Genomic DNA, 461373 nt, shown 5'->3' with positions numbered 1-461373 from the left:
CTACCAAATTTTAGCGCCTCGCATAAAAGCCTACGCGCTCAATCAAAATTTTATGGTAAATTTTAAAAGCTCGTCAAAATTTGACGCAAAATTAGGCGCCGAAAGCAATTGATTTCAGCTTCACGCCTATGCGACAGCGCGCGTTTTTCCTTAGGCAAGTCGCCGTTTATCATAGCCTTCTAGGCGAACTCTTTGGCGCGTATTTCGTGCCGTTTCGTTGCATTTAAAGCCTATGCTTTCGCGGCGGAGCCTTGGAATTTTAACGAATGCGGGGATCTGGACGAGCGTTTGAAATTTTAGTCTCGAGAGACGATTTTGATTTCGTTCGCGCAAGATCCGTCAAAATCCGCACCGAAGGGACCTTGGACCGTGAAATAATGATCTATCGCGCCGCATCCGTGCCCGATCTGCTCACTCCAGCCGAGCGCCCTACGCACGAAGCCTTTGGCATGGGCAACGGCTGCAGGCAGACTAAGCCCTGCCGCCAGCGCGCACGCGATCGCGCTTGAGAGCGTGCAGCCCGTGCCGTGGGTGTTACGCGTAGAAATTTTAGGCGCGGAAAACTCATAAAATTTGCCGTTTTCGTATAAAATATCGACCGCTAAATTTGTCAAATCCCCGCCCTCGCCGCTCGGTTTAAAACCAGCGCCTAGGGAGGCTGTGGATAAATTTTGTTTAAAAGAGGGCTCCGCGCCCGCCGCTAAATTTCCGCCTCCGCTAGTAAAATTTTCGTCCGCGAAATTCGCACTCTTCGTCAAACCCGCAGAATTTTCGCGTGCGCCATTTTCGCCCGTCTCACGCTGCGAAGCATTAAAATTTCGCGCTGTATTCATTTCCGCCGGATCTGTTTCCGCCGCGCCGCAAGCCGCACCCGCGCCCGCAAGATCGCCGCCTTTAATCAAAATCGCGCCGCCGAAAAACTGCGAAATTTTAACCGCTGCGGCGCGCATATCGGCTAAGCTTAAAATTTTCATCTCCGCCAAGACCTCAGCCTCGCGCACGTTGGGCGTGATAATCTCCGCGGCAGGGGCGAGCTTGTATTTTAGCGCATGCAGCGCGCTTTGTTTCATCAAAACTCCACCGCTGGTAGCGACCATCACGGGATCTAAAACGACATTTTTCGCGCCGTGCTTGCTCAGACTCTTTGCGATAGCCTCGGCAACCCCCTCATTGGAGATCATTCCGATTTTAACGGCGTCCGGAAAGATGTCGCTAAAAATCGCATCGAGCTGCACCTCCACAAAATCTGGCGGAACATCCAGTACGCCGAATACGCCGCGCGAATTTTGCGCCGTAAGCGCCGTAATAGCGCTCATAGCAAACATCTTATGCGCGCTGATCGTCTTGATATCGGCTTGGATGCCCGCGCCGCCGCCGCTGTCCGAACCCGCGATAGTAAGAATTTTTCTCATAAAAAGCCTTTAAAATTTTAGCGCGATTATATCGAAATTCCGCTATAATTCCGTCCGATATATTATTTTACGGGTTAAATTTAAGTTTTATTTATATAGTTTTTATTATAATTTATAATTTATTCGTAATAACTATTACAAATACAAAATTTTAATCCAAATAGAGGAATTTACATGAAAAGAGTCGCCAGTTTGATTTTCGCAGCATTTTTGGTTTCGGGCTGCTCCTATTTTGAAAAAAAGGAAGATAAAGGCGCGAAGCAAGGCGGCGAGGCTCCCGCGCTGCCGGTAGGCGTATTTACCGCCAAATCCGCCGACGTGCCGATAATTTTAAAATTTAACGGACAGACCGTAAGCGAGCTTGAGATAATGCTAAAGCCGCAGGTTTCGGGCACCATCGAAAAGCAGCTTTTCGAGCCTGGTCGTAGCGTCAAAAAGGGCGACGTGCTCTACGAAATCGACCGCTCGCGCTACCAAGCGGCGTTTGACAGCGCAAACGCTAATCTGCAAAACGCCTCGGCGGACTACAAAAGAGCCAAGGCGCTAAAAGCCAGCAATACGATCTCTCAAAAGGATTTCGACACCGCAAAGGCCGCGTTTATGGTGGCTGAAGCAAATTTTAAAAGCGCAAAGATCGATCTTGACCACTCGCTCGTGACCGCACCTTTTGACGGCATGGCGGGCGATACGCAAAAGGACGTAGGCGCATACGTAAACGTTGGCGAGGATCTGGTTAGGCTTTCTAAATTTGATCCGATCGACGTAGAATTCGGCATCGCGGACGTCGATAGACTGGAGCTTGATGCAAATTTAAAAAACGGGCAGTGGAAGCAGCTAGGGCGTCAGGTAAGCATAAATCTCGGCGGCAAGGACTACAACGGCACGCTAAGTTTTATCGATAGCGTCATCAATACAAATACCGCGTCCGTCAGCGCCAAAGCTCAAATTCCAAATCCAAACTTAGAAATTCGCCCGGGGGTTTTTACCAAAATAAGCGTCGATGGCTTTTATCAGAAAAACGGCTTTAAAATTCCGCAAGTTGCGCTCAAGCAAGATCTTAGCAACACCATAGTCTATGTCGTACAAGACGGCAAGGTCGCTAAAAAAGTGGTCAAAATTTCGGCTCAAGATACCCGCACTGCGACGATCTCAAGCGGGCTGCAGGACGGCGATCAGATCATTTTAGATAATTTTAAAAAGATCAACGTGGGCTCCAAGGTCACTCCCGTACCCGCGAGCACCGATCCTTACGTAGCGGGGCAACCTGAAGCGTCTCAGAGCAATGCGGAAAGCGGGAAATAATGTTTTCTAAATTTTTCATCAACCGCCCCGTTTTTGCCTGCGTCGTTTCGATCATCATCGTAATCGCGGGCGTTTTGGCTCTTAAAAATTCCTCCGTCGAGGAGTATCCGCAACTCACGCCGCCGCAAATCGTCGTTAGCGCTACATATAGCGGCGCGGATGCACAGACGATAGCCGACGTCGTCGCAGCCCCTCTTGAAAACGCAATCAATGGCGTTGAAAATATGATCTATATGGAAAGCTCAGCAAGCTCCTCGGGCTCTGTTAGTATCAACGTATATTTTCAAATCGGCACAAATCCAGCAGATGCGAAAGTCAATGTAAACAACCGCGTCACGCCAGCTCTTACGCTACTTCCCGATGAAGTGCGCCGCTACGGCGTAACCGTCACCGAGCGTAGCAGCACGATGCTGGAAGTGCTCGCGTTTTACGATCCTAGCGAGCAGATGGATGTCGTAGAGATGCAAAACTACGTAGCTATCAACGTCGTAGATGAGCTAAAACGCGTGCCGGGCGTCGGAGAGGCTCAGGCGCTGGGCACGAAAGATTATGCGATGAGGATCTGGGTAAAGCCCGAACTGCTTAAGAAATTTAACGTTACGACCGCCGAGATAATCGCCGCAATAAGCGAGCAAAATAGCCAATACGCCGCGGGTAAGATGGGCGAGCAGCCGATGAACTTAGGCAATCCCTACGTCTATGCGATCAAGCCTGAGGGTCGTTTAAAAACCGTCGAAGAGTTTGAAAATATCATCATACGCGCGCAAAAAGATGGGAATTTCTTGCGCGTAAAAGATGTCGCCGAGGTCAAACTTGGCGGCGCAAGCTACAATATCTCGGCGAAATTTAACGGTAAAGAGATGGTGCCTGTGCTTATCTTTATGCAAAGTGGCGCCAACGCCCTAGCCGTAGTTGAAGCGGTAAATAAGCGCATAGACGAGCTTAAACCAAATTTCCCAGGCGAGCTGACCTACGACGTCGCCTACGATACGACGAGTTTCGTAAAGGTCTCTATCGAGGAGGTTATACACACCTTTATCGAAGCGCTGATTTTGGTTATTTTGGTTATGTATATGTTTCTGGGCAATATCCGCTCTACGATCATCCCGACGCTCGCCGCTCCGGTATCGATCTGCGGCGCGTTTATAGGAATTTACGCCTTTGGATTTTCTATAAATTTAATCACTCTCTTTGCGCTCATCCTTGCTATCGGTATCGTCGTGGATGATGCGATCATCGTAATCGAAAACGTAGAGAGAATTTTGCACGAAGAACCGGATCTTAGCGTCAAAGAAGCCACCACGAAAGCGATGGGCGAGATCGTAGCGCCCGTCATCTCGATCGTGCTCGTGCTTTCGGCGGTTTTCGTGCCGGTTGCGTTTATGGAGGGCTTTACTGGGGTTATGCAGAGGCAATTTGCATTAACGCTCGTAGCTTCGGTGTGTTTTTCAGGCTTCGTAGCCCTTACGCTGACGCCCGCGCTTTGCGCCCTGATCTTGCAAAAAAAGGAATCCGAGCCATTTTTCTTCGTAAGATGGTTTAATAATCTTTTTAGCGCTTCGACCAAAATTTACGCGGCGGGCGTCGGCATGGTTCTGCGCCACGTACTAATCAGCCTCGTTTTTGTGGGCATCATCATCTATGCGATGATAGAGCTTCTTAAAATTACCCCTACCGGCCTGGTGCCTAACGAGGACAAGGGTTCGATTATGGCGATGACTACGCTTCCGTCGGCATCTACGCTGCCTAGGACGGAAGCCGATCAAAATTTCATCGCAAGCATCGTCAAAAAACATCCAAACATCGTGGATATAACCCAAATCGCGGGATACGATATGTTAGCCGGAGCGCTCAGAGAAAACGGCGGAGCGTTTTTTATGAAGCTAAAAGACTGGAAAGAACGCCCCGGCGATGAAAATTCCAACTTCGCCATAGCTGCCGCGCTAAACGGCGAGCTCTACGGCGCGGATCGCAACTCGATGACCTACGTCGTCACGCCGCCGCCTATCATGGGTCTTTCACTTACGGGTGGATTTGAGCTCTACGCGCAAAGCACGACGGGCAAAAGCTACGATGAAATTCGCGCCGATATGGATCGCGTAACTGCCAAAGCCAATCAGCACCCCGCTTTAAAGCTCGTGCGAACGACGCTGGATACCGATTTCCCGCAGTATAAGCTCTATATAGATAAAGAGAAGGTAAAAATGCTAGGCGTTAAGATAGCCGACATTTTCACCGTGCTAAATTCCACCATCGGGCAGTATTATATCAACGACTTTAACCTTATGGGGCGCACGTTTAAGGTCTATATCCGCGCTACGCAAAACTACAGAGACGATCCTAACGATCTAAAATCGCTCTACGTCCGCAACGCTAGCGGCGATCTGATCGCGTTAAATTCTTTAGTGAGGCTTGAGCGCTCGCTGGGTCCTGATTCCGTTAATAGATTTAATGCCTTCCCGGCAGCGCAGATTATGGGTGAGCCAAACACGGGCTACACCTCGGGTCAGGCGATCGCAGCGATCCAAGAGGTTATAAAAGAGGAACTTCCTAGCGGATATTCGATCGGCTGGGCGGGCTCCGCGTATCAAGAGGTCAGCGAGACGGGCAAGGGCGCGCAGGCATTCGTATTCGGAATGATCTTCGTGTTTTTGATCCTGGCGGCTCAATACGAAAGGTGGCTCATGCCGCTTGCCGTACTTACCGCCGTGCCGTTTTCGGTATTCGGCGCGCTCGTATTTACATATTTGCGCGGGCTGAATAACGACATATATTTTCAGATCGGACTTTTGCTTCTAATCGGTCTGGCAGCGAAAAACGCGATTTTGATCGTGGAATTTGCGATGAACGAGCACCTAAATAATCATCGCTCTATCGCCGATGCCGCCATAGAAGCCGCCAAGATGAGGTTCCGCCCTATCGTGATGACGAGCCTTGCGTTCGGTCTTGGCGTGCTTCCGATGGTTATCGCCACCGGCGCGGGCGCTGCCAGCCGCCACGCGCTGGGAACCGGCGTAGTAGGCGGAATGCTCGCGGCATCTACAATCGCGATCTTTTTCGTGCCGCTGTTTTTCTACCTGCTCGAAAGCTTCAACGCTTGGCTTGATAGACGCGGCAAAAAAGTCCAAACTAACGAGGTGAACGATGAAAATAAATAACGCTCTTTTAAGCGCCTTGACGCTTGGAATTTTACTCTGCGGTTGCAACTTCAAGCCCGTTACGCCGCAAAAACAGACCGGCTTTAAGGCGGATTACGCGAGCACGAACGTTAGCACGCAGTGGTGGAAAAGCTTTAACGATCCGCAGCTAGACGCCCTGATCCAAAGCGCGCTGGAGCAAAATTCCGACTTGCAAACCGCACTGAATAACGTCGAGTATGCGCGCGTAAATTTAGGGCTAAGCAAGCTTGAATACCTGCCGAATGTAAATTTAAGCGGCAGCGCGGTGCGCCAAAATAATTTCGGCAACCAGCCTGATCGCAACTCCCACGGCGCGTATCAGATCGGCGCCGTGCTAAGCTACGAGATCGATCTTTGGGGACGCGTGCGCAACAGCGTAGATTCGGCGCGATCTCGATTTAATGCGACGAAATACGACTACGAAACCGCTAAAAATACGATTACTAGCACGGTTGCGACGACCTATTTTACGCTACTAGCATTAAAGCAGCAGGAGAAAATTTTAAAAGACAGCCTAAAAAGCTATCAAGATACGCAAAACTACCGCAAAAAGCAGCTCGATGCGGGCGCAGTTAGCGAGATCGTATTTTATCAGGCCAAAGCTGCGGTCCAAAGCGCCGAGGCAAGCCTGATAAGCGTGCAAAATCAGCTCTCCGCGGCGCAGACCTCGCTAAATATCCTAACGGGCAAGAGTTATGATGAAATTTTGCGCGGCACGGCGCAGACCGCCGCGAAAATGCCTAGCGCTCCGCAGATTCCAAGCGGAATCCCAAGCGACGTGATCCTACACCGCCCCGACGTCGCAAGCTCGCTCGAAAATCTGCGCGCAAGCAACTTCTTAGTGGGCGTCGCCAAGGCGGGCTACTTCCCTACCTTCTCGCTTACGGGCTCGGCGGGATACGCAAGCGGCGAGTTCGACAGGCTGTTTACCGCAAGCGCGAGCACGTGGAGCATCGGCGGCTCGCTCGTAGGGCCGCTACTTGACTTCGGCCGCCAAAAAAGGCGCGTAGAGCTTGCGAATTTAGAGCAAAACGCGAGCTTCATCGCATACGACAAAGCTCTTAAAACCGCTTTCGGCGACGTTCGCGACGCGCTTGTAGGCGTGCAAAACGCCAAACTAAGACAGGCAAGCCTCGCCGATCTCGTCGCTTCGCAGAGCAAAATTTATTCAAACGCCTCGAGCAGGTATCAGGCGGGCTACAGCGACCATCTGGAGTTTTTGGATTCACAGCGAAACCTGCTTAGCGCGCAGCTAAATAAAGTGCAGGCAGATCTTGACGTGCTAAGCGCGACAGTAAACGCCTACAAGGCGCTCGGCGGCGGCTTTAGCATCGAGGATAGCGAAATAAAGGCGCTTCTAGGCGCGGAGAAGGACGTGCAGCCCAATATGTCCGCCTTCCCGAAAGATAGAATTTTTAATTAGCTTTAAATTTACGGGCAGCGCGAAATTTTAAAATATCCGTAAATTTAAAGCGCAGCTCGGCTTTTACGGCGCAAGCGGATGTATGAAAGAAAAATCTGCTTGCGCTTTTAAAATTTAGCCCTGCGGCGGGCGGCAAGTCCGAATTTCAAAGATAATCTAAATTTTAAAATAGCCGCAACAAGGTAAAATCGTCGCTCGGCTAGAAAGCACAGTGCGGTCGGGCTTCGCGGCGCAGTAGAATTTCTAAGCGGCACGGCGGAATTATAAGCAGCGCGATAAAATTCCAAACGCTGCGGCGAAATTCTAAGCGCCGCGTTTTAAATTTAAAGGCAAAACGGATTGCGCGCCGAAACGGAATTTGGCAAAATTTTAGATTTTCGCTATAATCGCGACTTTTAATTTAGATGGGTGTCCGAGCGGTTGAAGGAGCACGCCTGGAACGCGTGTAAAGTGCAAGCTTTCGAGGGTTCGAATCCCTTCCCATCTGCCACTACTTTAAAATTTCATCCCCGCAAAGCTCTGAAATTTCGCTTTCCCACTCGGCGTAAATTTTATAAATTTAAAGCCAAAATTCCACCCTCGCCGTAAATCCTACGATCAAAGACAAAATTTCCTCCGCCGAGATCAAACCCGAAAGCCACCTAAATTCTATCTCTACGCCCGCCGTTTACCGATATTGCGCTAAAATTCCTTTTAAAATTTCACTTTAAAGGAGAGAAAAATGAGTGAAGAAAAAAGTTGCGCCTGTGCGCATGTCAAATCCCAAAACGTAACCGACGCGCCCGGCAACAACACCGTGTTTATGATCTGGCGCTTTAACGCAGACAAAACTGCCTGCAAAAAGGCTTTCGAGGGTCTTTGCGCTCTGGTGATAAATTTAAACAAAACCGCCGTTACGAGATTCGGCGCGGCTAGCGAGACGAGTTGCGTGCTGGGCGTGGGTTTTGAGGCTTGGAAAATGCTAGACCTGCCGAAGCCTTTGCCGAAAGAGCTAAAAAATTTCGAAGAGATTAGGGGCGATAAACACATCGCGCCCGCTACCGGAGGCGATATCCATATCCACATCAGAGCGGCGAATCAAGCCGTTTGCTACGATATGGCAAGCGAGATCAGAGCCGCGCTAAAGGACGTCGCGACGTGCGAGGAGGAGATCTGCGGCTTTAAATACTACGACGGGCGCGCTATCATCGGCTTTGTGGACGGCACCGAAAATCCCCAGGGCGCAGATCGCGACTTTTTCGCCAAGGTAGGCGACGAAGATGCGGCGTATAAGGGCGGTAGCTATCTTTTCGTGCAAAAATATATCCACGATATGAGCGCGTGGAACGCCGCGGGCGTCGCCGAGCAGGAGCGCGTCATCGGGCGTAGCAAACAAAACGACATCGAGATGAGCGAGGAGATCAAGCCTAGCAACTCGCACTCCGCCGCAGCCAACGTCGGCGACGATAAAAAGGTCGTGCGCGACAATATGCCGTTTATGCAAGGCGGCGAGACGGGAACCTACTTCATCGCCTACGCAAGCACCTTTAGCACGCTGGAGCTGATGCTTGAGAGTATGTTTATCGGCCGACCGCGAGGCAACTACGACCGGCTACTAGATTTTAGCACGGCAAAGACGGGCGCGCTGTTTTTCGCTCCGACCTTCGATATGCTGCAGGCTTATAGCGCAGAGTAAATTTAGCTTTAAATTAAAGGCGCGCGATGTTTTGCGATCTAAGTCCGTATCAGAGCAGGCACTGCAAAGAGATCATAGAGGGCAAAGTCAAAAATAGTGAAAACGTCAGGGGTCTGATAGAGTTCATAGACGCTAAATTTAAAACTCGAGCGATCAGCGCGTTTTACGGCGCGGACAGGGAGTGGCCTAAGATCGTGCTTCGCTTCGATAAAGATGCCGCAAAAATCACCGATAAAAAGTGCATCGAGCGCTACCTTGCCCGCACGCCGCTTTGTGCGAAACTAAACGGACTTAAGAGCTTTTATATCTCGGTCGAGTCCTTCGAGTCACAAATCCGCACCGATCTGATCCAAGGCGCCGTAGAGGAGCTGCTGCGAAACCGAAACGAGCTTTTAGCGCCGCTTAAAATTTGGTATATCGCAGCGGTGTCCGACGCGCCCGTAGTTTTTTATTTCACGAGGCAAGATGCGGCGCGCCGCGAAGGGGGCGGAAAGATAGAGCAGCTGATAAGAAATTTTATAGAGAAAGCGCAGGACGCTAAATATCTGAGCCACATGGAATTTAAGCTGTTTTTTGACAGCAAGGAGTTCGTGGATCTTGAGTGCGGCGGAAATTTGTTCTATTATTTTAAATAAAATTTTACAAAGGAGCGAAAATGGATGCGAAGCTTTACAGAAGGTAACGCAGCTCTCGCGAGGGCTTGAGGAGGGCGGCGTGCAGAGCCTAAAAGCAGCGCTAGAGGGCGAAGGCGACGAGGTTAGCAAGACGCAAACTCGCGTGATCTTAGGCGAATACCACGTGATGAAAGGGGATTTCGTGCAGGCTAGGGAATATCTAGGGCTCGTGGCGCAAGACGCCGAGCGACTGCGAGATCAATACGATGACCTACTGGATGATGAAATTTGCAGAGCCGATATGCTTTTGGATATGATCGAGCGCTTCTGGTTTTTGGCGGAATAAAACGGCTCGCGATATGCGGCGGAAGAGATAAAATTTTAAGATCGGAGCGAAATGCCGAAATATTCATTTGAAACCATAGAGAAAATGCTGCTAAAATGCGTGGCCGAGGGCGGCGAGCCCGAGCCCAGCTTTTGCTTGCATGCTTCGAGACTAACGCCCCATCGCGCAAGTTTATAGGCGAGCCAGAGCTTGGCTTTCGCCTACACGGCGCAGAGTATATGATCATCACCTATGCGGATCGCTGCTCGTTTCAAAGATGCGCAGACGAGGCGGGCGCAAACGCAAGCGGCGAGCGGTATTTCGCCACGCTGCGAGAGCTCTACGCCGCGCCGCAGATAGACGGGCACTCGCTAGAGGAGCTCTGGAGCGAGACGGATGATTTTTACTGCTTTGATTTCGAGCTATAAGATCTCGAAATTTCATGCGGCGGCGCGGTAAGCGCACGCGGTGCAGTTCATAAGCGCGACAATACCGATGCGCAGCGTACAAACAAAGGCTCGGACAAATTTGAACGAAATAAAATTTTGAAAGGACGCAAACGGGTTCTGCTTGGGATTGCGTCGCTAAAGCGTGCGGCAAGGTCAGCAAATTTAGCGCGAGATTTGAAAGTCATGAGATAGCGATGGGTGCGCCGAGTCTGGGTAGGCTGCGGCTTTGCGCGAGCACGTGGCTTTTGCAGGAGGGCGTTAAATTTTTTCAGTAAGGAAGCCCGAAGCGTCAAAATGCGACCGAGCATCCGCCTGCTTGCCTACCGAACAACATAGCTTAAATTTAAACCTCGGTGCCGATCTTGGCAGGATGGGTTAAATTTTAGCAGTGATTGCGGCGGTACCCGCACTGTAACCTTGCGACGCCTGAAACTAGCGAGACTAGCGTGCATAGGTTTCATCTAATTGATGTAAGTTAGGCGCGAGCTTAAATTGAAGTGGATTCAATGGCGGTAGCGCGAACGCAGAAATGTCGCCGCAAGATTTAAATTTGAAGTGCAAAAAAACGGCGGCGCGGACGAAAGCGCGCTGCGAGATCTAAAATTTAACCGAAGCGGCACTGAGAGCGAGTAAATTTTAATTAGCGAGCGCACTACAGCGTGCTTTATGCCGGAGAGTTCGCGGTTTTTAGCGTTTGCCAAATGCACGTCTGATAAAATGCAACTCGTAAAAATTGCAGCTGCAGTGCTATTTTCTAGCCTAGCGACAATAAATTCCGTAGTAATGCAGCTCGCAAAGGTGCTGCGGCCGGCGGACATCGACCTTAAAACTTAGAGCCATCGGGCTGATCGGCCCTATCGGGCCTAGTTGTGACTAGCGGACATGAGCCTTAAATCGTGGGCGGGCGTAAAAGATCGCGCAGTTTTTGTCTTTAAAAGGCGGCTTATCGGAGATTTGAACTCGCCGATTTTTATGCCAAAAGGCTTTTCGGCGGACATCTGCGCGCTGTTTGACGATAAAATTTAAACGTAAAAGCAAAATTAATCTCCGCAAAACGCCCAAGCCGCTAGCGACGAATTTTAAAACGGGAGCAAAAAATTTAATGAAAAATTTTAACGATGAGCCGCAAAAGTCGCAAAAGCTGCAGCAGTCGCAGCCTAGGCAAGATGCCGAGCGCCGAAATCCGCCGCAATTTGACAATAAATCCCTCGTCGTCAAAGACTACAACATCGTGGTATTCTTTATTTATAACCTATTCTTCGCTCCCTTGGCGGTACCGGTGTTTCTGTATATAGGCGATATTTTTCCATACTATACGCCGTTTGCTCCTGTAGTATTCGCCGTCGTGTCCTATCTCAACAGCGCCCATACGCGCTTTGTTCATTTGACGGACAGGAGCATCAACTACGTCAATAAAGGCAAAATCACGAAATCTATAAAATTAGATGAAATATCGCTCATAAAGCTCACCGCCACGCCGCTATTCGGACATATCGTGCCCGTTAGAAATTCCATCGGCATTGTGCTTTCGTTCATCGTAATAGCCGTCGCGTTTGCCGGATTTTTACAGAGCCTTAGGGGATTTATAATTTTTATTATGAGCCTGATGGCATTGATTTTGCCGTTTTTCATCTCTAAACTGATTTTTTCAAAGATCACGGAGGGGAAATTTAGCTTCCGCGCGATCGATACTTTGATCATCTATGACGGCAAGGGCGGATTTATCAGTTTTATGATGAGCGCGGTGGACTTTGAAAGGGTTTGCCGCTACATGCTAAAAGAGCGGCGGATCAGCCCGTCAAAATTTCAAAAGCAGTTTGTGATATTTCAATGAAAGAGCCTATTAAACGATATCGGCGTTAAAATTTAAAAAGCCGTTTCGGCTCCTTAAATTGGTTTCAAGTTAAATTTGGGCGTAAATTTTATAATTTCGCATACGTTAAAATTTTACGGCTTGCGCACGCTAAAATTTTACAGCGCGCGATGTGGAATTTTACAGCTTTGCGGCATACGGCGTGAAATTTGAAATTCCGCAAAATGCCCTAAATTTAAAAAATTTCACGAAACTTTGCGGAGCCGAGAAATTTTAAAAGCTCCGCAAATTTAGCTTACGCTACCACCGAATGCCCGCTTCCAGCCAAAACTGCCTGCCCGCCTCATAGACTAGATCGAGCGAGGTGTCGCTGCTAAGTCTTGCTTTGTTGCGCTTATTTAGGACGTTGTAAATGTCTAAATTCGTAAAAAATTCCACCTCGCCCGCCATCTTTTTAGCGTATCCGATGCGCGCATCCCAGCTGTAGCTTTTGCCGAGATTTACCTTTTCGTATTTATCGTATCTAGCAGGATACTTGCCCGCAGGCGTCCTGCCGGTGCGAGCGATCGCTTCTTGCGAGCCTTTAAACGATAGAAAGTTATTCACACTGATACCGTAGCTTGGAATTTTCGTGATGATGTTTAGGCTCGCAGTCCAAGGCCTAGCATAGTCCTGCGCCGGAAGCTCCGATAGCCTCATCAGCCTGCCGTCGTATTCGACGATCTTTTCATCTTCGAGCGTTTCTCTATCAAGCGATATGTCATAAAGGGTGTTGTTCGTTTTCATCTTGATGTGCTCAAAGCCCAGCTCAAAGCCATTTAGCGTACCGAAGGCCTCATAATCATCGATCGTTTTAACGCCGAAGGTTAAAATTTTATTTTCGCTTCTGCCGTCATTAGTAAAGGTTTGATAGTTGTTTTGGTAGTTCGGATTCGGCGCTAGACCTAGATCTCTTCGCGTAGATTTGATGATCTGATCCCTGCCCTTGCGGCTTACATATTTGCCGAAAAACTCAAAATTCCCAAGCTTTTGTTTTGCCCCGAATACCAGCTCATCCTCATAAGGCACCCTTAGCTCGTTAAATTTAGTTAGAGACGGGTCTTTTGGCAGTTGCGTCCAGTTTTGCGTGTAGGCATTGCGCGGGCGTGTGTAGGTAGTGGCAAGACCCTCTCGACCTTCTCTTAATTTGTAGGTAAAGAGATTGCGCCCGTAGTAGCGGTTTGCACCGAAGCTAAGGATCGAATCGCCGTCGCCAAAAATATCGTAGTAGCTGTTAAATCTCGGCGCCGCAGTCGTTTGCTTCATATAATCGTCCCTATTTAATCTTACGCCCGGTCGCAAGGTAAGATCACCGATTTTTATCTCATCCTCCAGATAAACCGCCAAGCTCTTCATATCCACCTTGGTATTGCCCTTGTAATAGCTTTTTCGCGTAAAAAACTGGCCGCTTCTACCACGCCTCGCAAAAGAATCGTCTATCGAGCAGAGCTCGTCATTCGGATCGCAAGTATTTACACCCGCAGGTAGCGGTGCTATTCCGCCAGCGGTCATAAACTCTTTTTTTACGTTAAATTTAGCCTCTTGCTTTTTAAACTCAAAGCCTGTGATAAATCTATGCTTACTGCCGCCGAGATCAAATTCATTAAACTCCAGATCTCCGTTGTACGAAAAGCTCTTTTGCGTCTGATCGAGATCCCCAAAGCCGCCCTCTATCGCCGAAGCATCGTAAATTTTACTACCCCAATTCTTTACGTTTGAGTATTGCCAAGCCCTGTAATATTCATTCTCCGCATCGCGCGAACTCTCCAGCTTGCTGTAGGATAAAATTTGATTAAATCTAGCAAAATCGCCGTCGTAGTCGGTTTTAAGCGCTAAATTTAAACCGCCCGATTTCATATCGGCGTAGGAGTCCTTGATGTGGTCGTTAAACATCTTGTTTCGCTCGGGCGCGTAGGTTACGCTCGGCGTGATAGTTAGGCGGTCGCTTGCATACCAGAGCGCCTTTAGGAAGTAGTTGTCAATATTTCGCCTCTGAACTCGCTCGGTGATGGTCGTATCGGCGTTGTATCTTCTGTCGTAGGCCTTGAGCGGAATTTTACTTCTAGTATTTGTGTAGCCGAACATCAAGCCCAAATCCTCGGTAACGGTGCCCTCTAAATTTAATCTCGTGATCCACTTATCGAATCTCGGCTGATTTAGCGGAGTAGCGGAGTTTTCAAAGCTCTGTTCATCGCCGTAGATATGGTATCTAGTCCAGCTATCCTCGGTGTGCTGCATCGAAAATTTGCCATGAAAGCCCGCACGCGGATCTCGCGTCTTAGCCTCCACTACGCCGCCGGTAAATCCGCCGTATTTGGCGGAAACGCCGCTATCGTGCACCTCTACGCTTCGTAAAAAGTCGCTATCGATCGCCATACCTTGCGAGACGGAATTCATCGTATCAAACGCCGAAAAGCGCGTAGGATTGCCGCCGGGATTTCTAGCGGGATCGAGATCGTTATTCATATTCGCGCCGTCAAGCATAAAGTTGTTTTGCCAATACTTCGCGCCGTTGATGCTGATATTTGCGGGGCTGATCTCGCCGAGCGTCGTGCTCTGGCGGTTTGTGGAGCTGAATTGCACATTTGGATTGGTACGCAAAAGCTGCACGAAGTCGCCGTTGCCGCTAGGCATCGACTCGATCATCGTTCTGCCTATTTTTTGCGTGCCGCCGTAGCTATCGCCGACGCTCGTCAGGCTCGAGTCGATATTGCCGACGACGACTATTTCGGGGAATTTATAACTATTTATCGCCGCAGCGGAGCTCTGCGCGCCTGGGTTTTCTTTGGTAGAAACGCTCTTAGTCGCGTTATTTTCAGACGAATCCTGCGCGACGCTTAGACTGCAAAGGCACGCTGCGACTATTAAGGAGCGCGCAAGCCCCCCCCCGCAGCGATTTTGAGTAAATTCCTCGCCTTTTACGGAAACGGAATAATTGCGGCCTGCGCCGCTTTTACATGGCTTACAGGCCCAAAAATCGACAATCATCTTTTCTCCTTTTTTGAAAATAAAAATTAAGACCGAGGAAATTTAGCCAATAATATTTTAAATTTCAATAAAAGTGATAACAATTATACGACTTATGCAATCAATAGAAAAAATGTAACAAAATAGCGATATATCGGCGAGATAAATCTATTCCAAAATAAAATTTATCTAAAATCTATACACGGTACAGGTAGGTTTAATTGAGTTTTATTCTTGGGTATATTGTTAAAGTACGTAAATTTGCGGCGCCGAAATTTGCCATGCAAACGCCGTTAAATTTAAACGCGGCTAGTAAATTTAACGAGCAAATTTAGATGCGCCTAGCCTGTTAAAATTTCGGCGCATTTATCCTCACGGTTTCATCGGTATCAAAAATATAGGTCTGCGCGGCCTCCGCGATATCCTTCGGCGAGATGGAATTTACGATCGTTTCAAAGGTCTTAAAATCGGCGATCTCCTCATTCCAAAGCGCGTATTTTACGAGCGCGTCGTTCCAAAACTCAGGGCTTTCGCGAGCGATGCGAGCCGTGATGATCTGAGATTTTTTAAAATTTTCAAGATGTCGCGCTACGTCCGACCCGCCGCCTGCGATTTCTGCAAAAATTTCCCTGATTGCGGATAAAATTTGATCTGTATTTTGCGGCGCGCAGGAAAACGAAATATGAAGGCTCGAGTGCTCATACGGGATGCGGCTTAGGCTCGAAGCAACCGAAAAGCCGTAAGTACGCCCCTCATCCTCTCTGATGCGCTCTCTAAGGGCTTCCTGAAGCACCGAAGCCAGGGCTGAAATTTTAATTGCATTTTCAAGCGAGTGCGGAGCGGATCTGTTTATCGCGGTAAGTGCGACGTCGCTTCTAGGGGAGTTCTGATAGTTGCGCATAAAAACGTGCCGTCCGCTTAAGCTGCGAATTCCATCGTCTTTAAAATCCTCGCGTTCGCCGCGAGCAGGCAAGCTCGCCAGATACTTTTTTATGAGGACTTCGGCGTCTTTGAACTCAAAATCGCCGCTAAGTACGAAAGTGTAGGATGCGGCGTTGCTAAATTTATCATAGATAATCTTTTTTAGCTCTTCCGCGTTAAGAGCTTTGATCTGCGCAGCGCTTAGAGGGCGCATTCGCGCATTGCCGCCGTAAAAAAACTCGCTAAATTCCCTGCTAAATTTATACCCGGGCAGCTTCTCGTTTCGCGCAAGCTCATCGAGCGATTTGATCTTTAAATTTTGCAGCGCCTTCTCGTCCACGCGCGGAGAGCTAAGCTCTAAGTTTATCGCTTCCAGCAGCCATTTTAGATCCCGCGAGCCGCAGCTTCCGTAAAATCCGTGCGAAAATGCGGAGATGTTTTTGCGGTAATTCACCTGCCGCCCACTTAAAATTTGCGAAATTTCATAATTGCTAAACTCGCCTGCGCCGCTTTCGTTTGAAAGCATCGCGGCAAAACTGCCGAGCCCGGGATGCGCCAGATTGGACATTCCGCCTCTGCTTACCGCGGCGAACGAGATGAGATCCTTGCGCGTCTTAAGCGGCTTTAAAATCACGGTCGCGTTATTTTCAAGCAGGTAGGTATAAAATTTAAATCGCGGCTCAAAGCTTTTGCTTAAAATTTTGCCCTCAGGCAGGTTTTTAGAAACCAAACTATCGGGTACCTTTTTATGCGCGGCATGCGTATTTATCGCCTTAGCGCCGCTTTGCAGCTTTTTAAATTTAGCCTCGTCCATGTTGTATCCGGAGCCGCTAAAGACGCTTGCGTGCACCTCGCCCAGATCCGTCAGGCGCCTAAATTCTAAATTTAACTCCTCTAGGCTGATCTCGCGCAGCAGCTTTACCTCCAAATCCCGCTGTTTTGCGGCGCTAGGCAGGACGGCTCCTGATTTTACGGCATGAAGAATCTCTCTTGCAAAAAACGCGGAATTCGCGCTTTTTTTGCGCTCAAAGGCGCTGTACCGCGAGCTGATCAAAGCATCCTTCGCAAGGGCGAAATCGCTCGCATCAAAGCCGCTATCTCGCAGACCTTTGATTAGCCCGAGCGCCTGCGAGATCGCGCCGTCAAAGTCTCCGCCTAAAACGGCGACGTCAAAGCTATAGATCGTTTTTTGAAACTGCAAATTCGATCTGGAAAAATTAACTCGCAGCAGCGCGCCTTCGCTAGCCTTCGCTCGCTCATAAATCGTAGAGATGAGGCTTGAGATAAGTTCGCTTTTTAAAATTTTTCTCGCATTCGCCTCGCTGCTTGGGGGCGCAAATTCCTCCCAAAACGAAATTTTGACGGAATTTAGCGATGTTTCGTTCGTATCGTAATTGTAAATTTTCAAACCCTGCCTAGACGGAATAGCCATATCCGGGCGGGCGTAGGAGTTTGTATTTTTAAGAGGCGAAAAATTTTGCTCTAGCAGTTTTAAAATTTTATCCCTTTTGAAATCACCCACGGCTATAAATTTCATAGACCTGGGCTGGTAAATTTTTTGATAAAGCTCCTTGATTCGCTGCGCGCTTACGGATTTTACGACCGCCATATCGCCGATCGGCGCACGATTAAAATACGCGCTGCCGCCGTAAAGCTCCTCATCCATCCGCTCGTAAAGCCTTGCGATCGGCGTATCACGGCTGCGCGCCTCCTCGATTATGACGCCTCTTTCTTTTACGAGCTCGAGCGGATTGAACTCCACTCCGTCCGCAATCGAAGCAAAAATTTTAAAAACGTCCTTTAAATTTTCTTCGCTAACCGCGATGTTAAGCGTGTAAATCGTGCTGTCGTAGCCAGTCTGCGCATTTACGTCGGCGCCGAATTTCACGCCTAGGCTCTGCAATTTTTTGATGAGCTCGTTTTTGCTAAAATCGCGGCTTCCGTTAAAGGACATATGCTCGATGAAGTGCGCAAGCCCGCGCTCATTAGGGCCCTCATCGATCGAGCCCGCATCCACGACCAGATAGAAAACGGCGGAATTTTTAGGCACGGAATTTTCTAAAATATAGTATTTAAACCCGTTTGGCAGCGCCCCTCGCAGGACGGCTCCGTCCCACTCAAGCGCAAAAGCTCCCGCACAAAGCAGTAAACATAGTAAAATTTTTCGCATTTAAAGCCCTTTATTTCTAGTAAAATTCCGTCTCGCAGATATTTCGGCAGACTTTTCTCTTTCGGCTTATCAAGCTGCCTGCCTGCGCTATTCTGCGCTATTTTTTAGATTTGCTCGCCTCGACCCGTTAGCCCGCGATATTTCTTAAATTTGCCAACTTTTAAGCCGCCTGTTCGCTGCGTAGTTCTGCTCTGTTTCGCGAGCATATCGGTTCTAGGCTCACGCTACGCGGCTTCCCTCGTTTATTTTATCGCTCAGAGGTACGCAGGCGCATTTGATATTTATCTGCGCGGCGGCGCGACAGCATGGCGGCGCGGACGCAAATTTTAAAATTTACTTGCACCAGGGCTAAATTTAAAAAGCGCGAATCGGTAAATTTTAAAATTTTACGCCAAGCGCGGCGGGCTGCTAAGCTTTGAAATTCTATAGCCAAATTCCGCAACAGAGCCCACACGCTTTCATAGCGAGACGGACGAACATTTAATTTTACATCGCCCTACTCTCGCTACGCGCTGTTTTAACACGGATCGATCAAACAAGCCACTGACGCGCAATCTTGGCATCTTTGCCGTATGACGTTTTGGTGCTCCGCCTATAAACGCGCCGCCCTAAACTGCCGTTTGCTGCGAGATAAAATTTTAGCCTAAAGAGCATTAAATGAAAATTAGTATAGATAAAATGTGAAATTTTGAAGTTAAAATGGAATTTCGGATTAGATTAAAATGGCCGGGAGATAGGGATTCGAACCCCAGGAGGCTTTCACCTCAACGGTTTTCAAGACCGCCGCTTTCGACCGCTCAGCCATCTCCCGATTACGGGCGGGTAGACCCCGCCGTAGATTCGCGCAGATCAAGATCTACGCGCGCAATTTATTCGGTTTTTTCTCCGACCCACTCGGCGCCGTTGTGAACCTTTTCTTTGGTCCATTGAGCCGCATTGTGTGAGTCCTCTTTTACGCCGTGCCAAGTATTAGAGCACCCGCTAAAAACCATCAATGCCAAAAGAGCCGCTAGTATGTATCTCATAATAACTCCTTTTTAGGATCTGGAGGCGACACCCGGATTCGAACCGGGGATCAAAGCTTTGCAGGCTCATGCCTTACCACTTGGCTATGTCGCCGCGCCGGCTTATTAGGTGGTGCCCGGAGCCGGACTTGAACCGGCACGGAAAAAATTCCGAGGGATTTTAAGTCCCTTGCGTCTACCGATTCCGCCATCCGGGCACGTTTAATACAAAACAGAATGTAAAATGGAGCGGGAAACGAGAGTCGAACTCGCGACATCAACCATGGCAAGGTTGCGCTCTACCACTGAGCTATTCCCGCGCAAAGAAATGAAATATTACCCAATGCAAGCTTAAAATTTCATTTTATAGCGGTCCTTGCGGAGAAAATTTTGGCATAGCGCCGGAATTTAAAAATTTTGTAAGTAAAATAATGTAAAATTATAAAATCTTTTGGGGTTATAGCTCAGCTGGGAGAGCGCTTGAATGGCATTCAAGAGGTCGGCGGTTCGATCCCGCTTAACTCCACCATTTAAGCTATTTTTAAGTTTCAATCACTTCTTTTAAATCTCTTTTACTTCCTTTAAATACCGATATTTAGGGCTTTTAGTAATTTTGATTATTTTTGTTTCTTTTTATGTTATAATTATTTTAAAATAATTCAGTTAGTTATTAGGTTAGTTAAAATCTGTTTACAGAAAGAGCGATAAATATCACTATAAAAACATTTTTAATGTGTATACCGCACAAAAAACCAAAAAAACAGCATAAGCGAGAACTATATCGCAAAAATCATTAAGATGAACGAAAAATATATACACTCATCTTTTGACGAGCGCGATACAAATACGATAAAATATAGTGATATTTTAGAATTTTAAAACAAAATAATCCAAGTACTAGCCGTCTCGAAACGCTTCATCGCCTAATAAACGATATAGAAAAGTCTTTGCAATAAATTAAATTTTAATGAAAGGAGAGATTATGTCAGTTGAAGAAGATGGCGCAGCGTTTATAGATGAAGATTACGTAAATATCGTACCGCAGGATCTGCTAGAGCGCGGTATACGCTTAAGGGAGGAGTACGGAATTTATGGAATCGCTTGGAGATTTGACGATGTAATGGAGGTGCTAAAAATCACAAGAGGCAAAGGTATGATTATCCTAGGAGGAGAAGTATATCGTCTAAGCGGCAATAAGCCCATAATCACATATGACAACTGGTATACCGAAGAGGAAGATGACGATGCATTTGAAGTAGCGATCGAATATATCACTAAGTATCGCGCTAGAAACGGAGATGATTTTGCATATTGCCCGGTCATTTGCCCCGGGCGGGTGTCCAAATGAGAATTTTTTAGCTTCCAATTCAAGAAAGGAGACATTATGTCAGTTGAAGAAGATATTGATATTCTGTTTATAGATGAAGACTATGTAAATATCGTACCGCAGGATCTGCTAGAGCGCGGTATACGCCTAAGAGAGAAGCTCGGATTTTATTATATTGCTTGGAAATTTGATGATGCGATAGAAGTACTAAAAATCACAAGAGATAAAGGTATGATTATCCTAGGAGTAGACGTATATCGCCTAAGCGGCAATAAGCCCATAATCACATACGATAGCTGGGATACCGAAGAGGAAGACGACAATGCATTCGAAGTAGCAACCCAATATATCACTAATTATCGCGCCAGAAACGGAGACGATTTTATATATTGTCCATACATTGGCCCCGGGCAGGTGTCCAAATGAAAATTTTGGCTTCCAATATTGAAAAGGAGAGATTATGTTTATAAATAAAGATGAAGATGCGAGGTTATTTATAGATGAAGATTACGTAAATATCGTGCCGCAGGATCTGCTAGAGCGCGGTATACGCCTAAGAGAGGAGCTCGGATTTTATGATATTGCTTGGAGATTCGACGATGTAATGGAAGTGCTTAAAATCGCAAAAAGCAAAGATATGGTTATCCTCGGAGGAGACGTATATCGCCTAAGCGGTAATAAGCCCATAATCACATACGACGGCTGGTGGAATACCAAAGCAAGAGATGACGATGCATTCGAACTAGCGATCCGATATATCACTAATTATCGCGCCAGAAACGGAGATGATTTCGCATACTGGCCGGCTATCGGTCCATATACCATCCTACAGGAGCCAAATGAACAAACAGAAAAATGATCAATAGCTGGGATACCAAAGCGGAAGACGACAAAGCATTCGAAGTGGCGATCCAATATATCACCAATTATCGCGCTAGAAACGGAGATGATTTTGTATATTGCCCAGCCATTGGCCCTGGGCGGGTGTCTAAATGAAAATTTCATAAGGATTTAGCAAATATAACGAAGCATAAAAGTACGCCGCCGCTTGGATGAAATTTGGCGAATAGCTAGATCGAGTTTTATTCAAGTCATATTTTAAAACAACAAGGAGCCATATGCCTAAACATGAATTTTTACTCAAAAAGACAAAAGAAAATATTTTCTCTAAAGAGCATTGCGTAGTAATTAGCGATGATCTGATACTTCATATTTCGTACTCTCTTGAGTGGGTACAAACCACATGGAACGATGAGGCAAATTTGAAAAAAGGTCTAAATTACTATGGCTATAGCTGGATAGAAAATAAAGCTAAATTTAGAGATATAATATGCTCTTGGAAGCCGCTTTTCTTGAGCGCGGATGAGCAGATTGTTTTTGATAAAAACTGCGCGCTAAATAAATCCTCGGTTATCGAGCAATTAGACAGTTTATTGGAGCTAATCGATTCGGCAATTAAAAACAATTTATATATTTTGCATTTAGGAATTTAGCGAGTGCGCGGCGATTTAATAATAAAACGGAAGAAAGACCATGAAAAGAAATTATAAAAAGATAATACCCGTAAGAGGTAGAAGGAAATTTTCGATTAATAATTTTAGAAAAATTTTCGCGGAGGGCGATATACTGCAGATCGGTCAAAGGCGGTTTTTATTTTGTAGCTGGAATAATCTGCTACGTATAAACGGCGATAATTCGGGGGAGTTTATAGTATTGCCGCCCGAAGCTAATGCGAAAAATAATAATGGTCTGATTTCTAAAAAGTGGATATTGGAGAATTTAGATTTTGTATGTGATCCGGAGTCGCCCAGAAATATAAGCATATTTTCTTATTACGATAGTTTTTTAGCCGAATACAAAAGGATAAATGATAAAATTCCTGCAAAATTTACTTATAAATTTTTAGAATTCAAAGACGATCTAAAAAATGGAGATATTATAGAGTGTCACAAGGCTTTTCGTCCATATGATCGAAAGATAAAATTTATCGTCGCAACCGATACGAAAGGATGCCCGAGACTACCCTATCTGGAGGGGTTTTATTCCGGTATGTTTGCGCCTATTGGCTATAGCGATAAAATGCGCTCGGATAAAGGACGGGAATATGCGATAAGCTCGAGTTGGCTAATTAAGAACTGGGAAGCCGCCTTTGTCGGTAATTGCGATATAAGGCACACTTATGTAAATTTACAAAACCGAAAAGAGATTTTAAATTTTACCGATAAGCAGTTGGAAAATTTTATAAAAATAAAGCGAAAGAGATTTAAATTTAAATGGAAAAAGTAGATAAGGATTTTAAATGATTGTAAAATGTATAAAAGAGGACGAGCATGGGCATTTGGGGTTAAACAGAACCTATTTTGTCCATGGTGTCCAATATGAAGAGGGACAGGTTTATTACTGCATATTGCCACTTGAAGATGATAGAGATTGGTATCAATTTGATAGTGAATATTTTCAAGTAATAGATGAAACGGTGCCTACGAATTGGAAATTTGGGATGCATGGGGAATATTTTACCGCGTCTTACGAAGAGCTCATAGCAGACGCAGATCATTATGAAAAGCTTTTTGATGGAGACCCGATAGAGAAGAAAATTTTTAAGAAGAGAAGAGCCGAGATGATCGATGACGTATACAATACCCATATCATCAAAGATCTTAACCGTTTCATATATGATCTAAGCTCCAATCTATCGGTGCAAATGAATATTGCAAATAAAGTGCTGGATATAGAGATATCTGACGCAAACGCTGAGGCCAAACATCGCAAAATGAATATTTTAAAGGATGACGGATATAGCTGGTATTTGATAGAATCGGACATAAGCACCTTTAAAGCCAACGCTACTAATGATTATTTAAGACCCGTATTAAAATATCTTAAATTGTGGTTAGGCAGAAAAAATTTTAGATAACCGGGCAGAAAGGTTTAATATGGCGATCGTATCCAATAAGGGAATTTTTATAAAAATTTTGAATGAAGATATTGTGATGTATGACGCCCGGTAAAGGCTGCTCAAATCGCGCAATATATTTTTAAAATTACCGATACGACGAATTTTGAATCCGAACTGGATGAAATTTTAGAATTCAAACAGGGCGATATTGTAAAATGCAGAGAAAAAGACGGCGATTTATATGCTTTTGAGCTATTATAAAAACCCGCCTTATAAATAGCAACGCGCTTATCATATGGCTTGATTTAATCCCATTTTTCGCTATAATGAGCGTCAAATTTCACTCACGGGGATAGCGATGAGCCTTGTTTCTTACGAATTAAAAAAGCAAAAACTAGATGGAGCGCGCAATGTGGCGCTTTGGAAGGCGCGCGGCGGCGTGGCGGTGGTGGTGCTAGCGCTGTTTATTGCTATGCGCAAGGATTTTGGAGATTTCTCATTCCTGTTTTTATTAGTGTTGCTAGCTCTTGCTTATCCTGCTTACAAATACCTAGCCGTGCGTATTTCGCGTAAATTTGAAGCGCTCAGCGAAGAGGCCTTCAAAAACGAATTTTTGCTTTGGATCGCAAAGGAGCTGCGTCTTACCTTTCAGCCTTTCGGCGCGTTTTTACTCGATGAAATTTACAAAAATCCGCTCCGTAAAGAGGCAAATTTATGCACTTGCAAGCACGCTATAGTAGGCAAGACGCCCGAATTTGGCATAAAAATCGGCGACATTTGCCTAAGCCGCGACTTCGATAAAAACAGGGAGGATCGGGTCTTTGAGCTGGATAAAATTCTGCATCTCAAAAAAAAGGACGATACCGCGATCTTTGACGGGCTTTTTGCAAAATTTGATTTTAGTGAGACTTTCGATAGCCAAATTTTAGTCGTGCCTCGTGGGGAGTTTATCTTCGGCGCGTCGGATCTTAAGCTGCTTAAAGACAGCCCGCACCTAAGCGCGTCGTTTGACGTTTATCTCAACAATCCCGCCGCCGCCGCCTTTTTGCAGAACAAAAAAATTTTAGAAAATATGCAGACGATCACCGTAAATTTGTTCGGCAAAACTGAGCTCTATCTGGGCGAAAACAGCCTCGTAATCGGCGTTGAAAATAGCGAAATTTTCAAATCCGCGCCGAGCTCGCAAAGCGCGAAGCTGCTCGAAAGCCTAAATAAAATGATCGAGATCGCTAAAATTTTTGCTTATCTTAAAAAGCTCGGACAGGTAGAGTAGAAACATTTCGATTTAAAATTTAAAGCTCAAAGCGCAATTGCAGCGGGCAGAACAAAATTTACGATACGTATAATTTTAAAGAGAGGGGGGCTGCGTTATGGATATAAACGAAATACAAGCTCAAACTCGCAGTATGCGCGCCCTATATGTCGAGGATGATAATGAGGTAAGGCAGCAGACCGCGAAAATTTTAAAACTATTCTTTCATCAAGTTATCGACTGCAGCGACGCGCGGGAAGGTATCGAGAAATTTAAAGCGAGCAAAGCGGGTATTGTTTTTACCGATATTAATATGCCGGGCATGAGCGGGCTTGAGATGTTAGAGCGGATCAAACAGATCGATCCTTCGGTAAAAACTGTCATCTTCTCAGCCTACGACGAGTCTAAATTTTTCACCAAAGCCATATCCATCGGCGTGGACGGCTACATACTAAAGCCTTTTACGACCGAGGATCTACTAAGCGTGCTTGAAAAAATCACGCATAGCATCGAAACCAAACCCGCAAAGTTTATTTATCTAAGCGGCGATTTCGTGTGGGATAAGCAAAGTTTAACCCTATCCAAGGCGGGCGAAATTATCAAACTAACCAAAAACGAAACCTCTTTGTTACAGCTGCTTTTAAGCTCCAGCGGGCGGATCGCAAGCGGTCTTGAGATAGAAAACGAGCTGTTTGAGGACTATGGCGAATATGACGACAAACGGGTAAGAAATATCATATCCAGATTTCACCGAAAAATCGGCTATAAGCTGATAGAAAATATCTACTCACAAGGATACAGGATAAAATGGCGATAGTAGACATCAAGAAAAATCATCAGAGATTTGAGACAATATTTTCAAATTCCGGCGTCGGCATCTTCATCGTAGACAAGAAAAGAAATATTATGGAGTGCAACGAGACCTTTTGTAAAATTTTCGGCTACAAATACGACGAGATCATCGGCAAATCCGCGCAAACCATACATCTAAGCGAGGAGAAGTACCTGCATTTTGCAGACATCGCCTTTAATAAAGTAAGGAAAAACGAGGCTCTGCAGCTAAACTACGAGCTAAGGCACAAAAGCGGCAAAGGGCTGTGGATTAGAATTTCGGGCGATTCCATATCGGGAAACGACGAGGTGCTTTGGATAGTGGTGGATATCACCAAAAGGGTGATGGCGGAGAAGAAATTAAAACAAAGCAGGCTGAAGGTCAAGCGGCTAAATTTAACTCTCAATCACGAGATCGAGGAACAGCTAAAGCTCATAAGGCGCCAAGACGAGCAGCTTCAGTATCAATCAAGGCTCGCTCAGATGGGCGAAATTTTAAATATGATAGCGCATCAATGGAGGCAGCCGCTGTCCGCTATCTCGGCTACGGCTTCCTATCTAAGCACCAGCTGCTTGATGGCGGATAAATTTGACAAAACCGCTCTTTTGGAGGAGCTCGGCAAGATCGAGCAGTATTCCAAGCACCTATCCGAAACGATCGACGAATTTAGAAATTTCTTTAAGCCCGCCAAGATCAAGGAGGTTACGAGCCTGGAGGAGCTTTGCAATATGGCGATAAATATCGCAAAAGCGATACTGCAAAATCAAAAGATTAAAATTTACGCGAAATACGGCTGCAACCAGACTCTGCTCACATATAAAAACGAGGTTTCGCAGGTTATCTTAAACATCATAAAAAATGCGCAAGACGCCTTTTTGGAAAGAAATATCGACGACGGCGTTATCGAAATTTCAACCTATATCGAAAAATCTTATCTTTGCTTAAGCGTAAAAGACAATGCAGGCGGCATCAGAAAGGAGATCGCGGATAAAATTTTCGATCTGTATTTTTCTACCAAAGCCAGCAAAAACGGCACCGGCATCGGGCTATATATGTCAAAGATCATCATCGAAGATCACTGCAAGGGCTCGCTCGTCGTAGAGAGCCTAAAAGGCGGTTCAAATTTCATAATCAAACTTCCAAAATGAAGCTTTTCTGAGACAATTTAAAATTTAATCCAAATTTACGCTACAAATGAGCTGCACTCTTTTTATATAATTTAATAAAGATTAAATTTTATGTAAGGAGGGAGCGATGAGCGAACCTGAAGACAAAATTTATCTGGAGGAGCGGAAGCTTGTTAGAAGATATTCTCCGCTCACATCGGTGCTTGTAAATACTCTGTTTTTGTTTGTAGTGTTTTACGTATCGTGGTGGATCTTTCAAGATCCTAGGGGACTGATGAGAATGTATACCCCTTACGTGGGATATATGTGGTGCAGATGGCTGCTCGTGGTCATCATCTGGATCGCGTATATTTTTAACTTTTGGCCATTCAAAAGAGAGTGGCTCTATACGGCGGGGCCTGCGAAAAAGGGCATTATCTTTACGGTGATGGTATTTTTTACCTTCTTCGTATTCTTAAAGATATTCTTCGAATTTATTCTAGGCGAGCTTGCCATATCGTATTTTAGTCCGCGAAGGCTTGCAGAGCTTGGCATAACCGATTTTTACGCGCTTGAGTACTCGGCTCAGGCTATTTTGATGTTTGCCGCTATCGCGTCGTGGCTCAGCCCTTCTTGGGTAGTGGCTGCGGATAATTCGCCGTGGCAGAAGCTAAAGCAGCCCGTTAAAGGCTTTACAGTTTTTATCTGGACCTTTTTGCTAAGTATGATCGTGTATTTCGTATTTTTCCACTCGCAAATGGGAATTTTATTCGATCCGTGGCAAAAATACACATCCATTACTCCGCCTTGGTGGCATAATTTCGCCGATACCGTGCACGGAAATTTCAATATCGCATGGATCATGTGCTGTACTGTTATGGTGTGGGTGTATGAAACTATCTGGGAGAGGTATCCTTTTAGCCTTATTAAGACAAATTGGCTTAGAAGGACGGCGTCGTTTTTCGGCATTATAGCGATGGCATTTTGCTTTTCATTCTTCTTTTACTATCTACAAGAACTCATCTGGGGCGTGCATATTAGAGGCGACAGAAGGCTTTTTGCGCCAGATTGGCGCTGGCTGCATGTAGGCGAGATAGCTATATTTTGGCTCGTGCCGGTGCTATTTATTAAATTTTACTGCAACAACGCGGTCAATAAATTTTCAAAGCCCGTCAATATCCTTCTTAGAACGATCATAAGCATGACGGCGGCTATCGTCCTATACTACGTCTATTATCAGGTCTCGCACTTTTTGCTAGGCACTCAAAAGGGCTTTTCGCATCCGCAACAATTCCCGATGATTCCGATGATCTGGTTTATCAACGTCATGCTGATAAATTACTGGTTTATGGATGGATGGCCGGGCTGGAAGCTTGCGGGCAAGAAAGAGGAAGCGGAGGAGGCAGGCGAGGAAGATGATTTTGGAAATAAAAATTCCATCAAAGGCTTGGTGGTAGGCTTTATCATAGGCGTGATCATCTATGTAGCCGTAGTTTATCTAGCGCCTGTCGTGGGCAATATGCTTACAATTTTTAAATAAAGGATATGAGATGAATGAAGCTAGAAGAGATTTTATAAAAGGCGGCGCAGCGGGCATAGGACTCGGCGCACTTGCATCGATGGGGGTATTTTCATACTCTCCTGCGAGGGAATTTTTTCTTCCGGATGAAGTGCGAAAGATGACCGATTTTGGCGCGATTAAAAGCGTTGAAGTTACCAATATCTCCGAAACGAGCTGGTTTGACAACTCGATGCTGATGGGAGATATTAAAGGCGCAGGCGGACTGCTAGTCAACCAATATCTATTTAACTGGCCGCCGTTCGGTAACGGCAAAGGGCTTGCTAAAGGTAGCTACGAAGAGGGAATTTCACAAATCAAGCATCTTCTACCCGATAAAATAGATGAGGCTTGGGAGGTAACCAAAAAGCTCTCCGTAAATCCCGATAACGCCGGCGGCTACTCCGCTTTGATAGAGATAGAGCGCCTAAACGGCGAAAAGAAAAAATATCTGCTTGATTGCGGCTGGTCATATAAGTGGATGCACGAGTGTTTTAAGCGGGAGGGGATCGATAAGATGCTGCAAAGCGGCGAAATAGACACCCTCATAATGTCGCACGAGCACTACGATCACTTTTGGGCGCTACCCGTCGTTTTAAAGTATAAGCCCGACATCAGGATCATAATCCACGAAGGCTTTTACCCGGAGGGCAGACAATATATTAAAGATTCAGGCCATAAAGGCGAGCTTGTAGTGTTTAAAAAGGGTAGAAACGAGATTGAGCCCGGAATGTGTACGTTTTGCTACGACTGCCCTATCATTACGAGAGTTTTTGGCGAACAGTCGATATTCGTAAACGTCAAAGACAAAGGTCTTGTGAGTATCACGGGCTGCTGCCATCAAGGCATCATTACTTTTTCGGACTCCGCACATAAGGAGCTTAAGTACGACAACGACCAACTCTACGGGCTTTACGGCGGACTTCATATCTCGCCGTTTGACGACTGGGATCCAAAATACGACGATCTGGTTATCGGGCTGAAAAGATGGAACTACCAGGTCATGGCGTGCAACCACTGCACGGGTCTGCTGACCGTGCAAAAATTCGTTCGCGAGGGCTATCCGATCGTAAAGGGCACGGCTAGATTTAGAACCAAAACGTCCGATTATCTCGGTAACGGCGATAAGGTTAAATTTGGATAGAAGCATGGAATTTCAAGATATTTTCCCTTTGAAATTTAAATACTCGTTTGAGGATTACAGGTCGCTTATGAGATGTATATTGATGAAGTCTCTTTACGATAGCGACGTAAAATCCTCAAGCAGGTATCAGGGGATGTATAAGGGGAACTATTTTAATGAATGCTGGAGCATCAAATTTGGCTTTTACAGCGGAATTTACGGTATCGTTTTACGAGAGGTGAAAGAGGATGCGGGCGTATTTGAGCTTTATTATTTCCCCTCCGCAAACGACGAACTGCTCGGTAGCGTCTCGCTTTTTGAAGCCGTTTTGGCCGGAGAGCCGGATTTTTTAACAAAAGTGCGAAATTTCTCCGCGCGCGAGGAGCTTTTAAATAATTTCTGCGTCGCTACGATCTATTTAAAGCCGCAAGAGCGGGGCATAGAGCTATCTTTTAAAACAAAGCTCAGAGATAGATCGTACGCAAAGGACGGCGTGCGCGTAGAGGGCAAACAGATCATAGCAAAAGAGGGGCTCGATAAAAATTTCCCCTGCTTTAGGGTGTCGCTTGCGTTTATGAACTTTTTGCATATTGCGCTTTGTAAAATTTACGAGCCGCGCTACGAAAGCTTTGAAATTTACAAAAAAGCGGCTCGCGCCGTGATCTACGACAAAGATCGAAATTTAAAAAGCAAAGCAGATCCGCTCTGCGGCGAAATTTTTGTAAATTCAATCTACGGCGAGGACGCGGGTGACGGGCGCATTAAATTTGACGATAGATCTTTTAAGAAGCTGTCCGGCTCGGCAGCTTTGTTTAAATTTTTGTTGCGTTTAGCCAAGGAGGGTAAAAAGCAAATTTTTATGCAAGGCGGCGAGCGGCCGAATTTTTTCATCATCACCGGTTATCTAGGCTCGGGCAAGACGAAATTTATCCAAAATTTCATCGAGCATGAAACGGCGCAAAATAGATTTACCGGCATCATTCAAAACGAGATCGGCAAAATAGGCCTTGACGGCGCGCTGCTGGACGCCAAATACGCGCTCGTAGAGATTGACGAGGGGTGCGTTTGCTGCTCCATGGCGGGGCAGATCAAGCTCGCGATCTCGCAGCTTAAGCCCAAAAAGCCCGACAGCATCGTGCTTGAAACCACGGGCGTCGCCAATCCTTTCAATATCTTAAGCGAGCTAAACGAGATCAAAGACGCGGTCAATCTATGCGCTATCGTCACCGTCGTCGATGGGGCGAATTTTTTAAAAGAGCGGGGCAGATCAAAAATAATGCTCGAGCAGATCAAGGCCGCCGACGTCATAGTGCTCAATAAAATCGATCTGATCTCGCTCGAGCAGAAGGAGCAGATACGGCAAATTTTGATTCAAAACAACCGCTGCGCCGAGATATTCGAGACGGTGGGCGCCGAGCTAAATCCAAACTACCTGCTCTACCGTCAGAGTGATACCTCGTATATGGCGTCCGTCCTACTCGAGGGCAAAATGCACGCGACGCACGAAGACGAAGGGATAGTCTCGTTTAAAAAGGACCTTCCTGAGGGCATCGATAGGCAAAATTTCATCAAATTTATGAGCGATATACCGGAAAATTTTTACCGCATCAAAGGGCTTGCGAGCTTCGAAGATGATGAGGCTCAATACGTCGTGCAGTTCGTAAACGGTAAATTTGAGATAACGCCTTTTAGCGACCGCAAACGCTGCGATAATTTTTTGGTCTTCATCGGGCGAGGGATAGATGAAAGCGCTTTCTCGACCGAACTTTTGAGGGCATAGAGGGTAAACTTGTGTGTATTTTGAACGACGATGCGGCACGACTTTATAAAAACGATAAAATACCGCCGCCAAAATTAAATTTAAACGCGCAGTTTGGCTTGATCTTTTGCGGTAAATTTCCCGAATCGATCGCTACGCCGGGATTTATGTAGTGCGCCGCTTGCTCTTGAAAGTCATTCAGGTCGTTTGCTCTACTTTAAAACTTTTTATCCCAAAATATCCTCAAGCGCCGTTTTTAGATCGCTAAATTTAAAGCTAAATCCGCTTTTTATCAAGGCCTGCGGATAAACCTTTGTGCCTTCAAGCAGTACGCTTGACCCCTCGCCCAGCATCAAATTTAACGCAAATTTAGGTACTTTAAAAAACGTCGGTCGCCCCAAAACCTCGCCTAAAATTTTAGTAAATTCGCCGTTTGTGCTAGGAGTCGGCGAAACGAGATTAAAAACGCCGCTTTGACGGTTTTGTAAGACAAATTTAAACGCCTCCATCAAATCCGTTACGCAAATCCAGCAAAACGCTTGCTCGCCGCTGGCGATCTTACCGCCAAGACCGAGCCTAAATGCGGGCAGCATCTTAGCTAGCGCGCCGCCTCGTCCCAGCACCACGCCTAAGCGAAATATCGCCGTTTGCGTCCGCGCTTTAGCGGCCTCGCTCTCCCACTCGCATGCCAGCTCGCCCAAAAATCCGCGGTCAAATTTGACCGAGCTCTCGTCGTGACCAAGCCCGTTTTCATATATCCCGACGGCTGAAGCACTGATGAAAAATGGCGGATTTTCTAGCTCGTTTATAGCGCAAACTAGCGTGCGCGTCGTCTCTATCCTGCTTGTGCGAAGACGCTTCTTATAGGCCTCGCTCCATCTGGCCGCGATAGAGGCGCCGGCTAAATTTATAACCGCGTCGCAGCCTTTGATGAGGTTTTTGAGCGCGTCTTTGTCGGCGTAGGCGGCCCTTGGGATAGCTACTATCTCGTGCCCCTGGGCTCTAAAAAATCTGCAAAGCTCGCCGCCGATAAATCCGCTTGCACCGTTTACGGCTATTTTCATATTTTGCCTTTTTGATAAATTTACTTTGACGCGTGCGATCAAATTTGATGCGGCGCAGGGTTAAATTTGGCGTCAAATTTAATGCCAAAAGTCAAGCCGTTGCGCTTAAATTTGACGGCGAAACGAGGGCTTAAATTTGCCGTCAAATTTGCTTTTTAAAATACTCTTTCACGCCGTTTTCGCCATCTAGTTGCGAGCATAAATTTTCTAGCGCGGCGAATAAATTTTTACTGACACCCTTCGCACTCGATCGAGCGGTCCGCGACGTTGTTTAGTTTCTCGCTATCGGGGCTTTCGGAGCGTAGATAGTAGGTCGATTTTAGCCCTAGCTGCCATGCGAGCGTGTAAATTTCGCTCAGATAGCCGCCGCTTGCCTTATCTAGGCTCATGAAGATATTTAGGCTCTGGCCTTGATCGATCCATTTTTGGCGGATGGCGCCCGCCTTTACGAGCAGGCGCTGATCGAGCTCGTACGCAGGCACGTACGCCTGCCACGTTTCCGGGCTTAAATTCGGCACGACGACCGGGATCATGCCGCTTAGGTTGTGCTCGAACCACTTGCGCTTATATACCGGCTCGATCGTCTGCGTGGTGCCTACGAGTATGCTGATGCTCGATGTCGGCGCGATCGCCATCAGGTAGCCGTTTCGCATGCCGTCGCGCTTTACTTTCTCGCGCAGTCCGTCCCAGTCGCAGCTGCTCTGCTCAAAAAGCCCGCCGCGCTTAACGAGCGCTTTGGCGTTTTCGTTCGCCAAATCGATCGGAAAAATTCCTTCGCTCCACTTCGATCCCGCAAAATCAGGGTACCTGCCCTTTTCTACGGCTAAATTTGAACTTGCCTTGATCGCGTTGAAACTCACGTTTTCCATTACCCTATCGATCAGCTCGAAGTGCTCGTAGCTGCCCCACTTCACGCCGCGCTCGGCCAGCATCTGCGCCTCGCCCATTACGCCGAGCCCTATCGCGCGGGTTTTTAGATTGGTGTGTTTGACCTTGGCGTGCGGGTAAAAATTTAGATCGATGACGTTATCGAGCATCCTCACGGCGATCGGCATCACGCGAGCTATCTCCTCGCGGCTGTTGATTTTGCTTAAATTTACGCTTGCGAGGTTACAAACCGCCGTCGCGCCCTCGCTGCAGCCCTTTTCTACGATAAAAATTTCTTTTCCGCCCAGCGTGTCTAGCGCGGTGATCTTTTTCGCCTTTTTTACGATGCCCGCGTCGGTTCTTACATCTTCGTTTTCCTCAAACAGCCTCTCGCTGCCGTCAGCGAAAACGACTTTGATTTTGTAGTGGTTCGGCGCCGTGTTTTGAAAGATCTCCGTGCATAAATTTGAGCTTCTGATTAAACCTTGATGCGCGTTTGGATTGATGCGGTTGGCGTTATCTTTGAAGCATAAAAAGGGCATTCCAGTCTCAAAATAGCTCGTTAAAATTTTCTTCCAAAGCTCCTTTGCCAGGATCGTAGATTTTGAAATTTTATCGTCGGCCTCGTACTGCTCGTAGCGCGCTTCAAATTCCGCGCCATATAGATCGCTCAGATCGCTTACTTCTGCGGGATCGAAGAGCGTCCATTTGCCGCCGCTTTGAAGTCTTTTCATAAACAGATCGTTTATCCACAGCGCGGGGAAAATTTCATGCGCGCGGCGCCTCTCCTCGCCTGAGTTTTTGCGCAGATCGAGGAAGTCGCTCACGTCCATATGCCACGGCTCGATATACACGGCGATAGCGCCCTTGCGCGTACCCAGCTGATCGACGGCGACGGCGATGTCGTTCGTGATCTTTAAAAACGGGATGATGCCGCCCGCGGCGTTTTTATGCCCGTCGATGCTGCCGCCCATCGCGCGCACCTTGCACCAGTCCCAGCCGATGCCGCCGCCGAATTTGCTCAGAAGCGCCATCTCTTTGTAGCTATCGAAAATTCCTTCGATATTATCGGGAGTGGAGCCTACATAGCAGCTACTTAGCTGATGTCGAGTCGTGCGGGCGTTTGAAAGCGTAGGAGTAGCCAGCATGACTTCAAATTTAGATATGAGATCGTAAAATTTCTTCGCCCAGCTCTGGCAGTCAAGCTCGTTTTGCGCAAGGAACATCGCGATCGCCATAAACATCTGCTGCGGAAGCTCGATCGGCGCGCCGCTTTTATCCTTGATGAGGTAGCGATCGTAAAGCGTCTTGATGCCGAGATAATTAAACTGCAAATCGCGCTGCGGCTGCAAATAAGAATTTAGATCCTCTAGATCGTATTTTTCCTTTAAGCCGAGCATTATACGGCCCGCCGCCTCGCCGCGAGCGAAGTAATCTTGCAGGCTGTTGTAGCCGCTAAAGCCCGTTACTTTGTGATACAGATCGTATAAAAATAGCCGCGCGGCGACGAAGGTCCAGTTCGGGCGGTCCACGTCGATCTTCTCGACCGCGGTTTTAATGAGGGTTTGTTGGATCTCCTCCGTGGTGATCATATCGCGAAACTGGATCTTTGCGTCCACCTCAAGCTCGCTAAGGCTTACGTTTTCCAGCCCCTCCACTGCCTCGCTCGTGTATTTTTTGATCTTACTTACGTCAAGTTCCTCGGTTCTGCCGTTACGTTTGATTACTTTCATATCGTTCCTTGAAATTTAAAAATGCAAATTTAGCGTTAGTTTCCCAATATAAAATACGTCGTCAAAAGAGGCGGCATAATAAATGCCTCAAATCCGCCGTCTTTTAAATTTACGCTAGCTGCGCTGCAAAAGCGCGCATTATAGCCAAAATTGCTTAAGCCTATCTGTCATTAAAGGATAAAATTTTTCGATTGTAGAATCAAAATTTAGCTGGGCGGGCGGAAACGATGCGGTAAAATTCTAGCGAAATTTTATGGTGGCGCCGCGGAATTTTACAGGGAAAAATTTGAGCGGAGCTTTGCGAAATTCTGCTTCGAAAAAGTAAGAAATAAAAAGAGCTTTGCGAACAGGTTTAAAATTTGCCCGCAAAGCTTAAAAATTTAATTGTGCGGTAGCGGGATAGGCTTTCCGTTTAAGATCATAGAGTTGCTTGCCTTATCGAAGCTAAACTCCATCTTAACTCCATCTCCGTCAGGCTTAAGAAACTGCGAGCCGTAAACTTCCGCCATCGGCGCAAAATCGCGCAGGCTGTCATAAGGCGATAAGAAGTCCGTGATGGTTGTATTTATCGTAGCTTTGCCGTCCAAGCTCATGCGCTTAAAAAGCTGCGTCTCGTCGATGTAGCCGCCTACTAGCGCGCTTGCGTTAAAAGTAAATTTCTTACCGAGGCTATTTTCAAACGAAAAATCATTCACGTTGATTTTCATATCATCTTTTAGCAGCTTCATAAAAAGCTCTTTATTTTCCGCTAATTTTTCGCCTTCTTGCGGATTTGAGATAACAGACAGATATTTTTCGAAAAGTGCGGCGCTAAAGCTGGTATCGACACCTAAATGGATGTTTCGCACTAGCACATCGGCGATTTTTAGGCTTTGGGCTTTATCGCTTTCGTTGAAATTTAAAATTCCATCTTTTATGCGGTAGCTACCTTCTGTGCTCATATCCGTAACTACGACGAAGCGCTGCTTATCTACAGTTACGACGAGCTCTTTTGTGCTGCCTGCAAAATCTATGTCATTCAAAAAGAGCTTAGTTATATTATCGTCTAGATCTTGGATGCCATTTTTAAAGTTTGCCTCGTAGATAAGATCCTTCACATCAAGACCCGAATCCTTGCCGTCGTCTATAAAAATTTCACCGATTTTAAAGCCCAAGGCTTTTATCGTTTTACCGCTCATATCGCTCGTGCCATTTAGACTAAGGCCTGCAAGACGTCCTATTCCGCCATCTTCGAGCACATTTATATCGGCTAGCTTTGCGCTAAATTTAACCTCTGTAGGCCCGTAGTTTAGATGCGTGCTAAGCGGCGCGTCAGTCTTAAACAGCTTCTTGCAAGGCTCCGCGTAATATGGCGTCTTAATCGTTAAAATTCCGTCGCTCTCAAATCCATCCGCAGCGTTTTTTACGCTATGCTTGATAGTGTAGTCATAGCGAAAAGCAAAATCTTCCGGGAAAATTTTAGCAGGATCCGGCTCGTCCGTATCGTTGCTATCTTGCGCGCCTGCTTTTTCCTTTAACTTGCTAAAGCCCTCGGCAAGGCTTTTTTGTAGTTTCTCTTTTTTTACTACGCCTTCGATAAAGCCGCTTGAGTTGCTATCTCCCGGATAAAATTTAGCGCTTTTAGTCTCGAAAATTTCGTTTCTAGCGATAAATTCCGCAATCTGCTGCTCAATCGCGGCGCTGGCACTCTTGCCAACCGCACCGTCAACCGTTTTGGTTATGCTATCGTTTACACTTTTAGCTACGCCCGTTTTAGCGTCCTTTGTCGCTACAAAAACGCCCACTATAAGCGCTACGATGACCACTAAAGCCGCGATGATCTTTTTCATCATCTCTCCTTTAAATTTAAAATTTATTTGGGTGCGTATTGTGCCGTAAATTTCTAAAATTTTCAAATTCTAGCTTAGTGTGCTTTAACCTAAAAGAAGTTATAATCGCGGCATTAATATCAAAATTTAGGAAAACTTATGGCAAAACAAACGAAATATATTTTCGTCACCGGCGGAGTGCTGAGCTCGCTGGGTAAGGGCATTGCGGCGGCGTCGATCGCGACGCTTTTAAAGCACGCTGGGCTTAAAGTGCGCATACTAAAGGCGGATCCTTATATCAACGTCGATCCGGGCACCATGAGCCCGCTGGAGCACGGAGAGGTTTTTGTCACTGACGACGGCGCGGAGACCGATCTGGATTTGGGGCATTATGAGCGGTTCTTGGATGAAAATTTAAGCCAAGACAACAACTTCACCACGGGCAAAGTTTACAGCTCCGTCATCGAAAAGGAGCGCAGAGGCGATTATCTAGGTAAGACGATCCAGGTGATCCCTCACATCGTAGGCGAGATCGTGCGCCGTATAAAAAAGGCAGGCGAGGGCAACGACGTGCTGATCGTCGAGATCGGAGGTACCGTAGGCGACATCGAGGGGCTACCGTTTTTAGAGGCGATCCGCGCGATGAGAGTGGAGCTTGGTAGGGTAAATACGATGAATATCCACCTCACGCTCGTGCCTTTTATAAAGGTCGCGGGCGAGCTCAAAACAAAGCCCACGCAGCATAGCGTAGGCGAGCTGCGCCGCATCGGTATTAGCCCCGATATGATAATCTGCCGCTCCGAAATGCCGCTAAATCGCGCGCTTAAAGATAAGATCGCGCTAAGCTGCGGCGTGGATAAAAACTGCGTCATTGAAAGCCCCGATAGCGCGAGCATCTATCAGATCCCGCTTGCGTTTTTGAAGCAGGATATTTTAACGCCGATCGCGGAGACTCTAAGCTTAAATAAGCTTGAAGTCGATATGAGCAACTGGGACAGCCTCGTTAAGCGCGTCATCGTGCCTACGAACGAAACTACGATCGCCTTCGTCGGCAAATATATCGATCTGAAAGAAAGCTACAAATCCCTCACCGAGGGGATCATCCACGCGGGTGCGACGCTTGATACGCGGATAAGCTTAAAATGGGTCGACAGCGAAAAAATTGAAGCAAGCAATGTGGATGAAATTTTTCGCGACGTAAACGGAATTTTGGTCGCGGGCGGCTTCGGCTCGCGCGGGGTAGAGGGTAAAATTTTAGCCATAAACTACGCGCGGGTGCGCAAGGTGCCGTTTTTGGGAATTTGCCTAGGGATGCAGCTTGCGATGGTGGAGTTTGCGCGCAACGTCTTAAAACTAAAAAACGCCAACTCTGCGGAATTTGACCCGCAGACCGAAGATCCGGTGATTTACCTCATCGATAGCTTTATCGACGCAAGCGGCAAAAAGCAGATCCGCACGCACAAATCCCCTATGGGCGGCACTATGCGGCTGGGCGGCTATGACTGCGACGTCAAAAAAGGCTCGCTTTTGGGTAAAATTTACGGCGAGCAAAAGACCATCCGCGAGCGCCACCGCCACCGCTACGAAGCCAATCCGAAGTACCGCGCCGAGTTTGAAAAGCACGGTCTTATCGTCTGCGGCGAGAGCGACGGGCTTATCGAAGCGGTCGAGCTAAAAAACCATCCGTTTTTTCTGGGCGTGCAGTTTCACCCGGAATTTACCAGCCGTTTAGTGCGCCCAAATCCCGCTATTTTGGGCTTTATCGAAGCATCTATAAAAAATGCTAGGTAAAAATGAGATAAGGGAAATTCTAAAATCGAGATTTGCGAACGATCGGCATACTAAAATTTCTGAAATTCCCTTACCCTGCGATCTGAAAGATACCTATAAGGCGGCTTTGCGCATAAAAACTGCCATCGAAGAAAACCAGCGCATAGCCGTAGTCGGCGATTACGACGTCGACGGTATCGTAAGCACCGTCATAATGAGCGATTTTTTCAATCAAATAGGCGCGGATTACGTCATTAAGATACCAAACCGCTTTACCGACGGATATGGGCTAAACAGTGAGATCATAGGCGAGCTTGAGGATGTGGATCTCATCATCACCGTAGATAACGGCACCTCCGCGACGGAAGCCGCCGAAATTTGCGCGCAAAAGGGGATCGATCTTATCATCACCGATCATCACATGCCTCCGCCCGTGCTGCCTAGAGCTTACGCGATAATCAATCCGAAGCAGCCTGACTGCACCTTCCCAAATATCGAAATTTGCGGCGCGCAGGTAGCGTGGTATCTCGTGGGCGCGCTAAAAGAAACCCTCGGCGTGAACTACGATATGGCAAGCTCGATGGATATCCTCATCATCGCCATAATCGCCGATATGATGGAGCTGCGCGATATGAACCGCGCACTTTTGCGCTTCGGCATCAAGCGGCTAAATAGCTCGAACCGCGCCTGCTTCAAGGCGATTAAGGAGCATTATTTCAAAAAACATTTCGAATTTGACGATATCAGCTACACGATCGCGCCGCTTATCAACTGCACGGGGCGGATGGACGATGCGACGATGTCGTATAACTTTTTATGCGCCAAAAATATCAGAGAGGCAAACCACTACTTAGAGACGATAAATTCGATCAACAACTCGCGCAAAGAGGAGGAGAAAAGCCTCTACGACGAGATCGTAAAAAGCGTCGATCCCAGCGACAACGTCATCGTCGTGTGGGGTCCGCAGTGGCACGAAGGGATCATCGGCATCGTCGCAAGCCGCCTAAGCAAGACCTACAAAAAGCCCGCGATCGTCTTTAGCGTAAGCGACTCGCGCGCCAAAGGAAGCGCGCGCAGCATCGGTAAATTCGACATTTTAGAGCTGATCTCCTCGCAAAGCGAAATTTTAACGACTTTCGGCGGGCACAAGGGCGCTGCGGGCGTGGGGATCGATCCTGCGCTACTTCAGGAGTTTAAGCGCCGCGTAAATGAGCGCATTACGCCCAAGGATCTGAGCGATTTTAGCGCGCAAGACGATCTGCTGGGCGAGCTGGACGCGTCGCAGATAGACTTCGAGCTGCTTGAAATTTTAGAATTTTACGAGCCGTACGGGCAGAAAAATCCGCGCCCGCTCTTTTGTATCAAAGGTGCGCGCGCCCGCAATATCAGAGAGATCGGCAAGGAGGGCAAGCATATCAAAATGGCGCTTGATAAAAACGGCGGCAGCGCCGAGGCGCTGTTTTTCAACTACGACTTTTTGCCGCGCGCCGGCGAGCGAGTGGACGCGATCTTTACGATTAGCAAAAACAACTTCCGCGGCACGATCACGCCCGAGCTCATCATCAAGGAGCTAACCCCGAGCGAGAGCTAAATTTTAAAATTTAAGCCGGCTTGGCGTGTATTTCGCTCCGGACACGGCCTTTAAATTTAGCGCTCGATCTGTTAGCTTAGTGCACATTGCGCACTCGGCGGGTTCGCCCTACTACAGCGTCCATCTGCTCTACTCGCCCGATATGTATTGCACGCTCGGCGCGGCTTTGAAATTTAATGCGCGAGCTATGGATTTGACTTGCGATGCGAGCTCAAGCGTGCGATTTCGGGCTCGGCACGGCGCGCAAACGCGGTGCGTTATTTTCAGCTCCCGCACGGTTTGCAAAACAGACGAAATTTTTGGGCGCGGTGAAAATAAAATTTAAACGTTTTGGAATTTTAAAATTTTGCGAGGGCGAGCGGGAGTGGACGGAAATAAACAGAATAGCCCTGGGAATGGAATTTCGGATAAAATTTTATGAAGCGGCGGGCGGGCTAAATTTTAAAATTTAAGCCCGCTCTTAAACTCAGAGGCTAAAAAACCACCACTAAAAACCATTTAAACGGTACCGGAGCGAAGATCGCGTGCGGTAAGCCCGCAGGCATTACGATGCTTTGCCCAGCTTTTACGCGGTGTTTCTGCCCGTCGATCGTGAAATCGCCCTCCCCCTCAAGCACGTAAACGAACGCGTCGCCGTCGGATTTGTGCGAGCTGATCTCCTCGCCGCCGTCGAAGGCGAAAAGCGTCATATTCAGCGCAGGATTTTGCGCGAGGGTGCGCGAAATCACCTTATGAGGGGATACTTCGACTAGCGAAGCAAGCTCTACGGCCTTAGCGGCGTCGATATTTTTGATGTGTTGCATAAGTTCTCCTTGAAATGAAATTTGATCGATTGTAGCTAAAATTTAGCAAGCCCGCTTTGATGAGCATCAATCCGGATCCGCGCTGAAAGGATTTTTCAGAAAGATCGGGATGAAATTTATCAGATATAGCGCGACCGCGGCTATGAAAAGCGCCGAGGGGATCATCACGTATAAAATAAAGCTCTCGCCAGCAAAAACGGCTCTTAAAACCCCCGCGAGTAGAGCTAAAACGAGCGCCGCGCGGCTTAGGCGCGGAAAATTTAGCGGTGAAATTCCGCTGTGGCGCTGTCCGGCGATCATTCCCACAAAAAGTATCGCTCCATACATATAGCAGATCGCGATGACGTGCAGCGGCGCGGCAGCGTATCCCCCGCGGATCAGCTCCCAGCCCAGCCACGCATAGCCCGCCGCGCACGCAGCCTGCAACGCGTAGTAAAACGCCATATAGTGGCGGCTTAGAATTTCGACGTAGTGCAGCTCGCGAAGTTTCGCCAAAAACAAAAATCCGATGCCAAGCGCGATAAATCCGCACGTCGCCTCGCTTAAAAATGGCGTCGCGAGCGCCAAAGCGAAGGCGAGGAAAGCGGCTAAATTTTTGTAGATAAAATTTGGAATAAAAACGGCGTCCTTCAGCCCGCCCTCTTTTAGCGCTTCGTTGCCGATGACGACGCTTATGCGGTAGCTTACGACGGCGATTGCCGCGGCGTTGATATGCACGAAGCTGAGCAAAAACTTCTCATCCCCGCTCGCGCCGTAGGCCGCAGAGCAGGCGCAAAACGCCGCAAGGACCGCCAGGATGCTAAAATTATTCGAGTTTTTATCCAGCCACAAAAGCCGTGCCGCAAAGATGAAAAATATCGCCCAAAACAGCGCCACAATCGCCGCCGCAAGCCGTAAATTTAAAAAGCTCGCGATAAAAGCCGCGATCAGGCAGGCGGCAAAGGCGAGCGAAACGGGCTTTAGCGAGCCCTCGAAGTTCGTCCAATCGGGCAGCGCGGTAAGCAAAAACGCCGCGTAGATGCACGAAGGCGCCAAAAACAGAAAGTAAAACTTATGAGCGCTCACATAATCGATCGCCAGCGCATCGGGTGCTAAAAAGCTAAGCGCGCCCAGCGCCGCAAAAAAGCAGGCGCATAGAATAAACGTGCGCATCGGATGGGAGAAAAAATTTCTCGCGCGCTCATCTTTAAATTTAGGCGCGTAAAAGCCTAGCTCTTGCCGCTGCGCCGGGCATGGCTCGGAATTTTTGAGCTCCTGCGGCGAAACGGGCTCTGCTTGATTTTGCATGGAATTGGTCTTAAAATTCCGATCGGAATTTTTAGAGCTCTGCGAGAAGTCCTGAACAGAATTTGGCTCGGCATGGCTTTGCGCGGAGGCGTGTTTGGAATTTTGACTTTGATCGGAATTTTTGATGCCTTGCAAGAAGCTTAGCGGGAAATTCCGTTCGGAATTTTTAATGTTCTGCGAGAAACTCGGTTTGGAATTTGGCTCGGCGCTTCTGCCGCTTTGCGAAAAACTCTGAGTGGAATTTTGATCGTAGCTTTTGCCGTTTTGTGAGAAGTCCTGCGCTAGGTTTTGATCTTTGAAGCTTTGCGCAGGCTCGGCTTCCCTGCCGCGAGCGGAATTCCAAAAATTTTGTATAAAATTTAAAGCGGAAATTTTGAAACTTTGCACGGGTTCCGCTTCCAAGCTGCGAGTTAGATTTTTGAAATTTCGCGTAAAATTTGAAGCGGAAATTTTAAAATTTCGCGTAGAAATTCCGCCTGAATTTTTAAAATAATCTGCGCCAAATCCACAACGCAGACGAGAGTCTGGGTTCGCACCAAATCTGCAATGCAGGCAGGCGGTACGAGCAGGGCGGTCGGATACGCGCTGCAAAGGATCGCTCGCGTTAGGGCTGCGTCGCAAGCGAACATTCGCGCTGGAGTCGCGGCGTGAGCGGGTATCTTGGTTTGTACCAACGCGCCGTAAGTAAGCGCTCACGCTAGAGCCGCAGTATGTATCGCTGCTAAATTTCGCCGAATTTCGCGCAGCAAAGCCGTAGCGCACTGCGCCGCTCAAGAGAACACTCGCGCTATAATCGCAGTTCACACGGCTACACAGCTCGTATTTTGGTGCAATAAAACCGCGGCGCCAGGCATCCTGCGAAAGGCTATATCCGCTTATGCTAAGATCGCAGCGTCCGATGTCCCGAAAGAGCCTGTCTATGCAAGCAACGAAATCATAACATTTAGCATCTCGCAAGAGCCTGTGTCTGCCCGCGCCGACATCGCAACATCTGCCGCCCCGTAAGAGCTCATTCCTGTATGCACCTAGATCGTCGCATCTAGCGCCCAGCAGCCTATATCTGCACGCATCTGGATCGCGATACGCGCCAAAGCTTCGCTTGCTTGTGCCCGGGCCGCAACGTAAGTTCAAATTTTGTGCAGAATCTCCCTGCTTGCGCGCACTCAAGATAAAATTTCTACTCATAATAGCTCACTCCCCTAAACTGCTCGTTTACCACGCGCTCTTCGTACCGATCGTCGCGCGCACTTAGCGGCTCATCTAGGCTCACGACGCGCCTAAGCCCCATCCCTTTGGGCTCAAGCTCGATGATCTCGTGGCTTAGGCGTGCGGCTTCGAAGCGGTCGTGGGTCACCAAAAGGCAGGCAAGCCCCTCGCGCTCGATCTTTGAGACTAAAATTTCGATCAGCACGCCGCGCAGATCGCGATCCAGACCTACAAACGGCTCATCAAGCAGCGCCAGATCGCAGCCGCTAAGGATAGTTCGCAAAAAAGCCGTGCGCTTTTGCATGCCGCCGCTTAGCTCGCGCGGGAATTTGTTCAGATCGCTCGGACTTAGCCCGATCTTTGCGGCAAGGGCGTAAATTTCGCTCACGCCGGCGGGGCTAAAAATTTCGATATTTTTAAGTGCCGTGAGGTTCGGCAGCAGGCGGTTTTCTTGAAACAAAAAGCTGATTTTTTTAAAGCCGTTTTCGATCTGCCCACTTTTTTTATCCTCCAGCCCGCAGACCAGCCGCAAAAGCGAAGTCTTGCCGCAGCCGCTGGGGCCAAAAAGCGTCTTTACTTCGCCCGCGCGCAGCTGCAGCGAAAAATCTGAAATTATAACGTCGCGCAGAATTTCGTAGCGCAGATTTGAAATTTTTAGCATCATCTGCTCCACGGCATCAGTAAAATTTGAAGCGGCTTGGTCACGAGATAATCGAAAAGCGCCGTAAAGGCTATGACTAGGCACACATACGCCATGACCTCGACCGTATCGATATTTACGCGCGCTTCGGCGATCTTTGCGCCGATGCCGTCGTTCGCGCCCAAAAGCTCCGCCATTACAAGCACTTTCGCGCCGTTGCTGACTGCGACGTAGATCGCGGGAAGCAGCCGCTCGATTAGGTGCGGCGCGTAGAGGTAGCGCAGTTTTTTTAAAATTGAGCTTTTGTAGCTGTCAAAAAGCTCGGTGTATTCGGTGCTCACGCTAGCCATCGCCTGCGCCGCGGACGCAAAAGTCATCGGCGCGACGACGATAACAACGGTAAAAAGCACGCTTTTATCGCCAAAATGAAACCAAAATATCGCAAGCACGATCCAGACGATGGGCGGAGTCGAAAGAAGCACGGTAATTAGCGGGTTTAAAAAGGCTCGCAGGCTTTTACAATACCCTGCCGCAAGCCCGCTGCAAATCCCCGCAAAAAGCGCGAGGAAGGTGCCCACAAGCGCGCGCTTAAGCGACAAGGCTAGATCATTTGCGGCGAAATTTTTTAAAATTTCGCACGCCTTAGAAAAAACAGCCGCGGGTTCGGGCAGAATAAGCGGCCCGTAAGCCTCGCTAGCCACCTGCCAGACGGCTATGAAAAAGCACACCGCCCCTAGGCTCGCAAAGCCGCCCCACAGATAGTCTATGACGTAAAACGCGGGATTTTGAGCTTTGCGAATTTTATCGATTTTTAGCATAGAAAAAACTCGTCCTTAGGCATCGCGCCGCCGATGAGCTTGGGATTAAATTCCATCAAAATTTCATAAAATTTCAAAAGCTCGTCCTTGATCTCGCTAGGTTTTTTGACGCACAAATTCGACGTATCGATACTCATAAATATCGCGGGCGGCGGCGCAGGGAAGAAATTCGTCCCGATCGCCGCGGCGCTTTGTTTGTTTGCCTTTATCCACGCAAGCGCGTCTGTCAAATCGGCGTTTAAAATTTCAAAATCCGCCTTTTTCGCGGCGTAAAAATCGGTATCTGCGATGATGCCCGCTTGCGGGATTATGGGCTTTACCGAAAACGCCTGCGCCCACATATCGCTTAAATTTGCCCCTTGCTGCACGGCGATGCCCGATACTTTGCTCTTTAAGATCATGGCACTTGCTAGCGGCTCGACCGTGATCGCGACGTCGTAGTCCTTGGCCAAAAACAGCTGCACGCTCTCTGCGGGGCTGGTGGTGTAGTCGATATTTAGCCCGCTAATGCCCTGCTTTTTCGCTATGGCTCGCACGATGATGTCTAGCATGTCGTTTTTAAAAGGCATTACGATCTTTTTGCCCTTCAGCTGCGCAAATTCCGTTATCTTCTCGCCCTTGCTCATCACGAAATTTAGCCCCTCGGTGAGGATATTTACCATGCCGATCTTGCGCCCCTGATTTACGAGGTTCACCCCCACGTTACTAGGACTCATCATAACCTTGTACTCGCCGTTTGCCACGCCCGCGCGCAGCTGATCGGGATCGCGCCAAAGCTCAAGCTTCGCGTCGTATTTTTTGCCGATCTGCCCCTGCATGCACGCAACGCCGATGATGAGGCTAGGCATCGCAGGCGCGCCGTAGATAGTGAAGGCTTCCTTTGCAAAAAGAGGGCTAGCAAGCCCGCTAGCCGCCAACGCAGACGTTAGTTTTAAGAAATTTCTTCTTTGCATCTTCTCCTCTTTTCATTCCTGCCAAACGGCAAGATTTTGATAATCGATGTGCAATTATATCAAAAACAGGAGTGATCCGGTTTGATTAAGCTCAATAGTCCCACTTTAAATTTTAATGCGCTAAAATTTAAAACGCCCACAGCGGTAAAATTTTATGCTAAAATGGAGAAAATTTCAATTCAAGGACACAAAATGAGAAGCGACATCATCAAAAAAGGCTATACGCGTGCGCCACACAGAAGCTTGCTAAGAGCGACAGGGTTAAAGGACGAGGACTTTGAAAAGCCCTTCATCGGCGTGGCAAACAGCTTCATCGAGATCATTCCGGGGCACTTTTTCCTCAACAAATACTCCGAAATTTTAAAAGACGAGATCCGCAAAAACGGCTGCGTGCCGTTTGAGTTTAACTGTATCGGCGTGGACGACGGCATCGCGATGGGGCATAGCGGGATGCTTTACAGCCTGCCTAGCCGCGAGCTGATCGCAAACTCGATCGAAACGGTGATGAATGCGCACGCCCTGGACGCTCTGGTCTGTATGCCAAACTGCGATAAAATCGTGCCAGGCATGGTGATGGGCGCGCTTCGCGTGAACGTGCCGACGGTTTTCGTCAGCGGCGGTCCGATGAAAAAGGGCTACACTAAAAAAGGCGAGCCGATCGACCTGTCTACGGCGTTTGAGGCGGTTGGTAAATTTGAAACCAAAGAGATCAGCGCCGAGGAGCTAAAAGAGATCGAGTGCGCCGCCTGTCCGAGCGGAGGCAGCTGCTCGGGGATGTTTACGGCAAACTCGATGAATACGCTGTGCGAAGCGATGGGTATCGCGCTAAAAGGCAACGGCACCGTGCCTGCGCTAACGCCCGAGCGCGAGGAGCTCATCAGGCAGGCGGGACGCCGAATTTGCGAGATAGCGCTCGATGAAAAATACAAAATCCGCAACATCGTGAATGAAAAATCAATCCAAAACGCCCTGGTAGTCGATATGGCGATGGGCGGCAGCAGCAACACCGTGCTGCATATCCTAGCTATCGCGCGCGAAGCGGGGGTAAATTTACAGATCGCGGGGCTCAACGAGATTAGCCGCAAGATCGCTCACATCGCCAAAATCAGCCCGAGCCTGCCAAGCGTGCATATGGAGGACATCGACCGCGCGGGCGGCCTAAGCGCCGTGATAAATGAAATTTCGCGCCGCGATAACGGGCTGCTGGGGCTAGATGCGCTAACGATAAGCGGCGAAAGCCTGGGCGAGCGCGTGGACGCTAGCGTCATAAAAGACGAATCCGTCATCCGCAAGGTCGAAAATGCCTACTCGCAGGTCGGCGGGCTGGCGGTTTTGTTTGGAAATTTAGCCGAGCAGGGCTGCGTCATCAAGACCGCGGGCATCATCGGCGAGCGTAAATTTAGCGGCAAGGCCGTGTGCTTTAACAGCCAAGACGAAGCGATAGAGGGGATCTCAAGCGGCAAGGTAAACAAGGGCGACGTAGTCGTAATCCGCTACGAAGGGCCGCGCGGAGGCCCGGGCATGCAGGAGATGCTAAGCCCGACGTCGCTTATTATGGGGCGAGGCCTAGGTGCTGACGTGGCGCTGATCACGGACGGCAGATTTAGCGGTGCGACTAGAGGGCTAAGCGTCGGGCATGTGAGTCCCGAAGCGGCCGAGGGCGGCATGATCGGACTGCTAGAGGACGGCGATATAATCGACATCGACGTGGATACGTACGCGATCAACGTGCGCCTAAGCGAAGCCGAGATAGCCGAACGCAGGGCTAAATTTAAGCCGCTTGAAAAACCGCTGCCGTATCGCTGGCTGCGAATGTACCGCAAGCTAGTAACGAACGCTAGCAACGGAGCGATTTTGGAGGCGTAGGGCACCTTAAATTTTAAACATATCGCCGTAAATTTGAGCAAAATTTACAGCGGTTTTGTTAAATTCACGCGTAGGCTTTCGGCTCTAAATTTTAAAATTTAACCTAAGCGAACGCTTGATACGTATCAGTAGGCGCCAATGGGATATTTATTTGAAATTTTACTTATTTACGCAAACAAGCCGAGCGAAGCGGAAACCTAAATTTAAACTCTGCACGTTGGCATTTTTAAGCATAAATTTTACTCTTTAGCGCACTTGTTAGAGTAAAACTCTGCCAAGTAGAATTTCAAAATTTACGTGATTGCACCGATGGTGGCATTTAAAATCCGCAAGGCTTTAATAACAAAGCCTCGCGGTGGGTAAAAGCGAAATTTATAATGGAGAAATTTTGTAGATGACGAGGTGAAATTTCGCCGCAAAATTCCAACAACAAAGCCAGCCGTCCTCACTATTTGTTATGCTCGCCAAGCTTTGCGACGCTATCGAATTTTGTATTTTATCCCTCAAAATTTATGACGCAAGCGAATTAAAAATAAAAGGCGGCTTTCTAAATTTACAAATCCCTCGGATCGGCGATCTTGCCTGCGACGGCGCTAGCTGCGGCGACGGCAGAGTTTGCCAGATATACTTCGCTCGTTCTATCGCCCATGCGGCCGACGAAATTTCGATTAGTCGTGCTTACGCAGCGCTCGCCCACGCCCAAAATCCCCATATATCCGCCCAAGCACGCGCCGCAGGTCGGGTTGCTCACGACTGCACCCGCTTCTACGAAAATATCCCACAGCCCCTCTTTTTGCGCGGCCAGAGCGATCTTTTGCGTCGCAGGCGTAATGATGAGGCGGGTTTTGCGCGCGACCTTGCGACCTTTTAAAATTTGCGCGGCGATCCGCAGATCGGAGAGCCTGCCGTTGGTGCAGCTGCCGATAAAGACCTGATCGACGGCGATATCATCGCGCACCGCCTCGCGCACGCTCTTGCCGTTGCTAGGTAGGAACGGATACGCGATCACCGGATCAAGCTTGCTCACATTGATCTCTAAAATTTGCTCATAGTTCGCGCCCTCGTCGGAATAATGAAATTTCGGCTCAGCGCGCAAGCTTTTATCCGCCAAAAATTCCTTCGTGATCTCATCGACCGCGACGATACCGCTCTTGCCGCCCGCTTCGATCGCCATATTGCAAAGCGAAAATCTGCTATCCATATCCAGGTGCTCCAGCGCGTCGCCGCAGAACTCCAAAGCCTTATAGCGCGCGCCGTCCACGCCGATGAGGCGGATCACCTCTAAAATCAGATCCTTGCCGTAGATGTGCGGCGCGGGCTTGCCGCAAAAGATCACTTTGATCGTAGGAGGTACTTTGAACCAATTTTTGCCCGTTATCATCGCAAAAGCAAGATCGGTACTGCCCATACCCGTCGCAAATGCCCCGAGTGCGCCGTGAGTACAGGTGTGGCTGTCCGCGCCGATGATGACGTCGCCGGGCACTACGAGCCCTTTTTCAGGCATCAGCGCGTGCTCGATACCCATATCTTTTTCGTCGAAATAGTTTTTCAAATCGTGCTTGTAAGCAAACTCGCGTGAAATTTTAGCTTGGTTTGCGCTTAGAATATCCTTCGTAGGGATATAGTGATCCATCACGATCGCAAAGCCGTCCGGGTTGGCGAGCTTTTTCGCGCCGCTAAGCTCAAACTGCTTGATCGAAATCGGCGTCGTGATGTCGTTGCCGATGACCATATCTATGGCGCTTTCGATGATCTGTCCCGCAAAAACCGCCTCGCCCACGTGCTCACTAAAAATTTTCTCCGTGATCGTCTGCTTCATAAAATCTCCTTCGTATCGGTTAAATTTGCGCGATTTTAGCTAAAAAATCATAAATTTTTGCAATTTTATGTATAATTAAGCCGCAAGGAGCGAGACGATGGAAATTTTAGATATTTTTGCAAATCGCAGAAGCGTAAGAAAGTACGCGCAGGGACCGCTTGAGGACGAGGCACTGGATAAAATTTTAAAAGCGGGCCTGCTTGCGCCGTCGGGGCATGCACGCCGCCCGTGGGAGTTCATCCTCGTGCGCGACAAACAGATGCTTGAGCGGCTAAGCGGATGTCGCGAAAGCGGAGCAGATATGCTAAAACAGGCTGCGGCCGCGATCGTCGTGATCGCAGATGAGCGGAAGCAGGACGTCTGGATCGAGGACTGCTCGGTAGCGCTAGGCTACATGCACCTTGCCGCAAGCGCGCTAAATCTCGGTAGCTGCTGGGTGCAGGTAAGATTGCGCGCCGCCGCGGACGGACGCAGCTGCGAGGAGTTTTTGCGCGAGGCGCTGGGCTTTCCGCCAAATTTCAAAGCAGAAGCGATACTGGCCCTCGGCGTGCTGCAACAGCATCCGAGCCCGCACGATCTGCAGAAGTTAAATTTAGCCAAAATCCACAAAGAGAAATTTTAACGCGCATGAAGTATCAAAACTTAATTCAAATTTGCGACTATCTACGCGCCAAACGCTTCCTTTCGCACATTAAGCGCGTAGGAGATAACCTTTTTAAAGTCTGCTTTGACGGCAATGAGATGCTGTTTTTCGACATGAATAAATCGGGCTGCAATATCCACGAAAATGACACTTTTACCGAAGGTAAGGTTTACGCGGCGCCCTTTGACGTGTTACTTGCCAAGCGCTTCGTAAAATCGCGCATCACTTCCGTTAGCGTGCCAGAAAATAATAGAATTCTATGCCTTAGCGTAAGCCAAAACGCAAGCTACAAAACCCAAAGCTCAAATATCTACTTCGAATTTACCGGGCGATTTACCAACGTAATAATCACCGATGAAAACGATGTGATTTTAGAGGCACTGCGGCACTTCGAAACGGAATTTAGACAGATCAAGGTAGGAAGAAAACTCCGCCACCTACCGCCTGCAAATATTAAAGAAGCCTCCGTGCCAAAAATTTCGGACTTTAGAGCATTTTTTCGCGCGGAATTTAACGCGCTAAATGCGGATCGCTTAAACTCGCTCAAATCTGCAAAAATCACGGCGCTAAATAAAAAGCTAGACTCGGTGCGCGAAGCTTTAGGCTCTTTGCAAAGCAGCGCTGAACTACTGCGAAGCGCCGAGCTTTTAGGTGCGAAAGCTGCCTTGCTAAAAGAAAATATCTATAAAATTCCAACTAGCGCGCGAGAATTTACGCTGCAAAAAGGAGACGCCGAGGCGGTAGAATTTAAACTGCAAAAGCCTGCAAGCGCCGCTTTGGGCGAGCTTTACTCCGAGGCAAAGCGTCTGCGCCAAAAGGCTGCTAATATCCATGTCGAAGAGCAAAATTTAAAGGAGAAACTCACGTTTTATGAGAATTTAAAATCGCTTATTCTTGCCGCACAGAATGCACACGAGATCGAAATTCTAATGCCCAAGCGCACGCAAACTAGGCAAAAAAGCAAGGAAAAAAATAGCGAATATGTAGCGAGCTTTTATCTCGGGGATTTTAAAATCAGCGTCGGTAAAAACGAAAAAGGCAATGGGTTCTTACTAAAAAATAGCTCCAAATCCGACTATTGGTTTCATCTTAAGGATATTCCAAGCGCACACGTCATCGTAAAGACAAATAAGCAAAGTCTAAGCGAAGAGGTGGTCGAATTCGCTGCTAAAATTTGCGTGAGCTTCAGTGCAAGCGGCAGCGGAAAATATCTCGTCGATTACACCAAACGTCAAAATGTCAAAATCAACGAAGGCGCTTTCGTAAACTACGTAAATTTTAAAACAATCGGCGTTTTAAAGCCGTAATAAGCGAGCTTGCGATATAATTGCTCAAAATAAATTCCAAGGAAATTCTATGAAGCAAAGAATAATCACGGCAAGCATTTTACTCGCCGTATTTTTGGCTCTAATTCTCATAAACGCTAGGTGGCTAAATTTCGCCGTATTTGCGTTGATACTCGTGCTTGCGTTTTTTGAAAGCCTCAAGTTATGGGGTCTGGAGGAAACTAGCAAAAAGTGGCTCGCGCTGGCGATCGCGTTTTTTGCGCTGCTACCATTTACGCAGACCGATGAGCCCTTCGTCTCAGCGCTAAAAGTTAGCATCCTAATGATCCTATGCGTCGCCTCTGTCGTAGCCTTTACCAAGGGCCCTAGCCTAAAGATCACGCTTCCTTTTATCTATCCCGTTGCGCCGATATTTTTTATGTGGGCGGCTTACGATGATTTCGGGGAAGTTTTTCACTTCGTTTGGCTGATCTTTATTATCGTAGCTAGCGATAGCGGCGCATATTTTATCGGAAGAGCTTTTGGCAAAACTCCGCTAAGCGCCAGCTCGCCGAATAAAACCGTAGAAGGCGTGCTAGGTGGTCTTGCACTCGCGCTTATCGTTAGCCTCATTTATGCGCGCATCTTTACCAATATGCCGCCGCTTGAAATTTTAGGAAAAACCATCATCATAGCAATTTTTGGCGTGTTCGGCGATCTGTTTGAAAGCTACCTAAAACGCGCGGTGGGTCTTAAAGATAGCGGCGCGCTCTTTCCGGGACACGGCGGGATCTTAGACCGCATCGACGGCTATATGTTCGGCGCGATTGCGATGGCGATAGTCTATTCATGGTAGTTTTAGGCTCCACGGGCTCTATCGGCACAAACACCCTAGACGTAGCCGCTCGCAGCGGCAGTATGATCGAAGCGCTTAGCTGCGGACGCAATATCAAGCTTTTAAACGAACAGATCGCAAAATTTCATCCAAAGCTCGTTTGTATCGCGGACGCGCAGCAAAAAAGTGAGGTAGATCACGAGCGCGTATTTTGCGGCGCGGATGGAATTTTACAGATGCTTGCGGAGTGCAAAAGCACGACCGTGGTAAACGCTCTCGTAGGCTTTGCTGGCATGATGCCCAGCCTAAAAACCCAAGAGCTCGGAAAGAGGCTCTGTCTAGCCAACAAAGAAAGCCTCGTCGTCGGCGGGAAATTTCTGCAAACGGATAAAATTTACCCGATCGACAGCGAGCATTTCGGACTGAAATTTTTACTTAGCAATGCCAAAATCCCCGTTTCGCGCCTAATCATCACAGCTAGCGGCGGCGCGTTTTACGACGTGCCGCTAACGCAGCTGGGTTCGCTCACGCCGCAAAACGCCCTCAAGCACCCCAACTGGAAGATGGGCGCAAAGATCACGATCGACAGCGCCACGATGGCGAATAAGCTCTTTGAGGTGATCGAGGCGTTTTGGCTCTACGGCACGCGCGAGATCGATGCGCTCATTGAGCGCACCTCGCAGATCCACGCGCTGGTCGAATTCGCAGACGGCTCTACGACGGCGCATATTAGCAGAGCCGATATGCGCCTAGCCATCGCACACGCGATGTTTAGCGGCGACGTACGGGAGCAGATCACTGCACCCGTGGATCTGTGCGCCCTGCGACCGATAGAGCTTAAGCCGATCGACGAGATGAAATTTCAAATTTTTACCCTCAAAGACGCGCTGTTAGCAAACCCCGATCTCGGCGTCGTCATCAATGCCGCAAACGAAGCGGGCGTAAATGCGTTTTTGCAGCAGCAGTGCCGCTTCACCGACATTGCGCGCGTGGTGCTAAAGTGCGCGGAGAAATTTAACTCGCCTAGCGTAACGGACGCGGAAGCGCTTGTAGCGGTGGATGCGAGCGTACGAGCGTATGCAAACGAACTGCTGAAATAAGTTTTTTAATCACGGAATTTATGCTGCAATTTGAGCTTGGCGGCAAATTTCACTGCGCGCGGCTCGCGCAAGTAGCCATAAAATTTAGCGGCTCTAAACAACGTGCGCCTATTGCGCCGTATCGGGCGCAGATTTACGCTGCGCCGCAAGGTTGCGCCATTAAATTTAATAAATAGAGGTTTAGCGTGGATATTAAAACCGTCATAGATTTAGAAAAGCAGCGCAAACGGCTTAAGAAAAGTCGCAAGCTTTGGAAAATTTTAAGTTATCTAGTAGCGTTTGCGGTTTTCGGTCCGATGCTTGCGCTCGCATTGATAATAATCTTTCGCGATTTTCCCAAACTCGATCTCGGCATAGAAAGTTTATTCTTTTTAATCATGTCTATTTTAGCAATAATCAGTACGAGAGATGAATTTTACGAGTGGATTTTTGAGCGTAAAACCGAGCGATTTTTGATGCGCTACAAAGAGCTTTATCTCAAGCCATATATCGAGAGCCTGGGCTTTTCGTATAAAATGGGCGCGCTTTTTCAGGAAAAAGAGGTAAGGCAAAGCGAGATATTTGACGGATTTGATAGATTTCGCGCGGATGATCTGGTTTGTGCGAACCTGGACGGAGTGGATTTTATGTTTTGCGATATAAGGCTAGAAAAAGATATCGGTACGGGAATCCCATTTATTTTTAAAAATAATTACGTCACATTTTTCGAAGGACCCTTTTTTGTGGCAAATTTTAATAAAAAAATCTGCTCCGACGTTTTTGTTTTTTCGAATACGACACTGCCGCCGTCTGAGTTGCGGCGCAAGCTACTGGGTGGTCGCGAAATCCCGATAGATAACGCGTACTTCAATCAAAATTTTACGATCTATGCAAACGACGCAATGACGGTTATGTATGTTCTGACGCCGGCGCTGATGGAGAAAATTTTATCTCTTAAACAGCTCGTGAAATCGAACATCTCGCTGAGCTTCAAGCAAAATAAAATTTACATCGCGATAGCTCGCGGCGCCGATAGTTTCGAGCCGAGTCTAGATCAGCCGATACTCAATGCCCGTATCGCAAAGGATATCAAGGCGGATCTGGACGCGATGTTGCAAATCGTAAAAATTCTAAGGCTTAATGAAAAAATTTGGACGTCTTAGCCAGGCGCAAGGCGGAGCGAGGCAAGCGGGCGAAATAATACAGGGCGAAGCAAGGCGAGTAGATGAAACGAGGCGGGGTGAAGCAAAGCGACTAGATAAAACAAAGCGGAGCAGAATAAGGTAGAGCGAAACACGCGAGCGTCGTGCAAGCGTGATAAAATTCCGCGTGGGATTGCGAAATTTAGTTGCGGGATAGAATTTTGCGCGGAGCTTCGGCATGGTGGTGAAATTTTGCGCAAAATTTCGACGGCATTTTACGTCGTGGCGAAATCTTGTATAGAATTTCGGCGGAATTTCACGAAAAGTTAAAATTTGCTTGCTATTGAGAGATTTTTTTGATATACTGCCGTTTCTTTTTGGCCCCGTAACTCAGTTGGTAGAGTGTCACCTTGACATGGTGGAAGTCGTTGGTTCGAGTCCAATCGGGACCACCATTTAAGCTACTTTTAAGTTTCACTCACTTCTTTTTACTTCTCTTTAATTCCTGCTTAAGTTGTTTTCAAATTTTAATCCACTTCATTTTCGCGCACAGCGCCTGCCTTAAATTTAGTTATTCCAACATCTTTCATTTTTATTTTAGATATAATTTTTCCCGAAATACTATGAGATCGATTAAGCGATCAATGAGATGAATTTTTATCGGCAACCGATTAAATTTAGAAAGGAGTATCGGCGCTATATGGGACAGTATGTTATAAAAACATTAGATTACTGCACAGAAAAGGGACTGCAGCTACAATGGGAAAAGGACTTCGCGATCTCCGTCAATACTCCAGGAAACGAAGTTACTATAAGGGCAAATAAAAGCGGACTTATATCTCTTGCTAGGCATTTGCTTACTTTAGCGCAAGATTCCGCGCCGAAACATTCGCATATACATCTGGATGAGTATAATTCGCTTGAGGAGGGCTCGGCGGAACTTATATTGGAGAAAATATGAACACGAATAGCATCAATATGGATAAAAAAGAGTTATTATACCCCGCAATCGAAGCGATGGGATTATATTTAACGGCGCTTTATGAATGACGGAGTAGTGCGCAAAAAAGGAGAATAAATCAGTGCTGCCGAATAAAATTTATATTAAAGACGATCCTCTAACTATCGATGAGGAACTTATGGGGCATGAGTATCATAAATTAGATATTAAAATTCTAGAAGACAAAAAGCTTGTGGTATTGGGTTTTACTACAAATTTGGCTATGTATTATTTCGCAAAAAACATTTTAACATTCTCGTATAATCGAAAGGTCTCATACCTAGAGCTTTTTCCTTATGATACAGTGGACGGAGTGCGATTTGCAAAAAATAGCGCTCAGCTATGCATAGATATAGAGGAATTTATCAAAATGGGCGAAGCGGAGTGCTATATAGCGGACGATATGGATAAGTATAAATTTGAGCTGGATTTTAAAACATTCTACCAAAGCGTTACATTTTATTTCCCTAGTACGGAGGATTACATAAATTTCGCCAAATATCTGCTAAGCATGAGTATCTACAATAGAAAAAATAGGGTAAAATTTTATAGCGAAGGTTATACGTTGATTTTACAATATTGCAGGTTTGTTATATGAGAAATTTAGAGCGATCAAAAATAAAATTTATCTCCCATAAAGCCCAAATTTAAGGATCGGACGGTATGGCGCAAAACGTTATGAATAAAGCAAGTCATAACGAAAAGGAGCAGCAAAATGCTAGATAGAATCGGCTCCTGTTGTATCGGCATGATGGCAACTATCTCAAAAAGCCTATAGGAATAAAAAATGAGCGCTAGGATAGGTTTAATACTTTTGGTCGCATTTTAGACGGGTATGATTTTAGGGATTGACTAAATTTTAAAAATTCCAGCTAGATCCGCTTTGCAAATTTGCCGCTTTAGGAAATAAAAACCGCTAAAGAGTCTAAATTTAAAACCGAAATTTTACCGCTCTACGTAAAACGCTCAAGATCAAAATTTCATCCAATCTACGCCAAAATTTTAAAAAATCTATCTTTAATCTTTGAAATTTATTATTATTTAATCAAGAGAAATTATAATATAGCATTTGCAAATCATTCGCAAAATTTTAATTTTGAATAGGGGAGAGTGATGTTTAAGAAATTTTATCTTTCAAATGCCGCAATCGCGCTAAGTTTGTGCGCCGCCTTACAACTAAACGGAGCCGAAAACAACGCTACGTCCGCAAATATCAGCGCGTCTAGCGCAGAGGCGGTAAATTCCGTAGCTTCTAAAAACGCTTCCGGCGCGAACACCACAAAGCTGGGAACCATCGTAGTTACAGCGACGGGCTTTGAGGACACGCTTAAAAACGAGGTTCGCAACGTTTCCGTTATCACTGCGGAGGATATGGAAAACCGCGGTTACCGCGATCTGCGCGAAATTTTAGAAAAGGCGCCGGGGGTTAGCTTTAACGGCAGATCGGTTGATTTGCGCGGGCAAGGTGCGAAAGCCAATACCTCCGTCAAGGTCCTTCTTAACGGAGTCGCTCTCAATATGATCGACACGACGCCTACGACCATCCCGATTGATCTCGTTCCGATCGAAGATATCGAGCGCGTGGAGATCATCCCCGGCGGCGGTAGCGTGCTTTACGGCAGCGGCACCAGCGGCGGCGTGATAAATATCATCACAAAAAAGGGCGCAAAATATCCATACGCCAATGTCTCTACCAAGATCGCGTCGTATAATTATAAAGATCTAAATTTCGGCGCAGGCGGGAATGTGAGCGAAAATCTATTTCTAAAGACCGCAATAAAGGGCTTTGATCAGCATGGATACCGCAAGGGCGAAAGAGAGCGAGGCTACTATACATCATTTGGACTAAATTATAAAATTTCAGATGATCAAAGCCTCTCTTTTAATCCAAGCTTTTATCGCGCCAGGACGCATGATGTGCCGGGTTTAGGGCTTGCCGAGCTTAAAGCGGATCGTCGCCAACAAGGAGGCGAGAGGACCTTTACCAAAAGTACGCGACTAAATTTTGACTTGGATTATGCGGTAAAATTTGGCGATAGATTTGAAGCAAATTTACAGCCTTATTACCAAGATATTAGAATTTTGCAAAAGGGCTTTGTGATGAAAGATCGCAAAGAGGGGGCGAATTTAAAGGGCAAATTTACCTATGATAACGACGAGCTCATAGCGGGATATGATTATCTTAAAAATAAGGGCTTCCGCAGGATCGATTTTAATACCGCAATAAATCCTATGATGAGCCTTTCACAACTTACGATCTTTGATATGCAGAAACTTACCCACTCGGTTTATGCCTTAGAAAAGCACGACTTTACGGAGCTGTTTTCGCTTAGTGCTGGCGGGCGTTTTGAGCGCGCCGAATACAAAGTAGATCGCGAGGTCTCTACGACGATGCGTAGGATGGGGCGTATAATCTCGCAGACGCAGGACAGCACGCACGTAACGGACGATAAAAACAACTATGCTTTTGAGATCACGCCGAATTTTAATTATTCCAAAGATGGCAACGTCTATTTTAAATTTGAGCGAGGCTATATCTCGCCAGGCCCTAATCAGCTCATCGACAAGCTCGGTCGCAACGGCCCTTACGTACTTAATAACCTCAAATCCGAAACCTTTAAAACCTATGAGATCGGCATGAAGGATCTAATCTATGGGCAATACGTAAGCGCGACGCTGTTTTGGACCGATACGAAAAACGAGATCGTAAACGAGCTACTCGGTAGCGGCTTTAATAGCGGTTGGCATTTCATCAATATCGACGAGACGCGCCGCAAGGGCGTGGAGCTGTATGCGGAGCAAAACCTGCTTTCAAATTTAAAGCTCAGCGAGACCTTTTCATACGTGGACGCCAAGATCCAATCCGGCGCGAATAAGGGCAAGCAGGTTCCGCTAGTGGAGCGCTCGAAGTTCGTTTTGGGCGTCGATTATGAGCCGATTAGAAATTTAACGCTGATGAGCGATTTTAAATATTTCTCATCATCGCACGACGCCAACCACGACAGGATCGATTCGCGCACGATCGTGGATCTGGGCGCTGCGTACCGCTTCGCAAGCGGATTTTTGATAAGCGCCGGAGTCAAAAACGTCTTTGACGAAGAGTATAATTACAACCAAAATTTACGCGCAGATGTCTATACTCCGGCTCCCGGACGCAACTACTACGTGGAGTTTAAATACGCCTATTAGCGTGCGTTTAAATTTAAGCGAGGTTTGAGCTGTGAAATTTAAAATTTACGGGCGGAATTTAAAATTTCGCCGCGACGTGCTTTGCCGCTGCGGGATTAAATTTAATAAAAGGAGCGAAGATGAAACCGGACTATAAAAACTGGGTGCCTAAGGGCATGATCGCGAGCTTTGCCGCGGGTGCGGGCGTAGCGTTAGTTTTGTTTTTGATTTTCGGCGTTTGCGGCGCACTAGTCGGCGGCGTGCTAAGGTGGTTTCTTGCGGGGCTTTTCGGCGCAGCGGCGCTGTTTTTGGTCGGCTTTACGATCTACTGCGTCGTGTGGTACCGCGCGTTTGATTACGACGGCAAGCGTCAGCTCTCTCGCGCGATCGTAGAGGGCACGGCAAAATATGTAGATCTGCCTGAGGGCGGTCGCGGGCTAGACGTGGGCTGCGGCAGCGGCGCGCTAACGATCGCCGTCGCCAAGCGCAACCCGCACGCATCGGTGCTAGGCGTCGATCGCTGGGGCTTTGAGTACGCGTCTTTTAACAAGCAGCTGTGCGAATCCAACGCGCGCGCCGAAGGTGTGCAAAACACCAGCTTCGAGCAGGCCGACGCCACGAAGCTGCCCTTTGAGGACGGCAGCTTCGATGCGGTTGCAAGCAACTACGTCTATCACAACATCATGCGCAAGGACCGCCAGGCGCTGCTTTTAGAGACGCTTCGCGTGCTTAAAAAGGGCGGCAGCTTCGCGATCCACGATCTTTTCTCGCGCGGAAACTACGGCGACATGGATGCTTTCATCGCACGACTTAAGGAGCAGGGCTACGAGCGAGTCGAGCTTATAGATACGACGCAGGGGCTTTTTATGGGTCCGCGCGAAGCCAAATGGCTGATGCTGGGCAGCTCAAAGCTTTTGGTGGGCAAAAAATAGAGAGCCTTCGTAAATTTGATAAGTTAATGTTACGAATATCTTTTATGGCTCTACCGTTTTGACTTCTATCCCCAGCAGGTTGCCTAGGGTAGATGACTTTTTAAATTTTGCCCAAATCTCGCTCGCGACAAAACGTCCGTCCTCGCTAAAAAGCTTGGTCTTCGAATCAAAAAAACATCTATCTAAGTGTTTGCTTATGAAATTTTATATAGTTTGCGTGATAGACTATATCGCTTACGTCAGCTTTTTTTGCAGTAGATTTGTATTTTTATGTTATTCCTTTAATTTAAAGCATGGTGATTTATATAAGCCTATTGTCTAGTAAGATAGAGATTATAAAAATTATCATACTTGACAAGAAAATTATAATTTTTAATTTATTGATATTTTTTTACAACTTACTTTAGATTGTTTGATTGGACCTACCATCTTATAACAATTTTTTAAACTATTTAAAAATTCCAAAACAAATATCTTTGCCTATAATTATAGTTTTTGTTTTTTATTAACTTAATTATTTCACAAAATCAATCCCATAATTTCATGCTTGCAAACTTCTGGTATATTAAGCTTTTTGATATCAATTTTTTGAAGAGCATAAAAACAATTAGTAACCGTTGGTTCGTCACAATAGAATTGCCTCGACATTTTTAATTTAATACTAGTAAGTCTAGATAATCCTAGCGAAATAAGACTCAAGATAGTTTTATCTGATGTGCCGCACTCTAGATATAATGGTAAATTTGGAATCAAATCAACATCAGAATCTTTATCTCTTTCTAAAAGTACTAGTTTCAATATATCTAAATATGCATGTGCCGCAATAACATATTTATACCTGATCTGTTCTTCTATTATTTTAAGAACTTCTCTTATAGTAGAATTAATGTTTTCTTTTGTATATTTGTTTCTTTCTAATATAATTTGACTTATCGGCTTATCATGTATCCAAGATGAGGCAATAAAACTAAAAAGTTCATATTGTTTATTTTTATCCCCTTTGTTGAACAGCATTGAATCTATAAGCTTGAAAATTAATTTTAAATTATCATTTGTATGTTTTTGATAGGCTTTTTTAGGAATAAATTCATTTAAATCATTACTACTATTTTCCTTAAAATACACATACATCTTTTGTAATCTTGTAGGATGGATTGAATAATGCTTTCTTATAATATTATCTGGCAATTGATGTGTAATTAGTTTGGAAATATCAAATAAATTTTGAATTTTTTCATAATTTTTATACTCTTTAAATTTATCAATATTTTGTTCATTAACAATAAAATCTAAATAAAATTTTCCAAAAACAGCAACTTCATTACTATCATTATTCTGATCTTTGGCAATTTCTATAATTTCATCAGTTTTTGTTAATAAGGAAGTTTCAAAATAAGCTTCTATTTCTTGGAGCTTATTACCTTCAAAGCTTTTTAACTCCCACTGATTTGGCTCTATACACCAAATATTTCCTTGAAATTCATATAAAAGCCTCCCGGCCCTTCCAATTAAGTTTAGAAAATCAGCTCGATTCATAGGTTGGTTTTTGCCTTTATTGGGGCGTGATATTATAATATTTTTTGCAGGCAAATTGACGCCCTGTAACAAAGTACTAGTACAAAATACAAACCTCAATTTCCCAATATTAGCAAGACGTTCAATCTCTGCCCTAATTGAAGATGGCATATAGCCATAATGGTAGGCGATTCCTTTTTTAAGACATTGAATTATTGAGTAATCCTTATGTATATCTTCTTTTATGAAATTTATTAAACCAACGATTTCATCATCATCAGTATCAGTATCGTTTATTTTTTTCGTTAGCGATAAAGCTCTTTTTTCAGCCTCACTTGGATCATTACAATATATCAATGTAAGTTCATCTTCTCTACAGATTTGTTCGGCAAGAGAAATTATTTTTTCATTTTTTCTAAATTTAAAATCTAATTTAAATTCGCCTAAATTTTTTCTTTGCGAGTTAAAATCTATATTTTCAATAAATACGCTGTTTGTTTTATTTTTGATTTCGCTTAACAATAAAATATTTTGTCCAACGGGTGATATATTTTCTATGAAATACTCATTATCAAATTTTTGCTTGAACAATTTATTAAAATACTCAGGGTTTTTAATTAATGGGCTAGCGAAAAATAAATTTATATCATGGTTTCTTTTGATTAAAAGCTCAATTGTATTTTGCAGCACCACACCCCTATTATTCTGTATTTCTTGCGCTTCATCTATAAAGCATGTATTAATTTTTATATTTTCTTCCAATAAAGTGCTCAACCTTTCTTGAGTAAGCACATATACTCTGCCTTTATCATTTGTTTTATCTTCTAAAATAGGCAAAATTCTGACATCAACTTTTCCAAATAGATTATAATGTTTTAATTTTTTTATTATTTTTTCACTCAATTCTTTAATTAATGCTCTGGTTGGAACAATTAAAACAATCACCTCATTAGGATTTTTAAGTAGTCTTTTTACTATTGCTAGAGTAAAAATAAATGATTTGCCCGCAGATGTTGGAGCAGACACACTAAAGAAATGCCTATCAGTCAATACGTCAAAAAATCGCTTTTGAAAGTCTGTTAAAAAAATTTGCTCGTTATTTTGCAATATGAGTTGATTTTCTTGTTCTCTTGCCATTCTTTCTAGATCGATTAAGAGACTTTGCGGTTGAAATTCTTCAGAAGGTTTATATTTTTTTAATAAATCCCTATTGGGAAAATTACCCAACCTCGAGAGAATACTAAAAACAATAGAATATAAAGCCGGATATTTTTCATAAAAATTAATAAATAGTTTTGTAGAAATTTCATATGAAAGCATTTGTTCATCATTCTTATCAGATAATGCCAACAAAGAAGCATACTTACACAACTGCAGAATTTCTTCTTCGCTAAATTGCTCCAAACTATTATCCTGTCTAATGTTTAGAGCTGATAAATAATTTATAATATCATACCTAATGAGTTTTTCAATTAAATCATTCATTCAAAGCTCCTCGTTAAATTTATCTCTTAATTCTTGTACGCTTTTAACTGGCAAAAAGAAAACCTCAAAATGAAATTGCTTTTTTGAAAACTTCTCAAACCGCGACTGTATTAATCTCGCCAGCCTAATGGTATCTTCTTGGTATTTAGTTTTAAATGTATCAATAAATTCTTGTCTTCTGGTTTGATCATCAAGCTTTTTGTATTCACTCCAATCATATCCAACTAAACAGGCATGATTTATTTTTATATCTTGGCTTTGTATTTTGCCACTTATAAAATCAAAAACTTTTTGCTTTTCGCCTTCTTTTAGGTATTTAAAATGAGTAGTCACCATATTGTATTCATGCTCCCACATTTTATCTTTGTGGAATTTTTCAATACTTTCAAAAATACTATCCATAGCTTCTCCAACATCCTTATAGAGTTTTGCTTCTCCAAAAAATATATTTAAAATATCATCAATTATCTTCATATGAATACCATCAGAACCAAAAGATTCCATCTGTCTATTTGTTTTTAGATCCATTTTTGCGACCATTTGAGGTGATTCCAATACGGCTTCCATTAAAAACCATAATATCATTTCTCCTATTTCTCCAGATGCAGGCTTATTTTTATCTGTAATCTCTTCTTGTTTCCATTTTCTAAAAAGCTTTTGAGCTTCACGATACATTTCATTTCTTTCTTGTTCCGTTGGCAACTCGTTTATTCTTCGCTTTTGTGCAGAAAAACAGTAATGAGTAAAATAACTTAATAATTTTTTTATTAGTAAATTAATTTTTGGATCCCCATTTGGATCAAATTGGATAAATTTAAATCTGAGATCCACATCTACTCCATTGATACTATTTAAATGTTCAACTTTGCCAAAAATACTATTGTAATCTTTTTTAGCCACAGATAAAAAGTCTTCCAAATTCATACCACCATCCTTGCTTCGCCTATTCAAAGAAACTAAATCTCATAAATTTCTAAATGTTTTATTTTACCTTATTTTCTCTAATTTTAGTATATTAGAAATGAAAGATATTTTAATATATTATAAAATTGTCTTTAATACCATTGTTCAATCTGTGGACATAGATAACCGATAGCTAGTTTTATTCATATAAGATCAAAGCATATTTGCAGGTCCTCTACTATACTTTTTATTTATTTTCTGTTTATTACATAATTAATTTTGGCTCAAGATAAGTTAAAAACTTTCAAAGGAGTTTTTAACTATGATTTTGTCGATGAAAAATAAATATATAGTTCGTTCCCGAATTTCAGAAAAGAAATTTAGAGAAATTCTCAAGTATTTTGCAGAAGATATAGAGGCTACTAAAATGTCAAATTTAACCGGAATTTCTAGAATTTCCATTAATAAAATTCTAAAAAGCATTAGAATTTTGATATCCAAAGAGTGCGAGAAGATATCTAAGTTTTCAGGCGAAATAGAAATAGATTAAAGCTACTTTGGATCTAAAAGGCTAAGGGGAAAAAGAGGTAGAGGAGCAGCAAATAAAACACTGGTATTCGGTATGCTTAAAAGAGACGGCAAAGTTTATACCCAGATAGTTAAAAACTGCTCTGCTAGTGAGTTGATACCTATATTATCTCAATATAGCGAGCTTGATAGCTCTACTATCTATTCAGATTGCTGGAAAGCTTATGACGGATTAGTAGATTAGGGAGCCAAAGCACACTACAGGATAAAACACTCAAAGAATGAATTTGCTAACGGTAAAAATCATATAAACGGCATAGAAAACTTCTGGGGTTATGCTAAACATAGACTAGCTAAATTTAAAGGTATTAAGAAAGAGAATTTCTTGCTTCATTTAAAGGAATGCGAATTTAGATATAATACTAAAACTACACAGGAAAACTTATATCAGAAACTGTTGAAACTGATAAGAGAGAATCTGCTTAAGTTTAATTGAGCCTAAATTTATAAATTTTCATCTACTTTTTTTTAGTAGCCATATTGTGTTCCGCACCTCTAGCTCTTATTAATGACTGATTGTAAAATAGCGTAAATATCGCCGAAATGCCAATGCCAAATGGGAGCGAGATTATTATAGTCTAGAAGAATGTGATTTAAGTATTTGTTATTTTTTGGCTACATCTGTTCATTTGATAATGAGAATATAAATAAAATCCTCATTTCATACTTATGTGCCACGATTAAAATATTGTTATTTAAAATTTTATATAGACTATTGTGCTTTATGTTGGAACAGTGCAGAATTGGGCGCATTAATTTAAAAGGCGAGAGGAGATTTATAAGCTAAAAAGTGCATATCTAAAGGTTAGGTTTTACCGAATTTATGCGATATAGGCTAAAGCAGCCGTAGTCGGTGCGCACGGCCAAAAATTCCTTGCCGCCTTCGCGCTCAAATTTCGCCTCGCAGCGCTTCACGACGTGCGAGAGCTCAAAGCTAAGACGCAAATTTCCGCTTTTTAGATCGATGATGCGGGCTTTGTCGTAGCTAATTAGCGCGAGCCTCGAACCGTCCTCGCTAATGCAAAGCTCGTCCGCCTCGGCGCATTCGTCCCGCAACCATGCAGGATTAAGTCGCTCGCCGCTTTTAGCGTCAAGGCAAATTAGCTTGCCCGTATAGCGCTCCTTGCCTAATATCGAGCCGTCCGCTAAAAAGCAAATTTTATCAAAAATGCCGAAGTCGCCCTTTATTTCGTTTAAAATTTCGCCGTTTAGCGTGTTTAAAATTTTGATCTCGTTTTGCTTGCAGCAAAGCGCAAGTCGCGTGCCGTCACCGTCGAGCGCGGCGCACAAGATTGGCGTGTAACTTTTCATTTCGGATTTGTATTCGGCAAGAGGCGAAATCTCGCCGCCGCGCAAAGTAAAAATTTGACCGAACATCGCAAACGCCGCCGTCTCGCCCGCTGCACCCGCAGCACAAACGCGGCTCGTAAATTCTCTATTTCTTTTAAAATTTAGCTCTTTGGAAAGGTCGGCAAACTCGCCCGTTTTTGGATCAAATTTGAAAATAAAATGATCCAAATCCAAAAGTAAAATTTCGCCCGCCCGCTGCGCATGCCACGCAAGCGGCTTTGGCAAAATAATATCCCCTTTTATCGCGCCGTCCGCGCCCAGCCTAGTCAAAAAATCGACCGAGCCGTTTTCTTTGTAGCCGCCGCATTTATAGACGAAATTTTCGCCCTCAAAGCTCGCAAACGCCAGCGCGCCCGTGTATCCGCCGCCGATGTAAACGTGCGGGCCCGTTTCGCCAGGCCTCGCATCCGCGTTTTGCATGATGTAGCCCTTTTTTAGGCTCTCCCACTTCTTTTTCACGCAGGCTTTTTGCGCCTCGTCCGTGCTAGCAAACTCCTTTTGCGTCTGCCTCGTTTTGCCGTTTTTGACGCTCTCGCTGATTAAAATTTTGCCCTCGACGCGCAAATTTAATCGGTCGCCGCTGGTTAAATTTATCAAATTTTTCATTTTCGCTCCTGCGAATTAGTTTTAAAGATTATCACAAAGCGGCGATTAAAAGTCGCTAAATACCGATAACGCCGAGGTGCGAGAGTAAAATTTTAACCCCGATTAAGATCAAAATCGCGCCGCCCAAAACGAGCGCCTTTGAGTGCAGGATTCGCCCGTTAGCTTGCCTGCGTAGCATGCCGCGACGCACAGCGCGAAGCAGATGAGCCCGATTACGCAACAGGCGTAGAGGATGTTTATCTCGCCAAACGCGAAGGTCACGCCCACGGCCATCGCATCGATGCTGGTAGCGATCGCGCCAAGCACCAGCTCCTTCGTGCTTAGGCGAAGATCTGGCTCGTCCTGCTCGCGGCGGGATTCAATGATCATCTTAACGCCCAAAAACGATAAAATTCCAAACGCGACGAAGTGATCGATCTGCGCGATAAATTTTACGAAGTTTATCCCCAAAGCGTAGCCTGCAAGCGGCATTATAAACTGAGCCGCTGCATAGAAAAACGCGACACGCGCGATCTGTGTAAATTTGAAATTCGGATATTTCGCGCCGTTTGAGATACTAAGCGCGACGCTGTCCATCGCAAGCGCGAAAGCGATGAGTAAAAGCTCCATATTTAGCCCTTTTGGTATTATAAAAGCGTTGATTATACATTAAAATTTTCGAAATAAAATAATCAATTTTTAATTAGGGAAAAACTTTGCTTAAAAAATTAATCTTTTGTTTATTACCGCTATTTGCGACTGCTAGCTGGGAGGAGGTCGCCGTAAAGGGACTGGACGTGATGCTTAGCGCGGGCGCGGGCGATAGCGAAAATTTTAAAAACTCACTAAGCACTCTGATCGAGCGCGCTGCAAATGAATACGAACGCGCTGGCGTGCAGGATTACGAGCTCGATCTGCCTAGCTACATTACCGAGCGCGCGGGTAAAAAAAGCATCGCCGTGCAGAATATGCAAAGGCTGGCGAGCAAGAAGCTAAGTCTTGCCGTAGAGCCGATCAAAAAGCTCGTACTCGCTAAAATAAAAGATATGTCCGAAGCCGATACTAAGGCGATAATGAGCGGCGAGGTGCTATTTAGCCACTATCTGCGCACCAATGCCTTTGATGAAATTTACGAAATCATTCGCCCTTTGGCACGCGAACTAGGAGCCGACGCGAGCTTTGCTAAAAGCTTTAAAAGTGCCGTCGGACGCGAGCCTGGAGACGATTTTAGTAGCGAATTCAGTAGCGCCTTTATCAACGAAAGCTTCGATTTTTTAAGTAAAAACGAAAGGGAGTTTCGTAAAAACTCGGGCGCGATTTTAAACGCCATAAAGACGATCAGATAGGCGCAACCGCACTAAAATCTCGGCGAAATTTTACTTCAAATTATGAAAAATTCTATCTCGGAGCTCGCGGAAAATTTTAATTCAAAACCCGCTTTAAATTTTATTTTAGATCCAGCGCGCGAGCGCGCTAAAAACACGGCGCGCGGCGGTACGTCGAATTTCGCTCCCGCTCCCCGCCTCAAAAGAAATTTCAAATTTCAAGATGCGGCCGCCGAGTTAAATTTTATGAGCGTGCGAAATTTAAAATTTTATCCCGCTTCGGCTGGTTTCGCCGCACGCAATCGTGCCTCGGTCGGTTTTGCCGTGTACAGTCTCGTCGCGCCCTATTCCGCCCTGCGCGTCAAAAATCTTGAAAGAAAATCCGCTTTAAGCTCCGCGGCTCTTGTGCTAAATTTAAAGTCCGCGCAAATTCCGAACTGCGCCGAAAATAAAGCTTTAAATTCCGCAAAAGCCCCCACAATAAATCCTTGCGAAAATTTCGCGAGAAATTTCAAACGAAATTTTATATTAAATTTTACGAAAAATTCCGCTCATAACGGCGCAAATAGCGCGAGTTCGCTAAGCCGTGCAAGCGTCGTAGACGAGCCAAATTTAAGCCCCGCAAAAAGCCTTGCTGACGCCCATACGCGACGCTCAAAGAAAAATTTTACTGGGGTTCTTGCAAACGATCCGGACTCCGCTCATACGCCGCAGAGCTTTAGCTATGGCGCCGCGCGAAACCCTGGCGCTTCGCGAAATTCTAATACTACACAGAATTTTAACTCCGTAAAAAATTTAAATTCTACGCAGAGTTTCGGGCAAAATTCTAATTCAGCGCAAAGCCGCGCGCAAAATCCCGTTCCGCCTAGCAGGCTGTGGGATCTGGGGCTGCTTTTCGTAGCGATCGTTTGGGGTTGTACCTTCGTGCCGGTTCAGCACGCGCTGCATAGCGGCGACGTTTTTAGCTTTTTGTTTTGGCGCTTTTTGGCGGCGAGCATTTTTACCTACCTCGCTTGCCTGCGCTTCGGCGTCAAATTTGACCGCGGCACGATAGGGCGGGGCGTGTTTTGCGGGCTGATGCTATTTTGTGATTTTTCGTGCCAGACCATAGCGCTTGATTATGCGCTCTCCTCGACGGTGGCGTTCATTTTGGGGCTAAACGTCGTCATCGTGCCCTTTTTGATGCTTGCGTTTTTCGGCAAAAAGATCGCTGCGAGCGCCTTTGGCGGCGCAGCCACGGCGCTTTTGGGGCTGTATTTTTTAAGCGGAGCAAGCGCGGTGGGATTTGGCATAGGCGAGCGGTTGACGCTGATTTCGGCGTTTGCATACGCGCTTCACATCGTCTTTACCGGCGTCTGCGCGCGCAAAAGCAACCTCTACGGCTTTGTGATCGTGCAGTTTATCTGCGTCTGCGTCTGCGCGCTGATCGCGGCAGTTTTCACTCCGCACGCGCAGTTTGAAGGCGAGATAAAGGTACTTGGAAATTTGATCTTTTCGCCGAACTTCGATTTCGTTTTCGCGCTGGTTTTGACCTCGATCTTTGCCACCGTCGCGGCGTTTGTGATCCAAACGATGGCGCAAAATCGCGGCGTAAGCGAGATAAAAACGGTGCTTATTTTCGCGCTAGAGCCCGTAAGCGCGGGCATTATGGGGTATGCCTTCGGCGAGAAGCTAAGCGCGCTTCAAATTTTCGGCGCGGCGCTGATACTCGCAGGCATCCTGCTTAGCGAGCTAGGCGGGCTTTTAGGCGCGAAGTTTGCTAAAGATCGAGCTTGCGAAAAAGCAGACCGAGGCGACTAGGATTATTGAGGCGCCGCTGGTTAGATTGAGCTTAAAGCTCAAAATAAGCCCCGCCGCGCAGAAAAGCGCCGATAGCGCGCAGCTTATCGCCATCATCGAGCCTAGGCTTTTTGAAATTTTTTCGGCGATGAAAGGCGGAATCGTCATCAGCGAGATCACTAAGATTAGTCCTACGATCTGAATCGACGCGACCACCGCGAGGCTCGCCATCACTACGAGGACGTAGTAAAAGACGCTCGTATTAACTCCGCGCAGCAGGGCAAATTCCTTATCGAAGCTGATCGCTAAAAACTGCCTGTAAAAGCACGCCGTAAGCGACACAAATGCCGCGCCGCAAATGCCGATGAAGATCAAATTTTCATGATTTATCGCTAAGATCGAGCCGAACAGAAAGCTCATCAGATCGGATTTGTACCCGGGCGTGAGATCGGCGAAGATTATCCCAAGCGCCATTCCAAACGCCCATATCGCGCCTATTACGGCGTCGAAGCGCTCGGTGTTTCGCAGCGTGACGTAGGCGATTAGCAGCCCCAAAAACAGCGCAAATACGCTAGCTCCCAGCACGGGCGAGATACCTAAAAATAGCGCGATGCCGATGCCGCCGTATGCGCCGTGCGCGATGCCGCCTGCTATGAAGCTCATGCGATTTATCACGACTAAAGAGCCCACGACACCGCAGACTATACTGACCAAAAGTCCGCCGAGTAGGGCGTTTCGCATGAAGTCGTAGGATAGAATTTCAGCCATTTTCGCCCTCCTTGCAGCAGCATTCGTTAAGCGCGAGATCGACGGCGCAGAAGTGTCCGTGCTCGCGTCGCAGGTGATCTAAAAATTCCGCCCTACCCCCCGGATCGATCTCATGAGTATGCGCCGAGCCGTTTGCAACATAAAGAGCGCGGTTTGCGTAGTTTAGCGCAAGCTGCACGTCGTGGCTGATTAGAATTATGCCGCAGCCGCCTTCGTTTAGGGATTTTAAAAGCTCGTAAATTTGAACCTGCCCCATCGTGTCGATGCTCGCTAGCGGCTCATCGAGAAGTAAAATTTTAGCCTTCGCACACAGCGCCCGTGCGATGTAAACGCGCTGTCTCTGCCCGCCGCTAAGCTCGCTGATACGGCACCCTGCAAGGTCTTGCATACCTACGCGCCCCAGGGCTTGCATGGCTTGCTCGCGCTCGGATTTAGAGTAAAAGCCGAAAATTTTCTTATCTATCAGCCCCATTAAAACGACTTCGAGCACGCTTATGGGAAAGCTTTTGTTTATCGCTATAAACTGCGGTACGTAGCCCATTTGCGCTCTGGCAAGCGCGGGTGATCTGCCTAAAATTTCGATCGTGCCCGAGCTTGGTCGCAGCAGCCCCAAAAGCAGCTTTAAAAGGGTGCTTTTGCCGCCGCCGTTGGGCCCGAAAATCGCTAAAAAATCGCGCAGCTCGTAGTTTAAGTTTATATCTTTTAAAATTTCGCGTTTTTCGTAAGCAAAGTTCAAATTTCTTATCGTCACGTCCGCCATGAACGCCCTTTCGCCTAGATTTTGAAAGCATTTATTATAGCCCAAATTCGGAAAAATTGCCAAATTTTGCTATTATTACAAAAAATTTAAAGGCTAGCGGTGGAGAAAATCGGCGAAAAATCAGATGAAAATAGCTGGGACAAAAAGTCCGAAAGTTACGCTAAATTTAGCGGCGAGCCGGGCAGTTTCGGCAAGCGGGTGTTTGAGATACTGCGCGGCTGGGGCGTGAGCTTTGCGAGCAAAAGCCTGCTCGACGTGGGCGCCGGCACGGGGGTTTACTCGCTGTATCTCGCGTCGCTGGGCGCCAAGGTTACGGCGATCGATAGCTCGGAGGGGATGCTGCGCGAGTTAAGGCGCAGCGCGGAGGAGTTTGGCATCAGCTTGCAAAACGTATTAAATTTAAGCTTTGCGGAGTTTTGCGAGCGGCTGAGCCGCGATGGTTTTGCAGACGCGGCGGGCGAAAATTTTAAAATTTATCCGCACCCGCAAAGTAAAATTTCAAACGCGCAAGATCAAGAAGCGCAGGCTTTAAATTTTAAAAATTCTGCGAGTAGAAGCCGCGAGAGCGAAAATTTTAAAATTCCCGCAGTTTTTGACATCGCGTTTCTTACGATGAGCCCTGCGCTAAAAAGCACGGAAGATTTTGAGGCGTTTTTGGCTTTGGGCGAGCGAAAAATTTATCTAAACTGGGCGAGCGAGCGCAATTCATCTATGCTAGCGCCGCTGTTTGAGCGCTTCGGCACAGGAGCTAAAAGGCTTGCTACCGCCGCCGAAAAGTTTGAGGCGCTGCTCGGGGCGCGCGACATCAAGTTTAAAAGCGAAATTTTAACCGAGAGGCGCGAGCAAAAACGCAGTCTGCAAGAAGCGGTACAAAACGCCGCGTGGCACCTGCATATGGACGGCGCGGAGGTCAGCGAGCGCGAGATCGAGGAGATTTTGAAAAAGCGGGCTAAAGGCGGGATGATAAGCGATGATATCGAAGCGAGTTTTAAGCTGTTTTATATTTAGCCTAGCGCCGCTTTTGGGGCTTTGCGGCAATCTTTTTACGCCGCTTGAGGTGCCTAAATATGACCCGCAAAAGGCGCGGCTGGGCGCAAAAATTTTTACTGACGTAAGATTTAGCCGCAAAGGCCGCTCCTGCGAGAGCTGCCACAATTTTTATTTAAACGATTCGGGCGCTTCGGTGCGCGACGGACGCGTGCCTACGCTCATAAATTCTTATTATTTTGATCGTTACTTGGGCGATTATAATTTCGCGGGCTTTGAAGCGCGGATCGCGATGTCTGTTTTTGGCAAGAACGAGCTTGATGCGAGCGAAGATAGAATTTTAGAGCTTATCAGGAAGAATTTAGCTTACAAGCAGGCTTTTGAAAGTGCTTACGGCGAGGCGAATACGGCGAACTTCATTGATGCGCTGAAAGAATTTTTAAAGTCCAAAACGGCGATAAATTCCAAATTTGACCGATTTTTACGCGGCGAGGTTAAGCTAAATGATGCCGAATATAACGGATATGTGCTTTTTGTGCGGCTGTGCTCGGCATGTCATAACGGCGTTAGCCTAGGCACCGGCAGCTTTACTAAAATTCGCCCAAGCGCGGAAGAGGAGGATGCGCCTAAGCATAGGCTCACTTCCGATGGATTTGAGTTGCGCCGCGTGCCTAGCTTGCGCAATATCACGCAAACCGCACCTTACGTAAACGGGCAGACGGATTTGCGTCTTGCGGTGCGGCAGATCGCAAAGGATCTGCTAAAATACGATCTTAGCGATGAGGAGCTTGATGCTTTGATGAGCTTTTTAGCTACACTTAAAGGCGATATGACGGAGGCACAGGATGAAAGATAAGATAATGTGGGCTTTGATGGCGGGGATTATGATATTAGGCATAATCATCGCCGGGAATTATTTCTCGTCGCTAAGAGATGTAGCGAGATTTAGCACAATTTCGCGCGAGCTAGCTTTGATCGATAACGCTGATAACCGCTTAAATATATTATTTGATGCAAAGATCGCAAGAAGGGACTTTTCGATCGCGAATGCCGATATGCGCGGCATCTATCAGGTGCTGCAAGCTTTACAAAAAGACAAAATCATCGATAAAATCGGACTTAGTAGCGATGTGCGCGCGATCGGAAGCGCTTTTAGCGATAAAATTTCGCTTTTGGATGAGCTTGGGGCTTTAAATTCGCAGAATTTAATCCTTTTTCAAAGTCTTCAGCAAAAATTTTTATCCAGCGGCGCAAGTGCGCAAAGAGCAAATCTCTACTCTCAAATTTTAGGGCTTAACTATAAAAATCGCTCCGAAATATCTGCTTTAAAAAGCGCGTTAGAAAGCGCAGATGCGTCAAGCCCCGACGAAGCTGCGTTTATAGGAATCGCACGGCAAATTTTAAGGAATTTCGAGCGTCAAAATATCATCGTAAGCGATAATCTCTCATTGCTAAACGAGCGCTTCGTAAGCCTGCGCGAGCGATTTTATTACGCTAGCGAGGAATTTTACGGCTCGTTTATGCAAATGACGATGCTTTACACGGCGGTGTTTTTGTCGTTTTTACTGCTTACTTACATCATAAATTCCAATGCTTTGCGTAGCAAACGCGCCCTCGCGCCCTATCGCGCATTATGCAAGCAAGCAGGCGAAGCGATAGTTTTAGCAGATCAAAGCTTTAAAATTTTATACGCCAATAAAAGCGCGCTTAGCTTAAGCGGCTACGAACAAAGCGAGCTGGAAGGAAGCGATCTTGGAGTTTTGATGCCCAAAGATAAAGGGATCGAACTTCCTGCGATGGTAAATAAAAGCGCCAAAGATACGCGCCTGCTTCGTAAAAACGGCGAGCTAGCCGATGTGAGCCTAAGACTAGCAAATATCGCTGCTGCATCCAAGCCGCCGCTATATGCGCTTTACGCTCATGACATCGGCGAGCGCGAGATTATGAAGCTAGCTCTTGCGAGCGCGAAGGAGAGCTTAAACAATCAAGTCTATATCGATCATCTTACGGGCCAGGGCAACGAAGCAGCGCTATACGAGCTAATAAACGCCGAAAAAACGGGCGTAGCGATCTACATCACTATCGTAAATTTTGCAAATTTGCGGCTTTTTTACAAGGCGGAGACGACGAATGAAATTCTGCGCTCCTTTGCGCGTACGCTTGCGATGTGTATCGAATCGCACGAGATCAAAGCCAGTATCTTTCGCATCCAATCGGATGAGTTTTGCCTATTTTACGATGGACTAAATGTCGCGCGCGACGTGGAGATCATAAACAAATACTTCACCGACAAGGTCTTTAATCTCCATACCACCGAGGGCTTTGCCTCCGCGCCTTTAAATATCACGATGGGCGTAAGCGAGCGCGCAGATGTAGCGGGCGGCGCAAATAGGGTCTTTCAGGCGGTTATGGCGATGTATGAGGCGCAGAGCAAAAACGAGCACGTGGGCTTTTACTCGCGCCCAAATGCGATTGAGGAAAAATATCTTCAAAACCAGATTATGATCAACACCATTCAAAACGCGATCAAGAAAAACTAAGTCTTTGTGCTTGTCCAGCCGATATTTGATATCACCCACCGCGATCCTAGCGGCAATACATACGGCACCGAGGGCGGCGACTATGTCCCGTTAGTATATGAAATTCTAATCCGCCTAATCGATCGCTCGGGCAAGACGCGCTGCCCGGGTGAGTTTATCGACATTGCAAAGCAAACCTCGCTTTACATCCCGCTAACTCAGGTCGTAATAAACGAAGCCTTTCGCTTGCTAGACCGCTTCGCAGGGACTTGCTTTAGCATAAATCTTTCATATTTTGACATCGCAAACGAAGGCATCAAGGAGCTTTTAGAGCGCAAACTCGCATCCAGCCCAAATGCTTCAAATCTATTTATTGAAATTTTAGAAAGCGAGGAATTTGACGATTACGAGAGTCTACGCAGCTTCATCGCCGTAGCCAAAAACTACGGCTGCAAGGTCGCGATAGACGATTTTGGCAGCGGATACTCCAACTACTATAGAATTTTAACGCTCGACGTGGATTATATAAAGATCGACGGAGCGCTCATCAAAAACATCGCAAACGACAAAAACTCGCGCGCCATCGTCGAAACGATCGCTAACTTTGCGCGCAAGCAGGGCTACGAGCTCATCGCCGAATACGTAGAAAACCACGAAATTTCAATCATCTTAGAGGAGATGGGGATTAAATATATGCAGGGCTACTTCTACAGCAAACCGATGGAGCCTTCGAGGATAAAATTCTAATCTCATCTCGCCGAGGCTTATAGCTCGTCTTTTTAAATTTATAGCCCAAAGATCGCCTTCGTAAGGCGAGAAATTCTGATTTAGCAAGTCGCTGCTTTAATACGGAATTTATCTTGGCAAATACTACGCGGTTTTATCGCAAACTTATGGCGCGCCTTATAGCTAGGATTGGCTTGGCAAATGAAGTGAGAGCTAAATTTAAAATTTAATGGGGATCTATGGATGAAATTTTGCGAAGTTCAAAATTTTAAAATTCCAAGCCGTAGAATTTTAAAATTTGAAATGCGCGAGCTGCAAATTTAGGGCTAAATTTTAAAATTCCGTAGCGATAAAATTTTAAATTCCGCACCTTAAACCCGCCTGCAAATTTTAAAATTTTATGGCGCAAATTTTCAATTCATTCATATAATAAACATTTCGCGCGAGCTTTGCAAAAATAAAAATTTTAACGAGTTTTGCTCTAAGTAGCGATAGCGCTTTCAAATGCAGGCGGAATTTTTAAGTGCAAACTTTCCCGCTTCAGCAAGAATGAGCTTAAATTTTAGGCTTTAGCCCATTAGCTCAAGCAAATTCGCTCTAAGCCTTCATGCTCCCCGTATCCTTAAATCTTTGATGCCACGACAGCGCCTCGCTTAGGATGTGTGGAGTATGCCCCGCACAGGGCTGCGCACATGCCCGCTCGAAATAATCTCTCAGCGCGTCTTGGTAAGTGGGATGCGCGATACTTATCATCGCGCGAGCCCGCTCACGAGGGCATTTACCACGCAGATCGGCGATGCCGTATTCGGTGATGATGACCTGAGTGTCGTGCTCGGTATGATCAACGTGACTCACGAACGGCACGATAGCGCTGACCGCGCCGCCTTTAGCGAGTGACGGGCTTAAAAATAGCGACAAATATCCGTTGCGAGCGAAGTCGCCGCTACCGCCGATGCCGTTTTTCATCTGCGAACCCATTACGTTAGTGGAGTTTACGTTGCCGTAGATGTCTGCCTCAAGCATGCCATTCATCGACACGACGCCAAGCCTTCTGATAAGCGCTGGTGAGTTGGAGACGTCTTGCGAACGCAGTATGATGTGCTTGCGGTAGAAATCGATGTTTTTTTGAAATTCCTCGACACCTGCAGGGCTAAGCGATAGCGCTGTGGCACTTGCAGTGCCTACGACGCCTCTTTTGATGAGATCTAGCATGCCGTCTTGGATCACCTCGGAGTAGCACTGCAGCCCTTGGTAGCCAGCATTTTGTAGTGAGCTAAGCACGGCGTTAGCGACGTTGCCGATGCCCGATTGTAGCGGCAGCAGCTTCTTTGCGGGAAGTCTGCCGCAAGCTTCCTCGTTTTTTAAGAATTTTACGACGTTTCGCCCAATCGCGCTTGAAATTTCATCCACGGCAGTAAAATTATTGACGCGATCATGCGTCCTAGCCTCTATGATAGCGATTACTTTGGCGGGATCTACATGCATGTAAGGGCTGCCTACACGATCGCCTACGTGCTTGATCGGCAGATCCGTAGCGTGCGGAGGTAGGCGCAGATCTGTAACGTCGTGAATGCCCTCCAGCTCAAGCGGCTGATAGTAATTCACTTCTAAAATCACGCGATCGGCGATATCGAGCCAGGCTTGGTTGTTGCCTAGCGACGTGGACGGCACGAGCACGCCGCTTTCTTTAATCGCCACTACTTCGATCACGGCAAAGTTTAGATGCGGAAAAAAGCCCGCCTTAAGCTGCGCGGCAAGGCTTGATAGATGCACGTCCGCGTATCGCACGGCGCCGCTATTTATCGCACGGCGCATATCGGCATCCGTAAAAAACGGCGCGCGAAAGCTCACGGCACCTGCTTTTGCCAAAACTCCGTCTAAAAGTGGATCGGTCGATGCGCCTGTAAAAATTTCGATTTGATAGGGCTCGCCTTTTTCGTGCAGCGCTGTCGCTCGTTGCGCTAGAGCTTGTGGTAGCGCTAGCGCGCAGCCCGCCCCAACAAAGCCGCTAAAGCCCACCGATGCGCCATTTGGGATCAGCTCGCAGGCTTCCTCGGCGCTCATAATTTTTGATTTTAGATATTCGTTTTGCACGCGTGAGTTCATTTTCCGTCCTAGCCGTGATTTGGGCGAAATTATAATATTTTTGCGCTAAATTTCAAAATCTAAATTTCGTGCGCGAGCTAGGCTATAGAGCAAAATATGAGGCGTGGTCGGTTGGGATATACGCCGCAAACGCTTCCGATCAGGCTTTTTTTACTTCGGCGGTTTGCAATACCCGCTTGCGCAAGCGCTCGGTAAATAGGGTTTTAAGCGTGATTGAAGCTTGGTTTAATGATCTAGCTACGATATCATTAAACGCTTATCTCGCACCAAATCTTGCGGAATTTAGGCGCAAAATTTCATCGCATAATTTGTGAGCTGCGATATTTAAATTTAAGCTTCCTTTTGCAATTTAATCGCTCACCGCACTTAAATTTAAATCCCCGCCTCGCAATTTTAAAATAGGCGTTTTGAAATTTATCGCTCGTGGCGTTTAAATTCCGCGGCTTGCTAGCCTTGAGCCCATATTTGAAATTACATCGCTTGCGATGCACGCATTTGCCTGTTACGCTTGAATTTTAATCCGCATTAATTGAAATTCTCGCTGCCTAAAATTATCGCCTCCTCGCACAAGACGGCAGTTTAAAATTCCAATTTCGCGCTTTTTTTGGGAGGGCGGCTCGACGTAGATACATAAAATTTTGATATTTTACGCTTGCAAAATTCTAAAAATTATATCATCGTCACGGCTAAATTGCAGATTTCGTTTAAATTCTAGTTCTTAAAATTTTAGCCTGGCCGTCACGCACGATTTGCAATTCAAAGAGCCTTGTTGCACAAATTCTAATCTCTACTGAGCCTAAAAATTGACGCCGCTTACGACGCAAATTTAAACGCGTTTTAGAATTAAAAATTTAGCCCGCCTTGTTACCATTTTCGGTCGAGTTTTACTAAAATTTCGGCAAATTTTATTTTGCTAAAATTCCAAAAATTTTATCGCTGCAAAATAGGGTGAAATTTCATCTTTGCGGCTTGCCGTCGCCGAATTTAGCGACTATCTCCTCGCTGCAGCTCTCCTTAGGCGCCCAGCCTTCGCGCTTCATCCGCGCCAGATTGTCGCACGCCTCCTGCGAGCCGCCCTCGCAAAGCTCATCGTATATCACGAGGCTGCGGCACTGCCCGCTCGCGAAGCTCTCCAGCGCCGCCGCGTTGCCTAGGCAGGCTCGCTCGCGCAGATCGCTCATCGCGCGCCCACCTGCGCCGCTCATTTTATCTCCCTGCTTCCGCTCGGCGAGGGTGGCGAGCTCGCACGCGTCTGCGAAAAAGCCCTGCGCTTTGAGGCGGTTTCGCACGACGCCGCGACCGCCCAGCTCGTATCTCATCGCCGCTTCGTAGCATGCGGCGGCGTCCTTTTTACTGCACTTTTCTAAAAGCGCGCTGGTTTTTGCGCCGCTAAATTTAAACTCTTTGGCTTCGCCGTCCGCGTTTGCTAAACTAAGCACCAGCGCTGCAGCCAGCGCAAGCTTTAAAGCTTTCATCTTTGCTCCTTTTTCGTTTATCCGCTCGCACGCTTCGATTTACCGCCTCATCGCGCCGCACCCATCGCCCGCTAAAATTTAAAAGGCTCACGTGCCCTATCTGCGCTCGAAGCTCGGAATTTTATCGCCTCTGTCGCGCTAATTTTTCGGCAGTAGATCGAGCACCGCGCAGGCGCGCTTATTGCGCATTTTGCACGCCCTGTCTAGCGCCTCGCCCGAGAGCTCAAAGCTCTGAGGGGTGCCGATTCCTTGGAGATATTTGACCGATAGCTCGTAGCACGCCTCGCTACTGCCGGCATCGCACTGCTCGCGAAAAAGCTCAAACGACGCCACGACGTCCTTCTCCACGCCCAAGCCCCGCCCTAGCGCATCTGCGTAGAAAAAGCACGATAGCTGATCTTTTCGCTCGCAGCCGCTTTTCAGACCGCGTGCGACGCGATCACAGGAGCCTTCGTCGCTTTTTACGATGCAGCTTTGCAGATCCGCCCGCGAAATTCCGTCCGTTTGAATGACCGCATCGGCACTGCTTTGCGAGCCGGCGCTTGCTTCGCCACTCTTTATAAAGTGCGCGTTTTGCGTGGCGGTCTCGTCAATACTCGTTGTTTTGCCCGCCGCAGAAATTTTATCCGCTCGCGCGCTCTCGCCGCAGTTTGCCGCAAGTGCGCAAAATAGCGCCAAAAATAGAAATTTTTTCATACCCGCCTCCGTTAAATTTAGCGCCATTTTAATTAAAAATGCTGAATTTAAGGAAAATGCGCCTCTGCCCTAAATTTCAGCCCTGTGTCGCAATGTGTTTGGAGTGCGAAATTTAAAGCGCGCCGCCGAAGCGATCGATCATAGGCTCTTTAGCGCCGCAAGTACGTTTTGTGCGTCCTGCTCGGGCTTAGCGATACGGCTAAAGCGCTTTACTTCCTTGCCGCCTCGAAAAATCAGCGTTTGGCGGTGGTAAAATTTCTTCCCGTCGCCGGTAGTGAAGGTTTCGAGCCCAAGCGGCGCTTCAAGCTCGAATTTTTCGTCGTTTATGAACTCAAACGAGGCGCCCGTAGCGCGCTTAAACTCGCTCGTGCCCGCCTCGCCCATGCTGCCTACGGCGATAAGCTCGAAGCCGAGGGCTTTTATCTGCGCAAACTCGCTCTCGTAGGCCTTGCACTGAAGCGTGCAGCCCGTAAGCCCCGCCGCGTCGCGCAACTCTGCGGGCAAAAATTTGCCGCTGTTGCCCATTTTCGGATAGGTAAAAACCACGCAATTTTTCGGTAAATTTATCATCTCTCGCCTTTTGATCGAAATAGGTCGCAAAAATAGCATAAAAAATCTTAAACCCGCTTAACGGATGAAATTTTAATAAAATTTAGCGTAAAATAAGGGGTAAAATTTCGGCAAATCAAATTTGGAGTTAAATTTTGGATATTGACAGAGCGTTAGAGGAGCTGGCAAAAAAGCAGCAGCAGTGCAAGATAAAATTTCTAAAACCGCTGATTTTATTGCTATGCATCGCGGTTTTTTCCGTCGGCTGGTTTATCCACGGCTTGATCCAAAACGAATACTCCTCCGCCGTGCTGATGTCCGCGATGATCCCGATAATTGCGGTAAGCTGCGTATGGGGGATTTATGATGATTCCATCGCTAAGTGGGAGTACAACGCCTTTTACAAAGACGCCTTCATCCGCGCTATTATTTCAGATATCGATCCTGCCTTTAGATACGAGCCGCAAAGCGGCATAGACGAAGAAGAAATCCGCAAAACGGGCATCTATCCACGGAATGAATTCGTAGCCGAGGATCAGATAGACGGCGTGTATAAAGGGGTAAAATTTAGCCTAAGCGAGGCGATAAAAATCTATGAAACGCGAGAATCTATGAGGCTTGTAGAGTTATCTCAAAGGTCCAAGAGCGATCTTTCCGCGGCTTTTTTGCTATCGGCGATCGCGCTTTGGAACGCTTGGAGGCTCGGCGAATATGTGCAAGCCTTTAGCGGCTCGGTTTTGGTGTGCGAGTTTTATAAGAAATTTAAGGGGCAAACTATCATCGCGGACCGCTCGCCCGGCACCAAATTTTTAGGCGATCAGGAGCTGATGGACGACGTGATTTTCGGAGAGGAATTTCGTGTGTTTGCGAGCGATAAGATCGAGGCGCGGTATCTTTTGACGCCTAGCTTTATGGAGCGTCTCGGGGCTTTGAAGCTTAAGCTTGCACCCAAGATCGCTCTTAGTGCGGCGTTTATGGACGGAAAATTTTATCTATTTTTAAACGGCGCGAAAAACCGCTTCGAAGCCGCGCTGTTTTCGCCGCGCACTACGTCAAAAGACGCCGAGCGGATAAAGGCCGAGGTTTTGCAGCTTCTTGGTATCATTGACGAGCTGCGTTTGAATGAGGAGGTTTTTGGCGGCGCAAGCGAGAGCGGCGAGTCCGCAAATAGCCCGCCACTCAGCTGCAAAGAACTGCAGAGATTACGCGATAAAGGCTTGAGCTCGCGCGATCGCTAAGCGGGATAAATTTACGCTTTTCGTAAAATTTTAATCTCATCGCCCGCGTCTTTAAATTTAGCGTTTCTTGAAATTTAATACGGCGCAAGCGAGCAAATTTTACCGCTTGCGGCAGTAGCTTGAAATTTTAAAATTTGATCTCGCGCACGGCAAGATCTGCGATGAAATTTTACTCGTTGTTTCCCGCGATCGTTTCGATTAGTTTGCGCTTGTTACGGCGGTTGTAAAGCACCGACGAAAGGAGCGATAGCGCGATGAATAAGATCCCCACAGTGCCGGTTATGATTTCGCTTACTTCGAATTTCAGCTTAGCAAACATTATAAACGCCAAACACGCGATGGCGTAGTGCGCGCCGTGCTCCAGATACGCGAAGTGCGACAGCGTGCCGCGGGCGATGAGATACAGCGTGATGGAGCGCACGAACATCGCACCGGCGCCGAGACCTAGCATGATGATGAAGATATTATCGCTTAGCGCAAACGCCCCGATCACGCCGTCGAAGCTAAAGCTTGCGTCCAGGGTCTCTAAGTATAAAAAGCCCGCAAGGCCGTTTTTTACGCCGTCCGTGCCGAAAAGGCGGTCGAAGCAGGAGATGAGCAGATAGAGCAGGATCGCGCCGAAATACGCTGCGCCGAGCGTAGCCGAGCCCGTTTTAGCAAGCAGCACGAGCCCAGCGGCTAGAGCGATCAGCGTGGGAGCGTTTGGAATGCGCTTTAAAAATCGCACGAGCCCGTTATTTTCGATTATGCCTAGCCAGTGTAGCTCGCGCTGCGTATCGAAGAAAAAATCGCAAAAGACCATCAGCAAAAACGCGCCCCCGAAAACGTAAATTTGCGCTTCGTTCTCGCTTAAAATTTCATGGTAGCGGTGTGGCTGCTTAAGCGCCAGCACGAGAGTTTCCCAAAGTCCAAGATGCGCGCTTGCAGCGACGATTAGCACGGGGAATAAAAATCTCATGCCAAAAACCGCGATCGGAATGCCCCAGAGGATAAATCTGCTCTGCCACACCGGCGCCATATCTTTTAGCACCTTGGCATTGACTACGGCGTTGTCGAAGCTGAGGCTGATTTCAAGTGCGCACAAAAGCGCACAGATATAAGCACCGCCAGCGCCGCCGATATAAAATGCGATAGCAAGCGCAATTAGGCTTACTACAAAAGAGGAGTAAAAATATTTCATCGCTGTCCTAGCCGATTTTTTGCGCGATTTTAGCAAAATTTAGCCCTAAATTCTATATAATTGCAAAAATTCCAAAAAAGGCAAAAAATGCTTACCAATCCCGTATTTATCAGTATCTGTGTGATGTGCGCGCTGTGCTTACTGAGGTGCAACGTAATGCTCGCGATCCTAATCGGCACGATCTGCGCCGTGCTCTCAAGCAATATTCCGCTGGGAGATGCCATAAATTTATTCATAAACGGCAACCCGGAAAACGCCGGCAGTCTCGGCATGGGCGGAAATTTAGAAACCGCGCTCTCATATCTGTTGCTAGGCGTCATCGCAAGCGCGATCTCAAAGACGAACTTAACGGCGATCTTGGTGCGCGCGGTGGCAAATTTAATCAGCGACAAAAAATACGTCTTTATCTTTTCGATCGCCTTTTTTGCGTGCTTCTCACAAAATTTAATCCCCGTGCATATCGCCTTTATCCCGATTTTGATCCCGCCGTTAGTCAAGATCATGAACTCGCTAAAGATAGACCGCCGCGCCGTAGCGTGCGCGCTAACGTTCGGCTTGCAGACGCCGTATATGGCGCTGCCGTTGGGATTCGGACTTATCTTTATGGGGCTAATCGAAAAAAATATGAACGCAAACGGCATCGCGGTAAGCCTTGGCGACATATCAAGCGTGATGTGGCTAAGCGCCGTGCCGATGATCGTGGGCCTCATTCTAGCCGTGATCTACTACCGCAAGCCGAGGGAGTATGCCGAAACCAAACAGAGCCTGGATGCGCATTTTAGCGAGCTTAAGATGGGTATGCGCGAATGGGGCGCTCTAGCGGGTATCGCGGTGTGCTTCGCCGTGCAAATTTGGATCAAATCCCTTCCGTTTGCCGCGCTTAGCGGAATTTTAGTAATGCTTGCGAGCAAGGGCATCGAGTGGAAGAAGCTCGATAACGTATTTGACGAGGGCGTGCATATGATGGGCTACATCGCGTTTTTGATGCTGATCGCCGCAGGATACGGCACGATCTTAAAAGAAACCGGCGGCGTGAACGAGCTGGTGCACGTAGCGAGTACTTTAAGCGGCGGCAAGCTAGGCGGCGCGCTGCTGATGATCGGCATCGGACTGCTCGTGACGATGGGCATAGGCTCGAGCTTCGGCACGATCCCTATCATCGCTACGATATACTGCCCGTTAGCCGCGCAGCTTGGCTTTAGCACTGCAGCGACGATCTTTATCATCGGCGTGGCTGCGGGTATCGGCGATGCGGGCTCGCCTGCGAGTGATAGCACGCTCGGGCCTACCGTGGGGCTGAATATCGACGGCGAGCATAGCCATATGTGGGATACTTGCGTGCCGACCTTTATTTTCTTTAATATCCCGCTAATCATATTCGGCATAATCTTTTCGATGATGCTTTGAAATTTTATAAAATTTAGCCGCGCGGCGGTGCCCGTAAATTTATAAATTTACGGATGCGAATATTTTTAAATTTACCCGCGCGCTTTTGCCAAATTTATTTGCGTCGCTCGCACGATCGGTTTAAATTTAACCGCTCGCAGCGCGTTGATGAAAATCATTGCTAAAATTTGAAATTTCGCATAAAATGGGCGAAATTTCATAGCAAGGAGCGGCGGTGGAGCAAATTTACCCTTACGTGCAGATTGTGCATCTCATCTGCGCCATTATCTTTTTGGGTTACATATTTTTCGACGTCGTGATTTTTTCACGGCTTAAGGGCGTGTTGGGCGCGGATTTTGAGCGCGTCAAAAAAGCGATTGGCTCGCGCGCGATTAAGATCATGCCGGTTTGCCTTTTTACGCTGATAATCACCGGCGGAATGATGATGAGCCGTTGGGTCGGAAGCGCTAATGGCGGGTATTTCGGCACGCCGCTTCAAAAAATCTTTATGCTAAAAGTCACGCTCGCGCTCATCATCGCCGTGTGCGTAGCGATAAATTTAAGTTGCCGCGCGATGGGAAGGCCTGCGCCTGAGTTTTTACGAGTAAACATCCATAAGATCGCTTTTGTATTCGGATTCATCATCGTGCTTTGCGCCAAACTGATGTTTGTAGTATGATTTATAGCGCAAAATTTAGGACTGGCAGCGTGACTTTTATCGTGGAATTCTGCAGCATGGCAAAGCTTTAATTTTGCTTGCTTTTAAAATACGACGCTTGCTAAAAATTTTAAAATTCCATTTTGCTGGGCGGAGCGTATAAATTTAAGAATTTTAAATTCCACTATGTCTGCGCTAAAGCGCGAAATTTTAAAATTTCACTCCTTTTTTGTGCTGTTTTGTCAAATGTAATCTGCAAAATTTAATCTCATAAAATTTTAAAATTTCATCGCGAGTTTTAAAGCGCTCATAAAATTTCTCATCCAATTCTGCAGCTTTAAAATTTTGTAAAATTCTAAAATTTTAAAAAATTTTAAATTTTACCGCTAGGACGCGGATAAGAATTCTAAAAAACTCGCGCAAAATCGAAGCAAACAATGAAAAAGCGAATTTATTTGACGACTTTACTTACTATTTAATAATCATTAAAGATATAAAAAGCTAAAATTGCTTTTCGCCCGCGGGCGAATTTAATGTCTGCTTACCATTCGGGCGGGATTTTGAGGTTTCCCGTAGCCGTGGCAATGGTTTTGAAATTATTTATGAGAAAGGAAAAGGATGAAGAAATTTCTCTTAAGTCTGCTCGTAGCAGCTTTGGCCAGTAGTGCGCTTTGCGCCAGATCGCTCTCCGAGATCAAAAGTAGCGGAGTGCTTAGAATAGGCGTTTATGACGCACAGCCGCCGTTTAGCAAGATAGAAGACGGCGTGCATCAGGGCTTTGAGGTCGATATGGCAAACGCCATCGCTAAAGATATGCTTCCATCAGGCGGGAAGGTGGAGTTTACCTCCGTGCTTGCAAATCAGCGTATAAAATTCCTACAAGAAGATAAGGTGGATGCGGTTATCGCAACTCTTACCGTAACTCCGGAGCGCGAGAAGCAGATCGATTTTACGACCCCATATTTTAGTGTCAATATAGGCATTTTAACCCGCGTCGAAGATAAGATTAAATCCTTAAACGATTTGCAAGATAAAACTATTTTAGTTCTTAGCGGCGGTACTGCAGAAACATACTTTGAAAAGCAAGGCTATAATATCGCCAGATGCGATAACGCAAACGCCTGCTATAAGGCGCTAAAGGCCGGACAGGGCGACGGGTATGCCGACGATAACCTAGTCGTGCTGGCTTATCCGGTATTAGATAAAAAGGTTGAAGTAAATATCAAAAATTTAGGCACTTCGGATTTCTTAGCCATCGGCGTGAAAAAGGGCAATTCGGAGCTTTTGGATTTTCTAAACGGCGAGCTAATCAAGCTAAGCAAAGAGGGCTTTTTCAAAAATTCGTTCGATAATTTCATCGAGCCTTACTACAAAGGAACTGCAGAGAAAAAGTATTTCTTGCTGGATGATCTTTATAACTTACTGTAATTTTAAAAAAGGGGGACGCTATGAAAAAGATAATCTTGGCGTTAATGCTGGCTGCGTGTTCGCTTCTTAGCAACACTTTGACTCAAATCAAAGAAAAAGGGGTTATTCGCATCGGTATAGATGGCTCATCTCCGCCGTTTAGTGTCGCTAAAGCCGGCGAATATAGCGGGTTTGAGATACTCTTAATCGAAGGGCTTGTTAAAGAAATTTTCGGCGATAAAAGTGGCAAGATAGAATATGTCGTAACCTTAGGCGATGACCGCATAAAAGCGGTACAGGATAACAGAGTTGATTTAGATATCGCGCTAATCTCGGTTACGAAAGAGCGCGAGAAGCTGGTAGATTTCTCCGATCCATACTTTAGCGTAAATATCGGCGTGCTAACTCGTAGCGACGATAATATCAGAAAGGTCTCCGATCTAAACGGAAAGACTATACTGGCGCAGCCCGGCACTACTGTGTTTGATTACTTTACGAAACAGGGCTATAACGTAGTACCGTGTGCGAGCGCGAATGAATGCTTTAATGATCTAAAATCGGGTAAGGGCGACGGATACGGCGATGATAATCTACTTGTATTTGCTTATGCCGTAGTCGATTACAAGGTTGAGGTAAATATCAAGAATTTAGGCTCGACGGACTTCCTGGCCATCGCGGTGCAAAAGGGCAATACCGAGCTGCTTAACGCGGTAAATGCGGGACTAATTGAGCTAAGTAAAAAGGGTTTTTTTACAAAAATTTTTGATGAGAGTATTGAGCCTTTTTATAAAGGAACCATTGATAAAAAGTATTTCTTGCTGGACGATCTTTACAGCTTGTTTTGATTTAAAGCGGCGATGGATGGAATTCTATTCGCTGGCAAATTTTAGTAAAAATTTAAAGGAATTTTATGAAAAAGATTATATTTGCGTTGTTAATCGCTTCGTGTTCGTTATTTGCTAACTCTTTAGCGCAGATCAAAGAAAAAGGGCTCATTCGTATCGGAATAGACGGCTCACTGCCGCCGCTTAGCGTCTCGGAGGACGGCAAATACAGCGGTTTTGAAATTTCGCTTATTGAAGAGCTTTCAAAGGAAATTTTCGGCGATAAGGGCGGCAAAATCGAATATGTTGTAACTCTAGGCAACGACCGTATCACAGCCGTGCAAGATAACAAAGTTGATTTGGATATCGCAGCCATCACGGTTACGAAAGAGCGCGAGAAGCTAGTGGATTTTTCAAATCCCTACTTTAGCGTAAATATCGGCGTGCTAACTCGCACCGATGATAATATAAAAACCGTAGACGATTTACAAGATAAAGAAATTTTAGCAGAGCCCGGCACTACGGCGTTTGATTATTTTAATAAGGAAGGCTTTAAAGTTATCTCATGCGCTAGTTCTAGCGAATGCTTCCGAGCGCTAAAATCTGGTCGCGGCAGCGGCTATGCAGACGATAATATGATAGTTTTGGGCTATTCGGTTGTAGATCGCAAGGTAGAGGTAAATATCAAGAATTTAGGCACGACGGACTTTTTAGCTATCGCGGTACAAAAAGGTAACGATGACTTGCTAAACGCCTTAAACGACGGGCTTGTCAAGCTCAGCAAAAATGGCTTTTTCAAGAAAATTTTTAACGATAGTATAGATCCTTTTTACAAGGGAAAGGCTGAGAAAAAATATTTCTTGTTAGATGATCTTTATAAAATGTTTTAATTTAAAGGACGAAATATGAAAAAAATTCTACTAAGTATTTTGCTAGGTGCTAGCGCGCTTTGCGCTAATTCCCTAGCAGATATCAAGCAAGCAGGCGAAATTCGCATAGGCTTGCAAGAGTCCCAGCCTCCGTTTAGCTTCGATGATAACGGCACGCTAAAAGGCTTTGAGGTTGATTTGGCAAACGAGCTAGTTAAAAATCTATTCGGCAATAAAAAGATCAAAATCGACTTTATCGCCGTAGCATCTAAAGATCGCGTCCCCTCGCTGGAGCAAAACAAAGTCGATCTCATCATATCCAAGCTTACCGTCACAAAAGATCGCGTTCAGAAAGTCGATTTTTCTTATCCGTATTATTCAGTGCAAATTGGCGTGCTAAGCCGCAAGGATGATAATATTTCAAGAATCGATCAGATCGCGCATAAAAAAATTCTAAGCGTTAAAGGCACAACTGCCGAGGAGCACTTTAAAAACGCGGGTTATGAGATTGTGACATGTGCCGATGCCAATGAATGCGTCACTAGACTAAAGGCTGGCGAAGGCATAGGCTTTGCCGACGATAACACGGTCGTACTCGGATACGCTAGAAACGATGCCGCGCTTGATGCAAAAATCATCAACCTCGGCAAGGTAGATTATATCGCCGTCGCCCTATCTAAGGGCAATACCGAGTTGCTTGATGCGGTTAATAGCAGCCTGGTAAAAATGTATAAAGCAAAATTTTTTCACAAGGCTTTTGACGAGGATATCAAGCCATACTACGGCGGTAAGATCGATAAAAAGCACTTTACACTAGACGAGGTTTATAGCCTGTTTTAAATTTAGATGCATCTAAAATTTTAAGGCGCCCCTTGGCGTCTAAACATACCCGAAGCTGCGATATTTGATCGCAGCTAGCTTTTGCCGCCAAGATTTTGGCGGCATTTATAATTTAAATTCCGTATTTTTGCGGGTCCGGTTGCGATATAAAATTTTATGATGTTTTGATATGCGGTTGTGAAAGAGTGTGGCTTCTAAAAGATAGCCGGTCGCAAGAAATTCTAATCCGAGTAGTAAAATTTTATATCCTTTTTCAGTTGCATCGGCAATATATTAAATTTAGCCCTAAAAATTTTAGAAAAATGCGATAAATTATTGTATCCGACCATTTTGGCGGCTTCGTTTACGCTGATTTGATCTAGACTCAATAGCTCTTTTGCAATCTCAAGCCGCTCATTTGTCAGCATCGCATAAACGCTCGTGCCGAAATATGCTTTAAAATCCCTTTTTAGTGCAAATTCGTTCGTAGCGCAAAGATGAGCGAGTTCTTTAATGCTAGGTGGATTTTGCATATTTTCGAGTAATATTTTCTTTGCTTTTTGAACTGTTTTTATGCGATTTTCATCAAGACTAAACGCATTTTTAGGCTCATTAAATTTATGAAAACTTCTATAAAGCATCTCTAAAATTTTACTTTCCATAAAAATTTCGCGTATTTTGCCGTCGTATATTGCGGCATTTTCGAGCTCTTTGAGGATGATATTTTGCACGGCGCTTGTTTTAAATTTCTTCATGCAAACGGCTTGATCTAAATTCAAATTTTTTAAAATTCCCAGCTCATTTGCAAAAGCAGTGCTAAGCGCTATGCAGGAGCTTTTATAGTGTTTATTTTCAAGCTCGTGAACGCCACGCAATTTGCTTTGCATAGTTCCGAGCCAAAACTCACCTTTATTCAAAGTGAATTGATCTTTATCCGATCTGAAGCAGATAGGATTTTCGCCAGTATTGAAAAATAAAAATGAATAGCGGCTGCCCCGTTCGTGGCGATGCAAAAGGGAATCTCTGCAAATTATATCGCTGCTATAGTATCCTATCTCTCCGCCCGTATAAAAAGAGCTAAAGTCGAATTTTATACTTTCGCTTTCAAGTTCGGTTTTGTTATATCCACATTGCTTGGACGGCTCAATGTCGTTAGATATTTTTCGCAAAAAATCGTCTAAACTTATCTCTTTACCCATCTTATCCCTTTAGCGTTTAAAATACTCCCTTTGCCGTTTAGTATTTCTTGATAATGCATATCTTATTATAGTAAAATGAGTTTAAATTTTAATAAGAAAAGGAGCGTTTGTGCGCGTAATATATAAATTATCGCTGATCACTGCTATAGCGACAGCCGGAATATCGGGCGAGATAGAAAAACAGGACAAAAGTGTAAATTTGGGTGAAATTACCGTAGTCAGTGCTACGGGCTATCGGCAAAATATTCAAGACGCACCCGCTTCCATCTCCGTTCTTACGCAAAAAGAGATACGAAAGCGCAACTACCAAGATGTCTCCGCAATGGTAGAGGATTTGCCGAGTGCCTTTACCGCAACGCTAGGTGCTGCATCGAGAAAAGGCATAAGCCTAAGAGGCCTATCTCAAAAATATACGAAAATTTTAATCGACGGCAAGCCTGCGACCAGCGATAGCGCTTATAAAGGATTAAGAAGTATCGGCAGTAGCCAGAATTTCTTGCCTCCCGCAAATGCGATAGAGCGCATAGAGGTCATACGCGGTCCTATGAGCTCGCTTTACGGCAGCGACGCTATGGGCGGAGTAATAAATATCATCACCAAGGGCTTTTCAAATGAGCCTAGCGGCAATGTAAACGGATACTATACTTTCGCTAAAAAATCGCAAATAAAAGGTGATTATCAAACAGGTTTTTATCTAAACGGAGCTATCGTCCCGGACGTACTAGGTATCGCACTTTACGGCAGATTTTTTGAAAAGATAGAGGATAAAGAGCCTTATGCGAATAGAAATAATGAAGAGACGAATATGGGCGCAAAACTGATGTATAACGTAACGCAGAATGATGAGGTAACGCTTGATTATCGTAAAGTAAATAACAAATTTAGGCGTACATACGGGCGTACGCGAACAACCTCGGGAGGCAATAACGATATTGCGAAAGAGGATATGAAAGGCTACACCGCAAGTCTGTCTCATCAGGGAAAATACGATAAGTTTATGATAGATAGCTATGCAAACTACGATAGCATGAAAGAAAGCGGCGCCCAGGATCTGCGTCTTAGAACGACTACGTTAAATTCTAAAGGCTCATATTTTTTCGATTCAAATGCTTTGAGTTTGGGCGTGCAATACCGAAGCGAGAGATTAAACGAAGCCGCTACTACCGCAGATGAAGCAAATGTCAAAAGATGGGATTATTCGATCTACGGCGAGGATGATTTTTATCTAACTGATGATTTAACGCTAACCGGCGGAATCAGATATAACCGCGATAAAGACTACGGCGGCCATATATCGCCGCGCGCTTATGCCGTTTATCGTTTAAACGAAAGCTTTTCTATTAAAGGCGGCGTTTCGACGGGATATTCAACTCCGGATATTAAGCAGCGTAGTGAGGGCCTTGCCTTGCCGTTTGCAGGAGGCCAGGGAGCGCAGATAGGCAGAAGCTCTTTAAAGCCCGAAAGCAGCATAAGCTACGAAGGCGGGTTTTCTTACGACGATAATAATAAATTTAACTTTAGCGCTACTGCGTTTTATACCGAAATCAAAGATGGAATTTCTACCAAATTGATTTGCCGTCCAAGACCGGGAAATCCTTGCGTGCATAACGGCAAAACTTACAGGCGCGGTATTTGGGATACTATAAATATTGGAGAAGCTGAGGTTAGGGGTCTAGAGCTAAGTAGCGATTATCAAATTTTAGATAATTTGAAGCTGCATGCAAACTACGCCTATACGAAATCCGAGCAAAAAACGGGTAGCGAGAAGGGCAAAACCTTAAATAATTTTCCAATCCATTCGGTAAAGCTAGGATTTGATTACGACGTAAGCTCCAAGCTAAACTTATGGTCGCAAATAAATTATTATAGTAGGACGCGCGATAGCCTAAGCTACGATGAGGATATCCGCTCATACACGCTTTTTGATCTGGGCGCGAGCTATAAAGTTACAAAAGACGCAAGTTTAAATTTTACGCTTTATAACATATTCAACGAATTCGTACTAACGCGCTCGGGAAATTATCAAATGATGGTCGTAGACGGGATGAAGGCGCAGGTTGGATTTAACGTGAATTTTTAAATTCGCGGCGCATAAAATTTCGTCCGCGGATTTAAAATTTAAGGAAATTAATGGCGATTCTAAAAAGGAAAAAATTTTGGTTCAACGTCCACCTTATTTTGACGCTTATATGCTGCGTGCCGATCTTAATCATAGCCCTTAGCGGCGCTATTATCTCGTATCACGACGAGATTATAGATGCGTTAAATCAAAGCAAATCTTTCGTGAGCCCGAGCGGAAAAGACGCTCTTAAGCCCGCCGAAATTTTAAATATTTTCAGAAAAGTCAAGCCCGGTTTTACGCTCAGTTATTATAGAATTCCTCAAAATAAAAATGAGGCGATTAGGCTTTCTGGCACAGATTCTAGCGGCGAGTTTAAATCATATTTTATAGATCCTTATAGCGGTGAAATTACTTCGGAAAATATAGGCGATACGTTTATTGGCGTAGCGCTAAATCTACATACTAATCTAGGATTTGGGCTAAGCAAAAACGAAACTCTGCGGCTAATAGGCAAAAATATCGTGGCGTTTAGCACAATTATGTTTATTTTAGTCTTAATTTCAGGCGTGGTGATCTATTATCCTAGCTTTAGAGGAAAGATTTTACGCGCATTTAGGATAAATTTTAAAGCGAGAGGTTACACGTTTTTATATAGCTTGCACGGCGCGGTCGGAGTTTTGCTGCTGCCCGTTTTGCTTACGATAAGCGCTAGCGGGCTTTATTGGTCGTATGATTGGATAGCCAAAATCACCAACAGAGCGCTAGGGGAAAAGGAAATTTTTAGAAAAACGAGTTTTACCGAAGTGCGAGGATTTTCGCTTGAGGATGAAGATAAAATTTTAAATTTGCAGACGGCATTTGATATTTTTAAGCGTGAACGCGGTGAAAACTACGAATTCTTTAACATCATCGCCCAAAAAGATGGAGAAAATTTTATGATCTTTTATTTCGATAAAGGTGAAGAGGGCGAAGAGCATATGAATACGATGAGCGTAAACGTTAAAAAGGGCATCTTGCGGCATGCTCGCTATGATAATGCGAAAAGCACCATGCCGCGCCCATTCGCTATACATAAAGCCGTTTTGAGCGTGCATTCGGGCTATATCTTCGGCGAGGCAGGCAAGTTCTTATTTTGCGTAGCGGCGATTTCAGTGTTATTTTTTATAATTACGGGATTTTGGATGAGCATAAAAAGAATTTGCAAGAAAAGATAAATCTACGAATTCAAAGTGGAGAGATAGCTTATCCGCGGCATAAATTTAAAATTTTATCCGAAGCAGTATCGCTTCTTTTCAGCTAATAAAATTTTATGTGTAGCGCTTTGAAGTACTATATGCAGAGTCTTTGTGAGCCTTGCGCCGCATCTTGATTTTGTTAAATTTACTTTGGCGTTTTAACTGCATTCATTTGTCGCTCATAAAATCCCTAATATTCTGCGCGATCATCTTTATCAGCCGTTTGCGGGCCTCTATGCTCACCCATGCGATGTGAGGCGTGATGATGACGTTGCGACGATTTTTCACGCGCAGCAGCGGATGATCCGCCCTCATCGGCTCTGTTTGCAGCACATCAAGCGCCGTGCGTAGGCCCCGTTCGTCCACGGCGCGAGCTAGCGCCTCCTCATCCACGATGCCGCCGCGGCCGAAATTCATCAATATTGCCCCCTCTTTCATCTTCGCAAGCTCCGCTTCGCCGATCAATCCCGCCGTTTTTTGATTTAGCGGGGCGTGGATCGAGATGATGTCGCATGCCCTTAAAAGCGCGTCCAGGCTCACTCTGGCAAACTCGCCGTTATCGTTCGCGCCGCTGGTGGAGTAGTATCTCACGTTCGCGCCGAACGCGGCGGCGATGCGGGCGACCTTTGCGCCGATCTGTCCAAGCCCGATGATGCCGAATTCTTTGCCGTAAATTTCGCTGATGGGCGCGTCAATGTGAGTAAAAATTTCGCTCTCGCACCATTTGCCGCTGCTGCCGTAATCCGCGTAGTATCCGAGCGCGTTGGTCAGTGCAAACAGCGATGCGAAGGTCTGCTGCACGACGCTGTTCGTCGAATAGCCCGCCACATTTTTCACCGCGATGCCGCGAGCCTGCGCGGCCTGCATGTCGATGTTATTCGTGCCCGTGGCGCTGACGCAGATCAGCTTAAGCGCGGTTTGCGCCATGATCTCGTCCGTGATTAGAACTTTGTTGGTTATGACGACACCCGCGCCGGCTAGGCGCTGCGCGGTTTGCGCAGGCTCGGTCGTCTCGTAGCTTTCAAACTCGCCCAAGCTCGCGATCTCGCTAAGATCGGCATCGCCTCCTAGCGTCGCGGCATCCAAACATACGATCTTCATATTTTCCCCTTCGCGTTTTAAAATTTTAAGCCGTAGCCGCGCGGTTAAATTTAGCCGTTAAATTCCGTCGCACAGTTTTGGAACACGGCGTCTAAACGGCAAAATTTAACTCTGCGAAATTTAGCTATTGCGGAAATTTGCTCTCGCGAAATTTGGCTATTGCGAATTCTGCCCTCGCGAACTTTAATACTTGCAGTGCACGGGGCGTTAAATTTCAGAATTCTAATTCGCATCGAAGCAAGCGGTAAGCTTTACCGCCGCTGAAACCCTGCGCCTAAATTTTAAAATTCTAATTTGCGCCGAAGCGAGAGATCAATTTTTGTCGCTCGCGCCTAAATTTTAAAATTTAGCTCGCGCAAATCCTGCTCCGCGCGGAATTTTAGTTCACGCCAATTTGATCTGCACGGAATTTTAGCTCACGTCAATTTAACCTGCTCGAAATTTTATCCGCACAGAATTCCGGTAGCGACGCTACGTTAAATTTTGCCGTAGCCTCCTAGCGTTAAATTTTTGCTGCTGAGCGGCGATAAAATTTACCGCCGGCAGAGCCTTGTCGCCAAAGTTATCGCCAAAATACTCCGCCCTAAAATTTCTCAAATTTTATAAAATTTGCCGCGCCGCTACTTTGCATCCTCGATATAATGCCCCACAAATTTTGAGAGATTATTGAGTATCTCGCCGCCCTTACGGAAGCCCAGCGCGCAGCCTTCGTATGCGAAAAATACCCCCGCTTGGTAGCTCTGGGCGCGCTCGTCTTTGTTTAGCTCGTAAAATTCCTGATATAAAAATTTCTGATTTCCGTATTCTCCGCCGTTTTCCTCTATCTTTTTGCCGTCGGCGTCGAAAATCGCTACGTTCGCCCCCTCGCGCGCCAAAAACGGCTTTTTGATCATCTTTTTGCCGATGATCGGCGAAAAGGAGCTTTGTAGCAGCAGCGGGTGGTTCGGATACAGATCCCACAGGATTTTCATAATCCCCTTACTTTGGAAAAGCAGCGTGTATGCGGGATTTAGGATGATCGCCTTTTGGTTTTGCACAATGTTTTTTAAGATGAGCGCAAGCTCGCCCTCCTCGATCGCGATCGCCTCCCAAGGGATCAGTTTGAACCAATACTCGTAGTTTTCGCCCTCAAAAAACACGCCCTCTTCGTCGTTAAATTCCACCTCGTCCACGTAGGCAAAGCGCGTCTTAAAACCCGCATCCTCCGCGGTCTGCTGCAAAAGTTTCGTCGTCTTTTCGTCCTCGACGTTGCCTGCGACGCTGCTAAATAGAATTTTCCACCCTTCGTAAAATTTAGAAAAATCCCCAAGCTCGCCGTCAAGCACCACGAGCCGCTTGAAATTATCGCGCAGCGCGTCGTAGAGGTCGTTGAACTGGCTTGCCTCGTCCATGCCGTTTTCTTTGAGCATCGCCCACTGGATGATCGCCGTCTCAAACACCGCCGTGGGCGTGTCGGCGTTAAATTCTATCAGCTTGATCGGCTTACCGTCCAGCCCGCCCGCAAAATCGAAGCGCCCGTATAGGTGCCAGTGCACCTCGTTTTCCCAGCTTTGTTTGATTAGATCTACGAGATTGAAGGGAATGCCGAGCTCGTGGAAGAGATTATTGTCGATGACGTGCTGCGCGGCCGCGACAAACATCTCGTATAGCTCGTTCGCCGCTTCGTAATACGCATCGGCCTCTGCAGCGCTCACGCGCACGATCTCGTCGCTGACGTAAGGCGTCTCGTCTGCGTCCGTGTGCCAGTAAAAGCCGAGCTTTTCGAGATACTCGTTGCTTAACGGCGTTATCTTTTTTAGTTGCATAGATTTTCCTTTTTATGTAAATTTTAAAATTCCGCCCGCAGCGCAAAACAAATATAGCACTAGTCGCTGTCGGCGTCTTTTTCGAGCGCGGCGAAGCAGAATAAAACGCGAGCTACGAGCTCGCACCTCTAAGCGCACCGGTTAATCAGAGCTCGGCAGGCGAGCGGTGCATTGCCCCGCCGCAGAGCGGCACCTTTTTTGCAAGAAATACACCCTTGCAAGTAGCTCCTCCTCGGCTTCCTCAAAAACTGCGGTACAACTTAATCGCGCGATGCTACGACTTGGATTTCGCTCGGGTAAATTTACTCGCTTTAGCACCGCTCGGCGATATAAAATTTGTCGCAAGAAGCGCTGCGATACGAAATTTAGTCTTGCAGATGCGGCGATTAAAACTTCCACCGCAGCACGGCCTCGCTCGCCTTAACGTCGCGTCGCAATATAAAATTTTATCGCGCGACGCTACCTTTCATATCAAAATTTCGCCCCGCGGCAACGTCTCAGTAAAAAATGCGATCCGATGCGCTCGGCAACGGGCGCGAATTCCGCCTCGTCATAACATCGCCGCGGCATGATTACAAACCGCTATGCGAGTAGCGGCGCGGAATTTTATCTTGACAACCTCGCCGCGTAAGGATTGCGAACCGCTACGTACGCCGTAAAATTTTTCCTGGCGATAACGTAGCCGTAGGACATTGTCCCCCGAGCGATACGTAATTTGCCGTATCGAATTTCACCGAAAACGTGCCATACGGAGTGCGCTTTCGTTTTAGCTAAAATTCTGCTGCGACGGAATTTTGCTCGCTTTCAAGCGTCGCGCGTTAAAATTTAAACTCGCCGCGCAGAGTCGCCGTATGTTTCAAAGCGCGCTTAGCCGCCGAAAAATCCGCCGCTCTTGCCGCTCTTGCTTCCGCCGAAAAATCCGCTTCTGCCGCTTCGCGCCTTATCGTTTTGCTGCTTTGCTTGATTGAAGCTGTCGACGCTTCTAGAGTAGGCGCTCGGGCTTTTGTAGGCGGTTTGGCGCTGGCTTTGATAGGCTGGGTTGTTAAACAGCTTGCCGCCGATCCACGAGCCGATGATGGCGCCTGCAGCGCTTGCCAAGATCGCTTCACCCAGGCTCATGCCGCCGCCGCTAAGCTGTGCGTTTTGATTGGTTAAATTTGAAGTGCCGGCGTCGATTTTGGCGTTTTCCTCAGCCAAAAGAGCTTTAGTTTCCTCATCGCTTAAAATTCTCTCCGTGCCGTCTAGCGATCTTAATATGATCTGAGTTTTTTCGCTCGGAAATTCCTCTAAAATTTTATATTTTCCTGGCGCGACCTCTTCGAGTCGCACGAGTGCGCCTTCTTGCAGACGGACATTTTGCTCCTGCCCCCTATCGTCGCAGCCCGCTAACGAGCCCGCCATAACGAGCCCGAAGCCGCTTACCAGCGCATAGCTAGCGATTTTGCGTAGTTTCATTTAGATCCTTTCAGTGATTTTATATCTAGGCTTTGATTTATCAAAAGCTCGTTTCCCTCGACGCGGATAAACTCGCTCTTGCCGATGTTTTCGATGATTAAGCTTTGCGCTTTGAGGCGCTTTTTGCGTTTGAGTGATTTTACGAATTTTGCAAGGCTCGTCCATTCGCTACGATCGAAGGTTTTTTCTTTGATTTCGACATCGTAGGGTTTGACCTCGCGACTTTTGTTCGAAAGCAGCGGTTTGTCGAAAAACGACAAAAAATACCTGAGCTTCTCATCGCGCTCTTTATACATCAGCTTGATTTCATCTTTCGAGGCGATTAAAATTTCCTCTTTTTCTTTGTGAAGCCTGTCCTTATCGCTTTGTAGCGCTTCGATTTTACCTTTTAACTCGGAGATTTCTTTGATGAGATAGTCGATGAAGCTTTGAGTGCCAGCTGTGCCACTGGTGCGCGGGCTTTTCGCAGAGTTTTGCGAAGCGGGCTCGCTTTGTTGCATTTCATCATCTAAAAGCACGTAGCGTACGCCGCCGCTTTCCTCGGCGCGCAAGGAATTTCTGCGGATGCGGTTGTAGACGGCTTCTTTTGAAATTCCTAAAATTTCGGCTGCTTCGCCGATCGAGACTTTTTTCATACAAAGATGCCTTTTAGCGTTTTAGGTAATTATTGCTAAATTTGCCTAAAATAGGCATTAAACGCTTCGTTTACAAAGATAGATTCCGCCTTATCTCAGCTGGCGCGCGATAAAATTCCGCTCACTCGCGCCCGCACGATATAAAATTTCGCTTCGCTTGCAAAAGCAGCGTAAAATTATTTCTTGCTGAGGTTTTAAAATTTTAGCCCAATAATGTTGCTTAATTAAGTATATTTTTTATACACTTACAAAAAATTTTAGTATTTCAAAGGAGGCGAAATGCCCGAATCGCCTAAATATAAAAAATCCGAAATTCGCTGTAAGCTCATTTTAGACGCGGCGCTGGAGCTGTTTTTAGCCAAAGGCTACGAGGCTACGAGCTTAAGCGATATTATCGAGCTTAGTGGAGGCTCGCTATCGTTGGTTTATAAGTATTTTGATAACAAAGAAAGCCTATTTTTGCGCATCATCGAACTGCAAAGCAAAAAGCTCGATGAGCGAATGAACGAACGCATGCGAATCAACAAAGACCTAAAATTGCGTGAGTATCTGCAGGAGTTTGCAGGGATTTATCTGGAGTTTCTTTTCGCTCCGGAGGCGATAAAATTCTACCGACTGATACTTTTCAGCGGCTTTAACGGAGCGCTTAGCGAGAGCCCAAAAATCTTTTTAAAAAGCGGCGTGCTAGGTTCGCCGAATGCGCTGGATGAGTATTTGGCGGCGCATTCGGACGAGTTTGCGCCCGGACGCACGGCAAAAAGCCTAGCGCTGTATTTTTGCTTTTTACTTAGAGAGCCGCATTTTAGCAGGCTGCTATTTTTCGACGAAAAGCTAAATTTCAAAGCGAGCGAGCTAATCAGGGACCGCATCGATATGTTTTTGCTCGGCGTAAAAAAGCGCTAGTGGCGGAATTTTACAGCATAAATTCCGCGCTTTTTGCACCTTTAAATTTTATGAGCGGTTTGGGGTTTAGAATTTGATTCTATCCGTTACCAAGCGCTATAAAGTGCCGCATATCCCGCGCTTAAAGTTCTAATTCTATCGATGCAAAATTTTTAAAACGATTAGGGCTGAAATTTTTTATTTTCCGTATTAAATTCCGTGCCGCAGTTAGAATTTCGTCGTAAAATTTCGCGCCTCTTGTCTGCGCCTTTAAATTTGCGCCACGCAGATTTTAAATTTAATAAAACCTCTTATAATCCCGCGAAATTTCAGATCAAAAGGATTAAAAATGGATTATGATATCATCGTAATAGGCTTTGGCAAAGCGGGTAAAACCCTTGCCGCAAAATCCGCTGCACTGGGCAAAAAGGTCGCCCTCATCGAGCGCTCACCGCAGATGTACGGCGGCACCTGCATCAACGTAGGCTGCATCCCGACCAAGCGGCTAGTTACGGCGAGCAAGGAAGCTGGCTTCGTAAATTTCAGCGTGCTCGGAGAGTATTTCGTACTGAGTATGCAGAAAAAGGACGAGCTCGTAGAGGCACTGAGGGCGAAAAATTTAGCAATGCTAAAGGGAAGCCCAAATATCGATGTAATCGACGGCGAGGGCTCATTTACGAGCGCAAATTCCGTGCGCGTGCTAAGTCCTGACGGGCAGACGCGTGAAATTTCAGCAGAAACGATCGTCGTAAATACGGGCTCGAGGGAGGTCGAGCCTAGCTTTGAGGTAAGCTCGCAGATCGCTTATATCAGCGAAGAAATTTTAAATTTAAAGATCCTACCGAAGCATCTAGTAATCATCGGCGGCGGATTTATCGGGCTTGAGTTTGCCTCGATGTTTGCGGGATTCGGCTCTAAAGTCAGCGTGCTGATGCGATCGAAATTTATGAAAAACGAAGATGAGGATGTGGCTGCCAGCGTCAAATCCGCTCTGCAGGCCCAAGGCGTGGAGATTATCGAGGGCTGCGAGTTTTTGAGCTTAAAGGGCGGCGAGCTAAAATTTAACCTCGCGGGCGAGAGCAAGGCGGTCGCGGCGGATGCGTTTTTATACGCCCTCGGTCGTCGCGCAAATACGAGCGAGCTAAATTTAGCCGCTGCGGGGGTGCAGACGGACGCGCGCGGCAATATCATCACGAATGAGCATCTGCAAAGCTCGACTGCTGGCATCTACGCAGCAGGCGACGTGCGCGGCGGCGAGATGTTTACCTACACTAGCTTAGACGATTTTAGGATCATTTTTAGCGCGCTTTTCGGAGACGGCGCGCGCACTACGAAAAACCGCGCACCGCATGCAAGCGTGCTGTTTACCCGCACGCCGCTAGCTCGCATCGGCCTTAGCGAACGCAAAGCAAGAGCGAGCGGACGCGAGATCAAGGTGCTAAAGCTTTCGATGGCGGCGGTGCCGGGCGCCAAGGTCGTAGCGCACGACGAGGGAATGATGAAAGCGGTCGTGGACGCGGCTAGCGGCGAAATTTTAGGCGCGGCGCTTCACTGCGTAAACGCGCACGAGATCGTTAATGAGCTGGCGATCGCAATGGCGCTGGGCGCAAAAGCAGACTTTTTCAAAAATCAAATTTTTACGCACCCGAGCATCAGCGAGGCACTGAACGATCTTTTCGGACAGTTTTAAATTTGAAATTTAACGGCGCTCGGGCTTGACGATGCCTGGGCGCACTAGCTAGGCAATGTCCTACCCCAAGCGCCCGGAACAAATTGATCGTGAAATTTAATGCGCCGGAGCGGATTAAATTTAGACTGGGTTAAATAGTTTGAGTCCTTGCCGTCAGCTTCTTTCTTGGATACCAAAGTTGGCTATAAAAGAGATGATTGAAATAGTTAATTGATAAAATATCCGCGTTTAGGAATAGTAAGATTACAATCTATTTGGCACTCGGTAAGAGTATGCGGATAAAATTTCTTCTCGCAGTTTATACAGGCAAAAACGATTTCGTCCGTCGCTTCATTTAACATAACTCTATAATTGCTAGGCGACCATTGCGGGCATTCGCACGCCAAGTCCAAATCCACGCTAACTACCAAGCTATCGAATACAATCGAGTTTAATTCCTCGTAGACTAGTCTTAAGCTCTTTTGATCTTTCAGCGCTTTAATTTTATTTATCAAGCGATATTTGTCCGATTTGATGATCTTTACGCCAAAGAGATCCTTCGCTTTTCCGTCGCCGTAAATCGATAGCTCGGTCGGATAATCTTTAAAATTTAACTTTAACAGCTCGTCCAAGCCGCAACCGTCGTATTCTTTCATAAGAAACAAAATTTTATTTTCAATAAACCATGTCGCTATGCAGCAGCATACTTGCTCGGGATTAAAAGGATGTAGATTTAAAATTCTATTTTCTAACGATAAACACAAATTCCTAATTTTGGGCTGCATTATTTTATCCTTTATTTCTACCTATATCGACGATCTCGACAAAATTTTAGCCATCTTTTCTTTATACTTAATTTTATATTTAGAATTTCACAAATTTAATATCTTTATTTATCCCCAAATATCAAATAGGCTAAATTTTTACTCAAATTCCCATACGCAACTATCCAATATTCTTGTATGATATTTTTGATTTGCAAGTTATCGTCCAGAAAGTCGGCAAATATTTTAATCCTATCTTTGTCTACCGCGCCTAGCTCTTCATCCTCTTTCTCAAACGAAGCGACAATTAAATGCGACAGAGCAATCTTATCGTGGAAATTTAATGTCTTGTCTTCTAGCAAATTTAACATTGACGTAATTTTGCCGATATCTGCTAATTCTAGCTCCCAATCTTGCTCATTTCCCGTCGAATCTAACCCCAAAAGCTTATTTAATTTTATCGCGCTTTCTTTTCTTGCGAAATAATCGGTCATTTTATTATCCTTTATAATGTTTTTAATTGTGATACTTAGCCGTCCGCGCTATCTAGCAGTTTCCTAGAATTTTGCAAAGCCCATACGAAATTTTCGAGCTCTACGCAGTCTTTTAATTCAAATCCAAAATTTAACAAACCTACCGATAGGGCGTCGCCATCTTTTATGACATGCGCTATTAGATTGCCTTTATGTTCTATGCTCACTTTATTTTCATATCTTGTAAATTTAAAGATATTTTCCGAACATCTTCCGTTTCTTTTTGAAAATTTCTCAAATTGCTCCGTAAAATTCGGTGTTTGATTTCCATCTTTTAGCCATAATCCCCCAGCATATAGCGCCCATATAAGCTCGTAAAAATTGATATTATGCCGAGTCTCGGTAGCAGCGACCAAAAGCTTATTCGTTTCATGGTTGATCTCTATTAAAGCCTCTCTGTCCATATGCCAAATCTCGGCTACTACTTTTTCTCTATCCGGCACGGAGGCAATTAAAAATTCAAATTCATTTTCTATCATATCAAAATCCTATTTTTTGTTTTTTACTACCTAATTTAATTTGAATGTTCTATCGTTCGAGCCTAAATTATATTTATCTCATTCTTTTATGACGTCTCGCGCCATACTCTTTACGCGAAATTCCTGCCCTTCTAAATTAAGCATCCGTTTTTCTCCATAATTCTATTAAATCATCATATCTAAATCAAATTTCTATCCATATCAAATATTTTGGGATAGTTTTTATAGTTTATTTCGATATAATCGCCCTTTTTAAATTTTACAGCTTGCGTCGATAAAACCTCTAAAACTACAAATTCAAATCCAAAAAATAGCTCATCCCATCCCTCTTCTCCTTCTTCAAGACTTGGATCACAGCATCCTTCAAAGTCGTCATAAAATCTAACTTTGTATATATCGTTTTCATCAAACTCAATGATAAACTCTCTTTTGTTTAGTTTATATATATTTCTCGCCAAATTTTTCATAATATCGCGTTCGTTATCCGAAAATCTTAACAAAAAATTCTCGTAAATTTCTCTTCCGCTTAGCATTGTGCTCCTTTCTATGGTTTAGCAAAGATTTGTCCGCTTGAGCCTTTTAATCGGCTTCTTGGCTATTGTATTTCGCACTCTCGATCTTTGCAAGCGTTAATTTTGCCAAAGGATTGATAAGCTTAGCGATACAATATTTATTATCGCATGTAATTACGCTTTGGTGACTATCTACCTTCATTGCATTGGAGCAATTTGGGCACATTACATAGCCTTCGCCTAAATCAACGCCAATCGGAAAATTTAGCCCTCTCTGTTCTTTCAAAAATCTAAAAAATTCCTCTTTCGAAATTTTGATATTAGAAAATAATCGAAAAATTTCTTCTGCCTTTTGCCTTATCTCGCCTTCTTTAAAAAATACGTTAGGAGCCCTTTTAAAATCTTCATCAAACTCAGAAAATCTACCCGTCATCATATCCAATTCTTTTAATGCCTGCTCTTCCGCTTTATTGGTTGCGCAATATTGCGATTCCAAATCATACATCTTATAAAATTCATCGCAAAACAGCTCTATATCGCACCAATCGTATATGAATCCAGCTATTAAATAATACAACTCTTCATTTTGCTGCATATTTCACCTCATTTTAAATTTTATCGCCATTTTTATTATTTACGCCTTTTAGAATTTCACGTAATAGCTCGTTTTCGTTTGCATTTTTCTCATCCAATATTGATACGCCCATAGTTGTTGGAGTTATCTTAGATAAAAATAGATTTACAAGCTCCGTTTTTTCATCGATTCCGTATGACAATGTAACGATATCCAATAAATCGTGCCGCTCTATAAAACTATCAAAGATATCTTCTAATCGCGACGCTTTCTCTGCGTAGAAGAATATCCACTTGACGCCTATAAGAAAATCCGTTGTGATATTACTAAAGATATCTATTTTGTCCATAAAGTGCGATCCGATAAGCAAATATATATCCGAGCCGCTTTTAGACAAAGAGTCAAGCTCATAAATAGAACCAATATTTCTATAATTTATCATTTTATTTCTCGCTCCCTTGTTTTTTTATCGTCTTTAGCCACTCTTTTTCAAATTTATAATATCTTTCAAGCTTTTTATTCTTTTCTATTTGATTCCACTTTTCTATCTCGGCATAATCTTGCAGTTCGCCTCCGCACTTAGGGCAAATGCTCCTATCTTTAACGTCCGAGAAATTATAAAATTTACTTCTCATATTTTTGAAATTTTACCGTAATTCTCCTGTAAAATTTTACTTAAATTTGGCTTCAGTCGTTTAAAATTTTATCTCTTTAAAATTTAAATTTCAACCATTGTCCGGCGTTTTAAATTTCTCTATTTTTAAAACGCACGCTGCAAACGCCGCTTTAAAATTTACGCAGATGCGAACAGGTAAGAGGGCGCCGTTATAAATCTAAAGCCAAATTTTATTTCTAGCCATTTTTTAATTTGTTTCTTATTTTTAATATATTAAAACCCCGCTCCGTTTCATTTGCAAATTTGAAACGTATTTCTAAAAAGGAAAATCAATGAGCGAAAGAAATTTACAAATTTTAGGTTGGGCGGGCACACGCCTGTCGGTCATCATGTATGTATCCTATGTGCCGAATATAATGGCAAATTTAGACGGCAACAAAGTCCCGTTTCTCCAGCCGCTCGCAGCCGCGATAAACTGCACGATATAGCTTAGCTACGGCCTGCTAAAGCCCAAAAAGGACTATCCGCTCGCCGCGGCGAATTTCCCGGGGATCATCTTTGGGCTACTAACCGCAATAACGGCGCTTTAAACCGCACTTTTAGCGGCTTGATAAATTTTAAAACCGCCCGCGCCGCACCTTGTCTGCCGCGTCTGTACAGCGCGCCCACCTGCCACGCTGAGCCTAAGCTAGCTTGCCACAAGCGCGCCCGCACCTCACAAATCCATTACGACGCGGCTTTAAAATTTCACAAAATCGCCCGCGCCGCATTCAAGTTCGCCGAATTTAAATAACTTTTATACAAAATTTGATAAGCTTATTTTGATTAAAATTTTATCTTTAAAAGGACGAAAAATGAAAAAGGTCATCACTTGCGTCGATCAAAATGCGCTTGCCCCGGCGGTTAGAGATTACGGAATTTACGTCGCTAAAACCTTGGGTGCCGAGCTCGTATTTATTCACGTGGTTGAAATCCCGGAGCTTGGCGAGAATTTTTATGGGCTAGCCGCAGGCGGAATCGTCCTAGGAGAGAATGATATCCTTGCAAATAGCTACGGAAGTCCCACACTAGGCGGCGTGGATGCGGAGAAAGACCACGAAGAAGCTGAAGCGATGCTGGATGAATATATCTGCGCTGCGACTGCTGCGGGTCTAAAGGCGAGTAAGATCATTAAAGATGGCGATTTTATCGACGTTATCGCCGAGTACAAGGACGAAGCTGAAATTTTTGTACTCGGTATCAAGGGCTCGAATAACGAGGACGTAGGCTTTAACGCAAGCGTGCTGATAAAGGAGCTTCACGTGCCATCGCTGCTCGTGAATAAGGAATTTTCACCGATTAACTCCGTGCTCATCGCATTTGACGGCACTGACGCGGCGAAACGCACACTTGAGTTTATAAAGAGCTCAAAGCTTCTTGCGAGCGCACATAAGCATGTCTTGCACATTAATGCGGGTGCCACAGAGGGTGAGCGGATGCTGGATCTAGCGCGCGAAATTTTAGGCACTCAAAACGCCACTTTCAAATACATCCAAGCGGAAGTGCCCGCCGATGAGATCATCAAATATCGCCGCGCCAATAACCTCGATCTGATCGCTACCGGTGCCTTTACGAAGGGCTTTTTCAAAAAGCTCTTTTTAGGCAGCGTTTCCGAGGATATCTTGCACAATGCGCTTGTACCGGTGCTAGTGCTATCGTAATCGCAAGACCAAACGCCGATAAGCGCTAAATTCCGTCGCTTACGTTATTTTAAAGCGGCGGAATTTTAGAATTTTAAATTTTTAAATCCTTTGTTTTTCAAATTCATATACTTTTTAAAATCCATATAAATTTTGCTTAAAAATTCGTCAATAGATCTTATTAAATTCCGTTAAATTAGTAATTACATATAAAATTTTATGATTTAGTTTATTAAAAATTTTATTATTATTTAAGAAGAATTGTAAGATAATCTCGCCAGCAAATTGATATAGATTATAAAATCTAAAAAGGATTTTTATGAAAAAGGGTAAAATTTTACTTTCTTTTGCGCTACTTTGCTCGCCGTTTTGGCTTACTGCGGCGCAAAATAGCGGCGCTTCTCAAAACTCATCCGCCGCAAGCTCCACCTCTAAAATTTCGTCGTCGCAAAGCTCTGCGCAAAAGCCTGAAAACCCTACCGCTGTAAATTCTGCGCCGCAGGGCAACGCCGTCGTAAGTTCCGCTACTAAAAGCGTTACACAAAATTCTATGCCGCAAAGCGGTAGCGCGGCAAATTCTACGCTGCAGGGCTCAGACGGCGATAATCTCGGCACCATAAACGTCACTGGCAAGGCCGATCTATTGACAACTGAAGGCACCGGTATGTATACGACCGATAATATGAACACCGCCACCGGTCTTGATCTAAGCATTCGCCAGACGCCCCAAACCGTCTCCGTCGTACCCGATCAGCTCATAAAGGATTTGAGCCTTACAAAGGTCGATGACGCGCTAAATTACGTACCCGGCATTACCGCTACCAGCAGATTTGGTATGAGTTTGCCGATATCGCGTGGTTTTAATATCGACAATATCCAAGAGGACGGCATGCAATCCACGACTGCGCTTGCGGCGCAGGGGCTTTACGGGCAGTCTAAGGAGCACACCGATCTTGCATTTTATGACCGCGTCGAGGTTTTGCGCGGCGTAGCGGGTCTTACGCAGAGCAACGGCGAGCCCGGCGGAACTATAAATTTAGTAAGAAAGCGTCCTCAAAAGGAGCTCGGAGCGAATTTATCGCTAAGTGCGGGCAGTTATGATTATTATCGCGGCAGCGTGGACGTGACGGGCGGCTTAAACGAAAGCGGCTCGCTCCGAGGACGGCTCATCGGCGTAAGCGGCAAGGAGGGCTCCTTTAGAGATTTGCAAAATACCGAACGCGGCGCGGCATCGGCGATGGTGGGAGCTGATCTCGGAGATTTTAGCGAAATTTTAGCCGGTGTGATCTATCAAAAGACAAGAAGCGTTTATGATCCTTTCGGCATTCCTGTAGTGGGCAAGGACGGCAACGCGTTAAATTTAAGCAAAAGAACGACCTTTATATCGGATTGGAGCAGGTCGGTTTATGAAAAATATAATACGTTTTTGGAACTAAATCATAAATTTAGCGATAATATCAAGGCTTACGCCAAACTAAACTATACTCACAGCGAGAGCTTGTTGAAATTCGGCGGCTGGCACGGAGTGGGCAGGGATCCTGCAAGCAGATACATAGGCTATGACAGATACGATAACGGCAGCAAGGAGCTAAGCTTTCAGGTAGGTAGCGATATCGGCTATGAGCTGTTTGGGCAAAGCCATGATTTTTTCATAAACGCTACTGCGTCGAAGGAGAGATTTACGCAGCACGATAGAGATGTTTACGGCGGTGCGGCAGGGCTAACGTATGAAAGCTTTAATAAGGGTCTCATAAATAATGAGCCTAATTGGAATGATACGACCGCGCTATGCGCGCTTGGAACCCGCTGCTACAATCTTTACTACACGACTAAAATTTATCAGCAGATGGTTGCGATGGGCACGAGATATAATTTTAACGATGATTGGCATCTGCTCGTAGGCGGCAGATATTCAAGGCTAAAGCGAGAAAGCGCTACGGATAACTATCGCACGGGCCGCCACAGCGAAGACGATATCGTTAAAAAACACAAGATCACGCCTTACGTAGGGCTTACGTGGGATTTTTCGAGAGATCATTCGCTATATGCGAGCTATGCCGAAATTTATAAACCTCAAACCGCTAGGGATAGAAACGAAAAAATTCTAGAGCCGATCGTAGGCTATAACGCCGAAGTGGGCGTAAAGTCGGAATTTTTCGACGGCGCGCTAAATACGACCGTGGCTTTCTTTCAGATCATGCAGGAAAATAGAGCCGTCACCGACTACGATTATTACGACGCTACGGGTCTAAGCAGATCGGTAGCTAGTGGCAAAGTCAGATCCAGAGGCTTTGACATAGAAGCAAACGGTGCAATTACCGACGAGTGGAAAGTATTCGGAGGCTACACCTACAATAAAAGCGAGTATATGAAGGACGAGAGGCGTTTTGCGGCGCTAAGCAACGTCGATTACCGCAAGGGTGCCAATGCCAAGCCTTGGATCCCTAAGCGTATGTTTAAGCTCTACAGCAGCTACGAAATTCCGCTCGTAGCGCAGCAAAAGATCACTTTGGGCGCCGGATTTCGCTATCAGAGCAAGACCGACAACCAATATACCAGGCGCAGTATCTCGACGGGCGCTTATTACCCCGCTAACGACATCCCCGTACAGGGCGGCTACACGATATGGGACGCCAACGCTGCGTATGAATACAATGAGCATTTTAGTTTAAATTTATCGGTAAAAAACATAACCGACAAGCGCTACTTTATCAATCAAAATAACAGAGTAGCGGGACAAAACAACTACTACGGCGAGCCGCGGAATTTTATGCTGACGTTTAATTATAAATATTAAGGCGCCGTTTTGCTCAAAGTCTGCCCGCGCCTTGCTTTGGGCGGGATGCATAAAATTTGCGAGTAAGTCGTATTCGCAAATATTTATGCTCTCAGATCGCGCGGGTTAGTGTCAATGCGAGCGCAGCGGGGCTTGCATGAAGGTATGAGTTGATCGGCGCTCATTAAGCTTGAGCAATCCGGTGCGCCGAAGTCTGCAGACAGGTTTTGCGCGAATAACGAGAGCGCGATTAAATTTTGCATTCGTTCGCGCGGATTTTGTACTTGCAAAGCTGCGAGCGGAGCGAGTACGCAAAGGTGCGTGAGCTAAATTTATCGCAATCCGCGCATGGCGAGGCGGGTAAAATTTGAACGAAGCCGCGGGATTAAAATTTAACTCGCGATTTGGTCGATTAGAGATTGATTAGCGCGAGCGATCGCAGGCGATGCGGGCGATAAATTTAATCTCGCGATTTAATCTCGCGAAATTCCAAGTGAATTAAACGCGCAGAGACTTGCGAGCATAAATACGATCGCGAGATCGCGGGATCAAATTTAATCCCGCGATCTCGCCGCAACCGGCGCTAAATTTTAAAATTTAAAGAGAAAATTTGAAAACGCTAAAGCAATTTTTTGAAATTCTACGTCCACACTGGTTCGGCGAGGGGGCGGCGAAGCTGTGGGCGCTGCTGCTGCTCGCGCTTGGTTTTAGCCTGGCTATCATCAAAATCAGCGTGCTGATGAACGCGTGGGATAAGCGCTTTTACGACGCGCTAAGCGAGCTTAAGGGCGAGCTGATCCCCGCGCTCGTGGGCGAGTTTTTGCTCTACACGGCGCTCATTGTGCTTTTCATCGTCTGCGGCAGCTGGCTTCGCAAACTGCTCATAATCGTCTGGCGCGAGCGGCTAAGCGCGATGATGGAGCGCAAATGGCTACATAACGCAAACTTCTACCGCACGAGCCTTGATGGAAATTTTAGCGCCAGGGGCGGATCAAATTTAGAAAAACCTGGCGACGTAAATTTAGATGAAAATTTAAACGAGCGCACAGAGTGTTCCGCAGCCGAAGCGGACAGCGCGGCTTTGCATGGAGACGTAAAGGGGCTTGAAATTTTACCGAGCACGGCGGAGCAAAATGCAGCAGGGCAAAGCGGCGCAAGCGAGAATAAAATTTCATCCAAAACTTGCGCAGATTGTGAAATTTCAAAAACAATCGCAAAGCTAGACAACCCTGATCAGCGTATCGCCGAGGACAGCTTGCTGCTCGTGCAAAAAAGCGTCGATCTCGTAAAATCGCTCGTCTACAATCTCGCCAAGCTCATCGCCTTCGTCGCGATCTTGTGGCAGGTCTCGAAGGTGCTGAAATTTGAAATTTTCGGCATGCGCTTTGAGATCGAAGGCTTTTTGCTCTACATCGCGCTCCTTTATACGCTGCTTTGCTCGCTGATCACGCATCTCATCGGGCGCAGGCTTAGGGGGCTAAATTTCGCCAAGCAGCGCGCCGAAGCCGACTACCGCTCGGATCTGCTGCTAGTGCGCGAAAACGCGGAAGCCGTAGCCTTTATGCGCGGAGAGGATGCCGAGCGCAGCCGCTTCCGCGCGAGTTTCGGCGAGATCATGAGAAATTGGCGCAGCATCATGAATACGGAATTTCGCCTCGAGTGCTTTTCGGCAAGCTACCTAAAAATCACGAATTTAATCCCGATCTTTGCCTGCTTGCCGCTGTATTTGTCGCGTGCGATGAGCTTCGGCGATATGATGCAGGCGCGCTCGGCGTTTTACAGCGTACAGGACGGATTTGCGTGGTTTATGGACTATTACAAGCAGATCATGGAGTGGGCGGCGAGCGTGCAGAGGATCTATGAGTTCATCTCGCGCATGGACGGCGAGAGCGCAAATCTGCGTGCTTGCGTCAAACAAAGCGACGAAAATTCCGCTCGTTGCGAGGGCTTGTCGGTCTTCACGCCTGCGGGCGAGCCGCTGATCGAGGATCTACGCTTCGAGCTTGCGCCCGCGCAGTTTATAATGCTGCGAGGCAAGAGCGGCGCGGGCAAAAGTACGACTCTGCGCTACGCGGCGGGTCTTTGGCGATATGGCCGCGGCGAGATCAGTCTGCCGCGCACGGGCGTGATGTTTATCCCGCAAAAGCCCTACCTAGCGCCGCTTAGCCTAAAAGAGCTCATTTCCTATCCGCAGCCGCCACGCGCAGACGACGCGGAATTTTTAGAAATTTTACGCCGCGTAGGACTTAAGAAATTTGCCCGCATGCTAAACTCGCGCGCCGATTACGTTAAAATTTTAAGCGGCGGAGAGGCGCAGCGGCTTAGTTTCGCACGTATTTATTACTACAAGCCGAGCTTTGTTTTCGCAGACGAGATCACGTCCGCGCTCGATCCGGTCTCGGCACGCGAGCTGCTACTGAGTCTGCGCGCGGATCTGCCGAGCCTCGGCATGCTAGCGATCGTGCATCAAACGGGGCTTGAGGACATATTCGAGCGGACGATAGAGCTTTAAATTCGGTCCTTTAAATTTCGCGCCGCAGGGATTTTGCCTTTAAATTCATATCTTTTTAAATCCAGATTTATTAAAATTACTCGTTTATATTAAGCGGCGATAAAATTTAGCCGAGACGCTCGGTGTTCGCATACATGGGCATCGGCATCCGCGTGGCTATGCGCTCGCACGCAGTCGGCGGCGGGCAGGCACTACGGCGTGACAAGTGGCTTGGAGATCGATAGCTGGCGTGCGATCACGTTCTGTGCGAAAATTTAAGTCAGTAAAATTTAAACGCAAAATGATCCGCCGAGGAGACATCGCCTAGATAAAATTTTAAACCGAGCCGTGATCGGTAGCGTAACGGCGTGCTAAATACGCGGGCTGCGGCAGCGGCGCGATGCGCGGGCGTCGCAATAAGTCGATAGCGCGTCGGATGGCGCGTAACACATCGGCGGCGCAGACGGCACGCCGTAGTCGAGAAGCGGAGCGGCGATACGTACCTACTCGGCGCCGTATGACATGACCTTCGCTCGGGCAAATCATCATCGTAACGGTGCTACGATCGAAGCGAACAATGCTACCGCGACGGCGGATCGGCAGCACAAGACGGCGCGGCGTGATTACGGCGACGACAGCATAAAATGCCGCAATATGGCAACCGCGATCGACGGGATGCGTAAGCGCAGTGCGAGCAACGCAATAATACCGCCGCGATACGATGATGGCGATCCGCGGAGCGTATAAGTGAAGCAGCGGTACGGACGGCGCAATAACGCCGAGGCGATACGATAGCGGCGACCGGCGGGACGTAGCGCCGCCGTAGCGTTCGCGGGCGCTACGCCTAAGCCGCTAAATTTTAAAAACGAGACAAGGAGATTTGATGCTTAAGGCGGGGATTGTTTATAAATTTGCTCTCATCGTGCTGCTAGCTTGCGCGCTTTGCATTTTGGGCTTTTCGGGCGCCTACTTTGCGCGCGGCGAATACGACGAGACGTGGATGAGCCTGCATAAGATCGCGGGATTCGGTCTGCTTTGCGTCGCGATCTTGCATATAATCACGAGGCGAAAGAAGCTCGTAAAGCTTTGGGGCGAGTTTTTGGACGTGGTTTTGAGCCGCAAGAATCCGGGCTTTTGTAATATGGATCGCATCATCGACGCGATCGAGTCTTATAATATTAGGGAGATCGCTGGTAAAATGGGCTTTGAGCCGGACGAGCTCGCTGTGATTTTGAAATCAAACGGTATCAAGCTCATAAGCGCAGATCAAGACCTGCGTGAGATTGCAAAGTTTAACGATGAAAAAATTTTCTTCATCTTGGTGCTTTTGATCGAGGCAAAATTCGGCAAAGCGGGCGGATGTAAGGTCTAAATTTTAAAAGGCTCAATAGCCCGCGTTTGCGATCGCTTCGGCTTGAGAGTGCGCTATGAGCGGATCGATGATCTCGTCGAACAAGCCCCCTGCCATGATCGCGTCCAGGCGGTAGAGAGTTAAATTTATGCGGTGGTCGCTGATGCGGTTTTGCGGATAGTTGTAGGTACGAATCCGCCCCGAGCGGTCGCCGGTACCTACCTGATCCTTGCGATCTTTGCGCTCTTTCTCTAAGCGCTCCTGCTCCTGCATATCGTAAAGGCGCGCCTTTAGCACCTTCATCGCCGCCTCTTTGTTTTTGTGCTGGTCCTTGCCGTCTTGGTTGGTGACGACTAAACCAGTCGGGATGTGAGTGATACGAACGGCGCTATCGGTGGTATTTACGGACTGCCCGCCGTGGCCGGAGCTGCGCATAACGTCGATGCGAAGATCGTTCGGATTGATCTGTATCTCGCTATCCTCGATCTCGGGCATGACGGCGACGGTGATCGCGGAGGTATGCACCCTGCCCTGACTCTCCGTTTCGGGGACGCGCTGCACGCGGTGAGTGCCACCTTCAAATTTCAGCCGCGAATACGCTCCCGCGCCCTTTACGAGCAAGATCGCTTCTTTGTAGCCGCCGACGCTGCCTTCGCTAGTGCTTACGATCTCGCATTTATAGCCGCGAAGATCGGCGTAGCGTAGATACGCGCCGAGTAGATCGCCCGCAAACAGCGCCGCTTCGTCACCGCCCGTACCGGCGCGAATCTCAAGAAAGATATTTTTATCGTCGTTTGGGTCTTTCGGAAGCAGTAAAATTTTGATTTTTTCTTCGAGCTGCGGCTTTTCGCTCTCTAAGCTTTTAAGCTCCTCTTTGGCTAGCTCGCCGAGATCGGCATCGCTTAGCAGAGCTTTGTTCTCTTCGATCTGATTTAAAATTTTAAGATACTCGCTAGCCGCCTCTTTGATCGGCTCGATATTGCGCTGCTCCTTAGATAGCGCAGTCATATTGGCGATATCTGCGGTAACTGCGGGATCACTAAGCATGCGCGAAAGCTCGTCGTAGCGATCCAAAAAGGGCTTTAGTTTATCAGCTAGCATTTAAATTTTATGCGTAAGTAGCGCTTACGCGGCGGTTTTTAAAGAATTTACGAGTTTGGCTAGGCGGCTTACTTTTCTGCTCGCGGTCTGTTTTTTCAAAAAGCCTCTGCTTACGAAGCTGTGAAAGCTTTCGTTAGCCGTTTTTAGAGCCTGAGTCGCTGCGTCTAGATCCTTGCTCTCGACCGCCTCTCTTACGGCTTTTGTGATATTTTTTACTCTGGTGCGATAAAATCTATTTCGCTCCGTTCTTTTTATGGTTTGTCTCGCGCGTTTTTCGGCGGATTTGTGATTTGCCATAACGTTCCTTTTCGGTTAAATTTGAACCTGCGATTATACGTAAAAAATATTTAATCGACGCTTAATTTAAGTGAAATTTAAAATAGCTCGAATTTATTAAGATTAAACTTTTTCTGGTAAAATTTTGCGATTACATTTTTAAGGATTTGATAATGAAACTTTTCGGGACGGACGGCGTACGAGGCAAAGCGGGAGAATTTTTGACCGCCGAGCTTGCGATGCGCGTAGCGATGGCAGCGGGAATTTATTTTAGGAAAAATTCCGTTACGAATATGATTTTAGTCGGCAAAGATACCCGCAGAAGCGGTTATATGATAGAAACCGCGATCGTAGCGGGCCTTACCTCAGTGGGCTACAACGTCCGCCAGATCGGACCGATGCCTACTCCTGCGATTGCCTTTCTTACGGAGGACATGCGCTGCGACGCCGGTATCATGATAAGCGCGAGCCACAATCCATACTACGACAACGGCATTAAATTTTTCAACAGCGAGGGCTTCAAACTCGATGAAAAAGAGGAAGCGCAGATCGAAAAAATTTATTTCAGCGACGAACTCATCTCTGAAGCGCGCACAAAAATGATGCAGATAGGCGCCGCAAAACGCGTGGACGACGTCATCGGCAGATATATCGTGCATATTAAAAATTCCTTCCCGAAGCAAAGGACGCTGCACGGGCTTCGCGTCGTGCTTGATTGTGCAAACGGAGCAAGCTACAGGGTCGCGCCTACGGTATTTAACGAGCTGGGAGCCGAAACTATCGTCATCGGCGACGAACCTAACGGCAAAAATATTAATGATGCTTGCGGCGCGTTAAGCCCGCAAAATTTAGCCTCGGAGGTCAAAAGATTACGCGCCGACGTCGGCTTTGCCTTCGACGGGGATGCCGATAGGCTCGTAGTCGTGGACGAAAACGGCGAGATCATCCACGGCGACGCGCTACTTGGAATTTTAGCAGTCTATTTGAAAGGAAAAAATCGCTTAGCAGGCAATAAAATGGTAGCCACAGTGATGAGTAATTCTGCGCTGGAGGATTTTTTAGCTAAACACGACATCGCGCTTCATCGCTGCAATGTAGGCGATAAATTTGTGCTTGAGACGATGCACGAGCTAGGTGCAAATTTCGGCGGCGAGCAGAGCGGGCACGTGATTTTCAGCGATTACGCCAAAACGGGCGACGGCATCGCAAGCGCGCTGCAATTCGCCGCCTGCATGCTAGATATGAAAAAGAAGGCAAGCGAATTTTCGGGGATGATTAAGCCCTATCCACAAATTTTAAAGAATTTAAAAATTTCGGATAAAAAGCCGCTTGAAAAATTAAAAGGGCTAAAGGAGCTTGAAGCAAGCCTTAAAGCGGACAAAATCCGCTCGCTCTTTCGCTACTCCGGCACCGAAAACGTTATCCGCCTCTTAATCGAGGGCAAAAACGAAAAGCTGCTGCAAAAGCGAATGGACGAGGTCGAGAAATTTTTTGCCAAAGCCCTAAATGAGTAGCGTTGCGGTGAAATTTTACGGCGCGGCAAGCTACCAGCTCCACACAAAAAGCGCGGGTAAAAAACGCAAGCTTTATATATTTAAATTTGGATTGCAAGATGGCTAAGACCTGTATTAAATTTATCCTGCTTTTCATGGCAATCTTTGCGATCGATCAAGCGATCAAGCTCGCGTTTTTAAACGGCTTTTCATGGCAGGGCGAGTTTTTTTCACTAGAGCTTACGCTTAACCGCGGCGTTGCGTTTTCGATGTTTGCCTTTTTGGGTGAAAATTTAAAATTTATCCAGATCGCGCTAATCTCAGCGCTTGCGGCGTATGTATTTTGTCATAAAAAGCTCTTTTGTGAGCACTGGGCACCGTTTGCGCTGATGCTTGCGGGAGGTTGTTCAAATTTACTTGATCGCTTCATTCGCAGCGGCGTAGTCGATTACGTCGCGTGGCATAAATGGTTTGAGTTTGCGGTGTTTAATTTCGCCGATGTGATGATAGATCTAGCCGTCGTGATTTTTATTTTTCAGGGCTTACGCACCGCAAAAAAGGAGAAAAATGAAGAGAAATAATTATATCGCTTACGCGCTTTGGTTTTTAGGTGCGTTTTCGTGGATCGCAGCTATGCCGATCGGCGGCGGACTGCATAGAATTTATTGCGGTAAATTTATCAGCGGATTTGCTCAAATCGCGCTATTTTGGCTAGGGAGCTTTACACTATGGTTTTTGGTGGGCTTTTTGTTTTGGGCGATTTGGGGAATTTGGATTTTGCTGGATATATTTTTCGTAGGAATTTGGGTGGAAGATTTAAATGCTTTTGTAAGTGAGACGGAGGAAGACGACTACGAGGGGCGTCTAAAAAAAGTCGATGCGCTCTTTGAGCTGTATCAAAAAGGCGCGATTTCTAAAGAAGAATTCGAGGCGCGAAAAGAAATTTTAATGAGAGATTAAGGAGAAAAAATGAGTTACTATTGGTTTAAATTTGTCCATTTTGCGGGCTTTATTTCGTGGATGGCGATGCTATTTTATATGCCGCGCCTGTATGTTTATCACGCTGAAAATTTAGACAAACCAGATTTCGTAAAGGTCGTTAAAAAAATGGAGCGGATGCTCTATCACGCGATCGGCTGGATAGCGATGGCAGTGACGGTTTTTAGCGGCGTGATGCTTATCGTTTTAAATCCGGGGCTTATGAAAATGGGGTATTTTCATATAAAATTACTAGCCGGAGTTTTGCTAATCTGTTATCATTTGTGGCTGTATTATTATATGTATAAATTTGAAAAAAACGAGTGCCACAGAAGCGGAAAATACTTCCGTGCGATCAACGAAGGCCCTACGATCATAATGTTTATAATACTTTATGCGATGCTAATAATGCCGAATTTACCGAGCAACTAGCCCGTTTTGATAAAAATTTAATTAAAATTTGCATAAAATTAGAGCAAAATTTTAAAGGAAGCATGTGCAACATATCATTAAGAAAATTTTATCAAGCGAAAGTAGCGCCGGCGTTATATTACTTCTATCCGCGGTTTTTGCGATCGTAGCTCAAAATGTAGAATTTTTATCTAAATATTACGAAGCGTTTTTACATCTAAGTTTTACCATAGGCATGGGTTCTGCGAAACTTGACGAATCAATGCATTTTTTGGTAAACGACGTGCTCATGGCGATATTTTTCTTTGCCATCGGACTTGAGCTCAAGCGCGAAAAGATCGAAGGGCAGTTGCGCCATTTCTCTCAAATTTTACTTCCTAGCTTCGCGGCTTTGGGCGGAGTAATGATGCCTGCGATCATATTTTCGATCATCAACTGGGGCGATGCCGTCGCGATGAAGGGCTGGGCGATCCCTACGGCGACCGACATAGCCTTTGCCGTGGGCGTGATGGCACTTTTAGGCAAAAAAATCCCAGCTAGCCTTAAAATTTTCGTTTTGACGCTTGCGATAATGGACGATCTGTGTGCAATTTTAATCATCGCTTTGTTTTATTCCTCAACCATAAACGCAATATATCTAGGCGGTGCAGCTGCCTGTGTCGCAATAATGCTAGCGATGAGCAGACTTGGTGTCGATAAAAAGCTTCCGTTTATCATCGTGGCCGTGGTGCTGTGGGTGATGGTACTAAACTCCGGTATCCACGCGACCATCGCAGGAGTGCTTGCGGGTTTTTGTATCCCGCTTAAGACCCGCTCGGGCTCTATGCTAAAGGATATGGAGCACGGACTAGCCTACCCCGTAAATTTCTTCATCCTGCCAATCTTTGCCTTTACAAACGCAGGCGTTTCGCTAGCGGGTATCAGTCCTAGCTTCCTTTTCGGTCCGGTGCCGATGGGTATAATGCTAGGGCTATTTTTCGGTAAACAGATCGGAATTTTTACCTTTAGCTGGATCTTAATCAAAGCCAAAATCGCTTACATGCCCGAAAATGCAGGCTGGCCGCAGCTTTATGCAGTAGCAATTATCTGTGGTATCGGCTTTACGATGGCACTTTTCGTAGACGGTCTAGCATACGGCGGTAGCGATATGTATCATTACACGGACAAGCTCGCGGTATTTTTAGGCTCGATAATTTCTGGAGTAGTTGGATTTTTCGTCGCAAAAGCAGTCGCGGTAAAACAAAGCTAAAATCCGTAAAGGGTTAGAGTCTTAAAATTCTACGAGTAACACAAAATTTGAAAATTCTACCGCTCAAAAAATTTCAAAATTTTAAGAGCGGCTCTAAATTTTAAAAATTTATACGCTACAAAATTTTGCTTAAAATTCTATTTGAATCAAGCGCAGCTTAAATCACCAAAATCCCCGCATTTTGCATTAAGCTTAGCGTGCATTCGTCATAGTAGCCGCGCTCATGGTTCGGCGCATCGTATGTAGCTACCGCACCTCGCGGAACGATGACGTCCTTATCCTCTCCCGTTTCGTTGAGATAGGTGCGCAGGCTAAGCGCAAACTGCATCACGCAGATGTCGGTGCAACAGCCCGTAATCACAAAGCGATCGAAGCCGCCCAGAATTTTCTTATCCAAATTATGAAAGCCGTTCGTGCTACGCTTAAAAGTGACGTTTTGCTCGCTTACGTAGGGCGCGAGCTCCTCGATCACCTCCGCTTCGGGCGAGCCAACTAGACAGTGGATCGGGTAGCGCTTCATCTCCAAATCCCGCTCGGCGTGAGCGTCGCAGATGAAATGCACGTTTTTCGCCGCCTCAATCTGTTTAAGCACCGCAGGAGCGATCTTTGCTATGCTGGGATCGGCCATCGCGCCGAATTTTACGAAGCCGTTTAGCATATCGATCACAAATACCAAAGTTTTCATCAAAACTCCTTATAAATTTTAGGTTTCATATCTTTTAAAAGATCCATTTTAGCGCGAAATTTTAAAATTTCGTCTAAATCCGCTCGAGCAATCTTCACGGCCTCTTTTTTGCCTAAGCGAGCGACGATCTCGCCGCTCGGACCGATCAGCATGGAATTTCCGCCGAAACTCTCGCCCTGACCCGTATAGCCGCAGCCGTTTACCGCGCAGATAAAAATTTGATTTTCGATCGCACGGGCCTTAGCGAGCGTGATAAAATGCTCTATGCGGCTCTGCGCGAACTGCGCGATTACGAAAACTACCTGCGCGCCGCGAAGCGCTAAAGCGCGAAAAATTTCACAAAAGCGCAGATCATAGCAAACCGCGACGCCGATTTTGACCGCGCGATTTTGAAATTTTATCTCGCAAATGCCTAGCTTATCACCGCTGCTTACGATCTCATTTTCGCGAGCGAGCGAGAAGGCGTGGATCTTGTCGTAGCGTAAAATTTCGGCTCCGTTTTGATAGATGAAAGCGGAATTGTAAATTTTATTTTGCCTAGAATTTATCGCTCCACCAATCAAAACAGCGCCGCCTTTTTGCGAAATTTCGCTTAAAAATTTTTTCGTATGAGCAGCGTTCGTATCGGCGAGCTCTTTAAATTTAGCCGTATTAAAGCCCATATTAAATGCCTCGGGCAGAACCGCTACGTCCGCGCCTCTTTTTAACGCACGATCTATAAGCTCGCGCGCGCGAATAAAATTTTGCTCACAATCTGCAAAATTTTGAGCCATTTTCACGTCCATTTGCAAAATAGCGATTTTCATATAAACCCTCCTATTTAGGCGCTAAGCGCATAACATTTGCATGCGTAAGCGCGATAGCTATGGCATCGGTGATGTCAAGCGGCTTAATCTCCTTATTAATCCCCAAGATCCGCTTCACCATGAAAGCAACTTGTTCCTTCGCCGCCTTCGCCTTTCCGGTGACCGATTTTTTTACCTGAAGCGGCGTGTATTCGGCAAAATTTCCAAAAATTTGTAAAATTTTAAGAGCCAGCGCGCCGCGAAACTGAGCGAGCTTTAAAACAGACTGCGGATTGTAGGCATAAAACATCGATTCTATCGCGACCTCATCGATCTTATGAGCGCTAAAAATTTGATCGATCGCCTCGCTCATCTGCGTCATTTGAAATTGCACGTTTTCGGCCTTCATTTTCACAAGTCCCGCCTCTATGAGGGTGATTTTATTCACATCTTTTTCCAAAACAGCATAGCCTAAATTTCTAGTTCCCGGATCGATTCCTAAAATTTTCATAACACTCTTTCACGCTTATTCACGGCTTAATCACAAGTGAATAAACTTAAATTTACCGCAAATTTAGCGAAATTTAGCTAAAATCTTAATCTAATTTGTAAGGGAATTTTATGGCGACGTCGCAAGCACAAGAAATTTTATCGAATTTAGAGAAGGAAATTTTGCCTACCGAATACTCTAGATACATTAAAAATTTGAAATTTAACGATAAAAACTCGACCTCGGAATTTTTCATTTATAACGCAACTAACGAGTTTATAGCCAAATATGCCCAGACAAAATACGGTACTAAAATAAAAGAGCTTATCAAAAAACAGTTCGGTCTTAGCGACGTAATCGTCAAAATCACCTCAAAAGCTAAAATTTCACCGAAAGAAAAGGTAAAAATCATCTCCGAAAAGCCTAAGAGCACAATTTTAAGCGAAAACTACAACTTCGAAAATTTCATCATCGGCGATTCAAATAAATTTGCTTTTGAGTGCTCAATTACCGTCGCAAAAGAGCCCGGAATCCGCTTTAATCCGCTTTTTATCTACGGACCTAGCGGACTTGGCAAAACTCACCTACTTCAATCGATCGGAAATTACTGCATTAAAAAAGGAAAAACCGTTATCTGCGTCACCAGCGAGCAGTTTGCCAACGATTTTGTCTTTAATCTCAAAAACAACTCAATCGATAAATTTAAACAAAAATACCGCAACTGCGATGTTTTACTCATCGACGACATTCAGTTTTTAATCGGGCGTGACAAAGCTCAAGAAGAGCTTTTTTATACGTTTAACGAGCTGAAAGACAAAAACTGCCAAATCGTCCTTACCAACGACCTACCACCAAAATTCCTAAAAGGCTTTGAAAGTCGCCTGACAACGCGGTTTGAAAGCGGCATAATAGCAAACATCACTCCGCCGGATCTCGAAACTAAAATCGCCATTATCAATAAAAAGAGCGAGGAAAATCGCGTTAGAATTCCACACGACGTCGTAGAATATATCGCCGCAAATATGGGCGATAATATCCGTGAGATTGAAGGCGCGATAAACAAACTAAATGCCTATTCGTCGATACTTCGCACGAAAATCACGCTAGAATTTACCAAAAGTACGCTACAAGATCAGATCCATCAAAAATATTCAAGCGTGAGTCTCGAACACGTCATAGAGGTGATTTCAAAAGAACTGAACGTAAAACCTAGCGAGCTAAAGAGCAAAACGCGAGCTAAAAACGTCGTCGAAGCGCGCCAAATTTGCATATATCTAACCAAACAGTTAACTCAAAACTCAATGCCAAAAATCGCCGCATTTTTTAATCTAAAAGATCACAGCGCCATCAGCAAAAATATCAAAAAAATCAACGAGCTCATTCAAACCGACGAGATATTAAAGATAAAAATTGAAGAGCTAAAAAACAAAATAACCAAAAAGGATAAGAATGAAATTTAGACTTTATGAAAATAAAGCAAAAAAGGTGAATAAAAGTGAATAAAACAAAGCTACTTACTCACTGGATAAACTACCTAAAGACAAGCTTTAGGATAAGTTTTTCACAAAAACCTCTTACCAACTACTACAACGATAAAAATTTAAAAGGATAAAAATATGAAAGTGTTAATCACTAAAAAACTTTTAGAAGAGATAGTTTCCAATACCAGCTCCTATCTCGATAAGAAAGATCTAAGCTCGATAACTTCGCATCTTTTGATGAGCGCTAAAGATGGAATTTTTAGTATAAAAGCTACCGATCATGAAATCGGTTTAAGCTACAATCTACAAAATGTCTCGATAGAAACAGAGGGAGAAGCTACGGCAAACGGAGGCAAACTTCTTAGCGTTATTAAAGGCTTAAGCGACGATAACGTAATTTTAGAAACCGTTAACGGAGCGCTATTTGTGAAGCAAAAAAAATCCAAGTACAAGCTTCCGATGTTTGAAACGAGGGATTTTCCGAGCTTTCCTACAATAGATGGTAAAAACAGCTTTGACGTAAATGCTGGAATTTTAGGCAGAAGCCTTAAAAAGATCTATCCGTCGATCGATACGAACAATCCAAAATATGAGCTAAACGGCGCTTTAATCGACGTAAAAGAGGGATTTTTAAATTTAGTCGGAACCGATACTAAGCGACTTAGTGTTTATAAGCTGATTACTCAATCAAAAGCGGGCGAGCTAGATACTAAAATTTTAATCCCTAAAAAGGCGATAGGCGAAATTCAAAAGCTATTTTCGGATAAAATTAAAATTTACTACGACGAAAACGTGCTACTAGCGGTGAGCGAAAATTTTGAGTTTTTTACAAAGCTTATTAACGGCAAATTTCCAAACTATGAGCGCGTTATTCCAAGCGATACGGCGTATAAAATTTTAATCCCGCGCGATAAGATGGTAAGCGGCGTGCGAGCGATAAACGCAATGTGCGAGGAGATGAAGGTTACCATTAAAAAGGACGGAATGGTTTTTGAGAGCATCAATGAGGATAATTCCGAGGCAAAGACCGAAATTGAAGCGGCGATCGATATAAACGGCGAGATAGTCTTCGGCGTGAAAAATCGCTTTCTGCTTGATTTTTTAAGTAACATAGAGAGCGAAATTTTTGAGCTTAATTTTAACAGCTCCGATACGGCGTTCGTACTTAGCGCGGACGGCCTAAAAACGGTTGTCATGCCGATAAATAATATTTAAAGGAAAATTATGAAACAAAATTATGGCGCCAGTAATATTAAAGTTTTAAAAGGTCTTGAGGCTGTTAGAAAGCGACCTGGAATGTATATCGGAGACACCAATATCGGCGGACTTCATCATATGATTTATGAGGTTGTAGATAATTCAATCGATGAGGCGATGGCAGGGTACTGCGACATAATCGACGTCGAGATCACGAGTGAGGGAAGCTGCATCGTTAGCGATAACGGTCGTGGAATTCCCGTCGATATACACCCGACTGAAAAAATTCCTGCTGCGACGGTGGTTCTGACCGTGCTTCACGCAGGCGGTAAATTTGACAAAGACACTTATAAAGTCTCCGGTGGTCTGCACGGCGTGGGCGTTAGCGTTGTAAATGCGCTCTCAAAAAAGCTCGTTGCTACGATCAAACGTGACGGAAATATTTATAGACAAGAATTTGCCAAAGGAATTCCTACTACCGAGCTTGAAAAGATAAAAACTACTAATCGCACGGGCACTACGATCGAGTTTTGGCCCGACGGCGAAATTTTTGAAATTTTAGAATTTGACGATGAAATTTTATCAAAAAGATTTCGCGAGCTAGCGTATCTAAATCCAAAAATTACGATAAATTTTAAAGATAATCGCACGGGCAGAGACGAGCACTTTCACTTCGAAGGCGGCTTGGAGAGCTTCGTAAACGATATGAATAAAGCGCCTGCCATATCCAAAGCCGTATCGTTTAGTGATAGCGCGGATGATGTTATGGTCGATTTTGCGCTGATGTATAACGAAACGTATAGTGAAATTTTATTAAGCTTCGTAAATAATATCAAAACTCCGGACGGCGGTACGCACGAGGCGGGTTTTAGAGCGGGTCTTACGCGTGCGATAACAAATTACGTCGCGGCAAATGCGGCTGCGCGCGAAAAAGACACGAAGATTACTGGTGATGACGTTCGCGAAGGGCTTATCGCTGTAATTAGCGTAAAGGTTCCCGAACCGCAGTTCGAGGGACAGACGAAGGGGAAATTAGGTTCCAGCTACGTCAAGCCGATCGTGCAAAAGATGGCGTTTGAGGTGCTTAGCAAGTATTTTGAAGAAAATCCGATCGAAGCGCGCGCCATTATGAATAAGGCTCTTTTAGCCGCGCGCGGTCGCGAAGCGGCAAAAAAAGCGCGCGATCTAACTCGCAAAAAAGACAATATAAATTCCGTCGGCACCCTTCCGGGAAAGCTAGCCGATTGCCAGAGTAAGGATGCAAGCATTAGCGAAATTTATCTAGTCGAGGGCGATAGCGCGGGCGGTTCGGCGAAACAGGGAAGAGACCGCGTGTTTCAAGCGATATTGCCGCTTAGAGGTAAAATTTTAAACGTAGAAAAGGCGCGGCTGGATAGAATTTTACAATCCGAAGAGATTAAAAATATGATCACGGCCTTTGGCTGCGGCATCGGCGAGGAATTTAACGAAGAAAAGCTCCGCTATCACAAAATCATCATTATGACCGATGCGGACGTCGACGGCAGCCACATCCAGACGCTGCTTCTAACATTTTTCTTTAGGTTTTTACGTCCTATCGTGGAAAATGGCTATGTTTATCTGGCGCAGCCGCCGCTTTTTAGATATAAAAAGGGAAAAAAAGAGATTTATCTGAAAGACGAAAAAGCGCTTAGCGAGTTTTTGATCGAAACGGGCATCGATATGGGAGAGTTTGAAGGCATCGGCAACGAGGATTTGATCGATTATCTAAAAATAGTTTCAAACTACCGCTCGCTTCTGAATGAGCTTAAAAAGCGCTTCAGCGTGCTTAGCGCGATCAGATTTTTAATAGAAAACGACGAAGCGCGAAGCCTCGGCTATGAGGAGCTATTTGAAATTTTAAAACCGCGCCTGCAGAGCGAAGGATTTAATATTTTAAATTCATATGTAAATGATGAAGGCATTAGAATTTATGTCCAAACTCCGAGTGGCCTAGAACAGCTTGTGATAGATGAGAATTTATTTAGCAATTATATCTTTGAAGAGGCAATTAGAATTTATTCAAAAATTAAAGAGCGGGATGTAAGCTTTGGCAAGGATTTTATTGAAATTTTAGACGAAATCGAAAAAAGCTCGAAAAAAGGCGCTTATATTCAGCGCTACAAAGGTCTTGGAGAGATGAATCCAGAGCAGCTTTGGGAAACTACTATGAGCCCTGAAAATAGAAGGCTTTTAAAAATTAGTATTGCAGACGCACAGAGCGCTAGCGATACCTTTAATCTTTTCATGGGCGATGAGGTCGAGCCGCGCCGAAACTACATCCAAGATCATGCAAAAGATGTAAAACATTTGGACGTTTAGATGCTATTTAGTGAGACCAAAGAGCGCGAAAACCGCTTCATAACGGCGCTTAAAATTTCGGTGCCATTTACCTGCGTTTTGATTGTTTTCGGAATTATTTTATTCCGAAATGGTGAGTTCAAATTTGACGACGTAATTTTATTTTTGATACTTTTAACCTGCTATGTTTATTATGTCATCTATCAAATTTATTTCGGCTTTCAAAAGACTCTGATTGATCCCGTTACTCACGTGTTTGTGCGCGAGGAGATCGAAAAAATTTTAAGCAACGATCTAGCTAAAAATCGTCAAATAAATATCGTTCTTTTGCGAATTAAAAATATCATCGACATAAACGATCGATATGGTTATAAAAACGGCGATGAAATTTTATATGAGTATTGTAAGGAACTTTCAAATTTTATGGCGGAGCAGGGTTTTAAGGACCTTCCGATCGGGCGCTTTATAAACGGCTACTTTGTATTCGGAGTGGAATCAAAAGCTACAAATTTAAGTCATATTTTGCGAATGTTTGAACATAAAATTTCAAGTCAAACGATTAAAAATGTAGAGATAAAAAGCGAATTTGCAATGCTTCCAAGTTCATATGATCGCAATCTAAATAATATTGTAAATGCGCTATTTTATAAGATAAATCACCTGGACGACGAAGAACACGGAGAAAAAGCGATCGACGTAGAAAAGGTATTAATCGACGTATTTTCCGCCGACGTTATGGAAGCGATCGATAGTGAAAATTTTAGCTTTAAATATCAGCGCGTTGCAGATAAAAACGGCGTAAAATCGCATATAAATTTGATCCCGAAGCTCGATCTAAGAAGCGGCGAAAAGATCACAAAAAGTAGAATTTTAGATATCTTGCTTCTAAATCATTACGATATTAAATACGATATTTCGATGATGAGGCAAATTTCTAGAATCATCTATTTTAAAGATATTGACGCTAAAATTTTTATCGAGATTATGCCTCAGACGCTGCGAAATAACGAGTTTCGCAATGAAATTTTAAAGCTTATCGATAATAATCTGATCGATCCGAAAAAGATCGTGTTTGAGTTTAACGAAAAGCTTATCTATTCGGAGATCAAGCGCTTTGACGAAATTTTGATTAAATTCCGCGAACTTGGATTTAGCTTCGCGCTGTCGCAGTTCGGCGGCTCGAACGCGAGCTTTGAGTATTTAAAATTTCTAAACGTCGATTTTATTGTTTATGATATAGAATTTAACAAAAATTTAGACGATGAAAAGATTAAAAATATATTTATTGGCATTAATGAAGCCTGCGCAAAATCGGGCGTCAAAACCATAATGCGCTTTGTAGATAAGCAGGAATTTCAAATGCAGCTTTATAAAATGGGTATCGATTATATTCAGGGATTTTGCGTCGAAAAACCGAATGATATATCGAATTTAAGGAGATCATAGTGAGATACGGCGAAGAGGAAATTGAGAAATTTGACATAGAAAAGATGGAAGTTTGGCCCAACAAACAGGAGCGCGACTATCTAATAAAAATCACCCTGCCCGAGTTTTGCTGCCGCTGCCCGCGCTCTGGCTATCCGGACTTTGCGACGATCTATTTTGAATATATCCCGGATAAGCTCGTAGTGGAGCTTAAGGCGATTAAAATTTACATAAATTCCTTCATGAATCGCTACATCAGCCACGAGGATAGCATAAATGAAATTTACGGCGCGCTTCAAAACAAGCTAAAGCCTAAATTTATGAAAATCACGGGCGATTTTAATCCGCGCGGCAACGTCCACACGGTAATCGAAATAAACTCGGATCAAATTTATCGATGATAAGCTCAAATTTAGTCGAACAAATTTTTAAATCCGCAAGCATTAGCCGCTGGAACGATTACCCAAAGATGGTAAGTTTAGTTGAGCTCGACAAGCAGGCGCATAAATTTATCATCGCTTATTTTATCGCTAGCTTTGAGCGCGACGTGGATATCAACTACGTCATCGAAGCGGGGATTTTCGAGTTTTTAGCGCGTATCGTAGTAACCGACATCCGTCCGGACGTCTTTCATCAGATCCAAAAAACCAAGAAAAAAAAGATCAACGAATGGGTTCTAAGTGTCCTAGAAAGCGATCTTTTGCCTATTCAAAATGGCGCTTTTTTCGAGCGATTTAAAAAATATCTAAATTCCAAAGATCATAAGAAAGAAGCGGTGATCTTAAAGGCAGCTAGTTACCTCTCTACGCGGTGGGAATTTAACATCGTCTATCAAACTAGCCAGTTTTTAAACGACATCGAGGAGCTAAAAGCCAAGGTGGATGAGGAGCTCGAGGATTATTACGAGCTTATCGGCGTGCGAAAGATCGTGATGAATAAAAAGCTCGCCCGCATAGTCGATCTTAGTGGTAGACTTCGTTTTCAAAAGCGCTGGGCGCAGACGCCGCGCATCCCTGAGACATCGGTGCTTGGACATATGCTGGTAGTCGCGATTTTAAGCTACTTTTTTTCGCTTGAAGTGGATGCGTGCCGCTCGCGCACGGCGTATAATTTTTTCTGCGCGCTATTTCATGATTTGCCCGAAAGCCTCACTCGCGACATCATTAGCCCCGTAAAATACGGCGTCAAAGGCCTTAGCGACATCATCGGCGAATATGAGATGCGGCTAATAGACGATAAAATTTTGCCTTTCGTGCCGGAACATATGAGAGATGATTTTAGTTATATTTTGGGTATCCGCAAAGAGGGCGGTAAATTTATAAAAGATGAGTTTGAAAACCGCACCTTCGAGCTAGGCAAGGAGCCTAAATTTGCAGAAGGTAGCCTAAAGATGTTTAACGAAGATAAATTTCGCGCGATTGACGGCAAAGCGCTTAAGTATTGCGATAAGCTAGCGGCGTTTTTCGAGGCTGGAATTTCGATTAGTTACGGCGTAAAGAGCAAGGAGCTGCTTAGCGGGTATAATTCGATGTTAGAGTTTTTCAAAGCCAAGCCAAAAATCGAAGGCGTCGATTTTTATAGTGTTTGTGAGGATTTCAAAGAGCATTTTGGGCTTAATAGGATCGATTTATAAAACCCCTTCCCAGATGGCTGCGGCACATGCGAGATCTAAGTGCTCTGCTGTATTCCTACCCTGAAGCGGTGCCTAAAAAAAGCATTGCACAGGTCTAAGAAAGGGCAAACGGGATTATATGGAAATGTTTCTTAAAGTAAGGTTATAAATGAATTTCAAAAATCATCTTTTATCCGTATTTCGCGAGGTCTTTATTCCTCACCATCGCTCTATCGAGTTTAGAGCCAAAATTTTTGCCGCAATGCTGCTTGCTAAAAAGAAGCAGACAGACGAGGACTACGACGCGATCAAAGATATAGCTGGCGAAATTTATCCGGGTGATGAGCAGCGCATCGGCGTGCTGGTCTCCATCGTAAAAGAGTATATCTTAAAGGCGAAAACCTATAAAAGCTTAAATTTAGATTCGCTTTTAAAAGAGATCGACAGAGATATCAAAAATAACAAAAAATATATCAAAAAGATTGATTTTTCACATCTGCGTCGTTTGATCGGAGATGATGACGAGGATGCGCTAATCCAACAGCGCGTGTATGAGTTTTTTGTCTGCGAAGTCAAAGAATACTCGTAAATTTTTATCTTAAGAATTTTTTTAGTATAATCATCAGTTTTTGAAATTATAAACGGAGAAAAATTTGGAAAATATCAGAAATATCGCGGTTATCGCGCACGTCGATCACGGAAAGACCACTATCGTAGACGAGCTTTTAAAACAATCCGGCACCTTTGGTAATCACCAAGAGGTCGGCGAGCGCGTGATGGACAGCAACGACATCGAGCGCGAGCGCGGCATTACGATACTATCCAAAAATACCGCCATCCACTACGGCGGCGTTAAAATCAATATCATCGACACCCCAGGTCACGCCGATTTCGGCGGCGAGGTCGAGCGCGTGTTAAAAATGGTAGACGGCGTACTTTTGCTCGTCGACGCGCAAGAAGGCGTCATGCCGCAGACGAAATTTGTCGTAAAAAAGGCGCTATCTTTGGGACTTAGACCGATCGTAGTCGTAAACAAAATCGACAAGCCCGCAGCCGATCCGGACCGCGTAGTAAATGAAATTTTCGATCTTTTCGTAGCGCTTGACGCAAACGACGAGCAGCTTGAGTTCCCCGTCATCTACGCCGCGGCCAAAAACGGCTATGCAAAATACGATCTAAGCGACGAGAGCACCGACATGAAGCCGCTTTTTGAGACGATTATCTCTCACGTTCCAACTCCGAGCGGCAGCGACGATAATCCTTTACAGCTGCAGGTTTTCACGCTCGATTACGATAATTACGTCGGTAAGATCGGCATTGCTAGAATTTTCAACGGCACGATAAACAAAAACCAAAGCGTTATGCTAGCCAAAGCCGACGGCACGCACATCAACGGTAGAATTTCAAAGCTCATCGGCTTTAGCGGGCTTGAGCGCACCGACATCGATGCAGCGGGCACGGGCGACATCGTGGCTATTGCGGGATTTGACGCGCTTGACGTAGGCGATAGTATCGTCGATCCCAATAACCCGATTCCGCTTGATGCGCTGCATATCGAAGAGCCGACCCTTAGCGTAATTTTCAGCGTAAATGACGGACCGCTAGCTGGTACGGAGGGTAAATTCGTAACCTCAAACAAGATCGACGAGCGCTTGGAAGCGGAGATGAAAACCAACATCGCGATGCGCTATGAAAACGCGGGCGAGGGCAAATTTAAAGTAAGCGGCCGCGGCGAGCTGCAGATCACGATTTTGGCCGAAAATATGCGCCGCGAGGGCTTTGAGTTCTGCCTCGGGCGCCCGGAAGTTATCATCAAAGAGATCGACGGCATCAAATGCGAGCCTTTCGAGCACTTAGTTATCGACGCGCCCGATGATTGTACCGGCACCGTTATCGAAAAGCTAGGCCGCAAAAAAGCCGAGATGAAGGTGATGAATCCTACCGGCGACGGGCAGACGCGTATGGAGTTTGAGATCCCGGCGCGCGGTCTTATCGGCTTTCGTTCGCAGTTTTTGACCGATACTCGCGGCGAAGGCGTAATGAACCATAGTTTTTTGGAATTCCGCCCTTTCATAGGCGCGGTCGAGAAGCGACAAAACGGCGCGCTCGTGAGTATGGAAAACGGAGTGGCGCTAGGATACAGCCTGTGGAACCTACAAGATCGCGGCGTGCTTTTTATCGCTCCGCAGGCAAAGGTCTATCTAGGTATGATCATCGGCGAGCACAGCCGTCCGAACGATCTGGACGTAAATCCGATCAAGGGTAAAAATTTAACCAACGTCCGCGCCAGCGGCAGCGATGATGCGATCAAGCTCGTGCCGCCGCGAGCATTAAATTTAGAGCGCGCGCTGGAGTGGATCGAGGAGGACGAGCTTGTGGAAGTCACGCCCGTAAATATCCGCGTACGCAAGCGATACCTGGATCCTACGACGCGCAGACGAATGGCGAAAAAATAGAATTTTTGGATGAAATTTTAAAATTCGGCGTGAAATTTAGCTTTTAAATTTCACGCCTTTTTTATAGGTAAATTTTAAAATTTACGCTTCTGAAATTTTACTAGGAGAGGCAATGAATCTTGTTTTATTCGACTTTGACGGCACGATCACGCGCGATGATTCGCTGCTCGAGTTCGTCGCCTACGTAGTCGGATTTAAGAAATTTTTTCGCGGGATTTTGGTGCTATCACCCATTTTAGCGGCGTATAAGTTAGGTCTTGCGAGCAATAATTTTACGCGCAGAAAGCTCTTGGGCTATTTTTTTGCAGGCATGAGCGCCGATAAATTTGATAAAATTTGCAAAAAATACTCCACCACCCACATCGAAGATATCCTAAAACAAAGCGCGATGGACAAGATCGCAAGCTATAAAGCCGCGGGCGATAAGATCGTCATCGTCACCGCCTCGCTCGAAGATTGGCTACGTCCGTGGTGCGACGCGCAGGGCTTGGAGCTTTTAGGCACTAAAATACGGCGCAAAGGCGGCATCATCACGGGCGAGATCGAGGGGCAGAACTGCTACGGCGCGCAAAAGGTCGCTCGCGTGCGCGCGGCATACGACGTGCAGGCTTTCGATCGCGTTATCGCTTACGGCGACAGTAGGGGCGATCGCGAGATGCTTGAGTTCGCCGATGAGGCGCACTACAAGGCGTTTGAGTAAAATTTAACGGCTGAAAGTTTAAAATAGCATCTGCGGCGACTGCGCTTTTGCCGTGAGTCAGAATTTGCCTCACGCAGAATTTTATCCTTTTAAATTTATCGCGCTTATCTGGGGGATTTTATATCACACGATAAATTTTATATTTTATCGCAGCGCAAAAGCCCTCAACTACGAAATTCTGTTGCAGCATAGGATTTTAAAATTCTCGGTGCGGGTAAAATTCTAAAATTCCGTCATGCATAAAATTTTAAAATTCTATCATAGCGTGAAATTTTGCTCCGAATGGAATAGATGTTTTTAAACCGAGCGTGAGATAAAATTTTAAATTTTGAAATTTTGCGGAATTTCTCGCTTACTAAAATTCCAAAATTTGCAGATCGCGGAATTCTACTCGCCGCGTGCGAAGCGGAATTTCAAAATTTCAAAATTCCGCGCCTTAGAATTCTAAGATCTAAAGCATATTATAAATTCCGTCTAGCAGGAAGTATTTTTTATCCGCAGTGCCGCGGTAAAATGGCTCGAAAGTGTCCTCATAAGCCTTTTTGAAAAAGCCCTCTTTGCTTAGCTTAATTAGATCGGCATTGATGAAATCAAGCAGGCTTTGATTGCCTTTTTGCACGCCGACGCCTAAGAATTCCGCCGCGCCTAGGTTTTTAAACGGCACTTCGAGCGTATCGTCCACGACAGCATAGGCTAGGACGATGATGTTGTCGTTGGCGTAGCCGTCGGCTCTGCCGTCCTTCATCATCGCGTAACACTCGCTAGTATTTTTGCAATAGACCAAATTGCTAAATTTCTCTTTGCGTAGATAGCGCTCGGTCATCGAGCCGTTGGGATTTTTTTCGATTGAAATTCTCATATCACGAACCTGTGCGAAGTCCTTCACTTGATCCTCTTTACGCGTTACGATGCCAAAATTTACCGATAGATACGGAAGTGAGAAATCCACCTGCTTCTTACGCTCTTGCGTAATCATAAAGGTGCCGATGACCATATCGACCTTGTTATTTTTCAAAAACGGGATTCTATCGCCTGCGGTTACGGCTACGAACTGCACTTCGCCCTTTTTATCGCCGAAAATGTCTTTGGCGATTGAGCTAGCAAGCTCGATTTCAAAACCCTCAAACTTGCCGTTATTAGACTCGCTTAGCGGCGGACGACCTTCGCGCACGCCCACTCTGATAACACCTGCCTGCCTGATTTCATCTAGTGTATTTGCAAAAATGCTAGCGCAAAATAAGGCTAAAATAAAAAGTAATCTCATAAAAAGCCCCCTACTTTTTAGTTTTGAAATAATTATAGCACTATATATTTTAGAGAAAATAAATGCAAGCGGTTTAAAATTCAATCACCGCGCGTATGCAGGTTTAAAATTTAGGGGCAAAGCGGGGATTTAAAATTTCGCAAATTCTAAATTTTAAATCCCAAGATTTATTCGTTATGCAAACTGCCTTCGATAAATTTTATATTTTAATTTCTAGCTCGCTTTTATAGCAAGTCATAAATTCCGTCTAAAAGGAAGTATTTTTTATCCGCCGTACCGCGGTAAAAAGGCTCAAAGGTGTCCTGATAAGCCTTTTTGAAAAAGCCCTCTTTGCTTAGTTTTACAAGCTCTGCGTTGATAAAATCAAGTAGCTCCTTATTTCCTTTTTGCACGCCAATACCGATGAAATCGGGCTTGCCGAAGTTTTGAAACGGCACTTCGAGCGTATCGTCCACGACGGCGTAGGCTAGCACCGTGATATTTAGATTGACGTATCCGTCGGCTTTGCCGTCACGGATCATCGCGTAGCATTCGCTTGTATTTTTGCAGTAGCTTACGTTGCTAAATTTCTCTTTTTTGAGGTAATTATCTACGGTCGTGCCCTCTTCGGTTATGAGCCTCATATCGCGCAAACGCGATATATCTTTGATGGCGTCCGCTTTGCGAGTTAGTACGCCGAGATTGGTCGAAAAATACGGCATCGAGAAGTCTACATGATTTTTGCGCGCCGAATCGATGACGAAGGTAGCTGCAACTATATCGACTTTATTATTGACTAGATACGAGACGCGATCGGCGGCGCTTAGAGAGACAAACTGCACTTCGCCTTGTTTGGCACCGAAAATCGCCTTTGCGATCGCATTGGCAAGCTCGATCTCAAAACCTTCAAATTTACCGCCGCTAATCTCGCTAAAAGGCGGTCTGCCATCTCTGACGCCTACTCTGATGACGCCGCTATTTCTGATCTCTTGCAGCGTGTTTGCAAAAAGCCCCGCACAAAGCAAGATCAAAGTAAAAAGTAGTTTCATTTGCCGCTCCTTTGTTTAGGTTATTTATGGCTAATTCTAGCGAAATTAAAATCAAAAGGCGCTTTTTTAGGCTAAATTTATTTGCCATTTGCTTTTTATGAAATTCCAAGGCACCGTTAAATTTAGCCTTAGATTTGATATAATCGTGCAAAATTTAAGCGAGGGCGATATGAAAAATTTTATCTTTTTGTGGCTTTTGCTTGCGAGCTGCGCTTTCGGCGCCGCTAAGGATGACCCGAGAGTTTCTGCTTCACAGCAAGCAGAGTCAAATTTATCGCAGCCAAATTTTGAAATTTTTTACGATGAAAATGCTAGCAATGCGCAGATAGATGCGGGCTTGGACGCGCTTTTGGAATTCGCGGCGCAAAACAGGGGCAGGATCGACGAGGATTTCGGGGAGTTTGGCGAGCGGATTTTTACGCCATTTATTGCAAATATGAAACTAATGCGAAGTGGAAAGCTTGATTTTACACGAATTACTCGAATACTTGCGTTTAAGCCTGATTTGAACTACAATGAAGGATATATCGGCTCGCCGTTGCAAACTGCGATTTCTTACGGCTGTCCGCTTGATTTTGGTGCGGGTATTGATGCGCCAAGCAGTGCTGATTTAGGTGCAGACGAAAAGAATTTGATAACTCCAAGCGAAAAGTTAGGACGTCGCACAATTTTAAAAAATGCGGATGTGCTGCGATTAGTGCGATTTTTGGTAGAGCACGGCGCAAATATACATGCACGCGGATCGTTACATCTAGCCACATCGTGCGGAGATTTTGAGACGTTTTCATTGCTTCTTGAGCTGGGCGCTACAGATATTAGCGGCGTGGTAAGCTCGGTTGCAGGCGGTGAGCTGCTATTTTTACGAGATGCAGGTTTTATCGTTTCGGCATATAAAAATCCGCCTGATCCACGCGCTCGTGAGTTCATAAATAGCGCGAGATTTAAAAAATTCCGCGACGGAAGGCTACGCTATGTAGAGGAAATTTTAAAATTTCAAAGCTTGCGCGAGCTACCGCAAAATGAGTTAACGGGCTTGATTAAGCTAGCCTCAGTACTGGATGATACAGACACGGCGGAGTTTTTGCTCGCTCACGGCCTTTGCAAGCAGAAGGAGCTTTGCGAGTTTCTAAAAGCGCAGGCAAAAACTTACGACGCTGCAAAAATTTCTAAAATTTTAAGCCGCAAAGAGAAGTAAATTTTAAAATTTAAGCAGCACGGCGTGGCAAGCGGATAAAATCGCTATTATAATTGCGCCAGTCGCAGCCGCTCTACTTTGTCATTTAACGCGAGCGAAAAAGCAAAATTTGTTCCGCCTAACCTACCCTCCTCCGCTTATCAAACAGCTCGCTATTAAGTTCATTCGAGATAAATTTTAATGTATTTGCCAGACAGCGCGGCGGCGAAGGTAAATTTTGAAATTTAATCAATATAAAGGACAAATTTAAGTGCCACTATTATATAATTTATCTTATTTTTTAAAAAGGAGTTTGAGATGACTTTTATAGAGTCTGTTCGCACTTGTCTCAAAGAGAATTATTGTAATTTTGAGGGGCGTGCACCACGTTCAGAGTACTGGTGGTTTGCATTATTTGCGGCACTTTTAGGAATCGTAACGTTAGTATTGGATGGCTTTTTAGGCACCTATGCCGTTACGAGTTCCGGTAGAATGATCGGTTTCATTAACTCAATCTTTTTATTGGCAATACTTTTACCTTCTATCGCCGTAGCGGTAAGACGCCTGCATGATACCGATAGAAGCGGCTGGTTTTATCTGTTAATTTTTGTCCCGATAATAGGTCCAGTAGTATTGATCGTATTTTTTATCCAGCAAGGCACTAACGGAGGCAACCGCTTTGGAGACGATCCGTTGCGACCCGCAAGCAGAGGCTCGATTTTTTAAACGCAGCTTTGTAGCACACATAAGCTTTGCAAATAGGCTAAATTTAGGGCTAATCCCATTTTGGTTTTAGCCCTTTTTACTAGGCGGTTTTGCTTAAAACAGCCTTTTATATTTAAATTTAGATTCGCCGCGAGATTCAAACTACAAAATTTTAATTCTATTGCCCTTTAATTTCACTATTTTTTTGTCGTTTACGAGCTTCGTAATCGCCTGAGAGACGTTTTGGCGAGGCGCACCGAGCAGGCTTGCAAGCGTCATTATATTAAAGGGAAGCTCCACGATCTTATCTGCGTTTGCAATGCGATTTAAGAAATTTAAAATCCGCGTCTGGATCTTCGCAAAGACGATCTCTTTAATTAAAATTCGCTGCGAGTAGATGTTTTTGATAAGTGCGTTTATGATCGAGCTTGCAAACTCGTCTCCGAGCAACTCGAAAAGCTCCGAGATGTTGATCTGCAGCGTCTCGCAGTCGCTTAAAATTTCAAGGCTCGTGTTTTTATCCAAGCAGACGTAGGCGCCGCTTCTTACGAAGCTAAAGATAAATTCCTTACCGTTTTCGTAGCAGTTTAGCTTCGCCCTGCCGCGCAGTAGAATGATAAATTTAAACTTTTGCGCGTAGATCACGTCACCGCGAGCGTAGCTTTCGCGCCTAAATTTAGCAATCCGCTCCCTGCTTAAAAAGTCGAATTTCTCGCTGTAATCGTTATTTAGTCTATCTATCATAGCAGCTCTTTGCATAAAATTTCACGTAAATTTTACATAAAAAGGATAAATTCGTCGCAATCGCGACAAATTTAAATTTATCTTTGATTTATAATTCGCGTTAAAGACAACCTAGAAAGGATACTTTATGAGGAAAATTTTTATCTCATTTATCTGTGCGTGTTCGCTTTTCGGCGGCGAGGTGATCTCCAAAACCGCTACGATCTCGCAAGACGGCAAAGCAATCGGCGAGGCTGAAATTTTAACACCGATCGAGGTGATATCCAGCGAAGGTGGCGTTACCAAGATTAAAATTAAAGGCGTCGTGAGCGAAAACTATCAGCTTCAAATACAAAAAAATATGAAAGAGGCTGAAATTTACGCGATTTTTACGAACGAAGCCGAAGCAAATTTTAAAAAGGGCAAAAAGCTCGAGGACGATTACGGCGAGATCTGGTACGAAGCCGAGGGGATTTACGAGATCAGTTCGGATGCCGTAGCTAAGGACGCTAAGGCTCTTTATGCGGAGGCAAAGACAAACTACGAGCAGATCTGCTCGGCGTGTCACCGCCTGCATGAGCCAAAGAGCTTCACGGCAAATCAGTGGCCTGCAAATTTACAAGAGATGATCAATGCAAACTACGTAGCGCTCGAGGGCGACGAGCTAAATTTGATCATAAAATATCTACAACACAACGCAAAAAAACCTGAATGATAAAGGAGATCAGATGAAAAGGCGAGACTTTTTAAAGGCAGGGATTTTAGGCGCAAGCGCGGCAAGCGCTAGCAGGATTGAGGGGGTTTCTCAGACGATTTTCGATAACAAAAAGGTATTCGGCGCGAATAGATTCGGTCCTTTTTGGCTAAATTTAAACTCGTCGCAGATCGTTTCGGTAAGCGATTTCGAAGGCGATAAATTTCCAAATACGATGAATTACAGCTTGCCGGATAATATCCAAAACGAAAACCGCGTGCTCTATCCGATGGTGCGTAAAAGTTATCTAAAGGCAAAAGGTGCGGCAAAGAGTGAACTGCGCGGTAAAGAGGAGTTCGTGCGCGTTAGCTGGGACGTAGCGCTTGATCTAGCCGCAAAGGCTTTGAAAGAAAATTTCGACAAATACGGCGCCGAGGCGATCTATGGCGAGTGCTACTGGTGGGGCGGTAGCGGCAAGATCGGCTGGGGACGCACCGTAGCGCACCGAATGCTTAAAATTTTAGGCGGCTACGTAGAGGAAAGCGGCGATTACTCCACCGGCGCGGGGCTTGTTATAATGCCTCACGTGTTGGGCTCAAGCGCCGTTTACGACGCGCCTACTACGTGGAAAGCGATCGTCAAAAACGCCAAAAACGTCGTATTTTGGGCGACTGATCCTGCGGTAACCAATCAAATTTCATCCATTCCGCCTACGCACGACGGTTATATCGGCATGCAAGAGCTTAAGAAATCGGGCATCAAAACTTATAGCGTAAACGTAATGAGAAACGACACCGCGCGCTACTTTGATAGCGAAGATATCATCCTGCACCCAAATACCGACACCGCGCTCATCATCGGTATGTGCCATTATCTGTTTACGAACAATCTCTATGACGAGGAATTTATCAAAAAATACACCGTCGGATTTAATAAATTTAAAGCGTATTTTCTAGGCGAGAGCGATAAAATCGTGAAGGACGCAGCTTGGGCGAGCAAAATTTGCGGGCTTAGCGAGGAGGCTATTGTGAAATTTGCTACGGCGCTTGCAAAGGAGCCGAGCACGATTTTAATCGGTCGCGGTTTGCAGCGCGCCGATCACGGCGAGCAGCCTTTCTGGGCGCTAGTGGCGCTTAATGCGATGCTAGGGTATATCGGCAAGGAGGGTCTCGGCTTTGAATTTAGCTTAGGCTACGGTTCTGCGGGCGCTACGAATAAAGTGGCTCCAATTTTAAAGGGGCTTAGCACTCGTATAGATGAAAAATACGAAAACACGGGCTCTGCGCCTTGGAAAAGTGCGAAAAACATTACCATCCCGTCCTCTCGCAGCATAGAGGCGCTGGAGCATCCGGGTAAGCAGATCGACTACGACGGCACTAAAATCAAGCTGCCGCATATGAGGGTTGCTTATATGGCGTGCGGATCGATGTTTACGCGCCATCAAGACGTGAATAATATCGTCAAGCAGTGGCGTAAGCTCGACACCGTTATCACCGCCGAGCCTTACTGGACGAGCACGGCGAAGCTTAGCGATATCGTGCTTCCGGTGGCTGTCGAGGTCGAGAGAAACGACATCAACCAAACCGGCGCTACTGGCGAATATATAGTCGCTTACAGGCCCGCAATCGAGCCGATGGGCGAGAGCAAGAGCGACTTTTGGATCTGCGAGCAGATCTGCAAGCGCTGGGGATACGGCGAGGTCTTTAGCGAGGGCAAGGACGAGCTAGGATGGATGAAGGAATTCTACGCCGATGCCGTAGAGCAAGCTAAAGGTCTAAATATAACGATGCCTAGCTTTGAGGAATTTTACGACAAAGGCTTCGTGCGCTTTGAAAAGGACGACGAGAGCAGCGCGCTATACACGCGCCTTGCGGCATTCCGCGAAAATCCCGCCAAAAACCGCCTAGGCACCCCATCTGGCAAGATCGAGCTTTACTCACCAACGATCGCTAAGATGGGCTATGCCGACTGCCCGCCGATGCCTACTTGGATCGAGCCGAAAGAGTGGCTGGGGGATGCGAAAAAGACGGCGAAATACCCGATTCATATCGTAAGCCCGCACTCTCGCTACCGCTTGCACAGTCAGCTAAACAACTCGATCATCAGAAATTTCGCCGAGGTTAGCGGCAGAGAGCCGGTGCTTATCAATCCAAAAGACGCCGAAGCGCGCGGGCTTGCGAACGGCGACATCGTGCGCGTTTTCAACGATCGCGGCGAAATTTTAGCGGGCGTGCTCGTTACCGACATCGTGCCCGAGCGCGTCGCAGCGATCTGCGAGGGCGCGTGGTACGATCCCGAGGTTTGGGGCGAGAAAAGCCTCTGCCAGCACGGCTGCGTAAACGTGCTTACGTTTGATAAAGGCACGTCAAGTCTCGCACAAAGCAACTCGGCTCACACCGTGCTAGCGCAGATTGAGAAATTTAAGGGGGAGATTAAGCCAATACAGGCGTTTAGTAAACCTAAAATTTTGCAGTCGCTATAACATTTAGCGCGTCGTCTTTTAAACGTCTTTGAATGAGCTAGAAAATTTCGCCCTGCGACAGGCTGATTGCCTAGTCTTGGGACGAAATTTTCGTCGCAACATTCAAATCCATCTTAAAATACTTCCGCTTATCTTTTTATGCTCAAATTTTGTAATCCGTCAAATTTGAGCTTAAATTTTGCGTGGACTAAAAACTCTGCTAAAATTCGCTCAAATTTAACCCAAAGGTCGAGCCGTGCAAATCCCGAATTTGATCCGAAATTTTATCCGCAAACGCATCGTTTCAGAGTCCATTTTGCTGCCTTTTTTCTACCCCGACGAGGGCGAGTTTGAGAGTTTTCAGAAGGGGTATAGGCTAGTTAGCCGCAAAACGGGCGAGGAGCTTGCGGACGATACGCCCGGGCAGTGGCGCAAGAGCTGGCGGGTCATCGCGCGTAACGGCATGGATGATCCGTTTTTCGTAGATTTTGCCCTCGGGGACGCCTCGCCCGTTTATTTCGCTTATCACGGCGCGGGCTCGTGGGAGCCGATAAAGGTAGCGGACGATATCGTTAAATTTGAAGAAATTTTAACCACTCTTGCCGCGCTTAAAAAGCCCTGCTCGCTTGAAGCGATCGCGCCGCTTGCTGATTTAAACAATGAATTTTACTGCGAGCTGGCGGACGACTACGCGCAGCAAGATAAAGCGCACGAGGAGCTGGGGTATAGATATTTCAGCGTTTTCATCGAGGACTTGGGCGCGGACAAGGTAAAAACGCTCGTGTTTTTAAAGAAATTTTTTGAAGACGGGAGCTTTGCGGCGACTAAAGATAGGACGCGAAATTTGCCGCTTTGCGTATTTAGCGGCATAGAGGAGCTGGCGCTGCCGCTGCAGGACAAACTCGCCTCGCTCGGAGTTAAATTTTACGCGCGGGAGATCTCTTTTAGCGAGTTTATCGCGCGGAGTAGTTAAGCGGGCAAATTTTAAAATTTCAATTCCCGCTATGGCTAAATTTAAAATTTAGCAGCAGGCGATCCTATTAAATTTCGTGCTCGTTCGCTTGCTATCGTAGTGCGTTAATAGCTTTGCGTACGCTGGAGCACAAATTAAAGCGTAAAATCAAAATGTAAAATTGAAGTAGAATTTTAAGCGCCCTACTTCGTTTTTTACTTGCAGTAGGGCGAATTTGCTTAAAGTAGTGAACTAAAGCGAGGCTAAAATTATCCAAACCTTGGATCCATTATCTTGCTCAGTTAGAGCAGCTGTTGCGAGCGACGAGCTCTGCAAAATCTAGCGCTGCGTCGTAGTCGGGCTCAGAGGCTATATCACTTACAAGCTCTTTATAAACCACGACGCCTGCAGTATCTATGACGAAGATCGCTCTGGCGCTGAGACCTGCTAATGCGCCGCTGGCGATGAGGGTGCCGTAGCGGTGGCAAAATTCCTTATCGCGGAAATCGCTTGCAACGCGTAGATTTTTTATCCCCTCAGTCGTACAAAACCTCCCCATCGCAAACGGCAAATCCATCGAAACGACGATTACTTCGGTGTTAGGAAGCGATGCAGCGCGCTCGTTGAACTTGCGTGCCTCCGTCGCGCAGACGGGCGTATCTAGCGACGGCACGGCGACGATGATTTGCACGTGCTTGCCGCTAGCGATCTCGATTTCGCTTAGATCTTGAGCTACTAAGCGTACTTGCGGCGCGCGATCGCCTAGATTTATCTCTTGCCCGCTTAGCTCTACGGGCTTTCCTTGAAATGTTACTGTTGGCATTTTTGTCCTTTGTTTTGAATTTGTAGCGGCGAATATACAAAAATTCCTTAAATTTCAGGTAAAATTGCTTTAAAAATCAAGGAGAGCAGATGGGCGAAGACATTTGGGGCAGCAGCAGCAATCCTGCGTCGCTAGCCAGTATAAGACGTAAAAGCGGCGAAGAAAAAAAGCCCTTGGATGAGAAGCCACAGGAGCAATCTGAGAATTTAGATTTAGCGCAAGAAGCTCTTGCGGCGGATGATACTATAGAGCAAAATTCTGCGGCTCAGAATTCTATAGAGCAAAATTCCACTTCCATAAGGCAAAATTTTGCTCCACAGAATTCTGTGGAGCAAAATTTAGCTTTTGCAGCTCAAGGCTTGGATGAAGAAAATTCTATTTTGCGAGATTCTGCTGCGACAGGCTCTAGCGAGCAAGATTCTAACGCCAAAGGCTTGAATTCTACCGAAAATGCTATGAACTCGCAGAATTTTACAGAGCAAAATTCCACTTGGCAAAATTTAGCTTCCTCAAATTCCGATAGAATTAGCTCTACGCAAAGCTCAGCTAAGGCTTACGATCTAAATAAAGCCTACGCGTTTTATATGTTCCTCGGGCCTTTCGGCGCGCATAGATTTTATCTTGGGCGTATAATTTCCGCGATTTTTCAGCTTTTAGGCGGGCTGCCATTTCTCATCTGGCTCTTTTTAGTAGTGGTTACTGTCATGTGGACGAGTATAGAAGGTAACGATCTGTTAGCGCTTATAAACTCATCTCGTCCGGATTTGGGTGTGCAAGCATCAGACCTAAAAGATATAGAACAGGGCTTTTTTCATTTTATGGTTATTTTCTCGGTGCCCAATGTTTTGTTTTTAATCTGGCTTATTAGCGACTTTTTTAGGTTGCCTGAAATGGTGCGAAAGCTAAATGTCTCCGTAGGCGCGGGAGCAATCCTGTATGTTTATACGGATGATGCTAAAGAGCAGAGCGAGAATCTATCTACTGCCAAAACTACCCTTTATATAGCGTTTGGGCTTGAGGCGTTAAATGCGGTAGGCAGATATATCAAGAATGTAGATAAAGTGGGTGCGTTGGAGGGCGTTGGACTTATATCGATGATATGCCTAGCTGTGGGGCTATATTTTTTAGCGCGCGCTATACGCAGCACGGATCTACTATCAAACGCCGTGATAGTCGGGGTTTCCTCGGCCATAAGCGCAGTAAGCACTATATTTGTAGGATTTGAATTGTTTAAGCCATCAGTTTTTATGATAAGCATTTATTGTGTATGCACAGCGGTATATCTGATCTATCAGCTGCTAGTTAGTAAAGAGCTTTACGATTGCAGCGGAGAGAAGAACTATCTAAGAGCGTTTTATGTTATTGCAGCTACGGAGATAGTAACTCTAGTCTTGATAGCGCTTGACTCGCAGCTTTTCGCTTTAGTATTTGCCATAGGGTGGTTAGCTTCGGTAGTTTTAAATGTTTCGGCGGTTTATGGCACTAGGGAGATTACTGCCTCAAAAGGTGGCTACGGCCTAGCGAATCTGGCGTATCACGTAAGGCAGATGAATAGGCGGGAGTTTTAGGTACTTAAATTTAAGGGGCGATTAGTATAATCCTATATTATTTTAAAAAAGGAGTTTTAAATGACTTTTATGGAGTCCGTGCAAACTTGCGTCAAGCAAAAATACGCCGCATTTAGCGGGCGAGCATCAAGGTCGGAGTACTGGTGGTTTTTTCTATTTACCGTGCTTGGCGGGATTGTTTTGAGCTTGATAGATGGCGTTTTAGGCACTACAATAGGGTACAATCAAATAATAGCCGGCAAAATCGTCCATCAAGAAATCGGCATTATAGATGCGCTTTTTCAGCTAGCTATGCTCGTGCCAGCCATCGCCGTATCAGTCAGGCGACTACATGATACTGATAGAAGCGGCTGGTTTTTTCTGCTTATTTTAACGCCGATCGTGGGTGCTTTTTTCGGCGATATCGGGCTTTTGGTATCATTTGTGGGTTGGATAGTGCTGCTTGTATTTTTCGTGCAGCGCGGCGATAGCGGGTCCAATCGCTTCGGATACGATCCGCTATGATACAGCTCTAAACTTTGCGGAATTTTAGAATTCTAAAATTCCGTGCAGATAAAATTCTTTGTATTATCGTTTAAAATTCTACACATAAGCACTTTGCAGCGCTAAATTTTTCTTAAAATAAGCTTCGAAAATTCGCTCTAATTGATTGCCGTTATCTGTAACTTAGAATTTTTATATTATAATGGCGCTCAAAATTTTATTTTAGAAAGGATGAAAATGAAAGAGAGAATCGAGGCGCTGTTCGCGCAAAACCCTAAAATTTCGATCGCGCAGATCTGCAAGGAGCTCGGCGCCAAGGAGATCGACGTGCTGCTAAACCTGCCCGAGCGCTTCGGCAAGAGCGCCGGCGGCGATAAATTCGGCGAGGTCATTAGGGAGCTTGAGAGCTGGGGCGAGGTGCTTTTCGTAAAAAATACGCCGAGCTTCATCATCGAGTTTAAAACCAAGATCCCAAGCGGCAAGAGCGCGCAGGGATATTATAATTTCGGCATGGGCGCAAACGGCGATGAGGCGCATGGGCTGGGCATTTTGGGAGGTCATCTAAAGACGGATGAGATCGATAAGATTATCCTCGTGACGCAGACTTTCATGGGGATGCTCTCGAAATTCGTGGGCTTTTACGACAAGGCGGGCGAGAATATCTTTAAAATTTACGTCTCGCGCGACGAGAAAGGACAGCTTCTAGCCGAGCAAGACGCGAAATTTGAAGCGCTAAAAGCCGCGATTTAGCGCTCGCGCAAGGCTCGTTTTGCGTAAAATTTGTCCTTGCGCGGGCATTTAGGCTTGATCTCGCCCTTTATGCGCGAGATCAAATCCGTAAAATTCTACTGTGAGATAACACTGCGCGTACTCTTGCGGGTTTGCGCGCAAAATCGATCCGCGCCGCCGCCTTCTTTATCTCCCGCCTATGCGTATTTATGGTTTTGATCTGCGGCGTAGAATCGCCTCCTTTTCTCGCCGCCTTCATTCAGAATCGATCTTGTCGGTTTAATTTGCCAAACCGACTTTAACACGCGGGAATTGTTTTTCGAATTTGACGCAGAACCGTCCTCTTTTTTCATTTTAGCCTCAAGCGTGCGCAGTATCTTGGGCGCAAAGAGTTTGAATTTAAACGGGCTTGCGGCAGGGCGAATTAAACGGATAAAATTTAGTCGGAGGATTTATGCAGCCGCGTTTTTAACGGTCTCAAATTTTAAATTTTAGATTTGCTGCGCTGCGCCACCGTAAGGCGTAAATTTCGAGTACGGGCTGTTTTGATCGAGCGCAACTTCGGGCGATCACGATTTTAAGCGCGCATTGTTTTAAAATTTGCGCCGCGCCGCTAGCTTTATTCTATCTTATCACGCCGCGCTCCGTTCTACCGCGCCTATCTTCTGCCGCATCTCGTCTTGTCTCGCTCTCCTTTCTGCCCCGCGCCCACTCTTTTTTAAAGAAAGGCGTGCGACCGAGATAAAAACCGCCCTACTTCGGATCAAAATTTTATTTTTCCTCAAAACAGATCCCGATAAAGATAAAATTTTATAAAATCTATCATTTTAATTTCATATCTCAAAAACGTTTCGCCGTTACGAAAGGAGCGTCAAAATTTTAAAATTGAAATTTTATACGTTAAGCTTAAAGCTTATAAAACTCCGATATTTAGGGCAATGCAGACCTGAATTTTTATCTTTTATTGCTATAATTCCCTTATAAATTTAAATCTTAAGATTAAAAAGTATTCTTAAGAATTTTATAAGATGGAGGATATCTTGAATAGATTGATTTTAAAGATTTACGCGTGGCAAAATACCGCTGCGCCGTGGTTTTGGCTCTTTGTGATAAGCGCAGGCTATCTTGCGACATCATATTTTTTCTTTCAGCGCTGCCTTTTTATGTCACCTACGCAGATGGGCGTCCTCGTACGTCTGGGCTTTGCCGTAGCGGGCGCGGGCGCGCTCATCGGCTTGCTGATGTCCTTTAGCTTCATAACACGGCTCATTGCTTACGTGCTTGGCTTTACGGGCGCGATATACGGCTATTTACAAAGCTCCGCGCCGCACCCCGCCGCAGATACGGCAAATTGCCTCGCAGCACCCGCCTTTCCTTTTGCGGCGCCGCTTGATAGCCTGCTGCCGGAGCTATTTCGCCCAGCAAGCTGCACGGGCACTCCGTCCTTTCCCGCAGGCACCGCGCTTAGCGATGTGCAGAGCTTTTTCGGCGGATTTTACGGCGAGGGATTTTATCTGGTGCCGAGTATTAAATTTGCAGACGCGGCGCAGTGCGCGCAGCTAGCGTTTGCGGCATTTGCGGCCGTTTTAGCCGTGATGTTTGCGAGCTTTTTATACGGCAGATTTACGAGAAGTTTTTAAAATTTTAAGAAAGGATAAGCATGAAGTTTTTAAATTCTATTGCGGCTGCGGCGGCTCTTGCGGCTGCGATCGCAAGCTGTGCAAACGCCGAGGTCAAGGCAGGCGAGACGCTTTACGGCACGGTGCTAAAGCAGGTAAGCGTAAGCGGCGATTTGTCGCACAAGGACGGTAGGCTGCTGCCTACGAATGCCATAGAGGTTTTGGAGGTCAAGGACGGAGCGGTGAAATTTTCGCTCATCGGCTATCAAAATCCAAAGGCGCCCAATGTTATTTATTTCACGCCTAAAGCGCGCATAATCGCGGTGGCGTTTTCGAAGCAGGCTAAATTTCAAAGCGAGAGCTTGGGCGAAGAGGACGGCTTTAATAAGGTTAAAATAACCGCCTACACCGACGAGGGCGCGCTAAGCGGCGACGTGGATAAAATTTTCGCGGGCGCTAAGGAGAAATTTGAAGCCTCGTGTAGCGTCTGTCACGCTCTACATCAGCCCGCAAGCTACGAGGCAAACAAATGGCCCGGCTACATTAAATCGATGCTTTCGCGCACGCCTATTAGCAAAGACGAGAGCTGGACGGTGGTGCAGTATCTGCAAAAGCACTCCAAGGACGTAAATTTAAAGGATATGAAATGAAAAGACGAAATTTTTTAAAGCTCGGCGCGGCGGTCTCGGCGCTTCCGCTCATCCCAAGCTCGATGCTTGCGGCGGATAAACTTACCGCGCTTAAGAAAAACAGCGAAATTTTAACCGCGGCGCGGTGGGGAATTTTAAAAGCGAGCGTCAAAAACGGCAAGATCGTAAAATCCGCGCCGTGGAAGATCACCTCTAAAATTCCAAATACTCTTCAAAATACGATGGCGGATCTCGTTTATAACACGCGCATCAAAGCGCCGATGGTGCGAAAATCATATCTCGCCGATCCCGATAATCCAAAGCCCGAGCTTCGAGGGCTTGACGAATGGGTCGAGGTAAAATATGAGGACGCGATCAAACTCGTCGCGCGCGAGCTTAAAAAGACGCGCGAGCAAAAGGGCGCGAGCTCGGTATTTGCGGGCAGCTACGGCTGGCAGAGCACGGGCAACGTGCATGTCTCAAGGACGCTGCTTCATAGATTTATGAACTTAAGCGGCGGCTTTACGGGCGTCACGGGCGATTACTCCACGGGTGCGGCGCAGGTCATAATGCCACATGTAACGGGCTCAAATCAGGTATATGAGCAGCAAACCTCTTGGCCCGTGGTGCTTGAAAACTCCAAAGTAGTGGTCTTTTGGGGGCTCAATCCGATCTCTACGCTTCGCGTAGCGTGGACGAGCTCGGACGAGCAGGGATTTAAGTATTTCGAGCAGCTAAAAAACAGCGATAAAGAGATCATCATCATCGATCCGATCAAAACCGTAAGCGGCAAGTATTTCGAGGGCAAGGCGCGATGGATTGCCCCTCGCCCTAACACCGACGTAGCGATGATGCTAGGTATGGCGCAGCACCTCTACTCACAGGGCAAGTACGATAAGGAATTTTTACAAAACTACACCGTGGGCTTTGAAAAATTCGTCCCATATCTCACGGGGCAGAGCGACGGCGTGGCTAAGACGCCGGAGTGGGCTAGTGAAATTTGCGGCATTAGCGCGGACGTGATCAAAGAGCTTGCGATAAAATTTTATGAAAACCGCACGATGATAATGGCGGGTTGGGGTATCCAGCGCGCTCATCACGGCGAGCAGGCACACTGGATGATCGTAACTTTGTGCGCGATGCTGGGGCAGATCGGACTTGCAGGAGGGGGCTTCGGCTTTAGCTACCACTACGCTAACGGCGGCGCGCCTACCTGCGCGGGCGGCGTGATCGGCGGAATGAACGCGGCAAGCGTCGGCGTCGTTAAGGACGGCAAATTCCTAGGGCTTGCGCAGGATCAGAAACAAGGCGGTGAAGCAGCTCAAGCATGGCTGGTAAATACGGCGAAGGTCGCTTTTCCTCTAGCTCGTATCGCGGACGCGCTACTAAATCCTGGCAAGACGATCGACGCGAATGGCGCAAAGATCACTTATCCGAAGATCGATTTTATCTACTGGGTTGGCGGAAATCCAATCGTGCATCATCAAGATACCAACACTAACATAAAGGCTTGGCGCAAGCCGCGCACCATCGTAGTGAATGAAATTTACTGGACGCCGACTGCGAAGATGGCGGACATCGTATTTCCGACCACGACGGAGTATGAGCGCAACGACATCACGATGAGCGGAGACTACTCCAATATGCATATAATCCCGATGAAGCAGGTCGTCGCCAAGCAGCACGGCGCGAAGGACGATTATCAAATTTTTACCGACCTTTGCAAGGCTTACGCAGACGGGCTTGCCGAGGCTTATACGGACGGCGGCAAAACGGAGATGGATTGGATCAAAGAATTTTACGAAGGGGCAGCTAGCGCCGTGAATGCAAACACCGCTTTGGGAATACAGATGCCGAGCTTTGAGCAGTGGTGGGAGAAAAACGAGCCGACAGAATTTTACGAAACGCCGGAGAGTACTGCGTACGTGAGCTTTGAGGATTTTAGAAATGATCCTGTTTTGGAGGCTTTGGGAACGCCTAGCGGGCTGATTGAAATTTACTCCGATACGATTGCTGCGATGAACTACAAAGACTGCGGCGCGCATCCGATGTGGTTCGAGCCCGTCGAGTGGCTGGGGATGAAGGATAAGCCTGCGAAATTTCACCTGCTTAGTCTGCATCCGTATGACCGCTTGCATTCGCAGCAGAGTAACACCTCAAATCGCAAGAGATACGCCGTCGCGGATCGCGAGCCGGTGCTAATAAATACCGAGGACGCTAAGGAGCTCGGTATCAAGCAGGGTGATCTGGTGCGCGTCTATAACGCTCGCGGCGAAATTTTGGCGGGAGCCAACGTAAGCGACGACATAATGCGCGGCGTGGTGCAGATCTTCGAAGGCGCGTGGTACGATCCTAACGCCGAGGGGCTTTGCAAAAACGGAAATCCGAACGTGCTTACGATCGATCTTCCTACGAGCGAGCTTGCCAATGGCAATATCGCGCACACGGCGTTAGTAAATATCGAGCTTTATAAACACAAGGCGGGCGAGGATATCAAACTAACCGCATTTATGCCGCCTAAAGGGGCGAAGTAGGGATTGGGAGCGGTCTGGGGTTTAAGACTGGCTCATTGCTGGCTTGGACTAGATACGCCGATCCTCTACAGGCTTTAGCCAAACTCGCCGTGGTTTTGCTACGGCGAGTCGGGTTTGTTTGACTTACCGCAGCTGCTGATCGTAGACGATTTAGCTTGCTACAGCCTCGCGACTGCAACGATAGGTCACAGAGCTGATTTAAATTTTATAGCCTTGCGCTTGCAGTGATGACTGAGTTGATTTGACTTATCGTAACTTTGAGTTGCGGCAGGCTGGAGATAACAGCGAGCAATATTTGCCTCGCCGCCCTACTCTCTATTTGCTCGTGAAATTCTCGCTAAATTTAAGAACTTACCGTTTGGACTAAAATTTCAATCCAAACTAAAAAACCGCCTAAGCTTCCATTTAAAAATTTTCTTCGGAATTTGCGTATCGTTAAAACCGTCGCTGTAAATTTCATTTTTATCGGTGAAATAACCGCTGTTTTGAGCCTGCGGTATAAAGTCGGTCCGATCTTCTATTTTTACGTTTAGCGCCTTGAAATATTGCAGCAGCTCATGATACTCTTTTGCAGATACGGCATTTATTAAAAAGCAATTTCTGTTGTTAAATTTAACGACGAAATTTCTTTTTAGCAGCCAAGGTAAAATTTTGAAATTTACTGCTTTAAATCTGCACTGAATTTCAAAATTTTAAGCCATAAAATAAGATAAAATTTTAAAATTCCACGCCTTTTTTTTGGTGTGAAAGTTTTTATTTTGGGACAAATACTACCGCTTTGATATTGATGCTTTTGTACGTATTTTACTTATCTCCATAGTGAGTTTTACACTGAGCTATTTCTATGGCGCCATTAGATATTCTAAATACGAGCCGATTTTTTCCATCTATTCTAACACTATAAAGCCCCGATAAATTGCCCTTTAGCGCTTCGGGTTTGCCTATACAATCGTAGCCGTTACGCTCTATATCTAGGATTAACTTATTTATGCGCTTTAGAATATTTTTATCATTTTCCTGCCAATACAGATAATCCTTCCAAGCTTCTTGCGACCAGATTTTTTTCATTGATCCGCTTTTAACAAATCGTGCTCAATCCCGCTATTTTTCTTTAATTCGTCAAAAGAGCGCTTAAGATGAGATAAATTTTCGTGGCTGTAAAAGGGATCTGCTGTCAGCTCGAAAGGAATTTTGCGTTCTTGCAATACTTTTTTAGCAAATATTGTAAAAGCAGTAGTTAAATTTAGCCCCATTTCAGAGCATACTTCCTCCAACCCTTTTTTAAGCTCGGCATCCATTCTAAAATTTACGTTTATAGATCGCGTCATATTGTTTCCTTTTTGATTGCATTATACATTATTTATATGGATAATGCAATGATTTATAAATGTGTTTTGCTAAAATTCCATTACGAGAGAACACTATTAATTCTAAATCTAGCGAAATTTTAATTTAAAACGAAATATGCATACTAAGCGCGATTATGCATAAAAGTAGCGCCAGCGGGACATAGACAAAGCGCCCGATATCATACCAGAGCTTGCCGCGAACCCTCTCTGCGCCCAGATTGATCTCATCTAAAATTTCATTCCGCTTAATCACCCAAAACCACGATATCGCGCCGATTACTGCTCCGATCGGAATGATATAAATCGATACGAAATCCATCCACGGACCCCATGAGCTTATCGCTTCCATACCAAGGCCCGCACCCAGGCAGATCGCGCACAATAGCGCAAGCGTGAATGCACGGCTTAGCCTTGGAAACTTATGCATTAGCGATTCGGCGACTACTTCGAACATATTTTGAAGCGATGAAATTCCACCAAAAATCACGGCGGTAAATAAAATCACCGCAAAAATTCTACCACCTGCCATATCTTGTAAAATTTTAGGCAGAGTTACGAAAAGTAGCTTAGGCCCCGCCGCCGGATCCATTCCGTAAGCAAATACTGCAGGGATCATCACTAGCGCAGCTACCATCGCGGCTAGCGTGTCAAATAGCGCGGTATTTTTCGCCGCAGATACGACGTCTTCGTCCTTGGATAAATACGCGCCATAGACGATCATGCCTGAGCCCGTAATCGATAGCGAGAAAAATGCCTGTCCCATCGCAGAAATCCAAACCATCGGATCTGCTAGCTTAGTAAAATCAGCGCCGAAAAGAAAGGCATATCCGCCCGCAGCGCCTTGCAGTGTCGCAACCCTAACCGCCAAAATCGCAAATAGCACGAAAAATAGCGGCATCATAATTTTATTCGTTTTTTCGATGCTTTTGGCGCCGAAAAACAGCGTCAGCAACGTGCCTGCGACGATTATGCAGTGATAAGGCACCACGGAGTAGGGCGCCAGGGCAAAAGAGTTGAACCACGTATCGGTATTTTCACTCATTAGCGAGCCGTCTATGGCTTGGACTAGCGCTTTTAGAACGTAGGCGATGATGACGGCATAGCCCACTGCGATACACATCGAACCGGCAAGCGGTAGCCAGCCGATAACCTTACCGATAGCGCCAAGTCCGCGGCTTTTCCACGCGTATTCGTATGAGCCCAGCGTGCCTGTTTTGGCGCGGCGACCGATCGCGTATTCGGCGCTTAGGCCTACATATGAAAACAGCGCTACGAAAAAAACGTAAATTAGCAAAAATGCGCCGCCGCCGTTCGTGCCGAGTTTGTAAGGGAAGCCCCAGACATTTGCCATACCTACAGCAGAGCCCACGCAAGCGATGATAAAGGCCCAACGCGATGAGAATTTGTGTTTTGTCATAAAGCCATCCGTGTGAAAAATTTTCGTTATGGTAGCAAAAAGGAATTTAAGATTTATTTATGCGGAATTTTAAGACGTGCCGATTTGATTATTGAGGAATTTTTAGAATTTAAAATCGCGAAGTTTTAAAGCAAGATTGGCGGAATTTTACGATTAAAATCGATAGAGTTAATTCTGCGATACTGCGCGGCAAAATTTTATCTTTAATAATTTTAGAATTTTACGCTTAGGCTTTGGATTTAAAATTCGCTTGGCCTGGGCTTGTAGCTGGGCTTGATATTTAAGTTAGGCGAGAAATTTAGATCAATTAGAATTTTAAAATTCCGCGAAATTTTGAAATTTTTAAAATCTACGATCTCGCAAAATTTGAAAGAAGGCTATCAATAATTTTATCTAGCGCCGCTCTGGCAGAATTTTCGCGGTAGAATTTCGCCTTTCGTTTGTAATATGAAGAGGACTTATAAATAGCACTTTTATGGCGCTCTACAAGGAGAGTGGCATTCCTGTGCCCGCTATTAGGGCATCTATACGGGAGCGGTGAATAAATTTTCACCCTACATGGGAATTGAGAGCGTCGCAAGCGGCAGCATGTTTGAAATTTCCGGCACGCAGCATCGCAGAGTGAAATTTATTAACCCGCACTTTGGCTTAGTTATTTTTCTCAGCTTCTTCATTTTCTTGGGGCTGCGCGACTGCTTTTTTGATCGCTTTTACGAGCGAAACTCTTGTGCCATCCATTCGCAGCACTTCATAGTCGCAGTTTTCATCGCTTATTTTATCGCCGATTTCAGGTAGGCTACCGAAGAGATTAAAGACGTAGCCGCCGATCGTAAGCTGCTCGGTCTCTTCGTCGAAGTCAATGCCCATCACCTCCTCGACGCCTTCGATCTCGAAGCGGCCTCTAAACTCAAAGGTATTCTCGTCGATACGTTTGAAATTTTGCGCATTCGCGTCGTGCTCGTCGTTGATGTCGCCAAAAATTTCTTCTATTATATCTTCCATCGTCAAAAATCCCGCAGTGCCGCCGTATTCGTCGATGACGAGCGCGGCAAAAATGCGCTGCTTATTCATCATAGGTAAAATTTTAGAGATCGGGCTATTTTCAGGCACGATGATGAGCTTGCGCACGATCTTATCGAAGCTTTTATCTCCCTTTTGTTGGATGATGTCGCGGATGTGGATGAGGCCTAGGACGTTATCTTTGCTGCCGTCGATATACGGAAAGCGCGTAAATTTCGACTGCAATACGGTTGCGTAGTTTTCATCGTAGCTTTTTTGCTTATTTAGGCAAACTAGATCGCGCCTCGGCGTCATTATCTCTTTAGCGACTGTGTCGCTAAAATCGACGGCGTTTTTGATGATCTCGGTCTCTAGGCTATCGAGCACGCCGCCTTTTAGGCTCTCGCTTGCGATGATTTTGATCTCTTCGTCCGAAAGCGCAAGCTCGCTCTCTTTGGCGGGCTTTACACCTATGATTTTAAGCGAGACGGCGGCGATGAAGTCAAATGCCTTGATGATCGGAAAAAACATAATCCAAAAAATATGAAGCGGTCTGGAGATAAAAAGCACGATCTTCTCGGTTTTAGCAATAGCGATGGATTTTGGCACTAGCTCGCCGAGTACGACATGAAATAGCGTAACGAGCGTAAAAGATATGACGAAGGCGATCGTATGCGCCGCCGCTCCGCCGCCTATGCCGATGGATCTTAGTGGCAGCTCGATCAGTCTCGATACCGCGGGCTCACCGATCCAGCCGAGGGCGAGCGAGCTTATCGTAATGCCTAGCTGTGTGGCGCTGAGGTAGGTGTCAAGGGAGTTTGAAATTTTAAAAGCGAGCTTTGCGTTTGGAATTTTATCCTTGATAAGCTCTTCGAGGCGAGACTTTCTTACTTTGACGATTGAGAATTCCGAAAGAACAAAAAAAGCATTCATAAAGATGAATACAAAAGCTAAAACTAACATTAAAACCGAACTGTCCGTGTCCAAATTTCTTATCCTTTGAAATTTAAAAATAAATATTTATGATTATATCTAAAAACGCTTTAAAATCCAAAAGGCGCGGAAAATACCTCGCGCCCGTGCGTAGAATTCTGCGGTAATTTAAAATTTCGCGCTGCGGCAGGCCTTTGTCGCGGCGAGATTTTATCGCGATAGAGCTCTAGCGCGGTGGCGGATAATTCTAGCGCCGCGCGCAAGTCCATTAAGAAATTTAAATGCTACGATAAAACTCGCTACTTAAAAAAACCTCAGCGCGCAAACTCTTGCGAAATTTTAAATCGCAAGACTATCTATTTCTTGTGGCAGCCTCGTAAAGCGGCAAGACTTTCGGCATCACCTCTTTTAGATCAGCGATGCGATCGTCGTTTGAAGGGTGCGTGGACATAAATTTAAGTGGATGGCTCTCGTTTAACTTATTCATCTTCTCCCAGACGTTTATCGCCGCTCGCGGATCGTATCCTGCGCGTGCCATCAGCTCAACACCCATCAGATCGGCCTCCGTCTCATGCGTGCGCGAAAACGGCAGCGTGAATGTGTACTGCGCCGCCATGTTCAAAGCCGCTGAGCCCAGATCTCCAAGCCCTGCTGCGGAGCTTGCTACGGCGATACCGACATCTTTCATCTGTTCAGTCGAGGCTCGCTCGCGGCTGTGTTCGCGCAGTGCGTGCGACATCTCGTGCCCCAAAATAGCAGCCAGCTCGGCATCGGTAAGCTTAAGCTTTTCGATGATGCCCGTATATACGACGATGCGACCGCCAGGCATACACCAAGCATTGATCGTAGGGTCGTTTATGACGTTTACCTGCCAGTTCCATTTTAGTGCGTCTTTGCGAAATGCGCCGACTTGAGCGATTAGGCGCTTCGAGATGCCTCTAACGCGATCAGTTAGCTTTTTGTCGGTATTTAGGATGTGCTTGGCGTTTGCTTGGGTAGTGATCTGCTTGTAGGCAAGCGCGGCACTTTGATCCATTTCAGCTTCGCTTACAGTGATGAATTGCGAGCGGTCGATGCCTACGGCGCCGCCTTGCGTGGTGCTCGCGCAGCCGGTAAAAATCATCATCGCAGCAAAGGATATTAAAAGAGCTAATTTTTTCATCTTTTCTCCTTGAAATTTTGCGGCGATTTTAGCGAAATTTGGTTAAATTTTTAGAATTTTATTTTGGATTGCCGGATTTTGCAGGCGCGATATATTTAGAATTTGCCGTAAAATTTAAGGACGCCCGTCGCCTTTAAAATAGGATTGGGCTTTGTAATTTAGCGATAAAATTTAGCGGTGATTTCGCAGAATTTTATCGCGGCGTAAATTAGGCATTGCTATGTGAAAGTAGTGGATTTGTCCAAGTGTAGCGCTGCCGAGCCTAAATATAGAGTAGGGGGGCGAGATCGCGGCTTTAAATTTACGTAGCGTAGACTACGATAAATGTGGCAGAATTTTATTTGCACCAAGCGCTCGGTTTGGGCAGATAAGAGCAATTTGAAATTTGCGCAATCAAATTGCGCGATAAGATGGGCTCGGATGTTGCCATGATTTGAGATGAGTCGCGTTGGTATTTTGTGGCACATAAATTCTAATTATTAACTTGGCAAAAGACACTACACCACTGCATCTTGTGCTGCAATGAAATTGCGTTTTATTGGAATTGAAATGATCGCAGAAATGCCAAACGCCAAGACGCCTTTTCGTAGAATTTTATCTCGCGGAATTTCATTTGCGCGCGTCGGGATAAAATTTCAAACTGCAAACCGTGCTATATCACTTTGGGGCGGAATTTTAAATTTTATGCGTTTAGAATTTTAAAATTCGGCTATGCAAATTTGTACGATGAAATTTTAAGCTTAAAAATCTGCGCCGTTTTTGGAATTTTATATGTGCCGCGTCAGCTATAAAATTTTACACTTAGAATTTTATCGCTGCGGCAAGATTTGGTTGGACCGGGGTCTCGCATCGCCGTAGGATTTTTGGCGGCACGGAATTTTGCAGCGCGCATCTAAATTTAGCTATGCAAAATTCGTAAAATTCTTATCAGCATGGAATTTTACAGCGCCGTTAAAGCGCATGAAAAATTCCGCATAAGCCTCGCAAACTCTAATGAAAGCTCCATTATTTTGGAGGGTGCGGACTTTAAGGCAAGCGAGTAAATTATGCAACGTAAAGCCGTGGGCGCCATACTTGACGCTAGGATTTCGCGCCCGCGGCGCCCATTTAGTCCTTTTTGGACTTTAGCTTGGCGATCGTTTCTTTTGCGGCCTCGTAAGCCTTAGCGCTCATCTCGCGCGCCCTTTCGCTTACGTTTTTGGCGACGTCGGAGCTTTTTAGCTCGGCAAATTTTTGGCTCATCTTCTTTTCAAATTCGCTAAGCTCTTTTTTGATTGCGTCCAGTTTCTCGTCCAGATCGAGGTTTTCGATAATTTTGGCGCTTTTTTGGCTCAGCTCTTGAGTGATTTCGCGCGCTTTGGCGCTCGCCTTTTTTGCGCGCTCGCCAAGCTCGATCTCGCCGATTTTGGCGCTTAGCTGCTCGGCAAGATCGCTTGAAATTTTTCTAAATTTAGCCAGGTAGCCGCCGAATTCTTCATCGGCGATCTTGGCGATCTCGCTTTTGGCGGGCTCCTCCGAGCTTGCGACCGCGTCGCTTAGCACGGCGCTAAATAGCTCGCTCATCTGCGAAATTTGAAGCCTTTCGTTCTCTAGGCTCTGTGCGTCGCTTGCTGGCGAGAAACTTAGCTCGTCGCGGTATCTTTCGGCGGCTTTGTTTATGCCGTCGTAGCAGCCTAAAATCGCGCCTCTAATCAGCGCAGAGGCGGTATTTTTGCTCTCGTTTGCGACGAAAATCGCGCGATTTATGATGATTTTTGAAATTTCTTTAGTGCGGAATTTCGTAAATTCTCCGTCGCAGATAGCCGAAAATGCGATGTTTTTCGCCGTTTCGTGCGCGGTATCCTCGATGTCGGTTCCGCTTTCCAGCACGCTTATGAAGGCCAGTTCGCTTGCTTCTTTTAGCACGTCCGCAAGCGGAAGTTTGCTCGCGATCGCTCGCTGTAGCGCCGAGCCTATGCGCTCTTTTAGCTCTGTTTCACTTGCGTTTTGCAGCGCGGTATCCAGATCATCGTAGCTACGCAAAACAAGTGCTTTAATAGCCTTTTGCTTACAAGCTATCTTTTTGCGCAGATCGTCGTAGTCGTAGATGAGCTTGTAAAGAGCCTGCTCGTCCTCGTCGCACAGCGCCTTTTTAACGCCGTTAAGTAGGGCTTCTGCCGTCTCATCGCTAAGCGCGCCCGCGTCTTTTAACTCGTCTGCGAAGTCTAGGATTAATTGCGTGCTTTTGGCGCTTTTACTCTCGTCGTCAAGCTCACACAAAGCCTTCGCGGCTTCTTGCAAGGCGAGCTCTTGCACATATGAGGCTAGCTCGGCTTGTGAAATTTGCGCGAGATCGGCGCCGAATTTTTTGATTATTGCTTCTTTCATTTCATCTCCTGTCACAATACATATTTAAAGTGGGCTTTTAAGCGCTCGAAAATTTCGTTTCGATGCAAGTCGTCTTTAACGAAAACGCTTACGTTGAAGCTCATATATTTACCGCCGTTTGAAAAGCGCGAAAAGTCTATTTTGTAATTTTCGCCCTTTAAAATTTCATCGATCTGCTCACGCTTTTGGGTAGCCGCGTCTAGGACTACTTTGTATTCCCAAAAGAGCGGATAGTCGATTTTCGGCTTTTCAGCTCCTAATATACACGCCACTCTTGCCCCCCTCTTTGCGCTGCAACACGACGTCAGTGATCTGCATCGATTTATCTATCGCTTTTAGCATATCATAAATCGTCAGCAGTCCTACGCTCACGCCCGTTAGCGCTTCCATCTCGACGCCCGTTTTGCCCGTGATTTTTACAGTTACAAAAAGCTTAAACGCGCACTCGCTCGCAAGCTCCTCAATATCGGTTTTAATGGAAGTAATCGTAAGTGGATGAGTCATTGGTATTAGCTCACTTGTCTTTTTAGCGCCCATTATCGCGGCAACTACGGCAGTTTGAAGCACGGGTCCTTTTTTTGCCGTGTTTTGCTTAACGGCGGCAAACGCCTCCGCACTCATTCGTATGATGCCGCTAGCGGTGGCTACGCGCTCGCTATCATCCTTGGCGCCGACATCTACCATGCGCGGCATATTGTTTTCGTCGATATGTGTAAGCATAAAATTTCCTTGCGGTTTTTGGCGGGATTATAGCAGAATTTCGGGCATAAAAAAAGCCCGGGCTTTTAAACTCGGGCTTCATACAAAAAGGAGGTTTTATCTTGTCGGACGAGAATGATTATACTACCTAAACAGTAAATAGAAAGAAAATATATCCTTTTTAGGCGAACTCTTTCGCGCTTAATTTATAGCCGTTTTTAAAATTTAATGGCATGCTATGGCGCGCTACGTGGGCATTTGAATGGGCGGTAAAACAAAACGGAGCCAAAAAGCGACTAAATTTAAAGCGGATGTTAAAGAGCAAAGATAAAAATTTAAAGCAGAGTTTGTGATTATTTTAGCTCAATATGGCGCTCAAAAGAGCGGAGCGAGCGCTATGTCGCGGCAACATAAATAAAATGCTACAAAGAAGCGGCTTAAATTTAAACGCCGTCTTGCTCTAAATTTAAGCTCGTTTTGCCTAAGCTCAAGACCTCGCGCGCAATGCAGCGTAAATTTAAACTCTTCACGCGGGCGTTAAACGGCGCAGGCGCGGATTAAAATAGCGCGCGCAAATTTAAATATCGTCGCGCAAAACCCGGCCTGCGTTTGAAATTTAGCTCGTTTAAATTTTAAACGTTTTTAGCAGGCTGCCTAAGCTTAACCCTTTATCTTCGCCGTTTGCGCCGCCTCCTAAAAGATTGCTCAAAAAGCTACTTGCGTCGTTGATATCGATTTTGCCGTCGCCGTTGAGGTCGAGCTTGGCGCTTGCGATTTTGCCGATCAGCGCGCTGAAATCCACGCCTTTGCTATCGACGGCGTTTGCTTGCACGTCTTCGCCGCCGCCCAAAAGTCCGCCCAGCATCGAGCCTAGCGAGCTAGATCCGCCGCTTTCGTTTTTGCTTAAAAAATTTGAGCTGATGCCCGCAATTATCGCATTTATCTGATCGTCGGGCAGGTCCACGCCTAGAAATTTTTCGATAAAAGCGACTGGACCGCTTTGAAATTCTCTTAAATTTTTATCGTCGCTTTTGAGCGCAGAGACCATATTTACAAGTCCGTTTATGTCCATTTACGCCTCCTTGATCTTGGCTTTCGCAGCCTGTTTTACGATAAGCTCTATTACTTTTAGAGCGTCCGCTTTGGCTTCAAAATCTTTGCTAACGGCGATGATCTGTCCGTTGCTGGCCGTTAGGCGGAAGCGAACCTTGCCTGCTTTATCGGTGTAAAGCTCAAATTTTGGATTATTTAGCTTTTCGCCGCCCGCAATTTGATCCTCGATCTTATTTAGCGCGGCGTTTTTTACGACGCTTTCGATGCCGTTTTTGCAAGCGGCCTTACTCGTGTAAACCTCGGAGGTGCACAGTACGTGCCCGTCATAAAGTAGATCGAATTTGCAGCCGTCCTTGGCGTCTTTGATTAAAAACTCAGCCATTTTTCATCCTTTCGTAAAAGATATCGTTATTTTAGCTAAAATTTTAATAAATATTTTTAATAGGCGCGGAATTTTCTGCTAAAATTGCGCACAAATTTCATTTACAAAGGATCATAATGATAAAGGCTCTACGTTTTAGCTTGATTTTCGCCGCTACTTTAGGATTTGGCGCGGATGAGAGCGATGCATTATTTAAGGACATAAGGACGCGTCTGGGCTGCAATCTAGCCGCACAGGACTGCGAGACTAACGCCGGTGGGCAGAAGGCGCTCTTTAGCGTAGCGCGCCATCCGATCGAAGCGGGAGCAAATGAGCTAAAAATAAGCGGAATTTCGCGTGAGCTGAAAAATCCGAGCGTTAAAATTTCGGGCGTGAGTATGAATATGGGCAATGCGGAATTCCCGCTAAAGCGCAGCGCAGACGGCTATGAAGCGACGCTTGATGTTGCAGTGTGCACGCACGCCGTAATGCGCTACAAACTTGAAATTTACGAGGATGGCGCGCCTAGCGGGCTTTTTGTGTATTTTGATCTGCGAAAGCGCGCTACAGATCGAGACCGCGGCGAAGATATCCACTTGCATCACCACGAGCATTAGACGCGCCCCGTTGCGGCGCGAGATGAAATTTTGCGCCTTTTTCAGACACGACGCTTTAGGGGAACTTGCACGTTGATTGTAGAAAATTTTACAAATTTTATAAGGCGCCGCTCGCGATAAATTTTTATTCGGCTTTCAAGTGGTGCCTATCGTGGGCAGATACGGGTGCCTAAACGAATACGCGAATAGCCGTAGTGATCTAGGCGCGCTTCATTAGGGCGTTTACAAAAACGCCTTTATAAGCGCGCGGCTATTTGCCGCGCATTCGCTGCATATGTTTCGTAACCACTACCGAGGCGCGTCAAATTTAGCCCCTCGCCGCCTTTAAATTTTAAAATTTTTAAAATTCGATCGCATTTCATATGCCCAAGCTACGCGGAATTTTGAAATTCCTTGTATAATCTGAAGCAAATTTTAAAATCTAAGGAAAGCCATGCAAATATTAAGACAAAAGCACTTTAGCGGCGAGCGCGCGCTGTTCGGCGCAAAGGATCTGCGGATCGAAAATTCCGTCTTCGGCGAGGGCGAGTCGCCGCTAAAACACAGCGCAAATATCGTCGTGCAAAACTGTAAATTTGAGTGGAAATATCCGTTTTGGTACGCCGAAAATATCCGCGCACAGGATTGTTTATTCGACGAGATCGCGCGCGCAGGGATCTGGTATAGCCGCGGCGTAGTCCTAAAAGACTGCCTCTACGGCGCGCCCAAGGGGCTTCGCCGCGTAAAAGACGCCGTGCTGCAAAACGTAGAATTTCACGACGCGCAAGAGACCTTGTGGCACTGCAGCGACGTTACGCTAAAAAACGTCACTGCAAAGGGCGCTTATTTCGGGCTTGATTGCGAAAACTTAAGTATCGAAAATCTATCGCTTTTTGGGGATTACTGCTTCGACGGCTGTAGAAACGTAATGATCAAAAACTCCAAACTTCTATCCAAGGACGCATTTTGGAACTGCGAAAATATCGTGGTCGAAGACTGCTTCATCGCAGGCGAATACTTCGGCTGGAATTCTAAAAACGTGACGCTGCGAAACTGCAAGATCGAGAGCCTGCAGGGCTTTTGCTATATGCAAAATTTACTCTTGCAAGACTGCGAGCTTATAAATACGACGCTAGCGTTTGAATACAGCGATGTCCGTGCCGAGATAAAAGGCGCAATCGATAGCGTCAAAAATCCGAGCAGCGGGCTAATCCGCGCGGCAAGCATCGGCGAGCTGATCCTAGACGGCGCAACGGACGCGTCTAAAACTGAAATCATTACTGAATTAAGGGCGTAAGATGGGACTTTTTGATTTTATAAGTGGCAAGGAGAAATACGACTTCGACACTCTGCCAAACCGTCGCGGCACGAAGTCGCTTAAATGGGACGTAGGCGAGAACGAGCTTCCGATGTGGGTCGCGGACATGGACTTTGCCGTAGCGCCCGAAATTATCGAGGCTCTGCAAAAGCGGCTAAATGAGCGAGTTTTGGGCTATTCGATTATCGATGATGAGTGGCGTAGCGCGTATCAAGGCTGGTGGCTTGCGCGCCACGATTATGAAATCCAAAAGGAGTGGCTGATCTATGCTAGCGGTACGCTGCCTGCGATCGATTCGATCATCCGTAAGCTCACCTCGCCGGCCGAAAATGTGCTACTGATGAGCCCCGTTTATAACTGCTTTTACTACTGCATCAAAAACGCCGCTCGCGCGCCGTTGCAAAACGAGCTTGCCTACGCTAGCGGCGATTATAGCATCGATTGGGAGGATTTGGAGGCCAAGCTCGCCGATCCGCAGACGACGCTTTTTATCCTTTGCAATCCGCACAATCCGGTGGGTCGTACTTTTAGCAGGGACGATCTTGCCCACATCGGCGAGCTGTGTGAGAAGCACGGCGTGACGGTGCTTAGCGATGAGGTGCATTGCGATCTGACCGAGCCGGGCGTGCGTTACACGCCATTTGCTGCGGCAAGCAAGAGCTGCGAGAGGATTTCGGCTAGCATAATCGCGCCAACTAAGGCGTTTAACATCGCAGGGCTGCAAAGCGCGGCGGTTTTTGCCGTAGATAAGCGCTTGCGCCATAAAATTTCAAAGGCGCTAAATTCCGACGACATCGCCGAGCCGAATTTTTTCGGCGTCCAAGGAGCGATCGCCGCATTTACGAAGGGTGCGCCGTGGCTGGACGCGCTGCGCGAATACCTCAGCGAAAATCGCAAATTCGCGGCGGAATTTATCGCCCGCGAACTTCCGCAGGTGCGCGTCGTGCCGCAAGACGCGACCTATCTGATGTGGCTTGATGCGGGCGCTTACACGCAGGATAGCGCGGAGCTTGCGCGCTTCATCCGCGAAAAAACGGGGCTGTATCTCTCCTGCGGTGCGCAATACGGCAAGGGCGGCGAGAAATTTTTGCGCTTAAATATCGCGACCTCTAGGGCGCTGCTAAAAGACGGGCTAGGGCGGCTAAAAGAGGCGCTAAAGATTTGCCCGCATTAAACGAACTGCGGCGCGGCAAGGACGAAATTTAAAATTTTATGGCGACTAAATTTAAAGCAGCGGAGCAAATTTTAAAATTTTGCGACAGGGCGCAAGCTTTACGCTAAATTTAGCAGCGATCAGGCGGCGGCGTGCGAGCGTTTAAATTTGGCGCGCGGCAAATAAACCGGCGCTAAATGCGCTACAAAAGGCGGATTATGGATAGAAACGGCGATCTGCAGGAGCTTTACCTACTTGAAAAACGGCGCGAAAAGCTCTCGCGCATTAGCAAGCTCATCTCATTTTTGATAATCCTGCTGCTAGTCGGGCTTTACGTGCTTTTAAATACGAGGGCGGAGCCCGTCTCGTTTGATACAAACTGGCTAATAGTCGCGCTTTTCATCATCTTCCCGGTTTTAAACGGACTGCTCTACCGTCTATTTTGCGGCTTGATCTCTAGCAAAAACGAGGGCGCACAGCGCGCAAATTTTGATAAATTTAGCGGCTTTGATACGGCGCAAGACAGGGGCGTGCTAGGGCAGGGCGCAGCGCAAGATGGGCAAATTTTAAGAGCCGATGCGAAAGAGGGGCAGGTATTAAAAGCTGAAGTAGGCGAGGACGGCGGCTTTCAAGGCGGCGACAGCCGCATGAATGTTACTTATGGAAGGTTTGAGCCCAAAGCCGCCGAAAGAGAAGGTGGGAGCGAAAAAGACGGAGCAGCCGGATCAAAATTTAACTTTCTAGCCGATCTGCAGAGCCTGGAGGATGAGCGCGCGGCGCTGCAAAAATCGGTGAAAAAGGCTAATCTCGTCGCCGCTGCCGTAGGGACCGGCGTGGGCGCACTGGTGGCGCTTTTTTGGGAGGAGATGGCGGCCGGCGTATTTTTCGGCATCTCCGTTTACGGCGTCGTGAGCGCTCTTTTGACGGCGAGCAAAAGACGGAATTTCAGATCAAATTTTAAAAACATGGTCGTCGCGAGCATCGCAAAAAGCTTCGGGCTTAGCTACGATGAAAGCGGCGGGCTGGGGACGGATGAGTTTTTTGAAATTTATGACTGCTACATAAACGAGCAATCGAGCGAGGATATGATGAGCGGGGAGGTGCAGGGCGTGCGCGTTAGATTTAGCGACTTTTACGCCGCCGAAAAGGTGCGCACCAAAAACGGCACTCGCACCGACGTAAAATTTCAAGGAGTGCTTTTCGTCGCGGACTTTCACAAAAGGCTTAACTGCGAGGTGCGGGTGTGCCACAAAAACTCGCGAAATCTGCGCAGATACGGGCAGCGAGCGAATATGGACGACGTGAAATTTGAAGAATTTTTCGACGTCTATACGACCGATCAGGTAGGTGCGAGATACGCTCTGACACCGCTTTTGATGCAGCGACTGACGGAGGTTTATCTAAGACTAGGCTCGCAGATAAACGCAGTAATGAAAGAGGATAAAATTTACGTGGCGATCGAGACCTGGCGCGATAATTTCGAGCCTAGAATCGACTGCTCGCTAAAGCAGGACGCCACGATAGAGCTTTACGTAGATGAGATCGGCGCGCTTGTGGGTATCGTGAGCGAGCTAAATTTGAACCGTAAAATTTGGAACGAATGAGGCAAGCGGCGGCGCTGTGGAGTATGACGGCGGCAGGCTGCATACGGCTCTGGCGACACACAGATATGCAGACAAAGCGCGCAGGATCGTAGGCTTAGCGGTACAAATGCGCTGTGTAGCTGGGCGTGGAAATGAATGCATTCCGCGGATTGTGCGCTTGGGTGGACATGTGATCGCTCCTTCGCGCGAGCCAATCGAAAGATTAAACGCACGCGGAAGGCGTTCGTATAAGACTTTACGAGCCGCCTTGAGCCGATAAAATTTTATAAATTCCCGATCCGTTTAACAAGCGAGCGCTTGCGATTTATCATTGCTCGCACGGCAAAATTTTTACCGCACGAGCAGTTTGCGTTAGAATTTTACTATTGCTTGAAATTTTACGCTGCCGCGCGCGACTTAAATTTTGCCGCGACGATCCGCGCTAGGCTGCATTTCGGCTCGGCTAAATTTACCGTTGGGCGTTTATGACGCCGTTTTGGTAAAGCTACGGCGCTAGCGTCGCTGCGAGCTTGTGGGGCCTAGTAAGACCGCTCCGCTAAACTAGACGGCGAATCTAAATTTATAACTTTCCGCCCTCAATTACGACATCGTCAGCCTTGATGTCGTTGCCATATACCGGCGCCAGCGTCGCGTCGTAGTCGGCGTGGAAAAATTTCTCGTCCGCGAGCTTTACGATTAGATCGTCAAGCCATTTGCGAAGCTCGTCGTTGCCCTTTTTGACCGCAGGCGCGATGACGTCCTGATCGCCTAGCGAGCGGATACCTACCTTAAAGCCAGGGTTTGACTTAGTCCATGCGAACAAAAGCGTATTATCATGCGCGATCGCATCGCCCCTGCCATCCAGCATCGCACCGAAAGTCTCGGTATTTTGGTCAAATTTTAAAAGCTTGATTTCGGGATGGTTTTTCGTAAAATACAGATCCGCGGTCGTGCCTTTGTTGATTAAAAGCGTTTTGTCTTTAAGCTGCGAAACGTCGGTGATATCGCCGTCCTTGCTCGCGACGCCGAGGGCTACCTTCATATATGGTAGCGCGAAATCCACGACCTCTTTACGCTCCGGCGTGACGGTGAAATTTGCAAGCGTGATATCGACCTTATCCGACGCCAAAAATTCCGCGCGATTGGCGGCCTCTACGAGCACGAACTGAACCTTGCTCTCATCGCCCAAAAGCTCCTTTGCGATACGTTTTGCAAAATACACGTCATATCCCGCGTTTTTACCCGTCTCGTCGATATAACCAAACGGCGGCTTGTCGCCGAAAACCGCGATCCTTACTATACCGCGCTTTTTAACTCCGTCGATATAACTTTGCGGCGCGGCGGAACCTTGCGCGGAATTTGAGGAGCCTTTGCCCTCATCGTTGCAACCTGCGAAAAATAACGCACCTAAGATAAAAAGCGTGCTTAGCGTTTTTTTCATCTTTTCTCCTTTATTAAAATTTATTTTTTAAATTCGAACATATTTAGAAATTTCTTTGCGCGCTCACTCTTCGGCGCGGTAAAGAACGCCTCCGGTTCGTTAATCTCCACAATGTGTCCGTCGTCCATAAAAACTATGCGATCGGCTACGGCGCGCGCAAAGCCCATCTCATGCGTTACGATTAGCATCGTCTGTCCCTCTTTGGCGAGATTTAGCATTACGTCTAGCACCTCGCGCACGATCTCGGGATCAAGCGCCGCGGTAACCTCGTCAAAAAGCATGATCTTGGGCTTCATCACAAGGCTTCGTACGATCGCGATGCGTTGCTTCTGCCCGCCGCTAAGCTCTTTGGGGTAGGAGTTTTCCTTATCCGCAAGACCTACGATCTTTAGCCATTCGCGAGCTAGAGTTATCGCTTCCTCTTTCGGAACGTTTTGCACCTTCATCGGACCTAAGATTATGTTGTGCAGCACGCTTAGATGATCGAAGAGCTCATAGCTTTGAAAGACCATACCGATCTTTTGCCTGATCCTACGCCACTCTTTGAAATTTTGATCGATCCGCTCGCCCTCGATTATAAAATTTCCGCTTTGTACCGGCTCTAACCCGTTGATCGTGCGAAGTAGGGTGCTTTTACCGCAGCCGCTAGGGCCTAGGATCACTACGACTTCGCCTTGTGCGACGCTAAGACTGACGTCCTTTAGCGCGTGCAGCTCGCCGTAAAATTTATTGACTTTATCGATTTTTAAAATTTCCATCAGCTCCACCTGTTTTCTAGTTTTTTCGAAAGCGCCGAGATTGGATAGCAGATCAAAAAATATACGAAAAATATCGCTCCGTAGATGATTAGCGGCGCGTAATTGTCACGGAAGACGTTCACTTCGATGATCTGCTGCCCGACCTTGACGAGCTCGATGACGCCGATGAGTACGGCAATCGAGGTTGTTTTTATCATCCTGCTGAATAAATTTATCGTCGCGGGCACCAGGCGCCTCATCGCAAGCGGCAGGATCACGTAGAGATAAATTTGAAATCTGCTAAATGCGAGCGCTTCGGCGCTTTCGAACTGATGCTTGGGGATGCTAAGCACGGCGCCGCGCACCAGATCCATCATCTCAAAAACGCCCCAGACGCTAAAGACTATGATCGAAGCCGCGATATTTGAGATGTGGATGCCAAATGCCTTGCTCGCGCCAAAATATACGATGAATAGCCAAACGATGGGCGGCATGATGCGCACGATCTCCAGGCAAATTTTAAGCGGGATGTATAAGGCTCTGCGCCCAGAGGCCATTAAAATTCCAAGCACCAAGCCTAGAGCGAGCGAAACCGCGATCGAGATGAGCGCGATTTGCAGCGTGACCCCAAGCCCGCCAAGAAGCCTGATTAAATTTTCGCCGCTTAAGAGTTCCATCGCTAGCCTCTCATATACGCAAGGCGTTTTTCAAGCAGCGTAAGCGCTAGCGAAAGCGGCAGGATTATGATCAGATACGAAACGCTTAACATAAATAGCGCTTCGTTCGTCTTGTAATACAGCCCGATCACGTCCTTTGCGGCATAAACGAGATCGGCAAGTGCGACTATGCTAACGATCGAAGTTTCTTTGAGTAGAAATATGATGTTTGCGCTAATGGAGGGTAGGGCGATCGCAAAAGCGCGCGGTAGCACGACGTAAAATACTATCTGCGCCTCGCTAAGACCGAGGCTCATCGCGCTTTCGATCTGAGATTTTTTTATCGCCTCAAAACCGAGCCTAAAGCTCTCGCTCATATAGCTTCCGCCCAAAAACGCAAGACCTACGATCGCGCAGGTAAAGCCCGAAATTTGAACGCCGAGCTTGGGCAGGCCGTAGTATAGAAAAAATAGCTGAATTAAAAGCGGGGTATTACGCGATAGCTCGATATATGCGCTCACAAGCGGGCTTAATAGAGGCAATCTTTTATATTTTATTAGCGTGCAGATAAAGCCGATGATAATGGATAATAAAATCCCGTAAAATGCGAGCTTTAGCGTTAAAATTCCCGCCTTTACGAACATAGGGCTAAATTTAGCTATAAAATCAAAATCCATAAATTCTTCTTTCCGTAAAATATGTGTATTATACAGATAACTGATTAAAATAGTATTAAATTAGAATTTTTTTATAAAGATTCCGAAAATTTAGGAGTTTAAAAATATATCTTATAAATATATTTAGTCCGAGTAGATACCCGGACTATAGAATTTTGACGGAATTTTACGAGTAAAAAATATACGCGTATCCCGAAACCAAAAACGCGGAGAATATCGCTAGAATTCCACCACTTCGTACCATTTCCGCCTGGCGAATGCGTCCCGTGCCGAAAACCAAAGCATTCGGCGGCGTCGCTACCGGCATTATGAAAGCGCAGCTTGCGCCCACACCGATTACTATAGTAAGAGTTTCTTTTGGCAGCCCCATTTGCGCTGCTACTCCCGCAAATACCGGCACTAAAAGCGCCGCCGAGGCGGTGTTGCTCGTAAATTCCGTAAGGCAGATGATGAAAACTGCCGTTACCAAAAGTACGATGTAAGTAGGCGCTCTGCCGAAAGTGTGCGCGACTAGATCACCAAGCACCTTAGAAGCTCCGGAATCGCCTAAAACCGCACTTAGCGTAAGTCCGCCGCCAAAAAGCAGTAACACGCCCCACTCGGTGTTTTCGGCGATGTCGTGCCATTTGGCAAGCCCTAGAATGACGATTACGACTGCCGAGCAGATGGCGACGTAAGCATCATCCACTTTAAAGCCCACAAGGGCTGAAATTTGCTTTGAAAATATCCAGCCAAGCGCTGTTAGAGCAAATACGACGATCGTAATAATGCGCTCGCGCGTCCAAGGGATATGCTCCAGATCCATCTCTATTTTATGGCTTAAATTCGGCTTGAAAATTATATAAAGCACCACAAGCATTATTGGTAGCATCACGCACATTAGTGGCAAACCTACCTTCATCCAGTCTGCGAAGCTGTAGTGCAAGGCTTGAGCTACGATTAAATTTGGCGGAGATCCCACGAGCGTGCCCAGACCTCCGATGCTTGCAGAATACGCGATGCCTAAAAGCAAAAACACGAGCGTGCCGCGATCTTTGCTCTCGTCCATGTTGGCGCAAATTCCAAGCGCGATCGGAAGCATCATCGCAGCAGTTGCGGTGTTTGAAACCCACATCGAAAGGATCGCCGTAGCAAGGCAGATTAAAATCGCAGCTACACCCAAGCGACCGCCTGCGCGGGCGATTAGCCACATCGCGATCTTTTTATCGAGCTTTTGCATATGCAGAGCCGTTGCCAGAGCAAAACCGCCGAAAAAGGTAAAGATCGTAGGGTTCGCAAAATTTGCAAGCGTGCTTTTGATGGTGGCGGCCGTGAAAGTGCCATCTTTAGCGAATTTACCAAGCCCGATAGCTACCGCAAGCACCGGCACCATAAGCGCGGTTACCGTGATATGCACGGCCTCTGTAAGCCACATAATCGCGATGAAAGCAAGTAGCGCAAGGCCTTTTTTGACATTGGGCTCAAATGGTAACGCGGCATATAGAGCAAAGCCCACTGCAGCGGCAATCGCCATAATGATGACGCCGCGCTTAGGAAACGGCACGGTGTCGGTGAGCCTGTCTAAACCCAGCTCGTCTACGTCTGAGTCTAGCGGCCCTTGTAAGCGGGAGTTGCGTAACTCCACTTTGTGTTCTTCCATAGATACTCCTTTTTTGGATTTGGCTTATGATACAAAAATGAGGCGGGAATTTTATAAATTCCAAATCAAATCGTCTTAAATTTTTAAAAGTGCAGTTACTATCGGTAACACGGCACTTATCTCGTGTGTAAATTTTAAATTATACATAAAAACGAACAACTAAGTAAGCGCTTTAAATTTCATCACAGATTATTTTTTAATGACACCCGGCATTTAAATTTGCTAACTGTTCAAGGGAGGCGGCGTAGAATTTCGTCGAATTCCGTGCTGGCAATCAAGATAGAATTTTATCCAAGGCGAGTGAGATAAAATTCCAAGTCTTGTCGCGAAATTCATCGAAATTTCAAAAAAAGGATATTATAATCAACAAATTTTAAATGCGCTTGTAAGCAAATCTGGCGGGAAATGCTTAAAGATAGCAAGCGGTAAAATGGCAAAAGCGGCGGCGGTGGAAAGCCCGAAATTATAAATTGTAAGGAGAAAATGTGAAAAACAAAATTTTAATCGCGGCGTTTGCCGCTGCGGTGTGCGCAAGCTCAAGCTTCGGCGAGGGGATATTTTTAGGTATCGAGGGAGATTATTCTTTTAAATCCAGCATCACTACTAAATGGTCTGACGAGGACGATTCTGGCACGAATAAAGATAATAAGGGTCAGGCTGCGCTCGGCTTTAAAGGCGGCTATGATTTTGGTATAGCTAGGGCGTACGGCGAGTACTTGTATGATTTCAAAGCTTCGAAAACTGGCACTGACGAGGAGGACGTCATATTTAAACACGAGTGGAACAAGCATAGCCTGTTCATAGGCGGGGATTTTACGCCTGAGATTGTAAACGGCTTTAAACTCGTAGCGGGCGCATATACAGGGGTTTCATTTTTGAAATATAAAATTTATTCATATGACGAATCTGACGGAAGCAGCGATTCGCTTTCAAAGACTCTGCCTGGCTGGGTAATCGGCGCAAGACTGGGCGGTTTATATAGCTTTGATGAGCATAACGAGATCGAGTTTGGCTACAAGGCAGACTACACGAGGTACAAGGCCAGTAAACTCGGAGAGGACGTAGACAAGGTATATGAGACTAACCATGGAATTTATATGGGGTATAACTTTAAATTTTAAAAATTCTAACGTGCTAGCGCAGGATGGAGCGAACGAACTCCCGCTCCATCCATTTTAAATTCCAAATAATTATTAGACATCAAATCGCAGAATTGTTTAATCCGAAATTTGCTAGCAATTCAGATGCAATTATATGATAATCAAGGGTGCTGCCGGTACTAGACGTCAAATTTTACCCGCTTACGCGTATAAAATTTTAAAATTTTTAAAAATATCATTACCCAAGTTTAATTTCCTATTTTTAGTGCTATCTGGTAAGCACTTAAATTGATGGAATTTATGAAATTTTACTCAATCCGCTTTTTTCTAAGAATCGTTATAATTTCAAGTTGAAAAAGCGGAATTTTATCAATATTTCCATTTGCCACTTTAAATTTGTTTCATAATTGCTTCGGATATCTTGCGACCCATAGCTTGGCCTAGCGCAGAAATGTCATTTTGCTTTATGGAAATCTCGCATTTACATTTTCGGGATTAGCACTTAAATTTTGCGGTAAAATTCTAAAACTACTGCGTCTAAGAATTTTGACGTTTTAAAGCATTAAATTTTTACGATTTTAAGATTAACCGCAAGCTTAGAATTTTACCTTTATAAATTCACGGTAAAAGTAGTGGCGCACGATCCGTGCGGATTTAGATACCAGATTTATCCGCAAGCGCTACGCTTTTACTAAAATTTTATCTTTGTAAAAATTTTAAAATTTTAATCGCTGTTTTTAAAGCGCTTCGGCGCAAACATAAATTTCTAGCCGCCTCGCTATATTTTGTAGGCCCGTTCGGAGCTTTAAAATAGCAAGTCGCGTGTCTGCTATTTGCCAAAAACCCTAGCGAAAATCGCGTCTACGTTTTTGGTGTAATATCCGTAGTCGAAGCACTCTTTGATCTCGCTTTCGCTTAGCTTTTCTCGCAGCTTTGTATCTGCTAGCAAATTTTGCAAAAACAAGCTATGCCCTTGCTCATCTATAGCTTTTTTACCCTCTTGCAGATCCGCCCAGACCTTCATTGCATTGCGTTGCACGATTTTATAAGCATCCTCTCTGCTAACTCCTCGTTTAGGCAGCTCTAGCAGTACGCGCTGCGAAAACACGAGCCCACCGGTTAAATTTAGATTTCTCATCATATTTTCGGGATATACGAGCAGTTTTTCGATCAAGCTCGTCAAGCGATTTAGCATAAAATCAGCAGTTATAAAGCCATCAGGGAGGATAAATCGCTCGACCGAGCTATGGCTGATGTCGCGTTCGTGCCATAGCGCTACATCCTCCATCGCGGGTATTGCGAAGCTACGGATCATACGGCATAGTCCCGTTACGTTTTCGCTAAGCACAGGATTTCGTTTGTGCGGCATCGCGCTAGAGCCCTTTTGACCTGGGCTAAAAAATTCCTCCGCTTCATAAACCTCGGTGCGTTGATAGTGGCGGATTGCGATAGCGATCTTTTCGCAGCTGGAAGCCAGGATCGCAAGTGCGCTCATTACCTGCGCGTAGCGATCGCGCTGGATGACTTGATTGGACGCGGGGGCGGGCTTTAACCCCAGATATTCACACACTAGCTCTTCCAGCTCTAGTGGAGCGTGGGCGAAATTCCCCATCGCACCGCTTATTTTACCGTAGCTGACGACGCTTTTTGCGTGTTGCAAAAGCTCTAGTGCGCGATTTATCTCATCATACCAGACCGCAAGCACGAGCCCGAAAGTGATCGGCTCGCCGTGGATACCGTGGCTGCGCCCGACCATCAGCGTCATTTTATGCTTCATGGCTTGAGATTTTATCGCGGCTTTTAAATTTTGCACATCCTCGATGATGAGCTCCATGCTTTCTTTGATTTGTAGCGCGACGGCAGTATCGATGCAGTCACTACTAGTCATGCCGTAATGCACGAAGCGGCTCTCCTGCCCAAGGCTCTCACTCACGCTCGTTAGAAATGCAATCACGTCGTGCTTGGTCGTCTTTTCGATCTCATCTATCCGTTCGATCTTAAAGCTTGCGTTTTGTAGAATTTTATCTTTATCGCAGTCGCTTATTAGACCTAGTTTATTCCACGCCTTAACTGCTGCGAGCTCGACTTTTAGCCACGCGTCGTATTTGGCTTGCAAGCTCCATTTTTCAGACATCTCTTTTCTTGCGTATCTTTCGACCATTTTAGTAGCCTTTCGGTTAGAATTTCTTGTATAATGATGGCAAAAATTATATAAAAATGGGGCTGAAAGTTTAATATGGGTTATGAGAAAAGAAGCTTGGGAAGCTTTGAGGGGCGCAAAATTTACGAAATTCTGCTTAGCCTCGGATACGATATGAAATCCGCGCAGCGTATCTGTGACAAGCACCGCGTGATCGATGCGGAAGATCAAAATTTACATAAAAACTCTGTCGCGCACGGAGAGATTTTTTTGATCGATTACAAATGCGAGCCGCGCGGACTGAAGCCGATCTTTGAGTGCGATGCGTTTGCGGCATTTGACAAGCCGAGTGGAATTTTAAGCCATCCGAGCGGGCGTAACTCGCCTTATAATATGTATGACGAGATCTGGTCGCTATACGGGCAGGACGCGTGCGTGGCGCATAGGCTTGATTTAGAAACCAGCGGAATTCTTATCGTCGCCAAGGATAAAGATGCGGCGCGCGAGCTTAAAGAGTGCTTCGAACAGCGTAGGGTGATGAAAAGCTATCTAGCGCTCGTGCAAGGGGATTTGAGAGAGGGCTTGCGAGGGGATTTGCAAAGTGCCGCTTGCAATGGCGAGATAGAGAATTGCTATGCTCTAGGCTTTGATGAAATTTGCGGATCAAAATTTGCGGGCGATGCTGTGAGTTTACCAGATAACGTATCGGATCTGCGCGATATGCGAGCTTTAAAAGGGGCAGGCGATAAATTTGGATTTAATATCTTGTCTAATGGTGCGAGTAGGGGATTATGGCGCAGCGCTCTATCTGGCGGCGCGCAGGCTAAATTTAAATCTGGCGCTCCTGCTGGCGATGTTGGCAGCGGATTTGAATTTGATGACTTATCCTGCGGCGTGAGTGATAAGCTTAAACCCGCTATCGCGATGAGTAGCACGGATAACGGACATAAACCTTACGCCTTATCTGCGGCTAAATCTTTGCCAGCTACTTCTAAGGGCTGTGTAAATTTGAAAAAATTTGAGCCTGCAAAATACGCAAAATTTAGCGAAAAACTGAAATTTTTAAAGGATTTTGAGGGATTTGTGATTGATGCTCCGATTGCCCCTAGCGACGAGTTTGCCGATCTTAAAATTCGTATGAAAATATCGCGCGACGGTAAGGAGGCGATCACGCTGATACGCCCGCTGCGATATTTCTCGGACATAGACGCTAGCCTGATCGAGTGCTATCCGCTGACGGGTAGGCAGCATCAGATCAGGCTGCATCTATTTGCCGCGGGTACGCCGATACTGGGAGAGCCGCTGTATGGGCTTTCTCGAGAGCAAGCGGAGCTGATATTGGATAAAAAGATGGATGAGACGGAGCGGATCAGAACGACGGGGGCGCCTAGATTGCTACTGCACGCGAATGTAATTTGCTTCGAACTGAGCGGAGAGCGATATGAGATAAAAAGCAAATTCGATGCCGCGAGAGAGTTTTATAATCTCGCGAAAATCGGTAAAATTTAAGCAACTCAATAAAATTTTGAGGCAGCGATGATTATTTTTATGACCAGAATTTTGCTTTTGCCGGTTTTTATAAAATTTTGTGGTTACAACGGCGTTAATTATTAATTTCTCATCTATAGTTATTTGAAAATTTTAAGACGATTTTATTTTGCGATGGGCTATATTGGGAAAAAGTGTTACGGCTTTAAAAGCACATAATTCAGCTTGGCTAGACGGTGGGTTCATATATTTATTTTCGGTAGCGAAAATTACGGTAAATTTGAGCTCAGAGCGCATAAATATTGGATGCTTCAAGATAAGTTGGGCGGTAGCATAAAAGATTTTAAATCCGATGTTGATTCTTTTAAAAAATACAATCAAGAACATGGAATATTTAAAAAAGAATTTGACGAATACGCCAATTTTCTATTTAAGCAAAAGGGCGGGGCGGGAGGCTCTGTTAATTTAGAAAGCTCGGCATTAATAGCAAGCATGGGGAGCAAAACGGGTAGTTGCTTCTTTTGGGGAATATTGCAAGAGGGTACTTGGTTTGGGCATAGACCGTAGCATAGAACAAAAACAAACAATAAAAATATCGCAAGATATTGGCATGAGACTTGGATTGTAATTGTTAATTTCTATGAAAATTCGAAATATTAAGGGTAGATAAGAAGGAATTCGCGGATGATTTCAGCGCTTGTAATCTAGGATTTTTTAAGCAGCGATCTGTTTAAGAAGACGCCGATCTCATCCATTATTTTTTGCGCGTCCATTGCTACTCCGTTATAAATTTTTTACTGATCTGCCTTATGATCTGGAAATATTAGCCGAATTTTTTCTATCTTTTTAAATTTTATCCATATTGACGCCATTTTAATCTAAAATTTTACCTTGCTCGTTTCTTTGCTTGAGCTGTCCGCACGCCGCACTGATATCTAGCCCCTTGCTCTGGCGGATCGTACAGGTAATACCGTGCGCGCATAGATAGTCTTGAAATTTCACCATATTTTCGGGGCTTGGTCTGCCAAAGCTCGAGCCTTCGTGCGGATTAAAATAGATCAGATTTACTTTTGCGCGGATGCCGTGCAGAAGCTTCACTAGCGTTTTGGCATCGCTTGAGCGGTCATTTACCCCATCGATCATGAGGTATTCAAACATCACGCGCTTTCGCAGATCGATTGGGAACTCGCGCACCGCCTGCATGATCGATGCAATATTGTAGGCGCGATTTATCGGCATTAGTTTTTCACGCAGTTCGTCATCCACTGCATGCAGCGAGATCGCGAGTAGCACGCCAAGATCCATTTCGCCAAGCTTTTTTATCTGCGTAGAAAGTCCGCTCGTACTTATCGTTTGGCGACGCGGCGCTATTGCGAGTCCGTCGTTTTCTTTTAAAATTTGCACGGCTTTGGCAACGTTGTCTAGGTTATTAAGCGGTTCGCCCATCCCCATATATACGACATTGACGCGGCGCTCGTACGGGATCGCGTTCATTTTCTTGATGAGCCAAATTTGAGCCACGATCTCGCCTGGAGTTAAATTCCGTACGAAGCCACCTTTTGCTGTCAAGCAGAAGCTACAGCCAATTTTACAACCCACTTGCGAACTTACGCAGATTGAGTAGCGCGCGCGTCTTATAATTTTTTCGTTTTCATCTCGCAGCTCATCCTTCATCGGCAGCAGGACACTTTCGATCGTCTTGCCGTCTTTGAGAGCGAAAAGGTATTTGATACTGCCATCGCTACTTGTTTCGGATCTGACGCATTTAAGCGGGTCTAAATAAAAATTTTGGGCTAAACTTTGACGGATCTCTTTTGGTAGATTTAGCATTTGTGTGAAGTCATCCACATTCTTTTTGTAAATCCATTCGTAAATTTGCTTGGCTCTAAATTTCGGTTCGATGAAATTTTCAAGCTCTTTCATCGTAAAATCAAAGATATTTTTCAAATTAATGCCTTAGTTTTTAGATATTTAGTTAAATTTTCTTTTGCAGCGGCGTGATTTTTTAAAAAATCCGTGTGAGCGTTTGAATCGCAAAAATTCGTCGCACAAAAAATTCCGTAAGCAGGAATTTGAAATTTTTGTGCTACCTTGAGAACCGCAAAAAATTCCATATTCTCTAAAAAATAACCTCGCTCAAAAAATTTTAGCGCGGATTTTTTATCGGTCGTGATAAAAGTTGAGCTATTAGTTATTGTTTCATATGAAACATTGGTAGAATTCCTAGCTAGAATTTCATAGTTAATTGGAGAGTATGAAAGTTCATAAAGCGCCGATATCTCGCAGTTTGCAGCCGATCTGCTTTCATAAATTTTTAGAATTTTACCTTCTTTATATAGCCCTGCAGAACCCACGAAAATGATTTCACTCGGCAAGCTTTGCCTATTTTCGCATAAAAATTTAGTCAAATTTATACTCATATCCACTAGTCCTACGCCCATAGGCAGGGCAAAATCAAAAATTTCATTTCGTCCGGCAGAGATTATCATTTATGGATTTACGCTTTCGTTATTTTTCGCTAATCATAGCAAAATGACGATAAATTTAAGGCTAAATTTTTAAATTTTTTCGTCGTAAAGTATCAGGTGAAATTAAAATCGATTTAAGCAAATATCTAGGAGAGCTGTACCATTATCTTCCATAATGGTAGTAGTGCAGGTGGCGGGTAGAAGATGGAAAAGTATCATAAAAAAAGCTTATAATTTAGCTAAAACGAAGAAATTTTATCTAAGCAAAAACGATGCTTGCAAAAAACTTGCAAGATAATAAAGGCTGAAATAAAATTAATTATTTGGTCGCTTTGACGGCTAGTTTCAACCCTGCGGTATAAATCTGACCAAATTTACAGTCTCACTTCAATATTTTGTTTTTGCAAATACGCTTTTAGTGCCTTGATTTCGATCTCTCTGAAGTGAAAAATCGATGCCGCTAGACATGCGTCCGCGCCTGCTAAAAATGCGTCCTTAAAATGCTCCATTTTACCCGCACCGCCGCTTGCGATGACGGGGATGTCAAGCTCGCTAAAAATCCGCGTCAAATTTAACTCAAAGCCATTTTTAACGCCGTCGCAGTCCATCGACGTGAGTAAAATTTCGCCTGCGCCGCGCTCCTGCACCTCTTTCGCCCAAGCAAGCGCATCCCTGCCGGTCTCCAGCCTGCCGCCGTTTATAAACACACTATAGCCGCAAGGCTCGCCGTTTTGGGTCAAAATTTCATCCTGCGAGCTGCGTAAAATTTTGCCAAAATTTCGAGTCTCACTGCCCAAATTTGCGTCTGGATTTCGCATGTCGTCGTGTAAATTTCCGTTTGAATTCCTCGCCGCGTCATATAAATCGCCGCGCGAAATTTCATTCGAATTTCGTTTTGCGTCGATCGCGACTACGACGCACTGCGAGCCGAATTTGTTCGCCGCTTCGTCTATTAAATTTGGATTTTTTATCGCGGCCGAGTTGAGGCTTATTTTGTCACAGCCGACGTTTAGCAGGCGCGAGATGTCATCTATCGTGCGGATGCCGCCGCCCACGGTCAGCGGGATAAAAAGCTCGCGCGCGACCCGCTCCACGACATCCACAATCGTATCGCGCCCAAGGTGCGACGCCGTGATATCGAGGAAGCACAGCTCGTCCGCGCCCTCCTCGTTGTAACGTTTGGCTATCTCGACCGGATCGCCCGCATCTATGAGACCTACGAAATTTATGCCCTTTACCACCCGTCCGTCTTTGACATCTAGGCATGGGATTATGCGTTTTGCGAATCTATTCAAAGCAGCCCTTCGGAATAAAATTTTTTATGATTTTAGCCAAATTTTACTTAACATAATGACTTTATAAGTAAAATTTGGCTAGACTCTCGCGATGATTAGGGCGAAAAAAGAGTTCGGGCAAAATTTTTTAAAAGACGAAGCCGTTTTAAGCAAGATCATCCAAGCGATTCCCGAGAATGTACAGAATGTCGTTGAGATCGGGGCTGGCTTAGGTGATTTAACTCGTAAGCTTTTGGAATTTTACAGATTAAAAAGTTTCGAGATAGATGAAGATTTATATCAAATTTTAAGCGCTAAATTTGCGCAGCAGATCGCTAACGGCGAGCTTGAGCTCGTTTTGGGCGATGCTTTGCGGATTTGGCAGGAGCGGGGACTTGGCTGCGGCGAATATTTTTTGGTCGCAAATTTGCCCTACTATGTCGCTACGAAGATGATTTTGCAGGCGATCGACGATGAGCTATGCGGCGGATTTTTGGTTATGATCCAAAAGGAGGTCGCTTTAAAATTCTGCGCCAAAGCCGGACAGAGCGATTTTAGTGCCCTTTCGATTCTGGCCGATCTTGCGGGCGGCTGCGAGCTTTTGTTTGACGTTGAGCCCGGCTGCTTCGAGCCCGCGCCGAAGGTGACCTCATCGGTGATCAGGCTCGTAAAAGGCAAAAATTTTAAGCCAGGCACCGAGATAAACGCAGATGATCTTGGCGTAAAAAGTTGCGCCCGCTTCCAAAATCTCGATGAATACGAGAAATTTAAAAGCTTTTTGCGCGTATCTTTCAGCGCGCCGCGAAAGACGCTTATTAAAAATTTAAGCGCAAAATTTGATAGAGGCTTAGCCGAAGAGATCTTTTTAAATTTGAAAATTCCGCCCACAGTTCGGGCACATGAGTTAAATTCCACCCTTTTTTTAGAAATTTTTAAAAATTTAAAGGCAAAAGATGGAAGAAAACAGAAATGAAAACGGCGTCGAACGACTCAAAAAAAGCAATCGCTATAAAAAACGCAAGGAAAATCTAAAAAAATCTATCGCAAGCGAAGGCTCTGCGGGTAGTGCGGAATTCGGCGGCGAGCATGAAAATGGCTCTCACAAAAACAAAGGCGCGAAAAACGGGCAAAATTCCGCTCGTTCAAAGGGTTCAAAAAATGGCTCTCGCAACGGATCAAATTCTGCGGGCGGTTCGTCCCGCGGCGACACGGACGGTGCGAATGGTGCGCATTTCGGCGGCGCATATCCAAAAAACAACGAAAACGGCGCGAGCGGTTCAAATTTAAACCGCGACGGCCGCGCAAAACCAGGCGGCAATAACGCAAAGGGCGCAAATTCTAGCGCCGCAGGCGATGCAAGCTCCTCAGACGCTCAGAAAAAGAAAAAGCATAAAAAGCGCTCAAATATGCCAAAAAGCCTTACTGGCAACGAGCCGTGGCAGAAGGCGATGGACGATGCGATCGCGAAAAACAAGCTGATCCACGAGGAGCGCCTGCACCCGCTTAAAGACGCTAATCGCAGCGATGAGACGGTGCGTATCACGCCGCTTGGCGGACTGGGTGAGATCGGCGCGAATATGACCGTTTTTGAGACCAATACGAGCGCGATCATCGTCGATGTGGGCATGAGCTTTCCGGAGGAGAGTATGCTCGGCGTGGATATTTTGATCCCTGATTTTGATTACATCCGCAAGATAAAAAATAAGATCAAAGGCATCCTCATCACCCACGCGCACGAGGATCATATCGGCGCGATGCCATATTTTTTCAAAGAATTTCAATTCCCGATCTACGCTACGCCGCTTCCTTTGGGGATGATAAGCAATAAATTTGAAGAGCACGGCCTAAAAGCCGAACGCAGCTACTTCCGCCCCGTGCAGAAGCGCCAGCTCTATCAGATCGGCGATTTTGAGGTCGAGTTTATCCACATAACGCACTCAATCATCGACGCAAGTGCGCTTGCGATCACGACGAAGGCGGGCACGATCATCCACACGGGCGATTTTAAGATCGATCACACGCCGATCGACGGCTATCCGACTGATCTGAACCGCCTAGCTTATTACGGCGATCGCGGAGTTATGCTTTTGATGAGCGATAGCACAAATTCGCACAAAGAGGGGATCACAAAGTCCGAAAGCTCGGTAGGGAAGACCTTTGATACAATATTTTCAAGCTGTAAGGGGCGCGTGATAATGAGCACCTTCAGCTCAAACATCCACCGCGTCTATCAGGCTATTGAGCGCGGCGTAAAATACGGCCGCAAGGTTTGCGTCATCGGGCGAAGCATGGAGCGAAATTTATTTACCGCGATGGAGCTCGGCTACGTAAATTTAGACAAAAAGATCTTCGTCGATGCCGATCAGGTCTCCAAATACCCGGATAATGAGGTTTTGATTGTAACTACCGGCTCGCAGGGCGAGACGATGAGTGCGCTGTACCGCATGGCGACGGACGAGCACAAATACATTAAAATCAAATCCACCGATCAGGTAATCATCAGCGCCAAAGCAATCCCCGGCAACGAAAGCAGCGTTTCGACCGTGCTTAACTACCTGCTAAAAAGCGGCGCAAAGGTCGCGTATCAGGACTTCAGCGAGATACACGTAAGCGGGCACGCCTCGATCGAGGAGCAAAAACTCATGCTGCGCCTGATAAAGCCGAAATTTTTCCTACCCGTGCACGGCGAGTATAATCACATCGTAAAACACAAAGAAACCGCGATGGAGTGCGGTATCGAGGAGAAAAATATCTATCTGATGAACGACGGCGATCAGATGGAGGTTTGCGAAAAATACCTAAAGCGCGTCAAGACCGTCAAGACGGGCAAGGTCTTCATCGACAACCAGATCAACAAGCAGATCTCCGACGAGATCGTCAAACACCGTCAAAATTTAGCCGATGCGGGCGTCGCGGTCATCATCGCGCAGATCGACAAAAACGAAAAGAGACTCATTCAGACGCGCGTCATCACCTACGGGCTCGTCGCCGATAATCAAACGGCGCACTTTACCAAGGAGATGCAGGGCATCATCGAGCAGTTTCTAGCGAATTTAAAAGATGAAATTTTGCTAGATCACTGGGCGCTGGAGGGCAAGATTCGCCAGGCCGTGCGAAAGCACATCTTTAGAAAGATCAAAAAATATCCGACCATTGTGCCGGTGATTTATTTGATGTAAGCGCGGCTAAATTTTATGGATTTAAGGCTTGCTTTGCGGTGTCGTGGGTGCATGAAATTTTATGTTGCGGGCGTAGAGTGCCGAATTTTACGACGTAAGCGGGCTTTGCAGCGTTGGAATTTAAAAGCGGCATTAGCAGGTCTTGCAGCGCGAAATTTTAAAGCGGCAAGTAAAATTTTAGCACAGAATTTCGGCGTAAGGCAAAATTTAAAGAATGCCTAGGAAGGCTGCGGCAAGCGGGCAGAGCGGCGCGCGATTTTGTAGATTAGAATTTTATGGTGTAAATTTCAAGGGCGTGAAATTTTGGCTAGCGCAAATTTAGGCGCGGCGTAAAGAGGCGTAAAATGAAAGCAAATTTTAAAAAGAAGGTTTAATGAGTGAAATTCTAGATACGGCACGAGAGGTGCTGAGGCTCGAAGGAGCGGAGCTTTTGCGGCATGCAGATCTTATCGGCAGCGAAATTGAGCGAGCCGTAAGCTTGATCCTAGCTTGCAAAGGCAAGGTAATCGTCACCGGCGTGGGCAAGAGCGGACATGTGGGCGCCAAGATCGCTGCGACGCTTGCCAGCACCGGTACGCCGTCGTTTTTTGTCCACCCTACCGAGGCACTGCACGGCGATCTGGGTATGATCGGTAAGGACGATATGGTGCTTGCGATCAGCTTTAGCGGCGAGAGCGAGGAGCTGGTTAGAATTTTACCTCATCTCAAACGCTTCGGCGTGAAGATCATTGCGATGGCGCGCGATAAAAACAGCTCGCTCGGTAAGGTTAGCGATGAGTTCATAAGCCTAAATATCGTCAAAGAGGCCTGCCCGCTAGGCGCCGCGCCTACGGTTTCTACGACGCTAACACTTGCGTTAGGAGACGCGTTAGCGATCTGTTTGATGAGGCAGCGCAGATTCGGCAAAGAGGATTTTGCAAATTTTCATCCCGGCGGCAGCCTGGGCAAGCGGCTTTTCGTCAAAGTAAAAGACGTGATGCAAAGTAAAAATTTACCGGTTATAAAGCATAACGCCAGCCTAAAACAAGCTATTGACGTTATGACGCACGGAAAGCTCGGCACCGTCTTGTTAGTAAACGAAAAAGGCGCGCTCGAGGCGATCTTAAGCGACGGCGATCTGCGCCGAGCGCTGATGCGAGAGGATTTTGACATCAATGACGGCGCGCTAAAATATGCCACCAAAAATCCTAAAATGCTAGACGATAAAAATATGCTCGCAATAGATGCGCTAAATTTGATCGAGCAATTCAAAATTCAAGTCCTGCCCGTAGTCGAAAATGGCATGCCCGTGGGGATCTTGCATATTCACGATCTAACGAGCTTGGGGCTAAAATAATGCAAAAGATGCGTCTGAATAAATTTATCTCCCATAACACCGGCTACTCGCGCCGTGAGGCGGACGAGCTGATCAAGCAGGGCAAGGTTAGCATTAACGGTCGCGTCGTTAGCGATTTTATAGAGGTTAGCGGCGAGGAGAAGATCCGCATCGGCTCGTGTCTTATCAAGCCTAAGACGGAATTTACGATGATCGTTTATAACAAACGCAAAGGCGAGTTAGTTACTAAAAAGGACGATCGCGGCAGGCGGACGATTTACGATAGCTTGCCTGAGGGCTTTAGCAGATTTGTTAGCGTGGGGCGTTTGGATTTCGCAAGCGAGGGGCTTTTGCTGCTAACCGATGCACCCGCAATCGCTACGGCACTGATGAACAGCGACATCGAGCGAGAGTACTATCTAAAGGTAAAAGGCGAGGTGGGGGGTGAGGTCGTAACGGCAATCCGCGAAGGCTTTTTCGCCGCAGATGCGAGTAAGGGCGCGCACGCCAAAAGCAAAATCAAATCGATGGAATTTAAGCCCTTTTTGGGCTACCGCATAATGCCTAGCAGCGGCGGTTATACGAAAATAAAAGCGATCATTAACGAGGGGCAAAACCGCGAGCTGCGTAGATTTTTCGGCTATTTCGATCTGGATGTCGTGGAGCTTAAGCGCACGGCATTCGGTAGAATGACGCTTGGGATGTTAAAACCCGGCAAATGGCGCTATTTCGATCAGAGCGAATACGAAGATCTGCGCGATTTTTTGAAAGAAAACAAAATCCGCTATTAAATTTAAGGAGGCGAAATGAGTTCAAAAACAAACGCCGCGCGCGTACTGGACGGTCTGAAAATCCCCTACGAGATCAAAGAATACGCGGTGGATCCTTTAAATTTAGACGCGGTACACGTGGCAAATAGCGTGAGCGAGCCGATCGAGCGGGTCTATAAAACGATAGTTTGCACGGCGGATCACGAATACATCGTAGCCTGCCTGCAAGGCGATCTAAATTTGGATCTCAAGGCGCTCGCGCACATCTGTGGTGCGAAGCGTTGCGAGCTGATGGATTTGAAGGATTTGCAAAAGGTCACGGGCTACGTCAGGGGCGGCTGCTCGCCGCTTGGGATGAAAAAGCACTTCCGCACTTTCATCGATGAAAAAGCGCTAACGCAGGAGAAAATTTACGTTAGCGCAGGCGTGCGCGGAAAACAGATCGCTCTTGCGCCGAAGGACCTCGCAGCTGTAACTGAAGCGCAAATTTGCAAAATTACTTACGACTAACGCCGCATATTTTGCCGCCGTTTGCGTAAGTAACGCCGGTGGCGAGCTAGCTAAAATTTACACTGCGAGATTTAGACTTTTAAAATTTGGCGTTGCGCTGCTTGTTAAAACGAGCTTCTGCGCGCCGAGAAAATGCAAATCAAATTAGTTTTATAAATTTTATTGTTAAAATTCTAAGTACCGCGCGTCACAAAATATCCCAAACTAGATGACGAGCACGCGGGGGTGCGAAGCAAACCCTTTAAAGCGCATATATTTTGCGCGCGATCTGTTTTGCTCGCTATAAATTTAGCCTTGTGGCACTAAGCGTTATTCGCGATAAAATTTTAAAATTTCATCGTAAATTTTCTACGTCTCGCGCCTATTTTTTGAAAAGCTCAGAGACGTTTGGGGCTTGCTTTTCTTGCTCGCTGGTGGCGAAAAATTCTGCCTTGGCGAAGTTAAAAACGCTAGCGATAATGTTAGTAGGAAACATCTCGCAGGCGTTATTGTAGACCGTAACGGCGCCGTTATAAGCGCGGCGTGCGGCACTGATCTGCTCCTCGCACTCGCCTAACGCGTTTTGTAATTTGACAAATGATTCGTTAGCTTTGAGGTTCGGATACGCCTCCACTGCGATGCGAATCTGCCCCAAAAGAGCCGAAATTTCGCTATTTAATTTAAATTTATCTGCGTTAGAAGCCGCGTTGATCGCCTGTGAGCGAAGTTCGCTAACACGCGTTAGCACGGCGTTTTCGTGGCTCATATATTCGCGCGTGGTGCTAACTAAATTTGGGATGAGGTCATAGCGCTTTTTAAGCTGCGTATCGACGGTAGAGGCGATATTTCGCACCTGGTTGCGCTTAGCGATGAACGAGTTGTAAACGCCCACTAACGCCAGAACTAACAAAACTATGACGACTAATAAAATCAAAGCCGCATTCATTTTCTCTCCTTTTAAAGTATTTCAATTAAAAATAAGAATATTTAGCTATACTGCCATTTCTTTTCGCGTGTCAAGGTAGCTCAGCTGGTTAGAGCGCTGGTCTCATAAGCCGGAGGTCGAGAGTTCAAGTCTCTCTCTTGACACCATCTTCAAATTACCTTTAAGTGCATACGGCGCCTCAAAAAAGTTCGAGATTATATCTTACTTATACTTGAAAAATAATGAAAATTAGCAAAAGCATAAAATTTACCTTCGGGCAAATGTGAGTTTTTTGGATTTGTTGCTTCGCCTCTAAAAGACAAATTTGCGCAAAGCATCTTTATCTACGAGCCTTTAAGCTATTTTGGCAAAAGTTTTTTATTTGGGTCTCTTTCGCGTTTTCGCATCGGCAAATCTCGCGTCGGCATAATCTAACGCATTCCGCACAAATTCACACTATTTAGATAAAATTTTGATATAATCTCCCGCTTTAAAAGCTAAAATTCAAAGGAAGCATATGAAATTTATTTCTCACAAAATTTTAAAAAGCGCGGTTTTGCTGGCGGCATTGGGATCTTTTGCGACTTGCGGCGCCGAGATGCAACAGTCTAACGGCTACGCCATAAGCGGTGCGGCGCTATCAGCAATAGAGGAGGACAATAGAGCGAAAGAAAATTATCTGGTCATTGACGTCAGAGGCGCGGATGAGTACGCCACAGGACACATAAAACACGCGATCAACATCCCGCTTGGAGAGCTGGAAAGCAGACTGGACGAGATAAGCGCCTACAAGGATAAAAACGTCGTGCTTTATTGCAATACAGGCAACCGCAGCGGCAAGGCGCTTGATCTGCTTAAACAAAAGGGCTTCAATGTGCTTATGAATGCGCCCGGCGTGAAGCAGTACGACTACGAGCTGTATAAGGTCGGCAGCATAAACGCGGAGGGGTTTTTGAAAATAGCGAATGAGCCGAACGTCTTAGTCATCGATGTGCGCGAGAAAAAAGACTACGACGCGGGGCATATGAAAGGCGCGATAAATATTCCTGATGGCGAGCCTTTAGAAAATTACAAGGACGTGCTTGAGGCCAATAAAGACAAAAAGATGATCACACATTGTTACAGCGGCAACCGCAGCGCCAAGCTCGCCAAAGCCCTAAACGAGCGAGGCTACAACGTCACAAATCTACTTGACGGCACGAAAGAGTATAATTACGAACTGGTGAAGTAAATCGGGATTGGCTTTTGGGGAAAAATTTTACGACCATTTTTTGTATTCGCCGCGTCTTTATAAAATGCAGCTTCGCGGCACCCGATAAGACAGATACCGCTAAATTTGAAATTATTTGCTGCCTGCTCATTTAGCGCCTACTTTGCATAAAATTTGCCTTTGATGTAGGGCGTAAATTTTAAATTCTCCATACTGAGGCGATAATAGCGCTTGGGGGTTTAACTCCTTTTAGAGGAATTTTTAAAATTTAAATCATAAAATTGTAGCTACGGAGCAGGTATTTGGAGCTGAAAAATAGAAATTTACAAGCTAGCGTGGGTTTTGTGAAACGCAAAATTGAAACAGACTCTATAAAAGTTGCGTAAATTTTAAATGCAGCCGAATCGCTTAAAAATTTTACTTCCGAAAAATGAAATTTCGCACTAGTGGTGCGCGCGTTTTAAATAGCCTCACTAATCCCGATAAAATTTGCGCTTTAGGAGAGGCAAGCAAAATCAAAGCCGAATTCTAAAAGCAAATTAAGCCCGCAACGTGTTTCTCGCTCCATCATTACAATGAATCGAATTTTACGCGGAAACCAGGCGCACGAATTAAATTCTGCACGAAATTTTATTCAACTAAGAATTCCTTCTTATCGATCGTGCCATGATAAAAAATCCCGAGCGTATCGTCAAAGGTCTTATCTAAAAATCCGTCTTTTTTTAATCCCGCTAAAGATGTATTGATTAGCTCTAGCAGCGCATTATTGCCCTTCTGCACGGCGATTGCGTTGTAAGTTTGCTTACCTAGACCATCCAAAGCAACCTGCGTTTTATTATCGATGATTGCGTATGCGTGCAGGATTAGATTATCATCGACATGCACGGCGTTTTTCGCCCTTTTGAAAGCGCGGTAACATTTAGCCGAGCTGGCGCAAAAGTTTAAATTCTTTCTAAAGCCCGCTTTGCGTAAGAAATTGTGAATAGGAGAGTGTTTGATGACAAAAATCCTCTTTTTGCGCAGCTGATCGAAGCTCGTGACATTTTCGTCCTTTTTGGCTAGCACACCTACCTGCACCTTAAAATAAGGCTCTGAAAAATCCACCTTCTTAGCTCGCGTGGGCGTAGGAGTAAAGGTCGCAATCACCATATCCGCTTCATTGCGCTGTAAAGCGCTAATGCGTCTTGAAGCCGTGATCGGGACAAATTTTACCTTGCCGGGATTATCGCCGAAAATCTCCTTACCGAGCTTTTCGCCAAGAGCAATCTCAAATCCCCTATATTTGCCGTCTACGAGCGCACTAAACGGCGGCTGATCGTTATATACACCTATGCGAACGAGCCTATCTTTTTTGATCTGATCCAAAGAATTTGCAGATAGAAAACCAAGTAGTAGAGCCGCCAAAACAAATACTTTCATTTGCTCCCCTTTTAGTTGAAATAAGGCGCAATTATAATAAAAAGAAATTATAGCCAGCTAAAATTCTGCGATTTATGGCGCATTTTCATCTAAATTTATGAAAAGATGAAATTCGCGGAGAAATTCTATGTCCAATTTACAAACGAAATCTCATAAAAAACTTACACGAGCGAAATAAGAAGCTTTTAATTAAATTTTATAGACAAAATTTACGGATGAATTTCACGCTAGAAAACCTTAGCAAAATTTACGATATTCTTAAAAGCAAACGGCGAAATTCTACGCAGATTTAGCATCTAATTGCGAATTTAGCTAAGGGGCGAAATTTAGCTCCGCTGTTGCGCAGAAGCTCAAGCTCTTAAAACTTCGTAAAGACCAAGCCAAGATGAAACGTAGCGACCGATAAGCCTAAATCGGCATTACGCGGATGTTTGGACTAAGGTTTTCTTGCAAAACATTTTCGATCGCATATAATGTGCCGCTCGCACCACTGGCGCAGCCGCTACAAGCTCCTAGGTAGCGGATGTAGATATCGGTTTTGCCGTCGTCTGCAGGCCTGATGTCTATGACGTCGAGATTGCCGCCGTCCATCTGGAGCATCGGGCGGATATCCTCGTCAAGCACCCCTTCGACCGCTTTAAATTTACCGATTAAATTTAGCTGCTCAAAGCTCATCTCCGCTCCCGCTTTCGCGCTAGTAGCGGCACTCGCCTCGGCTTGAGCTTGAAGCCTCTCTCTCTCCATCTCCTCTCTAGTTTGCTTTAAAATATCGACCAGATAATAATCCTTCTCCTCGTGTCCGCCCGGGCGCACGCAGGATTTGCAAAACGCACCCGCTTTAGTGTATTGCGTGATCTCTTCGACCGTATGAAGATCGTTTAGGCGGATCACCTCTTTGATCGTGCCGAGGCTTACGCGCGCGCAGTCGCACACGATGATCTCATCCTCGAAATGCGCGGGATCGACGCCCTTATAATTCGCTGCAGCCTGCTTGATGACATCGTATGCCATGACCGAGCAGTGCATCTTTTGCGGCGGTACGGCAGGCTCATCTGGAGTATCGCGCATCGCGTGCTCTACGTCTAAATTTGTAATCTTTACCGCTTGATCGACCGTCTTTCCGATGCAAAGCTCAGCCATCGTATCCGAACTCGCAATCGCCGTACCGCAACCAAAGCTTTTAAATTTAGCGTCTAAAATTCTATCGGTTTTAGGATCTATCAACCAATACAGCCGCACCGCATCGCCGCAGCTCTCGGCGCCGAAGTCCGCGACCACGAGTTTGGCTCCCTTGGCCTGCGCCTCCTCCTCGGTGATCTCGCCCATATAGCGAGGATTATTCATACGGTCCTGCACTTTTTGCGAGTATTGCTCCCAGATCGAACCGTTTATTAAACTGTTTTTTGCCATTTTTTATCCTTTATTTTTCTCATAACCTTGCGGCGCGTAAGCAAACGTGCTTGAAATCCCGCGAAGACGGACGATAGCTTTACTTATATGCTCGATCGCGTAATCGATCTCCGCTTCCGTAGTAAAGCGCGACAGCGAAAGCCTTAACGCCGTATGCGCCAGCTCCTTATCTGCGCCGATCGCTTCCATTATCGGGTTATTCTCGAGCGCCTCGCTCGCACACGCAGAGCCAGTAGAAGCGGCTATGCCCGCTTTATTTAGATCCCACAGCATCGCCTCTCCTTCGACGCCTTGGATCGAGGCGAGGATGGTGTTTGGCACGCGAATGCTGCGATCACCCACGACGCTGACGTTTGAAATTTGCAAAAGCGCATCCTCCAGCTTATCGCGCAGTCTACTTACCTGAGTGCGCTCAAAATCTATAAATTTATTCGCTAGCTCCAAGGCTTTGCCTAGCCCTACGATGCCAGAAACATTTAGCGTGCCGCTGCGGCGCCCACCCATCTGCTCGCCGCCATGAAGCAGGCTCGTAAGCGGCTTGCTATCTTTAATATAAAGTGCGCCGACGCCTTTTGGAGCGTGAAATTTATGCCCGGAAAGGCTTAAAAAATCCACGTCCGCATCGCGCACGTTTACCTTTATCTTGCCTATGGCCTGCACCGCGTCGGCATGATATAGCGCGCCATGCTCGTGTGCGATTTGTGCGATTTTTTTTACGGGGAAGATCGTGCCGGTTTCGTTATTTGCCCACATCACGCTAACAAGCGCGGTTTTGTTGTTGATCTTTTCGCTAAGCTCGTCAAGATCGATTAGTCCGTCTTTATCGACGCCCAGGCGAGTGATCTTTACGCCGCAAATTTTTTCTAAAAAAGCACAGGTCGCGCTGATTGCGGGGTGCTCGACGGAGCTTATGATGATATTGTCCTTCTCGCCGGTTAGAATTTTATCGTAGTAAATTCCTTTTAAAACCCAGTTATTGCTCTCGGTCGCACAGCTTGTGATGACGATATCGTCCGCATCCGCAGCGCCAAGCCCCGCATAGAGCCTATCCATCGCGGCTCTTAGCGCGGGGTGAGTCTCGCTGCCGAAGCTGTGAAGGGAGTTTGGATTGCCGTATTTATCGCAAAAAAATGGCTTCATCTCCTCAAAAACTTCGGGATCGACCATCGTAGTGGCGTTATTATCTAAATAAACGCGCTGCATAAAATTCCTTTCTAAAATTTGTCTGAAATTTAATCAGACAATTTCGCTCTTTTATCAATTTCGCACGATAATATAACATAATTGCTAAATTTTTCTTTAACGCTTGCCGTTTTAAAAACCAAAAGTTTTTGGAGAATTTATTAGATCGAAAAATTCCTTACGCGTGTCGTTTCGGCTGATAAAAAGCCCCCTAAGTGCCGACGTAGTCGTGGTCGAGTTGATCTTTTGCACGCCGCGCATCTCCATGCACATGTGCCGCGCCTGCAGTACCACGCCCACGCCGAGCGGATGGATTACCTCTTGGATTGCACTTGCGATCTGCTCGGTAAGCTGCTCTTGGATCTGCAGCCTGCGCGCAAAAATATTTACCATACGCGGAATTTTGCTAAGCCCCACGACCTTTTTATTCGGGATATACGCGACATGCGCGCGCCCGATGATAGGCAGCAGATGATGCTCGCAGAGGCTATAAAATTCTATATCTTTTATCAGAACCATCTCGTTGTTGCTGCTCTCAAACAGCGCGTCGTTTAAAATTTCTTTTGGATCCAGCTCATAGCCGCTAGTTAGAAACTCATAGGCTTTAGCCACGCGCCCCGGCGTCTTCGCAAGCCCGTCGCGCTTCGGATCCTCGCCTAAAATTTCAAGCATCTGCGACACGCAGTTTTCAAATTTAGCTCGGCTTTTTTCGTCCATTTTTAGCAATTCCTTAAAGATCGATGCGCGATATTACTCAAAAACGCCTTTTATAACGCTGATAAATTTTAAAATTCCGCGCGAAATTTTATCAATCTCATTATGTTAATGATAATATATTTAAATTTAAGAAATTTTTGTTTAAAATCCGCCGTTTCGATAAGCTTTATCTAAAAGGAGTTCGGTAATGAAATTTAAGATGAGTTTTGGCGCGGCTTTGGCGCTTTTTTCTTTTGCTTGCGCCGAACAAAACACCGCAGCAAACTCCGCCTCGGGCGAAAACCTAGGCGATATCGAGGTCGTAGAATGGGCGAATAACGACGACGGCTACCGCGCCGTACGCAGCGAAATCGGCAAGACGACTAAGAGAATTTTAGAAATTCCACAAACCGTAAATGTCGTAACGCAGCAGCATCTAAAGGACAAAAAGCCAGAGACCCTAGCCGAATCGCTGCAAAACGTAAGCGGCATAAGCTACGCAAATACGACGGGAAATATTTTCGATGCGATCATCAAGCGCGGCTTCGGCGAGGGTCGCGACGGCTCGATTATGCGCAACGGCGTGCCGGGCGCCGTGATGCACAACTACAACAAAACCATTCAATCCGTCGAGGTTCTAAAAGGACCCGCGAGCATGCTCTACGGTGCCCAGCAACCGGGCGGCGTCATAAACATGGTAACCAAAAAGCCGCAGTATGAGTTTATAAATGAGCTTTGGGGCGGGCTGGGCAATCGCAATTATTGGGACGCAGGATTTGATACTACAGGGCCGATTGTAGATAGCGGCTTTGCGTATAGATTTATATTCGATTACTACGCGAAGGATTATTGGCGAAATTTCGGCGGTATAAAAAACACGCTCTTTGCGCCGTCGCTTGCGTATCAAGGAGACGATTATTCGATAAGCTTAGGCTACACCCATACTCGCTCTACCGATCCGGTGGATCGCGGCGCGTTTTTAGTGCCGAGTACGGGTAAAATTTACGGCAGCGGTAAAGTCCGCTTCGACGAGCCGGTAAATAAACTACAAAGCAAACTCGATACGGTTGATTTCGGCTTTGAGAAGGAATTTAACGAGGATTGGATATTAAAAGGCGCCTATGCTTTCTCGCGCAGCAAGCACGAATACGGCTACGTCCGTCCGAACAATCCATTCACGCCCCAAGGCCTTACCGGCACGACGCGATCGTATAACTACTACGATAATTTCATACACCGCACGCACGCAGCAAGCGTCACCCTAAACGGCAAATTTGAAACGGGTCTGCTTAAGCACGATGTCCTTTTCGGCACGGATTACAAAAACTACTACAGATACCGCCCGGGCGCGCTAAAAGGCACCGCAGGGCGCATCAATATGCTTACCGGGCAGACCGCTTCGGGCGCCGTCTTAACGAACGATAGAGAGCCAAAAATACAATATCAAAAGCTAAGAACGATCGGGCTTTACACTCAAGATAATATAAATTTAACCGACGAGTTGATACTTTCTTTGGGCGTGCGTAGGGAATTTTACGATCAAGTAGCCAAACAAAGCTGGCAAGGACCGAACAACACCGATCAGAAAAAGGCTGCTACGACCTATCAGGGCGGGCTTTTGTACCTGTTAAGCCCGCAGTGGTCGGTATATACTAACTACTCGCAAAGCTTCACGCCGCAGATGTCCATAGGCGAGGCGATAGGCGGCGATCTAAAGCCGGAGGAAGGCAAATCCGTGGAGCTCGGCACTAAATTTCAAAACGATCGCGTCACTGCGGGTGCGGCGGTGTTTAATATCGATAAAAGAAACATCCTGCGGACGGTAAATAATATAAGCGAGACGATCGGCAAGGCTCGCTCGCGAGGATTTGAGCTCGATATAAACGGGCGTGTGACGCAGGGGCTTAGCATGTCGGCGAGCTACGCATACACCAAAACGAGGGTGCGCGAAGACGACGGCGCTTTTGCGGTACTAATCGGCAAACCGCTGGAAGCGACGCCGAAGCACCAAGCAAGCCTATTTGCCAACTACGATTTTGCGCATCTAGGCGCAAAGGGGCTTAGGCTTGGCGGCGGCGCGCGATACTTCGGCTCGTGGTACACCTACTATATGCGCACGAACCTACCGAGCGTGCCCGCAGGAACGGCGTTTAAGCTGCCTCACGCCGTAGTTTATGACGCCTTCGTGAGCTACGATACTAAAATTTCGGGCTATGATACGAATTTTTCGTTCAATGTCAAAAATTTGACCGACAAAAAATACTATACCTCATCCTCAACCGGCACAACCACGAGCGTGATACCTATTCAGATGGGCTACGCGCGGCAGTTTATGTTTAACGTATCGGTAAAATTTTAGCCTTAGTCCCGCTTTAAATTTCAAGGCGGGCTTTTAAAAATTTTAAAATTTAAAAGCCTCGAGCCGCTTAGGCTCGGCAAATTTTAGGAATTTATACTTTAAATAAGAAATTTTTTGATATATTACGAGCTATTTTTAAATTTTCTAAAGGAATTTTATGGAAGTAAAAGCAAAAATGAAAGACGCCGCAAATGCGGTAGCTGCGAGCAAGATCGAAGCAAAGCAGATCGCAGCCAAAGTAGAAGAGCTAGCCAAAAAGGCCTCTAAGCAGCTAAGAATCGACGGATTTAGACAGGGCAAAGTGCCTACCGTAGTGGTTTTGAAGCGATACGGCAAGCAACTTGAGGGCGACGCAAAGCAGGAGCTTCTTAAAGATATGATCGACGAGTCTCTTAAAATTTTAAAGAAAAAACAAGATGAAATTTTATCCGAGCCGGTCTTTTCTAAATTTGATGAAAAAAACGGCGATATCGATGTCGAGATCGAAATTTCTTTCAAGCCCGAGGTTAGCGTCGAGGGGTACGAGGAGCTGATTCCTAAGTTTAGCAGCCCGCGAGTTACTCAAAAAGAGATTGACGAAAAAGTAGCGGAATTTTTGCAGATGATCGCTCCGCTTTCTAAAACCAACAAAAAAATTCTAGCCAAAGACGATTTTGCAAAATTCGACTTCGAAGGCTTCGTGGACGGTAAGCCATTCGACGGCGGCAAGGCGCAGGATTACGTCCTTCAGATCGGCTCAAATCAATTTATCCCGGGCTTTGAAGACGGTATGATCGGACTTAGAGTGGGCGAAGAGCGCGACGTAGCGGTTAAATTCCCGCAAGATTACGGCGCGAAAAGCTTAGCCGGCAAGGACGCGATCTTTAAAGTCAAGCTTCACGAAATTCAGGCTAAAAAACCTGCCAAAGAGCTCGGCGAGGAGGAGCTAAAGCAAGCGCTTCCGGGCGAGAAAGAGCCGAGCAAGGAGAAATTTGAAGCGCGTATCAAAGAGCGCATCAAAAACGATAAGCTTCAAAAGCTTATAAATGAGGATCTAAAGCCTAAATTTGCCGACGCGCTCGCCGAGAAATTTAACTTCGCGCTTCCAAAAGCGATCGTTGAGCAGGAGATTAATTTGCAGTTTAACAACGCCTGGAGCGGCTTTTCAAAAGAGCAGATCGAGGAATTTAAAAACAACAAAGACGCCCTGGATAAAAAGCGCGAAGAGTTTAGGAAGGCTGCCGAAAACAGCGTAAAACTTACCTTCTTAATCGACGAGCTAGCCAAAAAGCGCAAGATCGACGTGAGCGATCAGGAGCTCGTTCAGGCGGTCTATATGGAGGCCTACACCTACGGCGCCGATCCGAAGGAGCATCTAAATAGATACCGCGACAACGGCATGCTACCAGCCGTCAAAATGGCACTTATCGAGGAGAAGCTATTTAACGATATTTTCTCAAAGCAGGGCAAAAAAGAAGAGAAGGGCGAATAGATGGTGATTCCTTACGTTATCGAACAAACTAGTCGCGGAGAGCGCAGCTACGACATCTATTCGAGGCTGCTAAAAGACCGTATCGTAATGCTTAGCGGCGAGATCGACGACGCAGTGGCAAGCTCGATCGTCGCGCAGCTTCTGTTTTTGGAGGCGGAGGATCCGGATAAGGATATCTATCTATACATCAACTCCCCGGGCGGCGTGGTTACGAGCGGATTTAGCATTTATGACACGATGAATTATATCAAACCCGACGTAAGCACGATCTGTATCGGTCAGGCGGCGTCGATGGGGGCGTTTTTGCTAAGCTGCGGCGCCAAAGGCAAACGCTACGCGCTTCCAAACTCGCGCATAATGATCCACCAGCCCTTAGGCGGCGCGCAAGGCCAGGCTACCGACATCGAGATCCAAGCCAAAGAAATTTTACGAATGAAAGAAATTTTAAATGGCATCCTTTCGCAAAATTCCGGCAAAGATCTCGCGCAGGTCGAAAAGGACACCGATCGCGACTTTTTTATGAGCGCCGAGGATGCCGTGCAATACGGGCTGATCGATCAAGTACTTCAAAAGAGCTTTAAATAGATGATCCTGGACGTCCTTACCTATCCGAATAAAAAGCTATATCAAAGATCAATCGAGGTCGTTAAATTCGACGCGGCGCTGGGCGAGCTTTTAGACGATATGTATGAGACGATGATCGCAAAAAACGGCATAGGTCTTGCCGCCATCCAGGTAGGAAGGCCCATGCGCGCTTTGATTATAAATTTAGCCAATGAGGAAAAAATCCAAGACAAAAAAGACCTCATCGAGATCATCAATCCGCAAATTTTAAAAAAGGAAGGCGAGGTCGTTTACCAGGAGGGCTGCTTGTCGGTGCCGGGCTTTTACGAGGATGTCACGCGCGCCGAGTTTATCACGGTGCAGTTTCAAGACCGCGCCGGCAATACCCACGAAATGGACGCTAGCGAGCTGCTAGCCGTCTGTATCCAGCACGAGATGGATCACCTCGACGGACATCTTTTCATCGAGCGCATCGGATACAACAAACGCAAAAAATTTGATAAAGAATTCAAAAAAAGTCTAAAAGAAAAATCGAAATGAAATCCATAAAATGCGCTGCCTTCACGGATGCACTGATCCCCGTAGAGGTCGAGTCGACATTCGTGCGGGGGCTGCCGGGATTTAATATCGTAGGCCTTGCGGGCGCTACGATAAAAGAGAGCGAAAGCCGCGTAAAAGCCGCGCTTGTGAGCTTAAATTTTAAATTTCCCGCGTCCAAAATCATCATAAATCTCTCCCCCTCCGACACGCCCAAAAACGGCTCGCACTTCGATCTTGCGATCGCGCTTCTAATCGCGCTGCAAAAAGAGCGCATCGACGGCGATTTCTTCGTCTTCGGCGAGCTCGGTTTAGACGGCAGCTTAAAGAGCACGGCGAGCCTCTTTTCGATCCTGCTTTTTTTAAGCACGAAGGTAAAGCGCGCTAAAATTTTAGTGCCGCAAAGCATTGCTCTAAAGGCCTGCACGATCCCAAACTACGACGTCTATGCGGCGGATAGCCTAAGCGATGCGGTCAGATTTTTTTTAGACGAGGAATTTGCCGCAAGCAGGCTCATGCGAGAAGTCCATCCGCTTTTTAAAAACGTCGTGGAGATTGACGGGCAAGCTTACGTTCCCAACCGCGATTTTTCGCTCGATTTCAAAGACGTCAAAGGACAAAAGCGCGCCAAGCGTGCGAGCCTGATCGCCGCATGCGGCATGCACAACATCCTCTTTGAGGGCAGCCCGGGCTGCGGTAAAAGCATGTGCGCCAAGCGGATAGCCAGAATTCTACCGCCGCAGAGCCTGAGCGAAGTGCTGCTCTCGTGCGCCTACGAGTCGCTAAATAACAAAGACGTCGATTTTAGCGCGCTGCGCCCCTTCCGCTCGCCGCACCACACCAGCACGCGCAGCTCGATTTTCGGCGGCGGCAGTAGCGGCGCAAAGATCGGCGAGGTCGCGCTCGCAAACGGCGGCGAGCTGTTTTTCGACGAGCTGCCACACTTCGGTAAGCAAATTTTAGAAAGCCTGCGCGAGCCGTTAGAAGATAATAGAATTTTAATTTCGCGCGTAAATTCCAAGGTCGAATACCAAACGAAATTTATCTTCGTCGCGGCGCAAAATCCCTGCCCGTGCGGAAATCTATTCTCCAAAAACCTAACCTGCACCTGCTCGCTAAACGACATCAGGCGCTACAAAAACACGATCTCCGCGCCCTTGCTCGATCGCATCGACATATACGTCGCGATGGACGAGACCGGCGCGGACGACAGAAGCGACGTTTGCAGCGAGGAGATGGCTGATGCGGTGTTGCGGGCGTTTCGCGCGCAAAAGGCTCGGGGGCAGAGCGAGCTAAACGCAAAGCTGCGCGACGAGGAAACTGAAAAATTTTGTATCTGCGAAAGCGCTGCGCGGGATGTTTTGCAAACGGCGATCACCCGCTACGACCTTTCGCAGCGCGGCGTAAATAAGACGCTAAAGCTCGCGCGCACGATCGCCGATCTAGCAGGCGCCGAAATCATCGCTAAGGCGCATATTTTGGAGGCTCTTAGCTTTCGCATAAGGAGCGAAATTTGAAAAAAATTTTCTTTAGCACCGCAGAACTCGACGCGCGAGCGAGCGCGAAATTTGGACTTAGCGAGCAAATTTTAATGGAAAACGCCGCCGGTAGGATCGAGGGCGAGATCAGAAAGCGGCTCAAAAAGGGCTCGCGCATTTTGGCGCTTTGCGGCGGCGGAAATAACGGCGCAGACGCGATAGCGGCGCTGCGAAAGCTAAGCGGCGATTTTAGCTGCACCGCGCTTTGCGTGCTGGAAAATAGAAGCGCGGCAGGCAAATTTCAAACGGATGCGGCGCGGGCTGCGGGCGTTAAGTTTATCGATATCGCGAGCGCAAAAGATGATTGCGGGCACGCAGAGGGTGCGTCTAGCAAGGATGCCTGCGTGCATGAAAGCACAGGGTACGGCGGCGAATGCGGCAAGCTAAGCGTCCTACGCGATGAGATTACAAGCGCAGACTGCATAATCGACGGAATTTTCGGTAGCGGTTTAAACAAAGCCTTAAGCTCTAAAATTTGTGAAATTTTATCTCTCGCAAATAGCTCAAAAGCTCTAAAAATAGCAGTCGATGTCCCAAGCGGCATCGACAAGCTCGGGCGCATTTTAGGCGGTGCGTTTTGCGCGGATTTGACGATCGCAATGGGCGCGCTGAAGCTCGCGCTGTTTTCGGACGGCGCGAAGGATTACGTAGGGCGGATCAAAGTCGCAAATCTTGGAATTTCGCGCTCAAATTTCGAAGGACGGAGCGAATATTTTCTACTTCAAAAAAGCGATCTGAAGCTGCCGCTACGCAGGAAGCAAAACACCAACAAGGGCGATTTCGGGCACACCTACGTCGTAAGCGGACAGATGAGCGGAGCGGCGCAGATGGCGGCCCTAGCGGCTCACGCGATCGGCAGCGGGCTCGTTAGCGTCGTTAGTGAGAAGCCATTAAATTTAAGCCCGATTTTGATGCAAAAAAGCTCATTCGATGCCGCGCGGGTCGTAGTCTGCGGCTGCGGCCTCGGAGAGCAGAAGATCGATCTTGCCGCGCTACGGGACAAAAGCTGCGTTATCGACGCCGATCTGTGCTACGAACGCGAAATTTTAAGCCTAATAAACGCCAATTCAAATTTAATTCTAACGCCCCATCCGAAGGAATTTTGCTCACTCTTAAAGATCGTGGGCATCGCGGATCTTAGCGTGAGCGAGCTGCAAGAGCGCCGCTTCGAGCTTGCGCGGGCGTGGAGCGAGAAATTTAACGGTGTGCTCGTGCTAAAGGGTGCAAATACGCTCATCGCGCAAGAGGGCATCATCTACGTCTGCGACAAGGGTAGCGCCGCGCTCGCAAAGGGCGGCAGCGGCGATGTGCTCGCAGGGCTCATCGGCGGGCTACTCGCGCAAGGCTACTCGCCTCTGCAAGCCTCAATCTGCGGCGTCCTAGCCCACGCACTCGCCGCGCGAGCCTTCGCCAAAAACTCCTACGCGCTAAATCCGCTCGATCTCATCGAGGAGGTAAAATGGTTGTGAAAAAGCTTGCCGTGCTTTTTAGCGGCAGCGGCTCAAATTTGGAGGCGATCCTGCAGAAGCTGCACGGCAAAACTTTTGGGGGCACCAAGATCGAAGTCGTGCTAACGCTAAGCAACAAAGCGGGCGCCGGCGGTATCGCAAAGGCCGCAAAATTCGGGCTAAAAAGCGTGATCCTAAATCACAAAGACTTCGCTAGCCGCGAAGAATTTGATGCCGCGCTCGTGCGCAAGATCGAAAAAAGCGGCGCGGAGCTTACGGTGCTTGCGGGCTTTATGCGGATTCTCACGCCCGTTTTTACGAGTAGGGTTCGCGCGATAAATTTGCATCCGTCGCTGCTGCCGCTTTTTAAGGGCGCTCATGCGATAGAGCAGAGCTTTGAGAGCGATATGAAGGTGGGTGGCGTGAGCGTGCATTGGGTCAGCGAGGAGCTTGACGGCGGCGCGATTATCGCTCAGCGCGCGTTTGAAAAGAGCGCGGGCATGAGCCTTGAAACTTACGAAGCCAAAATCCACGAGATCGAGCATGAGCTATTGCCGCAGGTGATCGTAGAAATTTTGTGCCAAAGCTAAATTTAGCGCAGAAATTCGCGCTAAATTTAAAGAGCGGAATTTTATAAATTTAAATCTTAGTTCTTTAAATTTTAGGGGCGAACTCTAAGTATTAAATTTTAAAATTTGCTAGCTAAATTTAGAAAGATAAAGATGACCGCAAACGAACTGGAAAAACTAAGGCTCGGCATCCTAGATGAGGCGGAGCGGCACAAAGGCACGGCGTTTTCGATAATAGTACTAGCGGTGCTAGCCTCGGCGCTGTGGCTATTTTTCAATTTTAGAGATCAAGAAGCAGCAGTAGGCCTCTGCTGGATCATAGTGATATTTAGCTGCGGCAGTATCTCTTATAGAGTAGTGAATAAAGATGCAAATATAGTGCGCGTATTTATCTTTTGCACCTTGCTGTGGATGCTTGCCAAAGGCGTAGAAATATGCGAGAATGATACCTTGCGCTTCGTCATCGCACTCGTAACCATCTGCCTTTCTTTGTTTAATATCGCGGATGCCGCGCTGGAGCGGATCAAATACAACAGATCCAAAAAATTCGTCCGCGCCTTTAAACACCAATATATCGCGCCCTATATCGCAAGCCTAGGTTATCGCTACGAAATTTCAGGCTCGTTTCGGCCGGCGTATCTGCGCGCTAGCGGCCTATTTGTGGACGGCATAAGCTATTTTGATTGCGAAGATAAAATTTCCGGCGTTTATGACGGAGTATTTTTCAGCTTTGCGGATGTTTGCGTGACTCACACCGACGAACGACGTAGCAGCAGGGGGATATTTTTCTACGCGGAATTTAAAAAGCGCATAAACTCGGCGGCCGTGATCCTGCCTTCGCTCAGCGCGAGACCGACGCTCGGCGGACTTAAGAAGATCGCGATGGACGATAGCGAGTTTAGCTCCGCATTCAGCGTGTATAGCGCCGATGCAGTGTCTGCAATGTATGCTCTCACGCCCGCATTTATGCGGCGCTTGCTTCGCTTTAGAAGCGGTGCCGGCGGATCGATCAGATTAAGCTTTTCGGATAGAAACGTCTATGTTTTCATCCACACGGGACACGATAGTTTCGAGCCTAGCGTAGATCGCAGCGTATTGAGCTTTGATCCTGCCACGTCTATCAAGCACGAGCTTTTATCCTTTCTATCCATAGTAAAAAGTTTAAAATTAAACGAAAATATCTGGCGAGATTAAATTCTAAATTTGACTTTAAATCCGCAAATACGGAGGTTTTGCTCCACCGCGGAATTTTAAAATTTAAAAGTACTCTTCCCGGCTCGGCGCCGCTATGATTTAGAATTTTCGCGACAGGGTCTATTACATTTGCGGCGGAGAGCGAAGTTTGAAATCTATCGCGATGAAATCCCATGCGGTTTATAAATTTTTGCGGCCCGCATAAAGGAATTGAGCAAAGATGGATACTGATATGACGATGATTGCGCCGTACGCTTTCCATAAGGAGATTACCACGCTGCCTATAATCGTGCCGTAAACGCTACTTTTACCGTCGCGAGCCCGCGTCAAAAAAATTGAGTGCCATCGCGGCAACGATAGAAAAGATACTTTACTCATATTTTCATGTTTATTTCGCTATCCTAACGCTTTTAAAAATCGACGATTAAAAAGCTCATACAAAAAGCCGGCTACACATTTAATCTGCTTCCAAGCATTTTTAAGCGACAATACGAAAATCAAATTTTCGGAGTCTACAATGACGATTTACGAGTTAAAGCCCAAATTTCAAAATTTACTTCGTCCGTTAGTAAGACGGCTTTACGGCGCGAGCATCAGCGCAAATCAAGTCACGATCGCAGCCTGCGTCACTTCCGTTCTGCTAGGCGGACTTCTGATAAAATTCGCCGAAGTTTCGACGCTATTCTTTCTGCTGCCCGTTTGGATGTTTTTGCGTATGGCGCTAAATGCCATCGACGGCATGCTGGCTCGCGAGTTTAATCAAAAAAGCCCGCTGGGCGGCTACCTGAACGAAGCCACGGACGTCATCTCGGACGCCGCGCTGTATCTGCCGTTTGCCTTCGTGACGCCGTTTGACTGGGGCGTTATCACGCTCGTTATCTTTCTATCTTTTATGAGTGAGTTTTTGGGCGTTCTAGGGCAGGTGCACGGTTGCGGTAGGCGATATGACGGGCCTATGGGCAAGAGCGACCGCGCGTTTATATTTGGGCTTATCGGTACGATATATGCGCTATTTGGGCGACTGCCAGAGTGGTTTAGTTGGGTGCTTTACGCCGCGATATTTTTACTCGCACTTACTTGTGCAAACCGCGTGAGGATGGGACTAAAAAGCGGGGAATAGGGCGCCTCGGACGAGGATAAATTTAATAGCTATCTCCAAAATCTACGCAAGGTAAATTTGTCTAAATTTGATATAATTGCAAAAGTTTTAAGTTCGCCTCGGCGCGGGCACGCAATCGTTATAAATTTGAGCTTGTTTAAATTTACGAGATTTTTTGAGGCGAGGATAAAATATCACGACGAATTTGTCTACTTAATTTAGATGTTTTAAAAGACGCGGCCCGCAAAATGCGCTTAGTTAATTTCGAGCGTTTTATCAAAGTCGGCGAAATCAAAGGCAAGTAGCAAAAGCGGCAAATTGCAGGCATTACTTAAACCGTATCCGTTTTAATCGCCTAAAATTTATATCTAAAGCGCTCGTTTTCGGTGAGGTGGGTAAAAAGCTCATTTGCCGCACGCAATCGTAAAATTGAGGGCGTCACAAAAAATGAATTTGAAAAGCAAAAGAACAAAAAGGATACAAGATGAAAAATTTTTTAGCGGCCGCGCTTGATTTTATCCTTTGCCGTATTACTATATTTATCACGGGCGTACGGCCGCCGCAGGAGCTTTTAAACATCGGCGACGGCACTAAAATTTACTACGCAAACCACGCTAGCCACGGCGATTTTTTGCTGATTTTCGTCTCGCTGCCTTACCGTGTGAGAAAGCGCGTGCGCCCCGTTGCGGCGGCGGAGTACTGGGAGAGCGGGCCTGTGCGCAGGTTTCTTGCTAAAAACGTGTTTAATATGGTTCTAATCAGTCGCCATAAAGATCCGCTAGAGTCGCTAGCGCAAATGAGCGAAGTGCTGCAGACGCACTCTCTCATCATCTTTCCGGAAGGCACGCGCAAGATGGACGACGATCTCGCGCTACAGCCGTTTAAAAGCGGGATATTTCGCCTGGCGCAGCAGTGTCCTGATGTCCCGCTTGTGCCAGTTTGGATCAAAAACGCGCGCCACGTCCTGCCCAAGGGCTTTATGATACCCATCCCGCTGCTTTGCGAGCTGATAGTGGGCGAGGAGATAACCTACGGCGGCGAGGGCAAGGGCGAGTTTTTACAAAAGGCGCAAGACGCGCTGCTAGCGATGAGTGATATGCAAAATGACAGAACGAAAGCCTGATTTGGCGGCTCTGGCGACGGCGGTAAATTTGAGCCCTGCAAATCCGTCAAACGAAAAGAGAAAATTTGCGACCGATTTTTACGACAAATTTGACGGCGAGCCTTTTAGATCGGCTAAAAGCGTCAAATTTAAACACGAAGCCTTTACTAAAACGCTCGCCTATGCGCAAATCAAATTTGACCTAATCGCGAGCCAAAAGCGCGGGCTTTTTTTGCCAACAAATTTAACCGATCAAGCCGTCCGCATAGTAAACCAAGCGCGCGTAAATTTGGCTTGCTCGGAGCGCTCCTGCGCAGACGTCAAATTTAGCTTCAAATTTAACCAAAAGGCACTAAAATGAACCCGCAAAATCATATCTTAAATCTATTTTTAGGACTCATCGCGGTGCTAGTCGTCTCTAGCGCCGTTGCCTTTATCCTAAAGGCTAAATTTGGCGCCGAGAACAAAACCGTCTCAAATTTGACCTCGCGCATAAACGCCTGGTGGGCGATGATTTTGGTGATTTTTGCATTTACGTATATGGGCAAAAACGCCGTGATATTTTTGTTTTTGCTCGTATCTTTTGCCGCATTGCGCGAGTTTTTGTCGCTCATCTACATCCGCAGAGGCGATCATATCGCGCTCGTGGCGTGCTTTTACGTGATTTTGCCCGCGCAGTATATATTTATATATGCTGATTGGTACGCGATGGCGATGATATTTATCCCGGTTTACGGATTTTTGTTTTTGCCGATTTTGGCGGCTATTTGCGGCGATGCGGCATATTTTTTAGAGCGCTCGACGAAGATCCAGTGGGCGCTGATGATCTGCGTGTTTTGTATCTCGCACATCCCCGCGCTTCTTTTGCTAGACCTTGAGAGTGGCAGCAGTATGGAGCTTATGCTGTTTTTGATCATAGTCGTGCAATCTAGCGACGTGCTGCAGTACATCTGGGGTAAACTTTTTGGCAAGCACAAGATTGCGCCTAGCATCAGCCCGTCTAAAACGGTGGTCGGCTTTGCTGGCGGCGTACTTAGCGCTAGCGCGCTGGCTGCGTGTTTGCATCATCTCACGCCTTTTGGCGCGACGGGGGCGTTTTTTATCGGGCTTGCCGTTTGCATGATGGGCTTTTTAGGAGGGCTTGTTATGTCGGCAATCAAGCGCGATCTGGGCGTCAAAGACTGGGGATATATGATCAGCGGGCACGGCGGGATGCTTGACCGTATGGACTCGCTGTGCTTTGCTGCGCCGATATTTTTTCACATAGTTAGATACTTTTACGCGTGAGGTTTTGATGAAGATTTGGAGCAAAATTTTACTTTTAGCGCTAACGGCAAATTTGGCTTTTGCTTTTTCTGCCCAGAAGCTCGTGCAAGACGCTAGAGTGCAGGTCGGACGGACGCTGTTTTACGATCCTTCGTACTCTAGGCTAGCCTATCCGATGGGCGATGTGGATATGATAAAGGGCGTTTGCACCGACGTCGTAGTTAGGGCACTGTGCGGACAGGATATCGATCTGCAGCGGCTCATTCACGAGGATATGAGCGCAAATTTTATCGCCTATCCAAAAAACTGGGGCGCGAAAAAGACCGACAAAAATATCGATCATCGCCGCGTGCCAAACATCGCCACCTATCTAAAACGCAAGGGATACGAGGCGAAGGGCGAGTTTAAAGCGGGCGATATCGTGACGTGGCGGCTGGATAACGGCAGGCCGCACATTGGCATAGTTTCGGATAAATTTGCTGACAGCAAAACCCCGCTCGTGATCCATAATATCGGGCTTGGCGCGCAGGAGGAGGACGTGCTAAAGGGTTACGAGATAACGGGGCATTTTAGGATAAAATAAGCGCAAAAATCGATAAATTTAAGCAAGAAAGGCGAAAAATGGAGTTTAAAGAGAGCTATTTTATAACGAGCGACGGGGCGAGGATATTTTACAGATACCGCCTGTCTGCGGACGTGGCGTGCGAAAATCCGGGCGCAAATGAAGTAAATTTGAGCGCCGGAGCCGCAAATGAAACGTCAAATTTGACCGACGAGCAAACAGGCGGCATAGACGAAAATGCGGAGCCGGGTTTTGGCGGCGCGGGTAAATTTGAGGAGCAAAATTTACCAAACGGCGGCGAAAACTCGGACTCAAATTTAAACGAAACTAGCAAATGCGGCGCGTCAAATTTGAGCGAGAAAGAGCTAGCTGAAAACGCCGAGCAAAATCTCAAATTTAAAGCCGCGCCAAACGCCAAAGCCGTAGCGATATTTCACCGCGGACACGAGCACTCGGGCAGGATGACGCACGTAGCGGACGGGCTAGCGGATGAGAGTTTTAGCTATTTTGCCTGGGATCAGCGCGGACACGGCAAAAGCGAGGGCGAGCGGGGCGATGCGCCGAGTATCGGCCGCCTCATCGCCGACGTGGACGAGTTTGTGGCGCACATCGAGCAGAGATTTGGGTTTGAGACGCAAAATCTAGCCGTGATAGCCCAAAGCGTGGGCGCAGTGCTGGTCTCGGCGTGGCTGCACGACTACGCTGTGCGCGTTCGCTGCGCGGTGCTAGCAAGTCCCGCGTTTAGCGTGAAGCTTTACGTACCGTTTGCTAGAGCTGGGCTAAAGGCGCTCTACTGCGCTCGCGGAAATTTTTTCGTAAACAGCTACGTCAAGGCGCACTATCTCACGCACGAGAAGGAGCGCCAGGCCAGCTACGACGCCGACTCGCTCATCACTCGCGCGATCTCGGTGCGCATACTACTGGGGCTTTACGAGGCGGCACAGCGCGTGGTTTCGGACGCTGCCGCGATCACGACACCTACGCTACTGCTGATCTCTGGCGATGACTGGGTCGTGGAGCATGCCCCGCAGCACGAGTTTTACAACGCTCTTGGCGCGCGGGTAAAAAGGCGCGAGATTTTAGAGGGATTTTACCACGATACGCTGGGCGAAAGCGAGCGGGAGAGGGCGTTTGAGATCGTGCGCGAGTTCGTCGGCGAGCGCTTTAGAGCGCCTTTTAGTGAGGTGGACTGCACGCACGCGGACGAATACGGATTTAGCCGCGAGGAGGCCGATAGGCTGGCTACGCCGCTGCCGAGATTTAGCCCGAAAAATTTGCGATTTAAATTCCAGCGGATATTTATGCAGGCGGTTTCGCCGTGGGTCGGCGGGCTAAAGATCGGCGAAAATACCGGCTACGATAGCGGCAGTACGCTTGACTACATCTACCGAAACGAGCCGCAAGGGGCGAATAAATTTTTCAAATTTATCGACAAATTTTACCTAAACGCCATCGGCTGGCGCGGCATCAGAGAGCGCAAGCGAAATATCAAGCTAGCCATCGATCAGGCCGTAGCAAAGCTGCAGGAGCGAGGCGAGCCGCTACGACTGCTAGACATCGCCTCGGGACACGGCAGATACATACTAGACGCCGCGCAGGGGCATAAATTTGAGCGCATAACGCTACGCGACTACAGCGACATAAACGTGAAAGCCGGCAGCGAAATGATAAAAGAGCGCGGGCTACAGGACATCGCGAGCTTTACGCAGGCAAATGCGTTCGAAGCCGCTAGCTACGAGGGTCTGCAGGACGCATATACGCTTGGCGTCGTGTCTGGGCTGTTTGAGCTCTTTCCTGACAACTCAGTCGTGCGTACTGCGCTACAAGGCTTTTCAAGTAGCGTAAAAAGCGGCGGCTACCTCATCTACACCAACCAGCCGTGGCACCCACAGCTAGAGATGATCGCGCGCGCTCTATCCAGTCATAGGCAGGGCGCTGCCTGGATCATGCGCCGCCGCAGCCAGGCCGAGATGGATCAGCTCGTGGCAAATGCGGGATTTAAAAAAGTAAAAGAGTGGATAGACGGGGATGGGATATTTAGCGTTAGTTTAGCTGTTAAAATTTAGCCTTTTGCGGCTTGTCTTTTCTCTTTATACTTCGTTGGAAACTCGGTCGGCTTCGGTCACGGACGACTAGTCCGCTCCCTCGCCTCCTTCGTTTCCGCCTCGTCTAAAGAAAAAATACTGCGCCTTATCGTTTTACGCTCAAATTTGGGGTCAAATTTGCAAATTTTACCGACCGAGACCCGCATCGTGAAAGCGTAAATTTGAACACGCAGCGCGTTAGCGCCAGATAAACCTGCACGCAGTGCAGCAACATCTCACGTGTAGTGGGGATGGTGGGGGTTTGGGGGGCGGAAGGGGCGACGCTTCGTAAGTAGAAACCCCTTCCGCCACCCAAGAAAAAGAGAAAGGCGGATACAAAAGGGGGTTCTTTTGCTTCGGCTTTGCCTCGCAACTGCTAGCAGAGCGCAATTCAAGCCCCCACTCCCTTTTACAACAAAGTAAAAAACAACCTCAAACGGTTGTTTTTTGCGCAAAGAAGCTTAGCTTGCAAAGCCAAATTTAGCCAAATCAAATTTAGCACCGTCAAGATACGGGTCTCGGCGAGTAAATTTTACGCTTTTATGTCAAGCGAGCGATCTCGGACCGATTAAGCCGCAAAAGCGCAAATCCGCTAAAATTTGATAGAATTAGCAAAAAAGGCAAAAATGAAAACAAAACTGTTTTTATCGCAGCTGGCCGCGCTAGTCGTCGTTGCGGCGATATTTTACGCTAGCTACGGCGCCACGAACGCCCTCGCGAGCGCTCGCGCAAACGTGCCTGAGATCTATTTCGCGTGGGAGCGCGCGGTGCCGTTTTGGGTGTGGAGTATCGTGCCGTACTGGTCGCTAAATTTGCTCTACGCGCTTGGATTTTTCCTCTGCCGTGACGCCGGGGAGCTCGCGCGCTACGTTACGCAGCTGCTAGTCGCGCAGATGATCGCGACGCTGTTTTTTATCGCTTTTCCTCTGCAAATGTCGTGGGAAAAGCCCGCAGTTTCGGGACTTAGCGGCTTTTTGTTCTCAAGCCTGGCCGCCTTTGACCTCCCGTTTAATCAAGCTCCCTCGCTGCACATCATACTTTGCGTCGTGGTGGGCGCATTTTACCTTCGCAAGGCGCGCGCGGTTTGGCTTAAGGCGGCGCTTGCGGCGTGGTTTGCGCTCATCGGCCTTAGCGTGCTGACCACGTATCAGCACCATTTTATCGACATTCCGACAGGGCTGGCCGCGGGCTGCTTGGTGCTACTGATTCGTCCGCTAGAGGGCGCGCCGCTTAGTTTCGCTATAGCTAGGGAGCCCGCTCGCTACAAATGGGCGGCATTATATCTGGGATTTGCGTTTTTGACGCTTTTTGCGGCGATTGTGGGAGCTAAAATTTGGGGCGCGTGGATGCTGTGGCTATCGTGGGCGAGCCTTAGTTTCGCGCTGGTTGCTTGCGGTTATGCGTTTTTGGGCGCGGGAGTTTTTGCTAAAAACGAGCGAGGCTGTCACGCCGCCGCGGCTAAAGCTTTACTTTTTCCTTATCTTTGCATCGCGCGGTTAAATGCGCTTTTTTGGCTACGCGGACGCCGGCTTTCAGACGAGATTTTGCCCGGGTTGTATCTAGGCTCGGTTAAGGAAGCGGGTAAATTTGACGCGGTGCTAGACTGCGCGGCCGAGTTTGAGCGGCCTGGCGGCGCGCAAATTTACGCGAGCGTGCCTATGCTAGATATGATAACGCCCGGCGCGGACGAGCTAAAACGCGGCGCGGACGAACTTGAGCGACTCGTGAAAACGACTCTCTGCGGCGGCGAAAATTTGCAGCAAAGGATGGAACTAGGATCAAATTTTAGCGCCAAGGCGGGCTGCGCGCACGGGCGAGATTTGAAATTTAACGAGCAAGCGGACTCGCGGGTAAATTCGCAAACGCGTGGCACGGCAAACGAAGGCGAAATCGCCGAGGCGGGGCAAGCTCTTGCAAACTCAAACGAACGAGCCGCCGAAACAAACGGCAAAAAAGTGCTGGTCTGCTGCGCGCTTGGCTACGGCAGGAGTGCGTCGGTGTTGCTTGCTTGGTTGGTGATTTATGCGGGGCTGGGCTTTGACGAGGCGCTAAATTTGCTAAAATCGCGCCGCGAAAATATCGCAGTCGCTAGCTCGCTGCGTGAGTGGATAGCGCGGCTAGCCACAGAAGCCCGCGTAAATTCGAAAGCGGAGTAAAGACCGGCTAAATTCGCAAAAGCAAGTGCGGCAAATTTAAGCGCGAAATAGGCGCAGGCTAAATTTGATCAAGTCCGGTTTGAGGGATCAAATTTAAAAAATCTGCAGGCTAGAAACAAGCGGCATTGCAAAATTCTTGGCGAAAACAAGCGGGAATTTAACCAAAGGCAAACGCCCAAAATGAGGAGATAAAATGACGAATGCGAAGCAAAGCAAAAAAGAGGCGCAAGACAGGGGGCAGGAATGCCGTCAAAGGACGGACGATAGAGCCTTGGCGCTGGTTACGGCTAGGTTTTTGGCGACGCATAGGCTGTTTTTCTTGTTAAATTTGCTTCAGCTTGCCGTCTGCCTTACGATCTTTACGCATTTTGCCGTGATTGCGGGCTTTTTAGCGGCTTTTGCGGGGCTATTTTATCTGCACGTTAGGCTGCATTTTGACGCGCTTATATTTAAGGATTTTGCGGAGGGGAGGCTTGATTTCGGTAAATTTGACGCGGCGCTTGCGGAGTTAAATTTAGCTAGCAAGCCGCCTAAAATCCGCGATATGAAAAGTCGCTGCGCGGGAGCTTTGCGACTATATAAATTAACGGCCGCGCTTACTCTCATCGTCACAGTCGCGGCTTTAGCGGGCTGCTATCTGGGCTAAATTTGCTTGCCCGCTTAGACGGTTACGGAATGCCGATTTAGACGGTCGCGTCGGTTTGGCGCGCAAAATTCAACAACTGTTTTTCATGGCGAGATAAACGAGATAAAATTGATTGTTTTTGCGGACTATTTTTGTAGCGACTATTTTAAGCGATGAAACGGCAGTTAGTATCATCGGCGCACTGTATTCGAGCGCTTTTAAATTTGACGATTTCGTCGGTATTTTAAAATTTCAAAGCATAAAAAAATCCAGTGCAAAAAAGACGGAATGGACAACCGAGTAAGTTTAGTCGGGGCAAAATATACGAATTTCCTTTTATAGCACCACGACTTCGGTTTCCAGTTCGATACCGAATTCCTCAAAAACGCGGCTTTGCGCTAAATTTATGAGCGCAATCACATCCTCAAAGCTCGCGCCGCCGAAATTTATGATGAAATTGGCGTGCTGCTCGCTAAATTTCGCTCCGCCGATCGCGTGGCCTTTAAGCCCCGCCGCTTCGATCAGCCTGCCCGCGGCATCATTTGGCGGGTTTTTAAAGCAGCTTCCAAAGCTTGCTCCCTTTGGCTGGTTGGCGCGTTTGGCGGCGAAATCCGCGGCGAGTTCGGCATCAAAGCCGCGCGAAATTTTAAACTCGGCGCCCAAAATCGGCTCCTCGATCCCGCTTCTTCGGTAGCCAAAGCTTATCCGCTCGCGCTCCACCCAGCCGCGAGCCAGGCGCACGGCAAGCAGGCTATCGCTGATGCTAGCGCCGGCGAGCCCTGCGTTCATTTTGATTAGCCCGCCGAGCTGACCCGGGATGTTGCGCAAAAACTCAAAGCCGCCGATGTTTTGCTTTTTGGCGAAGTTGTAAATTTTACCCGACTTCGTCGCAGCCCCGATGCTAAGGACATCACCGCTTAAGCTTATACGATCGAACTCCTCGCTTAGCATCGCAAGGTGCGGCGGTGCGGGCGAGATGAGCAGATTATTGCCGCCGCCGATGATCGCGCGCTCGCGGATACTCTCAAACTCCGCAAAATCGGCCTCGTCCTTTAAAATTTGCACCGCAAAGCTCCCGCCTATACGCACGGAGGTGTATTTGCTAAAATCTATCTGCTTTGTTTTCAAAATTTTGCCTTTTAAATTTCATTTCTAAATTTCGCGCTTGCCGCTCGCGCCGTATCGTTTTAAAATTTAGCGATACCGCCGCGCCGCACGGTGCAAAACGCGAACGCTATCTTAAAATTTAACGCTGCTGCTGCGATTAAATTTAGCTCGATTGCGATGCGTTTTCAGAGGCGCGCTACGTCGCACGCGCAACTCGCACTCTGCGGTACAAAATACAGCCGCGCAATGCAACGCCGCACCGTAAAATTTCATCGCCACATAGCCGTAAATTTGAGGCGGAACATCGCACCGCGACAATAACGCCACAGCAGGCGGTCGATTGACGAACCTGGCGGTAAAATCGCGGCAAGTTTGATGTTAAATTTGCGCGCAAATTTAAATCCACGTCGCCCTCTACGGCTAAATTTCAAAAGCGGATTACCGCACATCAAAAACGAGATAAAATTCTACCGCGCGCCTGCTTTTACGCCGAAGTAAAATTTTCGCCGAGGCGCAAACCCCTTAATGCCTAGAAATTTAGCCGAAACGAAGGGGCAGAGTTCCGAGCAAAATCAGCCGAAGCAAGGCTCAAATTTCAGCTAAATTTTAACCTCGCCCGCCTTTACATCGGGTTTTGCCCGCCGCAGTCTGCAAAACGGATCTCGTTATATTCACGCGGGATAAAATTCTCCTGCGCGCTAAGCGGCGCAGGGTAAAATCCGCGCTCGTAGCCAAGTTCAAACAGCCTATCTACCGCCCTTATCTGCGACCCCGAAAGCTCGATCGAGGCCTCGTTAGCATAAAGGCTCAGATATTTTTCGAGCTTTGCGTCGTCCACGCGGATGAGATTTCGCTCCATGAGCATGTGCGACAAAAAGGGCTTATGCGCGGTGGCGATGCGCACGCCTTCGGTTAGCACGCGCTCGCACTCGATGGCATCCGTTATCGGCAGGCTGCGGCGAACCGCCATACCTCCCAGCGGCAGCGGCAAATTTTCGCCCGCTAGCTCGCTCCAGATATCCCAGATCTCGCGCTCCACGCAAAGCTCGTCCGAAAAGTCAAGAATGCTTTCGTGTATCAGTACTCCCGCGTCCACCTCGCCGCTTAAGACCGCGCTCTCGATTTCTAGGAAGTTTTTATAAACTATGCGCGCCTGCGGGTAGGCCATGCGAAAAAGCAGGGCATTAGTCGTGTGTTTGCCGCTGAGCGCGACTTTGAAATTTCGCTTCAAAACCGCGTCCTTTTTCTTAACGAGCTTTGGGCCGTAGCCCTCGCCGAAGCTCACCGCCGTGCGCAAAAGCGTGTATTCGTCGCAGATAAGAGGATATAGCGCGAAGCTAATCGCCGTGGCCTCGTATGTGCCCTTTAGCGCCTCGTCGTTTAGCGTCTGGATATCAAGCGCGGTGGCGCTAAGCTTTAGATTTTTGGAACTCACCCAACCGAAATCAATCGCCTTATACATAAAAATGTCGTCGGCGTCGGGCGAGTGAGCGACGTTTATATACTTAAAAATCTTCAAATTTTATCCTTTTTGCTCCGCTTTAAATTTCGCGCGCGGCGTGATTCCAAAATGTTGCGAAATTATAGTGAAATTTTGCTACAGCCCTCATAAAAATGCGGAATTTCTAAAGAAAAACGTGAAAAACAGGGTTCGTTTAAAAGGCTAAATTTAATGCTCTCCGCTTGCCGCGCAGAGCTTTTGCGCTTTTGAAAAATTTCAAATTCCGATGCCGCGCCGAATTTGAGCGAATAATCAAAAATTCATTTCAAATTTGGTAAAATCAGGTGAATTTATTTTTAAGGAAAAACATGGACGAGGGAAAGAAAAAGACGCTGGATGCGGCGCTAAAATCGATCGACAAAGCTTTCGGCAAGGGCACGCTTGTGCGGCTGGGCGATAAGCAGGTCGAGCCGATAGACGCCATCTCTACGGGCTCGGTGGGGCTTGACATCGCGCTTGGCATCGGCGGCGTGCCGAAAGGGCGCATCATCGAGGTTTACGGGCCAGAGAGCTCAGGAAAGACGACGCTTACGCTTCACATCATCGCCGAGTGCCAAAAGGCGGGCGGAATTTGCGCATTCGTGGACGCCGAGCACGCGCTGGACGTCAAATATGCTTCAAATTTAGGCGTAGATACCGACAATCTCTACGTCTCTCAGCCCGACTTCGGCGAGCAGGCGCTCGATATCGTAGAAACCCTGGCAAAAAGCGGTGCGATCGATCTTATCGTCGTAGATAGCGTTGCCGCGCTTACGCCGAAAAACGAGATCGAGGGCGATATGGGCGATCAGCATGTGGGGCTTCAGGCGCGACTTATGAGCCAAGCGCTGCGCAAGCTCGCCGGCGTCGTGCATAAGATGAATACGACGGTGATCTTTATCAACCAAATCCGTATGAAGATCGGCGCGATGGGTTACGGCACGCCCGAGACGACGACCGGCGGCAATGCGCTTAAATTTTACGCTTCAGTGCGCATCGACATACGCAAGATCGCTACTTTGAAACAAAATGAAGAGAGTATCGGCAACCGCGCCAAGGTCAAAGTCGTGAAAAACAAGGTGGCGCCGCCGTTTAAGATCGCGGAATTTGACATAATGTTTGGCAAGGGCATCAGCAAGGTGGGCGAGCTGATCGATTACGGCGTCAAGCTCGACATCGTTGATAAAAGCGGCGCATGGTTCAGCTACGGCGACACTAAGCTAGGTCAAGGGCGCGAAAACGCTAAAATTTATCTAGAGAATAACCCTGCCATCGCCGAAGAGATCACTGCAAAGATCCGCGAGCAGATGGGCAGCGTAAATTTCAGCGCAGACGCGGACGATGAAGAAAATTTACAAAGTGGAGATGAATGATGATTTATATCGAAGATGTTTATGCGATAGAGGTACTTGACAGCCGCGGCAACCCGACCGTGAAGGCGACCGTAGCTCTAAGCGACGGCACCGTAGCAAGCGCGATAGTTCCAAGCGGCGCAAGCACGGGCAAACGCGAGGCGCTGGAACTTCGCGACAAAGACGAAAGATACTGCGGCAAGGGCGTGCTAAAGGCGGTAGAAAACGTAAATTCCCAGATCGCCGAAGCCGTGATCGGACTTGATGCGTTTGATCAAAAAGCACTTGATGAGCAGATGAGGGAGCTTGACGGCACCGATAACTACTCAAATTTGGGCGCAAATGCGGTGCTTGGCGTATCTATGGCGGTAGCGCGCGCGGCGGCTAAAAGCCTTGACGTGCCTTTGTATCGCTATCTTGGCGGCGCGAACGCTAGCGTGCTACCGGTGCCGATGTTTAATATCATTAACGGCGGCGCGCACGCGAACAACAGCGTAGATTTTCAAGAATTTATGATTATGCCGTTTGGATTTGATAAATTTAGCGACGCGCTGCGAGCGGCGAGCGAAATTTACCACACGCTAAAAGGACTTCTAAACGCGGCCGGTCACAGCACGGCAGTGGGCGACGAGGGCGGATTTGCGCCGAACTTAAACGATAACGAAGAGCCTATCAAACTAATCATGCAAGCTATCGAAAAAGCAGGCTATAAAGCGGGCGAGCAGATCAAGCTAGCCCTTGACGTCGCAGCTAGCGAGCTGTACGAAAACGGCAAATATAAGCTAGAAGGCAAAGAATTTAGCAGCGAAGAGCTGATAGAGCGATACGCACGTCTTTGCGAGAAGTATCCGATATTTTCGATCGAGGATGGCCTAAGCGAGGACGACTGGGCTGGCTGGGCGAAGCTAACGAGCAAGCTTGGCTCTAAAGTACAGCTCGTGGGCGATGATCTATTTGTAACGAACGAGAAAATTTTACGCGAAGGCATCGCCAAGGGCGTAGGCAACGCGATTTTAATCAAGCCAAATCAAATCGGTACCGTCAGCCAAACGATGCAAACGATCCGCCTAGCTCAGCGCAAAGGCTATCGCTGCGTGATGAGCCACAGAAGCGGCGAGAGCGAAGATAGCTTTATCGCGGACTTCGCCGTCGCGATGAATACGGGCCAAATCAAAACGGGCGCGACCTCAAGAAGTGAACGCAACGCTAAATACAACCGCCTGCTTGAGATCGAGCGCGAGACGGACGAGTTTTTAGGAAGCCGAATTTAAAATGTTTTTTAAAAAAAAGTCCAAGCGGGGCTTAAAAGGCGGTGCGCAGCGTACCTATGCGGACGGAGCGGGTTATACGGACACGCAAGGCAGATATTCAGACGCAGACCTTGACGAGGACGATTTTTTTGACGATGAAGAATTTTATAGCGATGAAAATTTTGGCGGAGGCTTTAGCGAGGTAGGGGCTGGCTTCCGGAAAAATCGCAACGGAGCTTCGCGCGGTATAGACGAAGCAGGTTCTGCCTCTGATGCCACAAGTGGTAACTCTAATTTAAGCGGCAAAAGCTCCGCTGCAAGCGGAAACTACGAAGGTAGCGCGCAAGCAGACGCGGGCTTTGCGGCTCAAAGTGCAGACTACAGCTCTCAAGGCACGGGCTTTGCGGCTCAAGACATAAATTCTGCCACGCAAGGATTTTCTTTTGCGCCGCAAAACGCAGATACTGTCGCTAAAAAAGCTTTAAAGAAGCATAAAAATTTAAAAGAACGGCTGAATTTTATCAATCCGTTTTCACCGCTTAAGCAGATTTTTGCAGCTCTTGCGCTGATCGTCTGCGTTGTTTTTGCAGGCATCTTCGTGGGTGACGTGCTATTTGGCAAGCGATCGTTTGAAGTGCTGCGCCAGCTGCAAAAAGAAAAGGCGTTTTTATTCACCGACGTCGAGCGGCTAAAAGAGGAAAACGCTGAGCTGCAAAAGCTTTATTTAGAGCGTCGCTCGCTCGATCCGGACCTTAAAAAATGAGAAAAATTTCTTTGCTAATTTTAGGTCTTTGTGCTTTTTTAAACGCAGAGAATTTAAATGGCGCAAATTCAAACGCTACGAAACCCAACATCGCCGCGGTAAAAGAGCAAAATTCTACCGATTTGGCGATTAAAGAGCCAAAAACAGGTGCTCAAAGCCCAAACGCTAAAAAGCAAGCTATAATGAGACCTGAAACATCTAAAAGCCCTACCGCAGCAATGCAAAAAAGCGCCGTAGAAGCGAATTCCAGCATTAAAGCAAGCGTCGCTAAAAAAGCCGTGAGCGCACAGCTCTCGCAGACCGAAAAAAAAGCTTCTGCGCCCCAAGCGGGCATTGGCGCTCCTTCGCAGGTCATTAAAATGGAGCTGAACTCTTCTGCGCAGCCTTCAGCTGCGACGCTTCCGCCTCCTGATGAGTTACCGATCGTGCCAGAAGTAAGCGAGCCAAATTCTACGATAGCGCAAAATTTCAAGGCGGCACAGAATTCTACAGCGCAAAATTCTACAGTGCAAAACTCCACTATGCAACAAAACGCGCAATCTGCTCCGCAAAATTCCAATCCGGCGCAAAGCTCCTCCGCCACGTCGCAAAATACTCCCGCGCCTAAAAATTTTACGCAGCAAACCTTTGCGCTTCCCTCCGACGCCCTTACGATCGAAAGCTTAATTGTGCGATATAGGGACGACGACGGGGTCCTGCACGAAAAGATCGTTGATGTCAATCGCTCGATTGATTGGCACGATGACTTCGTGCTAAGCGCTAGCGCCAAACCCGCGCTACATAGGGCACTGGACGTCTCGGTTACTTCGACTGATCCAAATTTACAAAAGCAGGCCTCGCAAAGTGGCATCACGCCTAGCTTCGCGCCGCGCCTGGAGCTACCGCTAGAGACGCTTAAATTTGACAATGGATTAAAATTTGTCATCCGCAAAGACAGCGTGCAGCTCATCACCGCAGACGATTTCAAAAGCTCTGACGCAAATGTTGGCACGCTTGAAGCGGAGTTTTGGCGCCAAGAGATCCCGCTTAGCGGTGCGAGCTTTGCTGTAAATATCGGCGGCTTTAGCGACATCAACGTCACCAAAGAGGACGGCTACTACCGTATCGGCGTGCGCTCGCGCGAGGGCAACCTCAGCATCAGACGCAAAGATGGCGGGTATTTGATCTACAAAAATTCTAATTAAGGAGAGACTATGACACATTTAGAGATTATGAAATTTCGCCACGCGTGCAAAATTTTTGACGAGAACAAAAAAATCGGCAAAGCCGATTTTGACGCCATTTTGCAGGCAGGCATCTTAGCACCTAGTTCTACGGGGCTAGAGCAATGGGACTTTTTAGTCGTGCAAAACGGCGCGCTGCGCGAACGGATCCGCGAAAAATCGTGGAATCAGCCGCAGATCACCTCTTGCTCACATCTGGTCGTGATTTTAGCAAAGATCAAGGACATAAAGCTAGGAAGTGATTATATCGAGCGAATGATTACGCGTAAAAAAGATGAAGCGCCCAAATATATCGGCGACAGGCATAAATTTTATCAAGATTTTTTAAGCGGTTATTTTCACAACGACGATGAGGAGCTATTTAATTGGTCGCACGCGCAGTGCATGTTCGCAGCACTTGCGATGATGAACGAGGCCGCAAGCCGCGGCATCGACAGCTGCCCGATGGAGGGCTTTGATCGCGCGGCGCTAAATGAAATTTTAGGCATTGATTGGAACGATCGCCGCGTGGCGCTGCTAGTGCCTTTCGGCTACCGCGTAAACCCGCAGCCGCAAAAGATCCGCCGCAGCATGGATGACGTAGTAAAGTGGATCGAATAAGCTGGCAAGCGCTTTTGAAGCGCTAAGCTTGAGGCGCAATAAATTCCAAAGTCTAGTGCAAAAACGTGGCACACGCGTTTTTTAGGAATTTACCGCGCTTTAGCCTTTTTTCTCGCCCACAAATCTTGTGCGGCGAGATTTAAAATTTTAAAAAATCACCGAAAATTTAAACGAAGGAGCGAGCGTGAAAAAAATGTGGGAGGGGCGCTTTAGCGAGGCGAGTTCGGCGCTTTTGGAGGAGTTTAACGCCTCGATCGGCTTTGATAGGGCGCTTTGGCAGGAGGATATCGCAGGCAGCAAGGCACATGCAAGAATGCTCGGCGCCTGCGGGATCTTAAAGCCTGACGAGAGCGAAAAGATCGTCGCAGGGCTTGACGCCGTGTTTGAAGAGATAAAAAGCGGAAAATTTGAGTTTAAAACCGCCGACGAGGACATCCATATGGCGGTCGAAAAGCGCCTAAGCGAGCTCATCGGAAGCGATCTTGGCGGCAGGCTGCACACCGCGCGCAGCAGAAACGATCAGGTCGCGCTTGATTTTCGCCTCTACGTGCTTAAAAGCGGTGCCGCGCTCGCCGAAAAAACTCGCGAGCTAGTCGCCGCGCTGCGAGATATCGCTAGCAAGCACGCGGACACGCTGATGCCCGGCTACACGCACCTTCAGCACGCTCAGCCCGTTAGCCTTGCCTATCATTTGCTTGCTTACGCGTTTATGTTTCGCCGCGACTATGAGCGCTTTACTAGCTCGCGCGAGCGAAACAACCTCTGTCCGCTGGGCTCTGCCGCGCTTGCGGGCACGCCGCACCCTATAAACCGCGAGCTGGTCGCGCAGCAGCTAGGCTTTGCGGGAGTGACGCCAAACGCGATGGATAGCGTCAGCGACCGCGATTTTGCGCTGGAGATTTTGTTTAACGTAAGCGTGCTGATGACGCATGCCTCCCGCCTGTGCGAGGAGCTCATCTTGTGGAGCTCGCAGGAGTTCGGATTTGTGACGATCAGCGACGCGTACAGCACGGGCAGCTCGATCATGCCGCAGAAGAAAAACCCCGACGTCGCCGAGCTAATCCGCGGCAAAACGGGGCGCGTAAACGGCAATCTCGTCGCGCTGCTAACGGTGATGAAGGGCTTGCCGCTAGCATACAACAAGGACATGCAGGAGGACAAGGAGGGCGTTTTTGATAGCGTCGCCGCCGCGCTTGCGAGCCTTGAAATTTTAAAACAGATGCTAAAAACGGCTAAATTTAACGAGCAAAATATGCTCGCGATGACCAGGCGCGGGCACCTGAGCGCGACCGATCTGGCTGATTATCTCGTGCGGGAGAAAAACGTGCCGTTTCGCCAGGCGCACTTCATCACGGGCAAGGCCGTGGCGTATGCGGAAAATTTAGGTCTAGATTTGAGCGAGCTAAACGCGCAGCAGCTTGCAAGCGTGGATGAAAGCTTGGACGCGGGTGCGGTTAAATTTCTTGATCTAAACGCCTCTAAAGAGGCGCGCAAGTCGCAAGGAGGCACGGCGAATGAGAGCGTTGCGGCGCAGATTGAAATTTTAAACGAGTGGCTGAAAATTTGAATTATTTTGCTTAAATATAGTAGTATAAAATTTTTATAAAAAGGTATCTGATGCTTGAGTATCTCAAAGCACATATAATTGCCATTATTATAGGCGTATCTGGTTCTTTATCAGCTATGGTTACTTTATTTGTTAATGTAGGCGACTTAATAAGTATTAAGTGGCTTATTTTGTTTATTTTCATTTTTCTAATCGTAGTCTCAATACTTGTTGGTTACTTGTATAATATGAGGCAGTATGTGACAGATTATAGCTTAATTAAAAAACTTAAACTTAGACCCTTACATAGAGAGGTGGATGGCAACGAGCTATTTTTAAATAAATCATCCATTAAATTAACCTATAATGATATTATAAGGCTTTACTTTATAGATAGTGAAAATATTGAGGTATTTGTCGGTATAGGCATTGTAAAATATGTACAGGGCAATGATAAGACATGCCATATTCAAATTTTGTATCGAATTGATAAACCTCTGCCAAAGCAGTATAATAGTAGTTTGTATTTTAGTTTACAACTCAAAGAAAGTGATATTGAAGAAGTGATATCGAAAAAATTTTTAAACTTACAAGGAGAAAATTAATAATGGAAGCACGAATTGTAAAAATAATAGATAGTCATAGAGTGGCCATAAACAAAGGCGATTTAGATGGTGTTAAAGTTGGAGATATATTTATTATTTTTGAAAAAGATGATGAAATCTTTGATCCTGACACAAACGAGAGCTTGGGAGTTTTGGAAATTCCAAAACTAAAAATGAAAGCTAGTAGTGTTCAAGATAGGTTATCTATACTGGAGAGTAATGAGGTAAAAATAATAAAACCTAGCACTAAAAAAACTATAACAAGAACATCTGATGGAAGAAACGCAAACACGATTGCTTATTGGCAAGATATTTATTTTGGAAAAAAATATCGAACCGAAGAAGAAATAGAAACTTCAGCACCCGAGAACAAGAGAGTTGAGATTCGAGAAAGAGGAATAACTGAAAAAGATTTTGCAAGGAAAATAAGTTGATTCGAAATTTTACCATTGTTAGGCAAAATTTTATTCTATTTTATGAAAAAATAATGAAGTAGAAAATCGGAGAATAATTATAAAAAAGAGGTTAGGAGGTAAAAGAAGCCTTTAATATATGAAACTAAGATATAAAAGCGCAAAAGTATCTTCAACCAAACGCTATAATTAACTTTTTAAAGATGGAAATATACTAGTTGTATAAAATTAAAATTAGAGGGGGCGTTTTGATATATTTGGTGTCTAATACGAGATTTGATCATCCGCAGGTGAGGCGGCTTGCGGTCTGCGAGATAAAATTTCTCAAATTTAGCCTACCTGCGCAGACGGGCGCGCTAATTTTTACATCCAAAAATGCGGTGGCGGCGATAAAATTTAATGAAATTTCACTTGATTTAGATACGCCCGTTTACGCTATCGGCGAGCCGTGTGCGGCGGCTGCGCGCGAGTTTGGATTTCGCGACATTTATACGGCGCAGCACGGGCACGGAAATGAGTTTGCCGAGGAGATCGCGCCGCTCTTGCAAGGCGCAGACGCGCTGTATCTGCGCGCGAGGCAGACGGTATCAAAGCTGGAGCAGATCCTGTCTAGCGCCGGCGTGCGGCTGCAAAGCATGATCGCCTACGAAAATTCCATTATCAGCCTGCCTGCCGCTGCAAAGCCGCCGCAAGGCAGCACACTGATTTTTACCTCGCCTAAAAACGTCCGCGGCTTTACCGCAAATTTCGGCTGGGACGAGAGCTACAAGGCGATCTGTATCGGTAGAACGACGGCGAGCGTTTTGAGCGAGTTTTGCGAGCCGATAATCTGCGAAAGAAGGTCGATAAAATCCTGCGTCGATCTGGCGCTTTTGCCATAGTTTAAGCAAATTTTGACTATAATTTTGCCCAAGCCTGGGTGAAGCGAGAGCGTTTTATATGAGGGTTCAACATATTTGTATAAGCGACGACGTGAGAGGTTCGTGTGACGCGGCTCGGCTCGAGCTTTTTTTAAAGTTACGGGTTGCGACCTAGAGATTTTTCCTAGTTGCAAGATTGGCTTTGTTTGAGCCGATTCTTTTTACGCAACGCTCACTTGGGTTTTTTACGTTACGGAGGCTTCATTGAATATCCTAATAATCGGCGGCGGCGGTAGAGAATACGCGATCGGGCTAAGACTTCGCGAGGATAAAAACGTTTTAAATCTGTATTTTGCTCCGGGAAACGGCGCTACAAAGGCGCTTGGTAAAAATTTAGATTTAAAAGATTTTAATGAGCTCGCGCTCTTTGCCAAAAACAACGACGTAGCCCTTACCGTCGTGGGCGCCGAAGAGCCTCTTACAAAAGGTATCGTGGATATTTTTAAAGCGCAAGGTCTCGCGATATTCGGCCCCAGCGCCGCTGCGGCGAAGCTTGAGGGCTCTAAAGCCTATATGAAGGACTTTCTAGCGCAAAATCATATCAAAACCGCAAAATTTCTAAGCAGCGACGATCTATCCGAAATTTCAAAATTTATAGACACCCTAAACGGCCGCGTCGTGGTCAAAGCGGACGGCCTGTGCGCGGGCAAGGGCGTCATCATCGCAAATTCCAAAGATGAAGCTAAAAAAGCCGCCGCGGATATGCTAAGCGGTGAAAGCTTCGGCGAAGCGGGTAAGCGCGTCGTCGTGGAGGAGTTTTTAGAGGGCTTCGAGCTGAGCTTTTTTGCGATCTGCGACGGGGAGAATTTCGTAAGTCTGCCCGTAGCGCAGGATCACAAAAAATTGCTTGACGGCGATCTAGGCCCAAATACCGGCGGCATGGGAGCTTATGCGCCAAGCCCGCTAGCGGATGCCGCGCTGATAAAAAGAGTGCAGAGCGAGATCGTAGCACCTACGCTAAAAGGGATGCGGCAGCAGGGCGCGCCCTTTTGCGGCGTGCTATTCGTGGGGCTTATGATCGTGGGCGGCGAGCCGTATGTACTGGAGTACAACGTCCGCTTAGGCGATCCGGAGTGCGAGGTTTTGATGCCGCTAATTGACGGAAATTTGAGCGAAATTTTATACAACGCCGCCGTAGGCAAGCTAAGCAGCATAAGCTTAAAAGAGCGATTTGCGGTGGGCGTCGTGATGGCTAGCGAGCGCTACCCTTACGGCTCTTCGCAGCCTGAGCCGATCAAGACGGGCGAAATTCCTGCGGGCGCACATATCTGCTACGCAGGCGTGAGTGAGCGAGAGGGGCGGATTTACGCTAGCGGCGGGCGCGTTTTGGTAGGCGTGGGCGTCGCGCAGAGCCTAAAGCAGGCGCGCGATGCGGCTTACGCGCTGTGCGAAAATATAAAATTTAGCGGCGCGCAGTATAGGCGCGATATCGCGTACCAAGCCTTAAGAGATAAAATTTGATCATCGCTCCGCTTAGCAAGCGCGTAATTGCGTTTAGTATTGACGAAGCGGTGAGCGTAACGCTTTTTGTGGTTGTGCTATTTGCCATCGACGAGCCAGAGCTTGTCGCAGCGGCGCAGAGCGGAAGTAATTTTGAGGTACAAAAGATCGCGTCAAAATTCATTTTGCATTACGCGATAATAAAATTTTTATATCAGGCGATTTTTGTCTATCTATACGGCGCGACGCTAGGCAAGCTTGCGGTTAAAATTTATTGCGTCCGCGCTGACGGCAGCTCTATGGATATCGCTACTGCAGCGATCCGCGCGGCGGTTAGGTTGATAAGCGAGATGATCTTTTATATGGGATTTTTGGTGGCGCTTTTTACGAACTCGCGTCAGAGCCTGCATGATATGGCGGCGAAAACATTGGTGGTAGAGATTGAAAAAGAGTAAAAAATTTAAAATTCTAGCGCTTAGTTTTAGCGCTCTTTTAGCAAGTAGTGCGAGCGCAAAGGTCCAAGACGTCGAGCTCATAGCAGATAATGTCGAGAAAAACGGCTTTTTGACGGAGGCTAGTGGCAACGTAACGGTGTATTCACAGGACTACTTTATCACCGCCGATCACGCTACATACGACGAGCAAAACGGCATCATCGAGCTTTTTGGTAATGTCAATGCGATGCGCGGCAGCAGCGAAACCACCCGCGCCGAATATATCAAAATCGATCTGAAAAACGATAAGCAGCAAGCCGACGTAAATTTTATGATGGACAAGGACTCCGAGCTTTGGATGCAAAACGACGCCAGCTGCAGCGATAGCGAGTATTACCGCGTGGAGGGCTCTAGCGTATCTAGCTGCAACGTTACCGATCCTGATTGGCGCATCAAATTTAGTAGCGGCATGCTCAATAAAGAGAGCAAATTCCTCCATCTTTTTAATCCGAGATTTTACGTGGGCGACGTGCCGGTGCTCTATTTGCCGTATTTCGGCTTCCCGACCGACCGCACGCGCCGCACGGGCCTACTGCCTCCAGAGGCCGGCTACATCAGCAAGGAGGGGATTTACTACAAGCAACCGATCTATTTTGCGCCTTACGATAGCTGGGATTTTCAGCTCGATCCGCAGGTGCGCACGCGCAGGGGCTTTGGCGTATACGGGACATTTCGATTTACGGAGTCTCCGTATTCTTACGGCGAGATTAGAGGCGGAGTTTTCGATAACTTTTCGCGAGCGCAAAAACGCCTCGAATACAAAAACGAGCGTCACCACGGCTTTGAGGTGCAATACGATCGCAGCAAGCTTGCGACCTATCTGCTAGACGGCGATCTGCGCGAAAATTTATGGATCGACTTTACTCAGTTAAACGACCTTGAATACTACGATCTGAAGGAAAAGGGAGGTCTTGGCAACGATGCGGATAACTCGCTCGTAACTTCACGGCTGAATTATTATTTGACCTCAGACGAGCACTATTTTGGCGCTTACGGACGATACTACATCGATACAAGCAAGCTAAACGCCGATAATACCTTCCGCAACGAAGATACCGTCCAAGAGCTTCCGACGCTTCAATATCATAAATTTAGCAATGATTTGGGACTGCCAAATTTGATCTATTCGCTTGATGCAAAAGCGCGTAATTACACCAGATGGGAGGGCGCGACTGCTCGCCAATATGAGTTTGACGTACCGATTAGTATAAGCACGCCACTACTGGCGGATTATTTAAATTTCGCCTTTACCGAGCGAGTGTATATGACTAATATCGATTGGCACGATAAATTCTACTACGCAAACGGCGATCTTGGCGAGGATAAAAGCACTTTCTACGCTAATCAATACACCGAGCTTTCACTCTACACCGACGTAGCCAGGGCTTACGATAGCTTGTATCACACTATGAGCTGGAGAGCGGATTTTAGAATTCCCGGATGGCAGCAAGGCGACATCGAGGATAGAATTTTAAAGTATCATCAGTATAAATACGACCTTGCTCGCGGCGCAGTAGACCGCTCGCGGCTAGGTAACTTGCAAGACTCGCTTTATTGGGAGGATAACTTCTTGAGCGAGCTTAGCGACGAATACACCCACGAAAATGCAGCTTTAAGTATGACGCAGTTTTTTTATAATGAAGACGGACGTAAATTTTTACGCCATAGCGTCAAGCAGCGATATGACTTCGACGATCACGAGTTCGATGATTTAGAACACCGCATCGATGCGTATTTTGCAAATGGACTAAATATCGGGAACCGCTTTACCTACTCACATAAATATAAAAGCTTTGATAAAGTCTATACCTATGCCAACTACTCCAACGACGACTTTAGCTTTGGACTTAGTCACGCTTACGAATATGAAAAACTTAGCATGGAGCCTAAACGCTATACGAAAGATAACTACGGCATCGTAAATGCTTCGGTAAATTTGCCTAGGAATAATAAAATTTTTGGGCGTTGGGATTACGACTTGGAGCGATCTTATTCTAAAATGTGGCGCGTGGGATTTTCTCATACGCGCAAGTGTTGGAATTACTCTTTTGTGTATCAAGAGGATATCGAGCCTAAAAATACTAGTACGACGGGCTACAGCAAAGCAAGCAAGGAGCGCGGAATTTACTTTCTCGTAAATTTCTATCCGTTCGGCGGAGTAGGGTATGATTTTTCAGTAGATAGCGAATACGGAAGCGAAAAATAATGACGCCTAGAGCCGAGCTGATGTTTGAAAACCAAATCGACGCCGCGATGAAACTCGCAGAGATTTTACCCGCCACCGTGATCAAAAACGAAAATTTTCTAATAATCGCTCAGTCTTTGGAGTCGCTTCCTATCGCAAACCATCTTGCTCTAAAGCTGGGGCTTGCTTATGAGTTTTTATTTACTGAGCCCGTTTTAGCGCCAAATAATCCTGAATGTGCGATCGCGTGCGTAAGCGAAACCCAAGAGATCGTGATGGTGGATGAGCTCGTGCGAAGCTTCGGCATCAGCCTGGATTACGTTTACGGGCAGGCGAACAGACTTTATGAGGAGAAAATTTTAAAAAACATGTATAAATTTCGCAAGGGCGAGCTTTTGGGAAATTTAGAGAAAAAAAACGTCATCTTGGTAGATGAGGGGTGTGAGAGCGGGCTGACCGCACTTACTTGCATAAAGACGCTCGTAAGCTTAAACGCCAAAGCGATCTTTTACGCCACGCCCATTATCGGCAGCGATAATGCAGACGAGATCGCCATGCTAGTAGATGGAATTTATGCCGTTCACAAGATCAGAGATTTTGTGAATGTGGATTTTTATTACAAAGAAAAAACGCTCTCAAGCGCGGAGGAGATAATGCAAATTTTAAACAAATGCCCGCTTTATCTGCCGTTTCACGAGACTAACAAAAACAAGGAGAAAATTAATGCAGTGCAAAATTGAAGTAAATGGCAATACCGAAATTTTCGATATCAATAAGGTCGCAAAGCAAGCCGCGGGTGCGGCGCTTTTGCGCGTAAAAAATACCGTCGTGCTCGCTACCGTAGCGCGAGAAGAGACGCAGGTGCAGGAGGACTTTTTGCCCCTTACCGTGCAATATATCGAAAAGATGTACGCAGCGGGCAGAATCCCCGGAGGCTACATCAAGCGCGAGACCAAGCCAGGCGATTTTGAGACGCTTACCAGCCGCATCATAGATCGCTCGCTGCGCCCGCTCTTTCCAAAGGGATATGCGTATCCGACGCAGATCGTAGTTTATGTGCTATCGGCGGACCCCGAGGTCGATCTGCAAGTCGTCGCTCTTAATGCGGCGTCCGCGGCGCTGTATCTTAGCGACATCCCGATTAAGGCGCCCGTTTGCGGCGTGCGCATAGGCTATCAAAACGGAAATTTCATCTTAAATCCGAGCAACTCCGCGCTTAAAGCTAGCGTGCTCGATCTTTACGTAGCCGGCGTCGGCGATGAGCTTTTGATGATCGAGATGCGCTCCTTGCCGCAGATTAGAGGCGGTGCACAGCAGATGAATGAATTTAGCGAAGATCTGATGGTAGATGCGATCGATTTTGCCGCAAAGGCGATAAGTGCGGGTTCAACCGCCTATGAAGAGGCTTTTTTGCCGCTTAAAAAGCCGGATGCGAGCCTAGAGTACAAGCCTGAGATCGAGGATGAGGATATCGCGGATTTTATCGACGCAAACTACAAAGACGCCGTCAAAGCGGCGATCAATCAGATGGCAAAGAGCGAACGCGCTACCGAACTAAACAAAATCGTGGATCAAATTTTAACCACCGAGGCCGCGGCGCAAAACGAATGGAGCAAAGAGACGGTCTCCAGTGTCATCGGCAAGTATAAGCGCGGCATCATCCGCACGCAGATCATCGAAGATCGCCGCAGAGCCGACGGACGCGCGCTTGATGAGGTGCGCCCGATCAGTATCGAGACAAATATCCTACCGTGCGCGCATGGAAGCTGCCTGTTTACGCGCGGGCAGACGCAGGCTTTGGTCGTCACTACGCTAGGCGGCGATAGCGACGCGCAGCTAAGCGACAGCCTAACGCAGCTTGAGCCGATCAGCGATAGATTTATGTTTAACTACAACTTCCCAGGCTTTTGCGTCGGCGAAGCAAGTCCGCTCAAAAGCCCCGGCAGACGCGAGCTGGGACATGGAAATTTAGCCAAAAGAGCGCTATATCCAAGCATCGATCTAAACTCGCCGCAGTCCATCCGCGTAGTGAGCGAAATTTTAGAGAGCAACGGCTCAAGCTCGATGGCTTCTGTCTGCGGCGGCGCACTTTCTCTCCGAGCAGCGGGCGTACCTACGCTAAAGCTCGTTGCGGGCGTTGCGATGGGCTTAATTTTTGAGGGCGACAAGCATGCCGTGCTAACCGACATAATGGGGCTTGAGGATCACGACGGAGATATGGATTTTAAGGTCGCGGGCACCTATGAGGGCATCACCGCGCTTCAGATGGATATCAAGCTCGGCGGCATCAGCCTGGAGGTTTTAAAAGAGGCTCTAGCGCAGGCAAAGCAGGCTCGCGCGCATATTTTGGGCTTGATGGAGAAGGCGGATACGGCGATCGTTATAAACGAGGATGTGCTTCCGAAGCTTGAAATTTTTAGCGTCGAGGCAAGCAAAATCCCCGACATCATCGGCCAAGGCGGCAAGGTCATCAAAGAGATCACCGAAAGCTTCGGCGTAAATATCGATCTGGATCGAGAAAAGGGTGAGGTCAAGATTCAAGGCCCCAAAGCTAGCAGTGTATCGGGCGCAAAAGAGAAAATTTTATCGATAGTTTCAAATTCTCGCGATTTTCGTAAGCCGCGCGGTGAACGCAAAGAGGTAAAATTTCAAATCGGCGAGGAGTTTGACGGCGTGGTGCAAAGCGTGCTGGATTTCGGCACCTTTATCTCGCTGCGAGACGGCGTGGACGGACTGCTGCGCGCTAAATTTATCACGACGCCTTACAAGGCGGGCGATGTGGTGCGAGTGCGCGTGACCGAGCAGAAAGGCTCTAAAATTTCACTGGAATTAGCTTAAAATTTTAATAGGAGCGTAAAGATGCAGCTTAAAAAGATATTTTTCCCTATCGGCGGCGGCGAGGAGCTGGCAGAGCGCATACACGGAGCGCTGCTAGTGAATAAATTTTTCGGCACGCACATCAACATAATGGCGTGCCAGCTCGATCCTAAGATGATCTACAACGTCCGTATGACGCTAAAAGGCGGCGTGCTGATGGAGGAGTTTTTAAAATCCGCGGGCGATGAGATGAGAGCCGAGCGCGAGGTGATCAAAGCGATCTTCGACGCTGAATGCGCCAAGCTGGGCCTAGATCAAAGCGACGACGATCACGTCCCAAATAGCGCCGCTTTGAGGCATATGGTAGGCATCCGTTCCGAGCTGGTCGAGAAATACTCCAAATATTGCGATTTGGTGCTGGTCTCCGTGCCGCCTACTGGCTCTATCACCGGCACGTTTGAGGCTGCGGTTACCAAAAGCGGCAAGCCTTGCATCGTCATACCGCGCAAGCTGCAGGAGTTTAGGGCGGATAAAATTTTAGTTTCGCTTACCGGCACTGCGGCGTCTGCAAGGGCGCTCGATAATTGGCTAGAGCTTTTACAGCGCGCCAAATCCGTCACCGTCATCACCGCAAACCACTACCTTCAAGATGATCTTGCCGAAACGAAGCGCCGCATAAGCGACTATCTAGCCTTGCATGACGTTAAAATCGATGTTTTTGAGGCGTTAAACGCCGAGGGCAAGATCCCGGGACAGGTGCTACTAGAGTATGCAGACGCGGGCGATTTCGACCTCATAGTCGCGGGCTTGCACTCGGACAGCGGCATAAAGGAGATATTCCTAGGCGGCGCGTCGAAATACTTCCTACAAAAGACGAAAATTCCAGTCTTAATGTAGCTTGAAGCCTAGACGCCGTGTCGCGGTACGCTGCCCGCACCGCGTCTAAGCTTAAATCGGCTTTTAAGCGCCGCAAGCTAAAGCTTAAATTTTAATCAGCTCGCTTTGGTTTTGCTAGCCCGTCCATAAATCGTGCAGTTATGCCATTTTGCGGATGGGTTGCGATTAATTTTTATCGCTAGCTTTGCTAACAAGTCGCTTTTGCTTTGCCGCGGCTAGCGAAAGCAAATATATACGCGCCGAGCAGAGTTAGCGGTCGCGGCAAGCGCGCCGGCCTATTTTTGAGTGCGGCGAGTTTAGAATTTCCATGCTTGCCGTTTTCGGCTACGTCGCGAAATTTTGCATAAATTTGCACTTGAAATTTCTGTTTGCACGCTAAATTTTAAATTCCAAGGAGCGCAGATGGCGTTTGAAAATGCAATCATCACTAAAGAGGATGATGAGAAGTATGGATTGAGTGAAATTTACTACAAATATAATCCATACTATGAGACTTTTATTAATGAGTTGCGATGGACTATTGATCGAGATGCGGATTGTTGGCTATGGAAAATTTATAGTTTTCCTGATCCAGATTATGACCATGGCACTGATTCTAAAGGAATTTGGATTTTATATTATAATGGTGAAGTTATTGAAGTCACCCTTGATTATGATATCGACGAAGCATTGAGACCCGAAGAATTCCATAGAATTTGGAAACTGCTCAATTTAAATCCAAAGCAAACATCTCTTTTGTCAGCAAGCGATATAATGAAGCTGTTGAATGTAATATTAAAAGCGTATGGTTATTCTACTCGGGAACAAATCCCAAACTACACTATGGAACTACAAGACTTAACCAATCGCAGTGCAAAATAGAGCTTTAAATTTAACTCCATCTTAATCCTGCATAAAACCAAATTTTATAAAATTCTAGAATTTCGCAGAATTTTAAAATTTTAAAATTCCAAAATCCTATAATTCCAAAATTTTAAAACCCCGTCCTAAAATTTCTTGTAAATAAAATTTATCAAAATCATCGACGCAAGCGCCTCTATTAGCGAGGCGATGATCATCGCGAAGTATATCTCTTGCGAGATCGCGGCGGTGGAGTAAAAAAGCGTCGCCGTGGCGATGACGAGGGTTAACGGCATAGATAGCGATAGCGCGAAAAGCACCGCGCCTTTGCGCCCCAGAGTGCTTAAAAACGTAGCGCTCGCAAGCAGCCTGATGCCAAACATCAGCGCCGCTAGGCTTACGGCAAAGCTCATCACTCCGGGCATAAGGAGCGCTTCTAGCTTGATCACGGCTCCGGTGTGTATGAAAAATATCGGCACCAAAAAGCCAAAGCCGAACGACGATAGTTTCTCGATGAGGTCGTCCTTGTGAGAGAAAAAGGTCGGCAGAAAGGTGCCTGCGATGAAGGCGCCGATGACGACCTCAAGCCCCAAAAGCATCACTCCGGCGCAGATGAGGCAAAACAGCGCCATCGCAAATCGCACGTCCTTTTCGTTTTTGTCGTATTTGGGCATGATGACCGTTTTTAGCGCGGGGAACCACCAAAATAAAATTTCAAGCCCTTTAAAAACCGCCAAGGCTGCCACGGAAAAGCCCAAAAGCGCGCCGATATGAAGCGCCATCTCCACGCCGAAGCCGTTTTTAAGGTAGATGCCGCCCACTGTGAGGGCGGCGATGCTGATGAGCTCGCCGATCACGCCCGCGGGCATCGCGAGATTGAGCCACGCTTGATCCTTGCCGTATTCCTTATACAGCGCCGAAAGCAGCCCGACGCTCATCAGAGGTGCGGCGATGATAAGCATCTGCGGCAGTTCAAACACCCAAACCGCAAGCGCGCTTAGGATATAAAGTAGCGCCAAAAAGATTAGGATTAGCCGCAAAATTTTGCGCGGCATCGCAAGCAGCGCGCGGAAATCCACCTCGCAGCCCGCCAAAAACATAAGGTAGCAAAAGCCGATCTGAGCGGCTAGATCGAAGGTCGCGCTTGGCGGCAAAAGCCCTAAATTTGCGGCTATGATGCCAAGCATGATCTCCATAGGCGAGAGCGGAATTCTAGCTAGGCTAGCCAAAAAGGGCGAAGCAAAGATCAAAAACGATAGCGCGATTAGGACGTAAATTTCATTCATAGTTTTATCTCGCATTCGCGCCATTTTAGGGCTTTCTCGGGTGCGGCACAGACGCGAAATACGCGGAATTTCCCGCCTTGCGTTACGACGTAAGCAAACTCGAAAAGTCGCTTTTTACGCCCGCAAATCTCGCCCGGATTTAGCACGAGCGCGCCGTTTTTATCCACCGCCGCGGCGAAATAGTGGGTGTGGCCATAAATTTTGATAGTTGAAATTTTATCCGCGCCACATCCGCACGGGCTCCGATTTTTACTTTCACCGCCTGCATTGGGGTAAGAATTCGCGGTCAAATTTGAGCCCAAGCTCAGCGCGGCTAAATTTACGCATGAGTTTGGTGTGGATAAATTCGCGCTTAAACTCGCCGTTAAATTTACTGCGCGATCCGCACCCGAGCTTGCTTTAGAGCTTATATCTGGACTCGTATTAGCGGCTAAATTCGCGCTTACATTTGAGTTTAAATTTGCGTTCGAGCTCGAGGCTGAGTTTGCGTCCAGACTTAAGTCTAAATTTGCGTTTGAGTTCACATCCGCGCCCGCATTCAAGCCCAAGCTCACATTTAGACTTACGGATTGCCTGCTTTTGAAATTCGCGCTCGTGTTATGCGCGTTTTTGAAATTTTCGTCTGCACCGCGCGCGCCGTTTAAAATTTCATCAACGTCCGCAGCATTAAAATTTGCGTCTAAATTTGCCGAGCAAGCCGCCGTTTTAGAATTTGAGATTAAAATTTCCGCGCGATCTGCTCTGCAGTTTGAGCCTAAATTCGTGTCGCGGCTTACTTCATCGCTAAAGTCCAAATTTTTGACTAGGTCTGCGCCGAATTCCTTGCGAAAATTTGCCGCGCGATCCGCACCCGTGCCTAAATCCGCGTTTAAATTTAACTCGTCTGCTTCATTTTGCGCCGCGGGCTCCTCGTCAAATAGATAAAACGGATGGTGCATTATTTTTAGTCGCAGCCCGGCAAACTCCGTGCAAAAGGGCTCATCGTACAGGTTGAACTCATTTTTAAACTCAGCAAGCGCCTCGTCGTTGTTCCCTAAAACCGCGAAGTAGGGCTTGCCGCTTTGCCGCAAAAGCCGCAGCGTCTCGCTTGCGACGATGCCCTCTGCATGCACGAGCAGATCCGCTCCGCGCGCGAGCAGCCACTCTATGGCGCTTGCAGCGACCTCCGTTTCGCGATGTGAGTCCGAGATGACGCCTATTATCAATCGATCTCTTCTTTAAGCTTGCACTGTGGGCACTCGGCGAAGTTGCCTTTTTTCAGCTCTTTGCGGAGCATGTATGAGTTGCCGCACTGCGGGCATGCGCGCGCAATCGGCGCGTAGTTGCTCACAAAGCCGCATTTTGGGTAGTTTGTGCAGCCGTAAAATTTGCCGCGTCTGGAGAAGCGCTCTACGATCTCGCCCGTGCCGCAGCTCGGGCACTTAACGCCCGTGGAGACGAGCGGCTTTTTCTCCTTTGCTGCGCCCTCGATTTTGCGCGAGTATTTGCACTTCGGATAGCCCTCGCAAGCGATAAACTCGCCGTATCTGCCCCTGCGCTTGATCAAATTTTTACCGCACTGCGGGCATTTCTCATCTAGCACTTCGGGCGCCGCCTTTTCCTCGCTCGCCCCTTCGGCGCTAGCGTCCGCGTTGCGGGAGTATTTGCACTTCGGATAGTTCGAGCAAGCGATGAACTCGCCGAATCTGCCCTGCCTCTTAAGTAGCTCGCCGCCGCAGTTCGGGCATGCTTCGCCGATCTTTTCGGCTAGCTTTTGGCTTGCGATCGAGGTTTTTCCTTTGGCGATCTCGTCCATAAAAGGGTAGTAAAAATCCGCTAAAATTTGCTGCCAGTCCGCTTTGTTTTCGGCGATGTCGTCGAGTTTTTCCTCCATTTTGGAGGTAAACTCGCTATCGACGATGTTTTTAAAATTTTGCTCCAGCATCTCGGTGATCTTGAAGGCGATCTCGCTCGGCACCAGGTGCTTTTGCTCGATATTTACGTAGTTGCGCGCCGTAAGCAGCGAGACGGTAGGCGCATAGGTCGAGGGCCTGCCGATGCCGAGGCTTTCGAGCTTTTTGATGAGGCTTGCTTCCGAATAGCGCGCCGGCGGCTCGGTGAAGTGCTGTTGCGAGCTTAGGCTTTGCAGGCTCATCGCGTCGCCGGTATCGAAGTTCGGTAAAATTTTATCCTTATCCAGATCGCCGTAAGCCTTGTAAAATCCGTCAAATTCCACTTTACGTCCGCTGATCTTAAACGCGCCCTCTTCGCCGCGCACGATGATCGTTTGGATCTGCGAGACGCTAGGGCTCATCTGCGAGGCTATGAAGCGGTTGTAGATGAGCGCGTAGAGGCGGTATTCGTCGCGAGGCAGGATTTTTTGCGCGAGCTCGGGGGTAAACTTTAGATCGGTGGGTCGTATCGCTTCGTGCGCCTCCTGTGCGCCTTTGCTCTTGGTGGCGTATAAATTCGCGCTTTTGGGCAGATATTTTTCGCCGAAGTGCTCCTCTATGAGCTCGCGAGCCGCCGCGATCGCTTCTTTAGCGATATTTAGCGAGTCGGTTCGCATGTAGGTAATCGCGCCGCCGTTTTTGGTATTAACCCCCTCGTAAAGGCTCTGCGCGAGGCTCATCGTCTTTCGCGGATTAAAGCCCAGAGCCGTGCTCGCCGCCTGCTGCAGCGTCGAGGTCATAAACGGTGGGTAGGGGTTTGTTTTGCGCGATTTGCTCTCGATACTCTCTACGCTAAATCTGTCTTTTTGCAGCGTCAGGACGATCTCGCTAGCCTGCGCCGCGTTTTTGACCGAGAGCTTTTCCATCTTTTTACCGCGAAATTCTACGAACTCGGCTTCCAAGTCCTTTTTAAAAACCGCGTCGATGCTGTGAAATTCTACCGGTTTAAAATTTAAAATTTCGCGCTCGCGATCGACGACGATTTTAAGCGCGGCGCTTTGGACGCGACCTGCACTCAAGCCGCGCTGGATCTTTAAATTTAAAAGCGGACTTAGCTTGTAGCCCACGATGCGATCGAGCAGGCGGCGCGCTTGTTGGGCGTTTACGCTTGCGATATTGAGCTTGCGCGGCGAGCTTAGCGCGTTTGAGATCGCGCTTTTGGTGATCTCGTGAAATACGATGCGCGGCAGATCCTCCGCCTGCTTGCCGATCGAAGCTGCGATATGATAGGCGATCGCCTCGCCCTCGCGATCCTCGTCCGTAGCGAGATAAATTTGATCCGCCTTTTTAGTCAGCGTCTTTATCTGCTTTACGATCTGATCGTGATCGGCGCTGATTTCGTATTCGGGCTCGAAGCTTTTATCTTTGATTTTAATGCCGAATTTTTTCTGCGGCAGATCGCGGATATGTCCTTTTGAAGCGACGACGTCGTAGTCATCGCCTAAGAATTTTTTAATCGTTTTGGCTTTTGCGGGGGATTCTACGATGATTAAATTTTTCATTGTTTAATCCTTTAGAATTCTAGGCAGCGTGATGCCTTTTTGGCTTTGGTATTTGCCCTTTTTATCGCAGTAGCTCACCTCACACGGCTCATCTCCTTGCAGAAACAAAACCTGCGCGATGCCTTCGTTCGCGTAAATTTTTGCAGGCAGCGGCGTGGTGTTGGAGATTTCAATCGTGATATGTCCCTCAAAACCGGGCTCAAATGGCGTTACGTTTACGATGATGCCGCAGCGCGCGTAGGTGCTTTTACCGAGGCAGATCGCAAGCACATCGCGCGGCATTTTGAAGTATTCGATGGTGCGCGCTAGCGCGAAGGAATTTGGCGGCACGATGCAGACGTCGCCCTCAAAATCCACGACGTTTTTTGCGTCGAAATTTTTAGGATCGACGACCGTTCCACCGACATTTGTAAAAATTTTAAATTCGCGCGCTACGCGTATGTCGTATCCGTAGCTGGAAAGTCCGTAGCTAACGACGCCGCGACCGATATTTTCCTCGCAAAAAGGCGCTATCATATCGTGCTGCTGCGACATCTGTCTGATCCATTTATCGCTTTTCAGTCCCATAAAATTTCCTTAAAATAATCAAAATTTTTCGCGCATTATAGCAGCAAAATAAAATATAATAAAAATTTTATGCTAGAATTTTGCTTAAATTATAAAAATTTTATCACTTTTTAAGGAGCAACTATGGGACTACTCAGGAAATTTGCGTTTATTACGTTTTTTATCGCGTCATCTTTGGCTGCTGCGAAGCCAAATATTTATATTTTAGCTACCGGCGGCACGATCGCAGGAAGCGGAGCGAGCGCTCTTAGCGGCGATTATACGTCGGGGACGAAGAGCGTGGACGAGCTTTTGGCGGCGGTGCCTCAGATAAACGATATCGCTACGATCAAGGGCGAGCAAATTTCAAATATCGGCTCGCAGGAGATGAACGATGAAATTTGGTTCAAGCTCGCAAACCGCGTAAGCGAGCTGCTTACTAAAAACGACGTCGACGGCGTCGTCATCATGCATGGAACCGATACGATGGAGGAGACGGCGTATTTTTTAAGCTTGGTAGTAAAATCTAAAAAACCGATAGTTTTGGTGGGCGCGATGCGAAACGCAGACTCGATGAGCGCGGATGGACCGCTTAATCTATACAACGCCGTTGCCGTCGCGGCAGATAAAAACGCTCGCGAAAAGGGTGCTCTTGTAGTAATGAACGACGAGATCCACGCCGCGCGCGAGGTTACGAAAACAAATACTACTAACGTTGCGGCTTTTGCCTCGCCGAATTCCGGCAAAATCGGCACCGTAAATTATGGCGTCATAAATTTCTATATGGCGCCGCTTCGCAAACACACCGTTGCAAGCGAATTTAATATCAAGGATATCAAGGCCTTGCCGCGCGTCGATATCATCTATGGACACGCGCAAGATAGCGGCGATTTGGTCGATGCAGCGGTGCAAAAGGGCGCTAAGGGCATTATTGTAGCGGGCGTAGGCAATGGAAATTTATATCCGGATTTGCAGGCCGCGCTCGCAAAAGCTAGCGAAGCGGGCGTGGTCGTTGTGCGCTCAAGCCGTACAGGCAGCGGCAGCACTAGCGTTAGCTCGGAGGTGGACGACGCAAAGCTAGGCTTTTTAACCGCAGATAATTTAAATCCACAAAAGGCGCGCGTGCTGCTGATGCTGGCTCTTAGCAAAACGAGCGATAAAGCGAAAATTCAGAGCTTTTTTGCGACACATTAACGCAGAAACCTCGCGCGGATATAATTTCGGCGCGAGGCTTTAAAATAAAATTTCGGTATAAAATTTTAAAGAAAAGCAAGGCGCAGGATTTTGATACGAGCCCGAAGGTGGAATTTTAAAGCAAAGTGCGGAATTTTCGCGCTCTGAGCTTGGGCATAGAATTTCGGTCGTAAAATTAAGCGTTAAATTTTTAAAGGATTTAAAATCATCCTGCGCTCTTGCGGCAAAATTCCGTGTCTCGCTTGCGAAGTTCGAGCTTAAAATGAACGAGGCAAATCGCAGCCTATAAATCCTTAAAATCAGTCCGCAAATTCTGTCGTAAATTTCGCTTTGCACTTCTTAAAAGTCCCGCAAAAATCCATTTAAAGAAACAATTATAAAAATTTAGCTAAAATTTCGCAAATTTTTTCAGGAGAAATTTATGACAAAAGCAGAAATCAAAGAGTTAATGGATTTTTTCGGCGAAAAGCAGGGCATTAACGAGCTAAAAATTAAAGATAAAGATTTTGAGATCGAGATAAAAAAATATGGCCCATGCGGTGGGAGCACGCCTCAGCTCGCCGCACCGGCACCTGCCCCGCAGCTTGCTGCGCCTGCGGTAAATGTGCTCGTGGGCGATAAGCCCGCCTCAAAAGGCGCGATGGATACGATCGACAGCCCGATGGTGGGTACTTTTTATAAGGCGCCGAGCCCCGGTGCGGCAGAGTTCGTAAGCGTAGGTCAGGTCGTGCATAAGGGTGATACGATCGGTATCATCGAAGCGATGAAGATTATGAACGAGATCGAAGCGGAATTCGACTGCCGCATCAAAAAAGCTCTCGTCGAAGACGGACAACCCGTCGAATACGCTATGGCGCTGTTTGAGGTCGAGAAGCTATGAGGGAGCTTAAGAAAATTCTAATCGCAAATCGCGGCGAGATAGCGCTTAGAGCGCTTCGCACGATCCAAGAGATGGGCAAGCAAGCCATCGTCGTGCACTCCACCGCCGATCAGGACGCGCTTTACGTGAAATACGCCGACGCGTCGGTCTGTATAGGCGGACCGCGCAGTAGCGATAGTTACTTAAATATCCCCGCGATCATCACAGCCTGCGAGCTAACCGAAGCTGACGCGATATTTCCGGGATACGGCTTTTTGAGCGAAAGTCAAAATTTCGTAGAAATTTGCGCTAAGCACGGCATTAAATTTATCGGCCCGAGCGTCGAGGCAATGACTTTAATGAGCGATAAGAGCAAGGCTAAGCAAGTGATGATGCGCGCGGGCATTCCTGTAGTGCCTGGCAGCGACGGCGCGATCGCAAGCGTCGAAGAGGCACGCAAGCTAGCCGCCGAAATCGGCTATCCGGTCATCATTAAAGCCGCAGCCGGTGGCGGTGGGCGCGGAATGCGCGTGGTCGAGCGCGAAGAGGATATCGAAAAGCTCTTTTGGTCGGCAGAGAGCGAAGCGATGAGCGCATTCGGCGACGGCACGATGTATATGGAAAAATATATCACAAACCCGCGCCACATCGAGGTTCAGGTCTTAGGCGACGAGCATGGACACGTCGTGCATATCGGCGAGCGCGACTGCTCAATGCAGCGCCGCCACCAAAAGCTGATCGAAGAAAGTCCAGCCGTGATCTTGGATGAGCCGACGCGAAAAAGCCTGCATGAAACGGCGGTTCGCGCCGCTAAGGCGATCGGATACGCAAGCGCTGGAACGTTTGAGTTTTTATATGATAGCAAGGACAAGAAATTCTATTTCATCGAGATGAATACTCGCTTGCAGGTCGAACACACCGTAAGCGAGATGCGAAGCGGGCTCGATCTGATCGAGTGGATGATCCGCATCGCGCAGGGCGAGAAGCTGCTACCTCAAAGCGAGATAAAATTTAGCGGGCATGCGCTTGAGTGCCGCATTACCGCCGAGGACTCCAAAAGTTTTATGCCAAACCCGGGCAAAATCACAAAATACGTCGCTCCTGGCGGCAGAAACGTGCGTATGGATAGCCACGTCTATGAGGGCTACTCGGTGCCGCCTTACTACGACAGTATGATCGGCAAACTCATCGTTTACGACAAGGACCGCGCGCGTGCGATTGCGAAGATGAAAGTCGCGCTAGATGAGCTCATCATCGGCGGTATAAAATCGACGCGCGATTTTCATCTTAGGATGATGAATAACCCCGATTTCGTGGATAATAACTACGACACAAATTACCTAGCCAAGCATTAAATTTAAAATTCCAAGGGATGATACTCTTGGAATTTTAAAATTTATTTGAAATTCTGCATTCAAGATTCTGCTTTAAATTTTTCATTTAAAAAGCTACTTGAAATTTTGTTTTAAAATTTTATTGCGCCACGCTTTAAATTTTGCTATTAAATTTGCCGCTAAATTGAGTAGTAGCATGAGATACGCTGCGATTTGTGCGTGTTTTCACTGCGAGATCAGCGCTAGGCCGGGTTTAAATTTAGATTTTACGTCGACCAAGGCGGTTAAATTTAGAACGCACATCCTGCCGCCGCAGATATTCGCTTCCGTCCGCGCGGTTTAGCGGATGATGTGGGCTGCTGTGGCGTTTTTGTTCTCATCCCACCAAATAAAATTTAAGATTTATGACATATGCGTGTTGCGTCGCATATCTTGATGACCGGCTGCCGACGTGCGCGAGTAAGCGGTATAAAATTTACTGCGCGCGCCGCCTGCACCCGTTCGGCATAAATTTTATCGCGCTCGCTGTTGCGAGAGCGAAGTAGTATCGAGCCGCAAATTTTAAACTATCTCGCTGTGCGCGCCAGAGGCGGTGATTTGCTTTACGAGTAGAGCATTTCAGATTCTCAAATCGTCAAAATTTTCAAACTCTAAATTCCTCGTAAAATTTATTCAGATAATCGGCGTAGTAGAAGTTTTGATTTCTAGCGTCAAATTTACCCGCCAGTTCCAAAGCCGTTTTGTAGTCGCCCTCATCACCGAACGCGCTAACTGCGATGAAAAATCGCAGGTCGTTCAGATCGTCGTTGCTATCGAGTATGGCGTGCGAGTGTTTGCGAGCTAAGCTTAACGCCGTCTCGCGCTCGTCCAGCCTAATGGCGATCTCGATTAGCGGCGCGATCTGGTTTATGACGCGAGGATTTGACTCGATCGTCGCCGCGGCCTTTGGTAAAAGAGTTTTTGCCTCTTCTATCTTGCCTGCTTTAATCATACTAAAAAGTATCGGCGCGTAGGTTATGTGCGGCACCTCGGAGCAGGTTAGTTCGCCCGAGAGTATCGGCGCGGCTAGCTCAAGCGCCGCTGCGTGCTCGCCTGCAAAATTTAAATACGCGATCTCGTCCGATGTCTCGCACGCCTCGCAGTCGGCCATATCGTCTTTGGCGAGCTTTTTCCACAGCTCGTAGTTTGCCTTCGCCTCTCTAGCGTCGCCCATGTCGATGTTTTGATTCATCAAAGCCTTGTAGTAGGCCGCCAACGAGAGTTCCAAGCGCTCGTAGTAAAACAGCATCGCTTCGTTTACCTCGTCTATGAGCTCCTTTTCGATTACAGAGCTTTTGGCGATGCCCGAGACGATCCATTTAAATTTCCACAGGCAGTCCGTAAAGTCGTCGAAATTCGGGTATTCGCTTTCTTTTAAATTTTGCGCGATGTAGTTCGTGAGCCACATTAGAGCTCTGGTTCTTAAAAACGCGCCGAATTTTTCAAATTCGTCGTTTAGCACAAAGTCGCAAATTTGCGCGGCAAATTCGAAATTTTCCGCTTCTACGGCGTCTCTTATCGCGCCAAACAGACACTCCTCCTTATCTATCACGCTTTTAAGCCCATTTAGCTTTTCATAAAGCCCCTCTAGCAAGCCCTGTCCCATTCCTACTCCTCATTAAATTTTGCGATAATTATATCCGTTTAGTCTGAAGTTAAGCAGGCTCGTCGCGATTTTAAAGCCTAAAAGGCAAAAATTAAAATTTAAGAGCTATTTTTAAAACAGCTCTGCTCGCGTGCCGTTTTAGCGCCCTATTTGCTGCCGCGATAGGTAAATTTCAGCTTTGTTATATAAATTTAATATTAAAATGCCGTACACATAAATTTTTAAGAAAAGGGGAATTTATGGAGATAAACATGCAGCGCTTTAAAGGCGAGTTCGAGCAGATAAGCCGCTTCGGGGCTTTGGCGGGCGGCGGGCTTACGCGGCTTGCGTTTTCGCGCGAAGATAAAGAGGCGCGCGACTTCCTCATATCGCTACTTCAAAAAGAAAATTTTAAGATCAAAATCGACGATGCAGGCAATATTTTCGCTAAATTTGGAGGCGTTAAAAATCCCGATTTGCCGTCTGTCAGCGCAGGCTCGCATATCGATAGCGTGCCGCAGGGCGGCTTTTACGACGGCACGCTAGGCGTCATGGCCGCTTTAGAGGCGATCCGCACGGTGCGAGATAGCGGCGAGGAGCTTGCGCGCCCGCTGGAGCTCATCGTCTTTGTTTGCGAGGAATCAAGCCGCTTTAAAATGGCGACCGTAGGCAGCAAGATAATCAGCGGCAAGCTATCGCGGCAGCGGCTAGGCGAGCTGAAAGATCGGGACGGAATTTCGCTGTTTGACGCTATGCAGAGTTTCGGGTTAAATCCCGCAAATTTAAAAAGCTGCGTCTTGCCCAAATCCAGCTTTCATAGCTATATCGAGCTTCATATCGAGCAGGGGCCGGTATTGCAGCGACGCGGCATCCCAGTAGGCATCGTCACGGGTATCGCTGCGCCCGTGCGATACGAGCTGCGGATCGAGGGCAGAGCCGATCACAGCGGCGCTACGCCGATGGATATGCGCTGCGACGCCCTAGCTTGCGCTAGCGAGATCGTTTTAAGCGCGGAGAGGATCGCCAAGGAGGGCAAAACTACGGTTGCGACGACGGGCTATGCAAATGCGCTACCCGGCGTGCTAAATGTGATCCCCGGCTCCTGCACGCTAGGTCTTGATATACGCGATATAGACGAGGATGCGCTTAGGGCGGCGGACGATAAAATTTGCGCCGCGATAGATGAAATTTGCGCTCGCAGAGGGTGCAGATTTGAACTAAAAAATCTCATCAAGGATCGCCCCGTAAAGCTAAGCGAGGAGATGATAGATCTGCTTGAGAGCTGTGCTGGCGAGCTTAAAATTCCAAGCCTAAGGCTTCCTAGCGGCGCGGGACACGATGCAATGAATATGACGGAGCTTGCGGATCGCGTGGGGATGCTTTTCGTACCGTGTAAGGACGGTATCAGCCACAACGTAAATGAAAGCATAAACTGGCACGACGCGTTTGCCGCTACGAAGGTTCTAGCCGCGGCGATGTTAAGCTTAGCCAAAAAATAAAGGAGAAAAAATGGATGCTATCGCACAAAAAGTAGAGGCGCTAAAAAGCGAGATGATCGGGGATCGCAGGTTTTTTCACTCGCACCCCGAGACGGGCTGGTTTACCTTTTTTACGACCGCGGTTATCGCAGATCGTATGCAGCGCTTGGGCTATGAGATAAAGCTCGGTCGCAAGGTTGTAAAGGCTGAAGCCAGGCAGGGCGTAGGTAGCAAGGATGCCTGCGAGAAGGCGAGGCAGCGCGCCGAAAAGCTGCTAAACGCAGATCAGATAAAATTTCTTGATGCGATGGAGGATGGGCTAACGGGTCTCGTGGCCGAAATAGACACGGGGCGCGCGGGCAAGACGGTCGCTTTTAGATTTGACATAGACGGCGTGGACGTGACCGAGAGCACGGACGCGGATCACCGTCCTTTTAAAGAGGGCTTTCGCTCAGACATTAGCGGCATCACGCACGCGTGCGGGCACGACGGGCATATCACGATGGGACTTGCTTTAGCAAAGCTGATCGCGCAAAACTTAGACGATTTCAGCGGTAAATTTAGATTTATCTTCCAAACCGCCGAGGAGGGTACCAGAGGCGCCGTAGGCATGGAAGCTGCGGGCGTCACCAAGGGCGTGGATTATCTGCTGGGCGGTCATATCGGCTTTCAGGCAAACACGATGAGAGGCATCATCTGCGGTACCAAAAAGCTACTTGCGACCACTAAATTTGACGTAAGCTTAAAAGGCAAGTCCGCTCATGCCGCGGGCGCGCCGCAAAACGGAGCCAACGCCCTGCTTGCCGCAGCCGAGATGGCGCTTGATATGCACGGCATCACTAGACACGCAGACGGCGTCACGCGTATCAACGTAGGCGTGCTGCGCGCGGGCGAAGGACGCAACGTCATCGCGCCCAACGGCTATCTCGCGTGCGAGACGCGCGGCGAGAGCACGGAACTGAATGAGTTTATGAAGGCCAAGTGCATGGACATAGTGGAGGGAGTTTCTAAAATTTACGGCGTCAGCTACGACGTGCAGGTCACGGGCGGCACCGCAGGCGGCGATAGCGACGAGGCCACCACGCAGCTTTACGAGGATGCGGCGAAGGCGTCGCCGTTTATCGACGACGATAAGATCGTAAGAGAGCTAAGCTTCGGCGCATGCGAGGACTTCGCGCACTTTATGCGCTCGGTGCAGGACGCGGGAGGCAAGAGCGGATATTTGATGATCGGCACGACGCTTGCGGCGGGGCATCACAACGCCAAATTCGACTTCGACGAGGACTCGCTGCTTGCGGGAGTGGACGTGTATCTGCGCTGCGCGTATAAGCTAAACGGTAAAGCTTAAAGGAGATGAGATGAAAAAAGCACTACTTCTAAGCGCTTCTAGTTACAAAGACAGCGGCTATCTGAACCACTGCAAGGGGTGGATCAAGGAATTTTTAGGCAGGTTATGGGAGGATGAAATTTTATTCATTCCGTTTGCGGGCGTTAGGCGCACAAGCGAGCAATACGAGCAGAAGGTCGCAGACTGCTTGGAGAATAGCAATATCAGATCGATTCACCACTTTTCCGATATGAAAGCCGCTGTTAAAAATGCAAAATCGATCTGCATCGGCGGCGGCAATACCTTCGTGCTGCTAAACGAGCTTTATAAATTTGATCTTTTAGGCGCGATCAAAGACGCCGTGGATAGCGGCACGCCGTATTTCGGCTGGTCTGCGGGCGCAAACGTCGCAGGCAAGACGATGATGACTACCAACGACATGCCGATCGTCTTCCCGCCTTCGCCGGTGGCTCTTGGGATCTTTCCGTATCAGATCAATCCGCACTTCATAAGCGGTAAAATTTCAAACCACAACGGCGAGAGCAGGGAGGAGCGGCTGGAGGAGTTTTTGATCGTCAATCAAAATGACAGCGTCTATGCTATGCCCGAGGGTAGCGCGTTTTTGATAAACGGAAACGAGTGCGAGGTGATGGGGCATGCGGACGTGCTAAAATTCGAGTATAAAAAAGAGATCTCGCGCATCGCCGTGGGAAGTAAATTTAAAATTTAAAAGGAGTTATCGTGCAGACACTTAGGTTACTTTTGGCGCTTGCGGGTATCGTCGCAGTCGTCGCTTTGCTAATCATGAAAAAGGATACTAAAACCGTGCTTATCGGTGTGGGTTTGGTACTGTGCGTGCTTTGCCTAAAGCCTCTGGACGGGCTGGGCGCCTTTACCTCGTATATGACTAAGGCGGGGCTTATTAAGGCGATATGCGCCAGTATGGGTTTTGCCTTCGTGATGAAATTTACCGAATGCGACCGCGCTCTTGTAAATTTACTCACCAGGCCTCTTGGAAATATCGGATTTTTATTGATCCCTATCGTCGTGGCGCTTACATATTTTATCAATATCGCTATCCCCTCCGCTGCGGGCTGCTCGGCTGCGGTCGGCGCTACGCTGATCCCCGTGATGATGGCTGCGGGCGCTAAACCGGAGATGGCGGGAGCTGCGGTATTTGCGGGCACTTTCGGTAGCGTTTTAAGCCCGGGCTCGGCGCACAACGTATTTGTCGCCGATATGGTAAAGGCGCACAACCCATCCTATACGGTTCAAGACGTCATCGGGGTGCAGTTTTCTAGCGCGATTACCGCTTTGATCGTGGTTTTGATCGTAATGAGTATAACGGCGATAGTTTGCAAAGACTACACCAAGGGGGTGAATTATCTAGCGCAAAAAGAGGGCGGCGCAAATTCCGTTGCGTCAAATTCCGCCGACGGTTCAAATTTAGACGCGCAGCCTCAAAAGATAAACGTCTTATACGCGCTTATGCCGCTAGTGCCACTAGTGATCTTGGTAATCGGCGGCACGAGCCTAAATCAGGTCTCTTTCCTAAAGTGGACGAAGATGGGCGTCGCCGAAGCGATGCTACTGGGTGCTATCCTCACCATCGCCGTTACTCTAACCGATCCTCAAAAAATTACGAAGGAATTTTTCAAAGGAATGGGTAGCGCGTATGCCGAGATCATAGGCATCATCATCGCAGCAGGCGTCTTCGTCGCGGGGCTTAGCGCGTGCGGCGCGATCGATTTCGTAATCGAGTGGCTTAAAAACGAGCAGGGCTACGTAAAATTCGGCGGAACCTTCGTGCCGTTTTTTATGGGCGTCGTAACGGGCTCTGGAGATGCGGCGTCGATGGCGTTTAACACCGCCGTGACCGTGCACGCCGACGCGCTGGGTTTTGAGCAAGATAAGCTCGGTATGGCGGTTGCGATAAGCGGCGCGCTAGGCAGGAGCGCATCGCCGATCGCGGGCGCTTGCATCGTTTGCGCGGGACTTGCGATGGTAAGTCCTATTCAGATCGCTAAAAGAACGGCTCTAGGGATGTTTCTATCCGTCTGCGTCATCGCATTTGTCATTTTATAAAAGGCTTATTTGTGGATATCGTGCAGAGGTTTTTAAACTACACCAAGATCAACACTACCACGAATAGAGTCGCGGGTGCAGCGGGCATAATGCCCTCAAACCCCAAGGAGCTTGAGCTTGCAGGCCTCATAAAAAACGAGCTTGAAGCTCTGGGCATAAAAAATATCAGCCTTAGCGAAAAGTCGATTTTAATCGCTAAAATTCCCTCAAATTTAGACGCGCCCGCTGCGAGAGTAGCGTTTTTTGCCCACCTCGATACCAGCGCTGAACAGAGCGGCGACACCAAGGCTCAGATCGTAAGATACGAAGGCGGCGATATCTGCCTAAATAAAGAGCTAGAGATCTATCTTAAAGCGAGCGAAAATGAGGAGCTGCAAAATTATAAAGGAGATGAGATCATCGTAACGGACGGCACCAGCTTGCTAGGCGCCGACGATAAGGCGGCGATCGCCGCGATTGTAAATGCGCTGGAATTTTTCGTCCAAAATCCGCAGATCAAACACGGCGAAATAACCGCTTGCTTCGTGCCGGATGAGGAGCAGGGCTTGCTAGGGGCAAAGGCGCTGGACGTAAGCGAGGTAGGCGCGGATTTCGGCTACTGCCTTGATTGCTGCGGCATCGGCGAGTTTATCTACGAGAATTGGAACGCGGGCGATTGCGTCGTTACCTTCAAAGGCCAGTCCGCTCATCCGATGAACGCCAAGGGCAAGCTCGTAAATTCCTTGCTTTTGGCGCATAAGTTTATCTCGCTGCTGCCCGCGGGCGAGGCGCCCGAATACACCGAGGGTAAGGAGGGTTATTTTTGGGTCAAGGAGCTTAGCGGCAACAGCGCAAAGACCGTCCTAAAGATCGACGTGAGGGAATTTGACGAGAAAAGATACGAGCAGCGCATGGAATTTTTGCAAAAAACTGCGGACGGGCTTCGCGCGATCTGGGGCGATCGGATCGAAATTTCGCTAAACGATCGCTATAAAAACGTCTATAACTTTTTGAAAAACGATGATGCGCCGGCGATACGCTTTGCGAAGCAGGCTTTTAAAAGCCTGAATATCGAGCCTAAGATCAAGCCTATGCGAGGCGGCTACGACGGCGCCGTCATCTCCGCAAAGGGGCTGCCGTGCCCGAACCTCTTTACCGGCGGGCATAATTTCCACTCGATCTACGAATACCTGCCCGTAGGCTCTTTAAAAGCGGCGAGCGAAGTGGTTAAACAGATCATAACGCTAGCGGCGGTGCGAGCCTAGCTAGGGCGCTTTCTACTCCGCGCACAGATTTGATTTTAATTTAGCTCGTTCATTCCGCCGCGAAATTTTACTCTGCAGGACGTAATTTTTGGCCCCGTGGCGACGGATGATACCGGCTACGACTACGACGTGGCTTTTGTGCGGTACCATTGTAGCGAGGAGATGGCGGAATTTCTGCTTGCGCTTTATGATAGCGACGCGTGCGTGGGCGCGGTGGATCGAAACAGCTTCGAGTTTAGCCTGCAAGCTGCGCGATTTAACTACGCGGGAGAACGCTAATTTTTACGCTTCTAGCGCGTCGCGATGAAACGGCAGCTTCTAGACTGCGTATAGTCTTATAAAATTTAAGCTGATTTGATGTGCATTTCGCGCCGAACGTGGCTTTGAAATTTAACGCGTGAGCTATGGATTTGACTTGCGATGCGGGCTCAAGCGCGCAATTTTCGGGCCCTATTTGCAAACTAGACGAAATTTTTGGCACGGTAAAAGTAAAATTTAACCACACAACGCGCTAAAATTTAAAGAAAATCAAGGAACGAAAATGGGAAAATCCGCCTTGGTGCTTGGCGCTACGGGCGTCGTAGGCAGAGAGCTGGTGCGCGAGCTTTGTGATAGCCCGGGTTACGATGAGGTAGAGGCATGGGCGCGCCGCGATATAGGCTTTTGCCACCCTAAGCTTCGCGCGCGGATCATTGATTTTGAGGGTATCTCGGATATCGCACCGCATAAATTTGACGAAATTTTTTGAGCGCTGGGCACGACGATGAAGCGGGCGGGCTCGCGCGAGGCGTTTTTGCGCGTGGACGTGGACTACGTCTATGCGGCGGCGAAGTGGGGCAAAGCAGCGGGCGTGCGGCGCTTTGTGCTCGTATCATCTCCGGGTGCGAACGAGGGTTCGCCAAGCTTTTATCTGCGCGCCAAAGGACGTATTGAGCGGCGCGTGAGCGAGCTTGGTTTTGAGAGTCTTCAGATCGTCCGTCCGCCGATAATCTTGGGCGAGAGACCTGATGCTCGCCCGCTAGAACGGCTCGCGGCGGCGGTTTTTAAACTGCTGCCCGCCTGCGTGCTCGGTAAATTTAGACCTCTTAGCGGCGCAAGTATCGCTCGCGCGATGATAAATGCGGCTCTCAGCGATGCGCACGGCGTGCAAATATACGAGCCGCAGGAATTTCTATAAATCGCGGATGGAATTTCGGCGCAAGAGCGTGGCTTGGGTTAAATTTAAAACTAAAGTTTTAGGCAGTGTGGATAAAATTTTATAAATCGATCTACTTAAATTAAATTTTAAATTTAATATAATTTTATAGTAAAATTTCTCGCTTGAAATTTTCAGCGTGGAATCTTGCATACTGTGTTGTTGCAAAATTTTGTTATAAAACCCTATGCTAAAATTTTAGAACTAAATTTGCGGTGTATTTAGTTTAGCCGCGAATAAAGCCTCCTAGGGCTTCAAGCTCGCATGCGGTTATGGCAACTTCAAGCCCCGAAACAATCGTAAGTTTTGCAAGTTTTATAAATCCGCGATATTAAATCCTAAAAATTATGAGCTACTTAGGAGGCGAAAACGTCTATTTTTTCGCTTCTTTCGGCGCGGTCGGCGGGTCGAGCTGCATGATCTTATCGCCTAGGCGCTGAAAATTTGCAAGGCTTTTTAAGTGGAAATACGCTAGCTCTAGATATCCGCGGCGCGCGAAATCCGCGAGTTTTTTATCGCTTAGCTTCAAAAGCTTCTCGCGATTTACGACCGAAAAGCCGTTCAGCAGGGAGGATTCCTTGCCGCTAGAGTTGATACCGAGCTCTTTGGCTTCTAAAATCCCCGCCTTTTGAAATTCCGCCGCTGCAACGCGCGTGCGCATATCTAAATCGGCGTAATTTTTCATCACCTCTTTTAAATTTTGTAAAAACGGCGTCGGCTTACCGTCTTTAAAAAGCGCCTCTCCGTCGCCCTTGATCTGCTGTGCGTCTTTATCGAAGCAGATCGCGGTCTGTTCGCCGATCTGGGCTAGGAAAAACGGATAATTCTGCACCGAAGAAGGCACCGTTCCTTTATAATCCTTATCGATTAGAACGTTTTTGGTACGCCCTAGCAGCGCCACCATTTTGGGCTCTTTTTCGATAGTAAATACTATAACGAGGTTGTCTGCGCAAAACGGGATCTCCGGCGCGATCACCGGCACGAAAGGCGCGGTGGGGAATGCATCCGCGTGATATTGTAAATCCGCGTGTTTAACGCTATCTAATACGACTGGAGTCATGTTGATCCTTTAAAAAATTTTAGCAATTATATAAAAAAGAATATTAAAATTCTAAAGGATTTTGAAATTTCACTTGTTTTTATTTGCGTAAATTTAGACGTTTGGAATTTTAAATTTGATAGAATTGCCGGTAAATTTAAGGAGCGAAAGTGGGCTTGGATGAGCTTTTGGCGCTTGCCGAGGATGCCGCGAAAAAGGCAAACGTCGCGATAATGCAAAACTACGACAAATTCGATGTCTTTGTCAAAGCGGACAGATCGCCACTTACGAATGCCGATCTCGCGGCAAATGATGTGATAATGCGCACGCTGGAGCCTAGCGGCATCGCGATCTGCTCGGAAGAGTGCGTACTGGATAGCAAACGGCGCATGAGTGAGGAGAGATTTTGGCTGATAGATCCGCTGGACGGCACAAAGGAGTTTATCGCGCGCAACGGCGAGTTTTGCGTCTGCATTGCGCTGATCGAGCATGGGCGCCCAATTTTAGCAGTGATCAGCATACCAATAAGCGGCGATATATATAGCTCAAATGGCGGCGGAGTTTATAAAAACGGCGTACTGCTCGCTCGCCCCACTAGCGCGCCGCAAATCTTCATGCAAGGGCACTATAGCAGATCCGCAAAATACGTGCAATTTGCGCAGAAATTTGGAATGCAACTAATGTGCAAAGGCTCTGCGATAAAATTTTGTATTTTAGCCGAGGGGGGCGCCAGCGCATATGCGAGATTTAGCGACTGCTCGCTTTGGGACATCGCCGCGGGGGATTTTTTGCTGCATCAAAGCGGCGGAGCGGTAGTAGATCTAAAGACGATGAAGGCACCGCTTTATAACGGAAAAAGCCTGATAAATAACCACTATTTGGCGGTCGGCGCGAGTGCTATGAAAAATTTATCTGAAATGTTAGAGTTTGCAAAGAATTTTTAAGCTAAATTTATAGTAAACGTCCTATAATGTAAGTCCAAAATTTTTTATCAAAGGATAAAAACATGAAGGGTTTTACTATGATCGAATTAATTTTCGTGATCGTGATTTTAGGTGTTTTGGCGGCAATTGCCATCCCAAAACTAGCAGCTACTAGAGACGATGCTGAAGTAGTGAGGACGGCGCATAACGTAGCTACGTCACTCAACGATTTAATGGGTTACTATACGGCACAAGGTGAATATAACCAGGATTTTTCACAAATGATGAATGTGCCAAATCCTATAAAGGTTAAAGGTAATATCTGCGCTACATATACATATGATAACAAGGAGCAAGTTACTTTAACCAAAGGCAGAGATGGTTTATGTGATCGGGTATGGAGTATGCCGGGACTTAAAAATATAGATAATATCTATAGTTCAAACGCTCTTATTATCGTCCAATAACCTATTTTGCGTGGGACTTAAATCCCACGCCCTTTTATTTATAAATCCAAGAAAAATTCCAATTATCCAAACAGTTCCGAAAAATATAAAGATAAAACTCCAAAATTGTGCTAAATCCACGTTTTTACTTGCCGGGAATAGATACCAGCCTCCGCTATAAAGCGCCGTTAGTTTGGCTTGCAGCCCCTCTAGCGTTGTATCGGTCGGCACCACTGGTACGTCGAATGCGCAGCTATTAAATGGCTTAAAAATTGGCACTACTCTTAGATCAAAATTTAAAAATTTCACCGCTCCACCACAGCCGCTCATCCCGCTCATATCTCCGCTCCCTCGCAGCACCGTGTGAATTTTAGCTAAATTTAATGACGATACAAAGCCCAGCGTCGCGCCGTAAAACCACACCGCATATCCGCAGATAGCGCCGTAAATGTCCTTGCCGCAAACCGCTAAAATCACCGCTCCTAGCGCTATGGCGCAAAGTGCGAATCTCACGTGAATGCTAAAGCTTTCCGGATAGATAAAAAGGAATTTTTGCAAGAAAAAATATGAAAATGCTAGCCAAAAAAGCGCCCAGATAGCGCAAAAAGCGAGAAATTTTTTAGAGTATCTGTTTTGAAATTTTAAAATCATAAAAATCCTTTCCGCGCATAATTTTATAATAAATTGCAGATATTTTTGCTAAAATCCCAGCTTTTATAACAAAAATTTCAAGCAAAGGGTAAAATTTTGAGGAATTTTTTACGCAAATTAGAAAGAGCTTTTGATGCGTTCGCAAATATTTTAGGCGTATTGAGTATCGTATTTTTGGCGCTTTTAGTTATAGTCGTTTTTTACAATGTTGTGGCGCGTTATCTTTTTCCAGCCGCAAATTCCGTCGCTATGCAAGAACTTACATGGTGGCTATATTCGGCGATGTTTTTATTCGGTGTGACCTACGCGCTTAAAGAAAATGCTCACGTTCGCGTGGATATTTTTTACGAAAAATTTAATCCCACTGCAAAAGCACTCATAAATATCTTAGGCACGATATTTTTCATTTTGCCTTTCGTAGCGCTCGTGGCGTTTTTTTCGATCGATTATGTGAGCGAGGCTTATACGAGCCATGAGGCCAGCGCCAATCCCGGCGGTATGGAGCATCTTTGGATCATCAAGTCCGCAATCACGCTTAGCTATGCGTTTTTATTTATCTACGCATTTGGATTTTTGATTAAAAATATTAACGCCCTGCTTGATGTTAGGGAAAACAAAGGCTCGGAATTTCTTAGTGGGAATTCTTCGGGCGCACAGAGTGTGTGAGGGCAAAATGAGCTTAAATTTAAAATTATATAAATTTTACGCTTTTCGCGCTTGGGCGGAATTTTACCGAGGCGAGATAAAAGGTGGCGAGCTATGATAGGCATAGTGATGTTTGCGGCAGCGCTTTTTATGCTGCTACTGGGATTTCCCGTTGCGTTTACGTTCGGCGCCGTGGCTGTGATTTTCGGCTTTATCTACGGACTTAGTGAGGCGTGGGATTACGCGCAGGGCTTTGAAATTTTAACCGAAGCTTTCGAGGATATGAGCAGGCAGTTTTTTTCACTGATGCCTAATAGAATTTACTCGATTATGGAAAATCAGCTGCTAATTTCGGTGCCGCTTTTTATTTTGATGGGTATGATTTTGCAAAAGACTCGCCTTGCGGAGCGTTTATTAGAGTCGATGGCATTTTTATTCGGCGGCGTACGAGGCGGCGTGGCGATCAGCACCGTTTTGGTAGGCGCGTTACTTGCGGCTACGACGGGCATCGTGGGTGCGACTGTCATCGCTATGGGCGTCATCAGCCTGCCCGTGATGATGAAATACGGCTACGATAAGCCTCTAGCTACCGGCACCATCGCTGCTGCGGGCACGCTTGGGCAGATTATCCCGCCTTCTATCGTGCTGATTATTTTAGGCGATATACTTTCTGTTTCGGTGGGCGATCTTTTCTCTGCAGCAGTTATTCCTGGGCTTGTGCTAGTGGGTTTTTATGTAATTTATATCGCGATTATTTCATATATTTGCAAAGATTATGCGCCGCCTGTTCCGCCGCTAGAGGGGCTTAGTAAATCAAAGCAAATTTTTATCGCGCTTAAAAACGTCGTGCCGGTGCTCGTGCTGATTTTGCTCGTCTTGGGATCTATTTTTGCAGGCATCGCTACGCCTACGGAGAGCTCGTCGGTAGGCTGCTTGGGTGCGATAGTGCTAGCTGTTTTATACCGCACGTTTTCGTTTAGGCTGATCTATGACGCGCTAAAAAATACCGCTAAAATTTCGGGCATGGTTTTTATGATTTTGATGGGCGCCACGGCATTTTCGATGATTTTTTCTTACACGGGCGGAGATGAGGTCGTAAAAAATTTTATGGAAAATCTGCCCGGTCAAGCATGGGGATTTATCGCGCTTACGATGGTAGTTATCATAGTGCTTGGATTTTTTCTCGATTATGTCGAAATTTCATATATCATTTTGCCGATACTTTTGCCGATAGTAGAGTCTTTGCATATCAATCCCGTGTGGTTTGCGATCTTAATCGCTGTAAATTTACAAACATCGTTTATGACGCCGCCATTTGGATTTTCGATATTTTTCTTAAAGGGCGTGACGCCGCCGCAAATCCATACTACGGACATTTATAAGGGCGTGCTACCTTTTATTTTATTGCAAATTCTAGTGCTATTAACGCTCGCAATCTTTCCGGGGGTTTTTGGTTTAAAAGCTTTTTTAGGCTAGAAATATTAAAATTCACGCTAAATTTAACCTAGGAGCTAAAAATGGCTAAAAAGCTTATCGACGTTATGGATACGACCTTTCGCGACGGATTTCAGTCTGTTTTCGGCGCGCGCGTGGCGATGGAGGACTTCCTGCCTGCCGTTAGCGCGGCCAAAGACGCGGGCATCACGCACTTCGAGTTCGGCGGCGGCGCGCGGTTTCAGAGCCTATATTTTTACCTAAACGAAGACGCCTTTGAGATGATGGATAAATTTAGAAGCATCGTGGGACCTGAGGCGAACCTGCAAACTCTTAGCCGCGGCGTAAATACCGTCACGCTCGATACAGGCAGCCGCGAGATCATCGATCTGCACGCCAAGCTTTTTGCCAAGCACGGCACGACGACGATTCGAAATTTCGATGCGTTAAACGACGTGGAAAATTTAAAATTTAGCGGCGAGTGCATACATCGCCACGGTCTTAAACACGAAGTCGTGGTTACGATGATGGATCTGCCGCCCGGATGCAGCGGCGCGCACGACGCGGCGTTTTATGAGAGAATTCTGCGTCAAATTTTAGAAGCGCAGATTCCGTTTGATAGCGTCTGCTTCAAAGACGCAAGCGGCACCAGCAGCCCGCAGAAGGTCTATGAAACGATCAAGCGCGCGCGTAAAATTTTAGGCGACGGCGTGCATATCCGCCTGCACACCCACGAGACGGCGGGCGTTAGCGTCGCATGCTATCAGGCTGCGCTCGTTGCGGGCGTAGACGGCATCGACCTTGCCGCGCATCCCGTAAGCGGCGGCACTAGCCAGCCGGACATCCTTACGCTGCTGCACGCGACGAAGGGGCAAAATTTCGACCTGGGCCTGGATGCAGAGAAAATTTTAAAATACGAAGAGGTTTTGGGCGAGTGCTTGAAGGATTACTTCATGCCGCCCGAGGCCACGCAGGTAAGCCCGCTCATTCCGTTTAGCCCGATGCCTGGAGGCGCACTTACCGCAAACACCCAGATGATGCGCGATAATAAAATTTTAGACAAATTCCCAGCCGTCATCAAGGCCATGCGCGAGGTCGTCGAAAAGGGCGGCTTCGGCACGAGCGTAACGCCGGTTAGCCAGTTTTATTTCCAGCAAGCGTTTAACAACGTAATGTTTGGTCCGTGGAAAAAGATTGCCGAGGGCTACGGCAAGATGGTGTTAGGTTATTTCGGCAAAACGCCCGTTAAGCCGGATGAAGGCGTGATTAAGCTGGCGGCGGAGCAGCTCGGACTACAGCCTACGACCAAACACGCCGTAGATATCGCCGATACCGACGAGAGCAAGAGCGTCGCGTATGCGCAGAAGATTCTACGCGAGCAGGGCATCGAGCCTAGCGAGGAGAATATATTTATCGCGCTTGCGTGCAAAGAAAAGGGCATCGCGTTTTTAAAAGGCGAGGGCAAGGTGATGAGCCGCAAAAAAGAGGACGTAGCACCCGCCGTAAGCCATCAAAGCGGTATTTCTAAAAACGGCAAATTTGATGTTAAGATTAACGGCAAAATTTACAACGTAGAATTTGCCGGACAAAACGTGCTCGTAAACGGTGATCGATACGACGTCAGCTTCGATACCTCAGCGCCCGCAAAGCCGCAGCCGCAACGCTCCGCCGGCGAGCAGCCCACTGCTGACGCGCGAGGCGGTGCGGACGATAACGATATAAAAGCGACGCTTCCTAGTAATGTATTTAAAATTTTAATAAAGGAAGGCGACGCTGTTAAGGCAGGACAGAATGTCATCGTGCTTGAAGCGATGAAGATGGAGATAAATATCGAAAGCCCGCGTGATGGCGTAATCGATAAAATTTTGATCGCTCAAGGCGATACGGTCGATGCCGATCAGGTGCTCGCGATTTTAAGATAAGCTCTAAAATTTAGGCGGGCGCTTCCGCCTAAATTTCATGGCGATCATCCTCAGCGCTTAAGCGAGCTCACCTAAATTTTAAGCTATAATAGCGCAATCTTTTATCAAAATTTAATTTAAAAAGGACGCAAAATGACAACTCCGAATGATTTGGACAAACTAGGTCTTAAAAATATCAAAAAAATCAATCACAACCTAAGCTACGACGAGCTTTTCGAGCTTGAAAAGGCAAGGGGTGAAGGACGCGTATCAAGCAACGGCACCTTTATGGTGGACACGGGCATCTTTACGGGTCGCAGCCCTAAGGACAAGTACTTCGTAAAGCAGGACCCGAGCCAAAAATACATCGCCTGGGGCAAGGTAAATCAGCCCATCTCAAAAGAGCTTTTCGATAAGCTTTTAGCCAAAGCCAAAGCTCAACTAAGCGGCAAGGAAATCTTTATCCAAGACGCCTATTGCGGCGCCAGTAAATCCAGCCGCAAAAATGTGCGTTTCGTAACCGAAGTCGCGTGGCAGGCGCATTTTGTTAAAAATATGTTCATCCGCCCAAGCGAGAGCGAGCTAGCGGAATTTCATCCCGATTTTGTCGTTTACAACGCGTGCAAATGCAAAAACGAAGATTACGCGAGCGACGGGCTAAACTCCGACGTTTTCGTTATCTTTAACGTCGAGGAAAACGTCGCGGTTATCGGCGGCACGTGGTACGGCGGCGAGATGAAAAAGGGAATTTTTTCGATGATGAACTACTGGCTGCCGCTTGCGGGTAAGATGTCGATGCACTGCTCGGCAAACGTGGGCAAAGAGGGCGACACGGCGCTATTTTTCGGTCTAAGCGGCACGGGTAAAACGACGCTCTCGACCGATCCGAACCGCAAGCTAATAGGCGACGATGAGCACGGCTGGGACGATGAGGGGATATTTAACTTCGAGGGCGGCTGCTACGCGAAGTGCATAAATTTAGACCCGAGCAGCGAGCCTGAAATTTACGCCGCGATCAAACGCGACGCGCTGCTTGAAAACGTGGTCGCGGATGAGGCGGGCGTAGTGGACTACAAAGACGGCAGCAAGACCGAAAACACCCGCGTTAGCTACCCGATCTATCATATCGAGGGCTACGAGCCAAGCTCCGCGGGCGGCCATCCGAAAAACATAATATTCCTGACCGCCGACGCATTCGGCGTTTTGCCGCCGGTCGCAAAGCTTACTAAGGAGCAAGCGATGTATTATTTCCTAAGCGGCTACACGGCAAAAGTCGCGGGCACCGAGCGCGGTATCACCGAGCCGGTGGCGACCTTTAGCGCGTGCTTCGGCGAGCCGTTTATGCCGCTGCACCCGACCGTTTACGCTAAGCTGCTGGGCGAAAAGATCGACAAACATGGCGTCAGCGTCTATCTCGTAAACACAGGCTGGAGCGGCGGCGCGTACGGCGTGGGTAAGCGAATGAGCATCAAAGCCACGCGCGCGTGCATAAACGCGATCCTAGACGGCAGTATCAAAAAGTGCGAATTTGAAAATTTCGAGAAATTTAACCTCGCGATCCCAAAAGAACTCGCAGGCGTCGAGACGAAGCTACTAAATCCGATCAATACGTGGACGCACCCGGCGGAATATAAAATCACGCGCGATAAGCTTGCAAAGATGTTTGAAGAGAATTTTAAACGCTACGAGGACGTAAAAGAGGGGGTCGAGTTTGCTAAAGCGGGCCCTACGGCTTAGGCTCCTGGGCCTTGGGGCGATCTGCGCGCTTTTTGCCGCATGCGAAAACACCCCCTCAAATTTAAAACAGCCGCTCGTTGCGATGAGCGGCTTTTCCTTTTACGACGATCCGCTAAGATACATCAACAATGTGCGCGCAAAATCGGGGCTAAATCAGCTTTCGCAGAATGAAATTTTAAACACCTCCGCGCTTAATCACGCAAAATATGTCGTCGCAAACGAGGCGATGTCGCACGACGAGACTCCGGGCAGACCGAATTTTACGGGTGAAAATCCGTCAAAGCGCGCTTTTTACGCAGGCTATAATGCTGTCGTGAGGGAAAATTTATCCTATAATTCAAGCGATCTAAAAAGCGCGATCGACGGGCTTTTAAGCGCGATTTACCATAGATTTGCATTTTTGGATTTTGCCTCGGATGAGATCGGCATCGGTTATTTTGAGCACGGCAAAAAAAGCAGCTACGTTTTTGAGATGGGGAATTCGCGCCTTAACGCCTTTTGCTCGCGGAATTTAAACGACGAAGGAAGCGGCAAATTTCTACTGGGGATGTGCAAAAACGAAACGCTACGGATGAGGGAGGATAAGTTCAAAAGCGCCACCGCGCTAAACTCGCACCCCTATGTCTATTACCCGAACGACGAGCCCGCGCTTGCATTTTTCAGCAATGAAATTCCAGACCCCATGCCAGAGTGCAAAATCACCGCAAATCCCGTAAGCGTAGAATTTAATGCCGTGGGACCGCCCATAGCGATGAAAAGTTTTAAAATTTACGAAGGCGGCAGGGAGCTTCAAAACGTTAAAATTTTAGACAAAAACTCCGATCCTAACGCCATTTTAAGCGATAGGCAGTTCGTGCTTTTCAGCAGAGATGTTTTTAAATTTGACGCCAAATATGGCGCGGAGTTCAATTACGAGCAGGACGGGAAGCAAAAAACGCTGCGGTGGGAGTTTATCACGCAAGCGCCTAAATTTAGATACTTCGTCGTGCAAGGCGGAGAAAATTTGAGCGTGAAAAATGGCGCGTTTTACGACATATTCGTAACCCCGAAAGACTGCAACGATTTGATGAAAAGCTACAAAACCAGCTACTCCTTTATGGATAAGCCCGAAATTTCAAGTCCCGCGGCAAATATGCTGCGCGTAAAGCTAAACGGTGTAAAGGGCGCGAAGCTTGAAATTTCAACGGACAACGGCGCGATAATAAATCTGTATTTAAGCGACGACTCCAAAAGCTACGGCGGCATGGGTAAAATTTACGCCGCAATCGCGGCAGTTTTGGCGGCGATCATCTTGTTTTATCTTTTGGCAAGGCGCAGAGAGCGATAGGCGAGACCCATTTTCGCGACTTCTGTTTTTGTCTGCACACACAGGGACACATAATCCTATCCGGCGTAAAATTTAATGCAGAGCTCGGCTTTTAAATTTCATCCCCGTTGATCTCATCCACAAGTTTTAAAATTTTATCCTGCACCGCATCTGGCGCATAGAAATCCATCCACTCTATTCCGTTTGATGCGCTAAAAAGCACGGCGATCCGCCCCTCGCTCATCGCGCACTTGGCAAGCTTGGCCGCTGCGGGGCTGTTGCCCATATTTGGCGTCTCGTCTATGCTTATCTCGGCGCAGCGACGCAAAATAGGCGCCAAATCAAACTCTCCTTCGAGCAAAATAATAACCGAGCCGCGCCTAAAACTGCAGGCGTTCCAAAAGATCTCGGCGCCGTTTACGCATTCGCGCGAGAGATCGAGGCGAAATTTGCCCCGCTCGCGCACGAGAAAACTAAACTCGCTCAAGTTTAGCGGGTGCTCCACGCTACCGAAGGCTCCCGCGATGCTATCTTTGCGCCCGTTATAGACATAGGCGGCGAGCGCGTTTTGCAGTAGCGGCGCGATGATCTGATCATGCGCGCTCGTATGGTCACTCTCTCTGGCGCGGCCTGCGATCTTTACGAAAAATGGCTTGAAATACTCCATAAACGCTCCTTAAATTTATAAAATTTACTCGTTTTTGCTTTTAAATTTAACGGCTTGCACTTTTAAATTTATGCCTATTTGGCTCTTGCGATAGCCGAATTTAGTTCGCGGCGCCCGCTTTTTCGGCTCGTTTTTCAGACGCCGCCGTTTTAAATTTTACTCTTGTATCTGCTATCGCAGCTTCTTGCGCCTATGTATCGTTTTTATCTCTATCAAATACAACCTGGATGGCGGTTTAGATTTTACACAAAATACTTGCGCGCGGCATCCTTGCTCTCAAATGGGCTTGCGCTCAGCTCGCTGCCCTCTATGAGCAGGGCGTAGCGGCGCGCGGCGTCCGTTTTGGCGTATGTTAGCGCTAGCCTCGCCGCAAGCGCCCTATCCGCCTCGCTCGCGCCCCTGCTTAGCAGGCTTAGCGCGCCCACGACGTCGTCTTTAAATTTTATCTCGCTAAATTTCGGATTTTGCACGGCGGCAAGCTTTTTGTTATCGCTCTCATCCCGCCCGATTATTAGCTTCGCGCCCTCAGGCAGGCGCAGATGGCGCCCGAATTTTAAAATTTCAGCGTCCGCGGGCGTTTCGATCTTTTCAAATTTTACCGCATCCTTGATCCGCTCGCTGAAGCTCTGCACGGTCAGCAGACAGCCTCCTGCGGGCGTTTCGTAATCCTCAAAGCCAAACTCCGCCGCTAGCTGCATCTGTCTAGCCCGCCCGCGTCCGCTGATGTCAAGCAGCGCGCCCCTATCTACCCAGCCCTTGATCTCGGGCGTCGTGAGCGGCAGCAGCTTCGCGCACAGCGGACGCAGGATCAGCCCCTCCTCATCGCCGCTAAGCCCGCCGACCTGAGCTAGAGCCTGCGCGCGCTGGCTCATCGGGCGCTGTCCGAGCACCTCGCCCGTGATGATGAAGCTCGCCCCTTCGCTTTGCAGCATCGCAAGCGCGGTCTTAAACATATATCCGTGGCAGTCGATGCAGGGGTTGAAGTGCTTGCCGTAGCCGTATTTGGGCTCGAAAAGCACCTGCCGTAGATATTCGCTTCTGATATCGACGCTTTTAAAATCCGCTCCCGCGGCTGCGGCTCTGCGGCGCATGATCTCGCTCTTGTCGTCCTTGCCGCTAAATCCGATATCCATATTCAGCGCGAGCACCTCGATGCCTTGCGAGACGATGAGTTTGACCGCGAGCATAGAGTCAAGCCCGCCGCTAAAGAGCGCCAATGCCTTCATTTCGTTCCTTTACTTGAGCTGATTGATCTTTTTTTGATACTCCAAGATCCGCTCGATCTTGTCGGGTGCGTCGGAGTTTTTGAGTTTTTGCATCAGATCTTGCAGGGCGTTGCGGCGTAAAATTTTGCACGCATCGTTAAAAAGCGCCGCGCCGCCGATCGGCAAAATTTCATCGTCCATCGCAAGCGCACGCAGATTTTCAAGGGCCTCGCTTTCGGCGTTTTGAGTATTTTGAGCTGCGGCTTCCCTCTCGCCTTGCTTCGCGACGTTGTTTACGTCTTGCTTCTCGCCGCCGTTTGCACCCTGCTGCACGGAGGAGTCTTTTAAATTTACGGCGCCCGTGGAATTTCGTCCGCTTTGCTCGCCGAAATTTTGTACGTTGGAATTTACGCCATCCGCTAAATTTACGTTCTCGCTCTGGACGGAATTTTGATCCACGCCGCCGTCCGTATTATCTCTAACGCCACCGCGAGTATCCGCGATAGAATTTTCACTCGCATTCTCGCTCACATCGTTATTCAAACCCTCGCCCGCGATGAAATTTTTAAAATTCCCGCCGCTGCGAGCGAAAGCTAAAAACGCCTCGAAAATATCGCCGTGCATGCGAAAATCGCGCCGCTCCAAGCAGCCGAGCCCAAGCTCCGCCATCTCGCCATCGAGCAGCATAGATTTTATGATCTGAAGCTCCGCGATCTCCTTGCGGCGCAGTAGCGTCCGCCCGAGCCTCGCCGAAGCCGCAGGCGGCGCGGAGCTTTCGTAACGCGCCTTGTTTTGCAAGCGATTAAAATTTCCGCCGTTTAGGCTCGCGCTCGCACCGCCACTGCCGTCTGCGCCGCGCCCTCCGTAAGAGCCGAAATCGCGAGAGTCGAAGCTCCCGCTCTCGTTAAAATTTCGCCCCTCAAAGCCCGCGCCGAAATTTTTACCGCCGTCGGCGAGATTAAACGAGCCGGGCGAGACGTTTAAAATTTGCGCCACCAGGCTCTGGTAGGACTCGGCGAGCACGGGGCCGAGCGCTGCGGTAAATTCTTTGATCTCATTTAGCGCCGCCTCTTTTTGCACGGGTCGGGCGAGGTCGTATTTTTTAGCGATTCTTCGGATCAGAAACTCCCCGCTCTCCATGCCGCTAGCATAAATTTGCTCTAGCTCGCGCACCTTGCCCGCGACTATCATATCCGCAGGATCGGCGCCGCCGCCGATTATAGCGACACTTGAGTCGATCTTGTTCAGGCACAAAAGCCGTGCCGATTTTATCGCCGCATTGATGCCCGCAGCGTCGCCGTCGAAGCTAAGCACGACGTTAAGCTCCGCGCGCTTTATAAGCGGCAGATGAGCGGGCGTCAGCGCCGTGCCGAGCACCGCTACGGCGTTGTCGATACCCGCTTGATGCAGCATGATGACGTCCATGTAGCCCTCGGTGATGATGAGGGTTTTTTTGGCGATCGCGCTTTTTTTCGCAAGGTCGAATGCGTAGAAAATTTTAGATTTATCAAACAGCGCACACTGCGGTGAATTGACGTATTTGGCGGGGTTATCGCTTATCGTACGACCGCCGAAGCCCACAAGCTTGCTCGCGTGATTGTAGATCGGAAAGGTAATCCGCTCGATGAAGCTAGCATAAAGCCCGCGCTCGTTTTGCTTCACTGCGCCCGCATTTAACGCGTCTTGCGGCGGAATTTCTTCGTTTTGCAAAACTCTGATCGTCTGCGCGCTAGCTCCTGCGTATCCAAGGCCGAATTTGCGAATGCTTTGATCGCTCAGTCCGCGATCGTGTAGGTATTTTACGGCGGCGGGGTTTTGATAAAGGCAGCTTTGATAATAGGCGTTTAAAATCCCGAGTACCTTCTTCTCTTCGCTGTGCTCCTGGACTTTAGCGCCGGTGTATTGCAGCGCGAAATTATACATCCCCGCAAGCTTTTCTACCGCTTCTGGAAAGCTTATCTTTTCGTAATCTTGGATAAATTTAATCGCGTTGCCGCCTGCTTTGCACGAAAAGCAGTGAAAAATTCCAAGCTTTGAACTCACGCTCATGCTCGGGTGCGAATCGTCGTGGAAGGGGCAGACGCCTACGAAATTTGCGCCGCTGCGCTTAAGCGGGACATATTTTTCTACGACGTCTACGATATCTACGGTGGCCAGCAGATTTTCTATGCTTTCGTTTTTAATCATAAGCGAAATTATACCCGCACTTTGCTATAATTGCCCTTTATTTTTGCGACGAGGTTTGATTTGGATAATTTTTTCTTAGACGATCGCGACCCGATTTTCGGGCTTATCATGCTGATAAGCATAATCTTGCTAGTGTCGATTCTAAGCTACATTTGGGGAGTTTTTTCTAAAAAAAACGAGAGGCAGAGCTTAGAGAATTTCATCAAAAAATTTGACACCCTAGACGCGCTTAGCACCGAGCACAGGCAGCTTTTAGCAAGCCCGCAGATAGACATCCCTACGCTTGGAATTTTAGCTAGCTCTTTCGTCAAAAGCGGCGACTTCGAACGCGCGATAGAAATTTATCTAATCGCGCTAAGTAAGGCTAGCGGCGGCGTGCAGAGGGAATTTATCCTTACCAATCTCGGTATCGTATATTTCAAAGCGGGCTTTTTAGGGCGCGCCGAAGAGGTGTTTTTACAGGCACTGAAGCTGCGCCCGAGAAACAAAGAGGCTCTTACACATCTTACGGTGATTTACGAGCGGCTCAAGCGCTTTAATGAGGCGCTTGAGGTGCTTGACGCGTTGCGCGAGCAGGACGCCGAAGTATATGCTCAAAGCCAGTTCGAGCGCGCTCAGATCATCGCAAACGACGCCAATACGCCGTTTAACAAGAAGATCGCTAAAATTTCAAAGCTAAACTTCAAAGGCGCGGGGCGGTTCTGCATGGAGCTTTTTATCAAAAACAAAGAGCCTATGGAGGGCTTTGACCGCTTCCCGCCGATCGAGCAGGCGATTGATCTGATCTATGATTTCCCTGCGGCGGTAAATACGCAGGATGCAGAGTACAACGCGCTTTTTTACGCGCTCGGAAAAAGCGATCAAAAGCCGCAGAGCGCGAGTAAAATTTTTGAGATCAATGCGCTTATGGCTATGAAGGACGCGGGCTTTGAGGACGTGGGGCTTAGCTTTAGCTACACCTGCGCGAAGTGCAAAAGCTCGGTGGGGCTCTTCTCGCACCGCTGTCCGGTCTGCTACGAGCTAGGCAGCATGGAGATCAGAGCGCAAATTTCGGAGAAAACCGGTGAAATCGGTCAAACTTTTTAGCGACGGCAGCTGTCTCGGAAACCCCGGAGCAGGCGGCTGGGCTTACATACTGCAATATGGCGACGCGATAAAAAAGGCAAGCGGCGCAGAAGCGATGACGACGAATAATCAAATGGAGCTAACAGCCGCTATAATGGGGCTTAGCGCGCTTAAACAGCCCTGCCGCGTCGAGCTTTTTACTGACAGCGAATATGTCGTTAAGGCGATAAATTCCTGGCTCGCAAAGTGGGTCGTTACCGATTTTAAGGGCAAGAAAAACGCGGATCTGTGGCGCAGATACCTTGCTGCGGCGGCGCCTCACGAGATCAAGGCCTCGTGGGTCAAGGGGCATGCGGGTCATCCGCAAAACGAGGAGTGCGACGCTATGGCTCGCGCGGCTGCAGAAGCGATAAAGGGCTGAAATTCTACGGCAAAGCTTGCGGTTACGCGGATTTAGCATAGATTTACCCGCGTTTGCTTTGCACACAGAACCGCTTCGGCGCGGTTTGCGTTAGAATTGGCGGGCACGTTTAAATTTTATTCGCCGCAGATCGCAGCTGGCGCGCTTCATTCACCGCGTTAGCGCAAAGTTAGCGCAGATCCCGCTCGCATTCGTTTCGCTTGCGCAGGTTTGTTCGCGCCAGATGCCGTTTGCGTGCGAGCTGCCGCGGATTTCGTAGAATTTTATAATAAAGGGCAATAATGCAAAATTTAGAAAAATTACAAGAAAAACTGGGCTATAAATTTAAAAATTTAACTCACCTCAAGATCGCTCTTACACACAAAAGCGCCAAAAACGGACACAACAACGAGAGGCTGGAATTTTTAGGCGATGCGGTGATGGATCTGATCGTGGGCGAGTATCTTTTCAAAAAATTTAGCAGCGACGAGGGCGATCTGAGCAAGCTGCGCGCCGCACTCGTGAACGAAAGCAGCTTCTCTAAATTTGCAAAATTTTTGGGCATCGGCGAGAACCTGAATATGTCGCTATCCGAGGAGCGCAACGGCGGGCGCGAGAAGCCATCGCTGCTTTCGGACGCGTTTGAGGCGATAATAGGCGCCGTCTATCTTGAGAGCGGGCTGCAAAACACCGCCCGCATCGCGACTGCAATTTTAGAAATCCTCTATCCGCGCATAAGCTTTAACGAGCTAGTTAAAGACTACAAAACCGCGCTGCAAGAGCTCACGCAGGCAAAATTCGGCGTCACGCCCGAATACGTCCTTTTAGGCTCAAGCGGCCCCGATCACAAAAAAAGCTTCGAAATGGCGGCGCTTGTTGGCGGCAGGCGGCTCTCATCCGCCGTGGGAGCGAGCAAAAAGGAGGCCGAGCAAAAATGCGCGCAAATCGCGCTCGAGCTTTTACAAAACGGCGCCTCGCATGGCACTAGCGCAACAAGTGGCAAGCAAGCAGCATGCGCTAGCGACGCACAAAACGGCGCAAACCGTGCTCAGAACGGCAAAAAAAGCTCACAAAGCAGCGGACGGGCGCGGGGCAGCACAAAGAGCGAGCATAATAATCGAGTCGGCAAAAAAAACGGGCGCGATATGGACAAACAAAGCGGCGGCGACCAAGGAGGCGCGCTATGAATACTTTCGGCGAGAGATTGCGCCTTAGCACCTTCGGCGAGAGCCACGGCGCGGCGATCGGCGGCGTTTTGGACGGCTTTCCGGCTGGCGTAGCGATCGAGCCTTCAAATATCCAAAGCGAGCTTGACCGCCGCAAACCGGGCGGCAAATACGCTACGCCGCGCAAAGAAGCCGACGAGATCGAAATTTTAAGCGGAATTTTTGACGGTCGTAGCACCGGCGCGCCGATCGGATTTATCATTCGCAACGCAAACCAGCACTCAAAGGACTACGAAAATCTCAAGGATATTTTCCGCCCCGCACACGCCGATTTTTCATATTTTGCCAAATACGGATTGCGCGATTACCGAGGCGGCGGACGGGCAAGCGCGCGCGAAACCGCCGTACGCGTGGCTGCGGGAGCGTTTGCGCAAATCATGCTAAATCACTTTAAAATTTCCGTAAAGAGCGGAATCTGCGGCGTGGGCGAAATTTACGCGGAAAATTTGGACTTCGACTTTGTGCAAAACAGTGAAATTTTCGCGCTTGATCCCGCTGTGGAGGGCGCGCAGAAGGAGCTTATTTTAAGCGTCAAAAATGTTGGCGATAGTATCGGCGGCTGCGTGCTAACGCGCGTCACGGGCGTGCCTGCGGGACTCGGCGAGCCGCTGTACGGCAAGCTAGATGCGGCGCTTGCGGGCGCGCTGATGGGCATAAACGGCGTAAAGGCCGTGCAGATCGGCGCCGGAGTGAGGGCAAGCACGCTAAAAGGCAGCAAGAATAACGATTTCATGCACGCTAGCAAGAATGCGATCCATACCAACGGCGGCAAGATCGGCGCAAATTTCGCAAGCAACAATGCAGGCGGGATCTTAGGCGGCATAAGCAGCGGCGCGCCGATCGAGATAACGACGCACTTTAAGCCCACTCCGAGCATTTTTATGGCGCAGCACAGCGTGGACGTGCGCGGCGCAGACGCGGTCTGCGAGCTGCGCGGGCGGCACGATCCGTGTATCGCCGTGCGCGGCAGCGTAGTAGCCACCGCAATGGCTCGGCTGGCGATCGCCGACGCACTACTGCTAAACGCAAGCGCGACGCTGGGGAATTTAAAGCGAATTTACGGCGAGGATTAAATTTAGACGAGCGGCGCGGCGAAATTTTGCGAAATTTCATTAAATTTAAGGGTCGAGCGATGAAATCCCCGCGAGTTAGGCGGGCAAATTTTAAATTTACGCGGTAGGCCTATCGCGACAAGGAGGGCAAAATGAGACTTGAGCGTATCGGCGAAGACTCGGCGCTGATCGCGCGCATAGAGGCGATCAACGTCGCAGCGTTCCCCGAAATCGAGCGTATCAGCATAAAAAATTTCTTAAAAATGTCGCGTAAAGGACAGCTCGAAATCGCGGCGATATTCGAGGATTTTAACGCCCTGGGCGTTGGCGCGGCTGATAAAAATTCCAGCGCGGCGAGCGAAAATTTATGCGCGCCGAAGCAGGATTGCTGCGAAACGAGCCAAGATCGCGATGCTGCGAGTAAAAATTCCGATGCGAGCGACTGCGGCGCGGTAGAATTAGCCTCTTTGAATTCCGAAAATCGCAGCGTGATAGGTAAAAAATCCAATGCGACGTGTGAAAAATCCAGCTTGGAAAGTAAAAATCCCAGCGCAGAGGCAAGCGAAAATTCCAATGCGGCGGCGCAAAATTTAAACGGCGAGGAGCTGGTTGGCTTTTTCGTCTATAGAACCGAGCAAACCTACAAGCGCGCGGTTTCGCACCACAAACAGCCGCCGCCTCGCCTAAATGCGGATAAAATTTTAAGATCCAAAGCCCATAGCGGCGCGGAATTCGCTTGTAATGCGGGATCTTTCGGCGCTGCGAGCGACGAAATTTCAAGCTACGTTACGAGCGATGAAATTTTAGATTTAAGCGCTAGCGACGGGGTTTTGGGCGCGGGCGCGGATCAAGGGCTAGTGAGCTATAATATAGAAGGCGCAGACGGCGATTTAAAGCAGATGAGTGCGGGAGAAATTCTATGTTGCGGTGCCACGACAGATAAAATTTCAAATGTGAGCGTGCACGACGAAATTCCACCGAGCGCTATGAAGAGCGAAATTTCGTCCGATACCGTAAAGGGAAAGATTTTGCACTACGATGAGAGCGAAATTCCAAGCGGCGGGGGGAGCGAGATTTTTTACGTGGCCTACCTCGGCATCGATGCGAAATTTCGCGGGCTAGGGATTGGCTCAAGGTTGCTTGCGCTCATCTCCGAGCAAAATCCAAGCGCGCAGATTGTCCTTGACGTCGAGCCGCCGCACGAGGACGCGCCCAATCTCGCGCAGCGCCTGCGCCGCATAGAATTCTACGGCAGGCACGGCTTTCGGCGCTGCGGCAAGTTTTTCAACTACGCGGGGCTAAGCTTCGAGATCCTTGCTAAGCCGCCGCTAAGCGCGCCGCAGCAGGGCTTTGACGTAGCGAGCTTCGTGAAATTTATCGGCGCGGGCAATAAATTTAGATTTAAAATCACCGACGCGCCGCTATACAAAAACTGATGCAAAAGCCCGAATTCAGCCTTATCTGCGACGATACATTTTATAGAATTTTCTCCGCCTCTATCCTTGCGTTTTTTTGCATTTTTATCTCTTTAGACATCGGCGGATCGGGGGAGCTGTTTTATACGGATAGCCCGCTACGCTCGCAGCGAGCCAAGCCCAGCCTGACGATCGTTTTTATGTTTTTAGCGTTACTTTATCTGCGAAGCGGTAGCAAAGAGGCGGCGCGCGTGGAATTTGACGAGCTTAAAATATCCTTTCGCAGAGGGCTAGACAAATACGATCTTATGCTTGGATGCGTCGATCTGATAGAGCCGTCGTTCGGCTTCGTGCGGACGTTTCGCGTGCCGTTTATAAGCTACGAGCGGTTTTTGAAACTGCAAGAAATTTTAAAATTCTTGCTTCTTTTCGCATACGTCGCGGGCGTGTTTTTGACGATCAAATTCGGCTTTGTCGAAGCTGCGATCTATGCAGCGGCGGGCATTTTTGCTATTTTGATCGCCTCAAAGCTCGTCGTCGCGCGGAGGCTAGACGGACGAGCGGGGCTACGACTGCGCGACTGCCTGCTACTGCGCGGGAGGGACGATACGGGCGCGGCGGTATTTTTTTGCATCCGTCCTAGCCGCGCCGAGCGCGAAGCTTTACGTATATATTTTTTGAAAAATTTCAGCTACGACATTAAGGCGTGAAATTTTTCGGTTTTCAGCGTAAAATTTAGACCCGCGGGGTAGTCTGGCTACGGCTAAACGTAAACGAAGCACAAAGGCGGATGCTGCGCGAGTATTTCACGGCGAGATTGGGGCTGGATTTCGAGTGAAATTCTGCCCGCGGCAGTCGCAGATGAGATCGCTCAGTACTCGCAGTAGTCCTCTAAGCAGTCGCAAACAAGCTCGCTCTGTGTCTAAAAAGCCTCATAATTAGTCGCAAGGATTCACATTGTCCGTCCGCTTAACGAGGATGATCGCCGCTCGTCGCAACTCGCCTCGCCGCAAGCGCCTCCGCAAATATCCTACGCTCTTAAACGCGTCGAAAGCGAGGCGGTGATAAAATGCGCTTCGTCAAAAATCATACCGAAAAGGAATTTTATGAAGGATTACGACAAAGAGCCGATTAAAATCATAGACAGAGCGGTTTACTTTCAAAACAATATCGTTCTTTTTCTTTCACTCGGTTGCTTATATAAAATATTCAATTTAGAAGTTACTCCGTTAAACTTGAAATTTTACACGCATTTTAGTGCCGATTTAGTTATGTTTATCGTAGTGGTCTTTTTATTGTTGCCGGCTACATTACTTTGGCCTATTAAAAGAAAGGGCAGTCCCGCGTATTTTTTATTGGAAAATAATAAAATCAGCTATATAAATGCTTTCGACGATAAGCCCGGATCGCTAAATCAGGCGCTAAATGATTTTTATTTTGTCAAGAAAGAGGAAATAATAAAAATTTGCGATGCCTGCGATATAGATAAGGCGAGTTTTTGTGTTATATCGGAGCTATACAATAGCTTCGGTAGATTTCACTATTTTTCGTCCTACGAGCTGTATAAAAAATCGTCCATAGGGGTACACATAGGAAAGGTTGTATTGTTTTTATATCATACGATAAATTTCATATTGTTCATCTTGCCGTTTAAAATTTATATGCTGATAAGAGCGGATGAGCCTTTGGGCTTAATCCGCAAAAATATCGTGCTAAGGTTCAAAAATAGAAATTACTTCCTTATAAATATATATTCTAGGCGAGATCTGGATGAGATACTAGAGTATTTTAAGCAAAAAGGCGTCCAAGTTACGGATAAAGTGGTCTTTATGCCGCAGGCGCAAAATAAAGGCTTGTTTACCGATAAAAACGAAATTTGGAGCGATGATTTTAGCGATACGCAAATTCCAAAAGACACGTTTAAGCGAAAGCTTAGGCGATTTTTTAGCTTGGATTAAAGAGCGATTCCGTCCGTTTCAGCGTAAAATTTAGACCCGCGGGGTAGAATTACAAAAATTTTTACATGGAGCAAACAATGAAAAATTTCTTTCTAGCCGCAATAGTTTGCGCGCTTTTTAGCGGTTGTGCATATGAAGTGCAGTTTAATCAAAACGCCGATGTGGCGCCGTTTGACGATACTATAAGCGCGACTAACGCCATGCAAAGTGCGCTCATTTACATCCCTGGCGAGCTAATGGGGACAAAAAGCTACGTCGCAAGCTCGAAGTTAGGCAGAGACGATGAGCTTAAAATCGACGTCGGCGAGTTCGTCGCAGGCGAGGCAAAGCGCTTCTTCGGCACCTACCTAAGGCGCGTAAGCGTTACCGACGACGAAAAAGCGCTGCAAGGCAAAGGGCTCGTCATCGCGCCTGAGCTTAGTTCGTTCGGCTTTGGCTTTTACAGCTCCGACGGCATCGACGTTTCGGCAAAGCCCTATGTGCGCTACAATCTACGTTTAAAAATGTTTAAAAATGGAAAGCCGATCTACAACCAAAATATCGCCGTAAACGAGCGCAACTTCGGCGAGGAGGAATTCTTCGGCGGCGGTCAGGGCTCATACGCACAGATCGGCGGAATCTTTCAAAAATCGATGGCGAATGATTACGCCGTGCACGCCAGAGAGATTTTGGACGTAATCAACGACAACTAATCGCGCTTGCGCCTTTGTGCGTGGTAAGCGGCATCTGGTCGATTATTTTTGCCCGCCGTCTTGTGGTAAAATTTGTCGCGGCGATCTTGAGGCGCGTGCTTGCGGATCGTTGCGCCTAAGCTCTGCGATATAATTAGCATGGCTTTAAAGCTCCCATAGATGCGCTTTCTTGCGGTATTTACTCATTTGGGGCATTGGATTTTGATATCGAGTTTGCCAGCACTCTAGGCATCAAATTTAATCCCGCAAGTTGCGTAAATTCCGCAAAAATCGCGTTATGAAATTAACTTGGCAGCTCATATTTAAGGTGCGGCGAGCCAATAAATTCCGCACTTTGACATACTGCCTAATTACGTTTTTTAGGGCTAAGCTCCGCAAATAAACTTTTCGCGTTCGCTGCTACGCTTGCATAAAATTCCATATTTGCAGTACCAAAAATTCGCCCTAAATTTAAAGCACCGATTAATATTAATTTTTATGTCATTACTAAATTTTTTAAGGAGAGAATTACGAAAAAGTTTTATTGCTTCCGTTTGCTTTCGCGGCGCTTTTTGCGGCACCAAGCTGCGATAATGTCCAGCTCAAAGCGGCTGTGGAAGGTATCAATAAGAGTGCACCGCTGAGAGTCGATGAGATTACCACTTTAACGGGCGCCGAGTGCAAAGACGGCACTTTTATCTACAACTACGAGCTAAACGACGGCATGGGGCTAAAATTTGACAGTGTTGGAAATGATCAAAAAACCGTGATACAAAATGTCATAGATAGCCAAAATAAGCAAATTTTTTGCAACCAGATGAAGGTAATGCATCCGTTAATAAACAGCGCGATATGGAGCTATAAGATAAAAAGTGGCGAAGAATTTATAAGGGTAGAATTTAAGCCTAGCGACTGCAAGTAGCGCTTGTGCAGGATTTAAAATTTAGCGCGGCGTGAGCCTTTGCCTGCTCGCCCGCGCAGCATCCGTTTAAAATTTATCCGCTTCGCTTTTGATTTCGCCTGTGCAAAAGCAACATGCTAAAATTTCTGCTTAGCTTTTACAGCGCCGCCGCGTATAGTATGACGCATATCAGCGTGTATTTCGTCGCCACAAAGCGCTAAACGCGCCGAGTCCTTTTTGAGCCGCGATCTAATTTCGTGCTGGGTTCTGCCAGTGGCGTTTTTCATTAAAATTTTACTATTTCACGCGGAATTATATCTATGTAGCAGCGCAAACACCGCGTAAAGCTTTCGCGCGAAATTCTATAAGTTACGGAATTTTATTTGAAACAGCATCGTAGATTTTGAGTCAGAATTTTAGGATTTATTACGCTACGTTTGCAGCGATAAAATCTTGCTAAATTTTATCCGCGATCTGCTCGCAATAAAATTCTGCGTCAAAGCATGAGCCTGTTCACAAACTTGCAGAGGTGCCAGCCGCCAATGTGCCGCCACACAAAACGCGACTAATCAAATACCTCGCTTGGGTTTTAAAATTCACCGTTCGCAGCTATTTTTATCAAGCTTTAGCTGTATTGGCGGCAAACCCTCTATCTCGTAATTTAACACCATCGTTTTGCCTAGCTCCCGCAGGCGTTGCGAGAATTCCGTGCTGCAAAAGCCGGCCTTCGCCTTAGCAAACAGCATCTCTTTTAAAATTTCCGCATCACCCGCATCCAGCGCGCTAAGGTCTAAATTCGGTGAGCTATTTAGCGCGTAATCGTATATGAAGCTACCCTCTTCGCATGCAGCGCCTTTTAGAGTCGTAGCATCGTCGATCCTGCGCGGCGTGCCCTCGTTTATCCGCACTAGCGCATCTCGCACCTGCTTGCTTTCGCAGAAGTTTCGCTCTAGCTCGCCGCGTTGTTTCTCCGCATAAAATTCCATCGCTACGTTTGCCAAAATTCCGACTCCAAGTAGTACTAGTAAAATTTTAATCGGCCTATTTAGCCGCGCACTTAAGCTTCGCGCGTCCATCAGCGCGCCCTTTCGCAACAAAGCAGCGTGTGTCCGACGCCGAGTCCGTCGTGAATTTGCGAAATTTTAAGCCCTGCGCGCTGCGCAAATTTAATCATATCGTCCGAATGATAAATTTTGCTATTGCCGTTTGCCATAGCGGCGAAATACACGCTGATCTGCGTCATGCTATACGCGGCGGTTTCGTAGCGCTGCCTGTCCCAAAACGGCTCCAAAATATAAAGCCGCGTCTCCGCGCTCATCGACTCCGCCGCGCGCGAGAGGATGCTTACGATCTGCTCCTCGCCGAAGCAGTCCAAAAACTGACTGAGCCAGATCGCGTCAAAGCCGCACGGAAAGCGCGTGGCGGGATCCAGCAGATCGGCCGCAAGCCCCTCTATGCGCCCTGCGCCCTGCGCGCCTGCGACGGCGTCTTTCATCAGCGCGATCTGCCCCGCAAGATCCATTATCGTGACGCGCACATTTTCGTCGTAGCCTACGCACCGCTTAGCAAAGCGCCCCGTATTGCCGCCTACGTCTAAAATTTTATCCGTCTTGCGCGAGAAAATGATCTTTAGCGCGGGCTCAAACGCCAAATCCGAATAAAAATGATCAAACGCCAGCCAGCTCTTGCGCACGTGCGGCGGCAGATGCGAAAGCGCCTCGTAGATCGTGGCCCACTGCCCAAAAACCTTTAGCCCCTCTGGTTTGCCCGATTCTAGCGTCTCTTCGAGCCTAAATAGCCCCTCGTAGCACACGTCGTGGATGAAGTCCATATCAACGTCCACCATCTCGTCGGTGAGCAGAAAATACCCCGCCTTGCTGAGCCGAAATTTCTCGCCGCACAGCAGCACCGTGCCGATGCTAAGCGAACTTTCCAAAAGCAGCTTTACGGCGTATTCACTAAGCGAGAGTTTCTGCGCGATCTCATTTATGCTTAGCCCGTCCCGCGCCTCATTAAGCGCGCTTAAAATTCCAAATTTTTTCATCAGTCGCGAGACCTGAAAGACCACCGGCGCGAAGGCGATCGCGTTCGCCGTCCGCTGCGCCTCGCCCGCGCTTTGACGCTCGGCGCCGTAGCGGTCTAAAAGCTGCTTGGGAAGTTTCATTTTTGATCCTGCTTATGTAAATTTCACAAAATTTTAGCAAAAAATTCTAACTTTTCTTGCGCCCGCTAAGAATTTGCGCATATCTTAGAATTCTGCGATGAAATTTTAAAATTCCGTCTTAAAATTTATGGAATTTTAGTTAAAATCTTTTTACCAAAATTTCGCGTAAAAGCTCTGCGAAAATGTCAAATTTAGGAGAATCCTTGAAGCTTCAAATGTCCTTGATGTCGGTTGCTTGCGTCGTAATCATCCTGGCTGGTCTTAAAGCCGCGCAGGCTATCGTCGTGCCATTTTTGCTAGCTATTTTCATCACGGTGCTCGTCTCGCCGCTGGTGCTCTACGTCCAAAAGATCCGCGTCGGGCGCGTCTTTAGTTTCCTCATCATCACTTTCGCTTTCGTGGCGATTATAGTGTTTTTCGGCGCAGTCATCTTCGATGCGATCAAGGAATTTTCAGCGCGCCTACCCGAGCTGCAAGCAAAATTTGAAGAGGTGCTAGGAGGCGTGAGTGCGAAGCTCTCTCTATTCGGCATAGAGCTTAACGCCGCAAGCCTAGGCATTGATCCGAGCGAAGCCGCCGCGCAGCTATCTGCACTACTTCGCAAAACAGGCTCGATAGTCTCGACGGGATTTTTCATTTTTATAATGGTTTCATTTATGGTCTTTGAAAGCTCCGTGATCGACGAAAAAATCCGCTATTTTTCGCAAAGTAGCCGTGCTACGCACACTTTCGTGAAGAAATTTGCCTCCAGCCTCAAAAAATATCTACTAATCAAAACTATCGCTTCGGCTTGCACCGGCGCGCTCATCGGACTTGGGCTGTGGGCTCTTGGTGTCCCATATGCTGCGCTGTGGGGGATTTTAGCTTTCGTGCTAAATTTCATTCCTACGATAGGCTCGATCGTAGCGGTCTTTCCGACGCTTTTTGTGACGCTAGCTACGATGGATATAAGCTCTAGCATCTGGACTATCGCAATTTATTTGGTTGTAAACGTAGCGATCGGAAATATCATCGAGCCACGATTTTTAGGGCAAGGGCTCGGGCTTTCAACGATCAGTGTGCTTGCAGGGCTACTGCTGTGGGGCTTCGTGCTTGGTATCGGCGGGCTATTTTTGGCTGTGCCGCTTACGATGAGCTTGCAAATCGCGCTTGCTTCAAACGACAAAACACGCTTCATTGCGACTCTATTAAGCAACAAGGTCGAAAGATAAAGCGAAATTCCGCGGAATTTTAAAATTCTATAAATTCTAACTTGAGCGCGCTCAAGAGTATTTTTGTCTCTTTTAGATAAAATCCGCCCAAAGGATCAAATATGACGAGCGAAAAATTTATTTACGAAGTAAATACGGTGACGAAATTTATCCAAATTTACTGCGATGGCAAGCATGCGGATGCGCTTAAAAAAGATGGCGCCGTGCTTCATGACTATAAAGACGATAAGGGGCTAGTGCAGACGCACTTTCATCTCTGTAGCGACTGCGAGCGGATGCTGCGTTACGCCTACGCGCGCTTACGCGCCTGCCCGCATACCGAAAAGCCACGCTGTCACCACTGCCCGCATCCGTGCTATGAGCGTGAAATGTGGGTAAATATGGCTAAGATGATGAAATATAGCGGCATGAAGCTAGGACTTACGAAGATCAAAAAGCTTTTTTCGTTTAAAAAAAGCTAATTTGTGCGGGCAATTTAGTTAAAGTTTGCGGGTAAAATTTATCTCTGCAAACCCGCTTCATCTTTATGCAAAAAGTATAAAAAAGCAGCGTGAGAACAAGCACAAAAAGATATAAAAATCAATCAAAATGCTAAATTTTAGTGCGTAAAATTCTGCCTTGCAAACGCAAATCCTCCGCAATCCTTGATAATAAATAATTAAATTTGAGTTTATAGTTTTAAGTTAGAATTGTGCCCAATCAAAGGAGAAAATATGAAGGTCATTACCATCGCGGTCGTTAACGGCAGGGTCGTAAACGAAAAGGAATTAATCGCGTCTATCGCCGATTATGACGATTTTACCGCGGTTGCCGAACAACTCCGTAAAGGGCTGAAATCAAGGTATTTTACATCTAGAGAGCATGCGAGGATCTACAAAAAAATCAGCGTCGAGACGGGCTTTAGGCGCGTGCGATTCGACTACAAGCCATATAAAGATAAAATTTCAAACCTCATCGCCGAGGGCTACACCGTCAAGGCGATCTTAAAAAAGATCGGCGAGGAGGACGAAGCGTTCAAAAACGCCGTTACTGCGCCCGGGCTTACGCACTTTATCTCCGTGACGTTCAAAGATGAAAAAACAAGACTTCGCGCAATCGCCCAAAAAAGCGAAGATTTCTTATACGCGTATCGCTTCGAAATCAAAAAAATGCACTTCCAAGGCATCAGCAATAAAGAAATTTTAAAGTATATGAAATCTCACTACGAAAAGGATTTTGCCAAAGTAAGCGAGCGCGATCTAGCCGCTTTTATCGAGGCAAACGCGGTGCTGGATACCGACCGCAAACTCTCGCTGTATAAAAAGCCAAGCCTTTACGATCCGCATTTTAGCGAGATTATGAAGCTTTACGCAAGCGGTATGCGAGTCTATGATATCTGGAAGACGCTTAAAGCCAAATACCCCGAGCTAGCCAAGCTTCAGGCGCCGAGCCTTTATCAGTTCATCGCAAACAACGCCCTTGGCAAAGCCAAATATATGCAAAAAGACTGATATGTCCGCGCTTCTTTCAAATTTTACTTTCAAATTTAAAATTTCGCCGCGATAAAGATCGATGAAAGCCGGTGAAATTTCTATGAAAACCTGCGTCATTCTCTGCGGTGGCAAAAGCTCGCGTTTCGGCAGCGATAAAACGCTGTTTCCATTCCGCGGGCATCCCAGCATGACGCACTTTCTTTTTTCGCGCTTAAACCGCGAGTTTGAGCGGGTTTTCGCCTGCGCCAAAAGCTCTAAATTTAACCCTCCGCTTCCTATGATCTACGACGAATTTGAGGAATTTTCGCCGATGGGCGCGCTGTATTCGGCGCTAAAGCCCTTTAGCGGCGAGCGCATTTTTATCATCCCCGCCGACATGCCCTTTGTAGAAATTTCCACCATTCGCGCTCTTAGCGAGCAAGAGGGGCAAATTTGCGTAGCGGGCGACGAAGAGCACAGGCATAGCTTGTGCGGATTTTTTGACGCAGCTCTCGCGCCGCGCGCGCTTGAGCTCTACCGCGCGGGGGAGCATAAGATCGGCGCGCTCATCGATCGCGTAAATTCTAAAGTGCTAAATTTCAAAAACAAAGAGCAGTTTTTAAATATAAATTATCAAAACGATTTAAAGGGCGTAGATGAAATTTAAAGCTTTAATGTTCGCGTTTTGCGCCATGAGCCTAGCCGCACAAGACCTATCCGAGCTATACGCAAAGGCTAGCGAATACGAGGCCAAGGGCGATTACAAAAACGCGATGATCTATTACAAAAAGATCGCCGCGGCAAGTCTAGCAGAAAGCGGCGAAAAGTCGCGCCGAAATTCAGCAAAAAATTCTACCTCGTCCGCAGAAAACCGCGCTTCGCACGATGATACCGCCGTTTTAAACTCCGCTGAGTCGCAAAATTCTGTCGCACAAAATTCCGCCGCGCCGAAACCTGTCGCGCCAAATTCTATTTCGTCAAATTTCGCAGACGCAAACTCGGCTGCGTCAGGCTCTGCGTCAAATTTAGCATCATCGAATTCCGCCTCGCTATCTCAGAATTCCACGACATCGAGTTCTGCGATGCAGGACGAACGGAATTTTCTAGCGCAAAATTCCGCGCCGCAAGGCGAGCAAAATGACCGAAATTTTGGATTTTTAGGGCTTAAATACTACGAGCCGATCTATATGCTCTTTACTCACGATTTTAGCAAGAAACCCGATCGTAAGGCTGACGAGCTGCATTTTGAGTTTAGCTTCGAGCGCCCGATCACCTACGACGTGCTGGGGTTTGGAGAGAAAATTTCATTTGCTTACGCGCAAAATTCCTGGTGGCAGATCACGCAGGATAGCGCGCCTTTCCGCGAGAGCAACTATCGCCCCGAGCTCTACGTTAGCGCGCCGGTGCCGTTTGCGGACGAGTTAAAGATAGGCGCAATGCACGAGTCAAACGGCAAGGGCGGCGAGGAATCGCGCTCATGGAATAGGCTCTACACCCAAAGCACCTGGAGTGCGGACGGATTTTCGATCACCCCCAGAGCGTGGTATGCGTTTTGGCTGGACCGCACGAACGAGGACATCGCGGATTATATGGGCTACGGCGATCTGCGCGCATCATACACCTTCGGCAAGCAGCGACTTAGCGCTCTGTGGCGTAACAACCTACATTTTGACGGCAGTAACCGTGGCGCGATCGAGCTAAACTACAGCTTCCCGATCTTTAACAGCGGATTTTACGGCTATCTGCGCTACTTCAATGGCTACGGCGAAAGCCTTGCGGACTACAAACGCAGCGTCAATAAGATCGGCATCGGGCTTTCTTTCGTGGAATTTTAATGCCATCTGCACCGAGTTGCGAGCTAAATTTGAACTCACAACTCGTTGTGCGTCTTAAAATCGCACCAAATTTCAACCGCTTTTAAATTTCTTAGAAATTAATATTGTTTTAGCTAAAATCGCAGATTAAATTTTAAACAAAAGGATCAAGAAATGGCACAAATTCAAGAGGCCGAGCTCATCTGGAAAGACGGCAAACTAATCCCCTGGGCGGAGGCTACTACCCACGTTTTGACGCATTCTCTGCACTACGGAAACGCCGTATTTGAGGGCGTACGCGCCTATAAAACCGACAAAGGCTACGCGATTTTCCGCTTGGACGAGCACACTGCCCGTCTTGAAATTTCGGCAAAACTCTGCCTGATCAAGCTTCCGTTTAGCTTCGAGCAGCTTCGTCAGGCCCAGATCGACGTCGTCGCGAAAAACCGCTTCGATCAGACCGTCTATATCCGCCCGCTAGCATACTTCGGCTACGGCTCGATGGGCGTTTCATCTACGAACTGCTCGGTAAACGTCATCGTAGCAGCGTGGCAATGGGGCGCGTATATGGGCGAAGAGGCGCTACGCAAGGGCATCAAAGCCAAAATTTCATCGTGGATAAAGCCGGCGCAATTTTCGATGATGGCAAAAGCCAAAGCGAGCGCGAATTATTTCAACTCGCAGATGGCAAATTTCGAAGCGGTCGATGCGGGATACGATGAGGCGATACTGCTCGATCCGCAGGGCTTCGTCGCGGAGGGGCCGGGCGAGTGCCTATTTATCGTAAAAGAGGGCGTCATCATCACTCCGCCTAACGACACCAGCCTAGAGAGCATCACTCAAAATTCAGTCATAGAAATCGCGCGCAGCCTGGGCTACGAAGTCCGCAGAGAGCGCATCGCTCGCGATCAGCTCTATGCCGCGGACGAAGCGTTTTTTACTGGCACCGCCGCGGAGGTCACGCCGATTAGCAATATCGACGGTAGGATCATCGGCAAGGGCGAGATGGGCGAGATCACGAGTCACTTGCAAAAGGCGTATTTCGCCGTCGTCACGGGCAAAGACCCAAAATTTGAGCACTGGCTCACATACGTTAAATAAGGACACGCATGCCAGCGGATTTGAATGATTATTTTAATAAGAAAAATGGCGATAAAAAAGGCGGGAATTTAAATTTTAAAATTCCTAATTTTGGAGGAATGGGCAAGTTTAGCGGCGTGATTTACGCGATAATCGCGATAATAGCGCTACTAGTGATCTCAAAACCCTTCGTCACGATCCAATCCGGCGAGGTGGGGATCAAGTCAAATTTAGGCAAATACGATCCGACGCCTCTTGGCGCGGGACTTCATTTTTTTGTGCCGTTCATACAGGACGTATTCGTCGTAGATACTCGCACGCGTATCATCAACTACACCAGCAGCGAAGATATGAGCGCGGGTATCGCTACTAAAAGCGGCACCGCGGGCGGTATCATTAGTAAAAACTCGCTTTCGGTGCTAGACTCGCGAAATTTGCCCGTCAGCATCGACATCACCGTGCAATACAGGCTCAATGAAGCCACGGCGCCCAACACGATCGCCGAGTGGGGCTTTTTGTGGGAGGATAAGATCATCGATCCGCGCGTAAAGGACGTCGTGCGCAGCGTCATCGGTAACTATGCCGCCGAGGAGCTGCCTACCAAACGCGACGAGATCGCTAAAGCGATTGACGACGGCATCCGCAAGAATATCGAAGCACTGCCGAATTCGCCCGTAGATCTGCTAGCCGTGCAGCTTCGCGAGATCATCCTGCCGGCGAAGGTAAAGGAGCAGATCGAGAGCGTGCAGATCGCCAAGCAGGAGGCTGAGCGCACCAAATACGAGGTCGAGCGCGCAAATCAAGAGGCGCTTAAAAAGGCTGCTCTTGCCAAAGGTAACGCAGACGCCGTCAAAATCGAAGCTCAAGGTCGCGCCGATGCCGCTAAGATCGAAGCCGACGCGCAAGCCTACGCCAACAAAGAGGTCGCAAAGAGCTTGGATGCAAATCTTTTAAGCCTCAAGCAGATCGAGACGCAGGCCAAATTTAACGAGGCGTTGCGCGAAAACAGCGACGCAAAAATTTTCCTAACGCCGGGCGGCGCGGTGCCTAATATTTGGGTCGATACGAAAGATAAGGCGAAGCAAAGCGCCATCGAGCGGGAAAATTAAAATTTCAGGCAGTTATACGCCCAGATTTCGCGAACTAAATTTAATAGCGAGTTGCTCCGGGCGCATAAGCTTAACTCGTAATTTTGCGAGCCAAGCTTAGTAGCGAGTGAAAGCTCGTGACGAGCAGAACTCGCGCCCGTTACGGTTTAAGTCTAGCGGTCGCTTAAAATTTAGCCGCTAGATTTGTCCTTTAAATTTACGAGGCATGCCGCTTCGTAAATTCACAACTCAAATTCCGCGTGCGGCGGCTAAATTCAGGGCGCGCGACTTCGCAAACTAAGGATCAAAGATGAAGGTAGATTGGCAAAAATTAGGCGGGCTGCTCCCCGCGATCGTGCAGGACGCGGGTGACGGCGCGGTTTTGATGCTCGCGTATATGAACGAAGAGGCGCTAAGCCTGACGTTGCAAACGGGCTACGCGCACTACTTCTCGCGCAGCAAGGGGCGCATCTGGAAAAAGGGCGAGGAGAGCGGGCATGTTCAGCTTGTGCGAGAGGCTTTTTTGGACTGCGATAACGATACGCTGCTACTTAAGATCGAGCAATGCGGCGGTAGTGCCTGCCATACGGGCTCGCGAAGCTGTTTTTTCAAAGAGATTTCGTTGCAAAAACGCGGCGAAAATATCCAGAGCCCGGGCGCTTGCGATGCAAAAAATTCCGCAATTCAAAATTTCACGGCGGTAAATTCCGCCGCAGAGTGCAGCGAGCAAAATTTAGACGCCGCCGCGCAAAATTCTACGCTCGAAAGCTCCGCAGAAAAAAGCCCGTATGGTATTTTGGACGAAATTTATCACGTCTGCTTGGATCGCAAGCTAAACGGCGAGCCCGCGCTCTCCTACGTCGCCTCGCTCTACGCGAAGGGCGAAAACGCCTATCTCAAAAAGATCGCCGAGGAGGCGTGCGAGTTCGCGCTGGCGTGCAAGGACCTTTCGCGCAGCGAGCTTTACGCAGACATCGCGCGCGAGGGCTTCGGCGAGCATAGAGTGGGCGAGCCGCGATACGACGTGATTTACGAGGGGGCGGATCTTTTATTTCACCTTCTGCTCGCACTTGCAGCGCGCAATATCCACCCAGACGCCCTACTTGACGAACTAGCGCGCAGGCAAGGGCAAAGCGGCATCGAGGAAAAGCGGCGTCGCGAAAAATGATGCGTAAAATTTAATCACAAAAGCACCTTTTCCGCTCGCCCACTTTGCGTGACAAGCTAAATTTAAAAAAACATTGCCGAAATTCTATGTCGAATTTCAACGACGAAAGTACATTTTAACCGCGCTATTGCCGCAAAATTTAATCGCGCTGCGCGAGCAAATCCGCGCGTAAATTTCAGCGCCTTGCGTAAATCGCAAAATTTCACTAAAATTTTAAAATCAAATTTTAAAGGATAGCTGATGAAGCAGATCACGATGCAGGAGGCTTTGGACGCGGTTAGCGAGCGCTACTGCAAAGGCCATCACTACGAAAACGTAGCACTCACCGATGAGATGGTGCGCCGCATCTGCGAGGTAAAAAGCCTCGTAAATATGGGCTTTATAGCCACGGCGATTACGGACGCGGCACTAGAGCATCTAGCCACGCTGCCGAAGCTTGCGTATCTGTTTTTGCAAGATAGCGATAAGATAAGCGGCGAGGGCTTTAGATACTTTGCAGCACACGCCAAGCTCGAACACATCGGCATCGAAAACGTTAACATCACGGATGAGGGGCTAAAAGCGATCGTGCAAATCCCAAAGCTAAAATCACTGCGCCTGGTCAATTCGCGCGTGAGCTTTACGGGGCTGCTAGCCGCGGCAGATACGAAAATCCAGTTTTATCTAGACGGCGGGCGCTTTAGCAAGGGGCAAATTGCGGAGTTTGAGCAGGCGCAAAGAGACGCCGCAAAGGGCAAAAAGAAGCTTGATCCCCAGGACGCTGCGGCGGCACGCGGCGCGCTGCTTGCGTTTTTCGCGGCGATGAGCGAATGGGAGAAATTTGCCACATCGCGAATTGATGACGCAGACGACGGCGAGGTGCAGCGCAGATGCGACGAGCTCTTTGCGCGCTACTGCACGCCCGTTAGGCGCAGCGGCTTTCGCCCCGAGGGCATTTCGTTTTCGATGATGGAGGGCGGCACCTACGGCGGGTACGAGCTAACGGACGCCGAATGCGAGAGCAAAAATAAAATTTACATCTACGCCAAGGACGAACACGGCTTTGCGCGCCGCTTCCTGCTCGTGCGCAAGAACGGGCGCTGGCTCGTAGACAGATGCCAAGACATGGACGGCAAAAACCGCGGGCTGTAAATTTGAGCGCAAAACGGGGTTTAAATTTCATTCTCGGCGCAATCGCAGAGATAAAATTTAGCCTGCCGCGGGCACTGTGATAAAATTTCATCGGCGCTGCAAAAACAAAGATAAAGAGAGCAAATGGACGGTAAAATTTCTGCGTACGACGCGCACGGCGATCAAAGAAAGGCGCGAATGAAAAGGCGAATTTTCTCCGAGCTGGGCGGCTTCGTGATAAAGGGCCCTCGCGCTGCTTGCGCGCTATCTGGATGAGCACGGGCTTGCGAGCGGCGACGTTCTTGCTTATTTTACGCAGACCGAGCACGGGGGGCGCGGTCACAGAAGAGGGTATCGCGGTGCCGTATTGGGCGTCCGCAGCTTTAAAATTTCACAGCACTTATAATCCATATATAATGACGCTGGAATTTAGCGGCACTAATGTATTTTTTTAGAAGTCAATGTTTAATCAAAATTTTATAATTTTAGATGTGGAATTCGCGTTTAAATCAATTAAATTTAAGCCGCCAAAGACGGCTTAAATTTCACCTCTCAAAAACGAAAATTTTATTCGTTCCGTTTTCTCTCGTCGCGACGTAAAATTTTCCATCCTTGATAGCTAGCGCATGCGCGTCGTTTGCGCCTTCAAAGCTATAAACCTCCACGATCTTTCTGCTGCGCGGATCGAGCTTTAGGATGCTTGAGTATTGCTTCGAGAGCAGATAAACAAACTCGCCTTGCGCATCCATACCCGTGACGTAGTAGTCGTTTATATCCCTGCCGTCCTTTACGCCGAGAGTCTCGTTGAAGCTCGGTACAAACTCGCTCGAGAGCAGATTGTCGGTATCGCTAAAGCTCGCCATACTCCAGCTTTGCTTTATATTATCCGGCACGCTAGCGACGAAAAACTCGCCGTAGAAATCCGAGTGATCCCACGAGAGGATGAACTGCTGCTTAGCGCGCACGGTGGAGTAGCGGTCCTTGAAATCGAGCGTGAAATTTTCATATCCGTCGTGCAGATAGCGCCACGCTTTGTTTGCTTCCTCTTTGCTTTGGTTCGGTGCGGGCTTGAAAAACTCATAGGTTTTATTATAGCTCATGAGCCCTACCGAGCCTTTAAAAAAGCTCGCTGCGACGGTTTCTTCCATCTGCATTATCCAATCGGGTGTGCTTCGTAGATAGCTTTTTACGGTTTTTAGCTCGCCGTCCATTTCGTAGAGCTCGAATTTTAGCGTGCCTACCAAAAAGCTTCCGCTCGCCGCGTCGTAGTCAAGCCCCGTGACGGGATTATTGTTGTTTAAATTTAACGTTATCTCGCCGCTTTTGCGTAGCGGCGTTAAATTTGTCACTGCGCCGTCCGCAGGATTTAGATTAAATTCGTCGCCCAGCGCCAGTGCGGCGCACAAAAGGGTTAAAGTTAAAATTTTTCTCATATCGCGACCTCATTTCGGTAAATTCGGTAGTTTTGGATTCCAGCTTTCGCGGAAGTCAATTTCGGTCTCCCCCCAGTGATCAAGCTCCCAAAACCACTTTGACGGATCGACGCTCATGCGCGAAGGCGTCGCGGAGGCTAGATAGGGCGGAGGACCTGCCGTGATGAAAGCCTGAACGCAGTTAAAAGCCATGATGATCGCAAAGGCTGCCACGGCTATCTTGCCTAGCGCGAAGCTCGGCAGAACCGCACCGTATGCGCTCTCCTCGCTTTTTTGCATTATTTTGCCTACGTTTTTGCCTAGCAGCAAAATCACTCCCAAAAATATAATGACGCAAAAATGCACCACTACGACCCAAAACTGCGTGTGTGCGCCTAAAATTTCAAGCCCGAAGCCCTGCTTGATGTCGAGGTAACCGCCGCCGGTGCCGTCGAGGCTGTAGTGCAAAAAGCCGTCGTATAGCCCGAGGCATGCTAAAAAGAGGATCGCGGCTAGGTATTTGACCGTAAAGCCGTATCTAACGATCAATAGGGCCACAAATGAGATCGCGACCATGCAAAATCTCTCGTGCCAGCACATGATGCAGGGGCTATCGCCCATGCCAAAGCCCAAAACCAAACACGCGATACCTACGGGCAGGGCGATGAGGGCGAGGGCAGCAAGGGCGAAAAGATTAAAAAACCGCTTTTCATCTTCGCCCCAGCCCGCAGAAATCTCGGCGCCGCGAATGAGGCTTTGAGACATTTTATCTTGCAAACTTTTCATTGCTCGCTCCTAAAAATTTCCCATAGGCACGACGGCAAATTTATTCACCCATGCCATCATGATGACGAGTATTGCGATACCCGCAATACCAAAGCCCATAACCGCGCGCTTTTTCTCAGGTCTAAACCACAACAAAAGGCCCGCGACGAAAAACATCAGAACCATTAAAAATTCCATATTTTCTCCTTTCTTACTGAAATTTAATATCGTAAAAATATTACTATTTTGCTTATTAGACGTATATTAAAAATTATGTTTTTATCAGTATAAATAAATTTTTATGAAATTTCATGATACTAAAATAGCTATTTTTAAGAAAATTTTTTCTATTCCAGCTTGATTTAAATTTATTTAAAACGTTTCGGTTGACTTGATTCTGCTTGTGCAGGCCGCGTGATAAAACGCCACGCGATTGAAATTATAAAATTTAGCAACAAGGTGGGCAATGACTTCTAGCGTAGCAGCAAGCAAACGGGGGGCAGTTATCGTTTACGGTATAGGCCAGCTTTCTTGTAGTGTGATACCCCCTTACAGTGTGTTAGCCATACTGCACGCAACTATTCTCTTGTGTCTTGGTTGCCCCTCTTATGACGTGGCTATTTTTCTACCAGGCGTTTGTTTCTGTCGCGGATGCTACTTTATTGCGTAGTTATTTCGGCTTACGCTCGACATAAAATTTTTAAGATTGCCGAAGCTCATCCAAACCGACCATTTTAATTTCGCCCGCTTTTTAGTCTCGAAGCGTCTGCGCGTGAGCTTTAGGCAACATGCCGAACATCCTCGCGTACTCCCTGCTGAATTGCGACGGACTTTGGTATCCGACGTCAAAGACCGCTTGAGAAGCCGTGCCACTTTTGTTTTGCAAGATATATCTAGCTTCCTGCAGTCTAATGCGCTTTTGAAAATCAAGCGGGCTTAGCGCGGTAATTTTTTTGAAATTATGATAAAACGACGACGTGCTGATGCCGAGCTCGGCCGCCAACTCGCGCATGTTGATCGGCTCTTTAAAGCGGCTTTTAATCTCTCTCATTGCGCGCGCGATGGAGTTTTCCGCCGTGCCCTGCATGACGAAGCGGCTGAGAAATCCCCCGGCGCCGCTTAAGATCAGCGTGTATAAAATTTCTTTTATCGCTAGCCGCCCGAGGTGCTTTAGGCTCGCAGGCTCCCGCCGCAGCAAAGAGATGAGCCTAGAAACGGCGTCCGCGATCTCGTAGCTCATATCGCCGAAGTATAGGCTGCTTTCAAGTCTGCCCGCGCGGTTCTGCCCCTCTATCTCCTTGAGTGCCTCAAGAATATTCTCGCTTTGAAATTTAATGCTTACCGATAGAAACGATCAGCGCTCTACCTGCCCCAAAAGCGGCAGGTCGCTTGCGCAAAGTAGGAATTTTTGCATATCGTAGAGATACTGCTTGCCGCTAAATTCCACCATTTTACCGCCACGCAGGCACAAGCGCGCGCTAAAAGCCTTTGATGCGTCGATGAAAAAGCTAGGGCTTGACTACCTCGACCTTTATCTCATTCATCAGCCATATGGCGATATTTACGGCGCGTGGCGAGCGATGAGTAGGCTTAAAAAAGAGGGTCGCATCCGCTCTATCGGCGTTAGCAACTTCTACGCCGATCGGATCGTCGATCTGTGCGAAAACAGCGGCGTCATCCCTGCGGTAAATCAGCTTGAGTGTCATCCATTTTTTCAGCGTGAAGCGTTAAAGCGCGTGCTTGATGGCTACGGCGTAGCGTTTGAGTCGTGGGCTAGCTTCGCCGAGGGTAAAAACAATATATTTAAAAACGCCGTACTAAGCAGTATTGGTGAAAAATACGGCAAAAGCTCAGCTCAGGTTATTTTGCGCTGGTTAATTCAGCGCGACATCATCGTCATTCCAAAGAGTGTAAAAATAGAGCGAATGAAGCAAAATTTCGATATTTTTGATTTTGCACTTGCACCTGATGATATGGCTGCTATCGCTGCGCTTGATACAGGCAAGACGCTATTTTTCGACCACGCAGATCCCGAGCGCGTAAAGTGGCTCGTAAACTGGATGAAGCATAATGCACCAAAACAATAAAAACAAGCCTATCTTTCGATCACGGCGATCCGCAATCTGTCAAAAGGCGGCGATTAAAAGGCGAGAATTTATAAAAACGCGATATTAGCTGGCGTAAATTTAAACGCGAAAGAAAATTTAATAAAGAAGAAAAACATGGAAAATCAAATTTGGCTTATCACGGCCGCTACGGGCGGCTTTGGAGAGAGTTTGGCAAAATATGCTCTAAGTAGAGGCGATAAGGTCGTCGCTACGTCAAGAACGATGAGAAAACTAAATGAGAAATTCGGCGACGAAAGCGAGAATTTTTTACCGTTTGAATTAAAATTCGAAGGCGATCTGCAGGCTAAATTTAAAGCGCTGGTAGAGGCGACGCAGAAAAAATTCGGTCGCATCGACAACCTCGTGAATAACGCCGGATACGGACTTTTAGGCATAGTCGAGGAGACTGGTGAGGCTGATTTAAGGACGCAGTTTGAGATAAACGTCTTTGCGCCGTTTTTACTAACGCAGGCCGCGCTTAAACTAATGCGTCCGCAAGCGATAAAAGACGGCGGTAGCGAAGAGAAGATTGTCGCTCGTATCTTTAATCTAAGCTCGATCGGCGGCTTTCGTACGAGCGGGGCTAGCACGCCTTATTGTATGAGTAAATTTGCCGTTTCCGCGCTTAGCGAGGGGCTAAATTTAGAGTTAAATCAGTTCAGTATTCGCGCGATAAACGTCATGCCAACGGGCTTTAGGACGGAATTTTTAGCCGAAAGCTTAAAAACTGGTGCGGGCGCGATCAAGGACTACGATGAGTTTAGAAGCGCTACTATCGAGAAATTTAAGGCTTACAACGGAAAACAGCCGGGTGATCCGGCGACCTTTGGGCCCGTGATGTTTGAGATCTCGCGCCAGGCTATGCCTGCACAGTATCTTTTTATGGGCTCAAGCGTCTTTAAAAACGCCGAGCAAAAAATGGCGCTCGTGATGGCGGATATGAAGGACACAAGAAGCATCGCAGGAGAGGCGATGGACTTTAAGGACGCGACGGCGTCGGCGTTTGATAAGCGAAATAAATAGTTTTGCATTTCGTTAAGCGGTCTACTTTGCGAGCGGCTTTGAATGATTTTTACTTTATTGGCGCTCGTATGCAAGTTGCAAGACGAGCCTTACCAAAAAAAAGGAGCAAAGATGAAAATTTTGGATTATTTCAGTAGCTCAAGTCGCTTTAAATTTAAACACGGCAAAGGAACAAACGATGGTGAATTTTAACGAGCTTCCGCGCGCGGCAAAGCTAAACGGAGCACTTAGCGACAAACAGCTAGCGCTCGTTAGCATGGCTGCTTATGCGGCGGCGGGCGATGCGGACAAACTAAAAGGCGCGCTGCAAAACGCTCTAAAAGCAGGGCTTAGCGTGAGCGAGATCAGAGAGGCGCTGTCGCATCAAAGCGCCTACATCGGCTTTCCGATGGGGCTAAACGGGCTTTTGGTTTTTAACGATTTCATAAAAGAGCGCGAGGCGGCGGGCATAAAAGACGAGGCGGACAGGGACGCGACGCCCCTTGCGGATACCGATTTCTACGCGCTTGGCGAGCAGACGCAAAAATACATCTTTGGGAGCGATTATTCTGGTACGGTACTTTTTGACGCACCCGCGGTCGATCACGGACTGAAGGCCTATCTTTTCGGCTATCTTTTTAGCAGGGATAATTTAGGTTTTTTAGAGCGCGAGATTATCACCGTCTCAACACTAGCGGCGCTAAATGGCGTCAATATGCAGCTAAAATCGCATCTGGGCGGAGCTAGAAATTTAGGCGTAAGAGACGAGCAATTCGAGAGAATTTTTAAAATTTTAGGTGAATGTGTGGGCGAAGCGAAAGCGCAAAATGCAAGGGGGATTTTAAAAAGTCTTTAATGGTCCGGTTGCTTTTTGTATTTAAATTTTAACGTAAATTTATAAAATTTTGCGTTATTTCTGGTATTTAAAGGGATTACTGAACGACAAAAATATTAACAAAGGAGAAAAGATGCAGGAAAAGCAAGTTTTGGTTAAAAAGGAAAATCTCGCCGTCTATGACAAGGTGAGCGATAAAATTTTTGCAGGCGGTCTGCCGAAAGTCACGCTGCTTTTCGGCGCAACGCCTTATGCAAACGCAGGAGCAGCACTAGTGCATTTCCCGCGTGGAGTACGCACGGCATGGCACACGCATCCGGCGGGGCAAAATTTAATCGTAACGCAGGGTAAAATTTACACCGGCACGGCGGACGGAGTCGTACAAATCGCTCGTGCTGGCGACGTAGTGCTCTGTCCGCCTGGCGTCAAACATTGGCACGGAGCCGGACTGCAAGAAGACGGCGAGCATATCGCAGTAACCTTTGAAAAGGACGGCAAAAACGTAACGTGGATGGAGCATCTAAGCCAGGACGAGTATAAAAGTCTCATCGAAAAAGCGGACGCAAAGGACGCGGAGTAGTATCCCCGAGTAGATTTTCGGCATGCTTGCTAAATTTTGCGTGCCGCTGGTGCATTTAAATTTATCCCTCGATGCTAAGTAGATCGCCGAAAATTTCTTTGTAATACTGCATGAAGCGTTTAGGAATTTTAACGCCACGGATATCCACGGTGATGACGCTATCTTGGACCTCAAAAACGATAAGCTCGCTAGTTATTTTCACTGCTTTGCAGCCGTTAAACATACGTCGCCTACACTTGGCGTATAAGCCGTTGTGCGGTGAGTCTGCGTCCTCATACCGCCCGAGCTTGATGGGTCTTTGGAAAAGCAGATAGTTTTTATAGTCGTACTTATCGTCCGCAAGGCCTATCATATAATAATTTTCGGCGCTGTTTTTGGAAGCGGTCACGATACCTGCTTTAAAATTTAGTCTAAACATAAATTCTGCCTTGGCAAAAAGCGGCAAATTTTACCGCTTCAAATTTACACCAGCTGCACGCCCCCGCCTTTTACGATCTCGCCGATAACGTAGCCATCGGTGTTTGCCAGCACGAAGTCCGCGTTTTCTTTCGGAGCTACGACGATCATACCAACGCCCATATTAAATGTCCTCATCATCTCTGATGGTTCCACCTTTTGTGCGATGATTTTAAAGATTTCGGGCGTGCGGATCGCTGTATGCTCGATCTTTGCACCCAGCCCCTCCGGAAATACTCGCGGCAAGTTTTCCACGATACCCCCGCCCGTGATGTGCGCGAGTGCGTGGATCTTGTCTTTTAAATTTAAAAACTCTCCGACGTAAATCCTGGTCGGCCGCAAAAGCACGTCGATGAGCGCGCGATCGCCTATCTTGTCGTCAAATTTTAGCCCCAGCTCGGCGATTACTTTTCGCGCGAGCGAGAAGCCGTTTGAGTGCAGGCCGCTGCTAGGAAGCGCGATGAGCACATCGCCCTCGCGCACGAACTTGCTGCGGTCGATCTCGTCCTCTTCGGCGATACCCACGGCAAAGCCCGCTAGGTCGAAGTCGCCCTTTTCATACATCGAGGGCATCTCCGCCGTTTCGCCGCCGATAAGCGCGCAGCGGGCGAGTTTGCAGCCTTCGGCGATGCTTTTTACTACCTCTTTGGCATCCGCAATCTCGAGCTTCGCCGTCGCGTAGTAGTCGAGGAAAAATAGCGGCTCGGCGAAGTTGCATATGAGATCATTCACACACATCGCGACGAGATCTTGGCCTACGCCGTCAAATTTACGCGCGTCGATCGCGAGTCGCAGCTTTGTGCCCACGCCGTCGGTGGCGCCTAGGATCGCGGGTTTTTTATAGCCTGCAGGCAGCCTTACCGCACCCGAAAACGAGCCGATACCGCCTAAAACGTGCGGAGTTTGCGTCGCTTTGACAAACGGTTTTATCGCGTTTACGAAGTCATTTCCCGCGTCTATATCGACGCCCGCGTCTTTGTAGCTTATCAAATTTTATCCTCCAAGATGGTATAATTTCGCAGATTTTAGCTAAAATCGAATAAAAACGCTATAAAGGCTCACCTTGAAATTTAAACACGCCGTCGTCATCACGGGCAGCATCGGTAGCGGTAAGAGCGCGGTTTGCGAGCTGCTTCGTGATCGCGGATTTGAGATCATCGACGCCGATAAGATTTCGCATGATGCTTTGGATCGCTGCGCCGCACAGGTGGCTGAAATTTTCGGCGCGCAATACGTCGTGCAAAAAGGCGTTAAAGCTAAAAATTTGGGTTCGCACGCGGAATTTAGCGTTAGTTCAGGCGAGGAAATTTCGTCCGCGCCCTGCGTTTCGGTAGATCGTAAAAAGCTAGGCGAGCTGGTGTTTAAAGACCCTGTGGAGCTCGCAAAGCTAGAAGCTCTACTGCATCCGAAGATAACGGCTGAAATTTTATCGCAGGCGCGGGATTTGGAAGCGAAAGGAAGGCTTTATTTCGTCGATATTCCGCTGTTTTTCGAGGGCAAGAGATATGAGTTTTTCGACAAAGTGGCAGTCGTTTATGCGCCAAAAGATACGCTGGTTTCGCGCGTGATGAAGCGAAACGGGCTCGATCATGCCGCTGCAAAGCACCGCGTGGAGCTGCAAATAGATATCGAGCAAAAGCGTGCCATGGCGGACTTTGTGATAGATAACGGAGGCGATCTTGCCGCGCTTGAGGCCGCAGTGGAGAGATTTTTAAAAGAGCTAGAATATGAAATTTAGCCCTTGCGCGGTTGCATAAAATTTCTACGCAAATTGAGATGAGACTAAAAATAAAGGAGAGATGATGAGGATCGGTAGCTGTGCCCAAAAGGGCGCTAAATTTCAAAATTTTAAAAGTGCGCCGCTTAAAGAGTGGTTGAAATTTACGGCGCGAACGGTTTTGCTCTCCGTGCTATTTGCGACGGGCGCTGCGGCGGAGATCGACGATCTAAGGAAGGGCTGCGCCGCTGGGAGCGAGATGGATTGTAAAAAACTAAACCGCGTGATAAATGAGCTACAGCGCAACTGCGACGCTGGCGGCGAGGAAAACGCGCTGGATTGCGCAAATTTGGGCTATGCATACGACTCAAATAGAAGCTTCGGGCAGGCCGCGCGCTATTACGACAGGGCGTGCAAGCTCGGCGAGCAGAAGGGCTGTGTCTATTTGGGGCTGCTCTACAACGACGGGCAGGGGGTGGCGCAGGATCGCAAGAGGGCGAATGAGCTTTTCAGCGACGCCTGCAAGAAAAACAGCAGCGAGGGGTGCGCGAGCCTTGCATACAACTATAAAAAGGGGCTCGGCGTCTATCCCGACGTGAAAAAGGCGATCGAGCTTTTGATTAAGGCTTGCAAGATGGGGCAGCTAGAGGCATGCCACAACCTAGGGCTTAGCTATGCTCTCGGCGAAGGCGTGAAAAAGGACGTGGATAGGGCCAGGGCATTTTTTACGAGAGCTTGCGAGCAAGGACACGTGGATTCGTGCGTAAATTTGGGCGTCACGTATTTTAAAGGCGACGGCGGTCAAAAGGATCACGCGCTTGCTGCGAAGTATTTTAGCGAGGCGTGCGAAAAAAGCGACGAACCGCTAGCCTGCTCAAATTTAGCATATCAATACGAAAAGGGCTGGGGCGTAGCGAAAGATAAAAAGAAGGCGCGCGAGTTTTATGAAAAGGCTTGCAAGCTCGGAAGATTTGATGCTTGCGAGCATTTAAAGGCTATGAGGTAGGCTCTAACATCAAGCGCGAAAAACGCATAACAAAATGGGCTTACGAAAGAAGATAGTTAGTAACTTTAGTCTTAGTAAAGCCTATAAATAAGCGATGCGCTTAAATTTAGATAGAAGTAAAATTTTAATAAAGCGTTAGTGAGCAGCGTTAGTAATTTTAAAATTTGCGAGGTAGATAATGAAAATTTCAAAATATAATGCGAGCGGAAATGATTTCGTGATTTTTACGGATTCTGTTAAGGCGGATAGATCCAAGCTAGCGCGTGAGCTATGCGATAGGCGTGATGGGGTGGGCGCCGACGGCCTCATCGTCGTACTACCGAAATTTAACGGTATCGAGGGGATAAATTTCGAGTGGGAATTTTACAATAGCGACGGCAGCAGCGCCGATATGTGCGGCAATGGCTCGCGCGCGGTATGCATGTATGCGTATGAGAATTTTTTGGCCGGGCAGAGCATGAAATTCCTAAGCGGCGCAGGTGTAATTAGCGGTGAAATTTTCGGTATTTTCGGCGGAAATTTGAGCGAGAGCATGCGAGGTGAGCTACGCAATGTAAGCTTCGGCGAGATTTTCAATCTTCGCCCTAACGCTCACGCGTTAGTAGCTAACGTCGAGGTAATGTTAACTCGTCCTAAGCGCCTGGGCGAAAGCTTTGAGGAGGCAGGGCTAACGTGGTATTTTTATAACACAGGAGTGCCGCATTTGGTAACTTTTGTTAGTGATTTAAATGAGTTCGATGCCGCATTGGCCCGCGATCTGCGCGAGAAGTATAACGCTAACGTTAATTATGCGTTAGTTCAAAGTCGCCTCGCAAGCAAAATTTTAAAGGTGCGCACCTTTGAGCGTGGCGTAGAGGCAGAAACTCTCGCATGCGGTACGGGGATGGCAGCATGCTTCATCGCAGGCGTCGAAAATATGGGGCTAGCTCCCGATATCCGCGTGATACCTGCAAGCGGCGAAATGCTAAATTTGCGCTTAGGAGATGGAGGTAAAATTTACTTTCGCGGCGACGTTAGGCATACTTTCGATGGCGAATTTATCGGATACGTGGAGTAGGCAGGGCGAAATTTCGAGCCGGTTTGTGCGAGAATCCGTGAAATTTTCGAGTGCGATTTATGCAAGATTTCGCTTTTCACTCCGTTTTATAAAATAATAGATTTACAATACAACATTGGAATTTTAAAATTTTATGATGATGAAATTTTAGAATTTTCGGGGATGGTTTGGGTGAGAATTTTAATTGCGAAGTAAAATTTGCCGTCTCATTGCAAAATTTAATTCCTAAATCTCGGAATTTTATGAAATAAAATTTTAAAATTTTGGTGCGCGGAATTTTACTACTAAGTTTGAAATTTTTTGATTGAATTCTGCGCTTGCATTGCGCTAATTTAGGCTTCTGCGGAATTTAAGCGTTATAGCGTTATAAAATTTACGCTCTAACCCGCTCATTCGGTTTATAAATTTTGCTGCCACCGCAAAAGATCCGCCGTGTTCACACGAGTGAAATTCCGTCACATTTGCACGAGCGAAATTGCGCCACTAATAACAAAAAGCGCGGTATCAAGCGCAAATCCTCGCCGCGGGTAAAATCTATCATTGACGATAAAGGCTAGATTTGTAGATGCGACAATTCTTGAAGCACGGTAGAATTTACTAACGACGATAAAAGCATAGTGTGGTTACGGCGAAATTTAAAATTTGCACCAGCCGAATTCCGTCGCGCCGTCATTTTGTTGTTTAAATTTTAAATTCCATCCGCGTCGGTTTGGCCGAAACTAGGCATAAAATCTGATGATTAACTCTCTGGCGAGCGCTAAAATCACGACGAAGATTGTAAATTTTAATAAAGATTTTTGTCGCATTGTGACGAGCATAGCAATGCCTAATAAAACGAGCGCAATGTCTAAAAATGTATCTTTCATACGCTTAATTGAAATTTAATCAAAATGCCAAGTATGACAAGAAGTATTATAAAGCGCAAGATTGATCGCATGGAGGATAGATCGCCAAATTCTTTGTCATATTCCTTTTTTACCTCCCACTCAGCTTTCCAGGCGAACATTTTTACTATAAAATCCAGCATTTTCATCTCCTTTTTTAAGGCGAGTCGCATAAAAACGAAATTCTGTCGCGCTACGTGAAATTAAAGAATTCTATCTAATTGGCGCTTAAAATTTTTAATTTTGGGCTATTTGTCGGCGTTTTGGACGAGCGCCTTTTCGTATTTTTCGATAAAGCTTCGCCCTGACTCGCATAGGCGGTAGATGAAAATCTTCGACGCCTTGCCCGCATCAAGTCCCGTGTCCTTAATGCTTTCGCGCTGCAAATAGCCCCAGTTTTTATGAATTATATCAAGAGTCGATTTGACCGAGGTGTAGTTGCGCCCACTCGCAGCTGCGAATTCGTTTACGGGACTCATAAACTCCGCATCGCTTTGCTTATTGCGACATAAAAGTCCCCCTTTACCTTGTGATTCGACCAGTTTTAGCGTTTCATAAATGAGTTTGTCTTTTAATTTGATCATCGGCTTTCCCTTGCGTAATTGATATGGGTTTGCCAAAATTATATCATAAAATTTATATTTTATGATATGAAATGTCAATAATTAGAAGCTAAGCACGAACTCATGAAACGGCACGACATCGCAGCGCATCCCCTCGATCTCGAGCCTGCCGGAGTTTGCCATAGAAACGACCTTTAGGCTTGTGATGCCGAGCCTCTTGAGCGCGCTTAAAATTTTGCGGAATTTTAAAAAGATAATGTCGGCGTCGCTGAATGGGATGACGAGAACCCCCATTTTTAGAGCGGGCAGGTAAAAATCCAGCTCTTTTGTATAAAAAATCGACGTATTTAGCCCCAAAAGCTCGCAGAAAAGGACGTTGGCAAATTTTTTGGAGAAGTCCTTTTTGCTCGTTAAAATTTCGCGCATATTAAAATGCGAAAAATATAGTTTTTTTGCGCGCGCGGGCTCGCCCACCTTGCTTAAAAATCTGATGAAATTTTCCCGCTCAAGTTTGGCGATAGTGCCGTATACGGCGTCTTTGGAGATCTTGATGCGCGGCTTTAGCGCGGTGTAAATTTTATTTGCGCTAAATGCGGCGTGGACGAAGCTTAGGCACTCTTTGAGGATTAAAATTTCCGTGCGGCTAAAGTTTGCCGTAAGCAGACTCTGCTCGAATTCTAAAATTTCGGCAGGCGCTATGAAGGGATTTTTTGCGCCGCCGCCTTGGGCTAAAAACGCCGAAATCATCGAGTTTATCTCGTTGTGGCGCTTATCGAAGGCGATAAATTCTTCAAATGAAAGCGGCAAAAGCTCAAGCCGCTCAAAGCCCGGCAGGACCAACTCTTTATCGCGAGTAGAGATGATAAAACGCTTTAAATTTAGCCCCCCAGCGAAGCTTTGAAGCGATGAAATTTCAAAATCGGCGCTACTAAAATTATCCAAAAAAAGCGATGAAATTTGCTCGTTGGCGGCTAAAAATTCTTTGATCTCGCGGAAGAAATTCTCGCTCCTGCTTTTTGCGCCATCGGACTCCGCATTTTTTGCGTTGTTTGAGCCATTTGCGCTTGCGTTTTTTGTATCTGTATTTTTTACGGCGGCGCGGTAAAATTCGCCCGTATCCGAAATTTCCGCGTCTAACGTAGCTTCTCTACTTATTTCATATTCATTTGCTGCGCTAGCCTTTGTATTGTCCGCACTATTTCTAGCCACAAAAATTCCATCATTCGCTACCGCCTCTTCAAGGCGTAGATCGGCTAAATTTAGGTACAAAATTTCATCTTTTTTAAGTTCCGAAATTTCATTTTTCAGCACGGCGCTTTTGCCGGAATTTAGCACTCCGTAGATTATGGTTTTGGCAGAGCCGATACCTCTTTTGCGCGGAATAAAGCCCATAAATTCCGGCGGGTTTTCGTAAAAAAATTTTAGATCATTCATGGCGAGTATTTTAAAATTTTCCTTATTAAAAGGAAATAAATCCGAAAAATCCTATGGAATTTTTATATCTGTTTAAATTTATCCAAAATTTTTGTATTGAAATTTTTCGACACTCTAAAAATTTTCGAAATTCTATATATCTTTCCTTATTAAAAGGAAATATTTCAATAAAATTTGGCTATTTTCTTGACAAAAAGGGAGCGCTTTTATATAATGTGCGTCTTTTGTTTGAAACAAAAGGTCGCGCGTTGCGACAAGTTCTTTTTAAGGAAAAGCAGATGCAAAAAATTAGGTTGAAACTCAAGGCATATGACCATAGAGTTTTAGATCGCACGGTTGCGGCCATAGTAGAAGCCGTCAAAAGAACGGGTGCGGATGTAAGAGGCCCTGTTCCTATGCCCACAAAGATCAAGCGCTACACAGTTTTAAGATCTCCACACGTAAATAAGGACTCTAGAGAGCAGTTTGAGATGAAGATCCACGCTCGTATGCTAGATATCGTAGCGGCGACTCCGGACACGGTTGATTCGCTAACTAAGCTTGATTTGGCTCCGGAAGTCAACGTTGAAGTTCACGCGATGGGCAAATAAGGGGTAAAACAATGGAATATATTGTAGAAAAAATAGGTATGAGTAGGACGATCGACACGAGCAGTACGCCCGTGACGCTTTTACGACTTATCAATACCAAAATTTGCGAAGTTTGTGATGAGAAAAAAGCTATAGTAGCCTACGCAGAGGGCAAAGCGTATAATAAAGCTATCGCCGGCATTCAAAAGAAATATAGCCTAAGCAAGGAATTTAATAAATTTGCGACTTTAAGCTTAGAAAATGCCGAGCTTGGCGATCAAAATTTAGATGTTTTGAGCGAAGCCAAGATCGTCAAAGTAAGCTTTAAATCCAAGGGTAAAGGTTATCAGGGTGTCATTAAGCGCCATGGCTTTGCGGGTGGTCCTGCAGCGCACGGCAGCCGCTTTCACCGAAGACCGGGCTCGATCGGCAACTGCGAGTGGCCGGGTCGCGTTCAGCCTGGTGTGAGGATGGCGGGACACACTGGAAACGAAACGATCACTGCTAAAAACGAAGTCGTAAGCTTTGATGCCGAGAATAAAATTTTGGTGCTTAAAGGCTCGGTTCCTGGATTTAACGGCGCAATGGGCAGAATAAGGATAGTAAAATGAGTAAAGTAAGCGTGCTTAACGAAAAACTGGAAAAAGCAAGCGAAATTGAAATTCCTGCGAAATTTTCGGAAGTCAATTCGCACAATCTATATTTGTACGTCAAATCTTACCTTGCTTCGCTTCGTGCAAATACGGCTAACGCTAAAACTCGCGCCGAGGTTAGCGGCGGCGGCAAAAAACCATGGCGACAAAAGGGTCGCGGCGGCGCACGTGCGGGCTCAACCAGAACTAACGTCTGGGTAGGCGGCGCGGTCGCATTCGGTCCGACTAACGAACGAAATTACGAGCAGAAGGTCAATAAGAAGCAAAAACGCCTTGCGCTGGAATTTGCTATCAATGAGAAAGCAAACGAGGGTAAAATTTTTATCTTCGACGATTTGGAGCTAAAAAGCGGCAAAACCAAAGATGCGGCAAATTTTATTAAGAAACTGGGCGTTAGAGATGCGCTGATCGTTAAAAATGAGCTGGACGCGCAAACTCTTTTGGCCTATAGAAATCTTAAGAATTGCTATGTCATCGATGCAAGCGAGGCCAATGCTTACCTGATAGCAGTTTACGGCTCAGTCGTATTCGAAAAAGCGGCATTTGAATCAATAGTGAAAGAGGACTAAAATGGCAGATATAACAGATATCAAAACGATCCTTTATACGGAAAAGTCTCTCGGTCTTCAAGAAAACGGCGTGGTCGTTATCCAAACTAGCCCGTCGGTTACGAAAAACGGACTAAAGAGCGTTTTGAAGAACTATTTCGGGATCACTCCGCTAAAGATAAATTCTTTAAGACAGGACGGCAAATTAAAAAGATTTAAAGGCAGAACTGGCGTTAGAAATGATGTGAAGAAATTCTACGTCAAACTACCTGAGGGTGCAAGCTTAGAAAGCGTGGAGGCGTAAAATGGCGATTAAAACTTATAAACCGTATACTCCAAGTAGAAGATTTATGACTGGTCTTAGCAGCGAGGATATCACTGCAAAAGCTAGCGTTAGAGGTTTGCTTGTTAAAATTCCTACCGCAGCCGGAAGAAACAATAATGGTCGCATTACCAGCCGCCATAAACAAGCAGGAGCTGCTAAACTTTATAGAATTATCGATTTTAAGCGAAATAAATTCGGCGTTGCTGGCAAGGTCGAGGCGATTGAATACGATCCGAATCGCAACTGCCGTATCGCATTGATCTCATACGCAGACGGCGAGAAGCGCTACATTATCAAGCCTAACGATCTTAAAGTGGGCGACGTAGTAGCTGCTGCCGAGGGTGGATTAGATATTAAACCCGGCAATGCTATGAAGATGAAAAACATCCCTGTGGGAACTATCCTGCATAATATCGAGTTAAAACCCGGCAAAGGTGCTCAAATGGCACGTAGCGCCGGAGGTTATGCTCAGCTTATGGGCAAAGAGGAAAAATATGTCATTTTACGTCTGCCTAGCGGTGAGATGAGAAGAGTGCTTGCAGAGTGTATGGCTAGTATCGGCGTAGTGGGTAACGAAGAGTGGGCAAACGTCGTCATCGGTAAAGCCGGACGTAATCGCCACAGAGGTATCCGTCCTCAAACCAGAGGTTCTGCGATGAACCCGGTCGATCACCCGCACGGCGGTGGCGAGGGTAAGAAAAACTCCGGTCGCCATCCGGTAACTCCGTGGGGTAAACCGACGAAGGGCTATAAAACTCGCCATAAAAAAGCGGGCGATAAGCTTATAATTTCAAGAAGGAAAGGAAAATAAAAATGGCTAGATCGCTAAAAAAAGGTCCTTTCGTAGATGATCACGTAATGAAAAAAGTCGTTGCGGCAAAGAAAGCCGGCGATAACAAACCGATCAAGACTTGGTCGAGACGAAGTACGATCGTGCCTGAAATGATCGGACTTACGTTTAACGTTCATAACGGAAAGAATTTTATCCCGGTTTACGTCACCGAGCATCATATCGGTTATAAATTAGGCGAGTTCGCTCCTACGCGGACTTTCAAGGGTCACAAAGGCTCCGTGCAGAAAAAGATCGGCAAGTAAGGATAGAATATGAGTAAATCAACTATTAAATTTGTTCGCCTTTCGCCGACAAAAGCAAGACTTATCGCGAAGCAAATTCAAGGCATGAATGCGGAATTTGCCCTTGCTACTTTGGAATTTACGCCTAATCGCGGCGCGAAATATATCGCTACGGCGATTTCAAGCGCAGTCGCAAACGGCGGCTTTGAGCCCGAAGAGGTCGTAGTTACCAGCTGCCGAGTGGATGCGGGTCCCGTACTTAAGAGATTTCGTCCGCGCGCCAGAGGTACGGCTAGCCGTATCCGCAAACCTACTTCGCACATCATCGTCGAAGTAGCAAAACCAAGTAAGAAGGAAGCGTAAATGGGACAGAAAGTAAATCCGATCGGTTTAAGATTAGGAATTAATCGAAATTGGGAGTCTAGATGGTTTCCTTCTAAAGCGACGCTTTCCGATAGTATCGGCGAGGATTACAAGATCCGCAAATTTTTAAAAGCTAAGCTTTACTATGCAGGAATTAGCCAAATTCTTATCGAAAGAACGGCTAAGAAAATTCGCGTAACGATCGTAGCCGCAAGGCCGGGTATCATCATCGGCAAAAAAGGCGGCGAGGTCGAAAATTTAAGAAGCGAAGTCGTTAAGCTAGTCAATAAAGACATAGCCATCAACATCAAAGAGGAGCGCAAAGTAGGCTCGAACGCACTTTTGGCTGCAGAAAACGTAGCCATGCAGCTAGAGCGCCGCGTTGCATTCCGCCGCGCTATGAAAAAAGTCATCCAAGGCGCTCAAAAAGCAGGCGCAAAGGGAATTAAAATTTGCGTCGCAGGTCGCTTGGGCGGTGCGGAAATGGCTAGAACCGAATGGTATTTGGAGGGACGCGTTCCGCTTCATACTCTAAGGGCTAGGATCGATTACGGCTTTGCCGAAGCGCATACGACCTACGGTAATATCGGCATTAAGGTTTGGATCTTTAAGGGTGAAATTTTACAAAAAGGCATCCAGGCTGAAAAGACCGATGATGCGCCTAAAAAAACACGCAGACCAAGAAGAGGTAAATAGTTATGTTGATGCCAAAAAGAACAAAATACCGCAAGATGATGAAAGGTCGCAATCGCGGCTATGCGACGAGAGGAAATTCCTTGACGTTCGGCGATTTCGGTATCAAAGCGGTAGAGGCGGGTAGGGTAAATTCTCGCCAGATCGAAGCGGCTCGTGTCGCGATGACGCGCTTCGTGAATCGTCAAGCTAAAATTTGGATTAAGGTATTCCCAGACAAACCGCTTACCAAAAAGCCTCTACAAACTCGTATGGGTAAGGGTAAGAGCGGCGTAGAGGAGTGGGTAATGAATATAAAACCGGGCAGGATCATTTTCGAGATGACCGGCGTTAGCGAAGAGGTTGCTAAAGAGGCGCTTATGCTTTCGATTCATAAACTACCTTTTAAAACGAAAATCGTAAGTAGGGAAAGCGAAAATGAAATATACTGATTTGAAAGATAAAGATTTGGCTGAGCTAAATTCTATGTTGAAACAAAGTAAGTTGCTTTTATTTACGGCTAGACAAAAGCTAAAAACTATGCAGCTAAGCAATCCTAACGAGATTCGCGCTATCAAAAAAGATATCGCTAGAATCAACACTGCTATTAAAGCGAAATAAGGATAGGTTATGGCATTTAAAAGAGAAATTCAAGGCGTAGTCGTAAAGAAGGCGGGCGATAAAACAGCTACCGTTTTGGTAGAGCGAAGGGTTATGCACCCTAGATATAGAAAGATCGTAAAAAGATTTAAAAAATATCTGATCCACGATGAAAACAACGTTGTAAAGATCGGCGACACCATATCTGCGATCGAGTGCAGACCGCTAAGCGCTAGAAAATCGTTTCGCTTAAAAGCGGTTTTGAAAACAGGAGTTGAATAATGATACAGAGTTTTACCAGACTTGCGGTGGCTGATAATAGCGGCGCAAAAGAACTTATGTGTATTAAAGTTTTGGGCGGCAGCAAAAGAAGATACGCCACAATCGGCGATATTATCGTTTGCTCTGTAAAAAAAGCGCTCCCTAACGGCAAGATTAAGCGCGGTCAAGTAGTAAAAGCCGTAGTCGTTCGTACGACTAAAGAGTTGCACAGAGGCAACGGCTCACTAATTAGATTCGATGAGAACGCAGCCGTTATTTTGGATTCAAAAAAAGAGCCGATCGGCACTCGTATTTTCGGTCCTATCGGTAGAGAGGTCAGATACGGCGGTTTTATGAAGATCGTTTCGCTGGCTCCGGAGGTTTTATAATGGCAGTAAAATTTAAGATTAAAAAGGGCGATCAAGTAAAGATCATCGCAGGTGACGATAAGGGCAAAACAGGCACTGTCAAGGCCGTGTTCCCTAAAAAAGCTCAAGTTATCGTCGAGGGTTGTAAAATGGCTAAAAAGGCTATCAAACCAACCGAGCAAAATCCGCAAGGCGGCTTTACAAGCAAAGAGATGCCTATGGATATTTCAAACGTTGCGTTGGTAGAGGGTTGATTATGAGCAGACTAAAAGATAAATACGCTAATTCCATCAGAGCTGCTTTGCAGAAAGAATTTGATATAAAAAATCCTATGCTTATCCCGGCGCTTGAAAAGATCGTTATCAGCGTAGGAACAGGCGAATCGAGCAAAGATCAAAAGGTGCTTCAAAATATGGCCGATACTATCTCGCTGATCGCAGGCCAAAAAGCGCTTATCGTCAATGCAAAAAAATCGGTTGCCGGCTTTAAAGTGCGCGAAGGTTTCCCGGTAGGCATAATGGTTACATTACGAAAAGAGCAGATGTTTGCCTTCCTAGACAAACTGATCTCTATCGCGCTTCCTAGAGTTAAGGATTTCCGAGGACTACCTAGAACGGGCTTTGACGGACGCGGCAATTATAACTTCGGCTTGCAAGAGCAGCTGATGTTCCCAGAGGTCGAATACGATCAAATTTTAAGAACTCACGGTATGAATATAACCGTCGTAACGACTACAAATAACGATAAAGAGGCATTTAAATTGCTAGAGTTATTCGGCATGCCTTTTGCAAAAGGAAAATGATATGGCAAAAAAATCAATGGTAGCCAAGGCGAAACGCCCCGCTAAATTTAGCACTCGCGCATATACCAGATGTCAAATTTGCGGTCGTCCGCACTCCGTTTATAAGGATTTTGGAATTTGTCGCGTTTGCCTTCGCAAGATGGCAAACGAGGGCTTGATCCCAGGTCTAAAAAAAGCAAGCTGGTAAGGAGAAGAGATGATTAACGATCTTATTTCAGATGGACTAACTCGCATCAGAAATGCTGCAATGCGAAGGCTAGATACGACTAAACTTTTTCACTCAAACGTCGTTGAGGCTATGCTTAAAATTTTAGCCGAGAAGGGCTATATCGAGAGCTACAACGTAGTAGAGGAAAACAATAAAAAGATCATCAACGTAGTGCTTAAATACGACGAAAAGGGCAGGAGCGTGATAAACGAAGTTAAAAGAATTTCGACTCCGGGCCGCCGTGTATATCAAGGCAAAGACGAGATCAAGCGCTTCAAAAACGGCTACGGAACCGTCGTCGTTAGCACAAGTAAAGGCGTTATGAGCGGTATCGACGCGCACAAAGCGGGCGTCGGCGGCGAAGTGCTTTGCACGATCTGGTAAGAAGTTTCTACTTTTTATGGCATTGTGGTATCCATTCGTAAAAGTAGACATACCCTAGACAAATAAAAAGGAAAATTATGTCAAGAATTGGTAAAAAACCGATCTCTATTCCAAACGGAGTTGAGGTCAAAATCGACGGCTCGTCGTTAAAATTTAAAAAATCGAATAACAAAAAAGAGCTTGATTTAAAAGGTCATGTCGATGTAAAAATCGAAGACGGAAAGATAGAATTCTCGCCTAAGGGTGAGGATAGACAGAGTAGGGCGTATTGGGGAACATACCGCGCTTTAGCCAACAATATCGTCCTTGGTCTTACCGAGGGCTTTTCAAAACAGCTTGAAATCAACGGCGTCGGCTATAGAGCCGCGATGAAGGGCAAGGTACTTGAGCTAAATTTGGGCTTTTCGCATCCGATAAATTTTGAATCTCCAAAAGGAATCGAAATTTCCGTAGATAAAAACGTCGTAACCATCAAAGGTGACGACAAGCAGCAAGTAGGTCAAGTAGCAGCCGAGATCAGAGGATTCAGACCGCCTGAGCCGTATAAGGGTAAAGGCATCAAGTATCTTGAAGAGCATATCATCCGCAAAGCCGGAAAAACAGCTAAGAAATAAGGGTTGAGAAATGACACAGAACGTATTAAAAAGAAAGATCTCTTTACGAATCAAGAGAAAAAGAAGAATTCGCGCTAAAATTTCAGGCGTCGCATCTTGCCCTAGAATTTCTATTTTCAAATCCAATAGGACGGTCTACGCTCAGGCTATCGACGACGCGGCGAGCGCGACTTTGTGCGCCAGCAGCGGTAAGGTTTTAAATTTAAAGGCAAACAAAGAGGGCGCGGCTAGCTTAGCTAAAGATTTAGCTTCCAAGCTAAAGGATAAAGGTATCTCCGAGGCGCTTTTCGATCGCAATGGCTATTTGTATCACGGCGTAATCGCAAGCTTTGCCGAGTCGCTACGCCAAAACGGCATCAAACTATAACCCAAAGGAATGATTGTGGAAAAGTATAATAGAGAAGAATTCGAAGAGGTAATCGTCAATATCGGTAGGGTTACGAAGGTCGTTAAAGGCGGTAGAAGGTTTAGGTTTACGGCTCTTATCGTAGTAGGTAATAGAAATGGCTTGGTAGGCTTTGGCTTTGGTAAGTCCAAAGAGGTTCCAGATGCGATCAAAAAAGCGGTAGACGATGCGTTTAAAAATATTATCAAGGTAAATTTAAACGGCTCTACTATCACTCACGATATTGAAGTTAAATACAATGCGAGCAAAATTTTACTTAAGCCGGCGAGCGAAGGTACCGGTGTTATCGCGGGCGGCTCCGTGCGCCCGGTTTTAGAGCTTGCGGGTGTTAAAGATATCCTCACCAAATCGCTAGGTTCAAACAACTCCTCAAATGTCGTAAGAGCTACGATGAAAGCTCTTAGTATGTTAAAACACTAACAAGGATAAAAGATGGGATTAGAAAATCTTAAAAAAGCCCCAGGCTCGACTCACGCTACTAAGCGCTTAGGTCGCGGTCAAGGAAGTGGCCTAGGTAAAACTGCGGGCCGCGGCGGCAAGGGTCAGACCGCGCGTACTGGCTCTCACGAAAAAAGAGGCTTCGAAGGTGGTCAGCAGCCGATTCAACGAAGGCTTCCGAAGGTAGGTTTTACTTCTAAATTTGAAAAGCCTTACGTGATCAATGTCGATAAAATCGAAGCTATAAAAGATCTTAGCGAGATCACGATCGAAAGCATCAAATCCGTTCATAAAATTTCAAATTCCGTTAAAAAGATCAAGCTGATCGGCGTAGGCGCAAAAGCGCTCGCTAGCAAGATCAAAGACGAGAACGTAAAGTCTAGCGGACAAAAATAATGAATAAATCGCTACGCAACAAAATTCTCATTACTTTGGGCTTTCTTTTTGCCTATAGGTTGCTAGCTTACGTGCCGGTTCCGGGAGTGGACGTTGAGGTTATAAAGCAATTTTTTCAAAACAATAGCAACAACGCTTTTGGAATGTTTAATATGTTTAGCGGTAACGCGGCGGAGCGATTCAGCGTTATCTCGCTAGGCATTATGCCTTATATTACCGCTTCGATCATTATGGAGCTGCTTGCCGCAACCTTTCCAAATTTAGGCAAACTCAAAAAAGAGCGCGACGGTATGCAGAAATATATGCAGATCATCCGATATGCTACAATCGCAATCGCTATGGTTCAATCCATCGGTGTTAGCATCGGCTTGCAGGGCATCCACGGACAGACCGGAGCGCCTGCGATAATGGCAGAGAATACCAACGAGTTTGTTTTTATCTCGTGCATTTCGATGCTGGCAGGCACCATGCTTTTGATGTGGATCGGAGAGCAGATCACGCAGCGCGGCGTCGGTAACGGCACCAGCCTTATTATCTTTGCAGGTATCGTAAGTGCCATCCCTAGAGCGATCGGAAGTACTGTAAATTTAGTAAATACCGGCGAAATGAACGTTTTAAAGCTAATCGCAATCATGCTAATTATCCTGGCTACTATCGGGGCAATTTTATATGTGGAGCTAGGCGAACGTAGAATTCCGGTATCGTTTTCGCGCAAGGTATTGATGGCAAATCAAAATAAGCGCATTATGAACTATGTGCCGATCAAGCTAAATTTAAGCGGCGTCATTCCGCCTATTTTTGCAAGCGCGATTTTGATGTTTCCGACCACTATTTTGCAGGCAAGCACCAATCCGATCATCCAAAAGATCCACGATTTCCTAAGCCCTAGCAACTACTTCTTTAACTTTTTGACCTTTGTGTTGGTTATATTTTTTGCGTATTTTTATGCGTCAATTGCTTTTAATTCCAAGGACATTAGTGAAAATTTAAAGAAGCAGGGCGGATTTATCCCGGGCATTCGTCCGGGCGAGGGAACGGCGAGCTTTTTAAACGAAGTCGCCAGCCGTCTTACGTTTTGGGGTTCGATCTATCTCGGGCTAGTAACCGTCATCCCGTGGCTGCTCGTTAAATTTATGGGCGTGCCGTTTTATTTCGGCGGCACCAGCGTGCTGATCGTCGTCTCCGTCGCACTCGATACGATGAGGCGCATCGAAGCGCAGATCTATATGAATAAATATCAGACCCTAAGCGCGGTCGGGCTATAAAAATGGCAATTTTGCTTAAAACAAAAAAAGATTTAGAAGGGCTGCGTGCAGCGAATAGGATCGTCGCGCAGGCCCTTGATTATGCAGCTTCTTTCATAAAGCCGGGTCTTAGCCTGCTCGAAGTCGATAAGAAGATCGACGACTTCATCACCTCCAAGGGCGCGTATCCCGCTTTTAAAGGGCTATACGGCTTTCCAAACGCCGCCTGCCTCTCGCTAAACGAAGTCATCATCCACGGCATCCCCGATGAGACGATCTTGCAAGAGGGCGATATCTTAGGCGTCGATTTGGGCTCGAAGCTAAACGGATATTTCGGCGACAGCGCACGCACCCTGCCTGTCGGTAAAATTTCAAAAGCCGACGAGGAGCTCATCGCATGCAGCAAGGATACGCTGGAGTTTGCCATCAAAACGATCAGGGTAGGGATGCACTTCAAAGAGCTAAGCTTCGAGATCGAGAAATTTATCCGCGCGCGCGGCTTCGTACCGCTATACGGCTTCTGCGGTCACGGCATCGGCAAGCACCCGCACGAAGAGCCTGAGATCCCAAACTATCTAGAAGGTAACAATCCAAAATCGGGCCCCAAAATCAAAAACGGCATGGTTTTTTGCATTGAGCCGATGATCTGCCAAAAGGATGGCACTCCCGTCATCGCCGAGGATAAATGGAGTACGAGAAGCAAGGATGGGCTTCGCACTAGCCACTATGAGCACTGCATGGCGGTTTTCGACGGTAAGGTAGAAGTCCTAAGCGTCGCGTAGAATTTTGCCCAAAAGGCGATTTGGGCTAGTTAAAATTTTTTCGCTTTATCGGTGCGAAATTTTGCCCACGATTAGATTTCGACAATTTTACATCGCTCGCGTCTTGGAATTTTACCTCAGCCACTTCATGCATAAATTTTATCCAAAGGAAACCTATCGCACTAGAAATTTTAAAATCTATTGCGACGGTTTGTGGTCTAGCCGTAAAATTTTAAAAGCCGAGATTTTAACTCATACTTTCTGTTTTTTAAAGCCTCGTTTTGTAGTTTCGCTCATGGATCCGCTTTCAATTAAAATTTAGCCTTAAAATTCCGTCGTCCAATTCCAAACTCTCCGTATCTTTAAAATTTGGCTGTAAAATTTAAAGCGTAAAAAGGATGCAAGTAAGCGAGCTCAAAGCTTTAAGCGGCTAAGATTGCGCCTTGATTTTAAAGCGAAAATATGTCGCGCTACGCAGAGTGCGCGTCATCGTGTCTTTGTAAAGCTAAGGAAGATGAAATGAGAGAAAAATTTTATGTAGCGCTAGCAAATATAGGCGGGATTATGGCGCGGACGAAAGCGGGTAGGCTTATAGCGTGCTTGCTTATAAAAATCGACCGCGGCTTTTTTGCCGCGCTTCGCGAGCGTCCCATATGGAGAGTGTTTTGGCTTAGCACGGCGCTATGCTTGCTTGCGTGCTGGGCTAAGATACATTATCAGATCAATGGGTATCATTTTTCGCATGTATTTAAAGGCTTTTCTGCGGTGCTCATCATAAATTTGCTCATCTTTCACCTCTGCTATCTGCTTGGCGGCCGATTTTTTAAGCTCGTTTCGTTCGTGTTGCTAGCGCTAATTGCGCTAATTGCGAGTGTGGCTTTATTTTTGATCGTAAATTTCGACTCAAGCTTCAACGTCGTGGCGATCGACGCGCTTGTGCATACCGATGCAGCAGAGACGCGCGAGTTTGTTTCGCAGTTTCTTAACCCCGCAACGATTTTATATCTAGCGGTGCTACTTGGCTGCATCTTTGCGGCGCTAAGAGCAGGGCAGAGAGATGAGAAGCAAACGCATAGCCGCCTAAGATTGCTGTTAGCGGCGATTTATCTCATTTACGGAACAATCTTTTGCGTGGATATTGCCACTAAAGCTTTCCAAAGCAAACAGGGCTATATAACCAAGCTATCACAATACGTTCCGCTGGAGTTTGCCTTTACGATAAAAGACTATCTTAGCGATAAAAATTTCATCACCGATATGCGCGAAGTGCAGCTCGGATATGACGAGGCCAAGCGCGCGAACGAGGCTGTTTTAAAAGGCGGCGCAAATTCAGATCCGCAAGGCGCCGCCTTGGATTCTGCGTCTGAAAATTCCGTGCCCGCATCAAGCGTCCAGGCGCAAGATTCCGGCGCAAATTTAAATTCTACTTCCGCTTCGGGCGCTGAGCTGCAGAGCTGGAGCGAGACTTTAAATTCTACGCTGCAAAGCCCAAGCGCGATTTCAAATTCTAAAAATCCTGAGACCGCTACAAACCCCGCCTTGCAAAAGTCTCGTGTCAAAAATATCGTCCTAATAATCGGCGAGAGCTTGCAGCGCGGGCATATGTCGCTCTACGGCTACGGCGTTGAAAATACGCCACTTTTGGAGGGTCTCGAAGCGAGCGGTAATTTGATAAAATTTAGCGATACAATCTCGCCTTACGGCACGACTAATCAGGTGCTGATGCGGCTTTTAAATTTCAGCGATTACGAAAGCGAGCGCAAAAGGGCGTGGTTTCGCAACCTTAGCATCATCGATATGTTTAAGCTAAGTGGCTATCGCACCTTTTGGATCAGCAATCAAGAGGCTTTCGGCGCACATGCGTTAAGTGCTAAAAGCGCTGCCGATCGCGCGGACGCGGAATCCTTCCTCTCAAAGAGCAATCTTTACGAAACCGTTCGCATCAAGCCTGACGGAGTGCTGCTTCCGCTCATAAATCAGGCGAAAGTGGGGCAGAGCGAGCGAAATTTCTACGTGATCCATCTCATCGGCAGCCATATGGATTATAGCCTGCGCTATCCCGAGGGATTTGGCAAGTTTAGCGCGGCAGACGTAAAGGCAAAACTTACTTCCAAGCAGAAAGATGTCGTCGCATATTATGATAACAGCGTGCTTTACAACGATTTTGTCATAAATGAAATTTTTAAAATTTTTTCGGGTGATGACAGCCTCATCGTCTATCTTAGCGATCACGGCGAAAATTTATACGAAAACGGGCGCCTCGGGCACGGCATGGAGAGCCGCTTTACTTACGAAATTCCGCTAATTTTCATAGGCTCGCGTGAGTTTTTGAGCGATCACGCTAAGCTATGGCAGAGGCTGGCTGCGGCGAAAGATAAGCCTTTTATGAGCGATGATTTAGCGCATCTGCTAGCAGATATCATCGGTGTCGCGCCGCTTGAGTTTGACGAGCACAAAAGCCCGATACGAGCGGATTTTAATACTTCACGCAAGCGAATTGCTAACGGAGTTGATTATGACGAGAAATTAAAGAATACAAAGGGTTACGAGTTCGAGTAACAGATGAGTTTTGCTTTTATTGCACTACAAGCCGCATGAACTAGGAATTGGCGCATCCCACTTTTGATCGATTCATCAAATTTAGATTAAAATTTGCGCCACCCCAATGGCTACGCTGATAAAAAGGCGCGCAACGCTTATGAAATTTGAGATCAAATTTATACGCCGCGGTTAGCCCTCCTTCTTTACCTCATCCATATACGAGTAAATCGTGACTTTCTGCGTCCTAAGCGCCTTTGCGACGAGCTCCACCGCACCCTTTACCTCAAAAATTCCTTTTTGCGCGAGGAATTTTACGATGCGCTTTCGATCCTCTTTCTTCATCCCCTCCACATCCAGATCGTGCGTAGCCGATGCGATAAGGTCCTGGACGATATCAAGGATATTTTGCTGCAAATCGTTAGAGTTTTTTGCTTCTAAATTTACGCTGTCATTTGAGCTCGCTTCATCTAATGCCGCGCTATTGCAGCCTCCGTCGGTAAAATTTGCGCCCTGCAACTCCTTGCTATCGAGCTTTGCATTCGGCAGCAGATTTTTTATTACTTTGTATGCCGCCATGGCGCTTGAGGTATCTATATTTACACACAGTGCGCCTACTACTTTGCCGTTTACGGCGCGGATCAAAGAAGTCGAGGAGCGTATGAGCTTGCCGTTTTGCGCGGTAAAGTAGTAGTTTGCGGTGCAGTCGTTTTCAAAATTTTTGCTTAGCAACACGTCCTTTACCAGATGATCGAAGCTTTGACCGATCCTCCTACCCGTTACGTCGCCGAGGACGAAAACGACGGAGTTTTGCGGCGTGCTCATATCGTGGATGACTACTTCGCAATCGCCGATCGTATTTTTAATAAGGTGCGCGGTCGGTATAAAGGTTTGCAAAAGTTGGTTCAATTCGGGCTCCTTAAATTTCATATAAAAAAATCTATAAATTTAGATTAAATTTTAAAATTTTGCAAATTTATAGAAATATTTATATATCTTTAATAAATTTAGAGTAACATTATATAAAATTTTATATGCAAAGGAGCTTAAATGAAAGAAATTTACCCAAGCGGCTTCGCGCCGAAAAAGGCGCATTATGCGCCGGGCATCCTAGATGACGACGGCACGCTTTACGTCTCGGGGCAGCTAAGCGCGGATCCGCGCACGGGAGCCATTCCGGAGGGTCTTGCTGCGCAGACAGCGCAGGCTTTAAGCAACGTCGCGACAGTGCTCGCCGCCGCGGGCGCGGATAAAAGCGACGTGCGGATGTGCCGCGTCTATACGCCTGACGTCGCGAACTGGGACGTGATCGACGAGCAGTACGCGCTATTTTTCGGCGCGCACAAGCCTGCTCGCGTCGTGGTGCCGACTACGGCTTTACACTTCGGCTGTCTCGTAGAGATCGAGGCCGTCGCAAAAATAAAAGAGAAAAAATAGGAGCGAAAATGAGCGATTTCATCTGCACGGGCTGCGGCAAGCACGCGTTCATCGATACTTTGAGCTATAAATGCGACTGCGGCGGGTTGTATAAACTAAACTCCGACGCGCCTAAATTTAACCCCGCGCTCGTAGATCAAAGCGAGTTTAGCATCTTTAGATACCGCAGGTTTATGGGCATCGATACCGCTAAATTTAAAGAAATCTCTATGGGCGAGGGGCTTACGGCGAGCGTAAAATTCGGCGAAAATCTCTATCTCAAGCTCGACTACGCGATGCCTACGCTTTCGTTCAAAGACCGCGGCGCGGCGGTTTTGGTGCTGCACGCCAAAAATATCGGCGTGAAAAAGGTACTACAAGACTCCAGCGGCAACGCGGGCAACGCCGTGGCGGCGTACTGCGCTCGCGCGGGCATCGAGTGCGAAATTTACGTCCCGAAGGGCACGTCGCCTAAAAAGATCGATATGATCAAAAGCCACGGCGCGCACGTCACGGTCTTTGACGGTAGCCGCGACGAGACGGCGGACGCGTGCCGCAAAAAGGCCGCGGATGAACAGATCTATTATGCCAACCACGTTTATAATCCGATCTTTTACGAGGGCACGAAGAGTTACATTTATGAGATCTACGAGCAGCTGGGCAGGATGCCGCGCAATATCTTCATCCCCGTGGGCAACGGCACGCTGCTGCTGGGTGCTCAAGCGGCGTTAGGCGAGCTATATGAGGGCGGTCTTATCGAGGCGCTGCCAAAAATTTTTATCGTTCAGGGCGAGCGTTGCGCTCCGCTTTTTAACGCCAAAGGTGCGGCGCGCGAGATAGAGCCGCAGCCGACGCTAGCGGAGGGCATCGCGATTGCAAGACCGATGCGTGCGGGCGAAATTCTTGGCTCTAGCTACGCGGGCGAGCGCGAGGTGATCTTGGCAAGCGAGAGCGACATACTGCCTGCCAGAGCGGCTCTTGCGCGCGGCGGATTTTACGTCGAGCATACGACTGCGGCTACCTACGCGGCGTATCTGCGCTACAAAGAAAGCCATGATCTGCAAGGAGATAGCATCATCCCGCTTTGCGGCGCGGGGCTAAAGAGCGATCATTAAATTTTAAGCGCTCGGTGTAGAATTCGCTTGGCTAGCTAGCGGCAAGGAATTTTAAAATTTTTGTAGCTTTAAATTTAGCGAGTTTATAAGCCGATGTTTTGGCGGGATATTTAAAATTTACGGCGCATAAGTTCTAAATTTAAACTTGTACCGAAGCGTGGGGATGAGCTTTGGCTTTGGTGCGATACGGTTATACGGTATTTTATGAGCGACTTCGCTGCTAGCTGGATTTGTAAATTTTATCTACGATAACTAGGCGGCCGCCTTTTAGATTTGAAATTACGGTCAAAATTTTATGAAAACTAATCTGCAATGTGCGGCACTATCTATCAGTTTTTGTTTATAAAATTTAGCCATTTTTTATCGCTCTTGGCGAGCGAGCTTCTACGCAGAGGATCAAATTTACGCGGCTATTTCGAGTTTTCTTTAGCGATGCGCGTAAGCTTAAGCACAAATTCGCTTTTTGCCGCAGTGTAGGCGTCGCGGTCGAACTCGAATCGCTTGCAAAGCTCTAATTTAAGCGCCTCGTACCGCCCAGCGATATCCGCATTCGCTCGCAAAAAATCTCTAAAAAATATCTCGTCCGCATCGCCGAAATTTCGCAGATGCACGTGAAAAACGCGCTCGGCAAATCCAGCTTCGGTATAGCCCTTATTTAGGCTGTAGCGGCTCCCCTTTTCGCTCATTAGCAGATAGCCCGCGTCTATCAGGCGCTGTTTGGCGGCGGCGATATCCGAGCACTCGATCAAAATATCTACGATCGGCTTCGCCCAGATCCCGCTTACTGCGGTACTGCCGATATGGTGGATCTTGATCTTACCGCAATCTCGCAGCAGCCCGCGCAAAATTTTGCGCTCCCGCCTAAAGTATTCGCCCCAGCGCGGATCGTGCGGCACGAGACGTATCGGAAAGAGCCGCCACAGCTCCTGCAGGCTCATCGAAAGGAGTTTGTTGCTCATTTAACTCCAAAGTATTGGGTGAAATTTGAATGAATGGCGGGTAGATAGGGATTCGAACCCTAGAAGGCTGACGCCTTACGCGCTTTCGAGGCGCGCTCCTTCGACCGCTCGGACATCTACCCGAATGAAAATGTAATTTAAGCCAAAAATGGCTTAATAACAGATTTAAAAATGAAATTCCGCGTGAAATTTCGCCTGATTTTACGGGTGGGGGTTGAAATTTAACGGCACAAATTTAGATTTCGTTTTAAATCTATGGCTTAAGGTACGGCGCGCTTTCGGCATAAAATTTGCTTTCGCGCGCGTAGTTCTGGGCACGGAATTTTACCGCTTTATGGATGAAATTTTACGCAAAAGCTCATCGTCGCGGCGGCGAAAAATCACTCGCCGTTTATAAATTTCATGTGCCGCCCTACAAAATCGAGATAAAAATTTTGATCTCGTCTCCGCCGTAAAACTCAAAATCCGTTCCAAATGCTCTTTTTAGTTCGCCCGCCTCAAAAAAGCTCCAAATTTTGCTCCAAAACTTTGCTACGTTTTGCGGCTCATTTGGGAAGCTAAAAACGGCGTATTTGCCGCTTTTGATCTCCAAGGCTTCGCCGCCGCGGGGCGCTTTGGTGCCGATAAAGATATTGTAAAGCCCATCGGTGCCGTTTTCGTAATCGTAATAGACGCCGTAAATCTCGCTCTGCCCGTCATAGCACTCTTTCATAAATTTCGCCCACAGCGCGGGAATTTTACCGCTCCCGCCTAGCTCGTCCGCATTTTTCGTGCGGGCTTTTAATCCGTAAATTTTAAATCCGTCTAAATACGAAATTTTGATTTTTTCGCTCAAATTTTGCCTTTGCCGTTACTGCTCTAAAAGCTCCCTTGCTTCTTTTGCGATCGCGACGTCGGTGAAGCCGAAAAGCTTAAACAACTCACTCGCGTTGCCGCTTTCGCCGAAGCTTTGCATGCCGTGTACCGCGTCTGCAAATTTATACCACTCAAGCGCGCTTGCCGCTTCGACGGCTAAAATTTTAGTTTGCGGCTCTAGGATTTGCGCCAGATAATCTGCGTCCTGCTCACACAAAAGCTCGAAGCACGGCGCGCTGACGACGTTTGCACCGATGCCTTGCTCTTGCAGGATCGCCGCGGCCTTTAGGCAGAGCGAGACCTCACTGCCGCTTGCGATGAGCGTGATTTGCGCTTCTTTGCTTTGCCTTAGCAGATACGCGCCGTTTTGCACGTCGCCTAAAACCGCCTTAGGTAGCGGCTCAAGCCCTTGGCGCGAGCAGACGAACGCCGCGGGCGCATTCAGAGCAAGCGCCGTGCGCCAGCATTTTACGTTTTCGTTGCCGTCTGCGGGGCGGAAGGTGTAGAAGTCTGGCATCGCGCGGAAGGTGCTAAGCTGCTCGATAGGCTCGTGCGTAGGTCCATCCTCACCCACGCCGATGCTGTCGTGCGTGAAGACGAAATAGTGGCGCAAGCCCATCAGCGCCGCAAGTCTAGCGCCCGTCTTGAGATAGTCGCTAAAGATAAAAAACGTCGCGCTAAACGGGATGAAAAGCCCGTATCTCGCAAAGGCGTTGCCGATCGCTGCCATCGCGTGCTCGCGGATGCCGAAGTGTAAATTTTTGCCGCACGGAAAGTCGCCGCCGCCTTTTAGCTCGGTCTTATTCGATGCCGCCAAATCGGCGCTTCCGCCCAAAAAGCCGGGCAACGCGTTTGCAATGGCGTTTAAAATTTTGCCGTTGCTATCGCGGGTGGCGACTTTAAGCCCGCTAAAATCAGGGAATTCTATCTTGCTAAAATCGGGATTTAAAAGCTCGTTTAGAAGTGCTCTTTTTTCATCGCTTAGCTTCGCAAGCTTCTCCTTCCAAAGCCGCTCCTCCAAATCGCCTTTCTCAACCGCGGCGCGCGTTTCAAAAAGTACGTCCTCGCTTACGACGAAGCTTTGGGCGGGATCAAAGCCCAGGCTTTGCTTAGCGCGCGCAAGCAGCTCCTCTCCAAGCGGCGCGCCGTGCGTTTTGGCCGTGCCCTCAAGCTCGAGCGCGCCCTTGCCGATCGTGGTGTTTGCGATGATGAGGTAGGGTTTTGTTTTGTTTTTGACCTCGTCAAGGACAAATTCTATCTGATCGAAATTATGTCCGTCGATGCGCGCGACCTCAAAGCCCTGCGCTTCAAATCGCACTTTCACATCCTCAAACCACGCGATATCGGTGCTGCCGTCGATCGTGATGCCGTTAGAATCATAGATTATCGTGAGATTATCGAGGTTGTGTCTGCCCGCAAGCGCGCACGCTTCGTAACTGATACCCTCCTGCAGATCGCCGTCGCCGCAGAAGCAATAGACGCGGTGATCGATAATCTCGTTTCCTTCCTCGTTGAGCAGATGCGCGGCGTATTTTGCGGCCATCGCAAATCCGACTGCGTTTGCGACGCCCTGACCGAGCGGTCCGGTAGCGATCTCGACGCCGGGAGTGGTGATCTCCGGGTGGCCCGGGGTTTTGGAGTGCAGGCGTCTGAAGCTTTTCAGATCGTCCATGCTCAAATCATATCCGCTAAGATAGAGGTAGCTATACACGAGCGCGCTTGCGTGCCCGCCCGAGAATACGACGCGGTCGCGGTTCAGCCACGCGGGATTTTTGGGATTGTGGCGGACCTTGCTCATAAAGACGCTCATTGCGTCGCTTAGCCCCATCGGCGTGCCGGGATGGCCTGAGTTGGCGCTTTGGATCATATCCGCGCTTAGAAATTTGATCGTGTTTGAAATTTTACTTAGCTGCTCGCTCGACATTTTTCATCCTTTCAGGTATTTTTCTATCAAATTTAAAACCAAATCGCGCAGGTTCGCATCATAGCCGCTCATCGCGCCGCTTACCTCGTCTATTAGGCGCTGCTTGTAGCTTCTAGCGCCCGCAAGTCCGAGTAAATTTACGAAGGAATTTTTCGCACCGTCCGCTCCTACGGGCTTGCCCGCGCTTATCTCGTCGCCCGTGGCGTCGATGATGTCATCCTCGATCTGAAATATAAGCCCTAGCTTCAGCCCGATCTTATAAAGCTCATGCGCGAGCTCGTCCTTTAGCCCGCCGATTATGGCACCTAGCTCAAATGCCGCTGCGATGAGCGCGCCCGTTTTGTGTAGATGCAAAAACTCAAGCTCGTTTTGCTTTAGAGGGCTGTTTTCAAAATGACAATCGATCGCCTGACCGAGCACCATGCCGCTACTGCCTGCGTTTCGTGCTAGAGTTTTAATACATTTTATCTTGATCTCGTCGCTTAGGTTTGCGCTTGCGGCGATTAAAAACGCGTCGGTATTTAGCGCATCGCCCACCAAAATCGCCGTGACTTCGTCGTATTTTTTATGCAGGCTCGGCTGCCCGCGGCGCAGATCCGCATCGTCCATTGCGGGCAGATCGTCGTGTATGAGTGAGTAGGTGTGGATCATCTCAAGCGCCATCGCGATCGCCAGCGCGCCCTCAAAGCGCCGCTCATCCACCGCCGAGACGACGCCTAGTAGCAGCTGTGCGCGAAAGTGCTTACCGCCCGCCTGCAGCATGTAATTGAGCGCCTCCTCAAAGTACGGATGAAAGCTGGACGCCTTCAGCTCGTTGCGCTTCAAGTAGTCTTTAAATTTTTCTAAAATATCCATCGATCCTACCTTGCGGTTTTGATTTGCTCTGCTTGGGCGCGCCCTTGACGAATGCAAAATTCGCACCTTACGTATACCTTTTCGTAGCACCGCTCGGGCTTTGCCGTCGCGAGACGTTTGTACGTCGCGTATAAGCAATCATGCCGCTTAAAATTTTAAATTTTAATTTCCCTAGCTTTACGCAGTGCGCGAGGCGAAGGATGCTCCGCTTTTTTGAGCCGCATCTTAGCCTCATTTATTCGCGGATACCGCACAACGGCTCGCCTTGCTTTGTATTTAAGCTGCGCTAGCTAAATTTTACTTTGCGCCGCAGTGTAGCAGCCTGCCGAAATTTTAGAATTTGCCCTCACGCCACCCGTTAAATTTGACCGATTTGCTAAGGTTAAAATTTAATAACCTCGCGTCAAATCAAGCGAGCCGTGCTTTATGTAAACCGTACCGCCACAAAAATCTAAATTTAATTCGCCTCTCCATAAAATTAGGCTTTATTTATACTGTCACCGAAACCGCCCGCCTCGTAAAATCCAAACTACTCGCTAAGTAAAGCAGCCATTCTATATAAAAAAGCCTATTTTCACCATTTTTGAACTACGCTTAGCCCTTATTGCCAAGCAGATTACCTAATCCGCCGAACCCTCCTAGCATGGACGCTGCGGCGCCTTTCTTTTCGTTTTCGACGAGTTTTATCGCGTCATTGATCGCCGAGATCAGCAGGATCTGCAAGCTCTCTTTGTCGCTAAAAAGGCTGTCGTCGATACTCAGATCAAGCACCTCGCCCGCGCCGTTTAGTCTGATGGCGACCATGCCCGCGCCAGATTTTACGGTAAATTCCTTACGCGCATTCTCCTCCTCGATCTGCTTAGCCTTGGCCTGCATCTGATCGAGCATCTGCCCCATTTTCGAAAAATCCATTCCTTCGAACATCAAAAATCCTTTAAATTTTGGCTATTTTAGCAAATTTAAGCTAAATTTAGCGTTTGACTTGGCGCGCGAGTTTTGTGCTCGGCTTTGATTTTGCGGCGAGCACGCGCAGTCAAAAAGTGCTTAAAATTTAGCTTGGGCGGGTAAAATTTAAACAAGAAACGCCGTCAAAGCTCGGCGATGAAATTTATTTTAAAAGGAGCTAAAAATGGGCGACTGGGGCTACAAGGCGTACGAAAACGACGAGGCGGCGGATTGGTTCACGAAGTTTTGGAAGAGCAAAAATTTTGATCTGCTGCAAAGCACGGCGGCGAATTTCGATCCGAAAAATGAAAACTACGATGAAATCAGGGCTGCCGCGCACGTTTTGCCTGCTTTGGCTCACCCTATGCCTGCCCGCAGAGTTTTTTGGATAGACTGTGACCGACCATTCAGCGGGTTATTACGATCCTAGAAAATATGATCTATCCACCTGATGGTTCATGGACTTTTCTTGAAATTTGGCAAAACTCGCCGCAGATAATAGACGAAGTTAAGCGACAAATCTCGGAGTTGAAGGAGCATTTTAAGTAGCGGACGGAGCGGTAAATTTGGCTTGCCGTAGAAATTTTAGCAGAGGCGTTAAATTTAAATCCGTTTTTAAAAAGAGCGTGCAAACGCGCGAGAAATTTTGCACGAAAATGGCTAGAATTCGAAATTTTATATCAATTTTTTAAGCGAAATAGGGTCGAAATTATGATTTTAAAATCGTCAAATTTCATGCTCGGAGCGATCTGAAATTTTAAGCGTACTCTCAAATTTTACGGCGGACGCGAGACGTAAAATTTAAAATTTCAAACCGCAGAAATTGACCGAGCCCTGCCGAAGCGGCGCATGCACGATAAGCGAGCAATTTAATTTCGCTCACAATCTATGAGAGGCAAAGCGATCTCATTAAATTTGCGCTGCGGATTTTGGAATTTAGCCGCAAAATTCGCCGCCTACTCGTACGTACGTCCCACTTCGAGCAGTTCGCCGAGCATTTCCCAGCCGCCGCGCAGGGGCGCGTCCTCGCCCGCGTGATCCATCAGGCCGCGCGCTCCGCACTCTATCAGCGAGAACGGATCGAAATTATACCAGCCATGCCCGCCTGACGAGACGATGCCGAAAAACTTGCTCTCGTCCGCAAGCTGTCCGCTAGCGCGCATCCTGCTAAGCTCCGCTAGCTGAAATTTTATAACCTCCGCGGAATACGCAAGCTCGCCGTGCTTATCTGCGGTCTCGAATTTCAGGGGCTCGTTCGTCTTCGGTTCCAAGGACCCGCCTTGCGCTGCTTTTGCGGAGAGGCTGCAGCTTGCGGCGATAGAATTTTGCTCTTGCGTCTTGCTCTTGCCGTTCATAAATTTTGCCTCGCTTAGCACAGTTTTAAAATTTGCGGATCTGCTTTCGTCAAATTTTATCTCAAAGCCCTCCGGTAGGCAGCGCATTATATCTGCAGCGGTTTTTGGTTCTTCCGCCGAACGAAACGTATCGCCGCCCGCAGGCCCATCTTTGCAGAAGTCCGCAAGCTCGGGCGCTCGCTCTATCTCAAGCCACGTCTCACTGGGCTCCGCCCTCTCGCTCTCAAACGCCGCGCTTAGAATTTCAAGCATCAGCTTTGCGCTAAAGGGTTCGCTGCCGCGCGCCTCAAGCAGCCTCAAAAGCGCGAGTAGATATGCGTCCAGCTCCTTGTTCGCAGCCCCGCTCGCTTCAAATTTTTTCGCCATTTCGCAGACGGCGTCGTAAAATTCTTCGTAGTTCAAAGTTTGCTCCTTTTTTGCGGACCGGCAAGCGGCTAGAGCAAGCGGTTCGGAGTGAATTTAGCGCAAATTGTGCCGCTTGGCGCTCGGTGAACAGCCGCGCCTGTGTACAAGATGGCAAAACTTCGCGCAAAGAGCTAGCGTCTGTAGCCGTAAATTTTTAAGTTTTGCTCGCCAGGCTCCATCTCAAATTTGCCCAGGTGCTCTAGATAGCGCGCTATGGCGCCAAGATCTTGGCTTTTGTGCTCGGGCGGTAGCAGCGCGCCGCGGCTTGTGAAGTCGTAAAATTTCGCAAATTCTATGTATTCTATCTCGGCGTAGAAGGTGGGCTTTTCGCTCGTCGTGAGACGCTGCGAAATGTAGTTTTCGCAGATGTCTTGCGCGTAGTCTGCGGCGGGTAGGGCGAATCTGATCTCGTTCACGCAGGAGCCGAAGAAATCATAAATTTCGCAATGTCTTGCGGGCGAGCCTTCGGCGCAGATCGCTACAAAGAGCCTGCGCCATTTTGCGTCGCTCATAAAGCCGAAGCGAAACTCGGCCAGCTTTTTACCCAGCCGCGCCTTGTATCTTTCGTAGTGCTGCGGCGAGGCGAAAAGCTCCTCAAAACGGGGCTGCATTATTTTACAATCTCGTTTTGCGCGTTTACCTGCACGATTTTTGGTTCAAAATTTTTCGCTTTTTTGGCGCTCATTTGTGCGTAAGCCACGATGATGACGACGTCGCCGATGCAGACTTTGCGTGCGGCCGCGCCGTTTAGGCAGATCTCGCCCTTTTTCTCACCGCGGATCACGTAGGTAGCGAAGCGCTCGCCATTATTGACGTTTAGGATCTCGACTTTTTGGTACTCGGAAAGCCCCGCAGCTTCGATGAGCTCGGGTCCGATCGTAATGGAGCCCACGTAGTTTAGGTTGGCGTCCGTCACGCGCGCGCGGTGGATTTTGCTTGATAAAATTTCGATTTTCATCGGCCGTCCTTTAAATTTAGTCTAAATTTGACTCGCCTCGCGCCGCGACGAGCTCACTCACGACCTGCTTGTCGCTGAAAGGATGCTTCACGCCCTTGATCTCCTGGTAGGTCTCGTCGCCCTTGCCCAAAATAGCGATCATCTCGCCGTTTTTGGCAAGATCTAGTGCGCGCGCGATCGCCTCTTTGCGATCCGTGATCTTTAAAATTTTATCCTTTCGGCGCATACCGGCGCAAATTTGATCAATGATTTCGTCCGGATCCTCGCTGCGCGGATTATCGCTCGTGACGATGCAAATTTTGGCAAAGTGCTCGGCGATGGCGCCCATTTTCGGACGCTTGCCGTGGTCGCGATCGCCTCCCGCGCCGAAAACTGCGATGATCTCGCCGCTTGCGCGTAGCGCGTTTAGCACCTTTTCGATACCGTCTGGGGTATGAGCGAAATCGACGATTACAAGCGGGTTTTTATTTACGACCTGCACGCGACCCTCGACACCGCCGAAGTTTGCCAGAGCTTTTGCGATCTTCTCATTCGGCAGCTTGGTCAGAATTTTAACCGCCGCAAACGCCGCGGTAAGGTTGTAGAGATTAAATTCGCCGATCAGATCGCTTTGCAGCTGTGCATTATCGCCGTTTGGGGTGCGCACGAGCGCGTCGATACCGCCCTTTAGCCCGTATCCGCTCACGGCGAAGCTTGCGGCGTTTTTGATACCGTAGGTAAGGGCGTTTGCGGGATTAAATTTAATATGTCCGTCGTCGGCGTTTATGAGCTTTGGCGCGTCGTCTGCGAAAAACGAGCTCTTGACTGCCGCGTATTCTTGCATGCTGCCGTGATAATCGAGATGGTCTTGACTTAAATTCGTAAAAATTTTAAACGCAAATTCTAATCCTTCGATACGATTTTGCGCTATCGCATGCGAGCTAACCTCCATAACGAAGTACTCACAGCCCTGTTTGCTAGCTTCGTAAAGATAGCTCATCGTTTTTAAAACCGAGCTCGTCGTAAGCCCCTTTTCGTCGATCCTGCGCTCATTTATAAAGGCGCCGCGCGTGCCGCTTAGACCGCAGCTAAAGCCTAGATCCAGTAGCGTCGAGTAGATCGCCGCCGCGGTTGTGGTTTTGCCGTTCGTACCGGTGATGCCTACGATTTTGATGCGCGGATCGATCTTTAAAAGCTCCTTTGCTTGCGCGATAGAGATGATCTGCGCTCCTTTTTCCGCCGCTTCGGCTTGGAATTTAGCGTTCGCGCTCGTGCGCATAAAAAAACAGCCCGCCTCGCATTCGGCGGAGTTGTCGGTAATAAAGCTATTTTCGAGTCGTATTTTCATGATTTTTGATTTTTTGCATTAGCGCTTCGAAGCGCTCATCGCCTGCATACGCGGCAGCCGAGCTCTCGACGTAATTAAGCCCCATTTCGTAGTAGCCGTTTTCTATCAAATTTTCTAAAAATTCTATCATCTCGGTTTTGTCCGAAATGGCGATTTTGGAGGAAAAAATGATCGATTCGAAGGCGTCTTTAAAGCCTCTTTGGCCTACCGCGCGCATAAAATCGGCATACGCGATGACTGCAATCTCATCCTCGGCACCGGGTTCGGAAGCCGCTTCATTCGCGATCTTTTCATTGATGGAGTTTAAAATTTTAAAAAGCTCCGCGGTTTGAGTTTTGGGGCTGAGGTTGTAAAAATCAAAGAGCATAAGCGCCTCTTCGCGGTCTGCCAGCGCGGTCTGGCAAAGCTCGAGCAAAAATAGAATTTCCTCCTCGCCACTTTTTTCATATGCGAGCGAAAAATATAGCTTCGCAAGCTCGAATTCTCCGCGCGAAAAGGTCTTTAGCCCCAGTTTTTTATAGTTCAAACTCTTCGCCTTCGGGGATGTTTACGACGCTAAGCTCGGGGTGAATATCCATGCGAAGCTGGCGCTCGACGCCGTATTTTAGGGTCTGTGAGCTCGCCGCGCAGCCGTGGCAATGCCCGGTAAGGCGGACATAGACGACGCCGTTTTTTATGCCTAAAAGCTTCATATCGCCGCCGTCGTTTTGCAGCATCGGTCGGATTAGCTCTAAGCTGCCTTGTACCGGGGCTAGAAGCTCTTCGTCTGTAAATGGTATCATTAAAATTCCTTATTTTAGTTTTGGCGCATTATATCCAAAAGCGATAAAAAAAGGTTTATCGGGGATGAAATTTAATCTGAAATTTTGCGCAAGGGCGCGGATTTTGCGTAATGGCTCGCAAAGAATTTTATACGGCGCGAACGGCGAGTCGCGATTTTAAAAATTTTATCGATTCGGCAAGGACGAAACTCGCAAATCATCGGGCTTGCGTATATTTAAATTTAGACTATTTGCGCCATAAATTTGGGATGAAATTTCAGCCAGACCGAGGGCTAAATTTGAGATGAAATTTTTGAGCGGTAGGTAAAATTTAAAGCGAAACTGTCTAAATTTAATTAGGACAAGCGCCGATACGATTAAATTTTTTAGAAAAACAATCCTGCTTTTAATTGCAAATTTGCGATTACGAAAGCCTGGGCGGCAAACATTATTTTAAAGCTCGTAGATAAAATTTACGCTACGTTTTATATCGATCGCGGCTGTGAAATTTTAGCGCAGGCGCGTGCAATCACGGCAAAATTTCTATCGGCGTGCCGATTTTTACGTGCTCAAAAAGCTCGTCCATATCGTCATTGACGAGTGCTATGCAGCCCTCCGTCCAGTCGCCGAACGCCGCGATACTCTGCCCTAGGTAGCTAAATTTGTTCGGTAGTCCGTGGATTTTGATATCGCCGCCTGCGCTCTTGCCGAGGGATTTTGCGTGTGCTACGTCGGCTTTATTCGGATAGGAGATGCCTAAATTTAGATGATACGCCGAATTTGGATTTTTGCCGTTTATGGTGTAGTTGCCCTCCGGGGTTTTGCCGTCGCCTTGAACTTCTTTATGCCCTTCAGGCTCGCGTCCGAGGGCGATTTTGTAGCTTTTCGCGACGCCTTTTGAGGTTAAAATTTCAAGAATTCGTTTGGATTTATAGACGCGGATTTTAGAGATTTGCTCGCCGCCCAATGCTTGCTTTAGCGGAATTTCGGAGTTGATCGTTTCGATATTTTTATAGCTAAGATAATTGTCCAATGCCCATGCCAAGCCCGCAGCTATGATAATAAGCGGAAGTAAAATTTTAAATTTCATAGAAGAAATTTCGGGAGTGATCCCGAAATTTTATTTGCTGATTAGCTCGATATAAGCCATCTCTGCGGCGTCGCCCTTGCGAAGGCGGGTTTTGATGATGCGAGTGTAGCCGCCGTTTACGCCTGTGTATTTTGGGGCGATCTCGGTGACCAGCTTATTTGTAGCAGCCTTATCTTGAAGCGCCGCGAAAACAAATCTATGCGCCTCGCTGTCGCCCTTGCGCGCGCGAGTTATTAGCTTCTCGGCATAGCTTCTTAGTTCTTTTGCCTTAGGAAGCGTAGTTTCGATCTTGCCGCTAGTAACTAAAGCGATGGTTAAATTTTTAAGCAGGGCGGCACGGTGAGACGAAGTACGCCCTAGCTTCCTATATCCGTGATTATGTCTCATTTATTGTCCTTCATTCTTTTGTCTTTGAGCCTTCAGCTCGTCAAGCTTGCGTTTTAGCTGCTCTTTTTTATCGCCGAGCTCTTGGTTGCCGATAGGATAACCGATCTCCTCCATAACGGCTTTGATCTCCTCAAGCGATTTTTTGCCTAAATTTTTAAGGTCTTTAAGCTCGCTCTCTTCCATAATCGCTAGCTCGCCGATAAATCTAATATCCGCACGATCCAGGCAGTTAAAGCTTCGCGCGCTTAAGCTTAGATTGCTAACGCTCTCAAAAAGCTTTGCAAACTCGGAATTTGCGGGAATTGCTCTACCGAAAGTATCTGCAGCGCTGATATTTACGATACCTTTGAAAACCGCCAGCTGCTGATACATTGCTTCAAGTGCGTTTTTAAACGCATCTATCGCGCTGATCTGACCGTCGGTAGTGATCGTAAAGACCACCTTTTCGTAGTCAGGATTATCCTCTACAAAGACATTTTCGATGTCGTAAACAGCCTTGGTTACCGGGGTAAAAAACGCATCCAGCGCGATGAAATCAGCGTCTAAATTTTCTCTGATCTCTTCGCTTGGGACGTAGCCGATACCCTTTTCGATGATGAGCGTAAATTTAAGATCGGCATCCTCGTTTATCGTAGCCAGATAAGCGCTTGGATTTACGATCTCTACGGCGTCGTTATTTAGGTCGCTGCCGTAAATTTCTTTAGGTCCTTTAAAGCTGTATTCTACGACCTCGCGTAGGGAATCGCCCTTGATTTTAAACCTTAAGCCTTTTAAATTTATGATAAAAGCCGCCATATCCTCGAGCATACCGCGCATGCTGTCGAATTCGTGGCTTACGCCTTCGATTTTAACCGCGGTCGGCGCGAAACCGACCGTGCTCGTATAAAGTAACCTTCGTAAAGGATGAGCTAGAGTGACGGCATATCCTGTTTCAAAGGGATATGCTATGATTTTAGCAACATTTTCGCTGACATTCTCAACCTTTATTTCAGTTGGCATATGAGCTGATGTTGTGATTTTTCTCATATTAGCACCTACTATTTCGAGTAAAGCTCTACGATAAATCTTTCCTCTACAGGAATAACAACTTCTTCTCTCTCCGGAACTCTAGAAAAAATTCCGTATCTTTTCTCTTTTTCTACATCGACCCACGCTACGATGCCGGTCTGTGCCGTAAGATCCAGCGCTCTTGAAATTTGCGGGTTATTTTTGCTCTTTTCGATCACTTCGATCTTTTGTCCTGCGCGGACGCTGTATGAAGGGATATCGACGCGCTTGCCGTCCACTAAAATGTGTCCGTGCGTAACGAGCTGGCGCGCAAAGCGTCTAGTCGTAGCAAAGCCCATGCGGTAAACGACGTTATCTAGCCTCTGCTCCAAAAGTTGAACCAAGATCGCTCCGGTGTTACCCTCTCTACGAGCCGCTTCGGCAAATAGTCTGCGGAACTGCTTCTCGCTTACGCCGTACATAAATTTAGCCTTTTGTTTCTCGCGAAGCTGTGAGCCGTATTCGCTTAGTTTAGCGCGTCTTTGTCCATGCTGACCCGGAGCGTAAGGGCGTTTTAAAAGCGCGCTCTTGCCCGCAAGCCTTCTCTCGCCTTTCATAAATAGATCGACGCCGAGCCTTCTTTCTAATTTTTCAACCGGTCCTGTATATCTAGCCATAAATTTCTCCTTTTATAATTACACGCGACGTCGTTTAGGCGGTCTGCAACCGTTGTGCGCAAGAGGAGTGATATCTTTGAAATATGTAACTTTGATCCCTTCTACGCTACCTACGCTTTTAACGGCGGTCTCGCGTCCACTTCCCGGACCCTGAACCTTGACGCCTACCTCTTTGATGCCGTGCTCTTTGGCTTTGTTTAGCGCGTCCTCGACGGCTTGTTGCGCCGCATAAGGGGTGGATTTTTTGCTGCCTTTAAAATTTAAAGCGCCCGCACTGCTCCACGCGATCGCGTTGCCCATCTCGTCCGTTACGGTAATCATAGTGTTGTTAAACGTAGCGGAGATGTAAACTATGCCTTTGGCGATATTTTTTCTGACGGTTTTTTTCTTAACTACTTTTTTTTGTGCCATATCTCAATCCTTATTTAGCTGCCGCGCCGACGGTTTTGCGTTTGCCTTTTCTGGTTCTGGCGTTCGTTTTTGTTTTTTGACCGCGAACCGGAAGGCCCTTTCTGTGTCTTAAGCCGCGATAGCCGCCCAAGTCCATAAGCGCTTTTATATCCATAGCCACTTGTTTGCGAAGATCGCCTTCGACCATATAGTGCTCTTGGATCTCTTTTCTGATAGCGGCGGCTTCATCTTCGCTCAGATCGGCGACTCTTTTATCGTAAGAAATTCCTGCCGCATCGAGAATTTTTCTCGACGTAAATAAACCTATACCGTAGATATAAGTTAGTCCGTATTCAATCCTTTTTTTCTTTGGTAGATCTACACCTGCGATACGAGCCATAACTTATCCTTGTCTTTGTTTATGTTTTGGATTTTCACAAATAACGTGAACAACACCTTTGCGCTTGACAATTTTACATTTGTCGCACATTTTCTTAACGGATGGACGAACTTTCATTCCACTCTCCTAAAATTTTCTCCACTTTAAATGCAAACTGCACCTAGGTTTAATGAAATTTCAAAAGCGAAAGTATCAAACCAACTGTTTTCAAAATAGTGGGGATTTTGAAAACACTTCTTCCTACAGTTTAGTCGCAAAATCGCAAGTATATCTAAATTTAACTTTATCCTTACTTATAGCGGTAGGTGATCCTGCCTTTATCGAGGCTGTAAGGGGTCAGCTCGACTTTTACGCGATCGCCCGGCATTATCTTGATGTAGTGCATCCGCATCTTGCCCGCGATATGGCATAAAATCACGTGTTTGTTGTCCAGCTCGACCTTAAAAGTCGCGTTCGGCAACGCTTCTATGACATTGCCGTCGATCTCTATGACGTCGTCTTTTGCCACAAATTCTCCTTTCTTTTAAATTTAAAAAGGGCGATTATATAGAATTTAAAATTTTAAACAGCTTAAAAGAAATTTAAAATAAGCAAAATTTCAGATTTATTTCGCTATGCGCGCACCGTTTTTGCAAAAGCAAGACGGCGCTCTTTTTAAAATTTTAGTATAATGGCTCAAAAATTTTAAAGGAAAAACATGAAATGGCAAGACGGCAGACGAAGCTCAAACGTGGAGGATGACCGCGCAAGCAGCATGCGCACGAGCTCCGGCTCGCTTGGGATGCTGATCCCGATCATCAGGTTTTTGCTCGGCTCAAAGATCGGGCGCATAGTGCTCGTAATCGGCGTCGTAGCATATTTTATGGGCTACAACCCTTTGGCGCTTTTAGACGGAGGCGCCAGTACGCAAAGAGAGCCGACCGATAGCCCGCAGGAGCAGGAAAAGCTCGCCTTCGTCTCGGCGGTGCTAGCCCAAACCGAGGACGTTTGGGGCGAGATATTTAAAAGTGCGGGCGCGCGCTACGATGAGCCCGGTTTGCGGCTCTTCCGCGATCAGATTGCAAGCGGCTGCGGCTTTGCGAGCGCGCAGACGGGACCTTTTTATTGCCCGAGAGACCGTAAAATTTATCTCGATCTTAGCTTTTTCGACGAGCTTGCGAATAAATACAAAGCGGGCGGCGACTTTGCACAGGCCTATGTCATCGCGCACGAAGTAGGGCATCATGTTCAAAATTTAATCGGCACGCTGGAGCAGATCAATGCTCTAAAAAGGCGCGCTCGCAGCGAAGCCGAGCAAAACGCGCTTCAGGTCAAAGTCGAGCTGCAGGCGGACTGCTACGCTGGGGTCTGGGCGCATTATCTCGCAAAAGCCGGGCGCGTGCTTGAAGCGGGCGACATCGACGAGGCGCTAAATGCCGCCAGCGCGATCGGCGACGATACGCTGCAGCGCAAATTTAGCGGTCGCGTCGTGCCTGATTCCTTCACGCACGGCACTTCGGCACAGCGCAAAGAGTGGTTTAAAAAGGGCTTAGTGGGCGGAAACCTAAAAGCTTGCTCGTTTGAGCCGTAAGTGCGGGTTTTGAGCTAGCTTACAGGCCAAATCAAGGGCAGTCTAAATTTTAAAATTTAACGCCGAGCTTGGAGGCAAAATTTTAAAATTTTAATGATCGGCGATTAAAAAGCTCGGACGGCGCGCTCGGCTATCGCGGCGACGGCTTGTTTGAGCGCAGGCTTGACTACGGCACAAGAAACCAAAATAGATACGTTAAAATTTATGGAGGCTAAAATGAACAAAATAACCTGCATCTGCCTAGGCGTGCGAAGCATGCAAAGGGCGCTGAAATTTTACAGAGACGGACTAGGATTTAAGACGGATTGCAAAGACGACGACCCGCCGGTATGCTTTTTTAATACGCCCGGAACCAAATTTGAGCTCTATCCCTTGGACGCGCTGGCGCGAGATAACAGCAAAAACGATCCGCCCAAAGGAAGCGGATTTGGCGGCATCACGCTAGCTACAACGTAAAAAACAAAGAGGACGTAGCTAGCGTCATAGAGCTAGTAAAAAAGACGGGCGGAACCATCGTCAAGGAGCCTCAAGATGCGTTTTGGGGCGGATACCACGCGTATTTTGCCGATCCAGACGGATACTACTGGGAGGTTGCTTGGGGGCCCGGTTTTAAATTTGACGAGGACGGGCTGCTCAAATTTTAGATCAAAATTTTTGCGGCCGAGGCTTATTCGGAGGCGCTGAAGCCTTTAGCGTAAATGTGCAAATTTTACACTCAAAATTTTATTGCAAATCATTGGGCTGGTTTTCGTAGTTCGTATAATTTGCGGCGCCGTTTTTCCGCACCCCGTTCTAAACATCGAGCGAAATTTTACTCTCCGATGTGATCCGCGGCGCAGATTTTGCGCGAGGCTAAAATTTACTCGCACCCCTGCCGCGCTGTTTTACTCGCGCTCGCAGTAACCGCTTTGCTCGTATTGCATGCCGCTACGCAAAACAAGAAAGCGGATATTTCGCGGCGCTTTTATCCGTGAGCGCGGCGAGGAAAAGAGCGATAAGCTCCTAGAAGCTTTGCGCGGCGGCCTCTTTCAAAAACCGCTTGTTTATGAGCGAATTTTCGATGTCGGGATGAGCTAGAATGATTAAATTTTTCATATTTTTCCTTTAAAATTTTGGTGTGAGGCGATAAAATTTGCCGCTAAAATCGTAGATATAGCCCCGCTTTGAAATTTCATTTTCAAATGAGCGGCGGAATTCTAAGGCAAAATTTCAAAGCGAAATTTTAATGCCGAAGCTTCGGCATTAAATTTGACGCCGAATTCCGTAGCAAATTTCAGTGCATAAATTTCATAATTAAAGCTTAGCGCCCAAATGCGCCGGAGCTCTATTTCAAAACGCTGGCTTGGCGCTTTATTTCCCCGCAGCTAGCAGATCTGCAAGCACCTTTGCGGCGTGATCTTTCGCCTTGACGCTTTTATAGACCTTTAAAATTTTGCCGTCCGCACCGATCAGAAAGGTCGAGCGCACGATGCCCAGATACTCGCGCCCGTAGTTTTTGCGCACCTGCCACGCGCCGTATAGCTTGGCTACCTCGTGCTGCGGATCGCTCAGCAGGATGTGCTTTAGGCTCTGCTTGGCGATGAAGCCCGCGTGGGATTTGGCGCTGTCGGGGCTGATGCCGACGATCACGCAGTCTGCGGCGATGAAATCATCGTATGCGGCGCTAAATTCGCATGCTTCGGTCGTGCAGCCGGGGGTGTTATCCTTGGGGTAAAAATACAGTGCGACCTTTTTTCCCGCAAAGTCCTTTAGCGCGACGCTCGCTCCGTCGGCGTTTTGTAAGCTAAACTCGGGCGCCGCATCTCCCGCTTGCAGCGTGATTTTGCGCTCGCGATCCTCCGCGCTAAACTCGTCTTCGATCTGTGTTTTTCTCTGCATATCGTGTCCTTTTTTTTGAAATTTTCGGGCTCATAGCCCGAGTTGCGGCTAAATTTTAATCTTTTTTCATAAATTTATCCTTGCTTGGATAAAATTTTGCTCCGCGCCGCGGCTGCACGCGCATTGGACGGATCGTAAGTAAGATCGTTTTAGACGAGGGCGAGCGTGGGAGCTTACTTTGCGGCACGCGTAAAAACATTTTGTTGCACATGCCTTGAGACAGTATGGTACGAGAGCGCTTCGTATCTATCGCGCCTCACGAATCCCATTCCTCACAGGCATAATAACGCTTTGCTTTCGCAAGTCCTCTTAATCTACTTTTAGCTTTTTAACGATATGATTCTGCAAATTTTAACAAAGGAAATAACATGAAAACGCTCGTGATTTTATCGCATCCAAATTTTGTCGCCTCGCGTGTGAACAAAGCCCTATCGCAGGTCGCAAAGGGCGCTGCTAGCGTAGAGGTACGCCATTTAGAGGGGCTTTACGGCTCGGACGTTGCGCGCATCGACGCTCGCGCCGAGCAAGACGCGCTACGCGGCGCCGATCGTATCGTGTTTTTGTATCCGCTGTACTGGCTAAACGTGCCGCCTATGCTAAAAGCCTATCTCGACATCGTCTTTTCGCACGAGCTGGTGGGTTCCGGCGCGCTTAAGGGCAAGGTTCTGCAGCTTGCGCTAAGCGCTAGTACGCCGCTTAGCGAGTACTCCAAACAGGGCGCTATCGGCTTTAGCTTGGATGAAATTTTAACGCCGCTTAAGATCACGGCAAACTATTGCGGGATGGACTTTGCCGTGCCGTTTATCAGCAGTGGATTTGAGCCGGGCGAGTTTGGCGACGATGCCGTAGATGCCGCAGCTGCACGCTTTGGTAAGCTTTTACGAGGCGAGTTGAGTCCCGGCGAGTATCAAATTTAGCAAAGCAAATGCCCGCTACCCGCGGCTACGAGCCGAAATTTTATGAGGGCGAATTTTAGCCGCGAAACTGCCGCTTTTAACGAACCGATCGGCAAAAGCTAAAAAACCGTTCGGGTTTAGGGCAAGGCGAGCGGTTCGATGATCTGTCCGTGCTGCTATCTATCGGCGGGCACGTGCCACTTTGATCTAGATCGGCTCACTCTCGGTACGGACATATGTGCGAGGATCGGTCGCTACTGCGCAAAGCGGCGGCGTGTCACGAGCGCGTAAAATATGAAAGCGCATTGCTATAAGCGAGCGGGCAGAGTGAAGAGGAGCCCGCGTTTCATAGATATCTCGTGCTAGTGGGGCTTGCGCGATGAATGGATGCAAAGCCTACGCAAAACGAACGAGCACTGCGGTAAAATAGGGTAAGACCGCTCTTGGTGTGATTGGGGCTGGATGTCGCGCGGGGTGCATCTGCGCGCATGAGAGATGAGAGAAAAGACTGCTTATAGCGTTATTTGAGTTGCTACGAAATTTGATTTATCAAAAGAGATTTTTGAAGAAGGAGCAGAATTTATAAAATTTTGCTCCTTGATTTTGTGATGTTTAAAGCGCGCGCATCGCTATCGCACGCACCGTTACGCCTGATTATTTTACGCCGACTATGATTTGAGTAGCTTTGATGATCGCAGTTACTTCGTCGCCGACTGCTAGCGCCAAATTTTTAACGGAGCTGTTTGTCACGATCGCGCTTAGATTCTCACCGCCTGCGGTTCTGACATCGATTTCAGCATTGATTGCGCCCTCTTTAACGACGGTGATTTTGCCCTTTATTTGGTTGGTCGCGCTTAAGCGTAGATCGTTCTCACCTTTGGAGATGATGACGCTTGGGGCTTTGAATAAAAATACCGCCTCTTTGCCCGCTTTTAGATCTAGACCTTTTTCGGAATCGGTCGTAACGGTCGCTTTTAGCACGTCGCCGCCCTTAGTTTTGCCTACGATTAGCGAGTTTACCGCACCTGTTTTTACCTCTGTGATCACAACGTTAAGTTGATTTCTAGCACTTATTGCCATAGTTTCTCCTTGTAAAAAATTACGAGCAATGTTAGCGGCAAATCCTTAAATGAAATTTAAAAATGCTGCATGTAAGAAATTAATTTGATTTGTTGCGAATTTATATTAAGTCCACTTTTTAAATTCCTAGCTTGCATTATGAAAAATAGCGTTAAAAAATAGATGAAATTCTAAATTTGCATATTAAATCGAGTCATTTTCCTTGAAATTTTGCGTTTTTTAGAGCTCTAACGCAAAATTTGGCGTTTGTTTTATGCGCATGCGAAGTGCACATCCGGATAGAAAATTTATCTCAAATCGCGTCTGGCAAGGCTTTAAAAGCACTCCGCTTAAGCCTCTTCGCTGAATTTTACGCCTCGCACATCGGTTTTACTAGTGGATTGGCGAGCGAGGCGATTTTACATTTGCTTTAAAATACAGCTATCGGTGCGTTTTGTGCCAAAATTTCAATGTACCTTGCTTTGTAAAAAATCACGCAGAATCATCGCATGGTTGCAGTGCTCGTCCTTTGCGGCGTATAGTAGCGTGACGACCGGCTCGTTTTTAACCTTTTTCAAAAATTCAGCCACGGCGGGATTTTGCTCAAGTTCGGCTAGGTAAAGCTCCTTAAAATGGGCGAAATTCTCAGGCTTATGCGCGAAAAGCTTACGTATTTCGGTGCTAGGCGTTATGTCCTTTGCCCACATATCAAGTTCCAGCGCGTCTTTTTTTACGCCGCGCGGCCATAGCCTATCGCAAAGCACGCGAAATCCATCCTCTTTCTCCGCGCTCTCATAGACGCGCTTAATCTTAAATTTTGTCATAGTTTGCTCCTTTAAATTCGCTAATCCTTGATAAAATAATCGCCGTCGAAGCTTACGAGCGAGTACTTGCGCTCGCTCCCAAGCGCTTCTACGAGCTCAGGCACGCTAAGGAACGTGAGGCTGTCGGCGCCTATAAATTTGCAAATTTCATCCGTGCTCATATTTGCGGCGATCAGCTCGCGCACGCTCGGCGTATCGATGCCGTAGCGCTCGGGATACTTTAGCTCCGGGCTTGCGATGCACATATGTACGCGCGCCGCGCCCGCATGGCGCAGAAGCTCGACGATCTTTTTGCTCGTAGTGCCGCGTACGATGCTATCGTCCACGACGACGACGCTTTTGCCGTGCAGTGCCGCCGCGATCGGATTTAGCTTGAGTTTGACCTTCAAATTTCGCACCTCTTGCGTCGGCTCGATGAAGGTGCGGCCGATGTAGTGGTTGCGCACGATCGCCATCTCGAAGGGCAGCTTGCTCTCTTGCGCGAAACCAAGCGCTGCCGGCACGCCGCTATCGGGCACGGGCACGACGAAATCGGCTTTTAGCTCTTTACATTTTCGCGCGAGCGCCGCGCCCAGCTTTTTTCTGACCTCGTATACGTTTTTGCCCTCTACGACGCTGTCGGGGCGCGCAAAGTAGATGTATTCAAACGCGCAAATTCTAGCCTCCGAGGCTTTTAAAATTTGAACCGAGCTGAACTCATCCTTGCCCTCTTCGAAAATCACCATCTCGCCGGGCTTCACGTCGCGGACGAACTCGGCTCCTACGAGATCAAACGCGCAGGTTTCGCTCGCGACGATGTAGCCGCCGTCTTTGAGCCTGCCGATGCTGAGCGGACGCACGCCGTAGCGATCGCGCACGGCAAACATCTTCGAGCGGCTCAGGATCAGAAGCGAGTACGCGCCCACGCACTGATTCAGAGCTTCGACGATGCGGTCTTTTAGATGCTCCTGCTTACTGCGTGCGATGAGGTGCAGGATGTTTTCGGTGTCCATGCTGGACTGAAAGATCGCGCCCTCGCTTACGAGCTTACGGCGGATTTCGTCTTTATTGATCAAATTTCCGTTATGAACGATCGAGATCTCCCCAAGAGCATAGTTGCCCGCAACGGGCTGCGCGTCCTTTAGGCTGTCTGCGCCCGCGGTGCCGTAGCGGTTGTGGCCGATCGCGATGTTGCCCTTTAAAATTTCAAAACTCGCGGGACTAAAAACCTCTGTCACGAGCCCCGTGGCTTTGATCGTTTTGATATGATGATTAAAGCTCGAGCTGATGCCGCTTGCCTCCTGGCCGCGGTGCTGCATGGCAAAAAGCCCGTAATACGCGGTCTTAGCCGCACCTTCGGAATTTATGACTCCCACGATTGCGCACATTTTCTAACCTCTTAAATTTTATTTTTTAGAAATTTATCTATATTTTGTTTTATCATTGACGGCTTGCCGTCCGGCATGTTGCCGGCGCCTCATCAAATAGATCGGCTGAAATTTTAAACGTCTCGGTGATATTCGCTCCGCCTGTGGCGTAGCTGCCGAATAGGCCGACTTTGTAAATTCCAAAGCTTTCAAGCTCGGGCTTTAGCTCGCGCAAAAAATTTAAAATTTCATCTTTGGTTGGCATTTTTTCCTCTTAAATTTGGCCGCAAAGCCTAGATTCCTAAGCAGTCGTCGATGCCGTAAAGCCCGCTATTTTGCGATGCTAGCCATACCGCTGCCTTTATCGCGCCTCTGGCAAAGGTCGCGCGCGAAGTCGCCGTATGATTTAGCTCGACGAACTCGCCCTCGCCGTAAAACCCCACGGTGTGGCGCCCGACTATATCGCCGCCGCGCAGCGACATCACGGCGATCTCGTCCTTGCCGCGCTCGCCGATGAGCCCGTCGCGACCGCTTACGCGCACGTCCTTCAAGCTTAGCTCGCGCGCACTTGCGGCGCTTTCCGCAAGGCTCATCGCCGTGCCGCTTGGGGCGTCTTTTTTGTGGCGGTGGTGCATCTCTAAAATTTCGCAGTCAAAATCGCGCAGGCTCCTGCTAGCAAGCGCTACGAGCTTGTTTAGCACCGCGACGCCCAGGCTCATATTCGTAGCGTGCAGCACGGGCATCTTCGCGCCGCATTCGCGCAGTAGCCGCTCGCCCTCCTCACCCAGAGCCGTCGTACCGATGCAAAGCGGCTTTGGGTGCGAAAGCGCAAATTTCATTAGGCTTATCGCGCCGTCTCGGATCGTGAAGTCTATCACGACATCGCAGCTGCTAAAAAGCTCGTCGTAGCTGCTTACTACGGCGCAGCTTGGCGTATAATCAAGAGGCGCGACCGTGTAGATCACGCTTGCTCGCGCCTGATCGAAATTTTTCAGGCATTCGTAGATCATCGTGCCCATTCTGCCGCTTCCGCCGTGAATTCCTATATTTATCATCGCTGTTCCTTTAAATTTAGTCCGCTTAGTATAGCTAAATTTTACTTAGCGTCCATTTTGCTTAAAATTTTAAGTAGCGCCTTTTCGATAAAAAGCGGCACGCCGAAAAAGCCCGCGAGCACGTAAAATAGCGCAAATCCGCTCAAGCCGCAAGCAAACTTACGCCAGTGGTTTATAAAAAATTTTTTCATTTTTCCGCTCATTAATTTTGATAGCGTAAAATTATATCCAAAAATTTCGTGCAAAGGGTTAAATTTTGCTGGTTCACATCTGCTGCTCGGTCGATTGCGATTATTTTTTGCGCCGCTTGAAAGAGCTCGCGCAAGAGCCGCTAATAGGCTATTTCTACGATCCAAACATCCACCCTTGCGGCGAATACGTTCTTAGAATGCACGATGCAAAGCGGGTTTGCGAGAATTTAGGGATTAAATTTATCCCGGGCGAGTATGATTTTCAGGGCTGGCTAGACGGCGCGCGCGGGCTTGAAAATGAGTCCGAAAAAGGCGCGCGCTGCGAGTTTTGCTTTGATTTTCGCATGCAAAAAACGGCCGAGCTCGCGCTAAGTTTGGGCGAGCGCAAAATCACCACGACTCTTTTAATGAGTCCCAAAAAATCGCACTCTCAACTTTGCGCCTCGTTGCAACGTATCTGCGAGCGCTGCGGACTGGAGTTTATCGCGCCCGATTTTCGTAAAAACGGCGGCACGAACGAGCAGTTTGCGCTTGCGAAAAAAGACGCGCTCTATCATCAAAACTACTGCGGCTGCATCTACGCGCTTGCGGCGCAGCGGAATTCGGGCGGAAGTCTGACGGCGGATTTGAGGCGAAATTTAGCCCAAGGTGCCGAAATTTACGAGCTAATGTCGTCTATCGATCGGCAAATCTTGCCCGCTTCGGTAGAGGAGAAGTTGAAATTTTATAAAAAGCTTTGCTCGCTCGAAAAAAAAGGTGTGAAATTTAACGTGCTGCGCGATCGGTTTTTAAACTACCGCCTGCTGCGCGCATGGATTAAATTTGACGGCGAGGTCGTGCCTTCGTTTGTGCTATTTGGCTCGCATTTTACGCGTGAAAACGTGAAGCTTAGCGTGGAGCGGGAGTGCGAAATTTTTTGCAGCGATAAGGGGGAGATTAAAATTTTAAACCTGGCGAAATTTAACGAAATTTCAAGATCAAATTTCAAAAGCGTATCTGAGATGCTAAAAAATCCGCCGAGTCTCGCGCGCCAAAATAAAGCTCGTGCCGCCCTGTGCGCTGCGGGCTCGCTCTCGCCGATCATCGTCACGGACGAAATAAGAGCCGCCAAAGTTCAAATTTACGGGCTCTCGCGCATATTTTTAGACGTTAGGGAAATTTTAGTAAGAATTTGATAAGATTCTAAAATTTCTAAAAAAGGCAGATCAATGATAGATATAAACGAAATCCTCTCCATCCTACCTCATCGTTTTCCGTTTTTGCTGATAGATCGCGTCGAAGAGCTCAGCATAGGCGAAAGCATCAAGGCCTATAAAAACGTAACCTACAACGAGCAGATCTTTCAGGGTCACTTTCCGGGGCATCCGATCTATCCGGGCGTCATGATCATCGAGGGCTTAGCGCAAGCAGGCGGCGTGCTGGCGTTTAAGAGTATGGAGAAAGACGGCGTCGATCTAAGCGACAAGGTCGTGTATTTTATGAGCATCGATAACGCTAAATTTAGAAGCCCGGTTCGCCCCGGCGACAAGCTTGAGTATCGCATCAGCGTAATCAAACACCGCGGACGTATATGGGTGCTAAAGGGCGAAGCCTACATCAACGACGGCGCCACATTGGCCGCGCAGGCGGAACTTCAAGCGATGATAATGGATAAATGATGGCTAAAGTTCACCACACGGCGATCATCGAGGATGGCGCGCAGATCGGAGCCGAAGTAACGATCGAGCCGTATGCTTTCGTAAGCGCGCAGGCTAAAATCGCAGACGGCTGCACGATCAAACAGGGCGCGCGTATCATCGGCGATACTCAAATCGGCGAGAACTCTAAAATTTTTTCATACGCGATCGTGGGCGAAATTCCGCAGGATATGAGCTTTGAAGATGGCGAGCGCACGGGGCTAATCATCGGCAAAAACGCTACGATTCACGAGTTTTGCACGATCAGCTCGGGCTCGCATAAGGGCGACGGATTTACGCGCATCGGCGATAATCTCTTTATGATGGCGTATTGCCATATCGCTCACGATTGTGTGCTGGGCAGCAACATAATCTTAGCCAATAACGCCACGCTCGCAGGTCACGTTGTAATGGGTGATTATGCCGTTATCGGCGGGCTTACCCCGGTGCATCAGTTCGTCCAAATAGGCGAGAGCTGCATGATCGCAGGCGCTAGCGCGCTTAGTCAGGACGTGGTGCCGTTTTGCCTAGCCGAGGGTAATCGCGCATATATCCGCGGGTTAAATTTAACGGGCATCCGCCGCCGCTTCGATAAAGAGACGGTCGAGACGATAAATCGGGCGTATAAATTTTTATTCAACCAGGGCAGGGGCTTAAAGGAGCAGGCGCAAATTTTATTAAACGAAACGAGTGATCAAAACGTTCGCAAGATGTGCGAGTTTATAATTAACACAAAACGCGGAATTCCGCTAGATAAAGGTAAAATTTAATGGCAAATAAGTGCAGTTTTTGCGGTGAGACGGGCGCGGACGGACGTCGTATCTATCCTAACGACGACGGTACGGCGGCTATCTGCAGCTATTGTATCGATATGGCATACGCCGCTATCCACGGCAGCGAGGGTCAAAATGAGGCGGTACAAAATCAAAATAAAGAGATCGATTTCGAAGCTATCAAGCCAAAGGCGCTGATGGAAGTGCTAAATCGCTACGTCATCGGTCAGGAGCGCGCTAAGAAAATTTTTAGCGTCGGCGTTTACAACCACTATAAAAGAATTTTCAGGCAGACCGACGCGAAAGGCGACGATACCGAAATTTCAAAATCAAATATCTTGCTTATCGGGCCTACCGGCAGCGGCAAGACGCTTATGGCGCAGACCTTGGCGAAATTTTTGGACGTGCCGATCGCCATTAGCGACGCTACGAGCCTAACGGAAGCGGGCTACGTCGGCGAGGACGTAGAAAATATCTTAACCCGCCTTTTACAGGCTGCGGACGGCGACGTAGAGAAGGCGCAGCGCGGTATCGTATTCGTAGATGAGATCGATAAGATCGCGCGAATGAGCGAAAACCGCAGTATCACGCGCGACGTAAGCGGCGAAGGTGTACAGCAAGCGCTGCTTAAGATCATCGAAGGAAGCGTCGTAAATATCCCGCCGAAGGGCGGCCGCAAGCACCCAAATCAGGACTTCATCCAGATCGATACGACAAATATTTTGTTCGTCTGCGGCGGCGCGTTCGACGGGCTAAACGAGATCATCAACCGCCGCATCGGGCAGAATGTACTCGGGTTTAATCAAATCAAGCGCAGCAAGAAAGAGAGCTTAAATTTGCTAAACATGGTCGAGGCCGACGATTTGGTGCATTACGGCATAATTCCCGAGCTCATCGGGCGTTTGCACGTAGTGGCTACGCTAAATGAGATCGACGAAAAGGCGATGGTTAGAATTTTAACCGAGCCGAAGAATGCGATCTTAAAGCAATATCAAAAGCTCTTTGCGATAGACGGCGCAAATTTAAAATTTGACGACGACGCGCTAAGAGAGGTCGCGAGCCTTGCGATCAAGCGCAAAACCGGTGCGCGCGGACTTCGCAGCATAATCGAGGAGATCATGGTCGATATAATGTTTGATCTGCCTGAGCTTAAGGGCTATGACGTCATCATCTCCAAAGAGGTCGTAGATGGCGTTTCTAAGCCTATACTTGTAAAACAAAATTTAACTGCATAAAGGGGATAAATGTTACTTGATTCGATTCTAGGATTATTTTCTAGGGATATGGGCATCGATCTAGGCACGGCAAACACGCTCGTGCTATTAAAAGATAAAGGCATCATCATCAACGAACCGAGTGTCGTCGCGGTACAAAACGAACGCTACGGCAAGCAAAGGATCATCGCCGTGGGTGCCGAGGCTAAAGAGATGCTCGGACGCACTCCGGGCGATATTGAAGCGGTGCGCCCGATGAAGGACGGCGTTATCGCGGATTTTGATATGACGGAGAAGATGATTAGGTATTTCATCGAAAAGACCCACAAGCGCCGCTTTTTCGTAAGTCCGCGCATCATCATCTCGGTTCCTTACGGGCTAACTCAGGTCGAGCGTAAAGCCGTGCGTGAAAGTGCAATGATAGCGGGTGCGCGCGAGGTTTATCTAATCGAAGAGCCGATGGCTGCGGCGATCGGAGCGGGCCTTCCCGTAAATGAAGCGCGCGGCTCGCTGGTCGTGGATATTGGCGGCGGTACCACCGAGATCGGCGTCATCTCGCTAGGCGGCATCATCAGCGCCAAATCCGTTCGCGTCGCGGGCGATAAGATCGACGCAAGTATCGTTAATTACGTCAAGGAAAAATATAGCCTGCTTATTTCGGAGCGAGCGGCCGAGGAGATTAAGATCAAGATCGGCACGGCGGTGCAGCAGCAAAAAGATCTTACCTACACGGTCAAAGGAAAAGACCAGATCAGCGGGCTTTTAAGCTCGGTCGATCTTACGAGCGAGGACGTTAGAGAGGCGATTAAAGACTCGATCAGAGAGATTGCAGACGCGCTGAAATTTGTGCTTGAGAGCATTCAGCCAGAAGTCGCCGCCGACATCGTTGAAAACGGCGTCGTGCTAACGGGCGGCGGTGCGCTCATTCGCGGATTAGATAAATATCTAAGCGACACCGTAAAGCTTCCGGTTTTCGTCGCGGACGAGCCGCTGCTATGCGTCGCAAACGGCACGGGAAAAGCCCTAGAAGAGATCAAATCGCTAAAACAAGCGGCAAATGACTAATCTCAAACTCCTCCTCGTCGCGGTTTTGCTGGTAGCCATTTCGTTAACGTTCGGCTCGTATATCCACGGCAAATTTATCGGATTTGCAGGAGGAATTTTAGAGGTGTATTACGGCGTGAGCGATCGGGTAAAAAGCGCTGTGAACGAGCATTTTAACCAGGCAGAGACGATCAAAGCTCTACGAGAAGAAAACGCCGAGCTAAAAAAATCGGCGATGCTGCTTAGCACGTTCGCGGGCGAGCTGAATAAAATTTTGATCGATAAAAATAGCTCTATTTATGAGCCCAAAGTCCAGCTCGTAAAGGCGTTGAGCTACGCGAATCTAAACGACTACAACAAATTCTTCGTAAATTTTGAAAATTTTAACCCAAACAAAATTTACGGCCTCATCAGCGAGGGTAAAACCGCAGGAATTTTAGTAAATAAAGACGGGCGCCCGCTTGCGATCTTACAGCGCGACGAGAAGAGTAATTTCTCCGTTTTCATAGGAGATACTCAAATTCCTGGCGTCGCAGGCGGCGAAAATAACGAGCTCGTAGTCAGATACATCCCGCAATGGCTCGATCCCAAGGTAGGTGATGAGGTGCTTACCAGCGGCAAGGACGGGATTTTTTTTGCCGGCGTGCCGGTAGGAAAGGTTAAAGAAATTCAAAACGGGAAGCTATACAAAAGCGCCGTCGTAGAGCCCTACGTGAGCTCCGAGATGCCGGCGTTTTTGTATGTCGTTACAAAGGAAAATTGATGCCCAAAAGAGATGATATTAAGACGATTTTGCTGATCGGTAGCGGTCCGATCGTAATCGGCCAGGCGTGCGAGTTCGATTACAGCGGCACGCAGGCTGCCAAGACGCTAAAGAGCCTCGGATACCGCGTAGTGCTAATAAACTCCAACCCCGCTACCATTATGACCGATCCCGATTTTGCCGACGCCACCTATATCGAGCCGATCACCAAAGAGAGCATTTTGCGTATCATAAAGCGTGAGAGCGTCGATGCGATCCTGCCTACGATGGGCGGACAGGTCGCGCTAAACGTCGCGATGGAGGCTTACGAAAGCGGCGAGCTAGGGGGGGTAAAATTTCTAGGCGCCAAGCCTGAAGCGATAAAAAAGGGCGAGGATAGAGTAAAATTTAAAGAGGCGATGATTAATATCGGAATGGATCTGCCTAAATCTAAATACGCCTACAATATCGAAGAGGCGATGGCTGCTGCAAATGAGATCGGCTTTCCGCTCATTATCCGCGCTAGCTACACCCTAGGCGGCGCGGGCAGCGGCGTGGCGTACAATATCGACGAGTTTAAAGAGGTCGCGCAAAATGGGCTAGATGTAAGCCCGATAAATGAAATTTTGATCGAAGAGAGCCTGCTTGGATGGAAAGAGTTCGAAATGGAGGTGATCCGCGACCATAAGGATAACTGCATCATCGTCTGCTCGATCGAAAATTTCGACCCGATGGGGGTGCATACGGGCGACAGTATCACGGTTGCGCCCGCTCTGACGCTTACCGATAAAGAATACCAGGCGATGCGCGACGCGAGTTTTAAAATTTTACGCGAGATCGGCGTGGATACGGGCGGCAGTAACGTGCAGTTTGCAGTAAATCCGCAAACGGGGCGGATGATCGTCATCGAGATGAACCCGCGCGTAAGCCGCAGCTCGGCTCTTGCATCCAAAGCCACGGGCTATCCGATCGCCAAGGTCGCTACGATGCTGGCGGTGGGCTTTAGTCTGGATGAGATCAAAAACGACATCACCGGTACGCCTGCGAGCTTTGAGCCGGTGATCGATTATATCGTGACTAAAATTCCGCGCTTTGCGTTTGAAAAATTCCCCGGCGCAAACCCGTATCTAGGTACTGCGATGAAAAGTATCGGCGAGGTGATGGCGATCGGGCGCAGCTTTAAAGAGAGCATTCAAAAGGCGCTGTGCTCGCTGGAGAAGGGCTACTTCGGCTTCGTGGAGTTAAATTTAAGCGAAAAGGATCTTATTTTCGGGCTTCGCAATGCGCAACAAGATAGAGCTTTATATATCGCTCAGGGCTTTAGAGCGGGCATGAGCGTGGATGAAATTTACGAGCTTAGTAAGATCGACCGCTGGTTTTTGAGCCAGATCGAGCAGATCGTAAAATTTGAAGAGCGCATCGATATGGAGATCATCAACGATGCGGCGCTTTTGAGACAGGCCAAGAGCTGGGGCTTTAGCGATAAGATGATCGCAAATTTGATCAACAAAAAGGACAATCTGGGCCTTACGCAAAACGACATCCATTTTGCCTGCGCCAGGCAGGGCATAGGCCTTGAATACAACGAAGTAGATACCTGTGCAGGCGAGTTTGCGGCGCTTACGCCCTATCTATACTCCAGTACCAACATAACGCCTGCCATCGCAAGCCGTAAAATTTCAAAAGATAATAAAAAGGTCCTCATCATCGGCGGCGGTCCGAATCGCATAGGCCAAGGCATCGAGTTTGACTACTGCTGCGTGCACGCCAGCTACGCCCTGCGCGATATGGGGATCACCACGATAATGTATAACTGCAACCCCGAAACCGTCAGCACCGACTACGACACGAGCGATATTTTGTACTTCGAGCCGATCGATTTCGAGCACGTTAGAGCGGTCATCGAGGCCGAGAACCCCGACGGCGTGATCGTGCATTTCGGAGGTCAAACGCCGCTAAAGCTCGCCAAACGCCTAAGCACCGTAGGAGCCAAGATTATCGGTACGAGTGCACGCACGATAGACGTAGCGGAAGATCGCAAGAAATTTAGCGAGTTTATCGCAAGTATCGGCGTTAAGCAGCCTAAAAACGATACCGCTATAAGTGAAGCCGAAGCGATCGAAAAGGCCGCTGCGATCGGCTATCCGGTGCTCGTTCGCCCTAGCTACGTGCTAGGCGGTCGTGCGATGCGGCGCGTACATAGCGAAGCTGAGCTTAGGCAGTATATGAGCGAGGCGATGCGCGTGAGCGATCATTCACCGGTGCTTATAGATAAATTTTTACTTGACGCGACCGAGCTTGATGTCGATGCGATCTGCGACGGACGCGACGTGTATATCGGCGCGATAATGGAGCATATCGAAGAGGCGGGCATCCACAGCGGCGATAGCGCGAGTATCCTGCCGCCGCTTAGCCTAAGCGCGGAGATGATCGATCTGGTAAGTCGTCAAACCAAAGAGATTGCGCTAAATCTCGGCGTCGTGGGGCTTATGAATATTCAATTCGCGATTTTTGAAAACGAGCTTTACATCATCGAGGTAAATCCGCGCGCGAGCCGCACCGTGCCGTTTGTGAGCAAGGCGACGGGAATTCCGATGGCTAAGGTCGCTACCCGCGTAATGTGGCAAGGGGGTCTGCGCGAGGCTTTGAAATTTTACGACGAGTTCGGCGTGCTGGCCGAAGAGAAGGGAATTTTAAAACCGCGCATTAAAAATCATATCTGCGTCAAAGAAAGCGTCTTTCCTTTCAACAAGCTTGCGGGCGCGGATTTGATTTTGGGGCCTGAGATGAAAAGCACCGGCGAGGTGATGGGTATCGGCGAAAATTTCGCCAAAAGCTTTGCTAAATCGCAAATCGGCGCTAGCAACGCACTTCCAAGCGGCGGCAAGGTATTTTTATCGCTAGCCGATCACGACAAGCTGCGAGCCGTGGAGCTTGCACGCGCACTTACGGGCGCGGGCTTTAGTATCGCCGCTACGAGCGGCACTCACAAGCTATTAGGCGAAAACGGCGTGGAGTGCGAGTTTGTCTATAAAATCAGCGAGGGTCGCCCAAATATCGAGGACAAGCTCAAAAATGGCGAAATTTCGCTCGTAATCAATACCAGCGACAGCAAATCAAACTCTACCGACGCCGCGAAGATCCGCCAGAGCGTGCTGCGCTTTAGGCTGCCGTATTTTACGACGATGAAGGCGGCGATCGCCGCTACGCGCTCGATCTGCTCGATAAAGGACGACTCCGCGCTTGAAGTTAAAACGCTGCAGGAGTATCTAAGCGGCAAGTAGCGCGAACAGGCTTCCGCCGGCACCGTGCCGCGATAAAATTTTAAAATTTTAATCCGCTTTTAGATTTAAATTTGCGGCTGCGAAAATTTGGCGCATAAAAAGCGTCTCTGCGGATTAAATTTTACTTGCGCTCTCGCAGTTAGCGGTTGAGCGCAAGTTCGCTGCGGTCCGTTTGCGCGAAAGGAGACATCGGCGGATTTAAAAATTTATTACGACGGCCGGCGGTGCTGCGGCGATCCTTTTAAGATCGGAGATGCGATCAAATGGGACGCGAGCAAATTTAACGTGCAGGATCACTTCGTATTTAAAGACGCCGACTACTCATACGAGGCGCGCGGTCGCAAGAGTGCGAGATAACGGGCGTCGTGACGGGGATTTGGGCGATATATTTTCGCTACGAGGCCTACCGGCAGCGCTGCGGGCAGGTGCTGTACCCAAGCGAGTATAAAATTCTTCAAATTTCACGAAGCGACGCGTATGAGCCGAAATTCGAAGGCTTTGAATTCGGCGCTTATTTGGTGCAGCTACGGGATACGGACTGCTAAAATCTGCCCAAGCGAGTTTACGAAAAGCTTCAAAAAAGCGGCAAATTTAGCGCCGAAATCGCTTCGCCCGATCAAAAAGACGCTAGCGGCGAGACGCTTTTAAATCTCGCTATCGCCGCGGATGATGCCGTAGCGATAGCGCTAGATCGCGGCGCAGGGGTAAATTTAGCGAGCAGAGGGCTTCGCGCCGATACGGCGCGCATGCTTTTGCAAAAATGAAAATATTTTTAGAATTTTACTTTCAAACGGCGCGGACGTGGACGCCGAAAACGATGCGAAGCTTAGCGCGCGCAAATATTGCGAGGGCAGATATGAGGGCGTAAAAAACGCAAGCAAGCTAAGCAGGATCATTAAGAATTTAAGCTTAAAATTTGATTTGCGCTACTAAATGCGAGTGCAACTTATGCGGATGATAAAATTTATAGCGCTGCGCCGCTTTGTTCGCCGCCGCACTGCTTTTATCGCCGCACCGCCTTTTGCTACCATGCGCCGCTTCATTCGTTGCTGCGCTTTTGCTGCCGCGCCGCTTATTCTCACTATCGTATCGTCTGTGCGCCCGCCCCACCGTCCTTCTTGTCGTCGCGCTGCCTTTTGCTGTCGCGCCGCTCGTCTGCTCGCCATACAGCTTTCTTGTTGCCCCCCCCTTAGCTAATGCCGCTATCGTAATTTCGCTGTGAACCGCGCTATCCGCTTCACTACCGCTGCCGCTTTATTTATCGTTGCGCCGTCTTTGCGCGCCGCATAAAACACAATGATTAAATTTAAGTTTTGGTTGGATAAAATTGTCGTTCCAAAACAAATCAAAACAAGGAGAAAAGATGGAATTTTTGCAGCTTTTGTTGGTCCTGATAGCTATGATTATTATCATAGCAAAACCGCAAAAAGAAAAGCTCGCTTTCGGTTTAGTCGTAGTCTCGTGGCTATTTATGGCGTATTTATACATAGGGCACAAATCAGGCGCCCTGCTAACGACGATAAATCTATAAGGGGCGCGGTATGAACGAAATCAAAAAGGCAAAATTTTTCTACGCATTGATGTGCTTGGCGGGATTTTTGATCATCCTTTTGCCGGTCGGGATAGCCAATCTCTTTTTCGGCTACGTGCTCAAGGACAGCCCGTGCACGCTGTGCTGGGGGCAGCGCGAGGGCATGATCTTTATCGGCGTCACGGCTCTTTTTATCGTCAGATACGGGCTAAAGGCCAGATACCTAGCCATGCTGCTTTTGATGGCGGGATTTGGACTATGGCAGTCCTTTGCGCACTACGGCATACACGCGCACAGGGATTTAGATCAGGGCTTTGGTTTGGCGGTTTTCGGTATCCATACTTATTTTTGGGCGGAGATAGTGTTCTGGGCGGTCGTAGTGATGCTCGGGGCGATATTCTTTTTCGCGCCTAAGTTTAGCGCGCTTGAAGAGGAGATGGAGGGCGAGACGATCAGAAGGTTCGGCAAGCTTACCTCCGCGGCTTTCATCGTCTGCACGCTCATAATCGCTTCGAACCTCTTTCAAGCTTTCGTCAGCACGGGCCTTCCGCCGTATTACGGGCAGGGCGATCCGGTGCGCTTCACGCTTGATCCAAAATATATCATCTGGGACGATAGCGGCTATAAAAATCACTGGAAAAACATCTCATTTCGCGGCAAAAGAGAGGTCGAGGCGCCGGATTATGCCTTTGCGCCCGCTAGCGAGAAGCTGGGCGTGAAATTTGACAATGATCCGAGCAACGCTCCTTTGGCGGTGGATGAAAATCTAAGTATCGCCTCAAAGAACGATATAAGCTTTGCCAAGCCTATCAACTCGCTTGATTTCATAAACGGCGAATTCGTCGCGAGCTCGAAGTGGGAAGTGTTTTTTATGGACGAAAATTTTAAAGTTACGAGCGATTTTGAGATCGATCCGTATTTTTCGGCGACGATCGATCCGATCATCGGCGTGGTCCCGTTTATGGGCGATAAATACATGCTCATGGGCTCTAACAAGACTCTTTTGAGATTTGCGAAAAACGGCGGCGCGGACGAAGCGCTTCAATACGCCGATTTCGTGCGCGGTAACGATAAATTTGAAGGGCAGGGTAAAGGGCTCGGACGCAGCAGGATCGATACGGTCAGGGCGAAATTTCACCACGTCGCAAGCATCGCTACCGACGGGACGTACTGCTACCTAGCCACCGTGCCGAACAACAAGGATGCGAAAAACTTCGTCATCTCTAAAATTTTGCTGAGCGATCGCACGCTTTCGGGCGAATTTAGCCCAAAAGCCGCGCTTAAGCAGGACAAGAGCCTGGGCGATCTCTACGTCACGTCGATGAGCTATCACGACGGCTTGCTCTACGCGCTTAGCAAAAACCACAACGTCATCGCGATCATCGATCCAAAGAGCGAGCAGATCGTCAAAACTCTCTCCTATCCGAGCGAGATAAGCAACGCCAGAAGCATCTTTTTCAAAGACGGCGCGATGTATATTTTATCCTATCAGGACGGCAAAAATACGCTTTATCGGCTAAACTAAATTTGGTTGTAAAGTTAGGCGTTTCGGAGCGATTTTTACTATGGATCGCTCTGTCGCCGTTCGGTGTCCGCGCTTAAATTTGTAGCGCAAAAATCCTAGCGTTAGGCGTTAAATTTATCAAATTTCCGCCGTTTCTCGCCAAAACTCAAGCGCCTTATCGTCGTCAGCCTGGACGAATTTGGCGATTTCTTCTGCGCAAGGCACGGCGTTTTTGCTTAGTCGCGCGATATCGATACTAGCAAGCGCTCTAAAAAATCTCTCAAAATCGCTCGCGACGCGCCTGCCGCAAAGCTCTTCGTCTCCAAGCAGCCACGCATAAATCGAACCGTCCGCGCAATCAAGCAAAAAAATCCACGGATCGCCCACGGCAAAAACTATCAAATTTGCAGGACGCGCCGCGCCTGACTACCATTTGCCGCCGTATTCGTCGGTGCCGTTTAGCCGCACTAGTTCGCTAGCGTAGTCGCCTCCGACGCCAAAGCGTACGTTGCAAACTTCAAATTCGCCGAAGTCAAATTTACAAACTAGTTGCGAAAACGCAGGCGGAAATTTGACGCCGAGAGTTTCTTGCGCTTTTTCTATCGCCTGTACGCACGCGCCAGAGTCGCATTGTAGCGACAGTCTCATGCCCGTTATGCCCTCTTGCTCCAGAGGCAGATAGATCTCGTCTAGCTCGCGAGCAATTTGATCTAGCTTTAAAAACACATCTTTTTCCGCATCTGGTTTATCTGAGATTTTTTGTTTCGGCTTTTATGATTTCGCCGTTTTCGCCGTAAAATTTCGTAGTCGCCACGCCCGCTTTTGCATCGGTTACGACCTCTTTTACGAGCTCGCCCTTTTCGTTAAATTCCTTTTGTATTTTAACCGCTTCGTTTAGCGGTTTGCTGGCTGATAGGCGCTGGTCTATCACGCTTTTTAGCTTACCGTTTGGGTAAAAAAACTCAAAAAGCAGCGGGTCGCGCCTAGCTGGTATGTGCGGCTATTTAGGCGTCCGCTATCGTCATATTTTTCAAAAGTCGTTTCTTTTTTGCCCATTCGGACGCTAACAAATTCCTTATACGACGGTTTGCCGTCTTTGCGGTATTCGGCTATGTTATTTTCGGTAAAAAAGCCTAAATTTGCGTCGAAGCGTTTGGTTTTTCGGTAAAGTTTTAGCGCTTCGCCCGCGTCAAAATCCTCCAGTAGCTCCTTTTCTAGTCCGCTCCACAGACATCTCTCGGCCGTGAACGCAGGCGCGTTTCGGTGCTCTTTTGAGTACACTTCAAGTAGCACCCAGCGCTCGTTTTTGCGGACGACGAGCGAGATTTTTAGTTTCGTAGAGGGATCATCGGGGATCTTGCGTTTGTACTTCTCGTTTGCCTCGTCGATGACGTAGCGATTTAGCTGCGCGCCGCTCGCGTCTAGCTCGATGATGTAGAGTCTGTTGCGTATTTTGCCGTTTTCGTCTTTTTCGCCGTTGCGTAGGTCGTATTTAAAAAATATCTCATAGGTTGCGATTTGCTCGTCGTTTTGCTGCCTAGGCGCGTAGTTGCCACCCGCTTGTAGCGAGGTCGCGCAGGTCAAAACGATAAAAAACCTTAATAAATTTTTCATCTATCTCCTTAAGTTTTGCGCTTGCGTTGCGGCGGCGACCTTACGTAAATTTATAGATCGTGCCGCGTTTGTAATTTTTAAAATTTACTCTCGCACTTTGCTATACGTATTGCCCGCTCGTTGAATTTGCCGCGCTTGTTTGTTCGGACAAATTTGGCTTATCGCTCTTGGCCGTTTGTAGCAATTTTTACCTTGTCGGCGCCGTCTGAGTGCGAGGACTTTTTACTTTAAAATCGCAAAGTCGATGCCGACTTTATCGGTGTGGCGGTCATAGTCGATGAGGCTCTCGCCGTATCCCGTGAAGTACTTCACGTAGCCGTAAACGCCGCTCTTGCGCTATCGGCGTTAAATTCTATAAAATTTAATGCACGGCGGCGGATTTTAAAATTTACTGCCTTTTTTGCACTTTGACTTTTGGAGCGGTTTTTGCGCCTTGCGCTTTTGCCTGCGGGCGCTCGATAATGCGGATATTAGCGTTTGAGCGGAGCCTGTCGTTGAACTCAGTGATCGCCTTTTTGCGCTCGGAGGTCACGTAGCCTTCGATCGCCCTATCTTGCACACTGTCAAAATCAAGCGTACGAAGCCCCTTTTTGTCGTTTACGTAAAACATTTCGTAGCCGTTGCGCGTAGGGATTATCGGCGAAAATTTGCCCTGCTCGACGTTCGTGACGATATATTTGAGCCCCTCATCCATTTGATTGGCCTTGAGGGTTCCCTTCATCACATACACGTCGCTTGGGCGGAGCTTCGGATTTGCGCGGATCTTATCGAGCGGAGCTTGCGATTTTGCGATATAGCGGGTGAGCGTGATGCTGTCGAAAGTCGTAAATAATGAACTATTTTGGCTGTAAAATTTTTTAACATTTTCGGGGGTCGTGCGGTGCTGTATGTCTGCGAATATCGAGCCATAGAGCTTTTCTTCAAGCAGTGTGCGGCGGACATTTGCTTTAAAGTCATCGTAGTTTATACCTTGCTTTTGCACAGCGGTTTTGAGCTGGTCTAAGCTAAGCTTATTTTGATCGGCGATCGCTTTGAGTCTCGCGTCGATCTCCGCGTCATTTACCGCAATGCCGCGGCGTTTAATCTCGGATTGTTGCAGCTTTTGCCCGATTAAAATTTCCATCGCGGCTTGCGGCGAAGCACCCGTTAGCTTCTGAACTTTGGCTAGTTCGTAGCCGGTGATGGGCTCATTATCTACCACGGCGATGACGCCGTTTACTACTTCAGCATTTGCACAAACAGCACAGATCATTGCGGAAAAAAGCAGTTTCTTTATCATTTTTAACCTTTATTTAGTCTTTTTGCTTTATAATTACAAGATCGCGATTATAACATTAAATGGTAATTTTTGCAAAGGAATTTTATGATAGTAACTCGTTTTGCGCCGAGTCCTACGGGATATTTACATATCGGCGGACTTAGAACGGCGCTTTTTAGTTATCTTTACGCTAGAGCAAACGGCGGCAAATTCCTGCTGCGCATCGAGGACACTGATCTGAAGCGCAATTCGCAGGAGGCTGCTAAGGCGATCGAGGAAGCCTTTAAGTGGTGCAATCTAGACTATGACGGGCAGATCGTGTATCAAAGCTCACGCTTTGATCTTTATAAACAATATGTACAAAAGCTGCTAGATGAGGGCAAGGCATACAAGTGCTATATGAGCAAGGATGAGCTGGATGAGCTGCGCGCGCAGCAGGAAGCTCGCAAAGAGCGCCCGCGCTACGATAACCGCTATCGCGATTTTACCGGTACGCCACCTGCAGGGATCGAGCCCGTAGTGCGTATAAAAGCCCCGCTTAGCGGTACGATAGAATTTAGTGACGGCATCAAGGGCGAGATAAAATTTAACGCCGCCGATATTTTGGACGATTTCATCATCGCGCGCTCCGACGGTACGCCTACGTATAACTTTACGGTCGTGATCGACGACGCGCTGATGGGCGTCACGGACGTGATCCGCGGCGACGATCATCTAAGCAACACCCCAAAGCAGATCGTGCTGTATAATGCGCTAGGCTTTAAAATCCCGAAATTTTACCACGTCGCGATGATCAACGGCGCCGACGGCAGCAAGCTAAGTAAACGCCACGGCGCTACCGACGTGATGGAGTATAAGCGCATGGGCTATCTGCCGCAGGCTCTGCTAAATTTTTTAGTGCGCCTGGGCTGGAGCCACGGGGATGATGAAATTTTTAGCATGGAGAAGATGAAGCGCTACTTTGATCCCAACCATATCAGCAAGAGCTCCAGTACTTTCAACCAAACCAAGCTTGAGTGGCTAAACGCGCATTATATTAAAAACTCAAACGACGATGAGCTTGCCGCGCAGCTTGTAGAATTCGGCGTCGATATCCGTTCGCATGCAAAAAAACATCTCATCGCGCAGCAGTACAAACAGCGCGCAAAGACGCTAGTGGAGATGGCTGAGGGCATTAAAATTCTTCTAAATCGCCCGAGCTGCTACGACGAGAAGGCGTATAAGAAATTTGTAACCGAAAGTTCGCTAAGCTTACTCGCAAAATTTGCGGATACTCTAAGCGCAAATTTAAACGCAAAGGAGTGCGAGGAGGAGACGATGAAATTTTTGGACGCAAACGGCGCCAAGCTAAAAGACCTGGCTCAGCCGCTACGCGTTGCGATCACGGGGGGAAGCGTTAGTCCGTCGATTTTTGAAATTTGTGAAATTTTAGGAAGCGACGAAGTTAAAACGAGAATTTCAAATTTAATCAAAAAAGGATTATAAAATGGCTAAAGTAAACGTTGAAGCGGCTTTGAAGTACCACATAGGCGGTAAAATCGGAACGAATGTAAAAACCCCGTGCGCTACTGCGGAGGATTTGGCGCTTGCATACACGCCGGGCGTCGCGGAGCCTTGCAAGGTGATCGAAGGTGATCACGAGGCTGCGTTTAAATACACGAATAAGGCCAATCTCGTAGCTGTTATCACTAATGGCACGGCGGTTTTGGGTCTCGGAGATATCGGCGCGATCGCCGGAAAGCCCGTAATGGAAGGCAAGGCGGTTTTGTTTAAAAAATTCGGCGGCGTTGATGCCTTCGATATCGAGATCGACGAAAAAGATCCTAAAAAGATAATTGAAATTTGCAAAGCGCTTGCGCCTACGTTCGGCGGTATAAATTTAGAGGATATCAAAGCTCCCGAATGCTTCGAGATAGAGCGCGAGCTGCAAAAAGCCGTCGATATTCCCGTCATGCACGACGATCAGCACGGCACCGCGATGATTACGGGCGCAGGGCTAATCAACGCAGCCCTTATCAGCGGCAAAAAAATCGAGGATATGAAGATCGTAGTCAGCGGCTCGGGCGCTGCAGGCATAGCGTGCGCAAAGATGTATCGTAATTTAGGCGCCAAACATATCATAATGCTCGATTCCAAAGGGGTGATCCATAAGGGCCGCACCGATCTTACCGAGCAGAAGAAAGAATTTGCCCTAGACACTGCAGATCGTACGCTAGAGGACGCGATGAAGGGCGCGGATATGTTTTTGGGTCTTAGCAAGCCGGGCGTTTTAACTAAAGAGATGGTAAAGACTATGGCGCCGCATCCAATCATTTTTGCGCTTGCAAATCCGGTACCCGAAATTTATCCAAGCGAGGTCGAGGAAGTACGAAACGACGCGATCGTAGGCACAGGTAGAAGCGACTTTGCAAATCAGATCAATAACGTTTTGGGCTTTCCGTATATCTTCCGTGGCGCGCTTGACGTAAGAGCCAAAAAGATTACCGAAAATATGAAAATTGCTGCCGCTCGCGCGATGGCAGATCTTGCTCGCGAAGAGGTTCCTGAAGAAATCCGCAAGATGCTGGGCAAGGATAACTTAAAATTCGGCAAAGACTACGTGATCCCAAATCCTTTCGATCCGCGCGTATTTGCCGTGATCTCGACGGCGGTCGCAAAAGCTGCGGTAGATGACGGCGTCGCTCGCGTCAAAGACTTCGACGCTGCGGCTTATAAAAAAAGCTTAGAAGCCAAAAAGCTATGATTTCTTGCTCCTGCGCGAGGCGAGATTAAATTTAAGAGGCGTAAATGAAAGATTTGGCTTTACTTACCGATTTTTATCAGCTTAGTATGATGCAGGGCTATTTTTTTACAAAGCCCGATCAGACGGCGGTTTTTGACGTTTTTTATCGCAAAAACCCAAGCGGCGGCGGTTACGCGATATTTTGCGGCTTAAACGAGGTCGTGGATTATATCGAAAACTTAAAATTTAGCGAGGACGACATCGCGTATCTAAAAAGTTTAAATTTCTTTAAGCCGAAATTTTTGGAATTTCTAAGAGGCTTTAAATTTAGCGGCGAAATTTACGCTATGGACGAGGGGCAGATCGTATTTCCGCACGAGCCGCTTATCCGCGTCAAAGCAAATATCATGGAAGCACAGCTCATCGAGACCGCGATCCTAAATACTATAAATTTCCAAACTCTCATCGCTACGAAAAGCTCGCGTATAAACTTTAGCGCCAAAAATGATTCGGTGATGGAGTTTGGCTTGCGCCGTGCTCAGGGGCGAAGTGCGGGCATCTACGGCGCAAAGGCTGCGATTATAGGCGGTTGCAGCGCCACGTCAAACGTGCTCGCCGCAAAAAAATTTGACGTCCCTGCGATCGGCACCCACTCGCACTCTTGGATTCAGAGCTTTGATAGCGAGCTGGAGGCATTCCGCGCCTACGCTAAAATTTATCCTAACAGCACGCTTTTGCTCGTCGATACCTACGATACTCTCGCAAGCGGCGTGCCGAATGCGATCAAGGTTTTTGAGGAGCTGCGCGCAAGCGGTCATAAGCCGCTTGGGATTCGCATAGATTCGGGCGATCTGGAGTATCTAACCAAACAGGCGCGTAAGATGCTCGATGCGGCGGGCTTTGATGACGCAAAGATCACTGCGTCGAATGATCTAGACGAATACGCGATCGATCAACTCAAACTTTTTGAGGCTAAAATCGATAGCTGGGGGATCGGCACGAGGCTTATTACGGGCGGAGACAGTTCGAGCCTCGGCGGTGTGTATAAGCTAAGCGGTATCGAAAAAGATGGCGAGATCATAGCTAAGATCAAAATTTCAAACGATCCGCGCAAGATCAACAACCCGGGCTACAAGCAGGTCTTTAGACTCTACGACAAAGATAACGGCATGGCGCTTGCCGATCTGATCACGCTTGATGGAGAGAACATAGACGAGAGCGCGCCGCTTGAAATTTTCCATCCGCTTTATACCTACAAGCGTAAAATTTTAACGAATTTCAGCGCGCATAAGCTCTTACGTCCCGTTTTTAAGGAGGGCAAATTCGTAGGCGTGCGCCGCACGGTAAGCGAGATCGCGCGTTTTAGCAAAGAGCAGAAGAGTAAATTTTGGCTCGAGCACCTTCGCAACGTCCATCCGCAAAGCTATAAAGTGGATCTCTCTCAAAAGCTTTGGGATATCCGAAAATCACTCATCAACGAGTGTAACCTAAATTTAAAGGAGAAATATGTTTAAAGTTCTATCGTGCGCCGCTTTGGCGTTAATTTTGCTAGGATGCGGCTCAAACCAGCTCCGCCAATCCCCGGATAGCGCTATGAATAAGCAAGCACAGAGCGAAAAAACCATAACTCAAGAGAACGCAAAGACCTTCTATTTCGTCGATGATAAGGGCAAAAAGCTTTCGCTTAGCTCAAACGACGATTTCAATACCGCCGTGTTAAAGGACGATAGCGGCAAAAGCTACGACCTCAAGCGCGACCGCGCCGCCGACGGCATCTATATGGAGAACAAGGACGGAGTGAGTATCCACTTCAAAAAAGGTGAGGGCATAGTGGAGTTTAGCAAATACAAATCCATCCCGATTACCGAGGTCAAATAAATTCTGAAATTTTTTGGTTAAATTCCGATTTAGCGCCGGAATTTAGCCCTCTTTTCCTGCGCTAAATTCGGAGAAAGTTATGTTATTAGGCAAAATCGATTATCTAAATTTGCTCCCTTTTCACGTATTTTTAAAATCCCTTCCGCTGCCGTCTTATGTTAAAAAATCTATAGAATTTAAAAAAGGGGTGCCGAGCAAACTCTGCGCCGATCTTTATTATAGGCGTATAGATGCCGCGGTGATCTCAAGCATCGAAAGCCGCCGCGCAAAATACCGTAAGCTGCCTCTTGGAATCGTCGCAAAGCGTGAGGTACTAAGCGTGCTCGTGCGCAAAAACTCGGCGCCCAGGCTCGATCCCGCGTCGATGAGCTCAAATATGCTAGCTCGCGTGCTGGATCTTAGCGGCGAGGTATTGATAGGCGATAATGCTCTAAAGGCGCTGCTTTCGCAGGGCGGGGATAAATTTTACGATCTGGGCGAAATTTGGCAGCAGCGCACGGGCTTACCCTTTGTTTTCGGGCGGCTGTGCTGCGTGAAAAACGAAAAAGTCTACTCACGCCTGGCGACGAAATTTTTATGTTCGCGCATTAAAATTCCAAGATATATCCTGCAAAGCTACGCCCTTTCGCGCGGCATAAAAGAGCGCGAAATTTTAAATTATCTGAAATTTATAAGCTATAAAATCGGCGTCCGCGAGGAGCTGGCGCTGAAAAAATTTATCGCCAAAGCCAAAAAATTAAAATTTAATCCGGTTCAAAAGGAGGAACTATGAAGTCTTACATCGACGGCTTGCTGCTAAATTTAAAGCGTGCCAATCCCGGTCAGGAGGTCTTTATCCAGGCATCGACCGAGATTTTATACTCGCTCATACCGCTTCTAAAGCGCGATGAGCGATACGTGAAAAATAAAATTTTAGAGCGTATTTTGGCGCCCGAGCGCACGATGATGTTTCGCGTCGTCTATATGAGCGACGGCGGCGAGCCCTGCGTGCATACGGGATACCGCATAGAGTTTAACTCCGCTCTGGGTCCTTACAAAGGCGGCCTGCGCTTTCATCCGAGCGTAAATTTGGGCGTTTTAAAATTTTTAGGGTTTGAGCAAATTTTTAAAAATTCCCTCACGGGTCTTAATATCGGCGGCGCAAAAGGCGGTGCAAATTTCGATCCCAAGGGCAAGAGCGACGGCGAGATTATGAGATTTTGTCAAGCTTTTATGCTTGAACTTCACCGCCTAATCAGCTCCAATACCGACGTGCCCGCAGGCGACATCGGCGTGGGCGGTCGCGAGATCGGCTATATGTACGGCGCGTATAAAAAGCTCACCCGCAGATTCGACGGCGCGCTTACGGGCAAGGGGCTAAGCTGGGGCGGCAGCCTTGCGCGCACCGAGGCTACGGGCTACGGATCGGTCTATTTTGCAAACGAGATGCTCGCTACCAGAGGCGATTCGCTGCACGGCAAAATTTGCACAATTTCAGGCGCCGGCAACGTCGCGATCTACACAGCCGAAAAGCTATATCAAATGCAGGCCAAACCCGTCACCGTAAGCGATTCTACGGGCTTTATCTATGATGCCGAGGGAATCGACGTGGCGCTTCTTAAAAAGCTAAAAGAGCAGCTGCGCGTGGGGCTTTGCGAATATATCAAGGAGCGTCCTAACGCAAAATTTATCCCCGTAAGCGCCTATCCCGCAGGCCGCAACGGCGTGTGGAGCGTACCGTGCGACGCGGCGTTTCCGAGCGCTACGCAAAATGAGCTTAATCTGCAAGACGTAAAGACTCTCTATGTCAACGGATGTCGCATGGTTTGCGAGGGCGCGAATATGCCAAGCACGCTTGAGGCGATCGATTTTATGCTCGCGCAAAAAGACTTTCTTTTCGGCCCTGCGAAAGCGGCGAATGCGGGCGGCGTGGCTACGAGCGGGCTTGAGATGGCGCAAAACGCGCAGATGGCGTCGTGGAGCTTCGAGGAGGTCGATAGTAAGCTGCGCGAGATTATGCGCCACATATTTCGCACCAGCTACGAGACCTCGAAGGAATTCGGCGCGGAGGGCAACCTCGTGTTGGGCTCAAACATCGCGGGCTTTCGCCGCGTAGCCGATGCGATGCTGGATCAAGGTCTGGTTTAAGCTTAACTCGCTTTATTTTGTCAAAAGCGGCAGCTCGCTTTTAAATTTAAACTCTTTAAATTTACGGCGAGCTTTTTGGCTGCTTTGATAAAATTTTAATCGTTTGTGCTGAGGATATACAGCTCATCGCTATAATTCACCTTATGTGCCTTACGCTGGCATCGTGTGCGCTGCGTAAATTTTAAATGGCACTCAGGCGCAATGCGGTTTTAAAATTTTAGCTCGTCATAGCGTCGCTTTTAAATTTAACCGCAAGCGCGCAAAGTCCGCCGCCGCCAAATTTTATCTTTAAATTTTGCCCGTTAAATTTAGCTTTGAAATTTGACGTTTAAAATTTAACTCGAAGCCGCTTTAAAATTTAGCCTAAATTTTATCTCAGCTCGCCCGCACAGCGCGTAAATTTAAACCGAGCGCAGGCTGAGCGTTTACCGCAGTTTGGCATAATGGCGCAAATTTTATCCAAAGGTTGCAATATGAAAAAATTTATGATTTTGCTCGCCGCTGCGGCGCTGTCGCTTGCGCATGCGGACGTGACGGATATTTTAAAGCAGGGCGCGGACGTGCTCGGTGCGACTCAGAGCGGAAACTACAAAGAGCTGCTCGCTTCCGCCACGAACCGCGCCGTAGCCGAGCTCGCCAAAGGCTACATCCACAGCAAGACCGCTAAAATCGAGCTTCCTCCTTCGCTGAAGGCTGCTGCGAAGCTTGCGAGAAAGGTAGGCGGTGATAAATGGGAGCGCGAGCTCGTCGTGAGTATGAACGATGCCGCTACCAAGGCGGTGAGCGGCGCGAGCAAGATATTTTTGCAAGATCTGAAATCGATGAGCGATGCCGACGTTAAAAAGCTCATCGGCGGCGGCGACACGGCGCTTAGCGAGTATTTGCAGAGCAAATCGGGCGCGAAGCTGCGGGCGGTTTTTAGACCGATCGTAAGCGACATGATGAGCAAAAACAGCTTTGCGACGGCGTATAACGGGCTAAATTCCTTCGCGCAAAATAAGATCGCGGGCAATGAGGCGGTGCAAAACATCGCGCGCGGGCTGGGTGCGAGCGAATATCTGCCTAAGCAGGGCGAGGACTTGAATGATTACATCACGCAAAAGACGCTGGATGGGCTATTTGCGGTGATGAGGGAAAAAGAAAGCGCGCTTCGCGGCAGCGCCGTCGGCAAAGGCGCAGGGATTTTAGGCAAGGTGCTTCAATAAAGCTCGCGGCGAGGCTTTGGCGTAAATTTCGCCGTATAGCTACTTAAATTACTTTGCGCCGCTAGTTTGAGTAGCTTAAAGCCTGCGCGCGAAGTTGCCCGCTCGTGCAAGACAGCTAGCTGCTTGCGCCAAAGCGGGCGCGCGACGGAATTTAGAGGTTCGTTTGTGGCGTGCTCGCGGCAAGCTGGCTTTATACGATAATCTTATGCGGAATTTAGTTTGCGAAATTTGAAACTGTAAAATTTAGAAATTTAGCAAGACGTAAAGGATTTGAAATTTTAAAATTTCACGCGGAGTTTTAGAATTCCATGCAGTATTTAAATGCGCGCATAAATTAGCGCTACGTCTGAAATTTTAAAAAACGGCGGAGTATCGGGATAGTAGCGGTAACAGATAAGCGCGTAAAGATAAAGCAAGAAAGTCGTCTTGTAAATTTCGCTTCTTTCATATCTCTTTTTATGTTCCGCAAAAACCGGTTTACTCATTAGTTCTGTTATTTTCCGATTCCATTTTTCTTAATTCTTTAAGCGCTCTATTATGGACATCGGCTTTCTTGCAAACTCTGCCCTGGACGGCAACATATCTTACTAAATTTATATCATTTGTATCGATTGCTATCAATAATCTACCCATAAGCCTCTCCTCTACAAAAAACGTATAATCGCACTTTGCACACAAAGTACTTTCATAAATTATAAATAATAACAAAACTACTACAGTGCAAATTATAAATTTTAATACTTTAACCATATTTTCTCCTTGTGTGTATTCTTGCCCGTATATATTGATAATGTCGATTGGCGAGGCATTATATCACTTCTTATTTTTAAATTTTAATCTCTTTCGCTTTATTTTTATAAAATTTTCCAACTCTTTATCGGTAAAATTTAAAACCTCCTTTCGGTTTTGCAAATTTACGTAGGTGTGCCTTATATCACAGCACCTATAAAAAATATATTTCCAATTTTTAATTAGCCAGTCCGCTTCTACCATATTTTTATCTGTTTTAAATAAAAACGGCAGAACCCATAAACCTGCCTTGTAGCCGCTAATTACGATCAATTTTATAAAATTTACTCCATCATCGTCTTTTGCTTTTACTACGACAAAATTTACATTTTTCTCGTATGGATAGCAGGATTTTCTACATTCGATAATATCTCCGACCTCGATCTTTCCGCGAAATTTCAATAGAGGAATACTAAATTTTTTCATTAGATTCCTCTTTATGCGTCTATTGCGTCCAAATTTATCCCTAGGTTTTATCAGTCTGAAACCGGGGATTGTTTCGTCGCAGTCTTCTTTGTAATCTTTCAGTTCATCGCTACTAAGGTAATTATCGGAGCATATAAATACCTCCTGGGGGATCGCATTGATGCCGAAATTTGCTAAATTACGAATCAATTGCCCCTTATCCACTACAAACCCCGCTTTGCTTGATAGCATCTCATCAGAAAGCTCAAAATATCTGTTATCTTTTAAATTTAAAAGGCAAGGATTTTCTGTCCAGAAACAGCGCTCATCGCAGACCATAAGCTCATCGTCGTTAAATTTTATAATATCGCCTCTTTGTAAGTCATTGTCGAAGGTTGATATTGGTAAGATGGTCATTTGAAGTCCTTTTTGCTTGCTAGATTAAACATGTTCATAATAAATTTTTCGTTATTTGTAATCGCTAAATTACACCTCTATACTCACATCTTTATACTTTTCATAAAGCCTCGGCTTTAAAATTTTATCACGATACTCTTTGCCCGCCTTAGTCATACACATCCAGTGGCTAAATCTACTCCAGGTATCGGGATTTTTCCAGGTTATCTCTGCTTTGGGAGTTATGTTATCCTCCTCTAAAAATTTATACCCAAAAAAGAAATTATCTCTAAAATAGATCCACTTCTCATAAAGCGACATCCCTAGATCGATCTTGGATAAATTCGTATCGAAGTCAGCCCATTTCTTTCTTAAATTTTCGCCCTCTATGCCGAAGTCTATCATACCCCCTAAAAATAGCTGTCCCATTACTCCGAAGTATTCTCCCGCGTATGTCGGATAGGCTGAAATTTCAGGATTATCTTCGTCCGCTAGCTTATAGTCGCTTTGGATAATCCAATGTAGTTCAAACCATTCGTACCAATCAAAGATTTCATATTCAAGGTAATCCAAAATATCTTTTTTTCTGGTACCGGGAATTTGAGCTAATATGCGAATAAACGAATCCATCCAGCAATCAAATCCTAAAGCCTTATAAAGTTCTTCATCTTTGTTAAAAACCCAGCCGTATAGTTCATTCGGTTTTAAAATTTTAAATTTCATAGTATCTCCTTTTTAAATTTAATCGGTTGGCGATAGAATTTACCTCATCGATCTGTTTGGTTGATCTCATATAAACTCGCTAATATAAAAATTATTTGATTCCGAGAGTTTAGGCATACTTTTTAGTATTTCATCTAAATCGACGCTCTTTATTTCGGCGCAATTTTTTATATCGCCGCAGATGCCGATAAAAACAAGATCGCCGCTGTTTTTGCCTATAAATTTACCCTTTGCGTAATAGCCGCCTTCAAATCTTTCATAGGCTATATAATATAATATTTGCTTTAAAATTTCACTTTGATCCAGCTTAAAATAGGTGCAGAATTCCACGCCCTCCATATCTTGCGATATGTCGGTGGCGCCTACGGAGCTTTTTTCATATTTTTTAAGATCTATTTTTCGGATATTGTTTTCATCTCCTTCGCCAATTGCTCCAAGCACGCGAAAATCCCTATCTATCTCGCCGTAAATATCAAAAAACAGATAGCTGCCCTTAAAGCTTTTATAGGCGGATTCCTGTACGGCGTCCTTAACAATTTCGATATTTGCAAGCGTAACTTCAGTCTTTTTGCAAGATTCATTTTTTATCTCGACTTCGATCATCTAGGCTCCTTTATTTGTCTTGCTAAATTTTAATCCATAAGCCATTTTACTACATGCTCCAATAATTCCTCTAAATTTTCGGCTCCGCAACTTCCTTTGAGTTTGTTTTCCGTGGCATTGACGAAAAACCAATCCTCGTCATCTCTATCGACATTTATTTTTATCGGCTTTTTCCCGCTCTCGCCATCGATTTCGATCCACCAGCCCGGGTTATCGACCGTTTCCAGCGTAAGGCCGTATTGATGTTCCCATTCTCCGTCGCATTTGGAAGCATACCAGTTTTGTATGAGTTTTAGATTATTCATTGCTCCTCCTTTAATTTTATAAATTTTAAAATTCTAAATTTGTTAGGCTTTGATATTGCAATTGAAGCAGGGCTTCTTTGCTATTTAAATTTAATCGCTTATTAAAAATTTCTTTTCTACGCCGTCTTTATTTACGGTGATTATCTTCGAGTTCGGAATATTTAAAAATTTTATAGCTTTTTCGTCCAGCTCTGACAATGGCTCCTCAAGATTAAATTTAGTTTTATAGTAATATAGCGAAAGATCTCTTTTGTTGCCCTGCTCCATAAGTTGCATTATGCACCTATCGTTTGAATCACCGGTTATATGGCGGTTTATCATCATAAACGCCTCGCAGCTATTATGAAACGGGAAGTGCCCGAAGTTAAAAAGATTGCCGACGAGCTCAAATACAAGGACAAAAAACAGAAATAAAATGAATAGCTTGATCATTCTGCGTTTCATTGCGGCGTTTCCTAAATTTTGAAATCAAAAATTCGTTTGTGTTTTAAATGCCAGACGGTATTTGCGCTTAAGTCGCGGGTGCGTCCAAGCGCTAGTAGCGGCGGCAGGGCGCAAAATTTACGACGCTATCTCGCCTTTTGCCGCGCCAGCTGCGGCGGATTCGCTTTCGTCCATAATGATGAGCTGTTTTGCGCGCTTAATCTTGGCATCGTCGCGAAACGCCGCGCGCACCTTGTCCATGCCGGTGTAAAATTCCTTCATCAAAACAAGGCACAAATACGCGCCAAATTCCGTCGTGTGGATGATCTCACCCTCAATACGCACGGCTCCTGCAAGCCTTAGCAGGCTAAGCTCTCTGCCCAATTCGCGGCGCAAATTTAGATCGTTTGCGGCGTTAAATTTAGCGATATCGATCTCGCCGTTGAAAAGCTCGGTCAAAAAGAGGTATTTTGTGCGCTCGGATCTGCTAAAATCGCAAGTGGCGATGACGGTGCTTTCGTTTTTGCGCACCCTGCTTGCGTACTCTTCGAGGTTGAACGCATTTACGAGCAGCCTGCCGTCTAAAAAGCTAAACGCGCCGCTTCCGATGCCTACGTATTCGTGGTTTGTGCCTACGTACTCGTCGCTCATATTTGATTTTTCGCGAGCGAAAGCCCATGCGTTGCTGCGGCGCCAGCTTGCAAATTCCTTGCAGATGATAGAGTAAAACTCCTCCTCGCGGTCTACATTGCTAACGCCGAGGCTTCGCGCTATTTGATCGCGCATCAAAGGCGATTTCATCAGCGGATACAGCGTGATCTGCTCCGGTTTTACCGCCTTTGCCGCTTCGATGTCGCGAAGTAAAATTTCGCGCGTTTGAAACGGAAAATTAAAGATCAAATCCAGGCTTAAAATCGGCAAAATTCCGACCGCTCGGGATAGCTTTTCTTGCAAAATTTCGCCCGAGCCGAATTTGTCGTAGCGTGAAGCTTTGCGTAAAATATCATCATCAAAGCTCTGCACCCCCACGCTTAGGCGATCTATCAGCCCGCGAAATCGCAGCAAGCTCTCAGGCTCGATGTGGTTAGGGTCGCTCTCGCACGAGACCTCTTTGATGCTAAAAAGCGACTTGGCAAGCTCCAGCGTGCGCGCTAGCTCATCCTCGTCGATAAGCGTCGTGCCGCCGCCGACATAAAGCGTCTCAAAGTCGTAGCCCGCGTCCTTCGTGCGCTGCATCTCGGTGCGTAGCGCGCCGAAATACGCCTTGCACGCTCCGCGCTCGTAGGCGTATTTGTGAAAGGAGCAGTACGGGCAAAACGTGTGGCAGAATGGCACGTGCATGTAGAGCATATATTTTTTATCGGGATTTGGAATTTTAGCGATATTTTCCTGCGTGATGTCGATTCTAAGGGAGTTGTATAGGGATTTTTGCATAGTTTCGGCGGCGTATTTTTTGGCGAAGCTATGCACCATTTGACTGATAAAATTCATAAAACTTTAACCTTTTTTAAACTTAAAAATTAATTTTTGAAGTTTATCGAAAACTAACTTATAAATTTATCAATAATTCAATAAAAAGCGTAGCGCCGCCATATATATTAGCGTAGGAAGCGCTATCGTAACGAGCGAATTGCGGAATTTAGCATGCACGACAAACGCCATAATCAGGCAAAGTATCAGCGCTGCCGTTTGCAGCACGTCTGCGCTAAAAGTCCGCTCGCCCGAAAAGCTAGGCAGCATCGTCTTAAGCGCATAGATCGTCAAAACGACCATTATCAAAAGTCCGGAGTTTTTCTGCAGATACGCCAGATTTGGACTCGCAGTCTTTTTCTTAAAAAGAAGCAGCGGCAAAAATCGCGTCAAAATCGTAGCGATCGAGGCTAGAAAGATATAGGGCAAAATTTCCACTACCTGCTCCTTTTTAGGAACTTTCGCAGCCTGCGTCCCGCGTGCGAAGGTCGCTCGAAGTATTTGCGAAAGAGCAGCAATACCGCTGTGCCGAAAATCAGAGTGCCGAATAAAAAGTATTTTGTAGGAAAGATAAAAAGCCCCGCAAACGCGCAGGCAAAGCCCAGAAATAGCACTTTATATTGCGGATTTGCTTTGAAAACCTCATAGGTTAGAATCGCAAAAAGCGCCGTCAGGCTAAACTCGACCCCGCTAAAATCAAGCTTTAAGTTTGCTCCCAAAACAGCCCCTGCAACGACGCCCGCAACCCAGTAGGATTGATTTAAAACCGCGGTTAGATTATAGAGCAGATCAAGCTCTTTTAGTCTTTGCGGCGTTACGGGCTGCTTGCCGCTAAGCTCCTCGGGGCGCAAAAAAGCGTGCGCTTTTAGCAGAGCAAAGGTTTCGTCCGTAAGGGCATATACGGCGTAAATTTTATGACGCACGAAGCGCAGCTCGTCCAGCAGCGACATCGTGTAGAAAAAATGGCGAAAATTTAGCAAAAACGCCACGACGAAGGTATCTACGAGCGAGGCGTGGGTTACGATGAAGGCGATCAGCACGAACTCCACGCTTCCTGCGTATATCAGCAGCGAGGTTAGCGCCAGCGCCCATACGGGCAGGTCTTGGCTAATGCCGTAGATGCCAAACGCCAGCCCCAGCGGCACGTAGCCCATCATCACGGGGAGGGTCGATCTGAAAATTTCAAATTTACTCATAGCTTTCCTAAATTTCAAAGGGCGATTGTAGCTAAAATTTTATTAAATTTTACAGGGCATGTGGGCAAAATCTGTGCCGATGCGAGCGAGTTTTATGCGGTGTGCGGTCGCAATAGAAGCTGTAAAATTTACTCGCTTCGGCGCCGTGAAATTTTAAAATTTAGCCTGCGTAGAAATTTGCGAAATTTTAAAATTTCAGGGAGCGGATTTTTAAATTTAGCCTAAAATACGTGGCGTAAAAGCACGAATGCAAACGCCGAAAGCAGCGCCGAAACGGGTAGGGTGATAATCCACGCTAGCCCGATCGGCTTCATCAGCGACCAGTTCGTACTGTGATTTACCAAGCCGATACCCAAAATCGCACCGATTAGCACGTGTGTCGAGGAGATCGGAAGCCCCAGCACCGATGCCGCCATTACGACGACGGCGCTTGCAAGCTCGGCGCTAAAGCCAGAGGCTGGGTGGATTTTCGTAAGATTGGTGCCTACGGTGGCGATTACCTCTTTGCCGATGAACCAAAGTCCCGCTATGAGGGCTACTGCGAACATTATCATAATCTGCTGCGGCACGGGAGTGGAGGGATTGATACTATTCGTAGCCATCGTATCGATGATGGCGGCAAACGGGCCCACGGCGTTTGCGATGTCGTTGCTGCCGTGCGAAAACGCAAAGCCGCTAGCGGTGAGCACCTGCAGCCAGCTAAACATCAAAAACGCGGATTTGTTTAAATTTGAGCGGCGCAGGGTTTTAGCGAAAATAAACATTAAAAGCCACGTAATTAGCGTCGACATACCGATGATGAGGTAGTTGTAAAAATTTGTAAGCCCGAAATTTAGATTATGCAGCCCCTTAAATATCAGCATCGCTGAGATTACGAAGGCGCCGATACCCGCTACGGCAGGGATTCCGTACTCTAGGGCCTTGTGGGATTTTAGCTTCTCTTTTTTAGCGTCAAGCTCGATTACCTTTTTATAATACTCGCTATCCAGCTCGCTTGGGTCAAAATCGGGATCGCGCATAGCGTAGATATCGTGATTTAGCGCTTCTGCATAGGCGATCTTTTGAATGTCGTCCAGGGTCTCGAAGGTTTTTTTGTGCAATTTGCGGAGGGATTTTTTTTCGCGCTTTATGCGGTCGATCTTTATTTGAGCGTAGCGGTTGTAATCCAAAATATAATGTTTGATTAGCCAGAAAATTCCAAAGGAGATCACTCCGCCCAAAATCGGCGAGAGCACCCAAGAGATCGCTATTTTGCCGATCTTATCCCACTGCACGAGCCACAATGCGGAAGTCTCTGCGGTATTAAGCAGGGCGCCTAGCGTAAGTCCCGAGCCCACGATACCGCCGATGATCGCATGAGTAGTGGATACAGGCAAACCCTTTCTGCTGGCAAAAAGCAGCCACGCTCCCGCTGCGAAAAGCGCACTCATCATTACATAGATAAAATCCCTAGGATGCACGTCCATTTTGCTAAGATCGATTATGCCGCTGCGGATCGTCGAGGTTACTTCGCCGCCTGCGATTACCGCGCCGCTTGCTTCAAATACCGCCGCGATACAAAGGGCTTGCGCGATGCTAAGAGTGCCGCTTCCGACGCTAGTGCCGAAGGAATTTGCCACGTCGTTTCCGCCGATATTAAAGGCCATAAAGATGCCCAAAAATACCGAAACTAAAAATAGCATTTTATCGCCGCTTCCTATAAAACCGAATCCCCAGATAAGAAAATAGATTGTTACGCCGCAGAATATGCCGTAGAAAATGAGACTTATCTTGCTAGATTTCATAGCTCTCCCTTAAAATCCGCGAAATTTTACCACACGCGCCTTAATCCCCACTAAATCGCACGAGAGAGGTATATAAATTTTAATTTTAAAAGCGAATTTAGTGGCGCGCGCTAAGCTTTATTAAATCAATACTTCGTTACAATCCACATTAAATTTTAAAACCGAGGCGAAAAATGTCTAGAATTCCGCTGCAAAGCCCATATTTCGGAATATTCGTAATGCTAATCCTGGCTTTTTGCGTCTTTTCGCTCATCGTTAAACTATCCTCTTTGGTAGGCTCGCGTTTGGCAGATAGGCGCGACGAGCGGCTAAAGGGCGAAATTTACGAAAGCGGCCCCGAGGCCGTCAAACAGCCCAACCGAATGAACTCCCACTTTTTTTTGATAGCCGTGCTTTTCATACTTTTTGACGTCGAGATTATCTTTATGTTTCCGTGGGCGGTAAATTTTAAAATTTTAGGCGTGTTCGGGCTCGTGGAGATGGCGTTTTTCATTATATTATTAGGCATCGGTTTCATCTACGCCTGGAAAAAAGGAGCGCTAAATTGGCAGAGCATAAGATAAACTACGCGCGCGAAAACGGGCTTCCCGTAGTTCTCACCACCGTCGATAAGCTGATCGCGTGGGGCAGGAGTAACTCTTTGTGGGCGATGACGTACGGGCTTGCGTGCTGTGCGATCGAGATGATGGCCGCGGGCGCGGGCAGATTTGACTTTGACCGCTTCGGCACGATATTTCGCGCAAGCGTAAAGCAGTCGGAGGTGATGATAATCGCAGGCACGCTTAGTAAAAAGCACGCCGAGTTTACGCGCCGCTTATACGACGCGATGCCCGAGCCCAAATGGGTCATCAGCATGGGCAGCTGCGCCAATACCGGAGGGATGTTTAATACCTACGCTACGGTGCAGGGCTGCGACCGCATAGTGCCCGTGGATATCTATCTGCCCGGCTGCGCGCCGCGCCCCGAGACGCTACAGTTTGCGATGATGGTGCTGCAAAAAAAGATCCGCTCTCAAACCCCGCGCCGCGCGCAGAAAGCAAAAAGGCTGATCTGATGAGAAAATTTAATCCCAAAGGGAATCAGAGTAAAAAAAATTACTACAAAGACAGATTTTTCATCCCCGAGGAGACGCCGAAATCCAGCGCAAACGAGAGCGATTTCAAAGACGATCTGGACGCGCTTGAAGGCGTTCAAATTTTAAACTCATACGTAGAATTTAACACTCTCGTACTCTACGTGGAGCCTGCGCAAAATTTAGCGGCGTTGCGTGCGCTTAAGAGCGCCGGATATGAAATTTTATGCGAGCTAAGCGGCGTGGATTTTACCGAGGCTCGCGGCGGCATTGAGGTTTTTTATCAGCTTTTGGATATCAAAAGAGCGCGCCGCGCGCGGCTAAAGTGCTTCGTGCCGAACGAGAGCTTTTTGCAAAGCGCTGCGGGCATCTACAAAAGCGCGAACTGGGCGGAGCGCGAGCTATACGATATGATGGGCGTTTGGATAGAGGCTCATCCGAACCTGGCGCGCCTAATAATGCCCGATGATTGGTTCGGACACCCGCTTTTAAAGTCCTATCCGTTGCAAGGAGACGAGTTTGCCAAGTGGTACGAGGTGGATAAAATTTTTGGGGTCGGCGCGCGCGAGCGGATCGGCGAAGAAAACCGAAATTCCGCATTCGTAGATGAAAAGGATACCTTTAACTTTACGCGGCTCTATCACGAGAGCGGTTACGGCGAGCCGCGGCTGCAAGAAAAAATTTTACAAGAATATCAGGAAGAGGGCGGCGTGCGCTTCGTAAAACGCGCTAAACGCGGAATTTACAAGATCATCACAAAGAGAAAATAATGCAAAATCCAAGCAAGCTAAGACCGTTTTTCGAAAACATCGAGTACGAGCGCGATGGCGCGAATATGATCTTAAATTTCGGTCCGCAGCATCCAAGCGCGCACGGCCAGCTAAAGCTCGTGCTGGAGCTTGACGGCGAGCGCATCGTGCGAGCGCGTCCGGGCGTGGGCTATATGCACCGAGGCATCGAAAAGATGGCCGAAAATATGATCTACGCGGAGTTCGTCCCCGTAACCGACCGCATCGATTACGTCGCATCGGGCTCGAACAACTACGGCTTTTGCGCCGCGGTCGAGAAGCTTTGCGGCATCGAAGTGCCGCGCCGCGCGCAGATCATCCGCACAATCTTGCTTGAGCTTAATCGCATCAGCTCGCACCTTCTGTTTTTGGGGACGCACGCGCTTGATATCGGTGCGATGACGGTATTTCTCTACTGTTTTCGCTCGCGCGAGTTCGTACTCGATCTGATCGAGAAATACTGCGGCGCGCGCCTTACGCACAATAATATCAAAATCGGCGGCGTATTTTTGGACCTGCCTGCGGGCTGGATAGAGGAGATGTTGAAATTTTGCGACGAATTTCCAAGCGATATTAAAGAGCTTGAAGATATGCTCGATACCAATAGAATTTGGCTGATGCGAACCGAAGGTGTGGGCGTGATCTCGCACGAAGCGGCTCTTAGCTGCGGCTGTAGCGGAGTAACGCTGCGCGCTAGCGGGCATGCGTGGGATATCCGAAAAGAAGAGCCCTATCTCATCTACGACGAGCTTGATTTCGACGTACCGTATGCGAGCGAGGGCGATTGCTACGCGCGCTATAAGTGTTATATGGCGGAGATGCGCGAGAGCCTTAAAATTTTGCGCCAGTGTGCGAAGCACTATCCGCTAAGCGATCCGCAAATTTTAGCGATCGATCCCGCTTACGTAAATCCGAGCAAAGAGCAGATCATGACGCAAAACTACTCGCTGATGCAGCATTTCGTGCTGGTTACGCAGGGTTTGCGCCCGCCCGTGGGCGAAATTTACGCCGCGAGCGAGAGTCCTAAGGGCGAGCTTGGATTTTATATCCGCTCGATGGGCGAAAGCCGCCCGTATCGCCTTAAGATCCGCACGCCGAGCTTTTGGCATTGCGCGGTCTATGAGGAAATTTTACCCGGGCAGTATCTTGCCGACGCCGCGGCGATCATCGGCAGCACGAATATCATTTTAGGCGAGGTGGATCGATGAAACGCTACGATTTGAGACATCTGGGCGATAAATTTTTAAACCGCATGGGCGAAATTTTAAAAAATTCCGCTCGCGGCGAGACGATGATCTTTATGTTTGAGATGGGCGATTTCAGCGCGGTTCAAAAGAGCGCCGATCTGGTGGAGGGGCTAAATTCCACGCTTTTAAGCTCGATACGCTATAACCAAGTCGATTGGATGGTCGTCGCCAAAAAGGGAAGAGGATGAAAATTTTAAATTTCGCGTCGCTGCTTAGCCTTCAAAATCCCGCGCTCGCAGAAGGTTTTAAGAGCGCTGAAATTTTAAGCGTATCACCGCTGCAAGATCCGCATCTTCCGGGCGAGCTGATAAAATGCGAGATCGGCGCGCAAAGCTTCGTGCTGGCGCTAATCTGCGCTAGTTTTTGCGACGAGCCCTATTTCGCGGATCTGGATCTGGAGTATCTAAGCGGCGAAAGCAGCGTGGGCGAGGAGGAGATCGAGCAGATCGCGGAGTTTTTACAGGGAGGCTGCGACGCGCTATTGATCGACGATGCGCTTATTAAAACCCATCCCGACGCCGAAAATATCAAAGCCTTTCTATCTCTCATAGCGGCGAAGTTCGAGGTTAAAATTTTAAATTTACGCGGCGAGCGAGCGGATTTGGGCGCACAAGAGCGGTTAAATTTAAGCCCCCTTAAAGAACCTGAGAATTTCGACGGTGCCGTGGTTTTCAAACACGATGCGAACGACCGACTAATCGGCGGAAGGTATTTTTGCATGGTCGCAAAGATCAAGGGCGGCGATCGCGTCCGCATCAAAACGCCGCATTTAAATTTGGAAAAAGAATTTATTTTGGATGAGGAGCTAAAGGGCACGATCGCGCTTTTGGGCTCGAGCGGGCAGGGCTTTGGCGGTTATAATTTCGAACTCGCAGAAATTTCTAAGGTTTAAAATGGCAAAGATCACAATCGACGGTAAAGCTTGCGAGTGCGACGAGGGCGAGTATATCTTGCAGGTCGCGCGTCGCTGCGGCGTTTTTATCCCAGCGCTTTGTTATCTAAGCGGCGGTACGCCGACGCTCGCATGCAGGCTTTGTATGGTCGAAGCGGACGGCAAGCGCGTCTATAGCTGCAACGCCAAAGCCAAAGACGGCATGGTCATCTACAGCCGCAGCCCCGAGATCGACGCCGAGCGCGAGGCGATTACGCAGGTTTATTGCATCAACCATCCGATGGCGTGCGGGGTTTGCGATCAAAGCGGCGAGTGCGAGCTTCAAAATTTAGCCCATCTGATGCGCACAAATGCCCAAAGCTATGCTATCCGCGATACAGCGCGCGAGGTGCAGGATTGGGGATATTTGAGCTACGATCCTAGCCTTTGCATCGTTTGCGAGCGCTGTATCACCGCCGCGAAAGACCGCTTGGGCGTAGATGCGTTTAAGCTCGTTCCGCGCGGCGGAGACGCGCCGAGTAAGGAGCAAAAGGACGCGATGCCAAAAGACGCCTACGCCGTGTGGAACAAGCTGCAAAAAAGCCTAATCGCGCGGGTTAACGATGAGGATGATTGCGTAAACTACGGCGAGAGCGCGGCGGTCTGCCCGACTGGGGCTCTGGTAGAGAGCGCGTTTAAATATGTTTCAAACGCCTGGGAGCTGCGCCAAATCCCCGCTTCCAATCCGCACAGCAGCGACTGCGAGCTGCTTTATTACGAGGTCAAGCGCCGCGGTATAGGCGACGCACGTGAAAGAATTTATCGCGTTAGTAGCGACATAAATTTTAGCGTTCTGCATGCAGGAGCGCGCTTCGGCTGGGATTTTTCAAACGAACGGGCGAGCAAAAACGATGCGGTTTTTAACCGCATCGTGCGCGGCATCGAGGACGGCGAGATCAAAAATATTAAATTTAATAGCTTCATCACCAATGAGGAAGCTCGGATTTTAGAGCTTTTGCGTCAAAAATTTAAACTCGCTTTGATCAACGACGAAGCGCTTGCCTATCAAAAATTCCTGCGCGAATTTTCAAAGCTTAGCGGCACGAAATTTTATAATGCGGATTCGCATGCGATTAAAAATAGCGATTTCATCGTCGTTTGCGGCACATTTTTGCGAAGCGACGCTCCAAATCTGGGCTATGCGGTAAATAGCGCCTGCAAGCTAAATAAGGCAAGCGGGATCTATTTTCATCCGTTTTGCGACGAGGGCATTAAGGGCTTTGGCAAAAATTTTATCTATCAGCCGCACGCTGCGGGGTTGGAGGCGCAGATCCTGCTTTGGATCTTGCAGAAATTCGGACGCAATCTGCCTGAGTGGCTGGATGCGAAACTCGCGGCGGAATTTAAAATTTCGCGCGCAGCGGCGAAGGAAGATTTATACGAGAAATCCGCAGATTCGCAAAATCTTGAGAATTCTACGGAGGCAAATGGCGCTGGGAACGTTGCGAGTGCGAGCGGTGCCGAAAATTCCGCAAGCACGGACGGCACTGAAAATCCCACAAAAAATTCCGCGCAGAATTCTGAGAATCCCGCGGAAAGTAAAATTTCAAATTTTGCCGCAGCACTCAGGATGGACGAGCAGAAAGTGGATGAGCTTTTGGCTAAAAAGGAAAGTTTTTCGCTTATCATCGGCGAGGATTTTATCCGCACGCCAAATAGCGCCACGCTCGCGCGCCTAGCGGGTTTGGTGCAGCGCTACACGCCGCTAAAAGTGCTAGTGGTGCCGCCGCGCACGAACAGCCTTGGCGTCGCGCTCATCTGTGAGCTTAGTGCGCAAATGAGCGCGGGTGAGACGCTAGGCTACAACGAAGCGGGCGATATAAGCTTTGGCGTGCTGGAAGCCGATCTGGACGCACCTAGCTTGGTGCAGCAGGAGGGCACATTCACGAACTACGACAAGCGCGTAGTGCCTACGAATGCGGCGCTTGATTATGGCGGATATGAGCTAAACGACATCGCCTGTGCGCTGGGAGTTTGCGCGGAACACGCGATCAGCTATACGTCAAACTTGGGCGCAGATTTTGAGCAGGTTAAATTTGACGATTTAGAAAATTTTTACGACAACGGCGGCGCAAACCACCGCGGATATGAGCTGCGAAATGAGGAGTTTGCCACTAGCGAGGAGGAGTTTGAAATTTCGCCTTCCGCGCCGATTAGAGCAGGCGAGGGCGAAATTTTAATCTATGAGGCAAATCCGCTGCATCAATTCAATAAATTTAGCGGCGCAAGCAGCGGACTGGGCGAAGCGGGCGCACTATATCTAAGCTCTGGCATCGCCGAAAGCTTGGGCGTGAGCGCGGGCGACGTCGTTAAAATTTACAAAGCAGACGGCGCGAGCAATGATGAAAAAACTAGCGGCGCAGGCAAAACTAGTGCCGCTAATGATAAAAGCGGTGCTGCTCATGCGAAAAAAACGGATCGCGCAAGTGCCGCGCATAAAGCCGGCGGTGCCGGTAATGAAAATAGCGAAAGCGGCGAAAACAGGCTCGTAAGCTTAAAGCGCGAAATCGTCGCTAGCGTAAAGATCGATCCAGGCTTTAGCGGCGCGTATCTGCCGTATTTTGACGAGAAACTGCGCGGCGAGATATTTTTCAAAACTTCGCGCTACGCCATTGTAAAAATCGAGAAAATTTCAAATTCCAAAGGAGAGGGCAGATGAGCGATAGTGCATTTTATTTCGTAGCCACCGTCTTAAAGGCGCTCGTGATTTTAGCCGTCATCGCGCTGCTCTCGGGGCTTGCGACCTATGCCGAGCGCAAGGTACTTGCCTTTATGCAGCGCAGGATCGGGCCCTCTATGGTCGGGCCTGTTGGGCTTTTGCAGGTGGGTGCGGATATGATAAAGCTTTTTACCAAAGAGGACGCGATCCCTGCGCGGGCAAATAAGCTTCTTTTTAAAATCGCACCGATAATCTCGGCTACGGGAGCTTTCGTGGCGCTTTCGGTAGTGCCGCTGCTGCCGGAGTTTACTATCGGCGGGCGGACTATACAGCCGATTTTAAGCGATATAAATGTGGGAATTTTATTCCTACTCGGGGCTAGCGGCACCTGCGTTTACGGACTGCTGATCGGAGGGCTTGCGAGCTACAATAAATGGGGCACTATAGGCGCGTTTCGCGCGTTTTTGCAGATCACCTGCTTTGAGGTGATAAACGGGCTTAGCCTAATCCCTATCGTGATGATCACGGGCTCGCTCTCGCTCATCGACATCGTAAGCGCGCAAAGCGGCGGCATTGATAAGTGGTTTATCTGGAAAGAGCCCGTCTGCTTCGCGCTCTTTCTTATCGCAGCCTTTGTAGAGTGCAACCGCACGCCGCTATGCCTTACCGAAAACGAAACCGAGATCGTAGCGGGCGCGGGTACGGCGTATTCGGGAATGCGCTGGGGTATGTTTTTTATCGGCGAGTACGCCAATATCATAACCTACTCAGTTGTTACGACGCTGCTGTTTTTGGGCGGATTTAACGCGTTTTGGTTTATCCCCGGCGGCATTATGATGGTATTAAAATCAAGCCTCGTGTTTTTCTGCTTCCTATGGGCGCGCGCGGCGTGGCCGCATCTGCGCCCCGATCAGCTGATGGGGCTTTGCTGGAAAGTCTGCATGCCGCTAGCTCTTGCTTGCGTGCTAATTACGGCGCTAGCGATCGTTTAAGGAGGGTTGCGATGGCAAGATACGCCCAGATCGATAAACGAGCCCCTATTAAATCCGGCGGCGATAAGTTTCGCAGATTCCTAACCCGCACCTTTAGCGGCGAGCTTTTCGTGGGGCTGTGGGTGGTGCTAAAAAATATGTTTAAGCGCGGCGGCTCGCATACGCTTCGGTATCCTATGGAAAAATTTGTCATGCCGCCTAGATACCGTGGCGTGCACAAGCTTATGCGCCTGCTTGAAAGCGGCAGCGAACGCTGCATCGGATGTGGCTTGTGCGAGAAGATCTGCGTGGCAAACTGTATCGCGATGGAGACCAGCCTCGGCGCCGACGGCCGCAAAAAGGTAGATAACTATTCGATAAATTTAGGGCGCTGCGTCTATTGCGGGCTCTGCGCGGACGTCTGCCCCGAGATCGCTATCGTGCACGGCTGTGAATATGAGCTTGCGAGCGAACAGCGCGCGTATTACGGATTTAAAGAGGATCTTTTAATTCGCGGTGAAAATTTATGTTTAAACGGCGCGGCGCAGGAGTTTGCAGGCTATGGTAGCCTGGATGAAAACGCAGGCGCGCGGATCAAGGTGACGCCGAACGCTTATATAAAAAGCGACGCCGCAAGCGATGAGCTAAGCTTAAAGAGCGCGGATTCAAATTTAAAAAATAGCGCCGCGGAAAGCTCTAAAAAAGAGGGCGCCGCTAACGATAAAATTTTATTTTCAAAGGGTGCTGGCTTAAGCGGCGAAATTTTAGCCGAGCGACAAAATACCAAGCTGGCGAGCTTAAAGGAAAGCTCCGCCGCGGACGCCGAAAATTCTAAAGAAAATTCCGTTACGGACGCTCAAAATTTCGCGCCCGATTCGCAGCGAAATTCCAAAGAAAATCCCATCTCTCAAAGCGCCGAAGATTCCGCCACGGATAGTAAAAATTTGGCGGAAAATTCTAAAGAGAGTTCCGTTGCGTCGCACCCTGAAAATTCTGTCGGCGATTCTGCGGAAAATTTTAAAAAGAATTTCGCTACGGACGACGATTCTTTGGAGAATTCCAAAGAAAATTTCGTTCCACAAGACGCGGGAAATTCTGCCGGGCGAGGTAAAAAATCTAAGGCAAATTCCAAAAAGAATTCCGCCGCGGACGCTGAGAATTCTACGCAAAGTTCCGCGCCGGATTCCTCAGCGCAGGGGGAGGAGCAATGATACAAACGCTTGCATTTTATTTTTTCAGCGCGGTTTGCCTGGCGCTTTTCGGTATCAGCGTTTTTAGCAAAAACGTCCTTTACGCCCTTAGCGCGCTGGCCGGCGGCATGGTTTTTATGAGCGGATTTTTCTTCTTGCTGGATGCGGAGTTTTTAGGCGTGGTGCAGATCATAGTTTACACGGGCGCCGTGATCGTGCTTTACGGCTTCGCGCTGATGTTTTTGGGTGCGGATAAAAACGTAAGCGAGCCGAAAAAGGGCGCAAGGCTATTTTTCGCACTTAGCGGCGTGATTGCATTTTTGCTCGTGATTATCGTGCTCGGCGCGGTGGTTGCGAACAACGTAGAAACGCTTAAAATTTTAAACACCGACGATACCGAGGCGCTTGGGATGATTATCTTTACAAAATATCTGGCGATTTTCGAGCTTGCCGCCGTGATGCTGCTCGTGGCGATGATCTGCGCTATCGTGCTTGCACATAAGCAGATGGACGCGAGTCTGACATACGAAGAGAGCGAGGGGTAAAATGGGTCTAAATCACTATCTGATCGTCGCTGCGATGATGTTTGGGCTCGGGCTTGCGGGTATGATGAAGCGACGGAATTTAATAATGCTCTTTTTTTCGAGCGAAATTTTATTAAACGCCGCAAATTTGGCCCTCGTCGCCGTGGCGAAATTTTACGACAACATAAACGGCGAAATTTTTGCGCTTTTCATCGTAGCGATCGCCGCGAGCGAGATGGCCGTGGGGCTTGGGCTGCTCATCTTGTGGTATAAGAAAACGGGCAGCATCGAACTTGACAGTTTCGTAAATTTTAAAAATCCTTCTAAGGATGGGCCGGATGCTTGATACCGTTTTTGTATGGCTCTTAATCGCCCTTTTCGCACCGCTTGCCTCGGCGATCTTCGCAGGCGTTTTCATTCGCGCCAAAGATAAGATGTTTATTGGCGTAGTCTGCTCGGCGCTGGTGATTTTAAGCACTATCGCGTCGCTTGCTTTGATGGAGCTCGTCTCTGACAACCGCCTAATCAGCGTAAGCTTAGCCGATTTCATAAGCACCGGATTTTTGGACGCAAAATTTAGCTTTCTCATAGATAGCGTAAGTTCGGTAATGATGGTGGTCGTAGGCATCGTTTCCAGCGTCGTGCACGTGTATTCGATCTACTATATGTGGGATGACGAAAACTTCGCTAAATTTTTCAGCTTCATGGGGCTTTTCGTTTTTTCGATGCTGGTTTTGGTAACGAGCGATAATTTTTTAGGACTTTTTATCGGCTGGGAGGGGGTCGGACTCTGCTCGTGGCTGCTAATAGGCTTTTGGTATGATAGGAGCAATTACAGCTGGTGCGCCAACGAGGCTTTCATAATGAACCGCATCGCAGACCTTGGGATGTTGCTTGGAATTTTTCTGATCTATTTAAATTTCGGCTCGTTGCGCTACGAGGTGGTATTTGCGAACGCAGCGAGCTTGGAGCCTGAAATTTTAACTCTGATCGCCGCACTTTTATTTATCGGTGCGATGGGCAAGAGCGCGCAGTTTCCGTTCCATACCTGGCTTGCCGACGCGATGGCAGGTCCGACGCCCGTGTCCGCGCTTATTCACGCAGCGACGATGGTTACGGCAGGCGTTTATCTGGTAATCCGCGCAAACGCGATTTTCGCGCTCGCGCCCGAAGTAAGCGGCTTTATCGTCTGCTTGGGCGCTTTTGTGGCGGTCTTTGCGGCGTCGATGGCGCTGGTTCATAACGATCTTAAAAAAATCATCGCCTACTCCACGCTTTCGCAGCTTGGCTATATGTTCGTAGCCGCAGGGCTCGGGGCGTATTGGATTGCGCTATTTCATCTGGCGACGCATGCGTTTTTCAAAGCGCTTCTATTTTTGGGCGCGGGCAACGTAATGCACGCGATGAAGGATGATCTAAATATCCAAAATATGGGCGGATTATATAAATTTATGCGGCCTACGGCGATTTTGATGTGCATAGGCTCGCTCGCGCTTTGCGGATTTTATCCGTTCGCGGGCTTTTTCTCAAAAGATAAAATTTTGGAAGCGGCGTGGAGCGCGGACGCGTATTTTATCTGGGCGCTGCTGTTTGCGGGCGCTGCGATGACGACGTTTTACAGCGTGCGTCTGATAATGCTCGTGTTTTTCGGCAAGCAAAAATTTACCCACCATCCACACGAGGCGAAAGGCTTTGCCCTCATCGCGATGGGCGTATTAGCCGTGCCTGCGGTGATCGCGGGCTTTTTCGAGCACGATTTTGCTGAGTTCGTGCTTAGCATACTGCCGGGCTTTAAAGCTTCGATCCCGCACGGCGTGGAGGTAATTTTGATCGCCATAACGCTAGCGATGATAAGCGCGGTGGCGATCGGCACGATTTGGACATACGGCAAGGGCAAATTTAGCCAAAATTTAAAGAACTGCAAATTTTATAAAATTTTGATCGCGCAGTATTTTGTCCCGCAAATTTACGAGCGCGTGATCGTGCGCGGATACGCTAAGCTTAGCGAGATCTGCGCTAAATGCGACGGCGCGATCATAGACGCCAGCGTTGATCTGATCGCTCGCATCGCGGTAAAAGGCGGTGAAGGAGCGGATCGCGCAAGCAATAGCGGAGATTTGAGCGCAAATTTAAGGTGGATGGTTTTGGGATCTTTCATTTTGCTGATTTTGGCGTTTGCGCTGTGAGGTGGGCATGGAATACTTTTTAAGTTTGGTTATATTTTTTCCGGCGGTAGCTGCGGTTTTAGGCTTTTTGATCGACGAAGCGAGCATTAAGACCTACGCCGTTACGATGAGCTTTATAGAGTTCGTGCTTTCGCTCGTTTTGTGGATACTCTACGAGCCGGTGGACGGCATCGCGTTTAGCGTGCTGCACCCTTTCATAAGCGAATACGGCATCAACTACTTCATCGGAGTGGACGGAATTTCGCTGTTTTTAGTGATCCTAAGCACGCTGGTTACATTTTTGGCGCTGCTTAGTCTAAGCATTAAAGAGCGCGCCAAAAATTTAATCATCTGCATTTTGTTTTTAGAGATGACGATGGTGGGCGTTTTCGTGGCGCTGGATGCGATTTTGTTTTACATCTTTTGGGAGCTTTCGCTAATTCCTATGCTCTACATCATCGGCGCGTGGGGCAGCGGCAAGAGAATTTACGCCGCGGTGAAATTTTTCATCTACACCTTCCTCGGTTCGATGTTTCTACTCGTAGGACTCGTAGCGATGAGCTATTTCTATCACGAGGCTACGGGCGAGTATAGCTTTAATATCCTAAACTGGCAGAGCCTATCGCTGCCGCTTAGTACGCAAATTCCTCTATTTTTGGCATTTTCGGTCGCTTTTGCGATCAAGACGCCTTGCTTTCCTTTTCATACCTGGCTTCAGTACGCGCACGGGCAGGCCCCTACGATAGGCTCGGTTCTGCTTGCCGCGGTGCTTCTTAAGATGGGTACCTACGGCTTCGTGCGATTTTCGCTACCGCTATTTCCCGACGCGAGCGTCTATTTTAGCGGGATGATGTGCGCCGTAGCGATCGTTATGATCATCTATGCAAGCTTTATCGCCTTTGCGCAAAAGGATATCAAACAGGTTATCGCTTATAGCTCGATCGCGCATATGGGCGTCATAATGCTTGGAATTTTTTCAATGAGCCGCGAAGGAATGAGTGGCGCGGTATTTTTGATGATAAGCCACGGTATCGTGAGCGGCGGGCTTTTTATGCTCGTAGGCTTTTTATACGACCGCAGGCACACGAAGCTTTTTAGCGAATTCGGCGGGCTTGCGCGGGTGATGCCGCTTTATGCGTTTTGTTTTTGCGTCGTGCTGCTAGGCTCGATAGGCCTTCCGCTTACCATCGGCTTCGTGGGAGAATTCCTAAGTCTTGCGGGGATTTTTAAGATCAGCTTTAGCTATGCGCTTTTGGGCGGACTCGGCATCATAATGGGCGCGATCTATTCGATGAATCTTTATAAAAAGACCTTCTTCGGCGCGCTCGTGCATGAGGAGAATAAAAAGCTACGCGATCTAAACAGAACCGAGCTTTGCTCTATCGTCCCGATCTGCGTGCTGGTCGTAGTGCTCGGCGTCGCGCCGAATCTGATGTTAAAGAGCATCGAGCCCAGCGTGACGCAAAGCCTTGAGTTGATGTTTAACAAAGCCTCTCAAACCGCGACTCGCGCCTATATGGAAAAAGCAAATTTTAAGGTAAGAAGCGATGCAAAATAATCTTTTAAATTTAGCCTCGATCGCACCTATGGCGATACTCGGAGGATTTGCCCTGCTGATGCTCGCGGTTTCGCTTTTTGCGCGCACGCTATCGTATAAATTTTACGCCGTCATCACGATACTGGCGCTAGCTCTGGGCTTCGGGCTCGTTTTTGGATACAACAGCGGCATACGCGGGCTTTTCGACGTGATGCTGGTGGACGGAATCGCGACGCTATCGATGCTTATCATGCTCGCAGGCTCGATATTTTTCATCTTTCTGTCTTTGGGCGCAAGAAGCGCGCACGAGTACCACACGGCGGAGTTTTTCGTGCTGTTTTTATTCGTGCTCGTGGGCTATGAGTTTATGGTCGCGAGCGAAAATTTAATGATGATCCTCGTTGGGCTTGAGACGGGCTCGCTGGCGCTTTATACGCTAATCGCGCTTCACAACCGCGCCAGATCGGTCGAAGCGGCGCTAAAATACTTCATAATGGGCGCGCTGGGATCGGGCTTTTTCGCATTCGGCGCGGCGATGTTTTTTCTATCGACCGGCTCTATGGAAATTTCAAACATCGCGCAGATCGCCAAGAGTTCAAATTTACAAACCAACGTCCTGCTTTTCGCCGCCTGCTCATTTATGATCGTCTCGATAGGATTTAAGCTCTCGCTGATCCCGTTTCACACCTGGACGCCCGACGTTTACGAGGGTGCGAGCTCGGCTATGGCGGGCTTTTTGTCCGTCGTGCCCAAGATCGCGGGCTTTGTCGTGGCGATCAGGCTGTTTGAAGCGCTGCAAAGCATCGGCGTGCAGTGGCTAAACATCGTGCTCTACGCCGTAGCGGTGGCTACGATGAGCTTAGCAAATCTTATGGCGCTCGTGCAGCGCGACGTCAAACGGATGCTCGCTTTCAGCTCCGTTTCGCACGCTGGCTTCGTGCTCTGCGCGATCGTGATCGGCTCGACACAGGCAAACGCCGCGCTTTTCACCTACTGGATCCTATATGCCGTCGCGAACCTCGGTGCGTTTGCGTTCATCTGGTGCGTGCGGCAAAGGCGCGCTCGCTCGTTAAATTTAAAATTTAAAACCCAAAGTCCCGCTTTAAATTTAAATGCAAACGACGAGAGCTTTATCTCAAATGCAAAGCCCGCTTTTTCACAAAATCATGAGCCGAGCTTTGCCGGCGAGTTAAATTTAGGCGCGAGCGGGCAAAATTCAGCCTGCGACGAGTGGAGCGTTAAAGCGAGCGAGCAAAATTCTAAAGCAAGCGGGTCAAATTTGAAAGCGATCGAGCCCGACGCGGAAGCGACCCCTTTCGGCACTGAAACTTGCGAGCCAGGCGCTAAAATTTGCGAGCAAAGCTCTAAATTTGCGGCTCGCTTCGAGCATCCTTTTGAGAAATTTGACGGGCTGATCCGCACCCATCCGCTTTTTGCGCTATGCGCGGCGATCTTTATGCTCTCGCTTGCGGGCATTCCGCCGTTTAGCGTGTTTTGGGGCAAGATGTATCTGCTAAGCGCCGCGGTCAATTCGGGCTACTTCGCCCTCGCCGTCATCATGGCGGTAAATAGCGCGCTTGCGCTGTATTATTACCTGCGCCTTATCGTGCGTATGTTTTTGCATGAGCCGCGAAAGGACGCAGAGCTTGACGGCTCGCTGAGCGCGGTCTCGGTGCAGATAAAATTTGCCGTCGTGCTAGCTAGCGTAGCATGCGTGCTGGCGCCGTTTTTGGTGAAATTCCTAACCGGCGCGGTAAATAATTTCGTCTTTTTAAGCGGGTATTAAGCTATTTTTTAGGGGAATGAGATGAAAAATTCCAAAGAGCGGCTAGATGATTTAAAATCAAGAGGGTTTATAGGTAAAGATGTAGAGCTTGCCAATATCGCGGAACATATTGATGAGGAAAATGGAAAATATATTATTAAAAATTTCTATGGCCCTCGCGCAATAGATCGCGTATTGAATTTGACTAAAATTATTTGCGAGCTTGAGGTAGAATTCCAAAATTGTGATTTTTATAGTCTAAATATAACGGGAGTTATAGGAGAAAAAATAAGTTTTATTGGTTGTAAATTTAAAGAAGTAATCTCATTTGAAAATTCTAAATTTAAAAAATATGTTTCGTTTGAGAAATCGGAATTTAATAAGATTGCCAATTTTTCAAATTGCATATTTGAAAAGGCGGTAAGTTTTGATAAGTTCGGTAAAAAGGAATATTCAAAGCCTATAAATTTTTCTAACGTTATATTTCAGGATAATGCTTATTTCAATAATATCGTATTTGATAATTGCGTAGATTTCCATGGGAGCATATTTAAAAAATTAGCGTCTTTTTACGGCACTCGTTTTAAAAACTTCATAAATTTTTCCGCTACCATATTTGAAGGGGATTTAAATTTAATAAATTCCAAGCTAGACTTTGAGTATAAGGACTTGAAGCGGACTATAACTAAAGCTGCGAGAAATAGTTCGGTTAAAGAAGCGGCGAATGACTTCCGCGATAGTTTTAGAGTTTTAAAAAATACAGCGACTAAAACGGGGAATCATCTTGATGCTATAAGATACTGCGTTTCCGAATTATATTGTAAAGAGATAGAGCTAGAGGACGACCTTAAAAATAAAGAATCCAAAGATCCGGCAAGAAAGAATATTAAAAATTTTATAGATTTAATGCTATTAAAACTTTATCGTGTTACGAGCGACCATCATTCAAATCTCGTAAAGATCATTAATTTTGCCGTCACTATTGTAATGGTTTATGGAGTCTTAAATTTGCTTTTTCCTTGTTTGTATGTATGTTTAGAAGTCTGCTTGGAAAAAGAGGAGCTTAATCTGTTATTTCCTTTATTTGCTTTTATCTTTATAGCAGTTATGTTCACAATTCGGATTAGAGAGACAGACACTCAAATGTGGAAAGATCTCATAATTATCCCAATATTTCCAATCTTTCTTATCGATATGTTCCAACTTATTTCCAGTTCTTTTTTACATTATTCATTTTTATCGGAATTAAATGATATCATCAATACTACAGGCACATTTATTTTTATATTTTTGTTCCTTATTTGTGGATATACCTATATCTCTGAGAAGATGGGATACAAAATCTCTTACGTTTTTCATATTTTTATTTATGTTTGCTTTATAATGTTTTTATTGGTTAAACCAGAACTTTTTAATCCATTTAGCGGGATATTTCAAAGCACAAAAATAGAGCCCGATAAATTTAGAAATTATGTATTAGAAAACAATGAAAGTGCGCCAAAGGAAATTTTGAATTTAATAAAGATTAATAGCGGCAAAAGTGTGGATTATGATATTAAACTAATTGCGAATCATCGCCTTGCAATTCTAAAGCAAATAGACAGCGAAAATAACCAATCAAAACCCGAAGAAAGATTAAATGTATTCAGTTATTTTTGTCCTTCCGCATATTTAGAAGAATCTACGAATGATAAAAAATATGTGCAAATTTATAACATTCTTTTGGATGATGAAATTTCGGAAATATCTAAAAAAATATCAAAAGCTGGCTATTTGGTTTATGCTTTTATCATGCTTTTGATTATTTACTCTCTTACAAAAACGGCGCGTCGTAACTCCATCGTACCTAGTTAAACAGCATGGGTCTTTTAAATCTTGCGGCGAAGAAATTTTAAAATTTCACGCTCCAGCTCTTGCGGCGGTGCTGAAATTTTATCCGCGAACTGCGAGCGGTTGAAGGTGCGTTGGCGCTTTGCAAGCTGTGTCGTGTGCAGGCTCACGAGCTGCTCGCACTGCGCCCGTGAGATCTGCCCGCGCAAAAGCTGCCCGCACTCCTTTAGCCCGATGCAGCCTAGCGCCCTGCATTCCGTACCGTAGCGAGCAAATAAAAGCTCCGCCTCCTCCAAAAGCCCTCGCTCAAACATCGCCTTCGTGCGTGCTTCGATACGCTGCGCAAGCCATTGCTTGGGCGCGTCGATCTCAAAAATTTTAATATCCGAAATGACGGGCGCGGCGGTGTTTTCGCGCAGAAATTTACTCGGCGCCCCGCCGCAAAATTTATAGATGCTTAGCCATTTTTTTAAACGAAAGCTGTCTGCCGCGCTAAGCTTTGCGGCAAATTCCGGATCGATCTGCTGCGCTAGAGCGTAAATTTCATCGTTTGAAATTTCGCTTTTAAAATCGGGAACCTTCGGCGCCAGCCCGCTTAGCATCGCTTTGAGATAAAACCCGCTGCCGCCCGTTATTATCAAAGGCACGCCGCTACGCCCTGCAAAAGCCCGCACGGCTGTGTATTCTTTGATAAACTCGCCGACGCTGAAGTACTCGTTTGGGTAGATTAAATTTACGCCGAAGTGCTTGATCTCGCGCAGCTCCTCCTCGCCTGGCTTAGCGCTTGCGATGTCGATCTGCCGATAAATGCAGAGTGAGTCAAGGCTCAAAATCACAGCGCCGGTTTTTCGCGCGATGCTTAGCGCAAGATCGCTTTTGCCGCTTGCGGTAGTGCCGATGATCGCGATCTGTGGGCTTGCGTGCGAGTTTTGATTTTGGCTCAAGGCGTTTCCTTTCGTAAATTTTTCGTTCAAATTATATCAAATTTAGAGCTATTCTTACTTTTTTTTGATACAATGGTGCCCAAAATAAGGGGCAAAATGGCTAAATTTAAAGAAATTTTATCCGATATCAACGAATTAATAGTTTTTAAACACTCGGTTTTCGCGTTGCCGTTTATCTTTACGGCGATGATTACCGCGAGCAAGCTGCAAAGCGGCTCAGTATGGTTCGGCTGGAAATTGCTTTTTTTGGGGATTTTATGCGCGGTGAGCGCTAGAAGCTTCGCAATGGCTCTAAATCGCTACTTGGACGAAGATATCGACCGCGCCAATCCGCGTTGCGCTTCGCGCCCCAGCGTGGACGGACGGATCGGACGCGGGAATTTGCTGCTTTTCATCATCGCAAACGCGGTGGTTTTCATAGCGGTTTCGGCGCTTATAAATCCTTTGGCGCTTAAGCTTTCGGTGCCGATTTTAGCGGCGTTAGGCGGGTATTCATATTTTAAGCGCTTTAGCGAGACTGCGCATTTGATGCTCGGCTTTTGCCTGGGGCTTGCGCCGATTGCGGGGGCGATCGCCGTTAGTGGCGGAATTCCGCTCTGGTCGGTGCTGCTATGCTTTGGAGTAGTATTTTGGGTAGGCGGCTTTGACGTGTTGTATTCGCTTCAAGATATGGAATTTGACCGCACGGCTGGGCTTTACAGCATCCCTGCGCTTTACGGCAAGGAAGCGTCGATGTTTATCTCTAAAATTTTTCACGCCGTGGCGGTGCTTTTTTGGCTGCTGTTTTGCGCAGCGGCAAATTTAGGCTTTTTTGCCTATCTGGGCGTGGCTGCGTGCGCGGCGATCCTGTACTTCGAGCATAAGATCGTGCAGAAAGATTTTGGCAAGATCGATCGTGCGTTTTTCACGCTCAACGGCTACTTGGGCATTGCGTTTTTCGCTTTTATTTTTGTAAATTTATTTTAAGGAACCCCTATGGATCTTAACACTATCATCATTTTAGGACTCTGCGTAGTTATATTTTTGATGTTTTTCGTCATATATTTTAAGGATAAGCAAGCGGATAAAAAATTCGAGCGCTTCGATCAGGTGTTGACCGATGCTATGCAGGAAAATTATCTGCTTAAAAAGAAGGTCGAGGAGATAAAAGAGATGATCGATTCGGGCGGCAAAGTCGCTCCTAATATCGATATAAACGCGATTGCCGACGTAATCGACGAGACGATAGAACAGAGACTAGATGTAGTGCCTACGATGATCGACGAGCGGGTAGAAAAGCAGATCAGACCGCTACTAGATCAGCTTAAAGAGCTCATCGGCTCGGTAAGAAAATAGCCAGAGCAATATAAAAATAAAATTTTGCAAAATCGCTTTGTTTTTTATATAATCGCCGCAAATTGATATTAAGGCAAAATATGCTAATTGATAAATTTGGACGAACGATCGATTATTTGCGCATTTCGGTTACGCAGCGGTGTAATTTCAGATGCAGATATTGCATGCCGAGCACGCCGTTTAATTGGGTGCCGCGAGAGAATATTTTAAGCTTTGAGGAGATGTTTTTATTCGTCAAAGTTGCGATCGACGGCGGCGTAAAAAAGATCCGTATCACCGGCGGCGAACCGCTGGTGCGAAAGGGGATCGAGGATTTTATAAAGATGATCGCGGATTACGCTCCGGGTATCGATCTTGCGCTTACCACCAACGGATATTATCTCAAAAACTACGCACGCGCCCTGAAAGACGCCGGGCTAAAGCGCATCAATATGTCGCTTGACTCGCTGCGTCCGGAGCGGGCTAAATTTATAGCTCAGCGAGGCGTGCTTTATAACGTCTTAGAAGGCCTTGACGCTGCGCTTGAAGCGGGATTAAAAGTCAAGCTAAACACTGTCGCGCTAAAAGGCATCAACGACGACGAGCTTATTTATTTGCTAGAATTTGCCCGCGAGAAGGATTGTCAGATTCGCTTCATAGAATTTATGGAAAACACCCATGCCGGCGATCTTACAGGCTTAAAATCGAGTGAAATTTTAGATATTTTAAGGCGTAAATTTATCTTTACCGCTCTGCCGAAATCACAAAGTTCGCCCGCGTCGCTTTACGCGCTCGGGGACGGCTACACCTTCGGCATCATCGATCCGCACAAGCACGATTTTTGCGAGAGCTGCAACCGCATCAGACTAAGCGCCGAGGGGCTTTTGATCCCGTGTCTTTACTTCGAGGACGCGCTAAGTATCAAAAAGGCGGTCAAAGAGGGCAACATTGGCGCAGCCGCCGAAATTTTGGCTAAAATTTTAGCGAATAAGCCCGAAAAAAATCGCTGGCAAACGGACGCTTCGAATGAAATTTCAAGCCGCGCATTTTACGAGACGGGCGGATGAGGCTCGTAGAGAGCTTTTTAAGTATCCAGGGCGAGGGCAAATACGCAGGCAGGCTCGCGTTTTTCTTTCGTTTCGCGGGCTGTAATCTGCGCTGTGCGGGCTTCGGCGGCGCGCGCATTTCGCCAAAGACCGGCGAGATCTTGCGCGGCTGCGATACGATCCGCGCGGTTTTTACGAGCCACTTCGAGCACGAAGAAATTTTAAATTTAGCGCAGCTTTTGAATAAAATTCCAAATTTATCTGATTTGTCCTGTTCTGAGCCCGTGTGCTCTGCGCAGGGTTTTTGCGCCGCCGAAGCTTTTTCTAAAAGCGATACGTTAAATTCCGCCGCCGCACAAACGCCTCCTCGCTCAAACGGTAGCGCAGAAAAATCTTTAAATTTAACAAGTGAAAATTCTTTAAATTTTGCGGCGAAAAATTCCTCAAATTTAAAGCCGCAAAGCTCCGCCTCGCCGCAGAGCGCTAAGCTTTATCAAAAGCCGATCGTCGTTATCACTGGCGGCGAGCCGATGTTGCATCACAAAGAGGCGCTATTTTACGAGTTTGTCTGCGAGCTGCTAGCGCGCGGATACGAAGTGCATTTTGAGACCAACGGCACGATTTTAGTGGATTTTGAAAAATTCTCCGCCTATAAAAGCTGTGTTTTTGCGGTCTCGCCTAAGCTCTCAAACTCCGCCGAGCCGCGCGAACGCAGGTTAAACTTCGCCGCGCTACGAAATTTAAAGAAAAACGCAAAAGATAGCTTTTACAAGTTCGTCATCTCGCCCGAGTTTGACGCGCAGCCCGAGATCAGAGAAATTTTAGCGGCGTGCGAGAGCGAGGTTTATTGCATGCCGCGCGGCGCAGATCGTCGCGAGCTGGAAAGCGGCGCGCAATTTTGCGTGGATTTTTGCCTAAAAAACGGCTATAATTACTCCGATCGCCTGCATATTAGAATTTGGGGCGAGAAGGACGGGGTATGATAATTAGGAAATTATACGAATTCGAAAACGCTCACATCGTGCGCCTGTGCGGCTCGAAGCGGTGCCGCACGAGCATCCACGGCCACTCCTACAGATGCGAAATTTTGCTTAGCTCAAATTTTTTAGATGAGGCGGGTATGGTTTACGACTTTGGCTATATGAAGCTCGGTATCCGCGAGCTTATCGATAGTTTCGATCACGCCACGACGATCTATGCGCGTGACGATGCGGGCTATATCGCGGATCTTAAAAAACACAGCGCGCGCTGGGTGCAGATACCGCTAAATCCGAGTGCGGAGCAGTTTTGTAGAATTTTTTTCGTCCTTGTGGACCGACTTTTGAGCCTAACTCAGATGCAAAACGGCGAGCGCGAAGTAAAGCTTCACAGCGTCATCGTGCACGAAACGGCCACCGGCTACGCGCAGTGCTTCCGCGAGGACGCCTACAATGCGCAGATGGGCGAGATCGCGCTGGAAGAGATAGAATTCTCGCCGGCCGTGCGCGAGGAGTGGAGGCAGCCGGAGCTTTGGCAAAAGCTACTGCGCGGCGAAAAAATCATCTATCCAAAGGATTGCTGATGAGAAATTTCTTTAAATTTGGCGCGGGATTTGTGCGCGTTTTTGCCACATGCGCGATCTTTGTCTGCGCGCTTGCTTTGGGCGGCTGCGACGATGAGAAAAAGGACACCTTGCAAAAGCCGCCGGTAGATAGCGAGGTGCCAAAGGACGTGCCTATCGCGCCTAGCGAGCCCAAAGTCGATATAAACGCCGATATGCCGCCGCTTCCGGTGACTGAATAGGACGGAGCGTTGAAAAATCGGCGGCTAAATTTGAAAATTTTTAAAATTTGCGTGGTTCGTATGCGGCACGCAAGCGCGATTTTAGCGTCATTTTTACCCGTGCGATCTACGCAAAGAAATTTTAAATTTCATAAAGCTCTATCCGCAAAATTTCATTCTTGGCACGAGAAATACTGCGCGAAACAGCGATTAGAAGCCAGCAGGATAAATTTTAAAGCAATAAATATCCGCAGCCGCTTTGAATGGTTTTTAAAATTTCAAAGGCGCGGAGCAGGTCTGCTTTATCTCGCGCCGAAAAAATTTGCGTTGAAATTCGGTCGTTTCGGCTCTAGCCGCGCAAAATTTTATACTGCAAATTTAACCCCTCGGCGGAAGTGATGGATTATCTGTATCAAAGCGCCCTGGGTTTTCATAAATTTTTCGCGCTAGCTGCGGCGATTTTAACGATAATTTATCTGATTTTTACCCAGCTTAAGATCGATGCGGCGGCAGAATTTTGCCCGCGCAAAGAGGCTTTAAATCCCGCCGCTTCCGCGCCGCAAGCTGAAAATTTAAAGCAAAAGAGCAGATCGGGACTTAGATTTCTTAGGCGCATCAGGCTGTTTTTGCCGATATATTATGCGACTCTCGCGGCGCTTATAATTAGCGGAAGCGTGATGCTGCCGGTGCTGCGCTTTGATCTGAGCTTTAAAATTTACTTTATGGCGGTCGGATCGCTAGCGATGATCGCGCTTAGCGCAGCGTCTTTCAAACGGCTAAAAATCGCGTATCTAAGCCAAAACTTTGCGCCGTATCAGCGTAAAATGCGGCTGATTTTGGGGCTAAACTTAGCGATAATTTTGATAGCGAGTGTTATTTGATGGTATATTTTTACGATAAGCTTGCAGGCGAACAGAGCCTGATTTTGCAGAATGATCAGTTTTTGCACCTAAAGGCCAGGCGAGCAAGGGCGGGCGAGCGCATAGACGTACGAAACCTAAAGGACGGGGCGAGTTATCTATATGAGATCGCCGAAATTTCGCGCAAGGGCGCGGCTCTGAATTTAGTTTTTAAAAGCTCCGTTTTTATGCCGAGCCACGATTTTTGCGTCGCTTGGGCGGTCGTCGAGAGCGCCGTGATCGAAAAGAGCCTGCCTGCGCTAAACGAGATGGGCGTCGGGCGGCTTGTTTTGGTATATGCCGATCTGTCGCAGAAAAACGTGCGGCTCGATATGCAGAGGATAGAGCGGATTTTGATCAACTCATCTCAACAATGCGGGCGAAATTCCATCATGCAGATCGAGGTCTTAAGCGGCTCGGACGAGCTAGCGCAAAGATATGAAAACGTAAGCCTGATCGATTTTGGCGGCAAGAACATCGACATTTTCGGCGGCGATGAGATCGCGTTCGTAGGCCCCGAGGGCGGATTTTCGCCGCGCGAAAGGGAGAAATTTAAAAACGCCTATGCGCTTAATAGCCCTTATATTTTGCGCTCAAACACCGCGCTGATCGCAACTTGCGCGAAGCTGATGTTTTAAACGCTCGGAAAATTTTAAAATTTAAAAAGTCGTGCGCTTTAAATTTTGGAATTTAAATTTTGCCTTGCGCGACCTGTTATGTTTATCAGCGGCTTAACGCGCGGCACGTATTCGCTGCGGCGTATCTTTGCGCGCTGTATTTTGCATGCCGCGGTAAATCAAAATTTTACTCGCAAATTGGGCTAAATTTTAAAATTCTTCGCGCTTAAAAAGCATGATCGAGAAAAAATTGCCGCTTTACCGAGAGTTTTTTAAAACCCTTTAAATTTGCTTTTTAGATAAAAAAGTTGTATAATCGCTGCCTTTTAAAATCATCAAAAAGGATCAAAAATGAAAAAAGATATCCATCCAAACTTTGTCGAAACGACCGTTACCTGCGCTTGCGGAAACACCTTTAAAACGCGCTCGAACAAGCCTGAGATCCGCGTCGATATCTGCTCCAACTGCCATCCGTTTTTCACAGGTAGCGAGAAGATCGTAGATAGCGCGGGCCGCGTCGAGAAATTTAAGCAAAAATACGGAATGAAATAGTTGCTATATCTCATTCCTACGCCGATAGGAAATCTAAGCGATATCTCGAGCCGCGCGCTTGAGGTATTGCAAGGCTGCGAAATCCTAATCTGCGAGGATACGAGGGTTTCAAAAAAACTTCTAAACCTATTATCCGATAAATTTCAAATTTCATTTAAAATTTCACAATTTTACTCGTTGCACACGCACAACGAAGCGGAGTTTTTCGCGGGCTTTGATTCGTCGCTTCTGCGCGAAAAAGCTTGCGCATACGTAAGCGACGCGGGAATGCCATGCATCAGCGATCCGGGGATTACGCTCGTAAAATTTGCGCAGCGAAGCGGCGTAGCTTACGAGGTGCTTAGCGGTGCAAACGCTCTGCTGCTCGCAGCCGCCGCAAGCGGACTGGTGGAGAAAGAATTTAGCTTTTTAGGCTTTTTGAACAATGACGGCGCGCAGCGCAAAGCTCAGATCTTAAATTTAATGCAAAGCCCCTATCCATGCGTACTTTACGAATCCCCAAAGCGCGTGATAAAGCTAATAGAGCAGATCGCAGGGATCGACGCGCGGCGCAAAATTTTTGCGATCAAGGAAGTTACGAAAAAATTTGAAACCAAATTTTTCGGTAGCGCCGCAGAGGTCCTATTCAGCCTAAACGGCGCAAATTTAAACGGCGAATGGTGCGTCGTGATTGACGGCGCGGGCGAAAAGAGTTTTGAAAAAATCACGCAAGAAGATATTCTTTCGCTTGAGATCGCGCCGAAAATAAAAGCGAAACTGCTCTCAAAAATAAACGGCGAACCCGCCAAAGAAATATATAAAAATTTGATACGCTAAGTCATATTTTAACCGTTTTTCGCTAAAATCCCAAAATGATTATTTACGGCAAGCAGCTGTTTTTGCACCTTTTAAACCGGCATCCACAGAAATTTATCCGCATCATCCTTGCAAAGGAGTGCGAGAAAAAAATTTTTAAAAAGATCGCCGCGACCGGCGTAAAAATCGAGCGCGCCGATGCGAAAAAAGCTCAAGCCCTCGTTCGCGGCGGCAACCATCAAGGCTTTTTAGCCGAGGTGGAGGAGTTTAGCTTTGGTGATCTAGCTAGCGTTAAAGACGATAAATTCGTGCCGATCCTTTATGGGCTTACCGATGTCGGAAACATCGGCGCGATAATGCGTAGCGCCTATGCTTTGGGCGCGGACAGCGTGATCGTCGTCGCAAATAATCTAAATATGGCGGGCGTAGTGCGCGCAAGCTCGGGCGCGGCGTATGAGCTAAACGTCGTTAAGGCCGCAGACGGGCTTAGCGTGCTAAACGAGCTTAAACAAAGCGGCTTTGAAATTTACGCCGCGAGTGCGGGCGGGACGAGCTTTAAGGAGTTAGAGCTCGGCGCGAAAAACGCACTCGTAATGGGGAACGAAGAGGAGGGGATACCCGCTAGAGCGCTTAAAAAATGTGACTGCGCGGTATCGATAAAGATGCGCGAAGGCTGGGACTCGCTTAACGTAAGCGCGGCATTTGCGATACTATGCGATGGAATTTTAAATGGAAGAAATAAAAGAGAAGTTAAATAATACGGACGAGCAGGCGGAACAAATCGAGAAGCCGGAGCAAACGCAGCAACCAAAAAGCAGCGATCTGGATAAATTAAAATCTATGGATCTGATCGAGATAGCGCGTACTACGCGCATCGACGCGCAAAATTTAGAATACATCATCAACAAAGACTTCGAGAAGCTAGCAAATTTTAACGTTAGGGGTTACATTAAAATTTTAGAGCGCGAGTTTGGGCTGGATCTATCGGACTGGCTTAGCGAGTTTGAGAGCGCTAAAGCGAGCTTTGCGCCCGTTAAAAAGGCTAAAGTCGAGCAGGTTTATGGTCAAAGGGTCAGCCCTAACAAAAGCGGCGGCGGTTGGCTTTTATGGCTGCTTGTGATGGTGTTAATTATAGGCGCGATCTTTTATTTTGGACTTTATAAAAGTTTTGGCGACTTTTTGGGCTCGCTTTTATGGGAGCAAAACAAAACCACCTATTCTGACGCTCCGATTGTAAACAATACTCAAAAAAAGCTTGAAAACATCGGTATCGACGTCGTTTCGCACAACGCTACAGATGAAAAATTCGCATTAAAGTCAGATGCCAATGCAGCCGCTGTTGCGGATGAAAATTTAAGCTCGCTCAATGCGCTGGACCGCTCTATCAGGATCGAGCGCGCGAGCATTAAGACTGAGGAAAATTCTACCGACAAAAACGCCACGCAAAGCGCGCCCGCACCCAGCAAAAATATCGTGCTTAGCCCGCGCGGTAAGATGTGGATCGGCATCATCGATCTAAAAAGTGGTAAGAAGCGCGAGATGGTCATAAATGCTCCTTACGTCGTCGCTTCGCAAGAAGATGAGGAACTACTAATCTCTACCGGTCATGGGATGTTTGAGCTCGGCAAAGCCGATGGAAACGTAACTTTCAGTGAAAGAAACACTCAAAAATTTCACGTTAAAGATGGCAATATCACTAAAATTTCAGCCGATGAGTTTCTGCGCCTAAACAAGGGCAAAAAGTGGTAAAATCCTCGCTCTCGTGCGTGGCTCTTCGCTCTTAGGGCTTTTACCGCCGCTGAGAGTAAAATTTCGGCTTGCTACGGCGCTCGGTTTAAATTTAAATTCGCGAGTGTAAATTTAAAAGGTTTAAACTGCGCCGCCTTGGATAAAATTTTAAACGGCGTAGGTAAAATTAACGGTGCGATAAAATTTCAAACGGTGCGGGCGCTTGCGGTAGCGCGCTAAATTTAAGAGGCGCCGTCCATGGTGCCCTGCAAAACGGCAGCTTTGATCGTTATCGTTTTGATCGGACGTAAATTTAAACAGCGCCGCAAAGGGTCGTGATGCTCTAAATTTAAACAATCAATGCCCCCGCGGTTTTAAAATTTTAGCGAGGTAAAAGTTTAAATTGCTCGAGCAGTATAAAAAGCGCCGCTGCATCGATACAAAGGCTTGAAATTTTAGCTTTCGCGCGGCACGAGCAGATCGCGGCGCTTAAGGCGCGAAATTTTAAATATGGCTTGAAAATTACTTTAAGATAAGAGGTTTGAGATGTTTGACGAAATTCGTTTTTCAAAAATCGAGCGTTTGCCCAATTACGTTTTTGCCGAGGTCAATGCCATAAAAATGGCGGCGCGCAGAGCCGGCGAGGATATAATCGATTTTTCGATGGGCAATCCCGACGGCAGGACGCCGCAGCATATAATCGACAAGCTTTGCGAAAGCGCGCAAAAGGACAAAACGCACGGCTACTCCGTAAGCCAGGGCATCTACAAGCTACGACTTGCGTGCGCGAATTGGTACAAGCGTAAATACGGCGTGATCTTAGATCCGGAAAGCGAGATTGTCGCCGTGATGGGCTCTAAAGAGGGCTTCGTGCATTTAACTAGCGCGATCGTAAATCCGGGTGATGTCGCGGTAGTGCCCGATCCTGCCTATCCGATCCACACTCAAGCTTTCATCATCGCAGGCGGTAACGTAGTTAAAATCCCGCTTGCCTATGATGAAAATTTAAATTTTAATGAGAACAAATTTTTCATCGATCTGCAAAAAACCTTCGATGAAAGCATTCCGCGCCCAAAATACGTCGTCGTAAATTTCCCGCACAACCCCACCACCGTCGTCGTGCAAAAGAGCTTCTACGAGCGGCTCGTGGCGATGGCGCGGCAGGAGCGGTTTTATATCATCAGCGATATCGCTTACGCAGAGATCGCTTTTGAGGGTTACAAAACTCCGTCGATCTTTGAGGTCCAGGGCGCAAAGGATGTCGCAGTCGAGGCATACACGCTTTCTAAAACCTACAATATGGCGGGCTGGCGCGTGGGTTTTGTTAGCGGCAACAAAAAGCTCGTAGCCGCGCTTAAAAAGATCAAGTCGTGGTTTGATTACGGCATGTTTACGCCGATCCAAGTAGCCGCCACGATCGCGCTGGACGGGCCGCAAGAGTGCGTAGAGCAGATCCGCGCGACCTATCAGAAGCGTAGGAATTTTTTGATTGACGCTTTTGCGGATGCGGGCTGGCAGATCGCAAAACCTAGCGCGTCGATGTTCGCGTGGGCGAAATTACCGCCCGCGGCGGCTCATCTAAGGAGTATGGAGTTTTCCAAACAGCTTCTTACCAAGGCGCGCGTCGCCGTAAGCCCGGGCGTGGGCTTTGGCGCGGCAGGAGACGATTACGTGCGGATCGCTTTTATCGAAAACGAAAACAGGACCCGCCAGGCTGCTAGAAATATAAAAAAATATTTGAAAGAGATCTGATGAAGGTAGCGATTTTAGGCGTCGGCACCGTAGGTAGCGAAGTTGCAAACATTTTGATCAAAAACAAAGATATCATCCTTGCGCGCGCAGGCGTTAGCATAGAGCCCGTAATCGGGCTCGTGCGCGATACGAGCAAAAAAAGGGGCGTGCAAATTCCGCTTAGCAACGACGCTGGGAGTATCGTCGAGCGCGACGATATCGACGTTTTTGTAGAGCTTATGGGCGGGGTAGAAAAGCCCTATGAGATCGTAAGCGAAATTTTAAAGCGCAAAAAGGCGGTCGTTACCGCAAATAAGGCGCTTTTGGCTTATCATCGCTACAAGCTCCAGGCCTTGGCGGGCGATACGCCTTTTGGCTTTGAAGCGAGCGTAGCGGGCGGAATTCCGATTATCAAAACCCTGCGCGAGGGGCTAAGTGCCAATCGTATCGAAAAAATAATCGGCATCGTAAACGGCACGAGCAACTTCATCCTTACGAATATGATGCAAAAAAACGAGAAATTTGAAGACGCGCTAAAGCGAGCTCAAGAGCTCGGATACGCCGAAGCCGATCCTAGCTTTGACATCGGTGGGTTCGATGCGGCGCATAAGCTTTTGATCTTAGCTAGCATCGCATACGGCGTGCACGGCGATCCGGAAGATATCCTAATAGAAGGGATCGAGGAGATCACGCAGGAGGATATTTATTTTGCGCGCGAATTTGACTTCATAATCAAGCTGCTTGCGGTGGCTAAGCGCGCGTACGACAACAAAGTCGAGCTGCGCGTCCATCCCGCGCTCATTTCGAAGGATCAAATGCTCTCAAAAGTAGACGGCGTGATGAACGGCGTGAGCATCTACGGAGATTGCGTCGGCGAGAGTATGTATTACGGACCGGGCGCGGGCGGAAGCGCTACGGCAAGTGCGGTTATAAGCGATCTCATCGACATCGCGCGCGATAATAAAAATCCGATGCTCGGATATAAAATTTTGCCGAGCGAAAATTTTATGCAAATTTTGCCGAGCGAACAGATCCGCACGAAGTATTATTTCAGGCTGCGCGTGCGCGACGAGAAGGGCGTGCTCGCGAAGCTTACGAACATTATGAGCTTAAACGATCTTTCGATCGACAGCTTTTTGCAAAAACCAAAGCTCAAAACGGATGAGGAAGTGACGCTGTTTTTCACGACGCATACGTGCTGCGAGAAGGACATAAAGCGCGCAATAAGCGTGATCGGCGGCGAAAATTTTATCACGCAAAAGCCTTTTATGATCAGGATAGAAAGTTAGCTTGGGCTTAAAAGAATACATTTTCGGCTTTGCCTGCGAGGACCGTGCGGCGGAATTTTTACGCGGCGAAGGGTTTGAAATTTTAAAGCGAAATTTCCGCTGCCGCTTCGGCGAGATCGACATAATCGCGCGTAAGGGCGGAATTTTGCACTTCGTCGAGGTGAAGGCCACGAGCGGCGATTATGACGCCGCAGAGCGCGTGACTGGCGTCAAGATGGCTAAAATTTTAAAGGCGGCGGAATTTTATCTGATGAACTGCGATACGGAGGAGCCGTGGCAGATCGACGTCGTGGAAGTTTATCCAAAGCAGATAAAATTTATCGCCAACATATCTTTTTGAATTAGAATTTTTATTATTTATTTAAGATAATGAACTATAATCCGCAGAATTTTAACACAAGGAGAACATTATGGGAAAGTATATAGAGCTTACTTCGGAGAATTTCGACGTTATTAAAGAGGGTGTCGCGCTAGTCGATTTTTGGGCACCTTGGTGCGGGCCGTGCCGTATGATCGCCCCGATCATCGAGGAGCTTGCGAACGATTACGAGGGCAAGGCTAAAATTTGCAAAGTAAATACCGACGAAGCGCAGGATTTGGCGGTGCGGTTCGGCGTGCGCTCGATCCCTACGATTCTATTTTTCAAAGACGGCGAGCTAAAAGCTCAGCTCATTGGCGCGCAATCTAAGCAGATCATAGCCGACAAACTAAACTCGCTTCTGTAAATTTTAAAAGGGCGGCTTTCGCCCTTTTTTTCTCTCCCACTCATCGTTTTATTAATTAAATTCGTAAATTTAACGCCCACGGCTTTACTTAATAAAATAATTAAGGAGAAAAAATGTTAGATTTAGCAATTATCGGCGGCGGCCCTGCAGGGCTAGCGGCGGGGCTTTATGCTACAAGAGGCGGTTTAAAGGACGTCGTGATGTTTGAGATGGGGATGCCCGGCGGGCAGATCACCTCAAGCTCCGAGATGGAAAACTACCCGGGCGTCGCCGCGGTGACCGACGGGATGAGCTTTATGGCGCCTTGGCAAGAGCAGTGCTTTCGCTTCGGGCTGAAGCATGAGATGGTGCGCGTACTGCGCATCTCAAAAGACGGCGATGGAAATTTTACGATCTATCTCGAGGGCGATCAAACACGACGCGCGCGTGCCATTATCGTAGCTACGGGCTCTACTCCGCGCCGCGCGGGGATCGAGGGCGAGGATGAGTTCTTCGGTCGCGGCGTCAGTACTTGCGCGACCTGCGACGGGTTTTTTTACAAGGGCAAAGAGGTTGTCGTCCTCGGCGGCGGCGATACTGCGCTAGAGGAGGCTCTGTATCTAGCTAAAATCTGTTCTAAAGTCTATCTGATCCACCGCCGAGACGAGTTTCGCGCCGCGCCTTCGACCGTGCAAAAGGTGCGCGAAAGTGAGAATATCGAGCTCATTACAAGCGCGCTCGTAGAGCAGATCAAGGGCGATGCAAGCGGCGTAACTGGCGTCGTAGTCAAGGATAAAACAAGCGGCGCTGCGCGCGAGCTACAGCTACCCGGGATCTTCGTATTCGTGGGGCTTGACGTGCGAAACGAGGTGCTAAAAGACGAAAGCGGCAAGTTCATCTGCGACGTCACGCCGGGCGGGCAGGTCGCGGTAAATTTAAAGATGCAAACAAGTGTACACGGGTTATTTGCGGCGGGCGATATGAGGCAGGATGCGCCTAAACAGGTCGTTTGCGCGGCAGGCGACGGCGCAGTTGCTGCACTTAGCGCGATTGCGTATCTGCAAGGACACGATAAATAGGTATATCTTCGGCGTAGAATTTTGAAGCAAAATCCATCGGGGCTCTACATTTTTTCTGCGGCTTTTTAGCGCGGTTCGAGCACAATCTTTTGTTTGATTTACGGCGCGGCGGGCAAAACTGCTTCTGCCACGCTTTAAAATTTAAAACCACGCATAAAATTTCGAATGAAATTTTGATATAAAAAAGCGGCTAAATTTTAAAATTTCATAAAATTTAGCTGCGAGATAAGGCGTTTATTGCCTTTCGTAGAAGCCTGCTATGACATCTTTTGACTTCATTTTATTTACGGGATCTTCTTTACCGTTCGTGATAAGTTTAAATTTATCAGACAGACTTACTCTTTTACCCTCATTTACGATAAAATTTAGCTCGATAGCAAGCTTTGATGATCCACCTTCTTTATGTCCGAAGCTCGCGTCCAACTGCTCTGCCGTTATTTGCGAGTAATAAACGGCTGCTTTTAAGCACTCCATAATAAAGTCTATGTAGATTTCGGTATTGCTTTCTTTTAGTATCTCCCCTTTTAATTTGTCGTCGCAATCGACCGACTTCCATTCCTCCTCAAAAATTCTATTTTGCCTTTGATTTTTAAGTGTTTCTTGAAATTTAGCTTCATTTAATTTGCAGTATTCTTTTGCCAGCTTAAACAAACCCTGCGCGTCGTAAGCCTTGCCCTCATAAAAAGTCATAACCCTTTTTAAAGATGAGTCTAACATCTCTTGTTTATATGATTTAAGCCTCTGCTCTACATCCACGTCGCAGACCATCTTGACCGTCTTTAATCCGCCGTTTTCCTCTTTGCTCCACGTGATATTTTTGCAGATTTTCGAGCCTTCGATCGCTGTACCGATACTCATAGATTCAAAATCCGGCAGGGTGTAGTTTTTGACAAGTCCTACATCGTTATCGCCGCATCCTGCAAAAATCAACGCCGCAAGCGCAGCGCCCAATACGTATTTCATACTCGCTCCTTCAAGAAAAGTTAACGAGCAATGCTATCCATCTCTGTTTAATAATGGATAAATTTAGAGCTTAAATTTGAGATAAATTCGAGAAGCATGTGGCTAAAAGCATGAAAGATAAAATTTAAAGATGGAATTTTTAAAAGAATTCGGCGAGAGAGGGAGGGAATCGAACCCCCCGGAAAACGGTCAACCGCCCTCCTATCGGATTTGAAGTCCGCAGACGCCACCAGGTCGCCATCCTCTCCAAATGCGGGAATTATAGCGAGATAAAATTTATTTAGCTTTAAAGAGGCTAAATTTTAACCCTTTTCGGCTCATTATTAGCGAAGGTAGGATTATGAGCGCGCCCAAAAGCAGCAGGCTCATCACCAAACATATCAGTAGCCCGAAGTAGATCGTAGGCCAGAAATTACTCATCATCATCACGCTAAAGCCTAAAATGATCGCAAACGACGTATAATACATCGCGTATCCGATACTTGCGTGGCTCGCGCGGATCGCCGTAGCCTCGTCGCCGCTGCGCGCAAACTCCCGCTTGTAGCGATAGATATAGTGGATGACGTCGTCAACGCCGATACCGATGCTAATCGCCGCTATCGTGATACTCATGATATCTAGTGGAATGCCCGCAACCCCCATAATGCCGAAGCAGGCGCAAAGCGGGATCAAATTTACGACGATCGCGATGAGCGCATATGACAGCGAGCGAAAGATGATCACGAAAAGCACGAAAAGCACGAGCACGGTGATACCCAGGGTGTCTATCTGCGAGCTCATCAGGCTTTGAAGCATATTGTTGTAAAGCACCATTATGCCGCTAATCTGCGCGCTTGCCTGCTCGCCCTCGAGCAAAGAATTTAGCCCGCTTTGCAGATCTTTTAGGAATTTTGCTCTGCGTAAGCGCGGATCGCTGTCTATCGTGCGGACGCTAAAGTGCGCCTCGTTCGCTTCGATATTCACAAAGGGCGAAAGCACCATCTCGCGGTAGTTTGCCGGCATTTCAGAGTAGATTAGAGCAAGGCTTAGATCGTCCAGATCGCGCCCCTGATTAATCTGCTTGCCGAGCTTCAAAAGCGACGCAAGCGAGCTTACGTTGCCGATAAACTCGTGCCCCGTGACGTTTTTGTCCTTCAAAAAATCATCTATTTTGCCGATGATACGCATCTTTTCGGAGGTGAACCAATACTGCGGCTTGTTTTCGTTGGCGGCGTATTCGGCTTCGAAATCGCCAAAATCGTCGCTCGCAGCGGAATTCTGCTCTAAATTTACGGTGCCGCTTAGTTGCGCTGCCGCAGCGGAGCTTTGCTCGGTAAAATTTTGATCATTTAAATTTTGCGTCGCAGCAACGGAACTTTGAGGTGCGGAATTTCCTGCAATAGAATTTTGCGCTGTGGCGTTAGAATTCTGAGTAGCGGAATTATGCGCGGTAAAATTTCGTCCAGCGGGATTGGAATTTTCACCGCTCTTAAAATTTGCGCCGCCGCTTGCGGAATTTCCACTCTCGCTAGCGGGATTTGCGCCACCCGCACTTTTAAATTTAACGACGATATCAAGCGGGATCGTTCCTCCGAGATTTGTATCGATGACCTCCATGCCTGCGCGGATGTCGGTGCTTTTTTTGAAGTAGCCGATGAAGCTGTTTTCGACGCGCAGCTGCGAGATACCGTACAGCCCAAAGATCACCGCCGCAGCACACACTCCATAGACCGCGCCTCTGCTGCGTAGCGCCGTTTCGGCGCACCAAAGCGTAAATTTAAAGTGCTGCTCGAAGCTGCGGTTATTGTGCGTGCGCGGCAGAAGCGACATAACCGCACCGAATACTCCAAATGCCGTAACTAGCGAGATACTGATGCCTACGCTCATCATAATTCCCAGAGAAATTACGGGTTTTATATCGCAAAAAATTAGCGACATAAAACCGATAACGGTCGTAAAGATTGCGAAAAAGCAGGGTCTTGCGCGCTCGCGCAGCACCGCGTAAACGAGCTGGCGCTGCGAAAATGCGTGAAAGCGCGCGCTAAACTCGCGGTAGGCGACGATTAGGTGGATACAGACCGAAACCGTGATGATGAGCTGAAGCGCTATGAAATTTGAGCTAATGACCGTGACTTCAAAGCTCAAAAAGCCGAATAATCCCGCTGCGAGCACGACCGAATACGCGCAGATAATAAGCGGCAGTAGGATAAATTTCGCCTGTCTAAAAAAGAGCCAAAAGCAAGCTAGCAGAAGCACCAAGGCGCCGAGTCCGTAGGTCGCGAGATCCGAGCGGACGTAGCCTACCATGTCGTCGGCGATCATATTCAGTCCGCCCAAAAACAATTGGTCTCCCACAAATTCCTTCTCAAAGCCCGCGATCAGCGCGCGCAAAGCCATAATATCTCGGTGATCCTTTTCGCGCAGCTCGTCGCGGTAGGATTTAAAATTTTGCTCCGCAACTTTAAGTGCATCTTTAAGCTGTGAAATTTGAGCCCCCGAGCGGTTGCCCTCATGCTCTGCTTGCTCTAGAGAGCTTTTGGCTCCGTCTCTTAGTCGCAAAAGCTCCTCGTAGCGGGTCTGCGGCTTTAAATTTATTAAAATTGCGGTAGTGTGAAGGTCAGCGCTTACTAAATTTGACGCGTAAAAGGGGCTCGTGGCAAACTCGCGCCTAGCCGCGGTTAAATTTACGTCCGCGTCGGTAAGAGTGGGTATGTGCTTAAGCAGCTCGCTCATTCCCTCGCTTCTGTTTAGCAAAAGCGGCACGTTCGTGATGTCCGTGACGCTAGCGACGAAATCCAGTTTGGAAAAGGCCGCGTCCATCCGCGCTATCTTACGAATCGTCTCAGGCGCTAAAAGATCGCCAGCGGGAGTGTAGGCGACGACTAAGAAATTCGGCGTTTCGTAGCGCTTGGATACTTCGCGCCAAATTTGAAGGTCCTCGTCGTTATCAAGTAGAAGCGTCTGGCTCGAAGCATCGATCTCTAGCTTTGTGGAGTAATATCCGAAAAAGAGCGCCAGTGCCGTAAACAGCGCGAGCGTGATTTTCGGAAACGCGACGATTAGGCGAAAGATTTTTTTCAAATACCGCTCTTTTGAGTGCGTCGCTATTCGCCGCTATTGATGACGGTGGAATTTAGCCGCTTTATAAGCTCGTCAAAGCCCAAGCTTTGCGTTACGTCGCCAAGCTGCGAGCGGTAGGTCTGAATTAGGCTGACGCCCACGATATCGACGTCGTAGATGCGCCAATCAGAGCCGTTAGGATAAAATTTAAAATCTATGTCGTAGTTTTTCTGCTCGCCGATGACCTGCGTTTTTAGCACGCGGCGCTTATCGCTCGGGCTTTGTTTACTTAGTACCTTCATATCCTGATCGGTATAAAGCGAAAGCTTTTCGATAAAGGAGCGCTTTAGATGCGCCTCGAAGGCCTTGTTAAATTCCGCGATCTGCGCGGGGCTAAGGCTAACGTAATGTTTAGCAAGTGAAAGCTTTGCCATCATCTTATAATCAAAATAGCCGTCAAAAAGCGCAAAAATTTTCGCAGGCTTTGCGTCTTTGGGTGCGCCGCTTCGCATAATACCTACGGCCTCGGCAACCTTCTGGCTCATTACCGGCTCGATATCCGCATCGCTAATAGCGTGCGCCGAAATCAAAAGCGCTCCGCAAAGCGCTAGAACTTTTAAAATTTTCATTTTTATTCCTTTATTAATTTCTCGCGATTTTGCTCGTAAGCATCGCGTAAAAACGGATATAGATCCACCGCATCTTTGGTCATTTTTTCATAAAATTTCGGATCGCGCGAGTAGTCGTTAAATATTCTAAATCCATTGACGGAGTTTCGAACGGTGCCATCTTTAATATAATTTATCGGGTTTGAAAAATAATCTCCGACAAGTCCCGCTGTATCGCGTAGATTGCTTTGTCCCAAAATCGGCCAGACGATGTGCGGACCTGCCGGCACGCCCCAATACCCGAGTGTTTGCCCGAAATCCTCGTCGTGGCGCGAAATCCCGTAGTATTTGCCCGCCATATCGTTAAGTCCTCCGAAGCCGACGGTCGAATTGATCAAAAACCGCTTCGTCTCGTCCCAAGAATTTTCAAATTTACCCTGCAATAGGTTATTTACGAGTCTCATCGGATATAAAATATTATAGAAAAAATTTGAAAACGCGCCCTGGATCGGATCGGGCATTACGTAATCGTAGCCGCTGGCTATGGGGGTTAATATGTATGAGTAAAATACGTCGTTGAAGCTCGTCATAACGCGGTTATAGCCGCTAAGTGGATCGAAAACCTCACGCTGCGCGAACTCCTCGTCAAAACCATCCGTATCGCTAGGCGCCGCGTCTTGCTTTTGCGAACAACCGCAAAATGCCAATGCCGCGGCTAAGAATAGAATTTTTATAAATTTCAAATGCGACCCTTCTTTATAAATCAAAGTGGCGATTTTACAAATTTAAAGAAATTTTGTCAATAAGGGTAAAATTTCGTATAGAATTTCCCTCTTTATATCGCAGAATAAAGCCTGTGGCTCTTTAAGAAATATATCAGAGGATATATTATAGAATCACGCGAAAGTAAATAAGAAAGGATGAAAATGGATGCAAAATTTGCTTTGGAATTCCTACTTGGCAAGGAAACATCGCTTCTAGCCAAGCACATTAAGCTGCTTAAGGCCGTAGATGAGACTAAAAGTATTACAAAGGCCGCAGAGATCGTAGGAGTGTCGTATAAAAACGGCTGGGATGCGCTAAATTTAATCAACAATGCGAGCAAAAAGCCGCTCATCGTCCGCACTCAAGGCACTAAGAAAAATAGCGGCTCCGAGCTCACTCCATACGCTCACAAGCTGATTCGCGCCTATGATGCTATCAGCCACGCGGGCGAGACGTTTTTGAGTGAAATTTTAAAGCTTGATGAGATCACCGAAGAGAGTCTTTTAAGCCTAGAGAAGATCGGTATGAAACTTTCTGCACGCAATCAGCTAAGCGTTGAGATTACGGATGTTCAAACGGGCGCTGTAAATTCTCAAATCACGGCTAAGCTCGCAGGCGGCGAAATTTTATGCGCGACGGTAACCGTGGAGAGCGAAAAGAATTTAGGGCTGAAAGCTGGCAAGGACGTGCTGTTTTTATTCAAAGCTCCAAGCGTCATCATCGCTAAAGGAGTCTCGGAGAAGCTAAAACTTAGCACGACGAATAAAATCAAGGGCACGATTAGCAAGGTCAAAATCGGCGCGGTAAACGCAGAGATCTGTCTAGGCACAAGCTCGCATCAAAGCATCACCGCGATCATCACGCGAGAATCTGCCACCGCGATGGCTCTAGGAGTAGGAGATGAAGTAACGGCGATCATCGAGCCTAGCGAGATCATTATTGGCGCGTAATAGGGTGAAATTGGGTGCGCAAAATTTTAAAATTTAAGGCGCAAATTTAAAATTTTAGATAGAATTCAATTCTCGGCGAGAGCCGAAACGAAAGGCATAAAATGAAGTTAAAAGCAGTGCTTTTAGGAATTTTAACCGCAGGCGCGCTAACCGCAGGCGAGGTCAGCGTCGCAGCCGCTGCGAACACGACGTATGCGTTTGACGAGATCAAGGCGGAATTTGCCAAGCTGTATCCGCAAACTACGCTAAACGTGAGCTTGGGTGCGAGCGGTGCGCTTAGCACGCAGATCAAAAACGGCGCGCCGTTTGATATTTTTATGGCGGCGGATATGAAATTTGCAGACGACCTGCATAAAGAGGGCTTTGCGACGGCGCCTGCCAAAACTTACGCCAAAGGCAAAGTGGCGATGTTTAGCGTGCGCGGCGTAGATCTTAGCAAGGGGCTTGAAATTTTAAAAGACCCTAGCGTTAAAACGATTTCCATAGCAAATCCAAAGACCGCTCCTTACGGCACCGCAAGCGTACAGGCCTTCCAAAAAGCGAGAGTTTACGATGAGATTAAAGGCAAAATCGTAGAAGCAAAATCGATCGGCGAGGCACTTTCGCAAGCGCTTAAAGCTTCCGACGTCGGATTTATCGCGGCTAGTGCGATGTATGCGCCTAAGATGGCAAAGGACGGCTGCAACGGCAAGCCTTGCAAAGAGGGCGAAAATTTCGTCTTGGTTGGTACCGACCTCTACGAGCCGATAGCTCAAGGCATGGTCGTGCTAAACCGCGCCAAAGACAATGCCGAAGCCAAGGCGTTTTATGATTTTATCCTAAGCGATAAGGGCAGGGCGATCTTTGCTAAATACGGATACGAGTTTTAATGATTAGAGCGAGAATCAACGAAATTTTACAAAAAGACGACATCCATTCTGTAGGATTTATCGCGGGCGGTATCAAGCTACGTGGCGTATTTCTGCAGCTAAGTAGCGAGCTTAAGGTGGGTAGCGAAGTTTACGTGGGCTTTAAAAGCACCGATGTGCTTTTATCTCGCGAAGCCCTAAGTGGTGTATCTAGCGAAAATGAAATTCACGGCAAGATTACGAGCCTAAGCTTGGGTGAAATTCTATGCACGCTCAGGTTTGAAGGCAAGATAAGCTTTGATGTGCTCATTAGCGCGCATTCTGCGCAGGAGCTTGCTTTACGCGAGGGCGACGAGGTTTTCGCATACATTAGCGCCACTGCGATATATATAGAAAAATATGATAACGATTGATTGTAAGAAAAAAATCAGTGATGATTTCTCGATTGATGCTCGCTTAGAGATTAACAAAGGCTCGTTTGTGTGCCTATATGGGCGCAGCGGCAGCGGTAAGACTACGCTGCTGCGCATTTTGGCTGGATTTTTGCGCGCAGATAGTGGTAGCATAAAAGACGGCGATCGCGTGCTACAAGAAGGCAATGAATTCTTAAGTGCGGGCAAGCGCAGGATCGGCTTTTTGTTTCAAGACTACGCACTTTTTGAGAATATGAGCGTGACGGGCAATCTACTTTTTGCCAGAAACGATCCGCAAAAAGCTGCAATGTTGCTTGAAATTTTAGAGCTTAGCGAGTTTGTAAAATCTGGCGTAGAGGGTCTTAGCGGCGGACAGAAGCAGCGCGTAGCACTTGCCCGCGCACTGATGCAAGAGCCTGAAATTTTGCTACTTGACGAGCCACTTTCGGCGCTTGATTTTACGATGCGCGAAAAAATCCAAGAGTATTTACTAAAGATCCACGAGCAGTTTCATCAGACCGTGATTTTGGTAAGCCACGACGTAAGCGAGATTTATAGGCTTTGCAAGCGGGTTTATGAGATGAAGGACGGCAGGATCGTCCGCACCGGTACGCCGGAGGAAATTTTCCTTAAAACTAGCGGCTCGCAGAAGTTTTCTTTCGCGGGCAAGATTGTTGATTTGCAAGCACGCGACGGGGTCAAAGTGGCTGTCGTAGCGATCGGCAGCCAGCTGTGCGAAGTGGTGCTAAGCAATGCAGAAGCCGATGGCTTGCAAGTAGGCGATGAGGTCAAAGCGGGTGCCAAAGCCTTTAATATCACTTTGCGTAAAATTTAAACTTGCAGACAAGCTTTTAGGTGCGCCTAAGTAGGAAACTTCAACTAGATTAGAGATTTAAATACAGGCTTTTATGGAATTTAGACGAGGGATTTTGCGAAATTTTAGCTAGATTTGCCCGCAAAATACGGTGAGATTTTAAAATTTCATTCGCATCGCGCTTAGATTTTCATGAAACACAAAATTTAAACGTAGGCTAGAGTAAAACCGCAATGCAAGACTAGATAGCGTGGGGAAAGTAAGCTTAAATTTTAGATTTTGCGCAGACAGGCGCCGTTAAATTCCTTCTTTGAATTTATTAATTGGCGTGGTGGGTTTATTTTTAAATTTAGCGGCTTTTAGCTTACTTTTTTGGCAGGAGTTGCGCGAATTCTATCATGCGATTTTGGTAAAAAATTTAATGTGAAGCTTCGCGCAAACTTAAAATTTTCAGATTTAGAATTTTACCTGGATTTTGTGGCTTTGAAATTTTAAAAGCTCTAACGGCTTGAAGCTTGCGTGCTAAACTCGCTTAATAAGAGCTGCGGCAAAATTTCATTAACCGGGTCTTTTGGGTTTATGCGAAATTTTAAAATTTTGTTTTGTCAGGCTCAATGTAATTCCACTAAGTTGTTTAGAGAATGCCGTTGGCTATATCTTGCGTGAAATTTGCGCTCAGATAAATCCTGCCCGCTTAAGTTTTAAAGCCTAGCGAAGCTTTTTGAAATTTAGCTCAGCAAAATTCGTGGTCTTAAAAATTTGCCAGCTTGGTAGAGAGCTTAAAAGCTCAGCAGGATTTGCACGCTTGAAGGAATTTATTAGCCAAGCACTTTTATAAATTCCGCTCGCTTTAGCTTGTACGAAATTTTCAAAATTTCATTTCGCTAAAGCTCTTGCGCAGCTAGGTCTGCGCAGAATTTTTCAGAATTTCATTTTGCAAAGCCTTATGGCTATGTGGTTTGCGCAAATTCTATCTAGCTTTGCCTCTAAATTTTAAAGTAGGGCTAGGCTTTTAAGATTTTATAGTTTGGGCCCAGCGGCTCGGCTCGGAGGATAAATGTTTGAAATTCTAAAGGGGCTCGATTACACGCCGTTTCTCGTTTCATTAAAGCTTGCGAGCTTGACGACGCTCGCGTTGTTTATCATCTGCGTGCCGCTCGCGTTTTTTATGGCGAGAAAAAATTTCCGCGGCAAAAGCGTGATCGAATCGATCATTTCGCTTCCTCTGGTGCTTCCGCCCTCGGTGCTAGGCTTTTATCTACTCGTTTTTCTATCGCCGTATTCGGTGCTAGGGGAGTTTTTTGACAAACACTTCGGGCTTCGGCTCGTATTTAATTTCAGCGGGCTAGTGATCGCGAGCTGCATCTACTCGCTGCCGTTTATGTTTTCGCCGCTGGTTTCGGGCTTTAGCTCGCTTCCGCGCTCGCTTTTTTGGGCGTGCGATTCGCTAGACAAGGGCTATTTTTCCAAGCTTTTTCGCGTCGCGTTGCCCGCGATACGCCACTCCCTGCTTAGCGCTTTAGTGATCTGCTTTGCGCATACGATGGGCGAGTTCGGCGTCGTGCTGATGATCGGCGGCAGCGTGAGCGAGCAGACCAAGGTCGCTTCCATCGCGATTTATGAAGCGACTGAGACGCTGGATTTTGCGCAGGCTCACGCGTATTCGGCGCTGATGCTTATTTTTAGCTTTGCAGTGCTTTTGATTATGCATTTTTTGGGTGCGCGCGGAGCGAAAATCAAAGCTTAAATAGGCTTTAAAACGAAATTTGCTAAAATCCCGCAAAATTTGGAATTTGGCATGAAAAACAAAAAAGACTTCGTTACCGAAAGATTTAACGCCGCCTTGATTCTAGGCGCTGCGCTGCTTACGCTTGTAGTAGTTTGTGAGATTAGCTTTTTGCGCACCAGGATCGCTACGCAGCTTGATCTGCGGACGCGCACGGCGATTACTTTACTTAAAAATACCGACGAGTCGCTTTTTAGCGAGCTTGAAATTTTAAAAGAAAATATCCTTTCTTTGGACGCAAGGCACGAGGCTGCGCAAAGCGAGCTTTATGCGGATTTGATCCGCAACGTCGTAAAATCTTCTCATAGATTTGACGCTATTTTTTATCTGCGCGCCCGCGGCGCGGAGCAGGAGAGCTTAGCATATTTTTCATCGGATGCGCGCATTTCGGATCTTGGCGAGATACGGCTTGCGGATATCACAAGTGAGCTAAAAAAGGATGAATGGGTATCGCGCTATATGATGATGGATGGGGCGTGGCGGTATTTTTTAATCAAGCGCGTAAACGCTGATTCATATCTGCTAGGCTTTGCCAACACCTCTAGGCCGATTGCCAGGCTCTCTTCGCTGGGAGATATTTTGGTCTTTAATGCCGAAGGCAAATTCTTTAACGCTCCTGGCAGCGTAACCGATATATTGGGGCAGGATTTTGATTTTTCGCGTCTAGGCGAAGTGGTAAGCTTTGAAGACGAATCTGGGCTAAGCTTTGCCTATCTTGCAAAATTTGGAGATAATTTCGTAATGGCTCGCGAACGAGCCGGCTATTTTTTAGGCGCGGACGATTTTATCGTCGTAGCGCTAGCAGCGGCTATTTTAGCTTATTTAATCCTTCTAATTTCAAATTTTACGTTTTTAAAAAAGCGCGTTTTTATCCCGCTTGCGGCAGTTCAAAACGCGCTGCGCCAAGGGGATTACCACTCCAAAATTCGCGATATAGAAGCGCTAAACCCGCTAAACTCCGTCTTAGAAATTTCTAAATCCATAGATGAGGTTTTGAAGTCTAATTTGCGCCACGGCGATTTTAGCCTCAGCTTTAAAGATGCGCTAAAATATAGTTCCCTTTCGGTGCTTAGCATCGATAATGTAGCAGGCACGATCGAAAGCGCTAGTAATGGCGCGCGCGAGCTTTACGGCGATGACGTCGTAGGACGGAATATATTCGCGCTGCAAGCAGGCTCGTTTTATGATCACGCCTATCAAACCCAGCGCGCAAATTATGTCAAAGAAAACTATGTCGTAACCCGCCAAGAAACCAAAAATGGCGTCAAAGACCTTTATGTAAAAAAATCTTATATCCGCGACGGAAGTAAAATTTCAACCCTTTTTGTGGTGCTGGATGCGTCAAAATATCGCAGATTTTACGATGAGACTAAGCAAAAATATGAGTATTTAAATCACGCGCCTATCGTTACGCTCGTGTTTGACTACACTTCGGGCAAGATTGTAGATGCTAGCAAAAATATAAAAGAGCTTTGGGGCTACGAAGCGGCGCAGTTTTTAAGTGGCGAGATAAGGCTATGGGATTTGCTGGATGAAAAGGATGCGAATGAGGCTAAAAACGAAATTTTAAACCGCTTAGCCGATATGCCCGCAGAAGAGCTAAGCTTTTCTCAAAGCTATAAAATTCGCCACAATGACAATATCCGCTATAGCTACGAAGTGAGCATCTATGTCAAAAAGTCCGCCGCTAGGGCTGCGTTTTATTTTCAAAATATCGATGACGATGTTAAGGCGATCCGCGGCTTGCAGGAGGATTTGGACTTTTACCGCACGGTAATCGAGACTAGAAATTTTTGCACCTGCTTAATCGATCTTGATGCGCAGACGCTATCGTTTGATAAAAATTACTTTAAAATTTTAAAATATCGCGGCAAAAGGCTAAACACTGCGATGAGCTTTGGGGAGTTTAGTTATGAAATTTACTTCGCGGATTTAGAAAATTTCAATAAAATGATCCGCGAATGTACCGCCGGGCTTAGGAGCGATTTTAGCTGCGAATTCCGTCTGCGAAACGCCGCTAATGCCTATACTTGGATCAGTATGCAAGGCTACGTCACCGAAAAGCATGGCTCTCGCTCTCGCCTTGTAAAAACTACGCTCGAAGATATTAGCTCGCGCAAGCAGACGGAGCTGGAGTTAAATTTAAACGCCAACGTCTTTTCGCGCTCGCTAGAGGCAATCTTAATCACAGATGAGAGCGGTCGAGTGCTGCGCGCTAATAACGCCTTTTATGAAATCACCGGCTATAGCGAAAGCCAGACCATCGGCAAAATTCCAAATTTCTTCGCTCCTACGGAGGGCGGAGCAGACGTGATGGAGAGGATTAGAAAAAATCTCGTCGGCAAACAGACCTCTTACAAAGATGAAATTTACGGACTAAAAAGAGGTGGTGGCACCTTTCCTGCGCTATTTACGGCAATTGCGATAAAGGATGATTTTTCGCTTACTTCAAATTTCATCTTGATGTTTACCGAAATTTCGCAGATCAAGCAAAAAGAGAGCGAGCTAGCCAAGATCGCCCATCACGACGCGCTTACCGGGCTTCCGAACAGAGTGTATTTTATGAAGGCTGCGCAGAGATTTACGGCAAACTCGGGCGAAAATTCCAAGCTTATGGCGGTGCTTTTCATCGATTTTGACGGCTTTAAGGCGATCAACGACACCTACGGGCACGAGGTCGGCGATATGTTTTTACAAGCGATCTCAAAGGCGATGAGCGGGCTACTGCGCAAAGGCGATATCTTAGCGCGCCTAGGCGGCGATGAGTTTGGCGCTATCATTGGCGATCTGCAAAGTAAGGATGCCGCGCATGTGCTATTAGATCGTCTGCTTGGAATTTCAAAGATAAAATTTAACCTCAAAGGCAACGAAATTAGCGCAAGCATCAGCGTTGGCGCAGCGTTTTACGACGGCAGCGAAAAGATCGATTTTCCAGGACTTTTATCGCGCGCAGATAGGGCGATGTATCGCGCTAAAACGAGCGGCAAAAACCGCTACTGCATCTTTGAGCGCGCCGAAGCAGATGAATCTAGCGAGGAAGGGATTGCTGCGGCGATCGAAGAGGGGGAGTTTTTTGTGCTCTATCAGCCGATCATTAGCGGAGCGCAGATTTACGGATATGAGCTGCTTTTACGCTGGGATCGCGGAAAGCGCGGAATTCTTGCCCCACAGGATTTTGCGCAGATATTAAGCGAGCCGCGATTTGAGTTGCCGATCTCAAAATTTGCGTTTTCAAAGATGATGGAATTTAACGCTCAAACGGGCGCAAACTGCTCTATAAACGTAAGTTTAGCCGTGCTTACAAACGACGAATTTTACGATTTCGTAGCTCACAGCTTGCGAGACAGAGCTAATGCAAAAGGCGAGTTGATGTTTGAGATAACCGATTTTAGCGAGCAAAATTTTAAGGAATTCGCCCCTGCGCGTGGGCGTTATGCAGATCTTGGGGTTAAATTTGCTCTTAATAGTGCAAATAAAAGCAATATCCCATTCCTGAATGCCCAGCCTTTCGATGTCGTTAAAATCGACCGCGAGCTCTGCCTTGACATAGGCAAGAAAAAAAATGCTATCCGAACGATGGTGGAGATCACAGGCAAGCTAAAGCGGGAGTTTGGTTTTGCTCTCGGCGCTCAAGGGGTCGAAAACGCGCTGTCGCTGCGGCTCTTAAACAATTTGAAATTTAACTATCTTCAGGGAAATTTTATCGCAAAAGCGCTTGATCGCAGAGAGATAGACGCTTTCATTGCGCGCTTTAAAGATACGCCCAAGCTCGCAGCCATCGACAAAGATGAGTTTATCAGCTTTTTAAACGCGCTTGATTACAAAGAGCTTGCTTTAAGCTTCGTTTCGCGCGCTGATGCAGGCGATCTGAGCCCCGGAGAGTTTGAAGGCTTTAGAGCAAAATTCGGCGAAATTTTAAATAAAACTCAAAGCGCGGGCAGCGAAAAATTTGCGCTAAATACAGAAATACGTAAGCAAATTTTAGATATTCTTTCGCTTGATTATCGCGCTTTAGTAAGCTTCATTCAGGGCTTTAAAACGCGGCTGAATCAGTTCATAAGCGATTTGGAGGCAGCATGATAGATAGCGTTAGCGCCGATTTCGATCACGAGATACCAAACGGCTCGAGGCTGTATTTCGGAAAGAGCGCGCAGCTCAAGCGTGAGCTGGAAAATAAAGCGAGCGAAATCCTCGTTAAAAACGGCTTTAGCGAAATTTTAACGCCATATTTTTCATATCATCAGCACCTAAGCGTCGCGCCGCAAAAGCTTCTAAAGCTCTCCGATCCCACGAACCACGAGCTTGCGCTTCGCGCAGACAGCACCGTGGACGTCGTGCGCATCGTGCGCAAACGGCTGAAAGACGATAAGCTAAGGAGGCTATTTTATGTGCAGCCTACTTTCAAATACCCAAGTGACGAGTTTTATCAGATCGGCGCGGAGCTAATCGGGGAGAAAAACCTGCCGCTTGCGATCAAAATCGCGCAGGAATTTTTTAAAGAATTTGATCTTATGCCCGCGCTTCAGCTAAGCAATATCGAGATTCCCAAAAAAATTTGCGAAATTTTAAACCTGCCGCTTGAAATTTTTGAAAAGGGCAAGATTGAGACGCTGCTTGAGCAAAATTTGCCTTGGCTGGACGCTACGGCTCGCGCCACGTCGCTAAAGGACGTGCAGGATCTGCGCGCGCAGGTGCCTGAAGAGCTAAAGCCGTGTTTGGATGAAATTTTAAATTTAGGCGTAGATTACGACAATATACGTGTTTCGCTGCTGTATTACTCTAAAATGCGCTATTACGATGCGCTATTTTTTAGATTTTTAGACGCGGGCGCGGTGTATTGTAACGGCGGAAATTACGAGATTGACGGGCTAAAATCCAGCGGCTTTGCGCTGCTAGTAGATGCTTTGATAGAAAAAATTATGCAAAAGGATGAAAAATGAGCAAAGTTGACGTAGTCATCGGCGCCCAGTGGGGCGATGAGGGCAAGGGCAAGATCGTAGATATGATAAGCGTGAATTACGATTTCGTATGCCGCAGCAGCGGCGGGCACAACGCGGGCCACACCATCGTCATAAACGGCGAGAAATTTGCGCTGCATCTGGTACCCAGCGGTGTGCTTCACAAAAATATCATCAACATCATCGGAAACGGTGTCGTTATCAATCCCGACGTGCTGATTACCGAGATGGCGCAGTTTGAAAATTTAAAGGGCAGATTTTTCATAAGCGAGAAGGCGTTTTTAAATTTACAGTACCACTCGCTGATCGATCAGGCGCGCGAAAAGAGTAAGGGCGAGCTCGCGATCGGCACTACCGGCAAGGGCATAGGACCTGCGTATGCCGATAAGATCGCGCGCTACGGACACAGAATGATCGAGCTTTTGGAGCCTGAAAGGCTTGCCGAGGCGCTATCGCGGGATTTTGCTTCGCATGAGAGCGTTTTTGAAAAAGCGGGGGTTAAAATTCCTAGCAAGATTGAAATTTACGAGGAGCTAAAGCGCTATAAAAGCGCGCTCGAGCCATACATCGCCGATACCACGCACATGCTGTGGAAAGCGCTTGATTACGATAAGCGCGTGCTCGTAGAGGGCGCGCAAGGAAGCTTGCTTGATATCGATCACGGCACCTATCCTTACGTCACGAGCTCGACGACTATCGCGGGCGGGGCTTGCAGCGGGCTCGGGCTCGCGCCGAAAGATATCGGTACGGTGATGGGAATTTTAAAAGCCTACACCACCCGCGTGGGCAACGGCGCGTTTCCTACCGAGGATAAAGGCCCGCAAGGCGAGGCGATGCGTGAGATTGGCAAAGAGTACGGCACCACGACGGGTAGGGCGCGCCGCTGCGGCTGGTTCGACGGAGTGGCTACGAAATACGCCGTGCGCCTTAGCGGCATCGACAAGCTCGCGCTGATGAAGCTTGATGTATTAGACGGCTTTGAGAGTATTAAAATTTGCCGCGCATATCGCTATAAAGGCGAGGAGATCGATTATTTTCCGATCGATTTGGAAGCAGCCGAGCCGGTTTATGAGCAGATGCCGGGCTGGAATAGCGTCAAGGGAATTTCAAAATTTGAGGATCTGCCGCAAAACGCGCAAAATTATATCCGCAAAATAGAGGAGCTAAGCGGCGCGAAAGTGGGCTTTATCTCTACCAGTCCCGAAAGAAGCGACACGATAATTTTATAAACCCAGTGAAATTTTAAAATTTCACCCGTTGCGGGCGGCGCGACCGCTCATAGAACTGAATTTAAAGGAACGATCATGCGAATACGACTACCACACGTGCCATATATCGCGCATAAAATAGCGCTGGATCTGCTAAACTCGGGCTGTGTTACGCTTAGTGCAGGCATAGAGCCCGTCGCCAAGGAAGCAGACGAGATCATAAGAGCCGATCTGCAAAAAGAAAGAGCGATAGATGAGCGCGCGAATGAGCTGATAGATGAGCGCATAAGCGAGCTAGATGAGATGAGCGTGAATAAAAAAGATATGTTTTGGCTCATCAAACGCCACATCGCAAACGACGAGAATTTTGAGCTAAATTTCGAGGATCGCTACGGCACCATATCGCATAAAATTTTAGAAACCGTTTGGAAGAAAAATTTGATCGATTACAAAGTCTCCGAAAACAGGCTGAAGACGATAATTTATAACGCGATCGACGAATATCTTAAAAATTATCAAAAGATTGAGGATGCGGTCTATGAAAAGATCGATGGCTACAAGCAAAAATTGATCCCAGGTACCGAAGAATACGAGCTTGTGTTTGAAAAGCTCTACGAAGAGGAGCTAAGAAAACGGGGCATGCTGTAATGAACGCGTATATCTACATAGAAAACGGCATCTACCTGCAAGCTAAGGCGTTCGGCAAAGGCGGCAGCGCATTCGGCGAGCTCGTGTTTAACACCTCCGCCACGGGCTACGAGGAGATCATCTCGGATCCCAGCTACGCGGGGCAGTTTATTATTTTCACTATGCCCGAAATCGGCATCGTAGGCATCAACGAAAACGACAAGGAAAGCTCCAAAATCCACGCCAGCGGAATTTTCGTAAGAAATTTTAACAACGAGCCTTCAAATTTCCGCTCGCAGATGAGCCTAGAAGATTATTTTCTGCAAAACGGAAAATTCGGCGTTTACGACATCGACACTAGATTTTTAACCAAGATGCTGCGCGACGAGGGCAGTCTGCGCGCCTTCGTTTCGACCGAAATCAGCGATAAGGCGGCTCTTAAAAAGGCACTTAGCGAGTCTGCGCGCATAGAGGAGATCAACTACGTAAGCATCGTAAGCACGAAGGCGCCATATAAACACACATCGGGTCGCTGGGATGCCGAGCGCGGAAGCTACGCTCAGCCCGCAAGCTGCGGCAAAAAGATAGCCGTGATCGATTACGGCGTCAAGCGAAACATTCTCAACGAGCTTTGCGATCTGGGGCTCGGCGTCGAGGTTTTCCCGCACGACGTTAAAGCGGAAGTGCTGATCGCCAAATTTAAAGAGGGGCAGATCGACGGCGTGTTTTTATCAAACGGCCCGGGCGAGCCGCGCATGCTCAAAGAGGAGATCGCGCAGATCAAAAAGATGGTCGAAGCGCGCGTGCCGATTTTTGGAATTTGCCTAGGTCATCAGCTGCTAAGCAACGCGATGGGATATGAGACCTACAAGCTGAAATTCGGCCAGCACGGCGCAAACCACCCCGTGCAAAACCTACGCACCAAATCGATCGAGATCACTGCGCAAAACCACAACTACAACGTCCCCGAGACGATCGCGCAGATCTGCGAGATCACGCACCGCAATCTTTTCGACGGTACGATCGAGGGGGTGCGCTACAAAGACTATCCCGTATTTTCGGTGCAGCACCACCCGGAAGCCAGCGCGGGGCCTACCGAGAGCAAATATATCTTCAAAGAATTTCTTGAAATTTTATGATTTTTGAAATTTTGCCTGCATGAAATTTTACCGCGATCGCGCGGTAAAATTTTAAATTTGCGGCAAGCTTTAAATTCTAACGCGGTCTTTGCGTCGTAAATTTAAAGCCTGTCGCAGCCTGGATAATCGCAAGTCGGAGTAGTGAGTAAAGCGCACTTTTGCAGACTGAGGATTGCCGCGGTGATTTTGGATTAAGCAGCTTTTTGGATGAAGCGATCTGTGCTAGTCGCGATTTTAAATTTAAACCGGCTGCGCGCCGCATGCTTTTCATTTGCGCGATTTTGCTTCCACGTAGCTTTTAAGCGCATGCGCGGCTAAATTTCATGCGTTTTTAAATTTAAAAATTGGCTTGACGCACTTAGCCCTTTTAAAACAGATCCTGCGGTACATTTCGCGCAGTCTTAAGCCGTTTAAATTTAGAAGTCGTCTTGTTGCCGTCAAGTTATGCAAATGAACGCCTTGCCGCCTGTAAAATTTTATCTAACGCCGTTTACCTGCTAAAACCTTATCGGCGCTGTTTCATTTCCCTCTAAAAGCCATTTGCCTAAAATAAAATTCCGCTCCGCCGCGTAGTGAAATTTTACCTGCGCCAGCTTTGGAATTTTACTTTCAGCCGCTCTTAAATCTTTTTCGCACCGATAAGATTTAGCTCGCATCACTTTAAATTTTGCCCATCTCTATGCTGCAGTTTTTACTCGCGCTTCTTTTTTAATCCCGCCCATATTTGACCTAAAATAAGAGTTGTGTTACTTTATGAAATTAAATTTTTAACTTAACATTATTTTAAGCTCAATAAAAGAGAAAATTTGAAAGAATTTCGTTTGAAATTTCGCCTTGAGGGGTCTGCTATGAGCTGCGCTTTAAAAGAGCTGGACGTCTTGCTAGTCGAGGATGATACTAAATTACTAGCCTCGCTGCATAAGGCGTTTGAGGGTATTTTTAACAACGTTTACAATGCCCAAAACGGGCTTGAAGGTGTAAAAAAATTCAAAAAATTTAGCCCTAATCTCGTCATTACCGACATTTTAATGCCGATCGAGGATGGGCTTGAGATGATACGCCAGATCAAGCAGATCTTTCCGCATGCTCCTATCGTGGTGCTTAGCGGCTTCAGTAGGGAGGAGCAGCTAAAAGGCGTTATGGAGATTGGCGTCGAGCGGTATTACTTTAAGCCGGTAGATATCGCCGCATTTGTGCTAGAGATAAGTGCGCTGATGAAGTCTAAGCTGGACTCTGTACGAGTCGTAAATATGGGTGCGGGCTACGTATTTGACGGGCTTCGCCGTATTTTGCTGAAGGATGGCGAGCAGATCGTGCTTACTAAAAAGGAGCTTTCTTTTGTCTCGCTGCTAGCCAGTCGCGTGGGCGAGCTGGTACTTTACGAGGAGATCAAGCATTATGTCTGGACCGAAGGAGCCGTGAGTGATACGGCGCTTCGCACCTTCGTCAAGCGTATCCGCGATAAAGTGGGAGGCGAAATCATAAAAAACGTCCCGAGCCTGGGATACAAGATCGATCTTGAGCCCGCTTAAATTTGATCGCGTTTTTGCCGCTTTGTAATTTACGGAATCCACTCGTAAAATTTTGCGTCGAAATATGCCGCGATTAATGCGGAGCGAGTTGGAATTTTGCGCTCAAAGCGCCGCAGATTAAAATTTTACGCTCATCCAACTTGCTAAATTTGACTTGATAAAATTTAGCCTCTCAAGCTTTTCAAAAACTTCTTTGCTTAAAAGCCCAAACTAAAAATTTCTTGCTAAAATATCGCAAAATTCCGCGTTCTGCGAATCGCCCATAAAGGATTTGTTTTGAAAAATTTGCCCTCTAAAAATCTCTTTGTCTACACCAGCTCGCGTGCGCTACGCGCGGCGCTACAAAACGAGAGTGGCGGCGTGCTGGCACCAAGGATTACGTTGGCGGAATTCTACGAAAAGGCGCTTTTTGTACCGGATCTTGTCGCTTGCGGCGAGATAGACCGCGCGCTTTTTATGAAACAAGCGGTAAACGAGAGCAAGCGCGCAGGCGAGAGGCTTAAATTCCCTAACGAGCTTTACGAGTTTATGCGCAACCGCGAGTATCTTTTTGGTTTTTTCAAGGAGCTTGCGACGGAGCGCGTGAGTATCGATGCGCTCGATCTTAGCGACACCTACGCGTGGTACGCCGAGCATTTTGAAATTCTGCGAGAGCTAGCGGGGGCGTATGCAAGGATTTTGCGCGAGCATGGATTTTACGACGAGATCACGCTGCCCGCGCTTTATGAGATAAATGAGTCCTATTTGCGCGGATTTGAGCGGATAGAAATCAAAATCGACGGCAATCCTAGCGCATTTGAGTTCGAGATTTTTAAGCGCGCGGCGGAGCTTAGCGAGGTTGTGTTGAGCTTTAGAGCCACGACTTTAAATTCCAAGCCCGTGCGCGCAGTGGAGGAGCTTTGTGGCATAAGCCTAGAGCTAGGTTTTGCATACCGCGTAAATCTTGGTACTGGTGAAATTTTAAGCCGCGAGCCGCTAAGCGTGGGCGGAGCGGTTGTGTGTAGAGGCTTTGAGCTGCGAAGCTTGCAGGCGAGCTACGTTTTTGAAAAAATTTCATCCTTCGTACGCGCGGGCATTGCGCCGGAGCGCATCGCGGTGATTTTGCCCGACGAGAGCTTTGCCGGCACGCTGCGGCTTTACGACGAGCGCATCGCAAGGGCTCGCGGCTCGCACCGCATGCTAAATTTCGCGATGGGCGAGAAGCTTAAAGATAGCCTATTTTACGTAACGCTAGAGAAAATTTCGCAGTGCTTAAAAGAGGCGCGCACGCCAAAATTTGGCGTAGATTACCGCGCATTAAAAAGCCCAGGCGGAGAATTTTTGGATACGGAGGATTCCGCGGTACAGCAAAATTTAGCGCTAGGGAATTTCGCTTCGGAGAATTCTATTTCACAAAATTTAGCACAGCAAAATTCCGCGTTTGATTGCGAAATTTTTTCAAATTCTAAAGCGGATTTAAATTTTATGTCTGCAGGGGCGTTTGAAAATACGGAAAATTTTGAAATTCTGCGTGAAATTTCGGCAGAACGCACGCATAGCGCGGGAGAACAAAGCTTTTCTTTGGATTTTACGGAGTTTCAAGAGTCTTTGGAGTGTGCGCAGCAGCGCGATTATTCGGCTCGTGCAAAACAGCAAGAGCTTTTAAAGCAGCAAGAGAGCCTAAAATACTCTATGCAGCGGGAGCATATAGAGCTTGAGGAAGAAGATGGGTATTCAAAAAGCCCTGAGCAGCGTGATCGCTTTAGGCGCTCTAAAATACGCGAGGGCGCAGATGAGTATCTGCAGCGCCCAAACCCGCAGGAGCTTGATCTGTTTTTTGCGAGTGTGGGTGTGGATGAGGCGCTTTTTGGCGAGTTCGCGCGCGATTTTTCAAAGCAAGTAAGCTTCGAGCATTTCGAGGCGCTAATTGCCAAGCTCGCTTGTTTACCTAAAATTAGCGACGCGCTGCTGCAAGAAAAGCTAAAAGAGCCGCTATATCTAATTAAAATTTTACTTCGAAAATTTAAGGACGAAAACCTAAGCTTGGGCAATCTAATCGATCTTTTTTTGTTAGAAATTTCGCGCATTAAGCTTGATGATGTTCGTGGCGGAAAGGTTACGGTAATGGGGCTTTTAGAGAGCCGTGGGCTACAATTTGACGGCGTGATAATCCCCGATTTTAATGATGATCTGGTGCCTAAGCGCAGTAGCGGAGAGATGTTTTTAAACTCCGCTTTGCGCGCTAGAGCGGGGCTCATCAGCCACGTAGATCGCGAAAATTTACAAAGATTTTACTACGACGGCTTGCTAAGAGGCGCTAAAAAAAGCGCGATTTGCTATCTGCAAAGCGTCGAGAAATTGCCTTCGCGGTTTTTGAAAAGCTTTGAAGTGCAACAAGACGCGGAATTTTCGCAGGAGGATTATTTGCGGCTTTTTGGGCGAGAGGAATTTAAGCCCGCCTTATGCGGACAAGAAGATCCCGTGGCTTGCCATGATTTTTTTGCCGAGGAGCTGTCGTTTTCGCGGCTGGATACGTTTTTAGAATGCAAGAGGAAGTATTATTACCGCTACGTTTTCGGGTTGAGGGAGGGGCTAAAATTTGGCGAGGATAATGCGCTTTTAGGCAAAATTTTGCATACGAGTTTTCAGCGTTTATATGAGCGAGCGGGGATGAAATTTAGCATGCAAAAATTTCGCTCTATTTATTCGCAGCTCGCGCGAGAAGTGGGTATCGCGCGCTTTGATGCGGAGCTTGAGCTAAAAGCTGTAGAAAAGCTAGCTAGGCTTTTGGAAGGGCATGAGCAAATTTGGAGCTTTAGCGGTAGTGAAATACCACTAAAAGGCGAGCTTGACGGAGTGCGGCTGAGCGGGCGGATCGACCGCATTGACGAAGACAAGACAGGGCGGAAGTTTATCATCGATTACAAACGCGGTTCAGCTAAAAAGCATATGGAAAAATTCCAGCTTACATTTTACCGCGCGCTTTTAGCCCAGGAGTGCGAATGCGCCTATCTGTCGCTAAAAGATTGCGCGTTTGCGGCTCCTGGCGACAAAACGCCTAGCTTAGAAAATCTACGCGAGACGCTAAGCTCTATCGGCAAGGAATTTGCAAGCGAGGTCGCTTTTACGCGCACGGAAGTGGTGCAAAGCTGCGAATACTGCGATTATAAAATCATTTGCAAGGGGCAGATCGATGGCAAAATTTGAAAACTATCTGGCGCTTGAAGCGAGCGCAGGCAGCGGCAAGACCTTCAATCTCGCAGTGAGGTTCATCGAGCTGGTTCTAAAAGGCGAGCCGATCAATGAAATTTTAGCGCTTACCTTCACCAAAAAAGCTGCTGCTGAGATGAAAACGCGCATCGTGGAGAAATTTCAAAATTTGCTTGTCGTGCGCGACGGCGCCCTTGTGCCAAGCCCCGAGCTGGAGCAAATTTGCGAGGATCTAAATATGAGCGCGGATGAGGTTTTGGCAGCGCAAGAGCGGCTGAGCCCAAAATTTTTAAGCGAAAGCTTAAATATCTTTACCTTTGATGCGTTTTTTGCAAAAGCTCTACGCTCCTTTGCGCTAAACAGCGGCATTGATCCAAGCTTTGAAAACGATGAAGGGATTTTGGGTGTGCAGCAGGCGGCGTTTTTAGGCGCGATTTGTAAAAACGAAACGCTACTAAGAGAGGTCGTGGATTATGTAAGTGATTCAGGAATGACAAAGAACGAGTTTTTAAATAGCTTGCAAAGCATTTGGAGAGGCGATATAAGCATAAATCCGCCCACGCTTCCCCAAAGCTCCGCGCTGGCAGAGATAAATGAAATTTTATCTCACTTGCAAAAAGCGGCGAGAGATGCGGGCGTAAGCGCTGGAGCCGTAAATGGGCTAAGCCCTGTTAGCGATTTGTCAAAATTATCTTCGGGCTTCATTCTTTCGGCTCTTGCCAACGGCAGTTTCGATTATCCGCGCTCACAGCTTAAAAAAATTTCGTATCTTGACGGTGAGCTAGCAAGGCTGAAAGACGCCATAGCTCGCGAAATAGCGTGGATGGATGCGACATATGCAGTTAAGCTGGCAGGACTAATTAAAATTTATGCCGAAGCGCTTAAATCGGTGCAGCGCAAAAGTGGTAAGCTTACATTCGGCGATGTCACCGCAGCAGTGCACTCGCTGCTAAATCCGAGCGCAGAGGCGTTGCAGGGCAATCGCGAGCTTTTGTATTTCAGGCTCGATTCTAAAATCACGCATATTTTAATTGACGAATTCCAAGATACCGACATTTGCCAGTATGAAATCATGCTGCCGCTAATCTCTGAAGCGCTTGCCGGCAAAGGGGCGGAAGAGCGCTGCGGTAGCTTTTTTTACGTAGGCGATAAAAAACAGAGCATCTATAAATTTCGCGGCGCAGAGAGAAAAATTTTTGATATTTTGCGCGAGCAGTTTAGTCAAATCAAAACGCAGAGCCTGCCGCGCAATTATCGCAGTTTAAAACTTATCGTAAAATTTGTAAATGAGATCTTGCGCGATAAATTTGCGTCTTATGAAGATCAAATCGCGGCAAATAAGCTAGATGACGATCTGCCTGCTTCGGTGCTGCAAAAAATTAAGGATTATCCTCTTTCTCATCCACAAATGCCACTATTTGAGGTGCAAAGCGATGATTACGGCTATGTAGCAGCGTTTTCATACGACGACGTGCTAAAGGGGGCTGCGGAGCAAGCGCGCAGGCTTGTTGAGGAGTGCGGCGTAAGAGCTGATGATATCGCGATTTTATGCTGGAAAAACGAGCATGTAAGCGCACTAAAAGAGATGCTATCAGAATTCTGCGAGGTTTGCAGCGGCTCAAATAAGGCTCTGCGTTGCAGCGAGCAGGTAAATGCCGTAATTCAATACGCGAAATTTTGCGTAGGTGGCGATAAAATTTATCTGCGAAATGCCGAAGCGATTTTGGGTAGGCGGCTTAAAAAAATAGCGGTCGATCTGCATAGAAACGCGCAAAAAACGGCAGAATTTATAGCTAGCTCGCTGAAATTAAATTTTGTCGATCCGGATCTGTTGCTATTTTTTGAGACGCTGGCAAAATTTAATAGTTTTAGCGAGTATCTGTTTGCAAACGACGAAACGGAGGTATTTTCCAAAGAACAAAGCGGCATTAAAATTATGACCGTGCATAAGTCCAAGGGGCTTCAGTTCCCACACGTAATCGTTTGCGACCGCATCGGAGGAAAAGACCGGGGTGAGAGCTCAAAGCTCGCGACGGACTATGATTTTACCACGCATAAGTGGAGAATTTTTTATAAATTTGCGAGCAGAAAGAGCCTGGATGCGGAATTTGCGGCGCTAATGGATGAAAACGATCGCTCTGCGCATGAAGAGGACATAAACAAGCTCTACGTGGCATTTACCCGCGCCGAACGCTCGCTCATCATCGTAAAACGCTCCGAGGAAAAAATAGATCAATACAATTATAGCTTTTTTTCGCCTTACGCTAAAAAGACTAAGGGTGCGGGCGTCGTGGAGTGGCTGGATATCCCGGATTTTCAATACGGCTACGTAATCCCAAGCTCCGTAAAATCAGAAGAGCAGTCGTCGCGAAAAAAAATCGCGCTAGTAGCGGGCGAACCTCAAGGCGCGCAAGAAAAAGCAGACGGCGGTGAAACGGAGGCGCTAAGCGCGATATATTTCGGCGAGGCGCTGCACTATGCGCTCGAGATGAGCGAAGGCTTTGCAGCGGATGAAATTTTGCGAGGAGTGAGCCTGGCAAGAGGTCGATACGCTAAATTTTTAAACGATGCGGATTTTGAAAATATCGCGGCGCGGGCGCTAGGACTAAGCAAAAACGAGGAATTTTTAGCTCTGATAAGAGGCGCTAAAGCTTATAAAGAGATGCCGATCAAAAGCGCGGAGGGTGAACTTTTGCGCGTGGATCTGGCGTGCTTTGGGCAGGATGAAATTTTGCTTTTTGACTACAAAAGCTCCGAAAAATACCTCGCGCAAAACAAAGCTCAAGTGGCGCGATATAAAAGCGTAATCCGAGATTTTTATCCGCATGCGCGGGTGCGCGCCTTCGTGCTGGCTCTCGAAGCTGCGGGTGCTAGGCTGATCGAAGTAAATGAAGAGGGATAAAATTTTAAAGCTTAGATGAAATTTGAGCGCAGATAGATTAAAGATAGCTTAAATTAAGCTATACGTAAGGATATTTCTATATAATCACAGCTCAAATTTTAATAAGGCGGAAACCATGACAGAAATTACAAAGCCTAGCGAAGTTAAGCGCGACTGGGTCGTTATCGACGCGACCGACAAAAGATTCGGTAGAATGCTTACTGAAGTCGCCGTATTGCTACGAGGCAAACACAAACCAAGCTACACTCCAAACGTGGATTGCGGAGACTACGTCGTTATCATCAACGCTTCAAAAGCCGTATTTACCGGCAATAACAAAGGCGACGATAAACTTTATCACAGCTACTCGGGCTATTTCGGAAGCGTAAAGAGCGTGAAATTTCAAGACCTGCTTAAAAACAATCCCGCAAAGCTCTACAGACTTGCGGTTCGCGGCATGCTTCCTAAGACGAAGCTCGGTAAGGCGATGATCAAAAAGCTATTCGTATATGAAGGCGGCGAGCACCCTCATACTGCGCAAACAACTAAAAAAGGAAAATAATCATGGCGACAATTTATGCAACCGGAAAGAGAAAAACTGCCGTAGCTAAGGTTTGGGTAAAACCGGGAAGCGGCAAGATCGTAGTAAACGGTATGGATCTAAACACCTGGCTAGGCGGTCACGAAGCGATCAAACTAAGGGTTGTTCAGCCGCTTTTGGCGACTAAACAAGAGACCTCGATGGATATCACCGCGCAGACTTTGGGCGGCGGATATTCGGCTCAAGCGGATGCGCTAAAACACGGAATTTCAAAGGCGCTTGCTGCGATGGATAAAGATTTTAGAGCGGCTCTTAAGCCAAAAGGTCTGCTAACTCGCGATAGCCGCGTGGTCGAGCGAAAGAAATTCGGTCGCCGCAAAGCGCGTAGAAGTCCGCAGTTCTCTAAGAGATAATGTTTTTTACAAATTTGTGGCGAAATTGTCGCAAATTTGTAAATTCTTTAAAAATTTTATGGTAATATCGAATTATAACTTTATTTGAAAGGATGTTTAATGAAGAAAGTTCTACTTGCATTAAGCTTGTGTGCATCCGGCGCATTGTTCGCTAGCGATGCTGATTATCACTGGGAGATCACCCCTACTATTGGTGGAATGACTCATGAGGGAAATATGGATTTAGATACGAATTTTATGTTCGGTCTACGCCTTGCTAAAAACCTACAGAATTCATTCATTGATCAATTAGAGGCAGGTTTCGATTACTCTCGTCATATCGGCGTAGAGGATCTAGCTTACAGAGCCGGCAATGCTAAGCCTAGCGCTAGATACTACCACATCAATGCTGTAAAAGACTTGGTAAATTTCACCGATAATTTCAAATTATACGGCTTGCTAGGTCTTGGATATATGGATTACACTAAAGACGTTTACAACGATGGCGATCAAGATAGCGGCTTCGGCCAATACGGCTTGGGTCTAAAATACTATATTACCGACAACTTTGCTACAAAACTTGAAGCACGCGATGCTATCAGATTTGACGACGGCAACCACGTATTGTTCTATACTCTAGGCTTTGCAGTTGATTTTGGCAAGAGATATGCTGACGCAGCTCCAGCTGCCGCTCCGGCTCCTGCAGGTTGCAAAGATGCAGATAACGACGGCGTATGCGATAATGTCGATAGATGCCCAGGCACACCTGCTGGCGTAGTTGTTGATGAATATGGCTGCGAGAAAGTTATTAGGTTAAATTTGGGCGTAAATTTCGCTACAGATAGCTCAAAAATTTCTCCTGAGTTTATGAACCAGATCAAAAACGTAAGCGACGTGCTAGTAGCTCATCCTGATTACAAAGTAATCCTAGAGGGTCACACCGATAGCACCGGCTCGAATGCATATAATCAAAAGCTTTCCGAGCGCAGAGCTGCTGCAGTTGGAGGTGCGCTTAAGAGCTTCGGCGTAGATGCTAGCAGAATCACCACTGTAGGATACGGCGAGACTAAGCCTATCGCTACAAACGCTACTAAAGCAGGCCGCGCTCAAAATAGACGCGTAGATGCTAAATTTAGAAAATAATCTTTTCTAGATCCACATAAGCGGAGCTTCGGCTCCGCTTTTTTTTATATCCAAATTAAATTTTAAAATGCCAAATTTCCAAACCATTCTGTTTTTTGATCTCGATGGTACGCTCATAGACTCCACGCCCGCGATACTGGACGGCTTTCACTACGCGTTTGCGCATTTGGGCGCTGCAGAGCCTAGCGACGAAGCGATTAAAAGGCTTATCGGACATCCGTTAGAGGTAATGTTTGAACGTCTAGGTGTGACGCGCGATGTGCAGAATTTCGTGCTCGCCTACAAACAGCGATACGCGCAGACTTTTTTGGATCAGACCGTTCTGCTAAGCGGTGCGTTCGAGGCGGTTCGTGCGGCGAGCGAGTTTGCAAATTTAGGCGTCGTGACGACCAAGACGTCGAAATTTTCTAAAATTTTATTGCAGCATCTGGGTATCGCGGAATTTTTCGGCACCATCGTCGGGCGAGAGGACGTGCAAGATCCCAAACCAAGCGCCGAACCGATATTAAAGGCGCTCGAAAATTTAGGAATTTGCGGCGCGACCGCTAGCAAAAGCCCGCATGCGGCTCGCGGTAAAACTCACGACGCGACTGCCGATGAAAATACAAGCGCTGCTAGCAGGAACGCGATTTTGAGTGAAATTTCAGCGCCTGATTTAAAGAGCCTTCCTGCGCTTGATCCTGATCCTAGCAAAGTTTACGAGCAAAATTTAAGCAGCATCGCGAGTCAAAATTCTGATACAATTTCGTTTAGAAATTTAAGCAAAGCAAAGAGTGATAGACACGAGGCTGGCGATAATAGCCAAAAGAGCGGTGTGGGCATCGAGGGCGAGAGCGATAAAGGCGGAGTGCGCGGCAGTAAAATTTATGATGCGCATGAGCTAAATTCCGTTCCTTGTTATGACAAAATTTGCAGTGACGAAATCCTACCTTCCGTAAGCCAAAATATCTTTATGATCGGTGATACGTCGCTTGACGCCATCGCGGCAAAGTCGGCAGCGGTGCGAAGCGTGGGCGTAAGCTGCGGCTACGGCAGTACCTCGGAGCTACGGGCGCATTTCGAGTTCGTATGCTCGGACGCAAAAGAGGCGGTTGAGCTGATACGCGGAATTTCATCGAAATTTTAGGCGCGACGGAGCGAAATTTTTCTAGCTTTGATACGTTATTTTTTGCGAATACTTAGAAGTGAACCCGCGCTCGAGATTTAAAATTCCAATTAATTGGCATTTTAAACAGCGCGCGATATAAATGTCCGCGCTATTTAGCTGGAGGGGTAAGGCGCTTTCTAGGTGTTCAAACGATACGCGAAGTTAAATTTCGCACATTTCTGCTCTGGTTTAGCAATAGCCTGTGCCGAACTAACAATGTATGGGAATATTTCACTTTGTCCATAGTACTTGATCTGATTTGTCAATGTTCGGTATTAACGACGTATGGGAAAATTTTGCTACCTTGAGTAATTGTGTTCTATTCACTTTAGGTTTGTATTAACACAATGTACTGGAAAATCTTGCCGTAGCCAAATTTTACGCAATTTTGCAATATCTTTTGAGCTTGTGAACGGCTTTTGCAAGAAATTTTATGCAAGTTTCGCGCTCAAATTTTGGCTTTGATTTTAGTTTAGACCCCATTTAGTAGCGATAAATTCTACGCTCCGCTTGAGGCAAGTATTTGGTAGGCTTTTTGTGCGTCTTATCGCAAGCCTATTTGACGCTGTATTTGGGTTTAGTCGCAATTATGTTCGCTGTGGATTTTCGGTGCGATTTATATCATTTAAGGCCGCGCCCGCGCCCAGCGAGCACTAAACATATATGTTTTGAAGACAGGCTTTTATATGCTAAAATTTCATCCTGCGACAAATAGCTCGCGAAGGCGTAAATATAGGATAAACTAGCCAAATTTTAAAATTTAGCTCCGCGGCGAGCAGCCATATTCTTTTATCGGAGCCTATGAAAGCAGCGTTAGCTTTTGCGTTTTAATTTTATCGTTTAGGCGCAGCAGGGCTTTAAATTTAATTAAAATTTTGCAAAATTTTAAAATTCCGCCCGCTCTTATGCTTTTTTAAAGCAAAATTCTATAAAATACCGCTTTCGCAATGGGCTATCGTCTAATGGCAGGACAACAAACTCTGGATTTGTGAATATAGGTTCGACCCCTATTAGCCCATCCACCCGAATTTTAATTTCCTTTATCATGCTAGTTTTTGAAATTATTTTACGCGGCGCCTTTGCAGATAGTGGCAGCATTCGCCGGCTAAGGCAAATTGCGCCAAGCCATAAATACGCAAAATTTTATCGAGCCAATAAGTAAGTTGCCGCTTTAAAGCGGCGGATTATTTGATTTTTTCTCTGCCTTTGTAAGTGGCGATGCTTTGATACGAGCCATCCTTTTTAAACGCCACCACGTCATAGATCTCGGGCTGAGAGCCTTGCTCCATACCTGGTGCTTCTAGTGGCATGCCAGGTACTGCTATGCCGATAACGTCTTTAGGCTTATTTTTTAGTAACGTGCGGATCTCACCTGCTGGCATATGTCCTTCGACTACATATCCGTCTATGATCGCGGTGTGGCAGCTAGCGAGCTCGAGCGGAAGTTTGAGCTCATTCTTCTTCTGAATAAGCGGCTCGTCGGCCAGCGAAATCATCTCGACTTCAAATCCGTTTTGCTCCATATATTTTGCCCAGTTGTGGCAACAGCCGCAGCTCTCGCCGTGATAGACCTTGATGTGTTCACCCGCCGCCGCATAGCTACCTAATGCCGCTAAAAGCGCACCTACAAATAAAATTTTCTTCATATTTTACTCCAGTGATTAAAAGTCCTCGATTATACAATACGTATAGTAAATTTTTAAGAGCGAACCGTAGGATTTTAAGATTAGATTTGGTGAAGCAGTACCCGCTCGTAAGCCGAAATTTTACGAAATTTTAAAATTTCGGCGTCGCGGATAAAGCGGATAAATTGGTTATAGGCACTGAGAGAGTGCTGATTTGATAGCGGATTTTGATACGTAGCCTTCCGAGTCGCTGGTAAGCGATACGTCGCAGCCTGGCTTATAGTTTTTCCAGGTGTAGATGTTGCCGTTGTCTTCGGTTGTTTTGATGGAGTCTGGCTGTTTATTCCACGCAGAAATTACTTGGTTGATATGAAATGCATCGCTGCGGTCTTTCGGCGCATTAGTCATACCCGTGCTATCGGGCAAGGTCGTTTCGACCATATCAGTGGTGTCTGCGGTGGAGACCTCTTGGACTTTATCATTTACGCCGCCGATATTTGTTTTGCTGCTTTGGGATTTTGTTTGATTGCGTACTCCGCTTGGTTCGTTGGATATATTCCAGTTGGAACAACCGATAAAAAATACCGCTGCTACGAGCGCAGCTATTAAATTTCTCATAAAATTCTCCTTCAAAAATTTCGTTGCGATAGTAGCACATTTATCTTTAGTTTAAAATAAATCCGAGCCCTTGAAATTTGAAATTTCGCAGGAATTTTGCGAGGCGTTTCAGTAGGAATTTATAAAATTTCGGATAATATTCAAAGTTTCATACCAAACGGGCTTTTAAATTTTGCACGGCAAATGCCTTTTTGGCTACCAAATTTTAAAGGATTTTTGATGTATGCTATCATCAAACACGGCGGCAAGCAGTATAAGGTCGAAGAGGGCAACTACCTAAATTTAGACCATTTTAATGCTGAGCCGAAAGCAAAGCTCGAGCTTAGCGAAGTTTTAGCGCTAAATGACGGCGAGTTAAAGGTAGGAGCACCGTTCGTAAAGGGTGCCAAGGTGGTTTTGGAGGTCGTTTGCGAAGGCAAGGATAAAAAAGTCGTTATCTTCAAAAAACGCAGACGCAAAGATTCAAAAGTAAAGCGCGGCTTCAGACGCCAATACACGCGCGTCAAAGTCGTTTCGATTAACGCATAAAGGATAGGAAATGGCACACAAAAAAGGTCAGGGCTCAACCCAAAATAATAGAGATAGTATCGGGCGTCGCTTGGGCGTCAAAAAATTCGGCGGCGAGTTCGTTCGCGCGGGCAACATCATCATCCGCCAGCGCGGCACTGCGACACACCCGGGCTGCAATGTAGGCATGGGCAGCGATCACACGATTTTCGCGTTGATCGACGGCGTCGTAAAATTTGAGCGAAAAGACAAAAATCGCAAAAAAGTATCGGTTTATCCGGCTGCGTAAACATCGCTAAAATCTTCGGGGGCGCAAGCCCCTATTTAAAATTTCATCCGTTTAAAAATTATCTTCAACTCATTTGGTTATAATTACCGTTTTAAATTTAAGGATAGCCATGTTTATAGACAGCGTAAAGCTTAGCGTCAAATCAGGGGACGGCGGCGCGGGCTGCGTCAGCTTCCGCCGCGAAAAATTCGTCATCCTGGGCGGTCCCGACGGCGGCGACGGCGGCGACGGCGGCGACGTGTATTTCAGAGTCGATAAAAACTCCCACACTCTCTCGTCCTACAAGGGCAAACGTGAGTTTAAAGCACAAAACGGCGCGCCCGGCGAGGGTCGCAAAAAGACGGGCAAAAGCGGCGAGGATCTCTATCTCATCGTCCCTCCCGGCACCAGCGTTTACGACGAGGATAGCGGCGAGCTGGTGCTTGATATGCTAAACGACGGCGAAACGAAGCTATTTTTAAAAGGCGGCAAAGGCGGGCTTGGCAACGTGCATTTTAAAAGCTCGATCAATCAAGCCCCGGAATACGCGCAAAAAGGCCTCGAAGGGCAGACGCGCGAGGTGCGCTTGGAGCTAAAACTCATCGCAGACGTTGGGCTCGTGGGCTTTCCAAACGTGGGCAAAAGCACGCTAATCTCGACCGTTTCAAACGCCAAGCCTCAGATCGCAAACTACGAGTTTACCACGCTCACGCCAAAGCTCGGCCTCGTTGAGGTGGACGAATACAGCGGCTTTGTCATGGCCGACATCCCGGGTATCATAGAAGGCGCTAGCGAGGGGCGCGGGCTTGGCGTGCAGTTTTTAAAGCACGTCGAGCGCACTAAAATTTTGCTTTTTATGCTCGATCTTGCGAACTACCGCAGTCTTGAAGAGCAGTTTGACGCGCTGCGGGCCGAGACGGCGAAATTTTCAGGAGAGCTTGCAAAAAGAGACTACGCGATCGCTCTAACTCGCGCGGACGCGGCCGAAAATTTGCAGGAAAAATTTGACGCGTTTTTAGCGCATTTGGGGCTTGCGGACACGGCGGGCGAGATGAAATTTAAGCAAGATATTTATGAGCTTGACGCCGCCAAGCCGTTTTTTGTGATGCCGATATCTTCGGCGACTGGACAAAATATAAACGAGCTAAAATTTGCCCTGCTTGAGTTATTAAAAAAGGAGCTGTAGGCTGCGACAAAAGCCGCGCCGCAGAGGGCTTTGACGAACGTAGGCCTTAGCGCGCCTGTATACGCGGTTAAATTTTATTTTTATCGCTCGCAAACGCTGCAAAAAGATAAAATTTAAGGATGTAAAATGAATAAAATTTTTATCCTCGCACTGTTATTCTTCGGCGCGTATGCGTGCGATCCCGCCGATCCAGTGCCGAATTTTATGGACTTTAACGATAAGGATCACGACGGCGCGCTGAGCTTGCAGGAGTGGATGGCGAGCGAGGTGCCGTCTGGGCTGAGAGTAGAGCTAAATCTGCGCTCAGGCTCGGAATTTAAGAAGTTGGACGCTAATCGTGACGGCAAGATTAGCCTGGATGAGCTGGGAGCGAAACCGTCTGCAAAGATTTATTGGTCCGAAGATCCGTGCGCTTTTTGGCCTTGGCCGGACGGATCCGAGGATGAAAATCAATCCGCCGTCAAATAAGCGCGAAAAACGGCAATAGTGCGGCCTTTTGCGCGCACTTAGTGCCCGTGTGATCGCTCGCGTCGTGATTTGGCTAAATTTAAAGGAAAAGAATGAATATAGTTTTTATGGGAACGCCTGAGTATGCGGCTAAAATTTTACGCGCGCTTGCGGGGGCGAAATTTAATATCGCGGCCGTCTTTACGCAGCCTGACAAGCCTGTCGGCAGGAAGCAGATTTTAACGCCTAGCGAGGTTAAAGTTTACGCGCAGCAGTATCTGCCTGCCGTGCCGATCTTTCAGCCTGCAAGTTTAAAAGACGAGGCGGTCGCAGCGCAGATAAAAGAGCTAAAGCCTGATTTTATCGTGGTTGCCGCATACGGTAAAATTTTGCCGCAAGCCGTCCTTGATATCGTGCCTTGCATAAATCTGCACGCTTCGATCCTGCCTAAATACCGCGGCGCGAGCCCGATCCAAAGCGCGCTAATGGCTGGCGAAAAGCAGACGGGCGTGACGGCGATGCTGATGGATGCGGGGCTTGACACGGGCGATATGCTTGATTTTGCCTACACGCCTTGCGAGGACAAAACGGCGGCGCAGCTGTTTGACGAGCTTGGGGATTTGGCTGGCGAGCTGATAGTGCGAGTGCTGCGAAATTTTACAAATTTGACGCCGCTTAAGCAAGATGACGCGCAGGCTACGCACTGCAAAAAAATAAGCAAATCAGACGGGCTTTTTGGCTTTGAGGAAAGCGCACGGCAAATTTATAATAAATTTCGTGCGCTGACGCCCTGGCCCGGGATATATCTATCTAGCGGGTTAAAAATTTTAGAACTAGAGCTTTTGCACGAATCTTGCGGGCGTAAATTTGAACGCGCGGGCGAAATTCTGTGCGTTGATAAGCCCAGTTTTTGCGTTTCTTGCGACGAGGGTGCGGTTAAGATCATAAAGGTGCAAGAGCCAGGCAAAAAGCCGGTGGATGCTAGCGCGTATCTAAACGGCAAGCGGCTAAAGATCGGCGATCTGCTATGCTAAGCGGGATTTTAAATTCTCGCGTTTTGCGCCGCGCTTATGATGCTACGCGGGAATTTTATTTGCGCCGCGCTTTTGGCGTCGCGGCGAAATTATGCCTTGGATATCGCCGCAATCGTGAAGTAAAATTTTACCGCGCGGAATTTCGAAGCGAAGCTCCAAAATCAAGGCTTTATAAAATTTTAAAACCTCGCTTCTATGCTCTAAAATTTTACGCTCACAGGAGCTTAAAATTTCGCCGCCGCGGTTGCAGACTTTGCAACGTCGCACCAAACACGCACCATTTAAAATTCTGTGATCATGCCGCAGAATTTTTGCGAGATAAAACTTTAAAATTTTATCGAAGTGACGCTGGAAAAATCCGCGTTATCGAAAAATTTAGCAAGAGCGTAAAATTTCATCGCACAAAATTTCACTATGTCGTAAAATTTAATCATGCTAAATTTTATCTTGTCGCAAAATTCTATCGCTACGCGGAATTTAAACGCTTGCAATATTTCAAGGCGAGCCCTTCGTCTTACGCAAGGAGCGGGTTTTGCAAGTAGAATTTGTAGAGCAAATGCCCTCCACGCAGGAGTTTTTGGTGGGCGCCGTGCGCGAAGGTAGGATAATGCCGCCTTTTGCGATCGCCGCAAATCGCCAAAGCGCCGGTATCGGCTCGCGCGGTAACGATTGGCAGAGCGCGAGCGGCAATCTCGCATTTTCGTTCTGTGTCGCGCAGAGCGATATGCCCGCAGATGTGCCGCCTCAGTCGGCGAGCATATATTTTGCGATGATTATGCAGGAGCTTCTAGCATCGCTCGGTTCGCAGCTTTGGCTGAAATGGCCCAACGATTTTTATGTGGATGAGCGCAAAATCGGTGGGACGATGACGAATAAGATCAAAAACACCCTCGTCTGCGGCATTGGCATAAACCTACTCGGCGCGCCCGAATATGCGGGAATTTTAGATATAAAAATCAGCGCAAAAGACGCTATAGAGGGGTTCCTTGCGCTATATGAAAATAAAATCTCGTGGAAGCAAATTTTTAGAAATTTTTCGTTACAATTCCAAAAATCGCAAAAATTTAGTGTCCATTTAAACGGCGAAAAAATTTCGCTTGCGCAGGCTAAACTTTGCGAAGACGGATCGATCATAATAAACGAAGAAAGGGTTTATGCTTTAAGATGAGTGAAGTAATTACGATTGCCAATCAAAAAGGCGGCGTCGGGAAGACGACCACAGCGGTCAATCTCGCTGCGTCGCTAGCGATAAAGAAAAAGCGGGTCCTACTGATTGACGTAGACCCTCAGGCGAACGCTACGACCGGGCTTGGCTTTAACCGCAGCGACTTTGAATTTAACATTTATCACGTCCTAACGGGGCGTAAGAGCATGTCCGAAGTGATCCAAAAGACCGAACTTGAGTTTATGGATCTGGTGCCGTCAAATATCGGACTTGTAGGCATCGAGCACGAAGTAAGTGAAGAGAAAGACTTCAAACTAATGCTAAAAAATAAAATTTCCGAGGTTAAGGACAGATATGATTTCATCATCATAGATTCGCCGCCGACGCTCGGTAGCATTACGGTAAATGCCTTGGTCGCAAGCGATAGCGTAATTATCCCGATTCAGTGCGAATTCTACGCGCTTGAAGGCGTCGCGTTGATCCTAAATACCGTAAAAGTCGTCAAGCAAACGCTCAATAAAAATTTAAAAATTCGCGGATTTTTGCCGACAATGTACAGCTTGCAAAACAACCTCGCCAAAGAAACGGTCGCGAATTTACGCGAGTATTTCGACGATAAGCTCTTTCGTATCGGTAAGAGTGATGATCTAGTCATCATCCCGCGCAATATCAAGCTAGCCGAAAGCCCAAGCTTTGGCAAGCCGGTGGTTTTATACGATATAAAATCCGCCGGCTCCATCGCCTATCAAGACCTCGCTAAATCCATAATGGAGCAAAAATGGGCAAGGTAAAAAGAGCGCTCGGGCGTGGGCTCGGTGCTATTTTAGATGACGTAGAAAGCTCCTATAACAGGGAGCTAGAAAGCGGAAATGCAGATAGCTTAGTTATCGAAATCGATGTCGATAAAATCGAGCCAAATCCATATCAACCGCGTCAAAGCTTCGATGAGGAGGCACTTAGGCAGCTAAGCGAGAGTATTGCCCGCCACGGGCTTATTCAGCCTATCATCGTTATTCAAAAAGATGACTCTTACGTCCTTATAGCTGGTGAGCGACGCCTAAGAGCGACTAAGCTTTTGGGCGAGAGTACAATCAAAGCCGTAGTCGCAGACATAAAATCTCAAAATTTAAGAGAGCTTGCCCTCATCGAAAATATCCAGCGCGAGGATCTAAATCCTATCGAGCTTGCTAAGTCCTATAAGGAGCTCATCGGCGAATACAGGATCACGCAAGAGGAGTTAGCCGACATCATCAAAAAGTCCCGCACGCAGATTACCAACACGCTAAGACTTTTAAATTTATGCTCCGAAGTGCAAGACGCCATAAGCGCAGATAAAATTTCGCAAGGGCACGCCAAGATAATGGTTGGACTTGAAAAAGAGGATCAAATTTTAGTTCTAAACACCATTTTAGGACAGCGCCTAAGCGTAAGAGATACCGAAAATTTAGTAAAAAAGCTCAAAGATAAAACCGTTCCGAAAGAGAAAAAGCCTGGCGCGGAATTTCAAAGCTTCAAGCCTGAGCTTTTAAAGCTAAAGGCCAAGCTTGATCAATTTGGTAAAATAAGTATCAAAGAGCGTAAAATTTCGATCGAATTTAGCGAAATTTTACAAATTTCCGAGTTTTTAAAGAAAATCGGATGATTTTTTATAGTGTATTTTAATTTTTTATATTGTAAAATACATATTTTGTTTAAAACTAACCTAGAGGAGGTGCGATGCTAGACGTAAGTTTGACCGCCATGATAACGACCATCGTCGTATTTTTAGCTTTGATTTACTTCTTAAATATCAAGCTTTATAGACCGTTACTTTTGCATATGGAAAAGCGAGAGGCTATCATTAAAGAAGATGAGGCAAATGCGATGAAAAATGCACAGGATGCAGATGCCGATAAAGCAGAGATCGTAAGAATCATGGATGCTGCGAAGTTGCAAGCCGTTAAAATAAAGCAAGAGGCGATAGATAGTGCGAAGCAGGCTGCCGCTAGAGAAATAGCCGAGAAAAAAGCCGCGATGGAGGAAGATTTTGATCAATTCTTAGGCGGTTTAGATGAGCAAAAACGTGGTCTAAGAAATGATTTGCAAGCCAAAATTCCGGAATTTAAAAAAGCTCTAAGCACTGCTGTGGCTAAAGTATGAGGATTTCAGTATGAAAAAATATCTATTTTTATTTATCATTCCGGCGCTTGTTTTAGCAAGTGGCGAGCACGATGGAGTCAAAGACTACGACGTGCTGTGGCGAAGCATAAATTTCATTTTGTTTTTCGGAATTTTGTTTTATCTTTTAAAAGGTCCTGCAAAAGCAGCATATCAAGGTAGAATCAACGGCATCGCATCTAGACTTGAGGCTAATCAAAAAATTTTAAAAGAGTCCGCAGTTCGCAAGGAGCAAGCTAAAAAAGATCTGCAAGATGCCAAGGTTCAAGGCGCAGCTTTAATCGAAACTGCTAAAAAAGAGATTGTATTCGCCGCCGAAAAGATAAAAAATGCGACCGAGCAAGAGATTGCGAATTTGCAAAAATCTTTCGACGAGCAGAAGAGCTTTGAGGCGCGCAAGATCAAAAAAGAGGTCGTAAGCGAGATACTGGATGACGTTTTTGCATCGGATGACATTAAATTCGGTCAAGATAAGCTGGTTAAAATCGTAGAGAAAAAGGTCGGATGATGATAAATAACACCTCAAAAAGATATGTAAACGCCCTGATACTGAGCTATAAAAAATATGAACTAGGCTCTGTTTTACAGACGCTCGAGAGCGTCGCGAGCGCATTTAGAATTCCAAAATTCCAAGATATTGTAAAATCTCCGACGCTAAAAGAGGAATCCAAAGTGGAACTTATTGCGTCGTTTATAAAAAATCCAAGCGAAAAAATCATAAATTTTATTAAACTCCTAGCTAAAAATAGGCGTATTACACTAATCCCGCAGATAGTCGAGGAACTGCGCAAGAATATTGCGGCGCTGGATAATAAATACTTAGGTAAAATTTATTCCGCTACCGAAATAGACGTCGCGAAAATAAAAGAGCTAGAGGCTAAAATTTCAAAGAAATTTAATGCAGATATTACTCTGCAACCCGTTAAAAGCGAGCTTGAAGGCATTAAGATCGAAGTCGAGGATCTTGGATTTGAGATTAGTTTTTCAGTTGATAGATTGAAACAAAAAATGAGCGAATATATTTTAAAAGCAATTTAAAGGAGTAAAGCGTGGGTGCGAAAATTAAGGCAGACGAAATCAGCAGCATAATCAAAGAGCGAATCGAAAATTTCGATCTTAGCGTTGATATCGAAGAAACCGGTAAGGTCGTTTCGGTTGCAGACGGCGTTGCTAATGTTTACGGCTTAAAAAACGTAATGGCCAACGAGATGCTTGAGTTTGAAAACGGAGCTCGCGGCATCGCGTTAAATTTAGAGGAGAGCAGCGTCGGTATCGTTATTTTGGGCGATACTAGCGGCATAAACGAAGGAAGCAGCGTAAAAAGACTGGGCAAGCTACTTCGCGTGCCGGTAGGCGATGCTATGATCGGACGCGTGGTAAACGCTCTAGGCGAGCCGATCGACGGCAAAGGCGCGATAGAGACCAGCGATACTAGATTCGTCGAAGAAAAGGCCAAAGGCATCATGGCTCGTAAATCCGTCCATGAGCCGCTTCAAACCGGCCTTAAGGCGATAGATGCGCTAGTGCCGATCGGCCGCGGACAGCGCGAGCTCATCATCGGCGACCGCCAAACCGGTAAAACCACCGTCGCCGTCGATACCATCATCAATCAAAAGGGCCAAGATGTCGTTTGTATCTACGTGGCGATCGGACAGAAGCAATCCACCGTCGCACAAGTCGTTAAAAAGCTTGAAGAATACGGTGCGATGGATTATACGATCGTAGTTGCGGCGGGTGCTAGCGAGGCAGCCGCGCTTCAATACTTGGCACCATATTCGGGCTGCACCATGGGCGAGTATTTCAGAGATAACTCTCGCCACGCACTTATCATCTATGACGATCTTAGTAAACACGCGGTTGCGTATCGCGAGATGTCACTTATCTTGCGCCGTCCGCCAGGACGCGAGGCGTATCCTGGCGATGTATTTTACCTGCACTCCCGCCTGCTTGAGCGCGCTAGCAAACTAAGCGATGCACTCGGTGCAGGCAGCCTAACGGCGCTTCCTATTATCGAGACGCAGGCAGGCGACGTTTCGGCGTATATCCCTACAAACGTTATCTCTATCACTGACGGTCAAATTTTCTTGGAGTCGGGTCTGTTTAACTCTGGAATTCGCCCTGCGATCAACGTAGGTCTTTCGGTTAGCCGCGTCGGCGGTTCTGCGCAGATTAAAGCGATCAAAAAGGTCTCGGGAACCTTGCGCCTAGATCTCGCTCAATACCGTGAGCTTCAGGCGTTTGCGCAGTTTGCGAGCGATTTGGACGAGAGCAGCCGTAAGCAGCTGGATCGCGGACAAAGAATGGTTGAAATTTTAAAACAGCCTCCTTATTCGCCGCTTCCGGTCGAAAATCAAGTGGTCATCATCTTTGCGGGAAGCCGCGGCTTTTTAGACGACATACCTGCAAGCTCGATCGGTAAATTTGAAGCTGAGCTCTATCCGTATATTGAGGCAAAATATCCTGAAATTTTTGAAGAGATTAGAAGTAAAAAGACCATCGAGAAGGATTTGGAAGAAAATTTAATCAAGGCTCTAAATGACTTTAAAGCGACCTTTGCCGCTTAAAAGGGCTAAATTATGGCAAATTTAAAAGATATAAAGCTACAGATCAAGAGCGTTAAAAATACGGAGAAGACTACCAAAGCTATGAAGCTGGTCTCCAACGTCAAGCTCAAAAACACCAAAGAGGCGGCGATGCGCTCGCGAGCTTATGCGGTGAAGATTAACGAGGTCTTAGGTGAAATTTCTGCGCGCGTTAAAAACTACGTAGGCAATAATTCGGGCAACGACGAAAAACTTAGGATTTTTGATACCACTCGAGAGGTAAAAGTGGTTGATTTGCTGTTTATTACCGCAGATAAAGGGCTTTGCGGCGGTTTTAATATCAATACCATCAAAAAGATCAAAGCTTTGATCGAGGAGCTTAAAGCTAAAAAGATCAAGGTTCGCCTTCGCGCCGTCGGCAAAAAGGGGATAGAGTATTTTGATTTTCAGGGCGTCGAGCTTTTGGAGCGATATATAGGCGTTAGCTCATCTCCATCGTCCGAGAAAGCTAACGAAATCGTGCAAGCCGCGGTTAAGGATTTTAACGAAGGTAAAACTGACGAAGTTATACTTATCCATAACGGCTATTTGAATATGATTACCCAAGAGATGCGGGTAAATACATTGGTGCCGATCGGTGAGCCTGCGATTAATGAGGACGCTTTAAAAACATCTACATTGGAAGTAGAAGTTGAAAGCCCTGAGGATGAAGAAACATTGATGTTAAATTTAATCCAGAGCTATCTTAGCTACAGCATGTATTACGCGCTTATTGACTCTTTGGCGGCGGAGCACTGCTCGAGAATGAATGCGATGGAAAATGCGACGAATAACGCCAAAGAACGTGTATCGCAGTTAAATTTAGCATACAACAAAGCCAGACAAGGCTCTATCACGACTGAGCTTATCGAGATCATAAGCGGCGTCGAATCAATGAAATGAAAGGAAAACGGATGAAAGGAATAATTTCTCAGGTAATGGGTCCTGTGGTCGATGTCGATTTCAAGGACTACTTGCCGAAGATTAATGAAGCTATCGAGGTTAAATTTGATGTCGAAGGCGCTCATCGCAGGCTGATCCTAGAGGTAGCTGCACACCTTGGAGACAATCGCGTCCGCACGATCGCTATGGATATGAGCGATGGGCTTAGGCGAGGACTTGAGGCCGTCGCTTTGGACGCGCCTATTACTGTGCCAGTGGGCGAGAAGGTTTTGGGCAGAATTTTTAATGTCACGGGCGATCTGATAGATGAGGGCGAGGATGAGAAATTTGAAACGCGTTGGTCGATCCACAGAGATCCACCTAGCTTTGAAAATCAAAGCACGAAGAGTGAAATTTTTGAAACCGGCATTAAGGTAGTCGATCTGCTAGCCCCTTACGCAAAGGGCGGCAAGGTAGGTCTATTCGGCGGTGCTGGCGTCGGCAAAACCGTCATCATCATGGAGCTGATCCACAACGTCGCTTTCAAACACAGCGGCTACTCCGTATTTGCGGGCGTCGGCGAGCGAACGAGAGAGGGAAACGACCTTTATAACGAGATGAAAGAATCCGGAGTTTTGGATAAAGTCGCCTTAACCTACGGTCAGATGAACGAGCCGCCGGGGGCGAGAAATCGCATCGCGCTAACCGGTCTTACGATGGCTGAGTATTTCCGCGATGAGCTAGGGCTTGACGTTTTGATGTTTATCGACAATATCTTCCGCTTCTCGCAGTCGGGTTCGGAGATGTCCGCGCTTTTGGGACGAATTCCGTCCGCGGTCGGTTATCAGCCTACGCTTGCTAGCGAAATGGGTAAATTACAAGAGCGCATCACTTCGACCAAAAAAGGCTCCATCACCTCCGTTCAGGCCGTTTACGTGCCTGCGGACGACCTTACTGACCCGGCTCCTGCGACCGTTTTTGCGCACCTTGATGCGACGACCGTTTTAAACAGAGCGATCGCCGAAAAAGGAATTTATCCTGCCGTGGATCCACTTGATTCGACCTCAAGAATGCTCGATCCACAAATCATCGGCGAGGAGCATTATAAGGTCGCTCGCGGCGTTCAAGCAGTACTTCAAAAATACAAAGATTTGCAAGACATCATCGCGATTTTGGGTATGGACGAACTTAGCGAAGAGGATAAACTCGTAGTCGAGCGGGCTAGAAAGATCGAGCGCTACCTATCTCAGCCGTTTTTCGTAGCCGAGGTATTTACTGGAAGTCCGGGCAAATATATCTCGCTAGAGGAAACTATCGCTGGCTTTAAGGGAATTTTAGAGGGCAAATACGACGATCTGCCGGAGAATGCCTTTTATATGGTGGGAAATATCGACGAGGTAGTAGCAAAAGCTGAAAAGATGAAAGCATAGGAATTTTAAGATGAAAGAATTTTTGCTTTTAGATATCGTTACGCCCGAAGGGATGGTCTTTTCGGGCGAAGTCAAATCCGTCCAACTCCCCGGCATTACTGGCGAAATGGGTATTTTGCCAGGGCATGCGAGTTTGCTGACGGGACTTAAAGACAAAAGCGAAGGTGGCGTCGTCGAGATCGTAGATAAAGACGGCAAAAAGCAGCTTGTTTTGGTAAACGACGGATTTTTGGAAGTTACCGAAGAAAAAACTACTATTCTAGCCACTCAAGCCGTAGCTATCGGAGGCGATAGCGAAAGCGCCGTAGCGAAGTCTTTGCAGCGCGCCAAAGATATGCTTGCGTCCATTAGCTCTGATGCGGCAAATTCCGCAGCGATCATGGCTAGAGTTGACGAATTCGCAAGGCAAAGTTAAATTATGCTAGATCTAATTTTAAGTTATTTTACGAGAAGTACGTTTATTACGATATTCGTGCTTTCTTGGTTATCCGTCTATTTTATCGTCACTTTTACGATTTTGATCTCCAGATTTGTAGGGCTTAGCGCGTGGCAACACCGCGAAGCAAAGGCACTCGAATCCTTGCTGATGGGTGGTAGGATTTCGCTTTCGGGCTCTATTTTTCAAAAAGTAAATACCGATAAAATTTCAAAAGAGGCCTTGGAAATTTATAAAGGCAAAGCCGAACGCGACTCGACTAGCGGACTTACCTGGCTATCTATAGTCGCCTCTACTTCGCCGTTTATCGGGCTATTTGGTACAGTCGTTAGCATACTTCACACATTTTCCAAGCTTGGCGGCGGAAATTCTGGCATCGATACCATCGCTCCTGCGATCAGCGAGGCGCTGGTTGCCACAGGATGTGGAATTTTTGTAGCGATCCCCGCATATACCTTTAGCTTACTTATAAAACGCAAAGCATACGAAGTTATGAGTATCATAAATCGTACGGCAGATATTTTGCTATTTAAAGCAAACACTGGAAAAGCCATTTAATGTATAATTTCGACGAAAATCCAGAGTTAAATATCACTCCGCTCGTCGATATTATGCTTGTTTTGCTAGCGATTTTAATGGTCGCGCAAACGGCGATTATCTACGATGAAAAGATCGAACTCCCTAGCGGCTCAAAAGCACAGGTTTCGGAAAATACCGCGGAATTCTTGCTTGTGCGTATCGGCGAAGATCGCAAGGTTTATATCGACAAAAGCTCGATGAGCCTAGCTGAATTCCCGGATAATCTCGTGCTGCTTAAAGGCACCGGCAAGTATAGCTTGGAAAAACCCGTCTATATCCAAGCCGATAAGAGACTCGTTTATGACGATGTAATGTTTGTCTTAAAGAGCCTAAAGCAGGCGGGTTTTACAAAAGTCGCACTTCAAACAAATGGCTAATTATTCAAATTTTACGGGGGTTAAATATGATAATTTTAAATCGTTTTTAATCGCCCTTTTTGCCTATCTGCTGGTGATTTTTGTTCTTTTATATCAAATTTCAAAGCCGCAGGAAAAATTTAAAAAATATACTGACAATCCCAACGATTATATGGATGTTACTTTTGATTTCGAAATAGATGATAAACTTCCGTCCGCACCTGAAATCGCTAAAGAAACAAAGCAAGGCGAGTTTGACAATAAGAATGTTAAGGACGTGCCGGAGGATAAAATTAAGACTACGGCGCAAGTAGTTCCGCCACCTCCGGTGCAGGCAAAGCCGAAAGAGCCCGAAAAGCCGAAGGAAGAGCCGAAGCCGGAACCTAAAAAGGACGAGCCTAAAGCTGAGCTCAAAAAAGAGGAGCCCAAGCCTGAGCCTAAGTTGGAAGATAAACCTTCCGAAAAAGTAGTAGAGAAAAAAGAGGAAACTAAGCCGGAGCCAAAAAAAGAGGAAAAACCGAGCTTGAGCGATCTTTTTTCGGATACGACTAAGGACAATAAGAAGCTTGAGGAGAGTGCTAAAGCTAGCGACGCCGTTCAGAGTAACAAAAAGTCCGATAAAGAAACCGCCACCTCTAGTGCTAAGGATAAAGCGGCATCTAAAAATGCTGTGGTCAAATCCGATAAGCTTGGCGGCAGGACGCAAAGGACGGGTGAGTATAACGCTTATTACGGCGCTATCGAGAAGAAGCTTCAAGTTCTATGGAGCAGATATGTTGCGACCGCGAAGGACGACGCAAGGATTAAAATAGTCTTTAGCGCAGATGGGCGAGTGGCGGATTATACTATTATAGAGTTGGGGCGAGAGACTGAATTTAACCAGAAGTTGCGAGATTTTTTGGATAATCTATCGACTCAGACTTTCCCGAAGTCTCCCGACGGAGCGTCGCATGAGATTGATACTAGGATGTCCGACGTGATGAAGACAAATTAGAATTCTGTAAGGAAAAAAAGTGAAGAGACTTTTTTGTATTTTTGCGTTTTGCTGTATGCTTTTTTCGGCGGATTCGGAACAGAATTTTACTTATGAAAGAAATTCCGTTTCGCAAAAATCTGGTAAAATTCAAATTTCAAAGGAGCTAGATGCTTATTTTTCGCAGATGGCGTCGAAATTGCAAGCTCTATGGACGAAGTATCAAACAGGTATTTCCGATGAGGCTAGAGTCCGCATAGAATTTAGCAACAATGGACGAGTTTTAAATTATCAAATTTTAGAGCTTGGGCGTAGCACAGAATTTACCCAAAAGCTAAGAAAATTTTTAGATGAGCTTCCTAAGCGAAGCTTTCCAAAATCACCGGATAATAAATCTCACACATTTGAAATGGTATTATCCGACGTAGCAAATTAAATTTAAGGAGAAAAGATGAAGAAACTACTTTTGATTCTTGCATTTTGTAGTAGCATTTTCGCGGCAGATGCGACTATGTCTATCGTAAACGAAGGGGTAAATCTCCCTAAGATCGTTGTTCAGGATGCATCGAACCTTGCAAATTCAGAATTTGGCAACAAATTCTTTAAACTTATGGTGGGCGATCTAAAGGTCGGCGCCACTTTCGAGGTCAGCGACGAGTATCTACAAAGCAGCTATGATGCGGGCGCTTCCGACAATCTAGGCTCTAGCGGTGCCGCTCTTATCGTGCGCTACGCGGTAAGTGATAAAAGCTCGCCGATGAGCCTAAAAGCCAAAGTGCTCGAAGCAAACAGTGGCAGGGTGATGTATGAGAAGAGCTTTACGCTTTCAAATGCCGAGAAATATCCGTTTTTAGCCCATATGGCGGTATCTGAGATCGTCAAGCAGCTAGGGTACTCAAATGTCGATTGGATGAAGGAGATGATTTTGCTCTCTCGCTACACTTCGACGCGTGAGAGCGAGATCATGGTAGCAGATTATACGCTTACCTACCAGCAGGTGGTGCTTCGCGGCGGATTAAATATCTTCCCTAAATGGGCAAGCGCAGCGCAGAACGAATTTTATTATACCTACTATGTCAATAAAAATACGCCCGCTATCTATAAATTTAATCTATCCAACGGTAGCAAGAGTAAAATTTTTACCGGCCACGGCATGACGATCGCATCTGATGTCAGCGCAGACGGCAGAAAGCTACTTATTACGAACGCGCCTAAAGATCAACCCGATATTTATTTGTATGATATAGCCTCGGGCAGCGCTAAGCAAATTACCGATTACGCTGGCATTGATGTAAATGGAAATTTTATCGACGGCGATTCGCGCGTGGCTTTTGTGAGCGATCGTTTAGGTTATCCGAACGTATTTGCCACTAGCATAAATGGCGGCAACGTTCAGCAGCTCGTGTATCACGGCAAAAACAATAACTCCATCAGCACAAATGGCAATTACGTTACTTACTCTAGTCGCGACGGCGGGGGCGGATTTAATATATATTTAATCTCTACCCAAACCGATATGATTCGCCAGTTAACGGCTAGTGGCAAAAATATGTTTCCTAGATTTTCTAGCGATGGCGGCAGCATTATGTTTATCAAGCAAGACGGCGGCGGAAGCTCGGTAGGTATTATCAGAGTTAACGAGAATAAAAGTTTCCAATTTCCGTTAAGAGTGGGTAAAATTCAATCGGTTGATTGGTAAAATATTAAAAAATCTCGTGATATAATGACTTCAATTTTTTTTGAAAGGATAGAAAATGAAACATTTAGTTTTATCTTCGATAGCAGTTGCTGCTCTATTATTGAGCGGTTGTTCTAAAAAGACCCCAGAGGCCGATACTACAAGCACAAGTAATGCAGATAGACTAGCTGCTTTGGCATCTCAGATCCAAAGTGAAGTTGGCACTGTTTATTTCGACTTTGATAAATTTAATATTAGAGCCGATCAACAAGGCACAATCAATAATAACGCAGCTCTATTCAATCAAGCAGGCGCAGAGTCTCTAACTGTTAAAGTTGAGGGTAACTGCGATGAGTGGGGTTCTGATGAGTACAACTATGCTCTTGGTCTAAAGAGAGCTACTGCAGCTAAAGACGCATTGGTTGCTCAAGGCGTAAATGAGAGCAGAATTTCCGTAGTAAGCTACGGCGAGAGCAATATGGCTTGCACAGAGCATTCTAAAGAGTGCGACGCTCAAAACAGACGCGACGAATTCAAAGTTGGATTCTAATTTGAAATTTAAAAATTTCACGGTGGCGGCTCTTTTGGGGGCTGCCACTTTTTTAAATGCAGAAACTTCTGCATTTGATGCTGGCAATATTGATTCAGGTAGCTCTTACGGACTAACTGAAAACGAGCAGGTATTGCGCGATAACCGCAAGCGCATAAGCGAGATGCAAACTAGCGTTGATAGTACTCGTGAGAGCGTCGAGGGCTTGCGTACAGTGCTTGAAGGCACTAACTCCCAAATTTCAAAACTTGAAAGCAGAGTGGCGGATCTAGAAATTCGCGCTACTGGCAAAAGCCAAGGCAGCAGCGAGCTAGATCAGATGAAACGAGATATCGCCACTATAAAAGCTCAAATCGCAGAGATCAATAAAAAATTAGGCAGCGGCGGCAGCGTAAAAAAAAACGCTGAATTAGACGCAGGCACTGCTCCGGCTCCCGCTAGCACAAAAACAGATTCCGATTTTAAATCAAAAGATCAGGCTTCAGTATTGAAAGAGGCTGACACTTTATATGCCAAAAAAGACTATTCGGGCGCAAAAGAGCGCTATAATTATTTAGTATCTAAAAGCTACAAGCCCGCTAAGGCAAATTACATGCTGGGCGAAATTTCATATTTTTCCGGCTCATACGCAGAAGCGATAAACTATTACAAAAAGAGCATCTCGCACAACGAGAGCCAAGACTACACCCCAAAACTTCTTTATCACACCGCGATCAGCTTCGATAAGATCGGCGATAAAGACAGCGCAGATAAATTCTACAAAGCGCTAAAGGCTTCATACCCGGACTCCAAAGAAGCCAAAGCCGCGCCCACTAGATAACTTAAATTTAAATACAAACTCAAAATAAAATTCTAGACAGGAGAAAACTATGGCTAACAACCGAGTTATAAAGATGCATTATGAGCTAAAAGACGGCAAAACCGGCGAAATTTTAGAGTCAAATTTAAACTCCGACCCGATCGCCTTTCTTAGCGGCAAAGATCAAATCATCCAAAAGCTGGAAGATGAAATTTTAAATCTACAAGCGGGCGAGAGCAAAACGGTTCGCATAAGCCCGAGCGACGGGGTCGGCGAGTATAAGCAGGACGCCGTGCAGATCCTGCCTAAAGAGCAGTTTGCGGGCATCGATCTGGTCGTCGGCATGGAGCTTTTCGGTCAGGCGGAGGACGGCGCGACTACTCGCGTGAGCGTCAAAGCTATCGGCGAGCAGGACGTTACCATCGATTTCAACCATCCATTCGCGGGCAAGGAGCTGGAATTTAACGTAAAAATCGTCGAGAACCGAGAAGCGACGGCGGACGAAATTCTTACCGGCCAGCCAGAGGGTGCGCACAGCTGCGGCTGCGGACATAATCATCACGAGGGGCACGAGTGCTGCGGCGGACACGGACACGACCACGCAGAGGATCATGAGTGTTGCGGAGGCCATGGGCATGCAGACGGTCATGAATGCTGCGGAGGTCACGATCACGGGAAAGATCACGAGTGCTGCGGCGGGCACCATCACGAGCATTAGGACTTTTTTATGAAATTTGCTTTTATCTTCCCCGGACAGGGCAGCCAAAGCGTAGGCATGGGCATGGAGTTTTACGAAAACTCCGCATCTGCGCGCGCGCTTTTGGATGGGGCTTCAGAATTTACCGGTATCGATTTTAAAAATTTACTGTTTGAACCTAACGACAAGCTCGACGTTTCGGAATTTACGCAGCCTGCGATTGCATTAAATTCCATGATGGTGCTTGCGGTGCTACAAGAAAGAGCGGATCAAGAAAAGCTTAACATCGCTCCGCAGTTTTTGCTCGGACATTCGCTGGGCGAGTTTAGCGCGCTAAGCGCTGCGGGAGGCATGGAGCCCAAAGAGATGCTAAAGCTAGTAAATATTCGCGGCAGGCTTATGCAGAGCGCCTGCGAGGGCAAGGGCGCCGGAATGATGGTGATCTTAGCTCTTGCCGACGAGGCGGTCGAGAAAATTTGCGCGAATGCGAGAAGCGCCGGTAAGCAGGTTTGGGCGGCGAATTATAACTGCGACGGGCAGATCGTAGTTGCGGGCAAAAAAGACGATCTCGCGGCGCTCGAGGGCGAGTTTAAAGCCGCGGGTGCAAAGCGCGCAATGCTACTTAATATGAGCGTCGCGAGCCACTGCCCGATGCTACAAAGCGCCAGCGACGAGCTTTTGGAATTTTTGCGCCCCGCGTTAAAAGAGAGCTTTGCCCCCGTCGTCGCTAATGCCACAGCGCGAACATACAGGGCGAAATCCGAAGCGCTAGAGCTGCTGAAAGCCCAGCTTATCAGCCCCGTGCTTTACAAGCAAAGCATCAAAAATTACGAGGGCGAGGTGGATTGCTTCGTCGAGTTCGGCGCGGCGGTTTTAAAAGGTATAAACAAAAAGATCACGCAAAAGCCGACCTTCAGCATCATGGATCTTGCGAGCCTAGACGAGTTTCTGAAATTTGCAAAGGAGAATGGATGAAAGTTGCGATCTTAGGCGCCATGCCCGAAGAGATCGATCCGCTGCTGTCCGCGCTGCGCGAGCGGGGTGTGAGCGTGGAAGCTGTGGAGCACGCGAATAATAAATTCTACGCCGCTAAGCTTAACGGCAACGATCTCGTGATCGCGTATTCGAAGATCGGCAAGGTAAATTCCGCCCTGACGGCTACGGTTATGATCGAGAAATTCGGCGCGCGCGCGCTCATTTTTACGGGCGTCGCGGGAGCTTTGAAGCGCGGCATTAAGATCGGCGAAATTTTATACGCTACCGCGCTCGTGCAGCACGATCTGGACATCACGGCGTTTGGGCATCCGCACGGATTCGTGCCCGGAAGTAAAATTTCAGTCCAAACCGATGCGAGGCTAAATTCTATCGCGCAAAGCGTCGCTGAGCAGCTAGGCATCACGCTAAAATCGGGCGTCATCGCTAGCGGCGATCAGTTCGTAAGCGGCGAGGAGCGCAAGAGCTGGATCGAGCAGACATTTGACGCGAGCGCGGTCGAGATGGAGGGAGCGAGCGTAGCGCAGGTGTGCGACGCGCTGGGCGTGCCGTTTTGCATACTGCGCGCGATAAGCGACGAGGCGGGACACAAAGCCGAGTTTGACTTTGACGAGTTTATGATAAAAAGCGCGCAAACGAGCGCAAATTTCGTCCTAAAAATGATCGAAAGGCTATGATAAACCTCTCCAAAAAACTACTTCGCCGCGTCGGACAAACCAACGCCAAATACAAGATGTTCGAGCGCGGCGATAAAATTTTACTAGCTCTTAGCGGCGGCAAAGACAGTATGAGTTTGGCGCACGTGCTGAAGCACTTTCAAAGCGTAAGCCCGCTAGATTGGGAGTTTCGAGCCGTCACCGTCACCTACGGTATCGGCGAGGATCTGCGCGAGATAAGCGCCCATTTTAAAGAGCACGAGATCCCCTACGAGATAATCGATACTAAAATTTTTGAATTCGGCAAGGAAAAAATCCGCGCAAACACCACGTTTTGCAGCTTTTGCTCGCGTATGAGGCGCGGATACATCTACTCCTACGCGCTTGAACACGGCTTTAATAAGATCGCCATCGCTCACCACCTCGACGACGCCGCGGAGAGCTTTTTTATGAATTTCACCTTCAACGGTGCGCTGCGCACCCTCGCTCCGCGCTATGTCGCCGAAAATGGCCTTGTGATCATCCGTCCGTTCATTCTCGCGCGCGAGCGCCAAATCGCCGCCTGTGCTAGAGATAACGAGCTTCCGATAATGCGCGAGGAGGAGGTCTGCCCCGCGAGGCAATACGGCGGCAAGGAACCTACCGCGCGCGCCGCTACGAAGGAGCTTTTGGCGCAGTATGAAAAGGCCCATCCGAGGTTTTTTATCAGCCTGCAAGCCGCCTTTGCCAACATCCACGAAGATACCTTTTTCGAGCCTAAATTTTAAAATTTTAAGCGGTTTGATCTCTCGGCTAGAAAAGTCCGAGTGTGGCTTTCGCGGGCTCGGAGACTTCGTGCGCAGTTCCAACTTTTCGGCTTGAACGAGCTCGAGTGGGAGAGTGCGGCTGCTTTTCTCTTTATATTTCTTGGCGGCGTCGTGCCCGAAAAGCTCGTCGTAGCTCGGATCGCGCTCCCTATCTCTCTTGACCTCTATCGTGAGCAACTATGAGCGGAGCTATTTATAGGTCTGAGCCGTGTGCACAAGCTCGCTCTTTGTGCCCGAACAGATGCCGTTTACGCTTAAACGAACTGCAAATTACGGGTGGAGCTGTTGCGTCTGCTATGCCTAAACCATGCACGAGTGGTTGCCCTCTGCATCTAAGCTGCACGCACTGGCGGTTATGCTTCGTCCTGCACCTGAGCGGTTGCACGCGAGAGTAGTTTTGCTGCTCGTATATGCTTTTACAAAATGCCTGAGATTGATTGTAATGCCGCGTCTTTAGGCGCCGTGCTTTCATCCTACTCGGGCGCCGCTCAAGTGAGCTTTACAAGCAAGCGTTATGGGCTTGCAAAGCTTGCGCGAAAGATAGTTGTAGAAATTTTATTCCGAAAAGTATTTTTAAAATTTTACTTCACAAAATTTTAAAATTTTAACGAAGCCTGATTCAAAACTCCGACGAAGCCGAATTATGAAATTTTACCCCACAAAATTTTAAAATTTTATCCACAGGCTATAGTTTGAAGCGTATTCGCAGATCCGCCCGCCGCGCGCCGTAAATTTAAACCGCCCGCCCGCTCCGCAAAGTGTTTCAGAAATTTTACTTCGCAAAATTTTAAAATTTTAACGAAGCCGAATTCAAAATCCAGACGGAGCCAAATTTTAAAATTTTATCGGAGCGAAATTCTAAAATTTCGCGCAGCCGAATTTACGCTCTCATTCCATAAACGTTACCTTTTGAAATTTCGCCGCTCGCGCCCGGTTAAATTTCACGCCGCTTCTAAGCTGCTCAAAAGCCCCCGTATCGCTCGCTCAGATTAAATTTTAAAATTTCGCGCACGCCGTACCGCTCCTCAAATTTACACACCGCAAAATTTTAACCGATTTTCGCTCCGAAATTTATGCCGCATTAATCGCCGCGGATATATAATAGCGAATGTCATATTTCACGTAAGGAGTAAGCATGGCTACAATCCAACCAAGCTATAAGCTTTTCATCGACGGCGAGTTTGTGGGTGCCGAAGGCGGCGCGAGCCTAGACGTTTTTAATCCCGCTACCGGCGAGAAAATTTCAAAGATCGCAGATGCTAGCAAGGCGGATGTCGATAGAGCGGTCGCCGCGGCGCGCAAGGCGTTTGAGAGCTTTCGCCGCACCAGCGTTTATGAACGCAGCGCACTGCTAAATAAGATCGCCGACGTCCTAGAGCAAAACGCCGAGTTCATCGCCACCGTAGAGACTATCGACAACGGCAAGCCGATCCGCGAGACGCGCGCGGTCGACGTAGCGTGGTCGATCGAGCATTTCCGCTATTTTGCGGGCGTGATTTTGGGCGAGGAGGGCAGCGCCAATATGCTAAAAGAGCGCTATCTATCCGTCGTCTTGCGCGAGCCGATCGGCGTAGTAGGACAGATCGTGCCGTGGAATTTCCCGTTTTTGATGGGCGCGTGGAAGCTCGCTCCGCTGATTGCCGCGGGCGATACGTGCGTATTTAAGCCAAGCTCCGAAACCAGCCTTAGCATTTTGGAGTTCATCCGCCTAATCGCGCCGCTACTTCCAAAGGGCGTCATCAACGTCGTAACCGGCAAGGGAAGCAAAGCAGGCGAGTTCGTCCGCACTCACAAAGGGCTTGATAAGCTCGCATTCACCGGCTCTACCGAGGTCGGCAGAGGCATCGCGCTAGCCGCGGCACAAAAGATCATCCCCGCTACGCTTGAGCTTGGCGGTAAGAGCGCAAATATCATCTTTGACGATTGCGATTTCGACGTTGCGATCGACGGCGTGCAGCTGGGAATTCTTTTCAACCAAGGCCAGGTCTGCTGCGCGGGAAGTAGGATATTTGTGCAGGAGGGCATCTACGATAAATTCGTACCGGCGCTCGTGGAGAAATTTAAGCGCATCAAGGTGGGCGATCCGCTCGATCCGAACACCCAGATGGGATGCCAGATCAACAAAAAGCAAGCCGATAAAATTTTAGAGTACGTAAAAATCGGCGTAGAAGAGGGCGCTAAGATCGCCGTGGGCGGCAAGCGACATAGCGCGGGAGAGGCTTTCGTCGAGCCTACGCTACTCGTGGATGTGCGCAACGACATGCGCGTGGCACAGGAGGAGATCTTCGGCCCTGTGGGCGTCGTGATTAAATTTAAAGATCAAGACGAGCTCGTCCGCATGGCGAACGACAGCCTCTACGGACTAGGCGGCGCCGTATTTACGCGCGACATCGCAAAAGCGCTCACGGTCGCACGTCTGCTTGAGACGGGTCGCGTGTGGGTCAATACCTACAACCAGATCCACGCTGGCGCGCCGTTTGGCGGCTATAAAGAATCGGGCATCGGTCGCGAGACGCACAAGATGATCCTGGAGCACTATACTCAGACCAAAAACATCTACATCGACACGATCTCAAAACCGAGCGGCTTTTACGAGCAGTAAGGGCTTAGGATGGTATCTCGGGCGGTTTACGCCGCCCGAAATTTTATTCTGTTTGACTTGATTGAGTATTTGATTTTAAGACTGCTTCGGTTTAGATAAAATCCCTGTATTCGATATTTTTATCACTCATTAAAATTTTTAATTTTTCAAAATCCTCTTTTGTTATATAATCCATCGGTATAACTATCGAGCAAATATTTAGTACCAAATTTTTAAAGCTAAATTTGAGTTTAATAAAAAATTTATTGTGCCCTAAAAAATATGTAAATACCCAAAAATACTTGATTTCATCAAATGGAATATCTCTTTCCCAGAAAAAATATTTCACTACTATACGATCATCGTAGCACGCAATAAATTTAAAGCAATTTGGAATAATCTCTGCGTAAAAAAGCCCTATCAGCATCACCCAGCCTGCGATAGGCGCATAAGGTTTATCAAGCATAATAAAAACAATGGCGATATAAAATTGTAAAATTTTAACTACCACATAAAAAGGCCCGTAAAAACGCCTCGCCCTTTTTATGATTAGTAGCGGCTCGCTCGGTTTCATATCGTTCATTTGAAATTCCTTGATTTTTCAAAATTTAATAAATAAATATTTTTAATATTAATGCAAAAAGTTCCAAATAAATGCAAAAATAGGCAATAAATGAGATTACGCAATAAAATACACCTACGAATTTGTGTGCAAAACCTAAATTTTCTTTGGTTTCTTTCATAGATTCAATCAATACATTAAAATCAAAAAAATGCTTTATATAATTACCCTTTACATAAACGCTATTGAGCAGAATCACGCCAAGTAGCAGAAATATAAACCAGCCTCTAGCTAAGTCATAACAAATACCCATTTGCCCTCCGTTTATATAAAATATTCAGGCGAATTTTAACTTTACTGCGCTTACGCAGCGTTTAAATTTAATCTCGCCGCGGCTGCGCTAAATTTTAAAATTTTAAGCTAGCCGTTTTAAAGATCCGTTATCTGCGCGAGTGCGCGCAGGCGCGGCGCATGCAAGAAATAAACTCGCGCTGTTTTGTCGCAGATCTCCGTCCTCATCAGGTAGTCATACCGAGCCGCGCCAAAGCCTCAAAACTCACGCGATTGCTAATTTTGCTATCGAGCCGCACCGAACCGCAGCCAAACTCGCGCGGCGAAAATATAAATTTACGCTATAATCTTGCAAAGCGGAGCGTAAAACTCCTGCTGCGCGAGCCCGACGAAATTTAAACAAAGGCCCGCAAATGCGGGCTTCTTAGCCTTCGCGCGGCTGCAATGTAACGCTAAATTTAACGGAGGGCGTATGGATAAGGAGCGATATATTTTTGAGAAATTTAGATCGAAGTTTAACGGCGATGATTGCGCCGTAATCGGCGAGCGGGCGTATTGCAAGGACCTTTTTGTCGAGGGCGTGCACTTTCGCCGCGGCTGGCTGAGCCTGCGCGAGATCGGCGCAAAGGCGATGCTCGTAAACATCTCGGACATGATCGCGACGAACGCGCGCGCCAAATACGCCCTGCTGGGGCTTGCGGTGCCGCGCGAGATCGGCACGCGCGAGATCGACGAGCTGTGCGCGGGCGTGAGCGAAACGGCGCGGGAGTGGGGCATACGGATCATCGGCGGCGACACGATCGGCTCGGATCGCATCGCGCTTAGCGTGAGCCTGATCGGCAAGTGTAAGCGCCCCGTGTTTCGCAGCGGCGCGCGCGTGGGCGATCTCATCGCGCATACGGGCGAGCTAGGCAGCGTCGGGCGCGATCTGGCGGTGCTTTTAAGAGATGAAATTTCGCCTGCTAACTCGCAGACGCAAAACTGGGACGATAAAATTTCGTCAGCACAAAGCTCAAGCACCGCGCCGCAAGGTCTCAACGCCGAGGCTTCGACGGCACAAAATCCTGGCGATGAGGTGCGAAGCCCGGACGATAAAATTTCGCCCGCGCATGCTAAGCTACAGAACCTGGGTGCTGAAACTTCGGCAATGCAAATTTTGGACCTTGAGCCGCAAAGTCTGGACGATAAAATTTTGCCTGCGTACGTCGAGCCGCAGAGCTTGGATGCCGAAAATTCGGCGCAAAATTCCGTGTCGCATAGCGGAGAGGATCGCAAGAGCCCTACGTCGCAAAGCCTCGCATGTGAAAATTTTATGTCGCAAAGCTCTGCAGGCGAAAATCCTGTGCCGGGTAGTGGCTCATATCGCTTGCGCGAGGATCTGCGCGCAAAAATTTCAAAGAATTCGCGCTTCGTCAGGCCCGTCTTGCGCGATAAGTTTTTTTACAAGGCGGCGAAGTTCATTAGCGCGGCGATGGACATTAGCGACGGGCTCGCGCAGGACTTGCCCCGCCTACTGGAGGCTAGCGGCGTGGGTGCGCGCTGGATCGCCCGCCCTAGCGAGGCTGCGCTGCAAAGCGGCGAGGAGTACGAGATTTTGTTCAGCTTCGCGCCGAAGTTTTTGCCTAAAATCTACGCAATTGCCGCTAAGGCGGGCGTTTCGATCAATATCATCGCCGAGGTTTGCCCGCGCACTCCGCAAAGCTCTATGGAATTTCGCGGCAGCTCACACCACTTCGCGCCTTGAAATTTGCCGCAGCCGCTTTAAATTTTACGGCGCGAGGTATGGAATTTCAAATTTTGCGGAGCCACGGAATTTTGTGGAGGGACAGAATTTCGTGAAGCCGAAGAATTTGGAATTTGAAATTTCGCCTCTTCACGTAGCCTACACGCAAGCTCGCTATCATACCGCTACAAAATTTACAAAGGAGCCGTATGAGGGAGATCGTAAAAAAATTTGTCGCAGGCGACGCGGATATTATATTCGCCAGACTTTCCGTTATCATCGTGCTTGCCGTGATGGGCAACTAGAAGTGGTTTGAGTTCGAGGTGGAGGCTTTAAAGCCGCTCTTTTCGCAGACGTGGCTTTCGTTTTTGCCCTCAGCGCTCGGGGACGCCGGCGCGAGCTACTTTTTGGGCGTGGTGGAGACCGTGGGCTATCTCTCGCTCATCGCGGGCTTTTTCAAGCCGAAGGCGGGCATCGTGGGCGATCTCATCGTGATCGTCATGGCGCTGAGCACGCTCAGCCTACTTCCGCAGTTGGGCAAGATCGACGGCTTTATCTTTAAAGACCTTTTCTTACTAGGCCTTGGCTTGGTGCTGCTAAAATACGACCTGGCGCGCCTTTGCCGCGGAGAAAAAAGCTGCGATTGAGCCGTCAAAACATACTGGCGTCGGTTCCGACGCAACGCTAAATGATCGCGCACGGCGAGCTTGAGGCGTTTTGATTTAAAGCCTGCTTTGCCTGCGGGTGCGTGCTTGAGCTTGCTCGCTCGCATAGCATCGTTTAAAATACGGCCGCGCGCTAAAATTTTATGACGCGCGGTTGGAATTTATCGAGCTGCGGTAATTAAATTTTGCCAACGCTCAAACTCAAATTTATAAAATTTAAATCGATCCATCAGATTGTGCCATAAATTAAACCACGTTAAATTTGACGGCGAAAGCTTAATCCTAAGCTCAAAGCATTAGATTTAGATCCAGCCAAATTCGCATTTGATTAAGCGAAAAGAAAAGAGTAAAGTTATATCATTTCTTAGAAATTCTGCAATTTTTTCGAAAGGATGAGATATGAAGCACTTTTCACTCTCAAAGGCCGTTTTTATGGCGGCGAGTTTGGCCCTGCTCGGGCTAACGGTTGCGAATGCGCAGGAGAATTTTTCCCCCGTTATCGTCATTCACGGCGGCACCAGCGGACTTGATCTAACCAAGGAGGAATTTAAAATCCGCGAAGAGCCGATGAACCGGGCGCTTTTAGCAGGTCAAGCCGTGCTTGAACGGGGCGGCAGCGCGATGGATGCCGTAACGGCGGCCATTATGGTGCTTGAGGACGATCCGAATTTCAACGCGGGCAAGGGCGCGGTCTTTACCGCCGACGGATTTAACGAACTCGACGCCTCGATCATGGACGGCTCAACTAAAAAAGCGGGCGCGGTCGCGATGGCGAGGCATATCAAAAACCCTATCCTAGGTGCCAGACTCGTGATGGATAAGACGTGGCATACGCTGGTTGCGGGCGAGGGAGCCGACAAGCTCGCCAAAGAAAACGGCCTAGAGATGGTCGATCAGAAGTATTTTTTCACGCAGTTTAGATACGACGCGCTGCAAAAAGCTAAAGAGAAGCAAAAGCTGCTACTTGATAGCGAAAAGGCGAAAAAGACGTCGTTAAATTTACACGAGCGTCCGTATCTAGGCACCGTGGGAGCGATCGCGCTGGATAAAAACGGCAACCTGGCCGCAGCGACCAGCACCGGCGGCATGACCAACAAAATGACCGGTCGCATCGGCGATAGCCCGATAATCGGCTCTGGAACCTACGCCGACAACGACTCGGTGGCGGTTTCATGCACCGGCACGGGCGACATCTACATGCGCGTAAATGCCGCGCACGAGGTCTCAGCTCTGTATAAATACAAAACCTCCGACGTGCAAAAGGCCGCCGAAGAAGCGGTAAAAGAGGTCAAAGCGCTCGGCGGTAGCGGCGGCATTATCTCGATCGACAAGCATGGACACACGGGCTTTGCGTGGACGAAAGATAAGCTCGGAATGTATCACGGCGAAGCAAGACTCGGAGCTAAACCGATCGTTTATTGGCCGCTAGGAGACAAATAAGCGTATTTAGCCCCTTTGCGGGGCTAAATTTAAATCAAATAGCGAGGATAAATACGCTTTTTATCACACGTCTATCAAATTTGGCGCTTTCATCAATCGAGCGCCTCGGCAAGGCAAATTTGGTTAAATTTTAATTTAGCGCCTCGGCAAAGCTCAAATTTCTATTTATTTAAAATTTTAAACTACATTTATCGCTATCTTTTTTTCTCGTATTCAAATTAGCCAAAACGATAAATTTTATGCTTCGATAAGTCTATAAAGAGATCAAATTTGATCCTTTCTGTAAATTTGAGCTTTGAGGTTCAAATTTAAACCGCCCAGCGGCTTCGCTGCAAATTTTATCCTCGCTCAATTTCGTGCCAAAAAGCGTGCATCGGCAGCAAGCCCTCGTAGATACGGGTGTCGCGCCGTCTCATTCGCGCCTCAAAACCGCGCGAGCTAAGCGGCGAAATTCGGCTCTGTAAATTGAATTTTACCGAAATCCATATTTCTTGATACCAAAGCGCTCAAATTTCAGGTAGAATATCGCCACATAAAATCAAGGCGGTAAAATGAGAAAATTTATAGTCGTTCGCGGACACGCGGGCTCGGGTAAAACGACTTTCGCAAAAGAGAAAATTAAAGAATTTCAAAACGAATACCCGCAGGCGCAAATTTATCATCTGGAAAACGATATGTTTCTAACCGATGAGGCGGGGGTTTATACTTGGTCGCCGAAGCTTTTGGAGGACGCGAAGCGCAAGGTCGCCCGCGAGATAAAGCAGGCGTATAAATTTGCCCTGGAAAACAAAACCAAAGACGTCCTTATCGTGCTTAGCAACGTGAGTGCGCGCACCAAAGAGCTGCTAAGCCTAAAAGAGCAAGCCGCCCAAAATGGATTTCTTTTCGAATGCTTTAGAATGCAAAATTTCTTCGCCTCCGAGCACGGCGTCGACGAAAATACGGTAATAGCGATGTTTATCAAGGTCGCAAACAACAAAATAGAGGGCGAAATTTTAATCCCGCCCGTTAATCCTATGAGCCAAAGCGTAGCGCAAAAAATTAAAGACGCGGCAGCTCTAAACAGGCGCGATCTGCCCTTTGATGCGGCGCAAAATACCTACGTAACGAAAAAATATATCGCCGCTACGCAGGATAAAAGGCTCTGGAGTGCGCGTCAAAGCGAACTTTATCCCGAGCTTCGCACCTACAAATACTCAAAACGCGTCTTTTTCAAAGCCGATTGGGATAAGGCGCTACTTGAGATGCGCGGACTCATAATGGACGATAATCTAAATATCATCGTGCGCCCGTTTAAAAAGGTCTATAACTACTCGGAATTTACCTCGCGCAAAAGCCTTTATCCTATCGACATCGCAGACGATACGCACGTGCTTGCCGTGCGAAAGGTAAACGGCTTTTTGGGGTGTTGCACCTACGTAGATACCCACGAAAGCGGTGCGAGCTTTAACCGCCGCGTCATCTACTCTACGACGGGATCGACCGATAGTAGATTTGCACAGATGGCGCGCGAGCACTGCTGTAAATTTGAAGAGATTTTCAAACTCTATCCAAATAAAACTTTTTTATTTGAGATCACCGACGAGAGCGACCCGCACATCGTAGAAGAGGAGCTTGGCGAGACTTTTATCGGACTTATCGACGTTAAAACCGGCGCGCAAGAGAGCGAATTTGAGCTAGATAAAATCGCCGCAAGCACCGCTGGCGCGCTAAAAAGACCTTTTTATAAGAAGGGCGAGCAGTATCTAAAAACGAGCTTTTCGGAGCTAAAAAATATAGTTAAAGAGGCGAAATTCGAGGGCTTTATGGTGTATATCCCAAGCCAAAATGATTTTTGCTTTAAGATGAAAACGCCTTATTATCTCGTGAATAAATTTTTTGCTCGCAGTAAAAACGAGGCGCTTTCCGGCAAACTGGATAAAACCAAGCTCGATGAGGAATTTCACCCTTTGGTCGATCACATCAAAGCAAACGAGCGAGAATTCAGATCCCTTGACGAGCAAGGCAAGCTAGGCTTTATAAAAGAATTTTTAGAAAAAGTTTAACGATTATCGTGCGAATATTTGGCACCGCGCAAATTTGAATGTAAGCGTAAATTCGATGCGGAGATTAAAGCTTAAAGGAAAATGATGATATTTTTTACCTCCGATTTGCATTTTTATCACGCAAATATTATGAAATACTGCCCTAAATTTAGGGCTTTTAACGACGTAGGCGAGATGAATGAAAAGCTAATAGAGCTCTGGAATGCCGTAGTGGGGCCCGAGGATACGGTTTATGATCTGGGCGATTTTGCATTTTGTAATAAATTAAAGGATCTAAAAAGCGTCGCGCGTAGGCTAAACGGCTCGCATGTGCTGATTTTAGGCAACCACGATACGCTCATTAGCCAAAACAAAGAAGCGCTGCTACGCGAGCTAAAAGACGACGGAAATCCTATCTTTAGCGATATCCTACACTACAAGGAGCTAAATTTTGACGGTGGCGCGGGCGCGATAAAGGACGGCAAAACCGGTATGAGCATCTGTATGTTTCACTATCCCGTAGAGGAGCACAACCGCGCCTCGAAAGGCTCTTTTATGCTTCACGGACACTTGCACGACCGTGCTTCCAGCCTGGAGGGGCGCATACTAAACGTAGGTTTTGACTCGCACGGCAAAATTTTAAGCTTAGACGAGATCGTGCAAATTTTAGGACAAAAGCAAATCACGGCAAGATATTCGTGACCCTGGCTAAACACGGACAGCCATAGCATTGATTTAAGCGCAGCCTGCCGCAATATCTTGCAAAAGCACCCGCATAATACGGGGATAGGCAAAGCGCTCGGCGAGAAACGATTAAATTTGCCCCGCCTATTTTGACTCGGGCGGGGTCAAATTTAGTTAAATTTAATGGCTTATTCAAAAATCCTAGAATTTGATTTTATATGAAAGGCGAAGTCAAATTTAAAAGCGATAAAACCTAGCTTCACCGCTCAAATTTGATCTCTTTTGCCTCGCCTACTCTTTGACCCCGCGCAAATTTTAAAATTTGCCGCGTGCTTTAAAAAGATCGGAGTGCATTTTGAAGGGCGGCTACGCGCTTAAAATAGCTGCGCCGCTCGTTTCAATAAAACTTCGCTTCGGCGGGGCGAAGCTAAATTTTAAATTTACTCGCGCGTAGTCCACGCCGACGCGCCGAACGGTAAGAATGAGAAGCCGAATAGATATTTTTATTGGGTATCAAAACCCAAAACGGCGCCGCCTTTTGCGCGGTCTATGAATACGGCGTGTATGAGATAGCAGGGTAAAGGCGAACTTAACGCGCTCGGCGAAATTTCGCGGAATTTCGCCGATTATCGCGCGCGGTTTTATCCAAGCTGCTGCAAATTTTATCCGTAGCCGCCGCAATCTTGCCCGCGTCCAAATAAAATTTCACGAAATTCCGTAGAATTTTACGCTATGTATTCTGCAAACTGGCGGGCGAAATTTTGCGAGCGCGACCGAATTGCATGCGCAAATTCCGCCGTCGAATTATAACCTAGTGCAAATTTTTACAAACGGAATCGCTGGCTAAATTTAAACCTACGCGGTTAAGCCTAGCAAGCCCGCCCGCTAAAATTTCGTTCGCGCAGAATTTCGTTTGGGTAAAGTTAAAATTTCACCTCAAATTCCGTCCAGTCCTCATTGCTATCGCACGAAATTTTAAGCCCGAGCTCGTCGCAATATTTTTTGGCGATAAAAAGCCCGATGCCAAAGCCGCCGTTACGTTCGTCAAAGCGGGTGTAAAGCTCGAAAATATGCGGCAAATTTTGCCGTGCGATGCCCGCGCCGCTGTTTTTGATGCGAAGCGAGCGCTCGCTTAGGCTCACCTCGACGCAGCCGAGCTCATCACAATATTTTATCGCATTGCCAAGCAGATTATCGATGATCTTTCGCAGCTTAAACTCATCCGCGCAAAAGGCTACCGGGCGCAGATCGGTGCTCAAGCTTATGCGCTTTTGCTCCGCAGAGATGCCGAAATACATGGTGCGGCTTTGCACTAGCTCGCCTAAATTTACCTCTCGCCCGCTGCCGCTTTTGTTTAAGCTTAGCGCGGTTAGGTCTTCAAACAGCGCGTTTATCGTATTTGCGCCCGCCTTGATATTGCCCAGATATTTTTTCGCATCGGTATCGAAAAGCTCGATACTCATCAAAATCACGCTAAGCGGGGTTTTTATCTCGTGCGTCGTGTCTCGGATGAAGCCGTCAAGAAACTCGATCTTTTCGTAAAGCGGGCGTAGCGAAAGGCGGATGATAAAATACGCGATCAGCAAAATAAGCGCCAAAACAAGCGCGCTAGCGGCTAAAATTTTAAGCTTCAGCGCCGCTAGCTTGCCCTCAAGCGCATCCGTTTTGATCGCCACGTAATACTCCGTGCCGTCCTTGCCGGTGAGATTAAACTGCTCAATCCTGCTGGTCCCCTCCATATACACGCGCGGTGCGTCATCCTTCGGCTCAAAATCCCGCGCGATCTCATCGCTGCTATTCAGATCCGCAGCGTATGCCTGCATGGCGTCGAAATCGCCCTCGTTTAGGCGCCCGCCGCGCGCAAGCTTAGCCTCTAAGCCGTGCTTGAAATCCCTGATCGCAAAGGCATCGCGATCCGCGATAAAAAACTTCTCCCGCTCGTAAAATACGCTGCTTACCAGCGCCAAAAACAAGACGCTAGTAAGCGTGTAGAGCAAAAAAATCGGTAGAATTTGACGCATTTTGGACACGGCGCGCTCCTAAAGATATTTGTAGCCGAGCTTGGAAGCGTTTATGATGCGATCCTTGCCTAAAATTTTTCGCAGCTCCGCGATATAAACGCGCAGGCTAAGCTCGCTCGGACTCTCGTCGTAGTCCCACAGCGCGGCGAAAATTTCATCCTTCCTAAGGAATTTATCGCGATTTTTCAGAAGCAGAGCAAGAAGCCTCGCCTGCTTCTGCGGCATCGGCACGGCTCTTCCGTCGCGATAAAGCGCGTGCTGAGCCATATCGAAGCTAAAACCTCCGCCGATATTTTCGCGCAGGGCGGTGTTGTGGACGAAGGTGCGCTTTAGTAGATTATCCGCGCGCAGAGCCAGCTCTTTTAGCTCGAAAGGCTTTTTGAGGTAGTCGTCGCAGCCGCTTCCAAAGCCGCTTTCGAGATCTTGCAGAGTGTTTAGCGACGTCGTGAAAATGCACGGTGCTCCGCGCTCCGCCTCGCGCAGCTCGCGAAGTAGCGCAAAACCGCTGCCGCCGATGATTTTGACGTCGAAGATCCACAGATCGAAGCTCTTTTCGTACGCTAAAGAAAGCGCCTCGTCGTAGCTTTTACTGCCGCTTACCTCGTGCCCCGCGCCGCGCATATAGGTGCACATCATATCTAGCAGCATCCCCTCGTCCTCGACGATCAAAACCCTTGCCATAGCCCACCTCCTTGCGTAGAATTTTTGAAATTATACCCTCTGAAATTCCACGTAAAATTTAATTGCGAAATTTCACGGCAAAATTTTATCATGGCGAAACAGCGCGTCTTAGCTTAAAAGTATGCTTACTAAATTTAGGCTTGTAAGATTGCTCGCCTAGTATTATTCGCGCGGCACGCCGCAAGAAACTAAAATTTCACGATATAAAATTTTCACGCCGCGAAATTTTAAAATTTACAGGCAAAACATTGGGCTTTAAAATTCCGCCGCTACGAAATTCTAAAATTTTAAAATTCTGCGCCGTATTTCACTAAAACACAATTCCGCGCAAATGCTGCGCGGAACTACATAACTTGCGCACGGACGGCTATTGCTGCGTCATAGGGCACGGAGCGGCACCCGCGTTTTGATTACACGGCATCGCGTCTCTTGGCGGCATTGCTCGCCCTACGCCTCCGCCCATTCCTTCAGGCGGCATATGACCGCACTCGCCGGGGGCCATATGCGATCTGTGCGGACCGAATCCGCAAGCAGGCCTTTTAAATTTGCCGAAATTACCGCGGTCTTTAAGCTCGATATCCAGCCTATCCGCCTGCTCGACGCTTAGCTTGCCCGCCTGGGCGTTATAGTTTTTTCTAAACTCGTCTAGGAATTTCTCGCGATCCTCGACGCTCATAGCGTCCAGTTTCTTTTTAAACTCCGTCTTAAATCCGCGCTTGAGATCCCTTGCCTGCGCCCTTAGCTCGCCTGCGCGCTTATCGATCTCAAACGCCGCTTCGCTTAAGCTCTTGGCGTCGGCACCGGCGATCGAGGCATTGATCTGCTCGGGAGTGCTATTTTGAAAATCTGCGGCGAACAGCACGCCCGCGACTAAAACGCTTGCTAGAACAATCTTTTTCATTCTCTCTCCTTTGTGAAAGTTGGCATAATTGTAGGAAAAAGTCGTGAAGAAAAAGTTAAGTAAAGCCGCGCCGTCAAAATAGCTCGGCGCCATAAATTTAGAACTTTGATTTAAATTTGAAAAATTTTGCGATGCTGCTGCGGCAAAAACAGGGCGTAATGCGCGCAAACGGAGTTAAAATTTAAAATTTAAGCGGGAGGGGGCGCAGCGCGTAAATTTAGCGTAAATTTCGCACCGCATAGATTGCATTAAAAATCCGCCATGCGTAAATTTAACTGCAGGGCTGCTAAATTTAGAAATTGCGGATGATTAAATTTCATCCGCAACGAAGCCTATTTTATAACGCCGCAGACCATTCTAGCGCCGCCGCCGCCGAGCGGCTTTGGATGGTCGCTGTGGTTATCGCCGCCTACGTGAACCATCAGCGAGTGGCCTTTTAGCTCATCTAAGCTCTTGATCTTAGGAGCTAACACCGGATAGACCGCATTGCCCTCTGCATCAACGAAAAGCGCAGGCAGATCGCCCTTGTGGCCGCTATCGTCCCAAGCAAACGAGTGCTTTTTGGTATCGCTCGGATCCCAGTGACCGCCCGCTTTCATGCCTAAGCCCTTCTCGGTCGCGCCGCAGTCGGCATTTTGATGCACGTGAAAGCCGTGCACGCCGCTAGTAAGACCTTTTAAATTCGGGAAAAACGCCACGCCGTAGTTCGTCTCGACTGCTACGACCTCGCCGACGCTCACGTTACCCTTCTCGCCTAGCTGCTCCATAGTGATGACGAGGTGCTTGCCCGTCTTAGGGTCGAAATTTTGCATATCGCCGTGCTCGTGAGCGATCAAGGCGCTTGCGACTAAAATTGATGAAATTAGAAATTTCTTCATGAAAAATCCTTTAAAGTAAAATGTGAGTGCAATTTTATCCAAAAATACTTAAAAAATAATTTTTCTTATTTAGATAAATTTTGCTTTTTATCTAAAAGGCTTATCGCGAAGAATAAAATCAGGCTAAAAATTACGAGCAGAACGCTTAAAATCAGCGCTCGCTCGTTCTCGCCGTCATATACGGCGTTGTAGATCGCAAGACCTAGCGTGTCGGTTTTACCTACGATGTTTCCGCCCAACATCAGCGTGATACCCACTTCGCCGAGCCCGCGCGAGAGCGCTAAAATGAGCGCGGAGCCGAGCGTTTTAAGCGAGCTTGGAAGGATTACGAAGAGGAAAATTTGAACTCTGTTTTTGCCCAAAATTTGCGCGGCCTCGATTAGACTCTTCGGAAAGAGCTCAAAGCTCGCACATACGGGCTTTACAAACAGCGGCAGCCCCACCAAAAATGCGGCGATTACCAATGAAGAAAAGTTAAAAACGATGTCTAAATTTAACGCAGAGCCGATAAATCCGCTCTTTCCGAAGATGTAAAGAAGCAAAAATCCCGTCGCGATCGGCGGGAAGATGAGCGGAAAAATCACTAAAATTTCGACGATCTTTTTAAATTTGGCTTTGCTGAAAGCTAAAAAATACGAGATTGCTAGCCCTATTGAAATCAGAAGCAAAAAGCTGCAAAATAGGGCTTTGGCGCTTAGTATCAGAGGATGCGCGATCCAAGCGATATCGCTCATTTAAGACCGAATTTTGAAAAAATCTCTTTTGAGCGATCCGATTTAAACTCCTCCATCACCTTTTCGCAAAGCGCCTGTTCGCCGCACGCGCTAAGCCTTGCGATGCCGATATATGCGGGGCTGTAGAGGCTCTCGTCGATGTAGATGATCGAGCCGAACTCATCTTTTTTGGCGACCGCTTCGGTGCTGTTGATAAAGCCCGCCTGCACCTCGCCGTTGATGACGTAAGCGACCACCTGCGGCACGCCCGCGACGGCTAAAATTTTATCTTTTACCCCATCCATCTTGGCGTTTTGCAAAAACTCGTTCGTTCTGATACCGTAAATCGCCTTTTTAGGATCGGGCATCGCGATTTTGTCGAACTTTGCGATCTCGGAGACATCGTTTATTTTGATATTTTTCGGCGTTACTAAAACAAGCGTGCCGCGCCCGACGCGTTCAAATTTAGTGATATTTAGATCGCTTTTTTTCAAAAACGTCTCGTCGCCCACGATGAATGAAATTTTATTCTCGCGCGATTGAATGACGAGCTGGCCGAGGTTGGCAAACGATCCCGCCACGTCCATGCCCTCTTTTTTCAAATTTTCGATTACGGCCGAGACGGGCTTTTTGTATCCACCGCCGGCTGCGATTATCAGCTGATCCGCGCAGAACGAAACGCTTGCCGTAAGTGCTAAAATAAAAGCAATTTTTTTCATGAAAATCCTTTTTTTGAAATTTTAAGAATTCTACAAAATATACTCTTATTTATTAATAAATCGCGCTTTTTATCCCTTAGCTTAGCAGGCCGCGCCTTAAATTTAAAATTTAATATTTAGATAAATTCTATCTTTCCGCCTAGATCGCATACGCCCTGATTCCAAACCGCCGAGCTTACGAGCACGTCCGCGCCGGTAGCTGCAAACTCTGCGCAGTTATTTTTATTTATGCCGCCCGCAGCGCAAATTTTAATCTGCGGCGCCGTCTCATCTCGCTTCAAAACGCAAGCTCTAAGCTCGCTAGGGCTCATCTTATCGCACATTATCGCATCCGGCGCGTATTTTAAGAGCTCGCTAAATTCGCGCTCGCTCGCTACTTCGATCATGATCTTTCGCTCGGGCGCGCGCTCTTTAAATTTAGCGATCTGCGCGCAAAACTCGCCAAAGCTTGCAAACGCGCGAATATGATTTGAAAAAAACAGGACGCTGTCGTGCAGCCCCAAGCGGTGCATCGTTCCGCCGCCCGCAATCAGCGCATTTACGCAAAGCTCCTTCGCAAAAGGAAAGCTCTTGCGCGTCGCACCCAGCACGCAGCGCGGATTAGCCTCTCGCATCAGCGCAAC

450 protein-coding genes, 10 tRNA genes, 1 other RNA gene and 10 pseudogenes (1 of these 471 cut by a window edge) are annotated in these 461373 nt (G+C 47.3%); 309 read left to right on the top strand and 162 right to left on the bottom strand.

The features are described from left to right. Positions 1–296: 296 nt before the first annotated feature. Positions 297–1412, bottom strand: a complete 1116-nt coding sequence (gene thiD, locus QZ367_RS07460; protein WP_291939096.1) for a bifunctional hydroxymethylpyrimidine kinase/phosphomethylpyrimidine kinase — start codon at positions 1410–1412, stop codon at positions 297–299. Between the two features lie 174 nt (positions 1413–1586). Between thiD and QZ367_RS07455 the strand changes: the two genes are divergently transcribed. The 10 genes from QZ367_RS07455 (at position 1587) to QZ367_RS07410 (ending at position 12213) form a co-directional block, all read left to right on the top strand. Further along, positions 1587–2714 carry an efflux RND transporter periplasmic adaptor subunit gene (locus QZ367_RS07455; protein WP_291939093.1) on the top strand — a complete coding sequence of 376 codons (1128 nt, stop codon included), beginning with the start codon at positions 1587–1589 and terminating at the stop codon, positions 2712–2714. Continuing rightward, positions 2714–5872, top strand: coding sequence for an efflux RND transporter permease subunit (locus QZ367_RS07450; RefSeq protein WP_291939091.1), 3159 nt, complete (start codon positions 2714–2716; stop codon positions 5870–5872). Before QZ367_RS07455 ends, QZ367_RS07450 begins: the two co-directional genes overlap by 1 nt. Beyond that, positions 5859–7316 (top strand): efflux transporter outer membrane subunit, encoded by a 1458-nt coding sequence (locus QZ367_RS07445; protein ID WP_291939088.1) that lies wholly within the window; start codon positions 5859–5861, stop codon positions 7314–7316. The genes QZ367_RS07450 and QZ367_RS07445 overlap by 14 nt, the downstream gene beginning before the upstream one ends. 402 nt (positions 7317–7718) lie before the next feature. Further along, positions 7719–7806 (top strand) — tRNA-Ser (locus QZ367_RS07440). Positions 7807–8037: 231 nt separating this feature from the next. Further along, entirely contained in the window at positions 8038–8991 is a 954-nt protein-coding gene (locus tag QZ367_RS07435) for a Dyp-type peroxidase (RefSeq protein ID WP_291939086.1), read from the top strand. 26 nt (positions 8992–9017) lie between these two features. Then, a complete protein-coding gene (locus tag QZ367_RS07430; RefSeq protein ID WP_291939083.1) occupies positions 9018–9626 on the top strand; it encodes a hypothetical protein in 609 nt (202 codons plus the stop codon). Next, positions 9589–9951, top strand: a complete 363-nt coding sequence (locus QZ367_RS07425) for a hypothetical protein (protein WP_291939080.1) — start codon at positions 9589–9591, stop codon at positions 9949–9951. The genes QZ367_RS07430 and QZ367_RS07425 overlap by 38 nt, the downstream gene beginning before the upstream one ends. Before the next feature lie 131 nt (positions 9952–10082). Next, the gene (locus QZ367_RS07420) at positions 10083–10358 is read left to right on the top strand and encodes a hypothetical protein (protein ID WP_291939077.1); all 276 of its coding nucleotides are present in this window, start codon (positions 10083–10085) and stop codon (positions 10356–10358) included. A gap of 903 nt (positions 10359–11261) precedes the next feature. Beyond that, positions 11262–11405: a hypothetical protein gene (locus QZ367_RS07415; RefSeq protein WP_291939074.1), complete on the top strand. Its 144-nt coding sequence runs from the start codon at positions 11262–11264 to the stop codon at positions 11403–11405. Positions 11406–11481: 76 nt separating this feature from the next. Beyond that, positions 11482–12213, top strand: a complete 732-nt coding sequence (locus QZ367_RS07410) for a hypothetical protein (protein ID WP_291939071.1) — start codon at positions 11482–11484, stop codon at positions 12211–12213. Positions 12214–12492: 279 nt separating this feature from the next. On the opposite strand, the gene QZ367_RS07405 is transcribed toward QZ367_RS07410, so the two are convergent. From QZ367_RS07405 to QZ367_RS07375, 7 genes are all read right to left on the bottom strand, one after another. Beyond that, positions 12493–15219 (bottom strand): TonB-dependent siderophore receptor, encoded by a 2727-nt coding sequence (locus QZ367_RS07405; protein WP_291939069.1) that lies wholly within the window; start codon positions 15217–15219, stop codon positions 12493–12495. Positions 15220–15547: 328 nt separating this feature from the next. Beyond that, positions 15548–18289: a pitrilysin family protein gene (locus QZ367_RS07400; RefSeq protein WP_291939066.1), complete on the bottom strand. Its 2742-nt coding sequence runs from the start codon at positions 18287–18289 to the stop codon at positions 15548–15550. A gap of 723 nt (positions 18290–19012) precedes the next feature. Beyond that, a tRNA-Ser gene (locus QZ367_RS07395) sits at positions 19013–19100 on the bottom strand. A 58-nt stretch (positions 19101–19158) separates the two neighbouring features. Next, positions 19159–19314 carry a hypothetical protein gene (locus tag QZ367_RS07390; RefSeq protein WP_177387338.1) on the bottom strand — a complete coding sequence of 52 codons (156 nt, stop codon included), beginning with the start codon at positions 19312–19314 and terminating at the stop codon, positions 19159–19161. Positions 19315–19334: 20 nt separating this feature from the next. Further along, a tRNA-Cys gene (locus QZ367_RS07385) sits at positions 19335–19408 on the bottom strand. Positions 19409–19424: 16 nt separating this feature from the next. Next, positions 19425–19511: transfer RNA gene (locus tag QZ367_RS07380), tRNA-Leu, on the bottom strand. 27 nt (positions 19512–19538) lie between these two features. Next, positions 19539–19613, bottom strand: a tRNA-Gly gene (locus QZ367_RS07375). Between the two features lie 133 nt (positions 19614–19746). Here QZ367_RS07375 and QZ367_RS07370 point away from each other — a divergent pair. The 14 genes from QZ367_RS07370 to QZ367_RS07305 all read left to right on the top strand — a co-directional run bounded on the left by QZ367_RS07370 (position 19747) and on the right by QZ367_RS07305 (position 31322). Further along, positions 19747–19822, top strand: a tRNA-Ala gene (locus QZ367_RS07370). A 453-nt stretch (positions 19823–20275) separates the two neighbouring features. Continuing rightward, on the top strand, positions 20276–20641 hold the full coding sequence (imm40, locus tag QZ367_RS07365; RefSeq protein WP_291939060.1) for an Imm40 family immunity protein: 366 nt from the start codon (positions 20276–20278) through the stop codon (positions 20639–20641). 36 nt (positions 20642–20677) lie between these two features. Further along, the gene (gene imm40, locus QZ367_RS07360; protein WP_291939058.1) at positions 20678–21046 is read left to right on the top strand and encodes an Imm40 family immunity protein; all 369 of its coding nucleotides are present in this window, start codon (positions 20678–20680) and stop codon (positions 21044–21046) included. Between the two features lie 34 nt (positions 21047–21080). Further along, positions 21081–21479, top strand: coding sequence for an Imm40 family immunity protein (gene imm40, locus QZ367_RS07355; RefSeq protein WP_291939054.1), 399 nt, complete (start codon positions 21081–21083; stop codon positions 21477–21479). Positions 21480–21738: 259 nt separating this feature from the next. After that, the gene (locus QZ367_RS07350) at positions 21739–22113 is read left to right on the top strand and encodes a hypothetical protein (RefSeq protein WP_291939052.1); all 375 of its coding nucleotides are present in this window, start codon (positions 21739–21741) and stop codon (positions 22111–22113) included. Positions 22114–22153: 40 nt separating this feature from the next. After that, on the top strand, positions 22154–22906 hold the full coding sequence (locus QZ367_RS07345; protein ID WP_291939050.1) for a hypothetical protein: 753 nt from the start codon (positions 22154–22156) through the stop codon (positions 22904–22906). A gap of 13 nt (positions 22907–22919) precedes the next feature. After that, positions 22920–23537 (top strand): hypothetical protein, encoded by a 618-nt coding sequence (locus tag QZ367_RS07340; protein WP_291939047.1) that lies wholly within the window; start codon positions 22920–22922, stop codon positions 23535–23537. A gap of 340 nt (positions 23538–23877) precedes the next feature. Beyond that, entirely contained in the window at positions 23878–24792 is a 915-nt protein-coding gene (locus tag QZ367_RS07335; RefSeq protein ID WP_291939044.1) for a DUF3137 domain-containing protein, read from the top strand. A 97-nt stretch (positions 24793–24889) separates the two neighbouring features. After that, entirely contained in the window at positions 24890–25588 is a 699-nt protein-coding gene (locus tag QZ367_RS07330) for a response regulator (protein ID WP_291939042.1), read from the top strand. Next, a complete protein-coding gene (locus QZ367_RS07325; protein ID WP_291939039.1) occupies positions 25579–26751 on the top strand; it encodes a PAS domain-containing sensor histidine kinase in 1173 nt (390 codons plus the stop codon). The genes QZ367_RS07330 and QZ367_RS07325 overlap by 10 nt, the downstream gene beginning before the upstream one ends. A gap of 106 nt (positions 26752–26857) precedes the next feature. Continuing rightward, positions 26858–28249 carry a hypothetical protein gene (locus QZ367_RS07320; protein WP_291939036.1) on the top strand — a complete coding sequence of 464 codons (1392 nt, stop codon included), beginning with the start codon at positions 26858–26860 and terminating at the stop codon, positions 28247–28249. 10 nt (positions 28250–28259) lie between these two features. Further along, positions 28260–29411: an MBL fold metallo-hydrolase gene (locus QZ367_RS07315; protein ID WP_004318461.1), complete on the top strand. Its 1152-nt coding sequence runs from the start codon at positions 28260–28262 to the stop codon at positions 29409–29411. Beyond that, complete coding sequence (locus QZ367_RS07310) at positions 29404–31170, top strand: GTP-binding protein (RefSeq protein WP_291939026.1); 1767 nt, start codon at positions 29404–29406, stop codon at positions 31168–31170. The genes QZ367_RS07315 and QZ367_RS07310 overlap by 8 nt, the downstream gene beginning before the upstream one ends. Positions 31171–31181: 11 nt before the next feature. Continuing rightward, positions 31182–31322: a hypothetical protein gene (locus tag QZ367_RS07305; RefSeq protein ID WP_291939024.1), complete on the top strand. Its 141-nt coding sequence runs from the start codon at positions 31182–31184 to the stop codon at positions 31320–31322. A 54-nt stretch (positions 31323–31376) separates the two neighbouring features. Here the strand turns inward: QZ367_RS07305 and QZ367_RS07300 are convergent, their stop codons facing one another. From QZ367_RS07300 to QZ367_RS07290, 3 genes are all read right to left on the bottom strand, one after another. Further along, on the bottom strand, positions 31377–32213 hold the full coding sequence (locus QZ367_RS07300; RefSeq protein WP_291939020.1) for a TIGR01777 family oxidoreductase: 837 nt from the start codon (positions 32211–32213) through the stop codon (positions 31377–31379). 227 nt (positions 32214–32440) lie between these two features. Continuing rightward, positions 32441–34813 carry a ribonucleoside-diphosphate reductase subunit alpha gene (locus tag QZ367_RS07295; RefSeq protein ID WP_291939017.1) on the bottom strand — a complete coding sequence of 791 codons (2373 nt, stop codon included), beginning with the start codon at positions 34811–34813 and terminating at the stop codon, positions 32441–32443. A gap of 380 nt (positions 34814–35193) precedes the next feature. Next, positions 35194–36642, bottom strand: coding sequence for a DUF945 family protein (locus tag QZ367_RS07290; RefSeq protein WP_291939015.1), 1449 nt, complete (start codon positions 36640–36642; stop codon positions 35194–35196). Between the two features lie 138 nt (positions 36643–36780). On the opposite strand from QZ367_RS07290, the gene QZ367_RS07285 reads away from it, so the two are divergent. The 3 genes from QZ367_RS07285 to QZ367_RS07275 all read left to right on the top strand — a co-directional run bounded on the left by QZ367_RS07285 (position 36781) and on the right by QZ367_RS07275 (position 40434). After that, positions 36781–38412: a CTP synthase gene (locus tag QZ367_RS07285; RefSeq protein WP_291939014.1), complete on the top strand. Its 1632-nt coding sequence runs from the start codon at positions 36781–36783 to the stop codon at positions 38410–38412. Then, positions 38402–39982 carry a single-stranded-DNA-specific exonuclease RecJ gene (gene recJ, locus QZ367_RS07280; RefSeq protein ID WP_291939012.1) on the top strand — a complete coding sequence of 527 codons (1581 nt, stop codon included), beginning with the start codon at positions 38402–38404 and terminating at the stop codon, positions 39980–39982. The genes QZ367_RS07285 and recJ overlap by 11 nt, the downstream gene beginning before the upstream one ends. Positions 39983–40185: 203 nt before the next feature. Beyond that, positions 40186–40434 carry a hypothetical protein gene (locus QZ367_RS07275; RefSeq protein WP_291939010.1) on the top strand — a complete coding sequence of 83 codons (249 nt, stop codon included), beginning with the start codon at positions 40186–40188 and terminating at the stop codon, positions 40432–40434. 21 nt (positions 40435–40455) lie between these two features. Here QZ367_RS07275 and QZ367_RS07270 read toward each other — a convergent pair whose 3' ends face one another. The 5 genes from QZ367_RS07270 to QZ367_RS07250 all read right to left on the bottom strand — a co-directional run bounded on the left by QZ367_RS07270 (position 40456) and on the right by QZ367_RS07250 (position 45689). Next, positions 40456–40785 carry a cupin domain-containing protein gene (locus tag QZ367_RS07270; protein ID WP_291939008.1) on the bottom strand — a complete coding sequence of 110 codons (330 nt, stop codon included), beginning with the start codon at positions 40783–40785 and terminating at the stop codon, positions 40456–40458. Positions 40786–40851: 66 nt separating this feature from the next. Next, positions 40852–43257 (bottom strand): NnrS family protein, encoded by a 2406-nt coding sequence (locus QZ367_RS07265; protein WP_291939007.1) that lies wholly within the window; start codon positions 43255–43257, stop codon positions 40852–40854. Then, complete coding sequence (locus QZ367_RS07260; protein ID WP_291939005.1) at positions 43250–43939, bottom strand: ATP-binding cassette domain-containing protein; 690 nt, start codon at positions 43937–43939, stop codon at positions 43250–43252. The genes QZ367_RS07265 and QZ367_RS07260 overlap by 8 nt, the downstream gene beginning before the upstream one ends. Further along, complete coding sequence (locus QZ367_RS07255) at positions 43939–44736, bottom strand: ABC transporter permease (protein WP_291939003.1); 798 nt, start codon at positions 44734–44736, stop codon at positions 43939–43941. The genes QZ367_RS07260 and QZ367_RS07255 overlap by 1 nt, the downstream gene beginning before the upstream one ends. Beyond that, positions 44730–45689 (bottom strand): ABC transporter substrate-binding protein, encoded by a 960-nt coding sequence (locus QZ367_RS07250; RefSeq protein ID WP_291939000.1) that lies wholly within the window; start codon positions 45687–45689, stop codon positions 44730–44732. Before QZ367_RS07250 ends, QZ367_RS07255 begins: the two co-directional genes overlap by 7 nt. 192 nt (positions 45690–45881) lie before the next feature. On the opposite strand from QZ367_RS07250, the gene ilvD reads away from it, so the two are divergent. Then, positions 45882–47555: a dihydroxy-acid dehydratase gene (gene ilvD / locus QZ367_RS07245; protein WP_291938999.1), complete on the top strand. Its 1674-nt coding sequence runs from the start codon at positions 45882–45884 to the stop codon at positions 47553–47555. A 553-nt stretch (positions 47556–48108) separates the two neighbouring features. Here ilvD and QZ367_RS07240 read toward each other — a convergent pair. Then, positions 48109–49374, bottom strand: a complete 1266-nt coding sequence (locus QZ367_RS07240; protein ID WP_291938998.1) for a 3-isopropylmalate dehydratase large subunit — start codon at positions 49372–49374, stop codon at positions 48109–48111. A gap of 97 nt (positions 49375–49471) precedes the next feature. Here QZ367_RS07240 and QZ367_RS07235 point away from each other — a divergent pair, with 97 nt between their 5' ends. From QZ367_RS07235 to QZ367_RS07190, 10 genes are all read left to right on the top strand, one after another. Further along, complete coding sequence (locus tag QZ367_RS07235) at positions 49472–49996, top strand: nitroreductase family protein (protein WP_291938997.1); 525 nt, start codon at positions 49472–49474, stop codon at positions 49994–49996. A 5-nt stretch (positions 49997–50001) separates the two neighbouring features. Next, a complete protein-coding gene (locus tag QZ367_RS07230; protein ID WP_291938996.1) occupies positions 50002–51324 on the top strand; it encodes an NFACT RNA binding domain-containing protein in 1323 nt (440 codons plus the stop codon). A 49-nt stretch (positions 51325–51373) separates the two neighbouring features. Continuing rightward, entirely contained in the window at positions 51374–52138 is a 765-nt protein-coding gene (locus QZ367_RS07225; protein ID WP_291938994.1) for a phosphatidate cytidylyltransferase, read from the top strand. Then, a complete protein-coding gene (dxr, locus tag QZ367_RS07220; protein ID WP_291938992.1) occupies positions 52132–53217 on the top strand; it encodes a 1-deoxy-D-xylulose-5-phosphate reductoisomerase in 1086 nt (361 codons plus the stop codon). The genes QZ367_RS07225 and dxr overlap by 7 nt, the downstream gene beginning before the upstream one ends. Positions 53218–53402: 185 nt before the next feature. Next, a complete protein-coding gene (locus QZ367_RS07215; protein WP_291938990.1) occupies positions 53403–54359 on the top strand; it encodes a DUF3137 domain-containing protein in 957 nt (318 codons plus the stop codon). A gap of 358 nt (positions 54360–54717) precedes the next feature. After that, positions 54718–54793, top strand: a tRNA-Val gene (locus tag QZ367_RS07210). Positions 54794–55038: 245 nt separating this feature from the next. After that, positions 55039–55299, top strand: coding sequence for a hypothetical protein (locus tag QZ367_RS07205; protein WP_291938988.1), 261 nt, complete (start codon positions 55039–55041; stop codon positions 55297–55299). Between the two features lie 121 nt (positions 55300–55420). Then, positions 55421–55936, top strand: coding sequence for a hypothetical protein (locus QZ367_RS07200; RefSeq protein ID WP_291938986.1), 516 nt, complete (start codon positions 55421–55423; stop codon positions 55934–55936). 515 nt (positions 55937–56451) lie between these two features. Next, positions 56452–58527, top strand: a complete 2076-nt coding sequence (locus QZ367_RS07195; protein ID WP_291938984.1) for a TonB-dependent receptor — start codon at positions 56452–56454, stop codon at positions 58525–58527. 119 nt (positions 58528–58646) lie between these two features. Then, the gene (locus QZ367_RS07190) at positions 58647–59438 is read left to right on the top strand and encodes a class I SAM-dependent methyltransferase (RefSeq protein ID WP_291938982.1); all 792 of its coding nucleotides are present in this window, start codon (positions 58647–58649) and stop codon (positions 59436–59438) included. Between the two features lie 519 nt (positions 59439–59957). Here QZ367_RS07190 and QZ367_RS07185 read toward each other — a convergent pair. Both QZ367_RS07185 and QZ367_RS07180 read right to left on the bottom strand, forming a co-directional pair. Beyond that, the gene (locus QZ367_RS07185) at positions 59958–62438 is read right to left on the bottom strand and encodes a DEAD/DEAH box helicase (RefSeq protein WP_291938980.1); all 2481 of its coding nucleotides are present in this window, start codon (positions 62436–62438) and stop codon (positions 59958–59960) included. Then, on the bottom strand, positions 62439–63362 hold the full coding sequence (locus tag QZ367_RS07180; RefSeq protein WP_291938978.1) for a DUF1837 domain-containing protein: 924 nt from the start codon (positions 63360–63362) through the stop codon (positions 62439–62441). It lies immediately after the preceding gene. A gap of 301 nt (positions 63363–63663) precedes the next feature. Between QZ367_RS07180 and QZ367_RS07175 the strand changes: the two are divergent. Then, positions 63664–64365 (top strand): annotated as a pseudogene (locus tag QZ367_RS07175) (IS1595 family transposase). A 362-nt stretch (positions 64366–64727) separates the two neighbouring features. On the opposite strand, the gene QZ367_RS07170 reads toward QZ367_RS07175, so the two are convergent. Both QZ367_RS07170 and QZ367_RS07165 read right to left on the bottom strand, forming a co-directional pair. Beyond that, on the bottom strand, positions 64728–65885 hold the full coding sequence (locus tag QZ367_RS07170) for a hypothetical protein (RefSeq protein ID WP_291938976.1): 1158 nt from the start codon (positions 65883–65885) through the stop codon (positions 64728–64730). A 55-nt stretch (positions 65886–65940) separates the two neighbouring features. Next, positions 65941–66494 (bottom strand): annotated as a pseudogene (locus QZ367_RS07165) (manganese efflux pump MntP family protein). Between the two features lie 86 nt (positions 66495–66580). Here QZ367_RS07165 and QZ367_RS07160 point away from each other — a divergent pair. Together QZ367_RS07160 and QZ367_RS07155 are read left to right on the top strand one after the other, a co-directional pair. Further along, positions 66581–67210, top strand: coding sequence for a hypothetical protein (locus QZ367_RS07160; RefSeq protein ID WP_291938974.1), 630 nt, complete (start codon positions 66581–66583; stop codon positions 67208–67210). 303 nt (positions 67211–67513) lie between these two features. After that, entirely contained in the window at positions 67514–68989 is a 1476-nt protein-coding gene (locus tag QZ367_RS07155) for a DMT family transporter (protein WP_291938972.1), read from the top strand. On the opposite strand, the gene QZ367_RS07150 is transcribed toward QZ367_RS07155, so the two are convergent. Further along, positions 68933–69736 carry a metal ABC transporter permease gene (locus QZ367_RS07150; protein ID WP_291938970.1) on the bottom strand — a complete coding sequence of 268 codons (804 nt, stop codon included), beginning with the start codon at positions 69734–69736 and terminating at the stop codon, positions 68933–68935. The two genes, QZ367_RS07155 and QZ367_RS07150, sit on opposite strands and share 57 nt — an antisense overlap. Then, complete coding sequence (locus tag QZ367_RS07145; RefSeq protein ID WP_291938968.1) at positions 69729–70496, bottom strand: ABC transporter ATP-binding protein; 768 nt, start codon at positions 70494–70496, stop codon at positions 69729–69731. The genes QZ367_RS07150 and QZ367_RS07145 overlap by 8 nt, the downstream gene beginning before the upstream one ends. 99 nt (positions 70497–70595) lie before the next feature. On the opposite strand from QZ367_RS07145, the gene QZ367_RS07140 reads away from it, so the two are divergent. Genes QZ367_RS07140 through QZ367_RS07125 form a run of 4 tightly spaced genes read left to right on the top strand, consistent with a single transcriptional unit; the run spans position 70596 to position 74749 of the window. Beyond that, complete coding sequence (locus QZ367_RS07140; protein ID WP_291938967.1) at positions 70596–71504, top strand: bifunctional 2-polyprenyl-6-hydroxyphenol methylase/3-demethylubiquinol 3-O-methyltransferase UbiG; 909 nt, start codon at positions 70596–70598, stop codon at positions 71502–71504. Further along, entirely contained in the window at positions 71467–72339 is an 873-nt protein-coding gene (locus QZ367_RS07135) for a cytochrome c peroxidase (RefSeq protein ID WP_291938965.1), read from the top strand. Before QZ367_RS07140 ends, QZ367_RS07135 begins: the two co-directional genes overlap by 38 nt. Then, the gene (locus QZ367_RS07130) at positions 72329–74023 is read left to right on the top strand and encodes a PAS domain S-box protein (protein WP_291938963.1); all 1695 of its coding nucleotides are present in this window, start codon (positions 72329–72331) and stop codon (positions 74021–74023) included. The genes QZ367_RS07135 and QZ367_RS07130 overlap by 11 nt, the downstream gene beginning before the upstream one ends. Positions 74024–74029: 6 nt before the next feature. Further along, the gene (locus QZ367_RS07125; RefSeq protein ID WP_291938961.1) at positions 74030–74749 is read left to right on the top strand and encodes an EAL domain-containing protein; all 720 of its coding nucleotides are present in this window, start codon (positions 74030–74032) and stop codon (positions 74747–74749) included. Positions 74750–75325: 576 nt separating this feature from the next. On the opposite strand, the gene QZ367_RS07120 is transcribed toward QZ367_RS07125, so the two are convergent. From QZ367_RS07120 to QZ367_RS07105, 4 genes are all read right to left on the bottom strand, one after another. Then, positions 75326–76834 carry a succinate CoA transferase gene (locus tag QZ367_RS07120; RefSeq protein WP_291938958.1) on the bottom strand — a complete coding sequence of 503 codons (1509 nt, stop codon included), beginning with the start codon at positions 76832–76834 and terminating at the stop codon, positions 75326–75328. Positions 76835–77790: 956 nt separating this feature from the next. After that, the gene (locus QZ367_RS07115; RefSeq protein ID WP_291938956.1) at positions 77791–78309 is read right to left on the bottom strand and encodes a hypothetical protein; all 519 of its coding nucleotides are present in this window, start codon (positions 78307–78309) and stop codon (positions 77791–77793) included. Between the two features lie 138 nt (positions 78310–78447). Further along, a complete protein-coding gene (locus tag QZ367_RS07110) occupies positions 78448–79005 on the bottom strand; it encodes a sel1 repeat family protein (protein ID WP_291938954.1) in 558 nt (185 codons plus the stop codon). A 138-nt stretch (positions 79006–79143) separates the two neighbouring features. Further along, the gene (locus QZ367_RS07105) at positions 79144–79575 is read right to left on the bottom strand and encodes a redoxin (RefSeq protein ID WP_291938952.1); all 432 of its coding nucleotides are present in this window, start codon (positions 79573–79575) and stop codon (positions 79144–79146) included. A gap of 134 nt (positions 79576–79709) precedes the next feature. Here QZ367_RS07105 and QZ367_RS07100 point away from each other — a divergent pair, with 134 nt between their 5' ends. Beyond that, positions 79710–80792 (top strand): DUF3137 domain-containing protein, encoded by a 1083-nt coding sequence (locus QZ367_RS07100; protein WP_291938950.1) that lies wholly within the window; start codon positions 79710–79712, stop codon positions 80790–80792. 169 nt (positions 80793–80961) lie between these two features. Here QZ367_RS07100 and QZ367_RS07095 read toward each other — a convergent pair whose 3' ends face one another. Continuing rightward, positions 80962–81972, bottom strand: a complete 1011-nt coding sequence (locus QZ367_RS07095) for a DUF475 domain-containing protein (protein WP_291938948.1) — start codon at positions 81970–81972, stop codon at positions 80962–80964. Between the two features lie 87 nt (positions 81973–82059). Between QZ367_RS07095 and QZ367_RS07090 the strand changes: the two genes are divergently transcribed. The 6 genes from QZ367_RS07090 (at position 82060) to QZ367_RS07065 (ending at position 87956) form a co-directional block, all read left to right on the top strand. Further along, positions 82060–83379, top strand: coding sequence for a Na+/H+ antiporter NhaC family protein (locus QZ367_RS07090; protein WP_291938946.1), 1320 nt, complete (start codon positions 82060–82062; stop codon positions 83377–83379). 214 nt (positions 83380–83593) lie between these two features. Continuing rightward, a complete protein-coding gene (locus QZ367_RS07085) occupies positions 83594–84037 on the top strand; it encodes a copper resistance protein CopD (RefSeq protein WP_291938944.1) in 444 nt (147 codons plus the stop codon). A 597-nt stretch (positions 84038–84634) separates the two neighbouring features. Beyond that, positions 84635–85444 carry a transporter substrate-binding domain-containing protein gene (locus QZ367_RS07080; protein WP_291938941.1) on the top strand — a complete coding sequence of 270 codons (810 nt, stop codon included), beginning with the start codon at positions 84635–84637 and terminating at the stop codon, positions 85442–85444. Between the two features lie 20 nt (positions 85445–85464). Next, a complete protein-coding gene (locus QZ367_RS07075) occupies positions 85465–86268 on the top strand; it encodes a transporter substrate-binding domain-containing protein (protein WP_291938939.1) in 804 nt (267 codons plus the stop codon). 65 nt (positions 86269–86333) lie between these two features. Further along, the gene (locus tag QZ367_RS07070) at positions 86334–87137 is read left to right on the top strand and encodes a transporter substrate-binding domain-containing protein (protein ID WP_291938937.1); all 804 of its coding nucleotides are present in this window, start codon (positions 86334–86336) and stop codon (positions 87135–87137) included. Positions 87138–87152: 15 nt separating this feature from the next. Beyond that, the gene (locus tag QZ367_RS07065) at positions 87153–87956 is read left to right on the top strand and encodes a transporter substrate-binding domain-containing protein (protein WP_291938935.1); all 804 of its coding nucleotides are present in this window, start codon (positions 87153–87155) and stop codon (positions 87954–87956) included. 221 nt (positions 87957–88177) lie between these two features. On the opposite strand, the gene QZ367_RS07060 is transcribed toward QZ367_RS07065, so the two are convergent. Continuing rightward, positions 88178–89134, bottom strand: coding sequence for a helix-turn-helix transcriptional regulator (locus tag QZ367_RS07060; protein WP_291938933.1), 957 nt, complete (start codon positions 89132–89134; stop codon positions 88178–88180). A gap of 109 nt (positions 89135–89243) precedes the next feature. On the opposite strand from QZ367_RS07060, the gene QZ367_RS07055 reads away from it, so the two are divergent. Together QZ367_RS07055 and QZ367_RS07050 are read left to right on the top strand one after the other, a co-directional pair. Next, a complete protein-coding gene (locus tag QZ367_RS07055) occupies positions 89244–91214 on the top strand; it encodes a TonB-dependent receptor (protein WP_291938931.1) in 1971 nt (656 codons plus the stop codon). 50 nt (positions 91215–91264) lie between these two features. After that, a complete protein-coding gene (locus QZ367_RS07050) occupies positions 91265–92410 on the top strand; it encodes a PepSY domain-containing protein (RefSeq protein WP_291938930.1) in 1146 nt (381 codons plus the stop codon). Positions 92411–92599: 189 nt separating this feature from the next. Here the strand turns inward: QZ367_RS07050 and QZ367_RS07045 are convergent, their stop codons facing one another. The 4 genes from QZ367_RS07045 to QZ367_RS07030 form a co-directional block, all read right to left on the bottom strand. Further along, positions 92600–93532: a D-2-hydroxyacid dehydrogenase gene (locus tag QZ367_RS07045; protein WP_291938929.1), complete on the bottom strand. Its 933-nt coding sequence runs from the start codon at positions 93530–93532 to the stop codon at positions 92600–92602. A gap of 620 nt (positions 93533–94152) precedes the next feature. Further along, complete coding sequence (locus tag QZ367_RS07040) at positions 94153–95337, bottom strand: glutathionylspermidine synthase family protein (protein WP_291938928.1); 1185 nt, start codon at positions 95335–95337, stop codon at positions 94153–94155. 867 nt (positions 95338–96204) lie between these two features. After that, positions 96205–96792: a UPF0323 family lipoprotein gene (locus QZ367_RS07035; RefSeq protein WP_291938927.1), complete on the bottom strand. Its 588-nt coding sequence runs from the start codon at positions 96790–96792 to the stop codon at positions 96205–96207. Then, on the bottom strand, positions 96789–97427 hold the full coding sequence (locus QZ367_RS07030; protein WP_291938926.1) for a helix-turn-helix domain-containing protein: 639 nt from the start codon (positions 97425–97427) through the stop codon (positions 96789–96791). The genes QZ367_RS07035 and QZ367_RS07030 overlap by 4 nt, the downstream gene beginning before the upstream one ends. A gap of 279 nt (positions 97428–97706) precedes the next feature. Here QZ367_RS07030 and QZ367_RS07025 point away from each other — a divergent pair, with 279 nt between their 5' ends. Continuing rightward, positions 97707–98330 carry a TetR/AcrR family transcriptional regulator gene (locus tag QZ367_RS07025; RefSeq protein ID WP_291938925.1) on the top strand — a complete coding sequence of 208 codons (624 nt, stop codon included), beginning with the start codon at positions 97707–97709 and terminating at the stop codon, positions 98328–98330. A gap of 328 nt (positions 98331–98658) precedes the next feature. Next, on the top strand, positions 98659–99999 hold the full coding sequence (locus QZ367_RS07020; RefSeq protein ID WP_291938924.1) for an FAD-dependent oxidoreductase: 1341 nt from the start codon (positions 98659–98661) through the stop codon (positions 99997–99999). A gap of 206 nt (positions 100000–100205) precedes the next feature. Here the strand turns inward: QZ367_RS07020 and QZ367_RS07015 are convergent, their stop codons facing one another. The 7 genes from QZ367_RS07015 to QZ367_RS06985 all read right to left on the bottom strand — a co-directional run bounded on the left by QZ367_RS07015 (position 100206) and on the right by QZ367_RS06985 (position 103475). Beyond that, positions 100206–100763 (bottom strand): hypothetical protein, encoded by a 558-nt coding sequence (locus tag QZ367_RS07015; RefSeq protein ID WP_291938922.1) that lies wholly within the window; start codon positions 100761–100763, stop codon positions 100206–100208. Between the two features lie 104 nt (positions 100764–100867). After that, positions 100868–101236 (bottom strand): hypothetical protein, encoded by a 369-nt coding sequence (locus QZ367_RS07010; protein WP_291938920.1) that lies wholly within the window; start codon positions 101234–101236, stop codon positions 100868–100870. 35 nt (positions 101237–101271) lie between these two features. Beyond that, positions 101272–101754 (bottom strand): hypothetical protein, encoded by a 483-nt coding sequence (locus tag QZ367_RS07005; RefSeq protein ID WP_291938918.1) that lies wholly within the window; start codon positions 101752–101754, stop codon positions 101272–101274. A 179-nt stretch (positions 101755–101933) separates the two neighbouring features. Then, the gene (locus QZ367_RS07000; RefSeq protein WP_291938916.1) at positions 101934–102287 is read right to left on the bottom strand and encodes a hypothetical protein; all 354 of its coding nucleotides are present in this window, start codon (positions 102285–102287) and stop codon (positions 101934–101936) included. Positions 102288–102333: 46 nt separating this feature from the next. Continuing rightward, a complete protein-coding gene (locus QZ367_RS06995) occupies positions 102334–102861 on the bottom strand; it encodes a hypothetical protein (RefSeq protein ID WP_291938914.1) in 528 nt (175 codons plus the stop codon). Between the two features lie 13 nt (positions 102862–102874). Continuing rightward, entirely contained in the window at positions 102875–103282 is a 408-nt protein-coding gene (locus QZ367_RS06990) for a hypothetical protein (protein ID WP_291938912.1), read from the bottom strand. A gap of 1 nt (position 103283) precedes the next feature. Further along, positions 103284–103475: a hypothetical protein gene (locus tag QZ367_RS06985; RefSeq protein ID WP_291938910.1), complete on the bottom strand. Its 192-nt coding sequence runs from the start codon at positions 103473–103475 to the stop codon at positions 103284–103286. 313 nt (positions 103476–103788) lie between these two features. Between QZ367_RS06985 and QZ367_RS06980 the strand changes: the two genes are divergently transcribed. The 5 genes from QZ367_RS06980 to QZ367_RS06960 all read left to right on the top strand — a co-directional run bounded on the left by QZ367_RS06980 (position 103789) and on the right by QZ367_RS06960 (position 111774). After that, positions 103789–103944: a hypothetical protein gene (locus QZ367_RS06980; RefSeq protein WP_291938908.1), complete on the top strand. Its 156-nt coding sequence runs from the start codon at positions 103789–103791 to the stop codon at positions 103942–103944. 366 nt (positions 103945–104310) lie between these two features. Further along, complete coding sequence (locus QZ367_RS06975) at positions 104311–105156, top strand: universal stress protein (RefSeq protein WP_291938906.1); 846 nt, start codon at positions 104311–104313, stop codon at positions 105154–105156. Positions 105157–105454: 298 nt separating this feature from the next. Then, positions 105455–107932, top strand: coding sequence for a TonB-dependent siderophore receptor (locus tag QZ367_RS06970; protein ID WP_291938904.1), 2478 nt, complete (start codon positions 105455–105457; stop codon positions 107930–107932). Between the two features lie 589 nt (positions 107933–108521). Next, on the top strand, positions 108522–110423 hold the full coding sequence (locus tag QZ367_RS06965; RefSeq protein WP_291938902.1) for an SbmA/BacA-like family transporter: 1902 nt from the start codon (positions 108522–108524) through the stop codon (positions 110421–110423). A gap of 862 nt (positions 110424–111285) precedes the next feature. Further along, positions 111286–111774, top strand: coding sequence for a chemotaxis protein (locus tag QZ367_RS06960; RefSeq protein ID WP_291938900.1), 489 nt, complete (start codon positions 111286–111288; stop codon positions 111772–111774). Between the two features lie 12 nt (positions 111775–111786). Here the strand turns inward: QZ367_RS06960 and prfA are convergent, their stop codons facing one another. After that, a complete protein-coding gene (gene prfA, locus QZ367_RS06955; RefSeq protein WP_291938898.1) occupies positions 111787–112854 on the bottom strand; it encodes a peptide chain release factor 1 in 1068 nt (355 codons plus the stop codon). A gap of 24 nt (positions 112855–112878) precedes the next feature. Next, positions 112879–113151 carry a 30S ribosomal protein S20 gene (rpsT, locus tag QZ367_RS06950; RefSeq protein WP_291938896.1) on the bottom strand — a complete coding sequence of 91 codons (273 nt, stop codon included), beginning with the start codon at positions 113149–113151 and terminating at the stop codon, positions 112879–112881. A 152-nt stretch (positions 113152–113303) separates the two neighbouring features. Here rpsT and glmM point away from each other — a divergent pair, with 152 nt between their 5' ends. The 5 genes from glmM to nhaA all read left to right on the top strand — a co-directional run bounded on the left by glmM (position 113304) and on the right by nhaA (position 117261). Continuing rightward, positions 113304–114644, top strand: a complete 1341-nt coding sequence (gene glmM / locus QZ367_RS06945) for a phosphoglucosamine mutase (protein WP_291938894.1) — start codon at positions 113304–113306, stop codon at positions 114642–114644. 98 nt (positions 114645–114742) lie between these two features. Further along, entirely contained in the window at positions 114743–115204 is a 462-nt protein-coding gene (gene lspA, locus QZ367_RS06940) for a signal peptidase II (protein WP_291938892.1), read from the top strand. Further along, the gene (locus tag QZ367_RS06935) at positions 115191–115583 is read left to right on the top strand and encodes an SHOCT domain-containing protein (RefSeq protein WP_291938890.1); all 393 of its coding nucleotides are present in this window, start codon (positions 115191–115193) and stop codon (positions 115581–115583) included. The genes lspA and QZ367_RS06935 overlap by 14 nt, the downstream gene beginning before the upstream one ends. Before the next feature lie 9 nt (positions 115584–115592). Continuing rightward, positions 115593–116033 carry a CopD family protein gene (locus QZ367_RS06930; protein ID WP_291938887.1) on the top strand — a complete coding sequence of 147 codons (441 nt, stop codon included), beginning with the start codon at positions 115593–115595 and terminating at the stop codon, positions 116031–116033. Between the two features lie 64 nt (positions 116034–116097). Then, entirely contained in the window at positions 116098–117261 is a 1164-nt protein-coding gene (gene nhaA / locus QZ367_RS06925) for a Na+/H+ antiporter NhaA (protein WP_291938885.1), read from the top strand. A gap of 157 nt (positions 117262–117418) precedes the next feature. Here the strand turns inward: nhaA and QZ367_RS06920 are convergent, their stop codons facing one another. Genes QZ367_RS06920 through ruvC form a run of 3 tightly spaced genes read right to left on the bottom strand, consistent with a single transcriptional unit; the run spans position 117419 to position 119242 of the window. After that, positions 117419–117946, bottom strand: a complete 528-nt coding sequence (locus QZ367_RS06920) for a cysteine hydrolase family protein (RefSeq protein ID WP_291938884.1) — start codon at positions 117944–117946, stop codon at positions 117419–117421. Continuing rightward, on the bottom strand, positions 117946–118752 hold the full coding sequence (locus QZ367_RS06915; RefSeq protein ID WP_291938882.1) for a nitrilase-related carbon-nitrogen hydrolase: 807 nt from the start codon (positions 118750–118752) through the stop codon (positions 117946–117948). Before QZ367_RS06915 ends, QZ367_RS06920 begins: the two co-directional genes overlap by 1 nt. 10 nt (positions 118753–118762) lie before the next feature. Next, complete coding sequence (ruvC, locus tag QZ367_RS06910) at positions 118763–119242, bottom strand: crossover junction endodeoxyribonuclease RuvC (RefSeq protein ID WP_291938880.1); 480 nt, start codon at positions 119240–119242, stop codon at positions 118763–118765. Positions 119243–119352: 110 nt separating this feature from the next. On the opposite strand from ruvC, the gene dnaA reads away from it, so the two are divergent. From dnaA to QZ367_RS06880, 6 genes are all read left to right on the top strand, one after another. After that, a complete protein-coding gene (gene dnaA / locus QZ367_RS06905) occupies positions 119353–120681 on the top strand; it encodes a chromosomal replication initiator protein DnaA (RefSeq protein ID WP_291938878.1) in 1329 nt (442 codons plus the stop codon). A 156-nt stretch (positions 120682–120837) separates the two neighbouring features. Then, entirely contained in the window at positions 120838–121917 is a 1080-nt protein-coding gene (gene dnaN, locus QZ367_RS06900) for a DNA polymerase III subunit beta (RefSeq protein WP_291938876.1), read from the top strand. Between the two features lie 9 nt (positions 121918–121926). Next, positions 121927–124239, top strand: coding sequence for a DNA topoisomerase (ATP-hydrolyzing) subunit B (gyrB, locus tag QZ367_RS06895; RefSeq protein ID WP_291938875.1), 2313 nt, complete (start codon positions 121927–121929; stop codon positions 124237–124239). Beyond that, entirely contained in the window at positions 124240–125664 is a 1425-nt protein-coding gene (locus tag QZ367_RS06890; RefSeq protein WP_291938874.1) for an EAL domain-containing protein, read from the top strand. Further along, entirely contained in the window at positions 125664–126044 is a 381-nt protein-coding gene (gene queF, locus QZ367_RS06885) for a preQ(1) synthase (protein WP_291938873.1), read from the top strand. Before QZ367_RS06890 ends, queF begins: the two co-directional genes overlap by 1 nt. Next, positions 126041–127276, top strand: coding sequence for an HD domain-containing protein (locus tag QZ367_RS06880; RefSeq protein WP_291938872.1), 1236 nt, complete (start codon positions 126041–126043; stop codon positions 127274–127276). The genes queF and QZ367_RS06880 overlap by 4 nt, the downstream gene beginning before the upstream one ends. A gap of 3 nt (positions 127277–127279) precedes the next feature. Here the strand turns inward: QZ367_RS06880 and ffs are convergent. Next, positions 127280–127377, bottom strand: an RNA gene (ffs, locus tag QZ367_RS06875) — signal recognition particle sRNA small type. A 47-nt stretch (positions 127378–127424) separates the two neighbouring features. Between ffs and QZ367_RS06870 the strand changes: the two genes are divergently transcribed. The 3 genes from QZ367_RS06870 to QZ367_RS06860 all read left to right on the top strand — a co-directional run bounded on the left by QZ367_RS06870 (position 127425) and on the right by QZ367_RS06860 (position 130411). Continuing rightward, positions 127425–127844 (top strand): hypothetical protein, encoded by a 420-nt coding sequence (locus QZ367_RS06870; protein WP_177386922.1) that lies wholly within the window; start codon positions 127425–127427, stop codon positions 127842–127844. Positions 127845–127908: 64 nt separating this feature from the next. Further along, entirely contained in the window at positions 127909–129711 is a 1803-nt protein-coding gene (gene typA, locus QZ367_RS06865) for a translational GTPase TypA (RefSeq protein ID WP_291938870.1), read from the top strand. 112 nt (positions 129712–129823) lie between these two features. Further along, positions 129824–130411, top strand: coding sequence for an HAD-IB family hydrolase (locus QZ367_RS06860; RefSeq protein ID WP_291938868.1), 588 nt, complete (start codon positions 129824–129826; stop codon positions 130409–130411). 451 nt (positions 130412–130862) lie between these two features. Here the strand turns inward: QZ367_RS06860 and QZ367_RS06855 are convergent, their stop codons facing one another. Together QZ367_RS06855 and QZ367_RS06850 are read right to left on the bottom strand one after the other, a co-directional pair. Further along, on the bottom strand, positions 130863–131675 hold the full coding sequence (locus tag QZ367_RS06855; protein WP_291938866.1) for a transporter substrate-binding domain-containing protein: 813 nt from the start codon (positions 131673–131675) through the stop codon (positions 130863–130865). A 224-nt stretch (positions 131676–131899) separates the two neighbouring features. Beyond that, a complete protein-coding gene (locus QZ367_RS06850) occupies positions 131900–132703 on the bottom strand; it encodes a transporter substrate-binding domain-containing protein (protein ID WP_291938864.1) in 804 nt (267 codons plus the stop codon). Positions 132704–132800: 97 nt separating this feature from the next. On the opposite strand from QZ367_RS06850, the gene QZ367_RS06845 reads away from it, so the two are divergent. Then, positions 132801–133898 (top strand): hypothetical protein, encoded by a 1098-nt coding sequence (locus QZ367_RS06845; RefSeq protein WP_291938862.1) that lies wholly within the window; start codon positions 132801–132803, stop codon positions 133896–133898. Between the two features lie 297 nt (positions 133899–134195). After that, positions 134196–134603 carry a DUF805 domain-containing protein gene (locus tag QZ367_RS06840; RefSeq protein WP_177386916.1) on the top strand — a complete coding sequence of 136 codons (408 nt, stop codon included), beginning with the start codon at positions 134196–134198 and terminating at the stop codon, positions 134601–134603. A gap of 141 nt (positions 134604–134744) precedes the next feature. Here the strand turns inward: QZ367_RS06840 and QZ367_RS06835 are convergent, their stop codons facing one another. After that, positions 134745–135326 carry a Crp/Fnr family transcriptional regulator gene (locus QZ367_RS06835; protein ID WP_291938860.1) on the bottom strand — a complete coding sequence of 194 codons (582 nt, stop codon included), beginning with the start codon at positions 135324–135326 and terminating at the stop codon, positions 134745–134747. A gap of 127 nt (positions 135327–135453) precedes the next feature. Here QZ367_RS06835 and QZ367_RS06830 point away from each other — a divergent pair, with 127 nt between their 5' ends. The 3 genes from QZ367_RS06830 to QZ367_RS06820 all read left to right on the top strand — a co-directional run bounded on the left by QZ367_RS06830 (position 135454) and on the right by QZ367_RS06820 (position 139433). After that, positions 135454–136020 carry a hypothetical protein gene (locus QZ367_RS06830; RefSeq protein ID WP_291938858.1) on the top strand — a complete coding sequence of 189 codons (567 nt, stop codon included), beginning with the start codon at positions 135454–135456 and terminating at the stop codon, positions 136018–136020. Between the two features lie 13 nt (positions 136021–136033). Next, positions 136034–138481 carry a molybdopterin-dependent oxidoreductase gene (locus tag QZ367_RS06825; RefSeq protein ID WP_291938856.1) on the top strand — a complete coding sequence of 816 codons (2448 nt, stop codon included), beginning with the start codon at positions 136034–136036 and terminating at the stop codon, positions 138479–138481. Between the two features lie 235 nt (positions 138482–138716). Next, entirely contained in the window at positions 138717–139433 is a 717-nt protein-coding gene (locus QZ367_RS06820) for a hypothetical protein (protein ID WP_291938854.1), read from the top strand. Between the two features lie 277 nt (positions 139434–139710). Here QZ367_RS06820 and tpx read toward each other — a convergent pair whose 3' ends face one another. Continuing rightward, positions 139711–140235, bottom strand: coding sequence for a thiol peroxidase (tpx, locus tag QZ367_RS06815; RefSeq protein WP_291938853.1), 525 nt, complete (start codon positions 140233–140235; stop codon positions 139711–139713). Between the two features lie 89 nt (positions 140236–140324). Between tpx and QZ367_RS06810 the strand changes: the two genes are divergently transcribed. The 6 genes from QZ367_RS06810 (at position 140325) to QZ367_RS06785 (ending at position 147797) form a co-directional block, all read left to right on the top strand. After that, positions 140325–141803, top strand: coding sequence for an NINE protein (locus tag QZ367_RS06810; RefSeq protein ID WP_291938851.1), 1479 nt, complete (start codon positions 140325–140327; stop codon positions 141801–141803). A gap of 60 nt (positions 141804–141863) precedes the next feature. Continuing rightward, on the top strand, positions 141864–142307 hold the full coding sequence (locus QZ367_RS06805; protein WP_005872982.1) for a DUF805 domain-containing protein: 444 nt from the start codon (positions 141864–141866) through the stop codon (positions 142305–142307). 216 nt (positions 142308–142523) lie between these two features. Then, positions 142524–143036, top strand: a complete 513-nt coding sequence (hutX, locus tag QZ367_RS06800) for a heme utilization cystosolic carrier protein HutX (protein WP_040304324.1) — start codon at positions 142524–142526, stop codon at positions 143034–143036. Positions 143037–144055: 1019 nt separating this feature from the next. After that, entirely contained in the window at positions 144056–144655 is a 600-nt protein-coding gene (locus tag QZ367_RS06795; RefSeq protein ID WP_291938843.1) for a disulfide bond formation protein B, read from the top strand. Between the two features lie 20 nt (positions 144656–144675). Further along, a complete protein-coding gene (locus QZ367_RS06790) occupies positions 144676–145284 on the top strand; it encodes a cytochrome C (protein ID WP_291938840.1) in 609 nt (202 codons plus the stop codon). After that, positions 145281–147797, top strand: coding sequence for a molybdopterin guanine dinucleotide-containing S/N-oxide reductase (locus QZ367_RS06785; protein WP_291938838.1), 2517 nt, complete (start codon positions 145281–145283; stop codon positions 147795–147797). Before QZ367_RS06790 ends, QZ367_RS06785 begins: the two co-directional genes overlap by 4 nt. Before the next feature lie 804 nt (positions 147798–148601). On the opposite strand, the gene QZ367_RS06780 is transcribed toward QZ367_RS06785, so the two are convergent. The 5 genes from QZ367_RS06780 to QZ367_RS06760 form a co-directional block, all read right to left on the bottom strand. Then, positions 148602–148865: a Txe/YoeB family addiction module toxin gene (locus QZ367_RS06780; protein WP_291938836.1), complete on the bottom strand. Its 264-nt coding sequence runs from the start codon at positions 148863–148865 to the stop codon at positions 148602–148604. Continuing rightward, positions 148862–149125, bottom strand: coding sequence for a type II toxin-antitoxin system RelB/DinJ family antitoxin (locus QZ367_RS06775; RefSeq protein WP_291938835.1), 264 nt, complete (start codon positions 149123–149125; stop codon positions 148862–148864). Before QZ367_RS06775 ends, QZ367_RS06780 begins: the two co-directional genes overlap by 4 nt. Positions 149126–149249: 124 nt before the next feature. Further along, entirely contained in the window at positions 149250–150563 is a 1314-nt protein-coding gene (locus tag QZ367_RS06770) for a sodium-dependent transporter (RefSeq protein WP_291938834.1), read from the bottom strand. Positions 150564–151211: 648 nt separating this feature from the next. Then, a complete protein-coding gene (locus QZ367_RS06765) occupies positions 151212–152525 on the bottom strand; it encodes a hemolysin family protein (RefSeq protein ID WP_291939300.1) in 1314 nt (437 codons plus the stop codon). A 322-nt stretch (positions 152526–152847) separates the two neighbouring features. Beyond that, positions 152848–153657 carry a M48 family metallopeptidase gene (locus QZ367_RS06760; RefSeq protein WP_291938833.1) on the bottom strand — a complete coding sequence of 270 codons (810 nt, stop codon included), beginning with the start codon at positions 153655–153657 and terminating at the stop codon, positions 152848–152850. Between the two features lie 549 nt (positions 153658–154206). On the opposite strand from QZ367_RS06760, the gene QZ367_RS06755 reads away from it, so the two are divergent. Next, complete coding sequence (locus QZ367_RS06755; RefSeq protein WP_291938832.1) at positions 154207–154359, top strand: hypothetical protein; 153 nt, start codon at positions 154207–154209, stop codon at positions 154357–154359. Between the two features lie 405 nt (positions 154360–154764). On the opposite strand, the gene QZ367_RS06750 is transcribed toward QZ367_RS06755, so the two are convergent. From QZ367_RS06750 to QZ367_RS06730, 5 genes are all read right to left on the bottom strand, one after another. Continuing rightward, on the bottom strand, positions 154765–156024 hold the full coding sequence (locus tag QZ367_RS06750; protein ID WP_291938830.1) for a hypothetical protein: 1260 nt from the start codon (positions 156022–156024) through the stop codon (positions 154765–154767). 11 nt (positions 156025–156035) lie between these two features. After that, complete coding sequence (locus QZ367_RS06745) at positions 156036–156296, bottom strand: DUF493 domain-containing protein (RefSeq protein WP_291938828.1); 261 nt, start codon at positions 156294–156296, stop codon at positions 156036–156038. After that, positions 156274–156744, bottom strand: coding sequence for a cyclic pyranopterin monophosphate synthase MoaC (gene moaC, locus QZ367_RS06740; RefSeq protein WP_291938827.1), 471 nt, complete (start codon positions 156742–156744; stop codon positions 156274–156276). The genes QZ367_RS06745 and moaC overlap by 23 nt, the downstream gene beginning before the upstream one ends. A 604-nt stretch (positions 156745–157348) precedes the next feature. Continuing rightward, positions 157349–157795, bottom strand: coding sequence for a hypothetical protein (locus QZ367_RS06735; RefSeq protein ID WP_291938825.1), 447 nt, complete (start codon positions 157793–157795; stop codon positions 157349–157351). Then, positions 157796–158158: a YegP family protein gene (locus QZ367_RS06730; RefSeq protein WP_291938821.1), complete on the bottom strand. Its 363-nt coding sequence runs from the start codon at positions 158156–158158 to the stop codon at positions 157796–157798. It lies immediately after the preceding gene. A gap of 116 nt (positions 158159–158274) precedes the next feature. Between QZ367_RS06730 and QZ367_RS06725 the strand changes: the two genes are divergently transcribed. From QZ367_RS06725 to QZ367_RS06710, 4 genes are all read left to right on the top strand, one after another. Beyond that, positions 158275–158754, top strand: coding sequence for a hypothetical protein (locus QZ367_RS06725; protein ID WP_291938820.1), 480 nt, complete (start codon positions 158275–158277; stop codon positions 158752–158754). Positions 158755–159187: 433 nt separating this feature from the next. Then, entirely contained in the window at positions 159188–160030 is an 843-nt protein-coding gene (locus QZ367_RS06720) for a DUF3737 family protein (RefSeq protein ID WP_291938818.1), read from the top strand. 1 nt (position 160031) lies between these two features. Next, on the top strand, positions 160032–161225 hold the full coding sequence (locus tag QZ367_RS06715) for a MalY/PatB family protein (RefSeq protein ID WP_291938816.1): 1194 nt from the start codon (positions 160032–160034) through the stop codon (positions 161223–161225). A gap of 197 nt (positions 161226–161422) precedes the next feature. Then, positions 161423–162808 (top strand): DUF3137 domain-containing protein, encoded by a 1386-nt coding sequence (locus QZ367_RS06710; RefSeq protein WP_291938814.1) that lies wholly within the window; start codon positions 161423–161425, stop codon positions 162806–162808. 559 nt (positions 162809–163367) lie between these two features. Here the strand turns inward: QZ367_RS06710 and QZ367_RS06705 are convergent. From QZ367_RS06705 to QZ367_RS06685, 5 genes are all read right to left on the bottom strand, one after another. Next, the gene (locus QZ367_RS06705) at positions 163368–164228 is read right to left on the bottom strand and encodes a cysteine ABC transporter substrate-binding protein (protein ID WP_291938813.1); all 861 of its coding nucleotides are present in this window, start codon (positions 164226–164228) and stop codon (positions 163368–163370) included. 20 nt (positions 164229–164248) lie between these two features. Next, entirely contained in the window at positions 164249–164986 is a 738-nt protein-coding gene (locus QZ367_RS06700) for an amino acid ABC transporter ATP-binding protein (RefSeq protein ID WP_291938811.1), read from the bottom strand. Continuing rightward, positions 164986–165642, bottom strand: a complete 657-nt coding sequence (locus QZ367_RS06695; protein WP_291938809.1) for an amino acid ABC transporter permease — start codon at positions 165640–165642, stop codon at positions 164986–164988. The genes QZ367_RS06700 and QZ367_RS06695 overlap by 1 nt, the downstream gene beginning before the upstream one ends. A gap of 2 nt (positions 165643–165644) precedes the next feature. Next, a complete protein-coding gene (locus tag QZ367_RS06690) occupies positions 165645–166298 on the bottom strand; it encodes an amino acid ABC transporter permease (RefSeq protein ID WP_291938807.1) in 654 nt (217 codons plus the stop codon). Between the two features lie 166 nt (positions 166299–166464). After that, positions 166465–167811 carry a DASS family sodium-coupled anion symporter gene (locus QZ367_RS06685; protein WP_291939297.1) on the bottom strand — a complete coding sequence of 449 codons (1347 nt, stop codon included), beginning with the start codon at positions 167809–167811 and terminating at the stop codon, positions 166465–166467. Positions 167812–168422: 611 nt separating this feature from the next. Here QZ367_RS06685 and QZ367_RS06680 point away from each other — a divergent pair. Next, on the top strand, positions 168423–169058 hold the full coding sequence (locus tag QZ367_RS06680) for a hypothetical protein (RefSeq protein WP_291938804.1): 636 nt from the start codon (positions 168423–168425) through the stop codon (positions 169056–169058). 808 nt (positions 169059–169866) lie between these two features. On the opposite strand, the gene purB is transcribed toward QZ367_RS06680, so the two are convergent. Continuing rightward, on the bottom strand, positions 169867–171198 hold the full coding sequence (purB, locus tag QZ367_RS06675; protein ID WP_291938802.1) for an adenylosuccinate lyase: 1332 nt from the start codon (positions 171196–171198) through the stop codon (positions 169867–169869). Between the two features lie 75 nt (positions 171199–171273). On the opposite strand from purB, the gene QZ367_RS06670 reads away from it, so the two are divergent. Together QZ367_RS06670 and QZ367_RS06665 are read left to right on the top strand one after the other, a co-directional pair. After that, on the top strand, positions 171274–172686 hold the full coding sequence (locus QZ367_RS06670; RefSeq protein WP_291938800.1) for a pseudouridine synthase: 1413 nt from the start codon (positions 171274–171276) through the stop codon (positions 172684–172686). Positions 172687–172971: 285 nt separating this feature from the next. Beyond that, positions 172972–173232 (top strand): hypothetical protein, encoded by a 261-nt coding sequence (locus tag QZ367_RS06665; RefSeq protein ID WP_291938797.1) that lies wholly within the window; start codon positions 172972–172974, stop codon positions 173230–173232. A gap of 306 nt (positions 173233–173538) precedes the next feature. Here QZ367_RS06665 and rlmN read toward each other — a convergent pair whose 3' ends face one another. The 3 genes from rlmN to hisF form a co-directional block, all read right to left on the bottom strand. Beyond that, the gene (gene rlmN / locus QZ367_RS06660) at positions 173539–174612 is read right to left on the bottom strand and encodes a 23S rRNA (adenine(2503)-C(2))-methyltransferase RlmN (protein WP_291938795.1); all 1074 of its coding nucleotides are present in this window, start codon (positions 174610–174612) and stop codon (positions 173539–173541) included. Further along, entirely contained in the window at positions 174609–175154 is a 546-nt protein-coding gene (locus tag QZ367_RS06655; RefSeq protein WP_291938794.1) for a purine-nucleoside phosphorylase, read from the bottom strand. The genes rlmN and QZ367_RS06655 overlap by 4 nt, the downstream gene beginning before the upstream one ends. A 353-nt stretch (positions 175155–175507) precedes the next feature. Further along, positions 175508–176428, bottom strand: a complete 921-nt coding sequence (gene hisF / locus QZ367_RS06650) for an imidazole glycerol phosphate synthase subunit HisF (RefSeq protein WP_291938793.1) — start codon at positions 176426–176428, stop codon at positions 175508–175510. Positions 176429–176519: 91 nt separating this feature from the next. On the opposite strand from hisF, the gene rsmA reads away from it, so the two are divergent. From rsmA to ybaK, 5 genes are all read left to right on the top strand, one after another. Beyond that, the gene (gene rsmA / locus QZ367_RS06645; RefSeq protein ID WP_291938791.1) at positions 176520–177380 is read left to right on the top strand and encodes a 16S rRNA (adenine(1518)-N(6)/adenine(1519)-N(6))-dimethyltransferase RsmA; all 861 of its coding nucleotides are present in this window, start codon (positions 176520–176522) and stop codon (positions 177378–177380) included. Further along, positions 177361–179586 (top strand): ribonuclease J, encoded by a 2226-nt coding sequence (locus QZ367_RS06640; RefSeq protein ID WP_291938789.1) that lies wholly within the window; start codon positions 177361–177363, stop codon positions 179584–179586. Before rsmA ends, QZ367_RS06640 begins: the two co-directional genes overlap by 20 nt. Before the next feature lie 373 nt (positions 179587–179959). Then, positions 179960–180922 carry a KpsF/GutQ family sugar-phosphate isomerase gene (locus tag QZ367_RS06635; protein WP_291938786.1) on the top strand — a complete coding sequence of 321 codons (963 nt, stop codon included), beginning with the start codon at positions 179960–179962 and terminating at the stop codon, positions 180920–180922. A gap of 8 nt (positions 180923–180930) precedes the next feature. Then, positions 180931–181692: a pseudouridine synthase gene (locus tag QZ367_RS06630; RefSeq protein ID WP_291939294.1), complete on the top strand. Its 762-nt coding sequence runs from the start codon at positions 180931–180933 to the stop codon at positions 181690–181692. A 15-nt stretch (positions 181693–181707) separates the two neighbouring features. Further along, entirely contained in the window at positions 181708–182181 is a 474-nt protein-coding gene (ybaK, locus tag QZ367_RS06625; RefSeq protein WP_291938784.1) for a Cys-tRNA(Pro) deacylase, read from the top strand. A 361-nt stretch (positions 182182–182542) separates the two neighbouring features. Here the strand turns inward: ybaK and QZ367_RS06620 are convergent, their stop codons facing one another. After that, a complete protein-coding gene (locus QZ367_RS06620) occupies positions 182543–183106 on the bottom strand; it encodes a LemA family protein (protein WP_291938783.1) in 564 nt (187 codons plus the stop codon). Between the two features lie 69 nt (positions 183107–183175). Between QZ367_RS06620 and QZ367_RS06615 the strand changes: the two genes are divergently transcribed. Both QZ367_RS06615 and QZ367_RS06610 read left to right on the top strand, forming a co-directional pair. After that, positions 183176–183252 (top strand) — tRNA-Met (locus QZ367_RS06615). Positions 183253–183602: 350 nt separating this feature from the next. Then, complete coding sequence (locus QZ367_RS06610; RefSeq protein ID WP_291938782.1) at positions 183603–184316, top strand: rhodanese-like domain-containing protein; 714 nt, start codon at positions 183603–183605, stop codon at positions 184314–184316. Positions 184317–184925: 609 nt separating this feature from the next. On the opposite strand, the gene QZ367_RS06605 is transcribed toward QZ367_RS06610, so the two are convergent. The 4 genes from QZ367_RS06605 to folE form a co-directional block, all read right to left on the bottom strand. Then, positions 184926–185714, bottom strand: coding sequence for a transporter substrate-binding domain-containing protein (locus QZ367_RS06605; RefSeq protein ID WP_291938781.1), 789 nt, complete (start codon positions 185712–185714; stop codon positions 184926–184928). A 408-nt stretch (positions 185715–186122) separates the two neighbouring features. Continuing rightward, a complete protein-coding gene (locus QZ367_RS06600) occupies positions 186123–187124 on the bottom strand; it encodes an iron-sulfur cluster assembly scaffold protein (protein WP_291938780.1) in 1002 nt (333 codons plus the stop codon). Positions 187125–187127: 3 nt separating this feature from the next. Next, positions 187128–188327: a NifS family cysteine desulfurase gene (locus QZ367_RS06595; RefSeq protein ID WP_291938779.1), complete on the bottom strand. Its 1200-nt coding sequence runs from the start codon at positions 188325–188327 to the stop codon at positions 187128–187130. Between the two features lie 111 nt (positions 188328–188438). Beyond that, a complete protein-coding gene (gene folE, locus QZ367_RS06590; RefSeq protein WP_291938777.1) occupies positions 188439–189023 on the bottom strand; it encodes a GTP cyclohydrolase I FolE in 585 nt (194 codons plus the stop codon). A gap of 187 nt (positions 189024–189210) precedes the next feature. On the opposite strand from folE, the gene QZ367_RS06585 reads away from it, so the two are divergent. The 17 genes from QZ367_RS06585 to QZ367_RS06505 all read left to right on the top strand — a co-directional run bounded on the left by QZ367_RS06585 (position 189211) and on the right by QZ367_RS06505 (position 207880). Then, a complete protein-coding gene (locus QZ367_RS06585) occupies positions 189211–191361 on the top strand; it encodes a TonB-dependent siderophore receptor (RefSeq protein WP_291938775.1) in 2151 nt (716 codons plus the stop codon). Positions 191362–191518: 157 nt separating this feature from the next. Continuing rightward, positions 191519–192832, top strand: coding sequence for a trigger factor (gene tig / locus QZ367_RS06580; protein WP_291938773.1), 1314 nt, complete (start codon positions 191519–191521; stop codon positions 192830–192832). Further along, a complete protein-coding gene (gene clpP / locus QZ367_RS06575) occupies positions 192833–193417 on the top strand; it encodes an ATP-dependent Clp endopeptidase proteolytic subunit ClpP (RefSeq protein WP_005871578.1) in 585 nt (194 codons plus the stop codon). It abuts the gene before it with no gap. After that, on the top strand, positions 193418–193936 hold the full coding sequence (def, locus tag QZ367_RS06570) for a peptide deformylase (protein ID WP_291938769.1): 519 nt from the start codon (positions 193418–193420) through the stop codon (positions 193934–193936). It abuts the gene before it with no gap. Next, the gene (locus QZ367_RS06565; protein WP_291938767.1) at positions 193933–195450 is read left to right on the top strand and encodes a YifB family Mg chelatase-like AAA ATPase; all 1518 of its coding nucleotides are present in this window, start codon (positions 193933–193935) and stop codon (positions 195448–195450) included. Before def ends, QZ367_RS06565 begins: the two co-directional genes overlap by 4 nt. Then, entirely contained in the window at positions 195447–196940 is a 1494-nt protein-coding gene (locus tag QZ367_RS06560; RefSeq protein ID WP_291938765.1) for an NAD(P)H-hydrate dehydratase, read from the top strand. The genes QZ367_RS06565 and QZ367_RS06560 overlap by 4 nt, the downstream gene beginning before the upstream one ends. Further along, positions 196931–197509: a phosphoribosylglycinamide formyltransferase gene (gene purN, locus QZ367_RS06555; RefSeq protein ID WP_291938763.1), complete on the top strand. Its 579-nt coding sequence runs from the start codon at positions 196931–196933 to the stop codon at positions 197507–197509. The genes QZ367_RS06560 and purN overlap by 10 nt, the downstream gene beginning before the upstream one ends. 132 nt (positions 197510–197641) lie before the next feature. Further along, a complete protein-coding gene (locus tag QZ367_RS06550) occupies positions 197642–198682 on the top strand; it encodes a DUF3137 domain-containing protein (RefSeq protein WP_291938762.1) in 1041 nt (346 codons plus the stop codon). Positions 198683–199199: 517 nt separating this feature from the next. Next, complete coding sequence (locus QZ367_RS06545; RefSeq protein ID WP_291938760.1) at positions 199200–199802, top strand: CDP-alcohol phosphatidyltransferase family protein; 603 nt, start codon at positions 199200–199202, stop codon at positions 199800–199802. A 463-nt stretch (positions 199803–200265) separates the two neighbouring features. Continuing rightward, entirely contained in the window at positions 200266–200904 is a 639-nt protein-coding gene (locus QZ367_RS06540) for a 1-acyl-sn-glycerol-3-phosphate acyltransferase (protein ID WP_291938758.1), read from the top strand. After that, positions 200885–201244, top strand: coding sequence for a hypothetical protein (locus QZ367_RS06535; protein ID WP_291938756.1), 360 nt, complete (start codon positions 200885–200887; stop codon positions 201242–201244). The genes QZ367_RS06540 and QZ367_RS06535 overlap by 20 nt, the downstream gene beginning before the upstream one ends. Continuing rightward, positions 201241–202170, top strand: a complete 930-nt coding sequence (locus QZ367_RS06530) for a phosphatidate cytidylyltransferase (protein WP_291938754.1) — start codon at positions 201241–201243, stop codon at positions 202168–202170. The genes QZ367_RS06535 and QZ367_RS06530 overlap by 4 nt, the downstream gene beginning before the upstream one ends. A gap of 7 nt (positions 202171–202177) precedes the next feature. Further along, positions 202178–202732 carry a DUF1287 domain-containing protein gene (locus tag QZ367_RS06525; protein ID WP_291938752.1) on the top strand — a complete coding sequence of 185 codons (555 nt, stop codon included), beginning with the start codon at positions 202178–202180 and terminating at the stop codon, positions 202730–202732. A 38-nt stretch (positions 202733–202770) separates the two neighbouring features. Then, complete coding sequence (locus QZ367_RS06520; protein ID WP_291938751.1) at positions 202771–204777, top strand: bifunctional alpha/beta hydrolase/class I SAM-dependent methyltransferase; 2007 nt, start codon at positions 202771–202773, stop codon at positions 204775–204777. A 644-nt stretch (positions 204778–205421) separates the two neighbouring features. Next, positions 205422–206951, top strand: coding sequence for a phosphatase PAP2/dual specificity phosphatase family protein (locus QZ367_RS06515; RefSeq protein ID WP_291938749.1), 1530 nt, complete (start codon positions 205422–205424; stop codon positions 206949–206951). A gap of 193 nt (positions 206952–207144) precedes the next feature. Next, the gene (locus QZ367_RS06510; protein WP_291938747.1) at positions 207145–207597 is read left to right on the top strand and encodes a hypothetical protein; all 453 of its coding nucleotides are present in this window, start codon (positions 207145–207147) and stop codon (positions 207595–207597) included. 118 nt (positions 207598–207715) lie between these two features. Further along, complete coding sequence (locus QZ367_RS06505; RefSeq protein WP_291938745.1) at positions 207716–207880, top strand: hypothetical protein; 165 nt, start codon at positions 207716–207718, stop codon at positions 207878–207880. 32 nt (positions 207881–207912) lie between these two features. Here the strand turns inward: QZ367_RS06505 and QZ367_RS06500 are convergent, their stop codons facing one another. Together QZ367_RS06500 and QZ367_RS06495 are read right to left on the bottom strand one after the other, a co-directional pair. Then, positions 207913–208704: a UDP-N-acetylmuramate dehydrogenase gene (locus QZ367_RS06500; RefSeq protein WP_291938743.1), complete on the bottom strand. Its 792-nt coding sequence runs from the start codon at positions 208702–208704 to the stop codon at positions 207913–207915. A gap of 601 nt (positions 208705–209305) precedes the next feature. Further along, on the bottom strand, positions 209306–210202 hold the full coding sequence (locus tag QZ367_RS06495; RefSeq protein ID WP_291938741.1) for a menaquinone biosynthesis family protein: 897 nt from the start codon (positions 210200–210202) through the stop codon (positions 209306–209308). A gap of 290 nt (positions 210203–210492) precedes the next feature. Here QZ367_RS06495 and recA point away from each other — a divergent pair, with 290 nt between their 5' ends. The 16 genes from recA to QZ367_RS06415 all read left to right on the top strand — a co-directional run bounded on the left by recA (position 210493) and on the right by QZ367_RS06415 (position 227529). Then, positions 210493–211536: a recombinase RecA gene (gene recA / locus QZ367_RS06490; RefSeq protein WP_291938740.1), complete on the top strand. Its 1044-nt coding sequence runs from the start codon at positions 210493–210495 to the stop codon at positions 211534–211536. Further along, positions 211536–212786, top strand: coding sequence for a phosphopyruvate hydratase (eno, locus tag QZ367_RS06485; protein ID WP_291939291.1), 1251 nt, complete (start codon positions 211536–211538; stop codon positions 212784–212786). Before recA ends, eno begins: the two co-directional genes overlap by 1 nt. A gap of 1 nt (position 212787) precedes the next feature. Continuing rightward, positions 212788–213528, top strand: coding sequence for a hypothetical protein (locus tag QZ367_RS06480; protein ID WP_291938739.1), 741 nt, complete (start codon positions 212788–212790; stop codon positions 213526–213528). Next, positions 213525–214712, top strand: coding sequence for a hypothetical protein (locus QZ367_RS06475; RefSeq protein ID WP_291938737.1), 1188 nt, complete (start codon positions 213525–213527; stop codon positions 214710–214712). The genes QZ367_RS06480 and QZ367_RS06475 overlap by 4 nt, the downstream gene beginning before the upstream one ends. A 9-nt stretch (positions 214713–214721) precedes the next feature. Next, entirely contained in the window at positions 214722–215351 is a 630-nt protein-coding gene (locus QZ367_RS06470; protein WP_291938735.1) for an NAD(P)H-dependent oxidoreductase, read from the top strand. A gap of 193 nt (positions 215352–215544) precedes the next feature. Next, positions 215545–216918 (top strand): argininosuccinate lyase, encoded by a 1374-nt coding sequence (gene argH, locus QZ367_RS06465; protein ID WP_291939289.1) that lies wholly within the window; start codon positions 215545–215547, stop codon positions 216916–216918. Positions 216919–216968: 50 nt separating this feature from the next. Beyond that, a complete protein-coding gene (locus QZ367_RS06460) occupies positions 216969–217502 on the top strand; it encodes a hypothetical protein (RefSeq protein WP_291938733.1) in 534 nt (177 codons plus the stop codon). 2 nt (positions 217503–217504) lie between these two features. After that, complete coding sequence (locus tag QZ367_RS06455) at positions 217505–217936, top strand: hypothetical protein (RefSeq protein ID WP_291938731.1); 432 nt, start codon at positions 217505–217507, stop codon at positions 217934–217936. Between the two features lie 227 nt (positions 217937–218163). Next, positions 218164–218796, top strand: a complete 633-nt coding sequence (locus tag QZ367_RS06450) for a uroporphyrinogen-III synthase (RefSeq protein WP_291938729.1) — start codon at positions 218164–218166, stop codon at positions 218794–218796. 243 nt (positions 218797–219039) lie between these two features. Beyond that, positions 219040–220296, top strand: coding sequence for a phosphoribosylamine--glycine ligase (gene purD / locus QZ367_RS06445; RefSeq protein WP_291938727.1), 1257 nt, complete (start codon positions 219040–219042; stop codon positions 220294–220296). After that, positions 220293–220730, top strand: a complete 438-nt coding sequence (locus QZ367_RS06440) for an RDD family protein (RefSeq protein WP_291938725.1) — start codon at positions 220293–220295, stop codon at positions 220728–220730. Before purD ends, QZ367_RS06440 begins: the two co-directional genes overlap by 4 nt. After that, positions 220717–222975: an LPS-assembly protein LptD gene (locus tag QZ367_RS06435; RefSeq protein ID WP_291938723.1), complete on the top strand. Its 2259-nt coding sequence runs from the start codon at positions 220717–220719 to the stop codon at positions 222973–222975. Before QZ367_RS06440 ends, QZ367_RS06435 begins: the two co-directional genes overlap by 14 nt. After that, positions 222975–223694, top strand: a complete 720-nt coding sequence (locus QZ367_RS06430; protein ID WP_291938721.1) for a phosphoribosyltransferase family protein — start codon at positions 222975–222977, stop codon at positions 223692–223694. Before QZ367_RS06435 ends, QZ367_RS06430 begins: the two co-directional genes overlap by 1 nt. Continuing rightward, the gene (locus tag QZ367_RS06425) at positions 223678–225792 is read left to right on the top strand and encodes a polyribonucleotide nucleotidyltransferase (RefSeq protein ID WP_291938719.1); all 2115 of its coding nucleotides are present in this window, start codon (positions 223678–223680) and stop codon (positions 225790–225792) included. The genes QZ367_RS06430 and QZ367_RS06425 overlap by 17 nt, the downstream gene beginning before the upstream one ends. Before the next feature lie 21 nt (positions 225793–225813). After that, a complete protein-coding gene (locus tag QZ367_RS06420; protein WP_291938717.1) occupies positions 225814–226668 on the top strand; it encodes a universal stress protein in 855 nt (284 codons plus the stop codon). 402 nt (positions 226669–227070) lie between these two features. Further along, a complete protein-coding gene (locus tag QZ367_RS06415; RefSeq protein WP_291938715.1) occupies positions 227071–227529 on the top strand; it encodes a hypothetical protein in 459 nt (152 codons plus the stop codon). Positions 227530–227654: 125 nt separating this feature from the next. On the opposite strand, the gene QZ367_RS06410 is transcribed toward QZ367_RS06415, so the two are convergent. The 4 genes from QZ367_RS06410 to dcd are packed head-to-tail and all read right to left on the bottom strand — an operon-like array spanning position 227655 to position 232794. Beyond that, positions 227655–228809 (bottom strand): cation:proton antiporter, encoded by a 1155-nt coding sequence (locus QZ367_RS06410; protein WP_291938714.1) that lies wholly within the window; start codon positions 228807–228809, stop codon positions 227655–227657. Beyond that, complete coding sequence (locus QZ367_RS06405; protein WP_291938712.1) at positions 228791–229999, bottom strand: metallophosphoesterase family protein; 1209 nt, start codon at positions 229997–229999, stop codon at positions 228791–228793. The genes QZ367_RS06410 and QZ367_RS06405 overlap by 19 nt, the downstream gene beginning before the upstream one ends. Then, positions 229996–232227 (bottom strand): type I DNA topoisomerase, encoded by a 2232-nt coding sequence (gene topA / locus QZ367_RS06400; protein WP_291938710.1) that lies wholly within the window; start codon positions 232225–232227, stop codon positions 229996–229998. The genes QZ367_RS06405 and topA overlap by 4 nt, the downstream gene beginning before the upstream one ends. Positions 232228–232230: 3 nt before the next feature. Further along, the gene (gene dcd / locus QZ367_RS06395; RefSeq protein WP_005871523.1) at positions 232231–232794 is read right to left on the bottom strand and encodes a dCTP deaminase; all 564 of its coding nucleotides are present in this window, start codon (positions 232792–232794) and stop codon (positions 232231–232233) included. 174 nt (positions 232795–232968) lie between these two features. Here dcd and QZ367_RS06390 point away from each other — a divergent pair, with 174 nt between their 5' ends. Next, positions 232969–233967, top strand: coding sequence for a type II asparaginase (locus QZ367_RS06390; protein WP_291939287.1), 999 nt, complete (start codon positions 232969–232971; stop codon positions 233965–233967). A gap of 39 nt (positions 233968–234006) precedes the next feature. On the opposite strand, the gene QZ367_RS06385 is transcribed toward QZ367_RS06390, so the two are convergent. Further along, positions 234007–234303 (bottom strand): hypothetical protein, encoded by a 297-nt coding sequence (locus QZ367_RS06385; RefSeq protein ID WP_291938705.1) that lies wholly within the window; start codon positions 234301–234303, stop codon positions 234007–234009. An 85-nt stretch (positions 234304–234388) separates the two neighbouring features. On the opposite strand from QZ367_RS06385, the gene accB reads away from it, so the two are divergent. Beyond that, positions 234389–234847: an acetyl-CoA carboxylase biotin carboxyl carrier protein gene (gene accB, locus QZ367_RS06380; RefSeq protein ID WP_291938704.1), complete on the top strand. Its 459-nt coding sequence runs from the start codon at positions 234389–234391 to the stop codon at positions 234845–234847. Then, positions 234844–236181, top strand: coding sequence for an acetyl-CoA carboxylase biotin carboxylase subunit (locus QZ367_RS06375; RefSeq protein ID WP_291938702.1), 1338 nt, complete (start codon positions 234844–234846; stop codon positions 236179–236181). Before accB ends, QZ367_RS06375 begins: the two co-directional genes overlap by 4 nt. A 622-nt stretch (positions 236182–236803) precedes the next feature. On the opposite strand, the gene QZ367_RS06370 is transcribed toward QZ367_RS06375, so the two are convergent. Further along, complete coding sequence (locus tag QZ367_RS06370; RefSeq protein WP_291938700.1) at positions 236804–237805, bottom strand: hypothetical protein; 1002 nt, start codon at positions 237803–237805, stop codon at positions 236804–236806. Positions 237806–238044: 239 nt separating this feature from the next. Between QZ367_RS06370 and QZ367_RS06365 the strand changes: the two genes are divergently transcribed. The 8 genes from QZ367_RS06365 to QZ367_RS06330 all read left to right on the top strand — a co-directional run bounded on the left by QZ367_RS06365 (position 238045) and on the right by QZ367_RS06330 (position 245095). Beyond that, positions 238045–239283 carry a M20 family metallo-hydrolase gene (locus QZ367_RS06365; protein WP_291938698.1) on the top strand — a complete coding sequence of 413 codons (1239 nt, stop codon included), beginning with the start codon at positions 238045–238047 and terminating at the stop codon, positions 239281–239283. Positions 239284–239293: 10 nt separating this feature from the next. Beyond that, entirely contained in the window at positions 239294–240610 is a 1317-nt protein-coding gene (locus QZ367_RS06360; RefSeq protein WP_291938695.1) for an amidohydrolase, read from the top strand. A gap of 10 nt (positions 240611–240620) precedes the next feature. Continuing rightward, complete coding sequence (pepE, locus tag QZ367_RS06355; RefSeq protein ID WP_291938693.1) at positions 240621–241319, top strand: dipeptidase PepE; 699 nt, start codon at positions 240621–240623, stop codon at positions 241317–241319. An 11-nt stretch (positions 241320–241330) separates the two neighbouring features. Then, positions 241331–242674 (top strand): C4-dicarboxylate transporter DcuC, encoded by a 1344-nt coding sequence (dcuC, locus tag QZ367_RS06350; RefSeq protein WP_291938691.1) that lies wholly within the window; start codon positions 241331–241333, stop codon positions 242672–242674. An 11-nt stretch (positions 242675–242685) separates the two neighbouring features. Beyond that, positions 242686–243918, top strand: coding sequence for a peptidase T (gene pepT / locus QZ367_RS06345; RefSeq protein ID WP_291938690.1), 1233 nt, complete (start codon positions 242686–242688; stop codon positions 243916–243918). 96 nt (positions 243919–244014) lie between these two features. Then, positions 244015–244197 carry a hypothetical protein gene (locus QZ367_RS06340; protein WP_291938688.1) on the top strand — a complete coding sequence of 61 codons (183 nt, stop codon included), beginning with the start codon at positions 244015–244017 and terminating at the stop codon, positions 244195–244197. Between the two features lie 262 nt (positions 244198–244459). After that, positions 244460–244666, top strand: a complete 207-nt coding sequence (locus tag QZ367_RS06335) for a hypothetical protein (protein WP_291938685.1) — start codon at positions 244460–244462, stop codon at positions 244664–244666. 15 nt (positions 244667–244681) lie between these two features. Further along, complete coding sequence (locus QZ367_RS06330) at positions 244682–245095, top strand: hypothetical protein (protein WP_291938684.1); 414 nt, start codon at positions 244682–244684, stop codon at positions 245093–245095. A 391-nt stretch (positions 245096–245486) separates the two neighbouring features. Here the strand turns inward: QZ367_RS06330 and QZ367_RS06325 are convergent, their stop codons facing one another. Next, positions 245487–246173, bottom strand: coding sequence for a SapC family protein (locus tag QZ367_RS06325; protein ID WP_291938682.1), 687 nt, complete (start codon positions 246171–246173; stop codon positions 245487–245489). A 149-nt stretch (positions 246174–246322) separates the two neighbouring features. Between QZ367_RS06325 and QZ367_RS06320 the strand changes: the two genes are divergently transcribed. Beyond that, positions 246323–247096: a 3'(2'),5'-bisphosphate nucleotidase CysQ gene (locus QZ367_RS06320; RefSeq protein WP_291938680.1), complete on the top strand. Its 774-nt coding sequence runs from the start codon at positions 246323–246325 to the stop codon at positions 247094–247096. Between the two features lie 62 nt (positions 247097–247158). Then, positions 247159–247542 carry a type II secretion system protein gene (locus tag QZ367_RS06315; RefSeq protein WP_291938678.1) on the top strand — a complete coding sequence of 128 codons (384 nt, stop codon included), beginning with the start codon at positions 247159–247161 and terminating at the stop codon, positions 247540–247542. Here the strand turns inward: QZ367_RS06315 and QZ367_RS06310 are convergent. Further along, positions 247516–248172: a disulfide bond formation protein B gene (locus tag QZ367_RS06310; RefSeq protein WP_291938677.1), complete on the bottom strand. Its 657-nt coding sequence runs from the start codon at positions 248170–248172 to the stop codon at positions 247516–247518. The two genes, QZ367_RS06315 and QZ367_RS06310, sit on opposite strands and share 27 nt — an antisense overlap. Before the next feature lie 96 nt (positions 248173–248268). Here QZ367_RS06310 and QZ367_RS06305 point away from each other — a divergent pair, with 96 nt between their 5' ends. The 5 genes from QZ367_RS06305 (at position 248269) to QZ367_RS06285 (ending at position 255216) form a co-directional block, all read left to right on the top strand. Next, entirely contained in the window at positions 248269–248838 is a 570-nt protein-coding gene (locus tag QZ367_RS06305; RefSeq protein ID WP_291938676.1) for a TRAP transporter small permease subunit, read from the top strand. Between the two features lie 93 nt (positions 248839–248931). Then, the gene (locus QZ367_RS06300) at positions 248932–250293 is read left to right on the top strand and encodes a TRAP transporter large permease subunit (protein ID WP_291938675.1); all 1362 of its coding nucleotides are present in this window, start codon (positions 248932–248934) and stop codon (positions 250291–250293) included. A gap of 41 nt (positions 250294–250334) precedes the next feature. Then, on the top strand, positions 250335–252173 hold the full coding sequence (locus tag QZ367_RS06295; protein WP_291938674.1) for a biotin/lipoyl-containing protein: 1839 nt from the start codon (positions 250335–250337) through the stop codon (positions 252171–252173). 132 nt (positions 252174–252305) lie between these two features. Continuing rightward, positions 252306–253889, top strand: a complete 1584-nt coding sequence (pckA, locus tag QZ367_RS06290; protein WP_291938673.1) for a phosphoenolpyruvate carboxykinase (ATP) — start codon at positions 252306–252308, stop codon at positions 253887–253889. Next, a complete protein-coding gene (locus tag QZ367_RS06285) occupies positions 253864–255216 on the top strand; it encodes a CAP domain-containing protein (protein WP_291938672.1) in 1353 nt (450 codons plus the stop codon). Before pckA ends, QZ367_RS06285 begins: the two co-directional genes overlap by 26 nt. 91 nt (positions 255217–255307) lie before the next feature. On the opposite strand, the gene QZ367_RS06280 is transcribed toward QZ367_RS06285, so the two are convergent. The 3 genes from QZ367_RS06280 to dnaG form a co-directional block, all read right to left on the bottom strand. Further along, on the bottom strand, positions 255308–255862 hold the full coding sequence (locus QZ367_RS06280) for a hypothetical protein (RefSeq protein WP_291938671.1): 555 nt from the start codon (positions 255860–255862) through the stop codon (positions 255308–255310). Positions 255863–256104: 242 nt separating this feature from the next. Further along, positions 256105–257088 (bottom strand): argininosuccinate synthase domain-containing protein, encoded by a 984-nt coding sequence (locus QZ367_RS06275; RefSeq protein WP_291938670.1) that lies wholly within the window; start codon positions 257086–257088, stop codon positions 256105–256107. Positions 257089–257097: 9 nt separating this feature from the next. Continuing rightward, on the bottom strand, positions 257098–259254 hold the full coding sequence (gene dnaG, locus QZ367_RS06270) for a DNA primase (protein ID WP_291938669.1): 2157 nt from the start codon (positions 259252–259254) through the stop codon (positions 257098–257100). A gap of 60 nt (positions 259255–259314) precedes the next feature. Here dnaG and QZ367_RS06265 point away from each other — a divergent pair, with 60 nt between their 5' ends. The 9 genes and pseudogenes from QZ367_RS06265 to QZ367_RS06225 all read left to right on the top strand — a co-directional run bounded on the left by QZ367_RS06265 (position 259315) and on the right by QZ367_RS06225 (position 267963). Further along, positions 259315–260340, top strand: a complete 1026-nt coding sequence (locus QZ367_RS06265) for a tetratricopeptide repeat protein (RefSeq protein WP_291938668.1) — start codon at positions 259315–259317, stop codon at positions 260338–260340. Further along, positions 260318–260740 (top strand): ribonuclease HI, encoded by a 423-nt coding sequence (rnhA, locus tag QZ367_RS06260; protein ID WP_291938667.1) that lies wholly within the window; start codon positions 260318–260320, stop codon positions 260738–260740. The genes QZ367_RS06265 and rnhA overlap by 23 nt, the downstream gene beginning before the upstream one ends. Before the next feature lie 281 nt (positions 260741–261021). Continuing rightward, positions 261022–261684: pseudogene (gene rnc / locus QZ367_RS06255) on the top strand (ribonuclease III); the annotation flags it as partial. Positions 261685–261902: 218 nt separating this feature from the next. Beyond that, positions 261903–263018, top strand: a complete 1116-nt coding sequence (gene aroC, locus QZ367_RS06250) for a chorismate synthase (protein WP_291938666.1) — start codon at positions 261903–261905, stop codon at positions 263016–263018. Positions 263019–263149: 131 nt separating this feature from the next. Next, positions 263150–264433: a hypothetical protein gene (locus QZ367_RS06245; RefSeq protein WP_291938664.1), complete on the top strand. Its 1284-nt coding sequence runs from the start codon at positions 263150–263152 to the stop codon at positions 264431–264433. Beyond that, positions 264433–265122: a hypothetical protein gene (locus QZ367_RS06240; RefSeq protein WP_291938662.1), complete on the top strand. Its 690-nt coding sequence runs from the start codon at positions 264433–264435 to the stop codon at positions 265120–265122. Before QZ367_RS06245 ends, QZ367_RS06240 begins: the two co-directional genes overlap by 1 nt. 396 nt (positions 265123–265518) lie before the next feature. Beyond that, entirely contained in the window at positions 265519–266370 is an 852-nt protein-coding gene (locus QZ367_RS06235; protein WP_291938660.1) for a hypothetical protein, read from the top strand. Between the two features lie 77 nt (positions 266371–266447). After that, a complete protein-coding gene (locus QZ367_RS06230; protein WP_291938657.1) occupies positions 266448–267062 on the top strand; it encodes a hypothetical protein in 615 nt (204 codons plus the stop codon). Positions 267063–267654: 592 nt separating this feature from the next. Beyond that, a complete protein-coding gene (locus tag QZ367_RS06225; RefSeq protein WP_291938656.1) occupies positions 267655–267963 on the top strand; it encodes a hypothetical protein in 309 nt (102 codons plus the stop codon). Between the two features lie 575 nt (positions 267964–268538). On the opposite strand, the gene QZ367_RS06220 is transcribed toward QZ367_RS06225, so the two are convergent. Together QZ367_RS06220 and QZ367_RS06215 are read right to left on the bottom strand one after the other, a co-directional pair. Then, on the bottom strand, positions 268539–269018 hold the full coding sequence (locus QZ367_RS06220; protein WP_291938653.1) for a hypothetical protein: 480 nt from the start codon (positions 269016–269018) through the stop codon (positions 268539–268541). Beyond that, on the bottom strand, positions 269018–270106 hold the full coding sequence (locus QZ367_RS06215) for a class I SAM-dependent methyltransferase (protein ID WP_291938651.1): 1089 nt from the start codon (positions 270104–270106) through the stop codon (positions 269018–269020). The genes QZ367_RS06220 and QZ367_RS06215 overlap by 1 nt, the downstream gene beginning before the upstream one ends. 203 nt (positions 270107–270309) lie before the next feature. Here QZ367_RS06215 and QZ367_RS06210 point away from each other — a divergent pair, with 203 nt between their 5' ends. The 10 genes from QZ367_RS06210 to QZ367_RS06165 all read left to right on the top strand — a co-directional run bounded on the left by QZ367_RS06210 (position 270310) and on the right by QZ367_RS06165 (position 279483). Beyond that, on the top strand, positions 270310–271317 hold the full coding sequence (locus QZ367_RS06210) for an AI-2E family transporter (RefSeq protein ID WP_291938649.1): 1008 nt from the start codon (positions 270310–270312) through the stop codon (positions 271315–271317). Positions 271318–271418: 101 nt separating this feature from the next. Further along, positions 271419–271778 (top strand): nitrous oxide-stimulated promoter family protein, encoded by a 360-nt coding sequence (locus QZ367_RS06205; RefSeq protein WP_291938647.1) that lies wholly within the window; start codon positions 271419–271421, stop codon positions 271776–271778. A gap of 252 nt (positions 271779–272030) precedes the next feature. After that, positions 272031–272807: a hypothetical protein gene (locus QZ367_RS06200; protein WP_291938645.1), complete on the top strand. Its 777-nt coding sequence runs from the start codon at positions 272031–272033 to the stop codon at positions 272805–272807. Between the two features lie 61 nt (positions 272808–272868). Further along, positions 272869–273435, top strand: coding sequence for a molybdenum cofactor guanylyltransferase (locus QZ367_RS06195; RefSeq protein WP_291938644.1), 567 nt, complete (start codon positions 272869–272871; stop codon positions 273433–273435). Next, positions 273425–274603, top strand: coding sequence for a phospholipase A (locus QZ367_RS06190; RefSeq protein WP_291938642.1), 1179 nt, complete (start codon positions 273425–273427; stop codon positions 274601–274603). Before QZ367_RS06195 ends, QZ367_RS06190 begins: the two co-directional genes overlap by 11 nt. 153 nt (positions 274604–274756) lie before the next feature. Further along, on the top strand, positions 274757–275683 hold the full coding sequence (locus QZ367_RS06185) for a branched-chain amino acid transaminase (RefSeq protein ID WP_291938640.1): 927 nt from the start codon (positions 274757–274759) through the stop codon (positions 275681–275683). Positions 275684–275691: 8 nt separating this feature from the next. Beyond that, the gene (locus QZ367_RS06180) at positions 275692–276771 is read left to right on the top strand and encodes an SPFH domain-containing protein (protein WP_291938638.1); all 1080 of its coding nucleotides are present in this window, start codon (positions 275692–275694) and stop codon (positions 276769–276771) included. Positions 276772–277060: 289 nt separating this feature from the next. Beyond that, positions 277061–277918, top strand: coding sequence for a phosphoribosyl-AMP cyclohydrolase (gene hisI, locus QZ367_RS06175; RefSeq protein ID WP_291938636.1), 858 nt, complete (start codon positions 277061–277063; stop codon positions 277916–277918). A 240-nt stretch (positions 277919–278158) separates the two neighbouring features. Next, the gene (locus QZ367_RS06170) at positions 278159–279049 is read left to right on the top strand and encodes an NTF2 fold immunity protein (protein ID WP_291938634.1); all 891 of its coding nucleotides are present in this window, start codon (positions 278159–278161) and stop codon (positions 279047–279049) included. Positions 279050–279285: 236 nt separating this feature from the next. Continuing rightward, a complete protein-coding gene (locus tag QZ367_RS06165; protein ID WP_291938632.1) occupies positions 279286–279483 on the top strand; it encodes a hypothetical protein in 198 nt (65 codons plus the stop codon). 90 nt (positions 279484–279573) lie between these two features. On the opposite strand, the gene QZ367_RS06160 is transcribed toward QZ367_RS06165, so the two are convergent. The 5 genes and pseudogenes from QZ367_RS06160 to QZ367_RS06140 all read right to left on the bottom strand — a co-directional run. After that, positions 279574–280461 (bottom strand): hypothetical protein, encoded by an 888-nt coding sequence (locus tag QZ367_RS06160; protein ID WP_291938630.1) that lies wholly within the window; start codon positions 280459–280461, stop codon positions 279574–279576. A gap of 9 nt (positions 280462–280470) precedes the next feature. Beyond that, positions 280471–281226 (bottom strand): disulfide bond formation protein B, encoded by a 756-nt coding sequence (locus tag QZ367_RS06155; protein ID WP_291938629.1) that lies wholly within the window; start codon positions 281224–281226, stop codon positions 280471–280473. Between the two features lie 9 nt (positions 281227–281235). Beyond that, the gene (locus QZ367_RS06150) at positions 281236–281403 is read right to left on the bottom strand and encodes a hypothetical protein (protein ID WP_291938627.1); all 168 of its coding nucleotides are present in this window, start codon (positions 281401–281403) and stop codon (positions 281236–281238) included. Between the two features lie 553 nt (positions 281404–281956). Then, the gene (locus QZ367_RS06145) at positions 281957–282217 is read right to left on the bottom strand and encodes an AraC family transcriptional regulator (RefSeq protein WP_291939285.1); all 261 of its coding nucleotides are present in this window, start codon (positions 282215–282217) and stop codon (positions 281957–281959) included. Between the two features lie 108 nt (positions 282218–282325). Then, positions 282326–282544 (bottom strand): annotated as a pseudogene (locus tag QZ367_RS06140) (AraC family transcriptional regulator N-terminal domain-containing protein); the annotation flags it as partial. Positions 282545–282635: 91 nt separating this feature from the next. Here QZ367_RS06140 and QZ367_RS06135 point away from each other — a divergent pair. The 4 genes from QZ367_RS06135 (at position 282636) to QZ367_RS06120 (ending at position 285730) form a co-directional block, all read left to right on the top strand. Further along, positions 282636–283292, top strand: coding sequence for an aldo/keto reductase (locus QZ367_RS06135; protein ID WP_291938625.1), 657 nt, complete (start codon positions 282636–282638; stop codon positions 283290–283292). A gap of 135 nt (positions 283293–283427) precedes the next feature. Continuing rightward, the gene (locus QZ367_RS06130) at positions 283428–284336 is read left to right on the top strand and encodes an SDR family NAD(P)-dependent oxidoreductase (RefSeq protein ID WP_291938623.1); all 909 of its coding nucleotides are present in this window, start codon (positions 283428–283430) and stop codon (positions 284334–284336) included. Positions 284337–284514: 178 nt separating this feature from the next. Beyond that, entirely contained in the window at positions 284515–285171 is a 657-nt protein-coding gene (locus tag QZ367_RS06125) for a carboxymuconolactone decarboxylase family protein (protein ID WP_291938621.1), read from the top strand. A 112-nt stretch (positions 285172–285283) separates the two neighbouring features. After that, complete coding sequence (locus QZ367_RS06120; RefSeq protein ID WP_291938619.1) at positions 285284–285730, top strand: cupin domain-containing protein; 447 nt, start codon at positions 285284–285286, stop codon at positions 285728–285730. 61 nt (positions 285731–285791) lie between these two features. On the opposite strand, the gene QZ367_RS06115 is transcribed toward QZ367_RS06120, so the two are convergent. After that, positions 285792–286148 (bottom strand): hypothetical protein, encoded by a 357-nt coding sequence (locus tag QZ367_RS06115; protein ID WP_291938617.1) that lies wholly within the window; start codon positions 286146–286148, stop codon positions 285792–285794. A 44-nt stretch (positions 286149–286192) separates the two neighbouring features. Beyond that, positions 286193–287176 (bottom strand): phosphoribosylformylglycinamidine cyclo-ligase, encoded by a 984-nt coding sequence (purM, locus tag QZ367_RS06110; protein ID WP_291938616.1) that lies wholly within the window; start codon positions 287174–287176, stop codon positions 286193–286195. 73 nt (positions 287177–287249) lie between these two features. Between purM and coaE the strand changes: the two genes are divergently transcribed. From coaE to dapF, 3 genes are all read left to right on the top strand, one after another. Next, a complete protein-coding gene (gene coaE, locus QZ367_RS06105; protein WP_291938614.1) occupies positions 287250–287924 on the top strand; it encodes a dephospho-CoA kinase in 675 nt (224 codons plus the stop codon). A gap of 64 nt (positions 287925–287988) precedes the next feature. After that, the gene (locus QZ367_RS06100) at positions 287989–288909 is read left to right on the top strand and encodes a tetratricopeptide repeat protein (protein WP_291938612.1); all 921 of its coding nucleotides are present in this window, start codon (positions 287989–287991) and stop codon (positions 288907–288909) included. A 178-nt stretch (positions 288910–289087) separates the two neighbouring features. Beyond that, the gene (gene dapF / locus QZ367_RS06095) at positions 289088–289966 is read left to right on the top strand and encodes a diaminopimelate epimerase (protein ID WP_291938610.1); all 879 of its coding nucleotides are present in this window, start codon (positions 289088–289090) and stop codon (positions 289964–289966) included. 862 nt (positions 289967–290828) lie between these two features. On the opposite strand, the gene QZ367_RS06090 is transcribed toward dapF, so the two are convergent. From QZ367_RS06090 to QZ367_RS06080, 3 genes are all read right to left on the bottom strand, one after another. Beyond that, on the bottom strand, positions 290829–290993 hold the full coding sequence (locus tag QZ367_RS06090; protein WP_291938608.1) for a hypothetical protein: 165 nt from the start codon (positions 290991–290993) through the stop codon (positions 290829–290831). A 105-nt stretch (positions 290994–291098) separates the two neighbouring features. Next, the gene (locus QZ367_RS06085) at positions 291099–291434 is read right to left on the bottom strand and encodes a hypothetical protein (protein WP_291938606.1); all 336 of its coding nucleotides are present in this window, start codon (positions 291432–291434) and stop codon (positions 291099–291101) included. A gap of 81 nt (positions 291435–291515) precedes the next feature. Further along, positions 291516–292847 carry a hypothetical protein gene (locus tag QZ367_RS06080; protein WP_291938604.1) on the bottom strand — a complete coding sequence of 444 codons (1332 nt, stop codon included), beginning with the start codon at positions 292845–292847 and terminating at the stop codon, positions 291516–291518. Positions 292848–293125: 278 nt separating this feature from the next. On the opposite strand from QZ367_RS06080, the gene rpsJ reads away from it, so the two are divergent. From rpsJ to QZ367_RS05965, 23 genes and pseudogenes are all read left to right on the top strand, one after another. Further along, the gene (rpsJ, locus tag QZ367_RS06075; RefSeq protein WP_291939283.1) at positions 293126–293437 is read left to right on the top strand and encodes a 30S ribosomal protein S10; all 312 of its coding nucleotides are present in this window, start codon (positions 293126–293128) and stop codon (positions 293435–293437) included. An 11-nt stretch (positions 293438–293448) separates the two neighbouring features. Continuing rightward, positions 293449–294027, top strand: a complete 579-nt coding sequence (gene rplC / locus QZ367_RS06070; protein WP_291938602.1) for a 50S ribosomal protein L3 — start codon at positions 293449–293451, stop codon at positions 294025–294027. After that, complete coding sequence (gene rplD, locus QZ367_RS06065; RefSeq protein WP_291938600.1) at positions 294024–294638, top strand: 50S ribosomal protein L4; 615 nt, start codon at positions 294024–294026, stop codon at positions 294636–294638. Before rplC ends, rplD begins: the two co-directional genes overlap by 4 nt. A 1-nt stretch (position 294639) precedes the next feature. Beyond that, positions 294640–294921, top strand: coding sequence for a 50S ribosomal protein L23 (locus tag QZ367_RS06060; RefSeq protein WP_291938598.1), 282 nt, complete (start codon positions 294640–294642; stop codon positions 294919–294921). Position 294922: 1 nt separating this feature from the next. After that, entirely contained in the window at positions 294923–295753 is an 831-nt protein-coding gene (rplB, locus tag QZ367_RS06055; protein WP_291938596.1) for a 50S ribosomal protein L2, read from the top strand. A 2-nt stretch (positions 295754–295755) separates the two neighbouring features. Beyond that, the gene (gene rpsS, locus QZ367_RS06050; RefSeq protein WP_005869002.1) at positions 295756–296037 is read left to right on the top strand and encodes a 30S ribosomal protein S19; all 282 of its coding nucleotides are present in this window, start codon (positions 295756–295758) and stop codon (positions 296035–296037) included. Between the two features lie 9 nt (positions 296038–296046). After that, positions 296047–296358: pseudogene (gene rplV / locus QZ367_RS06045) on the top strand (50S ribosomal protein L22); the annotation flags it as partial. A 21-nt stretch (positions 296359–296379) separates the two neighbouring features. Then, positions 296380–297075 carry a 30S ribosomal protein S3 gene (gene rpsC, locus QZ367_RS06040; protein ID WP_291938594.1) on the top strand — a complete coding sequence of 232 codons (696 nt, stop codon included), beginning with the start codon at positions 296380–296382 and terminating at the stop codon, positions 297073–297075. 2 nt (positions 297076–297077) lie between these two features. Next, on the top strand, positions 297078–297503 hold the full coding sequence (gene rplP, locus QZ367_RS06035) for a 50S ribosomal protein L16 (RefSeq protein WP_005868996.1): 426 nt from the start codon (positions 297078–297080) through the stop codon (positions 297501–297503). After that, complete coding sequence (gene rpmC / locus QZ367_RS06030) at positions 297490–297672, top strand: 50S ribosomal protein L29 (RefSeq protein WP_005868995.1); 183 nt, start codon at positions 297490–297492, stop codon at positions 297670–297672. Before rplP ends, rpmC begins: the two co-directional genes overlap by 14 nt. A gap of 9 nt (positions 297673–297681) precedes the next feature. Further along, positions 297682–297933, top strand: coding sequence for a 30S ribosomal protein S17 (rpsQ, locus tag QZ367_RS06025; protein ID WP_005868994.1), 252 nt, complete (start codon positions 297682–297684; stop codon positions 297931–297933). Continuing rightward, positions 297933–298301, top strand: coding sequence for a 50S ribosomal protein L14 (gene rplN / locus QZ367_RS06020; protein WP_005868993.1), 369 nt, complete (start codon positions 297933–297935; stop codon positions 298299–298301). The genes rpsQ and rplN overlap by 1 nt, the downstream gene beginning before the upstream one ends. Beyond that, positions 298301–298534 (top strand): 50S ribosomal protein L24, encoded by a 234-nt coding sequence (gene rplX / locus QZ367_RS06015; protein WP_005868992.1) that lies wholly within the window; start codon positions 298301–298303, stop codon positions 298532–298534. The genes rplN and rplX overlap by 1 nt, the downstream gene beginning before the upstream one ends. Positions 298535–298536: 2 nt before the next feature. Further along, entirely contained in the window at positions 298537–299082 is a 546-nt protein-coding gene (rplE, locus tag QZ367_RS06010; RefSeq protein WP_291938590.1) for a 50S ribosomal protein L5, read from the top strand. Between the two features lies 1 nt (position 299083). Beyond that, positions 299084–299269 (top strand): type Z 30S ribosomal protein S14, encoded by a 186-nt coding sequence (locus QZ367_RS06005; protein WP_005868990.1) that lies wholly within the window; start codon positions 299084–299086, stop codon positions 299267–299269. Positions 299270–299278: 9 nt separating this feature from the next. Then, on the top strand, positions 299279–299674 hold the full coding sequence (gene rpsH, locus QZ367_RS06000) for a 30S ribosomal protein S8 (RefSeq protein WP_005868989.1): 396 nt from the start codon (positions 299279–299281) through the stop codon (positions 299672–299674). A gap of 77 nt (positions 299675–299751) precedes the next feature. Further along, positions 299752–300288 (top strand): 50S ribosomal protein L6, encoded by a 537-nt coding sequence (gene rplF, locus QZ367_RS05995; protein ID WP_291938588.1) that lies wholly within the window; start codon positions 299752–299754, stop codon positions 300286–300288. A 10-nt stretch (positions 300289–300298) separates the two neighbouring features. After that, positions 300299–300655, top strand: a complete 357-nt coding sequence (rplR, locus tag QZ367_RS05990) for a 50S ribosomal protein L18 (RefSeq protein WP_291938586.1) — start codon at positions 300299–300301, stop codon at positions 300653–300655. 15 nt (positions 300656–300670) lie between these two features. After that, the gene (rpsE, locus tag QZ367_RS05985; RefSeq protein ID WP_005868986.1) at positions 300671–301114 is read left to right on the top strand and encodes a 30S ribosomal protein S5; all 444 of its coding nucleotides are present in this window, start codon (positions 300671–300673) and stop codon (positions 301112–301114) included. Positions 301115–301126: 12 nt separating this feature from the next. Further along, the gene (rplO, locus tag QZ367_RS05980; protein WP_005868985.1) at positions 301127–301528 is read left to right on the top strand and encodes a 50S ribosomal protein L15; all 402 of its coding nucleotides are present in this window, start codon (positions 301127–301129) and stop codon (positions 301526–301528) included. Continuing rightward, the gene (secY, locus tag QZ367_RS05975; protein WP_291938577.1) at positions 301528–302793 is read left to right on the top strand and encodes a preprotein translocase subunit SecY; all 1266 of its coding nucleotides are present in this window, start codon (positions 301528–301530) and stop codon (positions 302791–302793) included. The genes rplO and secY overlap by 1 nt, the downstream gene beginning before the upstream one ends. A 2-nt stretch (positions 302794–302795) precedes the next feature. Beyond that, entirely contained in the window at positions 302796–303554 is a 759-nt protein-coding gene (map, locus tag QZ367_RS05970) for a type I methionyl aminopeptidase (RefSeq protein ID WP_291938575.1), read from the top strand. 498 nt (positions 303555–304052) lie between these two features. Then, positions 304053–306092, top strand: a complete 2040-nt coding sequence (locus QZ367_RS05965; protein ID WP_291938573.1) for a sulfatase-like hydrolase/transferase — start codon at positions 304053–304055, stop codon at positions 306090–306092. A gap of 171 nt (positions 306093–306263) precedes the next feature. Here QZ367_RS05965 and QZ367_RS05960 read toward each other — a convergent pair whose 3' ends face one another. Then, complete coding sequence (locus tag QZ367_RS05960; RefSeq protein WP_291938571.1) at positions 306264–306980, bottom strand: PAS domain-containing protein; 717 nt, start codon at positions 306978–306980, stop codon at positions 306264–306266. A gap of 141 nt (positions 306981–307121) precedes the next feature. On the opposite strand from QZ367_RS05960, the gene QZ367_RS05955 reads away from it, so the two are divergent. Together QZ367_RS05955 and QZ367_RS05950 are read left to right on the top strand one after the other, a co-directional pair. After that, complete coding sequence (locus tag QZ367_RS05955) at positions 307122–307508, top strand: RidA family protein (protein WP_291938569.1); 387 nt, start codon at positions 307122–307124, stop codon at positions 307506–307508. An 8-nt stretch (positions 307509–307516) separates the two neighbouring features. Continuing rightward, entirely contained in the window at positions 307517–308602 is a 1086-nt protein-coding gene (locus QZ367_RS05950; RefSeq protein ID WP_291938567.1) for a threonine synthase, read from the top strand. 410 nt (positions 308603–309012) lie between these two features. Here QZ367_RS05950 and QZ367_RS05945 read toward each other — a convergent pair whose 3' ends face one another. From QZ367_RS05945 to QZ367_RS05920, 6 genes are all read right to left on the bottom strand, one after another. Continuing rightward, positions 309013–309561 (bottom strand): GrpB family protein, encoded by a 549-nt coding sequence (locus tag QZ367_RS05945; protein WP_291938565.1) that lies wholly within the window; start codon positions 309559–309561, stop codon positions 309013–309015. 34 nt (positions 309562–309595) lie between these two features. Beyond that, positions 309596–309683, bottom strand: a tRNA-Ser gene (locus QZ367_RS05940). 290 nt (positions 309684–309973) lie between these two features. Next, positions 309974–310384: a GyrI-like domain-containing protein gene (locus tag QZ367_RS05935; RefSeq protein ID WP_291939281.1), complete on the bottom strand. Its 411-nt coding sequence runs from the start codon at positions 310382–310384 to the stop codon at positions 309974–309976. Positions 310385–310411: 27 nt separating this feature from the next. Continuing rightward, entirely contained in the window at positions 310412–312340 is a 1929-nt protein-coding gene (gene tkt / locus QZ367_RS05930; RefSeq protein ID WP_291938563.1) for a transketolase, read from the bottom strand. A gap of 3 nt (positions 312341–312343) precedes the next feature. Then, positions 312344–313195 carry a polyprenyl synthetase family protein gene (locus QZ367_RS05925; protein WP_291938561.1) on the bottom strand — a complete coding sequence of 284 codons (852 nt, stop codon included), beginning with the start codon at positions 313193–313195 and terminating at the stop codon, positions 312344–312346. Positions 313196–313789: 594 nt separating this feature from the next. Further along, complete coding sequence (locus tag QZ367_RS05920; protein ID WP_291938558.1) at positions 313790–314119, bottom strand: YbaB/EbfC family nucleoid-associated protein; 330 nt, start codon at positions 314117–314119, stop codon at positions 313790–313792. A 205-nt stretch (positions 314120–314324) separates the two neighbouring features. On the opposite strand from QZ367_RS05920, the gene QZ367_RS05915 reads away from it, so the two are divergent. Beyond that, entirely contained in the window at positions 314325–314570 is a 246-nt protein-coding gene (locus tag QZ367_RS05915) for a DUF4259 domain-containing protein (protein WP_291938557.1), read from the top strand. Positions 314571–315096: 526 nt separating this feature from the next. On the opposite strand, the gene QZ367_RS05910 is transcribed toward QZ367_RS05915, so the two are convergent. The 14 genes from QZ367_RS05910 to infA all read right to left on the bottom strand — a co-directional run bounded on the left by QZ367_RS05910 (position 315097) and on the right by infA (position 323385). Next, a complete protein-coding gene (locus QZ367_RS05910; RefSeq protein WP_291938555.1) occupies positions 315097–315897 on the bottom strand; it encodes a hypothetical protein in 801 nt (266 codons plus the stop codon). A 134-nt stretch (positions 315898–316031) separates the two neighbouring features. Then, a complete protein-coding gene (locus QZ367_RS05905) occupies positions 316032–316511 on the bottom strand; it encodes a hypothetical protein (protein ID WP_291938553.1) in 480 nt (159 codons plus the stop codon). Then, complete coding sequence (panD, locus tag QZ367_RS05900) at positions 316511–316858, bottom strand: aspartate 1-decarboxylase (RefSeq protein WP_291938551.1); 348 nt, start codon at positions 316856–316858, stop codon at positions 316511–316513. Before panD ends, QZ367_RS05905 begins: the two co-directional genes overlap by 1 nt. A 16-nt stretch (positions 316859–316874) precedes the next feature. After that, on the bottom strand, positions 316875–318185 hold the full coding sequence (locus QZ367_RS05895) for a UDP-N-acetylmuramoyl-L-alanyl-D-glutamate--2,6-diaminopimelate ligase (RefSeq protein ID WP_291938549.1): 1311 nt from the start codon (positions 318183–318185) through the stop codon (positions 316875–316877). Then, complete coding sequence (locus tag QZ367_RS05890) at positions 318163–318711, bottom strand: histidine kinase (protein WP_291938547.1); 549 nt, start codon at positions 318709–318711, stop codon at positions 318163–318165. The genes QZ367_RS05895 and QZ367_RS05890 overlap by 23 nt, the downstream gene beginning before the upstream one ends. Beyond that, entirely contained in the window at positions 318701–318967 is a 267-nt protein-coding gene (locus tag QZ367_RS05885) for a NifU family protein (protein ID WP_291938545.1), read from the bottom strand. Before QZ367_RS05885 ends, QZ367_RS05890 begins: the two co-directional genes overlap by 11 nt. 508 nt (positions 318968–319475) lie before the next feature. After that, positions 319476–320036, bottom strand: coding sequence for a L,D-transpeptidase family protein (locus tag QZ367_RS05880; protein WP_291938543.1), 561 nt, complete (start codon positions 320034–320036; stop codon positions 319476–319478). A 30-nt stretch (positions 320037–320066) separates the two neighbouring features. Further along, positions 320067–320423, bottom strand: a complete 357-nt coding sequence (gene rplQ / locus QZ367_RS05875; RefSeq protein WP_291938541.1) for a 50S ribosomal protein L17 — start codon at positions 320421–320423, stop codon at positions 320067–320069. Continuing rightward, the gene (locus tag QZ367_RS05870; RefSeq protein ID WP_177387178.1) at positions 320424–321449 is read right to left on the bottom strand and encodes a DNA-directed RNA polymerase subunit alpha; all 1026 of its coding nucleotides are present in this window, start codon (positions 321447–321449) and stop codon (positions 320424–320426) included. 11 nt (positions 321450–321460) lie between these two features. Beyond that, positions 321461–322087, bottom strand: a complete 627-nt coding sequence (gene rpsD, locus QZ367_RS05865; protein WP_005869858.1) for a 30S ribosomal protein S4 — start codon at positions 322085–322087, stop codon at positions 321461–321463. An 18-nt stretch (positions 322088–322105) separates the two neighbouring features. Continuing rightward, the gene (rpsK, locus tag QZ367_RS05860; RefSeq protein WP_177387174.1) at positions 322106–322498 is read right to left on the bottom strand and encodes a 30S ribosomal protein S11; all 393 of its coding nucleotides are present in this window, start codon (positions 322496–322498) and stop codon (positions 322106–322108) included. A gap of 10 nt (positions 322499–322508) precedes the next feature. Beyond that, positions 322509–322877: a 30S ribosomal protein S13 gene (gene rpsM / locus QZ367_RS05855; protein WP_005869856.1), complete on the bottom strand. Its 369-nt coding sequence runs from the start codon at positions 322875–322877 to the stop codon at positions 322509–322511. A gap of 3 nt (positions 322878–322880) precedes the next feature. Continuing rightward, the gene (gene rpmJ / locus QZ367_RS05850; protein ID WP_005869855.1) at positions 322881–322994 is read right to left on the bottom strand and encodes a 50S ribosomal protein L36; all 114 of its coding nucleotides are present in this window, start codon (positions 322992–322994) and stop codon (positions 322881–322883) included. A gap of 172 nt (positions 322995–323166) precedes the next feature. After that, a complete protein-coding gene (gene infA / locus QZ367_RS05845) occupies positions 323167–323385 on the bottom strand; it encodes a translation initiation factor IF-1 (RefSeq protein ID WP_005869854.1) in 219 nt (72 codons plus the stop codon). A gap of 189 nt (positions 323386–323574) precedes the next feature. Here infA and QZ367_RS05840 point away from each other — a divergent pair, with 189 nt between their 5' ends. Both QZ367_RS05840 and QZ367_RS10395 read left to right on the top strand, forming a co-directional pair. Beyond that, on the top strand, positions 323575–324447 hold the full coding sequence (locus QZ367_RS05840) for a neutral zinc metallopeptidase (RefSeq protein WP_291938510.1): 873 nt from the start codon (positions 323575–323577) through the stop codon (positions 324445–324447). Between the two features lie 216 nt (positions 324448–324663). Then, positions 324664–325091 (top strand): annotated as a pseudogene (locus QZ367_RS10395) (VOC family protein). A 706-nt stretch (positions 325092–325797) separates the two neighbouring features. Here QZ367_RS10395 and bcp read toward each other — a convergent pair. Continuing rightward, positions 325798–326325, bottom strand: a complete 528-nt coding sequence (bcp, locus tag QZ367_RS05825; RefSeq protein ID WP_291938507.1) for a thioredoxin-dependent thiol peroxidase — start codon at positions 326323–326325, stop codon at positions 325798–325800. 368 nt (positions 326326–326693) lie between these two features. On the opposite strand from bcp, the gene QZ367_RS05820 reads away from it, so the two are divergent. After that, positions 326694–327242, top strand: coding sequence for an NAD(P)H-dependent oxidoreductase (locus QZ367_RS05820; RefSeq protein WP_291938505.1), 549 nt, complete (start codon positions 326694–326696; stop codon positions 327240–327242). Positions 327243–327875: 633 nt separating this feature from the next. Here the strand turns inward: QZ367_RS05820 and QZ367_RS05815 are convergent. The 6 genes from QZ367_RS05815 to QZ367_RS05790 form a co-directional block, all read right to left on the bottom strand. Beyond that, positions 327876–328301: a TOBE domain-containing protein gene (locus tag QZ367_RS05815; protein ID WP_291938503.1), complete on the bottom strand. Its 426-nt coding sequence runs from the start codon at positions 328299–328301 to the stop codon at positions 327876–327878. Positions 328302–328747: 446 nt separating this feature from the next. Beyond that, positions 328748–329104, bottom strand: a complete 357-nt coding sequence (locus QZ367_RS05810; protein ID WP_291938500.1) for a DUF488 domain-containing protein — start codon at positions 329102–329104, stop codon at positions 328748–328750. Between the two features lie 20 nt (positions 329105–329124). Further along, positions 329125–330471 carry an amidophosphoribosyltransferase gene (purF, locus tag QZ367_RS05805; protein WP_291938498.1) on the bottom strand — a complete coding sequence of 449 codons (1347 nt, stop codon included), beginning with the start codon at positions 330469–330471 and terminating at the stop codon, positions 329125–329127. 52 nt (positions 330472–330523) lie between these two features. Next, on the bottom strand, positions 330524–330715 hold the full coding sequence (locus QZ367_RS05800) for a nucleotidyltransferase domain-containing protein (RefSeq protein WP_291938496.1): 192 nt from the start codon (positions 330713–330715) through the stop codon (positions 330524–330526). 28 nt (positions 330716–330743) lie between these two features. Next, positions 330744–331505, bottom strand: a complete 762-nt coding sequence (dapB, locus tag QZ367_RS05795) for a 4-hydroxy-tetrahydrodipicolinate reductase (protein ID WP_291938494.1) — start codon at positions 331503–331505, stop codon at positions 330744–330746. Between the two features lie 41 nt (positions 331506–331546). Then, positions 331547–331696 (bottom strand): hypothetical protein, encoded by a 150-nt coding sequence (locus QZ367_RS05790; RefSeq protein ID WP_291938492.1) that lies wholly within the window; start codon positions 331694–331696, stop codon positions 331547–331549. 65 nt (positions 331697–331761) lie between these two features. Between QZ367_RS05790 and QZ367_RS05785 the strand changes: the two genes are divergently transcribed. The 11 genes from QZ367_RS05785 (at position 331762) to QZ367_RS05735 (ending at position 343485) form a co-directional block, all read left to right on the top strand. Then, positions 331762–332871, top strand: coding sequence for an epoxyqueuosine reductase QueH (locus QZ367_RS05785; RefSeq protein WP_291938490.1), 1110 nt, complete (start codon positions 331762–331764; stop codon positions 332869–332871). A gap of 33 nt (positions 332872–332904) precedes the next feature. Next, a complete protein-coding gene (gene fabZ, locus QZ367_RS05780) occupies positions 332905–333354 on the top strand; it encodes a 3-hydroxyacyl-ACP dehydratase FabZ (RefSeq protein ID WP_291938488.1) in 450 nt (149 codons plus the stop codon). After that, positions 333354–334142, top strand: coding sequence for an acyl-ACP--UDP-N-acetylglucosamine O-acyltransferase (gene lpxA, locus QZ367_RS05775; protein ID WP_291938485.1), 789 nt, complete (start codon positions 333354–333356; stop codon positions 334140–334142). The genes fabZ and lpxA overlap by 1 nt, the downstream gene beginning before the upstream one ends. Further along, positions 334142–335380, top strand: a complete 1239-nt coding sequence (gene clpX, locus QZ367_RS05770) for an ATP-dependent protease ATP-binding subunit ClpX (RefSeq protein ID WP_291938483.1) — start codon at positions 334142–334144, stop codon at positions 335378–335380. Before lpxA ends, clpX begins: the two co-directional genes overlap by 1 nt. 9 nt (positions 335381–335389) lie before the next feature. Then, entirely contained in the window at positions 335390–336424 is a 1035-nt protein-coding gene (locus tag QZ367_RS05765; RefSeq protein ID WP_005869818.1) for a rod shape-determining protein, read from the top strand. Then, positions 336417–337166 (top strand): rod shape-determining protein MreC, encoded by a 750-nt coding sequence (gene mreC / locus QZ367_RS05760; RefSeq protein ID WP_291938479.1) that lies wholly within the window; start codon positions 336417–336419, stop codon positions 337164–337166. The genes QZ367_RS05765 and mreC overlap by 8 nt, the downstream gene beginning before the upstream one ends. Then, entirely contained in the window at positions 337166–340429 is a 3264-nt protein-coding gene (carB, locus tag QZ367_RS05755; RefSeq protein ID WP_291938477.1) for a carbamoyl-phosphate synthase large subunit, read from the top strand. The genes mreC and carB overlap by 1 nt, the downstream gene beginning before the upstream one ends. A 365-nt stretch (positions 340430–340794) precedes the next feature. Further along, positions 340795–340974: a hypothetical protein gene (locus tag QZ367_RS05750; RefSeq protein ID WP_291938475.1), complete on the top strand. Its 180-nt coding sequence runs from the start codon at positions 340795–340797 to the stop codon at positions 340972–340974. 256 nt (positions 340975–341230) lie between these two features. Beyond that, complete coding sequence (locus QZ367_RS05745; RefSeq protein ID WP_291938473.1) at positions 341231–341362, top strand: hypothetical protein; 132 nt, start codon at positions 341231–341233, stop codon at positions 341360–341362. 430 nt (positions 341363–341792) lie between these two features. Then, entirely contained in the window at positions 341793–341960 is a 168-nt protein-coding gene (locus QZ367_RS05740; protein WP_291938471.1) for a dihydroneopterin aldolase, read from the top strand. 10 nt (positions 341961–341970) lie between these two features. Beyond that, positions 341971–343485 (top strand): disulfide bond formation protein B, encoded by a 1515-nt coding sequence (locus QZ367_RS05735; protein WP_291938469.1) that lies wholly within the window; start codon positions 341971–341973, stop codon positions 343483–343485. 117 nt (positions 343486–343602) lie between these two features. Here QZ367_RS05735 and QZ367_RS05730 read toward each other — a convergent pair whose 3' ends face one another. From QZ367_RS05730 to QZ367_RS05705, 6 genes and pseudogenes are all read right to left on the bottom strand, one after another. Further along, the gene (locus tag QZ367_RS05730; RefSeq protein WP_291938468.1) at positions 343603–343866 is read right to left on the bottom strand and encodes a hypothetical protein; all 264 of its coding nucleotides are present in this window, start codon (positions 343864–343866) and stop codon (positions 343603–343605) included. A gap of 24 nt (positions 343867–343890) precedes the next feature. Next, positions 343891–344190: a hypothetical protein gene (locus QZ367_RS05725; protein ID WP_291938466.1), complete on the bottom strand. Its 300-nt coding sequence runs from the start codon at positions 344188–344190 to the stop codon at positions 343891–343893. Between the two features lie 19 nt (positions 344191–344209). Next, positions 344210–344395 (bottom strand): hypothetical protein, encoded by a 186-nt coding sequence (locus QZ367_RS05720; protein WP_291938464.1) that lies wholly within the window; start codon positions 344393–344395, stop codon positions 344210–344212. 5 nt (positions 344396–344400) lie between these two features. Next, positions 344401–345078, bottom strand: a complete 678-nt coding sequence (locus QZ367_RS05715) for a hypothetical protein (protein WP_291938462.1) — start codon at positions 345076–345078, stop codon at positions 344401–344403. A gap of 222 nt (positions 345079–345300) precedes the next feature. Further along, positions 345301–345393: pseudogene (locus tag QZ367_RS05710) on the bottom strand (phospholipase A); the annotation flags it as partial. A gap of 73 nt (positions 345394–345466) precedes the next feature. Then, on the bottom strand, positions 345467–346357 hold the full coding sequence (locus tag QZ367_RS05705; protein ID WP_291938460.1) for a peptidylprolyl isomerase: 891 nt from the start codon (positions 346355–346357) through the stop codon (positions 345467–345469). An 84-nt stretch (positions 346358–346441) separates the two neighbouring features. Between QZ367_RS05705 and gltX the strand changes: the two genes are divergently transcribed. From gltX to QZ367_RS05670, 7 genes are all read left to right on the top strand, one after another. Continuing rightward, positions 346442–347821, top strand: coding sequence for a glutamate--tRNA ligase (gene gltX, locus QZ367_RS05700; RefSeq protein WP_291938458.1), 1380 nt, complete (start codon positions 346442–346444; stop codon positions 347819–347821). A gap of 1 nt (position 347822) precedes the next feature. After that, on the top strand, positions 347823–349079 hold the full coding sequence (locus QZ367_RS05695) for a malic enzyme-like NAD(P)-binding protein (RefSeq protein WP_291938456.1): 1257 nt from the start codon (positions 347823–347825) through the stop codon (positions 349077–349079). A gap of 44 nt (positions 349080–349123) precedes the next feature. Next, complete coding sequence (locus QZ367_RS05690; RefSeq protein WP_291938454.1) at positions 349124–350572, top strand: nicotinate phosphoribosyltransferase; 1449 nt, start codon at positions 349124–349126, stop codon at positions 350570–350572. Then, the gene (locus QZ367_RS05685) at positions 350565–350936 is read left to right on the top strand and encodes a hypothetical protein (protein ID WP_291938452.1); all 372 of its coding nucleotides are present in this window, start codon (positions 350565–350567) and stop codon (positions 350934–350936) included. Before QZ367_RS05690 ends, QZ367_RS05685 begins: the two co-directional genes overlap by 8 nt. A 79-nt stretch (positions 350937–351015) precedes the next feature. Beyond that, positions 351016–351708, top strand: a complete 693-nt coding sequence (locus tag QZ367_RS05680) for an MqnA/MqnD/SBP family protein (protein ID WP_291938450.1) — start codon at positions 351016–351018, stop codon at positions 351706–351708. Continuing rightward, positions 351705–353063, top strand: coding sequence for an NADP-specific glutamate dehydrogenase (gene gdhA, locus QZ367_RS05675; RefSeq protein ID WP_291938448.1), 1359 nt, complete (start codon positions 351705–351707; stop codon positions 353061–353063). The genes QZ367_RS05680 and gdhA overlap by 4 nt, the downstream gene beginning before the upstream one ends. A 473-nt stretch (positions 353064–353536) precedes the next feature. Beyond that, complete coding sequence (locus QZ367_RS05670) at positions 353537–354268, top strand: DUF4197 domain-containing protein (RefSeq protein ID WP_291938446.1); 732 nt, start codon at positions 353537–353539, stop codon at positions 354266–354268. A gap of 317 nt (positions 354269–354585) precedes the next feature. On the opposite strand, the gene QZ367_RS05665 is transcribed toward QZ367_RS05670, so the two are convergent. The 11 genes from QZ367_RS05665 to QZ367_RS05615 all read right to left on the bottom strand — a co-directional run bounded on the left by QZ367_RS05665 (position 354586) and on the right by QZ367_RS05615 (position 362362). Next, positions 354586–354753: a hypothetical protein gene (locus QZ367_RS05665; protein WP_291938445.1), complete on the bottom strand. Its 168-nt coding sequence runs from the start codon at positions 354751–354753 to the stop codon at positions 354586–354588. After that, positions 354746–355018, bottom strand: coding sequence for a hypothetical protein (locus tag QZ367_RS05660; RefSeq protein ID WP_291938443.1), 273 nt, complete (start codon positions 355016–355018; stop codon positions 354746–354748). Before QZ367_RS05660 ends, QZ367_RS05665 begins: the two co-directional genes overlap by 8 nt. Before the next feature lie 63 nt (positions 355019–355081). Beyond that, positions 355082–355879 carry an Imm45 family immunity protein gene (gene imm45, locus QZ367_RS05655; protein ID WP_291938441.1) on the bottom strand — a complete coding sequence of 266 codons (798 nt, stop codon included), beginning with the start codon at positions 355877–355879 and terminating at the stop codon, positions 355082–355084. Positions 355880–355948: 69 nt separating this feature from the next. After that, positions 355949–356581: a hypothetical protein gene (locus QZ367_RS05650; protein WP_291938439.1), complete on the bottom strand. Its 633-nt coding sequence runs from the start codon at positions 356579–356581 to the stop codon at positions 355949–355951. A gap of 66 nt (positions 356582–356647) precedes the next feature. After that, a complete protein-coding gene (locus tag QZ367_RS05645) occupies positions 356648–357184 on the bottom strand; it encodes a hypothetical protein (protein ID WP_291938437.1) in 537 nt (178 codons plus the stop codon). A gap of 29 nt (positions 357185–357213) precedes the next feature. Beyond that, positions 357214–357489: an immunity 53 family protein gene (locus tag QZ367_RS05640; protein ID WP_291938435.1), complete on the bottom strand. Its 276-nt coding sequence runs from the start codon at positions 357487–357489 to the stop codon at positions 357214–357216. 90 nt (positions 357490–357579) lie between these two features. Then, positions 357580–357933 carry a hypothetical protein gene (locus tag QZ367_RS05635; protein ID WP_291938433.1) on the bottom strand — a complete coding sequence of 118 codons (354 nt, stop codon included), beginning with the start codon at positions 357931–357933 and terminating at the stop codon, positions 357580–357582. A gap of 117 nt (positions 357934–358050) precedes the next feature. Next, on the bottom strand, positions 358051–359403 hold the full coding sequence (locus QZ367_RS05630) for a coproporphyrinogen III oxidase family protein (RefSeq protein ID WP_291938431.1): 1353 nt from the start codon (positions 359401–359403) through the stop codon (positions 358051–358053). 69 nt (positions 359404–359472) lie between these two features. After that, the gene (locus QZ367_RS05625; protein ID WP_291938429.1) at positions 359473–359820 is read right to left on the bottom strand and encodes an AzlD domain-containing protein; all 348 of its coding nucleotides are present in this window, start codon (positions 359818–359820) and stop codon (positions 359473–359475) included. Next, positions 359820–360578 (bottom strand): AzlC family ABC transporter permease, encoded by a 759-nt coding sequence (locus tag QZ367_RS05620; protein WP_291938428.1) that lies wholly within the window; start codon positions 360576–360578, stop codon positions 359820–359822. The genes QZ367_RS05625 and QZ367_RS05620 overlap by 1 nt, the downstream gene beginning before the upstream one ends. Before the next feature lie 221 nt (positions 360579–360799). After that, positions 360800–362362: an inorganic phosphate transporter gene (locus QZ367_RS05615; RefSeq protein ID WP_005869776.1), complete on the bottom strand. Its 1563-nt coding sequence runs from the start codon at positions 362360–362362 to the stop codon at positions 360800–360802. A 173-nt stretch (positions 362363–362535) separates the two neighbouring features. Between QZ367_RS05615 and QZ367_RS05610 the strand changes: the two genes are divergently transcribed. From QZ367_RS05610 to QZ367_RS05540, 15 genes and pseudogenes are all read left to right on the top strand, one after another. Beyond that, positions 362536–362925 carry an NAD(P)H-quinone oxidoreductase subunit 3 gene (locus QZ367_RS05610; RefSeq protein WP_291938425.1) on the top strand — a complete coding sequence of 130 codons (390 nt, stop codon included), beginning with the start codon at positions 362536–362538 and terminating at the stop codon, positions 362923–362925. Continuing rightward, positions 362907–363416: an NADH-quinone oxidoreductase subunit B family protein gene (locus QZ367_RS05605; protein ID WP_291938423.1), complete on the top strand. Its 510-nt coding sequence runs from the start codon at positions 362907–362909 to the stop codon at positions 363414–363416. The genes QZ367_RS05610 and QZ367_RS05605 overlap by 19 nt, the downstream gene beginning before the upstream one ends. Further along, positions 363416–364204 (top strand): NADH-quinone oxidoreductase subunit C, encoded by a 789-nt coding sequence (locus QZ367_RS05600; protein WP_291938421.1) that lies wholly within the window; start codon positions 363416–363418, stop codon positions 364202–364204. Before QZ367_RS05605 ends, QZ367_RS05600 begins: the two co-directional genes overlap by 1 nt. Beyond that, positions 364204–365430, top strand: coding sequence for an NADH dehydrogenase (quinone) subunit D (gene nuoD, locus QZ367_RS05595; protein ID WP_291938419.1), 1227 nt, complete (start codon positions 364204–364206; stop codon positions 365428–365430). Before QZ367_RS05600 ends, nuoD begins: the two co-directional genes overlap by 1 nt. Further along, positions 365427–365657: an NADH-ubiquinone oxidoreductase subunit E family protein gene (locus QZ367_RS05590; protein ID WP_177386790.1), complete on the top strand. Its 231-nt coding sequence runs from the start codon at positions 365427–365429 to the stop codon at positions 365655–365657. The genes nuoD and QZ367_RS05590 overlap by 4 nt, the downstream gene beginning before the upstream one ends. Then, positions 365654–366361, top strand: a complete 708-nt coding sequence (locus QZ367_RS05585; protein WP_291938416.1) for a hypothetical protein — start codon at positions 365654–365656, stop codon at positions 366359–366361. The genes QZ367_RS05590 and QZ367_RS05585 overlap by 4 nt, the downstream gene beginning before the upstream one ends. A 1-nt stretch (position 366362) precedes the next feature. Continuing rightward, positions 366363–369059 (top strand): NADH-quinone oxidoreductase subunit G, encoded by a 2697-nt coding sequence (locus QZ367_RS05580; protein ID WP_291938414.1) that lies wholly within the window; start codon positions 366363–366365, stop codon positions 369057–369059. Next, positions 369056–370051, top strand: a complete 996-nt coding sequence (gene nuoH / locus QZ367_RS05575) for an NADH-quinone oxidoreductase subunit NuoH (protein ID WP_291938412.1) — start codon at positions 369056–369058, stop codon at positions 370049–370051. The genes QZ367_RS05580 and nuoH overlap by 4 nt, the downstream gene beginning before the upstream one ends. Positions 370052–370062: 11 nt before the next feature. Then, positions 370063–370647, top strand: a pseudogene (nuoI, locus tag QZ367_RS05570) (NADH-quinone oxidoreductase subunit NuoI); the annotation flags it as partial. A 590-nt stretch (positions 370648–371237) separates the two neighbouring features. Next, on the top strand, positions 371238–371765 hold the full coding sequence (locus QZ367_RS05565; RefSeq protein WP_291938411.1) for an NADH-quinone oxidoreductase subunit J: 528 nt from the start codon (positions 371238–371240) through the stop codon (positions 371763–371765). Between the two features lies 1 nt (position 371766). Beyond that, positions 371767–372090 carry an NADH-quinone oxidoreductase subunit NuoK gene (gene nuoK, locus QZ367_RS05560; protein WP_005869753.1) on the top strand — a complete coding sequence of 108 codons (324 nt, stop codon included), beginning with the start codon at positions 371767–371769 and terminating at the stop codon, positions 372088–372090. Then, positions 372083–373930 (top strand): NADH-quinone oxidoreductase subunit L, encoded by a 1848-nt coding sequence (nuoL, locus tag QZ367_RS05555; protein ID WP_291938406.1) that lies wholly within the window; start codon positions 372083–372085, stop codon positions 373928–373930. The genes nuoK and nuoL overlap by 8 nt, the downstream gene beginning before the upstream one ends. Before the next feature lie 7 nt (positions 373931–373937). Continuing rightward, the gene (locus QZ367_RS05550) at positions 373938–375467 is read left to right on the top strand and encodes an NADH-quinone oxidoreductase subunit M (protein ID WP_291938405.1); all 1530 of its coding nucleotides are present in this window, start codon (positions 373938–373940) and stop codon (positions 375465–375467) included. Further along, positions 375457–377232 (top strand): NADH-quinone oxidoreductase subunit N, encoded by a 1776-nt coding sequence (locus QZ367_RS05545; protein WP_291938403.1) that lies wholly within the window; start codon positions 375457–375459, stop codon positions 377230–377232. Before QZ367_RS05550 ends, QZ367_RS05545 begins: the two co-directional genes overlap by 11 nt. Before the next feature lie 21 nt (positions 377233–377253). Further along, a complete protein-coding gene (locus tag QZ367_RS05540) occupies positions 377254–379065 on the top strand; it encodes a pentapeptide repeat-containing protein (protein WP_291938401.1) in 1812 nt (603 codons plus the stop codon). Between the two features lie 14 nt (positions 379066–379079). On the opposite strand, the gene miaA is transcribed toward QZ367_RS05540, so the two are convergent. After that, on the bottom strand, positions 379080–379985 hold the full coding sequence (gene miaA, locus QZ367_RS05535; protein WP_291938399.1) for a tRNA (adenosine(37)-N6)-dimethylallyltransferase MiaA: 906 nt from the start codon (positions 379983–379985) through the stop codon (positions 379080–379082). A gap of 96 nt (positions 379986–380081) precedes the next feature. Between miaA and mqnP the strand changes: the two genes are divergently transcribed. The 18 genes and pseudogenes from mqnP (at position 380082) to trxB (ending at position 393500) form a co-directional block, all read left to right on the top strand. After that, positions 380082–380951 (top strand): menaquinone biosynthesis prenyltransferase MqnP, encoded by an 870-nt coding sequence (mqnP, locus tag QZ367_RS05530; protein ID WP_291938397.1) that lies wholly within the window; start codon positions 380082–380084, stop codon positions 380949–380951. Between the two features lie 9 nt (positions 380952–380960). Continuing rightward, entirely contained in the window at positions 380961–381320 is a 360-nt protein-coding gene (locus QZ367_RS05525) for a hypothetical protein (RefSeq protein WP_291938395.1), read from the top strand. Positions 381321–381400: 80 nt separating this feature from the next. Next, on the top strand, positions 381401–382366 hold the full coding sequence (gene moaA / locus QZ367_RS05520) for a GTP 3',8-cyclase MoaA (RefSeq protein WP_291938394.1): 966 nt from the start codon (positions 381401–381403) through the stop codon (positions 382364–382366). Then, positions 382363–382605 (top strand): annotated as a pseudogene (locus tag QZ367_RS05515) (7-carboxy-7-deazaguanine synthase QueE); the annotation flags it as partial. The gene moaA and the pseudogene QZ367_RS05515, both read left to right, overlap by 4 nt. A gap of 24 nt (positions 382606–382629) precedes the next feature. Then, entirely contained in the window at positions 382630–383328 is a 699-nt protein-coding gene (locus QZ367_RS05510; RefSeq protein ID WP_291939275.1) for a 4Fe-4S cluster-binding domain-containing protein, read from the top strand. Next, positions 383325–383906 (top strand): 6-carboxytetrahydropterin synthase, encoded by a 582-nt coding sequence (locus QZ367_RS05505; protein ID WP_291938392.1) that lies wholly within the window; start codon positions 383325–383327, stop codon positions 383904–383906. The genes QZ367_RS05510 and QZ367_RS05505 overlap by 4 nt, the downstream gene beginning before the upstream one ends. Further along, positions 383906–384127: a hypothetical protein gene (locus tag QZ367_RS05500; protein ID WP_291938390.1), complete on the top strand. Its 222-nt coding sequence runs from the start codon at positions 383906–383908 to the stop codon at positions 384125–384127. The genes QZ367_RS05505 and QZ367_RS05500 overlap by 1 nt, the downstream gene beginning before the upstream one ends. Before the next feature lie 377 nt (positions 384128–384504). After that, positions 384505–384987, top strand: a complete 483-nt coding sequence (locus tag QZ367_RS05495) for a hypothetical protein (protein ID WP_291938389.1) — start codon at positions 384505–384507, stop codon at positions 384985–384987. Further along, positions 384987–385643: a 16S rRNA (uracil(1498)-N(3))-methyltransferase gene (locus QZ367_RS05490; protein ID WP_291939272.1), complete on the top strand. Its 657-nt coding sequence runs from the start codon at positions 384987–384989 to the stop codon at positions 385641–385643. Before QZ367_RS05495 ends, QZ367_RS05490 begins: the two co-directional genes overlap by 1 nt. A gap of 330 nt (positions 385644–385973) precedes the next feature. Next, positions 385974–386174, top strand: a complete 201-nt coding sequence (gene rpmE, locus QZ367_RS05485) for a 50S ribosomal protein L31 (protein WP_177387662.1) — start codon at positions 385974–385976, stop codon at positions 386172–386174. Next, positions 386175–386990, top strand: coding sequence for a 16S rRNA (cytidine(1402)-2'-O)-methyltransferase (rsmI, locus tag QZ367_RS05480; protein WP_291938387.1), 816 nt, complete (start codon positions 386175–386177; stop codon positions 386988–386990). Positions 386991–387025: 35 nt separating this feature from the next. Further along, a complete protein-coding gene (gene rlmB, locus QZ367_RS05475; RefSeq protein WP_291938386.1) occupies positions 387026–387727 on the top strand; it encodes a 23S rRNA (guanosine(2251)-2'-O)-methyltransferase RlmB in 702 nt (233 codons plus the stop codon). After that, on the top strand, positions 387699–388718 hold the full coding sequence (locus tag QZ367_RS05470) for a hypothetical protein (protein ID WP_291938385.1): 1020 nt from the start codon (positions 387699–387701) through the stop codon (positions 388716–388718). The genes rlmB and QZ367_RS05470 overlap by 29 nt, the downstream gene beginning before the upstream one ends. 525 nt (positions 388719–389243) lie before the next feature. Continuing rightward, positions 389244–390449, top strand: coding sequence for an LL-diaminopimelate aminotransferase (locus QZ367_RS05465; RefSeq protein WP_291938383.1), 1206 nt, complete (start codon positions 389244–389246; stop codon positions 390447–390449). Next, positions 390449–391717 (top strand): homoserine dehydrogenase, encoded by a 1269-nt coding sequence (locus QZ367_RS05460; RefSeq protein ID WP_291938381.1) that lies wholly within the window; start codon positions 390449–390451, stop codon positions 391715–391717. The genes QZ367_RS05465 and QZ367_RS05460 overlap by 1 nt, the downstream gene beginning before the upstream one ends. Before the next feature lies 1 nt (position 391718). Next, positions 391719–392057, top strand: a complete 339-nt coding sequence (locus QZ367_RS05455; protein ID WP_291938379.1) for a YraN family protein — start codon at positions 391719–391721, stop codon at positions 392055–392057. A 70-nt stretch (positions 392058–392127) separates the two neighbouring features. After that, a complete protein-coding gene (gene trxA / locus QZ367_RS05450) occupies positions 392128–392442 on the top strand; it encodes a thioredoxin (protein ID WP_291938377.1) in 315 nt (104 codons plus the stop codon). Between the two features lie 113 nt (positions 392443–392555). Next, positions 392556–393500 (top strand): thioredoxin-disulfide reductase, encoded by a 945-nt coding sequence (trxB, locus tag QZ367_RS05445; RefSeq protein WP_291938374.1) that lies wholly within the window; start codon positions 392556–392558, stop codon positions 393498–393500. A gap of 234 nt (positions 393501–393734) precedes the next feature. Here the strand turns inward: trxB and QZ367_RS05440 are convergent, their stop codons facing one another. The 4 genes from QZ367_RS05440 to QZ367_RS05425 all read right to left on the bottom strand — a co-directional run bounded on the left by QZ367_RS05440 (position 393735) and on the right by QZ367_RS05425 (position 398853). Beyond that, a complete protein-coding gene (locus QZ367_RS05440; RefSeq protein ID WP_291938372.1) occupies positions 393735–394463 on the bottom strand; it encodes a hypothetical protein in 729 nt (242 codons plus the stop codon). Between the two features lie 276 nt (positions 394464–394739). After that, positions 394740–397523, bottom strand: a complete 2784-nt coding sequence (locus QZ367_RS05435; RefSeq protein ID WP_291938370.1) for an MMPL family transporter — start codon at positions 397521–397523, stop codon at positions 394740–394742. Positions 397524–397546: 23 nt separating this feature from the next. Then, positions 397547–398131, bottom strand: a complete 585-nt coding sequence (locus QZ367_RS05430) for an ABC transporter substrate-binding protein (RefSeq protein ID WP_291938369.1) — start codon at positions 398129–398131, stop codon at positions 397547–397549. A 2-nt stretch (positions 398132–398133) separates the two neighbouring features. Further along, on the bottom strand, positions 398134–398853 hold the full coding sequence (locus QZ367_RS05425; protein ID WP_291938368.1) for a VacJ family lipoprotein: 720 nt from the start codon (positions 398851–398853) through the stop codon (positions 398134–398136). A 183-nt stretch (positions 398854–399036) separates the two neighbouring features. Between QZ367_RS05425 and QZ367_RS05420 the strand changes: the two genes are divergently transcribed. The 18 genes from QZ367_RS05420 (at position 399037) to QZ367_RS05335 (ending at position 423465) form a co-directional block, all read left to right on the top strand. Continuing rightward, positions 399037–399825, top strand: a complete 789-nt coding sequence (locus QZ367_RS05420; protein ID WP_291938366.1) for a TOBE domain-containing protein — start codon at positions 399037–399039, stop codon at positions 399823–399825. 101 nt (positions 399826–399926) lie between these two features. Continuing rightward, the gene (gene modA, locus QZ367_RS05415) at positions 399927–400694 is read left to right on the top strand and encodes a molybdate ABC transporter substrate-binding protein (protein ID WP_291938364.1); all 768 of its coding nucleotides are present in this window, start codon (positions 399927–399929) and stop codon (positions 400692–400694) included. Further along, entirely contained in the window at positions 400694–401086 is a 393-nt protein-coding gene (locus tag QZ367_RS05410) for a hypothetical protein (protein WP_291938362.1), read from the top strand. The genes modA (QZ367_RS05415) and QZ367_RS05410 overlap by 1 nt, the downstream gene beginning before the upstream one ends. Then, positions 401073–401921, top strand: coding sequence for an ABC transporter ATP-binding protein (locus QZ367_RS05405; RefSeq protein WP_291938360.1), 849 nt, complete (start codon positions 401073–401075; stop codon positions 401919–401921). The genes QZ367_RS05410 and QZ367_RS05405 overlap by 14 nt, the downstream gene beginning before the upstream one ends. 1036 nt (positions 401922–402957) lie before the next feature. After that, on the top strand, positions 402958–403647 hold the full coding sequence (gene modB / locus QZ367_RS05400; RefSeq protein WP_291938358.1) for a molybdate ABC transporter permease subunit: 690 nt from the start codon (positions 402958–402960) through the stop codon (positions 403645–403647). 51 nt (positions 403648–403698) lie between these two features. Further along, on the top strand, positions 403699–407766 hold the full coding sequence (locus QZ367_RS05395; RefSeq protein ID WP_291938356.1) for a diguanylate cyclase: 4068 nt from the start codon (positions 403699–403701) through the stop codon (positions 407764–407766). Then, positions 407763–408626, top strand: a complete 864-nt coding sequence (locus QZ367_RS05390; RefSeq protein WP_291938354.1) for an ATP phosphoribosyltransferase regulatory subunit — start codon at positions 407763–407765, stop codon at positions 408624–408626. Before QZ367_RS05395 ends, QZ367_RS05390 begins: the two co-directional genes overlap by 4 nt. Then, positions 408623–409873 (top strand): adenylosuccinate synthase, encoded by a 1251-nt coding sequence (locus QZ367_RS05385; RefSeq protein WP_291938352.1) that lies wholly within the window; start codon positions 408623–408625, stop codon positions 409871–409873. Before QZ367_RS05390 ends, QZ367_RS05385 begins: the two co-directional genes overlap by 4 nt. 75 nt (positions 409874–409948) lie before the next feature. After that, positions 409949–410500, top strand: coding sequence for a DUF507 family protein (locus QZ367_RS05380; protein WP_291938351.1), 552 nt, complete (start codon positions 409949–409951; stop codon positions 410498–410500). Continuing rightward, complete coding sequence (carA, locus tag QZ367_RS05375) at positions 410500–411618, top strand: glutamine-hydrolyzing carbamoyl-phosphate synthase small subunit (RefSeq protein ID WP_291938350.1); 1119 nt, start codon at positions 410500–410502, stop codon at positions 411616–411618. Before QZ367_RS05380 ends, carA begins: the two co-directional genes overlap by 1 nt. A gap of 848 nt (positions 411619–412466) precedes the next feature. Continuing rightward, positions 412467–413150, top strand: coding sequence for a response regulator transcription factor (locus QZ367_RS05370; protein WP_291938348.1), 684 nt, complete (start codon positions 412467–412469; stop codon positions 413148–413150). Between the two features lie 276 nt (positions 413151–413426). Further along, entirely contained in the window at positions 413427–416336 is a 2910-nt protein-coding gene (locus QZ367_RS05365) for a PD-(D/E)XK nuclease family protein (protein WP_291938345.1), read from the top strand. Next, on the top strand, positions 416323–419241 hold the full coding sequence (locus QZ367_RS05360) for a RecB-like helicase (RefSeq protein ID WP_291938343.1): 2919 nt from the start codon (positions 416323–416325) through the stop codon (positions 419239–419241). Before QZ367_RS05365 ends, QZ367_RS05360 begins: the two co-directional genes overlap by 14 nt. Positions 419242–419356: 115 nt before the next feature. Then, on the top strand, positions 419357–419782 hold the full coding sequence (gene rplM, locus QZ367_RS05355) for a 50S ribosomal protein L13 (RefSeq protein ID WP_005869672.1): 426 nt from the start codon (positions 419357–419359) through the stop codon (positions 419780–419782). Between the two features lie 2 nt (positions 419783–419784). Then, positions 419785–420174 (top strand): 30S ribosomal protein S9, encoded by a 390-nt coding sequence (rpsI, locus tag QZ367_RS05350; protein WP_005869670.1) that lies wholly within the window; start codon positions 419785–419787, stop codon positions 420172–420174. A gap of 99 nt (positions 420175–420273) precedes the next feature. Further along, entirely contained in the window at positions 420274–421296 is a 1023-nt protein-coding gene (locus tag QZ367_RS05345; RefSeq protein ID WP_291938339.1) for an OmpA family protein, read from the top strand. Between the two features lie 67 nt (positions 421297–421363). Continuing rightward, the gene (locus tag QZ367_RS05340) at positions 421364–422422 is read left to right on the top strand and encodes an HAD family hydrolase (RefSeq protein WP_291938338.1); all 1059 of its coding nucleotides are present in this window, start codon (positions 421364–421366) and stop codon (positions 422420–422422) included. Between the two features lie 969 nt (positions 422423–423391). Beyond that, positions 423392–423465: transfer RNA gene (locus tag QZ367_RS05335), tRNA-Gln, on the top strand. A gap of 162 nt (positions 423466–423627) precedes the next feature. Here the strand turns inward: QZ367_RS05335 and QZ367_RS05330 are convergent. Both QZ367_RS05330 and QZ367_RS05325 read right to left on the bottom strand, forming a co-directional pair. Beyond that, entirely contained in the window at positions 423628–424089 is a 462-nt protein-coding gene (locus QZ367_RS05330; RefSeq protein WP_291938336.1) for a DUF411 domain-containing protein, read from the bottom strand. Between the two features lie 168 nt (positions 424090–424257). Next, on the bottom strand, positions 424258–424686 hold the full coding sequence (locus tag QZ367_RS05325) for a hypothetical protein (protein WP_291938333.1): 429 nt from the start codon (positions 424684–424686) through the stop codon (positions 424258–424260). Positions 424687–424905: 219 nt separating this feature from the next. On the opposite strand from QZ367_RS05325, the gene rplU reads away from it, so the two are divergent. The 5 genes from rplU (at position 424906) to fmt (ending at position 428128) form a co-directional block, all read left to right on the top strand. After that, on the top strand, positions 424906–425214 hold the full coding sequence (rplU, locus tag QZ367_RS05320; RefSeq protein ID WP_040303368.1) for a 50S ribosomal protein L21: 309 nt from the start codon (positions 424906–424908) through the stop codon (positions 425212–425214). Positions 425215–425224: 10 nt separating this feature from the next. After that, positions 425225–425482 carry a 50S ribosomal protein L27 gene (gene rpmA / locus QZ367_RS05315; RefSeq protein ID WP_291938329.1) on the top strand — a complete coding sequence of 86 codons (258 nt, stop codon included), beginning with the start codon at positions 425225–425227 and terminating at the stop codon, positions 425480–425482. Positions 425483–425591: 109 nt separating this feature from the next. Continuing rightward, complete coding sequence (gene obgE, locus QZ367_RS05310; protein ID WP_291938327.1) at positions 425592–426647, top strand: GTPase ObgE; 1056 nt, start codon at positions 425592–425594, stop codon at positions 426645–426647. Positions 426648–426773: 126 nt separating this feature from the next. After that, a complete protein-coding gene (locus tag QZ367_RS05305; protein WP_291938326.1) occupies positions 426774–427115 on the top strand; it encodes a hypothetical protein in 342 nt (113 codons plus the stop codon). Between the two features lie 92 nt (positions 427116–427207). Continuing rightward, positions 427208–428128, top strand: a complete 921-nt coding sequence (fmt, locus tag QZ367_RS05300; protein WP_291938325.1) for a methionyl-tRNA formyltransferase — start codon at positions 427208–427210, stop codon at positions 428126–428128. Between the two features lie 42 nt (positions 428129–428170). On the opposite strand, the gene QZ367_RS05295 is transcribed toward fmt, so the two are convergent. After that, positions 428171–428398 (bottom strand): hypothetical protein, encoded by a 228-nt coding sequence (locus tag QZ367_RS05295; RefSeq protein ID WP_291938324.1) that lies wholly within the window; start codon positions 428396–428398, stop codon positions 428171–428173. Between the two features lie 56 nt (positions 428399–428454). Next, a complete protein-coding gene (locus tag QZ367_RS05290; RefSeq protein WP_291938323.1) occupies positions 428455–428619 on the bottom strand; it encodes a hypothetical protein in 165 nt (54 codons plus the stop codon). 41 nt (positions 428620–428660) lie between these two features. Between QZ367_RS05290 and QZ367_RS05285 the strand changes: the two genes are divergently transcribed. From QZ367_RS05285 to QZ367_RS05180, 22 genes are all read left to right on the top strand, one after another. Beyond that, entirely contained in the window at positions 428661–429296 is a 636-nt protein-coding gene (locus QZ367_RS05285; protein WP_291938321.1) for a biotin--[acetyl-CoA-carboxylase] ligase, read from the top strand. Beyond that, positions 429293–430084 (top strand): AAA family ATPase, encoded by a 792-nt coding sequence (locus QZ367_RS05280; protein WP_291938319.1) that lies wholly within the window; start codon positions 429293–429295, stop codon positions 430082–430084. The genes QZ367_RS05285 and QZ367_RS05280 overlap by 4 nt, the downstream gene beginning before the upstream one ends. Further along, a complete protein-coding gene (locus QZ367_RS05275) occupies positions 430072–430935 on the top strand; it encodes a ParB/RepB/Spo0J family partition protein (protein ID WP_291938317.1) in 864 nt (287 codons plus the stop codon). Before QZ367_RS05280 ends, QZ367_RS05275 begins: the two co-directional genes overlap by 13 nt. Before the next feature lie 74 nt (positions 430936–431009). After that, on the top strand, positions 431010–431432 hold the full coding sequence (locus QZ367_RS05270; protein ID WP_291938315.1) for a F0F1 ATP synthase subunit B': 423 nt from the start codon (positions 431010–431012) through the stop codon (positions 431430–431432). Positions 431433–431442: 10 nt separating this feature from the next. Continuing rightward, the gene (locus QZ367_RS05265) at positions 431443–431958 is read left to right on the top strand and encodes a F0F1 ATP synthase subunit B (RefSeq protein ID WP_291938313.1); all 516 of its coding nucleotides are present in this window, start codon (positions 431443–431445) and stop codon (positions 431956–431958) included. Then, entirely contained in the window at positions 431958–432488 is a 531-nt protein-coding gene (locus tag QZ367_RS05260) for a F0F1 ATP synthase subunit delta (protein ID WP_291938311.1), read from the top strand. The genes QZ367_RS05265 and QZ367_RS05260 overlap by 1 nt, the downstream gene beginning before the upstream one ends. A gap of 11 nt (positions 432489–432499) precedes the next feature. After that, positions 432500–434014, top strand: coding sequence for a F0F1 ATP synthase subunit alpha (gene atpA, locus QZ367_RS05255; RefSeq protein ID WP_291938309.1), 1515 nt, complete (start codon positions 432500–432502; stop codon positions 434012–434014). A gap of 12 nt (positions 434015–434026) precedes the next feature. Then, a complete protein-coding gene (gene atpG, locus QZ367_RS05250; RefSeq protein WP_291938307.1) occupies positions 434027–434935 on the top strand; it encodes an ATP synthase F1 subunit gamma in 909 nt (302 codons plus the stop codon). Positions 434936–434946: 11 nt separating this feature from the next. After that, positions 434947–436344: a F0F1 ATP synthase subunit beta gene (atpD, locus tag QZ367_RS05245; RefSeq protein WP_291938305.1), complete on the top strand. Its 1398-nt coding sequence runs from the start codon at positions 434947–434949 to the stop codon at positions 436342–436344. A gap of 10 nt (positions 436345–436354) precedes the next feature. Further along, entirely contained in the window at positions 436355–436759 is a 405-nt protein-coding gene (atpC, locus tag QZ367_RS05240; RefSeq protein ID WP_291938303.1) for an ATP synthase F1 subunit epsilon, read from the top strand. Positions 436760–436762: 3 nt separating this feature from the next. Next, positions 436763–437338, top strand: coding sequence for a MotA/TolQ/ExbB proton channel family protein (locus tag QZ367_RS05235; protein WP_291938301.1), 576 nt, complete (start codon positions 436763–436765; stop codon positions 437336–437338). Further along, the gene (locus QZ367_RS05230; RefSeq protein WP_005869629.1) at positions 437338–437736 is read left to right on the top strand and encodes a biopolymer transporter ExbD; all 399 of its coding nucleotides are present in this window, start codon (positions 437338–437340) and stop codon (positions 437734–437736) included. Before QZ367_RS05235 ends, QZ367_RS05230 begins: the two co-directional genes overlap by 1 nt. Continuing rightward, complete coding sequence (locus QZ367_RS05225) at positions 437729–438709, top strand: TonB C-terminal domain-containing protein (RefSeq protein ID WP_291938299.1); 981 nt, start codon at positions 437729–437731, stop codon at positions 438707–438709. The genes QZ367_RS05230 and QZ367_RS05225 overlap by 8 nt, the downstream gene beginning before the upstream one ends. A gap of 19 nt (positions 438710–438728) precedes the next feature. Beyond that, on the top strand, positions 438729–439124 hold the full coding sequence (locus tag QZ367_RS05220) for a TonB C-terminal domain-containing protein (protein WP_291938297.1): 396 nt from the start codon (positions 438729–438731) through the stop codon (positions 439122–439124). A gap of 15 nt (positions 439125–439139) precedes the next feature. Continuing rightward, complete coding sequence (tolB, locus tag QZ367_RS05215) at positions 439140–440387, top strand: Tol-Pal system protein TolB (RefSeq protein WP_291938295.1); 1248 nt, start codon at positions 439140–439142, stop codon at positions 440385–440387. Positions 440388–440442: 55 nt separating this feature from the next. Further along, entirely contained in the window at positions 440443–440916 is a 474-nt protein-coding gene (locus QZ367_RS05210; protein WP_291938293.1) for an OmpA family protein, read from the top strand. Between the two features lies 1 nt (position 440917). Beyond that, on the top strand, positions 440918–441736 hold the full coding sequence (locus tag QZ367_RS05205) for a tetratricopeptide repeat protein (protein WP_291938291.1): 819 nt from the start codon (positions 440918–440920) through the stop codon (positions 441734–441736). Positions 441737–441785: 49 nt separating this feature from the next. Further along, a complete protein-coding gene (locus QZ367_RS05200; protein WP_291938289.1) occupies positions 441786–442433 on the top strand; it encodes an FKBP-type peptidyl-prolyl cis-trans isomerase in 648 nt (215 codons plus the stop codon). Positions 442434–442442: 9 nt separating this feature from the next. Further along, positions 442443–443387: an ACP S-malonyltransferase gene (gene fabD, locus QZ367_RS05195; protein ID WP_291938287.1), complete on the top strand. Its 945-nt coding sequence runs from the start codon at positions 442443–442445 to the stop codon at positions 443385–443387. Then, positions 443384–444082 carry a 5'-methylthioadenosine/adenosylhomocysteine nucleosidase gene (locus QZ367_RS05190; RefSeq protein WP_291938285.1) on the top strand — a complete coding sequence of 233 codons (699 nt, stop codon included), beginning with the start codon at positions 443384–443386 and terminating at the stop codon, positions 444080–444082. The genes fabD and QZ367_RS05190 overlap by 4 nt, the downstream gene beginning before the upstream one ends. Further along, entirely contained in the window at positions 444079–444828 is a 750-nt protein-coding gene (locus QZ367_RS05185) for an ATP-binding protein (protein WP_291938283.1), read from the top strand. Before QZ367_RS05190 ends, QZ367_RS05185 begins: the two co-directional genes overlap by 4 nt. Positions 444829–446002: 1174 nt before the next feature. After that, on the top strand, positions 446003–447469 hold the full coding sequence (locus tag QZ367_RS05180; RefSeq protein WP_291938281.1) for an aldehyde dehydrogenase family protein: 1467 nt from the start codon (positions 446003–446005) through the stop codon (positions 447467–447469). A 91-nt stretch (positions 447470–447560) separates the two neighbouring features. Here the strand turns inward: QZ367_RS05180 and QZ367_RS05175 are convergent, their stop codons facing one another. Further along, complete coding sequence (locus tag QZ367_RS05175; RefSeq protein ID WP_291938279.1) at positions 447561–448031, bottom strand: hypothetical protein; 471 nt, start codon at positions 448029–448031, stop codon at positions 447561–447563. Positions 448032–448056: 25 nt separating this feature from the next. Beyond that, the gene (locus tag QZ367_RS05170; protein ID WP_291938277.1) at positions 448057–448323 is read right to left on the bottom strand and encodes a hypothetical protein; all 267 of its coding nucleotides are present in this window, start codon (positions 448321–448323) and stop codon (positions 448057–448059) included. 158 nt (positions 448324–448481) lie between these two features. On the opposite strand from QZ367_RS05170, the gene QZ367_RS05165 reads away from it, so the two are divergent. The 6 genes and pseudogenes from QZ367_RS05165 (at position 448482) to QZ367_RS05140 (ending at position 454855) form a co-directional block, all read left to right on the top strand. Then, complete coding sequence (locus QZ367_RS05165) at positions 448482–448700, top strand: hypothetical protein (protein WP_291938275.1); 219 nt, start codon at positions 448482–448484, stop codon at positions 448698–448700. Positions 448701–448773: 73 nt separating this feature from the next. Continuing rightward, entirely contained in the window at positions 448774–450045 is a 1272-nt protein-coding gene (locus tag QZ367_RS05160) for a thiamine-phosphate kinase (RefSeq protein WP_291938273.1), read from the top strand. 296 nt (positions 450046–450341) lie between these two features. Then, a pseudogene (locus QZ367_RS05155) lies at positions 450342–450671 on the top strand (DUF417 family protein); the annotation flags it as partial. Between the two features lie 417 nt (positions 450672–451088). Next, positions 451089–452129 carry an isoaspartyl peptidase/L-asparaginase family protein gene (locus QZ367_RS05150; protein ID WP_291938269.1) on the top strand — a complete coding sequence of 347 codons (1041 nt, stop codon included), beginning with the start codon at positions 451089–451091 and terminating at the stop codon, positions 452127–452129. A gap of 551 nt (positions 452130–452680) precedes the next feature. After that, positions 452681–454174 (top strand): RNA ligase, encoded by a 1494-nt coding sequence (locus QZ367_RS05145; RefSeq protein WP_291938267.1) that lies wholly within the window; start codon positions 452681–452683, stop codon positions 454172–454174. 84 nt (positions 454175–454258) lie between these two features. Beyond that, positions 454259–454855, top strand: a complete 597-nt coding sequence (locus tag QZ367_RS05140; protein ID WP_291938265.1) for a phosphoesterase — start codon at positions 454259–454261, stop codon at positions 454853–454855. A gap of 905 nt (positions 454856–455760) precedes the next feature. Here QZ367_RS05140 and QZ367_RS05135 read toward each other — a convergent pair. The 7 genes from QZ367_RS05135 to modD form a co-directional block, all read right to left on the bottom strand. Next, the gene (locus QZ367_RS05135) at positions 455761–456858 is read right to left on the bottom strand and encodes a HAMP domain-containing sensor histidine kinase (protein ID WP_291939268.1); all 1098 of its coding nucleotides are present in this window, start codon (positions 456856–456858) and stop codon (positions 455761–455763) included. Positions 456859–456876: 18 nt separating this feature from the next. Next, a complete protein-coding gene (locus tag QZ367_RS05130; RefSeq protein ID WP_291938263.1) occupies positions 456877–457539 on the bottom strand; it encodes a response regulator transcription factor in 663 nt (220 codons plus the stop codon). A gap of 367 nt (positions 457540–457906) precedes the next feature. Beyond that, positions 457907–458440 carry a DUF1104 domain-containing protein gene (locus QZ367_RS05125; RefSeq protein WP_291938260.1) on the bottom strand — a complete coding sequence of 178 codons (534 nt, stop codon included), beginning with the start codon at positions 458438–458440 and terminating at the stop codon, positions 457907–457909. 332 nt (positions 458441–458772) lie between these two features. After that, positions 458773–459318 (bottom strand): superoxide dismutase family protein, encoded by a 546-nt coding sequence (locus tag QZ367_RS05120; RefSeq protein ID WP_291938259.1) that lies wholly within the window; start codon positions 459316–459318, stop codon positions 458773–458775. A 65-nt stretch (positions 459319–459383) separates the two neighbouring features. After that, complete coding sequence (locus QZ367_RS05115; RefSeq protein WP_291938257.1) at positions 459384–460052, bottom strand: molybdenum ABC transporter permease; 669 nt, start codon at positions 460050–460052, stop codon at positions 459384–459386. Next, the gene (modA, locus tag QZ367_RS05110; protein WP_291938255.1) at positions 460049–460750 is read right to left on the bottom strand and encodes a molybdate ABC transporter substrate-binding protein; all 702 of its coding nucleotides are present in this window, start codon (positions 460748–460750) and stop codon (positions 460049–460051) included. Before modA (QZ367_RS05110) ends, QZ367_RS05115 begins: the two co-directional genes overlap by 4 nt. Before the next feature lie 116 nt (positions 460751–460866). Continuing rightward, positions 460867–461373, bottom strand: partial view of a ModD protein gene (modD, locus tag QZ367_RS05105; RefSeq protein WP_291938253.1) — the 3' portion only. 345 nt of this gene lie beyond the right edge of the window; only the last 507 of its 852 coding nucleotides appear in the window; its start codon lies beyond the right edge, outside the window — the gene reads right to left on this strand; it ends in the stop codon at positions 460867–460869.

The organism is Campylobacter sp. (genome assembly GCF_019423325.1).
Taxonomy (GTDB): Bacteria; Campylobacterota; Campylobacteria; order Campylobacterales; family Campylobacteraceae; genus Campylobacter_B.
This window is presented reverse-complemented; position numbering and strand designations above follow the sequence as displayed.

What these genes read in the sequence shown, in the direction of transcription:
- rplU (WP_040303368.1), top strand. Translation starts at nt 424,906, where the DNA reads ATGTATGCTATCATCAAACACGGCGGCAAGCAGTATAAGGTCGAAGAG.
- modB (WP_291938358.1), top strand. Translation starts at nt 402,958, where the DNA reads ATGTTTGAAATTCTAAAGGGGCTCGATTACACGCCGTTTCTCGTTTCA.
- QZ367_RS06870 (WP_177386922.1), top strand. Translation starts at nt 127,425, where the DNA reads ATGAATTTCAAAAATCATCTTTTATCCGTATTTCGCGAGGTCTTTATT.
- QZ367_RS06410 (WP_291938714.1), bottom strand. Translation starts at nt 228,809, where the DNA reads ATGCGAGATAAAACTATGAATGAAATTTACGTCCTAATCGCGCTATCG.
- QZ367_RS07185 (WP_291938980.1), bottom strand. Translation starts at nt 62,438, where the DNA reads ATGAATGATTTAATTGAAAAACTCATTAGGTATGATATTATAAATTAT.
- fabZ (WP_291938488.1), top strand. Translation starts at nt 332,905, where the DNA reads ATGATAGATATAAACGAAATCCTCTCCATCCTACCTCATCGTTTTCCG.
- QZ367_RS07145 (WP_291938968.1), bottom strand. Translation starts at nt 70,496, where the DNA reads ATGGCGGACGTGACGATAAGAAATTTGAACTTTGCTTACGAAAAACGC.
- QZ367_RS07150 (WP_291938970.1), bottom strand. Translation starts at nt 69,736, where the DNA reads ATGGCTGAAATTCTATCCTACGACTTCATGCGAAACGCCCTACTCGGC.
- QZ367_RS07315 (WP_004318461.1), top strand. Translation starts at nt 28,260, where the DNA reads ATGAATGAAGCTAGAAGAGATTTTATAAAAGGCGGCGCAGCGGGCATA.
- QZ367_RS05505 (WP_291938392.1), top strand. Translation starts at nt 383,325, where the DNA reads ATGATAATTAGGAAATTATACGAATTCGAAAACGCTCACATCGTGCGC.
- imm40 (WP_291939060.1), top strand. Translation starts at nt 20,276, where the DNA reads ATGTCAGTTGAAGAAGATGGCGCAGCGTTTATAGATGAAGATTACGTA.
- QZ367_RS05545 (WP_291938403.1), top strand. Translation starts at nt 375,457, where the DNA reads ATGCAAAATAATCTTTTAAATTTAGCCTCGATCGCACCTATGGCGATA.
- QZ367_RS06890 (WP_291938874.1), top strand. Translation starts at nt 124,240, where the DNA reads ATGCTATTTAGTGAGACCAAAGAGCGCGAAAACCGCTTCATAACGGCG.
- rplQ (WP_291938541.1), bottom strand. Translation starts at nt 320,423, where the DNA reads ATGAGACATAATCACGGATATAGGAAGCTAGGGCGTACTTCGTCTCAC.
- tig (WP_291938773.1), top strand. Translation starts at nt 191,519, where the DNA reads ATGGAAGTAAAAGCAAAAATGAAAGACGCCGCAAATGCGGTAGCTGCG.
- moaC (WP_291938827.1), bottom strand. Translation starts at nt 156,744, where the DNA reads ATGCTTACACATATCGACGAAAACAATATGCCGCGCATGGTAGATGTC.
- QZ367_RS07120 (WP_291938958.1), bottom strand. Translation starts at nt 76,834, where the DNA reads ATGAACTCACGCGTGCAAAACGAATATCTAAAATCAAAAATTATGAGC.
- QZ367_RS07435 (WP_291939086.1), top strand. Translation starts at nt 8,038, where the DNA reads ATGAGTGAAGAAAAAAGTTGCGCCTGTGCGCATGTCAAATCCCAAAAC.
- QZ367_RS05695 (WP_291938456.1), top strand. Translation starts at nt 347,823, where the DNA reads ATGGCTAAAGTAAACGTTGAAGCGGCTTTGAAGTACCACATAGGCGGT.
- imm45 (WP_291938441.1), bottom strand. Translation starts at nt 355,879, where the DNA reads ATGACCATCTTACCAATATCAACCTTCGACAATGACTTACAAAGAGGC.
- QZ367_RS06525 (WP_291938752.1), top strand. Translation starts at nt 202,178, where the DNA reads ATGAAGATTTGGAGCAAAATTTTACTTTTAGCGCTAACGGCAAATTTG.
- panD (WP_291938551.1), bottom strand. Translation starts at nt 316,858, where the DNA reads ATGAAAATCGAAATTTTATCAAGCAAAATCCACCGCGCGCGCGTGACG.
- QZ367_RS06720 (WP_291938818.1), top strand. Translation starts at nt 159,188, where the DNA reads ATGCAAATATTAAGACAAAAGCACTTTAGCGGCGAGCGCGCGCTGTTC.
- QZ367_RS06565 (WP_291938767.1), top strand. Translation starts at nt 193,933, where the DNA reads ATGAAATCCATAAAATGCGCTGCCTTCACGGATGCACTGATCCCCGTA.
- QZ367_RS06195 (WP_291938644.1), top strand. Translation starts at nt 272,869, where the DNA reads ATGAAAGCCGGTGAAATTTCTATGAAAACCTGCGTCATTCTCTGCGGT.
- QZ367_RS05790 (WP_291938492.1), bottom strand. Translation starts at nt 331,696, where the DNA reads ATGAAAAAATTTTTTATAAACCACTGGCGTAAGTTTGCTTGCGGCTTG.
- QZ367_RS06300 (WP_291938675.1), top strand. Translation starts at nt 248,932, where the DNA reads ATGATAGGCATAGTGATGTTTGCGGCAGCGCTTTTTATGCTGCTACTG.
- QZ367_RS05600 (WP_291938421.1), top strand. Translation starts at nt 363,416, where the DNA reads ATGAGAAAATTTAATCCCAAAGGGAATCAGAGTAAAAAAAATTACTAC.
- QZ367_RS06150 (WP_291938627.1), bottom strand. Translation starts at nt 281,403, where the DNA reads ATGGAATTTTTAATGGTTCTGATGTTTTTCGTCGCGGGCCTTTTGTTG.
- QZ367_RS06200 (WP_291938645.1), top strand. Translation starts at nt 272,031, where the DNA reads ATGAAGGTCATTACCATCGCGGTCGTTAACGGCAGGGTCGTAAACGAA.
- atpG (WP_291938307.1), top strand. Translation starts at nt 434,027, where the DNA reads ATGGCAAATTTAAAAGATATAAAGCTACAGATCAAGAGCGTTAAAAAT.
- QZ367_RS06585 (WP_291938775.1), top strand. Translation starts at nt 189,211, where the DNA reads ATGAAATTTAAGATGAGTTTTGGCGCGGCTTTGGCGCTTTTTTCTTTT.
- QZ367_RS06535 (WP_291938756.1), top strand. Translation starts at nt 200,885, where the DNA reads ATGACAGAACGAAAGCCTGATTTGGCGGCTCTGGCGACGGCGGTAAAT.
- QZ367_RS06605 (WP_291938781.1), bottom strand. Translation starts at nt 185,714, where the DNA reads ATGAAAGTATTTGTTTTGGCGGCTCTACTACTTGGTTTTCTATCTGCA.
- QZ367_RS07170 (WP_291938976.1), bottom strand. Translation starts at nt 65,885, where the DNA reads ATGAAAAATTTGATAAATTTAACCAGCGGCGACCGATTAAATTTGCGC.
- QZ367_RS06920 (WP_291938884.1), bottom strand. Translation starts at nt 117,946, where the DNA reads ATGAAAACTTTGGTATTTGTGATCGATATGCTAAACGGCTTCGTAAAA.
- QZ367_RS07455 (WP_291939093.1), top strand. Translation starts at nt 1,587, where the DNA reads ATGAAAAGAGTCGCCAGTTTGATTTTCGCAGCATTTTTGGTTTCGGGC.
- QZ367_RS05660 (WP_291938443.1), bottom strand. Translation starts at nt 355,018, where the DNA reads ATGGTTAAAGTATTAAAATTTATAATTTGCACTGTAGTAGTTTTGTTA.
- QZ367_RS05685 (WP_291938452.1), top strand. Translation starts at nt 350,565, where the DNA reads ATGTTTAAAGTTCTATCGTGCGCCGCTTTGGCGTTAATTTTGCTAGGA.
- QZ367_RS05650 (WP_291938439.1), bottom strand. Translation starts at nt 356,581, where the DNA reads ATGAAATTTAAAATTTTAAAACCGAATGAACTATACGGCTGGGTTTTT.
- accB (WP_291938704.1), top strand. Translation starts at nt 234,389, where the DNA reads ATGACAAAAGCAGAAATCAAAGAGTTAATGGATTTTTTCGGCGAAAAG.
- QZ367_RS05615 (WP_005869776.1), bottom strand. Translation starts at nt 362,362, where the DNA reads ATGAAATCTAGCAAGATAAGTCTCATTTTCTACGGCATATTCTGCGGC.
- QZ367_RS06710 (WP_291938814.1), top strand. Translation starts at nt 161,423, where the DNA reads ATGGATAGAAACGGCGATCTGCAGGAGCTTTACCTACTTGAAAAACGG.
- hutX (WP_040304324.1), top strand. Translation starts at nt 142,524, where the DNA reads ATGAAAGAGAGAATCGAGGCGCTGTTCGCGCAAAACCCTAAAATTTCG.
- modA (WP_291938364.1), top strand. Translation starts at nt 399,927, where the DNA reads ATGAAGTTAAAAGCAGTGCTTTTAGGAATTTTAACCGCAGGCGCGCTA.
- QZ367_RS05230 (WP_005869629.1), top strand. Translation starts at nt 437,338, where the DNA reads ATGTATAATTTCGACGAAAATCCAGAGTTAAATATCACTCCGCTCGTC.
- trxB (WP_291938374.1), top strand. Translation starts at nt 392,556, where the DNA reads ATGTTAGATTTAGCAATTATCGGCGGCGGCCCTGCAGGGCTAGCGGCG.
- QZ367_RS07010 (WP_291938920.1), bottom strand. Translation starts at nt 101,236, where the DNA reads ATGACCGATTATTTCGCAAGAAAAGAAAGCGCGATAAAATTAAATAAG.
- QZ367_RS06540 (WP_291938758.1), top strand. Translation starts at nt 200,266, where the DNA reads ATGAAAAATTTTTTAGCGGCCGCGCTTGATTTTATCCTTTGCCGTATT.
- QZ367_RS05610 (WP_291938425.1), top strand. Translation starts at nt 362,536, where the DNA reads ATGTCTAGAATTCCGCTGCAAAGCCCATATTTCGGAATATTCGTAATG.
- QZ367_RS07060 (WP_291938933.1), bottom strand. Translation starts at nt 89,134, where the DNA reads ATGGGTAAAGAGATAAGTTTAGACGATTTTTTGCGAAAAATATCTAAC.
- rpsT (WP_291938896.1), bottom strand. Translation starts at nt 113,151, where the DNA reads ATGGCAAATCACAAATCCGCCGAAAAACGCGCGAGACAAACCATAAAA.
- QZ367_RS05130 (WP_291938263.1), bottom strand. Translation starts at nt 457,539, where the DNA reads ATGGCAAGGGTTTTGATCGTCGAGGACGAGGGGATGCTGCTAGATATG.
- QZ367_RS06810 (WP_291938851.1), top strand. Translation starts at nt 140,325, where the DNA reads ATGGGCGAAGACATTTGGGGCAGCAGCAGCAATCCTGCGTCGCTAGCC.
- eno (WP_291939291.1), top strand. Translation starts at nt 211,536, where the DNA reads ATGATTTATATCGAAGATGTTTATGCGATAGAGGTACTTGACAGCCGC.
- QZ367_RS05500 (WP_291938390.1), top strand. Translation starts at nt 383,906, where the DNA reads ATGAGAAATTTCTTTAAATTTGGCGCGGGATTTGTGCGCGTTTTTGCC.
- QZ367_RS06750 (WP_291938830.1), bottom strand. Translation starts at nt 156,024, where the DNA reads ATGAAAGAAGCAATAATCAAAAAATTCGGCGCCGATCTCGCGCAAATT.
- QZ367_RS07135 (WP_291938965.1), top strand. Translation starts at nt 71,467, where the DNA reads ATGATATCGAAGCGAGTTTTAAGCTGTTTTATATTTAGCCTAGCGCCG.
- imm40 (WP_291939058.1), top strand. Translation starts at nt 20,678, where the DNA reads ATGTCAGTTGAAGAAGATATTGATATTCTGTTTATAGATGAAGACTAT.
- QZ367_RS06805 (WP_005872982.1), top strand. Translation starts at nt 141,864, where the DNA reads ATGACTTTTATGGAGTCCGTGCAAACTTGCGTCAAGCAAAAATACGCC.
- dcd (WP_005871523.1), bottom strand. Translation starts at nt 232,794, where the DNA reads ATGGGACTGAAAAGCGATAAATGGATCAGACAGATGTCGCAGCAGCAC.
- QZ367_RS05460 (WP_291938381.1), top strand. Translation starts at nt 390,449, where the DNA reads ATGAAGGTAGCGATTTTAGGCGTCGGCACCGTAGGTAGCGAAGTTGCA.
- fmt (WP_291938325.1), top strand. Translation starts at nt 427,208, where the DNA reads ATGAATATAGTTTTTATGGGAACGCCTGAGTATGCGGCTAAAATTTTA.
- QZ367_RS07115 (WP_291938956.1), bottom strand. Translation starts at nt 78,309, where the DNA reads ATGAAAGCTTTAAAGCTTGCGCTGGCTGCAGCGCTGGTGCTTAGTTTA.
- QZ367_RS05180 (WP_291938281.1), top strand. Translation starts at nt 446,003, where the DNA reads ATGGCTACAATCCAACCAAGCTATAAGCTTTTCATCGACGGCGAGTTT.
- QZ367_RS05905 (WP_291938553.1), bottom strand. Translation starts at nt 316,511, where the DNA reads ATGCAGCCCCGTTTTGAGGAGCTTTTCGCCTCGCCGCAGCACTACGAA.
- QZ367_RS06510 (WP_291938747.1), top strand. Translation starts at nt 207,145, where the DNA reads ATGACGAATGCGAAGCAAAGCAAAAAAGAGGCGCAAGACAGGGGGCAG.
- carB (WP_291938477.1), top strand. Translation starts at nt 337,166, where the DNA reads ATGCCCAAAAGAGATGATATTAAGACGATTTTGCTGATCGGTAGCGGT.
- QZ367_RS07300 (WP_291939020.1), bottom strand. Translation starts at nt 32,213, where the DNA reads ATGAAAATAGCCGTAAACGGTGCAAGCGGATTTATCGGCGGCGAGCTT.
- QZ367_RS07065 (WP_291938935.1), top strand. Translation starts at nt 87,153, where the DNA reads ATGAAAAAAATTCTACTAAGTATTTTGCTAGGTGCTAGCGCGCTTTGC.
- QZ367_RS05840 (WP_291938510.1), top strand. Translation starts at nt 323,575, where the DNA reads ATGAAATGGCAAGACGGCAGACGAAGCTCAAACGTGGAGGATGACCGC.
- QZ367_RS07230 (WP_291938996.1), top strand. Translation starts at nt 50,002, where the DNA reads ATGAAGTATCAAAACTTAATTCAAATTTGCGACTATCTACGCGCCAAA.
- QZ367_RS07285 (WP_291939014.1), top strand. Translation starts at nt 36,781, where the DNA reads ATGGCAAAACAAACGAAATATATTTTCGTCACCGGCGGAGTGCTGAGC.
- QZ367_RS05145 (WP_291938267.1), top strand. Translation starts at nt 452,681, where the DNA reads ATGAGAAAATTTATAGTCGTTCGCGGACACGCGGGCTCGGGTAAAACG.
- QZ367_RS06145 (WP_291939285.1), bottom strand. Translation starts at nt 282,217, where the DNA reads ATGCGCGAGTTGGCGGCCGAGCTCGGCATCAGCACGTCGTCGTTTTAT.
- QZ367_RS06425 (WP_291938719.1), top strand. Translation starts at nt 223,678, where the DNA reads ATGCAGTGCAAAATTGAAGTAAATGGCAATACCGAAATTTTCGATATC.
- QZ367_RS07445 (WP_291939088.1), top strand. Translation starts at nt 5,859, where the DNA reads ATGAAAATAAATAACGCTCTTTTAAGCGCCTTGACGCTTGGAATTTTA.
- QZ367_RS06120 (WP_291938619.1), top strand. Translation starts at nt 285,284, where the DNA reads ATGCAGGAAAAGCAAGTTTTGGTTAAAAAGGAAAATCTCGCCGTCTAT.
- QZ367_RS07295 (WP_291939017.1), bottom strand. Translation starts at nt 34,813, where the DNA reads ATGAAAGTAATCAAACGTAACGGCAGAACCGAGGAACTTGACGTAAGT.
- QZ367_RS06130 (WP_291938623.1), top strand. Translation starts at nt 283,428, where the DNA reads ATGGAAAATCAAATTTGGCTTATCACGGCCGCTACGGGCGGCTTTGGA.
- mreC (WP_291938479.1), top strand. Translation starts at nt 336,417, where the DNA reads ATGACTAATCTCAAACTCCTCCTCGTCGCGGTTTTGCTGGTAGCCATT.
- QZ367_RS05360 (WP_291938343.1), top strand. Translation starts at nt 416,323, where the DNA reads ATGGCAAAATTTGAAAACTATCTGGCGCTTGAAGCGAGCGCAGGCAGC.
- nuoD (WP_291938419.1), top strand. Translation starts at nt 364,204, where the DNA reads ATGCAAAATCCAAGCAAGCTAAGACCGTTTTTCGAAAACATCGAGTAC.
- QZ367_RS05160 (WP_291938273.1), top strand. Translation starts at nt 448,774, where the DNA reads ATGGATAAGGAGCGATATATTTTTGAGAAATTTAGATCGAAGTTTAAC.
- QZ367_RS07410 (WP_291939071.1), top strand. Translation starts at nt 11,482, where the DNA reads ATGAAAAATTTTAACGATGAGCCGCAAAAGTCGCAAAAGCTGCAGCAG.
- QZ367_RS05920 (WP_291938558.1), bottom strand. Translation starts at nt 314,119, where the DNA reads ATGTTCGAAGGAATGGATTTTTCGAAAATGGGGCAGATGCTCGATCAG.
- QZ367_RS05645 (WP_291938437.1), bottom strand. Translation starts at nt 357,184, where the DNA reads ATGATCGAAGTCGAGATAAAAAATGAATCTTGCAAAAAGACTGAAGTT.
- QZ367_RS05495 (WP_291938389.1), top strand. Translation starts at nt 384,505, where the DNA reads ATGGATTATCTGTATCAAAGCGCCCTGGGTTTTCATAAATTTTTCGCG.
- rpsD (WP_005869858.1), bottom strand. Translation starts at nt 322,087, where the DNA reads ATGGCTAGATATACAGGACCGGTTGAAAAATTAGAAAGAAGGCTCGGC.
- QZ367_RS07180 (WP_291938978.1), bottom strand. Translation starts at nt 63,362, where the DNA reads ATGAATTTGGAAGACTTTTTATCTGTGGCTAAAAAAGATTACAATAGT.
- QZ367_RS07415 (WP_291939074.1), top strand. Translation starts at nt 11,262, where the DNA reads ATGAGCCTTAAATCGTGGGCGGGCGTAAAAGATCGCGCAGTTTTTGTC.
- QZ367_RS06655 (WP_291938794.1), bottom strand. Translation starts at nt 175,154, where the DNA reads ATGATAATCTCTGCCGGACGAAATGAAATTTTTGATTTTGCCCTGCCT.
- QZ367_RS05135 (WP_291939268.1), bottom strand. Translation starts at nt 456,858, where the DNA reads ATGCGTCAAATTCTACCGATTTTTTTGCTCTACACGCTTACTAGCGTC.
- QZ367_RS07070 (WP_291938937.1), top strand. Translation starts at nt 86,334, where the DNA reads ATGAAAAAGATTATATTTGCGTTGTTAATCGCTTCGTGTTCGTTATTT.
- rplE (WP_291938590.1), top strand. Translation starts at nt 298,537, where the DNA reads ATGAGCAGACTAAAAGATAAATACGCTAATTCCATCAGAGCTGCTTTG.
- QZ367_RS07325 (WP_291939039.1), top strand. Translation starts at nt 25,579, where the DNA reads ATGGCGATAGTAGACATCAAGAAAAATCATCAGAGATTTGAGACAATA.
- QZ367_RS05225 (WP_291938299.1), top strand. Translation starts at nt 437,729, where the DNA reads ATGGCTAATTATTCAAATTTTACGGGGGTTAAATATGATAATTTTAAA.
- rplC (WP_291938602.1), top strand. Translation starts at nt 293,449, where the DNA reads ATGGAATATATTGTAGAAAAAATAGGTATGAGTAGGACGATCGACACG.
- QZ367_RS07005 (WP_291938918.1), bottom strand. Translation starts at nt 101,754, where the DNA reads ATGATAGAAAATGAATTTGAATTTTTAATTGCCTCCGTGCCGGATAGA.
- QZ367_RS05705 (WP_291938460.1), bottom strand. Translation starts at nt 346,357, where the DNA reads ATGATAAAGAAACTGCTTTTTTCCGCAATGATCTGTGCTGTTTGTGCA.
- QZ367_RS06995 (WP_291938914.1), bottom strand. Translation starts at nt 102,861, where the DNA reads ATGCAGCAAAATGAAGAGTTGTATTATTTAATAGCTGGATTCATATAC.
- prfA (WP_291938898.1), bottom strand. Translation starts at nt 112,854, where the DNA reads ATGCTAGCTGATAAACTAAAGCCCTTTTTGGATCGCTACGACGAGCTT.
- dnaG (WP_291938669.1), bottom strand. Translation starts at nt 259,254, where the DNA reads ATGATTAAAAACGAAAGCATAGAAAATCTGCTGGCCACCGTAGATATC.
- QZ367_RS07130 (WP_291938963.1), top strand. Translation starts at nt 72,329, where the DNA reads ATGAAAGATAAGATAATGTGGGCTTTGATGGCGGGGATTATGATATTA.
- QZ367_RS05740 (WP_291938471.1), top strand. Translation starts at nt 341,793, where the DNA reads ATGGAATTTTTGCAGCTTTTGTTGGTCCTGATAGCTATGATTATTATC.
- QZ367_RS06985 (WP_291938910.1), bottom strand. Translation starts at nt 103,475, where the DNA reads ATGAGAAGTAAATTTTATAATTTCTCGGACGTTAAAGATAGGAGCATT.
- QZ367_RS06695 (WP_291938809.1), bottom strand. Translation starts at nt 165,642, where the DNA reads ATGGAACTCTTAAGCGGCGAAAATTTAATCAGGCTTCTTGGCGGGCTT.
- QZ367_RS06860 (WP_291938868.1), top strand. Translation starts at nt 129,824, where the DNA reads ATGAATCTTGTTTTATTCGACTTTGACGGCACGATCACGCGCGATGAT.
- lspA (WP_291938892.1), top strand. Translation starts at nt 114,743, where the DNA reads ATGGCTAAGACCTGTATTAAATTTATCCTGCTTTTCATGGCAATCTTT.
- dxr (WP_291938992.1), top strand. Translation starts at nt 52,132, where the DNA reads ATGGTAGTTTTAGGCTCCACGGGCTCTATCGGCACAAACACCCTAGAC.
- QZ367_RS06935 (WP_291938890.1), top strand. Translation starts at nt 115,191, where the DNA reads ATGAAGAGAAATAATTATATCGCTTACGCGCTTTGGTTTTTAGGTGCG.
- gyrB (WP_291938875.1), top strand. Translation starts at nt 121,927, where the DNA reads ATGAAACAAAATTATGGCGCCAGTAATATTAAAGTTTTAAAAGGTCTT.
- QZ367_RS07240 (WP_291938998.1), bottom strand. Translation starts at nt 49,374, where the DNA reads ATGAAGCAGACGATCACGGAGAAAATTTTTAGTGAGCACGTGGGCGAG.
- rpsM (WP_005869856.1), bottom strand. Translation starts at nt 322,877, where the DNA reads ATGGCTCGTATCGCAGGTGTAGATCTACCAAAGAAAAAAAGGATTGAA.
- QZ367_RS05915 (WP_291938557.1), top strand. Translation starts at nt 314,325, where the DNA reads ATGGGCGACTGGGGCTACAAGGCGTACGAAAACGACGAGGCGGCGGAT.
- QZ367_RS06930 (WP_291938887.1), top strand. Translation starts at nt 115,593, where the DNA reads ATGAGTTACTATTGGTTTAAATTTGTCCATTTTGCGGGCTTTATTTCG.
- rplO (WP_005868985.1), top strand. Translation starts at nt 301,127, where the DNA reads ATGGGATTAGAAAATCTTAAAAAAGCCCCAGGCTCGACTCACGCTACT.
- QZ367_RS06595 (WP_291938779.1), bottom strand. Translation starts at nt 188,327, where the DNA reads ATGCAGCGCGTTTATTTAGATAATAACGCCACTACGATGGTCGATCCC.
- QZ367_RS05815 (WP_291938503.1), bottom strand. Translation starts at nt 328,301, where the DNA reads ATGGCAATAAGTGCTAGAAATCAACTTAACGTTGTGATCACAGAGGTA.
- QZ367_RS07195 (WP_291938984.1), top strand. Translation starts at nt 56,452, where the DNA reads ATGTTTAAGAAATTTTATCTTTCAAATGCCGCAATCGCGCTAAGTTTG.
- QZ367_RS05125 (WP_291938260.1), bottom strand. Translation starts at nt 458,440, where the DNA reads ATGAAAAAGATTGTTCTAGCAAGCGTTTTAGTCGCGGGCGTGCTGTTC.
- QZ367_RS05585 (WP_291938416.1), top strand. Translation starts at nt 365,654, where the DNA reads ATGAAAATTTTAAATTTCGCGTCGCTGCTTAGCCTTCAAAATCCCGCG.
- QZ367_RS06700 (WP_291938811.1), bottom strand. Translation starts at nt 164,986, where the DNA reads ATGGAAATTTTAAAAATCGATAAAGTCAATAAATTTTACGGCGAGCTG.
- rpsJ (WP_291939283.1), top strand. Translation starts at nt 293,126, where the DNA reads ATGCAAAAAATTAGGTTGAAACTCAAGGCATATGACCATAGAGTTTTA.
- QZ367_RS05925 (WP_291938561.1), bottom strand. Translation starts at nt 313,195, where the DNA reads ATGGATATTTTAGAAAAATTTAAAGACTACTTGAAGCGCAACGAGCTG.
- QZ367_RS06515 (WP_291938749.1), top strand. Translation starts at nt 205,422, where the DNA reads ATGAAAACAAAACTGTTTTTATCGCAGCTGGCCGCGCTAGTCGTCGTT.
- aroC (WP_291938666.1), top strand. Translation starts at nt 261,903, where the DNA reads ATGAATACTTTCGGCGAGAGATTGCGCCTTAGCACCTTCGGCGAGAGC.
- secY (WP_291938577.1), top strand. Translation starts at nt 301,528, where the DNA reads ATGAATAAATCGCTACGCAACAAAATTCTCATTACTTTGGGCTTTCTT.
- QZ367_RS06190 (WP_291938642.1), top strand. Translation starts at nt 273,425, where the DNA reads ATGAAATTTAAAGCTTTAATGTTCGCGTTTTGCGCCATGAGCCTAGCC.
- QZ367_RS07050 (WP_291938930.1), top strand. Translation starts at nt 91,265, where the DNA reads ATGGCGATTCTAAAAAGGAAAAAATTTTGGTTCAACGTCCACCTTATT.
- QZ367_RS05715 (WP_291938462.1), bottom strand. Translation starts at nt 345,078, where the DNA reads ATGAAAAATTTATTAAGGTTTTTTATCGTTTTGACCTGCGCGACCTCG.
- rpsC (WP_291938594.1), top strand. Translation starts at nt 296,380, where the DNA reads ATGGGACAGAAAGTAAATCCGATCGGTTTAAGATTAGGAATTAATCGA.
- QZ367_RS06315 (WP_291938678.1), top strand. Translation starts at nt 247,159, where the DNA reads ATGAAGGGTTTTACTATGATCGAATTAATTTTCGTGATCGTGATTTTA.
- QZ367_RS05140 (WP_291938265.1), top strand. Translation starts at nt 454,259, where the DNA reads ATGATATTTTTTACCTCCGATTTGCATTTTTATCACGCAAATATTATG.
- QZ367_RS07260 (WP_291939005.1), bottom strand. Translation starts at nt 43,939, where the DNA reads ATGCTAAAAATTTCAAATCTGCGCTACGAAATTCTGCGCGACGTTATA.
- QZ367_RS05330 (WP_291938336.1), bottom strand. Translation starts at nt 424,089, where the DNA reads ATGAAGAAAATTTTATTTGTAGGTGCGCTTTTAGCGGCATTAGGTAGC.
- QZ367_RS06330 (WP_291938684.1), top strand. Translation starts at nt 244,682, where the DNA reads ATGAAGCGGGCGGGCTCGCGCGAGGCGTTTTTGCGCGTGGACGTGGAC.
- QZ367_RS07030 (WP_291938926.1), bottom strand. Translation starts at nt 97,427, where the DNA reads ATGAAAAAAGTCTCGATCGGCGAAGCAGCCGAAATTTTAGGAATTTCA.
- QZ367_RS05120 (WP_291938259.1), bottom strand. Translation starts at nt 459,318, where the DNA reads ATGAAGAAATTTCTAATTTCATCAATTTTAGTCGCAAGCGCCTTGATC.
- QZ367_RS05635 (WP_291938433.1), bottom strand. Translation starts at nt 357,933, where the DNA reads ATGAAACGCAGAATGATCAAGCTATTCATTTTATTTCTGTTTTTTGTC.
- QZ367_RS05115 (WP_291938257.1), bottom strand. Translation starts at nt 460,052, where the DNA reads ATGAGCGATATCGCTTGGATCGCGCATCCTCTGATACTAAGCGCCAAA.
- QZ367_RS07275 (WP_291939010.1), top strand. Translation starts at nt 40,186, where the DNA reads ATGCGAGCTCAAGCGTGCGATTTCGGGCTCGGCACGGCGCGCAAACGC.
- QZ367_RS06275 (WP_291938670.1), bottom strand. Translation starts at nt 257,088, where the DNA reads ATGAAGGCATTGGCGCTCTTTAGCGGCGGGCTTGACTCTATGCTCGCG.
- QZ367_RS05965 (WP_291938573.1), top strand. Translation starts at nt 304,053, where the DNA reads ATGAGAGAAAAATTTTATGTAGCGCTAGCAAATATAGGCGGGATTATG.
- QZ367_RS05410 (WP_291938362.1), top strand. Translation starts at nt 400,694, where the DNA reads ATGATTAGAGCGAGAATCAACGAAATTTTACAAAAAGACGACATCCAT.
- QZ367_RS07340 (WP_291939047.1), top strand. Translation starts at nt 22,920, where the DNA reads ATGATTGTAAAATGTATAAAAGAGGACGAGCATGGGCATTTGGGGTTA.
- QZ367_RS06545 (WP_291938760.1), top strand. Translation starts at nt 199,200, where the DNA reads ATGACGATTTACGAGTTAAAGCCCAAATTTCAAAATTTACTTCGTCCG.
- thiD (WP_291939096.1), bottom strand. Translation starts at nt 1,412, where the DNA reads ATGAGAAAAATTCTTACTATCGCGGGTTCGGACAGCGGCGGCGGCGCG.
- nuoK (WP_005869753.1), top strand. Translation starts at nt 371,767, where the DNA reads ATGGGTCTAAATCACTATCTGATCGTCGCTGCGATGATGTTTGGGCTC.
- QZ367_RS06685 (WP_291939297.1), bottom strand. Translation starts at nt 167,811, where the DNA reads ATGGCGATTGCCGCTGCAGTGGGCTTTGCTCTATATGCCGCGTTACCA.
- rplD (WP_291938600.1), top strand. Translation starts at nt 294,024, where the DNA reads ATGAGTAAAGTAAGCGTGCTTAACGAAAAACTGGAAAAAGCAAGCGAA.
- QZ367_RS07025 (WP_291938925.1), top strand. Translation starts at nt 97,707, where the DNA reads ATGCCCGAATCGCCTAAATATAAAAAATCCGAAATTCGCTGTAAGCTC.
- rpmA (WP_291938329.1), top strand. Translation starts at nt 425,225, where the DNA reads ATGGCACACAAAAAAGGTCAGGGCTCAACCCAAAATAATAGAGATAGT.
- QZ367_RS05810 (WP_291938500.1), bottom strand. Translation starts at nt 329,104, where the DNA reads ATGACAAAATTTAAGATTAAGCGCGTCTATGAGAGCGCGGAGAAAGAG.
- carA (WP_291938350.1), top strand. Translation starts at nt 410,500, where the DNA reads ATGAACGCGTATATCTACATAGAAAACGGCATCTACCTGCAAGCTAAG.
- QZ367_RS05870 (WP_177387178.1), bottom strand. Translation starts at nt 321,449, where the DNA reads ATGAGAAAAATCACAACATCAGCTCATATGCCAACTGAAATAAAGGTT.
- QZ367_RS05895 (WP_291938549.1), bottom strand. Translation starts at nt 318,185, where the DNA reads ATGAAAATACGACTCGAAAATAGCTTTATTACCGACAACTCCGCCGAA.
- QZ367_RS06830 (WP_291938858.1), top strand. Translation starts at nt 135,454, where the DNA reads ATGAGGAAAATTTTTATCTCATTTATCTGTGCGTGTTCGCTTTTCGGC.
- QZ367_RS06915 (WP_291938882.1), bottom strand. Translation starts at nt 118,752, where the DNA reads ATGAAAATCGCTATTTTGCAAATGGACGTGAAAATGGCTCAAAATTTT.
- QZ367_RS06520 (WP_291938751.1), top strand. Translation starts at nt 202,771, where the DNA reads ATGGAGTTTAAAGAGAGCTATTTTATAACGAGCGACGGGGCGAGGATA.
- rpsH (WP_005868989.1), top strand. Translation starts at nt 299,279, where the DNA reads ATGATTAACGATCTTATTTCAGATGGACTAACTCGCATCAGAAATGCT.
- QZ367_RS06420 (WP_291938717.1), top strand. Translation starts at nt 225,814, where the DNA reads ATGCAGCTTAAAAAGATATTTTTCCCTATCGGCGGCGGCGAGGAGCTG.
- QZ367_RS07320 (WP_291939036.1), top strand. Translation starts at nt 26,858, where the DNA reads ATGAGCGAACCTGAAGACAAAATTTATCTGGAGGAGCGGAAGCTTGTT.
- QZ367_RS06975 (WP_291938906.1), top strand. Translation starts at nt 104,311, where the DNA reads ATGAAAAAGGTCATCACTTGCGTCGATCAAAATGCGCTTGCCCCGGCG.
- QZ367_RS07255 (WP_291939003.1), bottom strand. Translation starts at nt 44,736, where the DNA reads ATGCTAAAAATCGATAAAATTCGCAAAGCTCAAAATCCCGCGTTTTAC.
- QZ367_RS07270 (WP_291939008.1), bottom strand. Translation starts at nt 40,785, where the DNA reads ATGCAACACATCAAAAATATCGACGCCGCTAAGGCCGTAGAGCTTGCT.
- QZ367_RS05945 (WP_291938565.1), bottom strand. Translation starts at nt 309,561, where the DNA reads ATGAGCAACAAACTCCTTTCGATGAGCCTGCAGGAGCTGTGGCGGCTC.
- QZ367_RS05525 (WP_291938395.1), top strand. Translation starts at nt 380,961, where the DNA reads ATGGATCTTAACACTATCATCATTTTAGGACTCTGCGTAGTTATATTT.
- moaA (WP_291938394.1), top strand. Translation starts at nt 381,401, where the DNA reads ATGCTAATTGATAAATTTGGACGAACGATCGATTATTTGCGCATTTCG.
- QZ367_RS06240 (WP_291938662.1), top strand. Translation starts at nt 264,433, where the DNA reads ATGCAAAAGCCCGAATTCAGCCTTATCTGCGACGATACATTTTATAGA.
- QZ367_RS07075 (WP_291938939.1), top strand. Translation starts at nt 85,465, where the DNA reads ATGAAAAAGATAATCTTGGCGTTAATGCTGGCTGCGTGTTCGCTTCTT.
- QZ367_RS05190 (WP_291938285.1), top strand. Translation starts at nt 443,384, where the DNA reads ATGAAAGTTGCGATCTTAGGCGCCATGCCCGAAGAGATCGATCCGCTG.
- rpmJ (WP_005869855.1), bottom strand. Translation starts at nt 322,994, where the DNA reads ATGAAAGTTCGTCCATCCGTTAAGAAAATGTGCGACAAATGTAAAATT.
- QZ367_RS06480 (WP_291938739.1), top strand. Translation starts at nt 212,788, where the DNA reads ATGTTTTTTAAAAAAAAGTCCAAGCGGGGCTTAAAAGGCGGTGCGCAG.
- QZ367_RS07450 (WP_291939091.1), top strand. Translation starts at nt 2,714, where the DNA reads ATGTTTTCTAAATTTTTCATCAACCGCCCCGTTTTTGCCTGCGTCGTT.
- QZ367_RS07190 (WP_291938982.1), top strand. Translation starts at nt 58,647, where the DNA reads ATGAAACCGGACTATAAAAACTGGGTGCCTAAGGGCATGATCGCGAGC.
- QZ367_RS06970 (WP_291938904.1), top strand. Translation starts at nt 105,455, where the DNA reads ATGAAAAAGGGTAAAATTTTACTTTCTTTTGCGCTACTTTGCTCGCCG.
- QZ367_RS05325 (WP_291938333.1), bottom strand. Translation starts at nt 424,686, where the DNA reads ATGAGAAATTTAATAGCTGCGCTCGTAGCAGCGGTATTTTTTATCGGT.
- QZ367_RS05765 (WP_005869818.1), top strand. Translation starts at nt 335,390, where the DNA reads ATGTTACTTGATTCGATTCTAGGATTATTTTCTAGGGATATGGGCATC.
- QZ367_RS05370 (WP_291938348.1), top strand. Translation starts at nt 412,467, where the DNA reads ATGAGCTGCGCTTTAAAAGAGCTGGACGTCTTGCTAGTCGAGGATGAT.
- ybaK (WP_291938784.1), top strand. Translation starts at nt 181,708, where the DNA reads ATGAGTTCAAAAACAAACGCCGCGCGCGTACTGGACGGTCTGAAAATC.
- QZ367_RS07390 (WP_177387338.1), bottom strand. Translation starts at nt 19,314, where the DNA reads ATGAGATACATACTAGCGGCTCTTTTGGCATTGATGGTTTTTAGCGGG.
- QZ367_RS06765 (WP_291939300.1), bottom strand. Translation starts at nt 152,525, where the DNA reads ATGTTAGTTTTAGCTTTTGTATTCATCTTTATGAATGCTTTTTTTGTT.
- lpxA (WP_291938485.1), top strand. Translation starts at nt 333,354, where the DNA reads ATGGCTAAAGTTCACCACACGGCGATCATCGAGGATGGCGCGCAGATC.
- QZ367_RS06115 (WP_291938617.1), bottom strand. Translation starts at nt 286,148, where the DNA reads ATGTTTAGACTAAATTTTAAAGCAGGTATCGTGACCGCTTCCAAAAAC.
- QZ367_RS07000 (WP_291938916.1), bottom strand. Translation starts at nt 102,287, where the DNA reads ATGCTAAGCGGAAGAGAAATTTACGAGAATTTTTTGTTAAGATTTTCG.
- map (WP_291938575.1), top strand. Translation starts at nt 302,796, where the DNA reads ATGGCAATTTTGCTTAAAACAAAAAAAGATTTAGAAGGGCTGCGTGCA.
- QZ367_RS05820 (WP_291938505.1), top strand. Translation starts at nt 326,694, where the DNA reads ATGAAAACGCTCGTGATTTTATCGCATCCAAATTTTGTCGCCTCGCGT.
- rlmB (WP_291938386.1), top strand. Translation starts at nt 387,026, where the DNA reads ATGATTATTTACGGCAAGCAGCTGTTTTTGCACCTTTTAAACCGGCAT.
- QZ367_RS05280 (WP_291938319.1), top strand. Translation starts at nt 429,293, where the DNA reads ATGAGTGAAGTAATTACGATTGCCAATCAAAAAGGCGGCGTCGGGAAG.
- atpC (WP_291938303.1), top strand. Translation starts at nt 436,355, where the DNA reads ATGAAAGAATTTTTGCTTTTAGATATCGTTACGCCCGAAGGGATGGTC.
- def (WP_291938769.1), top strand. Translation starts at nt 193,418, where the DNA reads ATGATCCTGGACGTCCTTACCTATCCGAATAAAAAGCTATATCAAAGA.
- QZ367_RS06230 (WP_291938657.1), top strand. Translation starts at nt 266,448, where the DNA reads ATGAAAAATTTCTTTCTAGCCGCAATAGTTTGCGCGCTTTTTAGCGGT.
- QZ367_RS05590 (WP_177386790.1), top strand. Translation starts at nt 365,427, where the DNA reads ATGAAACGCTACGATTTGAGACATCTGGGCGATAAATTTTTAAACCGC.
- QZ367_RS06785 (WP_291938838.1), top strand. Translation starts at nt 145,281, where the DNA reads ATGAAAAGACGAAATTTTTTAAAGCTCGGCGCGGCGGTCTCGGCGCTT.
- QZ367_RS07400 (WP_291939066.1), bottom strand. Translation starts at nt 18,289, where the DNA reads ATGCGAAAAATTTTACTATGTTTACTGCTTTGTGCGGGAGCTTTTGCG.
- modA (WP_291938255.1), bottom strand. Translation starts at nt 460,750, where the DNA reads ATGAAAAAAATTGCTTTTATTTTAGCACTTACGGCAAGCGTTTCGTTC.
- QZ367_RS06790 (WP_291938840.1), top strand. Translation starts at nt 144,676, where the DNA reads ATGAAGTTTTTAAATTCTATTGCGGCTGCGGCGGCTCTTGCGGCTGCG.
- QZ367_RS05955 (WP_291938569.1), top strand. Translation starts at nt 307,122, where the DNA reads ATGAAAGAAATTTACCCAAGCGGCTTCGCGCCGAAAAAGGCGCATTAT.
- clpP (WP_005871578.1), top strand. Translation starts at nt 192,833, where the DNA reads ATGGTGATTCCTTACGTTATCGAACAAACTAGTCGCGGAGAGCGCAGC.
- QZ367_RS06990 (WP_291938912.1), bottom strand. Translation starts at nt 103,282, where the DNA reads ATGATAAATTATAGAAATATTGGTTCTATTTATGAGCTTGACTCTTTG.
- atpD (WP_291938305.1), top strand. Translation starts at nt 434,947, where the DNA reads ATGAAAGGAATAATTTCTCAGGTAATGGGTCCTGTGGTCGATGTCGAT.
- QZ367_RS07250 (WP_291939000.1), bottom strand. Translation starts at nt 45,689, where the DNA reads ATGCAAAGAAGAAATTTCTTAAAACTAACGTCTGCGTTGGCGGCTAGC.
- QZ367_RS05390 (WP_291938354.1), top strand. Translation starts at nt 407,763, where the DNA reads ATGATAGATAGCGTTAGCGCCGATTTCGATCACGAGATACCAAACGGC.
- QZ367_RS06855 (WP_291938866.1), bottom strand. Translation starts at nt 131,675, where the DNA reads ATGAGATTACTTTTTATTTTAGCCTTATTTTGCGCTAGCATTTTTGCA.
- QZ367_RS05540 (WP_291938401.1), top strand. Translation starts at nt 377,254, where the DNA reads ATGAAAAATTCCAAAGAGCGGCTAGATGATTTAAAATCAAGAGGGTTT.
- gdhA (WP_291938448.1), top strand. Translation starts at nt 351,705, where the DNA reads ATGAAGTCTTACATCGACGGCTTGCTGCTAAATTTAAAGCGTGCCAAT.
- rplB (WP_291938596.1), top strand. Translation starts at nt 294,923, where the DNA reads ATGGCGATTAAAACTTATAAACCGTATACTCCAAGTAGAAGATTTATG.
- QZ367_RS06155 (WP_291938629.1), bottom strand. Translation starts at nt 281,226, where the DNA reads ATGAAAAGTTTGCAAGATAAAATGTCTCAAAGCCTCATTCGCGGCGCC.
- bcp (WP_291938507.1), bottom strand. Translation starts at nt 326,325, where the DNA reads ATGCAGAGAAAAACACAGATCGAAGACGAGTTTAGCGCGGAGGATCGC.
- fabD (WP_291938287.1), top strand. Translation starts at nt 442,443, where the DNA reads ATGAAATTTGCTTTTATCTTCCCCGGACAGGGCAGCCAAAGCGTAGGC.
- QZ367_RS05885 (WP_291938545.1), bottom strand. Translation starts at nt 318,967, where the DNA reads ATGATACCATTTACAGACGAAGAGCTTCTAGCCCCGGTACAAGGCAGC.
- QZ367_RS07090 (WP_291938946.1), top strand. Translation starts at nt 82,060, where the DNA reads ATGCTTACCAATCCCGTATTTATCAGTATCTGTGTGATGTGCGCGCTG.
- QZ367_RS07110 (WP_291938954.1), bottom strand. Translation starts at nt 79,005, where the DNA reads ATGAAAAAATTTCTATTTTTGGCGCTATTTTGCGCACTTGCGGCAAAC.
- QZ367_RS06430 (WP_291938721.1), top strand. Translation starts at nt 222,975, where the DNA reads ATGACGCCTAGAGCCGAGCTGATGTTTGAAAACCAAATCGACGCCGCG.
- QZ367_RS07225 (WP_291938994.1), top strand. Translation starts at nt 51,374, where the DNA reads ATGAAGCAAAGAATAATCACGGCAAGCATTTTACTCGCCGTATTTTTG.
- hisI (WP_291938636.1), top strand. Translation starts at nt 277,061, where the DNA reads ATGAAGGTAGATTGGCAAAAATTAGGCGGGCTGCTCCCCGCGATCGTG.
- QZ367_RS06775 (WP_291938835.1), bottom strand. Translation starts at nt 149,125, where the DNA reads ATGACGCGATCTATAAACGTAAATTTTAGAATGGATGCCGAGCTTAAA.
- QZ367_RS06180 (WP_291938638.1), top strand. Translation starts at nt 275,692, where the DNA reads ATGCCAGCGGATTTGAATGATTATTTTAATAAGAAAAATGGCGATAAA.
- QZ367_RS07080 (WP_291938941.1), top strand. Translation starts at nt 84,635, where the DNA reads ATGAAGAAATTTCTCTTAAGTCTGCTCGTAGCAGCTTTGGCCAGTAGT.
- QZ367_RS06780 (WP_291938836.1), bottom strand. Translation starts at nt 148,865, where the DNA reads ATGAAAAAAATCTGGTCGCAAGAAGCTTGGAAGGATTATCTGTATTGG.
- QZ367_RS06600 (WP_291938780.1), bottom strand. Translation starts at nt 187,124, where the DNA reads ATGGCAAAAAACAGTTTAATAAACGGTTCGATCTGGGAGCAATACTCG.
- QZ367_RS05305 (WP_291938326.1), top strand. Translation starts at nt 426,774, where the DNA reads ATGAATAAAATTTTTATCCTCGCACTGTTATTCTTCGGCGCGTATGCG.
- tpx (WP_291938853.1), bottom strand. Translation starts at nt 140,235, where the DNA reads ATGCCAACAGTAACATTTCAAGGAAAGCCCGTAGAGCTAAGCGGGCAA.
- QZ367_RS06880 (WP_291938872.1), top strand. Translation starts at nt 126,041, where the DNA reads ATGATAAGCTCAAATTTAGTCGAACAAATTTTTAAATCCGCAAGCATT.
- rpsQ (WP_005868994.1), top strand. Translation starts at nt 297,682, where the DNA reads ATGGCATTTAAAAGAGAAATTCAAGGCGTAGTCGTAAAGAAGGCGGGC.
- QZ367_RS06325 (WP_291938682.1), bottom strand. Translation starts at nt 246,173, where the DNA reads ATGACTCCAGTCGTATTAGATAGCGTTAAACACGCGGATTTACAATAT.
- QZ367_RS05630 (WP_291938431.1), bottom strand. Translation starts at nt 359,403, where the DNA reads ATGAATTTTATCAGTCAAATGGTGCATAGCTTCGCCAAAAAATACGCC.
- QZ367_RS05880 (WP_291938543.1), bottom strand. Translation starts at nt 320,036, where the DNA reads ATGAAATTTAAAATTTTACTTCCGCTTATTATCATAGCTGCGGGCTTG.
- recA (WP_291938740.1), top strand. Translation starts at nt 210,493, where the DNA reads ATGGACGAGGGAAAGAAAAAGACGCTGGATGCGGCGCTAAAATCGATC.
- QZ367_RS06365 (WP_291938698.1), top strand. Translation starts at nt 238,045, where the DNA reads ATGGAGATAAACATGCAGCGCTTTAAAGGCGAGTTCGAGCAGATAAGC.
- QZ367_RS05385 (WP_291938352.1), top strand. Translation starts at nt 408,623, where the DNA reads ATGAGCAAAGTTGACGTAGTCATCGGCGCCCAGTGGGGCGATGAGGGC.
- QZ367_RS06375 (WP_291938702.1), top strand. Translation starts at nt 234,844, where the DNA reads ATGAGGGAGCTTAAGAAAATTCTAATCGCAAATCGCGGCGAGATAGCG.
- QZ367_RS07105 (WP_291938952.1), bottom strand. Translation starts at nt 79,575, where the DNA reads ATGATAAATTTACCGAAAAATTGCGTGGTTTTTACCTATCCGAAAATG.
- QZ367_RS05235 (WP_291938301.1), top strand. Translation starts at nt 436,763, where the DNA reads ATGCTAGATCTAATTTTAAGTTATTTTACGAGAAGTACGTTTATTACG.
- QZ367_RS05165 (WP_291938275.1), top strand. Translation starts at nt 448,482, where the DNA reads ATGCAAGAAATAAACTCGCGCTGTTTTGTCGCAGATCTCCGTCCTCAT.
- QZ367_RS05175 (WP_291938279.1), bottom strand. Translation starts at nt 448,031, where the DNA reads ATGAACGATATGAAACCGAGCGAGCCGCTACTAATCATAAAAAGGGCG.
- rplF (WP_291938588.1), top strand. Translation starts at nt 299,752, where the DNA reads ATGTCAAGAATTGGTAAAAAACCGATCTCTATTCCAAACGGAGTTGAG.
- rpmE (WP_177387662.1), top strand. Translation starts at nt 385,974, where the DNA reads ATGAAAAAAGATATCCATCCAAACTTTGTCGAAACGACCGTTACCTGC.
- QZ367_RS05345 (WP_291938339.1), top strand. Translation starts at nt 420,274, where the DNA reads ATGAAGAAAGTTCTACTTGCATTAAGCTTGTGTGCATCCGGCGCATTG.
- folE (WP_291938777.1), bottom strand. Translation starts at nt 189,023, where the DNA reads ATGGACGAAAAAAGCCGAGCTAAATTTGAAAACTGCGTGTCGCAGATG.
- QZ367_RS07020 (WP_291938924.1), top strand. Translation starts at nt 98,659, where the DNA reads ATGGATTATGATATCATCGTAATAGGCTTTGGCAAAGCGGGTAAAACC.
- QZ367_RS05680 (WP_291938450.1), top strand. Translation starts at nt 351,016, where the DNA reads ATGTTATTAGGCAAAATCGATTATCTAAATTTGCTCCCTTTTCACGTA.
- purB (WP_291938802.1), bottom strand. Translation starts at nt 171,198, where the DNA reads ATGGTCGAAAGATACGCAAGAAAAGAGATGTCTGAAAAATGGAGCTTG.
- QZ367_RS06635 (WP_291938786.1), top strand. Translation starts at nt 179,960, where the DNA reads ATGAGTGAAATTCTAGATACGGCACGAGAGGTGCTGAGGCTCGAAGGA.
- rplN (WP_005868993.1), top strand. Translation starts at nt 297,933, where the DNA reads ATGATACAGAGTTTTACCAGACTTGCGGTGGCTGATAATAGCGGCGCA.
- QZ367_RS06770 (WP_291938834.1), bottom strand. Translation starts at nt 150,563, where the DNA reads ATGACAAAACACAAATTCTCATCGCGTTGGGCCTTTATCATCGCTTGC.
- pepE (WP_291938693.1), top strand. Translation starts at nt 240,621, where the DNA reads ATGAAAAAAGCACTACTTCTAAGCGCTTCTAGTTACAAAGACAGCGGC.
- QZ367_RS06470 (WP_291938735.1), top strand. Translation starts at nt 214,722, where the DNA reads ATGACACATTTAGAGATTATGAAATTTCGCCACGCGTGCAAAATTTTT.
- QZ367_RS06665 (WP_291938797.1), top strand. Translation starts at nt 172,972, where the DNA reads ATGCTTCAAGATAAGTTGGGCGGTAGCATAAAAGATTTTAAATCCGAT.
- QZ367_RS05620 (WP_291938428.1), bottom strand. Translation starts at nt 360,578, where the DNA reads ATGAGTAAATTTGAAATTTTCAGATCGACCCTCCCCGTGATGATGGGC.
- QZ367_RS07045 (WP_291938929.1), bottom strand. Translation starts at nt 93,532, where the DNA reads ATGAAGATCGTATGTTTGGATGCCGCGACGCTAGGAGGCGATGCCGAT.
- QZ367_RS05490 (WP_291939272.1), top strand. Translation starts at nt 384,987, where the DNA reads ATGGTATATTTTTACGATAAGCTTGCAGGCGAACAGAGCCTGATTTTG.
- QZ367_RS05210 (WP_291938293.1), top strand. Translation starts at nt 440,443, where the DNA reads ATGAAACATTTAGTTTTATCTTCGATAGCAGTTGCTGCTCTATTATTG.
- QZ367_RS06090 (WP_291938608.1), bottom strand. Translation starts at nt 290,993, where the DNA reads ATGCTGGATTTTATAGTAAAAATGTTCGCCTGGAAAGCTGAGTGGGAG.
- rpsI (WP_005869670.1), top strand. Translation starts at nt 419,785, where the DNA reads ATGGCGACAATTTATGCAACCGGAAAGAGAAAAACTGCCGTAGCTAAG.
- QZ367_RS06835 (WP_291938860.1), bottom strand. Translation starts at nt 135,326, where the DNA reads ATGATAGATAGACTAAATAACGATTACAGCGAGAAATTCGACTTTTTA.
- QZ367_RS06085 (WP_291938606.1), bottom strand. Translation starts at nt 291,434, where the DNA reads ATGATCAAATTAAAAGACAAACTCATTTATGAAACGCTAAAACTGGTC.
- QZ367_RS06205 (WP_291938647.1), top strand. Translation starts at nt 271,419, where the DNA reads ATGACGAGCGAAAAATTTATTTACGAAGTAAATACGGTGACGAAATTT.
- rpsS (WP_005869002.1), top strand. Translation starts at nt 295,756, where the DNA reads ATGGCTAGATCGCTAAAAAAAGGTCCTTTCGTAGATGATCACGTAATG.
- QZ367_RS06280 (WP_291938671.1), bottom strand. Translation starts at nt 255,862, where the DNA reads ATGGAGTATTTCAAGCCATTTTTCGTAAAGATCGCAGGCCGCGCCAGA.
- QZ367_RS05565 (WP_291938411.1), top strand. Translation starts at nt 371,238, where the DNA reads ATGATACAAACGCTTGCATTTTATTTTTTCAGCGCGGTTTGCCTGGCG.
- QZ367_RS06705 (WP_291938813.1), bottom strand. Translation starts at nt 164,228, where the DNA reads ATGAAAAAAACGCTAAGCACGCTTTTTATCTTAGGTGCGTTATTTTTC.
- mqnP (WP_291938397.1), top strand. Translation starts at nt 380,082, where the DNA reads ATGGCTAAATTTAAAGAAATTTTATCCGATATCAACGAATTAATAGTT.
- pckA (WP_291938673.1), top strand. Translation starts at nt 252,306, where the DNA reads ATGACAACTCCGAATGATTTGGACAAACTAGGTCTTAAAAATATCAAA.
- dnaA (WP_291938878.1), top strand. Translation starts at nt 119,353, where the DNA reads ATGGCGACGTCGCAAGCACAAGAAATTTTATCGAATTTAGAGAAGGAA.
- QZ367_RS06850 (WP_291938864.1), bottom strand. Translation starts at nt 132,703, where the DNA reads ATGAAACTACTTTTTACTTTGATCTTGCTTTGTGCGGGGCTTTTTGCA.
- QZ367_RS05380 (WP_291938351.1), top strand. Translation starts at nt 409,949, where the DNA reads ATGCGAATACGACTACCACACGTGCCATATATCGCGCATAAAATAGCG.
- QZ367_RS06415 (WP_291938715.1), top strand. Translation starts at nt 227,071, where the DNA reads ATGGCGTTTGAAAATGCAATCATCACTAAAGAGGATGATGAGAAGTAT.
- QZ367_RS06960 (WP_291938900.1), top strand. Translation starts at nt 111,286, where the DNA reads ATGCTTAAGGCGGGGATTGTTTATAAATTTGCTCTCATCGTGCTGCTA.
- nuoH (WP_291938412.1), top strand. Translation starts at nt 369,056, where the DNA reads ATGAGCGATAGTGCATTTTATTTCGTAGCCACCGTCTTAAAGGCGCTC.
- QZ367_RS05735 (WP_291938469.1), top strand. Translation starts at nt 341,971, where the DNA reads ATGAACGAAATCAAAAAGGCAAAATTTTTCTACGCATTGATGTGCTTG.
- QZ367_RS07040 (WP_291938928.1), bottom strand. Translation starts at nt 95,337, where the DNA reads ATGCAACTAAAAAAGATAACGCCGTTAAGCAACGAGTATCTCGAAAAG.
- QZ367_RS07290 (WP_291939015.1), bottom strand. Translation starts at nt 36,642, where the DNA reads ATGAAAAAGATCATCGCGGCTTTAGTGGTCATCGTAGCGCTTATAGTG.
- QZ367_RS05170 (WP_291938277.1), bottom strand. Translation starts at nt 448,323, where the DNA reads ATGGGTATTTGTTATGACTTAGCTAGAGGCTGGTTTATATTTCTGCTA.
- QZ367_RS07330 (WP_291939042.1), top strand. Translation starts at nt 24,890, where the DNA reads ATGGATATAAACGAAATACAAGCTCAAACTCGCAGTATGCGCGCCCTA.
- QZ367_RS05185 (WP_291938283.1), top strand. Translation starts at nt 444,079, where the DNA reads ATGATAAACCTCTCCAAAAAACTACTTCGCCGCGTCGGACAAACCAAC.
- trxA (WP_291938377.1), top strand. Translation starts at nt 392,128, where the DNA reads ATGGGAAAGTATATAGAGCTTACTTCGGAGAATTTCGACGTTATTAAA.
- QZ367_RS06640 (WP_291938789.1), top strand. Translation starts at nt 177,361, where the DNA reads ATGGAAGAAAACAGAAATGAAAACGGCGTCGAACGACTCAAAAAAAGC.
- tkt (WP_291938563.1), bottom strand. Translation starts at nt 312,340, where the DNA reads ATGTCGAGCGAGCAGCTAAGTAAAATTTCAAACACGATCAAATTTCTA.
- QZ367_RS05800 (WP_291938496.1), bottom strand. Translation starts at nt 330,715, where the DNA reads ATGCCAACCAAAGATGAAATTTTAAATTTTTTGCGCGAGCTAAAGCCC.
- QZ367_RS06185 (WP_291938640.1), top strand. Translation starts at nt 274,757, where the DNA reads ATGGCACAAATTCAAGAGGCCGAGCTCATCTGGAAAGACGGCAAACTA.
- QZ367_RS07405 (WP_291939069.1), bottom strand. Translation starts at nt 15,219, where the DNA reads ATGATTGTCGATTTTTGGGCCTGTAAGCCATGTAAAAGCGGCGCAGGC.
- QZ367_RS06760 (WP_291938833.1), bottom strand. Translation starts at nt 153,657, where the DNA reads ATGAAAAAATTAGCTCTTTTAATATCCTTTGCTGCGATGATGATTTTT.
- QZ367_RS06080 (WP_291938604.1), bottom strand. Translation starts at nt 292,847, where the DNA reads ATGAATGATCTAAAATTTTTTTACGAAAACCCGCCGGAATTTATGGGC.
- QZ367_RS06550 (WP_291938762.1), top strand. Translation starts at nt 197,642, where the DNA reads ATGACCGCAAACGAACTGGAAAAACTAAGGCTCGGCATCCTAGATGAG.
- QZ367_RS06295 (WP_291938674.1), top strand. Translation starts at nt 250,335, where the DNA reads ATGGCTAAAAAGCTTATCGACGTTATGGATACGACCTTTCGCGACGGA.
- rpsK (WP_177387174.1), bottom strand. Translation starts at nt 322,498, where the DNA reads ATGGCACAAAAAAAAGTAGTTAAGAAAAAAACCGTCAGAAAAAATATC.
- QZ367_RS05265 (WP_291938313.1), top strand. Translation starts at nt 431,443, where the DNA reads ATGAAAAAATATCTATTTTTATTTATCATTCCGGCGCTTGTTTTAGCA.
- QZ367_RS06005 (WP_005868990.1), top strand. Translation starts at nt 299,084, where the DNA reads ATGGCAAAAAAATCAATGGTAGCCAAGGCGAAACGCCCCGCTAAATTT.
- QZ367_RS07205 (WP_291938988.1), top strand. Translation starts at nt 55,039, where the DNA reads ATGGGACAGTATGTTATAAAAACATTAGATTACTGCACAGAAAAGGGA.
- QZ367_RS07430 (WP_291939083.1), top strand. Translation starts at nt 9,018, where the DNA reads ATGTTTTGCGATCTAAGTCCGTATCAGAGCAGGCACTGCAAAGAGATC.
- QZ367_RS05465 (WP_291938383.1), top strand. Translation starts at nt 389,244, where the DNA reads ATGTTTGACGAAATTCGTTTTTCAAAAATCGAGCGTTTGCCCAATTAC.
- QZ367_RS05665 (WP_291938445.1), bottom strand. Translation starts at nt 354,753, where the DNA reads ATGAGTAAACCGGTTTTTGCGGAACATAAAAAGAGATATGAAAGAAGC.
- QZ367_RS05200 (WP_291938289.1), top strand. Translation starts at nt 441,786, where the DNA reads ATGGCTAACAACCGAGTTATAAAGATGCATTATGAGCTAAAAGACGGC.
- rsmA (WP_291938791.1), top strand. Translation starts at nt 176,520, where the DNA reads ATGATTAGGGCGAAAAAAGAGTTCGGGCAAAATTTTTTAAAAGACGAA.
- rplP (WP_005868996.1), top strand. Translation starts at nt 297,078, where the DNA reads ATGTTGATGCCAAAAAGAACAAAATACCGCAAGATGATGAAAGGTCGC.
- QZ367_RS07095 (WP_291938948.1), bottom strand. Translation starts at nt 81,972, where the DNA reads ATGAAATATTTTTACTCCTCTTTTGTAGTAAGCCTAATTGCGCTTGCT.
- nuoL (WP_291938406.1), top strand. Translation starts at nt 372,083, where the DNA reads ATGCTTGATACCGTTTTTGTATGGCTCTTAATCGCCCTTTTCGCACCG.
- dnaN (WP_291938876.1), top strand. Translation starts at nt 120,838, where the DNA reads ATGAAAGTGTTAATCACTAAAAAACTTTTAGAAGAGATAGTTTCCAAT.
- QZ367_RS07265 (WP_291939007.1), bottom strand. Translation starts at nt 43,257, where the DNA reads ATGAGTAGAAATTTTATCTTGAGTGCGCGCAAGCAGGGAGATTCTGCA.
- QZ367_RS06215 (WP_291938651.1), bottom strand. Translation starts at nt 270,106, where the DNA reads ATGAAACTTCCCAAGCAGCTTTTAGACCGCTACGGCGCCGAGCGTCAA.
- QZ367_RS06735 (WP_291938825.1), bottom strand. Translation starts at nt 157,795, where the DNA reads ATGGACATAAACGGACTTGTAAATATGGTCTCTGCGCTCAAAAGCGAC.
- QZ367_RS06715 (WP_291938816.1), top strand. Translation starts at nt 160,032, where the DNA reads ATGGGACTTTTTGATTTTATAAGTGGCAAGGAGAAATACGACTTCGAC.
- QZ367_RS07235 (WP_291938997.1), top strand. Translation starts at nt 49,472, where the DNA reads ATGGAAATTTTAGATATTTTTGCAAATCGCAGAAGCGTAAGAAAGTAC.
- rplX (WP_005868992.1), top strand. Translation starts at nt 298,301, where the DNA reads ATGGCAGTAAAATTTAAGATTAAAAAGGGCGATCAAGTAAAGATCATC.
- QZ367_RS06610 (WP_291938782.1), top strand. Translation starts at nt 183,603, where the DNA reads ATGAAATTTATTTCTCACAAAATTTTAAAAAGCGCGGTTTTGCTGGCG.
- ruvC (WP_291938880.1), bottom strand. Translation starts at nt 119,242, where the DNA reads ATGAAAATTTTAGGAATCGATCCGGGAACTAGAAATTTAGGCTATGCT.
- QZ367_RS06125 (WP_291938621.1), top strand. Translation starts at nt 284,515, where the DNA reads ATGGTGAATTTTAACGAGCTTCCGCGCGCGGCAAAGCTAAACGGAGCA.
- QZ367_RS05150 (WP_291938269.1), top strand. Translation starts at nt 451,089, where the DNA reads ATGAAGCACTTTTCACTCTCAAAGGCCGTTTTTATGGCGGCGAGTTTG.
- QZ367_RS05340 (WP_291938338.1), top strand. Translation starts at nt 421,364, where the DNA reads ATGCCAAATTTCCAAACCATTCTGTTTTTTGATCTCGATGGTACGCTC.
- ilvD (WP_291938999.1), top strand. Translation starts at nt 45,882, where the DNA reads ATGAGAAGCGACATCATCAAAAAAGGCTATACGCGTGCGCCACACAGA.
- tolB (WP_291938295.1), top strand. Translation starts at nt 439,140, where the DNA reads ATGAAGAAACTACTTTTGATTCTTGCATTTTGTAGTAGCATTTTCGCG.
- QZ367_RS05440 (WP_291938372.1), bottom strand. Translation starts at nt 394,463, where the DNA reads ATGAAATACGTATTGGGCGCTGCGCTTGCGGCGTTGATTTTTGCAGGA.
- QZ367_RS06670 (WP_291938800.1), top strand. Translation starts at nt 171,274, where the DNA reads ATGGGTTATGAGAAAAGAAGCTTGGGAAGCTTTGAGGGGCGCAAAATT.
- purN (WP_291938763.1), top strand. Translation starts at nt 196,931, where the DNA reads ATGGTTGTGAAAAAGCTTGCCGTGCTTTTTAGCGGCAGCGGCTCAAAT.
- QZ367_RS05420 (WP_291938366.1), top strand. Translation starts at nt 399,037, where the DNA reads ATGGATGCAAAATTTGCTTTGGAATTCCTACTTGGCAAGGAAACATCG.
- QZ367_RS06725 (WP_291938820.1), top strand. Translation starts at nt 158,275, where the DNA reads ATGATAAAGGCTCTACGTTTTAGCTTGATTTTCGCCGCTACTTTAGGA.
- obgE (WP_291938327.1), top strand. Translation starts at nt 425,592, where the DNA reads ATGTTTATAGACAGCGTAAAGCTTAGCGTCAAATCAGGGGACGGCGGC.
- topA (WP_291938710.1), bottom strand. Translation starts at nt 232,227, where the DNA reads ATGAAAAATTTAATCATCGTAGAATCCCCCGCAAAAGCCAAAACGATT.
- QZ367_RS06840 (WP_177386916.1), top strand. Translation starts at nt 134,196, where the DNA reads ATGACTTTTATAGAGTCTGTTCGCACTTGTCTCAAAGAGAATTATTGT.
- glmM (WP_291938894.1), top strand. Translation starts at nt 113,304, where the DNA reads ATGAAACTTTTCGGGACGGACGGCGTACGAGGCAAAGCGGGAGAATTT.
- rplM (WP_005869672.1), top strand. Translation starts at nt 419,357, where the DNA reads ATGACAGAAATTACAAAGCCTAGCGAAGTTAAGCGCGACTGGGTCGTT.
- QZ367_RS06360 (WP_291938695.1), top strand. Translation starts at nt 239,294, where the DNA reads ATGGATGCTATCGCACAAAAAGTAGAGGCGCTAAAAAGCGAGATGATC.
- QZ367_RS06530 (WP_291938754.1), top strand. Translation starts at nt 201,241, where the DNA reads ATGAACCCGCAAAATCATATCTTAAATCTATTTTTAGGACTCATCGCG.
- QZ367_RS06620 (WP_291938783.1), bottom strand. Translation starts at nt 183,106, where the DNA reads ATGAATGCGGCTTTGATTTTATTAGTCGTCATAGTTTTGTTAGTTCTG.
- dapB (WP_291938494.1), bottom strand. Translation starts at nt 331,505, where the DNA reads ATGATAAATATAGGAATTCACGGCGGAAGCGGCAGAATGGGCACGATG.
- QZ367_RS07350 (WP_291939052.1), top strand. Translation starts at nt 21,739, where the DNA reads ATGCCTAAACATGAATTTTTACTCAAAAAGACAAAAGAAAATATTTTC.
- QZ367_RS05950 (WP_291938567.1), top strand. Translation starts at nt 307,517, where the DNA reads ATGAGCGATTTCATCTGCACGGGCTGCGGCAAGCACGCGTTCATCGAT.
- QZ367_RS07015 (WP_291938922.1), bottom strand. Translation starts at nt 100,763, where the DNA reads ATGCAGCCCAAAATTAGGAATTTGTGTTTATCGTTAGAAAATAGAATT.
- QZ367_RS06455 (WP_291938731.1), top strand. Translation starts at nt 217,505, where the DNA reads ATGGAAGCACGAATTGTAAAAATAATAGATAGTCATAGAGTGGCCATA.
- QZ367_RS05640 (WP_291938435.1), bottom strand. Translation starts at nt 357,489, where the DNA reads ATGAATAATCTAAAACTCATACAAAACTGGTATGCTTCCAAATGCGAC.
- QZ367_RS06100 (WP_291938612.1), top strand. Translation starts at nt 287,989, where the DNA reads ATGAGGATCGGTAGCTGTGCCCAAAAGGGCGCTAAATTTCAAAATTTT.
- QZ367_RS05470 (WP_291938385.1), top strand. Translation starts at nt 387,699, where the DNA reads ATGGAAGAAATAAAAGAGAAGTTAAATAATACGGACGAGCAGGCGGAA.
- QZ367_RS06160 (WP_291938630.1), bottom strand. Translation starts at nt 280,461, where the DNA reads ATGAGAAAAATTTTAACTTTAACCCTTTTGTGCGCCGCACTGGCGCTG.
- imm40 (WP_291939054.1), top strand. Translation starts at nt 21,081, where the DNA reads ATGTTTATAAATAAAGATGAAGATGCGAGGTTATTTATAGATGAAGAT.
- QZ367_RS05550 (WP_291938405.1), top strand. Translation starts at nt 373,938, where the DNA reads ATGGAATACTTTTTAAGTTTGGTTATATTTTTTCCGGCGGTAGCTGCG.
- gltX (WP_291938458.1), top strand. Translation starts at nt 346,442, where the DNA reads ATGATAGTAACTCGTTTTGCGCCGAGTCCTACGGGATATTTACATATC.
- argH (WP_291939289.1), top strand. Translation starts at nt 215,545, where the DNA reads ATGTGGGAGGGGCGCTTTAGCGAGGCGAGTTCGGCGCTTTTGGAGGAG.
- clpX (WP_291938483.1), top strand. Translation starts at nt 334,142, where the DNA reads ATGGCAAATAAGTGCAGTTTTTGCGGTGAGACGGGCGCGGACGGACGT.
- QZ367_RS05405 (WP_291938360.1), top strand. Translation starts at nt 401,073, where the DNA reads ATGATAACGATTGATTGTAAGAAAAAAATCAGTGATGATTTCTCGATT.
- QZ367_RS06370 (WP_291938700.1), bottom strand. Translation starts at nt 237,805, where the DNA reads ATGGGACAGGGCTTGCTAGAGGGGCTTTATGAAAAGCTAAATGGGCTT.
- rplR (WP_291938586.1), top strand. Translation starts at nt 300,299, where the DNA reads ATGACACAGAACGTATTAAAAAGAAAGATCTCTTTACGAATCAAGAGA.
- QZ367_RS05690 (WP_291938454.1), top strand. Translation starts at nt 349,124, where the DNA reads ATGAAAGATTTGGCTTTACTTACCGATTTTTATCAGCTTAGTATGATG.
- rpmC (WP_005868995.1), top strand. Translation starts at nt 297,490, where the DNA reads ATGAAATATACTGATTTGAAAGATAAAGATTTGGCTGAGCTAAATTCT.
- QZ367_RS05275 (WP_291938317.1), top strand. Translation starts at nt 430,072, where the DNA reads ATGGGCAAGGTAAAAAGAGCGCTCGGGCGTGGGCTCGGTGCTATTTTA.
- QZ367_RS05670 (WP_291938446.1), top strand. Translation starts at nt 353,537, where the DNA reads ATGAAAAAATTTATGATTTTGCTCGCCGCTGCGGCGCTGTCGCTTGCG.
- QZ367_RS06235 (WP_291938660.1), top strand. Translation starts at nt 265,519, where the DNA reads ATGAAGGATTACGACAAAGAGCCGATTAAAATCATAGACAGAGCGGTT.
- QZ367_RS07335 (WP_291939044.1), top strand. Translation starts at nt 23,878, where the DNA reads ATGAGCCTTGTTTCTTACGAATTAAAAAAGCAAAAACTAGATGGAGCG.
- QZ367_RS06755 (WP_291938832.1), top strand. Translation starts at nt 154,207, where the DNA reads ATGATCGCAGAAATGCCAAACGCCAAGACGCCTTTTCGTAGAATTTTA.
- QZ367_RS05260 (WP_291938311.1), top strand. Translation starts at nt 431,958, where the DNA reads ATGATAAATAACACCTCAAAAAGATATGTAAACGCCCTGATACTGAGC.
- QZ367_RS06475 (WP_291938737.1), top strand. Translation starts at nt 213,525, where the DNA reads ATGAGAAAAATTTCTTTGCTAATTTTAGGTCTTTGTGCTTTTTTAAAC.
- QZ367_RS06335 (WP_291938685.1), top strand. Translation starts at nt 244,460, where the DNA reads ATGGGAAAATCCGCCTTGGTGCTTGGCGCTACGGGCGTCGTAGGCAGA.
- purF (WP_291938498.1), bottom strand. Translation starts at nt 330,471, where the DNA reads ATGTGCGCAATCGTGGGAGTCATAAATTCCGAAGGTGCGGCTAAGACC.
- QZ367_RS06845 (WP_291938862.1), top strand. Translation starts at nt 132,801, where the DNA reads ATGAAATTCCAAGGCACCGTTAAATTTAGCCTTAGATTTGATATAATC.
- QZ367_RS06310 (WP_291938677.1), bottom strand. Translation starts at nt 248,172, where the DNA reads ATGATTTTAAAATTTCAAAACAGATACTCTAAAAAATTTCTCGCTTTT.
- QZ367_RS07345 (WP_291939050.1), top strand. Translation starts at nt 22,154, where the DNA reads ATGAAAAGAAATTATAAAAAGATAATACCCGTAAGAGGTAGAAGGAAA.
- QZ367_RS06825 (WP_291938856.1), top strand. Translation starts at nt 136,034, where the DNA reads ATGAAAAGGCGAGACTTTTTAAAGGCAGGGATTTTAGGCGCAAGCGCG.
- QZ367_RS06730 (WP_291938821.1), bottom strand. Translation starts at nt 158,158, where the DNA reads ATGGCTGAGTTTTTAATCAAAGACGCCAAGGACGGCTGCAAATTCGAT.
- QZ367_RS06690 (WP_291938807.1), bottom strand. Translation starts at nt 166,298, where the DNA reads ATGGATTTTGATTTTATAGCTAAATTTAGCCCTATGTTCGTAAAGGCG.
- QZ367_RS06170 (WP_291938634.1), top strand. Translation starts at nt 278,159, where the DNA reads ATGAAGCAGATCACGATGCAGGAGGCTTTGGACGCGGTTAGCGAGCGC.
- QZ367_RS06630 (WP_291939294.1), top strand. Translation starts at nt 180,931, where the DNA reads ATGCGTCTGAATAAATTTATCTCCCATAACACCGGCTACTCGCGCCGT.
- dapF (WP_291938610.1), top strand. Translation starts at nt 289,088, where the DNA reads ATGAAAATTTCAAAATATAATGCGAGCGGAAATGATTTCGTGATTTTT.
- QZ367_RS06220 (WP_291938653.1), bottom strand. Translation starts at nt 269,018, where the DNA reads ATGGACGCGCGAAGCTTAAGTGCGCGGCTAAATAGGCCGATTAAAATT.
- QZ367_RS06460 (WP_291938733.1), top strand. Translation starts at nt 216,969, where the DNA reads ATGCTTGAGTATCTCAAAGCACATATAATTGCCATTATTATAGGCGTA.
- QZ367_RS06980 (WP_291938908.1), top strand. Translation starts at nt 103,789, where the DNA reads ATGAGCGAAAGAAATTTACAAATTTTAGGTTGGGCGGGCACACGCCTG.
- QZ367_RS05270 (WP_291938315.1), top strand. Translation starts at nt 431,010, where the DNA reads ATGCTAGACGTAAGTTTGACCGCCATGATAACGACCATCGTCGTATTT.
- QZ367_RS05580 (WP_291938414.1), top strand. Translation starts at nt 366,363, where the DNA reads ATGGCAAAGATCACAATCGACGGTAAAGCTTGCGAGTGCGACGAGGGC.
- recJ (WP_291939012.1), top strand. Translation starts at nt 38,402, where the DNA reads ATGCTAGGTAAAAATGAGATAAGGGAAATTCTAAAATCGAGATTTGCG.
- QZ367_RS05395 (WP_291938356.1), top strand. Translation starts at nt 403,699, where the DNA reads ATGAAAAACAAAAAAGACTTCGTTACCGAAAGATTTAACGCCGCCTTG.
- QZ367_RS06245 (WP_291938664.1), top strand. Translation starts at nt 263,150, where the DNA reads ATGAGACTTGAGCGTATCGGCGAAGACTCGGCGCTGATCGCGCGCATA.
- QZ367_RS07035 (WP_291938927.1), bottom strand. Translation starts at nt 96,792, where the DNA reads ATGAAACTACGCAAAATCGCTAGCTATGCGCTGGTAAGCGGCTTCGGG.
- QZ367_RS06060 (WP_291938598.1), top strand. Translation starts at nt 294,640, where the DNA reads ATGGCAGATATAACAGATATCAAAACGATCCTTTATACGGAAAAGTCT.
- QZ367_RS05430 (WP_291938369.1), bottom strand. Translation starts at nt 398,131, where the DNA reads ATGAAAATTTTAAAAGTTCTAGCGCTTTGCGGAGCGCTTTTGATTTCG.